396 protein-coding genes, 4 tRNA genes, 3 pseudogenes and 2 riboswitches (1 of these 405 running past the window's edge) are annotated in these 452,932 nt (G+C 66.9%); of the genes and pseudogenes, 183 read left to right on the top strand and 220 right to left on the bottom strand.

The window, feature by feature from the left end; translation table 11 throughout:
• Positions 1-1,118: 1,118 nt before the first annotated feature.
• Together ACUTAF_RS17645 and ACUTAF_RS17650 are read left to right on the top strand one after the other, a co-directional pair.
• Positions 1,119-1,319 (top strand): annotated as a pseudogene (locus ACUTAF_RS17645) (HAMP domain-containing protein); the annotation flags it as partial.
• 15 nt (positions 1,320-1,334) lie between these two features.
• Positions 1,335-2,177, top strand: coding sequence for a methyl-accepting chemotaxis protein (locus ACUTAF_RS17650; RefSeq protein ID WP_445582470.1), 843 nt, complete (start codon positions 1,335-1,337; stop codon positions 2,175-2,177).
• 74 nt (positions 2,178-2,251) lie between these two features.
• Here the strand turns inward: ACUTAF_RS17650 and ACUTAF_RS17655 are convergent, their stop codons facing one another.
• Genes ACUTAF_RS17655 through ACUTAF_RS17665 form a run of 3 tightly spaced genes read right to left on the bottom strand, consistent with a single transcriptional unit; the run spans position 2,252 to position 3,339 of the window.
• Positions 2,252-2,869: an SOS response-associated peptidase gene (locus ACUTAF_RS17655; protein ID WP_445581184.1), complete on the bottom strand. Its 618-nt coding sequence runs from the start codon at positions 2,867-2,869 to the stop codon at positions 2,252-2,254.
• 27 nt (positions 2,870-2,896) lie between these two features.
• Positions 2,897-3,157, bottom strand: coding sequence for a putative signal transducing protein (locus ACUTAF_RS17660; protein WP_445581185.1), 261 nt, complete (start codon positions 3,155-3,157; stop codon positions 2,897-2,899).
• The gene (locus tag ACUTAF_RS17665) at positions 3,157-3,339 is read right to left on the bottom strand and encodes a CPXCG motif-containing cysteine-rich protein (RefSeq protein WP_445581186.1); all 183 of its coding nucleotides are present in this window, start codon (positions 3,337-3,339) and stop codon (positions 3,157-3,159) included. The genes ACUTAF_RS17660 and ACUTAF_RS17665 overlap by 1 nt, the downstream gene beginning before the upstream one ends.
• Before the next feature lie 113 nt (positions 3,340-3,452).
• Here ACUTAF_RS17665 and ACUTAF_RS17670 point away from each other — a divergent pair, with 113 nt between their 5' ends.
• Positions 3,453-4,616 carry a 1-acyl-sn-glycerol-3-phosphate acyltransferase gene (locus ACUTAF_RS17670; RefSeq protein WP_445581187.1) on the top strand — a complete coding sequence of 388 codons (1,164 nt, stop codon included), beginning with the start codon at positions 3,453-3,455 and terminating at the stop codon, positions 4,614-4,616.
• Positions 4,617-4,679: 63 nt separating this feature from the next.
• Here ACUTAF_RS17670 and ACUTAF_RS17675 read toward each other — a convergent pair whose 3' ends face one another.
• Positions 4,680-4,964, bottom strand: a complete 285-nt coding sequence (locus tag ACUTAF_RS17675) for a hypothetical protein (protein ID WP_445581188.1) — start codon at positions 4,962-4,964, stop codon at positions 4,680-4,682.
• 278 nt (positions 4,965-5,242) lie between these two features.
• Between ACUTAF_RS17675 and ACUTAF_RS17680 the strand changes: the two genes are divergently transcribed.
• Positions 5,243-5,449, top strand: a complete 207-nt coding sequence (locus ACUTAF_RS17680) for a hypothetical protein (RefSeq protein WP_445581189.1) — start codon at positions 5,243-5,245, stop codon at positions 5,447-5,449.
• A 60-nt stretch (positions 5,450-5,509) separates the two neighbouring features.
• Here ACUTAF_RS17680 and ACUTAF_RS17685 read toward each other — a convergent pair whose 3' ends face one another.
• Complete coding sequence (locus ACUTAF_RS17685) at positions 5,510-6,094, bottom strand: YajG family lipoprotein (RefSeq protein WP_445581190.1); 585 nt, start codon at positions 6,092-6,094, stop codon at positions 5,510-5,512.
• Between the two features lie 166 nt (positions 6,095-6,260).
• Between ACUTAF_RS17685 and ACUTAF_RS17690 the strand changes: the two genes are divergently transcribed.
• Together ACUTAF_RS17690 and mqo are read left to right on the top strand one after the other, a co-directional pair.
• A complete protein-coding gene (locus tag ACUTAF_RS17690) occupies positions 6,261-6,494 on the top strand; it encodes a hypothetical protein (RefSeq protein WP_445581191.1) in 234 nt (77 codons plus the stop codon).
• A gap of 389 nt (positions 6,495-6,883) precedes the next feature.
• Entirely contained in the window at positions 6,884-8,443 is a 1,560-nt protein-coding gene (mqo, locus tag ACUTAF_RS17695; protein ID WP_445582471.1) for a malate dehydrogenase (quinone), read from the top strand.
• 107 nt (positions 8,444-8,550) lie between these two features.
• Here the strand turns inward: mqo and ACUTAF_RS17700 are convergent, their stop codons facing one another.
• The 5 genes from ACUTAF_RS17700 to rplU all read right to left on the bottom strand — a co-directional run bounded on the left by ACUTAF_RS17700 (position 8,551) and on the right by rplU (position 12,197).
• Positions 8,551-9,009 carry a CreA family protein gene (locus tag ACUTAF_RS17700; protein ID WP_445581192.1) on the bottom strand — a complete coding sequence of 153 codons (459 nt, stop codon included), beginning with the start codon at positions 9,007-9,009 and terminating at the stop codon, positions 8,551-8,553.
• Positions 9,010-9,019: 10 nt separating this feature from the next.
• On the bottom strand, positions 9,020-10,138 hold the full coding sequence (proB, locus tag ACUTAF_RS17705; RefSeq protein WP_445581193.1) for a glutamate 5-kinase: 1,119 nt from the start codon (positions 10,136-10,138) through the stop codon (positions 9,020-9,022).
• Positions 10,139-10,206: 68 nt separating this feature from the next.
• Entirely contained in the window at positions 10,207-11,424 is a 1,218-nt protein-coding gene (gene cgtA, locus ACUTAF_RS17710) for an Obg family GTPase CgtA (RefSeq protein ID WP_445581194.1), read from the bottom strand.
• A gap of 166 nt (positions 11,425-11,590) precedes the next feature.
• Positions 11,591-11,848 (bottom strand): 50S ribosomal protein L27, encoded by a 258-nt coding sequence (gene rpmA / locus ACUTAF_RS17715; RefSeq protein WP_031303584.1) that lies wholly within the window; start codon positions 11,846-11,848, stop codon positions 11,591-11,593.
• Positions 11,849-11,885: 37 nt separating this feature from the next.
• Positions 11,886-12,197 (bottom strand): 50S ribosomal protein L21, encoded by a 312-nt coding sequence (rplU, locus tag ACUTAF_RS17720; RefSeq protein ID WP_037050963.1) that lies wholly within the window; start codon positions 12,195-12,197, stop codon positions 11,886-11,888.
• A 328-nt stretch (positions 12,198-12,525) separates the two neighbouring features.
• Between rplU and ACUTAF_RS17725 the strand changes: the two genes are divergently transcribed.
• Complete coding sequence (locus ACUTAF_RS17725) at positions 12,526-13,494, top strand: polyprenyl synthetase family protein (RefSeq protein WP_445581195.1); 969 nt, start codon at positions 12,526-12,528, stop codon at positions 13,492-13,494.
• Positions 13,495-13,651: 157 nt separating this feature from the next.
• On the opposite strand, the gene ACUTAF_RS17730 is transcribed toward ACUTAF_RS17725, so the two are convergent.
• Positions 13,652-14,410: an SDR family oxidoreductase gene (locus tag ACUTAF_RS17730; RefSeq protein WP_445581196.1), complete on the bottom strand. Its 759-nt coding sequence runs from the start codon at positions 14,408-14,410 to the stop codon at positions 13,652-13,654.
• Positions 14,411-14,518: 108 nt separating this feature from the next.
• On the opposite strand from ACUTAF_RS17730, the gene ACUTAF_RS17735 reads away from it, so the two are divergent.
• From ACUTAF_RS17735 to ACUTAF_RS17770, 8 genes and pseudogenes are all read left to right on the top strand, one after another.
• Positions 14,519-15,253: a HugZ family pyridoxamine 5'-phosphate oxidase gene (locus tag ACUTAF_RS17735; protein ID WP_445581197.1), complete on the top strand. Its 735-nt coding sequence runs from the start codon at positions 14,519-14,521 to the stop codon at positions 15,251-15,253.
• A 67-nt stretch (positions 15,254-15,320) separates the two neighbouring features.
• The gene (locus ACUTAF_RS17740) at positions 15,321-15,785 is read left to right on the top strand and encodes an FxsA family protein (protein ID WP_445581198.1); all 465 of its coding nucleotides are present in this window, start codon (positions 15,321-15,323) and stop codon (positions 15,783-15,785) included.
• Positions 15,786-16,104: 319 nt separating this feature from the next.
• Entirely contained in the window at positions 16,105-16,398 is a 294-nt protein-coding gene (locus ACUTAF_RS17745; protein WP_021445335.1) for a co-chaperone GroES, read from the top strand.
• A 49-nt stretch (positions 16,399-16,447) separates the two neighbouring features.
• A complete protein-coding gene (gene groL / locus ACUTAF_RS17750) occupies positions 16,448-18,094 on the top strand; it encodes a chaperonin GroEL (RefSeq protein ID WP_445581199.1) in 1,647 nt (548 codons plus the stop codon).
• Between the two features lie 239 nt (positions 18,095-18,333).
• A pseudogene (locus tag ACUTAF_RS17755) lies at positions 18,334-19,025 on the top strand (lipopolysaccharide kinase InaA family protein).
• A gap of 372 nt (positions 19,026-19,397) precedes the next feature.
• The gene (locus ACUTAF_RS17760) at positions 19,398-19,634 is read left to right on the top strand and encodes a hypothetical protein (RefSeq protein ID WP_445581200.1); all 237 of its coding nucleotides are present in this window, start codon (positions 19,398-19,400) and stop codon (positions 19,632-19,634) included.
• Between the two features lie 140 nt (positions 19,635-19,774).
• Positions 19,775-20,599, top strand: coding sequence for an NYN domain-containing protein (locus tag ACUTAF_RS17765; protein ID WP_445581201.1), 825 nt, complete (start codon positions 19,775-19,777; stop codon positions 20,597-20,599).
• Between the two features lie 162 nt (positions 20,600-20,761).
• Positions 20,762-21,607 (top strand): nuclease-related domain-containing protein, encoded by an 846-nt coding sequence (locus tag ACUTAF_RS17770; protein ID WP_445581202.1) that lies wholly within the window; start codon positions 20,762-20,764, stop codon positions 21,605-21,607.
• A 170-nt stretch (positions 21,608-21,777) separates the two neighbouring features.
• Here ACUTAF_RS17770 and ACUTAF_RS17775 read toward each other — a convergent pair whose 3' ends face one another.
• Complete coding sequence (locus ACUTAF_RS17775; RefSeq protein ID WP_445581203.1) at positions 21,778-22,605, bottom strand: arylamine N-acetyltransferase family protein; 828 nt, start codon at positions 22,603-22,605, stop codon at positions 21,778-21,780.
• 106 nt (positions 22,606-22,711) lie between these two features.
• On the opposite strand from ACUTAF_RS17775, the pseudogene ACUTAF_RS17780 reads away from it, so the two are divergent.
• Positions 22,712-23,001, top strand: a pseudogene (locus ACUTAF_RS17780) (IS5/IS1182 family transposase); the annotation flags it as partial.
• Between the two features lie 125 nt (positions 23,002-23,126).
• Here the strand turns inward: ACUTAF_RS17780 and ACUTAF_RS17785 are convergent.
• The gene (locus ACUTAF_RS17785) at positions 23,127-23,558 is read right to left on the bottom strand and encodes a Z-ring associated ZapG family protein (protein WP_445581204.1); all 432 of its coding nucleotides are present in this window, start codon (positions 23,556-23,558) and stop codon (positions 23,127-23,129) included.
• 128 nt (positions 23,559-23,686) lie between these two features.
• On the opposite strand from ACUTAF_RS17785, the gene ACUTAF_RS17790 reads away from it, so the two are divergent.
• From ACUTAF_RS17790 to zapE, 3 genes are all read left to right on the top strand, one after another.
• On the top strand, positions 23,687-24,316 hold the full coding sequence (locus ACUTAF_RS17790) for an alpha/beta hydrolase (protein ID WP_445581205.1): 630 nt from the start codon (positions 23,687-23,689) through the stop codon (positions 24,314-24,316).
• Between the two features lie 25 nt (positions 24,317-24,341).
• Entirely contained in the window at positions 24,342-25,688 is a 1,347-nt protein-coding gene (locus tag ACUTAF_RS17795; RefSeq protein WP_445581206.1) for a tryptophan--tRNA ligase, read from the top strand.
• Positions 25,689-25,826: 138 nt separating this feature from the next.
• Positions 25,827-26,921: a cell division protein ZapE gene (zapE, locus tag ACUTAF_RS17800; protein WP_445581207.1), complete on the top strand. Its 1,095-nt coding sequence runs from the start codon at positions 25,827-25,829 to the stop codon at positions 26,919-26,921.
• Between the two features lie 175 nt (positions 26,922-27,096).
• Here zapE and ACUTAF_RS17805 read toward each other — a convergent pair whose 3' ends face one another.
• The gene (locus ACUTAF_RS17805; protein WP_445581208.1) at positions 27,097-28,056 is read right to left on the bottom strand and encodes a hypothetical protein; all 960 of its coding nucleotides are present in this window, start codon (positions 28,054-28,056) and stop codon (positions 27,097-27,099) included.
• A gap of 84 nt (positions 28,057-28,140) precedes the next feature.
• Positions 28,141-29,043, bottom strand: a complete 903-nt coding sequence (locus ACUTAF_RS17810) for a GlxA family transcriptional regulator (RefSeq protein WP_445582472.1) — start codon at positions 29,041-29,043, stop codon at positions 28,141-28,143.
• A 242-nt stretch (positions 29,044-29,285) separates the two neighbouring features.
• Between ACUTAF_RS17810 and ACUTAF_RS17815 the strand changes: the two genes are divergently transcribed.
• Entirely contained in the window at positions 29,286-30,425 is a 1,140-nt protein-coding gene (locus ACUTAF_RS17815) for an acyl-CoA dehydrogenase family protein (RefSeq protein WP_445581209.1), read from the top strand.
• Positions 30,426-30,759: 334 nt separating this feature from the next.
• Here the strand turns inward: ACUTAF_RS17815 and ACUTAF_RS17820 are convergent, their stop codons facing one another.
• The 5 genes from ACUTAF_RS17820 to ACUTAF_RS17840 all read right to left on the bottom strand — a co-directional run bounded on the left by ACUTAF_RS17820 (position 30,760) and on the right by ACUTAF_RS17840 (position 34,711).
• A complete protein-coding gene (locus ACUTAF_RS17820) occupies positions 30,760-31,557 on the bottom strand; it encodes a cyclic nucleotide-binding domain-containing protein (RefSeq protein ID WP_445581210.1) in 798 nt (265 codons plus the stop codon).
• Positions 31,558-31,662: 105 nt separating this feature from the next.
• Positions 31,663-31,935, bottom strand: a complete 273-nt coding sequence (locus tag ACUTAF_RS17825) for a TfoX/Sxy family protein (RefSeq protein WP_445581211.1) — start codon at positions 31,933-31,935, stop codon at positions 31,663-31,665.
• Positions 31,932-32,717 carry a class I SAM-dependent methyltransferase gene (locus tag ACUTAF_RS17830; RefSeq protein ID WP_445581212.1) on the bottom strand — a complete coding sequence of 262 codons (786 nt, stop codon included), beginning with the start codon at positions 32,715-32,717 and terminating at the stop codon, positions 31,932-31,934. Before ACUTAF_RS17830 ends, ACUTAF_RS17825 begins: the two co-directional genes overlap by 4 nt.
• A gap of 1 nt (position 32,718) precedes the next feature.
• Positions 32,719-33,063, bottom strand: coding sequence for a pentapeptide repeat-containing protein (locus ACUTAF_RS17835; protein WP_445581213.1), 345 nt, complete (start codon positions 33,061-33,063; stop codon positions 32,719-32,721).
• A gap of 85 nt (positions 33,064-33,148) precedes the next feature.
• On the bottom strand, positions 33,149-34,711 hold the full coding sequence (locus ACUTAF_RS17840; RefSeq protein ID WP_445581214.1) for a bifunctional aminoglycoside phosphotransferase/ATP-binding protein: 1,563 nt from the start codon (positions 34,709-34,711) through the stop codon (positions 33,149-33,151).
• Between the two features lie 114 nt (positions 34,712-34,825).
• Here ACUTAF_RS17840 and mrcB point away from each other — a divergent pair, with 114 nt between their 5' ends.
• The 3 genes from mrcB (at position 34,826) to ACUTAF_RS17855 (ending at position 38,218) form a co-directional block, all read left to right on the top strand.
• Complete coding sequence (gene mrcB, locus ACUTAF_RS17845) at positions 34,826-37,144, top strand: penicillin-binding protein 1B (protein ID WP_445581215.1); 2,319 nt, start codon at positions 34,826-34,828, stop codon at positions 37,142-37,144.
• A gap of 64 nt (positions 37,145-37,208) precedes the next feature.
• Complete coding sequence (locus tag ACUTAF_RS17850; RefSeq protein WP_445582473.1) at positions 37,209-37,889, top strand: tetratricopeptide repeat protein; 681 nt, start codon at positions 37,209-37,211, stop codon at positions 37,887-37,889.
• On the top strand, positions 37,889-38,218 hold the full coding sequence (locus ACUTAF_RS17855) for a YqcC family protein (RefSeq protein ID WP_445581216.1): 330 nt from the start codon (positions 37,889-37,891) through the stop codon (positions 38,216-38,218). Before ACUTAF_RS17850 ends, ACUTAF_RS17855 begins: the two co-directional genes overlap by 1 nt.
• Before the next feature lie 19 nt (positions 38,219-38,237).
• Here ACUTAF_RS17855 and ACUTAF_RS17860 read toward each other — a convergent pair whose 3' ends face one another.
• On the bottom strand, positions 38,238-38,666 hold the full coding sequence (locus ACUTAF_RS17860; protein ID WP_445581217.1) for a DUF4124 domain-containing protein: 429 nt from the start codon (positions 38,664-38,666) through the stop codon (positions 38,238-38,240).
• Positions 38,667-39,062: 396 nt separating this feature from the next.
• Here ACUTAF_RS17860 and ACUTAF_RS17865 point away from each other — a divergent pair, with 396 nt between their 5' ends.
• Both ACUTAF_RS17865 and ilvN read left to right on the top strand, forming a co-directional pair.
• Positions 39,063-40,787, top strand: coding sequence for an acetolactate synthase 3 large subunit (locus tag ACUTAF_RS17865; protein ID WP_445581218.1), 1,725 nt, complete (start codon positions 39,063-39,065; stop codon positions 40,785-40,787).
• A gap of 1 nt (position 40,788) precedes the next feature.
• Positions 40,789-41,280 (top strand): acetolactate synthase small subunit, encoded by a 492-nt coding sequence (gene ilvN / locus ACUTAF_RS17870; RefSeq protein ID WP_445581219.1) that lies wholly within the window; start codon positions 40,789-40,791, stop codon positions 41,278-41,280.
• Between the two features lie 438 nt (positions 41,281-41,718).
• Here ilvN and ACUTAF_RS17875 read toward each other — a convergent pair whose 3' ends face one another.
• Together ACUTAF_RS17875 and aptA are read right to left on the bottom strand one after the other, a co-directional pair.
• Positions 41,719-43,215: a CoA-acylating methylmalonate-semialdehyde dehydrogenase gene (locus ACUTAF_RS17875; protein ID WP_445581220.1), complete on the bottom strand. Its 1,497-nt coding sequence runs from the start codon at positions 43,213-43,215 to the stop codon at positions 41,719-41,721.
• A gap of 122 nt (positions 43,216-43,337) precedes the next feature.
• Positions 43,338-44,684 (bottom strand): omega-aminotransferase AptA, encoded by a 1,347-nt coding sequence (gene aptA / locus ACUTAF_RS17880; RefSeq protein WP_445581221.1) that lies wholly within the window; start codon positions 44,682-44,684, stop codon positions 43,338-43,340.
• A 163-nt stretch (positions 44,685-44,847) separates the two neighbouring features.
• Between aptA and ACUTAF_RS17885 the strand changes: the two genes are divergently transcribed.
• The 7 genes from ACUTAF_RS17885 to ACUTAF_RS17915 all read left to right on the top strand — a co-directional run bounded on the left by ACUTAF_RS17885 (position 44,848) and on the right by ACUTAF_RS17915 (position 52,344).
• The gene (locus ACUTAF_RS17885; RefSeq protein WP_445581222.1) at positions 44,848-45,765 is read left to right on the top strand and encodes a LysR family transcriptional regulator; all 918 of its coding nucleotides are present in this window, start codon (positions 44,848-44,850) and stop codon (positions 45,763-45,765) included.
• A gap of 352 nt (positions 45,766-46,117) precedes the next feature.
• Positions 46,118-46,918, top strand: a complete 801-nt coding sequence (locus tag ACUTAF_RS17890; RefSeq protein ID WP_445581223.1) for an outer membrane protein OmpK — start codon at positions 46,118-46,120, stop codon at positions 46,916-46,918.
• Between the two features lie 73 nt (positions 46,919-46,991).
• Complete coding sequence (locus ACUTAF_RS17895) at positions 46,992-48,368, top strand: uracil-xanthine permease family protein (RefSeq protein WP_445581224.1); 1,377 nt, start codon at positions 46,992-46,994, stop codon at positions 48,366-48,368.
• A 152-nt stretch (positions 48,369-48,520) separates the two neighbouring features.
• Positions 48,521-49,183 carry a TetR/AcrR family transcriptional regulator gene (locus tag ACUTAF_RS17900; protein ID WP_445581225.1) on the top strand — a complete coding sequence of 221 codons (663 nt, stop codon included), beginning with the start codon at positions 48,521-48,523 and terminating at the stop codon, positions 49,181-49,183.
• Positions 49,183-49,767, top strand: a complete 585-nt coding sequence (locus ACUTAF_RS17905) for an IMPACT family protein (protein WP_445581226.1) — start codon at positions 49,183-49,185, stop codon at positions 49,765-49,767. The genes ACUTAF_RS17900 and ACUTAF_RS17905 overlap by 1 nt, the downstream gene beginning before the upstream one ends.
• 207 nt (positions 49,768-49,974) lie before the next feature.
• Positions 49,975-51,330: an 8-oxoguanine deaminase gene (locus ACUTAF_RS17910; RefSeq protein ID WP_445581227.1), complete on the top strand. Its 1,356-nt coding sequence runs from the start codon at positions 49,975-49,977 to the stop codon at positions 51,328-51,330.
• Positions 51,331-51,396: 66 nt separating this feature from the next.
• A complete protein-coding gene (locus ACUTAF_RS17915; RefSeq protein WP_445581228.1) occupies positions 51,397-52,344 on the top strand; it encodes an adenosine deaminase in 948 nt (315 codons plus the stop codon).
• 166 nt (positions 52,345-52,510) lie between these two features.
• Here ACUTAF_RS17915 and ACUTAF_RS17920 read toward each other — a convergent pair whose 3' ends face one another.
• The 5 genes from ACUTAF_RS17920 to ACUTAF_RS17940 all read right to left on the bottom strand — a co-directional run bounded on the left by ACUTAF_RS17920 (position 52,511) and on the right by ACUTAF_RS17940 (position 56,307).
• The gene (locus ACUTAF_RS17920) at positions 52,511-54,619 is read right to left on the bottom strand and encodes a TonB-dependent copper receptor (protein ID WP_445581229.1); all 2,109 of its coding nucleotides are present in this window, start codon (positions 54,617-54,619) and stop codon (positions 52,511-52,513) included.
• Between the two features lie 64 nt (positions 54,620-54,683).
• Positions 54,684-55,058 (bottom strand): DUF2946 domain-containing protein, encoded by a 375-nt coding sequence (locus ACUTAF_RS17925; RefSeq protein ID WP_445581230.1) that lies wholly within the window; start codon positions 55,056-55,058, stop codon positions 54,684-54,686.
• Positions 55,058-55,552, bottom strand: a complete 495-nt coding sequence (locus ACUTAF_RS17930; protein WP_445581231.1) for a copper chaperone PCu(A)C — start codon at positions 55,550-55,552, stop codon at positions 55,058-55,060. The genes ACUTAF_RS17925 and ACUTAF_RS17930 overlap by 1 nt, the downstream gene beginning before the upstream one ends.
• Positions 55,549-55,842: a hypothetical protein gene (locus ACUTAF_RS17935; protein ID WP_445581232.1), complete on the bottom strand. Its 294-nt coding sequence runs from the start codon at positions 55,840-55,842 to the stop codon at positions 55,549-55,551. The genes ACUTAF_RS17930 and ACUTAF_RS17935 overlap by 4 nt, the downstream gene beginning before the upstream one ends.
• 78 nt (positions 55,843-55,920) lie before the next feature.
• A complete protein-coding gene (locus ACUTAF_RS17940) occupies positions 55,921-56,307 on the bottom strand; it encodes a DUF2946 domain-containing protein (RefSeq protein WP_445581233.1) in 387 nt (128 codons plus the stop codon).
• A 313-nt stretch (positions 56,308-56,620) separates the two neighbouring features.
• Between ACUTAF_RS17940 and ACUTAF_RS17945 the strand changes: the two genes are divergently transcribed.
• Positions 56,621-56,803, top strand: a complete 183-nt coding sequence (locus tag ACUTAF_RS17945) for a hypothetical protein (RefSeq protein ID WP_445581234.1) — start codon at positions 56,621-56,623, stop codon at positions 56,801-56,803.
• A gap of 33 nt (positions 56,804-56,836) precedes the next feature.
• Here the strand turns inward: ACUTAF_RS17945 and ACUTAF_RS17950 are convergent, their stop codons facing one another.
• The gene (locus ACUTAF_RS17950; RefSeq protein ID WP_445581235.1) at positions 56,837-57,469 is read right to left on the bottom strand and encodes a TetR family transcriptional regulator; all 633 of its coding nucleotides are present in this window, start codon (positions 57,467-57,469) and stop codon (positions 56,837-56,839) included.
• 179 nt (positions 57,470-57,648) lie between these two features.
• On the opposite strand from ACUTAF_RS17950, the gene ACUTAF_RS17955 reads away from it, so the two are divergent.
• The 3 genes from ACUTAF_RS17955 to adeC all read left to right on the top strand — a co-directional run bounded on the left by ACUTAF_RS17955 (position 57,649) and on the right by adeC (position 63,528).
• A complete protein-coding gene (locus tag ACUTAF_RS17955; RefSeq protein ID WP_445581236.1) occupies positions 57,649-58,797 on the top strand; it encodes an efflux RND transporter periplasmic adaptor subunit in 1,149 nt (382 codons plus the stop codon).
• A 157-nt stretch (positions 58,798-58,954) separates the two neighbouring features.
• Positions 58,955-62,098: an efflux RND transporter permease subunit gene (locus ACUTAF_RS17960; RefSeq protein ID WP_445581237.1), complete on the top strand. Its 3,144-nt coding sequence runs from the start codon at positions 58,955-58,957 to the stop codon at positions 62,096-62,098.
• The gene (adeC, locus tag ACUTAF_RS17965; RefSeq protein ID WP_445581238.1) at positions 62,095-63,528 is read left to right on the top strand and encodes an AdeC/AdeK/OprM family multidrug efflux complex outer membrane factor; all 1,434 of its coding nucleotides are present in this window, start codon (positions 62,095-62,097) and stop codon (positions 63,526-63,528) included. The genes ACUTAF_RS17960 and adeC overlap by 4 nt, the downstream gene beginning before the upstream one ends.
• Before the next feature lie 134 nt (positions 63,529-63,662).
• On the opposite strand, the gene ACUTAF_RS17970 is transcribed toward adeC, so the two are convergent.
• From ACUTAF_RS17970 to ACUTAF_RS17980, 3 genes are all read right to left on the bottom strand, one after another.
• Positions 63,663-64,829 (bottom strand): multidrug effflux MFS transporter, encoded by a 1,167-nt coding sequence (locus ACUTAF_RS17970; protein WP_445581239.1) that lies wholly within the window; start codon positions 64,827-64,829, stop codon positions 63,663-63,665.
• An 84-nt stretch (positions 64,830-64,913) separates the two neighbouring features.
• The gene (locus ACUTAF_RS17975) at positions 64,914-68,057 is read right to left on the bottom strand and encodes an efflux RND transporter permease subunit (RefSeq protein ID WP_445581240.1); all 3,144 of its coding nucleotides are present in this window, start codon (positions 68,055-68,057) and stop codon (positions 64,914-64,916) included.
• Positions 68,058-68,061: 4 nt separating this feature from the next.
• Positions 68,062-69,213, bottom strand: coding sequence for an efflux RND transporter periplasmic adaptor subunit (locus ACUTAF_RS17980; protein ID WP_445581241.1), 1,152 nt, complete (start codon positions 69,211-69,213; stop codon positions 68,062-68,064).
• Between the two features lie 126 nt (positions 69,214-69,339).
• Between ACUTAF_RS17980 and ACUTAF_RS17985 the strand changes: the two genes are divergently transcribed.
• Entirely contained in the window at positions 69,340-69,960 is a 621-nt protein-coding gene (locus ACUTAF_RS17985; RefSeq protein ID WP_445581242.1) for a TetR family transcriptional regulator, read from the top strand.
• A 2-nt stretch (positions 69,961-69,962) separates the two neighbouring features.
• Here the strand turns inward: ACUTAF_RS17985 and ACUTAF_RS17990 are convergent, their stop codons facing one another.
• Complete coding sequence (locus tag ACUTAF_RS17990; protein WP_445581243.1) at positions 69,963-70,160, bottom strand: heavy-metal-associated domain-containing protein; 198 nt, start codon at positions 70,158-70,160, stop codon at positions 69,963-69,965.
• Between the two features lie 137 nt (positions 70,161-70,297).
• On the opposite strand from ACUTAF_RS17990, the gene ACUTAF_RS17995 reads away from it, so the two are divergent.
• The 8 genes from ACUTAF_RS17995 to cueR all read left to right on the top strand — a co-directional run bounded on the left by ACUTAF_RS17995 (position 70,298) and on the right by cueR (position 81,881).
• Positions 70,298-70,690, top strand: a complete 393-nt coding sequence (locus ACUTAF_RS17995) for a hypothetical protein (protein ID WP_445581244.1) — start codon at positions 70,298-70,300, stop codon at positions 70,688-70,690.
• 64 nt (positions 70,691-70,754) lie between these two features.
• Positions 70,755-73,139, top strand: coding sequence for a heavy metal translocating P-type ATPase (locus tag ACUTAF_RS18000; protein WP_445581245.1), 2,385 nt, complete (start codon positions 70,755-70,757; stop codon positions 73,137-73,139).
• Positions 73,140-73,286: 147 nt separating this feature from the next.
• Positions 73,287-75,398 carry a type VI secretion system Vgr family protein gene (locus ACUTAF_RS18005; RefSeq protein WP_445581246.1) on the top strand — a complete coding sequence of 704 codons (2,112 nt, stop codon included), beginning with the start codon at positions 73,287-73,289 and terminating at the stop codon, positions 75,396-75,398.
• Entirely contained in the window at positions 75,383-76,219 is an 837-nt protein-coding gene (locus ACUTAF_RS18010; RefSeq protein ID WP_445581247.1) for a DUF4123 domain-containing protein, read from the top strand. Before ACUTAF_RS18005 ends, ACUTAF_RS18010 begins: the two co-directional genes overlap by 16 nt.
• Positions 76,220-76,239: 20 nt before the next feature.
• Positions 76,240-79,419, top strand: coding sequence for a hypothetical protein (locus tag ACUTAF_RS18015; protein WP_445581248.1), 3,180 nt, complete (start codon positions 76,240-76,242; stop codon positions 79,417-79,419).
• Positions 79,420-79,442: 23 nt separating this feature from the next.
• Positions 79,443-80,411: a tetratricopeptide repeat protein gene (locus ACUTAF_RS18020; protein ID WP_445581249.1), complete on the top strand. Its 969-nt coding sequence runs from the start codon at positions 79,443-79,445 to the stop codon at positions 80,409-80,411.
• Positions 80,412-80,490: 79 nt separating this feature from the next.
• Positions 80,491-81,387 (top strand): tetratricopeptide repeat protein, encoded by an 897-nt coding sequence (locus ACUTAF_RS18025; protein WP_445581250.1) that lies wholly within the window; start codon positions 80,491-80,493, stop codon positions 81,385-81,387.
• Positions 81,388-81,449: 62 nt separating this feature from the next.
• On the top strand, positions 81,450-81,881 hold the full coding sequence (cueR, locus tag ACUTAF_RS18030; protein ID WP_122108195.1) for a Cu(I)-responsive transcriptional regulator: 432 nt from the start codon (positions 81,450-81,452) through the stop codon (positions 81,879-81,881).
• A gap of 217 nt (positions 81,882-82,098) precedes the next feature.
• Here cueR and ACUTAF_RS18035 read toward each other — a convergent pair whose 3' ends face one another.
• The gene (locus ACUTAF_RS18035) at positions 82,099-82,986 is read right to left on the bottom strand and encodes a PA4780 family RIO1-like protein kinase (RefSeq protein ID WP_445581251.1); all 888 of its coding nucleotides are present in this window, start codon (positions 82,984-82,986) and stop codon (positions 82,099-82,101) included.
• 92 nt (positions 82,987-83,078) lie between these two features.
• Complete coding sequence (locus ACUTAF_RS18040; protein ID WP_445581252.1) at positions 83,079-83,966, bottom strand: LysR family transcriptional regulator; 888 nt, start codon at positions 83,964-83,966, stop codon at positions 83,079-83,081.
• Positions 83,967-84,066: 100 nt separating this feature from the next.
• Between ACUTAF_RS18040 and ACUTAF_RS18045 the strand changes: the two genes are divergently transcribed.
• Positions 84,067-84,708 (top strand): NAD(P)-dependent oxidoreductase, encoded by a 642-nt coding sequence (locus ACUTAF_RS18045; protein ID WP_445581253.1) that lies wholly within the window; start codon positions 84,067-84,069, stop codon positions 84,706-84,708.
• 57 nt (positions 84,709-84,765) lie between these two features.
• Positions 84,766-85,062 carry a DUF2218 domain-containing protein gene (locus ACUTAF_RS18050; protein WP_445581254.1) on the top strand — a complete coding sequence of 99 codons (297 nt, stop codon included), beginning with the start codon at positions 84,766-84,768 and terminating at the stop codon, positions 85,060-85,062.
• Positions 85,063-85,438: 376 nt separating this feature from the next.
• Here ACUTAF_RS18050 and ACUTAF_RS18055 read toward each other — a convergent pair whose 3' ends face one another.
• From ACUTAF_RS18055 to ACUTAF_RS18080, 6 genes are all read right to left on the bottom strand, one after another.
• Complete coding sequence (locus ACUTAF_RS18055) at positions 85,439-86,182, bottom strand: 5-oxoprolinase subunit PxpA (RefSeq protein ID WP_445581255.1); 744 nt, start codon at positions 86,180-86,182, stop codon at positions 85,439-85,441.
• Between the two features lie 49 nt (positions 86,183-86,231).
• Positions 86,232-88,586: a PepSY domain-containing protein gene (locus ACUTAF_RS18060; protein ID WP_445582474.1), complete on the bottom strand. Its 2,355-nt coding sequence runs from the start codon at positions 88,584-88,586 to the stop codon at positions 86,232-86,234.
• Positions 88,587-88,704: 118 nt separating this feature from the next.
• Entirely contained in the window at positions 88,705-89,802 is a 1,098-nt protein-coding gene (locus ACUTAF_RS18065; RefSeq protein WP_445581256.1) for an alpha-hydroxy acid oxidase, read from the bottom strand.
• A 2-nt stretch (positions 89,803-89,804) separates the two neighbouring features.
• Positions 89,805-90,482 carry a Fe2+-dependent dioxygenase gene (locus ACUTAF_RS18070; RefSeq protein ID WP_445581257.1) on the bottom strand — a complete coding sequence of 226 codons (678 nt, stop codon included), beginning with the start codon at positions 90,480-90,482 and terminating at the stop codon, positions 89,805-89,807.
• Between the two features lie 68 nt (positions 90,483-90,550).
• Positions 90,551-92,824: a catecholate siderophore receptor Fiu gene (locus ACUTAF_RS18075; RefSeq protein WP_445581258.1), complete on the bottom strand. Its 2,274-nt coding sequence runs from the start codon at positions 92,822-92,824 to the stop codon at positions 90,551-90,553.
• A 279-nt stretch (positions 92,825-93,103) separates the two neighbouring features.
• Complete coding sequence (locus tag ACUTAF_RS18080) at positions 93,104-94,267, bottom strand: type III PLP-dependent enzyme (protein ID WP_445581259.1); 1,164 nt, start codon at positions 94,265-94,267, stop codon at positions 93,104-93,106.
• A 577-nt stretch (positions 94,268-94,844) separates the two neighbouring features.
• Here ACUTAF_RS18080 and ACUTAF_RS18085 point away from each other — a divergent pair.
• Positions 94,845-96,428, top strand: a complete 1,584-nt coding sequence (locus tag ACUTAF_RS18085; protein WP_445581260.1) for a peptide chain release factor 3 — start codon at positions 94,845-94,847, stop codon at positions 96,426-96,428.
• 95 nt (positions 96,429-96,523) lie between these two features.
• Positions 96,524-96,994, top strand: a complete 471-nt coding sequence (locus ACUTAF_RS18090) for an REP-associated tyrosine transposase (RefSeq protein ID WP_445581261.1) — start codon at positions 96,524-96,526, stop codon at positions 96,992-96,994.
• Between the two features lie 91 nt (positions 96,995-97,085).
• On the opposite strand, the gene ACUTAF_RS18095 is transcribed toward ACUTAF_RS18090, so the two are convergent.
• The 3 genes from ACUTAF_RS18095 to ptsP (ACUTAF_RS18105) are packed head-to-tail and all read right to left on the bottom strand — an operon-like array spanning position 97,086 to position 102,608.
• Positions 97,086-98,816: a fructose-specific PTS transporter subunit EIIC gene (locus ACUTAF_RS18095; RefSeq protein WP_445581262.1), complete on the bottom strand. Its 1,731-nt coding sequence runs from the start codon at positions 98,814-98,816 to the stop codon at positions 97,086-97,088.
• A gap of 13 nt (positions 98,817-98,829) precedes the next feature.
• Positions 98,830-99,750, bottom strand: coding sequence for a 1-phosphofructokinase (pfkB, locus tag ACUTAF_RS18100; RefSeq protein ID WP_445581263.1), 921 nt, complete (start codon positions 99,748-99,750; stop codon positions 98,830-98,832).
• Entirely contained in the window at positions 99,750-102,608 is a 2,859-nt protein-coding gene (ptsP, locus tag ACUTAF_RS18105; RefSeq protein WP_445581264.1) for a phosphoenolpyruvate--protein phosphotransferase, read from the bottom strand. Before ptsP (ACUTAF_RS18105) ends, pfkB begins: the two co-directional genes overlap by 1 nt.
• A gap of 176 nt (positions 102,609-102,784) precedes the next feature.
• Here ptsP (ACUTAF_RS18105) and cra point away from each other — a divergent pair, with 176 nt between their 5' ends.
• From cra to ACUTAF_RS18155, 10 genes are all read left to right on the top strand, one after another.
• Entirely contained in the window at positions 102,785-103,771 is a 987-nt protein-coding gene (cra, locus tag ACUTAF_RS18110) for a catabolite repressor/activator (RefSeq protein WP_445581265.1), read from the top strand.
• Positions 103,772-104,117: 346 nt separating this feature from the next.
• Positions 104,118-104,912, top strand: a complete 795-nt coding sequence (locus tag ACUTAF_RS18115) for a TatD family hydrolase (RefSeq protein ID WP_445581266.1) — start codon at positions 104,118-104,120, stop codon at positions 104,910-104,912.
• 168 nt (positions 104,913-105,080) lie between these two features.
• Positions 105,081-105,716, top strand: a complete 636-nt coding sequence (fabR, locus tag ACUTAF_RS18120; protein WP_445581267.1) for an HTH-type transcriptional repressor FabR — start codon at positions 105,081-105,083, stop codon at positions 105,714-105,716.
• Positions 105,717-105,881: 165 nt separating this feature from the next.
• Positions 105,882-106,382, top strand: coding sequence for an urease accessory protein UreE (gene ureE, locus ACUTAF_RS18125; protein WP_445581268.1), 501 nt, complete (start codon positions 105,882-105,884; stop codon positions 106,380-106,382).
• 52 nt (positions 106,383-106,434) lie between these two features.
• Positions 106,435-107,109: an urease accessory protein UreF gene (locus ACUTAF_RS18130; RefSeq protein ID WP_445581269.1), complete on the top strand. Its 675-nt coding sequence runs from the start codon at positions 106,435-106,437 to the stop codon at positions 107,107-107,109.
• A 13-nt stretch (positions 107,110-107,122) separates the two neighbouring features.
• Positions 107,123-107,737 carry an urease accessory protein UreG gene (gene ureG / locus ACUTAF_RS18135; RefSeq protein WP_445581270.1) on the top strand — a complete coding sequence of 205 codons (615 nt, stop codon included), beginning with the start codon at positions 107,123-107,125 and terminating at the stop codon, positions 107,735-107,737.
• A gap of 80 nt (positions 107,738-107,817) precedes the next feature.
• Entirely contained in the window at positions 107,818-108,390 is a 573-nt protein-coding gene (locus tag ACUTAF_RS18140) for a HupE/UreJ family protein (protein WP_445581271.1), read from the top strand.
• Positions 108,391-108,545: 155 nt separating this feature from the next.
• Positions 108,546-109,469, top strand: coding sequence for a glycerophosphodiester phosphodiesterase (locus ACUTAF_RS18145; RefSeq protein WP_445581272.1), 924 nt, complete (start codon positions 108,546-108,548; stop codon positions 109,467-109,469).
• Between the two features lie 635 nt (positions 109,470-110,104).
• Complete coding sequence (locus tag ACUTAF_RS18150; RefSeq protein WP_445581273.1) at positions 110,105-110,719, top strand: LysE family transporter; 615 nt, start codon at positions 110,105-110,107, stop codon at positions 110,717-110,719.
• Positions 110,720-110,990: 271 nt separating this feature from the next.
• Positions 110,991-111,935: a DUF808 domain-containing protein gene (locus tag ACUTAF_RS18155; protein ID WP_445581274.1), complete on the top strand. Its 945-nt coding sequence runs from the start codon at positions 110,991-110,993 to the stop codon at positions 111,933-111,935.
• 323 nt (positions 111,936-112,258) lie between these two features.
• On the opposite strand, the gene ACUTAF_RS18160 is transcribed toward ACUTAF_RS18155, so the two are convergent.
• The 5 genes from ACUTAF_RS18160 to ACUTAF_RS18180 form a co-directional block, all read right to left on the bottom strand.
• A complete protein-coding gene (locus ACUTAF_RS18160; protein WP_445581275.1) occupies positions 112,259-113,110 on the bottom strand; it encodes a mechanosensitive ion channel family protein in 852 nt (283 codons plus the stop codon).
• A gap of 80 nt (positions 113,111-113,190) precedes the next feature.
• A complete protein-coding gene (locus tag ACUTAF_RS18165; RefSeq protein WP_445581276.1) occupies positions 113,191-114,087 on the bottom strand; it encodes a transglutaminase family protein in 897 nt (298 codons plus the stop codon).
• Entirely contained in the window at positions 114,084-116,570 is a 2,487-nt protein-coding gene (locus ACUTAF_RS18170; protein WP_445581277.1) for a circularly permuted type 2 ATP-grasp protein, read from the bottom strand. The genes ACUTAF_RS18165 and ACUTAF_RS18170 overlap by 4 nt, the downstream gene beginning before the upstream one ends.
• A gap of 118 nt (positions 116,571-116,688) precedes the next feature.
• A complete protein-coding gene (locus ACUTAF_RS18175; RefSeq protein WP_445581278.1) occupies positions 116,689-119,982 on the bottom strand; it encodes a transglutaminase family protein in 3,294 nt (1,097 codons plus the stop codon).
• 265 nt (positions 119,983-120,247) lie between these two features.
• A complete protein-coding gene (locus ACUTAF_RS18180) occupies positions 120,248-122,533 on the bottom strand; it encodes a YgiQ family radical SAM protein (RefSeq protein ID WP_445581279.1) in 2,286 nt (761 codons plus the stop codon).
• Positions 122,534-122,793: 260 nt separating this feature from the next.
• Here ACUTAF_RS18180 and ACUTAF_RS18185 point away from each other — a divergent pair, with 260 nt between their 5' ends.
• Positions 122,794-124,704, top strand: coding sequence for a diguanylate cyclase domain-containing protein (locus ACUTAF_RS18185; protein ID WP_445581280.1), 1,911 nt, complete (start codon positions 122,794-122,796; stop codon positions 124,702-124,704).
• Positions 124,705-124,758: 54 nt separating this feature from the next.
• On the opposite strand, the gene alr is transcribed toward ACUTAF_RS18185, so the two are convergent.
• Positions 124,759-125,835, bottom strand: coding sequence for an alanine racemase (alr, locus tag ACUTAF_RS18190; protein ID WP_445581281.1), 1,077 nt, complete (start codon positions 125,833-125,835; stop codon positions 124,759-124,761).
• A 204-nt stretch (positions 125,836-126,039) separates the two neighbouring features.
• Here alr and ACUTAF_RS18195 point away from each other — a divergent pair, with 204 nt between their 5' ends.
• Positions 126,040-126,405, top strand: a complete 366-nt coding sequence (locus tag ACUTAF_RS18195; protein ID WP_445581282.1) for a VOC family protein — start codon at positions 126,040-126,042, stop codon at positions 126,403-126,405.
• A 36-nt stretch (positions 126,406-126,441) separates the two neighbouring features.
• A complete protein-coding gene (locus ACUTAF_RS18200) occupies positions 126,442-127,143 on the top strand; it encodes a helix-turn-helix transcriptional regulator (RefSeq protein ID WP_445581283.1) in 702 nt (233 codons plus the stop codon).
• Positions 127,144-127,174: 31 nt separating this feature from the next.
• On the opposite strand, the gene dnaB is transcribed toward ACUTAF_RS18200, so the two are convergent.
• From dnaB to rnr, 7 genes are all read right to left on the bottom strand, one after another.
• Complete coding sequence (gene dnaB, locus ACUTAF_RS18205; RefSeq protein ID WP_004423263.1) at positions 127,175-128,569, bottom strand: replicative DNA helicase; 1,395 nt, start codon at positions 128,567-128,569, stop codon at positions 127,175-127,177.
• Between the two features lie 118 nt (positions 128,570-128,687).
• Complete coding sequence (rplI, locus tag ACUTAF_RS18210; RefSeq protein ID WP_445581284.1) at positions 128,688-129,134, bottom strand: 50S ribosomal protein L9; 447 nt, start codon at positions 129,132-129,134, stop codon at positions 128,688-128,690.
• A 21-nt stretch (positions 129,135-129,155) separates the two neighbouring features.
• Positions 129,156-130,049 carry a YybS family protein gene (locus ACUTAF_RS18215; RefSeq protein WP_445581285.1) on the bottom strand — a complete coding sequence of 298 codons (894 nt, stop codon included), beginning with the start codon at positions 130,047-130,049 and terminating at the stop codon, positions 129,156-129,158.
• Between the two features lie 36 nt (positions 130,050-130,085).
• Positions 130,086-130,316 (bottom strand): 30S ribosomal protein S18, encoded by a 231-nt coding sequence (gene rpsR / locus ACUTAF_RS18220; protein ID WP_003246847.1) that lies wholly within the window; start codon positions 130,314-130,316, stop codon positions 130,086-130,088.
• Between the two features lie 28 nt (positions 130,317-130,344).
• Positions 130,345-130,773 carry a 30S ribosomal protein S6 gene (gene rpsF, locus ACUTAF_RS18225; RefSeq protein WP_445581286.1) on the bottom strand — a complete coding sequence of 143 codons (429 nt, stop codon included), beginning with the start codon at positions 130,771-130,773 and terminating at the stop codon, positions 130,345-130,347.
• Between the two features lie 175 nt (positions 130,774-130,948).
• Positions 130,949-131,701 (bottom strand): 23S rRNA (guanosine(2251)-2'-O)-methyltransferase RlmB, encoded by a 753-nt coding sequence (rlmB, locus tag ACUTAF_RS18230; RefSeq protein WP_445581287.1) that lies wholly within the window; start codon positions 131,699-131,701, stop codon positions 130,949-130,951.
• Positions 131,698-134,202: a ribonuclease R gene (gene rnr, locus ACUTAF_RS18235; protein ID WP_445581288.1), complete on the bottom strand. Its 2,505-nt coding sequence runs from the start codon at positions 134,200-134,202 to the stop codon at positions 131,698-131,700. The genes rlmB and rnr overlap by 4 nt, the downstream gene beginning before the upstream one ends.
• Positions 134,203-134,409: 207 nt before the next feature.
• Here rnr and ACUTAF_RS18240 point away from each other — a divergent pair.
• Positions 134,410-134,496 (top strand) — tRNA-Leu (locus ACUTAF_RS18240).
• An 83-nt stretch (positions 134,497-134,579) separates the two neighbouring features.
• A tRNA-Leu gene (locus ACUTAF_RS18245) sits at positions 134,580-134,666 on the top strand.
• Between the two features lie 175 nt (positions 134,667-134,841).
• Here the strand turns inward: ACUTAF_RS18245 and ACUTAF_RS18250 are convergent.
• The 13 genes from ACUTAF_RS18250 to ACUTAF_RS18310 all read right to left on the bottom strand — a co-directional run bounded on the left by ACUTAF_RS18250 (position 134,842) and on the right by ACUTAF_RS18310 (position 149,938).
• Positions 134,842-136,776: a methyl-accepting chemotaxis protein gene (locus ACUTAF_RS18250; protein WP_445581289.1), complete on the bottom strand. Its 1,935-nt coding sequence runs from the start codon at positions 136,774-136,776 to the stop codon at positions 134,842-134,844.
• 219 nt (positions 136,777-136,995) lie between these two features.
• Complete coding sequence (locus ACUTAF_RS18255) at positions 136,996-138,291, bottom strand: adenylosuccinate synthase (RefSeq protein ID WP_445581290.1); 1,296 nt, start codon at positions 138,289-138,291, stop codon at positions 136,996-136,998.
• Positions 138,292-138,348: 57 nt separating this feature from the next.
• On the bottom strand, positions 138,349-139,536 hold the full coding sequence (locus tag ACUTAF_RS18260; protein WP_445581291.1) for an ATP phosphoribosyltransferase regulatory subunit: 1,188 nt from the start codon (positions 139,534-139,536) through the stop codon (positions 138,349-138,351).
• A gap of 37 nt (positions 139,537-139,573) precedes the next feature.
• The gene (locus ACUTAF_RS18265; RefSeq protein ID WP_021442385.1) at positions 139,574-139,759 is read right to left on the bottom strand and encodes a DUF2065 domain-containing protein; all 186 of its coding nucleotides are present in this window, start codon (positions 139,757-139,759) and stop codon (positions 139,574-139,576) included.
• A 127-nt stretch (positions 139,760-139,886) separates the two neighbouring features.
• The gene (gene hflC, locus ACUTAF_RS18270) at positions 139,887-140,756 is read right to left on the bottom strand and encodes a protease modulator HflC (protein ID WP_445581292.1); all 870 of its coding nucleotides are present in this window, start codon (positions 140,754-140,756) and stop codon (positions 139,887-139,889) included.
• Entirely contained in the window at positions 140,756-141,913 is a 1,158-nt protein-coding gene (hflK, locus tag ACUTAF_RS18275; RefSeq protein ID WP_445581293.1) for an FtsH protease activity modulator HflK, read from the bottom strand. Before hflK ends, hflC begins: the two co-directional genes overlap by 1 nt.
• Before the next feature lie 97 nt (positions 141,914-142,010).
• Positions 142,011-143,312 (bottom strand): ribosome rescue GTPase HflX, encoded by a 1,302-nt coding sequence (gene hflX, locus ACUTAF_RS18280; protein ID WP_445581294.1) that lies wholly within the window; start codon positions 143,310-143,312, stop codon positions 142,011-142,013.
• 12 nt (positions 143,313-143,324) lie between these two features.
• On the bottom strand, positions 143,325-143,585 hold the full coding sequence (gene hfq, locus ACUTAF_RS18285) for an RNA chaperone Hfq (RefSeq protein ID WP_445581295.1): 261 nt from the start codon (positions 143,583-143,585) through the stop codon (positions 143,325-143,327).
• 102 nt (positions 143,586-143,687) lie between these two features.
• The gene (miaA, locus tag ACUTAF_RS18290) at positions 143,688-144,629 is read right to left on the bottom strand and encodes a tRNA (adenosine(37)-N6)-dimethylallyltransferase MiaA (protein ID WP_445582475.1); all 942 of its coding nucleotides are present in this window, start codon (positions 144,627-144,629) and stop codon (positions 143,688-143,690) included.
• A gap of 33 nt (positions 144,630-144,662) precedes the next feature.
• Positions 144,663-146,543 carry a DNA mismatch repair endonuclease MutL gene (gene mutL / locus ACUTAF_RS18295; protein ID WP_445581296.1) on the bottom strand — a complete coding sequence of 627 codons (1,881 nt, stop codon included), beginning with the start codon at positions 146,541-146,543 and terminating at the stop codon, positions 144,663-144,665.
• The gene (locus ACUTAF_RS18300) at positions 146,543-147,973 is read right to left on the bottom strand and encodes an N-acetylmuramoyl-L-alanine amidase (RefSeq protein ID WP_445581297.1); all 1,431 of its coding nucleotides are present in this window, start codon (positions 147,971-147,973) and stop codon (positions 146,543-146,545) included. Before ACUTAF_RS18300 ends, mutL begins: the two co-directional genes overlap by 1 nt.
• Before the next feature lie 10 nt (positions 147,974-147,983).
• Positions 147,984-148,451 carry a tRNA (adenosine(37)-N6)-threonylcarbamoyltransferase complex ATPase subunit type 1 TsaE gene (gene tsaE, locus ACUTAF_RS18305; RefSeq protein WP_445581298.1) on the bottom strand — a complete coding sequence of 156 codons (468 nt, stop codon included), beginning with the start codon at positions 148,449-148,451 and terminating at the stop codon, positions 147,984-147,986.
• Complete coding sequence (locus ACUTAF_RS18310; protein ID WP_445581299.1) at positions 148,439-149,938, bottom strand: NAD(P)H-hydrate dehydratase; 1,500 nt, start codon at positions 149,936-149,938, stop codon at positions 148,439-148,441. The genes tsaE and ACUTAF_RS18310 overlap by 13 nt, the downstream gene beginning before the upstream one ends.
• A 61-nt stretch (positions 149,939-149,999) precedes the next feature.
• Between ACUTAF_RS18310 and queG the strand changes: the two genes are divergently transcribed.
• Entirely contained in the window at positions 150,000-151,073 is a 1,074-nt protein-coding gene (queG, locus tag ACUTAF_RS18315; protein ID WP_445581300.1) for a tRNA epoxyqueuosine(34) reductase QueG, read from the top strand.
• Positions 151,074-151,165: 92 nt separating this feature from the next.
• Here queG and orn read toward each other — a convergent pair whose 3' ends face one another.
• Together orn and ACUTAF_RS18325 are read right to left on the bottom strand one after the other, a co-directional pair.
• Positions 151,166-151,708, bottom strand: a complete 543-nt coding sequence (gene orn, locus ACUTAF_RS18320) for an oligoribonuclease (RefSeq protein ID WP_445581301.1) — start codon at positions 151,706-151,708, stop codon at positions 151,166-151,168.
• A gap of 175 nt (positions 151,709-151,883) precedes the next feature.
• Entirely contained in the window at positions 151,884-152,675 is a 792-nt protein-coding gene (locus ACUTAF_RS18325) for a class I SAM-dependent methyltransferase (RefSeq protein WP_445581302.1), read from the bottom strand.
• Between the two features lie 90 nt (positions 152,676-152,765).
• Between ACUTAF_RS18325 and rsgA the strand changes: the two genes are divergently transcribed.
• The gene (gene rsgA / locus ACUTAF_RS18330) at positions 152,766-153,797 is read left to right on the top strand and encodes a small ribosomal subunit biogenesis GTPase RsgA (RefSeq protein WP_445581303.1); all 1,032 of its coding nucleotides are present in this window, start codon (positions 152,766-152,768) and stop codon (positions 153,795-153,797) included.
• Between the two features lie 29 nt (positions 153,798-153,826).
• On the opposite strand, the gene motB is transcribed toward rsgA, so the two are convergent.
• Positions 153,827-154,822 carry a flagellar motor protein MotB gene (gene motB / locus ACUTAF_RS18335; protein ID WP_445581304.1) on the bottom strand — a complete coding sequence of 332 codons (996 nt, stop codon included), beginning with the start codon at positions 154,820-154,822 and terminating at the stop codon, positions 153,827-153,829.
• A gap of 3 nt (positions 154,823-154,825) precedes the next feature.
• Entirely contained in the window at positions 154,826-155,677 is an 852-nt protein-coding gene (gene motA / locus ACUTAF_RS18340; protein ID WP_445581305.1) for a flagellar motor stator protein MotA, read from the bottom strand.
• 118 nt (positions 155,678-155,795) lie between these two features.
• On the opposite strand from motA, the gene ACUTAF_RS18345 reads away from it, so the two are divergent.
• The 5 genes from ACUTAF_RS18345 (at position 155,796) to ACUTAF_RS18365 (ending at position 163,248) form a co-directional block, all read left to right on the top strand.
• Positions 155,796-157,316 carry an HDOD domain-containing protein gene (locus ACUTAF_RS18345; RefSeq protein ID WP_445581306.1) on the top strand — a complete coding sequence of 507 codons (1,521 nt, stop codon included), beginning with the start codon at positions 155,796-155,798 and terminating at the stop codon, positions 157,314-157,316.
• Positions 157,317-157,392: 76 nt separating this feature from the next.
• Positions 157,393-158,208, top strand: a complete 816-nt coding sequence (locus ACUTAF_RS18350; RefSeq protein WP_445581307.1) for a rhodanese-like domain-containing protein — start codon at positions 157,393-157,395, stop codon at positions 158,206-158,208.
• Positions 158,209-158,276: 68 nt separating this feature from the next.
• Positions 158,277-159,137 carry an archaetidylserine decarboxylase gene (gene asd / locus ACUTAF_RS18355; protein ID WP_445581308.1) on the top strand — a complete coding sequence of 287 codons (861 nt, stop codon included), beginning with the start codon at positions 158,277-158,279 and terminating at the stop codon, positions 159,135-159,137.
• Positions 159,138-159,305: 168 nt separating this feature from the next.
• Positions 159,306-161,114: a molecular chaperone gene (locus ACUTAF_RS18360; protein WP_445581309.1), complete on the top strand. Its 1,809-nt coding sequence runs from the start codon at positions 159,306-159,308 to the stop codon at positions 161,112-161,114.
• Between the two features lie 64 nt (positions 161,115-161,178).
• A complete protein-coding gene (locus tag ACUTAF_RS18365) occupies positions 161,179-163,248 on the top strand; it encodes an EAL domain-containing response regulator (RefSeq protein ID WP_445581310.1) in 2,070 nt (689 codons plus the stop codon).
• A gap of 56 nt (positions 163,249-163,304) precedes the next feature.
• Here the strand turns inward: ACUTAF_RS18365 and serB are convergent, their stop codons facing one another.
• A complete protein-coding gene (gene serB / locus ACUTAF_RS18370) occupies positions 163,305-164,519 on the bottom strand; it encodes a phosphoserine phosphatase SerB (RefSeq protein ID WP_445581311.1) in 1,215 nt (404 codons plus the stop codon).
• A 176-nt stretch (positions 164,520-164,695) separates the two neighbouring features.
• Between serB and ACUTAF_RS18375 the strand changes: the two genes are divergently transcribed.
• On the top strand, positions 164,696-166,231 hold the full coding sequence (locus ACUTAF_RS18375; protein ID WP_445581312.1) for an AhpA/YtjB family protein: 1,536 nt from the start codon (positions 164,696-164,698) through the stop codon (positions 166,229-166,231).
• Between the two features lie 142 nt (positions 166,232-166,373).
• Here ACUTAF_RS18375 and ACUTAF_RS18380 read toward each other — a convergent pair whose 3' ends face one another.
• The 4 genes from ACUTAF_RS18380 to ACUTAF_RS18395 form a co-directional block, all read right to left on the bottom strand.
• A complete protein-coding gene (locus ACUTAF_RS18380) occupies positions 166,374-167,285 on the bottom strand; it encodes a metal ABC transporter ATPase (protein WP_445581313.1) in 912 nt (303 codons plus the stop codon).
• Between the two features lie 124 nt (positions 167,286-167,409).
• Complete coding sequence (locus tag ACUTAF_RS18385) at positions 167,410-168,222, bottom strand: aldo/keto reductase (protein ID WP_445581314.1); 813 nt, start codon at positions 168,220-168,222, stop codon at positions 167,410-167,412.
• Entirely contained in the window at positions 168,219-169,394 is a 1,176-nt protein-coding gene (locus ACUTAF_RS18390) for an NAD(P)/FAD-dependent oxidoreductase (RefSeq protein WP_445581315.1), read from the bottom strand. The genes ACUTAF_RS18385 and ACUTAF_RS18390 overlap by 4 nt, the downstream gene beginning before the upstream one ends.
• 116 nt (positions 169,395-169,510) lie before the next feature.
• The gene (locus tag ACUTAF_RS18395) at positions 169,511-169,843 is read right to left on the bottom strand and encodes a DMT family transporter (RefSeq protein WP_445581316.1); all 333 of its coding nucleotides are present in this window, start codon (positions 169,841-169,843) and stop codon (positions 169,511-169,513) included.
• Positions 169,844-169,931: 88 nt separating this feature from the next.
• On the opposite strand from ACUTAF_RS18395, the gene ACUTAF_RS18400 reads away from it, so the two are divergent.
• Together ACUTAF_RS18400 and waaA are read left to right on the top strand one after the other, a co-directional pair.
• Positions 169,932-170,819, top strand: coding sequence for a LysR family transcriptional regulator (locus ACUTAF_RS18400; RefSeq protein ID WP_445581317.1), 888 nt, complete (start codon positions 169,932-169,934; stop codon positions 170,817-170,819).
• Positions 170,820-170,888: 69 nt separating this feature from the next.
• Positions 170,889-172,169, top strand: coding sequence for a lipid IV(A) 3-deoxy-D-manno-octulosonic acid transferase (waaA, locus tag ACUTAF_RS18405; protein WP_445581318.1), 1,281 nt, complete (start codon positions 170,889-170,891; stop codon positions 172,167-172,169).
• 118 nt (positions 172,170-172,287) lie between these two features.
• On the opposite strand, the gene ACUTAF_RS18410 is transcribed toward waaA, so the two are convergent.
• Positions 172,288-173,730, bottom strand: coding sequence for a TolC family outer membrane protein (locus ACUTAF_RS18410; RefSeq protein WP_445581319.1), 1,443 nt, complete (start codon positions 173,728-173,730; stop codon positions 172,288-172,290).
• Positions 173,731-173,952: 222 nt separating this feature from the next.
• A riboswitch (TPP riboswitch) is annotated at positions 173,953-174,059 on the top strand.
• 93 nt (positions 174,060-174,152) lie between these two features.
• On the opposite strand from ACUTAF_RS18410, the gene thiC reads away from it, so the two are divergent.
• The 10 genes from thiC to ACUTAF_RS18460 all read left to right on the top strand — a co-directional run bounded on the left by thiC (position 174,153) and on the right by ACUTAF_RS18460 (position 185,479).
• Entirely contained in the window at positions 174,153-176,036 is a 1,884-nt protein-coding gene (gene thiC, locus ACUTAF_RS18415) for a phosphomethylpyrimidine synthase ThiC (protein ID WP_445581320.1), read from the top strand.
• 103 nt (positions 176,037-176,139) lie between these two features.
• A complete protein-coding gene (locus ACUTAF_RS18420) occupies positions 176,140-176,739 on the top strand; it encodes an NUDIX domain-containing protein (protein WP_445581321.1) in 600 nt (199 codons plus the stop codon).
• Positions 176,730-177,182 (top strand): DUF1249 domain-containing protein, encoded by a 453-nt coding sequence (locus ACUTAF_RS18425; RefSeq protein ID WP_445581322.1) that lies wholly within the window; start codon positions 176,730-176,732, stop codon positions 177,180-177,182. Before ACUTAF_RS18420 ends, ACUTAF_RS18425 begins: the two co-directional genes overlap by 10 nt.
• A gap of 198 nt (positions 177,183-177,380) precedes the next feature.
• Positions 177,381-178,196, top strand: a complete 816-nt coding sequence (gene cpdA, locus ACUTAF_RS18430) for a 3',5'-cyclic-AMP phosphodiesterase (RefSeq protein ID WP_445581323.1) — start codon at positions 177,381-177,383, stop codon at positions 178,194-178,196.
• Between the two features lie 130 nt (positions 178,197-178,326).
• Entirely contained in the window at positions 178,327-178,935 is a 609-nt protein-coding gene (locus ACUTAF_RS18435) for a YqiA/YcfP family alpha/beta fold hydrolase (protein ID WP_445581324.1), read from the top strand.
• A 15-nt stretch (positions 178,936-178,950) separates the two neighbouring features.
• Positions 178,951-180,849: a DNA topoisomerase IV subunit B gene (gene parE, locus ACUTAF_RS18440; RefSeq protein WP_445581325.1), complete on the top strand. Its 1,899-nt coding sequence runs from the start codon at positions 178,951-178,953 to the stop codon at positions 180,847-180,849.
• Positions 180,849-181,832 (top strand): esterase-like activity of phytase family protein, encoded by a 984-nt coding sequence (locus ACUTAF_RS18445; RefSeq protein WP_445581326.1) that lies wholly within the window; start codon positions 180,849-180,851, stop codon positions 181,830-181,832. Before parE ends, ACUTAF_RS18445 begins: the two co-directional genes overlap by 1 nt.
• 35 nt (positions 181,833-181,867) lie before the next feature.
• A complete protein-coding gene (locus ACUTAF_RS18450; protein WP_445582476.1) occupies positions 181,868-182,353 on the top strand; it encodes a retropepsin-like aspartic protease family protein in 486 nt (161 codons plus the stop codon).
• 7 nt (positions 182,354-182,360) lie between these two features.
• Positions 182,361-184,610: a DNA topoisomerase IV subunit A gene (gene parC, locus ACUTAF_RS18455; protein WP_445581327.1), complete on the top strand. Its 2,250-nt coding sequence runs from the start codon at positions 182,361-182,363 to the stop codon at positions 184,608-184,610.
• Between the two features lie 152 nt (positions 184,611-184,762).
• Positions 184,763-185,479, top strand: a complete 717-nt coding sequence (locus ACUTAF_RS18460; protein WP_445581328.1) for a PqiC family protein — start codon at positions 184,763-184,765, stop codon at positions 185,477-185,479.
• 45 nt (positions 185,480-185,524) lie between these two features.
• Here ACUTAF_RS18460 and hldE read toward each other — a convergent pair whose 3' ends face one another.
• Entirely contained in the window at positions 185,525-186,946 is a 1,422-nt protein-coding gene (gene hldE / locus ACUTAF_RS18465; RefSeq protein ID WP_445581329.1) for a bifunctional D-glycero-beta-D-manno-heptose-7-phosphate kinase/D-glycero-beta-D-manno-heptose 1-phosphate adenylyltransferase HldE, read from the bottom strand.
• Positions 186,947-187,058: 112 nt separating this feature from the next.
• Positions 187,059-188,885, bottom strand: coding sequence for a lipid A export permease/ATP-binding protein MsbA (msbA, locus tag ACUTAF_RS18470; RefSeq protein WP_445581330.1), 1,827 nt, complete (start codon positions 188,883-188,885; stop codon positions 187,059-187,061).
• 35 nt (positions 188,886-188,920) lie between these two features.
• On the opposite strand from msbA, the gene ACUTAF_RS18475 reads away from it, so the two are divergent.
• Positions 188,921-189,553: a BUD32 family EKC/KEOPS complex subunit gene (locus tag ACUTAF_RS18475; RefSeq protein ID WP_445581331.1), complete on the top strand. Its 633-nt coding sequence runs from the start codon at positions 188,921-188,923 to the stop codon at positions 189,551-189,553.
• A 296-nt stretch (positions 189,554-189,849) separates the two neighbouring features.
• On the opposite strand, the gene ACUTAF_RS18480 is transcribed toward ACUTAF_RS18475, so the two are convergent.
• The 16 genes from ACUTAF_RS18480 to glnE form a co-directional block, all read right to left on the bottom strand.
• The gene (locus ACUTAF_RS18480; protein WP_445581332.1) at positions 189,850-190,539 is read right to left on the bottom strand and encodes a glycosyltransferase family 32 protein; all 690 of its coding nucleotides are present in this window, start codon (positions 190,537-190,539) and stop codon (positions 189,850-189,852) included.
• Positions 190,540-190,580: 41 nt separating this feature from the next.
• Positions 190,581-191,573, bottom strand: coding sequence for a glycosyltransferase family protein (locus ACUTAF_RS18485; protein ID WP_445581333.1), 993 nt, complete (start codon positions 191,571-191,573; stop codon positions 190,581-190,583).
• Complete coding sequence (locus ACUTAF_RS18490; protein WP_445581334.1) at positions 191,570-192,751, bottom strand: O-antigen ligase family protein; 1,182 nt, start codon at positions 192,749-192,751, stop codon at positions 191,570-191,572. Before ACUTAF_RS18490 ends, ACUTAF_RS18485 begins: the two co-directional genes overlap by 4 nt.
• The gene (locus ACUTAF_RS18495; RefSeq protein WP_445581335.1) at positions 192,751-194,802 is read right to left on the bottom strand and encodes a glycosyltransferase family 25 protein; all 2,052 of its coding nucleotides are present in this window, start codon (positions 194,800-194,802) and stop codon (positions 192,751-192,753) included. Before ACUTAF_RS18495 ends, ACUTAF_RS18490 begins: the two co-directional genes overlap by 1 nt.
• Positions 194,756-195,646, bottom strand: a complete 891-nt coding sequence (locus tag ACUTAF_RS18500; RefSeq protein ID WP_445581336.1) for a DUF6625 family protein — start codon at positions 195,644-195,646, stop codon at positions 194,756-194,758. Before ACUTAF_RS18500 ends, ACUTAF_RS18495 begins: the two co-directional genes overlap by 47 nt.
• Before the next feature lie 2 nt (positions 195,647-195,648).
• Positions 195,649-196,761 carry a glycosyltransferase gene (locus tag ACUTAF_RS18505; RefSeq protein ID WP_445581337.1) on the bottom strand — a complete coding sequence of 371 codons (1,113 nt, stop codon included), beginning with the start codon at positions 196,759-196,761 and terminating at the stop codon, positions 195,649-195,651.
• Positions 196,748-198,502 (bottom strand): carbamoyltransferase family protein, encoded by a 1,755-nt coding sequence (locus ACUTAF_RS18510; RefSeq protein ID WP_445581338.1) that lies wholly within the window; start codon positions 198,500-198,502, stop codon positions 196,748-196,750. Before ACUTAF_RS18510 ends, ACUTAF_RS18505 begins: the two co-directional genes overlap by 14 nt.
• Before the next feature lie 12 nt (positions 198,503-198,514).
• The gene (locus ACUTAF_RS18515; protein WP_445581339.1) at positions 198,515-199,960 is read right to left on the bottom strand and encodes a lipopolysaccharide kinase InaA family protein; all 1,446 of its coding nucleotides are present in this window, start codon (positions 199,958-199,960) and stop codon (positions 198,515-198,517) included.
• Positions 199,960-200,703 carry a lipopolysaccharide kinase InaA family protein gene (locus ACUTAF_RS18520; RefSeq protein ID WP_445581340.1) on the bottom strand — a complete coding sequence of 248 codons (744 nt, stop codon included), beginning with the start codon at positions 200,701-200,703 and terminating at the stop codon, positions 199,960-199,962. The genes ACUTAF_RS18515 and ACUTAF_RS18520 overlap by 1 nt, the downstream gene beginning before the upstream one ends.
• On the bottom strand, positions 200,700-201,437 hold the full coding sequence (locus ACUTAF_RS18525) for a lipopolysaccharide kinase InaA family protein (protein WP_445581341.1): 738 nt from the start codon (positions 201,435-201,437) through the stop codon (positions 200,700-200,702). The genes ACUTAF_RS18520 and ACUTAF_RS18525 overlap by 4 nt, the downstream gene beginning before the upstream one ends.
• A complete protein-coding gene (gene rfaP / locus ACUTAF_RS18530) occupies positions 201,434-202,249 on the bottom strand; it encodes a lipopolysaccharide core heptose(I) kinase RfaP (RefSeq protein WP_445581342.1) in 816 nt (271 codons plus the stop codon). The genes ACUTAF_RS18525 and rfaP overlap by 4 nt, the downstream gene beginning before the upstream one ends.
• Entirely contained in the window at positions 202,246-203,370 is a 1,125-nt protein-coding gene (locus tag ACUTAF_RS18535) for a glycosyltransferase family 4 protein (RefSeq protein WP_445581343.1), read from the bottom strand. Before ACUTAF_RS18535 ends, rfaP begins: the two co-directional genes overlap by 4 nt.
• 34 nt (positions 203,371-203,404) lie before the next feature.
• On the bottom strand, positions 203,405-204,406 hold the full coding sequence (waaC, locus tag ACUTAF_RS18540; protein ID WP_445581344.1) for a lipopolysaccharide heptosyltransferase I: 1,002 nt from the start codon (positions 204,404-204,406) through the stop codon (positions 203,405-203,407).
• Positions 204,406-205,440: a lipopolysaccharide heptosyltransferase II gene (gene waaF, locus ACUTAF_RS18545; protein ID WP_445581345.1), complete on the bottom strand. Its 1,035-nt coding sequence runs from the start codon at positions 205,438-205,440 to the stop codon at positions 204,406-204,408. Before waaF ends, waaC begins: the two co-directional genes overlap by 1 nt.
• 61 nt (positions 205,441-205,501) lie before the next feature.
• On the bottom strand, positions 205,502-206,425 hold the full coding sequence (locus ACUTAF_RS18550) for a branched-chain amino acid transaminase (protein ID WP_445581346.1): 924 nt from the start codon (positions 206,423-206,425) through the stop codon (positions 205,502-205,504).
• A gap of 60 nt (positions 206,426-206,485) precedes the next feature.
• Positions 206,486-209,425: a bifunctional [glutamate--ammonia ligase]-adenylyl-L-tyrosine phosphorylase/[glutamate--ammonia-ligase] adenylyltransferase gene (glnE, locus tag ACUTAF_RS18555; protein WP_445581347.1), complete on the bottom strand. Its 2,940-nt coding sequence runs from the start codon at positions 209,423-209,425 to the stop codon at positions 206,486-206,488.
• Between the two features lie 271 nt (positions 209,426-209,696).
• Here glnE and aceE point away from each other — a divergent pair, with 271 nt between their 5' ends.
• The 6 genes from aceE to ACUTAF_RS18585 all read left to right on the top strand — a co-directional run bounded on the left by aceE (position 209,697) and on the right by ACUTAF_RS18585 (position 219,080).
• The gene (gene aceE, locus ACUTAF_RS18560) at positions 209,697-212,342 is read left to right on the top strand and encodes a pyruvate dehydrogenase (acetyl-transferring), homodimeric type (RefSeq protein ID WP_445581348.1); all 2,646 of its coding nucleotides are present in this window, start codon (positions 209,697-209,699) and stop codon (positions 212,340-212,342) included.
• Between the two features lie 11 nt (positions 212,343-212,353).
• Positions 212,354-214,315, top strand: a complete 1,962-nt coding sequence (gene aceF / locus ACUTAF_RS18565) for a dihydrolipoyllysine-residue acetyltransferase (RefSeq protein ID WP_445581349.1) — start codon at positions 212,354-212,356, stop codon at positions 214,313-214,315.
• A gap of 316 nt (positions 214,316-214,631) precedes the next feature.
• Positions 214,632-216,821: a putative bifunctional diguanylate cyclase/phosphodiesterase gene (locus ACUTAF_RS18570; protein ID WP_445581350.1), complete on the top strand. Its 2,190-nt coding sequence runs from the start codon at positions 214,632-214,634 to the stop codon at positions 216,819-216,821.
• Between the two features lie 51 nt (positions 216,822-216,872).
• Positions 216,873-217,532 (top strand): peptide-methionine (S)-S-oxide reductase MsrA, encoded by a 660-nt coding sequence (gene msrA, locus ACUTAF_RS18575; protein WP_445581351.1) that lies wholly within the window; start codon positions 216,873-216,875, stop codon positions 217,530-217,532.
• A 15-nt stretch (positions 217,533-217,547) separates the two neighbouring features.
• Complete coding sequence (locus tag ACUTAF_RS18580; RefSeq protein WP_445581352.1) at positions 217,548-217,796, top strand: putative motility protein; 249 nt, start codon at positions 217,548-217,550, stop codon at positions 217,794-217,796.
• Positions 217,797-217,832: 36 nt separating this feature from the next.
• Positions 217,833-219,080 (top strand): HD-GYP domain-containing protein, encoded by a 1,248-nt coding sequence (locus tag ACUTAF_RS18585; RefSeq protein ID WP_445581353.1) that lies wholly within the window; start codon positions 217,833-217,835, stop codon positions 219,078-219,080.
• Between the two features lie 69 nt (positions 219,081-219,149).
• Here the strand turns inward: ACUTAF_RS18585 and ACUTAF_RS18590 are convergent, their stop codons facing one another.
• Both ACUTAF_RS18590 and ACUTAF_RS18595 read right to left on the bottom strand, forming a co-directional pair.
• Positions 219,150-219,998 carry a 23S rRNA (adenine(2030)-N(6))-methyltransferase RlmJ gene (locus ACUTAF_RS18590; RefSeq protein ID WP_445581354.1) on the bottom strand — a complete coding sequence of 283 codons (849 nt, stop codon included), beginning with the start codon at positions 219,996-219,998 and terminating at the stop codon, positions 219,150-219,152.
• 26 nt (positions 219,999-220,024) lie between these two features.
• Complete coding sequence (locus tag ACUTAF_RS18595) at positions 220,025-220,912, bottom strand: LysR substrate-binding domain-containing protein (protein ID WP_445581355.1); 888 nt, start codon at positions 220,910-220,912, stop codon at positions 220,025-220,027.
• 93 nt (positions 220,913-221,005) lie between these two features.
• Between ACUTAF_RS18595 and ACUTAF_RS18600 the strand changes: the two genes are divergently transcribed.
• The 12 genes from ACUTAF_RS18600 (at position 221,006) to ACUTAF_RS18655 (ending at position 239,712) form a co-directional block, all read left to right on the top strand.
• Positions 221,006-222,172: a YbfB/YjiJ family MFS transporter gene (locus tag ACUTAF_RS18600; RefSeq protein WP_445581356.1), complete on the top strand. Its 1,167-nt coding sequence runs from the start codon at positions 221,006-221,008 to the stop codon at positions 222,170-222,172.
• 14 nt (positions 222,173-222,186) lie between these two features.
• The gene (locus tag ACUTAF_RS18605; RefSeq protein WP_445581357.1) at positions 222,187-223,227 is read left to right on the top strand and encodes an NAD(P)H-dependent flavin oxidoreductase; all 1,041 of its coding nucleotides are present in this window, start codon (positions 222,187-222,189) and stop codon (positions 223,225-223,227) included.
• A 316-nt stretch (positions 223,228-223,543) separates the two neighbouring features.
• Positions 223,544-225,346, top strand: coding sequence for an acyl-CoA dehydrogenase (locus tag ACUTAF_RS18610; RefSeq protein ID WP_445581358.1), 1,803 nt, complete (start codon positions 223,544-223,546; stop codon positions 225,344-225,346).
• A gap of 181 nt (positions 225,347-225,527) precedes the next feature.
• A complete protein-coding gene (locus tag ACUTAF_RS18615) occupies positions 225,528-227,273 on the top strand; it encodes a potassium/proton antiporter (protein ID WP_445581359.1) in 1,746 nt (581 codons plus the stop codon).
• A 148-nt stretch (positions 227,274-227,421) separates the two neighbouring features.
• Positions 227,422-230,766 (top strand): mechanosensitive channel MscK, encoded by a 3,345-nt coding sequence (gene mscK, locus ACUTAF_RS18620; protein WP_445581360.1) that lies wholly within the window; start codon positions 227,422-227,424, stop codon positions 230,764-230,766.
• 12 nt (positions 230,767-230,778) lie between these two features.
• Positions 230,779-232,242, top strand: a complete 1,464-nt coding sequence (gene selO / locus ACUTAF_RS18625) for a protein adenylyltransferase SelO (RefSeq protein ID WP_445581361.1) — start codon at positions 230,779-230,781, stop codon at positions 232,240-232,242.
• 285 nt (positions 232,243-232,527) lie between these two features.
• Positions 232,528-234,318: an SLC13 family permease gene (locus ACUTAF_RS18630; protein ID WP_445581362.1), complete on the top strand. Its 1,791-nt coding sequence runs from the start codon at positions 232,528-232,530 to the stop codon at positions 234,316-234,318.
• Positions 234,319-234,377: 59 nt separating this feature from the next.
• Entirely contained in the window at positions 234,378-234,830 is a 453-nt protein-coding gene (gene trxC, locus ACUTAF_RS18635) for a thioredoxin TrxC (RefSeq protein WP_445581363.1), read from the top strand.
• Between the two features lie 217 nt (positions 234,831-235,047).
• Entirely contained in the window at positions 235,048-235,491 is a 444-nt protein-coding gene (locus tag ACUTAF_RS18640) for a PaaI family thioesterase (protein WP_445581364.1), read from the top strand.
• A 123-nt stretch (positions 235,492-235,614) separates the two neighbouring features.
• On the top strand, positions 235,615-236,412 hold the full coding sequence (locus tag ACUTAF_RS18645; protein ID WP_445581365.1) for a universal stress protein: 798 nt from the start codon (positions 235,615-235,617) through the stop codon (positions 236,410-236,412).
• A 344-nt stretch (positions 236,413-236,756) separates the two neighbouring features.
• The gene (locus ACUTAF_RS18650; protein WP_445581366.1) at positions 236,757-238,142 is read left to right on the top strand and encodes a GntP family permease; all 1,386 of its coding nucleotides are present in this window, start codon (positions 236,757-236,759) and stop codon (positions 238,140-238,142) included.
• A 10-nt stretch (positions 238,143-238,152) separates the two neighbouring features.
• The gene (locus tag ACUTAF_RS18655) at positions 238,153-239,712 is read left to right on the top strand and encodes an acyl CoA:acetate/3-ketoacid CoA transferase (protein WP_445581367.1); all 1,560 of its coding nucleotides are present in this window, start codon (positions 238,153-238,155) and stop codon (positions 239,710-239,712) included.
• A 125-nt stretch (positions 239,713-239,837) separates the two neighbouring features.
• Here ACUTAF_RS18655 and speB read toward each other — a convergent pair whose 3' ends face one another.
• Positions 239,838-240,809: an agmatinase gene (gene speB / locus ACUTAF_RS18660; RefSeq protein ID WP_445581368.1), complete on the bottom strand. Its 972-nt coding sequence runs from the start codon at positions 240,807-240,809 to the stop codon at positions 239,838-239,840.
• Between the two features lie 10 nt (positions 240,810-240,819).
• On the bottom strand, positions 240,820-241,899 hold the full coding sequence (locus ACUTAF_RS18665; RefSeq protein WP_445581369.1) for a polyamine ABC transporter substrate-binding protein: 1,080 nt from the start codon (positions 241,897-241,899) through the stop codon (positions 240,820-240,822).
• Positions 241,900-242,014: 115 nt separating this feature from the next.
• On the opposite strand from ACUTAF_RS18665, the gene ACUTAF_RS18670 reads away from it, so the two are divergent.
• The 5 genes from ACUTAF_RS18670 (at position 242,015) to ACUTAF_RS18690 (ending at position 246,032) form a co-directional block, all read left to right on the top strand.
• Positions 242,015-242,905: a LysR family transcriptional regulator gene (locus ACUTAF_RS18670; RefSeq protein ID WP_445581370.1), complete on the top strand. Its 891-nt coding sequence runs from the start codon at positions 242,015-242,017 to the stop codon at positions 242,903-242,905.
• 55 nt (positions 242,906-242,960) lie between these two features.
• Positions 242,961-243,515, top strand: coding sequence for an NADPH-dependent FMN reductase (locus tag ACUTAF_RS18675; RefSeq protein WP_445581371.1), 555 nt, complete (start codon positions 242,961-242,963; stop codon positions 243,513-243,515).
• Between the two features lie 54 nt (positions 243,516-243,569).
• Positions 243,570-244,496 carry an ion channel gene (locus ACUTAF_RS18680; RefSeq protein WP_445581372.1) on the top strand — a complete coding sequence of 309 codons (927 nt, stop codon included), beginning with the start codon at positions 243,570-243,572 and terminating at the stop codon, positions 244,494-244,496.
• 76 nt (positions 244,497-244,572) lie between these two features.
• On the top strand, positions 244,573-245,148 hold the full coding sequence (locus ACUTAF_RS18685; protein ID WP_445581373.1) for a TetR/AcrR family transcriptional regulator: 576 nt from the start codon (positions 244,573-244,575) through the stop codon (positions 245,146-245,148).
• Entirely contained in the window at positions 245,145-246,032 is an 888-nt protein-coding gene (locus tag ACUTAF_RS18690) for an alpha/beta hydrolase family protein (RefSeq protein ID WP_445581374.1), read from the top strand. Before ACUTAF_RS18685 ends, ACUTAF_RS18690 begins: the two co-directional genes overlap by 4 nt.
• A gap of 29 nt (positions 246,033-246,061) precedes the next feature.
• Here the strand turns inward: ACUTAF_RS18690 and ACUTAF_RS18695 are convergent, their stop codons facing one another.
• The 6 genes from ACUTAF_RS18695 to ACUTAF_RS18720 all read right to left on the bottom strand — a co-directional run bounded on the left by ACUTAF_RS18695 (position 246,062) and on the right by ACUTAF_RS18720 (position 254,782).
• Positions 246,062-248,017, bottom strand: coding sequence for a PhoX family protein (locus tag ACUTAF_RS18695; RefSeq protein ID WP_445581375.1), 1,956 nt, complete (start codon positions 248,015-248,017; stop codon positions 246,062-246,064).
• A gap of 148 nt (positions 248,018-248,165) precedes the next feature.
• A complete protein-coding gene (locus ACUTAF_RS18700; RefSeq protein ID WP_445581376.1) occupies positions 248,166-248,954 on the bottom strand; it encodes an energy transducer TonB in 789 nt (262 codons plus the stop codon).
• Positions 248,951-249,400, bottom strand: coding sequence for a protein TolR (gene tolR / locus ACUTAF_RS18705; protein ID WP_445581377.1), 450 nt, complete (start codon positions 249,398-249,400; stop codon positions 248,951-248,953). Before tolR ends, ACUTAF_RS18700 begins: the two co-directional genes overlap by 4 nt.
• Positions 249,401-249,410: 10 nt before the next feature.
• Entirely contained in the window at positions 249,411-250,121 is a 711-nt protein-coding gene (gene tolQ / locus ACUTAF_RS18710; RefSeq protein WP_445581378.1) for a protein TolQ, read from the bottom strand.
• Between the two features lie 133 nt (positions 250,122-250,254).
• Positions 250,255-252,210 (bottom strand): phytase, encoded by a 1,956-nt coding sequence (locus ACUTAF_RS18715; protein ID WP_445581379.1) that lies wholly within the window; start codon positions 252,208-252,210, stop codon positions 250,255-250,257.
• Between the two features lie 61 nt (positions 252,211-252,271).
• On the bottom strand, positions 252,272-254,782 hold the full coding sequence (locus ACUTAF_RS18720) for a TonB-dependent receptor (protein ID WP_445581380.1): 2,511 nt from the start codon (positions 254,780-254,782) through the stop codon (positions 252,272-252,274).
• Between the two features lie 373 nt (positions 254,783-255,155).
• Here ACUTAF_RS18720 and ACUTAF_RS18725 point away from each other — a divergent pair, with 373 nt between their 5' ends.
• From ACUTAF_RS18725 to ACUTAF_RS18735, 3 genes are all read left to right on the top strand, one after another.
• Positions 255,156-256,073, top strand: coding sequence for a GGDEF domain-containing protein (locus ACUTAF_RS18725; protein WP_445581381.1), 918 nt, complete (start codon positions 255,156-255,158; stop codon positions 256,071-256,073).
• Between the two features lie 10 nt (positions 256,074-256,083).
• A complete protein-coding gene (locus ACUTAF_RS18730; RefSeq protein WP_445581382.1) occupies positions 256,084-257,115 on the top strand; it encodes an AraC family transcriptional regulator in 1,032 nt (343 codons plus the stop codon).
• A 401-nt stretch (positions 257,116-257,516) separates the two neighbouring features.
• Positions 257,517-258,176, top strand: coding sequence for an endonuclease (locus tag ACUTAF_RS18735; RefSeq protein ID WP_445581383.1), 660 nt, complete (start codon positions 257,517-257,519; stop codon positions 258,174-258,176).
• Positions 258,177-258,259: 83 nt separating this feature from the next.
• Here the strand turns inward: ACUTAF_RS18735 and hutC are convergent, their stop codons facing one another.
• The 6 genes from hutC to hutI form a co-directional block, all read right to left on the bottom strand.
• Complete coding sequence (hutC, locus tag ACUTAF_RS18740; RefSeq protein ID WP_445581384.1) at positions 258,260-258,973, bottom strand: histidine utilization repressor; 714 nt, start codon at positions 258,971-258,973, stop codon at positions 258,260-258,262.
• A gap of 173 nt (positions 258,974-259,146) precedes the next feature.
• Positions 259,147-260,682: a histidine ammonia-lyase gene (gene hutH / locus ACUTAF_RS18745; protein WP_445581385.1), complete on the bottom strand. Its 1,536-nt coding sequence runs from the start codon at positions 260,680-260,682 to the stop codon at positions 259,147-259,149.
• A 13-nt stretch (positions 260,683-260,695) separates the two neighbouring features.
• Positions 260,696-262,357 (bottom strand): urocanate hydratase, encoded by a 1,662-nt coding sequence (gene hutU / locus ACUTAF_RS18750; RefSeq protein ID WP_445581386.1) that lies wholly within the window; start codon positions 262,355-262,357, stop codon positions 260,696-260,698.
• Between the two features lie 38 nt (positions 262,358-262,395).
• Positions 262,396-263,721: a YjiH family protein gene (locus ACUTAF_RS18755; RefSeq protein WP_445581387.1), complete on the bottom strand. Its 1,326-nt coding sequence runs from the start codon at positions 263,719-263,721 to the stop codon at positions 262,396-262,398.
• 91 nt (positions 263,722-263,812) lie between these two features.
• Entirely contained in the window at positions 263,813-264,748 is a 936-nt protein-coding gene (gene hutG, locus ACUTAF_RS18760) for a formimidoylglutamase (RefSeq protein ID WP_445581388.1), read from the bottom strand.
• Positions 264,738-265,955 (bottom strand): imidazolonepropionase, encoded by a 1,218-nt coding sequence (hutI, locus tag ACUTAF_RS18765; RefSeq protein WP_445581389.1) that lies wholly within the window; start codon positions 265,953-265,955, stop codon positions 264,738-264,740. The genes hutG and hutI overlap by 11 nt, the downstream gene beginning before the upstream one ends.
• Before the next feature lie 227 nt (positions 265,956-266,182).
• On the opposite strand from hutI, the gene ACUTAF_RS18770 reads away from it, so the two are divergent.
• On the top strand, positions 266,183-266,776 hold the full coding sequence (locus ACUTAF_RS18770; RefSeq protein WP_445581390.1) for a HutD/Ves family protein: 594 nt from the start codon (positions 266,183-266,185) through the stop codon (positions 266,774-266,776).
• An 87-nt stretch (positions 266,777-266,863) separates the two neighbouring features.
• Here ACUTAF_RS18770 and ACUTAF_RS18775 read toward each other — a convergent pair whose 3' ends face one another.
• The 3 genes from ACUTAF_RS18775 to ACUTAF_RS18785 all read right to left on the bottom strand — a co-directional run bounded on the left by ACUTAF_RS18775 (position 266,864) and on the right by ACUTAF_RS18785 (position 271,272).
• Positions 266,864-268,246 carry an aspartate aminotransferase family protein gene (locus ACUTAF_RS18775; RefSeq protein WP_445581391.1) on the bottom strand — a complete coding sequence of 461 codons (1,383 nt, stop codon included), beginning with the start codon at positions 268,244-268,246 and terminating at the stop codon, positions 266,864-266,866.
• A 63-nt stretch (positions 268,247-268,309) separates the two neighbouring features.
• Positions 268,310-269,731, bottom strand: coding sequence for an APC family permease (locus tag ACUTAF_RS18780; RefSeq protein WP_445581392.1), 1,422 nt, complete (start codon positions 269,729-269,731; stop codon positions 268,310-268,312).
• Positions 269,732-269,778: 47 nt separating this feature from the next.
• On the bottom strand, positions 269,779-271,272 hold the full coding sequence (locus ACUTAF_RS18785; protein WP_445581393.1) for an aldehyde dehydrogenase: 1,494 nt from the start codon (positions 271,270-271,272) through the stop codon (positions 269,779-269,781).
• Between the two features lie 207 nt (positions 271,273-271,479).
• Here ACUTAF_RS18785 and ACUTAF_RS18790 point away from each other — a divergent pair, with 207 nt between their 5' ends.
• On the top strand, positions 271,480-272,403 hold the full coding sequence (locus ACUTAF_RS18790; RefSeq protein WP_445581394.1) for a LysR family transcriptional regulator: 924 nt from the start codon (positions 271,480-271,482) through the stop codon (positions 272,401-272,403).
• Between the two features lie 10 nt (positions 272,404-272,413).
• Here ACUTAF_RS18790 and ACUTAF_RS18795 read toward each other — a convergent pair whose 3' ends face one another.
• Complete coding sequence (locus ACUTAF_RS18795; protein ID WP_445581395.1) at positions 272,414-273,190, bottom strand: MBL fold metallo-hydrolase; 777 nt, start codon at positions 273,188-273,190, stop codon at positions 272,414-272,416.
• Between the two features lie 92 nt (positions 273,191-273,282).
• Between ACUTAF_RS18795 and ACUTAF_RS18800 the strand changes: the two genes are divergently transcribed.
• Positions 273,283-274,251, top strand: coding sequence for a GlxA family transcriptional regulator (locus ACUTAF_RS18800; RefSeq protein WP_445581396.1), 969 nt, complete (start codon positions 273,283-273,285; stop codon positions 274,249-274,251).
• A 105-nt stretch (positions 274,252-274,356) separates the two neighbouring features.
• On the opposite strand, the gene ACUTAF_RS18805 is transcribed toward ACUTAF_RS18800, so the two are convergent.
• Together ACUTAF_RS18805 and ACUTAF_RS18810 are read right to left on the bottom strand one after the other, a co-directional pair.
• Positions 274,357-276,090, bottom strand: coding sequence for a BCCT family transporter (locus ACUTAF_RS18805; protein ID WP_445581397.1), 1,734 nt, complete (start codon positions 276,088-276,090; stop codon positions 274,357-274,359).
• Positions 276,091-276,581: 491 nt separating this feature from the next.
• Complete coding sequence (locus ACUTAF_RS18810; protein ID WP_445581398.1) at positions 276,582-276,974, bottom strand: GFA family protein; 393 nt, start codon at positions 276,972-276,974, stop codon at positions 276,582-276,584.
• A gap of 329 nt (positions 276,975-277,303) precedes the next feature.
• Between ACUTAF_RS18810 and ACUTAF_RS18815 the strand changes: the two genes are divergently transcribed.
• A complete protein-coding gene (locus ACUTAF_RS18815) occupies positions 277,304-278,626 on the top strand; it encodes an OprD family porin (RefSeq protein ID WP_445581399.1) in 1,323 nt (440 codons plus the stop codon).
• Between the two features lie 81 nt (positions 278,627-278,707).
• Here ACUTAF_RS18815 and ACUTAF_RS18820 read toward each other — a convergent pair whose 3' ends face one another.
• A complete protein-coding gene (locus tag ACUTAF_RS18820; RefSeq protein WP_445581400.1) occupies positions 278,708-279,340 on the bottom strand; it encodes a TetR/AcrR family transcriptional regulator in 633 nt (210 codons plus the stop codon).
• Between the two features lie 80 nt (positions 279,341-279,420).
• Here ACUTAF_RS18820 and ACUTAF_RS18825 point away from each other — a divergent pair, with 80 nt between their 5' ends.
• Positions 279,421-280,275 (top strand): oxygenase MpaB family protein, encoded by an 855-nt coding sequence (locus ACUTAF_RS18825; protein WP_445581401.1) that lies wholly within the window; start codon positions 279,421-279,423, stop codon positions 280,273-280,275.
• An 86-nt stretch (positions 280,276-280,361) separates the two neighbouring features.
• Here ACUTAF_RS18825 and argE read toward each other — a convergent pair whose 3' ends face one another.
• The 14 genes from argE to bioB form a co-directional block, all read right to left on the bottom strand.
• The gene (gene argE / locus ACUTAF_RS18830) at positions 280,362-281,513 is read right to left on the bottom strand and encodes an acetylornithine deacetylase (protein ID WP_445581402.1); all 1,152 of its coding nucleotides are present in this window, start codon (positions 281,511-281,513) and stop codon (positions 280,362-280,364) included.
• Between the two features lie 62 nt (positions 281,514-281,575).
• Positions 281,576-282,250: a DUF1028 domain-containing protein gene (locus tag ACUTAF_RS18835; protein ID WP_445581403.1), complete on the bottom strand. Its 675-nt coding sequence runs from the start codon at positions 282,248-282,250 to the stop codon at positions 281,576-281,578.
• A gap of 10 nt (positions 282,251-282,260) precedes the next feature.
• Complete coding sequence (locus ACUTAF_RS18840; RefSeq protein WP_021442260.1) at positions 282,261-282,683, bottom strand: RidA family protein; 423 nt, start codon at positions 282,681-282,683, stop codon at positions 282,261-282,263.
• 4 nt (positions 282,684-282,687) lie between these two features.
• Positions 282,688-284,028, bottom strand: coding sequence for a flavin-containing monooxygenase (locus ACUTAF_RS18845; RefSeq protein ID WP_445581404.1), 1,341 nt, complete (start codon positions 284,026-284,028; stop codon positions 282,688-282,690).
• A gap of 452 nt (positions 284,029-284,480) precedes the next feature.
• Entirely contained in the window at positions 284,481-286,259 is a 1,779-nt protein-coding gene (locus ACUTAF_RS18850; protein ID WP_445581405.1) for an acyl-CoA dehydrogenase C-terminal domain-containing protein, read from the bottom strand.
• A 175-nt stretch (positions 286,260-286,434) separates the two neighbouring features.
• Positions 286,435-287,724, bottom strand: a complete 1,290-nt coding sequence (locus tag ACUTAF_RS18855; protein WP_445581406.1) for a GGDEF domain-containing protein — start codon at positions 287,722-287,724, stop codon at positions 286,435-286,437.
• A 346-nt stretch (positions 287,725-288,070) separates the two neighbouring features.
• Entirely contained in the window at positions 288,071-289,876 is a 1,806-nt protein-coding gene (locus ACUTAF_RS18860; RefSeq protein WP_445581407.1) for a phenylacyl-CoA dehydrogenase, read from the bottom strand.
• Positions 289,877-290,046: 170 nt separating this feature from the next.
• Positions 290,047-290,781, bottom strand: a complete 735-nt coding sequence (locus ACUTAF_RS18865; protein WP_445581408.1) for a putative metalloprotease CJM1_0395 family protein — start codon at positions 290,779-290,781, stop codon at positions 290,047-290,049.
• 52 nt (positions 290,782-290,833) lie between these two features.
• Positions 290,834-291,127, bottom strand: coding sequence for a hypothetical protein (locus tag ACUTAF_RS18870; RefSeq protein ID WP_445581409.1), 294 nt, complete (start codon positions 291,125-291,127; stop codon positions 290,834-290,836).
• Between the two features lie 98 nt (positions 291,128-291,225).
• Positions 291,226-291,912 carry a dethiobiotin synthase gene (bioD, locus tag ACUTAF_RS18875; RefSeq protein WP_445581410.1) on the bottom strand — a complete coding sequence of 229 codons (687 nt, stop codon included), beginning with the start codon at positions 291,910-291,912 and terminating at the stop codon, positions 291,226-291,228.
• A gap of 54 nt (positions 291,913-291,966) precedes the next feature.
• Positions 291,967-292,770 carry a malonyl-ACP O-methyltransferase BioC gene (bioC, locus tag ACUTAF_RS18880; protein WP_445581411.1) on the bottom strand — a complete coding sequence of 268 codons (804 nt, stop codon included), beginning with the start codon at positions 292,768-292,770 and terminating at the stop codon, positions 291,967-291,969.
• Between the two features lie 108 nt (positions 292,771-292,878).
• The gene (locus ACUTAF_RS18885; protein ID WP_445581412.1) at positions 292,879-293,604 is read right to left on the bottom strand and encodes an alpha/beta fold hydrolase; all 726 of its coding nucleotides are present in this window, start codon (positions 293,602-293,604) and stop codon (positions 292,879-292,881) included.
• The gene (bioF, locus tag ACUTAF_RS18890) at positions 293,597-294,766 is read right to left on the bottom strand and encodes an 8-amino-7-oxononanoate synthase (RefSeq protein WP_445581413.1); all 1,170 of its coding nucleotides are present in this window, start codon (positions 294,764-294,766) and stop codon (positions 293,597-293,599) included. The genes ACUTAF_RS18885 and bioF overlap by 8 nt, the downstream gene beginning before the upstream one ends.
• Positions 294,767-294,858: 92 nt before the next feature.
• Positions 294,859-295,917, bottom strand: a complete 1,059-nt coding sequence (gene bioB / locus ACUTAF_RS18895; RefSeq protein WP_445581414.1) for a biotin synthase BioB — start codon at positions 295,915-295,917, stop codon at positions 294,859-294,861.
• Positions 295,918-296,112: 195 nt separating this feature from the next.
• Between bioB and ACUTAF_RS18900 the strand changes: the two genes are divergently transcribed.
• The 5 genes from ACUTAF_RS18900 (at position 296,113) to rarD (ending at position 300,264) form a co-directional block, all read left to right on the top strand.
• Positions 296,113-296,406: a hypothetical protein gene (locus ACUTAF_RS18900; protein ID WP_445581415.1), complete on the top strand. Its 294-nt coding sequence runs from the start codon at positions 296,113-296,115 to the stop codon at positions 296,404-296,406.
• Between the two features lie 42 nt (positions 296,407-296,448).
• Complete coding sequence (locus ACUTAF_RS18905) at positions 296,449-297,171, top strand: ComF family protein (RefSeq protein ID WP_445581416.1); 723 nt, start codon at positions 296,449-296,451, stop codon at positions 297,169-297,171.
• A 60-nt stretch (positions 297,172-297,231) separates the two neighbouring features.
• Entirely contained in the window at positions 297,232-297,996 is a 765-nt protein-coding gene (locus ACUTAF_RS18910) for a TOBE domain-containing protein (protein ID WP_445581417.1), read from the top strand.
• Positions 297,997-298,156: 160 nt separating this feature from the next.
• Complete coding sequence (locus ACUTAF_RS18915) at positions 298,157-299,131, top strand: serine/threonine protein kinase (RefSeq protein ID WP_445581418.1); 975 nt, start codon at positions 298,157-298,159, stop codon at positions 299,129-299,131.
• 239 nt (positions 299,132-299,370) lie between these two features.
• Positions 299,371-300,264, top strand: coding sequence for an EamA family transporter RarD (gene rarD, locus ACUTAF_RS18920; RefSeq protein WP_445581419.1), 894 nt, complete (start codon positions 299,371-299,373; stop codon positions 300,262-300,264).
• A gap of 356 nt (positions 300,265-300,620) precedes the next feature.
• Here the strand turns inward: rarD and fba are convergent, their stop codons facing one another.
• The 7 genes from fba to ACUTAF_RS18955 form a co-directional block, all read right to left on the bottom strand.
• Positions 300,621-301,685 carry a class II fructose-bisphosphate aldolase gene (gene fba / locus ACUTAF_RS18925; RefSeq protein WP_445581420.1) on the bottom strand — a complete coding sequence of 355 codons (1,065 nt, stop codon included), beginning with the start codon at positions 301,683-301,685 and terminating at the stop codon, positions 300,621-300,623.
• Between the two features lie 182 nt (positions 301,686-301,867).
• Complete coding sequence (locus ACUTAF_RS18930) at positions 301,868-302,191, bottom strand: MliC family protein (protein ID WP_445581421.1); 324 nt, start codon at positions 302,189-302,191, stop codon at positions 301,868-301,870.
• Positions 302,192-302,203: 12 nt separating this feature from the next.
• Complete coding sequence (locus tag ACUTAF_RS18935; RefSeq protein WP_445581422.1) at positions 302,204-302,392, bottom strand: hypothetical protein; 189 nt, start codon at positions 302,390-302,392, stop codon at positions 302,204-302,206.
• A gap of 68 nt (positions 302,393-302,460) precedes the next feature.
• The gene (locus ACUTAF_RS18940; protein ID WP_445581423.1) at positions 302,461-303,621 is read right to left on the bottom strand and encodes a phosphoglycerate kinase; all 1,161 of its coding nucleotides are present in this window, start codon (positions 303,619-303,621) and stop codon (positions 302,461-302,463) included.
• A 4-nt stretch (positions 303,622-303,625) separates the two neighbouring features.
• Complete coding sequence (gene epd / locus ACUTAF_RS18945; protein WP_445581424.1) at positions 303,626-304,681, bottom strand: erythrose-4-phosphate dehydrogenase; 1,056 nt, start codon at positions 304,679-304,681, stop codon at positions 303,626-303,628.
• A 107-nt stretch (positions 304,682-304,788) separates the two neighbouring features.
• A complete protein-coding gene (tkt, locus tag ACUTAF_RS18950) occupies positions 304,789-306,789 on the bottom strand; it encodes a transketolase (protein ID WP_445581425.1) in 2,001 nt (666 codons plus the stop codon).
• Positions 306,790-306,927: 138 nt separating this feature from the next.
• Positions 306,928-308,082 (bottom strand): TDT family transporter, encoded by a 1,155-nt coding sequence (locus ACUTAF_RS18955; protein ID WP_445581426.1) that lies wholly within the window; start codon positions 308,080-308,082, stop codon positions 306,928-306,930.
• A gap of 116 nt (positions 308,083-308,198) precedes the next feature.
• On the opposite strand from ACUTAF_RS18955, the gene ACUTAF_RS18960 reads away from it, so the two are divergent.
• From ACUTAF_RS18960 to ACUTAF_RS18980, 5 genes are all read left to right on the top strand, one after another.
• Entirely contained in the window at positions 308,199-309,080 is an 882-nt protein-coding gene (locus tag ACUTAF_RS18960; RefSeq protein ID WP_445581427.1) for a LysR family transcriptional regulator, read from the top strand.
• A gap of 73 nt (positions 309,081-309,153) precedes the next feature.
• On the top strand, positions 309,154-310,158 hold the full coding sequence (locus ACUTAF_RS18965) for an ArsR/SmtB family transcription factor (RefSeq protein WP_445581428.1): 1,005 nt from the start codon (positions 309,154-309,156) through the stop codon (positions 310,156-310,158).
• Positions 310,155-311,345, top strand: coding sequence for a methionine adenosyltransferase (metK, locus tag ACUTAF_RS18970; protein WP_445581429.1), 1,191 nt, complete (start codon positions 310,155-310,157; stop codon positions 311,343-311,345). The genes ACUTAF_RS18965 and metK overlap by 4 nt, the downstream gene beginning before the upstream one ends.
• 261 nt (positions 311,346-311,606) lie before the next feature.
• Complete coding sequence (ligB, locus tag ACUTAF_RS18975) at positions 311,607-313,286, top strand: NAD-dependent DNA ligase LigB (RefSeq protein ID WP_445581430.1); 1,680 nt, start codon at positions 311,607-311,609, stop codon at positions 313,284-313,286.
• Between the two features lie 83 nt (positions 313,287-313,369).
• Complete coding sequence (locus tag ACUTAF_RS18980; RefSeq protein WP_445581431.1) at positions 313,370-313,768, top strand: DUF1090 domain-containing protein; 399 nt, start codon at positions 313,370-313,372, stop codon at positions 313,766-313,768.
• Here ACUTAF_RS18980 and ACUTAF_RS18985 read toward each other — a convergent pair.
• From ACUTAF_RS18985 to ACUTAF_RS18995, 3 genes are all read right to left on the bottom strand, one after another.
• Positions 313,762-314,208, bottom strand: a complete 447-nt coding sequence (locus tag ACUTAF_RS18985; protein ID WP_445581432.1) for a c-type cytochrome — start codon at positions 314,206-314,208, stop codon at positions 313,762-313,764. The two genes, ACUTAF_RS18980 and ACUTAF_RS18985, sit on opposite strands and share 7 nt — an antisense overlap.
• A 125-nt stretch (positions 314,209-314,333) precedes the next feature.
• Positions 314,334-315,923 (bottom strand): methyl-accepting chemotaxis protein, encoded by a 1,590-nt coding sequence (locus ACUTAF_RS18990; RefSeq protein WP_445581433.1) that lies wholly within the window; start codon positions 315,921-315,923, stop codon positions 314,334-314,336.
• Positions 315,924-316,187: 264 nt separating this feature from the next.
• Positions 316,188-316,574, bottom strand: coding sequence for an MAPEG family protein (locus ACUTAF_RS18995; RefSeq protein WP_445581434.1), 387 nt, complete (start codon positions 316,572-316,574; stop codon positions 316,188-316,190).
• A 221-nt stretch (positions 316,575-316,795) separates the two neighbouring features.
• Positions 316,796-316,947, top strand: a riboswitch (S-adenosyl-L-homocysteine riboswitch).
• A gap of 111 nt (positions 316,948-317,058) precedes the next feature.
• On the opposite strand from ACUTAF_RS18995, the gene ahcY reads away from it, so the two are divergent.
• The 5 genes from ahcY (at position 317,059) to ACUTAF_RS19020 (ending at position 323,947) form a co-directional block, all read left to right on the top strand.
• The gene (gene ahcY / locus ACUTAF_RS19000) at positions 317,059-318,468 is read left to right on the top strand and encodes an adenosylhomocysteinase (protein ID WP_445581435.1); all 1,410 of its coding nucleotides are present in this window, start codon (positions 317,059-317,061) and stop codon (positions 318,466-318,468) included.
• 180 nt (positions 318,469-318,648) lie between these two features.
• Positions 318,649-319,494 carry a methylenetetrahydrofolate reductase [NAD(P)H] gene (metF, locus tag ACUTAF_RS19005; RefSeq protein WP_445581436.1) on the top strand — a complete coding sequence of 282 codons (846 nt, stop codon included), beginning with the start codon at positions 318,649-318,651 and terminating at the stop codon, positions 319,492-319,494.
• A 130-nt stretch (positions 319,495-319,624) separates the two neighbouring features.
• The gene (gene ppnN / locus ACUTAF_RS19010; RefSeq protein ID WP_445581437.1) at positions 319,625-320,998 is read left to right on the top strand and encodes a nucleotide 5'-monophosphate nucleosidase PpnN; all 1,374 of its coding nucleotides are present in this window, start codon (positions 319,625-319,627) and stop codon (positions 320,996-320,998) included.
• Positions 320,999-321,042: 44 nt separating this feature from the next.
• Complete coding sequence (locus tag ACUTAF_RS19015; protein WP_445581438.1) at positions 321,043-321,801, top strand: substrate-binding periplasmic protein; 759 nt, start codon at positions 321,043-321,045, stop codon at positions 321,799-321,801.
• Positions 321,802-322,075: 274 nt separating this feature from the next.
• Entirely contained in the window at positions 322,076-323,947 is a 1,872-nt protein-coding gene (locus ACUTAF_RS19020) for a DEAD/DEAH box helicase (protein WP_445581439.1), read from the top strand.
• 114 nt (positions 323,948-324,061) lie between these two features.
• Here ACUTAF_RS19020 and ACUTAF_RS19025 read toward each other — a convergent pair whose 3' ends face one another.
• Both ACUTAF_RS19025 and ACUTAF_RS19030 read right to left on the bottom strand, forming a co-directional pair.
• Positions 324,062-324,637 carry a YceI family protein gene (locus ACUTAF_RS19025; RefSeq protein WP_445581440.1) on the bottom strand — a complete coding sequence of 192 codons (576 nt, stop codon included), beginning with the start codon at positions 324,635-324,637 and terminating at the stop codon, positions 324,062-324,064.
• Between the two features lie 67 nt (positions 324,638-324,704).
• Complete coding sequence (locus ACUTAF_RS19030; RefSeq protein WP_445581441.1) at positions 324,705-325,250, bottom strand: cytochrome b; 546 nt, start codon at positions 325,248-325,250, stop codon at positions 324,705-324,707.
• Between the two features lie 245 nt (positions 325,251-325,495).
• Between ACUTAF_RS19030 and ACUTAF_RS19035 the strand changes: the two genes are divergently transcribed.
• The 3 genes from ACUTAF_RS19035 (at position 325,496) to ACUTAF_RS19045 (ending at position 329,486) form a co-directional block, all read left to right on the top strand.
• A complete protein-coding gene (locus ACUTAF_RS19035) occupies positions 325,496-326,899 on the top strand; it encodes an adenosylmethionine--8-amino-7-oxononanoate transaminase (protein WP_445581442.1) in 1,404 nt (467 codons plus the stop codon).
• 129 nt (positions 326,900-327,028) lie between these two features.
• On the top strand, positions 327,029-327,748 hold the full coding sequence (locus tag ACUTAF_RS19040; protein WP_445581443.1) for a 16S rRNA (uracil(1498)-N(3))-methyltransferase: 720 nt from the start codon (positions 327,029-327,031) through the stop codon (positions 327,746-327,748).
• A 247-nt stretch (positions 327,749-327,995) separates the two neighbouring features.
• On the top strand, positions 327,996-329,486 hold the full coding sequence (locus ACUTAF_RS19045) for an alanine/glycine:cation symporter family protein (protein ID WP_445581444.1): 1,491 nt from the start codon (positions 327,996-327,998) through the stop codon (positions 329,484-329,486).
• Between the two features lie 259 nt (positions 329,487-329,745).
• Here ACUTAF_RS19045 and ACUTAF_RS19050 read toward each other — a convergent pair whose 3' ends face one another.
• The 8 genes from ACUTAF_RS19050 to pilG form a co-directional block, all read right to left on the bottom strand.
• Complete coding sequence (locus ACUTAF_RS19050; RefSeq protein WP_445581445.1) at positions 329,746-330,216, bottom strand: chemotaxis protein CheW; 471 nt, start codon at positions 330,214-330,216, stop codon at positions 329,746-329,748.
• Entirely contained in the window at positions 330,213-331,259 is a 1,047-nt protein-coding gene (locus ACUTAF_RS19055) for a chemotaxis protein CheB (RefSeq protein ID WP_445581446.1), read from the bottom strand. The genes ACUTAF_RS19050 and ACUTAF_RS19055 overlap by 4 nt, the downstream gene beginning before the upstream one ends.
• Positions 331,256-338,488, bottom strand: coding sequence for an Hpt domain-containing protein (locus tag ACUTAF_RS19060; RefSeq protein WP_445581447.1), 7,233 nt, complete (start codon positions 338,486-338,488; stop codon positions 331,256-331,258). Before ACUTAF_RS19060 ends, ACUTAF_RS19055 begins: the two co-directional genes overlap by 4 nt.
• A gap of 25 nt (positions 338,489-338,513) precedes the next feature.
• Positions 338,514-339,374 (bottom strand): protein-glutamate O-methyltransferase, encoded by an 861-nt coding sequence (locus tag ACUTAF_RS19065; protein ID WP_445581448.1) that lies wholly within the window; start codon positions 339,372-339,374, stop codon positions 338,514-338,516.
• A 60-nt stretch (positions 339,375-339,434) separates the two neighbouring features.
• Positions 339,435-341,471 (bottom strand): methyl-accepting chemotaxis protein, encoded by a 2,037-nt coding sequence (locus tag ACUTAF_RS19070; protein ID WP_445581449.1) that lies wholly within the window; start codon positions 341,469-341,471, stop codon positions 339,435-339,437.
• Between the two features lie 84 nt (positions 341,472-341,555).
• Positions 341,556-342,092 carry a chemotaxis protein CheW gene (locus ACUTAF_RS19075; protein ID WP_445581450.1) on the bottom strand — a complete coding sequence of 179 codons (537 nt, stop codon included), beginning with the start codon at positions 342,090-342,092 and terminating at the stop codon, positions 341,556-341,558.
• A 45-nt stretch (positions 342,093-342,137) separates the two neighbouring features.
• On the bottom strand, positions 342,138-342,503 hold the full coding sequence (gene pilH, locus ACUTAF_RS19080; RefSeq protein ID WP_013713612.1) for a twitching motility response regulator PilH: 366 nt from the start codon (positions 342,501-342,503) through the stop codon (positions 342,138-342,140).
• 48 nt (positions 342,504-342,551) lie between these two features.
• Positions 342,552-342,959, bottom strand: coding sequence for a twitching motility response regulator PilG (gene pilG, locus ACUTAF_RS19085; protein ID WP_445581451.1), 408 nt, complete (start codon positions 342,957-342,959; stop codon positions 342,552-342,554).
• 243 nt (positions 342,960-343,202) lie between these two features.
• On the opposite strand from pilG, the gene gshB reads away from it, so the two are divergent.
• The 8 genes from gshB to ACUTAF_RS19125 all read left to right on the top strand — a co-directional run bounded on the left by gshB (position 343,203) and on the right by ACUTAF_RS19125 (position 351,357).
• Positions 343,203-344,159 (top strand): glutathione synthase, encoded by a 957-nt coding sequence (gshB, locus tag ACUTAF_RS19090; protein WP_445581452.1) that lies wholly within the window; start codon positions 343,203-343,205, stop codon positions 344,157-344,159.
• 87 nt (positions 344,160-344,246) lie between these two features.
• On the top strand, positions 344,247-345,143 hold the full coding sequence (locus ACUTAF_RS19095; protein WP_445581453.1) for a TonB family protein: 897 nt from the start codon (positions 344,247-344,249) through the stop codon (positions 345,141-345,143).
• Positions 345,144-345,281: 138 nt separating this feature from the next.
• Positions 345,282-345,851, top strand: a complete 570-nt coding sequence (locus tag ACUTAF_RS19100) for a YqgE/AlgH family protein (RefSeq protein ID WP_445581454.1) — start codon at positions 345,282-345,284, stop codon at positions 345,849-345,851.
• Entirely contained in the window at positions 345,851-346,288 is a 438-nt protein-coding gene (gene ruvX / locus ACUTAF_RS19105; protein WP_021444025.1) for a Holliday junction resolvase RuvX, read from the top strand. Before ACUTAF_RS19100 ends, ruvX begins: the two co-directional genes overlap by 1 nt.
• A gap of 30 nt (positions 346,289-346,318) precedes the next feature.
• Positions 346,319-346,822 carry a bifunctional pyr operon transcriptional regulator/uracil phosphoribosyltransferase PyrR gene (pyrR, locus tag ACUTAF_RS19110; RefSeq protein WP_445581455.1) on the top strand — a complete coding sequence of 168 codons (504 nt, stop codon included), beginning with the start codon at positions 346,319-346,321 and terminating at the stop codon, positions 346,820-346,822.
• An 11-nt stretch (positions 346,823-346,833) separates the two neighbouring features.
• Complete coding sequence (locus ACUTAF_RS19115) at positions 346,834-347,841, top strand: aspartate carbamoyltransferase catalytic subunit (RefSeq protein WP_445581456.1); 1,008 nt, start codon at positions 346,834-346,836, stop codon at positions 347,839-347,841.
• Positions 347,841-349,112: a dihydroorotase gene (locus ACUTAF_RS19120; protein WP_445581457.1), complete on the top strand. Its 1,272-nt coding sequence runs from the start codon at positions 347,841-347,843 to the stop codon at positions 349,110-349,112. The genes ACUTAF_RS19115 and ACUTAF_RS19120 overlap by 1 nt, the downstream gene beginning before the upstream one ends.
• 337 nt (positions 349,113-349,449) lie before the next feature.
• Positions 349,450-351,357, top strand: a complete 1,908-nt coding sequence (locus ACUTAF_RS19125; RefSeq protein WP_445581458.1) for a beta-ketoacyl synthase — start codon at positions 349,450-349,452, stop codon at positions 351,355-351,357.
• 111 nt (positions 351,358-351,468) lie between these two features.
• Here ACUTAF_RS19125 and cysQ read toward each other — a convergent pair whose 3' ends face one another.
• Both cysQ and nudE read right to left on the bottom strand, forming a co-directional pair.
• Complete coding sequence (gene cysQ, locus ACUTAF_RS19130; protein WP_445581459.1) at positions 351,469-352,290, bottom strand: 3'(2'),5'-bisphosphate nucleotidase CysQ; 822 nt, start codon at positions 352,288-352,290, stop codon at positions 351,469-351,471.
• On the bottom strand, positions 352,287-352,853 hold the full coding sequence (gene nudE / locus ACUTAF_RS19135) for an ADP compounds hydrolase NudE (RefSeq protein ID WP_445581460.1): 567 nt from the start codon (positions 352,851-352,853) through the stop codon (positions 352,287-352,289). Before nudE ends, cysQ begins: the two co-directional genes overlap by 4 nt.
• Before the next feature lie 125 nt (positions 352,854-352,978).
• Between nudE and yrfG the strand changes: the two genes are divergently transcribed.
• Positions 352,979-353,659 (top strand): GMP/IMP nucleotidase, encoded by a 681-nt coding sequence (gene yrfG, locus ACUTAF_RS19140; protein WP_445581461.1) that lies wholly within the window; start codon positions 352,979-352,981, stop codon positions 353,657-353,659.
• A 54-nt stretch (positions 353,660-353,713) separates the two neighbouring features.
• On the opposite strand, the gene lysM is transcribed toward yrfG, so the two are convergent.
• The 6 genes from lysM to ACUTAF_RS19170 all read right to left on the bottom strand — a co-directional run bounded on the left by lysM (position 353,714) and on the right by ACUTAF_RS19170 (position 360,685).
• The gene (lysM, locus tag ACUTAF_RS19145; protein ID WP_445581462.1) at positions 353,714-354,151 is read right to left on the bottom strand and encodes a peptidoglycan-binding protein LysM; all 438 of its coding nucleotides are present in this window, start codon (positions 354,149-354,151) and stop codon (positions 353,714-353,716) included.
• Between the two features lie 309 nt (positions 354,152-354,460).
• Positions 354,461-355,288, bottom strand: a complete 828-nt coding sequence (fdhD, locus tag ACUTAF_RS19150; RefSeq protein WP_445581463.1) for a formate dehydrogenase accessory sulfurtransferase FdhD — start codon at positions 355,286-355,288, stop codon at positions 354,461-354,463.
• A gap of 163 nt (positions 355,289-355,451) precedes the next feature.
• Positions 355,452-355,688, bottom strand: coding sequence for a formate dehydrogenase subunit delta (locus ACUTAF_RS19155; RefSeq protein WP_445581464.1), 237 nt, complete (start codon positions 355,686-355,688; stop codon positions 355,452-355,454).
• 75 nt (positions 355,689-355,763) lie between these two features.
• On the bottom strand, positions 355,764-358,607 hold the full coding sequence (fdhF, locus tag ACUTAF_RS19160; RefSeq protein ID WP_445581465.1) for a formate dehydrogenase subunit alpha: 2,844 nt from the start codon (positions 358,605-358,607) through the stop codon (positions 355,764-355,766).
• Positions 358,608-358,622: 15 nt separating this feature from the next.
• Complete coding sequence (locus ACUTAF_RS19165; RefSeq protein ID WP_445581466.1) at positions 358,623-360,194, bottom strand: formate dehydrogenase beta subunit; 1,572 nt, start codon at positions 360,192-360,194, stop codon at positions 358,623-358,625.
• Entirely contained in the window at positions 360,191-360,685 is a 495-nt protein-coding gene (locus ACUTAF_RS19170) for a formate dehydrogenase subunit gamma (protein ID WP_445581467.1), read from the bottom strand. The genes ACUTAF_RS19165 and ACUTAF_RS19170 overlap by 4 nt, the downstream gene beginning before the upstream one ends.
• A 197-nt stretch (positions 360,686-360,882) precedes the next feature.
• Between ACUTAF_RS19170 and ACUTAF_RS19175 the strand changes: the two genes are divergently transcribed.
• Positions 360,883-361,971, top strand: coding sequence for a substrate-binding domain-containing protein (locus ACUTAF_RS19175; protein ID WP_445581468.1), 1,089 nt, complete (start codon positions 360,883-360,885; stop codon positions 361,969-361,971).
• 116 nt (positions 361,972-362,087) lie between these two features.
• Positions 362,088-362,540: a glycine zipper domain-containing protein gene (locus tag ACUTAF_RS19180; RefSeq protein ID WP_445581469.1), complete on the top strand. Its 453-nt coding sequence runs from the start codon at positions 362,088-362,090 to the stop codon at positions 362,538-362,540.
• 22 nt (positions 362,541-362,562) lie between these two features.
• Here the strand turns inward: ACUTAF_RS19180 and ACUTAF_RS19185 are convergent, their stop codons facing one another.
• The 4 genes from ACUTAF_RS19185 to ACUTAF_RS19200 all read right to left on the bottom strand — a co-directional run bounded on the left by ACUTAF_RS19185 (position 362,563) and on the right by ACUTAF_RS19200 (position 367,428).
• A complete protein-coding gene (locus ACUTAF_RS19185) occupies positions 362,563-362,997 on the bottom strand; it encodes an acyl-CoA thioesterase (RefSeq protein WP_445581470.1) in 435 nt (144 codons plus the stop codon).
• Positions 362,998-363,082: 85 nt separating this feature from the next.
• Positions 363,083-364,246: an iron-containing alcohol dehydrogenase gene (locus ACUTAF_RS19190; protein ID WP_445581471.1), complete on the bottom strand. Its 1,164-nt coding sequence runs from the start codon at positions 364,244-364,246 to the stop codon at positions 363,083-363,085.
• A 153-nt stretch (positions 364,247-364,399) separates the two neighbouring features.
• A complete protein-coding gene (locus ACUTAF_RS19195) occupies positions 364,400-366,190 on the bottom strand; it encodes an acyl-CoA dehydrogenase C-terminal domain-containing protein (RefSeq protein WP_445581472.1) in 1,791 nt (596 codons plus the stop codon).
• Positions 366,187-367,428 (bottom strand): 3-hydroxyacyl-CoA dehydrogenase, encoded by a 1,242-nt coding sequence (locus ACUTAF_RS19200; protein ID WP_445581473.1) that lies wholly within the window; start codon positions 367,426-367,428, stop codon positions 366,187-366,189. Before ACUTAF_RS19200 ends, ACUTAF_RS19195 begins: the two co-directional genes overlap by 4 nt.
• A 98-nt stretch (positions 367,429-367,526) precedes the next feature.
• Here ACUTAF_RS19200 and ACUTAF_RS19205 point away from each other — a divergent pair, with 98 nt between their 5' ends.
• Positions 367,527-368,426: a LysR family transcriptional regulator gene (locus tag ACUTAF_RS19205; RefSeq protein WP_445581474.1), complete on the top strand. Its 900-nt coding sequence runs from the start codon at positions 367,527-367,529 to the stop codon at positions 368,424-368,426.
• Between the two features lie 32 nt (positions 368,427-368,458).
• Here ACUTAF_RS19205 and ACUTAF_RS19210 read toward each other — a convergent pair whose 3' ends face one another.
• The 4 genes from ACUTAF_RS19210 to mutM form a co-directional block, all read right to left on the bottom strand.
• The gene (locus tag ACUTAF_RS19210) at positions 368,459-370,300 is read right to left on the bottom strand and encodes a Na/Pi cotransporter family protein (protein ID WP_445581475.1); all 1,842 of its coding nucleotides are present in this window, start codon (positions 370,298-370,300) and stop codon (positions 368,459-368,461) included.
• Positions 370,301-370,383: 83 nt separating this feature from the next.
• Positions 370,384-370,722, bottom strand: coding sequence for a multidrug transporter (locus ACUTAF_RS19215; RefSeq protein WP_445581476.1), 339 nt, complete (start codon positions 370,720-370,722; stop codon positions 370,384-370,386).
• 76 nt (positions 370,723-370,798) lie between these two features.
• Complete coding sequence (locus tag ACUTAF_RS19220) at positions 370,799-371,377, bottom strand: lysophospholipid acyltransferase family protein (protein ID WP_445581477.1); 579 nt, start codon at positions 371,375-371,377, stop codon at positions 370,799-370,801.
• 44 nt (positions 371,378-371,421) lie between these two features.
• On the bottom strand, positions 371,422-372,234 hold the full coding sequence (gene mutM / locus ACUTAF_RS19225) for a bifunctional DNA-formamidopyrimidine glycosylase/DNA-(apurinic or apyrimidinic site) lyase (RefSeq protein WP_445581478.1): 813 nt from the start codon (positions 372,232-372,234) through the stop codon (positions 371,422-371,424).
• 193 nt (positions 372,235-372,427) lie between these two features.
• On the opposite strand from mutM, the gene ACUTAF_RS19230 reads away from it, so the two are divergent.
• The 7 genes from ACUTAF_RS19230 (at position 372,428) to ACUTAF_RS19260 (ending at position 381,364) form a co-directional block, all read left to right on the top strand.
• Entirely contained in the window at positions 372,428-373,627 is a 1,200-nt protein-coding gene (locus tag ACUTAF_RS19230) for a class I SAM-dependent rRNA methyltransferase (protein ID WP_445581479.1), read from the top strand.
• Between the two features lie 543 nt (positions 373,628-374,170).
• Positions 374,171-375,289, top strand: coding sequence for an ABC transporter ATP-binding protein (locus tag ACUTAF_RS19235; RefSeq protein WP_445581480.1), 1,119 nt, complete (start codon positions 374,171-374,173; stop codon positions 375,287-375,289).
• 34 nt (positions 375,290-375,323) lie between these two features.
• A complete protein-coding gene (locus tag ACUTAF_RS19240) occupies positions 375,324-376,397 on the top strand; it encodes an ABC transporter substrate-binding protein (RefSeq protein WP_445581481.1) in 1,074 nt (357 codons plus the stop codon).
• A gap of 227 nt (positions 376,398-376,624) precedes the next feature.
• Positions 376,625-377,860 (top strand): ABC transporter permease, encoded by a 1,236-nt coding sequence (locus ACUTAF_RS19245; protein ID WP_445581482.1) that lies wholly within the window; start codon positions 376,625-376,627, stop codon positions 377,858-377,860.
• A gap of 6 nt (positions 377,861-377,866) precedes the next feature.
• Positions 377,867-378,724, top strand: a complete 858-nt coding sequence (locus tag ACUTAF_RS19250; RefSeq protein ID WP_445581483.1) for an ABC transporter permease — start codon at positions 377,867-377,869, stop codon at positions 378,722-378,724.
• A gap of 227 nt (positions 378,725-378,951) precedes the next feature.
• A complete protein-coding gene (gene ilvD, locus ACUTAF_RS19255) occupies positions 378,952-380,790 on the top strand; it encodes a dihydroxy-acid dehydratase (RefSeq protein ID WP_445581484.1) in 1,839 nt (612 codons plus the stop codon).
• A 106-nt stretch (positions 380,791-380,896) separates the two neighbouring features.
• Positions 380,897-381,364 carry a metallophosphoesterase family protein gene (locus ACUTAF_RS19260; protein ID WP_445581485.1) on the top strand — a complete coding sequence of 156 codons (468 nt, stop codon included), beginning with the start codon at positions 380,897-380,899 and terminating at the stop codon, positions 381,362-381,364.
• Here the strand turns inward: ACUTAF_RS19260 and ACUTAF_RS19265 are convergent.
• Both ACUTAF_RS19265 and ACUTAF_RS19270 read right to left on the bottom strand, forming a co-directional pair.
• The gene (locus ACUTAF_RS19265) at positions 381,346-381,993 is read right to left on the bottom strand and encodes a YitT family protein (RefSeq protein ID WP_445581486.1); all 648 of its coding nucleotides are present in this window, start codon (positions 381,991-381,993) and stop codon (positions 381,346-381,348) included. The genes ACUTAF_RS19260 and ACUTAF_RS19265 overlap by 19 nt on opposite strands.
• Before the next feature lie 89 nt (positions 381,994-382,082).
• Entirely contained in the window at positions 382,083-382,607 is a 525-nt protein-coding gene (locus ACUTAF_RS19270) for a dihydrofolate reductase (RefSeq protein WP_445581487.1), read from the bottom strand.
• 144 nt (positions 382,608-382,751) lie between these two features.
• Here ACUTAF_RS19270 and ACUTAF_RS19275 point away from each other — a divergent pair, with 144 nt between their 5' ends.
• The 3 genes from ACUTAF_RS19275 to ACUTAF_RS19285 all read left to right on the top strand — a co-directional run bounded on the left by ACUTAF_RS19275 (position 382,752) and on the right by ACUTAF_RS19285 (position 386,863).
• Positions 382,752-383,903, top strand: coding sequence for a glycerophosphodiester phosphodiesterase (locus ACUTAF_RS19275; RefSeq protein WP_445581488.1), 1,152 nt, complete (start codon positions 382,752-382,754; stop codon positions 383,901-383,903).
• 77 nt (positions 383,904-383,980) lie between these two features.
• Positions 383,981-385,372 (top strand): DUF2868 domain-containing protein, encoded by a 1,392-nt coding sequence (locus tag ACUTAF_RS19280; RefSeq protein ID WP_445581489.1) that lies wholly within the window; start codon positions 383,981-383,983, stop codon positions 385,370-385,372.
• 108 nt (positions 385,373-385,480) lie between these two features.
• Positions 385,481-386,863: a GTPase/DUF3482 domain-containing protein gene (locus ACUTAF_RS19285; protein WP_445581490.1), complete on the top strand. Its 1,383-nt coding sequence runs from the start codon at positions 385,481-385,483 to the stop codon at positions 386,861-386,863.
• A 60-nt stretch (positions 386,864-386,923) separates the two neighbouring features.
• Here the strand turns inward: ACUTAF_RS19285 and ACUTAF_RS19290 are convergent, their stop codons facing one another.
• Genes ACUTAF_RS19290 through ACUTAF_RS19300 form a run of 3 tightly spaced genes read right to left on the bottom strand, consistent with a single transcriptional unit; the run spans position 386,924 to position 389,311 of the window.
• Positions 386,924-387,718, bottom strand: a complete 795-nt coding sequence (locus tag ACUTAF_RS19290) for a thymidylate synthase (RefSeq protein ID WP_445581491.1) — start codon at positions 387,716-387,718, stop codon at positions 386,924-386,926.
• Entirely contained in the window at positions 387,718-388,518 is an 801-nt protein-coding gene (lgt, locus tag ACUTAF_RS19295; RefSeq protein ID WP_445581492.1) for a prolipoprotein diacylglyceryl transferase, read from the bottom strand. Before lgt ends, ACUTAF_RS19290 begins: the two co-directional genes overlap by 1 nt.
• A gap of 10 nt (positions 388,519-388,528) precedes the next feature.
• Positions 388,529-389,311, bottom strand: a complete 783-nt coding sequence (locus tag ACUTAF_RS19300) for a sulfite exporter TauE/SafE family protein (protein WP_445581493.1) — start codon at positions 389,309-389,311, stop codon at positions 388,529-388,531.
• Between the two features lie 216 nt (positions 389,312-389,527).
• On the opposite strand from ACUTAF_RS19300, the gene ACUTAF_RS19305 reads away from it, so the two are divergent.
• Positions 389,528-390,274 carry an NRDE family protein gene (locus ACUTAF_RS19305; protein WP_445581494.1) on the top strand — a complete coding sequence of 249 codons (747 nt, stop codon included), beginning with the start codon at positions 389,528-389,530 and terminating at the stop codon, positions 390,272-390,274.
• A gap of 140 nt (positions 390,275-390,414) precedes the next feature.
• Here ACUTAF_RS19305 and ptsP (ACUTAF_RS19310) read toward each other — a convergent pair whose 3' ends face one another.
• Positions 390,415-392,694, bottom strand: a complete 2,280-nt coding sequence (gene ptsP, locus ACUTAF_RS19310; RefSeq protein WP_445581495.1) for a phosphoenolpyruvate--protein phosphotransferase — start codon at positions 392,692-392,694, stop codon at positions 390,415-390,417.
• Positions 392,695-392,713: 19 nt separating this feature from the next.
• Positions 392,714-393,193, bottom strand: coding sequence for an RNA pyrophosphohydrolase (locus tag ACUTAF_RS19315; protein WP_445581496.1), 480 nt, complete (start codon positions 393,191-393,193; stop codon positions 392,714-392,716).
• A 143-nt stretch (positions 393,194-393,336) separates the two neighbouring features.
• Here ACUTAF_RS19315 and ACUTAF_RS19320 point away from each other — a divergent pair, with 143 nt between their 5' ends.
• Positions 393,337-393,990 carry a histidinol-phosphatase gene (locus tag ACUTAF_RS19320; RefSeq protein ID WP_445581497.1) on the top strand — a complete coding sequence of 218 codons (654 nt, stop codon included), beginning with the start codon at positions 393,337-393,339 and terminating at the stop codon, positions 393,988-393,990.
• A 95-nt stretch (positions 393,991-394,085) separates the two neighbouring features.
• On the opposite strand, the gene ACUTAF_RS19325 is transcribed toward ACUTAF_RS19320, so the two are convergent.
• A complete protein-coding gene (locus ACUTAF_RS19325; protein ID WP_445581498.1) occupies positions 394,086-394,526 on the bottom strand; it encodes a DUF2269 family protein in 441 nt (146 codons plus the stop codon).
• 13 nt (positions 394,527-394,539) lie between these two features.
• Positions 394,540-396,123 (bottom strand): threonine ammonia-lyase, biosynthetic, encoded by a 1,584-nt coding sequence (gene ilvA, locus ACUTAF_RS19330; protein WP_445582477.1) that lies wholly within the window; start codon positions 396,121-396,123, stop codon positions 394,540-394,542.
• Positions 396,124-396,201: 78 nt separating this feature from the next.
• On the opposite strand from ilvA, the gene rpiA reads away from it, so the two are divergent.
• Positions 396,202-396,873, top strand: a complete 672-nt coding sequence (gene rpiA / locus ACUTAF_RS19335; protein WP_445581499.1) for a ribose-5-phosphate isomerase RpiA — start codon at positions 396,202-396,204, stop codon at positions 396,871-396,873.
• A gap of 215 nt (positions 396,874-397,088) precedes the next feature.
• Here the strand turns inward: rpiA and ACUTAF_RS19340 are convergent, their stop codons facing one another.
• Both ACUTAF_RS19340 and ACUTAF_RS19345 read right to left on the bottom strand, forming a co-directional pair.
• Positions 397,089-397,424 (bottom strand): DUF3703 domain-containing protein, encoded by a 336-nt coding sequence (locus ACUTAF_RS19340; RefSeq protein ID WP_445581500.1) that lies wholly within the window; start codon positions 397,422-397,424, stop codon positions 397,089-397,091.
• An 11-nt stretch (positions 397,425-397,435) separates the two neighbouring features.
• Positions 397,436-399,610: a heavy metal translocating P-type ATPase gene (locus tag ACUTAF_RS19345; RefSeq protein WP_445581501.1), complete on the bottom strand. Its 2,175-nt coding sequence runs from the start codon at positions 399,608-399,610 to the stop codon at positions 397,436-397,438.
• Between the two features lie 81 nt (positions 399,611-399,691).
• On the opposite strand from ACUTAF_RS19345, the gene cadR reads away from it, so the two are divergent.
• Both cadR and ACUTAF_RS19355 read left to right on the top strand, forming a co-directional pair.
• A complete protein-coding gene (gene cadR, locus ACUTAF_RS19350) occupies positions 399,692-400,144 on the top strand; it encodes a Cd(II)/Pb(II)-responsive transcriptional regulator (protein ID WP_445581502.1) in 453 nt (150 codons plus the stop codon).
• 103 nt (positions 400,145-400,247) lie between these two features.
• Positions 400,248-400,583 carry a YegP family protein gene (locus ACUTAF_RS19355; protein WP_445581503.1) on the top strand — a complete coding sequence of 112 codons (336 nt, stop codon included), beginning with the start codon at positions 400,248-400,250 and terminating at the stop codon, positions 400,581-400,583.
• Here ACUTAF_RS19355 and ACUTAF_RS19360 read toward each other — a convergent pair.
• From ACUTAF_RS19360 to ACUTAF_RS19380, 5 genes are all read right to left on the bottom strand, one after another.
• A complete protein-coding gene (locus ACUTAF_RS19360; protein ID WP_445581504.1) occupies positions 400,580-401,494 on the bottom strand; it encodes an SdiA-regulated domain-containing protein in 915 nt (304 codons plus the stop codon). The two genes, ACUTAF_RS19355 and ACUTAF_RS19360, sit on opposite strands and share 4 nt — an antisense overlap.
• 72 nt (positions 401,495-401,566) lie before the next feature.
• Positions 401,567-401,914 (bottom strand): NirD/YgiW/YdeI family stress tolerance protein, encoded by a 348-nt coding sequence (locus ACUTAF_RS19365; protein ID WP_445581505.1) that lies wholly within the window; start codon positions 401,912-401,914, stop codon positions 401,567-401,569.
• A gap of 92 nt (positions 401,915-402,006) precedes the next feature.
• Positions 402,007-402,924, bottom strand: a complete 918-nt coding sequence (locus tag ACUTAF_RS19370) for an SdiA-regulated domain-containing protein (RefSeq protein ID WP_445581506.1) — start codon at positions 402,922-402,924, stop codon at positions 402,007-402,009.
• Between the two features lie 82 nt (positions 402,925-403,006).
• Positions 403,007-403,672: a fumarylacetoacetate hydrolase family protein gene (locus ACUTAF_RS19375; protein WP_445581507.1), complete on the bottom strand. Its 666-nt coding sequence runs from the start codon at positions 403,670-403,672 to the stop codon at positions 403,007-403,009.
• Positions 403,673-403,759: 87 nt separating this feature from the next.
• The gene (locus ACUTAF_RS19380; protein WP_445581508.1) at positions 403,760-405,154 is read right to left on the bottom strand and encodes an FAD-binding oxidoreductase; all 1,395 of its coding nucleotides are present in this window, start codon (positions 405,152-405,154) and stop codon (positions 403,760-403,762) included.
• 181 nt (positions 405,155-405,335) lie between these two features.
• Here ACUTAF_RS19380 and serA point away from each other — a divergent pair, with 181 nt between their 5' ends.
• Positions 405,336-406,565 (top strand): phosphoglycerate dehydrogenase, encoded by a 1,230-nt coding sequence (serA, locus tag ACUTAF_RS19385; protein WP_445581509.1) that lies wholly within the window; start codon positions 405,336-405,338, stop codon positions 406,563-406,565.
• A gap of 63 nt (positions 406,566-406,628) precedes the next feature.
• On the opposite strand, the gene ACUTAF_RS19390 is transcribed toward serA, so the two are convergent.
• The 3 genes from ACUTAF_RS19390 to ACUTAF_RS19400 all read right to left on the bottom strand — a co-directional run bounded on the left by ACUTAF_RS19390 (position 406,629) and on the right by ACUTAF_RS19400 (position 408,222).
• A complete protein-coding gene (locus tag ACUTAF_RS19390) occupies positions 406,629-406,991 on the bottom strand; it encodes a DUF4399 domain-containing protein (RefSeq protein WP_445582478.1) in 363 nt (120 codons plus the stop codon).
• A 107-nt stretch (positions 406,992-407,098) separates the two neighbouring features.
• Positions 407,099-407,611 carry a 2-thiouracil desulfurase family protein gene (locus ACUTAF_RS19395; protein WP_445581510.1) on the bottom strand — a complete coding sequence of 171 codons (513 nt, stop codon included), beginning with the start codon at positions 407,609-407,611 and terminating at the stop codon, positions 407,099-407,101.
• Positions 407,611-408,222 carry a 2OG-Fe(II) oxygenase gene (locus ACUTAF_RS19400; protein ID WP_445581511.1) on the bottom strand — a complete coding sequence of 204 codons (612 nt, stop codon included), beginning with the start codon at positions 408,220-408,222 and terminating at the stop codon, positions 407,611-407,613. The genes ACUTAF_RS19395 and ACUTAF_RS19400 overlap by 1 nt, the downstream gene beginning before the upstream one ends.
• Positions 408,223-408,336: 114 nt before the next feature.
• On the opposite strand from ACUTAF_RS19400, the gene ACUTAF_RS19405 reads away from it, so the two are divergent.
• On the top strand, positions 408,337-409,104 hold the full coding sequence (locus ACUTAF_RS19405) for a hypothetical protein (RefSeq protein ID WP_445581512.1): 768 nt from the start codon (positions 408,337-408,339) through the stop codon (positions 409,102-409,104).
• Between the two features lie 80 nt (positions 409,105-409,184).
• On the opposite strand, the gene bipL is transcribed toward ACUTAF_RS19405, so the two are convergent.
• The gene (bipL, locus tag ACUTAF_RS19410; RefSeq protein ID WP_445581513.1) at positions 409,185-410,126 is read right to left on the bottom strand and encodes a phospholipase BipL; all 942 of its coding nucleotides are present in this window, start codon (positions 410,124-410,126) and stop codon (positions 409,185-409,187) included.
• Positions 410,127-410,239: 113 nt separating this feature from the next.
• Here bipL and ACUTAF_RS19415 point away from each other — a divergent pair, with 113 nt between their 5' ends.
• Positions 410,240-410,821 carry a DUF6436 domain-containing protein gene (locus ACUTAF_RS19415; protein ID WP_445581514.1) on the top strand — a complete coding sequence of 194 codons (582 nt, stop codon included), beginning with the start codon at positions 410,240-410,242 and terminating at the stop codon, positions 410,819-410,821.
• A gap of 177 nt (positions 410,822-410,998) precedes the next feature.
• On the opposite strand, the gene ACUTAF_RS19420 is transcribed toward ACUTAF_RS19415, so the two are convergent.
• A complete protein-coding gene (locus ACUTAF_RS19420; protein WP_445581515.1) occupies positions 410,999-412,012 on the bottom strand; it encodes an AraC family transcriptional regulator in 1,014 nt (337 codons plus the stop codon).
• Positions 412,013-412,129: 117 nt separating this feature from the next.
• Here ACUTAF_RS19420 and ACUTAF_RS19425 point away from each other — a divergent pair, with 117 nt between their 5' ends.
• Positions 412,130-414,508, top strand: coding sequence for a penicillin acylase family protein (locus ACUTAF_RS19425; RefSeq protein ID WP_445581516.1), 2,379 nt, complete (start codon positions 412,130-412,132; stop codon positions 414,506-414,508).
• Positions 414,509-414,730: 222 nt separating this feature from the next.
• Here ACUTAF_RS19425 and ACUTAF_RS19430 read toward each other — a convergent pair whose 3' ends face one another.
• Positions 414,731-415,174: a hypothetical protein gene (locus ACUTAF_RS19430; protein WP_445581517.1), complete on the bottom strand. Its 444-nt coding sequence runs from the start codon at positions 415,172-415,174 to the stop codon at positions 414,731-414,733.
• Here ACUTAF_RS19430 and trmL point away from each other — a divergent pair.
• Positions 415,173-415,640 carry a tRNA (uridine(34)/cytosine(34)/5-carboxymethylaminomethyluridine(34)-2'-O)-methyltransferase TrmL gene (gene trmL, locus ACUTAF_RS19435; RefSeq protein WP_445581518.1) on the top strand — a complete coding sequence of 156 codons (468 nt, stop codon included), beginning with the start codon at positions 415,173-415,175 and terminating at the stop codon, positions 415,638-415,640. The two genes, ACUTAF_RS19430 and trmL, sit on opposite strands and share 2 nt — an antisense overlap.
• 246 nt (positions 415,641-415,886) lie before the next feature.
• Here trmL and secB read toward each other — a convergent pair whose 3' ends face one another.
• Genes secB through ACUTAF_RS19450 form a run of 3 tightly spaced genes read right to left on the bottom strand, consistent with a single transcriptional unit; the run spans position 415,887 to position 417,076 of the window.
• On the bottom strand, positions 415,887-416,375 hold the full coding sequence (gene secB, locus ACUTAF_RS19440; RefSeq protein WP_445581519.1) for a protein-export chaperone SecB: 489 nt from the start codon (positions 416,373-416,375) through the stop codon (positions 415,887-415,889).
• Between the two features lie 25 nt (positions 416,376-416,400).
• Positions 416,401-416,661, bottom strand: a complete 261-nt coding sequence (grxC, locus tag ACUTAF_RS19445) for a glutaredoxin 3 (RefSeq protein ID WP_445581520.1) — start codon at positions 416,659-416,661, stop codon at positions 416,401-416,403.
• 1 nt (position 416,662) lies between these two features.
• On the bottom strand, positions 416,663-417,076 hold the full coding sequence (locus tag ACUTAF_RS19450) for a rhodanese-like domain-containing protein (protein ID WP_445581521.1): 414 nt from the start codon (positions 417,074-417,076) through the stop codon (positions 416,663-416,665).
• 278 nt (positions 417,077-417,354) lie between these two features.
• Between ACUTAF_RS19450 and gpmI the strand changes: the two genes are divergently transcribed.
• The 3 genes from gpmI to ACUTAF_RS19465 all read left to right on the top strand — a co-directional run bounded on the left by gpmI (position 417,355) and on the right by ACUTAF_RS19465 (position 421,676).
• On the top strand, positions 417,355-418,887 hold the full coding sequence (gene gpmI, locus ACUTAF_RS19455; RefSeq protein WP_445581522.1) for a 2,3-bisphosphoglycerate-independent phosphoglycerate mutase: 1,533 nt from the start codon (positions 417,355-417,357) through the stop codon (positions 418,885-418,887).
• Between the two features lie 212 nt (positions 418,888-419,099).
• Positions 419,100-420,338, top strand: coding sequence for a murein hydrolase activator EnvC family protein (locus ACUTAF_RS19460; protein ID WP_445581523.1), 1,239 nt, complete (start codon positions 419,100-419,102; stop codon positions 420,336-420,338).
• 30 nt (positions 420,339-420,368) lie between these two features.
• Positions 420,369-421,676 carry a S41 family peptidase gene (locus tag ACUTAF_RS19465; protein ID WP_445581524.1) on the top strand — a complete coding sequence of 436 codons (1,308 nt, stop codon included), beginning with the start codon at positions 420,369-420,371 and terminating at the stop codon, positions 421,674-421,676.
• Between the two features lie 106 nt (positions 421,677-421,782).
• Here ACUTAF_RS19465 and ACUTAF_RS19470 read toward each other — a convergent pair whose 3' ends face one another.
• The 7 genes from ACUTAF_RS19470 to hisB form a co-directional block, all read right to left on the bottom strand.
• A complete protein-coding gene (locus ACUTAF_RS19470; protein WP_445581525.1) occupies positions 421,783-422,538 on the bottom strand; it encodes a substrate-binding periplasmic protein in 756 nt (251 codons plus the stop codon).
• A gap of 118 nt (positions 422,539-422,656) precedes the next feature.
• Positions 422,657-423,406, bottom strand: a complete 750-nt coding sequence (locus ACUTAF_RS19475; protein WP_445581526.1) for a substrate-binding periplasmic protein — start codon at positions 423,404-423,406, stop codon at positions 422,657-422,659.
• 202 nt (positions 423,407-423,608) lie between these two features.
• Positions 423,609-424,379 (bottom strand): imidazole glycerol phosphate synthase subunit HisF, encoded by a 771-nt coding sequence (gene hisF, locus ACUTAF_RS19480; protein WP_445581527.1) that lies wholly within the window; start codon positions 424,377-424,379, stop codon positions 423,609-423,611.
• 150 nt (positions 424,380-424,529) lie between these two features.
• Entirely contained in the window at positions 424,530-425,267 is a 738-nt protein-coding gene (gene hisA, locus ACUTAF_RS19485; RefSeq protein WP_445581528.1) for a 1-(5-phosphoribosyl)-5-[(5-phosphoribosylamino)methylideneamino]imidazole-4-carboxamide isomerase, read from the bottom strand.
• A gap of 40 nt (positions 425,268-425,307) precedes the next feature.
• Positions 425,308-425,562 (bottom strand): DUF2164 domain-containing protein, encoded by a 255-nt coding sequence (locus ACUTAF_RS19490; protein WP_445581529.1) that lies wholly within the window; start codon positions 425,560-425,562, stop codon positions 425,308-425,310.
• Positions 425,562-426,200, bottom strand: a complete 639-nt coding sequence (gene hisH / locus ACUTAF_RS19495) for an imidazole glycerol phosphate synthase subunit HisH (RefSeq protein WP_445581530.1) — start codon at positions 426,198-426,200, stop codon at positions 425,562-425,564. Before hisH ends, ACUTAF_RS19490 begins: the two co-directional genes overlap by 1 nt.
• Positions 426,201-426,794, bottom strand: coding sequence for an imidazoleglycerol-phosphate dehydratase HisB (gene hisB / locus ACUTAF_RS19500; protein ID WP_021443389.1), 594 nt, complete (start codon positions 426,792-426,794; stop codon positions 426,201-426,203).
• Positions 426,795-426,964: 170 nt separating this feature from the next.
• On the opposite strand from hisB, the gene ACUTAF_RS19505 reads away from it, so the two are divergent.
• The 12 genes from ACUTAF_RS19505 (at position 426,965) to ACUTAF_RS19560 (ending at position 438,814) form a co-directional block, all read left to right on the top strand.
• A complete protein-coding gene (locus ACUTAF_RS19505; RefSeq protein WP_445581531.1) occupies positions 426,965-428,062 on the top strand; it encodes an NAD(P)/FAD-dependent oxidoreductase in 1,098 nt (365 codons plus the stop codon).
• A gap of 88 nt (positions 428,063-428,150) precedes the next feature.
• Positions 428,151-430,376, top strand: a complete 2,226-nt coding sequence (locus tag ACUTAF_RS19510) for an AsmA family protein (RefSeq protein ID WP_445581532.1) — start codon at positions 428,151-428,153, stop codon at positions 430,374-430,376.
• Positions 430,373-431,440: an A/G-specific adenine glycosylase gene (gene mutY, locus ACUTAF_RS19515; RefSeq protein WP_445581533.1), complete on the top strand. Its 1,068-nt coding sequence runs from the start codon at positions 430,373-430,375 to the stop codon at positions 431,438-431,440. Before ACUTAF_RS19510 ends, mutY begins: the two co-directional genes overlap by 4 nt.
• The gene (locus ACUTAF_RS19520) at positions 431,437-431,709 is read left to right on the top strand and encodes an oxidative damage protection protein (protein WP_445581534.1); all 273 of its coding nucleotides are present in this window, start codon (positions 431,437-431,439) and stop codon (positions 431,707-431,709) included. The genes mutY and ACUTAF_RS19520 overlap by 4 nt, the downstream gene beginning before the upstream one ends.
• Positions 431,710-431,861: 152 nt before the next feature.
• Positions 431,862-431,937: transfer RNA gene (locus tag ACUTAF_RS19525), tRNA-Phe, on the top strand.
• Positions 431,938-432,184: 247 nt separating this feature from the next.
• Entirely contained in the window at positions 432,185-432,958 is a 774-nt protein-coding gene (locus tag ACUTAF_RS19530) for an ABC transporter ATP-binding protein (protein WP_445581535.1), read from the top strand.
• A gap of 15 nt (positions 432,959-432,973) precedes the next feature.
• Positions 432,974-433,726: an ABC transporter substrate-binding protein gene (locus ACUTAF_RS19535; protein ID WP_445581536.1), complete on the top strand. Its 753-nt coding sequence runs from the start codon at positions 432,974-432,976 to the stop codon at positions 433,724-433,726.
• Between the two features lie 50 nt (positions 433,727-433,776).
• Positions 433,777-434,469: an ABC transporter permease gene (locus tag ACUTAF_RS19540; protein WP_445581537.1), complete on the top strand. Its 693-nt coding sequence runs from the start codon at positions 433,777-433,779 to the stop codon at positions 434,467-434,469.
• Positions 434,469-435,158, top strand: a complete 690-nt coding sequence (locus tag ACUTAF_RS19545; RefSeq protein WP_445581538.1) for an ABC transporter permease — start codon at positions 434,469-434,471, stop codon at positions 435,156-435,158. Before ACUTAF_RS19540 ends, ACUTAF_RS19545 begins: the two co-directional genes overlap by 1 nt.
• Before the next feature lie 78 nt (positions 435,159-435,236).
• A complete protein-coding gene (locus tag ACUTAF_RS19550) occupies positions 435,237-436,451 on the top strand; it encodes a methyltransferase (protein WP_445581539.1) in 1,215 nt (404 codons plus the stop codon).
• 292 nt (positions 436,452-436,743) lie between these two features.
• A tRNA-Thr gene (locus tag ACUTAF_RS19555) sits at positions 436,744-436,819 on the top strand.
• Positions 436,820-437,119: 300 nt separating this feature from the next.
• Entirely contained in the window at positions 437,120-438,814 is a 1,695-nt protein-coding gene (locus ACUTAF_RS19560; protein ID WP_445581540.1) for an anti-phage dCTP deaminase, read from the top strand.
• Positions 438,815-439,507: 693 nt separating this feature from the next.
• Here ACUTAF_RS19560 and ACUTAF_RS19565 read toward each other — a convergent pair.
• The 16 genes from ACUTAF_RS19565 to ACUTAF_RS19640 form a co-directional block, all read right to left on the bottom strand.
• Complete coding sequence (locus ACUTAF_RS19565; protein ID WP_445581541.1) at positions 439,508-440,104, bottom strand: hypothetical protein; 597 nt, start codon at positions 440,102-440,104, stop codon at positions 439,508-439,510.
• 4 nt (positions 440,105-440,108) lie between these two features.
• A complete protein-coding gene (locus tag ACUTAF_RS19570; RefSeq protein WP_445581542.1) occupies positions 440,109-440,282 on the bottom strand; it encodes a hypothetical protein in 174 nt (57 codons plus the stop codon).
• Positions 440,266-440,640 (bottom strand): hypothetical protein, encoded by a 375-nt coding sequence (locus ACUTAF_RS19575; protein ID WP_445581543.1) that lies wholly within the window; start codon positions 440,638-440,640, stop codon positions 440,266-440,268. Before ACUTAF_RS19575 ends, ACUTAF_RS19570 begins: the two co-directional genes overlap by 17 nt.
• Positions 440,641-440,703: 63 nt before the next feature.
• Positions 440,704-441,090: a hypothetical protein gene (locus ACUTAF_RS19580; RefSeq protein WP_445581544.1), complete on the bottom strand. Its 387-nt coding sequence runs from the start codon at positions 441,088-441,090 to the stop codon at positions 440,704-440,706.
• A 188-nt stretch (positions 441,091-441,278) separates the two neighbouring features.
• Positions 441,279-442,172, bottom strand: coding sequence for a hypothetical protein (locus ACUTAF_RS19585; protein ID WP_445581545.1), 894 nt, complete (start codon positions 442,170-442,172; stop codon positions 441,279-441,281).
• A 2-nt stretch (positions 442,173-442,174) separates the two neighbouring features.
• Positions 442,175-442,438: a hypothetical protein gene (locus ACUTAF_RS19590; protein WP_445581546.1), complete on the bottom strand. Its 264-nt coding sequence runs from the start codon at positions 442,436-442,438 to the stop codon at positions 442,175-442,177.
• Positions 442,439-442,912, bottom strand: a complete 474-nt coding sequence (locus ACUTAF_RS19595; RefSeq protein ID WP_445581547.1) for a hypothetical protein — start codon at positions 442,910-442,912, stop codon at positions 442,439-442,441.
• 6 nt (positions 442,913-442,918) lie between these two features.
• Entirely contained in the window at positions 442,919-443,395 is a 477-nt protein-coding gene (locus ACUTAF_RS19600) for a hypothetical protein (protein WP_445581548.1), read from the bottom strand.
• Positions 443,396-443,465: 70 nt separating this feature from the next.
• Complete coding sequence (locus ACUTAF_RS19605; protein ID WP_445581549.1) at positions 443,466-443,900, bottom strand: hypothetical protein; 435 nt, start codon at positions 443,898-443,900, stop codon at positions 443,466-443,468.
• 257 nt (positions 443,901-444,157) lie between these two features.
• Positions 444,158-444,487 carry a hypothetical protein gene (locus ACUTAF_RS19610; protein WP_445581550.1) on the bottom strand — a complete coding sequence of 110 codons (330 nt, stop codon included), beginning with the start codon at positions 444,485-444,487 and terminating at the stop codon, positions 444,158-444,160.
• A 139-nt stretch (positions 444,488-444,626) separates the two neighbouring features.
• A complete protein-coding gene (locus tag ACUTAF_RS19615) occupies positions 444,627-446,990 on the bottom strand; it encodes a phage/plasmid primase, P4 family (RefSeq protein WP_445581551.1) in 2,364 nt (787 codons plus the stop codon).
• Positions 446,991-446,994: 4 nt separating this feature from the next.
• A complete protein-coding gene (locus ACUTAF_RS19620) occupies positions 446,995-447,252 on the bottom strand; it encodes a hypothetical protein (protein ID WP_445581552.1) in 258 nt (85 codons plus the stop codon).
• A 2-nt stretch (positions 447,253-447,254) separates the two neighbouring features.
• Positions 447,255-447,500, bottom strand: coding sequence for a helix-turn-helix domain-containing protein (locus tag ACUTAF_RS19625; protein ID WP_445581553.1), 246 nt, complete (start codon positions 447,498-447,500; stop codon positions 447,255-447,257).
• A 95-nt stretch (positions 447,501-447,595) separates the two neighbouring features.
• The gene (locus ACUTAF_RS19630) at positions 447,596-447,904 is read right to left on the bottom strand and encodes a hypothetical protein (RefSeq protein ID WP_445581554.1); all 309 of its coding nucleotides are present in this window, start codon (positions 447,902-447,904) and stop codon (positions 447,596-447,598) included.
• Complete coding sequence (locus ACUTAF_RS19635; RefSeq protein ID WP_445581555.1) at positions 447,901-449,349, bottom strand: tyrosine-type recombinase/integrase; 1,449 nt, start codon at positions 449,347-449,349, stop codon at positions 447,901-447,903. The genes ACUTAF_RS19630 and ACUTAF_RS19635 overlap by 4 nt, the downstream gene beginning before the upstream one ends.
• A gap of 286 nt (positions 449,350-449,635) precedes the next feature.
• Positions 449,636-449,926: a helix-turn-helix domain-containing protein gene (locus tag ACUTAF_RS19640; protein WP_445581556.1), complete on the bottom strand. Its 291-nt coding sequence runs from the start codon at positions 449,924-449,926 to the stop codon at positions 449,636-449,638.
• Between the two features lie 101 nt (positions 449,927-450,027).
• Between ACUTAF_RS19640 and ACUTAF_RS19645 the strand changes: the two genes are divergently transcribed.
• Positions 450,028-450,354, top strand: a complete 327-nt coding sequence (locus tag ACUTAF_RS19645; RefSeq protein WP_445581557.1) for a hypothetical protein — start codon at positions 450,028-450,030, stop codon at positions 450,352-450,354.
• 205 nt (positions 450,355-450,559) lie between these two features.
• Positions 450,560-451,054 carry a hypothetical protein gene (locus tag ACUTAF_RS19650; RefSeq protein WP_445581558.1) on the top strand — a complete coding sequence of 165 codons (495 nt, stop codon included), beginning with the start codon at positions 450,560-450,562 and terminating at the stop codon, positions 451,052-451,054.
• An 880-nt stretch (positions 451,055-451,934) separates the two neighbouring features.
• Here the strand turns inward: ACUTAF_RS19650 and dcm are convergent.
• Positions 451,935-452,932, bottom strand: partial view of a DNA (cytosine-5-)-methyltransferase gene (dcm, locus tag ACUTAF_RS19655; protein WP_445581559.1) — the 3' portion only. Its footprint extends 463 nt past the window's final position; 998 of the gene's 1,461 nt are visible here — the last part of the coding sequence; its start codon lies off the right edge, out of view; its stop codon occupies positions 451,935-451,937.

Below are 452,932 nucleotides of genomic sequence, written 5' to 3' on the forward strand. Positions count from 1 at the left end.
AGGCCACCTCGCGCCTCGGAGTCCCCATGAAATTCAAGTCGATCCAGTTTTCCGTCGCCTTCCTCGCCGGCGCCAGCGTCCTGGCCGTGGTCGTGGCGCTGGTGCTGTACGCCCTGTTCGCCAGCGACCGTACCCAGGCCCTGGTCCAGCAACGCACCCAGACCCTGCTCGAGCAGGTCATCGAGCAGCGCCTGACGGCGCTGGCCCGCGCCCAGGTCAGCGAGATCCAGCACGAACTGGAGACTCCGCTGCAGATCACCGCCGACCTGGCCCGGGTCAATGCCCTGCTCGGCATGACCGACGCCAACGGCAGCCCGCTGCTGGGCCTGAGCCGCGAGGAGCTGGCGAATCTGATTCGCGAGACCACCGCGCAGAATCCCAAGCTGCTGGGCAGCTACATCGGCTGGGAGCCGAATGCCTTCGACGCCAGCGACGATCTCTACGCCGGGTCCACCGGCAATGGCTACGACGGCAGCGGCCGTTTCCTCACCTGGTGGTACCGCAACGCCGACGGCAGCCTGGGCATCGACGCCATCGGCTCGATGGAAAGCGAGACCCTGTTGCCCACCGGCGTGCGCGAGGGCGAGTACTACCTGTGCGCCAAGGAGCGCAAACGCCCCTGCGTGATCGACCCGGCGCCCTACGAGGTTGGCGGCAAGATGACCATGCTCGCCTCCTTCACCACGCCGATTCTGGTGGATGGCGAGTTTCGCGGCATCGCCGGCGCCGATCTGGCCGTCAACTTCATCCAGGAGCTGCTGACCAAGGCCGATGCCCAGCTCTACGGCGGCGCCGGCGAGATGGCGCTGATCGCGGGCAACGCTCGCCTGGTGGCCTCCACCCAGGCCCCGGACAAGCTCGGCGAGCCGGCCACCCTGCTGCTCGACGCCAAAGAGCTGGCCAACCTCGGCAAGCTGCAGGCCGGCGAAGTGCTCTATTCCATCGATGCCCAGGACGACCCGGAGCGCAGCCATATCGAGCTGTTCCTCAGCTTCAACATCGGTCAGAGCGACGCGCGCTGGACGCTGATGCTGGCACTGCCGCTGAAAACCGTGATGGCCGACCTCCACCAGTTGCAGGGCGAGCTGAGCGCGCAGCGCGACGCAGACACCCTGGGCATGAGCCTGGTCGGCCTGCTGATCGCGGCCATCGGCCTGCTGGTGATCTGGTTCGTCGGTTACGGCATCGCCCGCCCGCTCAGGCAGATGGTCGGCATGCTCGATGACATCGCCAAGGGCGAAGGCGATCTGACCGTGCGCCTGCAGGTCGCGCGCGGCGACGAACTGGGGCGCATCGCCCAGGGCTTCAACGCCTTCCTGGGCAAGCTGCAGACGATGATCGGCGACGTGGTCACCTCGGTTCAGCAAGTCAGCGATTCGTCCGAGCACACCGCCGACATCGCCATCCGCACCAACCAGGGGGTGCAGAAGCAGCTGGCCGAGATCGAGCTGGTGGCCACCGCCGTGCACGAAATGACCGCCACCGCCCAGGACGTGGCGCGCAACGCCACCCAGGCCGCCGAAGCGGCCAGTCACGCCGACCAGGCTGCCCATCAGGGCAGGCAGGTGGTGCAAGAAACCTCGGCCGCCATCGCCGCGCTGGCCAGCGAGATCGGCCGCGCGGCTGGCGTGGTGCAGAGCCTGGCCAAGGACAGCGAGAACATCGACGCGATCCTGGTGGCGATTCGCGGTATCGCCGAGCAGACCAACCTGCTGGCGCTCAACGCCGCCATCGAGGCCGCGCGCGCCGGCGAACAGGGACGCGGCTTCGCCGTGGTCGCCGACGAGGTGCGCAACCTGGCGCAGAAGACCCAGCAGGCCACCGAGGAAATCCAAAGCATGATCCAGCAGCTGCAGCGTGGCACCCGCGAGGTGGTGAAGGTGATGGAGCAGAGCCAGGCCAAGACCGACGACAGTGTGGCCCGTGCCGACCAGGCGGCCGACTCGCTGGAGGCCATCACCCGGGCGGTCTCGGTGATCAACGACATGAACACGCAGATCGCCAGCGCGGCCGAGGAGCAGAGCGCGGTGGCCGAGGACATCAATCGCAACGTCAGCAATATCGGCCTGGTGGCCAACGAGGTGGCCGGCGGCGCCGACGAGGCCAGCCAGGCCAGCGCCGCCCTGACTCGACTGGCCGAACAGCAGCGGCGGCTGATCAACCAGTTCAAGGTCTAGCCGCGACCGGCAGGAGCGACCCCACGATCAGGGCTGCTTCGATCACGAATAGCTTCGCCCCTGCCGCTCCACCTTCACGCCGGCGTCAGGCACTCCGGCGCATCCAGCTTGGGGTCGTTGACCAGGGTCGCCAGGGCGCGCTCGCGCAGCCCGCCCTGCGGCCTGGCCAGCAGCGCCTGCAGTTGTTCCAGCGGAGCATCGCCATTCAACCACTGGGCCTGCTCCTGCTCGTCGAGAATCAGCGGGCGGCGCTGCGAGGCCGCAGCCTGGGTGATCAGCGCCACGCTCAGGTACTCGTGCCCGCCGACCGGATAGGCCTCCCACAGCGCGGCGAAATACAGCAGCGAATCGGCGTTGGTCATCCAGTACGGGCGCTTGCGTGCTGCGCCGCGCCATTCATAGAAACCGTTGGCCGGCAGCAGGCCGCGGCGCAGACGAAAGGGCTCGCGAAACATCGGCTGCTCGGCCAGCGTCTCGGCGCGGGCATGGGCCGGGGTCTTCGACAGATCCTTGAGCCAGGCCGGCGTCAGCCCCCAGCGCGCACGCGCCGCCTCCCGCCCTTCGCTGCCGGCGCGCAGCAGCAAGACCTGGCCATTAGGCGCGATATTCCAGTGCGGCTGCTGGTCGGCGGGAAAACCGGGCAGGGCCGCCAGGGCCGGCGACCAGCGAAACAGGGCATAGCGTCCACACATCGGGCAACTCGACAGGCAGTGGGCGCGTCAGCACAGCAGCACGCCCTGGAAGGACTCCGGCTCGTCGCCGGGCAGGGGTTGCGCGGCATTGTACGCGCCGATCAGCGCGCGTGCCCGCTCGGCATCCTCATCGGCGACCAGCAGGCCGAGCAGGCCGCTAGCCGGCAGCTCCCCCACCGCGCCGACCAGGTGCTGGCCAAGCAGGTGCGCCTCGATGCCCTCGCTGGCCAGCATGCCCAGCAGCATCTGTGCCTCCAGCAGGTTCTCCGGCTCGTAGATTCGCTGCATCAGTCGTTCTCCCCGCGAACGTCCAGTTGCCAGTCGACGCCGTCGGTGCGCAACTCGAACAGGATCGGCCGGCAGCACACCGGGCAGTCCTCGATATAGGCCTGGTCGCCCGCCGACAGATCGAGCACGGCCTCGGCCGGCTCGCCGCAGTAGGGGCAGAAATAGGCCTCGGTCTCCAGCATCGCGGCCTCCTTGTGACTTGGCGGTATAATCGCCGGTCTATTGCTGGCCTGTACGCCAGGCGCTGCTCGCGCAATACCTACTTCCAACCATAGCCGTTTCACGACAAGAGAGCATGATGGGCGCATTCGATGCCATCCGACCCTATGCCGACGCAGAAGTGCGCCCCGTACTGGCGCGCCTGCTGGCCGACCCGGCCTTTCTCGGCACCCTCACCCGCTTTCGCTTCCCGCGCCTGGCCGGGCCGCTCGGCTGGCTGCTCAAGCCACTGATCGCGGCGCGCCTGCGCGGCGAATTCGCCGGCATCGACTCGGTGGCCAAGCTGCAGGAAAAGATCGAGCCCTATGTCGATCGCAGCATCGAGCGCGCCAGCGACGGCATCTCCTACTCCGGGCTGGAGCGCCTGCAGCCGGGCAAAGCCTATCTGTTCCTGGCCAACCACCGCGACATCGTCATGGACCCGGCCTTCGTCAACTACGCGGTCTACCACGCCGGCCTGCCGACCCCGCGCATCGCCATCGGCGACAACCTGCTGCAGAAGCCCTTCGTCAGCGACCTGATGCGCCTGAACAAGAGCTTCATCGTGCACCGCTCGATCAGCGGCCGGCGCGAGAAGCTGGCCGCCTACCAGTTGCTGTCGGCCTATATCAATCATTCGATCCGCGAAGACGGCGAGTCGATCTGGATCGCCCAGGCCGAGGGCCGCGCCAAGGACGGTGACGACCGCACCGATTCGGCGATCCTCAAGATGTTCCACATGAGCCGCAAGGACGAGCCCTTCGCCGAGGTGATCGACTCGCTCAACCTGGTGCCGGTGTCGATCAGCTACGAGTACGACCCCTGCGACCTGGCCAAGGCCCGCGAACTGAGCATCCGTGCCGCCACCGGCAGCTATACCAAGGCGCCCGGCGAAGACGACGCCAGCATCGCCCTCGGCATCACCGGCCACAAGGGACGGGTACACCTGCACTTCGGCGCACCGGTCGCAGGCCGCGACGACACCAAACAGCTGGCCCAGGAACTGGACCGGCAGATCCTCGGCCACTATCGCCTGTTCCCGGTGCATTACCTGGCCTACGCCATGTGGGTCGATCGCGAGCCGGAGCTGGCCGTGCCCGAGGCCCGCGAACTGTTTCCCGCCGCCGAGCTGGCCAGGGCCGAGGCCGAATGGCGCAAGCGCCTGGCCGCCTGCAGCGCCGAGGAGCGGCCCTACCTGGTGCTGCAGTACGCCAACCCGGTGCGCAACCAGTACCGGATCAAGGCCGGCCTGCCACTCTGAGGGCCACGGGCACAACGGAAAACGGCAGCCATCGGGCTGCCGTTTGCGTTTAGCCAGCGAGGATCACAGGCGCGTGCTGAACCAGGACAGCAGCAGGGCCGCCGCGAGACAGGCGCCGCCGAATCGATAGAAGAAACGATTGATGCGCAGGGTGCGCTCGTCCCAGGCCTCGGCGTCCTCCACGGCGTCCACCTCCCCCTGAGCCAGCATCCGCGCCTGGCCGCGCTGCTCGCGCAGGCGGGTCATCAGCCACAGCCAGGCGCCCGCCAGGCCGAAGAACAACGCCAGTGTATTCACCGCCCCGGCCGGATGGGCGAGGAACAGCGACCACAATACCTGCAGCGACATGCGACACCTCGAGTTCAGCGTGGTGCAGCGGCCACGCCACCGCACCAGAATGGGGATTCGCGGCGGAAACGGGCAGTTTCCAGCCACCGAAAGTCGCCGCGAAGTGTACTGAAAATCCGAGTTTTATAAGGTTCGTTTCCGACGAACGCGGCGCCCTATCCCGAAATCGTCTGAAAACTGTCATATCCCTGGCCTAAGGTTTGTATCTCTCCCAGTGACCAAGCAGTCACCCCTGCAGTGGAGCCTTACCCCCCCTTCAAGTCCTCGGAGGACCTGCCATGCTCAACCCGCAACCGCTGGATCGCGATTACCTGATCGACTCACTGGATGAAGTGGAAGCCGTGGTCGACGAACTCTCCTTCAACGTGCAGGACCACCACTGGCTGGTCTACTGTGCCCTCGGTGGGCATGAGCACTACGACCTGCCGGATATCGACAATCGCACCGGCATGAGCCTGCCGGAGCTCTACGACCAGGCCGCCTGAGCGCGCCGCACAAACGAAAACGCCCCGCGTCGCGGGGCGTTTTCGTAACCGCTGCCAGGCTTACTGAAGCAGCACCTGGCCAATGGTCGGATCCTTGAAGGCCCGGGTCAGGGCGTCGCTGAGCACGTCGCTGACCAGCTTGGTGTTGGTCTGCTGGTTCGGCGCGGTGCCGAAACGCTGGTTCAGCGAGGCGCCGTAGCGGCCAGTGTAGCGGCGGCTGCCGCCCTGCACGTCGGCGCGGATGGAGGCGCTGATATCGGCCTCGGTGACGTACAGCCCCTCCTTGGGCGACTGATACTTCAGCTCCGCCAGGGTGATGGTCAGCTGCGGCGCATTGTAGGCATTGGCCGACGGGGTGAAGCCGAGCAGGCGTACCGCCGCCTCGGCTTCGGCCTGCAGCCGGGGCAATACGGCTTCGCTGCTGACGCTGATGGCGCTGGTCTCCGGATAGAGGCCACCGCGGGTGCCCAGCACCGGCGAGGGGCGGCCATCGACCACACGCACCACCACCGGCTGGCCCTGACCGACCGGGGTCAGCGCGCTGGTGAGCTTGGGTTGCGGGCTGAGTTGCTGAGGGCTATGGGCGCAGCCGGCCAGGACCAGGGTGGCGGCGGCAAGCAAGGCGAACAACGCGCGGTGCAGCATGCTCATCTCTCCGTGAAGGGGGCAAAAGTGGCCGGCAGTATACCTAGCGGCGCCAGGCGCCGACAGTAGCGCCAGGTAAGACCGCAGGCGGCCGGCGCCGGTTCCTGTCATACCGCTGTCACCGCCTTGCGGCATAAAGGTGCGCAGCCCTGCCGGAGTCCTCGCCATGCACCTACTGCGCCGTCTGTTCGGCCCTCGTCGCCCGCTTCGCCATTTCGCCCTGCTCGATGCCAGGGGCCATTGCCGCGCCTTGCGCCAGGCCACCGAGCGCCCGGCCGAGGCGGGCTGGGTCGAGGTCGGCGAGTCACGCCTGGGCTGGATCGGCGCGCCGCTGCCCGCCGGCGCCACGGTCACGCCGGTCGTCACGCATGCACGCGTCCCGCGGGTGTTGGCGGCCTGACCGGCGGAAGAAGAAAAGTCACGCAAGGCGACCAATTTCGCCGCATTCACCGCTATAATCGCGCCCCGATTATAAGGACGTCTCCTGATCGGGCCCCCGCGTCATCGCTCCCGCCCCCAGAGAGTCGCCCACTTCGCGCTGCCCCCTCCGGCCAGCCGCTTTCAGCCCATACGCAGAGCCGATTGCAGCCATGCAAAGGTCGGCGTGCGCGGTCGTAAGCGCGCCGTGGCAGACGAGCTTTTGAGGTTCACCGCTCCAAAAGAGCGTGAAAAAACGGTTTTAACAACTTCACAAGAGTGTGGCGAACAAATGACTACTTTTGCGTCCGCAAGCAACGGCCATAACCCTCCCTTCACTCGCGCCGAGTGCATCGCCTGATTTCAGCGGCGTTGCCCACGGCCGGCCGGCAGGCCAGCAAATCTGCTGCAGTATTTCTTGGAGAGAGGTTAATGGCGCATAACGATTACCAAAGCGTGGATGTGGTGCTGGTCGGAGCCGGCATCATGAGCGCGACCCTGGGCGTGCTGCTCAAGGAACTCGATCCCGGCATCAAGCTGGAAGTGGTGGAGCTGCGCGAATCCGGCGCAGTGGAAAGCTCCAATCCCTGGAACAACGCCGGCACCGGTCACGCCGCCCTGTGCGAGCTGAACTACACCCCGGAAGGCGCCGACGGCAGCATCGACATCAAGAAGTCGGTGACCATCAACGCCCAGTTCGAGGAGTCCAAGCAGTTCTGGGCCTATCTGATCGGCAAGGGCGCGATCGGTTCGCCGAAGTCCTTCATCAACCCGGTGCCGCACATGAGCTTCGTGCGTGGCCATGAGGGCATCGATTTCCTCCGGAAGCGCTTCGACGCGCTGACCCGCCACCATGCCTTCAGCGCCATGGAGTACACCGAGGATCGCGCCACCATCGCCGAGTGGACGCCGCTGCTGATTCCCGGCCGGGATGAGGGCGAGCCGCTGGCCATGACCCGCGTGCAGGCCGGCACCGACGTCAACTTCGGCGCGGTCACCCAGCAGATGCTCGAGCACCTCGAGCGCCAACCGGACGCCAAGGTCACCTGCAATCAGAAGGTCACCGACCTCAAGCGCGAAGGCAACGGCTGGCGCGTCAGCATCAAGGACACCCAGACCGGCGGCACTCGCCAGATCCAGGCCAGGTTCGTCTTCCTCGGTGCCGGCGGTGGCGCCCTGCCGCTGCTGCAGCTTTCCGGCATCCCCGAGAGCAAGGGCTTCGGCGGCTTCCCGGTGAGCGGCCAGTGGCTGCGCTGCGACAACCCCGAGGTGGTCGCCAAGCACCAGGCCAAGGTCTACAGCCAGGCGGAGGTCGGCTCGCCGCCGATGTCGGTGCCGCACCTCGACACCCGCGTGGTGGATGGCAAGAAATCCCTGCTGTTCGGCCCCTACGCCGGCTTCACCACCAAGTTCCTGCGTCACGGCTCGTTCCTCGACCTGCCGCTGTCGGTGCGCGCCAACAACATCGGCCCGATGCTGGCAGTGGCGCGCGACAACATGGACCTGACCCGCTACCTGATCAAGGAAGTGATGCAGTCCGAGGAACAGCGCCTGAAAACCCTGCGCGGCTTCTACCCCGAGGCCAAGGCCGAGGATTGGCGCCTGGAAGTGGCCGGACAGCGCGTGCAGATCATCAAGAAGGACGGCAAGAACGGCGGCATCCTGCAGTTCGGCACCGAGCTGGTGGCCGCGGCCGACGGCTCCATCGCCGCCCTGCTCGGCGCCTCGCCGGGCGCCTCGGTGACCGTGTCGATCATGCTCGACCTGATTCGTCGCTGCTTCCCCGAGCAGGCCGCGAGCGAAGGCTGGCGCAGCAAGCTGGACGAGATCTTCCCGGCCATGGCCGACGTGCTGGCCAAGGATGCCGAGCGCTACCGCGAGGTACAGGCGCAGTCGAACCAGCGCCTGCAGCTGGATATCCCCAGCGCCTGATCGACCGGCCAAAAAGAAACCGCCCTTCGGGGCGGTTTTTTTTGGAGCGCAGGGTGCACCGTGCGCACCGAACATCCCATCGCCTGGGCTGAGCCGCGCCGCGCCCCCTACTCGCCCCAGGGCAGGATCGGAATGGCGGTGACCGCATTCTGCGGGCTGCCCTCGATCACCCGGTCGCTGTAGACCAGGTACACCAGGGTGTTGCGCTTGGCATCGAAGAAGCGCACCACCTGCATGGTCTTGAACACCAGCGAGGTGCGCTCCTTGAACACCTCCTCGCCGTCCTCGAGCTCGCCCTTGAAGCGAATGGCGCCGACCTGGCGACAGGCGATGGACGCTTCGGCGCGGTCCTCGGCCAGGCCAAGGCCGCCCTTGACCCCGCCGGTCTTGGCCCGCGACAGGTAGCAGGTCACCCCCTCCACCTTGGGATCGTCGAAGGCCTCGACCACGATCTTGTCGTTCGGCCCCACCCACTTGAACACGGTGGACACCTCGCCAATGGTCTCGGCCAGCGCCAGGCCGGGCAGCATCAGCAGGCCCAGTACAACTCCCTTGAACGACCGCATGCCACTCTCCTCAGACCAGGATCAGATTGTCGCGATGCACCAGTTCCGGCTCGTCGACATAGCCCAGCAGCTTCTCGATGGCGTCCGACGGCTTGCCGATGATCTTCTGCGCCTCCAGGGCACTGTAGTTGACCAGACCACGGGCCACCTCGCGACCGTCCGGGGCGACGCAGACCACCATCTCGCCGCGGCGGAAACTGCCTTGCACGGCCTTGACCCCGACCGGCAGCAGGCTCTTGCGATCCTGGGTCAGCGCCTTCACCGCGCCGGCATCGAGCACCAGGGTGCCGCGGGTCTGCAGGTGCCCGGCCAGCCACTGCTTGCGCGCCGCCAGCAGGCCGCGCTCGGGCGCCAGCAGGGTACCCAGACGCTCGCCGGCCTTTAGCCGCGCCAGGACCTGCTCGATGGCGCCGCCGACGATCACCGTGTGCGCACCGGAACGCGCCGCCAGGCGCGAGGCACGCAGCTTGGTCTGCATGCCGCCGCGCCCCAGGGCGCCGCCGACACCGCCGGCCACCGCATCCAGCGCCGGGTCGTCGGCACGGGCTTCATGGATCAGCTTGGCGTCCGGGTTGTGCCGTGGGTCGGCATCGAACATGCCGTCACGGTCGGTGAGGATCACCAGCAGGTCGGCCTCCACCAAGTTGGCCACCAGCGCGGCCAGGGTGTCGTTGTCGCCGAAGCGGATCTCGTCGGTGACAACCGTGTCGTTCTCGTTGATCACCGGCACCACGTCGAGCTCGACCAGGGTGCGCAGGGTACTGCGCGCGTTGAGGTAGCGCTTGCGGTCGGACAGGTCGTCGTGGGTCAGCAGTATCTGCGCGGTGCGCCGATTGTGCTCGGCGAAGCTCGACTCCCAGGCCTGGATCAGCACCATCTGGCCGATGGCGGCGGCCGCCTGCAGCTCGTGCATGGCGCTCGGTCGGCTGCTCCAGCCGAGGCGGCTCATGCCCGCCGCCACCGCGCCGGAGGACACCAGCACCAGCTCCACGCCCTGCTCGCGCAGCGCCACCATCTGCTTGACCCACACCGCCATGGCCGCCCGGTCCAGGCCGCGCCCGTCGGCGGTCAGCAGCGCGCTGCCGATCTTCACCACCCAGCGCCGCGCGCCGGTCACCTTGTCACGCATGATCTTCCAACCTTAGCCAGAATGCCCACCTACAAAAACGCCGCGATTAAGCGGCGTTGAAAACTTGCTTAATCCCGGACGTAAATGATTTCCGGGCCGTCGTCGTCATCTTCGTCGTCGAAGTCGTCTTCGTCGATATCGTCGACGCTGCGCACACCGGCGCGCCGCAGTGCACGCTGATCGTCCAGCGCCTGCAGGCGGGCGCGCGCCTCGTCCTCGATGCGCTGATCCAGCTCGGCCAGCTCCTCGGCGAACTGCGGATCTTCGGCGATGCGCTCACCGCGCACTTCCAGGTAATGCATGATGTCGCGGCAGATGCGCTCGGTACCGTCGCGGCTGATGGCCGAGACCACGTAGACCGGGCCCTGCCAGCCCAGGCGGGCGACGATATCGGCCTTGCGCGCCTCGCGCTCGTCCTCCGGCACCTGGTCCATCTTGTTCAGCACCAGCCAGCGGTCGCGCTCGGCCAGCGCCGGGCTGAAGCGGCCGAGTTCGTCGATGATCACCTGCGCCGATTCGGCCGGATCGCTCTCGTCCAGCGGCGCCATGTCCACCAGGTGCAGCAGCAGGCGGGTACGCGCCAGGTGCTTGAGGAAGCGGATGCCTAAGCCGGCACCTTCCGAGGCGCCCTCGATCAGGCCGGGAATGTCGGCAACGACGAAGCTCTTGAAACGGTCGACGCTGACCACACCCAGGTTCGGCACCAGGGTGGTGAAGGGGTAGTCGGCCACTTTCGGCTTGGCCGCCGAGACGGCGCGGATAAAGGTGCTCTTGCCCGCATTGGGCAGGCCGAGCAGACCGACGTCGGCCAGTACCTTCAGTTCCAGCTTAAGGTCACGCGACTCGCCCGGCTTGCCCGGCGTGGTCTGCCGCGGCGCACGGTTGGTGCTGGACTTGAAGCGGGTGTTGCCCAGGCCGTGCCAGCCGCCCTGGGCGACCATCAGGCGCTGACCGGGCTTGATCAGGTCGCCGATCACCTCCTGGGTGCCGGCGTCGATCACCGTGGTGCCCACCGGCACCGGCAGGATCAGGTCCTCGCCCTTGGCCCCGGTGCAGTCGGTGCTGCCGCCCTTCTCGCCGTTCTGCGCGTTGAATTTGCGCGTGTAGCGGTAGTCGATCAGGGTGTTGAGGTTCTCGTCGGCCACGAGGAACACCGAGCCGCCGTCGCCGCCGTCGCCGCCGTTGGGGCCACCCTTCTCGATGAACTTCTCGCGGCGGAAGCTCATCATGCCGTTACCACCGTCACCGGCCTTTACAAAAATCGAAACTTCGTCGACGAATTTCATGGATATGCCTCCCGCAAATGTTGCGGGTCAACAGAACAACACACAGGCCCTTGCCGGATGACCCCGCGCTCAAGGCGCGGCAATGCGGGTGATCGGGCAAGAACCCAAAGATACACAAACAAAAAAGCCCCGTCCTAGGGACAGGGCTTTTCCAGCGCGCCGGCGATTAGGCCTGGACGACGCTCACGTAGCGACGGCCGAAAGCGCCCTTCACTTCGAACTTGACCACGCCTTCGACTTTGGCGAAGAGGGTGTGGTCCTTGCCGATGCCCACGCCGAAGCCGGGGTGGAACTGGGTGCCGCGCTGACGCACGATGATGTTGCCGGCCTTGATGACCTGGCCGCCGTACATCTTCACGCCAAGGCGTTTACTTTCGGAATCGCGGCCGTTACGGGTAGAACCGCCAGCTTTTTTGTGTGCCATGAGTCAATACTCCTATAAAGGGATCGGGGCCGACGAATCAGGCCTGGATACCGGTGATTTTGATCTCAGTGAACCACTGACGGTGGCCCTGACGCTTCATGTGGTGCTTACGACGGCGGAACTTGATGATGCGCACCTTGTCGTGACGGCCTTGCGAAACGACTTCTGCAACCACTTTGGCGCCGTCTACGACCGGAGCGCCGATTTTCACGTCGTCGCCGTTGCCGATCAGCAGAACGCGATCGAAAGTCACGGCGTCGCCGGTAGCGAGCTCGAGCTTCTCGATCTTGAGGAATTCGCCTTCGGTGACCTTGTATTGCTTGCCACCAGTAACAATCACTGCGTACATGGTAAATCTCCGTTGATCCTGCTCACCCAGCGCTTTAGAAAAGTCGTTATTGGCTGGCATGGCTGCTCGGGGCCGGAAGTGACACCCTTGCAATTGCGTAAGGCAGGGAAATGCCCAGGGGGAAGTTCAGGGTGCGCGATTGTACGCAAGCGCAGGACGCCACGCAAGGCCCGCCGGCACTCGCCTTGACAGCCCCTACCCCGCCACCTAGCATGCCGCGCAACCTAAGGTCTGTTGCCATTGCGCCGGCGCCCACGCCAGGCACCGACGCTGCAGCGCCCTGACAATCCAACGGTAGCAGTCCCGAAATCAGGAGCACCTTTCGCCGATGCAACCCCAGGCTTTCTACCGCGTGGTGGCGGACGATTTCACCGCCGTCGACGGCATCATCCGGCAGCAACTGGTTTCGCGCGTGCCGCTGGTGGAGAAGATCGGCGACTATATCATCTCCGCCGGCGGCAAGCGTCTACGCCCGCTGCTGGTGCTGCTCAGCGGCAAGGCATTGGGTTATCGGGCCGATGACCTGCGCCTGCTGGCCGCGACCATCGAATTCTTGCATACCGCCACCCTGCTGCACGACGACGTGGTCGACATGTCCGACATGCGCCGCGGGCGCAGCACCGCGAATGCCCAGTGGGGCAACGCACCGAGCGTACTGGTCGGCGACTTCCTCTATTCGCGCTCGTTCGAAATGATGGTCGAGCTGGGCTCCATGCCGGTGATGAAGATCCTGTCCAAGGCCACGCGGGTAATCGCCGAGGGCGAGGTGCTGCAGCTGTCCAAGGTGCGCGACGCCAGCACCACGGAAGAGACCTATATGGAAGTCATTCGCGGCAAGACCGCGATGCTGTTCGAGGCCTCGACCCACGCCGCCGCGGCGCTGGCCGGCGTTTCCGAGGCGCAGAGCGAAGCCCTGCGCACCTTCGGCGACCACCTGGGCATCGCCTTCCAACTGGTCGACGACTTGCTCGACTACAAGGGCGATGCGAGCGAGCTGGGCAAGAACGTCGGCGACGACCTGGCCGAAGGCAAGCCCACCCTGCCGCTGATCTACACCATGCGCGAAGGCAACGCGGAGCAGGCTGCCCTGGTACGCCGCGCCATCCAGAAGGGCGGCATCGAGGATCTGGAAAGCATCCGCGCCGCCGTGGAGGCCGCCGGCGCATTGGATTACACCGCGCAACTGGCCCGCGACTACGCCGAGCGCGCCATCGCCTGCCTGGAGGTGCTGCCGGTCGGTGAATATCGCGATGCGCTGGTCGAGCTGAGCCGCTTCGCCGTCGCTCGTACCCATTAAGAAAGCAGCAGTGCGCACGGCGCACCCTACCAAGCCAAGCCGTTTCTGGCTTGTACGCATTAAACGGAACGCCACCCGTAGGGTGCGCCGTGCGCACCAGCTTCTGAAATAAAAACGCCCCGAACAGTCGGGGCGTTTTTCGTTCAGGCGACGCGGATTACAGACGCAGGCCGCCGTCGAGTTCGAGGATGCGACCGGTGTAGTAGTCGTTTTCCAGAATATAGGCCACCGAGTGAGCGATCTCGGCCGGCTTGCCCATACGCCGCAGCGGAATGCCGGCAGTCATCTTCTCCAGGGCTTCCGGCTTCATGCTGCCGGTCATCTCGGTCTCGATGAAACCCGGCGCTACGCCCGCCACGCGAATGCCGTAGCGCGCCAGTTCCTTGGCCCAGACCACGGTATCGGCAGCGACCCCGGCCTTGGCCGCGGAGTAGTTGGCCTGGCCCATGTTGCCGGCACGGGAGATCGAGGAAATGTTGACGATCGCGCCCTGATTGTTCAGCTCGATCATCTTCGCCGCCACCTCGCGGGTGCAGAGGAACACGCCGGTCAGGTTGACGTCGATCACCGCCTGCCACTGCGCCAGGCTCATCTTGCTCATCTCGCCGTCCTTGACGCGGATGGTCAGACCATCGCGCAGGATGCCGGCGTTGTTGACCAGGCCGTTGATGGCGCCGAAATCCTCGGCCACCTGAGCGACCATATGGGTCACCTGCTCTTCGTTGGCGACGTTGCACAAGTAGCTGCGGGCGTCACCACCGGCGGCCTTGCAGGCGGCCACGGCCTCGTCGAGCTTCTCCTGGTTCAGGTCGACCAGCGCCAGCCTGGCGCCCTTGGCCGCCAGGTACTCACCCATGGCGCGGCCCAGCCCCTGGCAACCGCCAGTGATGATGATGACTTTGTCTTTCAGTTGCATCGCTTTATCCCCTCAAGGTGCAGCATTTACCGACCCCGCCGATGCCCGCTAACCGCTATGCTAGGGCGTCTGTCCGTTTATGACGGATTCTTTGCGAGGAGTCATAAGGTGAGCGTGAAAGCCGGCAAGCATGCACGAGAATTGCTGCTCAAGGAATACCGTGGCGTGCTCAGCACCCACTCCAAGGCCATGCCGGGTTTCCCTTTCGGATCGGTGGTGCCCTACTGCCTGGACGCCGAGGGCCGGCCGCTGATCCTCATCAGTCGCATCGCCCAGCACACCCATAATCTCGGGCAGGACGCCAAATGCTCGCTACTGGTCGGTGAGCGCGGCGCGGAGGATGTGCAGGCGGTCGGCCGTCTAACTCTGCTCGCCGAAGCACGACAATTGCGTGACGAAGACGAGATCGAGGCGGCCGCCCAGCGTTATTACCGCTTTTTCCCCCAGTCGCGCGACTACCACCGGGCGCATGACTTCGATTTCTGGTGCCTGCAGCCGGTGCGCTGGCGCTTTATCGGCGGTTTCGGCGCCATTCACTGGCTCGATCACGTAGCCCTGGCCAATCCTTTCGCGACGGACGGTAGCGAAGCAGGCATGGTCGAGCACATGAACGCCGACCACGCCGACGCCATCGCCCACTACGTCGAGCTGGCCGGACTGCCCCGGCACGAGGCGGCGCAGATAGCCGGCATTGACAGCGAAGGTTTCCATCTGCGCATCGGCCTGAGCCTGTACTGGCTGCCCTTCCCCACTCCCTGCGACAATCCGGGCGCGGTGCGCCAAGCCCTGGTGCAACTGACGCGCGCCGAGCACTGGCCGACCGACGGCGCGCCTTCAGCTTGAATTAAGCGCCGAACCCCATATTAAGAATCTACGGGAAGCCCGGCTTCCGCCAAGGACACTTCGACCCATGCGTGCGTTTCTGTTTCTCTTCTTGCTGTTCCCGATCATCGAACTGGCCCTGCTGATCAAGGTCGGCAGCGCCATCGGCGTGCTGCCGACGCTGCTGCTGGTGATCGGCACCGCAGTGCTCGGCAGCGTGCTGCTGCGCATCGCCGGCGTCGCCACCGCCTGGCGCGCCCGCGAGAAGCTGGCGCACGGCGAGCTGCCCGAGCAGGAGATGCTCGAAGGCCTGCTGATCGCCGTCGGCGGCGGTCTGCTGCTGCTGCCGGGTTTCATCAGCGACATCTTCGGCGTGCTCTGCCTGATACCCTTCACCCGTCGCCTGCTGGTCGGCAAGATCCGCCGCCGCGCCGAGGAACAGGCCCTGCGCCAGCGCGCCTTCTTCGACGACATGGCAGCCCGCTCCGGACAGACCCGACGGAATGCCGCCCACCCGAATGTCCTCGAAGGCGAATACGAGCGTCGCGACTGATCCATGCAGCACCTGTAGGAGCCGGCTTGCCGGCGATCCCTCTTTGGCTGATCGCCGGCAAGCCGGCTCCTATGCAAGGCCGACAGGCTCTGGTGCTTGCCGCAAGCGCCCCCTCTGCTGTGCAAAAAATTTCACCCCCGCCCCTTGAAATGCCCTCACCCGCCCACATGTAGCAGTCACCGCAAGGTGCCTGCCCTCCGAGGCAGTCAGACTTTCGCGGTGTGCACCGCGCACCGCACCCGGCCCCGCCGGATTTTACAAACCCGCCGGCCACACAAGAGTCGGCAAGTTGGCCATCAATTGTTAGGAGAGATCGACAATGAAGCTTCGTCCTCTGCATGACCGCGTCGTGATCCGTCGCAGCGAAGAAGAGACCAAAACCGCTGGCGGCATCGTGCTGCCGGGTTCCGCTGCCGAGAAGCCGAACCAGGGCGAGATCGTCGCCGTCGGCACCGGTCGCGTGCTGGACAACGGCGAAGTACGTCCGCTGGCCGTCAAGGTCGGTGACAAGGTGGTATTCGGCCCCTACTCCGGCAGCAACACCGTCAAGGTCGACGGCGAAGACCTGCTAGTGATGGGCGAGAACGAAATCCTCGCCGTCATCGAAGCCTGATTCGCACCAGTCTCCGTTTAACCGTCAAGAATTCTGAGGATTGATCAACATGGCTGCTAAAGAAGTCAAATTCGGCGATTCCGCCCGCAAGAAAATGCTCGTCGGCGTCAACGTCCTGGCCGACGCGGTAAAAGCCACCCTCGGCCCGAAAGGCCGTAACGTGGTGCTGGCCAAGTCCTTCGGCGCGCCGACCATCACCAAGGACGGCGTTTCCGTCGCCAAGGAAATCGAACTGAAGGACGCCTTCGAGAACATGGGCGCCCAGTTGGTGAAAGACGTCGCCTCCAAGGCCAACGACGAGGCCGGCGACGGCACCACCACCGCCACCGTCCTGGCCCAGGCCATCGTCAACGAAGGCCTGAAGTCGGTAGCCGCCGGCATGAACCCGATGGATCTGAAGCGCGGCATCGACAAGGCCACCATCGCCATCGTTGCCCAGCTGAAAGAACTGGCCAAGCCGTGCACCGACACCAAGGCCATCGCTCAGGTAGGCACCATCTCCGCCAACTCCGACAACTCCATCGGTGACATCATCGCCGAAGCCATGGAGAAGGTCGGCAAGGAAGGCGTGATCACCGTCGAAGAAGGCTCGGGCCTGGAAAACGAACTGTCCGTCGTCGAAGGCATGCAGTTCGACCGTGGCTACCTGTCGCCCTACTTCATCAACAAGCCGGACACCATGGTTGCCGAGCTGGAAGGCCCGCTGCTGCTGCTGGTGGACAAGAAGATCAGCAACATCCGCGAACTGCTGCCGGTGCTCGAAGCCGTTGCCAAGGCTGGCCGTCCGCTGCTGATCGTCGCTGAAGACGTCGAAGGCGAAGCCCTGGCTACCCTGGTGGTCAACAACATGCGCGGCATCGTCAAGGTCGCCGCCGTCAAGGCGCCGGGCTTCGGCGACCGCCGCAAGGCCATGCTGCAGGACATCGCCATCCTCACCGGCGGTACCGTGATCTCCGAAGAAGTTGGCCTGTCCCTGGAAAGCGCCACTCTGGAGCACCTGGGTAACGCCAAGCGCGTCGTGCTGAACAAGGACAACACCACCATCATCGATGGTGCTGGCGCCCAGGTCGACATCGAAGCCCGCGTTGCACAGATCCGCAAGCAGGTCGAAGAAACCTCTTCCGACTACGACAAGGAGAAGCTGCAAGAGCGTCTGGCCAAACTGGCTGGCGGTGTTGCCGTGATCAAGGTTGGCGCTGCCACCGAAGTCGAGATGAAAGAGAAGAAAGCCCGCGTTGAAGACGCCCTGCACGCTACCCGCGCAGCCGTCGAAGAAGGCGTGGTGCCTGGCGGTGGCGTAGCGCTGGTCCGCGCCCTGCAGGCCATCGACGAGCTGAAAGGCGACAACGAAGACCAGAACGTCGGTATCGCTCTGCTGCGTCGCGCTGTCGAAGCGCCGCTGCGCCAGATCGTCGCCAACGCCGGCGGCGAGCCGAGCGTGGTGGTCGACAAGGTCAAGCAGGGTTCGGGCAACTTCGGCTTCAACGCAGCCACCGACACCTACGGCGACATGATCGAGATGGGTATTCTCGATCCGGCCAAGGTCACTCGTTCGGCGCTGCAGGCTGCGGCCTCGATCGGCGGCCTGATGATCACCACCGAGGCCATGGTTGCCGAAGCGGCTGACGACAAGGCCCCGGCCATGCCTGACATGGGCGGCATGGGCGGTATGGGTGGCATGGGCGGCATGATGTAAGCCGACCGGCTCCCTCGCAGTAAAAAGAACCCCGCGCCTGTCGCGGGGTTTTTTTGCGCTGCCGTTCATGACGGCCATAGTTGGCTACCGTTCGGCGCCGGTCGGATACCCCAAGAACGTTGAGGGTGGACTCAGGCACCCCGTTTGCTTATGTTTTGTTACAACCCTGAACGGCTTAGCGCCATTTCAGCAGGTGAGCGCTAAGCGCATCTCCTAAAAACAAACATAAGAAGAACAACATGCCGTTGAACACCGCGAACGATCTTTCACAGCAGGCATTCCAACATTGGTGGCAACTGCATGGCGAATGGGTGGAAGCACCCAACCAACGTCGCGGCGGCGAAAGCGGCGTGCAACGCCTGCAAAGCCAGGATGCGATCTGGTACGCCAAGCGCCAGATCGGCCACCTCTACCGCAGCCTCCTGCACCCCTGGGGCCGCCCTACCGTTCTGCGCGAACGCCGCGCGCTGTTGGCGCTGGACGCCCTCGGCGTGGCCGTAACTGCGGCGTCGAGCGCGACCCGCAACAGGGTTGGCGCGGCCTACTCGTGACCGCTGCGCTGGACGGCTTCGAAGACATCGAGTCCTGGTACGCCAAGGGCGGCCGCCAGGCCTATGGCGAAGCGCAGCATGCCCGACTACTGCAAGAGGTCGGCGCCACCCTGGCGCGCATGCATCTGGGCCGCTGGCAGCACGGCTGCCTGTATGCCAAGCACGTATTCGTGCGTTTCGACGGCGAACGGCCACGGGTGGCGCTGCTCGACCTGGAGAAGAGTCGCCGACGCCTGAGCCGGGTGGGTGCCGCGCATCACGACCTGCGCCAGTTGCGGCGCCACAGCCCCTGGTCGGCCGAAGACTGGCAGCAGTTGCTGCACGGCTATCGCCAGATATTCGCTGGCGGCATCCGCAGTCTGGGCACGGCTCTTGCCTAAATAATGAACATGCCGACCTCGCGTCGGCTTTCATCTGGCCGCCTCCGGCGCGCTGTTCGCATTTCCCCCACCTGGATGTGGCTCTGGCCCGCGCCTTTGCGCGGGACGGCGGGACGCATACGCCTCTGCGCGCAGGCCTTCCGAACCGCCAAGGTCGGCTGCTACAGGGGTGCTCGCATGGGCACCGAAGGTGACAGCACAGCGTTACCTGCACGTTTTTGGAACCAAGCCGGCGGGCATCTGTCATCCGATTGATACCCCAATGGCGCCGGCTATCTGCCACGACCGCTCGTCGCGCAGGCCCACGACCTGGCAGTGGGTGATCTAGGTTTAGCGAACAGCGTTTGGCAGCGCTATCAAGGGGTTATCGAAATGAAGTTACAAACAGCACGAGGTTTATTCCTCGGCCTGGCGCTCAGTGCCACGGCCATCGCCGCTGCCGCCTGGCAGGAACCGGCCCCGCGCGTGCTGGACGCCCGCGAATGCAGCGCCACCGTCCCCTGCCCCAGCGCGCCGCCGCGCAAGAAAATCCAGACCGAGGTCAGGCCGGACGCCAACCTGCTGGTGCTGATGTTCGGCCTGAGCGGCGCGATGAAGGGCGAGCACTGACGGCCCGCCCGATGAGGGGATTGCGCTCGACCCGGGACAGGTTGGGCGCCGCGCCCCGCAACCGCGCTGCGACCATCGACGGTGTGGCGCCGCGCCAGCATTCGCAGTAAGGTCAGGCATCTCCCTCGCAAGGATGCAGCATGGCCAGCAAGACCCCCACCTCCCGCCAGCAAAAGCACCTCGCCGTCCTGATCGACGCCGACAACGCCCCCGCCGCCATAGTCGAAGGCCTGTTCGAGGAAATCGCCAAATACGGCGTCGCCAGCGTCAAACGCATCTACGGCGACTGGACGCTGCCCAACCTGGGCGGCTGGAAGAAGGTGCTGCTCGACCATTCCATCCAGCCGATCCAGCAGTTCGCCTACACCAAGGGCAAGAACGCCACCGACAGCTCGCTGATCATCGATGCCATGGACCTGCTCTATACCCGGCGCTTCGATGGCTTCTGCCTGGTTTCCAGCGATAGCGATTTCACCAGGTTGGCGGCGCGCCTGCGCGAGGAGGGACTGACCGTGTACGGTTTTGGCGAGGAGAAGACCCCCTCCCCCTTCGTCTCTGCCTGCGACAAGTTCATCTATACCGAAATTCTTCGTGCCGACGCGGCCGAGGCAACGGAAGAACCGCCCAGCAACGGCGACAAGACCAAAGCCGTCGCTGGCGAAGCAACAGCCGCCGAAGCGGCCAAGACGCCCGCCAAGCCGAAGACGCAGAAGGTGCCGGTGGACTTTATCGCCAAGATCATCGATGACAGCAACGACGAGGACGGCTGGATTCAGCTCGGCGCACTCGGCTCGAATATCAGCAAATTGCGTCCGGCATTCGATGCCCGGCTATATGGCTTCAAGAAGCTCAGCGATTTGATCAAGGGGCATCCGAAGCGGTTTGAGTTGCAGGTGCGGGGCAGCAGTGCGACGGGTGGTGAGGCGTTGTATGTGCGGAATCTAAAGGCCACAGCGAAACAGTGAAGTGGTGGACAAGCTTCGCGTTGTCCGCCCTACGGATTTCCGGGCTTCTTGCTTTATGCACGCAATTGCAATCCGGCAACCAAAGCAGGCACAACCGCTGCCCAATGTTGTTCTCCAGGAACACCTACACCCGGTCCCTACTGCAACCCCCAAGGACACCCGATGCCAAGTTGGCTGTTCATCCTGCTACCCTCGCTCTGCATGCTGGCGCCATGCGCCGGTATCTTCTTCTACCTCAAACGACTGGAACGGGAGGATCGCAAGAGTCCCCTGGTCGATGACTTGCAGAGGCTGCCCGGCGAAACGCTCAACGAACACCTGCGCGACAGCATCTTCGAGCTCTGCGCGGCATTCGCCGCCTCGATCCTGTTTCCGGCCGTGGGCCTGCTGACCCTACTCAGTAGCTGGGTGGCTCCCGAACGGGTTCGTTTCAGTTTCACCGCTGTTTTCTCCATCGTGCTGGTGCTAGGCGGCGTTAGCTGGGCTTTCCGGAGAACGCTGCGCATCCTGCACACGATCACCACGACCAAACGTGGACTGGAAGGCGAACTGGCCACCGCGCAATTGCTGGCACCTTTGCTGGCCGAGGGCTGGCAAGTGTTCCACGACCTGCCGATGAAACGAGGAAATATCGACCACGTGCTGGTCGGCCACACCGGCGTGTACGCCATCGAAACCAAATATCGCTCCAAGCGCTTGTCACTCAAAGGCAAGGAAAGCGCACAGGCCGAGTACGATGGACGGTCTATCCGCTTTGCGGGCGGCGCAAGCGAGCACCTACCCGTGCAGCAGGCACAGGCGGTGGCCGGCGAAATGGTTGCACGGCAAGGTGGGCGAAGCGGTAAGCGTAGTTCCAGTCGTGGCATTACCTGGCTGGTACGTGAAAACCACGAAAAAGCCGGTCAATGGCCAGGCCTACGTGATCAATCCCAAGGTCCACTACCTGTTCCACAAGCGCCCCGTCCAAATGCAGGCAGCCCTGCAAGTCCGCATCTCGGCTGCCCTTAAGGAACTTGCTACTCGCCACGCTACCAGGGCCAACCAATAATGCAAGAAAACATAAAGCGCTCTCCCCTACCCTTCTCCCGCAAGCGGGAGAGGGGAACGAATAGCGACAGCTCACAATGTCGCGGCTAAGGCCTCTCCCACAAAAGGTGGCGCAACCAGCAGGCTTACCCTCACGCCCCCGCAATCAACCCCTCGATAATCCCGCGCAACTCGGGATGCTCCGGCAGCCGAATGCCGAACTCATCGCGCAACACTTCCAGCACCGCATCGACACTCTGCAGTTGTACCCGCTCGCTGTCCTGGCCCAGGCGGTGAATGGCGAAGCTGCCATTGTTCAGCGTCTTGCGCAGGCCGGGTCCGGTGCGGGCGGCAATCAGTTGGCCGAGGAACGGCGAATCCGGATGGGTGCATACGTACCAGTTGCCGACGACGTAATCGATATCCGCCACCACTTGCAGGTCGAACACATACATCGCCCGCCAGCTGCCGGCCACCAGCGCGCGCAGGGTGTAGCTGCCGTCAACCAGAGTAAGCCGATACGGCTCATGCGGCGTGGCCTGCTGCGCCTCGCTGTCCAGCAACAGCGGCGCGGTCGGCACCATGCCGCCGAAGCCGACGTCGGCGATATGGCGCACGCCATCGAGGGTCACCAGCACCAGCATATGAGTGCGGGCCGGCAGCGCATCCTCCGGCCCGCCCATCAGCACACGTCCGGTCAGGCCGCGCGCCTCGAAGCCAAGCGCCTGCAACAGCAGCAGAAACAGCCGGTTGAGCTCGAAGCAGTAGCCGCCACGCCCCTGGCGCAGCAGCTTGTCCTGGATCGCGGCGGGCTCGACCTGCACCGGCGTGCGCAGCAGGGTCGCCAGGGTCTCGAAGGGGAATTCGGCGGTGTGCCGCAGTTGCAGTTCGCGCAGGGTTTCCAGGGTCGCCGGGGGTGCCGAGGAGTAGCCCAGGCGCCGGAGATAGCTGTGCAGATCCAGCATAAACGGCTCGGTCATCGAAGCGCTTCCTTCTACTGATGGTCAGTCCGGCTGTTCAGTAGGGCGGACAACGCGAGGCTTGTCCAGCTCCGGCGCGGGCTGGCTGATATTCAAGCCTCGCCCCTGCTCCGCCGGTCAATCGAAGCCGCGCAGCACCAAGGCCAAACGCCGGCAGGTGGCTCGACACCCCCATGAGGCGGCGTTCGAGCGCATGCAGCGGCGGATGCAGGCACATCCGCGGATATGCTCAGGCGTCAGTCCATCGCCGAACAGGGGTTCCCGGGCAATGGCCGCTTCCTGCTCCGCCAGTTGCGGGGCACACGTACGGAAATGGTCTTGGCGGCCAATGCCTACCACCCGAAGCGAGCCATCAATGTGCTCGGCGTCCGTCGCTCGAGCGAACTGACGGGCTAAATCCCGCTCTCGTTTCCATGATCCCAGAACGCCAACGCCCCGAACCAGTCGGGGCGTTGGCCTAGCCTGCCGTCAGTGCGTTTCACCCAGCCTGAATCGCGCGGCTGCATGTTCTGGTGGGCAGGTTATTTCTTCAGCCCGTAGCTCTCGTCGAGCATGCCCGGGCCGTCGCTTTTCGGTGCATAGTCCTTGGGCATCTCGTAGTTTTTCGGCGGGGTCAGGCGCTCGCGCTTCTCGCCGCCCTCGCTGTCGCTCAGCGCGGCCAGCAGGCGCTGACGGGTCAGCTCGTCAAGGGTCAGGCGGTTGGCGCCGTCGGACAGGTGCTCCTGCACGTCCTGGTAGCTCTGGGTGAGTTTCTTCACCAGGCTGGCGGTGGTGTTGAAGTGGGTGACCACTTCGTTCTGGTAGGCCTCGAAACGTGCCTGCATTTCATCCAACTGCCGCTGGGTACGGCTCGGCGCGGCACTAGGTGCCAGGCGGGCGATCAGGAAGCCGACGGCAATGCCGACCACCAGGGTCAGGGCGGGTATCAACCAGGCTGTAAGGGTCTGTTCCACGAGTCCTTCCTCTCAAAACGGCTTTGCTTTACGTTAGCGGCTCGAACCTGCGCTGTATACGGCTTTGCTGTGCCGCGCAGGCAGTTTGCTAGACGAGTCGACCCGGATCGGGGTCACGGAGTTCTCTGTTGCTCAACCGCGAAACACCCGTCCTTATCCCTGGCCCGGCCGGCCAGCTCGAAGCCCTCCTGCTCGAGGTGCCCGAAGCCCGTGGCGTGGCGCTGGTCTGCCACCCCAACCCGGTACAGGGTGGCACCATGCTCAACAAGGTGGTCTCCACCCTGCAGCGCACCGCACGCGACCGCGGCTATCACACCCTGCGCTTCAACTATCGCGGTGTCGGCGCCAGCGCCGGCAGCCATGACATGGGCAGCGGCGAGGTGGACGACGCCGAGGCGGTGGCCACCTGGCTGCGCGAACGCTACCCGGATCTGCCCATCACCCTGCTCGGCTTCTCCTTCGGCGGCTTCGTCGCCGCCGCGCTGGGCGCGCGCCTGGAGCGCCAGGGCGTCGCGTTGGACAAGCTGTTTATGGTGGCGCCGGCGGTACACCGACTGACCGCCGACAATCCGCCGGCGGCCACATGCCCGCTGGTGCTGATCCAGCCGGAGGCCGATGAGGTGATCGAAGCACAGGCGGTCTACGACTGGTCGGCGAACCTCGGACGTGCCCATGAGCTGCTGAAAGTGGCAGAATGCGGCCACTTCTTTCACGGCAAGCTGACGGATCTGAAGGATCTGCTGTTGCCGCGTCTCTGAACCAGCTGCACGACAAGCGAAGCCCATGACCACCCGTATCCTCACCGGCATCACCACCACCGGCACCCCGCACCTGGGCAACTATGCCGGCGCCATCCGCCCGGCCATTGTCGCCAGCCGCGCCGCGGAGGCCGATTCCTTCTATTTCCTCGCCGACTACCATGCGCTGATCAAATGCGACGACCCGGCACGCATCCAGCGCTCGCGCCTGGAGATCGCCGCCACCTGGCTGGCGCTGGGCCTGGACACCGACAAGGCGACCTTCTACCGCCAATCCGACATCCCCGAGATTCCCGAGCTGTGCTGGCTGCTCACCTGCGTCGCCGGCAAGGGCCTGCTCAACCGCGCCCACGCCTACAAGGCCTCGGTGGACAAGAACGTCGAGGCCGGCGAAGACCCGGACGCCGGCATCACCATGGGCCTGTTCAGCTACCCGGTGCTGATGGCGGCGGACATCCTGATGTTCAATGCGCAGAAGGTGCCGGTCGGTCGCGACCAGATCCAGCACGTGGAGATGGCGCGCGACATCGGCCAGCGCTTCAACCACCTGTTCGGCAAGGGCAAGGATCTGTTCACCCTGCCCGAGGCGGTGATCGAGGAAGACGTGGCCACCCTGCCCGGCCTCGACGGGCGCAAGATGAGCAAGAGCTACGACAACACCATCCCGCTGTTCGGCAGCGCCAGGCAGCTCAAGGATGCCGTGGCGCGCATCGTCACCGACTCCAGGCTGCCGGGCGAACCCAAGGATGCCGGCGGCTCGCACCTGTTCACCCTGTACCAGGCCTTCGCCACGCCGCTGCAGCAGGCCGAGTTCCGCGCCGAACTGGAATCCGGCCTGGCCTGGGGCGAGGCGAAGAATCGCCTGTACCAACTGCTGGATAACGAGCTGGGCGAGGCGCGCGAGCGTTACAACACGCTGATCGCCAGGCCGGCCGACCTGGAGGACATCCTCCTGGCCGGCGCCGCCAAGGCGCGCAGGATTGCCACGCCGTTCCTCGGCGAGCTGCGGGAGGCGGTCGGCCTGCGCTCGTTCCGCGAGCAGGTCCAGGTGAGCGGCGGCGAGAAGAAAAAGGCGGCCAAGAGCGCGCGCTTCGTCAGCTTCCGCGACGATGACGGCAGCTTCCGCTTCCGCCTGCTCGATGCCGCCGGCGAGCAGCTCTTGCTGTCGAAATCCTTCGCCGACGGCAAGTCGGCCGGCATGGTCAATAAGCGCCTGCAGTCCGGTGAACCATTGGATGTGCGCGCCGAAGGGCAGGGCTTCGGTGTCTGGCTGGATGACGAATGCGTGGCCAGCAGCCCCGCGTTCGCCGATGCCGCGGCGCTGGACGCCGCCATCGCCCGTCTACGCGAGGCATTGGCACCGCAGGAATGACGGGGCTGTGCTCCCCTCCCCCATAAATGGGAGAGGGCGCAGAGCGTGCCAGCCATTGGTCTGGCTTGCGCCGATTGCCAATCCACGGGGGCGTCGCTAAAGTGACGCCCCCGTTTTTACTTGCCCGGCTAACGAATCATGACTCCTCTCGAGCGCTATCAGGCCGATCTCAAGCGGCCCGACTTCTTCCATGATGCGGCCCAGGAAAACGCCGTGCGCCACCTGCAGCGGCTGTACGACGAGCTGGTCGCCGCCGAGCAGGGCAAGAACGGCCTGCTCGGCAAGCTGTTCGGCAAGAAGCCGCAGGGGCCGGTCAAGGGCATCTATTTCTGGGGCGGCGTAGGGCGCGGCAAGACCTACCTGGTCGATACCTTCTTCGACGCGCTGCCGTTTGAGCAGAAGATGCGCACCCACTTCCACCGCTTCATGAAGCGCGTGCACGAGGAGATGCGCACCCTCAAGGGCGAGAAGAACCCGCTAACCATCATCGGCAAGCGCTTCGCCGACGAGGCGCGGGTGATCTGCTTCGACGAGTTCTTCGTCAGCGACATCACCGATGCGATGATCCTCGCCACCCTGCTGGAGGAGCTGTTCAAGAACGGCGTGTCGCTGGTGGCCACCTCCAACATAGTGCCGGACGGGCTGTACAGGGACGGCCTGCAGCGCGCTCGCTTCCTGCCGGCGATCGCCTTGCTCAAGCAGCACACCGACATCGTCAACGTCGACAGCGGCGTCGACTACCGTCTGCGCGCCCTGGAGCAGGCCGAGCTGTTCCACTGGCCGCTGGATGCCGAGGCCGAGGTCAGCCTGGACAAGAGCTTCAGGAGCCTGTTGCCGGAGCATTGCTCGGTGCAGGAGAACGAGGCGCTAATGATCGAGAACCGCCCGATCGTCGCGCGCAAGGTCGGCGACGACGTGGCCTGGTTCGAGTTCCGCGAGCTGTGCGACGGCCCGCGCAGCCAGAACGACTACATCGAGCTGGGCAAGATCTTCCATGCGGTGATCCTGGCCAACGTCGAGCAGATGAGCGTGGCCAAGGACGACATGGCGCGGCGATTCATCAACCTGGTGGACGAGTTCTACGACCGCAACGTCAAGCTGATCATCTCCGCCGAGGTGGAGTTGAAAGACCTGTACACCGGCGGCCGTCTGAGTTTCGAGTTCCAGCGCACCTTGAGCCGGTTGCTGGAGATGCAGTCGCACGAGTTCCTGTCGCGGCCGCACAAGCCCTGACAGCTACCGAGGCATGCAAAGGCGACCCGAGAGGTCGCCTTTTTCTTGCCTCAGTGCTGTGCGCGGTGGACGCAGGGTGCGCCGCGCACCCCGACAAACAGGAAGGCCTCCGGAGTCGCCAGAGCCTTGCTAACGGAGGCACAGGCTTCTGGTGCGCACGGCGCACCTACGGTATTTAGTTCGCCAGCTTCTGCCGATACTGGGCGAGCATCTTCTGCGCATGCGCCACTTCCAGCGCCTCCACGGCGCTGATCGGCTTGATCGCCACGGCGCGCTCGAGGTGCTCGAGCACCTTGTCCTCCTGATCGTCGCCGTACACGTAGGTCAGCGCGTTGGCGTACTCGTAATGGCCGATCGGCAGATCGTCGCGCGCCTGGAAGCTGCGCTTGAAGTAGCCTTCCATGTTGTCGGCGCTGACCCCGTAGGTCATCTTGCCGACCAGCTTGCCGACCTTGCGGATCACCCCGGCCTCGTAGCCGCCATACAGCGCCAGGGCGTAGGGCTGCTGCGGCTGCCTGGCCAGCAGCGCGTCGAGTTCGTCGGGGATCTGCGTGGTGTAGCCGCGCTTGAGTACCACCGGCACCGACAGCTCCTCGCCGAGACGCGCCTTGGCGTAGGTCCGGCCGAACTGGGCGACGGTATCGGCCTGCACCAGTTCGCCGGCTTCGTCGGTATAGGCGATCACCTCTTCCAGCAGACGATGCTTTTCCGCCTGCTCCGGCACCAGGAACATGGCGTAGATCACCTGGGCGAACAGCGCCGGAACCTGGCCACCGACCCCGAGGGCCAGCCCCTGTCGCTTCGCTTCGGCGAAGTCGCCGCGAAACATCAGACGCCAGACATCCTGCAGTTTCTGCGCATAGACCTCGGCCTCTTGCGGCTTGCCGGTGAAGCCGGTAGCGGCGCCGACGGTCTTCTCCAGCGCCTGCGGATGGCGGCTGGCCATGCTCACCACCCACTCGGCGTCGGGGAAGGGATAGTCGCCGAAGCCGCGGGTCAGCTGCGGCCAGGCCTGGCGCAGCTTGTCGCCGCTGTAGTCGTAGGCGCTCTGGTCGAGGGGGAAGGATTTCCAGTTGTCGTCCGCCACGGCGGTCAGACTGCAGGCGGCGAGCAGGGCGATAAGGGTGCGACGCATGGCGATGGACCTGTTGTTGTTATCAGTGTCCCGATCATAGGCCGCCGCCACCCGCGGCCAACCTAACCAAGGGTGGGTGGCACTTCAGTGGCTGTCCTTGTGCTGGAACTGGCGGCGGTACTGATTCGGCGACAGCTCGGTGTGCTGGCGGAACAGGCGGGCGAAGAAGCTGGCGTCGTCGTAGCCGACCTCGTAGCTGATGGTCTTGATGCTCTTGCGCGTGGAGGACAGCAGGCTCTTGGCGGTCTCGATGCGCAGCCGTTGCAGGTAGTGCAGCGGCTTGTCGCCCGTGGCCGCTTGGAACCGGCGCATGAAGTTGCGGATGCTCATGCCGTGCTCGCGCGCCACGTCCTCGAAGCGGAACTTGTCGGCGTAGTGCTCCTCCAGCCAGTGCTGGATCTGCAGCACGGTGACGTCCTGGTGCAGCTTCTGTCCGCCGAAGCCGATGCGCCCCGGGGTGTAGCTGCGCTGCACCTCGTAGAGGATGTCGCGGGCCACGCCCTGGGCCACGCCGGCGCCGCAGTAGCGCTCGATCAGGTAGATATAGAGGTCGCAGGCCGAGGTCACGCCACCGGCGCAGTACAGGTTGTCGGCATCGGACAGGTGCTTGTCCTGGTTCAGCAGCACCCTGGGGAAGCGTTCGGCGAACTCGCGGAAAAAGCGCCAGTAGGTGGTCGCCTCCTTGCCGTCGAGCAGACCGGCCTCGGCCATCCAGAACACCCCGCTGGCCTCGCCGCAGATCGCCGTGCCGGCCGCGTGCCGGCACCTGAGCCAGTCCAGTACCTGAGGATAACGGCGGCTGAGCGCATCGAAGTCGCCCCAGAAGGCCGGCAGGATGATCACATCGCAAATCTCCAGGCCGCCGTCGACCGGCACCTGGACCTTGCTGAAGCTGTTCACCGGCAGGCCGTCGGGGCTGACCAGATGGATCTCGAACGGCGGTTCATCGCCGAGCCCCTGCTGCCTGGCGTAACGGATGCCGGCCATGTGGAAGAAATCCCTGGCCTGCATCAGGGTGGAGGCGAACACACCGTCGGTGGCGAGGATGCTGACGCGGCGTAAGGGACTAGAGTGCTGATTAACCATGGGCGTTGTTCTTATCAAGGCTAAGTGGCCACTGGGCGGCTGGATCGTCTCCCTATTTGGCGCTTGTGTCCAGTGCGACCAAGCGTTTGCTTGGTTAAAGTCGAGACCGCCCTTTCCTCTCCATTCAGCATTCAGGTGCCGCCATGATCCCCAGAACGATTTTCAGCTCCGACCATGAACTGTTCCGCGACAGCGTGCGCAAGTTCCTCGAGCAGGAAGCCGTGCCCTTCCATGCGCAGTGGGAGAAGGACGGCCATGTCGACCGTGCGCTGTGGAACAAGGCCGGCGAGGCCGGCATGCTCTGCTCGCACATTCCCGAGGAGTACGGCGGCATGGCGGCTGACTTCCTCTACAGCGCCGTGGTGATCGAGGAAATAGGTCGCCTGGGCCTGACCGGCATCGGCTTCTCCCTGCACTCGGACATCGTCGCGCCCTACATCCTGCATTACGGCAGCGAGGCGCAGAAACGGCACTACCTGCCCAAGCTGGTGAGCGGCGAGCTGGTCAGCGCCATCGCCATGACCGAGCCGGGCGCCGGCTCCGACCTGCAGGGGGTGAAGACCACCGCCGTGCTCGACGGCGACGAGTACGTGATCAACGGCTCGAAGACCTTCATCACCAACGGCTGGCTGGCCGACCTGGTGATAGTGGTGGCCAAGACCGATCCCAAGGCCGGCGCCAAGGGCACCAGCCTGTTCCTGGTCGAGGCGAACACGCCGGGCTTCTCCAAGGGCAAGCGCCTGGAGAAGGTCGGCATGAAGGCGCAGGACACCTCCGAGCTGTTCTTCCAGGACGTGCGGGTGCCGAAGGAGAACCTGCTCGGCCAGGCCGGCATGGGCTTCGCGTACCTGATGCAGGAGCTGCCGCAGGAGCGCCTGACCGTGGGCGTCGGCGCCCTGGCCTCGGCCGAGGCGGCTCTGCACTGGACGCTGGACTACACCCGCGAGCGCAAGGCCTTCGGCAAGGCGGTGGCGGACTTCCAGAACACCCGCTTCAAGCTGGCCGAGATGGCCACCGAGATCCAGGTCGGCCGGGTGTTCGTCGACCGCTGCCTGGAGCTGCATCTGGCCGGCAAGCTCGACGTGCCGACGGCGGCGATGCTCAAGTACTGGGGCACCGACCTGCAGTGCAAGGTGCTCGACGAATGCGTGCAGCTGCACGGCGGCTACGGCTTCATGTGGGAGTACCCGGTGGCGCGCGCCTGGGCCGACGCGCGGGTGCAACGCATCTATGCCGGCACCAACGAGATCATGAAGGAGATCATCGCCCGCGCTTTGGTCTGAGCACCGCCGCGCAGTCGAAAAGGTCCGGGCGAAGCGCTCGGTCACTGCATGCGGCGCCCCTCGGGACTGCCAGGGAGGGCAGGCTCGGCCAAAAAAAGACCCGGCAAGTGCCGGGTCAATAACCGTGATTAGCCTGATGAGGAGATAACCTGAAGAGACCGACTGCATGGACTCTTTAGCTTATCGACCGATCTCGCGATCAGCTGGCGTAATAATAACAATTCTCATTTCATCGTCAACACCTTTTGATGAAACTTTTGCTCGGCGGGATCTATCGGAGCCCTGAAACGCAAGACCCCGGCAGTTAGCCGGGGTCGCCGCCACGCCGCCGAACTCAGCGATCGGTCGGCAGGCGCAACTGGGTGACTTCCTTGTTGAGTAGATCGATGCGCCGCGCCATGCTCTCGATCAGGCTGTGGGCGATGCGTGGATTGCTCTGCATCAGGCTGAGGAACTGTTCCTTGGGAATCACCATCACGGTGCAGGGCTCGCTGGCCACCACCGTGGCGCTGCGCTTCTCGCGAGTGAATACGGCCATGGCGCCGAAGATCTCGTCCTTCTGCACGTCGCCGACCTTCTGCCCGTCGACATAGGCCTCGGCGTGGCCTTCGATGATGATGAACACGTGATCGGCTTCATCGCCCTGATGGATCAGTTCTTCGCCCGCGGCGAAATGCTGGAAGCCGGTGGCCGGGCGTATCTCCGGCTGCTTCAGGCGTGCCAGGGCGTCCGAGAGCAGCGCGGTGTGGCCGATCAGGTAATGGATGAACTGCTCCTGGCGCTCCTCGCTGGCATAGATGTGCTTGAACACTTCGCCGCGCGAATAAGGAATCAGGCTGATGGGTTCGTCGCTGCTGTAGCGGCAGCTGGGCAGGTCGATGCCCTGGCGCAGACCGACCAGGTCGCCTTCCTGCAGGTAGAACAGCGGACGCTCGTCGACCACCGCATGCAGCAGGCCATTGCCGATGATGAACAGCTGATTGCCAGGCAGCAGCTGGGCCAGATCCTCGACCCGCTCCAGGAGCAACGGCTCTGCGACGGGTTGTAGCCCTTCCAAAAGCTGGGTGGGGATGCGCTGCAGGCGGTTGATCAACTGATCGGCATAGGCCGGTTGCTCCCCGAGTAAATACATAACCGTAATTCCTTGAACTGGCTGGGCTGGCTGACCACACGAAAGTCCCTGAAACAATAGGCTGTGGCGCCTGTGGCGTAAATCCTCACGCGCGGGCGTTGTGAGCTAGCTCTTGTTGTAGGCCTGGACCTCGTTCAGGCGGCCGTTGAGTTCGGCCTTGTGCGCCGGCGGCAGTTCGCTCCAGTGGATGTCGAGCAGGGCGCCCTCGATGGCGTAGAGCAACACCTTGGAGGCGCGAAAGCCTCTGGCGCGCACCGCGCGATAGGCACCGACGGCACCGTAGCGGCGCAGATCGTTGGCGCTATGGATGCCCACGGCATGCAACCATTGCGCAGAGGTCTTGCCAAGGTTCTTCAGATCCTGCAGTTCGTCGTTCATCGAGCCTCCGTGCGGCGCGTGAGGGTAGCGTCTGGCATAGGCGTTCCAGCCAGAAAGTGTAGCGGCCAATCGATACTGCGCAGCGCGCCGTCGTCGCCCCAGGCGTCGCGTAGCGCTGGCGTCAGCTCGGCTACCGGATCGCGGCCATGGTGCTGCTGCCAGCGCTGCACGGCCGACCAGGTGCGCAGGTAACCGAGCAGCTGGGGCAGCCGCCACTGCACCGACAGGGTGAAGGTCGGTACCGGCACCCGCCTGAAGGGGACCTGGATGTCGGTGTAGCCGGCGTCGACGCTGCTGCGCCCGGCGGGCCAGCAGCCGGCCAGGGTGGTTCGGTAGAAGCGTTCGATCAATGGATCGAGCCGTTCGTCGATGGTCATCAGGCTGTAGCACCAGGCGCAGAACAATCCGCCCGGGCGCATCAGGCGCGCGACCTCGGCGAAGAAGGCGGCGTCGGCGAACCAGTGCAGGGCCTGGGCGACCACGATGAGGTCGACGCGGGCGTCGGCCAACGGCTGCCTGCGCGCCTCGGCCGCCAGCAGATGCAGGCCGGCGGCCGGCTGGCTCCGGGCGAGCTGCTCGACGCTGGCGTCGCTGGCCAGGACCCGGTCGAAATGACGCAGCAGCGGATGGCTGGCCTGGCCGTTGCCGCAGGCGATGTCCAGCGCCACTTGCCGTCCCGGGCTGTGCGCGGCCAGCCAGTCGAACAGCGCGGACGGATAGGCCGGGCGAAAGCTCGCGTAGGCCTCGGCGCGAGCGCCGAACAGGCGGGCGATGTCGCTCATGTCACTTGCTGCGATAGCGCAGGCGAGTGCCGAAATTCACCGACATGAGAATCTCGTCCGCGGTGAGTTCGACGGGAAAGTAGGCGCCGGAGATCTGCGCATGAGCCAGGCTGGCGCCTTCCAGCCGTGCCTGACGCAGGTCGAGCCCGCGCAGATCGGCGCCACGGAAGTAGGCGTCGGTGAAGATCACCCCGGCGGCGTCCAGGTTGCGCAGATCGAGCCCGCGGAAGTCGCCACCGCACAGATCGACTGCGCCTTCCTTGGGTTTCTGCGCGTTGAAGGCGGCGATGTCGTCGTTGCGCAGCAGGCGATAGAGCGGGCGGTCGAGCTGGCGTGGTTGGCTCATGGTGGCTACCGGTGACGGGTTCACCGGCAGTATAGAAGCCACGCCGTGCTTTGCCCGGCGCGGCGGGCCGATCCGTGGTGAGGTGTCAGAGCCCCGGCAGGCGCTGGCGAATGCTTTCCACCAGGTTATCCAGGCTGGCGCCGTCGTGGGTGTCGACGCGCTTGCTGTGGGCCAGCTCGTCGGCATCGAGCGCCTCGCGCGAGGCCTGCTGCGCATGGATCACCTCGAGCGTGGCGTCGGAAGGATCGCGCCCCTCGCTCTGGCGCTGCTCCAACCAGCCGGCGATCACGGCATCCGGCGCCTGGCAGTCGAGAATCAGGAACGGCGCGCCGGTCTGCTCGGCGACGGCACTGGCGGCCTGGCGCTGGGAGGCCTTGAGGTAAGTGGCGTCGATCACCACCGGGAAGCCGGCCTGCAGGGCTTGCTGGGCGAGCTGATGCAGGCGCTGGTAGGTGGCGGCGCTGGCCTCGGCGCTGTAGATGCCTTCCGCCAACTGGCCTCGCTGGACCGCGCCCTGCTCGCCGAACAGGCGCTTACGCTCGACGTCGGAGCGCAGGCGAATGGTGCCCAGCGCCTCGACCAGGCGCAGCGCCACGTGGCTCTTGCCGACGGCCGAGACACCATGGGTGATGGCCAGGAAGGGCGAGGGAATCGCGCTGTAGCTTTCCGCCAGCGCCGCATAGGCGCGGTACTGGCGCAGGATCACCGCGCGCTGCACCGAGTCCTGTTCCTGGCCCAACCGGAACAGCGCGACCTTGCCGCGGACCATGGCGCGATAGGCCTTGTAGAAATTCAGCAGCTGCAGCGCGGCATAGTCGCCGGTGTGTTCCAGCCAGGCGCTGACGAAACGCCGCGACAGGCACTTCAGGCCGCGATCTTCCAGGTCCATCGCCAGGAAGGCGGCGTCCGAGGCGATGTCGATCAGGCGGAAGGGTTCGTTGAATTCGATGCAATCGAACACCACCACCCGGCCGTCGATCTGCGCAATGTTGCCCAAGTGGATGTCGCCGTGACACTCGCGAATGAAACCTTGTGCCTTGCGCTCGGTCAGAAGCGGCTCGAGTCGCTCGAAGCTGGACTGCGCCCAGGCTTCGAGGGCATCGAGCTGCTGCAGATCGGCCTTGTCGCCGAGCAGCGGACGGATCTGCTCGAAGTTCTGCCGCACCGGCGCCATCACCGCCTCGGCACTGCCGAGCGGATGATCCTGGGGAACTCGTGGAGCGTTCAGATGGAACGCGGCGATCTGCTCGGCGAGGGCGTCGATGTGCGCATCGCCCAGCTCGCCGCGGGCCTGCACGGCGCTGAGCAGCTGTTCCTGGGGAAACTGCCGCATCTTCAGGGCGTACTCGATGGCCGGCGTGTCGCCGCCCAGCACCGGCGCCTCGGCGCTGCCGCAGATGGCCACGACCTCGAGGTACAGGTCGTCGGTCAGACGCTGGTTCAGGCGCAACTCTTCCTCGCAGAAGTGTTTGCGAGCCTCGAGCCCGGTGAAGTCGAGGAACCCGAAGTTCACCGGTTTCTTGATCTTGTAGGCGTAGGGACCCGTGAGCAAAACCCAGGAAATATGAGTCTCAACCAGCTGAAATCCTTCCACAGGATGCGGATACAGGGCCGGGTTCTGCAGTGCGGCAATCAGGGCTTGGCTCACGGTCGATCCTTGTTCTAGACGCTGTTCGAGGTCGGCATTATGGCCGCTGTGAGCTGCTCTGCAAACCATCGGGCGGCGCTGCTGGCCCCAATCTAAAGTGCGTATAATCCCGCCATGACTCGTAAACGCTCCCCCCGCTCAAGCAAGAAATCCCGTTCCTCCGGTCTGCGTCCCTGGCTCGCCTGGGGCTTCAAGCTGGGTCTGGTCGGCCTGGTGATCCTCGCCGGTTTCGCCGTCTACCTCGACGCCGTGGTGCAGGAGAAATTCTCCGGCAAGCGCTGGACCGTGCCGGCCAAGGTCTATGCGCGGCCGCTGGAGCTGTTCGTCGGCCAGAAGCTGGCCAAGGACGACTTCCTGCGCGAGCTCGACGCCCTCGGCTACCGCCGCGAAAGCGTGGCCAACGGCCCGGGCGCGGTGTCGGTGGCCGGTAGCAGCATCGAGCTGCATAGCCGTGGCTTCCAGTTCTACGAGGGTGTCGAACCCTCGCAGCGAGTGCGCGTGCGCTTCTCCGGCGACTACGTGGCGGGCCTGACCCAGGCCGATGGCAGCAACCTGGCGGTGGCGCGGCTGGAGCCGCTGCTGATCGGCGGGCTGTACCCGGCGCACCAGGAGGACCGCATCCTGATCAAGCTGGACCAGGTGCCGGCCTATCTGATCGATGCGCTGGTGGCGGTCGAGGATCGCGACTACTTCGACCATTTCGGCGTTTCCCCCAAGGGCATCGTTCGCGCGCTGTGGATCAACGCCACCTCGGGGCGCCTGGTACAGGGCGGCAGCACCCTGACCCAGCAGTTGGTGAAGAACTTCTACCTGACCAACGAGCGCACCCTGGCACGCAAGGCCACCGAAGCGATGATGGCGGTGCTGCTGGAGCTGCACTACGACAAGCGCGAGATCCTCGAGGCCTACATGAACGAGGTGTTCCTCGGCCAGGATGGCCAGCGCGCGGTACACGGTTTCGGCCTGGCCAGCCAGTACTTCTTCAGCCAGCCGCTCGCCGAGCTGAAGCTGGAGCAGGTCGCGCTGCTGGTCGGCATGGTCAAGGGACCGACCTTCTACAACCCGCGGCGTAACCCGGAACGCGCCCTGGAACGGCGCAACCTGGTGCTCGAACTGCTCGCCGAGCAGGGCTCGATCAGCCCCGAGGAGGCCGCCGCCGCCAAGCAGAAACCCCTGGGCGTGACCAGTCGCGGCAGCATGGCCGACAGCACCTTCCCGGCCTTCCTCGACCTGGTCAAGCGCCAGCTGCGTGAAGACTACCGCGAGGAAGATCTCACCGAGGAAGGCCTGCGCATCTTCACCAGCTTCGATCCGATTCTCCAGCTCAAGGCCGAGGAGGCGCTGGCCGAAACCCTCAAGCGCCTGGCCGGGCGCAAGGGCGTCGATCAAGTGCAGGCCAGCATGGTGGTGACCAACCCGGAGACCGGCGAGGTGCAGGCCGTGATCGGCAGCCGCCAGCCGCGCTTCGCCGGTTTCAATCGTGCGCTGGACGCCCTGCGGCCGATCGGCTCGCTGATCAAGCCGGCGATCTATCTTTCGGCGCTGGAGCGCCCCAGCCAGTACACCCTGACCAGCTGGCTGCAGGACGAGCCGTTCTCCATCAAGGGCCAGGACGGCCAGGTGTGGACGCCGCAGAACTACGACCGCAAGGCGCACGGCACCATCTACCTCTATCAGGGCCTGGCGCAGTCCTACAACCTGTCCACCGCCAAGCTCGGCCTGGAAATCGGCGTGCCCAACGTGCTCAAGACCCTCGAGCGGCTGGGGGTGAACCGCCAATGGCCGGCCTACCCTTCGATGCTGCTCGGCGCAGGCGCCCTGACCCCGATGGAAGTGGCGGACATGTACCAGACCCTGGCCAATGGCGGCTTCAACACCCCGTTGCGCGGCATTCGCAGCGTGCTTACCGCCGACGGCGAACCGCTCGGGCGCTACCCGTTCCAGATCCAGCAACGCTTCGATCCGGGCGCCATCTACCTGGTACAGAACGCCATGCAGCGCACCATGCGCGAGGGCACCGGACGCTCGGTGTACGGCCAATTGCCCAGCTCGCTGAACCTGGCCGGCAAGACCGGCACCAGCAACGACTCGCGTGACAGTTGGTTCGCCGGTTTCAGCCAGGACCTGCTCGCGGTGGTCTGGCTCGGCCGCGACGACAACGGTCCGACCCCGCTGACCGGCGCCACCGGTGCCCTGCAGGTGTGGACCAGCTTCATGCGCAAGGCCGACCCGCTGCCGCTGGAGATGCCGATGCCAGACAACGTCACCCAGGCCTGGGTCGACCGCTACAGCGGCCAGGGTTCCGCTTCGGACTGCCCGAATGCAGTGCAGATGCCTTATATTCGCGGCAGCGAGCCGCCCCCTGGACCAACCTGCGGCATCCAGGCGCCGGTCGAATCGGTGATGGACTGGGTGCGCGGCTGGCTGAACTGAAGGGGTGGACTGCCCCAGTGTTTTCTGAAGAGGGTTGCATGTGAACAAGAAGTGGCTTGCCGCGATGCTGGCAACAACGGCGCTGGGCGGTTGCACTACGGTGCCGCAGGGCTCGATCCCGGTCATCGATGCCGGCACCCCGTTGTCGTCCGGCAGTGTCGGCTCGGCGCCGCCGGCCAGTCCGCAGGCCGCGCCGCAGCGCATCGAAGAGGATTCCGGCGTGGTGGTGATGGTGCCGCAGGGGGCCGTGTCGGCGCCGCTCTCGACCGACTCGCAGCCCATTACCCCCAGCGGTGGCCTGACCTTCGATCCGCCGCCAGCCAGCCAGCCCTCGGCGCCGAGCCAGGGCGACTTCAACGCTCCCGCGCCGAGCATGCCCAGCGGCATTCCCAGTGGTGGCGGCCTGGCCGCCGACGAACAGCTGGACGGCCCGGTGCTGGCGCTGCTGACCACGGCCCAGCAGCAGCAGGGTGGTGGCGACCTGAACGGCGCGGCATCCAGCCTGGAGCGCGCCCAGCGCATCGCGCCGCGCGAGCCGCAGGTGCTCTATCGCCTGGCCGAAGTGCGCCTGGCCCAGGGCGATGCGGCCCAGGCCGAGCAGCTCGCCCGGCGCGGCCTGACCTACGCCAGCGGGCGTCCGACGCTGCAGGCCGGCCTGTGGAATCTGATCGCCCAGGCGCGTGAGCGCCAGGGCGATCCGGCCGGCGCCGCGCAGGCGCGCGAGCGCGCGCGGGTCAATCTCTGATGGAGGCCCGTGTCGCCCAACTGGCTGAGCAGTTACTGTTGATCGAGCGCGAGCTGCGCGTGCTCGGCTGGTGGCAGGCGGAGGCGCCGAGTGCCGAGGCCCTGGCCAGCCAGGAGCCGTTCTGCGTCGACAGCCTGACTTTCGAGCAATGGCTGCAGTGGATCTTCCTGCCGCGGATGAAGCAGTTGCTGGAAACGGGCGCCGACCTGCCGTCGGTGTCGGGCATTCAAGCCATGGCTGAGATGGTCTATCGCGAGCAACCGGGCGTTGCGCGCCGACTGCTGGAGTTGCTGGGCGAGTTCGATCGCCTGCTGACCCGCACGCCCTGAGCGGCGCGCGGGCCCGGCGTCATTTGCAGTTTTCCGCGATGGACCGCTTCAGATCGGCAATGCGCTGCTGACGCTCGTCCTCGTCGACTCGGCGCACCTTGCCGTCCTCTTCAACGCGCAGACGCGGGTTGTTCTCCAACTGCGCCAGGTTGGTGCGAGCGCCTTCGCAATACTTCTTGCGCTCGGCCTCCTGCGCCGCCACCTGCTCCTTGACCTTCTTGTCGATCGCCGCCTGTTCCGGGTCGAGCAACTCCTCGACGCTGGGGGCGGGCTCGGCCGGCGCCTGGCGCGGCGCCGGTGTGTTGATGGGCGTGGCCTGCTGGCCCTGCGGCGGCTGCGCGCTGAAGTGGGTCACGCCCTGCGCATCCACCCACTTGTAGACCTGGCCGGCCACGGCGGTTGCGCTCAGGGCGAGCATCAGACTGCCGGTTAGAATCATGTGGCGCATGCTGTTTCCTTTCTCGAGGACTGCTGGCGGCTACTATAACCAAAAGCCGGCGATCTTCATCCTGCGCTACGTCACAGCGGAACATCGAACAATCGGCCAGACATCTCTTGACTTGCTCCGTCCGAAGCCGAACAATCCAGCGTTCCTCCGCAGTGAAGTCCGCCGCAAGCGTCCTTCAGCTCGGGGCAAAGAGGCGCTACCCGCGCCGAACCGTGACACCCGCAACGCGTTACCTCGCGCTGGGAGGGCCAGCCCCGCAAGACCATGGGCTGCCCCGTTACTCGTCAAGCTGATGTTCCGAATCCACGATCACCGTCGTGCATGTCCGCTGACAGTAAGACCTACTTAGGGCTACCCGTTGTCGGGTGGCATACTGGCGTTCAAGAGGTGAACAACGTGGAGCTTTTATCCGGCGCTGAAATGGTCGTCCGCTTCCTGCGTGACGAAGGCGTTAAGCACATCTACGGGTACCCTGGTGGTGCTCTCCTGCATATTTACGATGCCCTGTTCAAAGAACCGGAAGTGACCCATATCCTGGTGCGTCACGAACAGGCAGCGACCCATATGGCCGACGGCTATGCCCGCGCCACCGGCAAGGCCGGCGTGGTGCTGGTGACCTCCGGCCCCGGCGCGACCAATGCCGTCACCGGCATCGCCACCGCCTACATGGACTCCATCCCGATGGTGGTGATCTCCGGCCAGGTGCCGAGCGCCATGGTCGGCACCGATGCCTTCCAGGAAACCGACATGGTCGGTATCTCCCGCCCGATCGTGAAGCACAGCTTCATCATCAAGCACCCCTCGGAAATCCCCGAAGTGCTGAAGAAGGCGTTCTATCTCGCCGAATCCGGTCGCCCCGGCCCGGTCGTGGTGGACATCCCCAAGGACATGGGCGATCCGACCCAGAAGTTCGAATACGTCTACCCGAAGAAGGTCAAGCTGCGCTCCTACAGCCCGGCGGTGCGTGGTCACTCCGGACAGATCCGCAAGGCCGCCGAGATGCTCCTGGCAGCCAAGCGCCCGGTGCTCTACTCCGGTGGCGGCGTGATCATGGGCAATGCCTCCGCACCGCTGACCGAACTGGCGCAGATGCTCAACCTGCCGGTGACCAATACCCTGATGGGTCTGGGCGGCTATCCCGGCACCGACCGTCAGTTCATCGGCATGCTCGGCATGCATGGCAGCTACACCGCCAACCTGGCCATGCACCATGCCGACGTGATCCTCGCCGTCGGCGCGCGTTTCGATGACCGGGTGATCAACGGTGCGGCGAAGTTCTGCCCGAACGCCAAGATCATCCACATCGACATCGACCCGGCGTCGATCTCCAAGACCATCAAGGCCGACATCCCGATCGTAGGCCCGGTGGACAGCGTGCTGACCGAGATGGTCGCGATCCTCAAGGACATTGGTGAAACCCCGAACAAGGACACCGTCGCCAGCTGGTGGAAGCAGATCGATGAATGGCGCGGCAGCGGCCGCCTGTTCCCTTACAACGAGGGCGACGGCTCGATCATCAAGCCGCAGAGCGTGATCGAGACCCTGTGCGAAGTGACCAAGGGCGATGCCTACATCACCTCCGATGTCGGCCAGCACCAGATGTTCGCCGCGCAGTACTACCGGTTCAACAAGCCCAATCGCTGGATCAACTCCGGTGGCCTGGGCACCATGGGCTTCGGCTTCCCGGCCGCCATGGGCATCAAGCTGAACTTCCCGGAGGCCGACGTGGCCTGCGTCACCGGTGAGGGCAGCATCCAGATGAACATCCAGGAGCTGTCGACCTGCCTGCAGTACGACCTGCCGGTGAAGATCGTCAACCTGAACAACGGCGCCCTCGGCATGGTCCGCCAATGGCAGGACATGCAGTACAACAGCCGTTACTCGCACTCCTACATGGAGTCGCTGCCGGACTTCGTCAAGCTGGCCGAAGCCTATGGCCACGTGGGCATGCGCATCACCCAGCTGAAGGATCTCAGGCCGATGATGGAAGAGGCCTTCGCCCTGAAGAACCGCCTGGTGTTCCTCGACATCGCGGTGGACGACAGCGAGCACGTCTATCCGATGCAGATCAGAGACGGTGCGATGCGCGACATGTGGCTGAGCAAGACGGAGCGGACCTAAGATGCGACACATCATTTCCCTGCTGCTGGAAAACGAGCCGGGCGCACTGTCCCGCGTGGTCGGTCTGTTCTCCCAGCGCAACTACAACATCGAAAGCCTCACCGTTGCGCCCACCGAGGATCCGACGCTGTCGCGCCTGACCCTGACCACGGTGGGTCACGACGAGGTGATCGAGCAGATCACCAAGAACCTCAACAAGCTGATCGAAGTGGTCAAGCTGGTCAATCTGTCGGAAAGCGCCCATATCGAGCGCGAACTGATGCTGGTGAAGATCAAGGCCACCGGCGCCCAGCGCGCCGAGGTCAAGCGCACCACCGACATCTTCCGCGGCCAGATCGTCGACGTGACCAGTAGCGTCTACACGGTCCAGCTGACCGGTACCAGCGACAAGCTGGACAGCTTCATCCAGGCCATCGGCACGGCATCGATCCTGGAAACCGTGCGCAGTGGCGTTACCGGCATTGCCCGAGGCGACAAGGTGCTGAGCATCTGAGTCATGCCGAAAAGCCCCGTCCGGTGCGCAATGCTGTTCAACCCAGCATTCGCCCTGACGGGGCTTCCCCGAAGATCCGCTGCCAGGCCTCTGGCAGCGGATTTTTTTTTGCGCCCTTTCGACGGCAGCTGCCCGACCTGAACACCTCTAGCTGACCCGGACATGTCGCCCAGCCGCCCGGATTCCGCGCCGCGGCTATCCCGCCAGGCCGCAATGGCCTGCGGCCGCTCGGCGGGTGGGTCCGCTCAAGCCGGTGCCTCATGGCAGCCACGGCGACGATTGTCGGAGTGAGGGCGATGCTGTCTCTGGATCACCCTCCGAGGCCGGCAAGAGCAGGGACGGTTCTCCCGCAGCCGCTGCCCGCCGCGCCGTCAGGCCGCCCCGCCCGAATGACCCGCGTCAGGCCCTGGCGGCCGGCCTTGCGTTCACCGTTCCGACTCAGCCATTGCTGGGGAAGGCAAACTGTGCCGCCTCGTGGCTCTTGCGCGCCGGCCAGCGCTGGGTGATGGCCTTCTTGCGGGTGTAGAAACGCACTCCGTCCGGGCCGTAGGCGTGCAGGTCGCCGAACAGCGAGCGCTTCCAGCCGCCGAAGCTGTGATAGCTGACCGGCACCGGCAGCGGCACGTTGACGCCGACCATGCCCACTTCGATCTCGTCGCAGAACAGGCGCGCCGCTTCACCGTCACGGGTGAAGATGCAGGTGCCGTTGCCGTATTCGTGATCGTTAATCAGCTGCATGGCCTCTTCCAGGCTGCCGACGCGGACGATGCACAGCACCGGGCCGAAGATTTCGTCGGTGTAGATGCTCATCTCCGGGGTCACCTTATCGAACAGGGTGCCGCCGACGAAGAAGCCGTTCTCGTGACCGGCCACCACCAGGTCGCGGCCGTCGACCACCAGCTTGGCGCCCTGGGCCACGCCGGCGTCGATATAGCCCTTGACCTTGTCACGCGCGGCGGCGGTGACCAACGGGCCCATGTCCAGGCCGCACTGGGTGCCGGCACCGATCTTCAGCGCCTTGATCTGCGGCACGATCTTGTCGACCAGCGCGTCGGCGATCTGGTCGCCCACGCATACCGCCACCGAGATGGCCATGCAGCGCTCGCCGCAGGAGCCATAGGCGGCGCCCATCAGCGCGCTGACGGCGTTGTCGAGGTCGGCGTCGGGCATCAGCACGGCGTGGTTCTTGGCGCCGCCCAGGGCCTGCACACGCTTTCCGCGCCTGGTGCCCTCGCTGTAGATGTATTCGGCGATCGGCGTGGAGCCGACGAAGCTCAGGGCCTTGACCTCGGGTGCCTCGATCAGCGCGTCGACGGCGTCCTTGTCTCCATTGACCACGTTCAGCACGCCCTTGGGCAGGCCGGCCTGCTGCGCCAGTTCGGCGATGAACAGGGTGGAGCTGGGATCGCGCTCGGACGGCTTCAAGATGAAGCAGTTACCGCAGACGATGGCCAGCGGGTACATCCACAGCGGCACCATGGCCGGGAAGTTGAACGGAGTGATGCCCGCGACCACGCCGATCGGCTGCAGGTCGCTCCAGGCGTCGATGTTAGGGCCGACGTTGCGGCTGTATTCGCCCTTGAGGATTTCTGGGGCGGCGCAGGCGAACTCGACGTTCTCGATGCCGCGCTTGAGCTCGCCAATGGCGTCCTCAATGGTCTTGCCGTGCTCGGCGCTGATCAGCTGGGCGATCTCGTTCTCGTTCTGCTCCAGCAGCTGCTTGAAGCGGAACATGATCTGCGCGCGCTTGGCCGGCGGGGTGTTGCGCCAGGCCGGGAAGGCGGCCTTGGCGGCGTCGATGGCCAGCTGCATGGTGGCGCGGTCGGCGAGGCCGACCTGGCTGGTGGAGTCGCCGGTGGATGGATTGAACACCGGGGCGCTGCGCTCGTTGCCGGCGACGCGTTCACCATTGATCAGGTGCGGGATATGGCTCATGGGGGTGTCCTCAAGTTGGAATCTTTCGTAGGGTGGATGACGCTCTTTTCATCCACCATTGCGGATTCGGTAGTTGGTGGATGGGTAAAGCGTCATCCACCCTACGAGTGACCGATGTTCACTTAGTCCAGGCTGTTCAGGGTCTCGCCGACGGCATTGAACAGCCGGTCGAGGTCGTCCATCTTGGCGTTGAAGGTTGGCCCGAACTGCAGGGTGTCGCCGCCGAAGCGCACGTAGAAGCCGGCCTTCCACAGTTTCAGTCCGGCCTCGAACGGGCGGATCACCGGGTCTCCGTCGCGCGCGGCAATCTGGATGGCGCCGGCCAGGCCACAGTTGCGGATGTCGACCACGTGCTTGCTGCCCTTGAGGCCATGCAGCGCCTGGCCGAACTGCGGCGCCAGCTCGGCGGCCTGCTGGATCAGGTTGTCGCGCCCCAGCAGCTCCAGCGAGGCCAGGCCGGCGGCGCAGGCCACCGGGTGGGCCGAGTAGGTGTAGCCGTGGGTGAACTCGACCATATGCTCGGGCGACGGCTGCTGCATGAAGGTGTCGTAGATCTCCTTGGAGGCGATCACCGCACCGAGCGGGATGGCGCCGTTGGTGATCTGCTTGGCGGCGTTGATGATGTCCGGGGTCACGCCGAAGTACTCGGCGCCGCTCCATTTACCCATCCGCCCAAATGCCGTGATCACCTCGTCGAAGATCAGCAGGATGTTGTGCTGGGTGCAGATCTCGCGCAGGCGCTGCAGGTAGCCCTTGGGCGGCACGATGACGCCGGCCGAGCCGGACATCGGCTCGACTATCACCGCGGCGATGTTGGAGGCGTCGTGCAGCTCGATCAGCTTGAGCAGCTCGTTGGCCAGCTCGACGCCGCCGCTCTCGGCCATGCCATTGGTGTAGGCCAGGTGCGGCTGCAGGGTGTGCGGTAGGTGGTCGACATCCATGAACTGGCCGTACATCTTGCGGTTGCCGCCGATGCCGCCGAGCGAGGTGCCGGCGATGTTGACGCCGTGGTAGCCGCGGGCGCGGCCGATGAACTTGGTCTTGGCCGGCTGGCCTTTCAGGCGCCAGTAGGCCTTGGCCATCTTCACCGCGGTGTCGGCGCACTCGGAGCCTGAGCCGGTGAAGAACACGTGGTTGAGCTCGCCCGGCATCAGATCGGCGATCTGCTCGGCCAGCTGGAAGGACAGCGGGTGGCCGTACTGGAAACCCGGCGAGTAGTCGAGGGTGCCGAGCTGCTTGGCCACCGCCTCCTGGATTTCCTTGCGCGAGTGGCCGGCGCCGCAGGTCCACAGGCCGGACAGGCTGTCGTAGATCTTGCGGCCCTGATCGTCGAACAGCCAGCTGCCCTCGGCGCCGACGATGATGCGCGGGTCGCGCTGGAACTGGCGGTTGGCGGAAAACGGCATCCAGTGGGCATCCAGCTTGAGCTGGCTGGCCAGGGAGGGAGTCTCGGTCTGCGGCATGTTCATCGGAATAGCCTCATTCGGGCAGGCAATTTGGCGCAGGAGCCCGCTTGCGGGCGATCATCGCCGGCAAGCCGGCTCCTACAGGGTAGTTGCAGACAAGGTGCCACGGGCATAGATTCAGTAAAACAGCACTCTTATTATCTTCAGTTCAAGGTCTACTAAACAAATGAGCAGCCGCCGCCCCGATCCGCTGGCCCAGGTCAGCGACTTTGAAATCCGCCTGCTCAAGCTGTTTCGCAGCGTGGTGGAATGCGGCGGTTTTTCCGCCGCGGAGAGCGCGCTGGGCATCGGCCGCTCGGCCATCAGCCAGCAGATGAGCGACCTGGAGCAGCGCCTCGGCCTGCGCCTGTGCCAGCGCGGCCGCGCCGGCTTCGCCCTGACCGAGGAAGGCCGCGAGGTGTACCAGAGCACCCTGCAGCTGCTGGCGGCGCTGGAGAGCTTTCGCACCGAGGTCAACGGCCTGCACCGCCATCTGCGCGGCGAGCTGAACATCGGCCTGACCGACAACCTGGTGACCATCCCGCACATGCGCATCACCAACGCCCTGGCACGGCTCAAGGCGCAGGGCCCGGAGGTGCGCATCCATATCCGCATGACGCCGCCGTCGGAGGTGGAACAGGGCGTGCTCGACGGTCGCCTGCACGTCGGTGTGGTGCCGCAGGTCGGCGCGCTGTCCGGCCTGGAGTACCAGACCCTGTACGACGAACGCTCGCTGCTCTACTGCGCGGTCGGCCACCCGCTGTTCTACGTCGATGACCAGCAACTGGAGGACGAGCGGCTCAACGCCCAGGAGGCCATCGCGCCGACCTTCCGCCTACCGCCCGAGGTGCAGAACCACTACCAGGCGCTGAACTGCACGGCCAGCGCCTCGGACCGCGAGGGCATGGCCTTCCTGATCCTCACCGGGCGCTATATCGGCTACCTGCCCGACCACTATGCCCAGGCCTGGGTGCAGCAGGGCCGCCTGCGCGCGCTCAAGGCCGCCAGCCGCTTCTACGACATCAGCCTGGCGGCGGTGACGCGCAAAGGGCGTCGCGCGCACCTGGTGCTGGAGAGCTTTCTCGAGGCGCTGGCGGAGTCCTGAACGGGCGAACCCGCCCCCAGGAGCACGGCGCCAGGGCCATTCGCGCCTGTCTGCGGCTGTTTAGTCGGCGCCAGCTTGCTGGCGATCAGCAAGCGCACCCCATCGCCGGCCAGCCGGCTCCACTCGAGTGCAGGCCGCCCCATCGCGGGGCGCCAGCCAGCACGACGCGCCAGCGGAAGAACTGAACACCAAGTCACGAACAATCGTATGCAACTGATGCGACAAGGCTTTCGCCGCCGCTGAACACAATTTCCCGCGCAAGCTGATTAGTTGGACAGCTTTTTGCACCTGAACCGCAACCTGACCACATGGCCAGGAAAACCAGAAAACACCATGCTTTTCAGGAGCCCAGATGAATCCTACTCGCGCGACCCTGCTCGCCGCCGGCAGCCTGCTGCTGGCGACGCAGGCCCAGGCCGACGGCCCGCTGCTGTGGCAAAACAACAGCCTGTCCTACCTCTATGGCAAGAACTTCAAGGTGGAGCCGGCGATCCAGCAGACCCTCACCTTCGAGCACGCCAGCGGCTGGAGCTGGGGCGATCTGTTCTTGTTCGTCGACCAGAAGTTCTTCAACGGCGCGCAGAACGGCGCCGGCGATTCGCGCAGTTTCTACGGCGAGCTGAGCCCGCGCCTGTCGTTCGGCAAGCTGCTGGGCCAGGACCTGTCGTTCGGCCCGATCAAGGACGTGCTGCTGGCGACCACCTACGAGTTCGGCGAGGACGAGACCGAGGCCTACCTGATCGGCCCGGGTTTCGATCTCGCCGTGCCCGGTTTCAACTTCTTCAAGCTGAACTTCTACTACCGTACTCCTGACGGCGATCGCGTCGACCGCGACGGGGATGGCAAGCCCGACGGCAGCGGCGTCTGGCAGGTGACCCCGAGCTGGTCCTACACCCTGCCGGCGGGCAAGTCGGACATTCTCATCGACGGCTATATCGACTGGGTGGTGGACAACGACGCCGGCTACCACAGCAACTACCACATCAACCCGCAGATCAAGTACGACCTGGGCAAGGCCCTGGACTGGGACGACAAGCAGATCTACCTCGGCGTGGAATACAGCTACTGGAAGGACAAGTACGGCATCCAGGACACGGCGGCCTTCACCACCGACCAGAACACCGCCAGCCTGCTGCTGAAAGTGCATTTCTGAGCCACGGTCAGCGACCGGCGCAGGCTGGTCGAGCTTTTCCAGCCACCTCCAGACCCACCACGGGAACGTATCCATGACCAGCGAATCGCAATACACCTCCGAACTGCTCTACGGCCTGGACGACCGCCCGGCGCCGCTGCCGGCCTTCTTCGCCGCGCTGCAGCATGTGCTGGCCTGCTTCGTCGGCATCGTCACCCCCACCCTGATCATCGGCGGCGTGCTCGGCCTGCATGAGCAACTGCCCTACCTGATCAGCATGGGCCTGATGGTGTCCGGCGTCGGCACCCTGATCCAGGCGCGCCGGCCGCTGGGCATCGGCGCCGGGATGATCTGCGTGCAGGGCACCAGCTTCGCCTTCCTCAGCGCCGTGCTGGCCGCCGGCCTGATGGTCAAGGCGCGCGGCGGCAGCCCGGACGAGATCCTGGCGATGATCTTCGGCGTGTGCTTCTTCGGCGCCTTCATCGAGATGGTATTGAGCCGCTTCATCGGCCGCCTGCAGCGCATCGTCACGCCGCTGGTGACCGGCATCGTGATCACCATCATCGGCGTCAGCCTGATCAAGGTGGGCATCACCGACGTCGGTGGCGGGGCCAAGGCGGAGAACTTCGGTGCGCCGATCAACCTGGCCCTGGGCGCCCTGGTGCTGGCGACCATCATCGTGCTCAACCGCCTGCGCAATCCCTGGCTGCGCCTGTCGGCGATCATCATCGGCCTGCTGCTCGGCTCGCTGGCCGCCTGGTTCGCCGGGGTGCTGGCGCCCAGGGCGTTGCCCGAGCTGCCGCTGGTGAGCCTGCCGATCCCCTTTCGCTACGGCTTCGACTTCGACTGGATGGCCTTCGTCCCGGTGGCGCTGATCTACCTGATCACCGCCATCGAGACCACCGGCGACTTGACCGCCAACTGCATGATCTCGAAACAGCCGATCAAGGGCCCGCAGTACCTCGCCCGGATCAAGGGCGGGGTGTTCGGCGACGGCGTCAGTTCGCTGATCGCCGCGGTGTTCAACACCTTCCCCAACACCACCTTCAGCCAGAACAACGGGGTGATCCAGCTGTCCGGCGTGGCCAGCCGCCACGTCGGTTACTACATCGGCGCGATCCTGGTGATCCTCGGCCTGTTCCCGCTGCTCGGCGCCATTCTCCAGCAGATTCCCAAGCCGGTGCTGGGCGGCGCCACCCTGGTGATGTTCGGCACGGTCGCCGCCGCCGGCATCCGCATCCTCGCCCACGCGCCGCTGGATAGGCGCAGCCTGCTGATCATGGCCACCAGCTTCGGCATCGGCCTGGGCGTGTCCAGCCAGCCGGATCTGCTCGGCCAGATGCCCGGGCTGGTGCAGAACGTGTTCGGCTCGGCGATCACCAGCGGCGGATTGACCGCCATTCTGATGAACCTGTTGCTGCCGCTGGAACAGCCTGGCGTCGCCGCCCCCGAGGAGGAACAGCAAGTCTGAGCCGGCACGTGCACGGACAAGCCTCCGTGCACCTCCCCCGTTGCGGCGCCGACGTCATTTCCCGCGCCTTTTCCGCGACTTGCGCTTGTCACCCGGGCGACGCTGGGGTATCTGTGCAAGCGCTGTGCTCCCAGATCAGTCCGGAATCGCCCATGACCTTCGAAGTCCCCGCCCATAGCGCCAGCGGCAAGCCTGCCGGACGCATCCGCCAGAAGAACGAAGAAGCCATCATCCAAGCCGCCGAAGAAGAATTCGCCCGTCACGGCTTCAAGGGCACCAGCATGAACACCATCGCGCAGAACGTCGGCCTGCCCAAGGCCAACCTGCACTACTACTTCAGCAACAAGCTGGGCCTGTACCTGGCGGTACTGAGCAATATCCTCGAACTCTGGGACAGCACCTTCAACACCCTGACCGTCGACGACGACCCGGCCGAGGCGCTGGCGCGCTACATCCGCGCCAAGATGGAGTTCTCCCGGCGCCAGCCGAAGGCCTCGCGCATCTTCGCCATGGAAGTGATCAGCGGCGGCGAGTGCCTGTCGCAGTACTTCAACCAGAACTACCTGGACTGGTTCCGCGGCCGCGCGGCGGTGTTCGAGGCCTGGATCGCCGCCGGCAAGATGGACCCGGTCGACCCGGTGCACCTGATCTTCCTGCTGTGGGGCAGCACCCAGCACTACGCCGACTTCGCCTCGCAGATATGCCGCGTCACCGGCCGCTCGCGCCTGACCAAGCAGGATTTCGAAGCCGCCGGCGACAACCTGATCCAGATCATCCTCAAGGGCTGCGGCCTGACGCCGCCCGCCAAGTCCTGATGGCGTTCACCCTGAGCGCGCCCTGCGAGTACCGCGAGGACATCCGCAAGAGCCGTTTTCTCGCCCTCGCCGCGCCAATCGCCAGCGCCGCCGAGGCGCTGGCCTTTATCGCCGCCCATAGCGACGCCGGCGCCTCGCACAACTGCTGGGCCTGGAAGCTGGGCAACCAGTACCGCTTCAGCGACGACGGCGAACCCGGCGGCACCGCCGGAAGGCCGATCCTCGCCGCCATCGAGGGCCAGGATTGCGACCAGGTGGCGGTGCTGGTGATCCGCTGGTACGGCGGCATCCAGCTCGGCACCGGCGGCCTGGCCCGCGCCTATGGCGGCAGCGCGGCCAAGTGTCTGCAGGCAGGCGAACGCCGCGAGCTGGTAGCCCGCAGCCGTTGCACCTGTCACTGCGGCTTCGCCGAACTGCCCCTGCTCAAGGCCCGCCTGCCGGAGTTGGACGCGCGACTGGACAGCGAAACCTTCGACGGCCATGGCGCCAACCTGCAGTTGGCTGTGCCCGAGGCGCGCTTCGCCGAACTGCAACGCCTGCTGGCCGACATCAGCCGCGGCCGCATCGTCCTGCGCCGGTTGTAACCCTGTCGTGGCTAAAGCGGATCGCCGCCCGGCCCTCCCACAACCGCGGGTCTGTCTGTAGGAGGGGCTTTTGCCGCGACCCGCACCTTGCCCTTGACCAGAGAGTCAGCTATCTTCGCCGCACGTCGTCTCCGACGAACCTGGATCAGCAGACAGGGTCAACACTGAGCTGGCTTACCTGAAATCAACCTCAGAGGAGCCTGCTCAATGGCAGCTACCCGGATCTGGATCAAGAACCCCCTCGCCGTTTTCACCGCCAACGATCAGGACGCTTCCGGCGGCCTGGTGGTCGAGGACGGCCGCATCGTCGAGTTGCTCGGCGCCGGCCGGCAGCCCGCCGCCCCCTGCCAGCAGAGTTTCGACGCCCGCGAGCACGTGCTGCTGCCGGGGCTGATCAACACCCATCACCACTTCTACCAGACCCTCACCCGCGCCTGGGCGCCGGTGGTCAACCAGCCGCTGTTTCCCTGGCTGAAGACGCTCTACCCGGTGTGGGCGCGGCTGACGCCCGAGAAGCTGGCGCTGGCCAGCAAGGTGGCGCTGGCCGAGCTGCTGCTGTCGGGCTGCAGCACCGCCGCCGATCACCACTATCTGTTCCCCGGCGGGCTGGAACAGGCCATCGACGTGCAGGTCGAGGCCGTGCGCGAGCTGGGCATGCGCGCCATGCTCACTCGTGGTTCGATGAGCCTGGGCGAGGCCGACGGCGGCCTGCCGCCGCAGCACACGGTGCAGAGCGGCGAGGCGATCCTGACCGACAGCCAGCGCCTGGTCGAGCGCTACCACGAGCGCGGCGCCGGCGCGCAGATCCAGATCGCCCTGGCGCCCTGCTCGCCCTTCTCGGTGACCCAGGACATCATGCGTCAGAGCGCCGAACTGGCCGAGCAGCTGGACGTGCGCCTGCATACCCACCTGGCCGAGACCCTCGACGAGGAGGACTTCTGCCTGCGCCAGTTCGGCCTGCGCACCGTCGACTACCTCGACAGCGTCGGCTGGCTCGGCCCACGCACCTGGCTGGCCCACGGCATCCACTTCAACGCCGACGAGATCGCCCGCCTCGGCGCCGCCGGCACCGGCATCTGCCATTGCCCCAGCTCGAACATGCGCCTGGCCTCGGGCATCTGCCCCAGCGTCGAACTGGAGGCGGCCGGCGCGCCCCTGGGCCTCGGCGTGGACGGCTCGGCTTCCAACGATGCCTCGAACATGATCCTCGAGGCGCGCCAGGCCCTGTATATCCAGCGCCTGCGCTACGGCGCCGAACAGATCACCCCGGAGCGCACCCTGGGCTGGGCCACACGCGGTTCGGCGCGGTTGCTCGGACGCGACGATATCGGCGAGCTGGCGGTGGGCAGGCAGGCGGATCTGGCCCTGTTCAAACTGGACGAGCTGCGTTTTTCCGGCAGCCACGATCCGATTTCGGCCTTGCTGCTGTGCGGCGCCGACCGCGCCGACCGGATGATGATCGCAGGCCAGTGGCGGGTGATCGACGGCCAGGTCGAGGGGCTGGATGTCGCCCAGCTGATCGCCGATCACCGCCAGGCGGCGCGGGAGCTGGTAAACGGCTGAAGACACAGGCATGACGTAGGGCGGGTTAAACTCCTCAGCGACCAAGCCCGATAGCGAGACCCGACCATGTACGACTGGCTCAACACCCTGCCCAAGGCGGAACTGCACCTGCACCTGGAAGGCTCGCTGGAGCCCGAACTGCTGTTCGCCCTGGCCGAACGCAACCAGATCGCCCTGCCCTGGACTGACGTGGAAAGCCTGCGTGCAGCCTACGCCTTCAACAACCTGCAGGAGTTTCTCGACCTCTACTACCAGGGCGCCAATGTGCTGCGCAGCGAGCAGGATTTCTATGACCTGACCTGGGCCTACCTGCAGCGCTGCAAGGCGCAGAACGTGATCCACGTCGAACCCTTCTTCGACCCGCAGACCCACACCGACCGCGGCATTCCCTTCGAGGTGGTGCTGCGCGGCATCCGCCAGGCGCTGCTCGACGGCGAACAGCAGCTGGGCATCAGCCACGGCCTGATCCTCAGCTTCCTGCGCCACCTGCCCGAGGAACAGGCGTTCAAGACCCTGGAGCAGGCCATGCCGTTTCGCGACGCCTTCATCGGTGTCGGCCTGGACAGCTCCGAGAAGGGCTTCCCGCCGCGGCTGTTCGAGCGGGTGTTCGCCAAGGCGCGCAGCGAGGGGCTGCACGCGGTGGCGCATGCCGGCGAGGAAGGCCCGCCCGAATACATCTGGGAAGCGCTGGACCTGCTCAAGGTCGAACGCATCGACCACGGCGTGCGCGCCGTCGAGGACGAGCGGCTGATGCAGCGGCTGATCGATGAGCAGATCCCGCTGACCGTCTGCCCGCTGTCGAACATCAAGCTGTGCGTGTTCGAGCACATGAGCCGGCACAACATCCTCGACATGCTCGAACGCGGCGTGAAGGTCACGGTCAACTCGGACGACCCGGCCTATTTCGGCGGCTATGTCGGCGAGAACTTCGCCGCCCTGTACGAGCACCTGGGCATGACCGAGGAGCAGGCCCGGCGCCTGGCGCAGAACAGCCTGGATGCGCGGCTGGCTTGAATCGCCGCCGACGCTGATCGCCCGCAAGCGGGCTCCTACAACACAGCGAACCTGTAGGAGCCCGCTTGCGGGCGATGCTTTTACCTGCCACTACCTTGTGGTGGACCATGCAGATCGGTAACCCGGATGCAATCCGGGCTACGTGCTGCGTGCCCTGCGTTGCCGTTCAGAAGTCGAGGTCCAGCTTGGCCCAGAAGGTGCGCCCGGGCTCATCGATGCGGGTGTCGGCGGGGAAGCCGAAACCGGCGTCGCCGGCCAGGTTGAGGTGCTCGGCGTAGGTCTTGTCGAGCAGGTTATCCACACCGGCGCTGAGCCTGACCTGTTTGCTCAGGCGGTAGGCGCCGTTGAGTGAGAGCACGCCGAAACCATCGCTCTCGCTCAAATCCTGCCCCACCACGTTGCCGCGGCCCTCGGCGATGCGCCCCTGTTCATCGACCACGCGCCACAGGGCGCCGACGCTCCAGTCGTCGCGCTGATAAGTCAGGCCCAGGCGCGCTTCCAGCGGCGGCATCTGCGGCAGCGCCTCGTCGTCGCTGCTGTTCTTGCCCCAGGCGTAGGCCAGGGTGGCGTCGGCCTTCCAGTTAGCGGTAAGGGCATAGGCCACGCCCAGTTCGCCGCCCATGATGCGCGCGTCGATGTTGTCCGCCTGGGTGCTCATGCCGCGGTAATCGAAGAGGATGTAGTCGCGCACCTGTCCGGCATAGGCCGAGGCCCATGCCTGCAGCGCCTCGCCGCGGTACTGGATGCCGATATCGAGCTGGGTGGTCTTCTCCGGCTCGATGCCGGCAAAGGCGTTGCTTGACCCGGCTGGGCCGTTGAGGCCGGCGGAGAACAGCTCCCAGTAATCGGGGAAACGTTGCACGTGGCCGATGCCGGCGTACCAGGTGGCCGACGCAGCGGCCAGGTCATGCTCGTAACGCATGAAGCCGCTGGGCAGGGTCTCGGCACGGGTCTCACCGGCCGTGGGGTTGGGCGCCGGCATGCCCATGGTGCTGCGAAGGCTCTGCCGATAATCCTTGGCCGAGGCCCGGTCCAGCCGCGCCCCGGAGATCAGCCGGTCACGCTCGGCCAGGCTCCAGGTCGCCTCGGCGAATACGCCGTAGTTGTGCATCAGCGCATCCTTGTTCCAGGGGTAGCGATCGGCATCGGTGTAGCCGCCCATCATGCTGTAGCTGGAACGGCGCGCGCGGTGCTCGCTGCGCTGCGCGTCGAGGCCGCCGATCAGCTCGACCTCGTGCCACTTCCAGGTCGCCGCCAGCCGTGCGCCGAGGGTGCGCCGATCGACCTGCGAGGCCACCGGCATGGACATCATGCTGCTCGGGTCCGGCGTGCGCAGGCGGAAGTTGTCCATGATGTGGTCGGCGTAGTTGTAGTAGAGCTTGGCCTCCACCTTATCCAGCACGCCGCCGAGGCTTTCGCGCTCGACGCGCAGGCCGAGGCTTTCGCGCTCGAACTGGCTGCCGTCCATGCCGCGACCGGCGTAGCGGGCCTCGCCATCGCCGCGGCCGGCGCTCAGTTCGATCAGCGTATCGGCATCCGGCGTCCAGCCCAGGGCCATATCGCCGTTCCACTTGTCCCAGCGCGAGGGGATGCTGTCGCCATCGCCATTGGCGTAATCGCCCGAATGCGAGCGGTTGCCGATGACGCGCAGGTAGCCCTGTTCGCCGCCCAGGGCGCCGTCGATCACCCGGTCGAAACGGCCGTTGGAGCCGGCCAGCACGCTGGCGTGCAGACGCGCGCCGAGCTCGCCGAAGCGCTCCGGCTCACGCTCGAAGCGCACCACGCCGGCCGAGGCGCCGGGGCCCCAGATCACCGTCTGCGGGCCCTTGCTCACACTCAGCAAGTCAAAGGTTTCCGGCGAGATGTAGGAACTCGGCGCATCCATCCGCCCCGGACAGGCGCCGAGCATCTGCCCGCCATCGGTGAGCAGCAGCAGGCGCGAGCCGAACATGCCGCGCAACAGCGGATCGCCGTTGCTGCCGCCGCTGCGGATCGCGGAGAAACCGGGGATGGTCTTGAGGTAATCGGCGGCATCGCTGGCCGGCACCGGCTGGCGCGCATCCCTGGGATTGGCCAGCACGGTCAGCGGCGAGCTTTGCTGCACGGCAGTGATGACGAGCGGCGGCAGCTCGTGCACCGGCTCCTCGGCGTGCAGCAGACCGATGGGGGACCAGCCACAGGCCAGGGCAAAAGCCAGGCGCCAGCGCAGGGTGCGGCGAGCGAGGGTAAAACGCGGGCGCGCGCGGGCGGCGCCCGTAACGAAGGAAACGGACATGCGAATACCTGAATAAGTCGGTTGCCACGAAGGCCGGCTAGGGCCTCCCCGAGGGGTGGAGCTTTCAGGCGGGCATAGGCGGCGCGCGCGGCAGCGCCCCGGGAAAGTGCGGGGATAGCGGCGGTTGCGCCGGCAATGCCGCAACGCACCGGGGAGACGGAGGCAGATGTCGCGCCGGCAGCCAGGGACTGCCGGCCAGCGCCGGGCAGTGCGAGAGCAGCGAGCAGTAGCCACAGGCATCGACCTGCAGCACGGGCTTGCGGCTGTCGAGCGGAGCCGGCACGGCGCCCGTCCCTTCATGGCAGGCGAGTTCGTTCAGCCAGTTCCCGGCTGCGGGCTCGGCACGCAGTTGCGACGCCAGCGGCGCCAGAGCGATAAGGACGAACGCCAGCAGCCCAAGCTGAGCGGCAAAGGCGCGTCTGCGTGCCGTGAACATCATCAGTGCTGATGCGCGCCGAGGTCGTTGGCGCCGCCTTGCTCATGTCCCTGCGGCGCGTCCTTCTGCACGGCCACTTCGACCTCGACCTCGCCGGCCTTCTCGAAGTTCAGGGTCAGCGCAAAGCGCTCGCCGTCCCTGGCCTGCTGCTTCAGTTCGAACAGCATCACGTGGTAGCCCATGGGCTCGAACCTGACCTCGCCACCGGCGGGGATGGTCACGTCCTGCACCTGCTGCATCTTCATCACGCCATCTGCATGCAGGTGCTCGTGCAGCTCGGCCTTGCCGGCCACCGGCGTGCTGGCGCCGAGCAGGCGATCGGCTTCGCCGCCCTGGTTGCGGACCACGAAATAGGCGGCGGCAGTCGGCGCCACCGGCGGCATCTCGCGCGACCAGGGGTGGTCGATCTGCAGCTGACCCGCCTGGTAGTCGTGGGCCTGGGCCAGCAGCGCCGGCAGGAGCAGGGAAAGTCCGAGCAGGGTTTGCTTGACGGTCATGGGTAGCTCTCCATCGAGTGAACAGTGAACTGCGCCGGCGGCCGTTGCCGAGCGGGCGTGAAACAGGGGTAAGGGCGCGCAGCGTCGCAGCGGCGCGTCATGCGTGGCCACCGGCAGACCGCCGGAACGATGCGCCAGCCGGAAACCAGTCCGCTCGGACGATCGGCGAAACGGATCGCCAGCAGGACGAGCAACGGGCCGGCATGGAAATGCCGGCGCCAGGCCAGGTGGTCGAACGAGGGCTGGCGGTGTACGCGGACGCCTGCCGGGGCGCCGGACGGTGACGACATGGGTTTTCTCCACTAGCGGGCGCCCGTTGGGCAGCCGACCGATGCGCAGGATGCAAACGCCCGCAACGGGCGCACGGATCAGGCGATCAGGGGAGAAGCGCGGGGATTGGCCGAAGGCCAGAGATAGCGGACGGCTCGCGGGATCGACAACCGCGCGACGGCAGGCGCACGATTGGCCGCCAGCAACCCCAGCAGGCCGAACAAGGCGGCCAGGATGATGGCGCTGAACAGGCTGCCCAGGGCGCAGCCGCTGCCGGTGGCCGGGTTTGCCGCGACCACCCCGGAGCCGTCCAGATCGGCGCCGGCACCGAAGTTACCCTCGAACGAGCAGTACTGGCTGCTCAGCCCGCTGAGCTGCAGGCCGGCCATCTGGCCATGACCGATCGCGCAGGCGAGCGCGCCGAACAGGATGCTGAAGTACAGCAGCCAGGCGATCAGCGAGCGGTGTTTGCGGGCCAGTTTCATGGAGCGCGACTCTAAACAGAGGATGGCGGCGCGACACTGTGGTGCGTTGCCGCAGTCGGTCGGGGCGCAGTCTAGCAGAGACTGCGCGCGCTATCGTCGGCGCCGCCTTGCTCGCCCAGGGCCTGTCGGGAAGCGCCAGGGCGGATCGCAGCGGAAGGGTTCCGAGCCGCCGATCCTGGCGCCGTTCGTCGCCCTGCCGCCACCAGGTGACCCGGCGGCTTGATCCAGATCAGGAAAGGGCCATGAAGGCAAACTACCATGATCATTCTCCCAACAGCCGCTGACCCAGAGTTCAGCGCAGGAGGTGACCAGCATGAAGATTCTCGTTCAGCCTCGGCATCAGGGCGGCGAGTGCCGCTGGCAGGTACAACTGGATCAACACTGCGTGAGCTTTCGCAGCGAGGGGGAAGCCCGTCAGTTCGTCGCTACGCTGGAGGCCCGCCTGCGCGCGCCGCACGATCTGCCCTGGCGGCATTCACAGCGGCAAGTCGGCTAGGGCCGCTGCACGGCCAGTGGCGGCAACGGCCGCTCAGGCCAGACGTAACGCCGGGCTGCTGCGCAGCATATCCAGCACGGCATCCACCAGCGCCGGCGCCTGCGCGGCCAGGTCGAAGTCCGGCACCAACAGCCAGTTGGCTTCCACCCCTTCGATGTATGCGTGCAGACACACCGCCGCACGCCGGCAGTCCAGCTGCGCCGGCAGCTGCCCCCTGCTCACCGCGTTGCCCAGGGCCCTGGCGATGCGCTGATCGCACTCGACGCTGAGGGCGCGCAGCCGCTCGCGCAGGTCGACCAACTCGTCGGTGTACTCGCATTTGTAACGCAGGATGTCGTGGATGCGGCGGGTCTGCGGCTCCTGCGCCAGACGGGTCAATGCCGTGATCAACAGCTCGCGCATGCGGCCGAGCGGGTCCGGCTCGTCCTCGCTCTCGCTGGCCCGCGCCAGATCCTCCAGCGGCAGACGCAGGCGTTCGAGCATGGCCTGGAACAGGTCCAGCTTGTTGTCGAAGTGCCAGTAGATGGCGCCGCGACTGACTCCGGCGGCCTTGGCCACTTCCGCCAGCGAGGCGCGCGAAACGCCCTGGGCGTGGAACACCAGTTCGGCAGCGTCGAGTATCTGCAGCCGCGTCGCCTCGGCTTCTTCTTTGGTTCGTCTGGCCATTTTCCGCGCTTACCTGTATCGCCCGATAGCCGCTCGTTAGAGCGCCGGGCTGGAGTATGAAGGCAGTTTTAGGCATTTACAAACATTCACGCACGTAAGTATATTTGCCGACATTGCTTCTCAGTTACTGCCCTCCCCGCCCCTTCGGGCATCAGATTCGACAAATGAGGTTTCTCCAGATGCACACGAAGCCAGCCTTCGCCGCCTTGGTTTCCGCCATCGCCCTGGCATTGGTCAGTCTCGCCGGCTGCCAGGAAGCCAGCGCGCCGCAGACCCAGCCAGCCCCCGAGGTCGGGGTGGTGACCCTGCAGGCGCAGCCCTACGCCCTGACCAGCGAACTGCCGGGACGCACCAGCGCCTACCGTATCGCCGAGGTGCGCCCGCAAGTGAATGGCATTCTGCAGAAGCGCCTGTTCACCGAGGGCAGCGAGGTCAAGGCCGGTCAGCAGCTGTACCAGATCGATGCGGCCAGCTATCAGGCCAGCTTCAAGAGCGCCCAGGCCACCCTGCTGTCGGCCAGCGCGCTGGCCGAGCGCTACAAGCTGCTGGTGGCCGACCAGGCCGTCAGCCAGCAGGCCTACGACGAGGCGCGCGCCGCCAGCCTGCAGGCCGAGGCGGCGCTGGAGCAGGCGCGCATCGACCTGCGCTACACCAAGGTGCTGGCGCCGATCGGCGGCCGCATCGGCCGATCCGCGGCCAGCGAAGGCGCCCTGGTGAGCAACGGCCAGAGCGCCGCCCTGGCCACCATCCAGCAGCTCGACCCGATCTACGTCGACGTCACCCAGTCGAGCAAGGAGCTGCTGCGCCTGCGCCGCGACCTGGCCAGCGGCCAGCTGCAGAAGGCCGGCGACGGCGGCGCCAGGGTCTCGCTGAAACTGGAAGACGGCAGCCGCTACGCCCACGAGGGCAGCCTGGAGTTCTCCGAAGTGGCGGTGGACGAAGGCACCGGCTCGGTGACCCTGCGCGCGGTGTTCCCCAACCCCGACCACCTGCTGCTGCCGGGCATGTTCGTGCATGCCGAGCTGCTCTCCGGGGTCAAGCGCGACGCCATCCTCGCCCCGCAGCAGGGCGTGACGCGCAACCTCAAGGGCGAGCCGGTGGCGCTGGTGGTGGACGCCGACGGCAAGGTCGAGCAGCGCCTGCTCAAGGCCGAGCGCACCGCCGGCAACGCCTGGCTGGTCGAGGAAGGCCTGGCCGAGGGCGACCGCCTGATCACCGAGGGCCTGCAGTTCATCCAGCCCGGCACCCAGGTCAAGACCGTGCCGGCGCGCAATATCAAGGCCGACGAGGTGGCGCAGGACGCCGCCCCGGGCAACGGCAAGGGCTAAGAGGGTGTTTACAAAAGTAGCGAGCGATGGTCAGGCAAGGCGAAATCAGCCGAAAAAGCGGAGTGTACGAGTAGTACATGAGCATTTTGAGGCTGATTTCAACGCAGCATGGCCGAGCGCAGTAATTTGTAAACGCCCTCTGAAGGAGAGCCACTAAATGTCCAGATTCTTTATCGACCGGCCGATCTTCGCCTGGGTCATCGCCCTGGTGATCATGCTGGCCGGCGGCCTGTCCATCCTCAAGCTGCCGATCAACCAGTACCCGAGCATCGCCGCGCCCGCGGTGGGCATCAGCGTCAGCTACCCCGGCGCCTCGGCGCAGACGGTGCAGGACACCGTGGTGCAGGTGATCGAGCAGCAGCTCAACGGCATCGACGGGCTGCGCTACATCAGCTCGTCGAGCAACTCCGACGGCAGCATGGAAATCACCGTGACCTTCGAGCAGGGGGTCAACCCGGACATCGCCCAGGTGCAGGTGCAGAACAAGCTGCAGCTGGCCACTCCGCTGCTGCCGCAGGAAGTGCAGCAGCAGGGCATCCGCGTGACCAAGGCGGTGAAGAACTTCCTGCTGGTGATCGGCGTGGTGTCGAAAGACGGCAGCATGAGCAAGGACGACCTGGCCAACTACATCGTCTCCAACCTGCAGGACCCGATCTCGCGGACCAAGGGCGTCGGCGACTTCCAGGTGTTCGGCGCGCAGTACGCCATGCGCATCTGGCTCGACCCGGCCAAGCTCAACGCTTTCCAGCTGACCCCGGTGGACGTGCGCAACGCGATCCAGGCGCAGAACGTGCAGATTTCCTCCGGCCAGTTCGGCGGCCTGCCCGCCTCGCCGGGCAACCAGCTCAACGCCACCATCATCGGCAAGACCCGCCTGCAGACCCCCGAGGAGTTCCGCAACATCCTGCTCAAGGTCGAGACCGACGGTTCCCAGGTGCGCCTGGGCGACGTCGCCAAGGTCGAGCTGGGCGGCGAGAACTACGCCATCAGCGCGCAGTTCAACGGCATGCCGGCCTCCGGCCTGGCGGTCAAGCTGGCCACCGGCGCCAACGCCCTGGACACCGCCAAGGCGGTGCGCGAGACCATCGCCACGCTGGAACCGTTCTTCCCGGCGGGCATGGAGGTGGTCTTCCCCTACGACACCACGCCGGTGATCTCGGCCTCCATCGAGGGGGTGGTGCACACCCTGTTCGAGGCCATCGTCCTGGTGTTCCTGGTGATGTTCCTGTTCCTGCAGAACCTGCGCGCCACCATCATCCCCACCCTGGCGGTGCCGGTGGTGCTGCTCGGCACCTTCGGCGTGCTGGCAGCGTTCGGCTTCTCCATCAACACCCTGACCATGTTCGCCATGGTCCTGGCCATCGGCCTGCTGGTGGACGACGCCATCGTGGTGGTGGAGAACGTCGAGCGGGTGATGCGCGAGGAAGGCCTGTCGCCGCTGGAGGCCACGCGCAAGTCGATGGGCCAGATCCAGGGCGCGCTGGTGGGCATCGCCCTGGTGCTGTCGGCGGTGTTCCTGCCGATGGCCTTCTTCGGCGGCTCCACCGGGGTGATCTACCGGCAGTTCTCCATCACCATCGTCTCGGCCATGGCCCTGTCGGTGCTGGTGGCGCTGATCTTCACCCCGGCGCTGTGCGCCACCCTGCTCAAGCCCATCGCCAAGGGCGAGCACCACGAGAAGAAGGGTTTCTTCGGCTGGTTCAACCGCAAGTTCGAGCGCAGCTCGGACGCCTACCAGCGCGGCGTGACCGCCATGCTCAAGCGCAAGGCGCCGTACCTCGTGCTGTACCTCGCCATCGTCGCTGTGATGGCCTTTATGTTCACCCGCATTCCCACCGCCTTCCTCCCCGAGGAAGACCAGGGCGTGCTGTTCGCCCAGGTGCAGACCCCGGCCGGCTCCAGCGCCGAGCGCACCCAGGCGGTGGTCGACGAGATGCGCCAGTATCTGCTGAACGAGGAAAGCAGCACGGTGAAATCGGTGTTCACCGTCACCGGCTTCAACTTCGCCGGTCGCGGGCAGAGCTCGGGCATGGCCTTCATCATGCTCAAGCCCTGGGGTGAACGGCCCGGCGCGGAGAACGGCGTGGCCGCCCTGGCCCAGCGCGCGCAGCAGCACTTCTTCAGCTTCCGCGACGCCATGGTGTTCGCCTTCGCCCCGCCGGCGGTGATGGAGCTGGGCAACGCCACCGGCTTCAACCTGTTCCTCCAGGATCAGGCCGGCGTCGGCCATGAGGTGCTCAACCAGGCGCGCGACCAGTTCCTCCAGTTGGCCAACCAGCACCCGACGCTGACCAGCGTGCGCGCCAACGGCCTGCGCGACGAGCCGCAGTACCAGCTGCTCATCGACGACGAGAAGGCCAGCGCCCTCGGCCTGTCGCTGGCGGACATCAACAACACCCTGTCGATCGCCTGGGGCGCCAGCTACGTCAACGACTTCATCGACCGCGGCCGGGTGAAGAAGGTCTACCTGCAGGGCGTGTCCTCGGCGCGCATGAGCCCGGAAGACCTGAACAAGTGGTACGTGCGCAACGCCGCCGGGCAGATGGTGCCGTTCAGCGCCTTCGCCAGCGGCGAGTGGACCTATGGGCCGCCCAAGCTGAGCCGCTACAACGGCGTGTCGGCGGTGGAAATCCTCGGTGCGCCGGCGCCCGGCTTCAGCTCGGGCGACGCCATGGCCGCGGTGGAGGAAATCGCCAAGCAGCTGCCCGAAGGCGTCGGCTACGCCTGGACCGGGCTGTCCTACGAGGAACGCCTGTCCGGCTCGCAGGCCCCGGCGCTGTACGCCCTGTCGCTGCTGGTGGTGTTCCTGTGCCTGGCGGCGCTGTACGAGAGCTGGTCGATCCCGTTCTCGGTGATGCTGGTGGTGCCGCTGGGGATCATCGGCGCGCTGCTGGCCACCTACGGCCGCGGACTGTCCAACGACGTGTTCTTCCAGGTCGGCCTGCTCACCACCATCGGCCTGTCGGCGCGCAACGCGATCCTCATCGTCGAGTTCGCCAAGGCCCAGTACGAGCAGGGCATGAGCTTCACCGAGGCGGCCATCGAGGCCTGCCGCATGCGTCTGCGCCCGATCGTCATGACCTCGCTGGCGTTCATCCTCGGCGTGCTGCCGCTCGCCATCGCCAGCGGCGCCGGTGCCGGCAGCAAGCACGCCATCGGCACCGGGGTGATCGGCGGCATGCTCAGCGCCCTGGTGCTGGCGATCTTCTGGATTCCGCTGTTCTACGTGCTGGTCTGCTCGCTGTTCGAGAAGAAGAAAACCGAGCCGGCCGGCGAAACTGAAAAGGAGGCGCTGCAGTGAGGCAGTCCCTGTTGACCCTGGCCGTGACCGCCGCCCTGCTCGGCGGCTGCAGCCTGATTCCCGATTACCAGCGCCCGGACGCCCCACTGGCCGCCGACTGGCCGCAGGGCGAGGCCTATGGCAGCGCCGCGGCCGAAGGCGAACGCGCCGCCGCCGACCTGCAGTGGCGCGAGTTTTTCCGCGACCCGGCGCTGCAGCAGCTGGTGCAGCTGGCGCTGGAAAACAACCGCGACCTGCGCGTGGCCGCACTCAACGTCGAGGCCTACCGCGCGCTGTACCGCATCCAGCGCAGCGAGCTGCTGCCTTCTGTCTCTGCCGACGGCAGCGGCACCCGCCAGCGCCTACCGGCCGACCTCAGCCAGAACGGCGCGGCCAGCACCGGCGGCCAGTACAGCGCGACCCTGGGGGTGAATGCCTGGGAGCTGGATTTCTTCGGCCGCATCCGCAGCCTCAACGAGCAGGCGCTGGAACAGTACCTGGCCACCGAACAGGCGGCGCGCAGCACCCAGATCAGCCTGGTGGCCAGCGTCGCCAGCGCCTACCTGCAATGGCAGGCCGATCTGGCCCTGCTGCAGCTGACCCGGGACACGCTGGCGACCTACGAAGACAGCTACCGCCTGACCCAGCGCAGCTTCGACGTCGGCGTCGCCGATGCCCTGGCCCTGAGCCAGGCGCGCAGCGCGGTGGACAGCGCGCGGGTGAGCCTGGCGCAGTACCAGCGCCTGGTGGCGCAAGATCGCAACGCCCTGACCCAGCTGCTCGGCAGCGGCCTGCCGGACGACCTGCCGCAGGGCCTGGCGCTGGACGCCGAGCTGCTCGAGAGCGTGCCGGCCGGGCTGCCGTCGGATCTGCTGCAACGGCGCCCCGACCTGCTGCAGGCCGAGCACCAGCTCAAGGCGGCCAACGCCAATATCGGCGCGGCGCGCGCGGCCTTCTTCCCCAGCGTCAGCCTCACCGCCAATGCCGGCACCGCCAGCAGCCAGCTGTCCGGGCTGTTCGACGGCGGCTCCGGCACCTGGCTGTTCCAGCCCAGCATCAGCCTGCCGATCTTCAACGCCGGGCGTCTGCGCGCCAACCTCGACTACGCCGAGCTGCAGAACGACATCCAGGTGGCGCAGTACGAGAAGGCCATCCAGGTCGCCTTCCAGGAAGTCGCCGACCGCCTCGCCGCACGCACCACCTACCGCGAGCAGCTGGCGGCCCAGCGCGCCCTGCTGGACACCACCGAGACCTACTACGAGTTGGCCGAACGCCGCTACCGCACCGGGGTCGACAGCTACCTGACCCTGCTCGACGCCCAGCGCCAGCTGTTCAGCGTGCGCCAGCAACTGATCGGCGATCGCCTGGCCCAGCTCGTGAGCGAAGTGGAGCTGTACAAGGCCCTTGGCGGCGGCTGGAACGCCGACACGGGCACCGCCCCGCAAGGTTGATCGCGCGTTGCCGGCATCACGGACGATGCCTGATCCCACGCGCCGCCCCCGCAGATATTGCGGGGGCGTTTTTTATGCCGCACGTAGACCGTAATCTACCCTGGTGCGCACGGCCTAGGCGGCCTCGCGACACCCTAGGTATACCTCCGGCTTTTCCAGGCCAGGGCACAGGCGACGGCGCCGCACAGCGCGATCACCAACGCCATGGGCGCCGCCGTGCCGTCGTGCAGGGCGCCGACCAGGGCCGAGGCACCGGCCGCCACGCTGAACTGCAGGCTGCCGAGCAGCGCCGAGGCACTGCCGGCATGCTCGCCCTGGCCGGCCATGGCGCAGGCGGTGGCGTTGGGCAGGATACTGCCCAAGCTGGCGACGCAGACGAACAGCGGCACCAGCAGCGGCCACAGGCTGGCCGGCTGCCAGGCCGCCAGCCCCAGCAGCCCCAGGCCGCTGGCCAGGTACAGCAGCACCATGCGCCGCAGCCAGTGGCCCGGCCCGCCGCGGCGCACCAGGCGCGCATTGACCTGCGCCATCAGCACGAAGCCGGCGGCGTTGCTGCCGAACAGCCAGCCGTAGTGCTCGGCCGGCACGCCGTACAGCTCGATGAAGACGAAGGGCGAACCGGCGATATAGGCGAACATCCCGGCTATCGCCACGCCACCGAGCAGTGAGTAGGTGATGAACGCGCCGTTGCCCAGCAGCGCCCGGTACTGCCCCAGCGCCCCGCGCAGCGGCGCCGGGCTGAAACCCTGCGGCCGCGTCTCCGGCAGCCAGAGCAGCACCGCCAGCAGGCACAGGCCGGCGAACAGCGCCAGGCTGTGGAAAATCCACGGCCAGCCCAGGGTACCCAGCAGCAGCCCGCCGCCCAGCGGCGCGAGGATAGGCGCCAGGCCCATCACCAGCACCAGTTGCGAGAACACCTTGGCCGAGGCCAGCGGGTCGCACAGGTCACGCACCACCGCGCGGGTCACCACCATGCCGGCGCAGCCGCCCAGGGCCTGGACGAAGCGCGCGCCGATCAGCCATTCCAGGCTCGGCGCCAGGGCGCAGGCCAGCGACGCCGCGGTGAACAGCGCCACCCCCAGCAGCAGCGGGCCGCGCCGACCGTAGCGGTCGGCCAAGGGGCCGTAGAACAGCTGACCGAGGGCGATGCCGACGAAGTAGGCGGCCAGCGACAGCTGCACGTGCTCGACGTCGGTGCCGAACTGCCGCGCCAAGGTGGGAAAACTGGGCAAGTAAAAGTCGATGGCCAGCGGACCGAAGGCGCTCAGCGCGCCGAGAATCAGGAGAATACGCAGGGGCATGGCAGTCCGGACCTTTTCATTAGCCGGCTAATCATCTCATCGATACGGCCGGCCACGAAAGGGGCGGACGCCGCCACGGTGGGTTCAGCGCTGGCCGGTCCCCTCGCCTGCACCGGCCTTGCCGCGCCGGCTCAGGCGCTGCGCCAGCGATTCGACCAGCAGATAGAACATGGGGATCAGGAAGGTCGCCAGCAAGGTGGCGGCGAGCATGCCGCCGATCACCCCGGTGCCGATCGAGTGGCGGCTGGCCGAACCGGCGCCACTGCTGATCGCCAGCGGCACGCAGCCGAGGATAAAGGCCAGCGAGGTCATGACGATGGGGCGGAAGCGCAGTTTGGCCGCCTCCAGCGCCGAGTCGAAGATGCCCTTGCCCTCGGCACGCAGCAGCACGGCGAACTCGACGATAAGGATGGCGTTCTTCGCCGCCAGGCCGATCAGGGTGACCAGGCCGACCTGGAAGTACACGTCGTTCTGGATGCCGCGCAGCCACACCGCGAGGATCGCGCCGAACACCGCGAAGGGCACCGCGGTGACCACCGCCAGCGGCAGGGTCCAGCGTTCGTACTGGGCGGCGAGGATAAGGAACACCAGGATCAGGCCGAAGACGAAGGCCTGGGTGCCCGACCCCTGAGTGGCCAGCTCCTGGAAGGCCGAGCCGATCCAGCCCAGGCTGTAGTCCTCGCCGAGCACCTGGTCGGCCACCTCCTGCATCGCCGCCAGCGCCTGCCCCGAGCTGTAGCCGGGCGCCGGGCCGCCGAGCACCTTGGCCGAGGGGTAGACGTTGAAACGGTCGTAGGAGTCCGGGCCGAGGATGCGCCTGACCCGCACCAGGGTCGACAGCGGCACCAGATCGCCGCCGCTGGAGCGCACGTAGACCTGGCCGAGGTCCTCCGGCTTGCGGCGGAACTCCGATTCCGACTGCAGGCTGACCTGCCAGGTGCGCCCGTAGAGGGTGAAATCGTTGACGTAGTAGCTGCCGAAGGTGGCCTGCATGGCGGTGAACACGTCGCTGACGCTCACCCCCAGGGCGCGGGTCTTGGTGCGGTCGAGGTCGATGTAGTACTGCGGCACGTTGGCGCTGAAGGTGCTCTGGATGCCGGCCAGCTCCGGGCGCTGGCTGGCGGCCTGGACGAAGGCCTGGACCTTGGCGCCGAGCGCCTCGACGCTGCCGCCGGAGCGGTCCTGGATATAGGCCTCGAAGCCGCCCGTGGTGCTCATGCCGGTGATCGGCGGCGGGTTGAACGACAGCACGATGCCGTCCTTCTGCGCCGCGCCCATGCCCATGAACTCGCGGGTCAGGTTGCGCGCGTCGAGTTCCGGCGTGGTGCGTTCGCTCCAGTCCTTGAGCGGCACGAAGGACACCCCGGCGTTGCTGCGCACGCCGAAGGTGAGCACGTCGAAGCCGGCGAAGGTGACCACGTCCTGTACCGCCGGGTGCTCCATCAACTGCCGGCTCACCGCGCCGCTGAGCGCGTCGGTGCGGTTGAGCGAGGCGGCCGGCGGCAGGTAGTAGGCGTTGATCACGTAGCCCTGGTCCTCGTCCGGCACCAGCGAGCCGGGCACCCGCGCGAACAGCAGCATGATCAGCGCGATCATCCCGCCAAACAGCAGCAGGCCGATGGCCGCACGCTTGAGGAAGAAGCGCACGCCGGCGCCATAGCCCTCGGTGGCCCTGTCGAAGAGGCGGTTGAAGACGCGAAACGGCGCCGCCGGCTGGTGATGGCCGGGCTTGAGCAGCAGGGCGCAGAGCGCGGGCGAGAGGGTCAGGGCGACGATGCCGGAGATCACCACCGACACCGCGATGGTGATCGCGAACTGCTTGTACATCTGCCCCGCCAGGCCGCCGAGGAAACCCACCGGGACGAACACCGCGCAGAGCACCAGGACGATGGCGATGATCGGTCCGGTGACCTCCTCCATCGCCTTGATCGACGCCTCGCGCGCATTCAGCCCCTGGGTGCGCATCACCCGCTCGACGTTCTCGATCACGACTATGGCGTCGTCGACCACGATGCCGATGGCCAGCACCATGCCGAACAGGGTCAGCAGGTTGATGGAGAAGCCCAGCAGGTACATGCCGGCGAAGGTGCCCACCAGCGACACCGGGATGGCCAGCACCGGGATCAGCGTGGCGCGCCAGTTCTGCAGGAACACGAACACCACCAGCACCACCAGCACCAGGGCTTCGAAGAAGGTGTGGATCACCTCCTCGATGGAGACCTTGACGAACTTGGTGGTGTCGTAGGGAATCTTGTAGGCGATGCCCTCGGGAAAGCGCTGGGCCAGGCGCTGCATGGTGCGCTGCACCGCTTCGGCGGTGTCCAGGGCATTGGCCCCGGGCTGCAGGTAGATGCCGAAGGCGGCGTTCTGCTGGCCGTTGAGGGTGGTCACCAGCGAGTAGTCCTGGGCGCCCAGCTCGACCCGCGCCACGTCCTTGAGGAGCAGGCTGGCGCCGGTCTGGTCGCTGCGCAGGATCACGCTCTCGAACTCCCCGGGATCGGTGAAGCGGCCCTGGGTGGTCACCGTGTAGGTGAAGTCCTGCGGCTCCTTGAGCGGCTGCTGGCCGAAGCTGCCGGCGGCGAACTGCGAGTTCTGCTCGCGGATGGCATTGACCACGTCGGTGGGGGTCAGGCCGTATTGCGCCAGCTTGTCCGGGCGCAGCCAGATGCGCATGGCATAGTCCTTGGAGCCGAACTGGCTGGCGTCGCCCACCCCGGGCAGACGCTTGAGCTCGTCGATCACGTTGATCAACGCATAGTTGCTGATGAAGATCGGGTCGCGCGAGTCGTCCGGCGAATAGAGGGTGACCACCTGGAGGATGTCGGAGGACTTCTTCTCCACCTTCACCCCCTGCCGGCGCACCTCCTCAGGCAGCTTGGCCAGCGCGGCCTGGACCTTGTTGTTGACGTTGATGGTGGCCTGGTCGGGGTCGGTGCCCACCTCGAAGTACACCGTCAGGCTCATCGCCCCGCTGCTGGAGGAGTTGGACAGCTGGTAGATCATGTCCTCGACGCCGTTGATCGCCTGCTCCAGCGGCGCGGCCACGGTTTCGGCGATCACCTGCGAACTGGCGCCCGGGTAGGCGGCCGAAACCGACACCTGCGGCGGCAGGATCTCCGGGTACTGGGCCACCGGCAGGGCGCGCATGGCGGCCAGGCCGGCGAGCACGATGACGATGGAGATGACGGTGGCGAACACCGGCCGGTCGATGAAGAAACGCGAGATCATGGCGTCACTCCTGTGCCCTGTTCGCAGCCGCGGCCGCCTTCGCCTCCTCGACCTGCACCGGGCTGTCCGGGCGCACCTTGGCCAGGCCCTCGACGACCACCCGCTCGCCGTCGCCGACTCCCGAACGGATCAGCCAGCGGCCGTCCGCCGTGTCGCCGGTGGCGACCTGGCGCATGCGCGCGATGCCCTGCTCATCGACCACGTAGACGAAGGTGCCGCGCGGGCCCTGGGCCACCGCGCGCTCCGGCACGGTGATCGCGTTGGGCCGGCTCAGCCCCTTGACCAGCACCCGCACGAATTGCCCCGGCAGCAGCTTGCGCTCGGGGTTGGGCACCACACCGCGGGCGCTGACGGTACCGGTGCCACGGTCGATCAGGCTGTCGGTGAAGTCCTCCTCGCCGGTCTGCGGATAGACCGTGCCATCGCCGAAGTGAACCTCCAGGGTCAGCTTGCCGCTGGCCGGCAGCACCAGGTTGTCCGCGGCCAGGTCGCGTCGCAGAGTCTCGGCCTCGGCCTCCGGATAGGCGAAGTTGACGTAGATCGGATCGAGCTGGGTAATCTGCGTCAGCAGACTGGCGCTGGGATCGCCGGCGACGATCAGGCTGCCCTCGGAGACGCTTTCCCGGCTGGTGATGCCGGTGATCGGCGCCTTCACCGTGGTGTAGTCGAGGTCGATCTGGCGTGCCTGCACTTCGGCCTGGGCCGCCTCGATATTGGCCTTGCTCTGTTCGAAGTTGGAGACCGCGTTGTCCAGCTCGCTCTCGCTGGCGAAGCCCTTCTTCTGCAGTTCGCGGATGCGCCGCAAGTCGCGCTCGGTCTGCCGATAGCGCGCCTGTTCCTGCGCCAGTGCGCCCTTGGCGCGGGCTAGCGCCGCCTGGTAGGGGCGCGGATCGATGCGAAACAGCAGCTGGTCCTTCTCCACCGCGCTGCCTTCCTGGTAGGTACGCTCCTGCAGGATGCCGCTGACCTGGGCGCGTACCTGCACCTCGCGGTAGCCGGCGGTGCGCGCCGGATACTCCAGAACCACCGGCAAGGGCGCGGCCTTGACCCGCTCCACCGTCACCGCGGGAGGCGGCGCGTCGGCGCCCAGGGCAACCAGCGGCAGCAGGGCCAGACTCAGGGGCAACAGCGGGCGGAACAGGCGGGCAAACGACATGAAGCACTCCTCTCCTTGGCGACAGGCATGGCGAACGACTCGCCGGTCACGCTACGCCACCAGCTGGCGGGGCAAAATCGGTACACTCGGCACCACCAGAGCCTAGCCAGAATTGACCGGATCGCCATGCGCCGAACCAAAGAAGACGCGGAGAAAACCCGCTGCGCCATCCTCGCCGCCGCCGAGCTGCTGTTCCTCGAACAGGGCGTGGCCCATACCAGCCTGGAGCAGGTGGCGCGCCGGGCCGGAGTGACACGCGGGGCGATCTACTGGCACTTCCAGAACAAGGCCCATCTGTTCCACGAAATGCTCAACCAGGTGCGCCTGCCGCTGGAGCCGCTGGCCGAGCGACTGGAGGCCGCCGACGGCCTGGCCTCGCTGCAGATGCTGCGCGACCTGTGCATCGAGGCCATGGCCCACCTGGCACAGGACGCGCAACGCCGGCGTATCTTCACCATCCTGCTGCGCCGCTGTGAATTCACCGAGGACCTGCGCGAGGCCGAGGAACGCCACGAGGCCTTCATCAACCAGTTCATCGCCCTGTGCGAACAGCAGTTCGCACAGCCGGCGGTGCTGCCGCTGCTGCAACCGGGGATCAGCCCGCGCCTGGCCGCGCGCACCCTGCACGCGCTGATCGTCGGCCTGTTCAGCGACTGGCTGCGTGACCCGCAGCTGTTCGACCCGCAGCTCGATACCCCGGCCATGGTCGACAGCTGCTTCCGCGGCCTGCTCACGGCCTGGCCTTAGCCTCAGGCCGGCTGCGCCTCGTAGCCCTCCTCGCGGATCGCCGCCAGCAACTGCTCCAGGCTCAGCCGGCTGTCCACCCGCACCTCGCCGGCCGCCAGGTCGACCTGCACCTCGGCGGCGCCGTCCAGCGCCCTGATCGCCTCGCCGATGGCCCGCACGCAATGGCCACAGGACATACCGCTAACATTGAGAATCTGCATCTGCTACTCCTCGGGGTTGGTTTGACCGTGCTCAGTCTCGAGCTTGCCACGGTGGCAAGGTCAAGCCCTTGCCGCAGATCACTTGCCGATCCCGCCGTATCGGCCAAGCTCAACAGGCAATCGCAAGGAAAACCGCCATGCGCTCCTTACCGCTCCTGCTCGCCGCCCTGCTGAGCCATTCGCTCGCCGCCCAGCCGCTGGCACCGCTGCCCGATACCGCCCAGGGCGAGGGCTACGCGGTGCTGATCGTCTCGCGCGAACGCCTGAAGGTGGCCAGCCCCTGCGAAGTGGCGTTGTACCTGCAGGATCAGCTGGCGGCGCGTCTTTACCAGGGCCAATCGGTGGCCTTCAATCTGCCACCGGGCAGCGTCTCGCTGCGCCTCGGCCTGCAGGGGCCCGGCTCCTGTGGCCTGGGCATCGCCCAGCTCAGCGGCCAGGCGCTGCAACTGCAGGCCGGCGAGGTACGCCGCTACCGCATCGCCATGGACGCCGCCGGCCTGCGCCTGCATGCCGCACCGCCCGTGCATTGAAGTGCTTGACCTTGCCATGGCGTCAAGGTTGATCCTGTGCTCACCACGCGACAGGGAGACCAACATGAGCAACCTCACCACCTTCGATCTGCCGATTCAGGGCATGACCTGCGCCAGTTGCGCCGGCCGCGTCGAGCGCGCACTGCGCAAGCTTCCCCAGGTCAGCAGCGCCAGCGTCAACCTGGCCAGCGAACAGGCGCGCATCGAGGCACCGGACGACAGCCTGGACGGCCTGATCGCCGCGGTGGAAGGCGCCGGCTACCGGGTGCCGAGCCAGCCGCTGGAACTGGCCATCGAGGGCATGACCTGCGCCAGCTGCGTCGGCCGCATCGAGCGCGCCCTGCGCCAGCTGCCCGGGGTAACCCACGTCGCGGTCAACCTGGCCGACGAGAAGGCCCATCTGCAGGTGCTCGCCGGCTTCGACGTGCAACTCGCCCTGCGCGCCGTCGCCGATGCCGGCTATCAGGCCCGCCTGCTCGGCGCCCGGGCCGACGCCGCGGATCAGGGCCGGCAGCGCCTGCAGCGCGAACGCCTGATGCTGCTCACCGCCATCGCCCTGACCCTGCCGCTGGTGGTACCCATGCTGGTCGAGCCCTTCGGCCTGCACTGGATGCTGCCAGCCTGGGTGCAGTTCCTGCTGGCCACACCGGTGCAGTTCGTGTTCGGCGCGCGCTTCTACCGTGCGGCGTGGAACGCCCTGCGTGCCGGCGCCGGCAATATGGATCAGCTGGTCGCCATCGGCACCAGCGCCGGCTACGGCCTGAGCCTGTACCAGTGGGCAGTGACGCCGCCCGGCGGCATGCCGCATCTGTATTTCGAGGCCTCGGCGGTGATCATCAGCCTGATCCTGCTCGGCAAGCACCTGGAAAGCCGCGCCAAGCGCCAGACCGCCGGCGCCATCCGCGCCCTGCAGGCGCTGCGTCCCGATCGCGCCGTGCGCCTGGTCGATGGCCGCGAGCAGAGCGTGGCCATCGACGCCCTGACCCTCGGTGATCGGGTGCTGGTCAAGCCGGGCGAGCGCTTCCCGGTGGACGGCCGGGTCGTCGAAGGCCGCAGCCACGCCGACGAGGCGCTGATCAGCGGCGAGAGCCTGCCGGTGGCCAAGCAGCCCGGCGACAAGGTCACCGCCGGCGCGATCAACGGCGAGGGCCGCCTGCTGGTGGAAACCACCGCGCTCGGCGCGGAAACCGTGCTGGCCCGCATCATCCGCCTGGTCGAGGACGCCCAGGCGGCCAAGGCGCCGATCCAGAAGCTGGTGGACAAGGTCAGCCAGGTGTTCGTGCCGGCCGTGCTGCTGCTCGCCCTGGCCACCCTGCTCGGCTGGCTGGCGTTCGGCGCGCCGCTGGAAAACGCCCTGCTCAACGCCGTGGCGGTGCTGGTGATCGCCTGTCCCTGCGCCCTCGGCCTGGCCACGCCGACCGCGATCATGGCCGGCACCGGCGTGGCCGCGCGCCACGGCATCCTGATCAAGGACGCCGAGGCGCTGGAGGTGGCGCATGGCATCAGGCAGATCGCCTTCGACAAGACCGGCACCCTCACCGAGGGGCGTCCGCGCATTGTCCACCTCGGCCTGGCCGCTGCCGGCGAAGACGAACTGCTGCGCCTGGCCGGCGCCCTGCAGCAGGGCAGCGAACACCCGCTGGCCAAGGCCGTGCTGCAGCGCTGCGTCGAACAGGGCCTGGCGCTACCCGCCCTGAGCGACAGCCACGCCCTGGCCGGCCGCGGCATCGCCGGTACGGTGGAGGGCCGCGCGCTGCAGCTGGGCAGCAGCCGCCTGCTCGACGAACAGAATCTAGCGATGGGCGCGCTGGCCGATTCGGTCCGCGCCTGGGAAGCCGAGGGTCGCACCCTGTCCTGGCTGCTCGAGACCGGCGAGACGCCGCGCCTGCTCGGCCTGCTGGCCTTCGGCGACGCGCTCAAGCAGGGCGCGGCGCAGGCCATCGAGCAGCTGCGCGCGCAGGGCATCACCAGCCACCTGATCAGCGGCGACAACCGCGGCAGCGTCGCCGCCGTGGCCGCCGTGCTCGGCATCGACCAGGCCCACGCCGAGGTGCTGCCGGCGGACAAGGCGCGGCTGATCGGCGAACTGCGCCAGCACGGCAGCGTGGCCATGGTCGGCGACGGCATCAACGACGCCCCGGCGCTGGCCGCCGCCGATGTCGGCATCGCCATGGGCGGCGGCACCGATGCGGCCATGCACGCTGCCGGCATCACCCTGATGCGCGGCGATCCGCGCCTGGTGCCGGCGGCGCTGGAGATCAGCCGACGCACCTACGCGAAGATCCGTCAGAACCTGTTCTGGGCCTTCGTCTACAACCTGATCGGCATCCCGCTGGCCGCCGCCGGCCTGCTCAACCCGATGTTCGCCGGCGCCGCCATGGCCCTGTCCAGCGTCAGCGTGGTGAGCAATGCGCTGCTGCTGACGCGCTGGAAGCCACAAGACCTGTAGGAACAAGCCTACCCACGCGGCGCCAGGCCAGGCGCCGCGGCGTTTTTTTCATGACCCGGCGCATAATATGGGAATGCCATCATTGAACCGCGATGCGCCGTCCGGCACCCTTCGGGCCTCGCCCAACTCAAGGATGGAGGCCACGGCATGCTGGATGCCAACCAGGCGCATATCACCCTCGCCATTCCCGCCGTCGACAACGACCTACAGGTACTGAGCTTCGAAGGCCGCGAAACGCTCAACAAGCCCTACCGCTTCACGATCGAGCTGGTCAGCCAGCGCGCCGATCTCGACCTCGACGGCCTGATCAACCAGACCGCCTACCTGGCCTTCGGCTCTTCCGGCAGGGGCGTGCACGGCGTCATCTACGGCATCGAGCAGGGCGACTCGGGCAAGCGCCTGACCCGCTACCGCATCGACCTGCGCCCGACCCTCGCCTACCTCGGCCACAGCTTCGACCAGCGCATCTTCCAGCACATGACGGCACCGGCGATCATCGCCGCCGTGCTGGAAGAACACGGCCTGCTCGACGGCAGCGACTACCGCTTCCAGCTCGGCCCCTACGTCTACCCCGAGCGCATCTATTGCACCCAGTACGAGGAGAGCGACCTGCACTTCATCCAGCGCCTGTGCGAGGAGGAAGGCATCGGCTTTCACTTCCAGCACGGCGAGGACGGCCATGTGCTGGTGTTCGGCGACGACGCCAGCGCCTTCCCGCGCCTCGATCCGCTGAACTATCAGCAAGGCAGTGGCCTGGCCGCCGATCACGAAGTGGTGCGCGCCTTCGGCGTGCGCCTGGAAACCCGCAGCACCCTGGCCAGCTGGCGCGACTACGACTTCGAGCAGCCCAGGCTGCTGATGGAGGCCGGCTACGCCAGCGAGTTCACCCCGACGCTGGAGGTCTACGACTACCCCGGCCGCTTCACCGACCGCACCCGCGGCAAGCACCTGGCCAGGCGCAGCCTGGAGCGCCTGCGCAGCGACTACGAGCTGGCCGAAGGCAAGAGCGACGCGTTTCTTGCCTGCGGCCACTTCCTCGCCCTGGCCGGCCACCCGCGCCAGCAGTGGAACGACCTCTGGCTGCTCAACGAAGTGATCCATGAGGGCAAGCAGCCGCAGGTGCTGGAAGAATCGATCACGAGTGACTTGACCTTACGCAGATCGGCCCCCTCTCCCCTCCGGGGAGAGGGCTGGGGTGAGGGGGAAAAGGGCGACTCGGATTTCCACCAAGGCTACCGCAACCGCTTCACCGCCACGCCCTGGGACATTCCCTACCGCCCAGCGCTGGAACATCACAAACCCAAGGTGCTCGGCAGCCAGACCGCGGTGGTCACCGGCCCCGCCGGCGAGGAAATCCACTGCGACCAGTACGGCCGGGTCAAGGTGCAGTTCCACTGGGACCGCGATGGCCAGGCCGACGACACCACCAGCTGCTGGCTGCGCGTGGCCTCCAACTGGGCCGGCAAGGCCTACGGCGGCATCGCCATCCCCCGCGTCGGCATGGAGGTGCTGGTCACCTTCCTCGAAGGCGACCCCGACCAGCCGCTGGTCACCGGCTGCCTCTACCACGCCGAACACCTGGTGCCCTACGACCTGCCGGCGCACAAGACCCGCAGCCTGTTCAAAACCCTGAGCAGCCCCGGCGGTGGCGGCTACAACGAATTTCGCATCGAAGACCGCAAGGGCGCCGAGCAGATCTACATCCACGCCCAACGCGACTGGGACGAGAACATCGAACACGACCAGAAGATCCGCGTCGGTAACGAGCGCCACGACACCGTCGAGGCCAACAGCTACACCGAACTCAAAGCCGAAGAACACCGCACCACCGACCTCGACCGCAAGGTGGAAGTACGCGCCAACGACCACCTCACGGTCGCCAGCACCCAGCACAACAAGATCGGCACCGGCCTGTTCGTCGAAGCCGGCAACGAAATCCACTACAACGCCGGAAGCAAGGTAGTGATCGATGCAGGCATGGAACTGACTGCAACAGGCGGCGGCAGTTTCCTCAAGCTTGACCCGAGCGGCGTGACCCTGAGCGGGGCGACGATCAAGATGAATTCGGGGGGTGGGCCGGGGAGTGGGTCGGGGTTGAAGATTCTGGCGCCGAGGCTACCCAATGCTGCAGACCGTGACCGTCCCGGTTCCCTCTTGGCACCGCCCAGACCACAGCCAGTCTTATCTTTTGGCCCGCTATGCGGCAAACAGAGCGACGGCGCCTGTAGCCGGGGAGATTGTCCATGCATGAAGGGCTGAGCAACTTCATTGCCAAGCTGGAGCATTCCATACCCACACTACCGGCTGATCAACCGACATGGCACTTCATCATTGACCAACAAACCGTGCCGGATGCCCAAGCCAAGGTGTTCGCCATCAATGAGCCTGCAGAACAGATCCTCTTGTTCCAGAGGACCGATTTTCATCACCTGGCCGATCAGGGCCCACTTTGGTTTAGTGCTGAGGCCGGCGGTGCGCTGCAACAGCTGGGCGAATCGCTTTGCCAGCAGCAGTGTGCTGGTATTGCGCTCTGCGCAGCAGACCGCGACGCGGCCATCGCTCATGCGTGCTGGCTGCTGACGGTCAACGATGGTTCCGGTGGTCAGAGCCTGATCAACTATTACCGCCCCGACATATGGGCGGCGATGGCCTTGACCGCCTCAGAGCAGCTATTCGCCTCCTGGTCCGCGGTGTATAGCCCCGCACCACGCGCGCTTGGCGCCAGGCCACAGCATTGGCTGGGCTGGCAGGCACCGCTCGACGATTCGCCGAATACCATACAGAGGCATTACAGCCTGGCAGCCTCTACCCAACCGACCCAGCGTACCCTGCGCTGGGTGTACTGGATCGACAGGCACTACACGAAATTCAACGCTCCCTCCAGCCAACAACTTCCCTCGATCCTCGACAACCTAGAGTTGCTGGTGGACCACGGCATCAGCGAAGGGCGCTGGCTGGTGAGACTAGCTGATCTCGTCAGCCGAACACGGCTGGAGGCGCAGGAACCGGTCATGACCATCCTGCGCGGCAAGGCCGACCCCTTCATCAAGGTCGATCAAATACTGGCGCAGAATCTCTAGCGCAATTGGAATGGAAGCCCATGTTCCCCATCACGCCTTCCGCCCGACGTGGCGATATCCAACATACATCCCAACCGACATCGGACGAAGCAGCCGCGCTCCCGCGGCAAGTATTGCAACTGCCGGCAGAATCTGCGGCCCAAACGGCCGAGGCGGAGTGCTTCGACAAGACGCAGACGCCGGCCTGCTCCCCGCGCTTTGCCAATGTCATCTACGCCACAGAAGAAAAAGCCTTTTGGCTACTGCCGGAACGTGCAGCCAACGCCATCAAGGAAGCAGCTCAACGTTTGGAGCAAGATATATCTCCGGATAAAAGCGCCGAGGATCGCAAGAAGGGCCTCGACGCCAACGGCTTGCTGGAGCATTTTCTGGAGCCGCGCCTGAGCTTCTTTCTAGAAGGCGAAGAACAGGCCTGGATGCAGCGTTTCGAGTTGGAGAATCGTTTCTCCAATGGTCGCTATATCAATGAGCGCCGGGATTTGCTCACCGACCCACGCAATCTGGCCTTTCAGAGAAACAAAGAGCGCCTGGATACCCTGAATCACTGGCTTGGGCTCCACAACAAAGCCATCGCCGAGGCTCGGCGCCAGGGCTATGACTATCAAGATGGCCGGCTGTTCAGTCCGCAGGCGGTAGAGGCCCGCAAAGCCGTACAGGCCTACCTCGCGGCACGTAATGCGTTGCTCGAACAGGGCAAACTACCAACCTATGCGCTAAGCGAAATCGCCGAACTGATGCAGGAGGCCAAACGCCGTTATGACGATGCCATCGACTGCACAGTCAACTGCCGAGCTCAGTTCAGAAGCTACCAAGTATGGAAGCAGCAGCAACAAAGCGCTTTCGACTATGCACTGTACATCGATGCCATTCTCAAGGCCGCCGACTACGGCCTCGCCCTGCCCGAGTTCGCCCTGATCAGTGAAGAGCACTCCGGTGTGGTCAGCGGCGTCGAGAGCTTCAAGGCTTACCTTGGCCTCATCGACGCGCAGCGTCGCCTGGAACAAAAGATGGAGGAGCGATATCGAGGCTGGATTCAGGCAAGCGGCGAGAACCGCCAGGCACCCGCCGGGTTGCTGAAAGCGGAAAAACAGGCCTGGAATGCGCTGGAAGACGAGAAGCTGCAGATTCGCTGGCGTGCGCAATGGGTCGTATCCAACACCCAGCCACGCCGCCACCTGCTCTGGGAGCCGGAACAGTTCGAGCCCAAGCCGGTCGATCGCTTGGTCAAGGTCGGTTTTCCTTTGCGCGAAGTCAGCCTGCCCGACACGCCCGGCCAACCGCTGCGTCACCTGAGCCTGAAGGTGCTCAAAAGCCTGCTGAAACCGACCACCAAGCGCAGCGCGAGCTTCGCCGGTAACAGCAGCGGCCAGCAAGGCGAAGATCACGCCTCCAGCGATTTCAGTGACTGGCTCAAGGGCATGGGCAGCATCGAAATCAAGGACCAGGAAGGCCCTTGGTTCGACGCTGAAGGCTGGTTCGATGTCGAGCGCTTCTACCAATATGTCAGCCAGCGCAAAGGCTACCGGGTCGACGCCCTGCAGGATGCCGGCACTAGGCAGGAATGGGGCGAACGCCTGCGCCAGGTGCTGTTTCAAGACGATGCTGTCCGTCAGCTGCGCCTGTTCGATCCCACGCCCCAAGCGCAACTGGTGCGCTGCCTTACACCACCGCAACCGAGCATTCATGGCGGCGCCTCGGTCGACGGGCCGTCCTTCGCCCTGCACGAAGGGGTAACCGCCGGCGCTCGGGCGCATTTCAATGTCGACTTGGCCAGGGGCGAAATCGAACTGGGGAAAATCGATCTGCCGGAACGCTCCGCCGCCACGGATGTACAGGCCACCTATATCAACTACCAGCAACAACTGGCGACGATGAATCTGGGCCGCTTTTCGGTGCACCTGGGCGCCCGCGCCTGGGGCTACACCGGGGTAGCCATGATGCTCGCCGCCGAACTGGAGCTGTCGCCTGGCAATACCGGCTACGGCGCCACCCTCGATCCCGTAGAGCCGGCCGAACGTGAGGCCAATAGCGCCAGCGCAGCCGGCAATGCGCGCACTGGCCAGGTGGTAAAGGGACAAGGCGCCAAAGCCCAAATCGAGGACGGAGCATCGGCCAGCTTCAACCTGTTCGCCGGCGTCCAGGTCGGGATCAAGCTCACTGGTGCCCTGAACTGGGCGCCTCCCCAGCACCTGGCGGACCTCCGTGCCCTGCCCGCCTATACCGACGGGCAAGCCCCCAACGACGGCTGGCTCAGCCTCGCCCACCTCGAAGGCGAACTGGCTGCCGCGATCGGAGTCGGCGCCAAGGGAGAGGTGACCCTCTCCCTGGACAAAGGCTGCCTAATCCTGCGCATCAAAGCGGCGCTAATCGCCGGCCCCGGAGTGTCCGGTACTCTGGCTTTTGCCGTGGGCTACGAAGCCATCATCGAACTGATCAACCTGATGCGCCGCGAACTGCGCGAAAACCAGTATCACAATCTGGAGTGGGTAGAAGGTTCCGCCTTCGACTTCATCAGCAAGCTCAACGTGCTGGGCGCCGTGGGTATCGATGTCGGCATGGTCTACATGCTGAGCCTGCGTAACGCCGACATTGTTATGAATCTCTACGAAGCCCTGACCAGTGGCGGCAAGGGCGGGCCAATCGCTCATGCGATCATGACCTACAGGTATCCGGCCGAACTGGAGCGGTGGTTTGTAGATGCCACCCCAGAAGCCTTGGGGCCGATGTTGATGACTCTGTTATTCAGGCCGGAGGCATTCGACGCCGTGGATATAGCGTTTGACGATAACGGTAATCCCCAAGAGCAGATCACACCCTATTCGGAACCAGCGTGCCATCTGCTGCAACAAGGGGCTATCGAGAGAATCCTCGGCTGGCTTGTCCGCAATGCCCAACAGACTGGAACCCTCGACAATGCCCAGCGTCAGTTCGACGAAGCCTGCTCACGGATGAATCGCTTTGGCACCAAAGAGCCACAACCAGGACAGGCCTACTGCACCAACCGGATGCGAATGGATAGGTTTATGGCTGAAGGGGTTATGCGTATCGGTCCTCAAGGTCCGATGGGTGATGATTTACGGGCTCGCTACAAAGAACATGTCAAAACCTTGGGACAACTAAGAGACAGTTACTGCCAGCGCAGCGATTACTACGGCCAAACATTTATCCCTAGTGGGCGAGCTACATATACAGGCCCTTAGAGAGCAAATAGCGGAGTTACAGAATGTTTTTCAGAAGCTTTATTTTCAGTGCATTGGCAACCCTGCTGTGCTTTTCAGCTTGGGCAGCCCCACTCACACCGGAGCAACAGGCAGCCAAGGAAAAGGGGATTGCTCTATACAATCAATACAAAGATGCCGAACCATATTTAAGAATTGCCGCTGAAGCAGGTGATCCCGAAGCTCAATACTACTTAGGCGAAGATATTCGCAGTGCAAACCGCTTTATGACAGAAGAAGCTCATAACTGGTTCGTAGCTGCTGCAGATCAAGGCGATCTATACGCCATGCTCAGACTGTCACGCAGCGGTAACGATCTATGTTCGGCTATGAGTAACTGCCCTCCTGACTCCAAAACGGCCTGGGACTGGCTCAAGCAAGCACGTGAAATTGGTAAAGCCCGTGCCGACGCTGGGGACTCGGAAGCCATGTACATTATGTACTTAGGAACAAATGATCTCGAGTGGTTAGAAAAATCCGCCGATGCGGGCTACGCCCCTGCGCAATACCTATTGGCAAGCCGTTATCAGGAAGGAAAAGGCTTTTTTTTCCCCCCCTGGAAGCGTTCAGAGAAAGTTGAGGAGCTGGCCAAAAAATCCGCAGAAGGCGACTTTGCAGCAGGCATTTTTCTATATCAACAATTCTTGGAAGGTGATGATACCGCTATACGATACTGGACAGAAAAAGCCGTCAACCTAGGGTCAGCAGAGGCAATTTATGGTTATGGTGCCTTTTTAGCCCATGAGCCAGAGCAATATGGATTCCCTTTAGATCTAATCAAAGCATATGGTTTTATCTATATGCTTAAAGACTTGGACGGAGGGGGCGGCATGCAAGAAAATGTAGAGTACAAGCTCCCCAAAATCGCTTCAAAAATGACACCCGAACAAATCGAACAAGCCAAAGCCTTTGCCGAAGAATGGAAGGCTACCCATCCGCCGCTTTCCTTCTTCCCACCCAAGCTCGGCTTCTAGCACTCAAATGTTCCTAAGACACTCCATTGCACTACTGGCCACGCTACTATTTAGCTGCCCGTTACTGGCAGGCCAGTTAATGCCAGAGCAGCAAGCCGCCAAAGAAAAAGGCATTGTCTTATACAATCAACACAAGAACGCCGAGCCATATTTAATAATTGCTGCCGAAGCAGGCGATCGAGAGTCCCAATATTATCTTGGCGAGGAGCTACGCCGTTCCAGTCGATTCATGACCGAAGAAGCCTATAAATGGTACATGGCCGCTGCTGAACAAGGGGATTATTACGCCATGTACCGCCTCTCGGGCACCGGCAGCGACCTATGCTCTGCGATGGGAAACTGCCCACCTGACCATAGAACTCCGGGGGATTGGTTATTACTCGGCAGAAAGACCGCTCAAGCTCTCGCAGAAAAAGGCGATAGCGAAGCAATGTATGTTCTTTACTATCTAACCAACAATTTCGAATGGCTAGAGAAATCCGCCGAAGTAGGATTTCCTATTGCTCAATATGACTTGGCGAGACTCTATGATCAAGGTAAAGGCTTTTTCTTCCCTCCCTGGAAGCGTTCAGAGAGAGTTGAGGAGCTAGCAAAAAAATCCGCAGAAGGTGGCTGCATAAAAGGCATCATGCTATACCAAAACTTCTTAGAAGGTAAAAAAGACATCGAAATTTACTGGACAAAAAAAGCAGTTGCACTCGGATCGGCAGAAGCTGTCTACGCGTATGGTTCCGGCCTTGCCCATGTACCAAAAGACTATGGCTACCCTTTAGACTTAGTAAAAGGTTACGGCTTTGTTTATATGTTATTAGAGCTAGACGGGGGGGGAGGCTTGAAAGAATATGCCGAAGACATACTCCCAGACATCGCCAGCCAAATGACTGCCAAACAAATCGAACAAGCCAAAGCCTTTGCCAAAGAATGGAAGGCTACCCATCCGCCACTTTCCTTCTTCCCGCCCAAACTCGGCTTCTAACACTCGGGCTCAACCCTCTGGCATAGTCACGCGGAGTTTCTGCCGACAAGAAGGCTGCATCCATGAACATCGGCCAAGCCGCCAAGCACACCGGCCTCAGCGCCAAGATGATCCGCTACTACGAGTCCATCGACCTGCTGCCGCGGGCCGGGCGTACGGAGAGCGGCTATCGGCAGTACAGCGCCAACGACCTGCACCGCCTGGCCTTTATCAAGCGGGCGCGGGATCTGGGGTTTTCCCTGGAGGAAGTGGGCCGGCTACTGGCGCTGTGGCAGGACAAGAGTCGCGCCAGCGCCGATGTGAAGGCGCTGGCCGAGGGACATATCGCCACACTTTCGCGCAAGATCGCCGAGATGAGCGCGCTGCGCGATACGCTGGTGGAGCTGGCGAACAGCTGCCAGGGCGATAGCCGGCCGGATTGTCCGATTCTGCAGGGGCTGGAAGAGGGCGTGGGTTGCGCCGCGCCGGGATGTTCGTCGCACCCTCAGCGCTAACGACGCGGCGTGGGGTACACAGCGACTAGGGTGTCGCGGGGCCGCCCAGGTCGTGCGCACCAGAGGCTCGCGCGCGGCGAACCCTACGGACGGCATATCCAGGCGTTGGGGGCATAGCCCTGCAATCCGGGAGATGCGAGCGTCAACCCCGGATTTCATGCAGTCCCACAAGCGTCGGCGCGCATGGCGCACTCTGCGGGTTTAGGCGTCCGCCGAGTCAGCGCATCCAGGGTGGCGTCGGTTCGGCGTCCTTGGGCGCGTCTTCGGCATTGAGCAAGGCCTGGCGCCGTGCTTCTTCGGCCAGGGCGGCCTTGATCTCGCGCATCACCGCGTCGATGTCGGCGGCGTCCTCGGCTTCGGCGAACTCGCCGGTCAGCTGGCTGTGCGGCGTGAGCTTGCCGGCCTCGTAGAGCGCCCACATCTCCTTGGCGTATTTGGTGTATTTCAACTCCGGAGCGAACTGGCCGAAGTACTCGGCCATGTTGCGCACGTCGCGCTCGAGCATGCTGAAGGCGTGGTTGTTGGCCGCCGCGTCCACCGCCTGCGGCAGGTCGATGATCACCGGGCCGTCGGGACCGAGCAGCACGTTGAATTCCGACAGGTCGCCATGCACCAGGCCGGCGCAGAGCATCTTGACGATTTCCTGGATCATGAAGGCGTGGAATTCGCGGGCGTCGTCCGGATGCAGGTCGACGTCGTTGAGCCTTGGTGCCACGTCGCCTGCGCCGTCGCCGACCAGTTCCATCAGCAGCACACCGTCGAGAAAGTCGTAGGGCTTGGGCACCCGCACGCCGGCGCTGGCCAGGTGGAAGAGCGCGGCGACCTCGGCATTCTGCCAGGCCTGCTCCTGCTCCTTGCGCCCGTACTTGCTGCCCTTGGCCATGGCTCGCGCCTGGCGGCTGCCGCGCACCTTGCGGCCTTCCTGATACTCGGCGGCCTGGCGGAAGCTGCGCTTGTTGGCCTCCTTGTAGACCTTGGCGCAGCGCAGCTCGTCGCCGCAGCGCACCACATAGACCGCTGCTTCCTTGCCGCTCATCAGCGGGCGCAGCACCTCGTCCACCAGGCCGTCCTCGACCAGGGGTTCAATACGTTTGGGCGTCTTCATCGGAGTGGATCACGGGTCCTTTCTGGCCGAGGGGGAGGGACATGCTGGGGGCCATCCTCTCACAGCTCGGGGCAGATGCCGAACGCCGTCGCTCAGGCGCTGACCAGATGCCGCCTGAGCGCCTCGATGGCGTAGCGCACCTTGGCCGGTTGCGCGTCGCGGCGCGGGGTGACGATATGCAGGCCGATCGGCTGCGGTTGCCAGTCCGGCAGCAACGGCAGCAGATCGCCACGCCCCAGCAGCTCGCGGATTTCCGGCTCGGGCTGCAGCGACACCCCCATGCCGGCCAGGGTGAACTGGCGCGCCGCGAGGATGTTGTTGCAGGCGATGCGGCTCTCCAGGCGCAGGCGCTGAGTCGCGCCGCCCGGCCCGTGCAGTTGCAGATGCTGGCTGCGGTCGGTGTTGAGGCCGATCCAGTCCAGCTCGAACAGCTGCTGCGGCTGCGCCGGCCAGCCGTGCCGCGCCAGGTAGGCGGGTGCGGCGCACAGCAGCATGCGCCAGTCGGCGACGTGTCGGGCCACCAGGCTGGAATCCTCCTGGCGGCCGACGCGGATGGCCAGGTCGATGCGCTGCTCGATCAGGTCGATCTGCTCGTCCTGGAAGAACAGGCGCAGGCTCAGCGCCGGATGGGCTGCCAGCAGCGGTGCCAGCGCCTCGCACAGCAGCGGGCCGGAGAAACCCACCGGCGCGGCGATACGCAGCTCGCCCACCGGCGCATCGCGCAGCTCGGCCAGGCGCTGCTCGGCCTGCTCCGCCAGTTCGACGATCTGCCGGCAGCTGGCATAGAACTGCGCGCCCGCCTCGCTCAGGGTCAGCTTGCGCGTGGTGCGATGCAGCAGGCTGATGCCGGTGGCCTCCTCCAGCCGACGGATCTGCTGGCTGACCGCCGAGGCGCTCATGCCCAGGGCCTCGGCGGCGGCGACCATCGAGCCCTTCTGCACCACGGTGGCGAACAGCGCCATGCGCTTGAGCTGCTCCACTATGAAACCCTGCTTAATTATCCAAGTGCATCAGGCCAGTTTTTCCGGGATTTATCCAGATGGAATGATGTGTCCACCTTCACTCACCGAGACACTCATCATGAAACTCGCCCTGATCGGCGCCAGCGGTTACGTCGGCGCCCCCTTGCTGGACGAAGCCCTGAATCGCGGCCACCGGGTCACCGCCCTGGTGCGCCACCCGGACAAGCTGCCCGCCCACCCCAACCTGGTCGCAATGCGCGCCGACGTGCACGACAGCGCGGCGCTGGCCGAGCAGTTGCGCGGGCATGACGCCGTGCTCAGCGCCTTCAACCCCGGCTGGGGCGTGGCGGATATTCGCGAGCAGTTCATCGCCGGCAGCCGCGCCATAGTCGCCGCGAGCAAGCAGGCCGGGGTCAGGCGCCTGCTGCTGGTCGGCGGCGCCGGCAGCCTGTACGTGGCGCCCGGTCTGCAGTTGATCGACACGCCGGAGTTCCCCGCCGAGTACAGGGAAGGTGCCGAAGGCGCGCGCCAGGCGCTGGCGATGCTGCGCGGCGAGCAGGAACTGGAGTGGACCTTCCTCTCCCCCGCCGCCCTGCTCGAGCCCGGCCCGCGCACCGGCAAGTTTCGTCTGGGTGGCGATGAGCTGTTGATGGACGGTGATCAGCCGGGCCGCATCTCGGTGGCCGACCTGGCCGTGGCGCTGCTGGACGAGACCGAGCAGCCGCAACACATCCGCCAGCGTTTCACCCTGGCCTATTAACCGTCCGCCTGCCGCCGCTGCGTCGCAGGGCGGCGGCGAAGCCTATTCGGAGTCCTTATGAGCACATTCAGCAGCAGCACTTTCGTCGCCACCGAAACCCCCGCCCGCTATATCGGCCGGCTGTGCAAGCACTTCGCGCACAAGATTCCGGTCAAATTCGACGAGCGCCAAGGGCGCATCGAGTTCGCCTTCGGCCTGGCCTCGCTGCAGGCCGAGGCCCGGGGCCTGCGCCTGCGCGCCGAGGCCGCCACCGGCGAGGACCTGCAGCGCCTGCAGGAGGTGGTGGGCAGCCATTTCGAGCGTTTCGCCTGGCAGGAGGCATTGACCCTGGACTGGCGGCCGGACCGCCACTAGGGAAACTCAGAAACAGTCGGGCGCAGGCGGGACAGCGGCTTTATCGCTGAACAGCGCTTGCGCTGGCCCGCATGGGAATAATCCAGAACCTGCGTAGTACCTGGGCTCCCGCCTTCGCGGGAGTGACGGTAAATGGCGTTCTCAGAACTTCCCGAGGGCTGTTGCCATTTGCGCAAGAGTGCCGCGCCATTCTCAAGGGTGGGTTAGCGGCGCAGCATCCCGATCCCGCAGACACCGATGAATATGGGGCGCCGCGTAACCCAGCAGGCGATGGACGGCGTTGCGCCGATGGTGGGTTACGCCGCACCGGGCAGCGCGAGCCGGTCGACGAACGCAACAGGCGGCCACCCCACCCTACGGAGCTGGCTATCTCAGATCACAGCGCGTCCAGCTGCGCCCGCAAGCGCCGCAGCACGGCCAGCGACTCGGGGTTGTCGCCGTGCACGCAGAGGCTGTCGGCGCGCAGCCGCAGCGGCTTGCCGTCGATGTCGGGGAAGGGCTGGCCACGGGCGATCGCCAGGGCCTGGGCAAGGATGCGCTCGGGGTCCTGGTGCACCGCCGCGCTGAGCCGGCGCGGCGCCAGCTGGCCATCGGCCAGGTAGGCGCGATCGGCGAAGGCCTCGAACATCAGCGGCACGTCGGCCTCGTCGGCCAGGCACAGCTCGCGCTCGTTGTCGGCCAGCGCGAGCACCATCAGCGGCAGGCCCTTGCGGTAGCTGGCGCAGGCGTCGAGCACCGCTTCGAACAGGGCGTCATTGCGCACCAGCTCGTTGTACAACGCACCGTGCGGCTTGACGTAGGCCAGCTGGCCGCCGGCAGCGCGGCAGAAGGCGTCCAGCGCGCCGATCTGGTACAGCACCAGGGCACGGACCTCCTCCGGCGAGCAGTGGATATGCCGCCGGCCGAAGCCCTGCAGGTCGGGATAGGAGGGATGCGCGCCGATGCGCACGCCATGCTCGACGGCCAGCGCCACGCTGCGCGCCATGATCAGCGGGTCGCCGGCGTGGAAGCCGCAGGCCAGGTTGGCCTGGTCGATCAGCGGCATGGCCAGCGCGTCGTCGCCCATCTTCCAGGCGCCGAAGCCCTCGCCCATGTCGCAGTTGAGAAGTATGCGGTTCATGTCGGCAGCTTACGGCGTGGCGGGCGATTGGCAAAGGGCGACGGCTATATCAGTAGACGTCGCGGCGGTAACGCCCCTCCTCGCGCAGACGCTGCAACGCCTCGTCGCCGAGGCGCTCGCGCAGCACCTGATCGACGCCCGCGGCCATCCCCTGCAGGCTGCCGCAGACGTAGATGGCCGCGCCGTCGGCCAGCCAGGCGTCCAGCTCCAGCGCCTCACGCAGGGCGTCCTGCACGTAGCGCCTGGCCGTCTGGTCGCGAGAGAACACCGGTTCCAGCCGCTCCAGCCAGCCCTCGGCGCGCCAGGCCTTCAGCTCGGCGCCGCAATGGAAGTCGCAGGCGGCGTTGCGCTCGCCGAAGATCAGCCAGTTGCGCCGCCGCCCGGCAGCGATGCGCGCCTTGAGCAGGCTGCGCAGGCCGGCCAGGCCGGTGCCGTTGCCGATCAGGAGCAGCGGCCGGTCGTCGTCCGGGGCATGGAAGGCGCTGTTGCGCCGCACCCGCGCCAGCATCCGGCCGCCCGCCGGCAGGCGCTCGGTCAGCCAGCCGGAGCCGAGGCCGAGGCTGCCGTCGACGTGCCGCTCCTGGCGCACGATCAGCTCCAGCACGCCGTCGGCCGGCACGGAGGCGATCGAGTAGTCGCGCGCCGGTCGCGCCGGATCGTTGTCCGGCAGCACCTCTAGGATGTCGCCGGCCTGCCAGTCGCTCGCCTGCTCGGGACGCAGGCGCAGGAGGAAGGTCGGCCCGCCCTGACTGCCGGGGTTGAGCAGCTGGCGGCCGCACAGCGTCCACTCGGCGAAACCGCTGTCGAGCGTGGTCCGCGCGCCGGTCAATTCGGCCAGGCGCTGGCGCCAGGTGGCGATGGCGCCCTCCTCGCCGTCGTCCACCTCCAACGGGGCGAATAGGGTGCGCGCGCCCTGGCGGCCGAGCCAGTCGTGCAGGCGGTGGGCGAAACCGCAGAACTGCTGGTACTGGCGGTCGCCTAAGGCCAGTACGGCATAGCTCAGCTGCGGCAGGTCCAGCGCGCTGCCGAGCAGCTTGCGCTCGAAGCCGCGGGCGCTGTCCGGCGCCTCGCCATTGCCGAAGGTGCTGACCACGAACAGCGCCCGCCGCGCCTGGCGCAGGCCCTGCTCGTCGAGCTTGGCCAGCGGCTGCACCTGCACCGGCAGGCCGGCGGCCTGCAGCTGCCCGGCGGTCTGCCAGGCCAGCTGTTCGGCGAAGCCGCTCTGGCTGGCGAAGCCGATCAGCCAGGGCTCGCCTGCGCTCGCGCGCAGCTCGCCGCGGGCGGCCCGCACCGCGCGATGCTTGCGCCGGCGGTCGAGATACAGCAGCCAGCCGGTGACGAAGAACAGCGGCATGGCGGCGCTGGCCAGCAGCATCAGGATGCGCCCGGTCAGGCCGAAGTATTCGCCGACGTGCAGGGCGTAGACGCTGGCCAGCAACTGCGCCTTGAAGCTCTTGTCGGCGTAGCGCTCGTGACGGACCACCTGGCCGCTGGCCGGGTCGATGCGCAGCTGGTTGAGCGCGCGCGGATGGGCGGCGTCCTCCAGCAGATAGAAGGCCATGACCGGCTGCCCGGCCGCCGCCGGCGGGCGCAGCTGGTACTGGCTCAGGCCGGGACCGGCCGCGCGCTGCAGGCTGGCCCACAGCGCCGGGTAGTCGACCTGCGGCGCCGGCTCGCCGCCCGCCTCGGGACGAGCGCCGCGGCGGCCGTCGGGCTTGCCGCGCTGCTCGACCGGCGTGTCGGCGAGCAGCCGATTGAGGCCGTCGCGGTACCACTCGTAGGACCAGAACAGCCCGCTCAGCGCCGCCAGCAGGTACAGCGCCAGACACCAGGTGCCCGCCACCGCGTGCAGATCCCAGTTGAAGGCGCGGCCCTTCCTGGCCCAGTCCAGGGTCAGCCAGACCCGCCAGTTGCCCAGCTGCCGCGGCCAGCGCAGGTAGAGGCCGGACAGGCAGAGGAAGATCAACATCAGGGTGCAGGCGGCGGTGATCTGCTTGCCGAACTCGCCCATGGCGAGGAAGCGGTGCAATTGCAGCATCAGGTCGAAGAAAGCCTGGCCGCGCACCGCGCCGAGCAGCTCGCCGCTATGGGGGTCGAAGTAGCGCATCAGCCCGCGGCGCTCGCCCGGCGGCGGGGCGAACATCGCCTGCCCGGCGCGCTCGCCGGACAGCGCCACGCCCAGGCGCACGACCTGCTGGCCCTGCGCCGCCTCCAGCCTGGCGACCAGCTCGGCCGGCGGCAACACCGCGCTGGCGCGCGGCTCGATATGCAGCACCTCGGGGTTGAGCGCGCGCAGGATCTCGTCCTGGAACGAATAGGCGGCGCCGCTCACGCCCATCACCGCCAACACCAGACCGGCGCTGATGCCGAACAACCAATGCAACTGAAACAGGATTTTCTTCAACACGGCGGAGCACCTGAGCAGGCCGGGTATCGGCCAAAACGGGAAGCGATTCTATTTGATAATTAGTGTCATCGACGATGAGCCGCGCGGTTTTACGCTTTTTTTACACGCCCGCTCGTCAGGCCCGCTGCAGCGCCTCGGGGCCGATGCTGGCGAGATCGCGGCAGCCGCACAGCGCCATGGTCGCCTCCAGCTCCTCGCGCAGCAGCCTGAGCAGGTGCGCCACGCCCAGTGCGCCGGCGCTGGCCAGGGCATGGATGTAGGGACGGCCGATCAGCACCGCGTCGGCGCCCAGCGCCAGGGCCTTGAACACGTCGCTGCCGCGGCGGATGCCGCCGTCGACCAGCACCGCCAGCTCACGCCCCAGTTCGGCGCGGATCGCCGGCAGCGAGCGCAGCGCCGGCCACTGCGAGTCCAGCACCCGGCCGCCATGGTTGGAGACGATCACCCCCGCCGCGCCGGCTTCCACGGCCAGGCGCGCGTCCTCGGCGTGCAGGATGCCCTTGAGCAGCACCGGCAGGCGGCTGTGCCGGCACAGCCAGGCGACGTCCTGCCAGCGCGGCGCCACCGCCATCAGGCCGTCGAACAGCGCGCTGCCGCCCTCGGGCAACGGCGGCAGCTGCACCGCCTGGTCGAGATTGACCGCGCGGATCTCGGCGGGCAGCCGGAAGCCGGCGCGCTGCTCGCGGTTGCGCACGCCGGACACCGGCGCGTCCACGGTCAGCACCAGCGCCCGGTAGCCGGCGGCCTCGGCGCGCTGCGCCAGCGCCAGGGTGGCGGCACCGTTGCCCTGCCAGTAGAGCTGGAACCACAAGGGCCCCTGCGCTGCCTCGGCCACCTCTTCCAGGCGCGTGGAGGCATAGGAGCTGAGCACCGCCGCCCCGCCCATGACGCCGGCCGCCAGCGCGCTGGCACGCTCGCCGTCGCTGTGGAACAGCTGCTGGTAGGCGATCGGCGCCAGCAGGATGGGATGCTGCAGCGCTTCGCCGAGCAGCTGGCAGCGGGTATGGCCGCCGCGCAGGTCGCGCAGCATGCGTGGCAGCAGCGCCCATTCGCGCCAGGCCTGCAGGTTGGCCTGGCAGGTCAGCTCGTCGCCGGCGCCGCCCTGCAGATAGGCCAGGGCGTTGCCATCCAGCCGCGGCAAGGCGTAGCGCTCGTAGTCGCAGGCGGCGACCAGGTCGGCGGGAATTTCGCCGAGTGGCGGCAGGCGCGTCATCTTCACTCGCTCCATTGGCGCAGCAGGTTGTGATAGGTGCTGGTCAGGCCGAGCACCTCCTCGCTGTCGCCCAGTTGCGCGCGCAGCTTGAGGATGTTCATGTCCAGCTCGAACAACAGCTTGCGCTGCCAGGCGTCGCGCACCCAGCTCTGCGTCCAGAGGAAGGCGGCGATGCGCGCGCCGCGGGTGACCGGCTCGACGCGGTGCAGGCTGGTGGCCGGATAGAGGATGGCATCGCCGGCCGCCAGCTTGACCTCGTGCTCGCCGTAGGTGTCCTCGACGATCAGCTCGCCGCCTTCGTATTCCTCCGGCTCGCTGAGAAATACCGTGGTGGAGACGTCCGTGCGCACCTGCAGGCCGCTGAAGCGATCGCGCTGCAGGGCGTTGTCGACGTGATTGCCGTAGCGCCCGCCGCCGCTGTAGCAGTTGAACATCGGCGGCAGCACCTGGCGCGGCAGCGCCGCCGAGACGAACAGCGGATGCCGCGCCAGGGCCTCGGCGATGCGCTGCGACAGGCCGGCGAAGGCCGGCGACTCGACCGGGAACTGCCGGTTGTCCTTGAGCGCCACGGCCTGGGCGCCGGAGCTGCGCGCGCCGTCGACCCAGTCGTGGGCCGCCAGCTCGGCGCGCAGCGCGGCGACTTCCTGCTTGCTCAGCACCTGCGGGATATGCAGCAACATCGGTGGCGGTCTCCTGTTGAACGCACGAAGCCCGCACATGGCGCGGGCCCCTTGGGCATGGGTCGAGGCTAGAAGCTGAACTCGGTGGTGAACATCGCCGAGCGCGGCATGCCGAGGCGGGCACGGGCGCCGCTGTTGTTCAGCGACTCGATGTACTCCTCGTCGAACAGGTTGTAGACGTTCAGGCGCAGGTTGACGTTCTCGTTCAGCCGGTAGGCGGCCATGGCGTCCGCCACCCAGTAGGAGGGGATCTGCGGCATGTTCTCGGTGCTCAGGTCGGTGCCGGAGGTGATCACCCGGTCCTGCTCGGAGACGTAGCGCGCGCCGCCGCCGAGGGTCAGGTCGCCCAGGCTGTAGGAAGTCCACAGGGTCGCGGTCAGCTCCGGCGACCAGCGCACGCCGCTGTTCTCGGAGGTGACGCCGGTGCTGGCACGGTGGCTGAACTGGTCGAGCTGCTCGGTGTGCATATGGGCGACGCCGGCCGAGACCTGCCAGAAGTTGGTGATCTGGCCGACCACGCCCAGCTCGACGCCGTCGACGCGGGTCTTGCCTTCCTGGAAGTAACGGGCGGTGAAGGAATCGTAGCTGACCTGGTTGTCGTTCTCGGTGCGGTAGGCCGCCAGGGTCAGCGCCAGGCGCTGGTCGAGCAGATCCCACTTGGTGCCGAGTTCGACGTGACGGGTTTCCTGCGCATCCAGGCCTTCCTGCTCATTGGAGGAGGAGCTGGCGGAGTTGGCCACCAGGGCGAAGTTGCCGCTGCCCGGCGGAGTCATCGAGTTAGCGAAGGACAGGTAGATGCTGCCGTTCGCAAGCGGCTTGAACACCACGCCGGCGTTCCAGCTGGTCAGGTCGCCCGATTCGTAGCCGCTGCCCGGTACGCGGGCGCCGGAGGTGATGGCGACGCTATCGGTCTCGGTGCGGAAATGCTCGAAACGCACGCCGCCGTTGAGCGCCCACTGCGCGTTCAGGTGCAGGGTGTCGAAGACGTAGAGCGCCGCGGTCCTGGTCTCGCCATCGGTGTAGGCGCCGGTCTTGTAGGGATCGCCCAGGGCGTCGCCGGCATCCGGATCGTAGAGGTTGGCGGGCGGGATCGACACGGCCGGATAGGCCACGCCGTCGATGGTCTGGGCGGCGGTGGCGTAGCTGCGGTTGAGCTGCTTTTCGCTCATCAGTTCGAGGCCGGCGGCCAGCTCGTTGCGCAGGCCGAAGGTGTCGAAGCTGGCGCTCAGGCTGGTCTGGTTGGCGAGAATCTGGTTTTCCTGGTCGACCACCTGGCGGGTGCGGGCCACGGTCCAATCCGCGGGATCGCTCGAGCCGTTGGCCGACAGTGCATTGATCCCGGTGAGCAGGCGATCGTTGTTGCTGCGCCCCCAGCGCGACAGGTTGCGCAGGGTCAGGGCCTCGTTGACGTCGTGCTCGAGCTTGACGCTGAACATGTCGCCGTCGATGCGCTCGTAGTCGCCCTTGCTGCCGTAGTAGTTGTCGCTGTCGACCTTGGCGCCGGCATTCAGCGCCGCGTTGGCGTTGTAGAAACCGCTCATGCCGATGGTCGGGATGCCGCCGTCGGGCGTGTTGTCCTGGCGCACATGCTGCGAGTAGAGGTACAGGTGGGTGTCGGTCTCCAGGCCGAAGGCGATCGAGGGCGCCACGCCGTAGCTGCTGTTGTCCACCTGATCGCGACCGTCCACGTCGCCGTCGCGGCGCATCAGGTTCAAACGGAACGCCGCGTTGTCGCCGAGCTGCCGGTTGATGTCGGCGGTGAGGTTGCTCTTGTCGGCCGTGCCGTAGCCGACGGTGGCGAAGATCTCGTCGCTCAGGGTCGGCAGCTTGGAGATCAGGTTGATGTAGCCGGACGATGCGCCACGGCCGATGTCGGAGCCGGCGGCGCCCTTGACCACTTCGACCTGCTCGAGGTTGAACAGGTCGCGACTGACCGCGCCGAGGTCGCGCACGCCGTCGACGAAGGTCGATTGCTGGGTGGAGAAGCCGCGCATCATGAAGGTGTCGCCGGCTGCGGTGTTGCCGTTCTCGCCGAGCTGCATGGTGATGCCGGGGGTGTTGCGCAGCGCTTCCATCAGGCTGCCTGCGCCCTGCTCGCGGAGCATTTCCTTCTTGATCACCTGCACCGTCTTGGGTGTGTCCAGCAGCGGCTGGGTCAGCTTGGCATTGGCGCTCCTGTCGGCCTTGTAGGGCACTTCGGCCTTGGAGGTCACCACCATTTCCGGCAGGTCCACGCCGTTTTCGCCTTCGCTCGTCTGCGCGGTGGCCAGTGCGGGCAGGGTCGCCGCGATCAGCGCGGCCAGATGGTTGACGTGGTGGTGTTTGCGACTACGGATTGTCATTGTTATCCCCAGGTTGGAAAGGCCGCCTCCCTGGCGTTGCAAACGGCAACGCAACAGGAAGTGACAGATGCTGAGCGAAGCGGCGCGGATGCTAATCATTCCCAGATGCAATAGCAATACAATGTCATTCACATTTTTAGACCCACCGCCCTTCCGCCTTCCTCCCTGCCCGGCACCGACGGCACGGCCTCGAGCCAGGCGCTGCGCAGCGACAAGCCGTGTCGCCGCCCAGAAACGCAAAAACCCGCCGAAAGGCGGGTTCTTGTGCTGAGGCGAGGCTTACAGGTAGTAGGACTTCAGCGGCGGGAAGCCATTGAATTCCACCGCGCTGTAGCTGGTGGTGTAGGCGCCGGTGGACAGCCAGTACAGGCGGTCGCCGCTGGCCAGGTTGAGCGGCAGGCCGTACTTGTAGTGCTCGTACATGATGTCGGCGCTGTCGCAGGTCGGGCCGGCGATCACCACCTCTTCCATCTCGCCCTTCTTCTCGGTCCAGATGGGGAACTTGATCGACTCGTCCATGGTTTCGATCAGGCCGCTGAACTTGCCGACGTCGGCGTAGACCCAGCGCTCCACCGCGGTGCGCGACTTGCGCGCGACCAGCACCACTTCCGAGACCAGCACGCCGGCGTTGGCGATCAGCGAACGGCCCGGCTCGAGGATGATTTCCGGCAGATCGTCACCGAAGTCTTCCTTGAGGAAGCGGGTGATCTCCTCGGCATAGGTCTCCAGGTCGTTGGTGCGCTGGATGTAGTTGGCCGGGAAGCCGCCGCCCATGTTGATCATCTTCAGGGTGATGCCGTCCTCCTCCTTGAGGCGCTCGAAGATCACCTTGACCTTGGCGATCGCCGCGTCCCACACGTCGATGTCGCGCTGCTGGCTGCCGACGTGGAAGGAGATGCCGTAGGGCACCAGGCCCAGCTGCTTGGCCAGGATCAGCAGGTCCAGGGCCATGTCCGGCTGGCAGCCGAACTTGCGGCTCAGCGGCCAGTCGGCGCTGGTCGAGCCTTCGGTGAGGATGCGCACATAGATCTTCGAGCCCGGCGCGGCCTTGGCGATGTTGCGCAGGTCGGCCTCGGAGTCGGTGGCGAACAGGCGCACGCCCTTGTCGAAGAAGTAGCGGATATCGCGGGATTTCTTGATGGTGTTGCCGTAGCTGATGCGCTCCGGGCCGACGCCGGTGGCCATGACCTTGTCCAGCTCGTAGATCGAGGCGATGTCGAAGCTCGAGCCCTTGTCGCGCAGCAGCTCGATGATCTCGGTGGCGGGATTGGCCTTGACCGCGTAGTAGATCTTGGCGAACGGGAAGCAGTTGCCCAGCTGATCGTAGGCATCGCTGATGATCTGCCGGTCGATGACCACGAAGGGGGTCTCGTGCTGATCGGCGAACGCCTTCATGCGGGCGAAAGTGGCGGGTGCGTAATAGTCTTCGACCTTGATCGACATGCTGGGACTCCAATGGCTAAACCGGGAACACATGGATTCGGGCAGCGAAACGCCTGACAGGTTCCGCCGCGTGCAGGGGGTGGCTGCGCAGCCGCGCGAGCCTGAACGTCTGACAGTTTCCCCACTTTGGTTCGCCTACTTCCCAAGGCATGTCGCCGAGCATCGCTGATCGCGGTGGGCCACCAGCGATCTCTCGTCGTCAGTACTTGAGCCGGATGGATCGTTTCCAGCATGGACGTTCGGGCGCGGACTTTAAGACCATGCGCCGCGCAGATCAACCGGAAATTACCGCCATTTCCACCCGCTCCGGCGAACGTTCCGGATATCGCACGAAACGCCCGGAAATGCTGAACGGGCGCGGCCTGCGGCCACTCGTTCGGCGGGCCTGTCAGCGACCACAAAGAGTCTAGATCATCCTCGCGTCAGCACCGTGACAACCCCTTGCGCGAAGGCGCGCGCCACCGTGCGCCCGGCGGCGCTGATCGCCGGGCACTTTGCCGTTATAATCGCGCGTTTTTCGGGGCGCCCGGCCAGGGCCGTTCGCCGCCCGTCCACGTATCCAGCCAGGCACGCACCCATGACCACCCAGGCCGCCGAAGTCGCCAAGCGCCGCACCTTCGCCATCATCTCCCACCCGGACGCCGGTAAGACCACCATCACCGAGAAGCTGCTGCTGATGGGCAAGGCGATCGAGGTCGCCGGCACGGTGAAATCGCGCAAATCCGACCGCCATGCCACCTCCGACTGGATGGAGATGGAAAAGCAGCGCGGCATCTCCATCACCACCTCGGTGATGCAGTTCCCCTACCGCGAGCACATGATCAACCTGCTCGACACTCCCGGCCACGAAGACTTCTCCGAAGACACCTACCGCACCCTGACCGCGGTGGACAGCGCGCTGATGGTGCTCGACGGCGGCAAGGGCGTGGAGCCGCGCACCATCGCCCTGATGGACGTGTGCCGCCTGCGCGACACGCCGATCGTCAGTTTCATCAACAAGCTCGACCGCGACATCCGCGACCCGATCGAACTGCTCGACGAGATCGAGGCGGTGCTCAACATCAAGGCCGCGCCCATCACCTGGCCGATCGGCTGCTACCGCGACTTCAAGGGCGTGTACCACCTGGCGCAGGACAAGATCATCGTCTACACGCCGGGCCACGGCCACGAGCGCACCGAAGCCAAGATCATCGACAAGCTCGACTCGGATGAAGCCCGCGCGCACCTGGGCGATCTCTACGACAACTTCGCCGACCAGCTGGAGCTGGTGCAGGGCGCCTGCCACGAGTTCGATGCCGAGGCCTTCCTCAAGGGCGAGATGACCCCGGTATTCTTCGGCACCGCGCTGGGCAACTTCGGCGTCGACCAGGTGCTCGACGCCGTGGTCGACTGGGCGCCACGCCCGCTGCCGCGCGCCGCCCACGAGCGCAGCGTCGAGCCGACCGAGGAGAAGTTCAGCGGCTTCGTGTTCAAGATCCAGGCGAACATGGACCCGAAACACAGGGACCGCATCGCCTTTATGCGCATCTGCTCGGGCAAGTACGAGAAGGGCATGAAGATGCGCCACGTGCGCATCAAGAAGGACCTCAAGGTCGCCGACGCCCTGACCTTCTTCTCCAGCGAGCGCGAGCATCTGGACGAAGCCTTTGCCGGCGACATCATCGGCCTGCACAACCACGGCACCATCCAGATCGGCGACACCTTCACCGAAGGTGAAAGTCTCGGTTTTACCGGCATCCCCCACTTCGCCCCGGAACTGTTCCGCCGCGTGCGCCTGAAGGACCCGCTGAAATCCAAGCAGCTGCGCCAGGGCCTGCAGGAGCTGGCCGAGGAAGGCGCCACCCAGGTGTTCTTCCCCGAGCGCAACAACGACATCGTGCTCGGCGCGGTCGGCGTGCTGCAGTTCGACGTGGTCGCCAGCCGCCTCAAGGAGGAATACAAGGTGGAATGCGCCTACGAGGCGATCAACGTCTGGTCGGCGCGCTGGATCGAATGCAGCGACGAGAAGAAGCTCAAGGAGTTCAAGGACAAGGCCTTCGAGAACCTCGCCGTCGACGGCGGCGGCCACCTCACCTACCTGGCGCCGACGCGGGTCAACCTCAGCCTGATGGAAGAGCGCTGGCCGGAGATCAAGTTCCGCGCGACGCGCGAGCATCATTGAGGGCGCGTACTACTCTGTAGGAGCCGGCTTGCCGGCGATGCTTGTCTGCTCAAAACAGATCGCCCGCAAGCGGGCTCCTACACGAGAAATCTGGAATGGACTCCAGCCGCTTCGCCCATCGTGGCCACGCCTTGCGGGCCGGGCGCATCTCCGAACCGGGCCGCGCCTATCTGCTGACGACCGTCACCTATAAGCGACAACCGCTCTTTCTCGACTGGCGATTGGCTCGCTTGTTAGTCGAAGAGATGCGTCGCCTGCATGACCAGCAACTCGCCCACTCACTCGCCTGGGTAGTAATGCCCGATCACCTGCACTGGCTTGTCCAACTGCAGGAGATGCCACTGACAAAGCTGGTATTGCAGCTCAAATCCCGTAGCGCCATCGCCATCAACAGACCCCGCAACAGCAGCGGCCGCGTCTGGCAGAAAGGCTTTTATGATCATGCGCTGCGCCGGGAAGAAGACCTGCCCGCCACGGCTCGCTATATCGTCGCCAACCCGCTTCGTGCGGGGCTGGTTAGCCGTATCGGCGACTATCCCTTGTGGGACGCGATATGGCTTTCGTAGGAGTCGCGGGGGCGCCTGGCCTTGCGGGCGATCAACGGACGTGACGACAAAAGCATCGCCGGCAAGCCGGCTCCTACCAACGACCAAAGTCCTACGCCGCCGCCCCCACCGCCAGCGGCTGCGGTGCCGGGCGCTTGGCCAGTGCATACACCACCCCGGTCAGCAGGCTGCCGGCGACGATGGCCAGCAGGTATAGCAGCGCCTGGTTGATCGCGTTGGGGATCAGCAGCACGAACAGCCCGCCGTGCGGCGCCATCAGCTTGCAGCCGAAGTACATCGACAGCGCACCGGTCAGGGCGCCGCCGGCGATGCTCGCCGGAATCACCCGCAACGGGTCCTTGGCGGCGAAGGGAATCGCCCCCTCGGAGATGAAGCACAGACCCAGCACCCCGGCCGCCTTGCCGGCCTGACGTTCGCTCTCGGCGAACTTGCGCCGCGCCAGCACGGTGGCGATGGCCATGCCGATCGGCGGCACCATGCCGGCGGCCATGGTCGCGGCCATCGGCGCATAGCTCTGCGAAGCCAGCAGACCCACCGAGAACGCGTAGGCGGCCTTGTTGATCGGCCCGCCGAGATCGACGCACATCATGCCGCCGAGCAGCAGGCCGAGGAGGATGGCGTTGGTGCTGCCCATGCCGTCGAGAAAGCCGGTCAGCCCGGCGAGCATACCGGCCACCGGGGCGCCGACCAGGTAGATCATCACCAGACCGGTGAACAGACTGGCGGCCAAAGGAATGATCAGGATGGGTTTCAGTGCCTCGACGCTGTCCGGCAGGCGCACCCAGTGGGCGATGGCCTTGGCCGAATAACCGGCGAGGAAACCGGCGATGATCCCGCCGATAAAGCCGGCGCCGAGCGAGCCGGCCAGCAGGCCGCCGATCATTCCTGGCGCCAGTCCGGGACGGTCGGCGATGGAGTAGGCGATATAGCCGGCCAGCAGCGGCACCATCAGCTGGAACGCGGTCTCGCCGCCGATCTTCATCAGCGCCGCGGCCAGGCTGCCCTCCTCCTTGAACGCCTCGATGCCGAACACGAACGACAGGGCGATCAGCAGTCCGCCGGCCACCACCATCGGCAGCATATAGGACACGCCGGTGAGCAGGTGCTTGTAGGGCCCGGCCTTGGCGCCCGGTTTGGCCGCGGCGGCGCCCTCGACAGGCCCCGCCTCGCTCAGTGGCTGGGCCTCGTTCAGGGCGCGTTCCAGGGTCTGTTGCGGCTGCTTGAGCGCCACCCCGGTGCCGCAGCGATAGACCTTCTTGCCAGCGAAGCGGGCGGTGTCCACCTCGATATCGGCGGCCAGCAGCACCGCGTCGGCGGCTGCGATGGCGGCGTCGCCCAGCAGATTGCGCGCGCCCACCGAGCCGCGGGTTTCCACCTGCAGCTCGATGCCCATGCGCGCTGCCGCCTGCTGCAACGCCTCGGCGGCCATGAAGGTGTGCGCCACCCCGGTCGGGCAGGCAGTAACCGCCACCAAACGACGGCGCCCGCTCGGCGCGGTAGCTACATCCTCGGCATAGGGTTGGGCGCGCTCGGCCGCCTCGCGCAAAAAGCGCTGCGGGTCGGCCAACGCCTCGGCCGGGGTGGATTGCAACAGGCGCTTGCCGACGAAGCGGGTCAGCGGCAGCTCGCCGGTCTTGACCACCAGCACCAGATCGGCGGCGGCGATTTCCGCCTCGCTCAACGGCGCACCGATGGCGCGGGCGTCATGCACCTCGACGCGGGTCTGCCAGCCCAGGCGCTCGGCGGCGGCCTGCAGCAGACGCGAGCAGAGCACGCTGGTGACCTGGCCATTGGGGCAGGCGGTAACTATCAGCAGGTTCATGATGAGAGGCCTCTTATTCTTCTAGGGACTGCAACTGCACCGCCGCTTCCAGGCGCGCCAGCTGTTCGCGATCGTGGATGCCGAAGCCGACCTGGGTCACCGCCTGGGCGGCCACCGCGGTAGCCAGGCGCAGCGTGCGCTCGGCCGGCCAGGCGCACAGCAGGCCGTGCAGGCTGGCGGCCAGCAGCGAGTCGCCGGCGCCAACCGTGCTGGCCACCTCGACCCGCGGCGGCACGGCACGCAGGGCGATGCCCGGTCCGTGCCAATCGACGCCGGCGGCGCCGCGCGACAGCAGCACGTGCTCGATGCCCTGGGCGCGCAGGCGGCGCACCGCGCCGGCGAGATCGCTGCCGCAGGCCTCGGCCAGCTCCTCCTCGTTGGGCTTGATCAGCCAGGGCGCCACGCCCAGGGCGGCACTCAGCGCGGCGCCGCTGCTGTCGACCGCCAGCGGCACGCCGCTGGCCCTGAGCCGGCGCAGCAGGCCGGCGAACCACTCGGGGCTAACGCCGCGCGGCAGGCTGCCGGCCACCACGATGGCGTCGTGCCCGGCCAATAGCGGGTCCAGCTCATCGAGCAGCCGGTCCAGATGCTCGGCCTCGACCTGTGGACCGGGGCCGTTGAGGTCGGTGATGCGCCCGTCGGCCTCGGCCAGCTTGATATTGCTGCGGGTCTCGCCGGGCACGCGGACGAACAGGTCGTGGAAACCGCGCCGGTGCATCAGGGCCTCGAACGGCGCCGCATTGGCGCGGCCGAGAAAACCGGCCACGCTCAGGCCGTGGCCGAGGTCGGCGAGCACCTGGGCGACGTTCAGGCCCTTGCCGGCGGCGTGACTGGCGAAGCCCTGGCAGCGGTTGACCGCGCCGGGCTGCAACTGGTCGAGGCGCAGGGTCAGGTCCAGCGCCGGGTTCAGGGTCAGGGTCAGAATGCGCGCCATCAGTGCACCTCCGCGACCAGCGCGCGCACCGCGGCGGCGCTGTCCAGCGCCAGCGCCTGCTCGGCCAGCGCGCGCGCATGGCGGCTGTCGAGCTCACGCACGCGCGCCTTGACCAGGGCGATGGCGCGCGGCGACACGCTCAGCTCGTCGACGCCCAGGCCGACCAGCAGCGGCACCGCCAGGCGGTCGCTGGCCAGCTCACCGCATACGCCAACCCACTTGCCCTCGGCATGCGCCGCCGCCGCCGTCATGCCGATCAGCCGCAGCACCGCCGGGTGCAGGCCGTCGGCCTGGGCCGACAGAGTCGGGTGGCCGCGGTCGATGGCCAGGCAGTACTGGGTCAGGTCGTTGGTGCCGATGCTGAAGAAGTCCACCTCGCGCGCCAGCACCGGCGCCAGCAGGGCCGCCGACGGCACCTCGACCATGATCCCGAGCTGCAGGTCGGCCAGGGGGATTTCCTCGCGCAGGCGCAGCGCCATGTCGCGCGCCACCCGCCACTCCTCCAGCGCGCCGACCATGGGGAACATGATCCGCAGCGGCCGCCCCTCGGCCGACGCCAGCAGGGCGCGCAGCTGGGTTTCGAGGATATCCGGACGCTGCAGGCTGAGGCGGATGCCGCGCACGCCGAGGAAGGGATTTTCCTCCGCCGGCATCGGCCAGTAGGGCAGCGGCTTGTCGCCGCCGACATCCAGGGTGCGCACCACCAACGGGCGCCCTTCGAGGGCATCGAGCACGCGGCGGTACTCGACTTCCTGGGCCGCCTGGCTCGGCGCCTGGGCGTGCTCCATGAACACCAGTTCGGTGCGCAGCAGGCCCACCGCCTCGGCGCCGAGGGCCACCGCCTCGGCGGTCTCGCCGGCCGCGCCGATATTGGCCGCCACCTCGACGCGCACGCCGTCGCGGGTCACGGCCGCCTGCAGGCGCTCGGCATGCGCCTGCTCGCGGCGGCGCTGCGCGGTTTCGCGCTCGCGCAGGGCCTGCTGGCGAGTCGCTTCATCCGGCGCCACGCGCAGCAGGCCGCTGTCGCCGTCGAGCAGCAGCGGCGTGCCCTGGGCCAGCGCCAGCACCGCCTCGCCGGCGCCGACCAACGCGGGAATGCCCAGGGCGCGGGCGATGATGGCGCTGTGTGCGGTGGCGCCGCCGCGCGCGGTGAGGATGCCGGCGACGCGCTGACGATCCAGCCCGGCGACATCGGACGGCGCCACCTCGGCCATCACCAGCACGTAGGGTTCGTCCGGCTCGGCCGGCAGCTCGACACCGCACAGGCGCGCCAGCACCCGGCGGCCGATGTCACGCAGGTCGGCGGCGCGCTCGGCCAGCAGCGCGTCGTGCAGCGCCTCCTGGCGCTGTGCGGCGGCCTCGATCTCGGCCTGCCAGGCGGCCTCGGCGCTGGCGCCGCGGGCCAGACGTGCGTCGACGTCCTCGCGCAGCGCCGGGTCCTCGAGCATGGCCAGGTGGGCGCTGAAGATCTCGCGGATGCTGGCCACCCCGGCGCCATCGACCATCCGCTGGATCTCGCCGCCGATGGTCGCCAGCGCCTCGTCCAGCCGGCGCCGCTCGGTTTCCGCGCCCTGGCCCTGCTCGGCGTAGTCGAAGCGCGGCAGTACCCGCACCAGCGCCGGGCCCATTGCGATGCCCGGCGAGGCGGCCACCGCCCGCAGGCTGCTCCCTGCCGGAGGCGCCTGCAGCGGTTCGGGCAGCGCTTCGGTGATTGCGTCGCGCTCCAGCGGCAGCACCTCTATCTCCTCGCCCAGCCCGCTTTCCAGCGCCGCGCGCAGGGCCGGCAAGGCGTCGGCGGCGATACCCGGTTCGGCGCTGAATTCGAGGATCTGCCCGCGCCGCGCACCGAGCGCCAGCAGGCGGCTAAGGCTCTTGGCCGAGACGCCGGCGCCGTCGTCGCCGGCCAGGCGCACGCGGATCTCGCCGGCGAAGCCCTGCGCCAGTTCGCTCAGAATCTTGGCCGGGCGCGCATGCAGGCCGTGGGCATTGGCCAGCGGCAGCTGCACGCTGGGCCAGTCCGGCGCCACCTCGCCGCCGAGGGCCTCGATCACGCTGCGACTGCTGTGCGCCTCGCACAGCTCGGCGGCGCGCCCGCCGATCAGCACGTCGCACAGGCGTTCCAGCGCCTGACGATGCGCCTCGCCCTGGCTGGCCAGACAGAACAGGCCCTTGAGCGGCTCGCCGCGAAAACTCAAGGGCGCCGCCGGGGTGACGAAGGCCAGTCCCGGCCGCTCCACACCCCGCTCGCTGTGCAGCCACCACAGGCCCTCGCCCAAGGGCAGCGGCTCGCCGCGGGCCAGGCTGAGGGCGAAGCCGGAGGCCGCGCAGCCGGCCTGCTTGAGCAGTCGCGCGCCCTGCCAGAGCAGCTCGTCGAAATCCTCGACCGGCAGGCCAAGGCCCACCAGTTGGCCGTCCAGCGCCAGCGCCTGCGGCGCGCCCTGCAGCAGCTCGACGATCTGCTCGGGCCTGCGCGCCTCGCGCAGCGCCTGGCTCAGATCGCCCTCACCCAGCGCGCGGGTCAAGAGCTGCAGCAGGTGCAGGTGCTCGTCGGACTGCGCGGCGATGGCGATGGCCAGGTACACCTGCTGGCCGTTGCCCCAGTCCACGCCGTCGGGGAACTGGATCAGACGCACGCCGGTGCGCAGCACCTGGTCGCGGGTCTGCGGCGTGCCGTGGGGGATGGCGATGCCCTGGCCGAGAAAGGTCGAGCCCTGCGCCTCGCGCGCCTGCAGGCCGGCCAGGTAGTCCGCGGTGGCCAGGCCGGCGGCCGCCAGGGCCTCACCGAGCATGGCCAGCGCCGCCTGTTTGTCCGCGGCCTGACGGCCCATCTGGATCTGGCTGGCGTCGAGTTGGAGCATGGGGAATATCCTCCGGCAGGCGAGTTAACCGGATGGGGCAACCCATCCGGATTCGCAATCTTGTTCTTAGCCTAGTCGATGAAAACGCTTGCTGAAACGTTTCATCTAGCACTGGCACCTTATCCCAGAATCGGCGATCCTTGAAGCCCGATCGTCGTCGACAGCCTGGAAGCCCCGTGAAACTCAGCGATATCGCCCGCCTGGCGCAGGTCTCGGTGACCACCGCCAGCTACGTGATCAACGGCCAGGCCGAGCGCCGGCGCATCAGCCCGGCCACGGTGGAGCGGGTGCTGGCGGTGGTCGAGCAGCATGGCTATCGCCCCGACCAGCAGGCCGCCAGCCTGCGCCGCGGGCAGAGCCGCTGCCTGGGTTTCATCCTCCCCGACCTGGAAAACCCCAGCTACGCGCGCCTGGCCAAGCTGCTGGAGCAGAAGGCCCGCGCTGCCGGCTACCAGTTGCTGATCGCCAGCTCCGACGACGACCCGCACAGCGAGCGGCAGTTGCTCGAACTGTTCCGCTCGCGCCGCTGCGACGCGCTGATCGTCGCCAGCTGCCTGCCGCCGGACGATCCGCTGTACCGCCGCCTGGTGGCCGGCGGCCTGCCGGTGATCGCGGTGGATCGCGCGCTGGACCCGGCGCATATCCGCTCGGTGGTCAGCGACGACGAGCAGGCCGGCGCCCAGCTCACCGCCAGCCTGCTCACGCCGCCGCCGCGGCATATCGCCCTGCTCGGCGCACGCCCCGAACTGGTCATCAGCCAGGCCCGCGAACGCGGCTTTCGCCAGGCGCTGGCGGGCTTCGACGGACGCATCAGCGTGCTGCACGGCGAGCAGTTCAGCCGCTCCTGCGGCAAGCGGCAGATGCAGCAGCTGCTGGCCGCCGGCAATGCGCCCGACGCCCTGCTGACCACCGCCTACGTGCTGCTCGAAGGGGTGCTCGACGCCCTGCGCGAACAACCCGGCGAAGCCTGGCCGGCGCTGCGTCTGGCCACCTTCGGCGACACCCAGCTGCTGGATTTTCTGCCGCTGCGGGTCAATGCCATGAGCCAGCAGCACGAACGCATCGCCGAGCGCGTGCTGGCCTGGGCGCTGCAGGCCGTGGAACGGGACGACTACCAGCCCGGCATCGAGGCCATCGGCCGCAGCTTCAAGGCGCGGCTGTAAAGGGGATCGCTCGCAAGCGCCCCCGACAAGGAACACAGCTTGCCCTGGCCACGTAAGAGCTCCACCTCGGGGCGAAGCTTTTGGCTTCTGCATCAATTCGCCGCGGGGCGCGGCTCCTACAGTCTGAGCGCCGGTATGAGCTGAGCCTGCCGTTGACTTCTGGGTGCAATCCACGCCGCTCAATAAACGACCAGCCCGGGCAAAGCCGCGCCGGCCCTGCGCCAGCGCCATCGGCACACAACTTATGCACAGCTTGCTGCACCGTTACTGTGGGTTAAACGATTGAATTGGCTGGTAAATTTCTGCGTGCCTGGCATCTGCCGGACAAATCGCCGATGCTTGCCGCATGCGCCTGATCGACACCCACACTCACCTGGATTTCCCCGACTTCGACGCCGACCGCGCCGAGGTGCTGGCGCGCAGCCGCGCCCTGGGCGTCGAGCGCCTGGTGGTGCTCGGTGTGTACCAGGCCAACTGGCAACGGCTGTGGGATCTGGTGCAGGCACAGGAAGGCCTGTACGCCGCCTTCGGCCTGCATCCGGTGTATCTGGAGCAGCACCTGCCCGAACACCTGGGCGAGCTGCGCGCCTGGCTGACACGCCTGGCCGGCCACCCGCGGCTGTGCGCGGTCGGCGAATTCGGCCTGGACTACTACCTGGACAGCCTCGACCGCCAGCGCCAGCAGACACTGTTCGAGGCGCAGCTGGCGCTGGCCGCCGAGTTCGAACTGCCCGCCCTGCTCCACGTGCGCCGCGCCCATGCGGCGACCATCGCCACCCTCAAGCGCTACCGCCTCAAGCGCGGCGGCATCGTCCACGCCTTCGCCGGCAGCTACGAGGAGGCGCGCGAATACCTCAAGCTGGGCTTTTGCCTCGGCCTCGGCGGCGCCGCCACCTGGCCGCAGGCCAACCGCCTGCGCAAGGTGCTCACGCAACTGCCGCTGGAAGCCCTGGTGCTGGAGACCGATTCGCCGGACATGGCGCCGGTCATGCACCCCAATCAGCGCAACAGCCCCGAGTACCTGGCGGACATCTGCACCGTCCTGGCCGAACTGCGCGGCATAGAGGCAGCGGGACTGGCCAGCGCCAGCAGCCGCAATGCCGCGCGCCTGTTCGGCTGGGAGCAACAGGCTTCGCCGTAGGGCGCCTCGCCCCCGCCGCCCTGCGTCCACTGCACTGTCCCCGGCTTCGGGCCGAACGCCGAGGAGCCCGAACGAGTCGAGGCAATATGCCCTGCACGCGCTCGCGAACCGCGACGCTGCTCCCGCGCATTTGCTAGAGTGCGCCATCGCTCAACGAACCAGCCCCGCATGACGCCGCGCGCCGAACAGAAGCAGCAGACCCGCCAGGCCCTGATGGACGCCGCCCTGAGCCTGATGGAAAGCGGGCGTGGTTTCGGCAGCCTGAGCCTGCGTGAAGTCACCCGGGTCGCCGGCATAGTGCCCACCGGTTTCTACCGCCACTTCGCCGACATGGACGAGCTCGGCCTGGCCCTGGTGGCCGAGGTCGGCGAGACCTTCCGCGCGGCGATCCGCCAGGTCCGTCGCCACGAGTTCGAGGCCCGCGGGATGATCGACGCCTCGGTGCGCATCTTTCTCGCCGAAGTGGCCGCCAACCGCGCCCAGTTCCTGTTTCTCGCCCGCGAGCAGTACGGCGGCTCGCAGCCGGTGCGCCAGGCCATCGCCGCCCTGCGCGAGCGCATCGCCAGCGACCTGGCCGCCGACCTCAAGCTGATGAACCGCATGCCGCACCTCGACGACGCGGCGCGCGAGGTGGTCTCCGACCTGGTGGTGAAAACCGTGTTCGCCACCCTGCCGGAACTGATCGACCCACCGGCGGACAACCTGCCGACGCACCTTTGCGCCGAAGCCAAGATCATCCAGCAACTGCGCTTCGTGATGATCGGCGGCAAGCACTGGCAGGGCCTGGGCAAGCCCGCCGGCTGAATGCACAACCTTGGTGCACATTGAGCCCGGCACGCACCAAATCAAACCTGACCCACTCGCCAAGTTATCCACAACCCGCGCCACCTCGCCGCCCCTGCAGCGCACAAGCGCCTTGGCAAGGCCCTTGCACTATTTCCGGGCATCCCCCTTCCGGAATCGTTGCATATGCTGGTGATCCACCGCCGAATCGCGCCGCAGGCCAGCTGCGACGCCGAGCTGCAGCTGAGCTTCGAGGCGCGCAGCAAGAGCCGTCTGCGCTGCTTCAGCAGCAGCGGCGAAGAGGTCGGCCTGTTTCTCGAACGCGGCCAGCCGGCGCTGGCCGACGGCGACTGCCTGCAGGCCGAGGACGGCCGCGTGGTACGCGTGCTGGCCAAGGCCGAGCCGCTGCTGCACGTGACCTGCGCCAGCCCCTTCGAGCTGATGCGCGCCGCCTATCACCTGGGCAACCGCCACGTCGCCCTGCAACTGGGCGACGGCTGGCTGCGCCTGCCCGACGATTACGTGCTCAAGGCCATGCTCGAGCAGCTCGGCGCCAGGGTCGAGGCCATCGAGGCGCCCTACCAGCCGGAACAGGGCGCCTACGGCGGCGGCCATCATCACTCCCATCATGGCGACGCCGAATTCAACTACGGCCCGCGCCTGCACCAGTTCGGGGTGCGCAAGTGACCCTGGCCGCGCCATTCCGCCTGGGGCGTGCCGTGCGCACCAAGGTTGCGCCATGAACCCGGCCTGGGCCCTGCTGCGCCTGGCCAGCCCGCAACTGCCGATCGGCGGCTACAGCTACTCCCAGGGCCTGGAATGGGCGGTGGACAGTGGCCTGATCACCGATGCCGACAGCGCCGAGCGCTGGCTGGCCGATCAGCTGTCGCTCAACCTCGCCCGCTTCGAGGCGCCGCTGCTGCTGGCCCACTGCCGCGCCGCCGGTGATGGCGACTGGGCGCAGCTGCAGGAGCTGGCCGAGCGGCACCGCGCCAGCCGCGAAACCCGCGAGCTGGCGCTGGAGAGCCGGCAGATGGGCTATTCGCTGCGGCAACTGCTCGATGGCCTGCCGGAGCTGGACGACGCGGCGCGCGCCTTTCTCGCCGGGCAGAGCGAGCCGGGCCTGGCCCTGGCCTGGGCGCTGGCCGCGCGCGCCTGGCGCATCGCCGCCGACGAGGCCCTGGCCGCCTGGCTCTGGGGCTGGCTGGAAAACCAGCTGGCGGTGCTGATGAAGACCCTGCCGCTGGGCCAGCAGGCCGCCCAGCGCCTGACCAGCCGCCTGCTGCCGCAGCTCGAGGCGGCGCAGCGCCAGGCCGAAACCCTTACCCCCGAACACTGGGGCAGCGCCGCCTTCGGCCTGGCCCTGGCGAGCATGGCGCACGAGCGCCAGTACTCGCGTCTCTTCCGCTCCTGACGAGGAACAACAGATGAACAGCCAACCCCTGCGCGTCGGCATCGGCGGCCCGGTCGGTTCCGGCAAGACCGCCCTGACCCTGGCGCTGTGCCGTGCCCTGCGCGAGCGCTACAACATCGCCGTGGTCACCAACGACATCTACACCCAGGAAGACGCTCAGTTCCTGGTGCGCAACGAGGCCCTGGAGCCCGAACGCATCATCGGCGTGGAAACCGGCGGCTGCCCGCACACGGCGATCCGCGAGGACGCCTCGATCAACCTGGAGGCGGTGGAGCAGCTCAACCGGCGTTTCCCCGGCCTCGACCTGATCATCGTCGAATCCGGCGGCGACAACCTCTCGGCCACCTTCAGCCCCGAGCTGTCCGACCTGACCCTGTACGTGATCGACGTCTCCGCCGGCGACAAGCTGCCGCGCAAGGGCGGCCCGGGCATCTGCAAGTCCGACCTCCTGGTGATCAACAAGGTCGACCTGGCGCCCATGGTCGGCGCCTCGCTGGAGGTGATGCAGCGCGACACCCTGAAGATGCGCGGCGACAAGCCCTTCGTCTTCAGCAACCAGAAGGTCGGCCAGGGCCTGGACGAGATCATCGCCTTTATCGAACGCCAGGGCATGCTCGGCGCTGCCTGAACCGCCCCTCTCCCGCTTGCGGGGAGCGGCCGGGGAGACGGCCGCCTCTCCCCTTGCCCACTCAAGTCAAGGAGACACCCATGAAGCTGCGCAAAACCCTCTACGCCCTCGCCCTGTTCTGCACCCCGGGCCTGGCCTTCGCCCATGCCGGCCACGATCACGCCGGTATCATGGCCGGCCTGGCGCACCCGCTGCTGGGCCTCGATCACCTGCTGGCGATGCTTGCCGTCGGCCTGTGGGCCGCGCAGCAGAGCGGCGCGGCGCGCTGGGCGCTGCCGGCCACCTTCGTCGCCGGCATGCTGTTCGGCGGCCTGCTCGGCTTTGCCGGCATGCAGCTGCCGCTGCTGGAAACCGGCATCGCCGGCTCGGTATTGGCCTTCGGCCTGCTGGTGGCGGTGGCCGTGCGCCTGCCGATGGCCCTGTCCATCGCCCTCACCGCCCTGTTCGCCCTGACCCATGGCGTCGCCCATGGCCTGGAGCTGCCGGCGCTGGCCAGCCCGTTCGGCTACGCCGCCGGCTTCGTCGTCGCTACCGCCGCCCTGCACGGCTGCGGCTATGCCCTGGTGCGCCTGCTGCCAGAGGCCGCCGCGCCGCTGGCGCGCCTGGCCGGCGGCGCCTCGGCACTGGCCGGGGTGTGGCTGCTGGCAAGCTGAGCGCATCGCCCGAAACAGCTCCCGGACTGCATCCGGGCCAGCGCCTCCCCTCTCCCGCCGGGAGAGGGACGGCGATCCCAGCTTCGCCCTCGAGCACTTGCCAACTCCCTCGCCGCTGGGGCACAAAGCCCTGAACCGCCTCCGAGACCCGGCCCATGCTGCGCTTCGCCCGCTTCCTGCTCGCTCCCCTGTTGCTGCTCGCCATCGCCCTGCTGGTGCTGGCCCTGACCAGTCGCCCGAGCGCCGTGCCCGCGGTACTCGCCGGCCTCGGCGAGCGCCCGCTGGTGATCGCCCACCGCGGCGGCAAGGGGCTGTGGCCGGAGAACACCCTGTTCGCCTTCGAGCGCGCCGTGGCCCTGGGCGTCGACATGCTGGAGATGGACCTGCACCTGAGCCAGGACGCCGAACTGGTAGTGATCCACGACGACAGCCTGGAGCGCACCACCAATGGCCAGGGCCCGGTCGCCCACTACAGTCTGGCCGAGCTGCAGGTGCTGGACGCCGGCTACCGCTGGAGCGCGGACGGCGGCCAGAGCTTCCCCTATCGTGGTCAGGGCATGCGCATCGCCAGTTTCCGCGAAGTGCTGGAGCAGTTTCCGCTGGTCCCCAAGGTGGTGGAAATCAAGGTGCCGGATGTCGGCATGGAGACGCTGCTGTGCGAGATCCTGACCGACTACGACCAGCTCGACCGGGTCATAGTCGGCAGCTTCCACGAGCGCAGTCTCAAGCGCTTTCGCCAGGTCTGCCCACAGGTGGCCACTTCCGCCGGGCCACTCTCGGTGCGCCTGCTGCTGGCGCTCAGCTGGCTGGGCCTGGACGATCTGCTCTCGCCCGGCTACCAGAGCCTGCAGATTCCGCCGCGGCACGGCGGCCTGACCCTGGCCACCCCGCAGCTGTTGCGCAACGCCCAGGCGCGCGGCCTGCATGTGCAGCTGTGGACCATCAACGAACAACCGGCCATGCGCCGCCTGCTGGAGATGGGCGCCGGCGGCCTGATCACCGACTACCCGGATCGCGCCCTGCAGCTGCTCGGCCGCTCGACCCAGCTCGGCGCGCTGCCCGACTCAGGCTCGCCGTAATCCGGGCCGACGGGCCGTAGGGTGCGCTGTGCGCACCACTGGCAGCCGATACTGATTACGGATGCACGGTGCGCACGGCACGCCCTACCAAGCGGCGCCTCCCAGATGACGCAGCCGGCCTGGCGATTTATTCGCCAGCGCTTGCCACCCCGCGGCCCTCGCGGGCTAGGGCAAGGCGCCCGCAGCTTATCCACAAAGGCCTCCACAGTTTCCCGGGATAACTCCGGCGACACGCTCGATGCCGGTGGAAAAGACTGGACAAAACCCGCCTCACCAGGACGCTTGCGGGCAGCCGGCGGCGTCGCTCAAAAACCGTACAACGCCATGAAAGCCACGCTTTCCGTGGCCTGCAAACAAGCGCACAGAGCTTATCCACAGATCGCCCCACAGAACCCGGGGACAACTGCAGCTCTCCCCGCAATATTCCCCACCCCCTGTCAAGTGGCTGTGCACAAAGGAAAAACCGTCCTGCTCAAAATTCCACCGACAGCCTGCAGAGTCCGTAGAATCGGCGCGCCGGACAGCAGCCCTCAGCTTATCCACAGAAAAACCCACAGCAGCCGTGGAAAACTTTTTCGATGGCCTGGCACGCCATCTGCTAAGCACCAGCAAGCTTCCCTTCGCAAGGATTCGTCATGTTCAGCTTCTTTCTCGCCGCCATGCTGCTCGGCTTCGTGTTCAACGCGGCGCCCGGCGCGGTATTCAGCGAAACCCTGCGCCGTGGCCTGCGCGACGGCTACCGTCCGGCCCTGCTGGTGCAGATCGGCTCGCTGGTGGGCGACGCCACCTGGGCCGCGCTCGGCCTCACCGGCCTGGCCCTGCTGCTCGGCAGCGCCGAAGTGCGCTACCCACTGACCCTGGCCAGCGCCCTGTACCTGGCCTGGCTCGGCTACCAGTCGCTGCGCGACGCGCGCCAGCCGCCGCAGCCCGGCGGCGACGGCCAGGGCCGCGGCGGCAGCGCCTTCGCCGCCGGCGCCGCGCTGTCGCTGACCAATCCGCAGAACCTGGTGTACTGGGCGGCCATGGGAGGCGCCATGGCCGCGATCGGTGTGGCCGAGCCGACGCCCAGCCACCTGGTGCTGTTCTTCGCCGGTTTCATGCTCTCTTCGCTGCTCTGGTGCTTTGTCTGCGCCGGCCTGGTGGACTGGTTCCGCCGCGCCGCCTCGCAGCTCTGGCACCGTCTCACCTACCTGGCCTGCGGCCTGGCCCTGCTCGGCCTGTCCGGGATGACCCTGGCCGAGCTGCTCTAAGGCCTATCGGCGCCATCCGCATAATCAAACGCGCCCCGGCACGGGGCTGGCCTAGACTCCGGACTTATCCCCCACGGACGATCAGGAGAGACGCCATGCCCCTGCACAGCCTGTTGCGCAAACTCCTCGCCGCCTATGCCGGCGGCGCCAGTGGCACCTACGCCGACGACCGCTTCGACTGAAAGCGTGCCGATAGGCGATCGGCACTGGGCAAGAGCCGGCAGCGGCGCGATGATGGGCGCCGCTCATCCACTCCAACAAGGATTGCCCCATGGCCGGAACCAGCCTGCTCGCCCTGATCGACGATATCGCCACGCTGCTCGACGATGTCGCGGTAATGACCAAGGTCGCCGCGAAGAAGACCGCCGGCGTGCTCGGCGACGACCTCGCCCTGAATGCCCAGCAGGTCACCGGCGTACGCGCCGAACGCGAGTTGCCGGTGGTCTGGGCGGTGGCCAAGGGCTCGTTCAAGAACAAGCTGATCCTGGTACCGGCGGCGCTGCTGATCAGCGCGCTGGCGCCCTGGGCGGTGGTGCCGCTGTTGATGCTCGGCGGCCTGTTCCTCTGCTACGAGGGCGCCGAGAAGCTGTCGCACAAACTGCTGCACCAGCGTGAGGCGCAGGCCGAGCACCAGGAGCTGCTGGAGGCAGTGGCCGATCCGCAGGTGGACCTGGTCGCCTTCGAGCGCGACAAGATCCGCGGCGCGGTGCGCACCGACTTCATCCTCTCCGCCGAGATCATCGCCATCACCCTGGGCACCGTCGCCGCCGCCAGCTTCGGCAAGCAGGTGGCGGTGCTCGCCGGCATCGCCGTGCTGATGACCGTCGGCGTCTACGGCCTGGTCGCCGCCATCGTCAAGCTGGACGACGCCGGTCTCTACCTCAGCCGGCGCGCCGGCAGCGCCGCGCGGGCGCTGGGGCACGGCATCCTACGCCTGGCGCCCTGGCTGATGAAGAGCCTGTCGGTGCTGGGCACCGCCGCCATGTTCATGGTCGGTGGCGGCATCCTCAGCCATGGCCTGCCGCCGGTGGACGCCTGGGTGCAGCAGATGGCCCACGGCGCCGAAGCCTGGGGCGCCGGCGGCCCGCTGCTGGCGGCGCTGACGCCGACGCTGCTGAATGCGCTGATCGGCATCCTCGCCGGCCTCGTCAGCCTGTTGCTGGTCGGCCTCGGCGCGCGGCTGTGGCAGTCCATGCGGCCGGCCAAGGCGGACTGAGCGATCATTTGCCGAGCGATCGCCGGCGAGCCCCGGCCGGCGCCGCTCGGGGCGACTTCCCCAGAGCTTATCCACAACTTGCTCCACGCTTTTCGGGGATAACCGCGACGCCCGCCCCGGGTGCCCCGCGCCAGAGCGGATGCGCAGCGCAAACCCTCGGAATCATTGTAGTTTTTTCGCCAGGACGGTCATTTCGAGCGGCTCTGGCGAAAAGCTGAGCAGCACCGCAGAGGACCGATGGGCGCTGGCGCGGCGCACTTGACCCAGAACTTGTCGACAGACTTATCCACAGATTCCGTGCACAACTCGCCGCGCCCCGCGGGCTAGCCGGCCTGCTGCATGATCACCGTCTGCGCCGGCATCGGCGCTGGGAAACCGCCCTCGCCGAGGGCGTCCTTGATGGTCTTGTTGGTGTCGAAATACACCTGCCAGTAATGGTCGTTGTGGCAGTAAGGGCGCACCGCCAGCACCGGCCCGACCAGATTGAACTCGAGGATTTCCACATCCACCGCCGGCTCGGCGAGCACGTTGGCGTTCGCGCCGACCCGCTCCTTGAGCAAGGCGGCGGCGGCCTTCCAGTCGGCGGCACCGGACAGCTGCGCCTTGAGCTCGACGCGGCGGAAGGGGTTGTGGGTGAAGTTCTGGATGTTGTCGGAGAAGATCTTGTTGTTGCCGACCAGGGTCAGCACGTTGTCCGGGGTGTTGATCGCGGTGACGAACAGGCCGATCTCGGTGACCGTACCGACCACCCCGCCGGCGCTGATGAAGTCGCCGACCTTGAACGGCCGCAGGACGATGATGAAGCCGCCGGCGGCGAGGTTGGCCAGCAGCCCCGACCAGGCCATGCCGATAGCCAGACCGACCGCGGCGATCAGCGCCGCCAGGCTGGTGGTCTGCACGCCGAAGTAACCGAGGATGCCAATCACCAGGATGATGTTGAGGGTCACCGAGATGAAGTTGCCGACGTAGCGCAGCACGGTCGGGTCGACCTTCTGCTGGCTCAGGGCCCTCTGCACCAGGCCGACGGAGAGGCCGATCAGCCAGCGGCCGATGACCCAGAAGGCGATGGCGGAGAGGATCTTGATGGCGAAGGCCGCGCCGTATTGCACGACCAGGTCGTAGAGGGCGGTGAGTTTTTCCGTGCCGGCGCTGACCAGTTGCGAGGTTTCGTCCATGGCGATGCTCCAAGGTGAGGGATATCCCTCTCAACGCTAGCAGCGCCGCGGCCGGCCGTCAGGCTGCCGACCAACGGCGCTCAGCCGTCCAGCGGCAGCACCGTCACCTGCACCTCCGGGTCGTGGCTGCCGCCGCCGAGGATCACCCCACGCAGCGGCGAGACATCGGCGAAATCGCGACCCCAGGCCAGGGTGATGTGCTCCAGTGCCGGGCGCAGGTTGTTGGTCGGGTCGAAATCCACCCAGCCCTGGCGCGGGCAGTACAGCGACACCCAGGCGTGCGAGGCGTCGGCGCCGATCAGCCGCGGCTGGCCGGGCGGCGGCTGGGTCAGCAGGTAGCCGCTGACGTAGCGCGCCGCCAGGCCGCGCGAGCGCAAGCAGGCGAGCATCAGGTGGGCAAAGTCCTGGCACACGCCGCGGCGCTCCTCCAGCACTTGCAGCAGCGGGGTGGCCACCTGGGTGGCGCCGGCATCGAAGCGGAACTCGGCGAAGATCTTCTCCATCAGCGCCTGGCCGGCCTGCAGCAGCGGCCGGCCCGGGGGGAAGCAGTCGGCGGCGTAGGCGGCGAACGCCTGCTTGAGGCGCACGTAGGGCGACTCGAAGCGGTAGCGCGCCGCCTCCAGCAGCGCCGGGGTCAGGGCCTGGCCGCTGTAGCTGAGCGCCGCGCGGGCCGCCTCCCAGGCGGGCGAGTCGTGCAGCGCCAGCGGCGCGCGCGGCAGCACCTCGACGCGCAGGCGCGCGCCGATGCTGAGCGCCTGGTGCGGACGCTCGAACACCAGACGGGTCAGCGGGTTGCCGAATACGTCCAGGCCGTCGCGGCGCTGGCAGGGCTGCGGCGCGATGCGCAGCTCGCGCTCGTGGCAGCGCTGCCAGGGGCAGTCGCGCGGCCACAGGTGCGCCAGCTGCTGGGCCAGCGAGACCGGCGCGCTGTAGCGGTAGTGAGTGTCGTGAAGAATCTGGTACAGCGCACTGCTCATGAGGATTGGGTCCGCTGGCTGGCGTCGACGTGGACGAAGAAGCGCAGACCGAGCTGATCGGACACCGTGCCGGCGGCCTGGCTGATGGCGGCGAGCAGATCGGCCAGGCCTTCGAGCACGGCGCGGATGCTGCCGGGACCGAACAAGGGATTCTCCAGGCTGGCCAGGTCGAAGCCGGCCAGCTGCGCCTCCAGCTCCTGCAGCGGCAGCTGCGCCGGCAACTCGAAGCGCTGTTCCAGGCGCTGCAGCGAGCGCAGCAGCCGGCGCAACTGGAAGATCACCGCATGCGGGTTCTGCTCGTCGAGCAGCAGCAGGTCGAGCACCGGGATCAGCTGCGCCGATGCCAGGTAGCGGGTGCGGTAGGTGATGCTGCTGTTGCCCAGCTCCAGCAGCCATTCCAGCGCCGACTGGTCGGTGGCGGCGCCACTGCGCAGGAAGCCGGCGAAGGCGTCGCAGAGAAACTGCAGACGCTCGATGCAGCGGCCGAGCATGAGGAAGCGCCAGCCGTCGTCGCGGGTCATGTCGTCGAGGGCGAAACCGGACAACGCCGCCAGTGACATCAGCAGGCGGTTGAGGAAATCCAGCAACTCGCCGAAGTCGGCCGGCTGGCCCTCCAGCGCCTGCGCCTCGCGCTGCAACTCGACTAGCGCCTGCCAGTTGGCCTGGGACAGTTTGCCGCGCACGCTGCCGGCGGCCCACTGCAGGCGCTGCAGGTTGGCGCGCAGGCTGGCCGGCCAGTCGGCGCCGAGCAGCGCCTGCAGCAGGCGCGCCGCCAGCTCACCCTCCTCCGGGTCGGCCAGCAGGCCCAACTGCTGCGCCAGGGCCAGGGCGCTGTGCAGCGCCTGCGGGTCGTCGTCATCGTCGACGTAGCGCGCCAGCATGATGCGCAGTAGGCGCGCGCTGCCCTCGCAGCGCTCGGCGTAGCGGCCGAACCAGAACAGGTTCTCCACCACCCGCGAGGGCAGGAAGGGGTCGCTGCGCACCAGGTCGGCGCTGCCCAGCGGGCGCAGCCACTGCCAGGGTTCGCCGCCGCTGTGGCGCGCGCCGAGCACCCAGGTGTCCTTGCTCGCGCCGCCGCGCTGCATCGACACCACCTCGGCGTCGGCGTCGGCGGCCACCCGGGTCAGGCCGCCGGGCATCATCCGGTAGCCCTCGGCGCTGGCCACGGCGAACACGCGCATGCCGATGGCGCGCGGCTGCAGGCCGCGGCCGTCCCACACCGGCGCCTGCGACAGCTGGGCGCGCGCCTGAGCGACGTAGGCGTAGGGGCGCGCCTTGAGCCGTTCGGCCAGGGCGGCGCGCTGCGCGGCGTCCAGATCGCGGCCGAACAGCGGGGCGAAGCTCTGCGAGGGGAAGGCCGGGCGCACCAGCAGCTGCTCGAGCTTGTCCAGCGCCTCGTCCAGCACCGGCGGCTCGCCGCACCACCAGCTGGCGATGGACGGCAACAGCAGTTCCTCGCCCAGCAGCTGCTCGGCGATGGCGGGGAGAAAGCCCGGCAGGCCGGGCGACTCCAGCACGCCGCTGCCCAGGGCATTGGCCACCAGCACCCGGCCGCGGCGCACCGCCTCGAGCAGGCCGGGCACGCCGAGGGCCGAGTCGGTGCGCAGCTCCAGCGGGTCGCAGTAGTCGTCGTCGAGGCGGCGCAGCACCGCATGCACCCGGCGCAGGCCGGCCAGGGTCTTGAGGTAGAGGGTGGCGTCGCGCACGGTCAGGTCGCTGCCCTCGACCAGCGGGTAGCCGAGCTGGCGCGCCAGGTACAGGTGCTCGAAATAGCTCTCGTTGAAGCGCCCGGGGGTCAGCAGCACCACCAGCGGCGTCTCGCCGCCACTCGGCGCCTGGCGCGCCAGGCTGTCCTGCAGGGTGCGGAAGAAGCCGGCCAGGTACTGCACGCGCAGGTCGCGGTACAGCTCGGGGAAGGCGCGCGAGACGATCTGCCGGTTCTCCAGCGCGTAGCCGGCGCCGGACGGCGCCTGGGTGCGGTCGGCGGTGACCCACCAGCGTCCATCCGGCGCACGCGCCAGGTCCACCGCATAGAGGTGCAGCCAGGTTCCGCCGGGCACCTGCAGGCCCTGGCAGGGCCAGAGGAAGTTGTTGTGGCCGAACACCAGCTCGGCCGGCAGCAGGCCATCGGCGATCAGCTTCTGCGGGCCGTAGATATCGGCCAGCACGCGGTTGAGCAGCGTCGCGCGCTGGGCCACGCCGGCGGCGATCTGCTGCCACTCCTCGGCCGGGATCAGGTTGGGCAGCAGGTCCAGCTCCCAGGGCCGGTCGGCGCCATCCGGGTCGGCGTAGACGTTGTAGGTCACGCCGTTTTCCTGGATCTGCCGCGCCAGCATGGCCTCGCGTTGCGCCAGCTGCTCCGGGCGGCTGCGTGAGAGCTGCTCGTACAGCCGGCGCCAGTGCGGACGCACCTTGCCCTGGGCGTCGAGCAGTTCGTGGTAGGCACCGGTGGGCGGCGGGTAATCGGCTAGCAGGTCGGGCATGGCAGGCTCGGCAGTGGCAGGGCGGTGCAGCGTGACGCAGGTTGATGATGCCCCTTCCTAGGAGGCGCTTTAGCGGCGACGATCCCGGCTAAAGCCCCGCCCACGAATGGAGTCGACGTCAGACGCGGCGCAGATCCAGGGTCATCGGCAGTTCATTATTGTCGATCGGCTGCAGGGCCGGGCGCTTGCCCGGGCTGTGGCCGAGGCGAAAGAAGCGCGCCAGGCGCCGGCTCTCGGCCTCGTAGGCGTTGACCGGCAGGCTGTCGTAGTTGCGCCCGCCGGGATGCGCCACATGGTACTGGCAACCGCCCAGCGAGCGCTGCATCCAGGTGTCGATCAGGTCGAACACCAGCGGCGCGTGCACGCCGATGGTCGGCTGCAGGCAGCTGGCCGGCTGCCAGGCGCGAAAGCGCACGCCGCCGACGAACTCGCCGACCTTGCCGGTGGGCCGCAGCGGCACCGGCACGCCGTTGCAGGTCAGCACGTAGCGATCCGGCGCCATGCCGCCGAGCTTGACCTGCATGCGCTCCAGCGACGAGTCGACGTAGCGCACGGTGCCGCCGCTGGCGCCCTCCTCGCCCAGCACGTGCCAGGGTTCCAGCGCCTGGCGCAGCTCCAGCTCGATGCCCTTGACGGCGAAGTCGCCGGCCTTGGGAAAACGGAACTCGAAATGTGGGGCGAACCATTCGCCGCGCAGGCGATAGCCGAAGGCCGACAGCTCCTGCAGCACGTCGGCGAAGTCCTGCTCGACGAAGTGCGGCAGGAGGAAACGGTCGTGCAGCTCGGTGCCCCAGCGCACCAGCCTGGCCGGGCGGTAGGGTTCCTGCCAGAAGCGCGCGATCAGCGCGCGCAGCAGCAGTTGCTGGGCCAGGCTCATCTGCGCCTGCGGCGGCATCTCGAAGGCGCGCAGCTCGAGCAGGCCGAGGCGGCCGCTGGCCGAATCCGGCGAGTACAGCTTGTCGATGCAGAACTCGGCGCGGTGGGTGTTGCCGGTCACGTCCACCAGCAGGTTGCGCAGCAGGCGGTCGACCAGCCAAGGCGGGCAGTCGCGGCCCGGCTCGGGCATCTGCGCGAAGGCGATCTCCAGCTCGTACAGCGCGTCGTTGCGCGCCTCGTCCACCCGCGGCGCCTGCGAGGTGGGGCCGATAAACAGGCCGCTGAACAAATAGGACAGCGACGGGTGGTTGTGCCAGTAGCCGATCAGGCTGCGCAGCAGGTCGGGGCGACGCAGGAAGGGCGAGTCCGCCGGCGTCGCGCCGCCGAGGACGAAATGGTTGCCGCCGCCGGTGCCAGTATGGCGCCCGTCGAGCATAAATTTCTCGCTGGACAGGCGCGACTGCCGCGCCGCCTCGTAGAGAAACTCGCAGCGCTCGACCAGCTCGCTCCAGCTAGCCGCCGGGTGGATATTCACCTCGATCACGCCGGGATCGGGGGTGACGCGGAAATACTGCAGGCGCGGGTCCTGCGGCGGCTCGTAGCCCTCCAGCAGCACCGGGCAGTTGAGTTCGGCGGCCACCGCCTCGATCGCCGCGACCAGCTCCAGGTACTCTTCAAGATGGCTGAGCGGCGGCATAAACAGATACAGCCGCCCCTCGCGCGGCTCGGCGCACAGCGCGGTGCGCACGATACCGGGCGCCGACTGGCCGACCGCCGGGCGCGGCGCCTGGCCGTTGCCGCCGGCGCCGCGCCAGACGCCGCGCAGCTGGCGCTGGATCTGCGCCGGGTTCGGCAGCGGGGCGAAGCGCTGGCCCGGATCGGCCGGGTTGATATAGGGGTAGTCGGCCTGGCTGACCCAGGGCAGCGAGTCCAGCGGCAGGCGGTAGCCTAAGGGCGAGTCGCCCGGCAGCAGGCGGCAGTGCTCGTCGCGCAGGAACCAGCGCCCGCTCTGCCAGCCGGCGCCGTCCACCCGCCGCGCCAGCGGCAGCACCTGGCCGACTACGCGGTCCAAGCCCTGGTCGAACACCTTGCGCAGGCGCTCGCGCTCCAGCGCATCGCTCAGCCGCGGATCGCCCGGGGTGACGTTGTCCGGCAGCTTGCGCTCGCGCCACAGGTAATAGAACCAGTCCTCGTAGGCCGGGAAGACGCACTCGCCGTCCACATCCAGGCGCGCCGCCAGGGCCGCGAGAAAGTGCGCGGCGGTGTCGGCGTCGGCGCCGTAACCATGGGTCTCGTCGGCCAGCAGCGCCGGGTCGTGCCAGATCGGCTCGCCGTCCTGGCGCCAGAAGCAGTTCAGCGACCAGCGCGGCAGCTGCTCGCCCGGGTACCACTTGCCCTGGCCGAAGTGCACCAGGGCCTTGGGCGCATAGTGCGCGCGCAGGCGGTGAAACAGCTCGGCGGCCAGGCGCCGCTTGTTCGGCCCCAGCGCGGCAGTGTTCCACTCCTCGTCGTCGGGGTAGTCGAGGGCGACGAAGGTCGGCTCGCCGCCCATGGTCAGGCGCACGTCGTGGCGCCGCAGATCCTCGTCGATCTGCCGGCCGAGGGCATCGATCGCCTGCCACTGCGCCGCGCTGTAGGGCTTGCTGACCCGCGGCGCCTCCCAAATGCGCTCCACCTGCATCTGGTGCTCGAACTCGCACTCGCACTCGTCCAGTGCGCCGGAAATCGGCGCCGCCGAGGACGGCTCGGGGCTGCAGGCCAGCGGGATATGGCCCTCGCCGGCGAACAGGCCGGAGGTCGGATCGAGGCCGATCCAGCCGGCGCCGGGCAGGTACACCTCGCACCAGGCGTGCAGGTCGGTGAAGTCCTGGTCGGTGCCGGAGGGGCCGTCGAGGGCTTTGACGTCGGCGGTCAGCTGGATCAGGTAGCCGGAGACGAAACGCGCCGCCAGGCCCAGATGACGCAGCAGCTGCACCAGCAGCCAGGCCGAGTCGCGGCACGAGCCGCAGGCCTTCTCCAGGCTCTGCTCGGGGGTCTGTACGCCCGGCTTCATGCGGATCAGGTAGCGGATATCGCCGGACAGCCGCTGGTTCAGCGCCACCAGGAAATCCACGCTGGGTGCAGGCGCGCGGTCGATGCCGGCCAGGTAGTCGGCGAACCGCGGCGTGGCCGCCAGCTTGACCAGGTAGGGCGCCAGCTCGCGCTGCTCGCCCTCGGTGTAGGCGAAGGGAATGCGCTCGGCATAAGGCTCGAGAAAGAAGTCGAAGGGGTTGAACACCGCCATCTCGGCGACCAGATCGACCTCGACCTTAAGCTCGCGGGTCTTCTCGGGGAACACCAGGCGCGCCAGGTAGTTGCCCTGCGGATCCTGCTGCCAGTTGACGAAGTGCTCGCCCGGCTCGACCTTCAACCCGTAGGAGAGGATGCGCGTGCGGCTGTGCGGCGCCGGGCGCAGACGCACCAGCTGCGGGCCGAGGTTCACCGCGCGGTCGTAGCGGTAGTGGGTGACGTGGTGCAGCGCGACATGGATCGACACGGCGGCCTCCTGCAAGCCTGGGCGACCTGCCGAGCCGCGCAAGACTTATGCCAGGGGCCGAGGCGGCTGTTTCGTGGGCTCGCCGGCGCGCCCGGCCCTCAATCGGGGCGAGGCCCTGCACCGGGGCCGCATCGACGCACAACAATGGCGCAGCCCCAGCACTCGTGGCCCAGGCTGGACGCCCCGAAGATCGATCAGCGCCACGGATTGCATCCGGGCTAGGGCATGGCAGAAACGACAACGCCAGCACGAGGCTGGCGTTGATCTAGCGCGGCGCTACCGGGCGTGGCTTCTTCTTGCCGGCGCCACCCGCCTTGCCGCCGGCCTTCTTCTGCTCCTGCAGCTTGGCGAAGGCCGCCGCCTTGGCCTGTTCGCGCTTGTCCCAGGGCTTGCTACCGTCGCTGGCGCGCGGCGGCAGGCCGGTGTGCTGGGTGAGAATCTTGCCGCCCGCCTTCTTGCTGCCGGCCGGCGTCGAGTTCTTGCGCCGCGCGCTGTGATACTCGTCGACCTGCGGCTGGTGCGCCGGGATCAGCTGATGCTTGCCCGGGCCGATCAGGTCACTGCGGCCCATGTTGGTCAGTGCCTCGCGCAGCAGCGGCCAGCCCTTGGGGTCGTGATAGCGCAAAAAGGCCTTGTGCAGGCGGCGCTGCTGCTCGCTCTTGACGATGGTCACGCCGTCGCTCTTGTAGGTGACCTTGCGCAGCGGGTTCTTGCCCGAGTGGTACATGGCGGTCGCCGTGGCCATCGGCGAGGGGTAGAAGGCCTGCACCTGGTCGGCGCGGAAACCGTTGCGCTTGAGCCAAAGGGCGAGGTTGAGCATGTCCTCGTCGGTGGTGCCCGGGTGCGCGGCGATGAAGTAGGGGATCAGGTACTGCTCCTTGCCCGCCTCCTTCGAGTACTTCTCGAACATCTGCTTGAAGCGGTCGTAGCTGCCGATGCCCGGCTTCATCATCTTGTCCAGCGGGCCGCGCTCGGTATGCTCCGGGGCGATCTTGAGGTAGCCGCCGACGTGGTGGGTGACCAGCTCCTTGACGTATTCCGGCGACTCCACCGCCAGGTCGTAGCGCAGGCCGGAGGCGATCAGGATCTTCTTCACCCCCGGCAGCGCGCGTGCCTTGCGGTACAGCTCGATCAGGGACGAGTGGTCGGTATTGAGGTTCTCGCAGATGCCGGGGAACACGCAGGATGGCTTGCGGCAGTGGCGCTCGATCTCCGGGTCCTTGCAGGCGATGCGGTACATGTTGGCGGTCGGCCCGCCGAGGTCGGAGACCACGCCGGTGAAGCCCGGCACCTTGTCGCGCATCTCCTCGATCTCGCGGATGATCGAGTCGTGCGAGCGGTTCTGGATGATGCGGCCCTCGTGCTCGGTGATCGAGCAGAAGGTGCAGCCGCCGAAGCAGCCACGCATGATGTTGACCGAGAAGCGGATCATCTCGTAGGCCGGGATCTTCTCCTTGCCATAGGCCGGGTGCGGCACGCGCGCATAGGGCATGCCGAACACGTAGTCCATTTCCTCGGTGGTCATGGGAATCGGTGGCGGGTTGAGCCAGATGTCCATGTCGCCGTGCTTCTGCACCAGCGCGCGGGCGTTGCCCGGGTTGGTCTCCAGGTGCAGCACGCGGTTGGCGTGGGCGTAGAGCACGGCGTCGCCACGCACCTTCTCGAACGACGGCAGGCGGATCACCGTCTTGTCGCGGGTCATGCGCGGGCTTTCGAGGATCTGCACCACCTTGGCTGCGTTGGGGTCTTCAACTTCGCCTTTGGCCTGCTCGATGGCGCAGGCCTCGGTGTCCTGGGTGTTGACGTAGGGGTTGATGATCTTGTCGACGCGGCCCGGGCGGTCGATACGGGTCGAGTCGACCTCGAACCAGCCCTCGGGGGTGTCGCGGCGAATGAACGCGGTGCCGCGCACATCGGTGATGGCTTCGACCCGCTCGCCGCGCGACAGGCGCTGGGCGATCTCCACCACCGCGCGTTCGGCGTTGCCGTAGAGCAGGATGTCGGCGGTGGCGTCCATCAGGATCGAGCGACGCACCTTGTCCTGCCAGTAGTCGTAGTGGGCGATGCGGCGCAAGGATGCCTCGATGCCGCCGAGCACCACCGGCACATGGCTGTAGGCCTCCTTGCAGCGCTGGCTGTAGACCAGGCTGGCACGGTCCGGGCGCTTGCCGGCGACGCCGCCGGGGGTATAGGCATCGTCGCTGCGGATCTTCTTGTCCGCGGTGTAGCGGTTGATCATCGAGTCCATATTGCCCGCCGCCACGCCGAAGAACAGGTTCGGCTCGCCGAGCTTCATGAAGTCGTCTTTGCTGCGCCAGTCCGGCTGGCTGATGATGCCGACGCGAAAACCCTGGGCCTCGAGCAGGCGACCGATGATGGCCATGCCGAACGACGGGTGATCGACGTAGGCGTCACCGGTGACGATGATTATGTCGCAGCTGTCCCAGCCGAGTTGATCCATCTCTTCCCGGCTCATCGGCAGGAAGGGCGCAGGCCCGAAACATTCGGCCCAGTACTTGGGATAGTCGAACAGCGGCTTGGCGGCTTGCATATTTTCTGATCAATCGGACTCTCGGAGGGCCGCGGAGCATAGCACAAAAATTGACCAAACCAGACTATTGCGCTGGGTTTAAGGGCTGCGCCGCGAAGCTCGGCCGGCATGCGCGCAACTTTTCCAGAAGCTGTTCGGGGAGCCGGAACGGCCGGAAACCGGCCCATCCAGGACAATAGCCATACGCCATATTTGTTTTCGATCGATAACCAAGCTGCGCATATACTCAAGCACTCGGTGAACCGACTTCAGAGATGCGTATGCCGCAGCGCCTCGTCTTTTCCATCCTCGTTCTGTTGTGGCTATGCGCCACGAGTGCAGCCGGCGCCACGCCCGTGGGGCTGACGCAGGCCAGCAGCGGCCTGTCGCTGAACGGGGCCATCGAGTTGCTGGAGGACACCGGCGGCGATCTCGTCGTGGCCGACCTGGCCAAGCCCGAAGTACAGGCGCGCTTCCAGCCGGCCAATGGCCGCGCCAGCGTCGGTCAGAGCCGCAACCCCTGGTGGATCAAGCTCAGCCTGCAACGCGGTGACGCCGCCGCCGAGGGCTGGGTGCTGGAGGTCGGCTCGGTCACCCAACTGGACCTGCAGCTGTATCTGCCCGACGGCCAGGGCGGCTGGCAGCTGCGCCAGTCCGGCGAGCGCGTCGCCTTCGCCGAAAGCCGCGATCATCCCTACCGGCGCATGCTGTTCGACCTGCCGGCGCTGGGCGAACAACCGCTGACCCTGTATCTGCGCGCCTACGATCCGGCCGGCAACTCCTTCCCGCTGCGCATCTGGCAGCTCGACGACCTCACGCGCCTGGCCACCCACGAGAACCTCGGGCTCGGCATCATCTACGGCGTGGTCCTCGCCCTGCTGCTGTACAACCTGTTCATCCTCATTTCGCTGCGCGACAAGGCCTACTTCTGGTACGTCCTCACCACCGCCTTCGCCCTGGTCTTCATCGTCAGCATGACCGGGCATGGCGCCCAGTACCTGTGGCCCAATGGCGCCGTGCCGCCCTGGCTCGACCGCATCACCCTGCCGTCGCTATGGGGGCTGTTCGCCAGCCGCTTCACCCAGACCCTGCTGCAGACCCGTCTCTACGTGCGCTGGGCGCACCAGCTGCTGAACATGGCCTGCGCAATCTATGTCGTCGCCATCGTCCTGGACCTGTTCGGCCAGCGCTACCTGGCCGCCTGGGCCATCGCCCTGCTGTCGCTGACCAGCATCCCCGCCGCACTCGGCAGCGCGGTGATCCGCTGGCGCCAGGGGTTCTTCCCCGCACAGCTGTACCTGTACGGCTACGGCCTGGTGCTCGGCAGCGTCGGCATCCTGCTGCTGCGCACCACCGGCGTGCTACAGCCCGCCGAGTGGAACGCCTATGTGTTCCCGCTGGCGGTGGCGGCGGAGTCCATCCTGTTCTCCTTCGCCCTGGCCTATCGCATCCAGATCCTCAAGCAGGAGCGCGCCAGGGCGCAGCAGCAAGCCGACCGGGAGAAGACCGCGCGCCTGGCACAACTGCAGGCCAGTGCCGACGAGCTGCAGGCGGCGGTAGCCGCGCGCACCGCCGAGCTGGCATCGGCCAATGCACGCCTTCGCGAGCGCGAGCGCGAGCTGCAACACGCCGCGTTCCACGATGCCCTGACCGAGCTGCCCAATCGCCGCTATCTGGTCGAACGCTGCGAGTCGGCACTGGCGCATGCCGAGCGGCATGGCGAGAGCGTGGCGCTGCTGCTGATCGACCTGGACCATTTCAAGCCGATCAACGACCGCTTCGGCCATGCCGCCGGCGACCTCATGCTGCAGATGATCGCCAAGCGCCTGCGCGAGCACGTGCGTGGCGGCGATACCGTGGCGCGCCTCGGCGGCGACGAGTTCGCCGTGCTGATCTGCGGCCAGGACGCGGAAAACCAGGCCCGTGACATCGCCAGCCGCCTGCTCGCCGACCTGTCCGAGCCGGTGCTCTACGGCGCCGAACGCCTGCAGGTGACCATCAGCATCGGCGTGGCGCTCTACCCGCTGCACGCCCGCCACTTCGCCGGGCTGTACAAGGCCGCCGACCAGGCGCTGTACCGGGTCAAGGAGCTGGGCCGCTCCGGCTCGCGGGTGCATGGCGAGGACGGCGAGCTGAGCGATCAGGCCTGCCTGCAGCTGGATGTGCTCAAGGTGCCCAGCGGCCTGGTCTAGGCCGCCGCATCGGTTGCGGGGGCGCCGTGCGCCACGCCCACTCCCCGGCGGGGTTCAACCGATATAGCGCCGCGGCACCCGGGCGGTGACCTTGGTCAGCAGCTCGTAGCCGATACTGCCGCAGGCCTGCGCCACCTCGTCCACCGGCAGGTTCGCGCCCCACAGCTCCACCGGCGAATCGATGCCCGCCTCGGGCAGGTCCGTGATATCCACCGCCAGCATGTCCATCGATACCCTGCCGGCCAGTGGCGCGCGTCGCCCCTCGACCAGCACCGGCGTGCCGCTGGGCGCATGGCGCGGATAGCCGTCGGCGTAGCCGCAACTGACCGTGGCGATGCGCGATGGCCGCGCGGCCACCCATGCCGCGCCGTAGCCGACGCTCTCGCCCGCCGCCACCTCGCGCACGGCGATGATCCGCGCGGCCAGGGTCATGGACGGCTTAAGGCCCAGTTCGCCTGCACTGAGGTCGGCGAACGGCGTGGCGCCGTAGAGCATGATGCCGGGGCGCAGCCAGTCCATATGCGCGGCGGGAACGGTCAGCACGGCAGCGGAGTTGGCCAGCGAGCGCTGAGCGAAATCCAGCTCCAGCAGCTCGAGAAAGCGCTCCACCTGCTGCTCGGTGAGCGGATGGCCGCGCTCGTCGGCGCAGGCGAAGTGGCTGAGGAGGTTGAGTTCGGCCACCTGCTCGGCGCCTTGCAGGCGCGCATGCCAGTCGCGCAGCGCGGCGGCATCGAAACCCAGGCGATGCATGCCGGAATCCAGCTTGAGCCAGACATTCAGCGGCCGCGACAACTCGCTGGCGAGCAATGCCTTCGCCTGCGCCGCATTCTGCACCACCAGGTCCAGGCCGAGCTGGGCGGCGATGGGGTATTCGCTCGCCTCGAAGCAACCCTCGAGCAGCAGGATGCGCGCCTCGCCATGCATGGCGCGCACCTCGGCGGCCTCCTCCAGACTGGCCACGGCGAAACCGTCGGCCACCTGGTGCAGCGCGGTGACCACTTCGCGCACGCCATGGCCGTAGGCATTGGCCTTGACCACGGCGAACGCCCGGCGTCCCGGCGCGCAGCGCCCGGCCAGGGCATAGTTGTGGAGGATGGCAGCCAGATCGATGATGGCGACGAGAGGGCGCATGGCTCGGGCTCTGCGTGACGGGAGGGGCCATCATCTTAAACGCCAGCTGCCGGGCCGCAAGTCCCGAGACCCGGCGCGCACGCCGGGCCGGCACGGCTACTGACAGCAGGCTGTCAGCAGCCCTGGCCTAGAGTGGCTTCGGCAGGCAGAAACCCGCCGCTCCCGGCGCCGCCTGCTGACATGCCCCGCACAAGGAGAGAGAAGATGAATGCGATCAACTGGTTCGAACTGTTTGTCGGCGATTTCGAGCGCGCCCGGCGCTTCTACGAGCGGACGCTGGCGACATCATTGGAGGTGATCGACGGCATGGGCGGACGCATGGCGCTGTTTCCCTGCGCCGCGGACAGCGCTGTCGGCGGCTGCCTGAGCGACTCGGCCGAACAGCAGAGCGGCGTGGGCGGCACCCGGGTCTACCTGAATGTCGAAGGGCAACTGGATGCCGTGGTGAACCGGGTTCCGGCGGCGGGTGGGGTGATCATCCAGGGCAAGATGTCCATCGCCCCCCATGGCTTCATCGCTGTGATAAAAGACAGCGAAGGCAATGAGGTCGGCCTGCACAGCATGTCCTGATCCCGTCGCCTGCCACCGCGATCGCCAAGAGGAAGCATGAGACGCGCCGACCGCCTGTTCCAGATCGTGCAGTTCCTGCGCAGCCGCCGGCTGACCACCGCACAGTGGCTGGCCGAACGCCTGCAGGTGTCGGTGCGCACCATCTACCGCGACATCCAGGACCTGTCGCTTTCCGGCGTGCCGCTGGAGGGCGAGGCCGGGATCGGCTACGTGCTGCGCCACCCCATGGACCTGCCGCCGCTGATGTTCGAGCGCGAGGAAATCGAGGCGCTGCTGGCGGGGGTGCGGATGGTCAAGGCCTGGGCCGATCCGCAACTGCGGCAGGCCGCGGAATCGGCGCTGGCAAAGATCCACGGAGTGCTGCCGCCGCCACTGCGCGACGAACTCAACCGCAACCAGCTGCTCGCCCCGGAAACCCGCCCTTTGCCCCTGCACTGGCTAGGTCAGGTGCGCCAGGCGATCCGACAGCGTCACAAGCTGCTGATCGACTACCGCGACGATAGCGGCGAGAGCAGTCGGCGCTGCATCCGCCCGCTGGGACTGTTCTTCTGGGGACAGGTGTGGACCCTGTGCGGCTGGTGCGAACTGCGCAACGATTTTCGCAACTTCCGCGTCGACCGGGTGCAGACCTTGCTCGATAGCGGCGAGACCTTCGCAACCGTGGCCGGCCAACGCCTGGAGGACTATCTCGCCCGCCACGTCTGCGCCGAACCGCTGGTCCCGACCTACAACTCCTGAGCCCTTTGCCGCGCTCGACACCGCCGAGCGTTCATTCGTCCTCGAACTGGTAGCTGCCGGGCGCCAGGTTCTCGAAGCGCGAGTACTTGCCGAGGAAGGCCAGGCGCGCGGTGCCCAACGGACCATTACGCTGCTTGCCGATGATGATCTCGGCCACGCCCTTGTACTCGGTCTCCGGGTGGTACACCTCGTCACGGTAGACGAACAGGATGATATCGGCGTCCTGCTCGATCGCACCGGATTCACGCAAGTCGGAGTTGATCGGGCGCTTGTTGGGGCGCTGTTCCAGGCCGCGGTTGAGCTGCGACAGGGCGATCACCGGGCAGTTGAACTCCTTGGCCAGGCCCTTGAGCGAGCGCGAGATCTCGGAAATCTCGTTGACCCGGCTGTCGCCGCTGGAGCCGGGAATCTGCATCAGCTGCAGGTAGTCGACCATGATCAGGCCGATCTCGCCGTGTTCGCGGGCCAGGCGTCGCGTACGTGCGCGCATTTCCGAAGGCGAGATACCCGCCGTATCGTCGATAAACAGCTTGCGGTCATTGAGCAGGTTCACCGCGCTGGTCAAGCGCGGCCAGTCGTCGTCATCGAGCTGACCGGCACGCACCTTGGTCTGGTCGATGCGCCCCAGCGAGGCGAGCATACGAATCACGATGGACTCCGAGGGCATCTCCAGCGAGTAGACGAGAATCGCCTTGTCGCTGCGCATCAGCGCATTTTCCACCAGGTTCATGGCGAAGGTGGTCTTACCCATCGACGGACGGCCGGCGACGATGATCATGTCGGCCGGCTGCAGGCCGCTGGTCAGGTTATCCAGATCGTCGAAACCGGTGGACAGACCGGTGATCGCGTCGCCGTTGTTGAACAGCGTGTCGATGCGGTCGATGGCCTTGACCAGAATGTCGTTGATACCCACCGGACCGCCGGTCTTGGGCCGGTCTTCGGCGATCTGGAAGATCAACCGCTCCGCTTCGTCGAGAATCTCCTCGCCGGTACGGCCTTCCGGCGCGTAGGCACTGTCGGCGATCTCGTTGCTGATGCTGATCAGTTTGCGCAGCGTGGCGCGCTCACGAATGATCTGCGCGTAGGCCTTGATGTTGGCTACCGACGGCGTGTTCTTGGCCAGCTCGGCGAGGTAGGCCAGGCCACCGACCTGCGACAGCTGCCCCTCCTTGTCCAACTGCTCGGACAGAGTCACCACGTCGAAGGGCTCGTTACGCTCGGCCAGCTTGAAGATGGCGCGGAAGATCAGGCGGTGGTCATGGCGATAGAAATCGACATCGGACACTCCATCGAGCACCCGCTCCCAGGCGTTGTTGTCCAGCATCAGGCCACCCAGCACCGCCTGTTCGGCCTCGATCGAGTGCGGCGGCACTTTCAGGGCGGCGGTCTGCAGGTCGTATTGCTCGGGGATGCTGATGTCGTTCATAGGCTCGGTGAGAAAATGCTGCGATAGAAAAAACAAAGGGCACGGATCGCCGAGGCGATACCGTGCCCGATTGTCAGCAGACCTACGCTACAGCGCAAGCCCGCCTGGCGGCTGCTAGTTAGGCAGCGACCACGATCACCTTGACGGTGGCTTCGACGTCGGTGTGCAGGTGCAGCGCAACGTCGTATTCGCCGACCTGACGGATGGTACCGTTGGGCAGGCGAACTTCGGCCTTGGCCACTTCCACGCCGGAGGCGGTCAGGGCGTCGGCGATGTCGTGGGTACCGATCGAACCGAACAGCTTGCCTTCATCGCCAGCGGTGGCGGTGATGGTGACTTCCAGCTCGGCCAGTTGAGCGGCGCGAGTTTCAGCCGAAGCCTTCTTCTCGGCAGCGGCTTTTTCCAGCTCGGCGCGGCGGGCTTCGAACGCAGCCACGTTTGCAGCGGTAGCGGCGGTGGCCTTGCCCTGCGGCAGCAGGAAGTTACGGCCGTAACCGGCCTTGACGTTCACTTTGTCGCCCAGGTTGCCCAGATTGGCGATTTTTTCCAGCAGGATGACTTCCATTTGGGTCTTACCTCTTAACTTTTAACCTTCACCGTTCGCAGAGCCCGGGCCGTTCTTGCGCGCCAGGCGACCGCGAAAATCAAACAGACTGTCGACGATGGCCAGGACCACCAGTAACGGATAGATCAGCTGCATGAACAGCAACAGCGTGATGTACAGCCCGACCAGCCAGAAGCGGGCGAGCCCACCCTTTTCCACCAGGCCGTGCACCAGGGCGATCCCGGCGAACAGCAGCGGTACACTGCACAGCGGCGTGAGCATGGCCAACTGCGGCCCCAGGTTCGGGCCTAGCAACATGCCCGCCAGCAGCAACAGCGCCTGCGGCAGCGGCAGCCTCAGCGCGCGGAACTCGCGGCCGAAACCACCCGGGTTGTACAACAGCGCCTGCCAGTAACGCCCAAGGATCAGGCTCAGCAAGCTGAGGATCTGCAGCAAGGCCGCCAGCAATCCGGTCAGCACCGGTGCGATCAGGGCCTCGAGACGCGCGCGTTCGTCCACCGACATCTGCTGGTGAACCCCATCGAGCATGGTCGGCAAGAGCTTCTGCAGCTCGCCGGCCATGGCCGCGATGGGTTCGCGAAACACCGCCCCAAGAACAACCCCGTACACCAGGCCCAGCGCCACACTGCCCAGCAGTATGCGGTTCCAGGTCCAACCGGCGCGCAACAGCAACGCCAGGCTCAGCGCGCCGACCAGCACCAGCAAGGTGCGCGGTTCGCCGAAATACCACCAGGCGATCGCCGGCAGCATGGCCCAGGCCAGGATGCCCAGGGCATCGTTGGCTCCGCGCCGCAGCAGCACCAGGCTGCCGGCGGCGGCACTCAACCAGAACAACAGCGGCATCGCTGCCGATCCCACCACCACGAGGGTGGCCTGCATACGGCCGCGCATGATGTATTCAGCCAGGGCGCGCATGCGATCTATTCCTTAACTCTTGTCGACTATCCGATCTCAGCGGCCGTGGCTGTCGGTGTAGGGCAGCAGGGCCAGGAAGCGGGCGCGCTTGATAGCGGTGGCCAGCTGACGCTGATAACGGGCCTTGGTACCGGTGATACGGCTGGGAACGATCTTGCCGGTTTCCGAGATGTAGGCCTTCAGAGTGTTGAGATCTTTGAAATCGATCTCTTTCACGTCTTCAGCGGTGAAGCGGCAGAATTTACGACGACGGAAGAAACGTGCCATGTGATTGGCTCCTCAATAGATCCGTGGATTACTCGTCAGCGTTTTCGCTGTCGTTGCTGTCGCTGTCATCGCTGCTGTCGTTGGACTCAGCGTTTTCTTCAGGACGGTCACGACGCTCACGGCGCTCACTGCGGTTTTCTTCGGCCTTGAGCATCTCGGACTGACCGGTAACGGCCTCGTCGCGGCGGATGACCAGGTTACGGATCACGGCGTCGTTGTAGCGGAAGTTGTCTTCCAGCTCGGCCAGGGCCTTGCCGGTGCACTCTACGTTGAGCATCACGTAGTGGGCCTTGTGGACGTTGTTGATGGCGTAGGCCAGCTGACGACGACCCCAGTCTTCCAGGCGGTGAATCTTGCCGCCGTCTTCTTCGATCAGCTTGGTGTAACGCTCGACCATGCCGCCGACTTGCTCGCTCTGGTCCGGGTGAACCAGAAAGATGATTTCGTAATGACGCATAAATGCTCCTTACGGGTTGTAGCCTGCCAACCAGGGTGGTCAGGCAAGGAGTGGGTTTTTCTCGTGATGAGCTTGCCAGGCGGCAGGCGCGAAAAGGCCTGCCGTCACGGCAAGGGGCGCCATTCTAGAGAAGCCCCCTGCCGCGCGCAAGGCGAACTGGCGATTATTTGAGCAGTCAGCCCTGACGCTTGGCCTGGCGCTGACGCACCGCCTCGAACAGGCACACGCCAGTGGCGACCGAGACGTTGAGGCTGCTGACGCTGCCGGCCATGGGCAACCTGACCAGGAAGTCGCAGTGCTCGCGGGTCAGACGGCGCATGCCCTTGCCTTCGGCGCCCATGACCAGCACGATCGGCCCGCTCAGGTTCTGCTGGTATAGCTCCTGCTCGGCTTCGCCGGCAGTGCCGACCACCCACAGGCCACGCTGCTGGAGTTTCTCCAGACTGCGCGCGAGGTTGGTCACCGCCACCAGCGGGATCACCTCGGCGGCGCCGCAGGCCACCTTGCGCACCGTGGCGTTGAGGGTGGCCGCCTTGTCCTTGGGCACGATCACCGCCAACGCGCCGGCAGCATCGGCGGTGCGCAGGCAGGCACCGAGATTGTGCGGGTCGGTGACGCCGTCGAGCACCAGCAGCAGCGGCGGCCCTTCGGCGCGATCGAGCAACTCGTCGAGCATGGCCTCGCCCCATACCTGACTGGGGCTGACATCGGCCACCACGCCCTGATGCACACCTTCGACCCAGGCATCCATCTCGCGCCGCTCGCACTGACCGATGCGCACCCGTGCCTGTTCGGCCAGGGCCACCAGCGCCTGCACACGCGGCTCGCCGCGACCTTCGGCGAGCCACAGCTGCTTGACCCGCTTGGGGTGATGACGCAGCAGCGCTTCGACGGCGTGCACGCCGTAGATCTTTTCCAACTGACTCATGACTTGGCCTTGCGCTTGCGCGGCTTGTCGGCCGAACTCGGTGCGCTATCGCCGCGCCCCGCGCCTTTGCGCGCCGCGACAGGCGGCTTGCCGCCCGGCTTGGCGGCACCACCCTTGCCGGCCTTGCCGCCCTTGGCCCCGGCCAGCAGCGCCTTCTTCACTTCGCGACTCTTCTGCACGTCGGTGTTGCCCATGCCGGGTGCCTTGCGGTCCCGGCCGGCACGACCGACCGCCTCGCGCTCGGCGGCCTGGGACAGTTCGAAGTCGATCTTGCGCTCGTCCAGATCGACGCGCATCACCTTGACCTCGACGCTGTCGCCAAGGCGGAAGCTGCGTCCGCTGCGCTCGCCGGACAGGCGATGATGAACCGGGTCGAAGTGGTAGTAATCGGCCGGCAGCGCGGTGACGTGCACCAGACCCTCGACGTAGATGTCACGCAGCTCGACGAAGATGCCGAAACCGGTCACCGCGGTGATCACGCCCTCGAAGGTCTCGCCGACACGGTCCTGCATGAACTCGCACTTGAGCCAGTTGACCACGTCGCGGGTCGCCTCGTCGGCGCGGCGCTCGGTCAGCGAGCACTGTTCACCGAGCTTCTCCAGCGCTGCCTCGTCGTAGGGATAGATTCGCGCGCGCGGCATGGGCACCGCGCCGGCCCGCTTGACGTGCGGGGTGTCCATCTTCGAGCGGATCACGCTGCGAATGGCACGATGCACCAGCAGGTCCGGATAACGCCGGATCGGCGAGGTGAAGTGGGTGTAGGCCTCGTAGTTCAGACCGAAGTGGCCCTGATTGTCGGCGCTGTACACCGCCTGGCTCAGCGAGCGCAGCATCACGGTCTGGATCAGGTGATAATCCGGACGCTCGCGAATGCTCTCCAGCAGCTTCTGGTAGTCCTTGGGCGACGGCCCCTCCTTGGACTTGCCACGCTGCAGCGACAATCCCAGCTCGCCGAGGAAGGCCTTGAGCTTCTCCAGGCGCTCCTCCGGCGGACCGTCGTGCACGCGGTACAGCGAGGGAATCTCGTGCTTCTGCATGAACTGCGCGGTGGCGACGTTGGCCGCCAGCATGCATTCCTCGATCAGCTTGTGCGCGTCGTTGCGCTGGGTCGGGCGGATCTCCGCGATCTTGCGCCCTTCGCCGAAGATGATGCGGGTTTCCTGGGTCTCGAAGTCGATGGCGCCGCGCTCGTGGCGGGCGGCCTGCAGCACCTGGTACAGCGCGTAGAGCTGCTTGAGGTGCGGCAGGATCTCCTTGTACTCGCCGCGCAGGGCCTTGCCCTCGCTGCTCTTGGGATCTTCCAGCATCAGGCTGACCTTGTTGTAGGTCAGCCGCGCATGGGAGTGGATCACCGCCTCGTAGAACTGATAGTCCACCAGCTGGCCGCTCTTGGACATGCTCATCTCGCAGACCATGGCCAGACGATCGACGTGCGGGTTGAGCGAGCACAGACCGTTGGACAGCTCTTCCGGCAGCATCGGCACGACGCGTTCGGGGAAGTACACCGAGTTGCCGCGCTCGGTGGCCTCGGTATCCAGCGCCGAGCCGACCTTGACGTAGTGCGACACGTCGGCGATCGCCACGTAGAGCTTCCAGCCGCCGGAGAACAGCTTCCAGCGACTGCTGTTCTTCTCGCAGTAGACCGCGTCGTCGAAGTCGCGCGCGTCCTCGCCGTCGATAGTGACGAAGGGCAGGTGGCGCAGGTCGATGCGTTTCTCCTTGTCCTTCTCCTCCACCTCGGGCTTGAGCTTGCGCGCCTCCTTGATCACCGCCTCGGGCCAGACGTGCGGGATGTCGTAGCTGCGCAGGGCAACGTCGATCTCCATGCCTGGCGCCATGTAGTTGCCGATCACCTCGACGATATCGCCCTGCGGCTGGAAACGCGGCGTCGGCCAGTGGGTGATCTTGATCTCGACGAACTGGCCGATGCGCGCGCCGGCGGTGCGCCCGGGAGTGACCAGCACTTCCTGCTGGATCTTCGGGTTGTCGGCGACCACGAAGCCGATGCCGCTCTCTTCGTAGTAACGGCCGACGATGCTCTCGTGGGCGCGACTGATCACTTCGACTATGCCGCCCTCGCGGCGGCCGCGGCGGTCGAAGCCGGCCACGCGCACCAGCGCGCGGTCGCCGTCGAACACCAGGCGCATCTGCGCGGGGCTGAGAAACAGATCGTCGCTGCCGTCGTCCGGCACCAGGAAGCCGAAGCCGTCGCGGTGACCGCTGATGCGACCACAGATCAGGTCGAGCTTGTCCACCGGCGCATAGGTGCCGCGGCGGGTGTAGATCAGCTGGCCGTCGCGTTCCATGGCGCGCAGGCGGCGGCGCAGGGCCTCGAGCTGGTCTTCGGTGTGCAAACCGAATTCCTCGACCAACTGCTCGCGGCTGGCCGGCGAACCGCGCTCGGCCAGATGCGAAAGAATCAGTTCACGACTGGGGATGGGGTTTTCGTATTTTTCCGCCTCGCGGGCGGCCTCGGGATCGAGGGATTGCCAATCGGCCATTGAGTAGGGGCTACCTGTGCGTATGTATATAGAGGAGGGCCATATGCCTATTGAAGCGCGAAAAAGCCTTCTCGGTCAGCTTTTCCGCTGACAATAATTTTTTCGGGGTCAGGGGTTTACAAGGTAAATGCCCGCCCGTATAGTTCGCGCCCACAGCGTCGAGCAGACGTTGTAACACGAAGCAGATGAGGAATCATCGGTTTCAGTGCCCAGGTGGCGGAATTGGTAGACGCGCTGGTTTCAGGTATCAGTGGTGGCAACACCGTGGAAGTTCGAGTCTTCTCCTGGGCACCAAATTTCGTGAAGTGGAGTGATAGCCCACTTTGCAAATAACGGATGCAACGCTCCGTGTCGGCAACGACGAACATTGCTGCAGTGCCCAGGTGGCGGAATTGGTAGACGCGCTGGTTTCAGGTATCAGTGGTGGCAACACCGTGGAAGTTCGAGTCTTCTCCTGGGCACCAAATTTCAAAGAACCGAGCCAATGGCTCGGTTTTTTATTGCCTGCGAAAACGTGCGCAACTCGTAGATGCCTGCTGCGCAGGGCGGACAGGGACGCGGCCGCTCGTAGCGTAGCGAACAGCCCGCCGCCCTCCGCAACGGCATACCGCTGCGCGAGCACGCCCTACGCAAGCCCCTTCAAACCCTGAACTGCCCCAGGCTGGCCTTGAGCTGCGCCGCGAGCTCATCCAGCGCCCGCGCATTGCCGGCGATCGCCGCGACCGCCTCGGCGGCGTGCTGGGCCTCGGCATGAATGATCTCCACGCGACCACGCACCGCCCCGGCACCCTCGGCCTGCTGCGCCGCTGCCTGGGTCGCCGTGTTGATGGCGCCATGCACCTCGTCCACCGACTGCTGCACCGCCTGCTGCAGACGCGCACTGTCGCGCAGCACCGCCAACCCCTCGCCACCCTGTTCGCCAGCCTGGGCGATGGCCGCCACCGCCTCCTGCGCCCCACGCTGCAGCGCGGCGATATGCGCCTGGATATCGCCGGTGGACTGCTGGGTCTTGCTCGCCAGCGCACGCACCTCATCGGCCACCACGGCAAACCCGCGCCCACTCTCGCCTGCGCGCGCCGCCTCGATGGCGGCATTGAGCGCGAGCAGGTTGGTCTGCTCGGCGATGGACTGGATCACCGTCAGCACCACCTCGATCTGCTCGCTCTGCCTGGCCAGCCGCTCGATCACCGCCGAGCCGTCCGCCACGCGCGCCACCAAGCCCTCGATCAGCGCCGACAGGCGCGCGGCAATCGCGGCGTTCTCGTGGGCGGCCTGGCGAATGGTGTCCACCCGCCGCAACGCCTCCTGCATCGCCCGGCTCTCGGCCTGCGCCTCGTCAGCCATGCGCTCGAGCGCCTGCAGGCTCCCAGCAACCTCGTCACGCTGGCGACCGGCGGCGGCTTCGGCGGCCACGCCGCGCTGGCTCAGGCTGCGAATCTGCTCGCCGGTGCGCAGAGCCACCTCGCCAGATTCACGCACGATCGGTTGCAGCTTGGCGATGAAACGATTGACCGCATCAGCCATCTCGCCCACCTCGTCGCGACTGTCGATACGGACACGCCGGGTCAGATCGCCCTCGCCCGCCGCCAGGTCGTTCAGCGCCGCACTGAGCAGGCGCAGGCGGCTGAGTACACGCCAGCCCAGCACCACCGCCACCACGACCAGTGCCAGCGCGCCGACCGCCAGCAAGCCCAGCGCGATATTCCAACGCAACGAGTCGGCCGCCGCCCGCACCGACTCGCCGCCATTGCGTGCCATCTCCGCGGTATAGCGCTCGGCCGCCTGCAGGCGCTCACGCAATGCCCGAGTCGCCTCCTCCGAAGCCCCGGCCAGGCTGCTGTCAACCAGCTCACCCGCGCCATCGACCAGCGCACCGAAGCGACCATCCAGCGCCGCCACCTCACGCTCGACGACAGCCAGCGACAAGCCCATCTGCACCTTGCCGATCTGCGCCCCCATCGGATTGATATCCGCCTCGACCACGTAGACGCGCGGGTCCCGCGAGGCGGCATCGACCAGCTTGTCCAGCGGCGAGTCGCCCGCGCCGGCCGCGATCAGTTCGCGCACCTGCGCACTGCTGCGATTGAAGTTGCGCGTCAGGCGCTTGCCCTCGGCGTCGTAGATGATGGCGAACAGCACCGCAGGGTCCTGCTGAGCGATACGGGTCAAGGCGGTCAGTGCGGGGATATCCAGATCCCAGATGGATTTCGGCGCCACGCCGGCCAGCAGCTGCGCCAGCGCCTGGCCGGACCGCTTGAGGTTGCCCTCGAGCACGCTGCGCAGCTGGGCCTGCTCGCCCTTCAGCTGCGCCGAAAGCCCCTCGCCGAGCCGCGTGCGGGTAATGCTGGCCAGCGCCGCGAGCCCCTGGCTCATCTCCCGCTCGGCCGCATTCAGCTCCTCGCCCAGCCGACGACTCTCGCCCCCCAGGCGCAGGGCCAGGTCATCGACCATCTCGTCGACCGAGGCGCGCATCAGCCACACCGCCAACCCCACCTGCACCAGCATGGCCAGGCCAAGGGCGACGAATACCGGGCGCAGCAGGCGGCTGCGCAACATCGAGACAATGGCGAACACAGGCAGGACTCCTCAACGACCGTAACAGCTATAACGGCGACTTCCGGGATTTATTGAATGCAGGCAAGGCGCATGCCCACCCAACCGTCCCAACCGAGGCCTTCCCATCCCATGACGCATGTCAAATGCCGGTGATGACGGCTCGCAGGATCGCCACGAGCAGCCGCCGCGTACGAAAAAGCCGCCCAAAGGCGGCTCTTGTGGCTCGACGGCAGCCAATCAGGCGAACGGATGGCGCAGGACGATGGTCTCGTTGCGGTCCGGGCCGGTGGAGATGATGTCGATCGGCGCGCCGACCAGCTCTTCCACGCGCTTGATGTAGGCGCGGGCGGCGGCCGGCAGATCCTCAAGGGTCTTCGCGCCCAGGGTCGACTCGCTCCAACCCGGCATTTCCTCGTACACCGGCTGCAGGCCAATATAGCTGTCGGCATCGGTCGGCGCATCGACCAGCACCTGGCCGCCCGCATCCTTGTAACCGGTGCAGATGCGGATGGTCTGCAGACCGTCGAGCACGTCCAGCTTGGTCAGGCACAAGCCGGAGATGCTGTTGATCTCGATGGCGCGACGCAGGATCACCGCATCGAACCAGCCGCAGCGACGGGCGCGGCCGGTGGTGGCGCCGAACTCATGACCGCGCTTGGCGAGGAACGCACCGACGTCGTCGAACAGCTCGGTGGGGAACGGACCGGAGCCGACACGGGTGGTGTAGGCCTTGGTGATGCCGAGGATGTAGTCCAGGTACAGCGGACCGAAACCGGAACCGGTGGCGATGCCGCCGGCGGTGGTGTTGGAGCTGGTCACGTAGGGATAGGTGCCGTGGTCGATGTCCAGCAGCGAGCCCTGGGCGCCTTCGAACATGATGTCCTTGCCTTCGCGGCGCAGGTCATGCAGCACGGCGGTGACGTCGGCCATCATCGGCTTGAGCAGCTCGGCGTATTCCATGCACTCGTCCAGGGTCTTCTGGAAGTCGATGGCCGGCTCTTTGTAGAAATTGACCAGCTGGAAGTTGTGGTAGTCCAGCAACTCGCCGAGCTTGGCGGCGAAGCGCTCGCGGTGGAACAGATCGCCGACGCGCAGGCCGCGACGGGCCACCTTGTCTTCGTAGGCAGGGCCGATACCGCGACCGGTGGTGCCGATCTTGGCGTCGCCGCGAGCCTTCTCGCGCGCCTGGTCCAGCGCCACGTGGTAGGACAGGATCAGCGGGCAGGCCGGGCTGATGCGCAGGCGCTCGCGAACCGGCACACCCTTCTCTTCCAGCTTGGTGATCTCGCGCAGCAGGGCATCGGGGGCGACGACCACGCCATTGCCGATCAGGCACTCGACGCCTTCACGCAGGATGCCGGACGGAATCAGGTGCAGCACGGTCTTCTCGCCGTCGATCACCAGAGTGTGACCGGCGTTGTGACCGCCCTGATAACGCACCACTGCAGCGGCCTGTTCGGTGAGCAGGTCGACGATCTTGCCCTTGCCCTCATCACCCCACTGGGTGCCCAGGACGACGACATTCTTACCCATAAACTTGTCCTCTTCGCGCAAGCTTCGATGCCGGCCCGCGAGCCGGCGCAAATGAATTCAGGACGCCAGCGGCGCCACCTGCCAATGTCCATCGCGCAGCGCCAGCAGGCGATCACAGCCCGCCTCGCGCGCATCCGCCTCGCCCTGCCCGGGCAGCGCCTGCACCACACGCTCGCCCTCGCCGCGCAGGCGACGCACGGCCTGCCATAGGTAGAGGTCGTGACTGTCCGGCGCCCAGACGCCGGCGGCCGGCTCTGCCAGGCGCATGTCGCCGAGACTGACCAGGGTCTTGAGGTCGGTGGAAAAGCCGGTAGCCGGACGCGCCCGGCCGAAATCGGCGCCGATGTCGTCGTAGCGCCCGCCCTGGGCGATGGACTGGCCGACGCCGGGCACGAACGCGGCGAACACCACACCGGTGTGATAGTTGTAGCCGCGCAACTCGCCCAGGTCGAAATACAGCGGCAACCCGGGATAACGCAGCTCCAGGGCATCGGCGATGGCCATCAGCTCGTCCAGCGCGGCATGCACCGTCTCTGGTGCCTCGACCAGCGCAGCCTGGGCCAGATCCAGCACCTCACGGCCGCCACATAGCTCGGCCAGGGCGCGCAACATGCCCCCCAGCCCCGCCGGCAATCCGGCGGTCAGCTCGGCGATCTCGTCCATGGCCTTGCGCTGCAGCGCGTCGAACAGCTGCTGCTCGACCTCCGCGGACAATTCGGCGGCACGCGCCAGGCCGCGGTAGATGCCGACATGGCCGAGGTCCATGTGCACGTCCGGCACTGCGGCCAGTTCGAGCATATCGACCAGCAGGCTGATCACCTCGACATCGCTGGCCGGACTGGCGTCACCGTAGAGCTCGGCACCGAGCTGGATCGGGCTGCGCGAGGTGGTCAGCGCACGCGGCTGGGCATGCACCACGCTGCCGGCGTAGCACAGCCGGCTCGGCCCCTCGCGGCGCAGGGTGTGTGCATCGATGCGCGCCACCTGCGGCGTTATGTCGGCACGAAAGCCCATCTGCCGACCGGACAGCGGATCGGTGACCTTGAAGGTGCGCAGGTCGAGATCCTGGCCGGCGCCGGTCAGCAGGGATTCCAGGTACTCGATATGCGGGGTGACGACGAACTCGTAACCCCAGCGTTGAAACAGATCCAGCACCTGACGGCGGGCTGCCTCGATGCGCGCCGCTTCCGGCGGCAGTACTTCTTCGATGCCATCTGGCAGCAGCCAGCGGTCTACCGTTGCCATTTCGCCATTCCCCTCTCGATCCGGGCGGCACAAGCCTTCAGTGAAGCAGATATAGAAGGGCCGTACCCAGCAGCATGCTGGCCAGCCCCATAAGACGCAGTCGGCGGTCGGGCAGCCGGGCTGCCTGCAATACCGCTCCGCGCCACTGGCGCGGATAGAGGAAGGGCAGGATGCCTTCCAGCACCAGCATCAGACATAGGGCAATGCCGAGTTCCTGCCACATGATTCCCACAGACGCAAAAAAGCCGGGATTTTCCCGGCTGCCGCATGATACCACGCTAAAAGCTTCAAGCCACAAGCTTCAAGCGACAAGTGAGCACCAGGCTTCGACTTGCCGCTTGCGGCTGCCCTCAGGGCTTGGCCTTTTCCAGATAACGGAAAAAGTCGCTGCCCGGGTCGAGCACCAGTACGTCGCGCTTGTCGGCGAAGCTTTCGCGGTAGGCACGCAGGCTGCGGTAGAAGGAGTAGAACTCCTGATCCTGACCATAGGCCTCGGCGTAGATCGAGGCGGCCTCGGCGTCGCCGTCACCGCGCAGCTCTTCGGCCTCGCGATAGGCTTCGGCCAACAGCACGCGGCGCTGACGGTCGGCATCGGCACGGATGCCCTCGGCCAGCTCGCGGCCCTTGGCGCGGTGCTCGCGCGCCTCGCGCTCACGCTCGGTGCTCATCCGCTCGAACACGCTGCGGTTGACCTCGCGCGGCAGGTCGATGGCCTTGACCCGCACGTCCACGACCTCGATACCCAGCTCGCGTTCGGCGGCGCGATTGAGAGTCGCGGTGACGTCGGCCATCAGCGCATCGCGCTCGCCGGACACCGATTCGTGCAGGGTCCGCTTACCGAACTGGTCGCGCAGCGAAGCTTCCAGACGACGCGCCAGGCGCTCGTCGGCCACCTGCTTCATGCCGGAGGTGGACTGGTAGAAACGCTCGGCGTCCTTCACCCGCCACTTGGCATAGGCATCGACCATCAGCGCCTTCTTCTCCAGAGTCAGGAAGCGCGAGGACGTCGAATCCAGGGTCAGCAGACGACCATCGAAGATGCGCACCTGGTTCACATAGGGGATCTTCACATGCAGGCCAGGCTGCACGTCGGGCTGCACCACGCGACCGAACTGCAACAGCACCGCACGCTCGGTCTGCGCCACGATATAGAAACTGTTCCACGCCACCAGGGCCAAAACCACGGCCGCAATCAGGCCGATCAGGGACTTGTTGCTCATCAACGACTCTCCCTAGAACGATCATTGCGCGGCGAGACCTGTATGTTCGACGCACCACTCGCAGCACCGACGCTGCCAGCGCCACTAATACTGCTTGGTGCAGCGCCGCTGCGACTGTCGATCATCTTGTCCAGCGGCAGATAGAGCAGGTTGTTCTGCCCCTGCTCGCCGGTGACCAGCACCTTGCTGGTGTTGCTCATCAGCTCCTGCATGGTGTCCAGATAGAGGCGCTCGCGAGTGACTTCCGGCGCCTTGCGGTACTCGGCGACCAGCTTGCTGAAGCGATCCGCCTCACCCTGGGCGCGAGCGATCACTTCGTCGCGGTAAGCGTTGGCTTCTTCCAGCATGCGCTGGGCCTGACCGCGCGCTTCGGGGATCACGCCGTTGGCGTAGGACTCGGCCTGGTTCTTCTCACGCTGCTCATCTTCACGGGCACGGATCACGTCGTCGAAGGCTTCCTGCACCTCGCGCGGCGCCGCGGCGCTCTGGATGTTCACCTGGGTGATGGTGATGCCGGTGCGGTAGTTGTCGAGGAAGCGCTGCAGGCGCTCGTGCACCTCGCTGGCCATCAGCTCGCGACCCTCGGTCAGCACCTGATCCATCTCGGTGGAGCCCACCACGTGACGCACGGCACTGTCGGTCGCATGCTGCAGGCTGACTTCCGGCTGGTCGACGTTGAGCACGAAGTCCTGCAGGTTGCTGATGCGGTACTGCACGGTCAGCGGCACTTCGATGATGTTCTCGTCCTCGGTGAGCATCGCCCCCTGCTTGCTGTAGGCGCGCTCGCGAGTGACGTTCTCCTGGAACTTGCGGTCGATCGGCGGGAAATAGATGTTCAGACCCGGACCGACGGTTTCGTGGTACTTGCCGAAGCGCAGCACCACCGCCTGCTCCTGCTCATCGACCACATAGATGGCGCTATACAGCCAGATCACCGCCAGCAGGCCGAGACCGACGAACAGCAGGCCGAAGCCACCACCGCCACCCCGGCCGGAATCGTCGTCACCTCGCTTCTTGCCGCCGAACAGCCCGTTGAGGCTTTCTTGCAGCTTGCGGAACGCTTCGTCTAGATCCGGCGGGCCCTGCCGGCCACCGCCTTTGCGGCCGCCCCAAGGGTCTTGATTGTTCGAGTTGCCACCCGGCTCATTCCAAGCCATAGCGTTCTCCGTACTGATAAAGCGAAGGCGCACCCACGGCGCGCCCGCCAATGCTACCCAATGCCTCATGACGGCGGCAAAGCCGCCGCCGCGGGCTTTATTGCAAAGTGTGTTGCTCGATGAAGGCCTGCGGCTCCAACCCCTCGCGACTGACCAATCGGTTCAATTCGACGCGCGGCAGACGCACCGACAACAAGCTACGCCCCTGCTCGTCATGCCCCTCCTCCTGCACCGCGCCGAGCGCGAAGAACTGTGCGCGCAAGCGCCCCAGACGCTGCGGCAACTGCAGGGTGCCGACGAACAGGTCATCGCCGAGCAACTCGGCCACGGCCTGGCGCAACAACTCCAGGCCACGCCCCTCACGCGCCGACAACCAGACCCGCTGCGGCTTGCCGTCGGCATCGCGCTGGATCTGCGGCTCGACACCTTCCAACAAATCCAGCTTGTTGTACACCTCGAGCATCGGCAACTCGTGCGCGCCGATTTCCTTGAGCACCGCCTGCACCTGCTCGATCTGCGCCATACGCTCGGGCTCGTGGGCGTCGATCACGTGCAGCAGCAGATCGGAGTTGCTCGACTCTTCCAGCGTAGCGCGGAAGGCCTCGACCAACTTGTGCGGCAGGTGGCGAATGAAACCCACGGTGTCGGCCAGCACGATCGGCCCGAGGTCGTCCAGTTCGAGACGGCGCAGGGTCGGGTCGAGGGTGGCGAACAGCTGATCGGCGGCATACACCTCAGAAGCGGTCAGCGCATTGAACAGCGTGGACTTGCCGGCGTTGGTGTAGCCGACCAGCGACACCGAAGGAATGTCGGCGCGCTTGCGCCCACGCCGCGCCTGCTCGCGCTGGCTGCGCACCTTCTCCAGCTTCTGCTTGATCTGGCGGATGCGCACCCGCAGCAGGCGGCGGTCGGTTTCCAGCTGGGTTTCGCCCGGGCCACGCAGACCGATACCGCCCTTCTGCCGCTCGAGGTGAGTCCAGCCACGCACCAGGCGCGTACTCATGTGGTCGAGCTGAGCCAGCTCGACCTGCAGCTTGCCTTCATGGGTGCGCGCGCGCTGGGCGAAGATATCGAGGATCAGCCCGGTACGATCGAGCACGCGACATTCGAAGGCACGCTCGAGGTTGCGCTCCTGGCTGGGCGTCAGGGTGTGATTGAAGATCACCAGATCGGCATCGATGGCCCTGACCTGGTCGCGCAGTTCCTCGACCTTGCCGCTGCCGATCAGGTACTTGGCGGTCAGGCGACTGCTGGGCACGCTGAAGAAGCCGACCATGTCGGCTCCTGCCGACATGGCCAACTCCTGGAACTCCTGGGGATCTTCGCTCGCCTCGGAGTCTTGGCCGTCCAGATGAACCAGGATGGCCCGCTCACCGCCCTCATGACGCTCGAAGAACAATGCAGCCCCCTATCAGGCGTTACCCGGCTCGGCTTCGCCCTGTTCGGAATCGCCGGCGCTGGGCAGACGGACCGGGCGGCTGGGCACGACGGTAGAAATGGCGTGTTTGTAGACCATCTGGCTGACGGTGTTTTTCAGCAGGATGACGAACTGGTCGAACGATTCGATCTGGCCCTGCAGTTTGATGCCGTTGACCAGATAGATGGAAACAGGGACGCGTTCCTTACGCAGGGTATTCAGGTAAGGGTCTTGTAGCGAATGCCCTTTTGACATGTGCCGCACTCCTTTCGAGGATCAAATTTCAATAGTTTTTAGTCGGTAAACAATGGCTTCAGGTCGCCCCACCCCCAAGGATAGACGGCCAGCGGCAAGGTCTCAGCTCAATATGGAGACGCTTGCCAGGTATTTCAAGGTGCGAGGCAGATTGTCGCAGGCCAGACTGTCCAGCCAGTGCAGATCATGCCAGCCACGCAACCAGGTGAATTGACGCTTGGCCAGCTGCCGAGTCGCGATGATGCCGCGCTCGACCATCTCCGCGCGGGAAAGCCCGCCGTCGAGATATTCCCAGACCTGGCGATAGCCCACCGCCCGTATAGACGGCAATCCCGCATGCAAGTCACCTCGCCTGCGCAGGGCTTCGACCTCTTCGACGAAACCCTGTTCCAGCATCGCCTGAAATCGCTCGGCGATGCGTGCATGCAGAACCTGACGCTGCATGGGTGCGATAGCAAGCTGCGCAACAGTATAGGGCAGTTGTCCGCCGCCCGGCGCTCCCGCGCGCGGATTTCCCGCCGCCTGTCGTTGGCGATGCTCGCTCATGCTCAGACCGCTGACGCGATAGACCTCCAGCGCCCGGATCAGGCGCTGCGGGTCGTTGGGATGAATGCGCGCCGCCGACTGCGGATCGACCGCGGCCAGCTCGCGGTGCAGCGCTTCCCAGCCTTCGGCCGCGGCGCGCGCCTCCAACTCGGCGCGCAGTGCCGGGTCGGCACTGGGCATGTCGGCGAGCCCCTCCAGCAACGCCTTGTAATACAACATGGTGCCGCCGACCAACAGGGGGATGCGCCCGCGCGCGGTGCTCTCGGCCATCGCCGCCAGGGCATCGGCGCGAAACTCTGCCGCCGAATAGCTCTCGGACGGATCGCGAATGTCGATCAGGGCATGGGGAAACTCCGCCAGAACGGTCTTGTCTGGCTTGGCGGTACCGATATCCATGCCGCGGTAGACCAGCGCCGAGTCGACGCTGATCAGGTCGCACGGCAGCACGCGGGCCAGTTCCAGGGCCAGGTCGGTCTTGCCGGCGGCAGTCGGCCCCATCAGGAAGATGGCCGGCGGAAGGGCATTGGCCACTCAGCGCCCCCGCAGGAACAGTTTGTCGAGGTCGTCCATGCCGAGCTGGGTCCAGGTCGGCCGGCCGTGGTTGCACTGGCCACTGCGCTCGGTCTGCTCCATGTCACGCAGCAGGGCATTCATCTCGGGAAGGGTCAGACGCCGGTTGGCACGCACCGCGCCATGGCAGGCCATGGTCGCCAGCAGCTCGTTGAGATGGGCCTGGATGCGGTCGCTGGTACCGTACTCCAGCAGGTCGGCGAGCACGTCGCGCACCAGCTGGGTGGCCTCGGCCTGCTTGAGCAGCGCCGGAATCTGGCGGATCGCCAGGCTTTCCTCGCCCAGGCGCTGCAACTCGAAGCCCAGACGCTGGAACCACTCGCCGTGCTCCTCGGCGCAGTCGGCCTCGCGCTGGCTGAGGGCGATGGACTCCGGTACCAGCAGCGGCTGGCCGCGCAGGCCCTCGCTGGCCATGGCCTGCTTGAGCCGTTCGTAGGTGATGCGCTCATGCGCCGCGTGCATGTCCACCACCACCATGCCCTGGGCGTTCTCGGCGAGGATATAGACGCCCTTGAGCTGCGCCACCGCATAGCCCAGCGGCGGCACGTCGCCCTGCTCCTGCGGCAGCGCCGGTGACTGGACGCCGGGCAGCGGCGCGAAATACTCGCGATAGGCGGCCTGCGCCTCGGCGGCCGGCACGCCGGGGCTGCCGGCCGGCAGTTGATAACCGGCACCTGCGCCGCGCCAGGCTGGCTGCGGACTGGCCAGGGGAGCTTCCAGCACGCTGGCGGCCAGGCCCATCTCGCCCTGCGGACCGAACTCGCCGGCGGCCAGCCCCGTGGCGCGCACCATGGACGTCACGGCGGCCGGCGCGGCGACCTGATCTTCGGGACGTACGTCGGCCAGGGCGCGATGCAGGGTGCCGTAGAGGAAGTCGTGGACCATGCGGCTGTCACGAAAGCGCACCTCGTGCTTGGTCGGGTGCACGTTGACGTCCACCGTGCTCGGGTCGATATCCAGGAACAGCACAAAGGTCGGATGACGGCCGTTGAACAGCACGTCGCGATAGGCCTGGCGCACCGCGTGGGCGACCAGCTTGTCGCGCACCATGCGGCCGTTGACGTAGAAGTACTGCAGGTCGGCCTGACTGCGCGAGAAGGTCGGCAGGCCGACCCAGCCCCACAAACGCAGGCCGCCGCGCTCGATCTCGATCGGCAACGCCTGCTCGAGGAAGGCCGGCCCGCACACCGCGGCGACGCGCCGCGCGCGGCTGATCTCGTCCCTCGCCTCGTGCAGCGCCAGCACGCCCTTGCCGTTGTGACGCAGGTGGAAGGCCACGTCGAAACGGGCCAGGGCGAGACGCTTGATCACCTCGTGCAGGTGGTCGAACTCGGTCTTCTCCGCGCGCAGGAACTTGCGCCGCGCCGGGGTGTTGAAGAACAGGTCGCGCACTTCCACCGAGGTGCCGACCGGGTGCGCCGCCGGCTGCACCCGCGGCTGCATGTCGCGGCCTTCGGTCTCCACCTGCCAGGCCTGTTCGGCATCGGCCGTGCGCGAGGTCAGGGTCAGCCGCGACACCGAGCTGATCGAGGCCAGCGCCTCGCCGCGAAAGCCCATGCTGAGCACGGCTTCGAGGTCTTCCAGCTCGCGGATCTTGCTGGTGGCGTGGCGGGCCAGGGCCAGTGGCAGGTCGTCGGGGGCGATGCCGCCGCCGTCATCACGCACCTTGAGCAGCTTGACGCCACCCTGTTCGACCTCCACGTCGATGCGCCGGGCGCCGGAATCCAGGCTGTTTTCCAGCAGTTCCTTGGCCACCGAGGCCGGGCGCTCGACCACTTCGCCGGCGGCGATCTGGTTGGCCAGGCGCGGGCTGAGCAGGTGAATACGGGACATAACGCTCACTACTGGGCCGCCAGTGCCGTGGCGGGAATCTGCAGGGTCTGGCCGACCTTGATCACGTCGCTGCTGAGTTGGTTGGCGCTGCGCAGCAGGGCCAGACTGATCTGGTAGCGCTGGGCGATCAGCGCCAGGCTCTCGCCGCGCGTGACCACGTGCTCGCGTGGAGCCGGGGCGATCTTGCCCTCGTCACGCAGCCAGGCGATGTAGGTGCCCGGCGGCGGGTTCTCGCGGAAGAACTGGCGGATGCCGGCCTGGATCGAACGCGCCAGCGCCTGCTGATGACTGGCGCTGTGCAACTTGCGCGCCTCGTTGGGATTGGAGATGAAGCCGGTCTCGACCAGGATCGACGGAATGTCCGGAGACTTGAGCACCATGAAGCCGGCCTGCTCGACGCGACGCTTGTGCAGCGGGGTAATGCTACCCATGTTCGACAGCACCTTCTGCCCGACGTTGAGGCTGGAGCTCAGCGAGGCGGTCATCGACAGATCGAGCAGCACACCGGCGAGCATCTTGTCCTTGTCGTCGAGGCTGACGTTACCGGCACCGCCGATCAGGTCGGACTGATTCTCGGCGTCGGCCAGCCAGCGCGCGGTTTCGGAGGTGGCGCCGCGCTCGGACAGGGCGTACACCGAGGCGCCGAAGGCGGCGGCGCGTGGCGCGGCGTCGGCATGGATGGAGACGAACAGATCGGCACCCTTCTTGCGGGCGATCTCGGTGCGCTTGCGCAGCGGGATGAAGTAGTCGCCGGTGCGCACCAGTTCGCCGCGAAACCCCTTCTCGGCGTTGATCTGCCGTTGCAGCTCCTTGGCGATGGCCAGGGTCACATGCTTCTCGTACTGGCCCTTGACCGGCGCCAGTGCGCCCGGGTCCTCGCCGCCGTGGCCGGCGTCGATGGCAACGATGATGTCGCGCTTGCCGCCCGGCACTGGCGTCAGCTTGGCCGGCGCCTGGGTCGGGGTGACCGGAACCGCAGGCGCGGTGGCGGCGACGCCGGGCGCCTGGGTGGGCGCCGCGGCGTTGCCGTTCTGATCGAACAGGTCGACCACCAGGCGATGGCCGTACTGCTGGTTGGGCGCCAGGGCGAAGCTCTTCGGCGTCACCGGGGCCGACAGGTCGATGACCACGCGCAACTCTTCGGCGCTGCGCTGGGCCGAGCGCACGCCGGTGATCGGGGTATTGCCCAGAGACAGCTGCTCGAGATTGGTCGCCAGCTTGGCGCCGCTGACATCGATCACGATGCGGTCGGGCGCGGCCAGGGTGAACACGCTGTGCTGCACCGGACCGGACAGGTCGAAGACCAGACGGGTGTTGTCCGGGGCCCGCCACAGCCGCACGCCGCGCACATCCGAGGCGGCCAGCGCCTCGGCAGCCAGAGCCGCCCACAATACCCCCACAGCGGTAACCAGCGCGCCTATGCGCATACCCAACCCCATCGATTCTTATCTATCCATTGCTGCCCAGGACCTTGCACCAGGCATCCCCTCGAGCCCCATGCCCTTGCAGCAACAGCGAACGGCCGCCCGCCTGGGGGGTAATGGTAATGTCCAGGTCAGGCTTTGGCAAAACGCCGGCGCCGCGCTCCGGCCATTCGATCAGACACAAGGCATCGCCCTCGAAGTAGTCGCGGATGCCGAGAAACTCCAGCTCCTCCGGGTCGACCAGGCGATACAGGTCGAAATGGAAGGCGCGCACGGCGCCGATCTCGTAGGGTTCGACCAGGGTGAAGGTCGGGCTCTTGACCGCCCCGGCATGGCCCAGGCCGCGCAGGATGCCGCGCGACAGGGTGGTCTTGCCGGCGCCCAGATCGCCGTGCAGGTAGATGATGCCGGCGCCGCCGCTGGCCTCGGCGAGCCGCGCGCCGAGGGCCAGCATCGCCGCCTCGTCGGCGGCCTCCAGTCTCAATTCAGACAAGGACACAACTCCTCCAGTAACAGACGAATGGCAGGGGGTAGATCGCCGGCGGCCAGTCCGCGCCCCTGCTCGGCGAGCGCCTCCCCCGCCCGTGCATGCAGCCAGACCGCCAGGCAGGCCGCCTCGAACGGCGCCAGGCCCTGCGCCAGCAGCGCGCCGAGCAGGCCGGCCAGGACATCGCCGAGACCGGCGCCGGCCATCGCCGGGTGGCCGCGGTCGCACAGCGCCAGACGCCCGTCCGGCGCCGCGATCAGGCTGCCGGCGCCCTTGAGCACCACCACCAGGCCAAAGCGCTGCGCCAGGGCGTGCGCCGCCGCCGGCCGGTCCGCCTGCACCTCGGCCGTGCTCCTCCCCAGCAGGCGCGCCGCCTCACCCGGATGCGGGGTGAGCACGCCAAGACTCGGCGCGGCGACCCGACCGGCGGCCAGCAGATTGAGCGCATCGGCGTCCCACACCTGAGGCCGCTCGGCGGCGGCAGCGGCCGACAGCAGGCCGCGCCCCCATGCGCCCTGGCCGAGCCCGGGACCGGCCACGCAGACATCGGCGCGCTCGAGCAACGGCAGCAGCTGGTTGGCCGAGGCCAGGCCGGCGCACATCACCTCCGGGCGACGCACCAGCGCGGCGACCACATGCTCCTCGCGCGTGGCCAACGAGACCAGGCCGGCGCCGGCGCGCAGAGCGCTGTCGGCGCTGAGCAGCGCGGCGCCGCCCATGCCCAGGTCGCCGCCGACCACCAGCAGATGGCCGAACTGGCCCTTGTGCGCCGTCGGCGAACGCGGCGCCAGGCGCGGCAGATTGGCCATATCCAGGCGCAGCGCAGCGCTCGGGGCCTGGGCGAGAAGCTGGACATCGGCCTGCAGATCGTCGAACTGCAGCTCGCCGCACAACGCGGGACCGACGCCGGTCAACAGCCCCAGCTTGAGCCCGATAAAGGTCACCGTCAGTTCGGCGCGCACCGCCACGCCGAGCTGCGCGCCAGTGTCGGCGTGAAGACCGGAAGGGATGTCCACCGCCAGCACCGGCAGACCGCTGGCATTGAGCAGGCGGATGGCCTGGGCGTAGGGCTCGCGCACCGCGCCGGTCAGCCCGGTGCCGAGCAGGGCGTCGACCAGCACGCCAGCGAGCGGCGCGCATTCGCTCCAGGGACGGATTTCCACGCCAGCGGCCAGCGCCTCGGCATGGGCCAGCGCGGCATCGCCGCCCAGCGCCGCCGGCTCGCCCAGCGCCAGCACGCGCACGCGCCAGCCGGCGCGCCGGGCCAGCGCGGCGATCAGGTAGCCATCGCCGGCGTTGTTGCCGCGCCCGGTCAGCACGCTGATCTCGCCGGCCTCCGGCCAGCGCCGGCGCAGTGCCCGCCAGGCGGCATGGGCCGCGCGCTGCATCAGCTCGAAGCCGGGGATGCCGGCGGCGATCAGCCGGGCGTCCAGCGCGCGCACCTGTTCGGCACTGTGCAGGGTCAACGGCAAGGGGGAAGGTGTCAGGCGCATGGCTCGCTCGATGCGGATGTCTGGCAGAATTATACCCACCTCCATCGTTCGCGCCCGTCACATGTCCGATCCCATGCCCGATCTCAACGCCCTCGCCCAGTCGATCAAGGACTGGGGCCGCGAGCTGGGCTTCCAGCAGGTGGGCATCGCCGGTGTCGAACTGGGCGAGCATGAGGCGCACCTCGAACGCTGGCTGGCCGCCGGCCACCAGGGCGAGATGGACTATATGGCGGCCCACGGCAGCAAACGCTCGCACCCGGACCAGCTGGTGCCGGGCACCCTGCGCGTGCTCTCGCTGCGGATGGACTACCTGCCCGGCGACACGCAGATGGCCCGGCGCCTGGCCGAGCCGGAGAAAGCCTATGTGTCGCGCTACGCGCTGGGCCGCGACTACCACAAGCTGATCCGCAAGCGCCTGCAGCAACTGGCCGAACGCATCCAGGCGGCGATAGGGCCGTTCGGCTACCGCGCCTTCGTCGACAGCGCGCCGGTGCTGGAGAAGGCCATCGCCGAGCAAGCCGGCCTCGGCTGGATCGGCAAGAACACCCTGGTGCTCAACCGCAAGGCCGGCAGCTATTTCTTCCTCGGCGAGCTGTTCGTCGACCTGCCGCTGCCGGTCGATGCGCCACACGGCAGCGAGCATTGCGGACGCTGCAGCGCCTGCCTGGACATCTGCCCGACCGCCGCCTTCGTCGGCCCCTATATGCTGGATGCACGGCGCTGCATCTCGTATCTCACCATCGAGCTGAAGGGGTCGATTCCGGTCGAACTGCGTGAGCCCATCGGCAATCGGGTGTTCGGCTGCGACGACTGCCAGATCGTCTGTCCGTGGAACCGCTTCGCCCGCCCCACCGAACAGGGCGACTTCCAGCCGCGGCACGGCCTGGACAACGCCGGCCTGGCCGAGCTGTTCCTGTGGACCGAAGAGGAGTTTCTCAGCCGTACCGAAGGTTCCCCGCTGCGCCGCGCCGGCTACGAGCGCTGGCTGCGCAACCTGGCCGTGGGACTGGGCAATGCGCCCTCGACCATCCCGGTGCTCGAGGCGCTGCAGGCGAGGCGCGAGCATCCGTCCGAGCTGGTGCGCGAGCATGTCGAGTGGGCGCTGGCGCGGCACCAGGACCGTGGGTTGGGTTGAGGCGCGCAGCGCCGCAGCCCAACGCGCCATCCCTGCAACTGGGCTGCGCTAGACTCAGCGCCAGCCTGCCGGCGCCCCGCCCTGCGCCCGGCTCAGACCTTGAGGAAATGCTCGCGGTAATGACGCAGCTCGGCGATGGACTCGCGGATATCGTCCAGCGCCTGGTGGGTGGCGGTCTTCTGGAAGCTGTCCCGGACCTGCGGCGCCCACATGCCGGCGAGGATCTTCAGGGTCGAGACGTCCAGGTAGCGATAGTGGAAGTAGGCTTCAAGATTGGGCATGTACTTGTAGAGGAAGCGCCGGTCCTGGCCGATGCTGTTGCCGCAGATCGGCGAGGCACCCTTGGGCACCCATTGTTCGAGGAAGGCGAGGGTCTGCGCCTCGGCCGTCGCGGTGTCGATGCGGCTCTCGCGCACGCGCTGGGTCAGGCCGCTCTGGCCATGGGTGCGGGTGTTCCACTCGTCCATCGCGGCCAGCGCCGCGTCGCTCTGGTGAACGGCGATCACCGGGCCCTCGGCCAGCACGTTCAGTTCGCTGTCGGTGACGATGGTGGCCATCTCGATGATCACATCCCGCTCCGGCTCCAGGCCGGTCATTTCCAGGTCGATCCAGATCAAGTTGTTGGGGTTCTGCATGGTGGAGGGCTCCTTGGCTCAGGCGGCAAGTCTAACAGGCTGTTGAAAAACTACCTGCGTTGCCATCGCCGCGTTAAAAACAGGCTCGGACTGCTCATTTACAGCTCGTAAACTCCGCGTCCTTGCCTGTTTTTGCCTTGCGCTGGCTGCCTCGCCAACATTTTTAAACGGCCTGCTAACGGATATCGGCGCCGCCCATCTGCCAGAACAGCAACTCGGTCTGCCGCCCCTCGCCGAGTTCGCACCGTGCATCGGGCGCCACCCCGGGGATGGCGAAACTGTTGCTGATCAACCAGCTGCCGGGCGCCATCTCGCTGCACGCCTTGGCCCACAGGCGCGGCATCGGAACCGGCGAGAGGAAGCAGTAGACGGCATCGAACGGCGCCAGCTGGGTGTGCCACAGGCTCTGGTAGCGGATGCTACAGTTGCCCTGCGACAGGCAGCGCAGCCAGGCCAGCAGAAACAACAAGGGCGCGCTCTCGACGCCGATGAAGCGCCCGCGCGGGAAGCGCCGCGCCAGGTGCAGCAGGGTGCCGGCGGCGCCGCAGCCGAGGTCGACGAAATGCGCCGGCTGCTCGCGCGCCGCCAGCCACTCGCCCAGCTGCTGGCGCGCGCGCCTGCCGCTGAGGTAGAGCGGCACCCGCTCGCCCAGGCTGTTCCAGTTGACCAGCAACAGCAGGGCGAACCCCAGCAGGTAGAGCCAGCCCGGCAGCGCCGCCTGCTGCAGCAGCCATAGCGCCGGCAGGAACGCCAGGTTGATCCACAGCCACCAGCGCGACAGCCCCAGGCGCCAGCCGATGGCCGCCGCCAGAGCGCCCTGCAACAGCGCCGCCAGCCACAGCGACAGGCGCAGCGGCGACAGCAGCGCCAGCAGATAGACCGCCGCCAGCAGCGCAACGACGGCCAGCCCCTGGGCCAGCAGTACCCGTCGCCACGGTCGCCGCAGCGCCTCCTGATTCTCGTTCATCCCCACTCCTGAAGCCCAAATCGATGCCGCAACGCCCGTGCTAAACTCGCGCGGCTTGTTTCCCGGCAACTCTACCCACTCGGAATCCCCATGGCCAAACGCCAACTCAACCGCCGCCAGAGCTGGCGCATCGAAAAGATCCAGGGCGAACGCGCGGCGCGCGCCGCCAAGCGCGAATCGCGCGCGGTGGAGGCCCTGGAAGGCGGCGACCTGGGTCCGGAGCAGACCGGCCTGGTGATCGCCCACTTCGGCGTGCAGGTGGAGATCGAGGCGCTGCAGGGCGAGCTGGCCGGCCAGACCTACCGTTGCCACCTGCGCGCCAACCTGCCGGCGCTGGTCACCGGCGACCAGGTGGTGTGGCGCGCCGGCAACCAGGGCGACGGCGTGATAGTCGCGCAGCTGCCGAGAAACAGCGAGCTGTGCCGACCGGACATGCGCGGCGCGCTCAAGCCGGTGGCGGCCAACGTCGATCAGATCGTCATCGTCTTCGCCCCACTGCCCGAGCCGCACGCCAACCTGATCGACCGTTATCTGGTGGCCGCCGAGCACGCTGGCATCCGCCCGTTGCTGCTACTGAACAAGGCCGACCTGATCGATGCGCAGAACCAGGTCGCGCTCGACGCCCTGCTCGGCGTCTACCGCCAGCTTGGCTACCCGCTGCTGGAGGTCTCGGCCCATCAGGGCGACGGCATGGAGCAGCTGAAGAAACGCCTGGACGGCCACGTCAGCGTGTTCGTCGGCCAGTCCGGGGTGGGCAAGTCGTCACTGGTCAACAGCCTGCTGCCCGGGGTCGATACCCGCGTCGGCGCGCTGTCGGAGCTGACCGGCAAGGGCACCCACACCACCACCACCGCGCGACTGTTCCACTTTCCCGGCGGCGGCCAGCTGATCGACTCGCCCGGCATCCGCGAGTTCGGCCTCGGCCATGTCAGCCGCGACGACGTCGAGGCCGGCTTTATCGAGTTCCACGAGCTGCTCGGGCGCTGCCGCTTCCGCGACTGCAAGCATGATCGCGAGCCGGGCTGCGCACTGCTGCAGGCGCTGGAGGACGGGCGCATCCAGCCGCAGCGCATGGCCAGCTACCGGCATATCCTGGCCAGCCTGCCCGCAGACGAATATTGAGCGGCGGTGAACGGGTCGGCGCTGACGCCCTATTGGTCGACCGGCTGATCGAACTGCAGCGCACCGTCCTCGAAGATGTTCAGGCGTTCGCGCACCTGCTCGGACGGTAGCGACTGGCTCGCTGCAGGCGCGCCCGGCGCAGCGTCGGCCGGTGCCGCCGGCTGGGCCTCGTCGCCGCCCTGCTCGCCCTCGATGGCGCGCTGCGCCTTCTTGGTCAGCACGATGATGTCGATGCGCCGGTTGACCGGATTGAAGGGGTCCTCGCGGTCGAACAGCGCCGAAGAGGCGTAGCCGACCACCCGCGCCACCTGTTCCTCGGCGTAGCCGCCGGCGATCAGGGTGCGCCGCGCGGCATTGGCACGGTTGGCCGACAGTTCCCAGTTGCCGAAATCGCCACGACCGGCGAAAGGCTTGGCGTCGGTATGGCCGCTGACGCTGATCTTGTTCGGCACCGCGCGGATGGTATCGGCCATGGCCAGCAGGATGTCCTCGAAATAGGGCTGCAGGTTGGCGCTACCGAGGGCGAACATGGGGCGGTTCTCGGCGTCCATGATCTGGATGCGCAGGCCGTCCTGGGTGATCTCGAACAGGATCTGGTCCTTGAAGCGCTGCAACTCGGGGTTCTCCTCCACCTTGTTCTGCAGCTCCTGCAGCAGCAGCTCGAGGCGCTCGCGCTCGAGCTTGTCGGCAAGCGTTTCGACCTGATCGGGGTCGATCTCCACGTCCGGGCTGTCGGTCAGGTCCTGGATTTCCGGATTGAGCGTGCGCTCCGGGGCCGGCGTCGGCGAGCCGCCGAGGTCGACGGCATGCGGGCTGGCGCTCTCGGTGAAACCGATGGGGTCCTGGAAATAGCCGGAAATGGCCTTCTTCTGCTCCGGAGTGGCCGAGGACATCAGCCACATCACCAGGAAGAACGCCATCATCGCCGTGGCGAAGTCGGCGAAGGCGAGCTTCCAGGCGCCACCGTGGTGCCCGCCGGCGACCTTCTTGCCGCGTTTGACGATGATCGGCTGGTTGTTTTCCACGACTCAGTTTCCGCGCACGGCCTGTTCGAGCTCAATGAAGCTTGGCCGGTGTGCCGGAAACAGCACCTTGCGACCGAACTCCACCGCCAGGCTCGGCGGCATACCCGAGGCCGAGGCCACCAGGGTCGCCTTGATCGCCTCGTAGAGGTTGACCTCCTCCTTGGCGTCGTGCTCCAGCGCCGTCGACAGCGGGCCGAAGAAGCCGTAGGAGGCGAGGATGCCGAGGAAGGTACCGACCAGCGCGGTGGCGACCTTCTCGCCGATCTGCGCGTTGTCCGCCTCGGCGAGGATCGACATGGTGATCACGATCCCCAACACGGCGGCGACGATACCCATGGCCGGCAGGCCGTCGGCGACCTTGGCTACCGCGTGGGCGGGGTGCTCCACCTCCTCCTTGAAACTGGCCAGCTCCATGTCGAACAGGCCCTCCAGCTCGTGCGGCGCCATGTTGCCGGAAGACATGATGCGCAGGTAGTCGCAGATGAACGCGGTCATCCGCGCATCCTTGAGCACCCCCGGATATTTGCTGAAGATCGGGCTGGCATTGGGGTCCTCGACATCCGCCTCGATGGCCATCATGCCCTCGCGACGGCTCTTGTTGAGGATCTCGTAGAGCAGCTTGAGCACCTCGAGGTAATAGGTATGGGTGAAGCGCGTGCCGAACATGCTCACCGACTTCTTGAACACCGTCATGAACATGCTGCCCGGGTTGGCCTGGAGGAAGCCGCCGAGCGCCGCACCGCCGATGATCAGAATCTCGAAAGGGTGGACCAGGGCCATCAGTTGCCCGCCGGACAGCACGAAGCCGCCGAACACGCAGCCCAGTACCACAATGATGCCGATGATTTTTGCCATAGAAAGGATGCTTGCAGAGCCAGGAGAGAGGGTTATTAAAAACAACCCTTCTAATTATCGGAACTTATACGCCAGACTATAGCCAGTTAAGGTCAAAAGCCAGTTCGGCTCAACCCACATGTCCACGCCAAAGCCTCTGCCGCGCAGTCTCGACGCCTGGTTGCAACAGCTGGCCAAGCTACCCCTGCCCATCGAGCAGGAGCAGCATGCGCGCCTGCGCCGCATCCTCGGTGACAACCGCAGAACCTGGCGCGAGATCGCCGACGCCATCGAACTCAGCCCCACCTTCGCCCTGCAGGTGCTGCGCGAGGCCAACCAGGCCGGCGGCAGCCTCAGCGATCCGGCCGACAGCCTGGAAACGGCCCTCGCCCGCCTCGGCCTGAAGCGCTGCGAGGCGCTGCTCAACCAGGCGCCGGCGCTGCCCGAGAGCGAGATACCCCTGGCCCTGCGGCAGATACTGCTGGTCAGCCAGCATGCCAGCCAGCAGGCGCGCGGCCTGTTCGGCGCACGTCTGGCGCGCCTGTGGAACGAGCTGCACGGCTGCAGCCTGCTGTTTCTCGCCCCGCTCTGGCCGCTGCTGTGCGCCCATCCGCAGCTGTTCGAGGCCTGGGAACAGCGCGTGCTGCTCAAGGGCGAGCGGCCGGCCAGGGTGGAGCATGAGCTGCTCGGCGTGCCACTCATCGCCCTGTGCCTGCAACTGGCCGAGCGCTGGCGCCTGCCGGAGTGGATAGTGCAGGGCTACCGCCTGCTCGAACGCGATCGCCGCCTGCTGGTCAGGGCGCTGCACATCGCCCGCGACAACGAGCACCCGTTGCACCAGCAGCAATTGCTCGACGCCGATATCCCGTTGCGCCGCTGGGTGACCCAGCCGAGCAACTGCATCCTGCTGGCCAACGGCCTGGCGCTGTCGGCGCATCACGCCTGGAACGCTCCGCACAGCCTGCGCTGGCAGCGCTTCACCGGCCTCTACCTGCAGCTGCCGCTGGGCGAGGTGCAGCAGCAAGTCCATCAGCAGGCGGTGAGCAGCGCGCGCCTGAGCCAGGACGCCGCGCTCTGGCACCCGGCGCAGGCGCTGCTCTGGCCCTGGGACGCGCGCCGCCTGCAACCTCTGCCGCCCCGCCCGCTGGCCAAGCCCGACAATCTCGTCGACTGGCGCCGGCACTGCGCGCGCCTGCTGGCCGAGCCCAGCGCCTTCGCCAATGTCCAGCAGCTGACCGCCTGCGCCCGCGACGCCGTGCAAGCCAGCGGCCTGAACCGGGTACTGCTGCTGCTCGCCGACCGTCAGCACAGCCGCCTGCAGGCCCAGCAGCAGGCGGGCCTGCAGCCGGGCGCCAGCGCCCTGAGCCTTGACCCGGCACAGAGCCAAGTGCTGCGCCGGCTGCTCGCCGAGCCCGGCCAGCTGCGCCTGAGCCCGGCCAATATCGCCCAGTTCTCCGCCCTGCTGCCGGGCAGCCTGAAAGCGCTGTTCCCCGGCGAACACCTGCTGCTGCGCTCGCTGGCCAGCAACGGCCGGGTGGTGATGCTGCTGGTCGCGGACCAGGCCGGCCAGCCGCTCGACGAGCGCAGCCTGCAGGCGTTCGGCAAGACCGTGCAGTGCATCGAGCGCGCCCTGACCAGCTTCGCCAGACGCCCTCGCTGAGCCCTGCGCGCGATGCCACGCGCGCAGCCGATGCTTTCCGCTACAATCAGCCTCCTTTTCATAGATGGAGGCCTCGATGCCCGCCTTCGCCAATCTGCCGCTGGTCATCGAGCCCGCCGAGCTGGCCAGCCGCCTCGACGCTCCCGAGCTGATCCTGGTCGACCTCAGCGGCGCGGCGCGCTATGCCGCCGGGCACATCCCCGGCGCGCGCTGGGTCGACAGCAAACGCACGCAGCTGGGGCAGCCCCCCGCTCCCGGACTGCTCCCGCCGCTGGCGCAAATCGAGGCGCTGTTCGGCGAACTGGGCCACCGCGCCGACGCCATCTACGTCGTCTATGACGACGAGGGCGGGGGCTGGGCCGGTCGCTTCATCTGGTTGCTCGACGTGATCGGCCACCGCCACTACCACTTCCTCAACGGCGGCCTGCGGGCCTGGATCGGCGAAGGACGCGAGCTGAGCCAGGCCGTGCCGGCACCGCTCGCCGGCCACGTGCAACTGACCCTCGACGATGCGCCGACGGCCGATTGCGCCTATCTGCAAGCGCGCCTGGGCGCCGCCGACCTGGCGATCTGGGACGCACGCGCACCAGAGGAGTTTCGCGGCGAGAAGCTCAGCGCGGCGCGCGGCGGCCATATCCCCGGCGCAGTCAACTTCGAATGGACCGCCGGCATGGACCCGCAGCGCGACCTGCGCATCCGCGAAGATATCGCCGAGGTGCTGCACAGCCTCGGCATCACCCCGGACAAGGAAGTGATCACTCACTGCCAGACCCATCGCCGCTCCGGCTTCACCTACCTGGTGGCCAAGGCGCTGGGCTATCCGCGGGTGAAGGCCTATGCCGGCTCCTGGTCGGAGTGGGGCAATCTGCCCGACACCCCGGTCGAACGCTGAACCGCCGAAAACCGTCTGGGAGCCGCTCGCCTCGTCCGCACCGGCCCCCGAGTCCTCAAGGAACCACGATGAAACAACGCCTCTTTATCCTCAGCCAGTACCTGCTGCCCCACCACCTGCTGTCGCGGCTGGTCGGCTGCCTCGCCGAATGCCGCATCAGCTGGCTGAAGAACATCCTCATCAAGCTGTTCGCCAAGCACTACCAGGTCGACATGAGCCAGGCGCTGGTCGAGGACCTGACCGCCTACGAGCACTTCAACGCCTTCTTCACCCGCGCCCTGAAGGAGCAGGCCAGGCCGCTGGACGCCACACCAGGCGCGATCCTCAGCCCTGCCGACGGCACCATCAGCCAGCTCGGCGCCATCGAGCACGGCCGCATCTTCCAGGCCAAGGGCCACAGCTTCAGCGTCCTGGAACTGCTCGGCGGCGATGCCGATACGGCCGCCCCCTTCATGGGCGGCGAATTCGCCACCGTGTACCTGTCGCCGCAGGACTATCACCGCGTGCACATGCCGGTGGCCGGCACCCTGAAGGAAATGATCTACGTCCCGGGCAAGCTGTTCTCGGTCAACCAGACCACCGCGGAAAACGTCCCCGAGCTGTTCGCCCGCAACGAGCGCGTGGTCTGCCTGTTCGATACCGAGCACGGACCGATGGCCGTGGTGCTGGTCGGCGCGATGATAGTCGCCAGCGTCGAGACGGTATGGGCCGGGCTGGTCACGCCACCCAAGCGCGAGCTCAGGAGCACCCGCTACGACGCCGCATCCCGCGCGCCCATCGAGCTGGCCAAGGGCGCGGAGCTGGGGCGCTTCAAGCTGGGCTCCACCGCCATCGTGCTGTTCGGCCCGCAGCGGGTGCAGTGGCTCGACAGCCTGGACACCTGCAGCAAGGTGCGCATGGGCCAGGCGCTGGGCAACGCCCGAACCTGACGAACCCCGGGGCGACTGAACCCGCCCGCTCACGACCTGGTCACAAGTCTGTATCACACAGCGCCGGCCCATCCCCGGATGGGCTGCGACCGCGATGAGATGCTGCTAGAGTTCGACAGACTATCACCAGAGCCGCACGCCCCAGCGTGGCCGAAGCATCCGAGTTCGATGGATAAACAGAGTCTCCACCTGCAACTGTTGCGCGTTCCCACCCCGAGCCAGCCCGGCCTGAGCTTTTGCGACGGCAGCCCCCGCGATCTCAAACGCTGGATCGCCGCCCTGCCCAAGGCCAATCTCGGCGAAACCGCGCGCCAGCTGTACCAGAGCCTGGTCGAACTCAACCAGTTCCTCACCACTTCGGAAAATCGCCTGCACCTGCTCGAGCTGCTGCGTCCGGAAGTGCACTTCGTCTGCCAGCACCTCGAGCGTCATTTCCTCAGCCAGGCCATCGTCCTCGACGAGCGTCCGCGCAAGGTCGCCAACCTGTGCCAGGCGCTGCAGAACCACCTGGCTGTCGGCTACAAGCTGATCATCGCGCGCGTCATGAAGCGCGGTGGCAAGGAGCGCGAACAACTGCTCGCGATCGCCCTGCAGCGCGCCAGCCATAGCCTGTGCAACCCGCTGCTGCGGGCCAGCCAACTGTACTGCCCGGTACCCGAGGGACTATGGCTGGAGTTGCACCAGCTATACCAGATCGCCCGCGAGAAGGGCCTGCAGCGCCAGGCCATCCGCGACCCGCTGGCGCGCTACTCGACGGGACTGAGCAGCGAGCAGTGCTACCTGATCGCCCTGCTACTGGGGTGCGCACGCACCAACCAGATGCGCCAGCACAGCATCGCCCGCCTGGCCGAGGCCCTCGAGCCCTGGAGTGCCCTGGTCAAGCTGCAGGCCGGCGACCTGCCGAGCAGCCTGTTCGTCCTCGCCCCGCAGGTCGACGGGCCGCCACGCTACAAGTCGTTGTACCCCGATGCCGAGCTGCACAACTTGCTGGGGATCGATCCGCAGCCGCTGGTACAGGCGATCAAGCAGTATCTCGAGTTGCCCGAAGACGAGCGCGGCAACTCGCGACTGACGGTGCCAGAAGGGATGAGCCTGGACCTGCTGCAACACGTCGCCGCCGCCTGGGGCGACATCGCCGAGCGCACCTTCCAGCGCACCGCCGGTCAGGGCAGCCTGAGCCTGTGCATCGGCATGAGCGCGCTGCATTTCTTCCTCGCCGGCGAACAGTCGTTCGGCGACCTGCTCAAGCGCCCCAGCGAAATCGGCGCCGCGGTATTCAAACCGGCCGGCGGCGAGCCCGATGTCTGGGCCAGGGCCTTCGACGCCCAGCGCATCCCCAGCGAAGGCTTCCATTTCGAGGAAATCCAGTACAGCAAGGCCGGCGTCGGCGAGCAGCAGCCGGAGCAGGCCGATAGCGATGGCGAGAGCTATCCCACCTACACGCTGGCCATCGTCAACCACAGCCCCGGCGGCTATTGCCTGTCATGGCCCAAGGACGTACCCGGTCAACTGCAGGCCGGCGAGCTGCTCGGCATCCAGGACAGCCCCAACCAGGGCTGGAGCGTGGCCATCGTGCGCTGGATTCGCCAGGTGCGCGGTGGCGGAACGCAGATGGGCATCGAGCTGATCGCCCCGCACGCGCTGCCCTGTGGCCTGCAATTGCTGCGCAAGGCCGAGCAGAACAGCCAGTATCTACGCGCCCTGCTGCTACCGGAAATCGCCGCCATCTCGCGCCCGGCCAGCCTGATCACCCCGCGCCTGCCGTTCCAGGAAGGCAGCCGGGTGCTGATCAACGACCATGGCGAGGAGCACCGTGCAGTGCTGACCCGCAAACAGGCCAGCACCGGCAGTTTCAACCAGTTCGAATACCGCCGCGTCAGCGCCGACGAAGGGGCCGCCAGGAAACCGATCACAGCCTCGCACAGCCCTCGCCCGACCGGGGAGGAAGATTTTGACTCACTCTGGAAGTCGCTGTAGGCTCCGGCCCCATCATTATTTGCCGCCCTTTCGCGCCTGTTCGGCGCGGTATTGACCCCACCCTATGGCCATCGAAAGAAAAACCATCCGCCTGCTGATTCTCGAGGATTCGCAGAACGAGGCCGAGCGCTTGGTCAGTCTGTTCCGCAATGCCGGGCACGCCACTCGCGTCCACCGACTCACCTCCAGCGAAGATCTCGCCGAGATCCTGCAACAGACCTGGGACCTGCTGATTTGCGCGCCGCATAGCGAGCAGCTCGAGCCGAGCGAGGCGATCACCGCAATTCGCCGCCAGGCCAAGGATCTTCCGGTGCTGCAGCTGGTCGAGGGCAACGACTCCGAAAGCATCACCGAAGCGCTGCTGATCGGCGCCCAGGACGCCGTGCCGCAGGGCGAGGACGAGCGCCTGGTGCTGGTGGCCAAGCGCGAGCTGGCCAACCTCGAGGAGCGCCGCGCCCGCCGCGCCGCCGAGGTGGCCCTGCGCGAGGCGGAGAAACGCTGCCAGTTGCTGCTGGAAAGCTCGGTGGACGCCATCACCTATGTGCATGACGGCATGCACATCTATGCCAACCGCGCCTATCTGGAGCTGTTCAAGTACGAGGACGGCGACGAGCTCGAAGGCATGCCGATGATCGACCTGATCGCCAGCGCCGACCAGGGAACGTTCAAGGACTTTCTGAAGAACTACCAGAGCGCCGAAGGCAACGCGGAGCTCGCCTGCCAGGGCATGCGCGCCGACGGCGGCTGCTTCCCGGCGCAGATGAGCTTTTCCCCGGCCACCTACGACGGCGAGCCGTGCATCCAGGTGGTGATCCGGGCGAAGACCTCCAACGCGGAACTGGAAGAGAAGCTGCGCGAGATCAGCAGTCAGGACCTGGTCACCGGTCTGTTCAATCGCACCCACTTCCTCGAACTGATGGACGCCGCCGCCGAGCGTGCGGTCAATGCCGGCCAGCCGGCGACCCTGGCCTACGTACGCGTCGACCGCTATGCCGGGCTGCAGGCGGAAATCGGCCTGGCCGGCGTCGACCTGCTGCTCACCGACCTGGCCGGCCTGCTGCGCGCGCACTTTGCGGCGGAGGTCCAGCTGGCGCGTTTCGGCGACGACGTGTTCACCGCCCTGCTGCCGGGCCAGACGCCGGAAGCCTGCGAGCCCAGCCTGGCCGTGCTGCTGAAGAAGGTCGAGGGCCATCTGTTCGACATCAGCGGACGTACCGCCCAGACCACCCTGTCGATCGGGGTCGCCGGGCTCAGCGAGAAGACCGCCAAGGCCCAGGACGTCATCGACCGCGCCCATCGCTGCGCCGACGAGCTGGCCCAGGGCAATGCCGTCAAGCTGTTCAACCCGGCCGACGAACTGGCCGCCGCGGCCAGCCGCGGCAATCTCCTGGCCATAGTCCAGCAGGCCCTGGAGACCAACAGTTTCCGCTTGCTGTTCCAGCCGATCATCAGCTTGCGCGGCGACTCCCACGAGCACTACGAAGTGCTGTTGCGCCTGCTCAACGCCCAGGGCGAAGAGGTGCCGCCGGCCGACTTCCTCGCCGCGGCCAAGGAAGCCGGCCTGGGCGAGAAGATCGATCGCTGGGTCATCCTCAATTCGATCAAGCTGCTCGCCGATCACCGCGCCAAGGGACACAACACGCGTCTGTTCGTCCACCTGTCCAGCGCCAGCCTGCAGGACCAGACCCTGCTGCCCTGGCTCAGCGTGGCGCTCAAGGCCGCCCGCCTGCCATCCGACTCGCTGGTGTTCCAGTTCAGCGAGCCGGACGCCATCGCCTACCTGAAGCAGGCCAAGGCGCTGACCCAGGGTCTCGCCGAGCTGCACTGCAAGGCCGCTCTGAGCCAGTTCGGCTGCGCGCTCAACCCGTTCAACACGCTCAAGCACCTGCACCTCGATTTCGTCAAGATCGACGGATCCTTCTCCCAGGACCTGGGCAACGCCGAGAACCAGGAAGCGCTGAAGACCCTGCTCGGCAGCCTGCACGCCCAGGCCAAGCTGACCATAGTGCCCTTCGTCGAGAGCGCCAGCGTGCTGGCCACCCTCTGGCAGGCCGGGGTCAACTTCATCCAGGGCTACTACCTGCAGGGGCCCAGCCAGTCGATGGACTACGACTTCTCCGCCGGCGACGAGTAACAGCCACGCCCACGAAAAAGCCGCCTCCAAGGGCGGCTTTTTTCTGCGCGACGCCGTTACTCCTGGCCTTCGCGATCGCGAAAACCGAGCAGATAGAGAATGCCGTCCAGGCCCAGGGTGGAGATCGCCTGCTTGGCCGACTGCTTGACCAGCGGCTTGGCGCGGAAGGCCACGCCGAGGCCGGCCAGGCCGAGCATCGGCAAGTCGTTGGCGCCGTCGCCGACGGCGATGGTCTGCTCCAGTTGCAGGCCTTCGCGCTCGGCCAGCTGGCGCAGCAGATCGGCCTTGCGCTGGGCGTCGACGATCGGCTCGACCGCCTGGCCTGTAACCAGGCCATCCTCGATCTGCAGCTCGTTGGCGAACACGTAATCGATGCCCAGCTTGGCCTGCAGCTGCCTGGCGAAATAGGTGAAACCGCCGGAGAGGATGGCGGTCTTGTAGCCCAGGCGGCGCAGCTCGGCGAACAGGGTCTCGGCGCCCTCGGTCAGCCGCAGCGAGGCGCCGATGCCCTCCAGCACGGTTTCCGGCAGTCCCTTGAGCAGCGCCAGGCGCTCCCTGAAGCTGGCGGCGAAATCCAGCTCGCCACGCATCGCGCGCTCGGTGATCTCGGCCACCTGCTCGCCGACGCCGGCGGCCTTGGCCAGCTCGTCGATCACCTCGGCCTCGATCAGCGTCGAGTCCATGTCGAACACCGCCAGGCGCCGGTTGCGACGGAACACCGAGTCGCGCTGGAAGGCGATATCGACGTTGAGTTCCTGCGCCACGCTGAGGAACTCGGCACGCAGCGCGGCCGGGTCGGCCGGTTCGCCGCGCACGGAGAACTCGATGCAGCCCTTGCCCTGCTCGGCCGGGGTATCCAGCGGCATGCGTCCGGACAGGCGGTCGATATGGTCGATGTTCAGGCCGTACTTGGCAGTGATCGTGCTGACCCGCTGCAGCTGCTCGGCGGTGACCTTGCGCGTCAGCAGGGTGACGATGTGCCGGGCCTTACCCTGGCCGCCGACCCACTGCCGGTAGTCCTCCTCCGAGACCGGGGTGAAGCGCACCTGCTGATCCAGTTCGTAGCCGGTGAACAGCACGTCCTTGAGCACCGACTGGGCGCGGGCGTTGTCGGGAATCTCGATGAGGATGCCGAACGACAGGGTGTCGTGGATCACCGCCTGGCCGATGTCGAGGATGTTCACCCCGCCCTGGGCCAGCACGCCGGTGATGGCGGCGGTAAGACCGGGACGGTCTTCGCCGGTGATGTTGATCAGGACGATTTCGCGCAAGGCGCACCCTCCGAGGTAGGCGTTTTAGGGGCGTGAGGCGGCGAACGGCCGCCAGGCCGAGTAAAAGGCGCACATTCTACCCAGTTTCCGCGCCGGACGGGCACGCTCGCCGCTTTGCCCGCTAGAGGGCGACCGCTATACTGCGCGGCAACTTCAGTCGACAAGAGCCGTGCTCTGTGAACCGGCCCGCGCCCGTCAAACCCGACAATTTCTTCCTGCTGATCTTCCACGCCCTACGCCAGCGGCGCGTGCCCCTGGTGCTGCGCATCGCCAGCCACAGCCTGCTGCTGGTGGCGCTGGCCATGCTGATCTACGCCTGGGTCATGGGCATGCAGTTCAAGCAGGCCATGCAGCAGCAGGCCGACGCCCTCGGCCAGAGTCTGATCACCCAGACCGCCGCCTCGGCCACCGAACTGCTGGTGTCCAACGACATCCTCAGCCTCAACGTGCTGCTGAACAACCTGGCGAAGAACCCGCTGGTGGCCCACGCCGCGATCTACAGCGTGGACAACCGCATCCTCGCCGAAGCCGGCGCGCGCCCGACACGCAGCGTGCTGGGCGAGAGCGAAGGGCTGTATTCCACGCCCATCACCTTCCAGGAAGTGATGGCCGGGCAACTGCGCATCAGCCTGGACATGCGCCAGTTCCAGCAACCGATGACCATCAGCCTGCAGAGCATGGGCATCCTCAGCCTGATCCTGCTGGCCCTGACCCTGTCGCTGAGCATGCGCCTCGGCCGGCATATCTCCACCCCGCTGCTGCAGCTGCGCCTGTGGCTGCGCGACCCGGACGACCCCGCCCCCGGCGCCGGGCGCAACGACGAGATCGGCGACCTGGCGCGCCAGCTGCAGGCGCGCCTGGTGCCGGAGAAACCCGAGCCCGAACCGGAGTTCGACGAGGAAACCGCCTTCGCCGACAGCGACGCCTACCCGGACGAGCAGGACGACGGCGCCTTCGCCGAGCTGGACGACGAGGTGCCGGTGGTCGACGAGCGCGTCTTCGCCGAGCACGAGCCGGGCGATGCGCGCGACGAGCCGCTCGAGCCCTGGCCCGAGTCGATAGAGCCGGACGATCCCTTCGCCGGGCTCAGCGACGAGCCCGAGGCGCCCGCAGCGGCGACACCGGCGCCGCGCCAGGTCCAGGCCAGCGCGGTGCTGGCCATCCAGCTCGGCGCTCAGGAACAGCTGCGCCGCCTGCCGCGCACGCGCCTGCTGGATCTGCTGGAACGCTATCGCGGCTGCCTGGAGCAGGCCGCCGCGCTCTATCAGGGCCAGCTGCACACGCTCAAGGACGGCAGCAGTCTGATGCTGTTTCACGAACAGGAATGCGGCGAGGACTATCTGACCCATGCCATCTGCTGCGGCGAGCTGATGCGCGCCCTGGGCCACGCCCTGCAAATCGAGGTGGCAGACAGCGGCATCACCCTGCACCTGCAGCTCGGTCTGACCCTGGGCAGCGACCTCGACGACCTTGGCCAGGCCGAGCTGCTGCTCAGCGATAGCGTTCTGGACGCCCTGGCGCTGTCGCAGCACAGCCGCAACCTGCTGCTGGTCGAACAGCGCGTGGCGCAGGACAGCCTGGCGCGCCAGCGGGCGCGCATCCGCCCGATCGCCAGCCCGGAAGGGGCCAGCTGCGTGGAGCGCCTGCTCGATCCCTATCCGGCGCTGCTCGAGCGCCAGCTGACGCGCATGCACGAAAGCCGGGCGCACTGACGCACGGTCACGACTCAGGCCTGGTGTGCTCGGCGCCCCCCTGCGGGGCCGCCGCGATCGGCAGCTTGTAGGGTGCGCCGTGCGCACCGCCCCTGCCGGTGGCCTTGCGCTGATCCGGGAAACCTGGGGCGCATAGCGCCGCCTAGGACACGCCGAGCAGCGCACGCCGCCGCGGCGTTTGCGCGCCACAGCGCTGCAGCCAATCCTTCCAGCGAATCCGCTCGTCACGCACCAGCCAGCCGTCCTGCTCGGCGAAGCTCTCCGACAACCACAGGCCGCGGGTACTGGCCGGCAGCAGCACCCCCTTCTTCAGGGTGAACAGCTCGCCGCTGGGCAGTCCCTGGTGCAAGGCCAGCAGGTAGATGTCGGGCCGCCGTCGTTCCAGGCGCGCCACCAGGCAGCCGTCCTCCAGGCGCTCGTCGACATGGAACAGGCTCAGCTGGCGCGCATCGCGCGGCAACTCGAGGCTCATGTCGTAGACCAGCTGCAACGAGGCGGTGGGCAGATGCACGTAGGCGCGCGGGCGCTCCAGCAGGGTCAGGTTGCCGCACTGCACCGGACGCGCCGAGCCCGACAGCGGCCCGAGGCGGAAATGGCTGCTCTCGCGGTAGCGCAGAGCCCCCTGGTAGGGCGTCGGCAACCAGGTATCGGCGAAGCGCCCGGCCAACCAGCCATCGGCCGTTTCCAGCAGGCACTCCTCGGCGACCTCCTGGATGGCGGTGAGCAGCGGCAGGTTCAGCTCGTGGGCCGGCACATAACCGGAAATCAGCTTGAGCACCGTGTCGCCGCGATCCGGGCGTTGCTGACGCACCAGCAGCCAGTAGTCGCGCCCCTGCACACGCAGGGTCAGACGCACCGAGACGCCGAGATTGGCCAGCTCGGCGGCGAAACGCCAGCTGTCGGCCAGCTGCAGCGGCCGGCGCCGTTCGAGCATCTGGCGAAAATTCAGCGGCTGCCCCAGGCTCTGGTAGCTCAGCCCCTCGGGGGCGGCCTCGACGAACAGCGGCAGGGTCTTGAAGTTGCCCGGGTCCTTGCGGATCAGCGTGCGCGACATCTCGACTCCTTCTTCAGGCAGGGCGCGAATCCGCCACCAGGCGGGTCCACGGGTTGCGAAACGGCATATCAGGCTGCGCCAGAGCGCCGTCCGCGCACAACCCGCCTCCTTGTAAGCAGAGGCTTCAGCAGATGTCTTGGATCACCGCCACCACTGTGGCCACGTTGGCGGCCAGGTGCGCCGGATTGATGGTGCCGACGATGGCGCTGCTGACAGCGGGATGATCGAAGATCAGCTCGAAGCTGGCGCGCACCGGATCGACGCCATCGGCCAGGCAGGCGTGCCCGCTGGCCAGGGCCTTCTTGATCAGGATGCCCTTGGCGTGACTGGCAGCGTAGTCCAGCACCGGCTTCTCGCCCTGCTCGCCGAGGTTGTAGGTGACCATCGCGCAGTCGCCCTGCTCGAGCCCCAGCAGCCCGCCCTCGACGGTCTTGCCGGAAATGCCGTAGGCGAGAATCTTGCCCTCGCGCTTGAGCGCGGCGAGGGTCTCGTACACGCCGCTTTCCCGCAAAACCGCCAGGTCGTTGCCGTCGGAATGCACCAGCAGCAGGTCGATGCGATCGGTCTCCAGGCGTTTCAGGCTGCGTTCCACCGACAGGCGGGTGTGCGCCGGGGAGAAGTCGAAGCGCGACTGACCGTCCTCGAATTCCTCGCCGGTCTTGCTGACGATCACCCAGGCGTCGCGCTGACCGCGCAGCAGCGGGCCGAGGCGCTGCTCGCTGAGGCCATAGGCCGGCGCGGTATCGATCAGGTTGATGCCCAGCTCGTGGGCCTGGCGGATCAGCGCGGCGGCCTGGGCATCGTCGGGGATGCTGAAGCCGTTGGGGTACTTCACCCCCTGGTCGCGGCCCAGTTTGACCGTACCCAGGCCCAGCGGCGAGACCAGCAGTCCGGTGGAACCGAGCGGGCGGTGCAGATCGTGCAGGGTCGCTTTCATGGCAGCAACTCCTCCCATGCTGGCGGCGCCACGGGCGGGCGCGGCAACTGCGGCAGCGGCGCATGGCGGCCGGGCTGCACGCCGTCGCGATCCAGCGCGGCCAGCACGCGATCGGCGAAGTCCGGGGCCAGCGCCAGCTTGGTCGGCCAGCCCACCAGCAAGGATGACTGCTCGGCGAGAAAGGCGTTGTCCGGGCGCACCAGGCCGCTTTGCGCCGGCTCGGCGCGGTCGACGCGCAGGGTCGCCCAACGGGTCTGCGCCTGATCGACCCAGGGCAGCAGCTCGGCCATTTCCTGCTGCGCGGCGCGGATCTGCGCGGCCTCGTCGCGGGCTACGCCGTCGGTCTCGGCCAGGTCGCCGCCGAGGTACCAGACCCACTGGCCGTCGGCCGCCGGATGAGTGGTGACGGTCACCCGCGGCTTCGGCCCGCCGCCCAGGCAGTGGGCATACAGCGGCTTCAGCGCCGGCCCCTTGGCCAGCACCATGTGCAGCGGGCGCAGTTGCTGTTTGGGCTGTTCGATGCCCAGCGCGGCGAGCAGCTCGGCATTGCCGGCGCCGGCGCTGAGCACCACGCGCCGGGCGCGAATCTCGCGGCCGTCGACCCGCAGGCCGCGCAGCTCGCCGTGCTCGCGCAGCGGCTCGATCTGCCGGGCCGCCAGCAGGCCGTCGCCGGCCAGCTCGGCCAGGCGCGCGATCAGGCTGGGCACGTCGAGCACCAGCTCGGCCAGGCGGTAGACCTTGCCCTTGAACTTCGGATGCTGCAACGCCGGAGGCAACTGCTCGCCCTTGACCTGGTCGACCCGCCCGCGCACCGCCTTGCTGGCGAAGAAGCTGGTCAGGTTGCCGGCCAGGGTGCCCGGCGACCACAGGTAATGGGCATCGGAGAGCACGCGCACGCCGGACAGGTCCAGCTCGCCGCCGCCGGCCAGCGCCTCGCGCCAGCGCCGCGGCATGTCGGCGATGGCCTCGGAGGCACCGCTCAGGGCACCGTGCAGGGCGTACTTGGCACCGCCGTGGATGATGCCCTGGGACTTCACGCTCTGTCCGCCGCCGAGGCTGCCCTTTTCCACCAGCAGGGTGGCGAAGCCCTGGCGGCGCAGACGCGCATTGAGCCAGAGGCCGGCGATTCCGCCGCCGACGATCAGGACATCGGTGCTGAGGGACTGGGACATGAACGGGCCTCGCCGGAAACAGGGGCGCAAGTATAACCCCTGGGCGAGCGGCAGGCTGCAAGCGGCAGCTCGGCCGCAACCCGTCAGGCGCTTTCAACCTGTGCTTGCGACGGCGCTCAGTGCCCGGTGGACTGCGAGAACAGCTGAATCACCAGCACCCCGCTGACGATCAGGCCCATGCCCAGCACCGCCGGCAGATCGAGCTTCTGCTGGTAGAGCACCAGCGCGGCGATGCTGACCAGGACGATCCCCAGGCCGGCCCAGATGGCGTAGGCGATGCCCACCGGGATGGTGCGCACCACGAGGGTCAGCATCCAGAAGGCGATGGCGTAGCCGGCCACCACCAGCAGCAGCGGCAGCGGCTTGTTGAAGCCGTCGATGGCCTTCATCGAGGTGGTGGCCACCACTTCGGCGGCGATGGCAATGGCGAGGTAGAGGTATCCGGGCATGGCGGCGACTCCTGAAGACAGGGCGATTCTACGGCCAGCAGCGATGGGATAAAGTGATTACCCATCTGATTCGGAGATAGGTTGACACATGAACTGGAACCTCGATCAGTTGCAGCTGTTCGTCCGCACCGCCGAATGCCGCTCCTTCTCCGCCGTGGCGCGGGAAGTGGGGCGCGCACAATCGGCGGTGAGCTCGGCCATCGCCCTGCTGGAGGCCGACCTCGGCGTGACGCTGTTCGATCGCAGCAGCGGCCGCCAGCCACGCCTGACCGAGGCCGGCACGGCGCTGCTGGAAGAGGCGCGCAGCGTGCTGCAGCAATGCGAACGTCTCGACGGCCGGGCCATGGGCCTGGCCCGCGGCGAGGAGGCCCGCCTGCGCCTGGCCCAGGACGAGGCCATGCCCTATCAGCCGGTGCTGGCCAGCCTGGAGGCGCTGGCCGGCGCCTTCCCCCTGCTGGAGGTGCAACTGGCCAGCGCCGCCCAGGGCGACGTGGCGCGCAAGCTGCTGCAGCGCCAGGCCGACCTCGGCCTGCTGTTCCACCATGAGCAGATGCCGCGCGAGCTGGAGCGCCAGCGCCTGGGCACCATCGAGATGCTCACCGTGTGTGGCGCCGCGCATCCGCTGGCCGCAGGCGGCCACGCCGAGCGTCGGACCCTGGCCCGCCACCGCCAGTTGCTGATGGCGCCGCAGGACAGCCAGTATCCCGGCGGCGAGCAGATCAGCCCACTGGTCTGGCGCGCCGACAGCTTCTACGTGATGGCCGAGCTGGTGATCCGCGGCCTGGGCTGGGCCTGGCTGCCGCGCCACGTGGCGCAGTATCCGACCTACCAGGGACAACTGGTGGTGCTGGGCAGCGACTGGACCCCGCCGCCGCTGGTAGTGGAACTGGTCTGCCGACGCGACGAAGCGCTCGGCCCGGCGGCCCACTGGCTCGCCGACTGCCTGGCGCGCGAGCTGCTGCGCCCGCAGGCCTGACCGGGGCCCGCCGCCCTCTCGGCAACGCGGCTTGCGACGACCCGACGACAGCCCCTAAGCTGCGCGCCCATGAACAGAACCCTCTATACCCTGCTGCTGCACCTGGCCCTGCCCCTGATCGCCCTGCGCCTGGCCCTGCGCGCACGCAAGGCGGCGGCCTATTCGCGGCGCATCAGGGAGCGTTTTTCCTTCGCCCTGCCGCCGCTGCAGCCCGGCGGTATCTGGGTGCATGCCGTCTCGGTGGGCGAAAGCATCGCCGCCGCGCCGATGATCCGCGCCCTGCAGGCGCGCCATCCCGAGCTGCCCATCACCGTCACCTGCATGACGCCGACCGGCTCCGAACGCATCCAGGCGCTGTTCGGCGACAGCGTGCAGCACTGCTACCTGCCCTACGACCTGCCCTGGGCCGCCGCGCGCTTCCTCGAGCGGGCACGCCCCAGGCTGGCGGTGGTGATGGAAACCGAGCTGTGGCCCAACCATATCCACCAGTGCGCCAGACGCGGCATTCCGGTGGTGCTGGCCAACGCGCGACTGTCCGAACGCTCGGCGCGCGGCTATGCGCGCTTTGGCAAACTCACCTCGCCGATGCTCGCCGAACTGTCGCTGATCGCGGTGCAGACCCGGACCGAAGCCGAGCGCTTCCTGATCCTGGGGGCACGCCACGAATGCGTCGAGGTCACCGGCTCGATCAAGTTCGACCTACACATCGATCCACACCTTGCGCAACGCGCCGCCGACCTGCGCCGCCAGTGGCAAGCCGAGCTCCGTCCGCTGTGGATCGCCGCCAGCACCCATGCCGGCGAGGACGAGATCGTCCTCGCCGCTCACCGGCAGTTGCTCGAGCAACGGCCCGATGCGCTGCTGCTGCTGGTGCCGCGCCATCCGGAACGCTTCGACGCCGTCTACGAACTGTGCCAGCGCCAGGGTCTGAGCACCCGCCGCCGCTCCAGCGGCGAAACCGTGCAAGCCGCTGACCAGGTGCTGCTCGGCGACACCATGGGCGAGCTGCTGTTTCTCTACGCCCTGGCCGATGTCGCGTTCGTCGGCGGCAGCCTGGTGGCCAACGGCGGGCACAACCTGCTGGAGCCGGCCGCCCTGGGCAAACCGGTGCTGAGTGGCCCGCACCTGTTCAATTTCCTCGAGATCGCCGCGCAGCTGCGCGAGGCCGGTGCGCTGGGCGAGGTACGGAGCGCCAGCGACCTGGCCGGCGAGGTCGAGGCGCTATGGCGCGAGCCCGATCGCAGCGAGCGCATGCGACACGCCGGATTGCAAGTGCTCAAGGCCAACCAGGGCGCGCTGGAGCGCCTGCTGGCGGAGCTGAAAAGGCTGCTGGAGGGGCGTCGCCCGTAGCCCGGATGCAATCCGGGCTACACCCTTCCTTGGCTATGTCCCCGTTAGTTGTCGATGCGCCGATCTGGCTCCCGTAGGACCAAAGGGGGCACCTAGCCTTTTTCTTGACGCGAGCGCCTCAGAACTCGGGATCGCCCTGCAGGCGCGCCTCGGCGGCCGAGGCCAGGTCCGGCGGCAGGAAGTCCTGATCCGGGTTGTAGTCCGGCTTGAGGAAGCTGCCCAGCGCTTCCAGGTCGGCCGGACTGAGGGTGCCGGCGGCCTGTTTCAGGCGCAGGTTGTTGATGATGTAGTCGTAGCGTGCATCGTTGTAGAAGCGCACCGAGCTGTACAGCTGGCGCTGGGCGTCGAGCACGTCGACGATGTTGCGGGTGCCGACCTGGTAGCCGATCTCGGTGGCTTCCAGCGCGCTCTGGTTGGAGATGATCGATTGCCTGCGCGCCTGTACGGTTTCCACGTCGGTATTGACCGCACGGAACAGGTTGCGGGTGCTCTGCACCACCTGGCGACGCAGGCTCTCGCGCAGTTGCTCGGTCTGCCCCAGACGCTGATAGGCCTCGCGTACCTGCGAACTGGTCAGGCCGCCGCTGTACAGCGGGATGTTCAGCTGCAGGCCGATGGAGCGCTGCGATACGTCGTCGCTGTAGCGCTGCGCGCCAAAGGCGCCGGAATTGCTGAAGCCCAGGCTGTCGTTGTCGCCCTGCTGGTAGCTCGCCACCGCATCCAGGGTCGGCGCATGGCCGGCCTTGCGCTGACGCAGGGTCTCCTCGGCAGCGTCCACCGCGTAATAGCTGGCCTGCAGGTTGAGGTTCTGCGCGGCCGCGGTGTCGACCCAGGCCTTGGCGTCATTCGGCGTCGGTGCCAGCACCGGCAGGGTATGGACTATGCCTTCGACCGCCGCGTAACTGCGGTTGGTCAGGGTCACCAGCGCCTCGAAGGCGTCCTCCACCGCGCGCTCGGCGAGGATGCGGTTGGCGCGCGCGGTGTCGAAACCGGCCTGCGCCTCGAGCACGTCGGTCTTGTCCGACAAGCCCACGTCGAAACGCTCGTTGGCCTGGTCCAGCTGGCGCTTGAACGCCGCTTCCTCGGCCTTGGTCGAGGCCAGGGTATCCTGCGCGCGCAGCACGGCGAAGTAGGTCTCGGCGCTCTGCAGGATCAGGTTCTGCTCGGTGGCAGAAAGCTCCAGTGCCGCCTGCTCGCTGCTGGCTTCGGCCGCCTGCAGCTGAAACCAGCGGTCGGCGCGAAACAGTGGCTGGCTGAGGTTGGCCTGATAGACCAGACCGCTGCGCGAGAGCGTCACACTCGGGGAGTCGATTTCGGTGCGCGTGTCGCCGTAGGTGGCGCCGGCCGACAGATTGGGCAGCAGCCCCGCCCGCGCCTGCGGCACCACTTCGCGACGCGCCTGGTAATCGGCGCGCGCGGCGGCAATATCGGCGTTGTTCTTCGCCGCCTCCTGGTAGACGGTCACCAGATCGGTCTTGGGAGACAACGTGGCCTCTTCGGCCTGTACCAGGCCCAGCGAAGCGGCGGAGATGGCGACAGCCAGGGAAAGTCTGCGCAGCATGGAAGTCGATCCTTGAATGGGGCGGTAAGCGGCAAAGGCTACGGGGCGCCGCGGGCGGGGGTCAAGCGCGCCGCAAACGGCATCAGTCTAGCTGGCAACAAGCTATGTTGCCCGCCTGGAACAATCCGCCAAGCCCAACCGCAGCAGTCGATTTCCGACGCACGGGTCGGGCTTTTCTGACTCTCGGGTTGGTTTTATTGCGAAAGCTTGATTAGACTGCCCGGGTTCTTGTCGGGGTGCCCCATGTGCGGGGCTGAGATTGGCAGCAGCCGGATCCCGTTGAACCTGATCAGGTTAAGGCCTGCGTAGGGAACAAGATGTCCTCGCCACCCGGCGAGTCCTCTCGGCACCGCTCCATGGTGCGCCTATCGCCGCTCACTCCTTCCCAGGTTCGCTCCGACATTCAGCCCTGGAGAGCCTTGATGAGCGCAAAACAACAACAGAACCTGAGTGAGTCCGCCCAGGTCGACCAGCAGTCCGTGCAACCCTTCCCCCGTTCGCAGAAGGTCTATGTTCAGGGCTCGCGCCCGGATATCCGCGTGCCGATGCGCGAGATCAGCCTGGACGTGACGCCGACCGACTTCGGTGGCGAGATCAACGCGCCGGTCACCGTCTACGACACCTCCGGCCCCTATACCGATCCGAACGTGACCATCGACGTGCGCAAGGGGCTGGCCGACGTGCGTAGCGCCTGGATCGAGGACCGCGGCGACACCGAGAAGCTGCCGGGGCTGTCCTCCGAGTTCGGTCAGCGCCGCCTGAACGACGCCGAGCTGACCGCCATGCGCTTCGCCCACGTGCGCAATCCGCGCCGGGCCAAGGCGGGCAAGAACGTCAGCCAGATGCACTACGCCAAACAGGGCATCATCACCCCCGAGATGGAATACGTCGCCATCCGCGAGAACATGAAGCTGGCCGAGGCGCGCGAAGCCGGGCTGCTCAACGAACAGCACGCAGGCCATAGCTTCGGCGCCTCGATCCCCAAGGAAATCACCCCCGAGTTCGTGCGCAGCGAAGTGGCCCGCGGCAGGGCAATCATTCCGGCGAACATCAACCACGTGGAACTGGAGCCGATGATCATCGGCCGCAACTTCCTGGTGAAGATCAACGGCAACATCGGCAACTCGGCGCTGGGCTCCTCCATCGAGGAGGAAGTGGCCAAGCTGACCTGGGGCATCCGCTGGGGCTCGGACACGGTGATGGACCTGTCCACCGGCAAGCACATCCACGAGACCCGCGAGTGGATCATTCGCAACTCGCCGGTACCGATCGGCACCGTGCCGATCTACCAGGCCCTGGAGAAGGTCGGCGGCATCGCCGAGGACCTGACCTGGGAGCTGTTCCGCGACACCCTGATCGAACAGGCCGAACAGGGCGTGGACTACTTCACCATCCACGCCGGCGTGCTGCTGCGCTATGTGCCGCTGACCGCCAAGCGCGTCACCGGCATCGTCTCGCGCGGCGGCTCGATCATGGCCAAGTGGTGCCTGGCGCACCACAAGGAGAATTTCCTCTACACGAACTTCGAGGAAATCTGCGAAATCATGAAGGCCTACGACGTCAGCTTCTCGCTGGGCGACGGCCTGCGTCCCGGCTCGATCGCCGACGCCAACGACGCCGCGCAGTTCGGCGAGCTGGAGACCCTCGGCGAGCTGACCAAGATCGCCTGGAAGCACGACGTGCAGTGCATGATCGAAGGCCCCGGCCACGTGCCGATGCAGCTGATCAAGGAGAACATGGACAAGCAGCTGGAATGCTGCGACGAGGCGCCCTTCTACACCCTCGGCCCGCTGACCACCGACATCGCCCCCGGTTACGACCACATCACCAGCGGCATCGGCGCCGCGATGATCGGCTGGTTCGGCTGCGCCATGCTCTGCTACGTCACGCCCAAGGAGCACCTCGGCCTGCCGAACAAGGATGACGTGAAGACCGGCATCATCACCTACAAGATCGCCGCCCATGCCGCCGACCTCGCCAAGGGCCATCCGGGCGCGCAGATCCGCGACAACGCGCTCTCCAAGGCGCGCTTCGAGTTCCGCTGGGAAGACCAGTTCAACCTCGGCCTGGACCCGGACACCGCGCGCGCCTTCCATGACGAGACCCTGCCGAAGGATTCGGCCAAGGTGGCGCACTTCTGCTCCATGTGCGGGCCGAAGTTCTGCTCGATGAAGATCACCCAGGAAGTGCGCGACTATGCTAAGGAACAGCGCATCGACACCCTCGACCTGGACGCCGAGCAGGGCATGCAGGCCAAGGCCGCGGAGTTCAAGGCGCAGGGCAGTCAGTTGTACCAGAAGGTGTAGCCGGCGCTTTCCGTCCGCCGGGCTTGATCGGCAGGCGCAATGCTCGCTAGTGTGCAAGGTAACGGGCCAACTGGCCCGTTACTGCCAGTTGGGGGAATGCCTTATGGGCAAAGACGATGTCGACATCATCGAGCGCGAGACCTGCTTCAGCGGTTTCTATCGGCTCGACCGGCTGCGCCTGCGTCATCGCCAGTTCGCCGGCGGCATGGGGCCGGAACTCGGCCGCGAGCTGTTCGTGCGCCACGATGCGGTGTGCGTGCTGCCCTACGACGCACAGCGCGACGAGGTGGTGCTGATCGAGCAGTTCCGCGTCGGCGCCATGGACAAGAGTGCCAATCCCTGGCTGCTGGAGCTGGTCGCCGGCCTGATCGACAAGGACGAGGAGCCCGAGGAGGTCGCCCGCCGCGAAGCCATCGAGGAAGCCGACCTGAGCCTGACCTCGTTGTGGCCGATCACCCAGTACTTTCCCTCCCCCGGCGGCTCGGACGAGCGCGTGCACCTGTTCCTTGGCCGCTGCAGCAGCGAAGGCGCCGGCGGCGTGCATGGCCTGGCCGACGAGGGCGAGGACATCCGCGTGCACGTCTGGCCGCTGGAAGATGCCCTGACCGCGGTGAAGGACGGCCGCATCGACAATGCCGCCAGCATCATCGCGCTGCAGTGGCTGGCGCTGAACCGCGACGAAGTGCGGGGGCTGTGGTCATGAACCTGGTGCGCGAGCGCTACCGGGTCGATCTGGTCGAGCTGCAGGCCGCCTGCGAGGCCAACTACGTGCGCCTGATGCGCCTGCTGCCGCAGATGCGCAGCGAACGCCAGGCACGCCGCGTAGCCCTGAGCCAGGGCGATCATCTGCTCGGCGTGCTCAACCTGGAAGTGCTCGAAGCCTGCCCCTATACCACTACCCTGCGCGTGCGGCAGGAGCACAGCCTGCCCTGGCTGCCGGTGCCGCAGCTGGACGTACGGGTCTACCACGACGCGCGCATGGCAGAAGTGGTCGGTGCCGAGAATGCCCGCCGCCTGCATATCCGCTACCCTTATCCCAATGCCGCCATGCACCAGCCGGACGAGAAGAGCCAGCTCAACCTGTTTCTCGGCGAATGGCTGAGTCATTGCCTGGCCTGTGGCCACGAAGCCCAGCCGGTGTTCTGAGCCGAGCATCCGTCAAGCTTTTCGCCAGCTGGCCGATAGGACGACGCCGCCTTTGTGGCCTGCCATCCCTGGCGGCCGTCGCAGGCGACGTCAAAAACGCTCCCGGCGTTTTTTTCTGTGATCTGCGTCCGCTTCGCGGGTTTTCCCTTTGCCCCGGCAACCACCATAATTCACCTTACCGCGTCCTAGGAGACGGTCTTGCCGAGCCTGCCCCCCACTGCCGCTGACACCTCGGTCCTGCTGGTACAGCTGTCCGACAGCCACCTGTTCGCCGAAGCGGACGGCAAGCTGCTGGGCATGGATACCTGCGACAGCCTGCGCCGGGTGATCGAGCGGGTGCAGCAGGAGCAGCCGCGGATCGACCTGATCCTGGCCACCGGCGACCTCTCGCAAGATGGCAGCCTGGCCTCCTACGAACGTTTTCGCAGCCTTACCGCCGCCATCGATGCGCCGGCGCGCTGGCTGGCCGGCAATCACGACGAAGTCCCGCCCATGCGTGCCGCCTGCAACGGCAGCGCGCTGCTGGAGCCGGTGATCGATCTCGGCGCCTGGCGCATCGTGCTGCTCGACTCCTCGATCCCCGGCGCGGTACCCGGCTACCTCGAAGGCAGCCAGCTCGAGTTGCTGGAGCGGGCGTTGAGCGAGGCGCCGCAGCGCCATCACCTGATCTGCCTGCATCATCACCCGGTGTCGATCGGCTGCAAGTGGATGGAGCCGATCGGCCTGCGCAACCCCGAGGCCCTGTTCGCCGTGCTCGAGCGCCATCCGCAGGCACGCGCCCTGCTCTGGGGGCATGTCCACCAGGAGTTCGACCAGTCGCGTGACGACCTGCGCCTGCTCGCCTCGCCGTCGACCTGCGTGCAGTTCGCCCCCGGCAGCGAGGAGTTCCAGGTCGGCAGCGAAGCCCCCGGCTATCGCTGGCTGCGCCTGCATGACGACGGCGGATTGGAAACCGGCGTATCGCGGGTCACCGGCATCCATTTCGAGGTGGATTACAGCGTCAAGGGTTATTGAGCTACCCCTCCCCTGCAGGAACGAACGGGCGCCGCTGCGCTTGACTCGTGGCAACCCCATCGCGAATACGTTCGCTACTACCCGCTTGTGGCTTGCAGCTTGCCTCGCTTGGCTAGTAGCCTCCCGCCCCATGACCGCAACCATCCTCTATATCCACGGCCTCAACAGCTCGCCGGCCTCGCACAAGGCCAGTCAGCTGAGCCGCGCCATGGCCCGCCTGGATCTTGCCGGCCGGCTGCGGGTGCCGGCGCTGCATCATCATCCACGCCAGGCCATGGCGCAGCTGGAGACGCTGATCGCCGAGCTCGGCGCGCCGCTGCTGGTGGGCAGTTCGCTGGGCGGCTACTACGCCACCCATCTGGCCGAGCGCCACGGGCTCAGGGCGCTGCTGATCAACCCCGCGGTACGCCCGCACCTGCGTTTCGACGGCTACCTCGGCCCGCAGAAGAATTACTACAGCGACGAGACCTGGGAATTGACCCATGATCACGTCGTCGCCCTGGCCGAGCTCGAAGTGGCGCCCCCCAACGACGCCGCGCGCTACCAGGTCTGGCTGCAGACCGGTGACGAGACCCTCGATTATCGCGACGCCGAGCGCTACTACCGCGCCTGCGCCCTGCGCATCCAGGCCGGCGGCGACCACGGCTTCCAGGGTTTCGCCGAACGCCTGCCGATGCTCTTCGCTTTTGCCGGGATTGCCGCCACACTCTGGCGCGATATCGACTTTTCCGACCTTTAACACGACGCGAGACCCATGGCTCAACAGAACGCCTACAACGCCGATGCCATCGAAGTCCTTTCCGGCCTCGACCCGGTGCGCAAACGCCCGGGCATGTACACCGACACCACGCGGCCCAACCACCTGGCCCAGGAAGTCATCGACAACAGCGTCGACGAGGCGCTGGCCGGGCACGCCAAGGCGATCCAGGTGATCCTCCACGAGGACAATTCGCTGGAAGTGCTCGACGATGGTCGCGGCATGCCGGTGGACATCCACCCGGAAGAAGGCGTGCCGGGCGTCGAGCTGATCCTCACCAAGCTGCATGCCGGCGGCAAGTTCAGCAACAAGAACTACCAGTTCTCCGGCGGCCTGCACGGCGTCGGCATCAGCGTGGTCAACGCCCTGTCGACCCGTGTAGTGGTGACCGTCAAGCGCGACGGCAACGAATACCGCATGAGCTTCGCCGACGGCTTCAAGGCCAGCGAACTGGAAGTGGTCGGCACGGTCGGCAAGCGCAATACCGGCACCAGCGTGCACTTCTGGCCGGACGCCAAGTACTTCGACTCCTTCAAGTTCTCGGTCAGCCGCCTCAAGCACGTGCTCAAGGCCAAGGCCGTGCTGTGCCCGGGGCTCTCGGTCAGCTTCACTGACAAAGCCAGCGGCGAGCAGGTCGAGTGGCTGTATGAAGACGGCCTGCGCTCCTACCTGGTCGATGCCGTCAGCGAGTTCGAGCGTCTGCCCGCCGAACCGTTCGTCGGCAGCCTGGCCGGCAACAAGGAAGCGGTGGACTGGGCCCTGCTGTGGCTGCCGGAGGGCGGCGAGAGCCTGCAGGAAAGCTACGTCAACCTGATCCCCACCGCCCAGGGCGGCACCCACGTCAACGGCCTGCGCCAGGGCCTGCTGGACGCCATGCGCGAGTTCTGCGAGTTCCGCAACCTGCTGCCGCGCGGGGTGAAACTGGCCCCGGAAGACGTCTGGGAACGCATCGCCTTCGTCCTCTCGATGAAGATGCAGGACGCCCAGTTCTCCGGGCAGACCAAGGAGCGCCTGTCCTCGCGCGAGGCCGCCGCCTTCGTCTCGGGCGTCGTGAAAGACGCCTTTAGCCTGTGGCTGAACGCCCACCCGGAAACCGGCCTGGCCCTGGCCGAGCTGGCCATCAGCAACGCCGGCCGGCGCCTCAAGGCGGGCAAGAAGGTCGAGCGCAAGAAGATCACCCAGGGCCCGGCGCTGCCCGGCAAGCTGGCCGACTGCGCCGGGCAGAACCCGCTGCGCTGCGAGCTGTTCCTGGTCGAGGGTGATTCGGCCGGCGGCAGCGCCAAGCAGGCGCGCGACAAGGAGTTCCAGGCGATCATGCCGCTGCGCGGCAAGATCCTGAATACCTGGGAAGTCGACGGCAGCGAGGTGCTGGCCAGCCAGGAAGTGCACGATATCGCCGTGGCCATCGGCATCGATCCCGGCTCCAGCGACCTGAGCCAGCTGCGCTACGGCAAGATCTGCATCCTCGCCGACGCCGACTCCGACGGCCTGCACATCGCCACCCTGCTGTGCGCCCTGTTCGTCCGCCACTTCCGCGCCCTGGTCGACGCCGGCCACGTCTACGTGGCCATGCCGCCGCTGTACCGCATCGACCTGGGCAAGGAGATCTTCTACGCCCTGGACGACGCCGAGCGCGACGGCATCCTCGACCGCCTGGTAGCCGAGAAGCGCCGCGGCAAGCCGCAGGTCACCCGCTTCAAGGGCCTCGGCGAGATGAACCCGCCGCAGCTGCGCGAAACCACCATGGACCCCAACACCCGGCGCCTGGTGCAGCTGACCCTGGATGATTTCGAGGGCACCCGCGAGGTGATGGACATGCTGCTGGCGAAGAAACGCGCCGGCGATCGCAAGAGCTGGCTGGAAACCAAGGGCAACCTGGCCGAGGTACTGGCCTGATGCACATGCTTTTCCTTGCCCTCGGCCTGCTGGCCGGCGTGGCACAGGCCGAGCCGCCCGCGCTGGAGGAACTCGAACTGCAGGCCGAATACCCGGTGGAAGGGATGGCCGGCGGCAACCTGTCCGGCCTGGCCCAGTGCGGCGAGGCGCTGTGGGCGGTATCCGACCGCGACGATGCGGCCCTTTACCGGCTGCAGGAGGAAGACGGTCTGCTGCGTGCCGAGGGCGAACCCTTCGTCGCCCCCGAGCCACCGGAGAGCGCGCTACCCTGGGGCCTGCGCATGCGCAACTGGGTCGCCGGCCAGGTGCGGGGTGGCAAGCTGGACTTCGAGGGCCTGTCCTGCGATACCCAGGGCAATCGTTACCTGATCAGCGAGACGCGCGCCGCTGTGCTGCAGGTCAATAGCGCCGGCGGCGCGCAGTGGCTCAACCTGCCCGACGGTCTGGTCCGTCAGGCCCGCGCCAGCGGCATGCTGCTGCACTTCAACCAGGGGTTCGAGGGCATCGCCGTCGACCCGAACGGCGAACGCCTGTGGCTCGCAGCCGAACGGCGCCGCCGCGGCCTGACCGTGCTGCATGGCAGCGGCGGCAGCTGGCGCTGCACCGGCGGCTGCGTGCTGGTCAGCGAGAGCGGCGAGGAACCCTCGCCCATGGCGCTCGGTGGTCATCCGGCGCCACGCGATTTCGCCGGCCTGGCCTACTTCGAAGAGAAACTCTTCACCCTGGAGCGCCAGGCCCATCGCATCTGTCGGCGTACCTTAAGCAATGGCGAGCCGGAGCTGTGCTGGTCGTTCGCCGGCGAGGCGCTGGCCGAGCAGCGTCGCTACGCGCCGGACTACGGCATGGCCGAAGCCCTGTGGATCGACAAGGACGGCGCCTGGATCGGCGTCGACAACGGCGGCCTGACCCGCGCCGATGGTGAGCAGCGCCCGCTGGTCTGGCACTTCGCCGTACCCACGGGCGGCTGGAGCCGCCGGCCGTGAGCGAGCAGACCCCGGGGCGCCGCGCCGGGCGGGTGATGTGGGTGCTCGCCTGGGGCGCCGGCCTGCTGCTGGCCACGCATTTCTTCGGCAATTGGGAAGACCGGCAACGCAACCCCAACCAGGCGCCGCAGTCCGTGCATGGCGACGGTTTCGTCGAGGTACGCCTGGCCAGCAGCCGCCAGGGCCATTACCTGGTGAACGGGCAGATCGACGGCAAGACCGTCACCTTCCTGCTCGACACCGGCGCCACCCAGGTCGCGGTTCCCAGCGCCCTGGCCGAGCGCCTCGGCCTGGAACAGGGCGCGCCGATCATCATCAGCACCGCCAACGGCCGCGCCACTGGGCATCGCACGCGCCTGGCCAGTCTGCGCCTGGGCGATATCGAACTGCGCGACGTCGCCGCGCTGATCGCCCCCGGCATGGATGGCGACGAGGTGCTGCTGGGCATGAGCGCGCTGAAACAACTCGAATTTTCTCAGAAGGGCGGCACCCTGGTGCTGCGCCAATCAACCTTGCAATGAGGCCCGCATGAGCGAATCCCTCGATTTGAGCCTGGAAGGCGTGGAGCGTCGGTCGCTGGCCGACTTCACCGAGCAGGCTTATCTCAACTACTCCATGTACGTGATCATGGATCGCGCCCTGCCGCATATCGGCGACGGCCTCAAGCCCGTGCAGCGGCGCATCGTCTACGCCATGAGCGAGCTGGGCCTGGACGCCGATGCCAAACACAAGAAGTCGGCGCGCACCGTCGGTGATGTGCTCGGCAAGTTCCACCCGCATGGTGACAGCGCCTGCTACGAGGCCATGGTGCTGATGGCGCAGCCGTTTTCCTACCGCTACACCCTGGTCGATGGCCAGGGCAACTGGGGCGCACCGGACGATCCCAAATCCTTCGCCGCCATGCGCTACACCGAGGCGCGCCTGTCGCGCTACTCGGAAGTGCTGCTGAGTGAACTGGGCCAGGGCACCGTGGATTGGGTGCCGAACTTCGACGGCACCCTCAACGAGCCGGCGACGCTGCCGGCACGCCTGCCCAACCTGCTGCTTAACGGCACCACCGGCATCGCCGTGGGCATGGCTACCGACGTGCCGCCGCACAACCTGCGCGAGGTCGCCGCCGCCTGCGTGCGTCTACTGGACGAGCCGGGCGCAACGGTCGAGCAGCTGTGCGAACACATTCAGGGCCCGGACTTCCCCACCGAAGCCGAGGTCATCACGCCCAAGGCCGACCTGCTGAAGCTCTACGAGAGCGGCCGCGGCTCCGTGCGCATGCGCGCCGTCTATCGCGTCGAGGACGGCGACATCATCGTCACCGCCCTGCCGCATCAGGTGTCGGGTTCCAAGGTGCTGGAGCAGATCGCCGCACAGATGCAGGCCAAGAAGCTGCCGATGGTCGCCGACCTGCGCGACGAGTCGGACCACGAGAACCCGACCCGCATCGTCATCATCCCGCGCTCCAACCGCGTCGACGCCGCGGAGCTGATGAATCACCTGTTCGCCACCACCGACCTGGAGTCCAGCTACCGGGTCAACACCAACGTCATCGGCCTCGATGGCAAGCCGCAGGTCAAGGACCTGCGCACCCTGCTGCGCGAATGGCTGGAGTACCGCGTCGGCACCGTGCGCCGCCGTTTGCAGTTCCGCCTGGACAAGGTGGAGAAGCGCCTGCACCTGTTGGAAGGCTTGCTGATCGCCTTCCTCAACCTCGACGAAGTGATCCGCATCATCCGCACGGAAGATCAACCGAAACCGGTGCTGATGGAGACCTTCGGTCTCACCGAGGTGCAGGCCGACTACATCCTCGACACCCGTCTGCGCCAGCTGGCCCGCCTGGAAGAGATGAAGATCCGTGGCGAGCAGGACGAGCTGGCCAAGGAGCGCGAGAAGCTGCTGGCCCTACTGGGCAGCGAAGCCAAGCTGAAGAAGCTGGTGCGCAAGGAGATTCTCGAGGACGCGGAGAAGTACGGCGACGAGCGTCGCTCGCCGATCATCGCCCGCGCCGAGGCCCGTGCCCTGTCGGAAACCGAGCTGATGCCGACCGAACCGGTCACCGTGGTGCTATCGGAGAAGGGCTGGGTGCGCTGCGCCAAGGGCCACGACATCGACGCCACGGGGCTGTCCTACAAGGCCGGTGACGGCTTCAAGGCCGCCGCGCCGGGCCGATCCAACCAGTACTCGGTGTTTATCGACTCCACCGGGCGCAGCTATTCGCTCGCCGCCCACAGCCTGCCGTCGGCCCGTGGCCAGGGCGAGCCGCTGACCGGCCGCCTCACCCCGCCGCCGGGCGCGACCTTCGAATGCGTGCTGCTGCCGGAGGACAGCGCGCTGTACGTGATCGCCTCCGACGCCGGCTACGGCTTCGTGGTCAAGGGCGAGGATCTGCAGGCCAAGAACAAGGCCGGCAAGGCGCTGCTCAGCCTGCCCAATGGCGCCAGGGTGGTCGCTCCCAAACCGGTCGCCAGCGTCGAGGAGGACTGGTTGGCAGCGGTCACCACCGAGGGCCGCCTGCTGCTGTTCAAGGTCGCCGATCTGCCGCAACTGGGCAAAGGCAAGGGCAACAAGATCATCGGCATCCCCGGCGAGCGGGTGGCCAGCCGCGAGGAATACCTCACCGATCTGGCCGTCCTGCCCAGCGGCAGCTCGCTGGTGCTGCAGGCCGGCAAGCGCACCCTGACGCTCAAGGCCGACGACCTGGAACACTACAAGGGCGAACGCGGCCGCCGCGGCAACAAGCTGCCGCGAGGCTTTCAGCGTGTCGATCACTTGCTGGTGGAATGACCCGGGCGTTGCGGCGACCGACAAGCGGGCAAGGCTGGAGTCGCGGCGCAGTTTGACGGATGATACGCGGTCCGGGTCATGGGATGATGACCCCTTCGGCACGACCATGCATTGATGTGCAGCCGCCCATGGGTGGCTGCCGGGAATGAACGATGACTGTAGTACGCCCTCTGGCCCTGTTTCTGACCACACTGCTGACGCTCAGCGGTTGCAGCCTGCTGCAGCAGAAACCGGTGCCGCTCTACCAGCTCGACAGCGGCAGCGCCGTCACCCCAGCCAAGGACAACGGCATGGCGGTGCTGATCGGCCCGGTGAGCATCGCCGATTATCTGCGCCAGGAGCACCTGCTGCAGCGTCAGGCCGACGGCAGTCTGGTAGCCGCACGCGATGCGCGCTGGGCCAGCGGCCTGGCCAACGATATCGATCAACAGCTGTTGCGCCAGCTGGCCTGGCGCCTGGAAAGTCAGCGCCTGGCGCTGGCCCCGGCAGAACCGGGCTTCAGCGCCGACGCCCAGGTCATGCTGACCATCACCCGCCTGGATTCGGGCCCGAGCGTGCCAGCGGTGCTAGAAGCCCAGTGGCGCCTGCTCGACCGCCGCGGCCAGCTGCGCGACAGCCGCCTGGTACGCCTGGAAGAGATTCACGGTGGCACCATGGCCGAACAGGTCAAGGCACAGAGTGCGCTGCTGCAGCGCCTGGTAGCCGAATTGGCGGTGGCCATCGAACCGCTTGCCGCGATCGAAGAGCCCACGCCCGAGCCGCAGCGCAAGAAGCCGCCGGTCGCCAAGGCCAAACCCCAGGAGCCGGCAGGCCCGAAGATCCCGGTGGCCGAACCGATAACGATCGACACCGAAGTTTTCCGCTTCTAAGCAAAAAAGCCCGCAAATGCGGGCTTTTTCATGCAGGCGTCACGGTTACTTGTTGCGGATCTTCTCGACGATGGCGGTGGTCGAGCTGTTCTCTACCAGGCCGAGCACGCGCACCTCGCCACCGTAGGCCTGAACGATATCGGCGCCGACCACCTGGTCGATGCCGTAGTCGCCACCCTTGACCAGCACGTCGGGCTGCACCTGCTTGAGCAGGCGCTCCGGGGTGTCCTCGGCGAAGCTCACCACCCAGTCCACCGCACCGAGACCGGCGAGCACCGCCATGCGCCGGTCCACCGCATTGATCGGCCGCCCCGGGCCCTTCAGGCGGCTGACCGAGGCGTCGTCGTTGATCGCCACGATCAGGCGGTCGCCCTGGGCGCGCGCCTGTTCCAGGTAAGTCACGTGACCGGCATGCAGAATGTCGAAGCAGCCATTGGTGAAGACGATCTTCTCGCCGTGGGCGCGCGCATCCTCGATGGCGATCAGCAGTTGGTCCAGGCTCAGCACGCCACGCTCGGAGCCCTCCTCACGCTGCACCGCGCGACGCAGTTCGGGGGCACTGATGGCCGCGGTGCCCAGCTTGCCGACCACGATACCGGCGGCCAGGTTGGCCAGTGCCACCGCCTGCGGCAGTTCCTCGCCGGCGGCGATGGAGGCGGCCAGGGTGGAAATCACCGTGTCGCCGGCACCGGTGACGTCGAACACCTCACGGGCGCGCGCCGGCAGATGCAGCGGCGCATGTTCCGGACGCAACAGGGTCATGCCGTGCTCGCCGCGGGTCACGAGCAGTGCCCCCAGGTCCAGTTCGCGCATCAGCCTGGCGCCCTTGCTCACCAGTTCGGCCTCATCCTTGCACCCGCCGACTATGGTCTCGAACTCGTGCAGATTGGGGGTGATCAGGCTGGCGCCGCGGTAGATCGAAAAATCCTTGCCCTTGGGGTCGGCCAGCACCGGAATGCCCTTCTTGCGCGCAGCCTGGATCAGCGCCTGATGGTTCTGCAGCGCCCCCTTGCCGTAGTCGGACAGCACCAGCACCTTGACCCCGGCGAGCAAGACCTCGACCTCACGCGCCATGGCGCCGGCATCGGTGTTGAAGGGCTCTTCGAAGTCCATGCGCAGCAGTTGCTGGTGACGGCTCATGACCCGCAGCTTGACGATGGTCGGTTGGTCGTCGAGGCGCTGGAAATGCGCTTCGACGCCGGCGGCGGCCAGGCTGTCGGTCAGGCTGTCGGCCGCCTCGTCTTCGCCGGTGACGCCCACCAGCAGCGCCGGCGCGCCGAGCGCGGCGATGTTCAGCGCGACGTTGGCCGCGCCGCCCGGACGGTCCTCGATCTGCTCGACCCGCACCACCGGCACCGGCGCTTCCGGCGAGATGCGCGAGGTACCGCCATGCCAGTAGCGGTCGAGCATGACGTCGCCCACCACCAGAACGGGGGCTTGATCGTAACGGGGCAGGGTCAGCTTCATGAGGGCTCCGGGGCGTCGAAAACGCCGCGGATCATAACATAGCCGCCCAATCGGCCCGAGCCTCCCATCCAGGCATCAGCCAACCGCCGACGCCAAATATCGAAGCTGTCGATCACGCATCCTGATCGGCGACGGTCTCAACTTCCTCTTCGAACTGGCGGGCATGCAGGCGCGTGTAATAGCCGTTGTGCGCCAGCAACTCGGCGTGGCTGCCTCGCTCCACGATCCGCCCCTGATCCATCACCAGGATCAGATCGGCCTTCTCGATGGTAGTCAGGCGATGGGCGATCACCAGCGTGGTACGCCCTTGCATCACCTGATCCAGCGCGGCCTGGATATGCCGCTCGGACTCGGTATCCAACGCGGACGTAGCCTCGTCGAGAATCAGCAGCGGGGCGTCCTTGAGCAACGCCCGCGCGATGGCCAGACGCTGACGCTGGCCGCCGGAGAGCAGCACCCCGTTTTCGCCGACCAGGGTGTCGTAACCCTGCGGCATCTTCTCGATGAATTCCGCCGCATAGGCGTCGCCGGCGGCCCGCTGCACCGCCTCCAGCGGGGCTCCTGCCAGATCGCCATAGGCGATGTTGTTGCGCACCGAGTCGTTGAACAGGGTGACATGCTGGGTGACCAGCGCAATATGCCGGCGCAGGTTGCGCAGTCTGTAGTCCTCGACATCCACGCCATCGAGCAGGATGCTGCCCTGCTCATGGTGATAGAAGCGCGGAATCAGGTTGGCCAGGGTCGACTTGCCGCTGCCGGAACGCCCCACCAGCGCCACCATCTGGCCGGGTTCGGCGACGAAGGAAATGTCCTGCAGCACCGGTTTTTCCGCCCCCGGATAGCTGAAGCTGAGATCGCGCACCTCGAGACGCCCACTGATGCGCTCACTCTCCTGGGTGCCGTGATCGACCTCCGGCACCTCGTCGAGTTGCTCGAAGATGCTCTCGGCGCCGGCCACGCCCTTCTGGATGGTCGAGCTGACCTCCGAAAGCTGGCGGATCGGCTTGGGCAGGAGACCGGCCAGGGTGATATATGCAACCAGATCACCGGCCGACGCATCGCCGCGCAGCAGCAGCACCAGAAACATCAGCACGGCCATGGCGCTGTAGATCACCAATTGCAGGCTGGGGGTGTAGACCGCGTTGGTTTTGACCATCTTCAGCTGCTTGAGCTTGTTTGCCTCGCTGGCATCGAGGAAGCGTTGCTTCTCATAGTCCTCGCCGCCGAAGCTGCGCACCACGCGATAGCCCTGGATGCTCTCGGAGGTCACATGGGTCACGTCGCCCATGCTGGTCTGGATCTTCTTGCTCTGCTTGCGAAATTTCTTGCTGGTGCTGGTCACCATCAGACCGATCACCGGCAGGATAGCCACCATCACCAGGGTCAGTTTCCAGTTCATCCACAGCAGGGTGGCGAACAGGAACACCACCGTCATGCCCTCACGCACCACCACCTTGATCGCATCGGTGGCCGCCCCGGTGACCATGGTCACGTTGTAGGTGATCCGCGAGATCAGATGGCCGGAGTTGTGGTTGTCAAAATAGCGGTTGGGCAGGGTCAGCAAATTGTTGAACAGCGCCACGCGCAGATCCTGCACCAGCCCCATGGACACCTTGGCGAGATAGTAATTGCCGAGGAAGGAGCCAACGCCCTGCCACAGCGCGATCAGCACGATCAGCAGCGGGACGGCCTGCAGCAGCTTGAGATGGGCCAGCCAAGGCGCGTGCTCCAACAACCAGGGCACCCCGGCGAACAGGCTGGCATCGGGGTTGGACAGGCCGTCGACGAAGTATTTGAGAATGTAGCCCAGCATGGGCTGGGTCGAGGCGAAGATCAGGAAGCCCACCAGGCTTATCGTGAACAGTCCCCAATAAGGAACCACGTAGCGCAGCAACCGCAGATACACCTTCATGCTGGATTGCTGGGTAGAATTGGCCATTCGGCATGTCCCACGAAACTGGCTAGAGGAAAACGATGCGGATTGTAACAGCGCAGGAACTGGAAAGCTGGCTGGCCAGCGGTAAAGTGCTGGAGCAGGATGCTCGTGGACCCAAGGTAGTAGCGCTGGCCGATGGCCACTTCCTCAAGATCTTCCACACACGCAAGGCTGCTCCACTTGCTCGCCTGATGCCGCCCGCCCAGCGCTTCGCTCGGAATGCCGAGCTATTGCAGCGTCAGGGCATCGTCACCCCAAGAATTACTGAAACCTTCTGGCTCGACCGATCAAAGGGCCTAAGTGCCTGCCTCTATCTACCCCTGGCAGGCCAGTCGCTGGAGCAGCTGCTGCGTAACGACCCCGAAAGGCTGGAGCAATTGCTGCCAGCGCTATCGAGATTTATCCTAGAACTGCATACCAAGCGCTTGTATTTCCGCTCCCTACATCTGGGGAACATATTAACAATAGGCGAAAACAGTTTCGGACTGATCGACTTTCTTGACTTGTGCCAGAAAACCCTGCCGCTTACACGATGGCACGTGCGGCGCAATTTTCGTCATCTCGAGAATTATCTCCGCCGGCGCAGGATCATCCACTTCCCCATCAAAAAACTAGAAGAGCTCTATTGGAATCATGCCAAAGATAGGCTTTTTCAGGTCAGGAATGATTGAATAACGAATTAATACAATCCAAACACTGATGGCCAGTCATCTCACACGGTTGCAGAGCTTCATACCGGCACTGGTTGTGGAAGACACAAACATGCGGGGCGCACCCTATGGGACCAGCTACAAATCGGGCTGACGCTCTTTATTTCATCTAGACCACGCCTCGATAGCACCGCCACGCTGGTGCTTGGGACTGGCCTATTGAGAGGGCCCGCAACTGTCGCCAAGTGCGTCACAGGGCAGGCTCAAAGGGTACTACTCTGCCCAAACTAAGACAGCGCATCAAAAAAATGCCTGCGCTAGCGCTTCTGCGCACGACTCAGCATCAGCATCCGATAACAGCCAAGGCGCCCCCAAACGGAAAGCATTTCTGGCAGCTTGCGCAAACGACGCCACCCCCGGCTCAGCCAACCTTTGTCACGGCTGGTTCTCCAAGTACCAGCGAACAAATGTCTGGCGTAAACCCGTGGTGCACAAGCGAGTTCAGGGCGTGCCGCACCAAATGCGCCAATGCCATAGACGCGTTCTAAGGCAAGCAGCTCCTCGCCTCCCCCGCCATTAAAACCACGCGCTAACAGCAGGCGACTGACCTCATTGACGTTGACCAACTCGGACAGACGACCGATCTCAAAAGCAGTACTGTCATAGTAAGCCAGCATGTCACGCGGCAACCAATGACCCGCGCGTGCACCTATGAGAGATGTCGCGAAGCGCTGATGATCCTCAAGACCAATAAAGAAGTCACTGCCCAAACACTCGTCAAGCGATGCCAAGACCTCAACGTCGACATCCAGATAGATGCCGCCCTCGTAGAACAGGGCATGCATGCGCACGTAGTCTGAGACAAAGGCATAGCGCCCTGCTGCATAAGCCGCCGCAGTGAAGGGGTGTGATTCTGGGTCGAAACGCTGCTCGTCCCAACGCACCACCTCATAGTCCGGCAGCCTGTAGCTCCAGGAAGCCAAACAAAGCTGGGCCTGCAGCGGCATCGGTCGCCTCCCGAACCAGCAGTAGTGCAACTTGCGCGCGATCATTGCAGCTCCCCACGAAAAAAATCCGCAGGAGAACCAGTCAGGCCTTTCGACTGAGCAGCCCCAAGGTCTATACGTAAAGCATTAACTGCACTCAGTAGCTGTGCCACGCGATGCTGAAAGACCTGCTCATTACTCAGCTGCCCTGCATGTCCGGCCAAAACCCGCAAATCCATAGCAAGACGCTCCGCATCGTGCGCAACCTGCCAGCTGGGGGGTGTGATTGAACGCCACTTGGCTTTTCCAAGTCCGTAGGAACAGCATTTTGCTTTTAGGCTGCGCGTCACGTGTTTGATCTGTCCTGTAGACCGGTGCCCAGCGTAACTGGGGTCATAGAACCCCTTGAGCGGCTGCACGTCGAGGTCGATTTCTAACGCCTCGGACCAATCCAGCCACTTGTCTAGATTGAACTGTCGACCAAAGCTGAAAGCTCGCCAGGGCACCCGCGCCACATCGGCCAGAATAGCCCCATGCATGGCCTCCGTCAGGACCAGGCGGGCCGACCTCAGGCGGGTCATGAAGACCTCTGCCGGCAACAAGGGCGAGAGGAAGGTCATACCTGCACGGTCACACAAGGCCTGCCAATCGAGCAGCGGCAGAGATCGGTGATGGGGCACTACCAGTATGTCCCCAGCCTGGCCTTCCTCCCGCCTAACTGCCCAGTCGAGACCAGCCAACAGGTAGGCCGAATCCGCAATCGCCAAATCGGCCGGAAGCCCTAGCGCCGCAGCCGTGCGTGGGCCGCGTAAGGCATAGACGGTCCAACGCGCATCCAACCGCGGCAGCGCACCATAGCCCGCCCCGGTACCCAATACGGCAATGCGTTGTTCAGAGCGCAGCTGTCGACAAAACGATTCGTTCAAAAGGGTGCCAATACCGAGCAGTGCGGTATCAGCGTCATGACGAATGTCTCCCAGCAACGCCGGCCAGAGCCAGGCATTCAGCTCGTCGCCCACATTGTCGCTGCCACGCGGATAACACAGCCTGATCATGTAGGACGGCTCCGCTCATCTACCGCACCAGCACGTAGCGCGAAGCATAAAAAGATCGGTAACCAGACGGTGAACCACTCTTCTCGAGGCTTGACCCAGGGACCGATGCCATCCGTCATTAGCGCAACCACGGAGAAGCCCAACAGACTACAGAGTGCGAGGCCGACGGGGGATGTTCTGTTCGACCATCCACGCCAGAACACTACCAGCAAAGTCGACAGCCACAGCAGCAGGCCCGGCAGCCCTAACTGCAAGGCAATATGCGCGAACAGATTGTGGGCATGCTCGTAGGTTGCGCCAATTGCCGCCACCTCCAACTCATAGCTACTGCCCAACCCCAGGCCCAGCCAAGGGTGTTGGAGAAACAGCTCCCAGGCGCCAAGCAGCAGATCAGGGCGATAGGAAAGCCCTCCACGCAGGAGAAACTGGGGCGCTAGGGATGCCGCTACAATCGCTCCACCCAAAAGCAGCATGGCAAACAGAATTCGCCCCCGGCTTGGGGCGCAAACGGGGAAAAACAGGCAGGCAACGATTAGCGCCAATAGTGGTCCCTTGCTGCGTGTCAGCACCAAGAATGAAAAATATGCCAGACAAGCCAGCAACCAACTCCAGCGCGGCAGCACCTCCGGCGAGAGGGAACGAAGACTGAGAAGAAGGACACCCAGCGCCCCCATAAGATGGGCAGCCAGTATAGGATGGTCGAGCAAACCCGCGCCAACCAGTCGAGCACTGTAGGGATGCCCCTGAAGCAGATAAAAATCAACGATGGACCACAGCGCGCTCAGGCTACCCAGCATTGCCAGGCAGGCCAGAAGCCGCCAGACATCTTCGCGATATAAGCCTCCCAGCACTACGAAAGCCTGAGCGCTCAAGATGACATAGAGCATCTCTTTGTAACGCTTCGAGTCCCCCCCCCAGCTGACGGACAATGCGGCCCAGGCAACGCAGGCCAGCAACCCGGCAAGCAACCAGCGATCCCAGAGCAAACTCGCCCTGAACCGAGGTAGCCAAGCAGCTAGCCCCGGCAGCCAGAACAGAAAAATCAAGCCCTGGTGATACAACTTGCTGCTCGGCAGGAACATCATGCCCAGTACAAACCAAGCGAAGCCCAGGGCCGACCAGATAGCCAGGATAGGACTCTCTCGCCTAGAGAAAGACAGCTGCTTATAGAACGACATCAGCCACGACCGTAGCGAAGTTTGGCATACCAACGTTTGATCGCCCTTCGGGTTTTTAACTTAGGACGGCGCTCCACTTGCTCGATATCGCTCAGATCGAACAGCCGCTGGTAAGCGAGCTCCGGCTTTATCATGCAAGCCTGTACATCCGCCTGCAAACACTCGGAGTAATACCAGTCCAGCGGGAGCCCGGATGCAGGCGCCTCCTCTAAAATTCGGTCATAGAGGGAGCAATGAACCATATACGCATGCGCCAACCGGACTCGACTTACACTCATCAGGTTCTCGCAGAGCTCGACGCGCTGACTGCCTTTTTTGAGCGTCCCCCCCAGATAGAGCATCTGCCAGGAGCATCCACTCAATTGCGCAGCCACACGGGTCAATACGGCGCGTGAATAGGGCTCGAAATCGCAGTCATCCTCGATAATCAATACGGAGCCCAGGCCGCGCATCTTGGCCATGCGGATCACCGCCAGGTGGCTGCGCATGCAGGCCCAGGTGGCCATCAACTTGTGCTCGGCCATGTCACTGGGGCCATCCACCCGCGCCAGAAATTCGCGCAGCACCTGCGACGGCTGATCCCCCTCAGCATTCAATCTGGCAATATCGACAGCCGGGAAACGCTCGGCGACGATCCCCACGTTCTCAAGGTTGCTTGCCGTTTGCAGCCAGCGATCCTGCCGGTGATCGAGATTGATCACATAAGCGCGCTCAAAACAGCTTCCGTTCATACCACCACTTCTCTGCTGTATGCCTGGGAGTCTTACCCGGCAAGCCAGCGACTCCGGAAGTTCACTGCCTACGCACTCTTGTCCTGCCAGCAACTGTTCCAAAAGGTTTAAACAGTTCGCCAACCCTTTACTGCCATGCGCGAGATGGTACCCGGCAAAGCGCTCGGCTCGTCCGACCGAACCGCTATAGTCGGCGACCACCTGCTCCGCCGCCGCTGTTAGTTGCATCAGGCTAGATACTCTATCCCCCAAGAACCGCTGCTGGGAAAAGATATCGACATCCCTCCCCGCGTTGACGTACAGGACTGGACGTCTAGCCAACGCGGCCTCTATCACCGCATTCGACATGATGTTGACCACCAGCGAGGACTGCGCCAGGGCCTCAGCCAGGCCACACTCTTTCGGCAGCACTCGCAAATTCGGCAGCTCAGCGGCGGCTTGCTGCCAGAAAGGAACCTGGCTGCGCGGATGCGCCTTCACTAAGACCCGGTAATGTGGATGCTCCGCGGCCCAATCACGCAGTAGCCTGTAAGTAGCCTGGTAGCCGACCTCTTTTTCCTTGTCCGGGCCGACGCCGAGGATAAGCAAAGTACGCAAGGACGGATCGGCCGGCGGCAGGTCGTACGCACTGTCGATCATGTGGGAGCCGGCCAGCACCGCGATCGAACTGCCGAAGCGCAGCGCACGCGCCTGCAGGGCGTCCAATGAACTCTGGCCAAACAGGAAGTAGTAGTCGTAGTCATTCATGCCCAGCCGGCGCGAACTCTCCCCCGTGGTGGCGTGCGCCAAATGCACCAGCAGGCTGCCGCGAGCGTTCAGCGCCAGACGCAGGAAGGGCGTGTAGAGACTGCCGTTGCGGTCGTTGAGGAGGATACGAGGCTGATAATGCTCCACCAGCCACTGCGCATAGGCCGCTAGGCCGAAGTAGCGGGTCGGCACAGGAAATGGCGGTGCCATGAGCAGACGCTCGCGCAGGATAGTCTTGGGTTCCTGCAGCGCCGTCTCCACCAGATGGTGACCACGCCCACGAAGCCGGTCGATCAGCAGCCTCTTGCGCCGAAAAGCGATAACCTTGGGCGCCGACTGCAGTAGCAGAAAATCGCAAGGCGCGCTCTCGACCAATCCGGCCAAACGGCGCCTGGCGCGCACGCCAAACCACCAGTCCAAGATAGCCTCACGGGCGAAACGCAAGGCACTACCGAGCAGGCCGTAACGCTCACGCAACAACAACCAGCGGTAACGGTCTAGGGCGCAAGCCTTGTCCGACCATGGATTAGTCCGCATTGCACGGCCCCATTCCTTGGAATCCAGCTTCGCCAATCAGCCAGCGTCCCTCAGCTGCCAGGCTCCGCAGCGCGGCTGTACAATGCAGCATATGGCTCGACCAGTTTTTCTTCCAACCCAAAAAGTGCAGGTAGGGAAACTCTCTGGCCACGTCATGATTGTTATAAAGGCGTCCATGTTCCCAGTACCAACGTGCCGGAAATTCCATACTGCCATCAATCCATGGCCTGTTTGAGTTAGGGGTACTGAATCCCTCCTTAAACTCGGCGAGCCGTCGCCAGGGATTGAACAAACCAACCAGCTTGAATAACGGCTTAGGAAAGTTCTTGCGCCATAGAAACAGCCGGGTGAAACCGCCCTCGTCCAGTGCATGGTTCCTCTGGTCCTGAAGCCGCGGCTGAAAATCGCGAATCCTCCAGAACAGCTCGCGCAACGGCTTCTCATTGCGCAGCAGGCACAGATGCCCCGATACGCGACGCTCATGAGTGGAAAAGAACTTGAAGCGTTGCAGTTTCTCCGCAGTGAAATAGGCCCGCAAATCGCCATAGATCAGGTCGAGATCGCTGAACCCCCAGTAGTCATAGCCCTGAATCTCCGCCTCGTGGATAAAGCCAAGCGCCGGCTTGAGATCGCAGAGCTTGTAAGGGTTCACCGGGGCAAACCGAAACCCCAAACGCGCGGAGACAAAACCGCAATAGTCTTCCAAGCTAATGCGCTGCTGCCGAACATTCTTTGGCAGATCATCGAGCTCGGCACAGTCACCGACCAGCAGCCAATCGATGTCCGGGTTGCACCGGCAACTTTCGATGAAGAAAGGCATCCAGAACGGCCATTGGCCGAAGTAAGGAATCAGGAAAATGATGCTCGGCGGGGTACGCACAGCTATGACCCTCGGTAGAGACGCCAGAAACGGGACCTGGCCGCCTCATCGGTAAAGGTTTCGTGCAGGCGCGACAGCGCGGACTGTTCCTGCATTTCGGACTCGGCAAGCGCCTGCAGCTGACAGGCAAGCGCCGCCGCATCGCCCAAGGGAAACAATCGCCCGGCCCCGTTCACCACTTCCCTTCCACCACCGCAATCGCTGCAGACCAGCGCTACCCCCGCCGCCATCGCCTCCAGCAGCACCATGCCGAACGGCTCGTGGTCGGAACTCAGTGCGAACACATCGAAGGCTTTGAAGTAGCGGCGCCCGTGGGCAACCTGGCCGAGAAAGCGTACCGACTCGGCCACGCCGAGTTCGGCCGCGAGGGCCTTGAGCGAATGCTCCAGGCGGCCGCTGCCCATGATCGCCAGCAGGCTGCCGGCGGGCAGCTGCGGCAGGGCCAGGGCGAAGCCGCGGATCAGAGTGGCCTGATCCTTGTCCGGATGCAGGCGGCCGACATTGCCGACCACCCAGGCGTCCTGCGGCAGCCCGAGGTGGGCGCGGGCCTCTTCGCGGGGGACCTGTTCGGCCTGAACGGCCTCGATGTCGATGCGGTTGTACAGCGTTTCGATGCGCTCGGCCGGCCAACCGCGCAGGTCGCGGCGCATCTCGTCGCGCACGGCGTTGGACACCCCGAGCAGCAGCAAACGCTCACGGAAACGGTTGATGAACAGGCGGCGACTCAGACGGCCATAGACGCCGAACGCGTGGTGCACGCCGATCACCGGCAGCGCGGTGCCCAGCAGCGCCACGTAGATCGGCTTGAAGCGATGGGCGATGCACAGGGCAAAATCACGCGTGGCCGCGATACGGCGGATGTCGCGGATCGCCTTGAGCTTCAGACCGCTGACGTCCTTGCTGCGGTAGTCGAGGAAGATCACCTCGTCCGAGGCCGAGCCCTGCTCCACTTCGGCGCTCGGCGCGCCCGTCAGGTAGACGGTGCAGACCTTGAACGGCGTGCCCTTGAACAGCGCGGCGTACTGCCGCGCGCAGTCCAGGAAGGGCCCGTCGTAGCCATGGCAGAACTGCAGAACCCAGCGCTGCCCGGCAGCCGCCGCACTAGACGTGGTCATACCAGTCACGGCCGTCCTTGACCACGAGGATGTCTTCCATGATCAGGTACTGCAGGTCGGAGCCATAGAACATGTTCAGCGCGTCGGTCGGCGAGCAGATCATCGGCTCGCCGCGGCGGTTGAGCGAAGTGTTCAGCGACACGCCGTTGCCGGTGAGCTTTTCCAGCTCGAGCATCAGGTCGTACCAGCGCGGGTTGTACTCACGCTTGAGCACCTGGGCGCGGGAGGTACCGTCCTCGTGCACCACTTCGCCGACGCGGGTCTTCCACTCTTCGTTGACCTCGAAGGTGAAGGTCATGAACGGGCTCGGGTGATCGACCTTGAGCATCTGCGGCGCCACGGTGTCGAGCATCGACGGGCAGAAGGGCCGCCAGCGCTCGCGGAACTTGATCTGCTCGTTGATGCGATCGGCGACGCCCGGCACGCTCGGGCAGCCGATGATCGAGCGGCCGCCGAGCGCGCGCGGGCCGAACTCCATACGCCCCTGGAACCAGGCCACGGGATTGGCGTCGACCATGATCTTGGCGATGCGCTGGGCGGTGTTGTCGATGCGCTTGAACACCGGTTTGTTCGGGTGCTTGGCACAGGCGGCGATGATTTCTTCGTTGGAATAGGAGGGGCCGAGGTAGACGTGCTCCATCTTCTCCACCGGCACGCCGCGCCGATGCGAGACGTAGGCGGCGGCGCCGACCGAGGTACCGGCGTCGCCGGAAGCGGGCTGCACGAACAGCTCCTTCACGTCGTCGCGGGCGATGATCTTCTGGTTCAGCTTGACGTTCAGCGCACAACCGCCGGCGAAGGCGATCTTGCCGGTTTCCTTGAGGATGTCGCCGAGGTAGTACTCCATCATCTCCAGCGCCAGCTTCTCGAACAGTGCCTGCATGCTGGCGGCGTAATGGATGTAGGGGTCGTCGGCGATGTCGCCCTGGCGCTTCGGCCCCAGCCACTCGATCAGCTTGGGTGAGAAGTAGTAGCCCTTGCCGTTTTCCTTGTAGCGACGGAAACCGATGACGTTGGCGTAGTCGGTATTGATGATCAGCTCGCCGTTCTCGAACTTGGCCAGGCGCGAGAAGTCGTACTTGGCCGCATCGCCGTAGGGCGCCATGCCCATGACCTTGAACTCGCCGTCGAGCATCTCGAAGCCGAGGAACTCGGTGATCGCGCCGTACAGGCCGCCGAGCGAATCCGGATCGTAGAACTCCTTGATCTTGTGGATCTTGCCGTTCTCGCCGTAGCCGAAGAAGGTGGTGGCGTACTCGCCCTTGCCATCGATGCCGAGGATCGCGGTCTTTTCGGTGAAGCCCGAGCAGTGATAGGCGCTGGCAGCGTGGGCCAGGTGGTGCTCGACCGGCTCGATCTTGACCTTCTTCAGGTCGAAGCCCAGTTGCTCCAGGCACCACTGGATCTTCTTGTGGTAGCGCTTGTAGCGGCGGTTACCCATCAGGATCGCGTCGAGGGAGCGATCCGGCGCGTACCAGTAGCGCTTGGCGTAGTGCCAGCGGGCCTTGCCGAACAGGCTGATGGGGGCGAAGGGAATCGCCACCACGTCGACGTCGGACGGTTTGATGCCGGCCTGTTCCAGGCAGAACTTGGCGGATTCGTAGGGCATGCGGTTCTTCGCGTGCTTGTCGCGCACGAAGCGCTCCTCTTCCACTGCCGCGATCAGCTTGCCGTCGATGTACAGGGCAGCGGAGGGATCGTGACTGAGGGCGCCGGACAGGCCGAGAATGGTCAATGCCACAGGTTTGAGCCTCTATTTCGGGCAGGTGCCGGGCACCTGCGGTAAACGTTGGTCGAGCAACCGGTGCAGGGCGGAGTCCGCCGGCCAGTTGCGCAGAAATCGGGCGCGGTCGCGGGCATAGGCCCGGGCGAAGCCGCGCGCACTGCGATGCTGCTGCATGGCGTCAAGGTCGATCAGCGACCAGGCGCCACGCGCATCATCCCAGAACAGGTTGTGCCCCTTGAAATCGCCATGGCTGATGCGCTCGCGCAGCAAGGCGGCGAACAGGCGATCGAGCGCCAGCAGCTCGGTTTCCGGGGGCGATCCCTGCAGATACGCCTGAAAACGCGCGATTATATCCTGCCCGTCGCAATATTCGGTAATCAGGTAGGCGCGTCCGCGCAGCCAGCACCAACGCCGCTCCAGCACCGCCAGCGGGCGCGGCGTGGCGATGCCGAGCAACTCCAGGCGATGGCCTTCGCGCCAGCTGTGCCAGGCCCGGCTGGGCCGCCAGAAGCGCTTGAGCCAGTGCCCCAGCCCCTTGAGGTTGTAGCGCTTGACCACCAGCGGACGGCCGCCCAGCTCGATGCGCGCGACCGTGGCGCTGCCGCCGCGCTTGAGCGCCTGACCGTCCGCCAGCAGGGCGTCCGGGGCGTCGAGCAGGGGCTGCAGCTCGTCCGCGCAGTCGCGGCGCACCACGCGCAGACCGAAGGCGCCGACCTTCGCGGCGAACAGGCTGCAGTCGCGACCAATCTTGCGCAGGTAGTCGCGCAGGCGCCAGCGGCGCACCTTGGCCACCTCGGCCAGCAGCGCCTCTAGCGGCAGCGCATGCTCGCCGTTGGCCAGCAAGTAGTGGATCAGCAGCTCCTCGGTGAAGGGCGCAAGCTCGGCCGGCAGCTGGGCGAAGAACACGCCGAGATTCTCCAGCACCCTGGCCCGCGACAACGACTGCCCCGGGGTCTCGACCTGGACGCCGCCGCCGTCGATCAGATACAGGCGACCGTCGTGCCGCAGCAGGTTGTCCAGGTGCAGGTCGGCCTGCCACAGGCCCTTGTCGTGCATCTGGCCGATCGCCCCCAGCGCCTCGGCCAGCACCCTTTGCTGGGCATCGGACGGCATCGGCTCGTGCGCCACGGCACGCCAGGCATCGCCCAGGCTCTCAGCGGCGGCGAGGTAATCGAACAGCAGCCAGCCGCCCTGCCCGGCGGAAAACCCCTGCGCGAGCAATTCGGGCGTGGCCAGCCCCTGTTCGGCCAGCAGGCGGGCGCCGTCCAGCTCACGGCGAAAATGCCGCTCGGCCTTGCCGCCGACCAGCAGCTTGGCCAGCACCGTCCGTCCTCGCCATTGCGCGACGCCGACATAACGCCGCCCCGGCAGTACGCGCAGCAGGCGCTCCAGGCGCAGTTCATCGCCCGCAAGCTGCAGGGTCAGGGGCAGCCCAGGCGCTCGCCCGCTGCCGGCCAGTTGCTCCAGTTGCATCAACGCGACTCCTTGTGTAGGCGACGCGCACCGAGGCGGGCGAACCAGCGTTCGAGGCCGGCCTCGCCGTCCAGGTAGGCGGCCAGCAGCTTGCGCATCTCCACCTCGCCCCAGACGCTGGCGCGGCGCAGCAGCGGCTCGAGGTCCCTGATCCGGTCGCGTCGGCCGAACAGCAGCGGACGGGTCTTCTCCAGATCGATCAGTTGCGCGCGGAACACCGTCGCCTCCTCGCGCAGGAAAATATGCTTGGGATAGAAACAGCCGTGCACCTGGCCGGCCCGGTGCAGGCGACGCGCCAGCTCGCCGCAGGCCTGCAGGATGCCGACGCGGCGCTGCCCATCCAGCTCGTCCCAGCGCCCGAGCCAGTGCTCCAGGTCCTGCCAGCCGTCCAGCGCGCGGGTCAGCAGCACGGCACGCTGCTCGCCGGGCACACGGCGCTGGGCAAAGAAGGCGGCCTGTAGCGCGGGAATGCCCAACTCGCCGTAGCGGCGGATATTGCGAAACTCGCGGGCGAAGGTGGGCTCGCCCAGCGGGCGCAGCAGGCTGCGGGTCAGGTGGTTACTCTGGCGCTTGAGGTAGTAGGCATGATCGTCCAGCTCCAGGCGATAGACGCTGCTCCAGCCGCCGCGCTCGGTATTGGGTTCGTCCACGGCCTCCAGCCTGAGCGCCCATAGCGCCTCGAAACTGGCCAGGCCGTGTTGCTCCAACAAGGTGCGCTCCTGCGCGGCGATAAAGTCCTTCATTCCCTGCCCTCGAAGAATGTCAGCACCTGCCGTACCCGCTGCTTGTCGGCGGCACTCATGCGCGCTCGCCCGCGGTACTGCAGGTAGAAGCGCAGCCGCTGGCTACGCGTCAGCTGCTGCTTGGCCACCTTGTCCAGGCAAGCCAGGTCCTTGACGATGCGATAGCGCAGCAGCGGCCCCCACCAGAAGCTGCCGGTGGGGCAGTCGATGAAGAACAGCTCGGCTTTCTCGTTTACCAGCAGGTTGCGCCATTTCAGATCGTTATGGGTGAAGTGGTGATCGTGCATCAGGCGCGTCGCACGGGCCAGCTGGCGGCTGACGCCATCGACCCAGAGCGGATCGCGCAGCCTCGCATCGCCCTGCCTGGCCAGCGCCGCCAGGTCCAGGGTGCCTTCCAGCTCGCGGGTGATCAGCGCGCCACGGACGAAGGCTCCGCCCCGGCGTTCGAGTCCGTGAGCGACTATGGGCGCGGTGGGGATGCCCCACCTGGCGAAGTGCTTGAGGTTCTGCCACTCGGCCTTGACCCGCGGTCGACCGATATAGCGGCGCAGGCCCTTGCCGGCGCCCCAGTAGCGCTTGACGTAGTAGCGCACGCCGTCGCGCTCGATGCGGATCACCTCCGACAGCGGATCGCGGGTCAGCCGCTCACCCGCCAGAGCGAAGACCCGCTCGAGACTGGCGAACTCTTCCGCCAGCGCAGGCGCCAGGTCCTGCGCCACACGCCACTGACTCATTGTCCGGCCCCCGGTGCGTACTTACGCTCGTAGCGCGCCAGCAAACGCCCCGCCTTGCCCTCCAGCCAGGCGAGCAGAGCCGCCTCGTCGCGCAGCACCTGGCGCAGCGGCTGCTGGAAATAGCCGCGCAAGAAACGCAGCTTGTCGCGCCGGGTCAGGCCGATGTTCAGTGCCGAGAAATACAGCCCGGCCAGGTCCTTGTCGCGCCAGCGCCGCGGCGTATGCTCGCGCACCTGAGCGCGGTGCAGGTCGATCAGCGACAGGCGCAGGCCCTCGGCATCGATCGGCCCGTCGGTATGCAGCAGGAAGTGACAGATATAGCAGTCGCGGTGATTGACCCCGGCGCGGTGCATGCGGCAGGTCATCTGCGCCACCTCGCGGATCAGCGCCCATTTCAGCCGCGGCGCCGGCGGCCGCTCGCGCCAGTGCAGACTGAACTGCTCCAGGTCGACGGTCGGCGCCAACTCCTCGGTGACGATAAAGGAATGCTGGCTGGCCGGGTTGGCTCCGCGCTCGCCGTAGGCCACCGCGGTCATGGTCGCCACACCGGCCTCGGTCAGACGCTGGATCGCCCGCCATTCCTGGCCGGCGCCGAGCACCGGGGCCTTGGCAGTCAGCAGGTTCTTGGCGATCTCGCCCCAGCCGATGCCACGGTGGATCTTGACGAAATAGCCGCGCCCGGCGACCTCGGTGCGCAGTGTGCGGCGCCCTTCCAGCTCGCGGTAGACCTGACCCTGCAGCGCCTCGACGGCGGCGAAGGGGTCCTGCCCGGCCCACAGGCTCCTGAACGGCTCGGCGAGGATCAGCTTCACGCGCGGCGCTCCGCCAGGATCACGTCGGCGGCCTTCTGCGGCATGGAGTAGAGGTCGGCGCTGTCGGCATAGGCCAATCCATTACGGCCCCAGAAGGCGCGGCGCTCGGCGTCGGCGAGCATGTCGGCCAGGGTCTGGTTGAGCCGCTCCTGACGGAACGGGCTGGGCAGCACCCGACCGCAATCGGCGTCGGCGATGTAGTGGGCGTAACCGCAGACATCGCTGACCAGCACCGGCAGGCCGGACACCAGCGCCTCCAGCAGCACGGTGCCGGTATTCTCGTTGTAGGCCGGGTGGATCAGCAGGTCGGCGCCGAGCAGAAAGCGCGGAATGTCGCTGCGTCCCTTGAGAATCTGCACCTGATCGGACAGGCCCAGCGCCTTGACCTGCAGCAGGAAGGGCTTGGGGTCGTCCTGGCCGATGGCGATCAGCCGGGTGCGCTGCTTGAGCTCGCGCGGCAGCGAGGCCAGCGCCTTGAGGCTGCGATCCAGGCCCTTGGTCTTGAAGCCGGAACCGATCTGCACCAGCAGCAGGTCATCGTCGGCCAGTTCGAACTCGCGGCGGAACTCGGCGCGGATCTCGGCGGCATTGGCCGGCGCGCGGCGGTCGGCGGCGATGCCCGGCGGCAGCAGATGAAAGCGCTGCAGCGGGGTCTTGTAGTGCTTGACGAACAGCGGCTGCTGCACCTCGGAGATCATCAGGATCTCGGTCTTGGACTCCGGCGCGAACACCGCGCGCTCGTAGTCGGCGAAGTGCCTGTAGCGACCCCAGCGCCGGTAGAGCGGGTTGCGCAGGGTCTGCGCCTTGTCCTCGAAGCAGCCGTCGGCGGCGTAGTAGACGTCCAGCCCCGGCATCTTGTTGAAGCCGATCACCCGGTCCACCGGATCGCGCGCCAGGTCGGCCTGCAGCCAGGCACTGAACTTCTCGTTGCGGCGGTGGTTGAACAGCGCCTTGACCGGCGCCACGCGCACGTCGAACCCGGCGGGGTTGTCGCCTTCCCAGATCGGCGTGTAGACGCGGATGGCGTGGCCGCGCGACTGGCACTCCAGGGCGATGCGCATGAAGTCGCGTTGCAGCCCGCCGAAGGGGAAGTACTTGTAGAGGACGAAGGCCAGTTGCATCAGTGGTGTTCCCCGAAACTATTGCATGACGGCATCAGAGGGTCTCCGGCGCCAGCAACAGCGCCTCCAGTTCGGTACCCACGCGCTCGGCATCCAGGCCGTCGAAACAGGGGGTATGGCGATCACCGCTGCCGGCGCCGGGGCCGCTGGCGCACAGGTGAATCTGGCTGCGGCCGTAGGCGCCGACCTTGCCCGGCAACGTCGGGCCGTATAGCGAGATGCTCGGCACATCCAGCGCCGCGGCCAAATGGCCGAGGCCGGTGTCCACCGCCACGCAGGCGCTGGCGCCGGCGATCACCTTGGCCACCCCGGCCAGGTTCAGCTTCGGCAGCACGGCGGCATGGCTGAGACCGGCGACGATGCGCTCGGCGCGCGCCTTTTCCGCCTCGTTGCTCCAGGGCAGGCGCACCGCCCAGCCGAGGGCGTCCATGCGTTCGGTCAGGGCGCGCCAGTCGGCCTCCGGCCAGTGCTTGCTGGCCCAGGTGGTGCCGTGCAGGAACAGCAGATAGGGCTGCGCCGCGCCGTCCGCCATCGCCGCGCGATTCAGCCCGTAATCGCCGGAGCCGGCCGGCAGCGGGTAATCCAGCGCCTGGGCGAACAGCTGGCGCACCCGCTCCAGCGCGTGCTGATCCTTGGCCACCGCGTAACGGCGGTCGTAGAAGCGGCTGGCCAGCGGCTCGCGCGCCGAATCGCGATCCAGCCCGGCCACCGGCGCCTTGACGTAGCGGGTCAGCCAGGCGCTTTTCAGCAGGCCCTGGGCGTCGATCACCAGGTCGTAGCGGGTCTCGTCCAGGCGCTGTCTGAAGCGTTTCCACTCGCCGCTGCGCCAGGTGCGCAGCGGGTGCTGGCGCCAGCGGCGAATCGCCACCGGGATCACCTGCGCCACCGCCGGGTGCCAGGCGGGAATCTCGGCGAAGCCCTCCTCCACCACCCAGTCGAACTGGATGCCGGGTATCGCCCGCGCCGCATCGGTGAGCGCCGGCAGGGTATGCACCACGTCGCCGAGCGACGAGGTCTTGACGATCAGCACCCGCACTATTGGACCTCGACCGGATCACCCACCAGGCGATCGAGAGCCTCGATCACCGGACGCGGCTTGAGCTCGCGCAGGCAGTTGTAATGGCCGAAACGGCAGGTACGGTCGAAGCAGGGGCTGCAGTCCAGGCCCAGGCGGACGATCTCGATCCGGTCGGCCAAGGGCGGGGTGAAGCCCGGCGAGGTGGAGCCGTAGACCGCCACCAGTGGCCGGTTCAGCGCCGCCGCCACGTGCATCAGCCCGGAATCGTTGGACACCACGGCAGTGGCCGCCGACATCAGGTCGATGGCCTCGGCCAGGCTGGTCTCGCCGGCCAGGTTGACCGCCTCCTCGCGCAGCCCCGGGATCAGGCGCATGCGTATATCCTCGCCGCCGGGGTGGTCGTTCTTCGAACCGAACAGCCACACCTGCCAGCCGGCGCGGATCTTCATCTCGGCGACCTTGGCGTAGTGCTCGGCCGGCCAGCGCTTGGCCTCGCCGAACTCGGCGCCAGGACACAGCGCCAGCACCGGGCGATCCAGCTGCAGGCCGAACTTGGCCAGCGCGGCGTCGCGGCTGGACTCATCTATCTGCAAACGCGGCTGCGGATAGGGCCGGGGAATCTCGGCACCTTCTTCATAGGCGAGCGCCATAAAGCGCTCGATCATCAGCGGATAGCGGTCCTTGTCCAGCGTGCGGATATCGTTGAGCAGGCCGTAGCGCAGCTCGCCCTTCCAGCCGGTGCGCTGGGGGATACCGGCGAACCAGGGCACCAGGGCGGATTTCAGCGAGTTGGGCAGCAGGATCGCCTGGTCGTACTGGCCGGCCAGCGACTTGCCGATGCGCCGGCGGGTGGCCAGCTCGAGCACGCCATGGCCCAGCGGCAGGCTCAGCGCGGCGCGCACCTCGGGCATGCGCTCGAGGATCGGCCGGCTCCAGTCGGGCGCCAGCACGTCGATCTCGCAGTCGGGATGGCGCCGTTTCAGACACTGGAACAGGGTCTGCGCCATCACCATGTCACCGACCCAACTGGGGCCAACGATAAGTATCTTCATTGTTTATCCAGAAACGACCGGGGAGGCTCTCGCGCCTCCCCGTCATGCCCTTGACGACCGGTTATTTAACCAGAGTACGCCACTCGGCGTGGGCGCTGGTCTTGCCGGTGACCAGGTCGAAGTAGGCCTTCTGCAGCTTCTCGGTGACCGGGCCGCGGCGGCCGATGCCGATCTGCCGGCCGTCGACTTCGCGGATCGGCGTGACTTCGGCGGCGGTGCCGGTGAAGAAGGCCTCGTCGGCGATGTACACCTCGTCGCGAGTGATGCGCTTTTCCACCACCTTGATGCCCAGCTCGCCGGCCAGGGTCAGGATGGTGCTGCGGGTGATGCCGTTGAGGCAGGAAGTGACTTCCGGGGTGTACACCACGCCGTCCTTGACCAGGAAGATGTTCTCGCCGGAACCCTCGGCCACGTAGCCTTCCGGGTCCAGCAGCATGGCCTCGTCGGCGCCGCCGGAGATGGCTTCCTGCAGGGCCAGCATCGAGTTGATGTAGTTGCCGTTGGCCTTGGCGCGGGTCATGGAGATGTTGACGTGGTGGCGGGTGTAGGAGCTGGTGCGCACCTTGATGCCGTTGACCAGCGCTTCTTCGCCCATATAGGCGCCCCAGTGCCAGGCCGCGACGATCACGTGCACCTTCAGACCGGAGGCGCGCAGGCCCATGCCCTCGCTGCCGAAGAACACCATCGGGCGCAGGTAGGCGCTTTCCAGGCCGTTCTCGCGCACCGCGGCGCGCTGCGCCTCGTTGATCTCTTCCTTGCTGAAGGGGATCTGCATGTTGAAGATGTGCGCCGAGTCGAACAGGCGGTCGGTGTGTGCCTGCAGGCGGAAGATCGCGGTGCCGTCCGGGGTGTTGTAGGCACGCACGCCTTCGAACACGCCCATGCCGTAGTGCAGGGTGTGGGTCAGCACATGGGTGGTGGCCTCGCGCCACGGCACCAGTTCGCCGTCGTACCAGATCACGCCATCACGGTCGGACATCGACATCTTGCCTGCTCCTCAATTCGCTTCTCGATTCGATCATGCTCGGGGCCTTGCCCCCCGTATTCAGCTCAGTTCCAGTTGCCGCCAGAGGCGCATCACCGCGCGGCGCTCGTCCTGGAACTGATCGCCCGGCACCACCCCGGGCTGCTTCTGCAGCGCCTGGCGGTGGGCGGCCGAGCGGTAAACCTTGTAGACCTCGCGCAGCAGACCGGCATCCTCGGCGGACATCAGACCGACCCGCTCCAGCCCTTCGAGGATGCGGATGTTGTCGGTGAATTCGAGGAGTTGCGGGTGTTGCCACGACCAGGCCAGGGCCGCGTATTGCACCATAAATTCGATATCGACGATACCACCGGCATCCTGCTTCAGATCGAAGGAAGTCGCGGCCTCGAAGGCGTTTGCCGCGGTACCGGCGGCGGTGGCACGGGTACCAAGGTTGTCGCGCATCTTCGCCCGCATCTCGCTGACCTCGGTGCGCAGCGCGGCGATGTCGCGCCGGCGGCCGAGCACCTCGCCGCGCACCCGGGCGAATTCGCCGGCCAGGCGCGGGCAGCCCACCAGCACCCGCGCGCGCACCAGCGCCTGGTGCTCCCAGGTCCAGGCCTCGCTGTCCTGATAGCGCTGGAAGGCACCGAGCGAGCTGACCAGCAGCCCCGCCGCCCCCGAAGGCCGCAGGCGCATGTCCACCTCGTACAGCGCGCCGGAGGTGGTCTGGGTGGTCAGCAGGTGGATGATACGCTGGCCCAGGCGGGTGAAGAACTGCGCGCCGTCGATGGGCTTGGCGCCGTCGGTCTCGGCCTGCGGGTCGCCGTCGTGGATAAACACCAAATCGAGATCGGAACCGTGGCCGAACTCCAGGCCGCCGACCTTGCCGTAACCGACGATGATGAAGTCCGGGTCGCAGAAGCTGCCGTCGGCGCGCCGCGGCCGCCCGTGGCGCTGCACCGTGTGCTGCCAGGCCAGCGCCAGCACCTGGTCGAGAATGGCCTCGGCCAGCCAGGTCAGATAGTCCGAGACCTTCATCAAAGGCAATGTGCCGGCGATCTCCGAAGCCGCCACGCGCAGGCTGTGGGCCAGCTTGAAGTGACGCAGCGCCTCCATCTGCTGCTCCAGGTCGTCCTCGGGAATGCGGATCAGCCGCTCGCGCAGCTCCGCGGCCAGCTCCGGCGCCAGCGGCGGGTGATACAGCCGCCCCTCGTTGAGCAGCTCGTCGAGTAGTAGCGGGAAGCGCGCGATCTGCTCGGCGATCCACGGGCTGGCCGCGCACAGGGTAATCAGCCGCTGCAGGGCGCCGGGGTTCTCGGTCAGCAACACCAGATAGGCCGAGCGTCGCGCGACCTTTTCCACCAGCGGCAGCACCCGTTCCAGCACCAGGTCCGGCGCCTCGTGCTCCACGGTCTGCGCCAGCAGGCGCGGCACGAAGGCATCCAGGCGCTCGCGACCGAGGCGCTGCATGGCGCGCACCTGCGGACCATTGCGCAGGTCACCGAGGCGCTTGAGCGCAGTGGCCGGCTCGGCAAATCCCGCCTCCTGCAGCTGGCGACAGGCGCCCTCCTCGTCCAGCGCCTCCTCCCACAGCGGCAGCCATTCGGCGCCGACGCAGGTCTCGCCGGCCGTCTCGTCCTCGTCGGGATCGGCGATCACCTGCTGGAAATGCCACTCGATGCGTGCGCGCCAGTGCATTAGGCGCTCATGAAAACTCGCCCAGTCGGCGAAGCCCATGATCGCCGCCACCCGCGCCTGGTCGCGCGCGTCGGCCGGCAGCATCTGCGTCTGCCGATCACCGATGCCCTGCAGGGCGTGCTCGGTGTAGCGCAGAAATGCGTAGCCCTCGCGCATCTCCGCGACCACCGCAGGCGGCAGGTAGCCCTGGCCTTCCAGGGTCGCCAGCACCTTGAGCAGCGGCCGCTGCTGCAGGCTGAGGTCGCGCCCGCCGTGAATCAGCTGGAAGGCCTGGGCGATGAACTCGATCTCGCGGATGCCGCCGGCACCGAGCTTGATGTTCTCGCTCATGCCCTTGCGCCGCACCTCCTGCTGGATCAGCAGCTTCATCGCGCGCAGCGCCTCGATGGCGGAGAAATCCAGGTAACGCCGATAGACGAAGGGCCGCAGCATCTCCAGCAGTTCGGCGCCTGCGGCCTGGTCGCCGCCGACCACGCGCGCCTTGATCATGGCGTAGCGCTCCCAGTCGCGGCCCTGGTCCTGGTAGTACTGCTCCAGCGCGCTGAAGCTGAATACCAGCGCGCCACTCGAACCATAGGGGCGCAGGCGCATGTCGGTGCGGAAGACGAAGCCGTCGACGGTGATGGCATCCAGGGCTTTTATGAGTTTTTGCCCCAGGCGGATAAAGAACTCCTGGTTGTCCAGCGGCCGCTTGACCCCCTCGGTCTCGCCGCCTTCCGGATAGCCGAAGATCAGATCGATGTCCGAGGACAGGTTGAGCTCATGGGCGCCGAGCTTGCCCATACCGAGGATCACCATGTGCTGCGCCTGGCCGCTGCGCCGGCCGATCGGCGTGCCGAACTGCGCGCAGTGGCGCGGGTAGAGCCAGTGGTAGGCCAGGTCGATGCAGGCGTCGGCGAGGTCGGAGAGGTCGCGGCAGATTTCGCTCAGCGGCGCCTGGCGGCCGATGTCACGCCAGATGATGCGCAGCTGCTGGCGGTTGCGGAAACGCCGCAGGCAACGCCCCAGCGCCTCCTCGTCGGCGCAATCGGCCAATTGCACCTCCAACTGCTGACGCAGCTCGCCCGGCGCCAGGCTGCGTTCCAGCTCGCCGGAGTCGCCCAGGGCGAGGAACATCGCCGGATCGCGCACCGCCTGCTCGGCGACGAAATCGCTGAGCGCCGCGACCCGCCGCCAGGTCTCGCGCCGCGCCTGCGGCCAGGCCGCCAGTAGCTCGCCCAGCCCCTCGCGCTCGGCCAGCGCCGTCAGCAACGACTGCTCGGCACGCTCTGCCAGGGGGATCAGGGAGGGGGGTAACTCGACCGGCAACGGCAGGCTCATGGTCTATCCTTTTGGCGGGCTGCCAGGCGCTCGTCGGGATCGCTCGAAATCCCGCCCCTGCAAGGCGCGCGCGACCAGCAGTACCGCGGATTGTAGTTTTACTACGAAAGAATTGTATCCAGAGGGCTGAATCCGCCGTCGAAATGTAGTAAAACTACAAGCGGCCGGTCCTACCCCCGGTAAATCCAAGAACTTCAACTCGCCCGCCCACAAAGCCGGCGAGACTCAACTGGCCTCCGATTCTGGAAGCCTTTCCGCCCTGGAGCAAGCCATGCAAGACCTCGATCCGATCGAAACCCAGGAATGGCTGGACGCCCTTGAATCCGTCCTCGACCGTGAGGGTGAAGACCGTGCCCATTACCTGATGACCCGTATGGGCGAGTTGGCCACCCGCAGCGGTGCGCAACTGCCCTACGCGATCACCACGCCGTACCGCAACACCATCCCGGTGACGCACGAAGCGCGCATGCCGGGCGACCTGTTCATGGAACGCCGTATCCGCTCCCTGGTGCGCTGGAACGCGCTGGCCATGGTGATGCGCACCAACCTGGACGACCCGGATCTGGGCGGTCACATTTCCAGCTTCGCCTCCAGCGCAACGCTGTACGACATCGGCTTCAACTACTTCTTCCAGGCCCCGACCGACGAACACGGCGGCGACCTGGTGTTCTATCAGGGCCACGCCAGCCCCGGCGTCTACGCCCGCGCCTTCATGGAAGGGCGCATCAGCGAAGACCAGATGCAGAACTTCCGCCGCGAGGTGGACGGCAAGGGCCTGCCCTCCTACCCGCACCCCTGGCTGATGCCGGACTTCTGGCAGTTCCCCACCGTATCCATGGGCCTCGGCCCGATCCAGGCGATCTACCAGGCGCGCTTCATGAAGTACCTGGAAAGCCGCGGCTTCATCCCCGCCGGCAAGCAGAAGGTCTGGTGCTTCATGGGCGACGGCGAGTGCGACGAGCCGGAATCCCTCGGCGCCATCTCCCTGGCCGGCCGCGAGAAGCTGGACAACCTGATCTTCGTCATCAACTGCAACCTGCAGCGCCTCGACGGCCCGGTTCGCGGCAACGGCAAGATCATCCAGGAACTCGAAGGCGTGTTCCGCGGCGCCCAGTGGAACGTCAACAAGGTGGTCTGGGGCCGTTTCTGGGACCCGCTGTTCGCCAAGGACAAGAACGGCGCCCTGCAGCGCCGCATGGACGAGGTGGTCGACGGCGAGTACCAGAACTACAAGGCCAAGGACGGTGCCTACGTCCGCCAGCACTTCTTCAACAGCCCGGAGCTGCAGGACATGGTCAAGGACCTGTCCGACGAGGAAATCTGGAAGCTCAACCGCGGCGGCCACGACCCGTACAAGGTCTATGCGGCCTACCACCAGGCGGTCAACCACAGCGGCCAGCCGACCGTGATCCTGGCCAAGACCATCAAGGGCTACGGCACCGGTGCCGGCGAGGCGAAGAACACCGCGCACAACACCAAGAAGGTCGACGTCGACAGCCTGCGCCAGTTCCGCGACCGCTTCGACATCCCGGTCAAGGACGAGGAGCTGGAGAAGCTGCCGTTCGTCAAGCCGGAGCCGGGCAGCCCCGAGTACAAGTACCTGCACGAGCGCCGCGCCGCCCTCGGCGGTTTCGTGCCGCAGCGCCGGGCCAACAGCTTCAGCATCCCGACCCCGCCGCTGGATACCCTCAAGGCCATCCTCGACGGCTCGGGCGACCGCGAAATCTCCACCACCATGGCCTTCGTGCGCATCCTCGCGCAGCTGGTCAAGGACAAGGAGCTGGGTAGCCGCATCGTCCCGATCATCCCGGACGAAGCCCGTACCTTCGGCATGGAAGGCATGTTCCGCCAGCTCGGCATCTACTCCTCGGTCGGCCAGCTGTACGAGCCGGTGGATAAAGACCAGGTGATGTTCTACCGCGAGGACAAGAAGGGTCAGATCCTCGAGGAAGGCATCAACGAAGCCGGCGCCATGAGCTCCTTCATCGCCGCCGGTACCTCGTACTCCTGCCACAACCAGCCGATGCTGCCGTTCTACATCTTCTACTCGATGTTCGGCTTCCAGCGTATCGGCGACCTCGCCTGGGCGGCCGGCGACAGCCGCACCCGCGGCTTCCTGATCGGCGGCACCGCCGGGCGGACCACGCTCAACGGCGAAGGCCTGCAGCACGAGGACGGCCACAGCCACATCATGGCTGCGACCATCCCCAACTGCCGCACCTACGACCCGACCTACGGCTACGAACTGGCGGTGATCATCCGCGAGGGTACCCGGCAGATGATCGAGGAGCAGCAGAACGTCTTCTACTACATCACCGTGATGAACGAGTCCTACCAGCAGCCGGCCATGCCGCAGGGCGCCGAGGAAGGCATCATCAAGGGCATGTACCTGCTCGAGGAAGACAAGAAGGAAGCCGCGCATCACGTGCAGCTGCTGGGCTCCGGCACCATCCTGCGCGAAGTGCGCGAGGCGGCGAAGATCCTGCGCGACGAGTTCAACATCGGCGCCGACGTGTGGAGCGTCACCAGCTTCAACGAGCTGCGCCGCGACGGCCTGGCCGTGGAGCGCAGCAACCGCCTGCACCCGGGGCAGAAGCCCAAGCGCAGCTACATCGAGCAGTGCCTGAGCGGACGCAAGGGCCCGGTGGTGGCCAGCACCGACTACATGAAGCTGTTCGCCGAGCAGGTGCGCCAGTGGGTACCGAGCAAGGAATACAAGGTGCTCGGCACCGACGGCTTCGGTCGCAGCGACAGCCGCAAGAAGCTGCGCCACTTCTTCGAGGTGGATCGTCACTGGGTCGTGCTCGCCGCCCTGGAAGCCCTGGTGGACCGTGGCGAGATCGAAGCCAAGGTGCTGGCCGACGCCATCGCCAAGTTCGGCATCGATCCCGATAAAGCCAACCCCCTGGACTGCTAAGGAGCGTAGCGATGAGTGAGTTGATTCGCGTACCCGACCTCGGCGGTGAAGGCGAGGTGATTGAACTGCTGGTCAAGGTCGGCGACCGTATCGAAGCCGACCAGAGCGTGCTGACCCTGGAGTCCGACAAGGCCTCCATGGAAGTGCCCTCGCCCAAGGCCGGCGTAATCAAGGAACTGAAAGTCAAGATCGGCGACCGCCTCAAGGAAGGCGACGAGCTGCTGGTGCTGGAAGTCGAAGGCGCCGCCGCAGCCGCACCGGCCCCGGCTGCCGCAGCGCCCGTGGCTGCCCCGGCAGCCGCCGCTGCAGCTCCTGCTGCAGCTCCTGCTGCCGCGCCGGCCGCCAGCGTCAGCAGCGTGCAGGACGTGCACGTGCCGGATATCGGCTCCAGCGCCAAGGGCAAGGTCATCGAGATCATGGTCAAGGCCGGCGACCGCATCGAAGCCGACCAGAGCCTGCTGACCCTGGAGTCCGACAAGGCCTCCATGGAGATCCCCGCGCCGGCCGCAGGCGTGGTGGAGCAGGTGCTGGTCAAGCTGGATGACGAGATCGGCACCGGCGACCTGATCCTCAAGCTGCGTACCGAAGGCGCTGCCCCGGCCGCTGCTCCCGCGCCAGCGGCCGCCCCGGCCGCCGCTCCTGCTCCCGCCGCCGCGCCGACTGGCAGCAGCGTGCAGGACGTGCACGTGCCGGATATCGGTTCCAGCGCCAAGGGCAAGGTCATCGAACTGATGGTCAAGGCCGGCGACAACATCGAGGCCGACCAGAGCCTGCTGACCCTTGAGTCCGACAAGGCCTCCATGGAAATCCCCTCGCCGGCCGCCGGCGTGGTGGAAGAAGTGCTGGTCAAGCTGGACGACGAACTCGGCACCGGCGACCTGATCCTCCGCCTCAAGGTAGCGGGGGCCGCACCGGCTGCCGCACCGGCCCAGGCCAGCCAGGAAGTGCACCGCGTACCGGAAGGCGCCGCGCCGCAAGTGGCCGCCGAAGTGCGCGCCATCGCCTCGCTGTCGGCCGCAGCCGCCGCCGCGGCTGCCGCCCCCAAACGCGATGGCACCAGGGTGCATGCCGGCCCCGCCGTGCGCATGACCGCCCGCGATTTCGGCGTCGATCTGGCCGACATCGCCGGCAGCGGCCCGAAGGGGCGCATCCTCAAGGAAGACGTGCAGGCCTACGTCAAGGCCATGATGCAGAAGGCCAAGGCCGCACCCGAAGCGGGCGCAGCCAGCGGTGGTGCCGGCATCCCGCCGATTCCCGTCGTGGACTTCAGCAAGTTCGGTGAAATCGAAGAAGTGCCGATGACCCGCCTGATGCAGGTCGGCGCCGCCAACCTGCACCGCAGCTGGCTCAACGTGCCGCACGTGACCCAGTTCGAGTCGGCCGACATCACCGAGCTGGAAGCCTTCCGCGTGGCGCAGAAGGCCGTGGCCGAGAAGGCCGGGGTCAAGCTGACCGTGCTACCGCTGCTGCTCAAGGCCTGCGCCCATCTGCTCCAGGAGCTGCCGGACTTCAACAGTTCGCTGGCGCCGAGCGGCAAGGCGATCATCCGCAAGAAGTACGTGCACATCGGCTTCGCCGTGGACACTCCGGATGGCCTGCTGGTGCCGGTGATCAAGAACGTCGACCAGAAGAGTCTGCTGCAGCTGGCCGGCGAAGCCGCCGTGCTGGCGGAGAAGGCACGCAGCAAGAAGCTCGCGGCCGACGATATGCAGGGCGCCTGCTTCACCATCTCCAGCCTCGGCCACATTGGCGGCACCGGCTTCACGCCGATCGTCAACGCGCCGGAAGTGGCGATCCTCGGCGTCAGCAAGGCCAGCATGCAACCGGTGTGGGACGGCAAGGCCTTCCAGCCGCGCCTGATGCTGCCGCTGTCGCTGTCCTATGACCACCGGGTGATCAACGGCGCCGCCGCCGCACGCTTCACCCAGCGCCTGTCGCAGCTGTTGGCGGATATCCGCACCCTGCTGCTGTAAGGCGCCGTACCACCTTTCGAGCACGCCACGCTCGTATCCTCGACCCCGCCCAGCCAGGCGGGGTTTTTTTTGACTTGGCCCCGTGCCTGCCCAAGGCAATGCAGCGGCAGGGTGAGCGCGCAAGCCGCATAGGGTGTTCCGCCGGTGCCATCAGTTTCCTTGTCAGCATCGATGGCATGATGCACCCTTGCCCCACGCTAACGAAGTAGGCCCGAGCCCTGACCTCCGTCCCAGCCGCTGCCACTCCCGGGCACAGCGGCCCGGTACCGAGAACGGACACCTCGCCCGGTCAGCAAACTGGAAGCCCGCCGCCCCGATGAAAAGCCATCCCGATGCCGGCCCCCGTCCGGCAGCCGAGGTCGTCACGCAGTTGCCAGTGCCCTCGCGGCTCGGCATGTTGCGTTTCGAACGCTTGAACGAGCCGAGCTGGGCCCTGCTGTTTCTCGATCCGGCCTGCGAGCGCCAGCTCGGCATCAGCGCCAGCGACCTGTGCGCCCTGGTCGACGCCCCCTACGCCAGCCTGATGGAACCCGAGGCGCGCTACCGCCTGCACGATGCCATCCAGCAGCAGTTGCTGCAGGGCGTCCACTACCTGGTGCGCTACCGCCTGCATACGCCGCAGGGCGCGCTCGACATGCTGGAGCTGGGCGAGGCCTTCAAGCAGCACAACCGTCAACTGCTGCGCGGCTACCTGCTGGTGGCGGACGCCAGCCTGAGCCAGCACGCCCCGCGCAGCTGGCGGCCCGACGAGATCGCCTTCGCCGGCGAGCTGGCCGAGCAGGTGCTGGTCGGCCAGCAGCAGCGCAGCGCCACCCAAGCCCTGCATCTGTTCCGTCGCGCAGTGGAACAGAGCGCCAGCGCCTTCCTGCTGGTCGACCGCGACGGCCGCGTGGAATACGTCAACCCCAGCTTCACCGCCATCACCCTCTACAGCAGCGACGAGGTCTGCGGCCGGCGCCTGGCCGAGTTGCCGGCGCTGGTCAACCTCAGCGACCTGCTGTTCGACGCCCGTTCCAGCCTGGCCGAGCACAACAGCTGGCAGGGCGAGTTCCGCAGCCGGCGCAAGAACCAGGAGCCCTACTGGGGCCATCTGTCGATCTCCAAGGTGTATGGCGACGACGGCGCGCTGACCCACTACATCGGCATCTACGAGGACATCACCGAGGCCAAGCAGGCCCAGCAGCGCATCGAGCGCCTGGCCTATACCGACAACCTGACCAACCTGGGCAACCGCCTGGCCTTCATCCGCAGCCTCGAGGAGCGCTTCGCCCGCAGCCCGCAGCAGCCACCGGGCCTGTTGCTGGTGGACATCGACAACTTCAAGCGGATCAACGACAGCCTCGGCCACCAGACCGGCGACAAGCTGCTCGCGGCCCTGGCCAGGCGCCTGCGCAACAGCCTCGGCGCGCAAGGCAGCCTGGCGCGCTTCGCCAGCAACGAGTTCGCCATCCTGCTCGACAACAACGACCAGGAGGCCGGCCAGCGCGTCGCCCAGCTGGTGCTGCAGACCCTGGACAAGCCGCTGTTCGTCGACAACCAGCTGATCAGCATCACCGGCTCCCTCGGCCTGGCCCTCGCCCCGCAGCACGGCGACGACCCGCAGACCCTGATGAAGCACGCCGGCCTCGCCCTGCACAAGGCCAAGGCCAACGGCAAGCACCAGGTGCAGCTGTTCACCGAGGCGCTCAACGCCGAGGCCAACTACAAGCTGTTCGTCGAGAACAACCTGCGTCGCGCCCTGACCCAGAACGAGCTGGAGGTGTTCTACCAGCCCAAGCTGTGCCTCAAGAGCGGACAGTTGCAGGGCATGGAGGCGCTGCTGCGCTGGCAGCATCCGGAGAAGGGCATGATCCGTCCCGACCAGTTCATCGGCGTGGCCGAGGAAACCGGGCTGATCATCCCGATCGGCAAATGGGTGGTGCGCCAGGCCTGCCGCATGAGCAGGCAGATCGCCGCCATCGGCCTGGGCGAGTTGCAGGTGGCGATCAACCTGTCGCCCAAGCAGTTCTCCGACCCGGATCTGGTCGGCTCCATCGCCGCCATCCTGCACGAGGAGCAACTCGACCCCAGGCTGCTGGAACTGGAGCTGACCGAGAGCCTGCTGCTGGAGGCCACCGAGGACACCCGTCACCAGCTCGGCCGCCTGAAAAGCCTGGGCCTGACCCTGGCCATGGACGACTTCGGCACCGGTTACTCCTCGCTCAGCTACCTGAAGAAATTCCCCATCGACGTGATCAAGATCGATCGCAGCTTCATCAAGGACATCCCCGGCGATCAGGACGACATGGAGATCACCTCGGCGGTGATCGCCATGGCGCACAATCTCAAGCTCAAGGTGGTAGCCGAGGGCATCGAGACCGCCGCCCAGCTCGGCTTCCTCCGTCGCCAGCAATGCGACGTCGGCCAGGGCTACCTGTTCGACCGGCCGATTCCCGGCCGCGAGCTGATCGACAGCCTGCGCCGCTACCCCTGCCGGCCGAGCGTCGCGGCCGACCAACGGGCGTAATGCGGGCGCACCCCGCGCAGTCCACTGCTTGCCCACTTCCAGGAGATCATCATGGCTTTGCGTTCCCAGATCCTCGTCCACAGGCTCGAACTGCCCAGCGCCGAGCAGGCCCTGCCCGGTCGCGCCGAGCGCATGGCGGTGCCCGAGCGCCATCAGGTCAACGGCAACCCGCTGCAGCCGCCCTTCCCCGCCGGGCTCGAACAGGCGGTATTCGGCCTCGGCTGCTTCTGGGGCGCCGAGCGGCGTTTCTGGCAGCAGCCAGGCGTATTCAGCACCGCGGTGGGCTATGCCGGCGGCCATACGCCGAACCCGACCTACGAGGAAACCTGCTCCGGCCTGACCGGCCACACCGAGGTGGTGCTGGTAGTGTTCGACCCGCGGCAGACCAGCTTCGAGGCCCTGCTCAAGGTGTTCTGGGAGGCGCACGACCCGACCCAGGGCATGCGCCAGGGCAACGACCGCGGCAGCCAGTATCGCTCGGCGATCTACTGCCAGAACGACGCCCAGCTGAGCGCCGCCCGCGCCAGCCAGGCGCGCTTCCAGGCCGAGCTGGACAAGGCCGGCCTGGGCGCCATCACCACCGAGATCCGCGAGGCGCCACCGTTCTACTACGCCGAGGCCTATCACCAGCAGTACCTGGCGAAGAACCCGAACGGTTATTGCGGCCTGGGCGGAACAGGGGTATGCCTGCCGCCTGAATCCCAGGCCTGAAGGCGGACGATCGGCGTGGAACTCGGCAGCATCGCCAACCGGGTATCCACACAGGCATCTGCGCAGCGCTCCGCGCAGATGTCGCTTGTGCTGCCGCGCAAGACGCTGGAGCTGCAAGCGCTCCATATCACGGGGCCGGCCGGTGCAGTCGGCTGCGCCAATCAGGGCGCCGAGCGATCCGCCGCATCCGGGCAACAGCATCGATGTAACGGCCTGATACGCCCCGCCGAAGTACGGGTACCCGTCGGGCATCTGCCGGACTAAACTGCCGGCAAATAGCCATCAAGCTGCGAACCCGGCATGCCCGCTACCTATATTTCTCCCGAGCAGCTGTGCATCGGGCTCTACGTCCAGCTGGAGCTGAGCTGGTGGGAACACGACTTCGCCTTCAGCGCCTTCAAGATCAAGGACCAGGCGCAGATCCGCGCCCTCCGCGCGCTGGGCCAGCAACGGCTGCGCTACGACCCGGCGCGCAGCGACTGCCCGCCCTTGCCGCTCGTCGAAACCCGCCCGGCCGCAGCCGCCGAAGAGCCTCCCGCCGACCCGCAGAGCCAGGCCCGCCGGCAAAGCGACGATAGGCTGCGCCAGCTGCGTACCCGGCTGGCCGAAGTCGACCGCCGTTTCCTGCAGGCCAGCCAACGGATCAAGACGCTCAACCAGACCCTGCGCAGCCGCCCGGAAGACGCCATGCGGCAGGCCGGTGCGATCGTCGGCGAGATGGTCGAGACGCTGCTCGGCGCGCCCGGCGTGGTGCTCCACGGCATCACCGGCAAGGCGGCGGACGACAGCTACTACCATGCGCTCAACGTCACCGTGCTGGCCCTGCTGCTCGGCCGTCAGCTCGGCCTCGACGGCGAGGCCTGCCACAGCCTCGGCCTCGGCGCGCTGTTGCACGACATCGGCAAGCTGGAAGTGCCGAGCAAGGTGCTGCTCAAGGCCGAACCGCTGAGCCGTCCCGAGCAGCAACTGCTGCAGCTGCATACCGATTTCGGCCTGCGCATGGGTCAGCAGCTGATGCTCGACGACGAGGTGCTGCGCATCATCCACGAGCACCATGAGCACTGCGACGGCAGCGGCTACCCGCGCGGCCTGCGCGAGGCGGCGATCGGTCGCCTGAGTCGGCTGGTGGCGATCGCCAACCGGTTCGACAACCTGTGCAACCCGCTCGACCCGCGCCAGGCGCTGAGCCCGCACGAGGCCCTGGCGCTGATGTTCAAGCAGCAACGCGAACGCTTCGACGAGGTGGCGCTGCGCGCCTTCATCCGCGCCATGGGCGTCTACCCGCCGGGCAGCCTGGTGCAGCTGGAGGACGAGCGCTACGCATTGGTGCTGGGGCTGAATCCGAGCCAGGCGCTGAAGCCGACGCTGATCCTCTACGATGCCGAGGTGGCCAAGGAGGAGGCCTTGATCGTCGACCTCGCCCAGGAACCCACACTGGCCATCGCCCGCAGCCTGCGGCCGGCGCAGCTACCGCGGGAGGTGCTGGAGTACCTCAGCCCGCGGCGCAACCTGAGCTATCACATCGAGCCCAATCAGCAGCCTGGTTGAGCGGCCTGAGTTCCGCAGGGGCCGTGCGCCGCGTAGGGTGCGCCGTGCGCACCGCTCCACTGCACTCGCTCAACCGCCCGGCTTCTCCTCGATCAGCCAGTCCAGGCGCCAGCCGCCCTGGCTCTGCCCGAGCGCGTCGGCCAGCCAGGGCAGCAGCTGCCTGAGCTCGTCCTCCAGGCCCCAGGGCGGATTGCTGATCACCAGGCCCGAGCCGGTCAGCCGGTTGGCATCGTCCGGCGCATGCACGTACAGCTCGGCGCGCAGCAGCTTGGGCGCGGCGCTCTTGTGCAGATCGCGGTAGAAACGCGCCAGCTGGCGTTCGTCCTTGATCGGGTACCAGATCGCGACGATGGCCTGGCGCATGCGCCCGTGCGCCTCGTTCAGCGCTTCGACGCAACGCTGCAGCTCGTCGGCCTGCTCGAACGGCGGGTCGATCAGCAGCAGTACGCGCTTCTCGCGGGTCGGCAGCAGCGCCCGCGGCACGTGCCAGCCCTCGCCCAGGTGCACCGCCACGCGGCGATCGCCGCGCATGTTGTCCTTGAGCAGGCGGCCATCTTCCGGGTGCTTCTCGTTGAGCTGCAGGCGGTCCTGCTCGCGGCTGAGCAGCCGCGCCAGCTCCGGCGAGCCGGGGTAGTAGCGCAGCTCGCCGTCCGGGTTCATCGCCCGCACCACCTCCAGGTAGGCCTCCACCGCATCCGGCAGCTGCGTGGCCTGCCACAGCCGGCCGACGCCCTCCAGCCACTCGCCGGTGCGACTGGCCTGATCGCCGCGCAGGTCGTACAGGCCGATGCCGGCGTGGCTGTCGAGGTAGGCGAACGGCGCCTCCTTGCGCGACAGCAGGGCGATCAGGCGGGTCAGCACCAGGTGCTTGAGCACGTCGGCGTGGTTGCCGGCGTGGAAGGCGTGGCGGTAGTTCATGGCGGTCTCCGAAACAGCCCGCAAGTCTACCCGCTGAACGGGCTTTGCGCGCGCATCAGCTCCAGCAGCAGCGCCAGCGGCGGGTGCTCGCCGGCATCGCGGCGGCGCGCCAGCAGCGTGGTGGTCGCGCCGAGCTCCGCGGCGATGGCCTGGTACTGCACCAGGTGCACGCGCGGGTTGCGCTCGAGCAGGCTGCGCGGCAGCAGGCCGATGCCCATGCCGGCGGCGATACCGGCGAAGATCGCGTCGATCGAGCCGTAGCTCTGCCGCGCCGCCACCTGCAAGCCGCGGCTGGCCGCCCAGCGCTCGAGGCGCTCGCGGTAATGGCAGCCCTCGGGAAAGCCCAGCAGGGTCTGCGGTCGCGCGTCGAGAAGGCCGACATCTTGCGCGGGCGGCAGCACCAGCATCAGCTCCTCCTGCCAGAGCGGCAGGCAGTCGAGCTGCGGGTGCTCGAACGGCCCGCCGATCAACCCGGCGTCCAGCTCCCCGGCCAGCACGCCCTCGACCAGGCGCCGGCTCGGCCCGGTGTTGAGTTGCAGGTTGACCCGCGGCGCTCGCTGGTGGAACGCCGCGAGCAGCTCCGGCAGGCGCACCGCGGCGGTGGTTTCCATCGACCCCAGGCGCAGGTCGCCGCTCCAGATATCCTCCTGCACGCTGCGCCAGGCCGTCTGGCAGAGCTGTTCCAGGTGTTCGGCGTGGGGCAGCAGGCGCTCGCCGGCCGGGGTCAGGCGCAGGCGCTGGCCCTGACGCCGGAACAACCGGGTGTCGAGCTGCTGCTCCAGCTGGCGCAGGCGCGCCGAGACGTTCGACGGCACGCAGCTCAGGCGCACTCCGGCGGCGCTCAGCGAGCCCTCGCGCGCCACGGCGAGGAAATAGCGGAACAACTGCGGATTGAGTCGCTGCCAGGCGCCCATAAACTTCACCAAAAGTGAAAACAGATCGCAGTATTTTTCACTAACGATCAGCCGGCGACAACGACTAAGGTGCGTCGCACGACCGGAGGCCCCATGCCCAGATGCGACCGCGCCCACCTCATCGCCCTGCTCGCCGCCGCCCTGGCGCTGGTGGTGGTGCATGCCCTCGGTCGTTTCGCCTATACCCCGCTGCTGCCGCTGCTGCTCGACGATGGCCTGTTCGATCTGGCCCAAGGCGCCCGGCTGGCGACCTGGAACTACCTGGGCTACCTGCTCGGCGCCCTGCTCGCGCTGTTCATGGCCAATCCGCGCGGGTTGCGCCTGGGCCTGCCGGCGGCGCTGCTGATCAATGCCGGCCTGACCCTGGCGCAGGTATTCACTCGCGACATCGATCTGCTCGCAGCCCTGCGCCTGGCCAATGGCATCAGCAACGGCGTGGTGTTCGTCCTCGCTCCGGCGCTGGTGCTGGAGTGGCTGGCCTTGCGCCGGGCCACGGCGCTCAGCGGACTGGTCTATCTGGGGCTGGGCGGCGGCATGCTGCTGTGCGGCCTGCTGGTGACCATCACGCCCTGGCACGGGCCGCTGCGCTGGCTGCCGATCGCCCTGTGCGCCCTGCCTTTGGCGCTGCTCTGCGCACCGATGCTCCGGCGCCTGGCTCGGGAGCTACCCGACAGGCCGGACGCAGCGATCCAGGGCCGATTGTTCGAAGGCCGCAACCTGCCGTTGCTGATGGCTTACCTGGGCGCCGGCCTGGGCTATATCCTGCCGCTGACCTTCCTGCCCGCCCTGGCCCGCGAACAGCTGCCCGTCGGCCATCCGCTGCTGGTCGGCAACTGGTGGTGGACGGCGCTCGCCTGCCTGGCCTCGGCCAGCCTGTGGAACCAGGCCGGCGCCTGGCTGGGCGACCGCCGCGCCCTGCTGGCCAACTACCTCCTGCAACTGCTCGGCGTGGCCATGCCGGTCCTGCTGCCCGGTCCGCTCGGGGTGATGGCCTGCGCCCTGCTGGTGGGCGGCACCTTCCTAGGCACCGTGCTGCTGACCCAGCGCCTGGCGCGCGCCCTCAACCCCGGCCAGGGCTTGCGTCTGGCGGCGCTGCTGATCAGTCTGTATGGCGGCAGCCAGTTGCTCGGCCCCTGGCTGGTGGGGCACTGGACCGGGTCCGGCCATAGCCTCACGAGCAGCTTTTCCATCGGCGCGGCCGCGCTGCTCTGGGCCCTGTTGTGGGCCTGGCGCGTGGCCGAGCCGCAACCCACCCGCTGAAACGGAGCCATCCCATGTCTCTCACCGCCCTGCTCGGCAGCGAACTGCCCCTGATCCAGGCCCCGATGGCCGGCTCGCAGAACCATCGCCTGGCCGCCGCCGTATGCCAGGCCGGCGGCCTCGGCTCGATTCCCTGCGCCATGCTCGCCCCGGCCGCCCTGCGCCAGGAACTGGAGGCGATGCGCGGCATGACCGAGCGACCGTTCAACCTGAACTTCTTCAGCCATGTGCCGCCCGAGCCGGATGCCGCCCGCGAGGCGGGCTGGCGCGAGGCGCTGGCGCCCTATTACCGTGAACTGGACCTGGACCCGGCTGCTATCGCCGGCGGGCCGGGGCGCCTGCCGTTCAACGAGGAAGCCGCCGAACTGGTGGAGGAGTTCCGTCCGGCGGTGGTGAGCTTTCACTTCGGCCTGCCGCAGGAGGCCTTGCTGCAGCGAGTCAGGTGCAGCGGGGCGAAGATCCTCTCCAGCGCCACCACCCTGGACGAGGCGCTGTGGCTGCAGGAGCGCGGCGTCGATGCGGTGATCGCCCAGGGCCTGGAAGCCGGTGGCCATCGCGGGCACTTTCTCGACTTCGACCTGAGCCGCCAGCTCGGCACCTTCGCCCTGCTGCCGCAGCTGGTCGATGCGCTGTCGGTGCCGGTGATCGCCGCCGGCGGCATCGGCGACGCCCGCGCAGTGAGCGCCGCCATGGCCCTGGGCGCGGCCGGCGTGCAGGTCGGCAGCGCCTTCCTGCTGTGCCCGGAGGCGAGCACCAGCACGGTGCACCGCGCCGCGCTGCAGAATCCGTCGGCGCGCCATACGGCGCTGACCAACCTGTTCAGCGGGCGCCCGGCGCGCGGCATCGTCAACCGCCTGATGCGCGAGCTGGGGCCGCTGAGCGAACGCGCACCGGCCTTTCCGCTGGCCACCGCGGCCATCGCGCCGCTGCGCGCGGCGGCCGAAGCCCGGGGCAGCGGCGACTTCTCGCCGCTGTGGGCCGGGCAGAACGTGGCCAACTGCCGGCCCATGCCGGCGGCCGAGCTGACCCGCGAGCTCGCTCAGGGCTTCGCCTGAAGGCAACCACCGCCCCTGTGGGAGCCACCCCGGCGGCGAATACGGATATACGCCGCCGCAAAATCACAAACCTCGCCCCGGGGCGGGGCTCCTACGAGGTCGTAGGGTGGATCACGCTTCATCGATCCACCATGGACCAGCCCGAGGAACGCAATGGTGGAAATAAACGGCGATTTCCACCCTACGGCGTTGCGACTGCATGGATGCACCCGCCCTCCCCTTGTGCGCCAACGAACGATTATCACGGCCAATGATGATGCTGGGCAGCCGGCCGGCTGGCTGCCTAGACTCGCTCGATCATCTGGAGGCCCGTACCATGTCCGAGACCCTGCTCAGCTCCCGCAACCTGGCGTTCGAACTCTACGAGGTGCTCGACGCCGAGGCCCTGACCCAGCGTCCGCGCTTCGCCGATCACAACCGCGAGACCTTCGACGCGGCCATCGCCACGGCCCGCGGCATCGCCGAAGAGCTGTTCGCCCCGCACAACCGCAAGAACGACGAGCACGAGCCGCAGTACGTCGACGGCGCCGCGGTGCTGATCCCCGAGGTCGAACCGGCCCTGCGTGCCTTCCACGAGGCCGGCTTCCTCAACGCCACCCGCGACTTCGAGGTGGGCGGCATGCAGTTGCCCAACCTGCTGTCGCAGGCCTGCTTCGCCCACTTCCAGGCGGCCAACGCGGCCACCGCCTCCTACTCGATGCTGACCATGGGCGTGGCCAACCTGATCGAGGCCTTCGGCAGCGCGGAACAGCAGGCGCGCTTCCTGCAGCCGATCATCGACGGCCGCTGCTTCGGCACCATGGCGCTGACCGAGCCGCATGCCGGCTCGTCGCTGTCGGATATCCGCAGCAAGGCCGAGCCGCACGCCGACGGCAGCTACCGCATCAAGGGCAACAAGATCTTCATCTCCGGCGGCGACCAGCCGATCTCCGAGAACATAGTGCACATGGTGCTGGCCAAGCTGCCGGACGCACCGCCCGGGGTGAAGGGCATCAGCCTGTTTATCGTGCCCAAGTTCCTGGTCAACGACGACGGCAGCCTGGGCGCGCGCAACGACGTCACCCTGGCCGGCCTGTTCCACAAGATGGGCTGGCGCGGCACCACCTCCACCGCGCTGAACTTCGGCGACAACGGCGAGTGCGTCGGCTACCTAGTCGGCCAGCCGCACCAGGGCCTTTCCTACATGTTCCAGATGATGAACGAGGCGCGCATCGGCGTCGGCATGGGCGCGATCATGCTCGGCTACGCCGGTTACCTCTATTCGCTGGACTACGCCCGCAACCGCCCGCAGGGCCGCCAGCCGGACGGCAAGGACCCGAGCAGCCCGCAGGTGGCCATCGTCGAGCACACCGACGTGCGGCGCATGCTGCTGGCGCAGAAGGCCTACGTCGAAGGCGCCTTCGACCTCGGCCTGTATGCCGCGCGCCTGTTCGACGACACCCACACCCTGGCGACCGCCGAGCAGCGCAAGACCGCCCTGGAGCTGCTCGACCTGCTCACCCCCATCGTCAAGTCCTGGCCCTCGGAGTTCTGCCTCAAGGCCAACGAACTGGCGATCCAGATCCTCGGCGGCCACGGCTACACCCGCGAATACCCGGTGGAACAGTACTACCGCGACAACCGTCTCAACCCCATCCACGAGGGCACCCACGGCATCCAGTCGCTCGACCTGCTCGGGCGCAAGGTGGCGATGAACGGCGGCGCCGCGCTCAAGCAGCTGCTCCAACTGATCCACGGCACCTGCCAGCGCGCCGCCGAGTACGACTCGCTCACCGCCCTGCGCCAGCCGCTGGAGCAACTGCTGGCGCGCCTGCAGACGGTGACCCTGGCCCTGCTCGGCGACCTGATGGCCGGCCAGGTCAACCAGGGCCTGGCCAACTCGGCGCTGTACCTCAAGGTGTTCGGCCACGCGGTGATCGGCTGGCGCTGGCTGGAGCAGGCGATCCGCGCCGAGCAGGGCCTGGCCAAGGGCGCTGCCGGCGACGCCGACTTCTATCGGGGCAAGCTGCAGGCCGCGCGCTACTTCCTGACCTGGGAAGTGCCGGGCTGCCACCACGAGCTGGCCATCCTCGAGGCGCGCGACGATACCTGTCTGGGCATGCGCGACGCCTGGTTCTAAGGCTTAGCGCCTGGTGGGTTACGCGGCGCTCGAACGCCGCGGCAAACCGCTTTGCTCTCCTGCGTCGCTAACCCACCCTAGCCGCGGCGTTTTTTTTGACAGCGGGGCGAAGGCAACGGTTAGAATCCCTGGCACGCGCCATGCATGACGGCGCATTCACCACTAGGCCAGGAGTACGCCGTTGGACGCCAGCGCCATCAACAATCTGTTCTTGATCGGCGCCCTGCTGGTGGCGGCCAGCATCCTGGTCAGTGCCTTCGGCACCCGTTTCGGCATCCCCATCCTGGTGATCTTCCTCGCCGTCGGCATGCTCGCCGGCGTCGACGGCCCCGGCGGCATCGTCTTCGACAACTATCCGCTGGCCTACCTGGTGGGCAACCTGGCGCTGGCCGTGATCCTGCTCGACGGCGGCATGCGCACGCGGGTCTCGAGCTTTCGCGTGGCGCTGTGGCCGTCGTTGTCGCTGGCCACCCTGGGGGTGGTGATCACCGCCGGGCTGACCGGCCTGGCCGCCGCCTGGCTGTTCGACCTGAGCCTGCTGGAGGGCCTGCTGATCGGCGCCATCGTCGGCTCCACCGACGCCGCGGCGGTGTTCTCCCTGCTCGGCGGCCGCGGCCTCAACGAACGGGTCAGCTCGACCCTGGAGATCGAATCCGGCAGCAACGACCCGATGGCGGTGTTTCTCACCGTCACCCTGATCGCCATGCTCGCCAGCGGCCAGACCGGTTTCAGCTGGAACCTGCCGCTGCAGCTGCTGCGGCAGTTCGGCTTGGGCGCCCTGCTCGGCCTCGGCGGCGGCTGGCTGCTGCTCAAGCTGATCAACCGCATGGAGCTGGCCAGCGGCCTCTATCCGCTGCTGGTGGTCAGCGGCGGCCTGATCATCTTCGCCATCACCACCGCGGTGGGCGGCAGCGGCATCCTCGCCATCTACCTGTGCGGCCTGCTGCTGGGCAACCGGCCGATCCGCTCGCGCCACGGCATCCTGCACATGCTCGACGGCCTCACCTGGCTGGCGCAGATCGCCATGTTCCTGGTCCTCGGCATGCTGGTCACCCCCCACGAGCTGCTGCCCATCGCCCTGCCGGCGCTGGGCCTGGCGCTGTGGATGATCCTGTTCGCCCGGCCGCTGTCGGTGCTGCTCGGCCTGTTGCCGTTCGCCGCCTTCCACGACCGCGAGAAGATCTTCATCGCCTGGGTCGGCCTGCGCGGCGCGGTGCCGATCATCCTCGCGGTGTTCCCGCTGATGGCCGGGCTGGCCAACGCCCAGCTGTTCTTCAACGTGGCCTTCTTCATCGTCCTGGTCTCGCTGCTGCTGCAGGGCACCAGCCTGCCGCTGGCCGCCAAGCTGATGCGCGTCACCGTACCGCCGGAGCCGGCACCGGTGTCGCGCGCCGGCCTGGAGGTGCACCCCACCAGCCAATGGGAGCTGTTCGTCTACCGCCTCGGCGCGGAAAAATGGTGCATCGGCGCCACCCTGCGCGAGCTGAACATGCCTGACGGCACGCGCATCGCCGCGCTGTTCCGCGGCCGCGAGCTGCTCCACCCGTCCGGCAGTACGCGCCTGGAGGCCGGCGACCTGCTTTGCGTGATCGGCCACGAGGCCGACCTGCCGGCGCTCGGCAAGCTGTTCAGCCAGGCGCCCAAGCGCGGCCAGGACCTGCGCTTCTTCGGCGACTTCGTGCTCGAAGGCGACGCCGAACTGGGCGCGGTGGCCGCGCTCTACGGCCTCAAGCTGGAAGGCGCCGAAGGCCAATTGCACCTGGGCCGCTTTATCGCGCACAAGGTGGGCGGCGAACCGATCGTCGGCGACCAGGTGGAATGGCAGGGCCTGACCTGGACGGTGGCGGCGATGGAAGGGAACAAGGTGCGCAAGGTCGGCGTCAAATTTCCCGAAGGCAGCCGCCCGGGCCCCGGGCTGTTCCTGTAACACGCTCGTCGCGCCAGCGCCGCAGCCGCGACCGCGCCGGACTCTGCTAGCATCGCAACTGCGCCGGCCCTTGCCGCGAGGGCCGGCGCGGCGGCGCCTGCGGCGGCCGTCCTACACTGTCATCGTCCATTCAGCAGATCCCACGACCATGCCCCTGTTGCGCCTCCCGTTCGTCGCCGCCCTGCTCGCCCTGTGCCTGAGCATTCCCCCGGTTCTCGCCCAGGAGCCGCCCAAGGCCGAGAGTGTGCAGCAGAGCCTCGACAGCCTGGCCGAGCGCAAGCTGCCGGAAGCCGAGCAACTGGCGCTCAAGCAGACCCTGGAGCAGACCCTGCGCCTGCTCAAGGAGCGCGAGGCCAGCGAGCAGCGCCTGGCCGACCTGCGCACCCAGCTGGAAAACGCCCCGCGGCTGATCGCCGAGGCCCAGCGCGAACTCGCCCAGCTCAAGGCCAGCAAGCCGGCGCCGCTGGCCGAGCGCCACGCACGCACCGACCTGGCGCAGCTGGAGCAGCTGCTCGGCGAGCGCTCCAGCCAGCTCAGCGAGTGGAACAAGGCGATCATCGAGGCCAACAGCCTGGTGATCACCGCGCAGACCCGCCCCGAGCGCGCCCAGGCCGAGATCAGCCAGAACCAGGCGCGCAGCCAGCAGATCAACGACAGCCTGAAGAGCGACCGCGACAGCGGCAAACCGCTGAGCGCCGAACGCCGCGACCAGCTCACCGCAGAACTGGCCCTGCTCACCGCGCAGACCCAGCTGCGCCGCCAGGAGCTGGCCGGCAACAGCCTGCTGCAGGATCTGGGCAACGCCCAGCGCGAGCTGCTCGAGGAGCGCATCAAGCGCGCCGAGCAGGAACGTCTGGAGCTGCAGAGCCTGATCAACGAAAGGCGCCGGGCCGAATCCGAGCAGACCGTCGCCGAGCAGTCGCGCGAGGCCGAGCGCGCCGGGTCGGACAAGCTGCTGGCGCGCGAGAGCACGCGCAACCTCAAGCTCTCCGACTACCTGCTGCGCGCCACCGAGCGCCTCAACCAGCTCACCGAGCAGAACCTGCAGACCCGCCAGCAGCTGGATAACCTGGCGCAGGCCGACCAGGCCCTCGACGAACAGATCGGCGTGCTGCAAGGCAGCCTGTTGCTGTCGAAGATCCTCTACCAGCAGAAGGAGGCGCTACCGAGCCTGGCGCAGGAGGACAGCCAGCTGGCCGACGAGATCGCCGACATCCGCCTGTACCAGTTCGAACTGGGCAAGCAGCGCGAGCAGATCAGCAATCCCGAGGCCTATATCGACCAGCTGCTGGCCGACCAGCCCGCCGAAGAGGTCACCCCCGAGCTGCGCGACACCCTGCGCGAGCAGCTGAGCACCCGCCGCGAGCTGCTCGACCGGCTCAACCGCGAGCTCAACGCCCTGCTCAACGAGTCGATCACCCTGCAGCTCAACCAGAAGGAGCTGCGCAGCACCGCCAGCGGCCTGCGCGCCACCATCGACGAGCAGATGTTCTGGATTCCCAGCAACAAGCCGCTCGATTTCGAATGGCTCGAGGATGCGCCGCGACGCCTGCAACAGCAGCTGGAGAGCCTGCCCTGGAGCCTGGCGCTGCGCGAACTGGGCGCCGGCCTGCTCGAGCGGCCGCTGGTGTTCCTGCCGCTGCTGCTGCTCTGCGCCCTGATCCTCTGGCGCCGCCAGTACCTGTTCGGCAAGCTCGGCGCCCTGCACCGCGACATCGACCACTACAAGCACGACAGCCAGCTGCACACGCCCATGGCACTGGGCCTGAACCTGATCCTGGCGCTGCCCGGCGCGTTGTTCCTGGCCCTGTGCGGCTATGCCCTGCTGGCCGATGCGCGCGGGCAGAATCTCTACCTGGGCCCCGCCCTGTACGAGATGGCCCAGGCCTGGCTGGTGTTCTACACGCTGTACCGGATTCTCTCGCCCGACGGCGTCGCCGTGCTGCACTTCCGCTGGCCGCCGGCCAACGTCGCGTTCTTCCGCCGGCGCGTACGCAGCCTGGGCCTGGTGGTGATGGCGCTGGTGGCAATGGTGAGCATCGCCGAGCACCAGCCGGCGGGGCTGGCCGGCGACGTGATCGGCATCGGCGTGGTGCTGAGCTGCTACGCGCTGATGGCCTGGCTGCTGTTCAAGCTGCTGCTCGATGCACCGCTGCGGGAGAACACCTCGGCGCTGCGCTCGTTCGTCGGCCTGCTGTTCAGCCTGCTGCCGCTGGCGCTGATCGTCGCCGTGGGCTTCGGCTACTACTACACCGCGCTCAAGCTCAGCGATCGCCTGATCGACACGCTGTACCTGCTGATCATCTGGCTGTTGCTGGAGGCCACCTTCGTTCGCGGCCTCGGCGTCGCCGCGCGGCGCCTGGCCTACCAGCGGGCGCTGAGCAAGCGCCAGGCGCAGAGCAAGGACGGCGGCGATGGCGAGGCGGTGGTCGAGGAGCCGACCCTGGACATCGAACAGGTCAACCAGCAGTCGCTGCGCCTGATCCGCCTGGCCCTGCTCGGCGGCTTCCTGGTCTGCCTCTACTGGGTCTGGGCCGAGCTGATCGGCGTGTTCGCCTACCTCGACAACGTGTCGCTCTACGAATACAGCAGCGGCAGCGGCGATACCGCGACCCTGGTGCCGATCAGCCTGATGGACGTGCTCGGCGCGCTGATCATAGTTGCCATCACCGTGGCCCTGGCGCGCAACCTGCCCGGCCTGCTCGAGGTGCTGGTGCTGTCGCGCCTGAGGCTGGCGCAGGGCAGCGCCTACGCCACCACCACCCTGCTGTCCTATGCGCTGGTCGGCATCGGTATCGTCAGCACCCTGTCCACCCTCGGCGTCAGCTGGGACAAGCTGCAGTGGCTGGTGGCGGCGCTGTCGGTGGGCCTGGGTTTCGGCCTGCAGGAGATCTTCGCCAACTTCATCTCCGGCCTGATCATCCTGTTCGAGCGCCCGGTGCGCATCGGCGACGTGGTCACCATCGGCAACCTGTCCGGCACGGTGAGCAGGATCCGCATCCGCGCCACCACCATCACCGATTTCGACCACAAGGAAATCATCGTGCCGAACAAGACCTTCATCACCGGCCAGTTGATCAACTGGTCGCTGAGCGACACGGTCACCCGCGTCACCGTCAAGGTGGGCGTGAGCTACGGCTCGGACCTCGACCTGGTGCGCAAGCTGCTGCTGCAGGCCGCCCAGGAGAACCCGCGGGTGCTCAGGGATCCGGCGCCGCTGGTGTATTTCCTCAACTTCGGCGAGAGCACCCTGGATCACGAGCTGCGCATCCACGTGCGCGACCTCGGCGACCGCAACCCGGCCACCGACGAGATCAACCGCTTCGTCGACCGCGAGTTCGCCAAGCACGGCATCAGCATCGCCTTCCGTCAGGTCGACGTGTACGTGAAGAACATCGACGGCGAGAAGCAGCTGGAGCACAGGGACCTGATCAAGGCCGCCGCCGCCGGCGCAGCCGATTCCATCAACCCGCCGCCCGCGGCGGCAAGCTGACAGGCCGAGCCGGTGAAACACCTCGACGAACTGAGCTTCGACAACCGCTTCGCCCGCCTCGGCGACGCCTTCTCCACCGAAGTGCTGCCCGAGCCCATCGAGCAGCCGCGCCTGGTGGTGGCCAGCGCGGCGGCCATGGCCCTGCTCGACCTGGCGCCGGGCGAAGCCGACGACCCGGCCTTCGCCCAGCTGTTCGCCGGGTACCAGCTGTGGCGCCAGGCCGAGCCACGTGCGATGGTCTATTCCGGGCATCAGTTCGGCGGCTACACGCCGCGCCTGGGCGACGGTCGCGGCCTGCTGCTCGGCGAGGTGGTCAACGCCGCCGGCGAGCATTGGGACCTGCACCTCAAGGGCGCCGGCCAGACCCCCTACTCGCGCATGGGCGACGGCCGCGCGGTGCTGCGCAGCTCGATCCGCGAGTTTCTCGCCAGCGAACACCTGCACGCGCTCGGCATCCCGACCTCGCGGGCGCTGTGCGTCACCGCGTCAAGCACCCCGGTGTGGCGCGAACGCCAGGAGCGCGCCGCCATGCTGCTGCGCCTGGCGCCCAGCCACGTGCGCTTCGGCCACTTCGAGTACTTCTACTACACGCGCCAGCACGAGCAGCTGAAGATCCTCGGCGAGCACGTGCTGGCCAGCCACTTTCCCCACTGCCTGACGCAGGATGAGCCCTGGCTGGCGATGTTCCGCGAGGTGCTGGAGCGCACCGCGCAGATGATCGCCCACTGGCAGGCCTACGGCTTCTGCCACGGGGTGATGAACACCGACAACATGTCGATCCTCGGCATCACCTTCGACTTCGGCCCCTACGCCTTTCTCGACGACTTCGACGCCGGGCACATCTGCAACCACTCCGACGACACCGGCCGCTACAGCTTCAGCAACCAGGTGCCGGTCGCCCACTGGAACCTGGCGGCGCTGGCCCAGGCGCTGACGCCGATGATCGAGGTGGACAAGCTGCGCCAGACGCTGGAGCTGTTCCTGCCGCTGTACCAGGCCCATCACCTCGACCTGATGCGCCGTCGCCTGGGCCTGTGCACCGCCGAGGAAGGCGACGAGGAGTTGGTGCAGCGCCTGCTGCAACTGATGCAGCAGGGCAAGGCGACCGACTACACGCTGTTTTTCCGCCGCCTCGGCGAGCGCGCCCCGAACGAGGCGCTGACCATCGTGCGCGACGACTTCGTCGACCTGGCCGGCTTCGATGCCTGGGGCCGCGACTACCTGGCCCGCAGCGCGCGCGAGGGCAGCGAGCAGGCCGAGCGCCTGGCGCGCATGCACGCGGTCAACCCGCGCTACATCCTGCGCAACTACCTGGCGCAGCAGGTGATCGAGGCCGCCGAGGCCGGCGACTACGGCCCGGTGCGCGAGCTGCATGCGGTGCTGGCGCGGCCCTTCGACGAGCAACCGGGGATGGAGCGCTACGCGCAGCGCCCGCCGGACTGGGGCAAGCACCTGGAGATCAGCTGCTCGTCGTAGGCCGGGTGCGCCGCGCGCAGGACAAAACCCACCACCCGCACTACCCAACCGGGCCGATCGAAACCTAGGCTGGATGACGCCTTTTTCATCCAGCAGTCCTCAGTGGTGGATGGATAAAGCGCCATCCACCTTACGCCGGGACGCCTTAACTGTTAAATCCAAAAGGCATATAAACCTTCTCAAACATTCTTAGACTATCTAAGCGAAGCCCTCTATCTTGGCGACCTGGTGCGGTCGCCCAGCGCGCCCCGATACCTCGCACGAGATTCGACCTTAAGGATTCGCATGCCCTGGGACTCCCTGCCCCTGCTGTTCGTCGGCGCCCTGCTGATCTGGGTGCTCTATGCCTTCGTGCGCGAAAAATGGAGTCCGGACATAGTCGCGGCCATGGCCGTGGCCGCGCTGCTGGTCAGCCAGCTGCTGACCCCGGGCGAGGTGCTCGGCGTGCTGTCGAATTCGGCGCCGGTAACCATCGCCTGCATGTTCGTGCTGTCCGCCGCGCTGGAGCGCACCGGCTGCATCGACGCCCTGGGCAACTGGCTGGGCGAGCTGGTCGGCACCAGCCCGATCCGCGTGCTCAGCGGCCTGACCATCACCGCCCTGGTGATTTCCGCCTGCCTCAATAACACCCCGGTGGTGGCCATCCTCACCCCGGTGGCCATCGCCCTGGCGCGGCGCGCCGGCACCCTGCCGTCGAAGCTGCTGATCCCGCTGTCCTACGCCACCATCCTCGGCGGCACCCTGACCATGATCGGCACCTCGACCAACATCCTGGTCGACGGCGTGGCGCGCAAGGCCGGCCTGGCGCCCTTCGGCATCTTCGAAATCACCGGCGCCGGGCTGATCCTGGCCAGCGTCGGCATGCTCTACCTGCTGACCGTCGGTCGCCACCTGCTGCCCGATCGCGAGACCCTGTCCAAGCAGCTGCGCCCGGACCTGGATCGGACCTTCATGACCGAGCTCCTGGTGCCGCACGACTCGCCCGTGATCGGCAAGACCCTGCACGAGGCCAACCTAAACGGCGGCAGCGGCCTGCAGGTGCTCAAGCTGTTCCGCCAGGAGCAGGAGCTGACCGAGCCGGGCGCGGGCACCCTGCTAGCCAGCGGCGACCGCCTGGTGCTGCACGGCCAGGTCAAGGACGTGGTCGAGTTGCGCGAGAGCGGCCACCTCTCGTTCAACCGCGGCGACGCCTTCGAGACCATCAGCAGCCACGACGTGATCCTCGCCGAGGCCATAGTCGGGCGCAATTCGCGCTACAGCCACCGCCCCATGCGCGACCTGGACCTCACCGCGCGCTACGGCATCGCCGTGCTCGCCGTGCACCGCCAGGACGAGAACGTGCAGGGCAACCTCGACGACTTCGAGCTGCAGTTCGGCGACGTGATGCTGGTCGAAGGCACCCCGGCGCAGATCAAGCGCTTCGCCGACAACGGCGAGCTGATCAGCCTCAACGCCGTGCAGGAACGCGCCTTTCGCCGCGACAAGGCGCCCATCGCCATCGCCACCACCCTGGCGGTGATGCTGCTGGCCGCCTTCGGCCTGATGCCCATCGAGGGCCTGGCGATCATCGGCGCGGTGACCGTGCTGGCGACCCGCTGCCTGGACGTCGAGGACGCCTACAAGGCGGTGGACTGGAAGATCCTCAGCCTGATCTTCGGCATGCTGGCGATCAGCATCGCCATGGACAAGGTCGGCCTGGTCAGCCTTTTGGTGCAGAACGTCATGGGCTGGCTGCCCTGGGCCGGGCCGCTGCTGATGCTGAGCTTCATCTACCTGTTCACCTCGATTCTCACCGAGATGCTGTCGAACAACGCCGTCGCCGTGCTGGTCACGCCGATCGCCATCGGCATGGCCCAGCACCTGGGCGTCGACCCACGCGCCTTCGTGGTGGCGGTGATGTTCGCCGCCAGCGCCAGCTTCGCCACGCCCATCGGCTACCAGACCAACACCTTCGTCTACAACGCCGGCGGCTACCGCTTCACCGACTTCATGCGCATCGGCATCCCGCTCAACCTGCTGCTGTGGCTGGTGGCCAGCTTCGTCATCCCGCTGTTCTGGCCGCTGACCCCGCTGTGACTTGATATCCGCCGGCGGCGGCTCCATCTAAGGGCTATGCCCCATGGAGCCCTGCCGTCATGTCCGATCCGCTGCTGATTCCCTGCCCGCACTGCAACGGGCTCAACCGCATTCCCGCCGAACGCCTGGGCGACGGCCCGCGCTGCGGTCGCTGCAAGGCCGAAGTGCTGCCGGCGGCACCGCTCGAACTGACCCAGGGCAACTTCGCCAGCCAGCTCAAGGGCGAGCTGCCGCTGCTGGTGGACGTCTGGGCCAGCTGGTGCGGCCCCTGCCAGGCCTTCGCGCCGACCTTCGCCCAGGCCGCCAGCCAGCTGCAGGGCCGCTGCCGCCTGGGCAAGCTCGATAGCGAGGCCAATCCGCAACTGGCCGGGCAATTGGGCATCCGCTCGATTCCCAGCCTGCTGCTGTTCAAGGGCGGCGTCGAAGTGGCGCGGCAGAGCGGCGCCCTGCCGCTGCCGCAGCTGCTGGCCTGGCTGCGCCAGCACGGCATCCAGGTTGCGGTCTCGCGGTAATCCGTGGTTCAAGCAGCAAGGCCGGGGGCCGGGTGCGCCGTGCGCACCGCCGATAAATGCGACGCCCGCTGCGCACAGCGCACCCTACGGACCGGGGGCGGCTTCCAAAGAACCGACAGGGTCTGAGCGCTTCGGTCATTCGTGGCGGCCGCTGCGGTCAATTGCAGGGCGCCCGCCAACCCTTAGTCTGGCGGGCCGCCCCCCTAGGAGTCCGGCCATGCCCCTGCCCGAAGAAACTGTCCGCCAGCTCACCGAACGGCAGATCGCCTTCGTCCAGCGCAGCGGCCTGCAAGCCGAGGTGCTCGAAGCCGGCTTCGTGCGCCTGTGCATGCCGCTGGACGGCAACCGCAACCATATCGGCAGCATGTACGCCGGTGCGCTGTTCACCCTGGCCGAGATCCCCGGCGGCGCGTTGTTTCTCACCAGCTTCGACGCCGAGCGCTTCTACCCGCTGGTCAAGGAGATGAACCTGAGGTTCCGCCGCCCGGCCGTGGGCGATATCCGCGTCGAGGCGCGCCTGAGCGCCGCCGAGATCGCCCGCCTGGAACAGGAGGCCACGCGCCTGGGCAAGGCCGACTTCCAGCTCGAGCTGCAACTGACCGATGGCAGCGGCGAGGTGGTCGCCGAGAGTCGCGGGCACTACCAATTGCGCGTACGCTGAAGTCGATTTCGTTGTCCTGCCAATGCAGGCGCAACAGACACCGACTTGCCGTATGTCAAAAGAGCGGCTAATTGAACAGGCACAATAAAATCGCCGACCGGTATCGGCAGGAGAGCCGTCGCCATGTTCCATCACATTCTTATCGCCCACGATCTGCGCGACACGGCCGATATGGCCCTGTGCCGCGCCGCCCAGCTCGCCCAGCAACACAATGCCCGCCTGACCCTGCTGCATGTGCTCGACCCGAGCCAGGGCAGCGAGCAGCACGACAAGGCGCAGCGGGCCCTGGACCGCAGCCTGACCCAGTACGCCCCGCCCGGCACCGAACTGCGCATGCTCAGCGGCAAACCCTCGGAAGTAGTGCTGCAGCAGGTGCAGGACAGCGGTTGCGACCTGCTGGTGCTCGGCGGCCACCATCAGCGCCACGATTTCTTCTCCGGCACCAGTCTCGATCGCATCGCCCGCCGCTGCACCGTGCCGCTGCTGCTGGTGGCGCGCAACGACTTCGCCCCCTACCAGCACGCCCTGGCCGCCATCGACTTCTCCCTGTGCGCCTGCAGCGCCCTCGGCCAGGCCTATCGGCTGCTGCCGGCCAACGCCGAGCTGCATGCCCTGCATGTATTCGAGCCGGACAAGGGCACGCCGGAGGACGTCCGCCTGCAGCTGGAAACCCAGCGCGGGCTGATCGACCGTCTGCTCCAGGACGAGGCGCAGAGCCTGCCGCCCGGCGGCCCGGCGCTGAGCCACGAGGTGATCCAGGGCGGCATCCTGCGCACCCTGCAGGAGCAGATCAAGGTCCGCCGCAGCGAGCTGCTGGTGCTCGGCAGTCACGGGCGCAGCGCCCTGTCCCAGGCGCTGCTCGGCAGCCTGGCGCAGCACTTCCTGCACAAGGCGCCGTGCGACGTGTTCGTGGTGCGCTGACGAATCCCGGAGCGGACGCCGACGCACGGCGCCGCTCCGCTCGCCGGTAACGCCAGCCCTCGTCCCACCTCCTCAATCCAGAATTCTGGACACTTCACCGCGGAGCTTTCCAAACTCCTGGACTCGTCCAGAATTCCAGACACATGCCGGCCACCGTCGCCGCCTCGAAAACCCTCCTCGACATCGCTGCAGGCCGCCTCCCATAAGGTCTGCGGCAATTCGCCAGAGCTTCCGGCGCGCCCTGGCACGGCTCTCGCTAGATCGGCTGCGACGGCGTCCAGCCCGATGGACGCCCGGCGCCAGACCGGCCACCGCCAGTAGAACAACAACAAAAGGAACCACCCATGGGTACCCTCGGTATTCTGATTTCCCTCGCGCTGCTGATGTACCTCGCCTATCGCGGCATCAACGTGCTGATCCTCGCCCCACTGCTGGCCCTGCTGGCGTTGCTGTTCGCCGGCGACATCGGCCTGCTGCTGCCCACCTACACCCAGGTGTTCATGAAGGCCATGGGCGGCTACGTGATCCAGTTCTTCCCCCTGTTCCTGCTCGGCGCGCTGTTCGGCAAGCTGATGGACGACTCGGGATCGGCCCGCGCCATCGCCCACCGCATAGTCGCGAAAGTGGGCAGCGAGCGGGCCATCCTGGCCATCGTGCTGGCCTGCGGCATCCTCACCTACGGCGGCGTGTCGCTGTTCGTGGTGGCCTTCGCCGTGTACCCGATCGGCGCCGCGCTGTTTCGCGAGGCGGGCATTCCCAAGCGCCTGATCCCCGGCGCCATCGCCCTCGGCTCGTTCACCTTCACCATGACCGCGCTGCCCGGCACCCCGGCGATCCAGAACGCCATTCCCAACCCCTTCTTCGGCACCGACGCCTTCGCCGCGCCGGGCCTGGGCGTGATCGCCGGGCTGATCATGTTCGGCCTCGGCAGCTGGTGGCTCACCGCCCAGTCGCGCAAGCTGATGGCCGCCGGCGAAGGCTACGGCGAGCACCGCGACGACCCGGTCGTCGAGGACAAGCGCGACATTCCCGGCTTCTGGCTGGCGCTGCTGCCGATCTTCGTGGTGATCGGCCTGAATTTCCTGATGGCCAAGCAGATCCTGCCGAGCCTCGACACCAGCTACCTGGCCAAGCCGGAATTCGGCGGCCTGCAGGATGCCAAGTCGCTGATCGGTATCTGGTCGATCATCGTCGCCCTCGGCGCCGCCATCGTGCTGCTGATCGGCCTGCACTGGCGGCGCTGGATGGACCTGAAGCAGAGCGTCAACGACGGCGCCTTCGGCTCCATGTTGCCGATCCTCAACACCGCCGCCGAAGTGGGTTACGGCACGGTGATCGCCTCCCTGGCCGGCTTCGTCATCATTCGCGACCTGGTGCTGGGCGTATCGAGCAACCCGCTGATCTCCGAAGCGGTGGCAGTGAACATCCTCGCCGGCATCACCGGCTCGGCGTCCGGTGGTATGTCGATCGCGCTGAAAACCCTCGGCGAGCAGTACCTGAGCATGGCCAACGCCGCCGGTATCAGCCCCGAGCTGCTGCACCGCGTCGCCGCCATGGCCTCGGGCTGCATGGACACCCTGCCACACAACGGCGCGGTGATCTCGCTGCTAGCGATCTGCAAGCTCAGCCACCGCGAGTCGTACAAGTTCATCTTCGTCAACACCGTGGCGTTTCCGCTGGTGGCGCTGGCGGTGGTGATCACCCTGGGCACTCTTTTCGGTAGTTTCTAAGGTTCGTTGCATGAGCAAGATCATCAGTGCCGCAGAAGCCGTGGCGCGCATCCCGGACAACGCCAACCTGGCCAGCGGCGGCTTCGTCGGCATCGGTTTCGCCGAAGAGATCGCCATCGCCCTGGAGCGGCGCTTTCTCGCCGAACGGGCGCCGCAGGGCCTGACCCTGGTGTACGCCGCGGGGCAAGGCGACGGCAAGGGCCGCGGCCTCAACCACCTGGCCCACGAGGGCCTGGTGCGGCGGGTGATCGGCGGTCACTGGGGCCTGGTCCCGGGGTTGCAGAAGCTGGCGGTGGACAACCGCATCGAGGCCTACAACCTGCCGCAGGGGGTGATCTCCCAGCTGTTTCGCGATATCGCCGCCGGCAAGCCGGGGCAGCTGTCGCGGGTCGGCCTGGGCACCTACGTCGACCCGCGCCACGGCGGCGGCAAGCTCAATGCGCGCACCACCGCCGAGCTGGTGCGGCTGATGCCCATCGATGGCGAGGATTACCTGTTCTACCCGGCCTTTCCCATCCACGTCGCCATCGTCCGCGCCACCAGCAGCGATCCCGACGGCAACCTCAGTTTCGAGCGCGAGGCGCTGACCATCGAGAGCCTGGCCATCGCCATGGCCGCGCGCAACTCGGGCGGCCTGGTGATCGCCCAGGTCGAGCGCCTGGTCGAGCGCGGCTCGCTGAACGCCCGCGAGGTGAAGATCCCCGGCATTCTGGTGGACTGCGTGGTCCTGGCCGAGCCGGCCAATCACCAGCAGACCTTCGCCACCGCCTACAACCCGGCCTTCGCCGGCGAGACCCGGGTGCCGGCGGACAGCCTGGCGCCGCTGCCGCTGGATGTGCGCAAGCTGATCGCCCGCCGCGCGGCGCTGGAGCTCAAGGGAGGTGCGGTGGTCAACCTCGGCATCGGCATGCCCGAGGGCGTCGCCGCGGTGGCCGCCGAGGAAGGCGTGATCGAGCGCCTGACCCTGACCGCCGAGCCCGGCGTGATCGGCGGTATCCCCGCTTCCGGGCTGGATTTCGGCGCGGCAAGCAACCACAGCGCGCTGCTCGACCAGCCCTACCAGTTCGATTTCTACGACGGCGGCGGCCTGGACATCGCCTTCCTCGGCCTGGCCCAGGCCGATGCGGCGGGCAACCTCAACGTGTCCAGATTCGGCAGTCGGCTGGCGGGGGCTGGCGGCTTTATCAATATCAGCCAGAACGCCAAGCAGGTGGTGTTCGTCGGCACCTTCAGCGCCGGCGCGCAGGACATCCGCATCGAGGACGGCCAGTTGCGCATCGTTCAGGACGGCGCACTGCGCAAGTTCGTCGGCGAGGTGGAGCACCGCACCTTCGCCGGCCGCCTGGCCGCCGAACGTGGCCAGCCGGTGCTCTATGTCACCGAGCGTTGCGTCTTCCGCCTGACCCTCGACGGGCTGGAGCTGGTCGAGGTGGCGCCGGGGGTGGATATCCAGCGCGACATCCTCGCGCGCATGGACTTCGCGCCCATCGTGCGCGAGCCGAAGTTGATGGACGCGCGGCTATTCAGGCCCGAGCCCATCGGCCTGGCCCAGTGCCTGCAGATCCTTTGAGCGTGAACTTACGGGCCTGACAGGCCCGATTTTTTGCCGGAATGCGTAAGCTGCTCACGCCTCCTCAACCCACCCCGGGCAATCGACGCGAACGCCCATGGTGGAAATAAACAGCGATTTCCACCCTACGTCCTTTCCCCCAGCTTATGCCGCGCGGCATACAGGCAGACCATCTCCATGGCCACGGTGGCGCCGGCCAGGGCGGTGATCTCGGCGTGGTCGTAGGGCGGCGAGACCTCCACCACGTCCATGCCTACCAGGTTGATGCCGCGCAGGCCACGCAGGATCTCCAGCGCCTGGTGGGTGCTCAGGCCGCCGCACACCGGGGTGCCGGTGCCGGGGGCGAAGGCCGGGTCGAGGCAGTCGATATCGAAGGTCAGGTACACCGGGTGGTCGCCGACCCGGGCGCGGATCAGTTCGGCGATCTGCTGCGCGCCGCGGCGATGCACCTCGGGCGCGTCCAGCACCTGGAAGCCCAGGGTGTCGTCGTTGGTGGTGCGCAGGCCGATCTGCACCGAGCGCGCCGGGTCCACCAGGCCCTGGCGGGCGGCGTGGTAGAACATGGTGCCGTGGCTGACGCCCTGTTCGCTCGCATCGCTATCCGGCCAGGTGTCGCTGTGGGCGTCGAAGTGCACCAGCGACAGCGCGCCATGCCGCTTGGCATGGGCCTTGAGCAGCGGGTAGCTGATGAAGTGGTCGCCGCCCAGGGTCAGCAGGCCGCAGCCGGCGGCAACGATCCGCTCGGCATGCGCCTCGATGGCCGCCGGAATCCTGTGCGGCAGGGCATGATCGAAGTTGCAGTCGCCGTAGTCGATCACCGCCAGCTGGTCGAAGGGGTCGAACTCCCAGGGGTAGTGGCGTTCCCAGGCGCTGGTCACCGAGGCGGCGCGGATCGCCCGCGGGCCGAAGCGGCTGCCGGGCCTGTTGGTGGTGGCGGTGTCGAAGGGCACGCCGCTGACCACCAGGTCGACGCCCTCCAGGTCGCGCGAGTAGCGCCGGCGCATAAAGCTGGTGACGCCGGCGTAGGTCGGCTCCGAGTAGGTGCCGTAGAGGCTGTCGCGGGTGATCGCCAGGTCGTTGCCTTGGAATGCTTCCATTGCCTTGTCCTCAATACTGACTGCGAAAGGTGGTCCAGATACGGGTGCGCTCGCGCTGCTGGCGCAGCGGCATCAGCTGCTCGCTGAACAGGCGTGCGCGGACTTCGGCCGGCGGGTAGATATCCGGATCGCCGGCGATGGCCTCGTCCACCAGCGCGGTGGCGGCCTGGTTGGCGTTGGCGAAGAACACGCTGTTGGTCAGCTCGGCGATGGCTTCGGGACGCAGCATGAAGTCGATAAAGGCGTGGGCGGCCTGCGGATGCGGCGCGTCGGCGGGGATGGCCATGGTGTCGAACCAGATCAGCGTGCCTTCGACCGGCACGCGGTACTCCACGCTGAACGGCTGGCCGGCCTCACGGGCATTGTCGGCGGCCATAAAGGCGTCGCCGTTGTAGGTCAGCGCCAGGCAGATCTCGCCCTTGGCCAGGTCGTCGATATGCCGGCCGCTGCCGACGTAGCGCAGGCTGGGCTGCAGGCCGGCGAGCAGTTGCTGCACCGCGGCCAGGTCGGCCTTGTCGCTGCTGTAGGGGGCCTTGCCCAGGTAGTGCAGGGCGATGCTGATCACCTCCTGGGGCGAGTCGATCACGGCGATGCCGCAGTCCTTGAGCCGGCTGGCGTATTCGGGCTTGAACAGCAGGTCCAGGCTGTTGCTCGGCACGCCCGGCAGGCGCTGCGCCACGGCCTCCTTGTTGTAACCCAGGCCGACCGTGCCCCAGGTGTAGGGCACGCCGTAGCGGTTGCCGGGGTCGGCCACCGCCAGCTTGGCCAGCAGCTCGCCGTCCAGGTTGCCCAGGTTGCTCAGCCGACTGCGCTCGACCGGCTGCACGGCGCCGGCCTGGATCGCCCGGGCCAGGCCGCTGGAGGCGGGAAAGACGACGTCGTAGCCGCTGCCACCGGTGAGCAGCTTGCTGTCCAAGGCCTCGGCGCTGTCGAAGATGTCGTACTTGACCCGGATGCCGGTCTCGTCCTTGAAGCGCTGCAGCGCCTGCTCGGGGATATAGGCCGACCAGCTGTAGAGATTCAGGGCCTTGTCTTCGGCCTGCACGGCGAAGGCGCTGCACAGCAGCAGGGGGAGGATGACCTGGCGCATCGGGAATGGCCTCGTGGTGGTTATGGGCTGGGGGTCATGCTGCGCGCGGCTTTGCGTTGATTAAATATGAAGTGTTCTACTCTGGCATCTATATCTATCAATGTATGGAGCCGCCATGCTCAGCCAATTGCGCGACCTCGACCTGCAGCTGCTGCGCCTGTTCGTCACCGTGGTGGAATGCGGCGGCTTCAGCGCGGCGCAGGGCGAGCTGGGCATCGGCCAGTCGACCATCAGCACGCAGATGGCCAAGCTGGAGACGCGCCTGGGCTTTCGCCTGTGCGAACGCGGCAAGGCCGGCTTTCGCCTGACGGCCAAGGGCGAGCAGGTGCTGGCCGCCACGCGCAAGCTGTTCGGCGCCATCGAGACCTTCAAGGGCGAGGCCCAGGGCATGGCCGACAAGCTGCTCGGCGAGCTGCGCATCGGCCTCTCCGAGGCGCTCTCGGACCAGGTGCTGGAGCGCCTCGGCGATGCCATCGGACGTTTTCGTCGGCGCAACCAGGCGGTGCAGATCGAGCTGCTCAGCGCCATGCCCGCCGAGCTGGAACGGCGCCTGTTGCAGGACCAACTGCAACTGGCCATCGGCTATTTCTCCGGCAGCCAGACGGCGCTGGACTACCGGCCGCTGTTCGCCGAACGCCAGCGCCTGTACTGCGGGCGCCAGCACCCGCTGTTCGGGCGCGAGACGGTCGCGGCCAGCGACCTGGAAGACGGCGACCGGGTGCTGCACCCCTACCGCTTCGGCGCCGCCGGCGAGCCCTGGCAGTCCAGCGTCAGCAGCGCGCGCTGCGAACAGGTGGAGGGCAGCCTGGCCTTCGTCCTCTCCGGTGCTCACTTGGGTTACCTGCCCGAGCATATCGCCGCGCCCTGGGTGGCACGCGGCAAGCTGCGCTGCCTGCCGGACAGCTGGGATTTCACCGTGCAGTTCCGCCTCGCCAGCCACCGCGGCCATAGCCCCGGCGAAGCGCAGCTGGCCTTCGCCGAGGACCTGCTGACGGCCTTCGCCTGAAGGCGCCGTCTATAGTTGCTCACTGCACCTTTTTCTCTCGCCGCAAGGAGTTTCCATGAGCAAGACCTACCACGTCGCCGTGCTGGTCGGCAGCCTGCGCAAAGCCTCGATCAACCGCAAGCTGGCCCTGGCCCTGACGCAACTCGCGCCACCCTCGCTGAAGCTGGAGATAGTCGAGATCGGCGAGCTGCCGCTGTACAACGAGGACATCGACGTCGATCCGGTACCGCCCGCCTACAGTGCCTTCCGCGCCAAGCTGAAGAACGCCGACGCGCTGCTGTTCGTCACCCCGGAGTACAACCGCTCCATGCCGGCGCCGATGAAGAATGCCATCGACGTCGGCTCGCGGCCCTATGGCCAGAGCGCCTTCGGCGGCAAGCCCGGCGCGGTGCTGAGCGCCTCGCCCGGCGCCATCGGCGGCTTCGGCGCCAACCATCATCTGCGCCAGTCCATGGTGTTCCTCGACGTGCGCATGATGCAGCAGCCGGAGGCCTATCTCGGCGGTGCCGGCGCGTTCTTCGACGACGCCGGCGTGCTCGGCGAGAGCATCAAGCCCTTCCTGCAGAAATTCATCGACGCCTATGCCGCCTGGGTGGCGCAGCACGCCTGACACCGGAGCGGGCGGCACGGGCTAGGCTTGAGGAAAGCGCCACGAGGCTCGGCCATGGCAACCATCCAGCCCGACGAAGGCTTCTGGCAGGACGCCGAAACGGACAAGCAGCACGCCGCACTGCGCGCCGCCCTCGAGCAGCGCGCGCGCAGCGGCCAGCCGATGCTCGGCTTCCAGCTGAAGAAGGCCGGGCTGGCCGGCATCGATCTGGTCAACCACGGCAGCCGCGCCGGCTTCGTCCTGCGCGATGCCGACCTGTACCGCGCCGACCTGCAGCACGCCCATCTGTTCGCCCTCGACCTGCGCGGCAGCTCGCTGATGAAGGCCGACCTGCGCCAGGCCAACCTGCACTGCGTCGACCTGCGCGACTGCAACCTGCTGGGCGTGCGCCTGGAAGGCGCGCGACTGGACAACGTGGTGTGGGATCGCCAACTGCTGCAGGAGCGGGTGGCCCGCGAGCTGCTGCGCCGCGGCGACGCCAGCGCGGCGCAGCAGCAGTTTCAGGAGGCCGAGGAAACCTATCGCAACCTGCGCCTGCACCTGGAACAGGCCGGGCTGTTCGAGCAGGCCGGCTACTTCTTCCACCGCGAGATGCTCATGCGCCGCCTGCAGATGCCACGGCTCTCCGCGCGGCGCCTGCTGTCCTGGCTGGTCGACCTGTTCTGCGGCTATGGCGAGAAACCACTCAACGTGGTGCTGTTCTCCCTCGGCCTGATCGGCATCTGCGGCCTGCTGTACTTCCTCACCGGGGTCAACCAGGGCGGCCAGACACTGGGCCTTGCCCTCGACCGCGGCCTGCAGGGCAACCTGCAGGACCTGTTCGCCTGCCTGTACTACAGCGTGGTCACCTTCACCACCCTGGGCTACGGCGACATCACGCCCGGCGGCCTGGCGCGGCTGATCGCCGCCGTCGAAGCCTTCGTCGGCAGCTTCACCATGGCCCTGTTCGTGGTGGTGTTCGTGAAGAAGATGACTCGCTAGCCTGGCGCATTTGCCGCCAGACGCGACCGGAATGCCGCTTGCCCGCCTAGACCGACCGGTCTACACAATCCCTCCCATGAACAAGACCACCCGCGACAAGCTGATCGACGCCATGATCGACGCCCTGCAGCGCAAGGGCCTGCACGGCGTCGGCCTGAGCGAACTGCTGGCCGACGCCGGCGCGCCCAAGGGCAGCCTCTACCACCACTTTCCCGGCGGCAAGAGCGAGCTGGCGGTGGCCGCCATCGAGCGCATCGGCCAGCGCGCCGAACAGGCCTTCGCCGCGCTGTTCGAGCACCAGCCCGAGCCGCTCGACGCCCTCGCCGCCTGGCTGCATGGCGCCCTCGGCCAGCTGCAGGGCAGCGCCTTCGAGCGCGGCTGTCCGCTGGCCACGGTGGCGCTGGAGAGCGGTCCCGAGGACGAGGACATCCGCGCCGCCCTGGCCACGGCCTTCGCCGCCATTCGCCGGGCGCTGCAACGCCAATTGCAGGCGCACGGCTACCCCGAGGCCGAAGGCCTCGCCGCGCTGTTCGTCGCCCTCTACGAAGGCGGCCTGCTGCAGGCCCGCGTCGCCGGCAGCGCCGAACCGCTGCGCCAGGCCGCCGACGCCCTGTTCCACCTGACCCGCCAGCAACGAGTGCCACTGCCATGAACCACGACCGCCCGACCATCCTCAGCGAAGCCGTAGCACTGGCGGCCCGCGACGGCTACCCGCTGACCGCCACCCTCTACCACGCGCGCGAACCCCGCGCGCAGTTGCTGATCGCCGGCGCCACCGGGGTGCCGCAGGGCTTCTACCGGCGTTTCGCCGAACACGCCGCCGCCCGCGGCTTCAGCACCCTGACCCTGGACTACCGCGGCGTCGGCCAGTCCAAGCCGGCCAGCCTGCGCGGCTTCGACATGGATTACCTGGACTGGGCGCACCTCGACCTGGCCGCCGCGGTGGATCAGCATCGGCATGCCGAACGCCCGCTGTTCATGGTCGGCCACTCCTTCGGCGGCCATGCCTTCGGCCTGCTGCCCAACCATGATCAGGTGACTGGCTTCTACACCTTCGGCACCGGCGCCGGCTGGCACGGCTGGATGCCCAAGGCCGAGCAAGTGCGCGTGCTGGCCATGTGGCAGCTGATCGGCCCGCTGATGACGCGCTACAAGGGCTACCTGGCCTGGAGCAAGCTGGGCATGGGCGAGGACCTGCCGCTAGGCGTGTACCGCCAGTGGAAGCGCTGGTGCCGCTTCCCCCGCTACTTCTTCGACGACCCGCAGATGCCCGGCCTGGCCGAACGCTTCGCCCGAGTTGCCACGCCCATGGTGGCGCTCAATACCCTGGACGACCTGTGGGCGCCGCCCGCCTCGCGCGATGCCTTCATGGCCGCCTACGTCAATGCGCCCTACCAGGCGCGTACGCTCGATTCGCAGGCCGAGGGCCTGGGCAATATCGGCCATATGGGCTACTTCCGCCCCGCCGCCCGGCGCCTGTGGGACGAGACGCTGGACTGGTTCGAGCAGCTGCACGCCGCTAGGCAGGCGGCCTGATCTCGTAGGGCGCGCCACTACAGCGGCGATCAGCCGCCGATCACGCCGCCGTCGATGCGGGTCACCAGCACCGTGGTCGAGCGCGGGCGGCTGCGACCATCGCTGGCCGGGTAGCTGAGGGCCGGATGCTGGATATTGGCCCACATCGCCTTGCCGTCCGGGCTCCAGGCCAGGCCGGTGATCTCGCAGCCACGCGGGCCGACCATGAAGCGGCGCACCTCGCGGGTGGCGGGGTCGGCGCAGAGCATCATGTTGCAGCCCATGCCCTGCATCGGCGCCGCCTCGTCGTCGTAGTCGGTCTGGATCCATAGCCGCCCGGCGGCGTCGAAGGCCAGGCCGTCCGGCGAGGAGAAGATGTCGCCGTCGATGGTGCCGGTGAGATTTGCCGGCAGCGGCTCGCCACTGGCGTCGCGCGCGCCACTGGCCTCGCCGGCAAGGAGGAACAGCTCCCAGGTGAAGGTGGTGGCGGTCGGGTCGGCGTCCTGCTCGTTGCAGCGCAGGATCTGCCCGTGCAGGTTGTGCGGGCGCGGGTTGGCGGCGTCCGTCGGCTGCTTGGCGCCACGGTCGTCGTTGTTGGTCAGGGCGACATAGACCTCGCGTGTTCTGGGATGCACCGCGGCCCACTCGGGGCGATCCATCGGCGTGGCGCCGGCGCGGTCGGCGGCGGCGCGGGCGTTGAGCAGCACCTCGGCCTGGCTGGCGAAACCGTTGGTCGCAGTCAGGCCGTTGTGCCCGTGTACCAGGGCCAGCCACTGGCCGCTGCCGTCGGCATCGAAACGCGCGGCGTACAGCGTGCCTTCATCCAGCAGATCGCGGCTGGCGCGGGGGTTGGCGGCGTCGAAACGCCCGCTCGGGACGAACTTGTAGACGTACTCGCCGCGGGCGTCGTCGCCCGAATAGAAGGCCATGCGCCCGTCCTCGCCGAGGGCCAGCGCCGCGCACTCGCGGCCGAAGCGGCCGAAGGCGGTGCGCTTGATCGGCTGCGCGCTGGGGTCGAAGGGGTCGATCTCCACCACCCAGCCGAAGCGGTGCGGTTCGTTGACGTGGCCGCCGTGGGGCTGGTCGGCATAGGGGGTGGCGTCGAAGCGCGGATCGGCGGTTTCCCAGGCGTAGTTCTTGCTGGTGCCCGCGCTGGCCAGGCCGTAGCGCTTGTGCGACACGCGACGTTCGTAATCCTGTTTGTCGCGGTTGATAAAGTAGTTGTGCCAGTTCTCCTCGCAGGTGAGGAAGGTGCCCCAGGGCGTGACGCCGGTGGCGCAGTTGTTCAGCGTGCCGAGCACCGTCAGGCCCTCGGGGTCGCTGGCGGTCTTCATCATCTCCAGCCCGGCCAGCGGCCCGGCCAGGCGCATCGGCGTGAGCATGCTGATACGGCGGTTGTAGGGCGAATCCATGACCCTGTGCCACTGGCCGTCCGAGTCCTTCCTCACCTCGATCACCGAGACACCATGGGCGGCCTGCTCCTTGCGCACCTCGTCCAGCGGCCGCGGCTTGGACTGGTCGATCACACCGGATGGGTGCAGCGGCGGGTTGACGTACTCGTGGTTCATCACCAGCAGGCCACGCTCCTGCTCGCCGGGAAAGGCGAAGAAGTTCATGCCGTCGTGGTTGTCGCCGGCCTGCTTGAGCTGGGCCTGCCAGCCGTCGCTGGCGTCCGGGCGCCATTCCGGCGCGCCGGGCTCCACCGCATCGCCCCAGGAGAAGAACGGCACGGCGCGGTAGCCCGGCGGCACCAGCACCTGGTCGAACTGCGCATCGAGCTGCAGCGGTACGCTGGGGAAGTTCAGCAACGGGCTGGCCGCGGCCTTGCCGCAGGCGGCCAGGCCGCCGCCGAACAGGCCCAGGGCGGCCAGGCCGAGGCCGCCCTTGAGCAGGTTGCGCCGGGAGGGGTCGAGCAGCGCCGCCAGCGGCGGATTGCTGCTGGGGTTGATCGACTGATCGTCGTGGGCCTCGAGGCGTTGGTGAAAGTCCTGCGGATCGTGCTTCATCGGGTTTCTCTGTGCTGGCTGGTTCGTCCGGATGGCATCCGGGTCGGGGGTACGCGGTTAAACGCCCCCTCTCCCCAGATGGTCGAGGGGACTGATGGTGCGCGCGGCAGCCGGCTGCGTATGGGTCAGGTTGCGTCGCGCTGCGTGGTCATTCGATGCGATAGGTAAAGGTGTTCCTCACGTTGGCCACCGCCACGGCACGGCCGTCGACCACCCGCGGCTGGTAGCGAAAGCGCTTCGCCGCGTTCAGCGAGGGGTGGACGAACAGCGGGTGGCAGTCGGGCTCGGCCTCGGGGTTCTCCACCCGGCCCTGCTCGTTGACCCGATAGCGCACCGTGCACTGGCCCTCGAGGCCCTTGTCCAGGGCGCGCTGCGGGTAGGCCGGGGCCTGCTTGGCAATCGGCAGGAACTCGCGGCTGGCGGCGGCAGCCGCCTCGGCCTGGCGCGCGCGTTCGGCCGCTGCGGCGGCCGCCTGCTGACGCTCGGCCTGTTCGCGCTGCTCGGCCAGGCGCTGCTGCTCCAGCTGCTCGCGGGCCTCGGCCTCGCGGCGCCGGCGCTCCTGCTCCCGCTGCAGATCGCGCTGACGCTGCTGCTCCTGTTCAAGACGCTGCTGCTCGGCGCGTTTGCGCGCCAGGGCGGCCTGCTCCAGGCGCTGGCGCTCGATGGCCGGGTCGGGCTGCGCCGGCTGCGGCAGTTCGGGGATCGCCGCGGGCGGCTCCGGCGGCGCCGGCGGGGTCAGGGTCAGCAGTTGCAACTGCACCGTGCTGACCTGCGGCGCCGGCGGCTCGCTCACCTGCCAGTGGCTCAGCAGCAGCGCGCCCAGCCCCAGGTGCAGGCCGATGGTCGTCCCCAGGGCCGTGCAGCGACGCCGCCAGTGCAGGGACGGCGAGCTGGGCCGTCGCGCGTCGTGCACGGCGGGCAGGGTCAGGCTGCTCATTGCGGCGCCTCGGTGACCAGCCCCAGGCTGCTCACCCCGCCCTGCTGCAGGGCGGCGATGCCGGCCACCACGCTGGCGTAGTCGGCGGCCTGGTCGGCGCGGATATACACCTGGGTGTCGCCCTGTTCGGCCACCAGTTGCGTCACCCGCGCGCTCATCGCCGCCAGCTCCACCGCCTGCTCGCTGGCCGCGCCCAGCTCGGTGTCCAGCTCGCTACCGAGGTTCCAGTAGTAGCTGCCGTCGGCCTGCACCGAGAGGGTCAGGATGCGCTGCTGGTTATCGCTGGGCAGCGCCTCGGCGGCGACCTTCGGCAGCTCGATCTGCACCCCCTGGGTGAGCATTGGCGCGGTGACCATGAAGATCACCAGCAGCACCAGCATCACGTCGATATAGGGCACCACGTTCATCTCGGCCTTGGGGCCGTGCTTGCTCTGTGGCCTGCGCATGGCGTTCCCCTCAGGCCGCCGCGGCGATGCGGCTGGCACCGCTGTGCAACCTGCGCTGCAGGCGCCCCTGCAACTCGTTGCCGAAGCCGTAGTAGCGCGCGCCGAGGCCTGCCACGCGGGCGGAGAAACGGTTGTAGGCGATCACCGCGGGAATCGCGGCGAACAGGCCGATGGCGGTGGCGATCAGTGCCTCGGCGATGCCCGGGGCGACGGTGGAGAGCGTCGCCTGCTGCACCTGGGACAGGCCGATAAAGGAATTCATGATCCCCCAGACGGTGCCGAACAGGCCGACGTAGGGGCTCACCGAGCCGACCGTGGCGAGCAGCGGCAGGCCCTTTTCCAAACGTTCCTCCTGTTCGGCGATGGCCACCAGCAGGCTGCGCTCGACGCCTTCGATCACCGCCTCGGCGGCGATGCCGGGCTCGCGCTGCAGCTGCAGGTATTCGCCGTAGCCCGCCTGGAACAGTAGCTGCAAACCGGCATCCTGGTCCGCCTCGGCGCTGCATTCGCGCTGCAACTGGGCCAGCTCGGCGCTGCCGCGAAAGCGCTGCAGGAAGGCTTTCGCCTCGCGTTCGCTGCGGCGCAGCACGGCGCTGCGCTGGACGATCAAGTACCAACTGGCCAGCGACGCCAGCACCAGGCTGAGCATCACCGCCTGCACCAGCAGGCTGGCCTCGCTGACCAGACTCCAGACGGTCATCTGTTCGATTGAACTGTGCATCTTCGACTCCTTGCTTGCCGCGCCCGCCATGGGTGGCGGGCGCCATCTCTATGGCTACCCCTGGCTCGGATGAAATCCGCGACAGGTTGCAGCCTCTACGTCCGTCCCGGATTGCATCCGCCTGCCAGGCCCGCTATTCCAGGCCCAAGGCCTCGGCCACCGCGCTCCAGGGCAGGTACTTGTAGTTCTGCCGGCCCTCGGGCATGCGCTTGCGGCCGTCCTGCACCACCAGCATCCCCTGGCTCCAGGGGCCGCCGAGGTTGGCCGAGGTCACCTCCAGGCCGTCGGTTTCCGACACCCCGTCGATGCCGCGCGCGGCGTCCAGGCCGATGCGCAAGGCACCGCGCACCGCATAGGGCGCCTGACCGTCGAGCACCACGTAGCTGTCGTTGCCCTGGCTGGAGATCACCAGGTAGTCGCGCTGCTCGCCCTGGTAGAAGGCCAGTCCCTCGATATCGGCCTGCACCGCGTCGCCGGCGGCGATCACCTGCTGCAGCTCGGCCGGTGCCTCGGCGCGGGCATCCAGGGTCCACACTGCGACGTCCTCCTCGCCGACGAACAGGCGCTGGTTACGGTCGTCGGCGACGCAGCCTTCCGGCTGGCTGGCGAGCTTGAACCGGCGCGCCAGGCTGGCCTGCACGCGGCCGCTACTGCCGTCCAGGCGGTACTGCAGGAAGCTGCCGTCCTTGTCGTTGGCGATCGCGTGGATGGCGCCATCGGGCTCCTGGAACAGGCACAGGCCGTAGATGTCGGTCAGGCTGGTCGGCGCCTGGCCGAGGTCGCTGAGCTCGCCACTGGCGCGGTCGATGGCGAAGAAGTGCAGGGCGTTGTGGTCGCGGTGGCTGGCCACAGCCAGGTCCACCGTGGCACTGCCGAGGCGAAAGCCCGGGCGCAGGTCGACGTTGTTGACTCGGCCGACGCGCAGGTCCTGCAGCTGCCTGCCCTGCAGGTCGTAAACCAGCAGGCCGCCCTGCTTGTCGGTGGCGAGCACGCGGCTGCGGCTCGGCTCATGTGGGTGCAGCCAGATCGCCGGGTCGTCGGCGGCGTCGCCCAGGCTCGGCACCTCGTCGGTCTGTACCAGCGGCGTCAGCACCGACAGCGGCTTGGCCAGCGCCGGCGCGGCCGGCGCCCAGTCGAGCCGGGCACGGTGCAGACCGTTGTCGTCACCGATCAGCAGCTCCAGGCCGCCCTCGACCGGCCGCGCGCCGAGGCGCTCCGGCTCGTCCAGCCCGGTCAGCGCCAGCGCCGCCTCGGCGCGCCAACCTTGGCCCTGGCGGCGGTAGCGGTGCAGCACGCCGGCCTCCGGGTCGAGGGCGAGCACCCCGCCCGGCACCACTGCCATGCCGCCCACGGCCTCGGCTATATCGCCGAACGGCTGACGCAGGCCCACCGGCTGGCGAATCAGGTCGGCCTCGGCGCCTGCGGCATAGGCCCACAGGCCGACATTCTCCTCGTTGACATAGAGCAGCTCGGCGCCATCGTCGACGCGGCAGTGCTCGCTGGCCGGCGGCAGGCTCAGGCGCCGTACCAGGCGCGGCTCGGCCAGCGGCTGCAGGGCCTGGGCCACCAGCCAATGCTCGCCGATGCCCTCCTCGCCGACCAGGAACAGGAACTGGTTGTCCGCCGCGTCGCGCGACAGGCACAGGCCGTCCACCTTGAAGCTGGCGCGCGGCAGATACACCGGCTCGCCCCAGCGTCGCTCGGCGCCGCGCAGCGCCACCAGCACCGGCTGCTGGCGGTCGATATCGACGCTGGCCAGCAGTAGGCCCTCGGCATCGCTGCGCTGGTCGAGGGCGCCGAAGCGACCGGGCAGATGAGCCAGACTGGCGCCCTGCTCGTCGAGCAGGTAGAGGCCCTGCTTCTCGCTGCTGAGCAGGTAGCGCGCGCCCGGCCAGAACGTGGCATCGGTCAGCAGCTGCAGGTCTTCGACGGCGATCTCTGCAGCCAGCTGCCAGGCCTGCGCCGTCAGCGCCGCGGGCTCGACGGCAACGGCCTGCACGGCCGGTGCCTGCGCCTCGCAGCCGCCGAGCGCGAGCAGGCCGGCGAGCAGGGCGATGGCCAGGGGCGTGGGAGAAAATATGGCTTTCATCAATGCGGCGATCCTTGTACGGGTCGCCCTGCGCTGCCCGGCAGGCGCGCAGGGCAGTGGTTTAGAAGTGGGTGAAGGTCAGGCCGAGCTTGTAGGTCGGGCCGTATTCCTCGTACTGGGCGTTGTAGCGGTGGCTGCCGGTGTAGACGTAATAGGACTCGTCGGTGAGGTTCTGCGCCTCGAACTTCAGCTGCAGGCTGTCGCTGAGGAAGTAGCCGGCGCTGAAGTCGACGAACAGCTGGTCGTCGGCATGGAGGTCGTGGGCCTCATCGTCCACCGCCGCCACCTCGGCCAGGTACTGGGACTTGTAGTTGGCCGCCAGGCGCAGGCTGAGCTTGTCGTTCTCCCAACCCAGGGTCAGGTTGCCGACGCGGTCGGACTGGTTCGGCAGGTCGATGCTGCGCTTGCTGCCCTGCCCCTCGATCTGCGCATCGGAGCGGCTGAAGGTGGCGTTGGCGCCCAGCAGCAGGCTGTTCCAGGGCGTCGGCAGCCAGTCGAATTTCTGCGAGTAGGCCAGCTCGATGCCGTACAGCTTGGCGCTGCCGCCGTTGACGTAAGTGTTGGCTTCGCTGAAGTCGACCCAGGCGCCGCTGCCGGCCAGGTCGGTGGCATAGACGAAGTTGTCGATGTCCTTGTAGAAGGCGAAGGCCGAGACCACCCCGGCGCGGCCCAGGTAGCGTTCGATGCCGAGGTCGAAGTTGCTCGACTCCAGCGGCTCGAGGTCGGGGTTGCCGAAGCTCGCCTCGTCGCCGTCGATGACGAAGCCCGGCGCCAGCTGGCCGAAGGTCGGACGCACCACCGAGTTGGTCCAGGCGGCGCGGATCTGCGTGTCGGCATCGAGCTGGTAGCGTACATGCAGGCCCGGCAGCCAGTGATCGTAACGCTTGCGGCTGCTGATCGACTCGTAGGCATCGTCGTTCAGGCCGGTGCCCTTGGCCTCGAACTCGGTGCCCTCGTAGCGCACCCCGGCGATAAAGCGCCAGTCGTCGACGTCGACGCTGTTCATCAGGTAGGCGGCATCGATATCCTCGCTCATCTCGAAATCGTTGATGCGCGACTCCTGCTCGTTATAGAAGTCGGCCTTGTCCAGCCCGGCCAGCAGGCGCTCGACGGCCTTGGCGCTAATGCCGGGGCCGAAGCGGCCGAGGCCGTAGTCGACCTCGCCCTTGGCGAACTGGTCGAGGTTGAGCTGCTCGTCGCTCAGGCCGAAGTCGCCCAGGTCCTCGTAGGTCCAAGCCTCCAGGTCGTTGTCCTTGTCACGTCGGCTGAGCTTGCCGCCGAACATGGCCTGCGCCGCATAGCCGCCTAGCTCGTAGTCGCGGGCCAGGTCGAGCTTGATGTTCTTCTCGCTGTCGGTGGTGTCCTGTTTCTCCCACTCCACCTCGTCGAGGCTGAAGTTGGCCGGGTCGTAGAAGGCCGAGCCGACGTTCAGGGTCGGTTTGCGCGTGCCGCCGAAGCCGACATCGGCAAAGTCGTCGTTGCCCTCGAAGGTGGCGCCGGCGATGCCCTCCGGGGTCTTCTCGCTGGCCTTGCTGTAGCCGAGCTGGCCGCTGAGCGTCCACAGGCCCAGGCTGCGCTCGCCGCCGAACACGTAGGACTGGATCTCCTGGGTTTCCTCGCGGCTCTTCAGCTCTCGCCAGCCTTCGGCCTCGCCCGACGCGCCGGGCAACTGCGCATCGGCGAACTCGACGCCGGCGGCGTTGCGCGTTTCCGTGTCCTTGTAGCGGCTGTAGAGGGTGCGCAGGTAGTAGCGGGAGGCGTCGTCCGGCTGGTAGTCGAAGTTCAGGCCGGCGCCGGTGCGCTCGCGGCGGATGTCGTAATCGCGCTGCTCCAGCTCCTCGAGCCGGGCGCCGTCGCCGAAGTCCCAGGCGCCGCCGGTTTCCACGTTGTCCGAGCCGAAGTCGCGCTGTTGCCAGCTCAGCGCCGCGGCCACGCCGAAGTTGTCGATGCCGTCGCCGAGGCTGAAGCGCTCGCTGACCGCACCGGAGAACTTCGGGCTGGTCTGGCTGCTGTTGTCGTCGTAGCTGGCTTCGCCGCTGAGGGTGTAGAACAGGCCGTCGTGGTCGAAGGCCGAGAGGCTCTCCACCTGCACGGTGCCGCCAAGGGAGTTGGCATCCATGTCCGGGGTCAGGGTCTTGACCACCGACAGCGACTGCACCAGCTCGGACGGCAGCACGTCGAGGGCCACCGCGCGGCGGTCGCTCTCCGGTGCCGGCACCAGGGTGCCGTTGATGGTCACCGCGTTGAGGTCCGGGCCGATGCCGCGCACGCTGACGAAGCGCCCCTCGCCCTGGTCGCGTTCCACCGCCAGGCCGGGAATGCGCTGCAGCGCCTCGGCGGCGTTGTCGTCCGGCAACTGGCCGATGCCGTCGGCGTGCACCACGCTGGCGACGCTGTCGGAGCGGCGCTGGTCCTGCAGCGCCTTGTCGAGGCTGGCGGCCTGGCCGACCACCTCGACGTGTTCGAGCACCACCGGCTCCTCGGCCAGGGCGACGGCGCTGGCGGCGATGGCCAGCGCCAGGGTGCTGATACGAAAGCCCGCGTGGCGGGTCCTGCTGTGACCTAGGCGCATGGCCTGCTCTCCCCAAGAGTGAAAACCGCCGGCAGCGGGCCGGCTCGCTGGAGGCGCAAGCTAGGCGGGGCGAATGACGCTTCTGTGACAGCACTGCGGCGAAAGCCGCCAAATACGGGCTTGTCGCCGCGTTTTCCCAGGTCTATGAGCCGAAATGACCCGATGCGGCGCGCCTCAGCAACGGTCGCCCGTTCGTGGCGAACCGCGCTCGCGTACTGAACGGCCGCGGGGTAGGTGCGCACGGCGCACCCTACGGCCGTGCACGGCAAAAAATCGTGCAACTGCCCTGAGCCGAATCGACCTCCCCCGCTGCAACCAAAGTGTCATGGGCGTCTGTTCTGCTGCCGCCATCGAAACCCGCGGAGCCCTGCCGATGCCGCCCCTGTTGAAACTCCACGCCTGGAAGCTCGCCGGCCTGTTGCTGCTGGCCAACCTCGGCCTGCTCACCCACCTGGTCGCCGGCAGCATCAAGCCCGACGGAGAATGGAACTGGACCGACATCCTCGGCGAAGGCGGCTCGGCCTTGCTGGTGCTGCTGTGGATTGGCCTGCTGCTCAAGAGTCGCCCGAACGGCCGGGTGACCAACCTGCTGTTCTGCGGGCTGGCCTGCCTGTTCCTCTCGCTGTGGATGGACTCGGTGGACGAGTTCGTCCAGCTGCCGGCCGGCGTGGACTGGGACAAGTGGCTGGAATCCGGGCCGATGCCGGTGGGCTTCATCCTCATGACGCTGGGCATCTACCACTGGCACCGCGAACAGTTGGCGATCAGTGCGCAGATGGAGAAGCGCGAGCGGCTGTTCCGCGAGCACCGCCTGTTCGACAAGCTCACCCCGCTGGGCGGCGCCGGTTATCTGCGCCTGCAGGTGCAGCAGGCGCTGCAGCAGAGCCGCGAGCACGGCCAACCGCTGGCCCTGGCGATCCTCGATCTGGACGGCTTCGACCGGCTCAACCGCGAACACGGCCACGCCGAGGGCGATCTGGTACTGCAGAGCCTGACCCAGCTACTGCTACTCAACCTGAGGCGCCAGGACCTGCTCTGCCGCCTGGCCGGCGACCGTTTCGTCGCCCTGCTGCCGGGCACCGGCGCGCAGCAGGCGCAGCAGATCGCCGGCGAGCTGCAGGACGCGGTACGCCACCTGGCCTACCGCAGCAGTCGCAACGGCGAGCGCCTGCAACTGTCGGCATGCGTGGCCAGCGTGCTGGCCCAGGAGGAGGACGGCGAGAGCCTGCTCAAGCGTCTCAACCTGGCCCTGGCGCACGCCAAGCAAGCGCCTGCCATCAAGCGCGCCTGAGGAATCCGCCATGGCCATCAAGGGCAGCTGGTACGAACGCGACAGCCGCTTCATCGCCGCCCACTACCAGCCGGCGCTGCTGCTCGACCTGGCCCTGGCCCGCGAGCTGGACAGCCATCGCCTGCTGCGCGGCAGCGGCCTGTTCCACGAGGACATTCTCGGCGGCCAGGCGCATATCAGCCCGCAACAGTTCCTCCAGCTGATCGACAACGCAAGGCGCCTGCTCGACGCCGACGACAGCAGCTTTCTGTTCGGCCAGCGCCTGCTGCCGGGCCATTACGGCGCGGCCAGCCAGGCCCTGCAGCAGGCCGGCAACCTGCAACAGGCGCTGGAACTGCTGGTACGCCTGCGCGCCCTGCTCAGCCCGCTGCTGGCGCCGCGCCTGCTGCTCGACGAACAGCGCGCCTACGTGGTGTGGCTCGACGCTTGCGGCTGCGGCGAGCAGCGGCGCTTCCTGCTCGAGGCGAGCATGACCGCGCTGGCCTCCTGCAGCCGCTGGCTGGCCGACGAGCGCCTGCCCTGGCGCTTCGAGTTCGCCCATGCCCAGCCGCGCTATATCGAGCAGTACTGGGTACACCTGGGCGAGGACGTGGCGTTCGACCGCCAGGTAGACATGATGTGCCTGCCGCGCGAGTACCTGACGCGGCCCTGGCCGGGCGCCTCGCTCACCGCCGGGCGGGTGGCCGAGCAGCAGAGCCTGGCACAGCTGGAGGCGCTGGGCTTTTCCGCCAGCCTGCTGGATCGGCTGTACGCCCATCTGCGCAGCCATATTCGCCAGACGCCGACGCTGGACAACGTGGCGCAGGCCTTCGGCATGAGTCCGGCCACCCTCAAGCGCAAGCTGAGCAAGCACGACAGTCATTTCCAGGAGCAGCTCGACCTGGTGCGCAAGCATATTGCGCTGTACCTGTACCGGGCCAGGGGCTACAGCAACGAGGAGGTGGCGGCCTACCTGCAGTTCCACGACAGCACCAACTTTCGCCGCTCGTTCAAGCGCTGGACCGGCCTGTCGCCCAGTGCGTTGCGCCAGTTGCTGGGGTGAGATAGCACGCCTGGCGGTGCGCACGGCGCGCCCAGCTGCAGGGCGGGGAGAAAATTTCTGGGGGTCAAGCGAGGGGGCGAACGCCCAAAAAAGAAAACCCCGCATTGAGCGGGGCCTTGCAGACTGTTGTCCTGACATCCTTGGTCTGCTCACCATCCTGGCGGCCGTCCCGTGTGTCCCTGTTTGTCTAGGCGCTTCCTGCGCTGAATCCATGAACGGCAGAGTACGCCCGTGCCAGGCTCCTCGACAGTGGCGATAAGCGGCAGCCTTTGTAAGCCCAGGCTTACATGTACCCAACCAAGCATTCGCTCGGCTTTATCCTGTGATGGCCGTCTTGTTAGACTCCGGCTTGTCCTACAAAAACACCAGACGCCGTCAACGGCGCTTATCGGGGCTCGACCATGCGTACCCTCACCCTGCTTCTCGGTTGCCTGGCGACTTGCGTCGGCATTCCGGTACTGGCCGGCGGACAGAGCCAGCTGGGCGACCCCAGGCAAGCCATCGAGCAGGCATTCTGGAAGGACCTCTACGGCGCCGGCGGCACCTCGCTGTATTGCGGCCAGTCCTTCGCCGCCCCCGGCAGCACCTTCACCGCCAGCCCGATCTACAGCAGCAGGCAGCTCAAGAGCGCGCTGCGCTGTGTCACCCATCGTCAATGCAGCATCATGAACCCGCGCTACCCCTACATCGCCGCGGACCTGCACAACCACTACCCGGCGCTGACCCGCGTCGAACTGGCGCGACGCAACGCCCAGTTCGCCGAGTTGGCCGCCGACGTGCCGAGCAAGTTCGCCGACATCGGCTGCGATCTCAAGGCCAGCTTCCAGCTGGTCGAGCCGCGCGACGGGGCCAAGGGCAATATCGCCCGGGCGATCTTCTATATGCACGTGGAATACGACCTGCCCATCGTCGGCCTGGTACCGATGTACAAGGCCTGGCACCGCATGGACCCGCCGGATGCCGAAGAGAAGGCGCGCAACGACCGGATCGCGGCGCTACAGGGCACGCGCAACCGCTTTATCGACGACCCGGCGCTGGTGGATCAGTTGATCGCCGATTGACCCCGCTCAGTGGGACGGGCTTTCGCCGCGACAGGACGAACCCCGATCGCCGGCAAGCCGGCTCCTACGGATGTGCGGAAAGCCTAACCTCTGCGCTTGTGCAGCGAACGCAGCTTGTAGCGCTCGCCGGGATGGATCAGCCGCGCGTAGCTGATCAGATGATCGTCCGACCAGGTGCGGCGGATCACGCTGAGACAGGGCATGGCCGGGTCGATCTGCAGCAGTTCGGCGGTGGGGGCATCCACCAACACCGCCTCGACCACGTGCTCGACATCCGAGATCGGGCAACTGGCCACCAGCACCTCGTTAGGCGTGTGCTGGCTGAAGTCGGTGTCCAGATAATGCGGCACCCAGCGCGGGTTGACGAAGCGGTCCTCGAGCTGGATCGGCAGGCCATCCTGCAGGTGCACCAGGATACTGTGGAACACCTCGGCGCCCAGGCGCAGGCCGAGACGCAGAGCCACCTCGTCGTCGGCGGCGATGGCCTCGCAGCGCACCACCTTGTTGCCGTAGGCATGGCCGCGACCGCGCACCTCGGCGGCGATGTTCATCACCTCGTGCAGCGGCGACTCGGCCTTGCGGTCGGTGACGAAGGTGCCGAGGCCGGCCTGGCGAACCAGATAGCCCTTCTGCACCAGATTCTGGATCGCCTTGTTGGCGGTCATGCGGCTGACGCTGAAATCGCGCGCCAGCTGCTCCTCCGGCGGGATCTGGTGATTGACCGGATAGTCGCCGCCGTGGATGCGCTCGAGGAGAAAGTCCTCGATGGCCTTGTAGCGCGGGGTGGGACTGGTCACGGCGACTCCTTGGAAATGCCCGGTGCGCGGATGATACATCAGCCATACCACTGATCTCGCAGGAGCCCCGCCTCGGGGCGAAGCGGTCGTGGCCGTTCAGGAAAACCTGCGGCGTGACCGCCATTCGCCGCGGGGCGCGGCTCCTACAAAACAGCCAGCACGCCCGCCGGCGCTTAGCCTATCGACGGCAGCATGCCGGCCGGCAGCAGCGGCGTCAGCACGCGCGCGGCCAGCAGCGCGTCGGCAGCGGCGATGTCCGGGGCGAAGAAGCGATCCTCGACGTAGTACGGCACCTTGGCGCGCAACGCCTGACGCGCCTGCTCCAGCGCCGGCGAGCTCTCCAGCCCTTCGCGGAAGTCCAGGCCCTGGCAGGCGCCGAGCCATTCCACGGCGAGAATGCCGCGGGTGTTCTCGGCCATGTCCCACAGGCGCTTGCCGGCGTTCGGCGCCATCGACACGTGGTCTTCCTGGTTGGCGGAAGTGGGCAGGCTGTCGACGCTGTGCGGGTGAGACAGCGCCTTGTTGTCGCTGGCCAGGGCCGCTGCAGTGACCTGGGCGATCATGAAGCCGGAGTTCACGCCGCCATTGGCCACCAGGAAGGGCGGCAGCTGCGACATGTGCTTGTCCATCATCAGCGAGATGCGCCGCTCGGACAGCGAGCCGATCTCGGCGATGGCCAGGGCGATATTGTCGGCGGCCATGGCCACCGGCTCGGCGTGGAAGTTGCCACCGGAGATCACCTCGCCTTCGGCGGCGAACACCAGCGGGTTGTCCGATACGGCGTTGGCCTCGACGCCGAGCACTTCGGCGGCCTGGCGCAGCTGGGTCAGGCAGGCGCCCATGACCTGCGGCTGGCAGCGCAGCGAGTAGGGGTCCTGGACCTTGTCGCAGGCGGCGTGGGAGCGACCGATCTCGCTGCTGTCGCCGAGCAGATGACGGAAGGCGGACGCCGCGTCGATCTGCCCGCGCTGGCCACGAGCATTGTGGATGCGCGCATCGAAGGGCGAGCGCGAGCCCAGCAGCGCCTCGACGCTCAGCGCGCCGCAGACGCTGGCGGCGGCGTACAGGTCTTCGCCCTCGAACAGCCCGCGCAGGGCATAGGCGGTGGACACCTGGGTGCCGTTGAGCAGGGCCAGGCCCTCCTTGGCGGCCAGGGTCATCGGCTCCAGGCCGGCGATGGCCAGCGCCTCGGTGGCCGGCAGCCACTGGCCCTTGTGCCGTGCCTGGCTCTCGCCGAGCAGCACCAGCGACATATGCGCCAGCGGCGCCAGGTCGCCGGAGGCGCCGACCGAGCCCTTCAGCGGGATATGCGGGTAGACCTCGGCGTTGACCAGGGCGATCAGCGCCTCGATCACCTTGCGCCGGATGCCGGAGAAACCGCGCGCCAGGCTGTTGATCTTCAGCAGCATGATCAGCCGCACCATGGCGTCGTCCAGCGGCTCGCCGATGCCGGCGGCGTGGGACAGCACCAGCGAGCGCTGCAGCTTCTCCAGGTCGTCGTTGGCGATGCGGGTCGAGGCCAGCAGGCCGAAGCCGGTGTTGATGCCGTAGGCGGTGCGGCCCTCGGCGATGATCTGGTTGACGCAGGCGACGCTGGCGTCGATCGCTTCATGGGCGCTGGCGTCGAGGGTCAGGTGCACGGGCGCCTGGTAGGCGGCGCGCAGGTCGGCCAGGGTCAGCTGGCCGGGTTTCAGATTCAGGGTAGTCATGAAATCTCTTTCCTCAGCCGATCATCGGCAAGTTCAGGCCCTGCTCGCGGGCGCAATCGATGGCGATCTGGTAACCGGCGTCGGCATGACGCATCACACCGGTGCCCGGGTCGTTGGTCAGCACGCGGGCGATGCGCGCGGCGGCTTCGTCGGTGCCATCGCAGACGATGACCATACCCGAATGCTGAGAGAAGCCCATGCCCACGCCACCGCCATGGTGCAGCGACACCCAGGTCGCGCCGCTGGCGGTATTCAGCAGGGCGTTGAGCAGCGGCCAGTCGGACACGGCATCGGAGCCATCCTGCATGGCTTCGGTCTCGCGGTTGGGGCTGGAGACCGAGCCGCTGTCCAGGTGGTCGCGACCGATCACGATAGGCGCCGACAGCTCACCGCTCCGCACCATTTCGTTGAACGCCAGGCCCAGCTTGGCACGCAGGCCCAGACCAACCCAGCAGATACGCGCCGGCAGGCCCTGGAAGGAAATGCGCTCGCGCGCCATGTCCAGCCAGCGGTGCAGGTGGGCGTCGTCCGGGATCAGTTCCTTGACCTTGGCGTCGGTCCTGTAGATGTCCTCGGCGTTGCCGGACAGCGCCGCCCAGCGGAACGGGCCGATGCCGCGGCAGAACAGCGGTCGGATATAGGCCGGGACGAAGCCGGGGAAGTCGAAGGCGTTGTCCACGCCCTCCTCCTTGGCCATCTGGCGGATGTTGTTGCCGTAGTCGAAGGTCGGCACGCCCTGCTTCTGGAACTCCAGCATGGCTTTGACGTGCACGGCCATGGACTGCTTGGCGGCCTTGACCACCGCGGCGGCGTCGGTCTGCGCGCGGTCGCGGTACTGCTCCCAGGTCCAGCCGATCGGCAGGTAGCCGTTGAGCGGGTCGTGGGCGCTGGTCTGGTCGGTGACCATGTCCGGGCGCACACCCCGCTTGACCAGCTCCGGCAGGATTTCGGCGGCGTTGCCCAGCAGGGCGATGGAGATGGCCTTGCCTTCGCCGGTGTACTTGGCGATGCGCGCCAGGGCGTCGTCCAGGTCAGTGGCCTGCTCGTCGACGTAACGGCTGCGCAGGCGGAAGTCGATGCGCGACTGCTGGCACTCGATGTTCAGCGAGCAGGCGCCGGCCAGGGTGGCGGCCAGCGGCTGGGCGCCGCCCATGCCGCCGAGACCGGCGGTCAGTACCCAGCGGCCCTTGAGGTCGCCGCCGTAGTGCTGGCGACCGGCTTCGACGAAGGTTTCGTAGGTGCCCTGGACGATGCCCTGGCTGCCGATGTAGATCCAGCTGCCGGCGGTCATCTGGCCGTACATGGCCAGGCCCTTGGCGTCCAGCTCGTTGAAGTGCTCCCAGGTGGCCCAGTGCGGCACCAGGTTGGAGTTGGCGATCAGCACGCGCGGGGCGTTGCTATGGGTCTTGAACACACCGACCGGCTTGCCGGACTGCACCAGCAGGGTCTCGTCGTCGTTCAGCTCCTTGAGGGTCTCGACGATCTTGTCGTAGCACTCCCAGTTGCGCGCGGCGCGGCCGATGCCACCGTACACCACCAGCTCCTTGGGGTTCTCGGCCACGTCCGGGTCGAGGTTGTTCATCAGCATGCGCAGCGGCGCTTCGGTCAGCCAGCTCTTGGCGGTGAGCGTGTTGCCGCGCGGGGCGCGGATTTCGATGTCGCGGTACTTGGTCATTTGCGGGCTCCTGTGGAGAACGAGTTAAGGGTGGGCGGTCAGAGCCAGCCCAGAAATTGCGCGAGATAGGCCAGGGGGATGGCCAGCAGCAGGCTGAGCAGGGTGCGCTGCAGCCAGATCAGCAGCAGGTGGCCCAGGCTCAGGGGAATCCGCGTGGCCAGCACGCAGGGAATCGAGGCGGAGAGAAACAGCACGCTGCTCACCGAGACGATGGCGGTGACGAACTTCACCAGCACGTCGGCGTCCTTGAGCAGCATGGCCGGCAGGAACATCTCGGCCAGGCCCGAAGACAGGGCGCGGGCCACCTGCATCGGTTCGTCCAGGCCGAACAGCCAGGTCAGCGGATAGAGCAGCAGACCGAGGGCATCGAACAGCGGGGTGTACTTGGCGGCGAGCAGACCGAGCAGGCCGACGGCGAGGATGCTCGGCAGGATGGCGGCGGTCATGCGCAGGCCGTCGAGGAAGGTTTCACGCAGGGCCGAGCCCAGTGACGGCGCATTGCTGGCCTGCTCCATCCCGGCGCGCCAGGCGCTGGCCAGGCGGCTTTCGCCGGACTGCAGCGGCGCTTCCGGGATGGACTCGGAGGGCAGCCGCGACAGCGGATAGATGCGCGCGCTGATCGCGGTGACGGCGAAGGTCACCGCCATGGCGCTCCAGAAATACAGGTTCCACTGGCCCATCAGGCCGAGGGTCTTGGCGATGATCACCATGAACGGCGCCGACACGGTGGAGAAACCGGTGGCGATGATCGCCGCCTCGCGCAGGCTGTAGTGGCCCTGGCGGTACATGCGGTCGGTGATCAGCAGGCCCACCGAGTAGCTGCCGACGAAGGAGGCCACGGCGTCGATGGCCGACTTGCCCGGCGTACGCCAGATCGGCCGCATCACCGGCTGCATCAGCACGCCGATCAGCTCCAGCAGGCCGAAGCCGATCAGAAACACCAGGGCCAGCGAACCCAGCGGCACGATCAGCGCCAGGCTGAGTACCAGCTTGTCGAACAGAAACGGCAGCATGCCGGGCTGATACAGCGCCTGCGGGCCGAGCTGCAGCAGGTAGGCGACGCCGATCAACAGGCCGAACACCTTGAGCACGCTGAACACGCCGTGGGTGCGGCTGCGCCGCCAGCTGCCGTCGACCCAGGGGACAACGGCGCCGTAGAGCATGAACAGCAGCGCCAGGCCGATCACCAGGGGCCGCGCATGCAGCTGCAGGGCGCTGGCGGCGTGGTCGAGGAGGATGGTCGAACGCCCGCCGATCTCGAACGGCACGAAGAACAGCAGCAGGCCGATCAGGCTGTAACCCAGCAGGCGGGCCAGCGCACGCGGGCGCGACACGCCGGCGCTCAGCGGCAGGGACTCAGACATGGCGCGGCTCCTGGCCGCGGCGGCGGGCGGTGGTGAACATCGTGGTTTCCTCGTAGTTGTTGTTGTGCGGGAAAGGGCCGGGCTTGTGTGCTCAGAGGCTGAGCAGATGGATCAGGCGCGCCGCCACCTTGGCGGTACGGTTGTCGATGTCGTATTCCGGGTTGATCTCGGCCAGGTCGGCCAGGCGCAGCTTGCCGCTGGCCTTGAGCCGCTCGATCAGCGGCTCGAGCAGCTCCAGGCGCACCCCGCGCGCGGCCGGGGCGCTGACGCCGGGCGCCTCGCAGGCCGGCAGCACGTCGATGTCGATGGTCAGGTAGAGCGCGTCGCAGCCAGCGGCGAAGGCGTCCAGCTCGGCGCCGATGGCCTCCAGGGTGGCCTCGCGGATCTCGCGATCCTCGCGCACCAGCACGCCTAGCTCGGCGGCCTTGGCGAACAGCGCGCGGGTGTTGCTGGCGCGGCTTATCCCTAAGCAGGCGTAGCGGAACGGCCAGCCACGCGCGGCGCACTGCTCGGCGATCTGCGCGAAGGGGGTACCGGAGGAATGCACGTGGGCCGGGTCGCGCAGGTCGAAATGGGCGTCGAAGTTGACGATGCCGATTCGCGGGGCGTGGTTGCCGGATAGATGCTCGGCCAGACCCGACCAGCTGCCGAAGGCTACCTCGTGGCCGCCGCCGATCACCAGCGGCAGGTGGCCGGCATCCAGCAGCGCGCAGACGCCCTCGGCCAGGCGCGCCTGGGCCGCTTCCAGGTCGCCGTCTTCGCAGGTGATGTCGCCGGCGTCGAAGGCCGGCGCCTGGCGGTGCCAGGCCAGGTTGGCCAGCGCCTTGCGCACGCTCTGCGGCGCGGCGGCTGCGCCGACGCGGCCATGATTGCGGCGCACGCCCTCGTCGCAGGCGAAGCCGATCAGGGCCAGGCCCGGCTCGCTGGTCTCGGTGAGCGAGCGGATGCGCTGGTGCCAGCGCGCGCTGTCGGCTTCGGGATCGGTGCGGCCGCTCCAGGCGCTCATGCAGTGACGGTCAGCGTGCATACACCACTTCTCCATTGAAGATGCGCTGGCGCAGGCGTCCGGCCTGCACCGCGTAGGCCAGTTCGGCCGGTTGCTGGATATCCCACAGGCACAGGTCGGCGGGCGCGCCGACCTCGATCCGCCCCAGGTCGAGGCGGCCTAGAGCGCGGGCGCCATGGGCGGTCATGCCGCTCAGCGCTTCGCGCGGGGTCAAACGAAACAGGGTGCAGGCCAGGTTGGCCATCAGTGTGGGCAGGCAGATCGGCGAGGTGCCGGGGTTGGCGTCGCTGGCCACGGCCATCGGCACCTGGTACTGGCGCAGCAGCTCGATGGGCGGCAGCCGGGTCTCGCGCAGCACGTGGAAGGCGCCGGGCAGCAGCACGGCGACGGTGCCGGCCTCGGCCATGGCGCGCACACCGGCCTCGTCCAGGTATTCGATATGGTCGGCCGACAGGGCGCCGTAGCGGGCGGCCAGGGCGCTGCCGCCGAGGTTGGACAGTTGCTCGGCATGCGCCTTGATCGCCAGGCCATGGGCCTGGGCCGCCTGGTAGATGCGCTCGCACTGCGCCGGAGAGAAGCCGATGCCCTCGCAGAACACGTCCACCGCATCGGCCAGGCCTTCGGCTGCGGCGGCCGGGATCATCTCGTCGCAGACCAGGCTGACGTAGTCGTCGGCGCGGCCGGCGTATTCCGGCGGCAGCGCGTGGGCGCCGAGCAGGGTGGTGATCACCCGCACCGGACGCAGCTGGCCGAGGCGGCGGGCCACGCGCAGCATCTTCATTTCGTCGGCGACGGTCAGGCCGTAGCCGGACTTGATCTCCACCGTGGTCACGCCATCGGCCAGCAGCGCATCGAGGCGCGGCAGGCTGGCGGCGACCAGCTCGTCCTCGCTGGCGGCGCGGGTGGCGCGCACGCTGCTGAGAATGCCGCCACCGGCGCGGGCGATCTCTTCGTAGCTGACGCCTTCCAGGCGCTGCTCGAACTCGCCGGCGCGGTTGCCGGCATAGACCAGGTGGGTGTGGCAGTCGACCAGGCCGGGGGTCATCACCCCGCCGCGACCGGCGCAGGCGGCGCCCTCGGCATAGGCCTCGTTAAACTCGCGCGCCGGCCATAGACCTGCGATGCGCCCGTCCTCGACCAGCAGGGTCATGGGCTCGTCCAGCTGCGCCAGGCCATCGAAGACCTGCACCTCGCGCCACAGCTGTTTCGAAGTTGATTGTGTCGGCATGGGATTCTCCCTGCTTGTTTTGTATATACAATATGGATGACTCGATGGTCCGTCAAGCCATGCCGGCTCACATGAGCAAATGGTCACCCGACGGCGAATGCGATCCTCTCAACGAGCTAAGCGCCTGATATAGAGCCGTTTCCGTCGTTGGCGAGAGACCGCGTGCAGATGCCGTCGACGACTGCCATTCGTCGCCTTGCGTTTATGTATATACATTTGGAGAAACCATGCCCTGCACCCCGCTCGCCCTTGCCACTGCCCGCGTCATGCCCTGGAAGAACGGCGGCGGCGAAACCCTGGAACTGGCCATCGCTCCGGCGGGCGCCGGGCTGGAGGATTTCCAATGGCGCATCAGCAGCGCGCGGGTCGGCGCGGCGGGGCCGTTCTCGGCCTTTGCCGGCGTCGACCGCAGCCTGGCGCTGCTGAGTGGCGCGGGGCTGCGCCTGCAGCGTGGCGACGGGCGGATCGAGGAACTGCACGCCGGCGGCGCGGTGGCGCAGTTTGCCGGCGAGGAGGCGATTACCGCGTCGCTGGTGGACGGCCCGGTCGGCGACCTCAACCTGATGACCCGCCGCGGCACCTGGCGCCATCGCCTGGCCCCGCTACGGCTGCATGGGCGGCAGGAATTGCACAACGATGCGGCGGTGATGCTGCTCTGGTGCCAGGCTGGCGCGGGCATCGAGTGTCGGCTGCCGGACGGCGAGATGCAGCGGCTGGAAAGCGGCCAGGGATTGCTGCTGGAAGACCAGCCCGGGCTACTGGCGCTGCAGGCAGCGCAGCCCGCCCTGCTCTATCTGGCCTGGCTGTATCGGCAGGGTTGACGCCCGCGGCAGCTGTCCCGCGCCCGCCGAACGAAAAAAAGGCGCAGCCCCTTGCGAAGCTGCGCCTCGGTCCTGCCACGCTGGCCGCTAGAGCACGCCGATCTCCCGCGCGGTCTGGTCCACCGCCAGCTTGGTCTTGGCGACCAGCTCGTCGAGTTCGCTGCGCGTGGCCACCAGCGCCGGGGCCATGATCATCCGGCCGAGGGTGGCGCGGATGATCAGGCCGTTGTCGAAGCCGATGCTGCGGCAGCGCCAGGTCAGCTCGGCTTCGTTGGCGAAGCGCTTGCGCGTCGCCTTGTCCTCGCTGAATTGCAGCGCCGCGACCAGGCCGCTGCCCTGGATCTCGCCGATCAGCGGGTGGCCGGCGAACGTCTCGCGCAGGCACTGCTGCAGGTAGGGGCCGGTATCGACCTTGACCCGCTCGACCACGCCTTCGTCGCGCAGCGCCTTGATATTGGCGATGGCCACGGCAGCGGCCACCGGGTGGCCGGAGTAGGTCAGGCCGTGGGCATAGACCCCGCCCTGCTCCACCAGGGTGTCGGCGATGCGCTTGCTCAATACCAGACCGCCCATGGGGATATAGCCCGAGGTCAGTCCCTTGGCGATGGACAATGTGTCGGGCTGGAAGCCGAAGTGCTGGTGGGCGAACCATTCTCCGGTGCGGCCGAAACCGCCGATCACCTCGTCGGCGCACAGCAGCACGTCGTACTGGCGGCAGATGCGCTGGATCTCCGGCCAGTAGCTTTCCGGCGGGAAGATCATGCCACCGGCGCCCTGGAACGGCTCGGCGATAAAGGCGGCGACGTTCTCGGCGCCCAGCTCGAGAATCTTCTCCTCCAGCTGCAGCGCGCAGCGGCGGCCGAACTCGGCCGGGCTCAGCTCGCCGCCGGCGGCGAACCAGTAGGGCTCGTCGATATGGGCGATGTCCGGCAGCATGCCGCCCATCTCGTGCATGAATTTCATCCCGCCCAGCGCGGTGCTGGCCAGCGTGGAGCCGTGGTAGCCGTTCCAGCGGCCGATCATCACCTTCTTCTGCGGCTTGCCGACAATCTGCCAGTAGCGGCGCACGGTGCGGATCAGCACCTCGTTGGCCTCCGAGCCGGAGTTGGTGTAGACGGCGTGGCTGTAGTGGCTCGGCAGCAGGCTGAACAGCTGCTCGGAGAGCTCCACCACCGCCGGGTGGGTGGTGTGGAAGAACATGTTGTAGTACGGCAGCTGCTCCAGCTGGCGGCTGGCGGCGGCGGCCAGGTCCTTGCGGCCGTAGCCGAGGTTGGTGCACCACAGGCCGGACATGCCGTCGAGGTAGCGATTGCCGTCGTTGTCCCACAAATGCAGGCCCTCGCCGCGCACCATCACGCGCGGCCCTTCGGCGTTGAGCGCCTTCTGGTCGACGAAGGCATGGATGTGGTGGGCCGCGTCCAGCTCCTGATAGTCACGGGTGGAGCGGCTGGGGGTGTGGGGAACAGTCATGGCAGAGACCTCGCCTTGATGAATGATCGGGGGGCCGGGGGCGTACCCCCGGCGGCAAATCGGTTATTTACGGGCCAGCACCTGGTCCAGCGGTTCGGGGACGAACAGCGGCTTGCGCATCACCAGCTTGATCCACAGCACCGCGATCAGCGACACCAGGCCGAGCACCGCGCCGGCGCTGGTGAAGATCGAGGCGGTCATCTCCGGGGCCGGCGACACGTAGTAGATCGACACCAGCATGCCGGCGATGCCGAGCACCTGCGGCAGCGGGTAGAACGGCGTCTTGAACGGCCGCGCCAGGTCCGGGTACCGGCGGCGCAGGGCGATCACGTCGAGGTGGCAGATGATGTAGGCCAGCAGCCAGGCGATGGCCGCGGCCAGCAGCAGCAGGCCGATGGCGCCCGGGTCGTCGCCCATCAGCAGCACCGGCGCACCGGTGATGGCGGCGACGAACAGCACCGCCACCCAGGGCGTGTTGAAGCGCTTGCTGAGCAGCTTGAACTGGGGAAAGGCCTGGCCGTTGACCGCCATGCCCAGCAGCATGCGCGGGATGGCCGCCAGCGAGGTGTTGAGCGTGCTGCAGGTGGCGGTGGCCGCGGCGATCACCAGGAACAGCTTGCCGCCCTCGCCGAGCAGCGCGGTGGCGAACAGATAATGCGGCAGCGCGGCGCCGGCCAGTTCCTCCTGCGGCACGTAGAACAGCGCGCCGATCGAGTACAGCGCGATGGTGACGAAGATCACCCCGACGCCGAGCATCATCGACCAGGGGATGTTGCGCTCCGGCTGTTTGGACTCCTCCACCAGCGGGCAGACGAACTCGGCGCCGACGAAGCCCCAGATGGCCAGCGCCACCAGAGTCAGCACCCCGGCGCCGAGCGGGTTCCAGTCGTGGGTCAGGGCCTGGGTCAGCGCCGGCTGGCTGCCGCTGCCGGTCATCGCGGTCAGGCCCAGGGCCAGCAGCACCACCACCATCACCAGTGCCAGGGCCGACTGCAGGCGGGCGAACAGGTCGATGCCGAGCAGGTTGAGCAGGGTGAACAGGATCAGCACGCCATAGGCCACGCTCATGCTCGGCAACGCGCCGGGATAGACCTCGGCGATGATCAGGTCGAGCAGCAGCAGCTCGGCCGACAGGGCGAACATCGCCACCACCACGTAGCCGGAGAAGGTGGCGAGGATGGCCGGGAAATGCCCCAGCGCCACCTCGGTGTAGCTGCTCAGGCTGCCGGCGCGGGGAATCATCAGCGCCAGCTCGGAGAACGACATCACATAGGTCAGGGCGAGGAAAAAGGCCAGGGTCAGCGGGATCAGAAAGCCCAGCCCGGCGATGCCGGCGCCTTGCAGCATCAGCACCATCACGCCCTGCGACACCACCAGGCCGATGGCCACGGCGAGCAGGGCGCCGAGGCCGAGGCGGGTCCGCGGTTTGGCATCGGGCCGCTCCGCGGCCAGGGTTGGAGCAAGGCTGATATCGGGATCGATCATCTTGGTTCTCCTGCGATCTTGTTGTTGTGACAGGGGGAACGGAAGGCTCAGCCGCGTAGCTGGACCCAGGTGGTCTTGAGATGGCTGTACTTGTCGAAGGCATGCAGCGACAGGTCGCGGCCGAAGCCGGACTGCTTGCAGCCGCCGAACGGCACGCAGACGTCTAGGGCATCGACCGTATTCACCGACACGGTGCCGGCGCGCAGGCGCCGGGCCACGCGGTGGGCGCGGTTGAGGTCGTCGCTCCACAGCGAGGCGGCCAGGCCGTAGACGCTGTCGTTGGCCAGGGCCACGGCCTGCTCCTCGTCGTCGAAGGCGGTCACCGCCAGCACCGGGCCGAACACCTCGTCGCGGGCCAGACGCATATCCGCACGCACGCCGGTGAAGATGGTCGGGGTGATGAAGTTGTCCGAGCCGTTGATACGCAGGCGCTGGCCGCCGCAGGCCAGGCGGGCGCCCTCGCCCTGGGCCTGGTCGATAAAGGCCATGATCCGTTCGGTCTGCCGCGCCTCGACGATGGCGCCCATGCGGCTGGTCGGATCGAGCGGGTCGCCCGGCTGCCAGTCGCGGGCCTTGGCCAGCAGGCGCTCGACGAACTCGTCGTGGATGCTGCGCTCGACGAGCAGCCGCGAATTGGCCGAACACACCTCGCCCTGGTTGAAGAAGATGGCGAAGGCCGCCTTCTCCGCCGCCAGATCGAGGTCCTGGCAGTCGGCGAACACCAGGTTGGGGCTCTTGCCGCCGCACTCCAACCAAACCTGCTTCAAATTCGATTGCGCCGCATAGGCCATAAAGTACTTGCCCACCTCGGTGGAGCCGGTGAACGCCAGGCAGTCGACGTCCATATGCAGGCCGAGGGCCTTGCCGGCGCTCTCGCCGAGGCCCGGCACCACGTTGAGTACCCCCTCCGGCAGCCCGGCCTCCAGCGCCAGCTGGCCCAGGCGCAGGGCGGAGAACGGCGACTGCTCGGCCGGTTTGAGCACCACGCTGTTGCCGGCGGCCAGTGCCGGGGCCAGCTTCCAGGCGGCCAGGTCGAGGGGAAAGTTCCACGGCACCACGGCGCCGATCACCCCCAGCGGCTCGCGGCCGATGGTGGCCAGCGCGTTGCTCGCGGTCGGCGCGACCTGGTCGTAGAGCTTGTCCAGCGCCTCGCCATACCAGGCGAAGACGCCGGCGGCGCCGGGCACGTCGAGGTTGTAGGCATCCATCACCGGCTTGCCCATGTTCAGCGAGTCGAGCAGCGCCAGCTCCTCACGGTTGGCCAGGATCAGCTCGGCCAGGCGCAGCAGCACCGCCTTGCGCTCGCGCGGCGCCATGCGTGGCCAGGGCCCCTGCTCGAAGGCGCGGCGGGCACTGGCCACCGCGGCATCGACATCGGCGCCGGCGCAGGCGGCGACATTGGCCAGCAGGCGGTTGTTCGCCGGGTCGATCGACGCGAAGCTGGCGCCGGATGCGGCCGGACGCATGCGCCCGTCGATCAGTGCACCGGTGGGGAAAGCCTGAGCGGCAGCCCGCTGCTGCCAGTCGGAGAGTTGCAACATCGCCTCGATCCTCGCCACGGCCGTCATGGGCGGCCCTTGTTGTTGTCGAGGTCGATGGTGGCGCAGGGGTGAAAACGACGAAATTAGTAAATATATGCTCGCGGCTTATGAAAAAACTGGGCAGCCGGCGCCAGGGCCTGGGGTAAGGTGAAATCGCGCCACCCACAACCACAGACGCCTCCCGCAGGGGCGCGAAAAGAGAGTGCCATGGCCAGCTACACCTTGCGTCAGCTCAAGTACTTCGTCACCACCGTGGAATGCGGCAGCGTCGCCGAGGCGTCGCGCAAGCTGTATATCGCCCAGCCGTCGATCTCCACCGCGATCAAGGGCCTGGAGGACAGCTTCGGCCTGCAGCTGTTTATCCGTCACCATGCCCAGGGCGTGTCGCTCACCCCCGGCGGCGCGCGCTTCTACAAGAAGGCCCAGGAGCTGCTGCGCATGGCCCGCGAGTTCGAGCAGAACGCCCTGGCCGACAACGACGTGGTCGCCGGGCAGATCGATATCGGCTGCTTCGAGACCGTCGCCCCGCTCTATCTGCCACGCCTGATCGCCGGCTTCAACGCGCTCTACCCTGGGGTGGAGATCCGCATCCGCGACGGCGAGCAGCAGGAACTGGTGCAGGGCCTGACCGCCGGCAGCTTCGATTTGGCCATCCTCTACGCCCACGACCTCGACGCCACCATCGCCCATGAGCCGCTGATGGCGCCGGCCAAGCCCTACGCGCTGCTGCCCGAGGGCCATCGCTTCACCGGCCAGGCCCAGGTGTCGCTGCGCGACCTGGTGCTGGAGCCGATGATCCTGCTCGACGTGCAGCCGAGCCGCACCTACTTCGTCAGCATCTTCGAGGAGCTGGGGCTGAGCCCCAATATCGTGTTCAGCTCGCCGTCGATCGAGATGGTGCGCGGCATGGTCGGCCAGGGCTTCGGCTTCTCCCTGCTGGTCACCCGCCCGCATTCGGAATGCACCTACGACGGCAAGAAGGTGGTGACGGTGGAGATCGCCGAGGAGGTCAGCGGCTCCGGCCTGGTCGCCGCCTGGCTCAAGCGCGCGCAGCTGACCAAGCCGGCGCAGCTGTTCGTCGAGTATTGCCAGGCGCAGCTGGGCGGCGATAGCCAGGGCGCCACGCCGTAACGCCGACTGCTCAACTCAATGTCAGCAGCTGGCCGTCGTCGGGGATCAACAGGCGCCGGGCGAGGCCGGCCGCGCTGGCCGCCTGCGCCAGCTGCTCGCGGCTGACCGGGCAGTGGCTGATGGCTTCTAGGTGGTTGGCGATGACCCGACCCTCGCTCAGACGGGTGAATTCCAGCACCTCGTCCAGCCCCATGATGATCTCGCCACCCAGGTCGAAGCGCGCGCCGCCGGCGGGCACCACGCTGACCTGCGGCTGGTGGCGGCGGACGAAGTCGCGAATGCGTGAGGTGAGGATGGTGTCGCCGGCCAGGTACAGGCTGGGCTCGCCGGGCACCTCGAGCAGGTAGCCGACGCCGTGTTCCATCAGCCTGCCGATCAGGCCTCGGCCGTGGGTGCAGGCCAGGGTACGGATGGTACCGCCGAAGAACGGCGCGCACTGCTGAGCGTCCAGCTCCAGCGGCTGCACATTGAGGCCGCGCGCGGCCAGATAGGGCGCGTCGTGCGGCGTGCAGATGAGCGGGATCTGCCGCGCCCGCAGCCAGCGGATCGCCGCGCGATCGAGGTGATCGAAGTGGCCCTTCTGGCAGTGGGTGATCAGGCAGTGGGTCACCGTCTCCAGCGCCGCGTCGGTACCGTCGGGCAACTCCACCAGCGGATTGCGCCGCCTGGCGGCGAACAGCCGCAACGGCGGGAAGACTCCTTTCGCCGCCAGCATGGGGTCGACCAGGATGCGCTGCGCGCCCAGCTCGATAATGATCGTGGCATTGCGGATCTGCTGAATCTTCATCACGGCGTCCTGTGCGGGAGATGGCGCCATGGTGCCGAGCCGGCGCCGCGGCCATAATGGCGAAATTCGCCATAATCGATTCAAATCAGACCATGCCTACTCCCCTGCGTATCGGCCTGCTGTTGTTTCCCGAATGCATGCCCGCCGGCCTGCTCGCCTTCGCCGACCTGCTGCACGGTGCCAATCGGCGCGCCGGCCAGACGCTGTTCGCCACCGAGTTCGTCGCGCTGCAGCGCGGTCCGGTCCGTTGCGCCCACGGCCTCGCCCTGGAGGCGCGGCAGGCGCTGGCCGACGAGCCGCGCGATGCCATCCTGGTGCCCGGCTTCTGGGCCGAGTCGGCGCAGCAGGTGGAACAGGCGCTGAGCGCCAACGCCACCCTGATCGCCGCGCTGGGCCGGCTGGGCAAGCGCAGCCGGGTATGGAGCTATTGCGTCGGCGTCAGCCTGGTGGCGGCCAGCGGCCTGCTCGACGGGCAGCCGGCGACGGTGACCTGGTGGCTGGCCGACAGCCTGCGCAAGCGCCAGCCGAAGGTGCGCTGGCAGTGCGAGCAGAGTTGTATCGTCAATGCCGGCAATGCCACGGCGTCCGGGGTGAACGGCTATCTGCCGATCGCCCAGCGTCTGATCGAGCAGCAGGTCAGCCCCGCCGTCCTGCGCGATCTGGTCAAGCTGATGGTGCTGCCACGCCCCGCGGTGAGCCACGACGCCTTCCAGGCGATGAGCCTGATCGAGCAGCCGAGCAGGTTGCTGCGCCAGCTGCACGACCTGGTCGAGCGCCTGCCCGCCGAGCAGATCCGCATCGCCGCGCTGGCAAGCGCGCTGGGCCTGTCCGAGCGCTCGCTGGCGCGCAAGGTGCTGGGCGAAACCGGGATGGCCGTGGCCACTTATGCCCGGCGCATCAAACTGAACCAGGTCAGCGAGCGCCTGATTCTGACCTCGGCGCCGCTCGCCAGCATCAGCGCCGAGCTGGGCTTCAGCAGCGACTCCAACCTGCGCCGCATGTTCAAGGAGCTCACGGCGCTGACGCCGGGGCAGTATCGCCAGCGCTTCGCCCGCTACTAGCAGGCTGTTGAAAAACCACCTCGGCTTTGGCTTCCTGCGTCGCTCTACCTCCTGCATCCATGCAGTCGTCGCCTACGTTTTTCAACGGCCTGCCAGGACGCGCCGCTACGACAGATCGGCGATCTCCCGCTCGATCATGCGGCGGATGTGCTCCTCGTTGTCGATGATGCTGGCGCCGTCCTGGCGCAGCGAGCGGATCAGCCCGACCATCATGCCCAGCAGGACGAAGGTGAAGGGCAAGGCGCCTGCAATCGACGCCGCCTGCAGCGACTTCATCGCCTGCTCGCCGCCGAGCAGCAACACCACCAGCGTCACCAGGCCGAGCAGCGAGCCCCAGATGATGCGCTGCTGCACCGGCGGGCGGCGGCCGAAGGCCAGCAGGCGGCCCAGCACCAGGGTGCCGGAGTCGGCCGAGGTGACGAAGAACACCACCACCACGAGCAGCGCCGCCGCCTTGGCCACGGTGGCCATCGCGCCCGGCGTCAGCACATCGAACACCGCGTAGAACGCCCCGGCGTAGTTCCAGTCGTGCACGGCGGCGCTGTAGATGCTCATGTCCGCGCCGTAGATCGCCTCGTGAATGCCCGCCGAACCGAGGACGCCGAACCAGATGATGGCGATCAGCGAGGGAATGAACATCACCCCCAGCATGAACTCGCGGATGGTGCGTCCGCGGGAGATGCGCGCGATGAACATGCCGACGAAGCCGGCCCAGGCGATCCACCAACCCCAGTAGAAGATCGTCCAGCCGCCCTGCCACTCCCGAGCCTCGGGGCTGCGCGCGGTCCACAGGTTCATCGACAGGCCATCGGACAGGTAGTCACCGAAGGCCGTGACGGTGCTGGCGATCAGGTAGTTGGCATCGCTGGCGATCAGGAAGTAGCTGATGATCGCGATGCAGATCCAGGTGTTGGCGGTCGACAGCATCTTGATACCGCGGGCCACGCCGCTGGTGGCCGAGGCCGTCGCCGAGAGGGTGATCAGGGCAATCGACAGCACGGTGACCCACTGCGACTTCTCCTCGATCAGCCCCAGGGAAATCAGCCCGACGCTGATCTGCTCGACGCCCAGGCCCAGGGTGGTGGCGATGCCGAAGATGGTGCCGAACACGGTGAGGATGTCCACGGTATGGCCGATCGGCCCGTAGATGCGGTTGCCGATCAGCGGATACAGCGCCGAGCGGATCGACAGCGGCAACCCCTTGCGGAAGGCGAAATAGGCCAGCGACACGCCGACCAGGCCGTACATCGCCCAGGCCACGGTGCCCCAGTGGAACACCGTCAGCTTGATGCCGCTGGCCGCCGCCTGCGCCACCTGATCGCTGGGCACCGGGAAGCCCGCATCCCCCGGCAGCAGGCCCTGCGCCAGCGCCGCCTGCTTGGCGACGAAGAAGGCCGCCACCGCCGCCTTGATCTCGTCCGTCACGAAGGGATTGCCACCGCTCCAGGCGCTGGCGAAGTGGATCATCGGCTCCGATACGCCGAAGAACAGCAGCGCCGCCCCGGTGCCGCAGCTGAACAGCATGGAGAACCAGGCGAAGTTGCTGAACTCCGGCCGCTCATCATCGCGGCCGAGGCGAATCCGCCCGACCCGGGAGCAAGTGACGTACAGGCACACCGCGAAGGCGAGGAACATCATCAGCACGTAGTACCAGCCGAGGGTGCTTTCGATCCAGGTCTTGAGGCCGAGGAACTGCTCGCTGGCCACCTGGCCGAGCAGAATCGCGTAGAGCATGAAGAACGCGATCAGGCTGATGGCGGTGATGCCGAGCGTGGGGTGCAGACCCTTGAGGATGCCGCGCTGCTCGATCAGCGCATCCAGGTGTTTATCGGAGAGCATGGGCTTTCCTCATCATGGTTCGGTGGATTTTGTTGTTCTTGTCTTTCTGACCCGACAAGCCCGTTGTCCTGCAGGGCTGGAGGAAGCGAGGGCGGAATGCGCCCTTATCCGCCTCGACGGCCGGTATCGCGCGTCGCTCTCGCAGCGAGGCCGGACGCACGCCTCCCGCGAGCCGTCGGGCGGCGTTTGACAGTAGTTTTTCTTATGCCTACCGCGTAGCTAAAGGATGATGCGCAGCGCATGATCGCTACGTAAACCGGGTTCAGGCTAATGCCTGGGATCAGCTTTTCTAATGTCGTTCATGACCACGCTGCGGTCGCCGAGGGCCATGCGAAAAGTCGTTGTGGCCGCTACCGTCCCGACGTTTTGCCGCCCCTCGGCAGCAGCCTGCGGCGCTTGCACCGCCTGCAGCAGGCGCGCCAATAGACCGTGGGGCGGACGAAGCCGCGCAGCTATCGGCTGGCGGGCGCGACTTACGGCCCGCTGTCGCCCTACTCCTCCTCGCGCCCCCGAGCCTCCCGGTCACGCGGGTAGCGCCTGGCCAGCGCAAATGCCGGCAGCCAGGACTCGCGTCGAATGGTCCAGCACTCGTAGGTCGGCGGCAACTGGTCGGGATGGTCGAGGACGCCCAGGTGCACCTCGATCTCGTCGGCGCTGCGGGCGAAAACCGAGGAACCGCAGCGGGGGCAGAAGAAGCGGCCGGCGTAGTCGCGGGTTTCGCCCTCGATCGTCACGGCGTCCTCGGGGAATACCGCGGCCGCGTAGAACAGCGCGCCATGGTGCTTGCGGCAGTCCAGGCAGTGGCACAGGCCGACCCGGTATGGACGGCCGGTGGCCAGGATGCGCACGTCGCCGCACAGGCAACCGCCGCTGAATCTGTCCATGCCCGCCTCCTCTGTAACCGAGCGGCTCTAGTCCGCCAGTCCTAGCTGAACGACGCCCGGCGGTGGGTAAAAAATAGCAGCTCGGCGCCTGCTAGCACGCCCGTCCGCCGCTTCGCTTCGAGTCGGTTTCAGACCGCTGGCTGTCGTTCTCGTCCATCCGCGATCCGCCGACCTCCGTAATCTCGCCCGAGGCCCGGCCCCGCCGGGTCTGGGGGCTCGCTGCTTTCGGCCAGCGTCCATGGCCCACCCACACTCTCGCTCGTTCAAGGGAGGATGCGACGCCCCTTTCTCTGCCGCCAACGACACTAATAAGATTCGGAGAGCAAGCAATGTCATTCAGCAGAAAATCACTCCTGGCCCTGGCCATCGCCGCGACCTCGGGCGCTCCTCTGGCCATCGCCAGCCAGGCCGACAGCCAGGGTTTCGTCGAGGACAGCAGCCTCAAGTTCCTCGCCCGCAACATGTACTGGCATCACGACTACCACACCTACCACGGTGACGACGTCGATCGCCGCGAATGGGGCCAGGGCCTGCGCCTCGACTATCAATCCGGCTATACCCAGGGCACCGTCGGCTTCGGCGTCGATGCCAGCGCCTATACGGCGATCAAGCTGGACGGTGGCCAGGGGTATTCGGGCCGCGCCGGGGTGCTGGTGCCCGAGGGTGACGGCACCGCGAGCTCCGCCAGTTCGGCCGGCGCCAACGTCAAGATGCGCCTCTCCAATACCGAGCTGAAATACGGCAACAACCTGCGCCCCTACAACCCGGTATTCGCCCCGGCCGATGCGCGCCTGGTGCCGGGCACCGCCACCGGTCTGTGGCTGAGCAGCAGCGAGCTGGAGGGCCTGAGCCTGGAAGCCGCCCACCTGACCGCCGCCAAGGACTTCAACAGCACCAACAGCGACGACGACTTCTACGCCGCCTATGCCGGCGTCAGCACCGATACGGTGGACTTCGTCGGCGGCAGCTACTCGCTCACCGACAACCTCAGCGTCACCCTGTACGGTTCCGAGTACGAGGACATCTGGCGCCAGTACTACGCCAACACCAACTACACCTTGCCGATCAGCGACTCCCAAAGCATGAACTTCGACGTCAACGTCTATAAGACGGATGACAAAGGTCAGTCGCTGGCGGGTGAAATCGACACGCTCGCCTACTCGCTGGCAGCGGCTTACACCGTCGGCGCCCACACCTTCAAACTGACTTACCAGGAGATCGACGGCGACCAGCCGTTCGATTACCTGGGCATGGGCCCGGGCACCTTCCACGACTCCATCTACCTGGCCAACTCCTCGCAGCTGGTGGACTTCAACGGCCCGAACGAAAAGTCTTACGGTGCGTTCTACAACCTGGACTTCGCCAGCTACGGCGTGCCCGGCCTGACCTTCGGCGTGCGCTACATCAAGGGTACCGACATCGACGGCAGCGACGTGGGCAACGGCGCCTACAGCTACTACGCCACCGCCGACGGCGAAGAGCATTGGGAGCGCGACGTCGACATCAAGTACGTGGTGCAGGAAGGTCCGGCCAAGAACCTGTCCACCCGCGTGCGCTGGGCGACCCACCGCATCTCCGGTGGCGACGACAGCTGGGACGGCGATGCCGATCAGGTTCGCGTGATCATCGAATACCCCTACGACATCCTCTGATCCAGCCAGCCAGCCGGCCGGGGCGACCCGGCCGGCCTGCATCACTCACGCCTGCCTGCGAGTGGGTCGAGGGCTAAGTGGTCAAACGGCCTGCGCTTGCGGCTCGCACTGGCCGTCTGTCGCCGAAACCAAGGCTGCCGCCAGCATATTGGCCAGGCTATCGATCAGTTCCTCTTCGCTCAGAGGCGGGTTGTCCAGCGCCAGATAGCGAACCAGCGTCATCAGGGTGCCGTTGATGATCACGAACAATATCGGCACTGGGTTTTCGATGGGGTACTCGCGGACATGGCGCAGCAGGTAGCGCCGACAAACCTCGAACAGATGACGCTCCAGACGATCGATCACCTGCAGCGTCTGAAGCTGTTGCCAGTGGCGTACCAACTCCAGGTAACAGCCGTCGCCACCACGAATGAATGCGAGCACTTCGCGCAACAGCATCCTCACCGCAGCCTTGACGTCGGCTTCCAGCAGCTGCGTCATGCGGGCGTCGATCAGGCAGGCCACCTCGAACGTCATGCGTTCCAGCAGCGCCTCCAGCAGCTCCTGCTTGTTCGCGAAGTACTGGTAAAGGGAGCCCACGCTCACTCCCGCCTCGGCGGCCACCCTGTTGGTGGTCAGGTTGGCCAGCCCCTGACCTGCGATCACCCGAGCACAGGCCCCCAAGAGGAGATCCACCATCTGTTGCGAACGCTGCTGGCAAGGGCGCTTGCGCATAACCACTCCTTTGCGAATTTAATGCGAGCTAATACTCGCATTAACATCGGTGGCACACAATCGCACGGGAGCGACCAAGCATGCAGACCCTGTGTTCCAATACCACCGAGCAGCAGATAGATCCCCTGGGGCCGGAGTCGCTGACCTGGCGATATTTCGGAGACCTGCGCGGACTGCTGTTGATCAGCCGCGTCGGCCTGCTGCAGAACCTGCACCCAAGTCTCGCCGCTGGCGTACAGGAGCACTCCGACCTGTTCCTCAATCCGTGGAATCGCCTGTTTCGTTCCATACCGCCGATTCTCGCCGTGGTTTATGGCGGCAAGAACTCGCCGACCATGGGCCAGCAGATCCGCGACTGGCACCGGCAGATCAAGGGAGTGGATGCCCATGGCCGCCGCTATCACGCGCTTAGCCCGGAACTCTTCTACTGGGCCCATGCCACGTTCTTCGAAGGGCAGATCGCCACGCAGACGCTCTTCGGCACGCCCATCGACGAGGCAACGCAGGAACGCCTGTATCAGGAATCGATCCAGTGGTACGCCCTGTATGGCCTGCCGATGACGACGGTGCCGGCCGATTACGCGGCGTTCAAGGATTACTGGCGAGGCATGCTGGACAAGCGACTGGAAATGACCGACGTAGCCCGCTGGTTTCTTGCCGGCAGGCAGAAGCTGCCGCCCCCCTATACCTGGATGCGCGGCCCGCTGTGGTGGGTGTTACGACCGGTATTCGACCGAGGCGCGCGCTGGCTCGCGGTGGGCACCATGCCGGTGGAGTTGCGCCAGCGCCTGGGTCTGGCGTGGAGCGTGAAAGATCAGCGGCGCCTGCGGGACTTTGCCCTGCTGGTGAGGACGCTGTGGAAGCTGCTGCCACAGCGCTGGCGGTACTTTCCCCAGGCGCACGCCGCGATGCGCAGGGCTCGAGGGCTGGAGTGAGGTCCATCCCCGGTGGGCCGGAGGGCTGCGAGACAGCGCCGGCAGCAGGCACGCCCCCCGTCCGCGAGTGGGCTGGCGGCAGATGTTCACGCCGCCAGCCAGCGCGCCAGCCGCGCCAGCAGCGCGTCGCAGGCATCCAGCTGTTGCAGGCTGACGAACTCGTCGGGTTTATGGCCCTGCTCCATGCTGCCGGGGCCGCAGATCACCGTGGCGATGCCGGCTTCGTCGAACAGCCCGCCCTCGGTGCCGAAGGCCACGGTGCTGAAATCCCGCGAACCGCTGAGCAGCGCCAGCAGCTCGGCGGCTTCGCCCTGCGGGTCGCAGGCCAGGCCGGGGTAGGCCGACAGCGCCTGGAACTCGATGGCGCTGGCCGCGCTCACCGCGCGCATCTGCGGCAGCAGCTCGGTTTCGGCGTAGGCGCGCAGCTCACGCGCCACCTGCTGCGGATCGTCGGCCGGCAGCGCGCGCACCTCGAAGTCGAACTGGCAGTCAGCCGGGACTATGTTCAGCGCCCGGCCGCCCTCGATCAGGCCGGTCTGTACCGTCGAATAGGGCGGGTCGAAACGCGCGTCGCGGCGCCCCGGCGCGGCCAGAGCGGCGCCGATTTCGCCAAGCTTGCCGATCAGCTTGGCGGCGTACTCGATGGCGTTGACCCCCTGCGGCGCGTAGGCCGAGTGACAGGCGGCGCCGTGCACCTGGCAGCGCATCGCCAGCTTGCCCTTGTGGCCGAGCACCGGGCGCATCTCGGTGGGTTCGCCGATCAGGCAGATGGCCGGGCGCTCGGGGCTGGCGCGCAGGCGCTCGACCAGGCTGCGCACGCCGAGGCAGCCGACCTCCTCGTCGTAGGAGATGGCGATATGCAGCGGCAGGCGCAGTGGTTGTTCCAGAAAGCGCGGAACGCCGGCCAGCACGGAGGCGATAAAGCCCTTCATGTCCGTCGTGCCGCGGCCGTACAGCAGGCCGTCGCGCTCGGTAAGCTCGAAGGCCGGCACGCTCCAGGCCTGGCCGTCCACCGGCACCACGTCGCTGTGGCCGGAGAGCATCACCCCGCCGGCGCCGGCCGGGCCAATGCGCGCATGCAGGTTGGCCTTGCTGCGCTCGGCGTTATGGTCCAGCTCGCAGACGACGCCGAGGCCGGCCAGGTAGTCGCGGACGTAATCGATCAGCTCCAGGTTGGACTTGCGACTGGTGGTGTCGAAGGCGATCAGGTCGGCGAGCAGGTCGCGGCTGCTGGGCATGGCGCGGTCTCCGTGGTCGGGGTCATGGGTGCGCGCGGCGCACCCTGGGGGCGGCAGCGCCGTCACTCGTCCCCCGGCACGCCATAGCTGGGCGCGGCGGTGGGGTCGAGGGCGCGGGTCAGGTAGTCCTGCATCTGCGGGGCATAGGCCTGCCAGAGCTGGTCCAGCTCGCCGATGGGGTCCTGCTCGGCCCAGTCGACGCGCAGGTCGACCATCGGCCAGGTCAGGTCGCCGACCACCTTGAGCGCCGCCGAGTGCACCGGCCCGGCTTCGCCGCCGGCGGCCATGGCCGCCCGCATCGCCGCCAGCAGGCGCTCGGCCAGTTGCCCCGGGCTCTGTTCGAAGGCGCTGACCAGCGCCTCGATCACCGCTGCGGAGGCCAGCAGGTTGCCGGCGGCCACGCATTGTTCGCCGGCCAGGACGTTATGCACGCCGAGCGCCTGGCTGCCGGAAAACAGCGCGCTGCGGCCCTGGCCGTCGAGCACCGCGACCTGGCGGTACTGGCTGTAGCCGTTGCGGGCCAGGGCCTGGTCCAGCGCCGCGGCGGGCTCTTGGCCGGCCTCGAGCAAATCGAGGATCTGCGGGCCGAGGGCCGGCAGGGTGACGTTCTGCGAGGCCACCGCGCCGACCCCGGCGCGCAGCCAGGGGCAACGCGCGCCGACGGCGATGCTCGAGGAGCTGATGGCGATGCCCAGCTGGCCGGTGTCACTGCAGCGGCCGACGATGGAAAAGGTCATGGGCGGCTCCTTAGCGTTGCCAGTCGTCCGGGATCACCGCGATCACGTCGATCTCCATCAGCCACTGTGGCTGGCCGAGGGCCGAGACCACCAGGCCGGTGGAGATCGGGAACACGCCCTTGAGCCACTTGCCGACCTCCTGGTAGACCGCCTCGCGGTAGCGCGGGTCGATCAGGTAGGTGGTGGTCTTGACGATGTGCGACAGGTCGCTGCCGGCCTCTTCCAGCAGCTGCTTGACGTTCTTCATCGCCTGCTCGGTCTGCGCGCGGGCGTCGCCGAGGCCGACCAGACGGCCCTCGAAGTCGGTGCCGACCTGGCCGCGCACGTACACGGTGTTGCCGGCGCGCACCGCCTGGCACAGGTCGTTGTCCAGGCTCTGGTTCGGGTAGGTGTCTTTGGTGTTGAACATGCGGATGCGGGTATGGGTAGGCATCGACTTACTCCCAGGAGGCGGCTTGTTGGACGGTGCAGGCTTGACGCTGCGCGGGGTCGCGGTACTCGGCGTACTTGCGCTGCGTGGCGATGTGATCGGCGATGTGCTTGGCGTCGTGCCACACGCCCCAGATAAAGGTGGAGCCGCGGCGCGACAGCCAGGGCAGGCCGACGAAGTACACCCCGGGTTCGCTGGACACGCCGCGCTGGTGCCGCGGCTTGCCCGCCGCGTCGAAGGCGTCGACCTGCAGCCAGCTGAAATCCACGGCGTAGCCGGTGGCCCAGATGATCGAAGCGATGCCGGCGGCGGCCAGGTCGAGTTCGCGAATCGGCTGGCGGATGCACTCGGCGTCCGGGTAGATCCGGCGCGCCTCGGGCTCCTCCGGCAGGTCGAGGCCGTTGCGGGCGATATAGGCGTCGGCGGCATCGAGCAGCGCCAGGTAGTTCTCGTCGCCGCGCGCTAGGTTGTCCGCCAGGTCGTCCTGGAAGCGCACCAGGCCGCCGTCGAACGCCTGGGTCAGGCCGACCAGGGTCATGCCCTGCTGAGCCAGGCGGCGAAAATCGATGGTCTCGCCGCCGCGCGCGCCGCTGACGGCGATGGTCACGTGCTCCTTGCCCGGCTGCGCGGCCTCGGCGTCCCACAGGCCGAGCACGCCCAGCCACCAGCAGAAGTCGCGGTTGCGGTAGCTGCGCGGCGGCCGGTCGTGCGGGCCCACCGAGAGGTAGACGCGGCGCCCGGCGCGCATCAGCTCGTCGGCGATCTGCACCCCCGAGGAGCCGGCGCCGACCACCAGCACGCCGCCCTCCGGCAGCTGGCCAGGGTTGCGGTAGGCGGCCGAGTGGATCTGGTAGAGCGATTCGTCCTTGGGCGCGATAGCCGGGATCACCGGGCGCTGGAAGGGGCCGGTGGCGGAGACCACGCGGTTGGCCTGGATCACGCCGGCGGAGGTCTCCACCGTGAAGCCGGCGCGGTCGGGGTTGCGCCGCACGCGCCGCACCTCCACGCCGGTGCGGATCGGCGCGTCGAACTGGCGGGCGTAGGCCTCGAAGTAGTCCGCCACCTGATCCTTGGCGGCGAAGGCGTCGGGGTCGAGGTCGAATTCCCGGCCGGGGAAACGGTCGTGCCAGGCCGGACCGTTGGCCACCAGCGAATCCCAGCGCCCGCTGCGCCAGGCTTCGGCGATGCGGTTCTTCTCCAGCACTAGGTGCGGCACGCCGAGCTTGCTCAGGTGCTCGCTGACGGCCACACCGGCCTGGCCGGCGCCGACCACCAGGGTGTCGATTGCCGTGGGCACGGCTGCCGCATCCCGATAGGGCTGAAAGGCGGTTTGATTCAGGTCGGTCATGGCAGGGTTCCTCGGACGCTGATCGTTGTTGTTGTGCTGTCGCGGCTGGCCGCTGGGTGTTGGCCGCATTCTGTGCAGCGCGAGGGATTCGCGAAATTATGTTTTTTGTCGTCGCTGGCGAGGAAAAAGCTGCAGGCACGCCAAGCCCGCGGCCTGCGGGGCAGCCGCCGGGGGGCATAGGATTTTTAGCGTTAGCAGCGACAAATTGGCGATGGGCCTGGTGTGCGCGGCGCACCAGGGGGCGAAAACGCAAAAGCCCCGGCACTGGGGCCGGGGCTTGCGGGTGTTGCTCGAGCGTAGAACCTGTGCACGATCTCGCGAGCTAGAGCACTACAAGGCAAAAACAGGCGAGGAACGGTCGGAGTCGCGGGCGACTGTACTTTTGTACATGAGCATTCCGAGCCTGTTTTAAACGCAGTAGGGCCGACGCGCAGCAGATCGTGGATAGGTTCTTAGAACTGCGCGGCGTCGAGCAGGTACAGGCTCTCGCTACCGGCCTTGACCGAGGCGGTGAGCGAGTGGATGCGCGGCAGCAGGCGGGCGAAGTAGAAGCGCGCGGTGCCCAGCTTGCTGGCGTAGAACTCGTCCTGGCCTTCCTTGCCCAGCGCGGCCCGCGCCATCAAGGCCCACATATAGGCATAGGCGGTGTAGCCGAACACCTGCAGGTACTCCACCGAGGCGGCGCCGATCTCGTTGGGGTTGCCCTTGCCGCGGTCCAGCACCCAGGCGGTCAGCTCGTCGAGGTTGGCCACCGCCGCGGCCAGCGGCTGGGTGAACTCGGCCAGCGAGGCATCGGCGCCGGCGACGAAGGCCTTGATCTCGTCGGCCAGGTGCTTGTAATAGCTGCCGCCGCTGCCGACGATCTTGCGCCCCATCAGGTCCAGCGACTGGATGCCGTTGGTGCCTTCGTAAATCTGGGTGATGCGGCAGTCGCGCACCAGTTGCTCCTGGCCCCACTCGCGGATGAAGCCGTGGCCGCCGAAGATCTGCTGGCCGTGCACCGTGGTTTCCAGGCCCATGTCGGTAAGGAAGGCCTTGGCCACCGGGGTCAGCAGCGCCACCAGTTCCTCGGCGCGCTTGGCCACGGCGGCGTCCTGGCTGTACTTGGCGGTGTCCAGTTGCATGGCGACGTAGCTGGAGAAGGCGCGGCCGCCCTCGTTCAGCGCCTTCATGGTCAGCAGCATGCGGCGCACGTCCGGATGCACGATGATCGGGTCGGCGGCTTTGTCCTGGGCCACGGGGCCGGTCGGAGCACGGCTCTGGATACGCTCGCGGGCGTACTCCACCGCGTTCTGGTAGCTGCGCTCGCCCAGGGCCAGGCCCTGGATGCCGACGCCCAGGCGCTCGTAGTTCATCATGGTGAACATGGCCGCCAGGCCCTTGTTCACTTCGCCGACCAGATAACCGGTGGCGCCGTCGAAGTTCATCACGCAGGTGGCGGAGGCCTTGATGCCCATCTTGTGCTCGATCGAGCCGCAGCCCAGCGAGTTCTTCGCGCCCAGCGAACCGTCGGCACCCACCATCACCTTGGGCACCAGGAACAGCGAGATGCCTTTCGGGCCAGCCGGCGCGTCCGGCAGCTTGGCCAGCACCAGGTGGATGATGTTCTCGGTCAGGTCGTGCTCGCCACCGGTGATGAAGATCTTGGTGCCGCTGATCTTGTAGCTGCCATCGGCCTGCGGCTCGGCGCGGGTGCGGATGATGCCGAGATCGGTGCCGGCGTGCGGCTCGGTCAGGCACATGGAGCCGGCCCAGACGCCGGCGTACATGTTCGGCAGGTACTGCTGCTTCAGCTCTTCGCTGGCGTGGTTGAGGATCGACAGGCAGGCGCCGGCGGTCAGCATCGGGTACAGGCCGAAGGACAGATTGGCCGAGTTGACCATCTCCTCGACCTGAGCGCCGATCACCTTGGGCATGCCCATGCCGCCGAACTCCGGCGAGCCGCCGACGCCGACCCAGCCGCCTTCGGCGTAGGTGCGGTAGGCCTCGGGGAAGCCGGCCGGGGTCTTCACCGCGCCGGCGGTCCAGCTGCAGCCTTCCTCGTCACCGCTGCGGTTCAGTGGCGCGATGCTGCCGGCGGTGACCTTGCCGGCTTCTTCGAGGATGGCGCTGGCGGTATCGGCATCGACCACCTCGGCCAGGGCCGGCAGCTCGGCCCAGAGCTTGGAGACTTCGAAGACTTCATTGAGCACGAAGCGCATGTCGCGCAGGGGGGCTTGGTAATCGGCCATGGCACATCCTCGGAAAACGGAGTTACGTGAGGATTCCGAGTTTACTTGAACAACTTTATAGACACATAGGGTCGTGTTGTGACCGCTTATTCACTAAAAGTCATTAACCATCTGATTGGCGAAGGCCAGCGAAAACCCGCCAACCACGGGCATTACCGCTCGTCTGCCGGCACGACTATTCGCGCCCGGCAACCAGCCTGACGGCGCCGCGGCGCTGGCCGGCGCTGCGGATGCAGTTGCGCCCAGCGCCCTTGGCACTGTAGAGCGCCTGGTCCGCAGCCTTGATCACGGCCTCGGCGCTACGCTGGACGGCCTGGCGCTCGGCCACCCCCATGCTGACGGTTACCGACGCTTCGCCCGCGCCCTTGTCGGCTCGACGCTGCCTACCCAGGCGATCGTCGCGCGGCCGGCTGTTCTTGTCGCGCAGCTGCAACGGGTAGTGTTCGATGGCCTGGCGCACTGCCTCGAGATAGGGCTGGCACTGTTCGAGGCTCTTGCCGGGAAACAGCAGGGTGAATTCTTCACCGCCGTAGCGATAGGCCTTGCCGCCGCCACCGACCCGGCACAGCTGGCTGGCGACCAGGCGCAGCACCTGGTCGCCGACGTCGTGGCCGTGGGTGTCGTTGAACTTCTTGAAATGGTCGATATCGACCATGGCGATCACGTAGTGGCTGCCGAGTCGGTGCAGCCGCTCATTCAGCGCCCGGCGTCCCGGCAAGCCGGTGAGATCGTCGCGAAAGGCCATCTGATAGGCCTCGTGAGCCACCGCGGCAACCAGCATGAGCATCGCCAGGCTGCTCATCACCTGCAGCACATGGGGCAGGATGAATACCAGCGGCAGCATCCACAGCAGGCCGAGCAAGGCGACGAGCTGCGCCGCATGCAACGGCCGCGGTCGATACAGGTATTGCACCAGGAGGGCGACGATGGCCAGCAGGAACAGTGGATAGGCCAGCTGCGCGAGGTTCATCCAGCTGGCGTGCAGGCCGGGCCAGTGGATCGCCGCCAGCCATTCGGCCATGCCCTGCGGATAACGGCGCGCCAGGCCGAACACCAGCGCGCTCGCCACCAGCAGTACGGCGCCGCGGGCGAGCAAATCCTGAGCCAGGTGCGAACGCTCCTCCCAGCTGCCGTAGACGGCGAACAGCAGCGGCAGGAGCAGGCAGACCAGGTGGAACACCAGCACCGCGTCCTCGCGCACCTGACCGTGGTCGCGGAAGTGATCGATCTGGGTGTCCAGCAGAAAGTAGGCGATGTACACCACCAGCAGCAAAAACAGCTCGCGCTGGCGACCGTAACCCAGGCAAAAGACGCCGCCGAGCAGCAGCAACAGGGTCGGCAGCACGTTGAACAGCGAGACGAAGAACTCGCTGAGCTGCCCCACACCGCCGACCAGCATGCCGCCACCGAGCAGCAGCAACGGCGGCAGGAAGTGACCGATACGCAGCGCGGCCTGACGAATCAAGGCGAGCTCCTGGGGGCAGGTGACGAGGGTCGGACGCAGCGAAACATCCATCCCACATAGACTAGGCCATGATGGCCATTTGCACCCGCCAGGCAAGCCCCGGATGAGCAATAGAAAAGCGCTGCCCGGTTCCGGATGGTGATGCTTTCGTAGCAGCCGCGCCCCGCGGCGAATGCCGTGCACAGCGCCGGCCCTGTGCAATCGCTGCGATCGTTTCGCCGCGAGGCAAGGCTCCTCCGCGGGGTTCGCGGGTGCTGCCTGGTGGCCAGCCAATGGTTGCGACAGCCTGCCAACGAAAAAAGCCGCTGCCCCTCGCAGGGCAGCGGCTTTCAACTGACGGCGCGGCTTAGAAACCGAGGGCGAAGTGCTCTTCGTCCATCTCCATCAGGTTGCCGGCGCCGGACAGCATGGCTTCGACGTGCGCGCGGGTACGCGGCAGGATGCGCGCAAAGTAGAAGCGCGCGGTCTGCAGCTTGGCCTTGTAGAAAGCCTCGTCGTCAGTACCGGCAGCCAGCTTCTCGGCAGCCAGGCGCGCCATGTCGGCCCAGAAGTAGGCCAGGCAGGCGTAGCCGGAGTACATCAGGTAGTCCACCGAAGCGGCACCGACTTCCTCGCGATCCTTCATCGCCGCCATGCCGATCTTCATGGTGAGGTCGCCCCACTCCTTGTTCAGCTTGGCCAGCGGCTCGACGAACTCCTTGACGGCGTCGTTGGCTTCGTTGGCCTGGCAGAACTTGTGCACGATCTTGGTGAAGTTCTTCAGCGCACCGCCCTGGGTCATCAGCACCTTGCGGCCCAGCAGGTCGAGCGCCTGCACGCCGGTGGTGCCTTCGTACATCATCGAGATGCGGCAGTCACGCAGGTTCTGCTCCATGCCCCACTCGCTGATGAAGCCGTGGCCACCGTAGATCTGCATGCCGTGGGAAGCGGCCTCGAAGCCCACTTCGGTCATGAAGGCCTTGGCGATCGGAGTCAGGAAAGCCAGCAGTTCGTCGGCGGCTTTCTTCTCTTCTTCGTTCTGGCTGTGCTGAACGATGTCGACCTGCTTGGCGGTGAAGTAGACCATGGCGCGATTGCCTTCGGCGAAGGCCTTCATAGTCAGCAGCATGCGACGCACGTCCGGATGCACGATGATCGGGTCAGCGGCTTTTTCCGGCGCTTTCGGGCCAGTCAACGAACGCATCTGCAGACGCTCGCGAGCGTACTTGATGCCACCCTGGAAGCCGACTTCGGCGTGGGCAAGGCCTTGCAGCGCGGTACCCAGACGAGCGGTGTTCATGAAGGTGAACATGCAGTTCAGGCCCTTGTTGGCCGGGCCGATCAGGAAGCCGGTGGCGCCATCGAAGTTCATCACGCAGGTGGCGTTGCCGTGGATGCCCATCTTGTGCTCGATCGAGCCACAGGAAACGGCGTTGCGCTCGCCTACGCCGCCTTCGGCATTGGGCAGGAACTTCGGCACGATGAACAGCGAGATACCCTTGGTACCGGCCGGCGCATCGGGCAGGCGGGCCAGGACGATATGGACGATGTTGTCGGCCATGTCGTGCTCACCAGCGGAGATGAAGATCTTGGTGCCGGTGACCTTGTAGCTGCCGTCGGCCTGCGGTTCGGCCTTGGTGCGCAGCATGCCCAGGTCGGTGCCGCAATGCGGCTCGGTCAGGCACATGGTGCCGGTCCACTCGCCGGACACCAGCTTGGTCAGGTAGGTGTGCTTCTGCTCGTCGGTGCCGTGGGCGCTCAGGGTGTTCATCGCACCGTGGGACAGGCCGGGGTACATGCCCCAGGACCAGTTGGCCGAACCGACCATCTCGCTGATGGCCAGGCCAAGGGATTCCGGCAGGCCCTGGCCGCCGTGCTCGACGTCATGCGCCAGGCTCGGCCAGCCGCCTTCGACGAACTGCTGATAGGCCTCTTTGAAGCCGGTCGGGGTCTTCACGCCGGATTCGCTCCAGGTGCAGCCTTCGGTGTCACCCACACGGTTCAGCGGCGACAGCACCTGCTCGCAGAACTTGGCGCCTTCCTCGAGGATGGCGTTGACCATGTCCGGAGTGGCGTCCTGGCAACCTGGCAGGCTCTGGTAGTGAGCTTCGTAGCCCAGCAGCTCGTCACGAACGAAACGAATGTCACGCAAGGGGGCCTTGTAGTCAGGCATAACGGTAAACCTCTGCGGTGGATTCCTAGTAGTTGGGGTGACCGGCTTTGGCGGTCGCTCTCGGGATCACTCCCGGCTGCCTGGCCACCAGGCTGCGGCCGAAGCAATCAAACAGGCGTTTGAAACATACGTTTACGCCAACCCCTTGTCAAGCGCTGGCAATCGGCCCGTTACGCGAGCAGATCGATGCGCGAGTCCGGCGTCGGCGACTCGCCCAGACGCCGATACAGATCAAGACTAGGCGCGGCCGGCCGGGACTGCCGCTCCCGCGCGGGTGCTTGCTCCTCGCCGCGTCGGGCCTCTTCGCGCGTCTGCCGTGCCTCGGCCGCGGCGACGGCCTCCTCGCGGCGCAGCTCGGCCAGTTCCACCCGCGCCTGAACCGCCTGCGCCTGGGCCTGAGCGGCCAGGCGCCGGTCCTGGGCCGACGGTTCAGCCGGCGCCAGCGCGGCGCGCTGGATGACCTCCATCTTGCGCAGGGTGGCTTCGGGATCGTTGGGCACGGGGGCGGTGTCGATGCTGACTTCGCCGGAGACGGCGTAGCGCTGGCCGTCCGGGCCACGCTTGAAGCTGTAGCTGGGCGCCCCGGCGTACTGCCCACCCACCGCGGCATGGGCCTGCTCGTGGGCGCGCACTTCGCGGTCACGTTGGCTCAGCTCGGCGATTTCCAGCTGTTCGAGACGTTGCTGCTGTGCACTGGGCGCGCTTTCGCCGGCACGCCCGTCTGTGGGCGAGCGATCCGCTTCCTCGCGCCCGGAAGCGGAGGAGTCGGCCTGCGCCTCCTGCATCGGGGTTGCGGGCGGCTGATCGGCGCGAGCGATATCGGGGGACACATCGGCCGAGAGTGGCCGGGCCGGCGCGACGGGCGGCGCGGGGGCGAACGATGGCAGGCTGTTGCCGATCTGCATATGCTCCCTCCTGCCCCGCAGCTGGCCGCATCCGCGGCCGGGCTGGAATTACCTAGGCGCGGGTATCGATCAGGGTGCCCAGCACCTCGTCGGCGGTTGCCACCACTCGGGCGCTGGCGCGCACCTCGTTCTCGCCGACGCGCAGGCCGACCAGGCTTTGCGCCAGGTCGGGGCGAGTCCGTTCGGCGGCCTGCGGCGCCGGATCGACCTGATTCTGTTGCGGAGTCTGGCCCTGCGGCGGGGTGACCGCGTTGCTGGCGATCTCGCTGGCTGCCTGTTCGACACGCCGCTGCCCGGCCTGAATGCCGCTCAGACCCGAGTTGAATGCATTGGCGGAGATTTCCATCGGCAGCTCCCGGCGCGATTAGAACCTAGTGGCCGGTATTGAAGCAGAAACAGGCTAAAAACCGTACAGGCAAAAGGCTATGATCGGCCAACCGCTTATTACCGGCGCACCAGCCGATCGAGATCCAGATGCGCCGCCACCGCCGCCGGGGTTGCCTGGGCCAGACGCGGCACGCGCCCCAGGCAGGGCGCCGCCAGGCGGTCGGCGAGGGTGGCGAGGTTTTCCTCCAGACGCGAGGTCTGCGCATCGACGACATTGGCCACCCAGCCGGCCAGGCGCAGGCCGTCGCGCTCGATGGCCTCCATGCTGAGTACGGCGTGGTTGATGCAGCCCAGGCGCACGCCGACCACCAGGATCACCGGCAGGCCCAGGGCCACGGCCAGATCGGAGAGGTTCTCGCCACCGGCCAGCGGCACGCGCCAGCCGCCGGCGCCTTCCACCAGGGAAAAATCCGCGCCCTTGGCCAGGATCGCGCGCACCGGACCGAGCAGACTGGCCACATCCAGCGACACCCCGGCCTCGCGCGCCGCCAGATGCGGGGCGATGGCCGGGGCGAACGCCAGCGGATTGACCTCCTCGTAGCGCAGCGCCAGCGAGCATTCGCCGAGCAGGGCCAGGGCATCGTCGTTGCGCAGGCCGTCTGCGCTCATCACGCAGCCGGAGGCCACCGGCTTGGCCGCCGCGGTGCTCAGGCCACGCAGCCGGGCGGCGTGCAGCAAGCCGGCGGCGATGGTGGTCTTGCCGATTTCCGTGTCCGTTCCGGTGACGAAGTAGGCGTGAGTCATATTGCTTTCCTCTGTGCGGTATCCGAGCGCGCCCTGCCGCGCCGCGAAACGTCCTTAGTGGGGTTTGCTCAATACGCCATAGACCACCTGATAGGTGGCCGGCAAACCCTCGGGCCGGCGGAACGCCTCGTAGGCCTCGATCAGCGCGCGGATCCGTGCCCGACCGGTCAGCCCGCCCGGGCGCCCCGGGTTGAGGTTGTGCGCGCCGAGGTCCTTGAGCGAGGCGGTCAGGCTGCGCAGGTCGGGGAAATGCAGTACCTCGGCCTGGCGCTGCAGGCTCAGCAGCTGCAGCTCGCTGGCGGCGCACAGGCGCTGGTAGTCCTCGAAGCGGCGAAAGCGGTTGACGTGGACGAAGCCGTCCACCGCCTGCCAGCTATCGCGCAGCTCCTGCAGGGTACCGACGCACAGGCTGGAAAAGGCCAGCACGCCGCCTGGGCGCAGCACCCGCGCCGCCTCGCTGAGCACCTGCGGGAAATCGGCGCACCACTGCAGCGCCAGGCTGGAAAACAGCAAATCGACGCTGCCTGCCTGCAGCGGCAGCGCCTCGGCGTCGCCGGCGACGAAGTGCGCCGCGCCGCCCAACGGCCGGGCGTGGCGCAGCATGCCCGCGGCGATATCCACGGCCAGCCCCTCGCTCCGGGCGAAGCGTGCGGCCAGCGCGCGGGTGAAATACCCGGTGCCGCAGCCCAGATCCAGCCAGCGCGCCGGTTGCAGCGACGCCGGCAGGCGTTCGAGCAGCTGCGCGCCGACGCTGCGCTGCAGCTCGGCCACCGCGTCGTAGCTGTCCGCCGCCCGGGAAAAGGAGGCCGCGACCTGGCGCTTGTCCGGCAGGCCGCCGGGCTGGGCGTGCTCGCTCATAAGCGGCCCCCGCCCTGGGTTGAGCCGTGCGCATCCTGGGTTTCCGGGATCTGGTGCGCGCAGCGCACCCTACGCGAGCTCGGCATCCCATGGAGGCAAGCCAGGCCCCTACGCGTCGTCATCGTTGGCCTCGCGGATAAAGTCGAGCAGCAGCGCCGCCAGGGCCTGCGGCTGTTCCAGGACGAAGGCGTGGCCGCAGTCTTCCACCACATCCACCTCGCCGCTTGGCAGCAGGGCCAGCAGATCATCGGCGACTGCCGCAGGCACCAGGGCATCCTGCTCGGCCAGCAGGTGCAGTTGCGGCCCGGCGAAGGCGGCCAGCGCCGCGCGGTTGTCCAGGCTCGCCAGTACCCGCAGCCCGGACAGCAGCGAGGGCTCGCTGGCCAGCAGATTGGCCTGCAACAGGCGCGACAGGCCGCGTGCATCCGTGCCGCCCTGGGCGCAGAGCATGGCGAAACGCTTGAGGGTGGCACCGGCGTTGTGCGCGCAGCCCTCATAGAAGGTCGCATAGGTGTCGGCTGGCATCGCCTGCGGCCAGGCGTCGCTCGCGACGAAGCGTGCGTTGCTGGCCAGGCCGATAAGCCCCCGGCAGCGCGCGCCGCGGCGCGCCGCCAGCGCGGTGGCGAGCATGCCGCCGAGCGACCAGCCAACCAGCCAACAATCATCCGGCAGTCGCGCGTCCAGCTCGTCCAGCCAATCGGAGGGAGCGGCCGACGTCAGCACCGGCAATGCGGCGATCTGCACCTGCAATTCGCCGCCCAGGGCCTCGGCCAGCGGCTGCAGCACGGCGCCATCCAGGCCCCAGCCGGGCAGCAGGATCAGTCGTTCAGTCATCGCCACGCACCTGCGGCCAGCACTCGGCCAGCGCCTCGAGCAGCAGTTCCAGCTGCGCCTCGCTGTGCGCCGCCGACAGGGTCACGCGCAGCCGCGCGCTGCCGACCGGCACGGTGGGCGGGCGGATGGCGCCGACCAGCAGGCCGCGCTCCTTGAGCAGCGCCGACAGCCGCAGGGCGCGCGCGCTGTCGCCGACCAGGATCGGTTGGATCGGCGTCGGGCTATCCATCAGGCTCAGGCCGATCTCGGCGGCGCCGGCACGGAAGCGCGCGATCAGCTTGTTCAGATGCTCGCGGCGCCAGCCTTCGCTACGCAGCAGCTGCAGGCTTTTCAGGGTGGCGCAGGCCACTGCCGGCGGCTGGCTGGTGGTGTAGATATAGGGGCGGGCGAACTGGATCAGGGTCTCGATCAGCTCCTCGCTGCCGGCGACGAAGGCGCCCGCCGTGCCAAACGCCTTGCCCAGGGTGCCGACCAGCACCTGCACCTCGTCCAGGCCCAGGCCGAAGTGTTCGACGATGCCGCCGCCGGTGGCACCCAGCGGGCCAAAGCCATGGGCGTCGTCGACCATCACCCAGGCGTCCTTGAGTCGCGCCTCGGCGCACAGCGCCGGCAGATCGGCCAGGTCGCCGTCCATGCTGAACACGCCATCGGTCACCACCAGGCAGTTGCCGCCGGCCTTGCGCAGGCGATTGGCCAGGCTCACCGCATCGTTGTGCAGATAGCGCGAGAAGCGCGCCCCCGACAGCAGGCCGGCATCCAGCAGCGAGGCGTGGTTGAGGCGGTCCTCCAGCACGCTGTCGCCCTGCCCGACCAGTGCGGTGACGGCGGCGAGATTGGCCATGTAGCCGGTGGAGAACAACAGCGCGCGCGGCCGCCCGGTGAACTCGGCCAGCGTCTCCTCCAGCTCGTGGTGCGGCGTGCTGTGGCCGATCACCAGGTGCGAGGCGCCGCCACCGACGCCCCACTTCTGCGCGCCCTGCTGCAGGGCGCGGATCACTTCGGGATGATTGGCCAGGCCGAGGTAGTCGTTGGAGCAAAAGGCCAGCAGGCGCTGGCCATCGACCAGCACCTCGGGTGCCTGCGGACTCTCCAGCAGGGGCCGCTGGCGAAACAGATCGGCGGCCTGGCGCTCGGCGAGGCGGGAGGCAAGATCGAAAGACATAGGCATACCCTGTAGGAGCCGGCTTGCCGCGCTCCGACCTCTCGGCGATCAACGGCAATCGCCAGCAAGCCGGCTCCTACACAAACAGCGGTTTAGGCCGAGGCGGCGTTATAGAACAGCTTGGAGTCGCGCTGCTCGACCAGGGCCTGCTCGATGGCGGCCTGGTGCACTTCGTCGGCGTGTTCCTCGCGCTCCTCCGGCTTGATACCGAGACGGGCGAACAGCTGCATGTCCTTGTCCGCCTGCGGGTTGCCGGTGGTCAGCAGCTTCTCGCCGTAGAAGATCGAGTTGGCGCCGGCCATAAAGGCCAGGGCCTGCATCTGCTCGTTCATCGCCTCGCGGCCGGCGGACAGGCGCACGTGCGACTTGGGCATCATGATCCGCGCCACGGCCAGCATGCGGATGAAATCGAACGGATCGACGTCCTTCTCCTCGGCCAGGGGGGTGCCCTTGACCTTCACCAGCATGTTGATCGGCACGCTCTCCGGGTGCTCCGGCAGGTTGGCCAGCTGGATCAGGAGTCCTGCGCGGTCGTCGAGCGACTCGCCCATGCCGAGGATGCCGCCGGAGCAGATCTTCATCCCCGCCTCGCGCACGTGGGCCAGGGTTTCCAGGCGCTCGGCGTAGGTGCGGGTGGTGATGATGTTGCCGTAGAACTCCGGCGAGGTGTCCAGGTTGTGGTTGTAGTAGTCCAGGCCCGCGGCGGCCAGGGCCAGGGTCTGTTCCTTGTCCAGCTTGCCCAGGGTCATGCAGGTCTCCAGGCCGAGGGCCTTCACGCCCTCGACCATCTTCAGCACGTAGGGCATGTCCTTGGCGGACGGGTGCTTCCACGCCGCGCCCATGCAGAAGCGGGTGGAGCCGATGGCCTTGGCCTCGGCGGCGGCCTCCAGCACCTTCTGCACCTCCATCAGTTTTTCCTTGTCCAGGCCAGTGTTGTAGTGGCCGGACTGCGGGCAGTACTTGCAGTCTTCCGGGCAGGCGCCGGTCTTGATCGACAGCAGCGTGGAAACCTGCACGCGATTGGCATCGAAGTGCGCGCGGTGCACCGTCTGCGCCTGGAACAGCAGGTCGTTGAACGGCTGTTCGAACAGCGCGCGGACTTCGGCCAGCGACCAGTCGTGGCGGGTGGGGGTTGCTGCGGTTGCACTCATCGAGGAATCCTTCGACGCTTGTCGACGTCTGTTGTCGGGCCCGCTTGGGGCGTTCAGGCTCAGGCCATCATATGTGCCGGTTGGATGCTGTCAACCCGGAAAAAGACACGAGTCAACATCTGATCATTTATCAACCAGCCCGAACTTCCATCATGGCATCTTGCCAACCGCCTATTCCCCCAACAGGACCCTTGCATGCAGGTAGAAGGTTTTTTCGAAGGGCTTGGCCATGCCCTGGGCCGCGCCATCCGCTTCGTCGTCGACATGCTGTCCGGCGCCCTGGGCGCTGTGGCCGATGCCATCGACGCATTCCTCCAGGGCCTGGCCCGTGCCATCGGCATGGACGTATCAATCTTCAGCCTGATCCTGCTGGTCATCGGTCTGCTGTTTCTCTACAAGGGCGTGCGCGCCCTGCTGCGCCGCTCCATCATCGGCGGGCTGATCTGGCTGCTGCTCGGCCTGGTGGTGATGGGCTGGCTGATCCGCTGAGCCCGGGCTAGGCTCAGGGCTTTCGCTCAAGGACGAGCCGCCATGTTCCTCAAACGCCCCGCCTGGCTGCGGCCGCACCGCCAGTGCCAACTCTGCGACGAGCCCGCGGACAATCCCCGGCACGCCATCTGCAGCGCCTGCGAAACCGAACTCCCTTGGCTCGGACCGCACTGCCGGGTCTGCGCAGTACCGCTGCCAGCCCATGGCCTGATCTGTGGCGCCTGCCAGAACAAGCCGCCGAGCTTTGCCCGCGTGGAAGCGCCCTGGCGCTACACCTTCCCGGTCGACAACCTGATCACCCGCTTCAAGCACCAGGGCCAGTGGCCGCATGGCCGCCTGCTCGCCGAGCTGCTGGCCGAGCACCTGCAGCACGCCTATGACGAGGGCCTGCCGCGCCCGCAGGCGCTGCTGCCGGTGCCCTTGGCGCGGCGACGCCAGCGCCGGCGCGGCTTCAACCAGGCGCAGATGCTCGCCGACTGGCTCGGCGCCGGCCTGCAGCTGCCGGTACACGGCGACTGGCTGGAGCGGCGCATGGAGACCCCGGCGCAGCAGGGCCTGGATGCCGCCACGCGCAAGCGCAACCTGCGCCAGGCATTCGCCCTGGCTCCCGCAGCCGAGGTCGGCGGAGGCCACCTGGCACTGGTCGACGACGTGCTGACCACCGGCGCCACCGCCGGCACCCTCGCCCGCCTGCTGCGCCGCGCCGGCGCCGCGCGGGTCGACGTCTACTGCCTGGCGCGCACCCCGCGCCCGGGCGACGCCTGACTTGACGTGCCGGTCGGCCTCGCGCACCGTGCCGCTCATCATCCGCTGCCCGCCCGCACCATGACCCAGCTCGACCCGCTTGCCCAACTCCTCAGCCGCCGTCCGCAGCGCCTGGCCCTGCTCGAGCAGATCGCCGCGCAGGGCTCGATCACCCGTGCGGCCAAGGCCGCCGGGCTCAGCTACAAGGCAGCCTGGGACGCCATCGACGAGCTGAACAACCTGGCCGAGCAGCCGCTGGTCAGCCGCAGCGTCGGTGGCAAGGGCGGCGGCGGGGCACGTCTGACCCCCGCCGGCGAGCGCCTGCTGCTGCTGCATCGGCGCCTGCAGGCCATGCAGGCGCAGCTGCTGCAGGCCGCCGAGGACGACGCCGACCTGCAACTGCTCGGTCGCCTGATGCTGCGCACCAGCGCGCGCAACCAGCTGGGTGGGCGGGTCAGGTCGATCCAGCCACAGGGCCGCAACGACCTGGTCGAAGTGGAGCTGCCGGGCGGCGCGCTGATCCGCGCGCAGATCACCCGCGACAGCACGGAGAAACTCGAGCTGGGTCCGGGCGCGGGCGTGGTGGCGCTGATCAAGGCCGGCTGGCTGGAGCTGCAGCCCTTGTCCGACACGATTGATGCCTCGCGCAATGCCCTGGAAGGCTGGATCGAGCAGATCCTGGCGGCGCCCGACGGCCCCAGCGAGGTGCGTATCGGCCTGGCCAGCGGCCAGACCCTGTGCGCCCTGGTCGAGCCCGAGCGCCTGGCGCAGCTGGGCCTGCGCGCGGGCGATCCGGTACGCGCGCAGTTCGCCGCCAGCCAGGTACTGCTCGGCACCCAGGTTTAGCGGGCGGTTGACGGCAGCAGCGCGGCTCAGATCCGCGGATGTTCCATCGGCCGTGCGACATGCCCCGGATTTCATCCGGGCTACCGGGCAAGGGCGCAACCCGCAGGATCGGCGATGGCGGAACCCGCTACACTGTGCGCCCACGCCAGCGGAGCCGTTCATGAGCCATCCCTTTTCCACCCTCACTCCCGACCTGGTGCTCGATGCCGTGGAGAGCCTCGGCTACCTCAGCGACGCCCGCGTGCTGGCGCTGAACAGCTACGAGAATCGCGTCTATCAGGTGGGCATCGAGGGCGAAACGCCACTGATCGCCAAGTTCTACCGGCCGGGCCGCTGGAGCGATGCGGCGATTCGCGAAGAGCACGGTTTCAGCTTCGAGCTGGCCGAACACGAGGTGCCGGTGGTGGCGCCGCTCGAGCGCGACGGCGAGACGCTGTTCGAGCACGGCGGTTTCCGCTTCGCCCTGTTCCCCCGCCGCGGCGGGCGTGCGCCGGAGCCGGGCAATCTCGATCAGCTGTACCGCCTCGGCCAACTGCTCGGCCGGATGCATGCGATCGGCGCCAGCCGCCCCTTCGTGCATCGCGAGACCCTGGCGGTGGACAACTTCGGCCACGCCTCGCTGGCCAGCCTGCTCGAAGGCGGTTTCGTCCCGCGCAGCCTGCTGCCGGCCTACGAATCGGTGGCGCGCGACCTGCTCGCCCGCCTCGATCGGCTGTTCGCCGAGGTGCGCTACCAACCGATCCGCCTGCACGGCGACTGCCACCCGGGCAATCTGCTATACCGCGACGAAACCTTCCACATGGTCGATCTCGACGACTGCCGCATGGGGCCGGCGGTGCAGGATCTGTGGATGATGCTGGCCGGCGAGCGCCACGAGCGCCTCGGCCAGCTCGCCGAACTGGTCGACGGCTATCGGGAGTTCCATGACTTCGCCGCTCGCGAGCTACCGCTGATCGAAGGCCTGCGCGCGCTGCGCCTGATGCATCACAGTGCCTGGATCGCCCGGCGCTGGGACGACCCGGCCTTTCCCCTGGCCTTCCCCTGGTTCGCCGGCGAACGCTACTGGGGCGACCAGATCCTGTCGCTGCGCGAACAGTTGGCGGCGCTGGACGAGGAACCGCTGCGGCTGTTCTGAGGCATGCCCCGGCGATCGGCTTGGCACTCCATCGCCGGCAAGCCGGCGCCTACAGAGGTGCGCGACAAACCCTTGCCCACTAGCAGGCCGCGACCGGTACAGTTGCCTGCGGCGCGTAAAGTTTGCCTTACGACTTTCCCGGCGCCCTGCCACGGAGCAAACCTGAACGACCAGACAAGCCCGGCGCCCGGGGACTAGAATTTCGCGGTTACCGTTAGCTGCCTAATCAAGGATTTCCGATGGCCACCGCCAACCCGCGACGCGGGTATCTCCTCGGCCTTACCGCCTACATCATCTGGGGTCTGTTCCCGCTCTATTTCAAGGCCGTGCAGAACGTGCCGGCGCTGGAGATCATCGTCCATCGGGTGCTCTGGTCGGCGCTGTGCGGCGGCCTGCTGCTGCTCGTGTGGAAACATCCCGGCTGGTGGCGCGAGCTGCGCGACAACCCCAGGCGCCTGGCGGTGCTGGCCGGCTGCGGCCTGCTGATCGCGACCAACTGGCTGGTCTACGTGTGGGCGGTGAACAACGGGCAAATGATCGAAGCCAGCCTGGGCTACTACATCAACCCGCTGATCAACGTGCTGCTCGGCCTGCTGATTCTCGGCGAGCGCCTGCGCCACCTGCAGTGGCTGGCGGTGGCCCTGGCCACGCTGGGCGTGCTGCAGCAGGTCTGGCAGGTAGGCAGCCTGCCCTGGGTGTCGCTGGTGCTGGCGCTGACCTTCGGCTTCTACGGGCTGATCCGCAAGCAGGCGCCGGTGGCCGCCCTGCCCGGCCTGGTGGTGGAAACCTGGCTGCTGCTGCCGGTGGCGCTGATCTGGCTGGTTCTGCACCCGGCGGCGGCGAGCAGCCAGGCGAGCTTCTGGACGAGTAGCGAGGCGCTGTGGCTGGCGGCGGCCGGGCCCATCACCCTGGTGCCGCTGGTGTGTTTCAACGCCGCGGCGCGCCATCTGCCCTACACCACCCTGGGCTTTCTGCAGTACATCGCGCCGACTTTGGTGCTGCTGCAGGCGATCCTGTTGTTCGACGAGCACTTCGCCCCCAGCACCCTGCTGGCCTTCGCCTGCATCTGGGCGGGCCTGGCGGTCTACAGCCTGGATATCTGGCTGAACCTGCGCAAACGCCCGAGCACCTGAAGCGAGGGCGTGCACTCTCCGGGGCATTGACAACCCCGGGGCGGCGCGCGCACCAAGCGCCCAATCCAGTCGGCTGAACAGAAAACAGCCAACCGCCGCCAAGCCGCGCCAACCCTGGCGCGGCGCCTTTCGCCCCCGGCTTATCCACAGATCCATCCCCGGCATTTGTGCACAAGCCCTTGATCCTGCTGCATTTTATCCAGCCGACGAAAAGCCTCGGCGCACCGCGCGCTGCAGCGAGGCGCCGCGGATGCCGAATTTCGCATGGCCGCCGCGCGCCGGACAAAAAAACGCCGCGCCCCCATAAGGAGCCGCGGCGTTTGTTTGAGCGAGCCGCGCGGGCGGTCGCGTCGGCGTCAGTTGACCTTGGCGGCCAGCTCGCCGCTGGCATAGCGCTTGTACATGCCTTCCAGGGAGATCGGCTTGATCTTGGAGGCATTGCCGGCGGTGCCGAAGGCTTCGTAGCGGGCGATGCAGATGTCGCGCATGGCCTCGATGGTCTTGGCGAAGAACTTGCGCGGGTCGAACTCGCTCGGGTGCTCGGCCATCATGCGGCGGATGGCGCCGGTGGAGGCCAGGCGCAGGTCGGTGTCGATGTTGACCTTGCGCACGCCGTGCTTGATGCCTTCGACGATTTCCTCGACCGGCACGCCGTAGGTTTCCTTGATGTCGCCGCCGAATTCGTTGATCACCTTCAGCCATTCCTGCGGCACGGAGGAGGAGCCGTGCATCACCAGGTGGGTGTTGGGGATGCGCTTATGGATTTCCTTGATGCGCTCGATCGACAGCACGTCGCCGGTCGGCGGCTTGGTGAACTTGTAGGCGCCGTGGCTGGTGCCGATGGCGATGGCCAGGGCATCGACCTGAGTGCGCTTGACGAAGTCGGCGGCCTCTTCCGGGTCGGTCAGCAGCTGGCTGTGGTCCAGCACGCCTTCGGCACCGACGCCGTCTTCCTCGCCGGCCATGCCGGTTTCCAGGCTGCCCAGGCAGCCCAGCTCGCCTTCCACGGACACGCCGCAGGCATGGGCGAAGGCCACGGTCTGCTGGGTGACGCGCACGTTGTAGTCGTAGTCGGCCGGGGTCTTGCCGTCTTCCTTGAGCGAGCCGTCCATCATCACCGAGCTGAAACCCAGCTGGATCGAGCGCTGGCACACGTCCGGGCTGGTGCCGTGGTCCTGGTGCATGCACACCGGGATATGTGGGAATTCTTCGATGGCGGCGAGGATCAGGTGGCGCAGGAAGGGCGCACCGGCGTACTTGCGGGCACCAGCGGAGGCCTGGACGATGACCGGCGAATCGGTCTTGTCGGCGGCTTCCATGATGGCGCGCATCTGCTCGAGGTTGTTGACGTTGAAGGCCGGCACGCCGTAGCCGAATTCGGCGGCGTGGTCGAGCATCTGGCGCATGCTGATAAGTGCCATGGTGTTACTGTCTCCCGGTTTGGAGGTCGTTAATCGTGCAAGCCTGCCGCAGGGGCCGGCGTTGTTCAAGTTTCGCGGGATGAGGGGTCGCCCTCATTCCGATCCTCGCACCTGGCGAGGCCTTGCAATCTCTGGCCCGGAACATGCCGGGCCGGCGCTCCCGAATTGCATCCGGGCCACTTTTACGGTGCCTTGCAGCCGCGGCCGATCAGATCGTCCGTCTCGGTCCAGTAGACCAGGCCTTCCTCGCCCTTGCTGTGGAAGGACAGCCGGCCGTCGCTGTACAGGGCGCCCGAGGCCGCCGGCTCCTGGCTCAGGCGGTAGACGATATCGTCGCCGCCCAGGCGCAGGTCCACCTGATCGTAGTCGCCATTGGCGAAACGCCATTGCAGCTCGGCCTGGCTGTCGCAGACCCAGCGCTGCCAGCGATCCGGCGCCTGCGGCTGGCTGCTGCATCCGCCCAGCAGCACGGCCACCACGGCCGCTGCGATACCCCTGTCGATCATCCCGCTCTCCTGTCAGCATCCCTGCACCGGCGCCGCGCCGGTGGGATCGCCACTGCTCTGCCGTTCGATATGCCGATCGTCCTGAGTGGTCGGCTGCTCGATCGGCGCCGGGCTGAGCAGCTCGCAGGCCTCCTCCCGAGCGCCGCCGGCGCAGCCAACCAGGACGAAAGCGAGCAAACTCAATACGGCGAACCTGGCCATGGCGCGACTCCTCGTGCGGTCATCCCAGCTTCAACAGACCACCGAATCGCGCGAGGGTTTAATGCGGCTTACTTGGCGCGCTGCTCCAGCACCTCGACGGCCGGCAGCACCTTGCCCTCGACGAACTCGAGGAAGGCACCGCCGCCGGTGGAAATGTAGGAGATGCTTTCGGCCACGCCGTACTTGTCGATGGCCGCCAGGGTGTCGCCGCCGCCGGCGATGGAGAACGCCGGGCTCTCGGCGATGGCCAGGGCCAAGGCCTTGGTGCCGTTGCCGAACTGGTCGAACTCGAACACGCCGACCGGGCCGTTCCACAGGATGGTCTGCGAGGCTTTGAGCATCTCGGCGAACTGCGCGGCGGTCTGCGGGCCGATATCCAGGATCATGTCGTCCTCGGCCACGTCCTTGACCGATTTGACGGTCGCTTCGGCGTCTTCGGCGAAGGCCTTGGCCACCACCACGTCGACCGGCAGCGGCACGCTGACCTTGGCCGCGATGGCGCGGGCGGTGTCGACCAGGTCGGCCTCGTACAGCGACTTGCCCACCGGCAGGCCGGCGGCGGCGAGGAAGGTGTTGGCGATGCCGCCACCGACGATCAGCGAGTCGCAGATATCGGCCAGGGAGTTGAGCACGTCGAGCTTGGTCGACACCTTGGAGCCGGCGACGATCGCCAGCATCGGTCGGGCCGGCTTGTCCAGGGCCTTGCCCAGGGCGTCCAGCTCGGCGGCCAGCAAGGGACCTGCGCAGGCCACCTCGGCGAACTTGGCCACGCCGTGGGTAGAACCCTGGGCGCGATGGGCGGTGCCGAAGGCGTCCATCACGAATACGTCGCACAGCGCGGCATACTGCTGGGCCAGCTCGTCGGTGTTCTTCTTCTCGCCCTTGTTGAAGCGCACGTTTTCCAGCAGCACCAGCTGGCCCGGGGCGACGTCGACGCCGTCCAGGTAGTCCTTGACCAGCGGCACCTCGCGGCCGAGGGCCTTGCTCAGGTAGGCCGCCACCGGCGCCAGGCTGTCCTCCTCGCTGTACACGCCTTCTTCGGGGCGGCCCAGGTGCGAGCAGACCAGCACCGCCGCACCCTTTTCCAGCGCCAGCTTGATGGTCGGCAGGGAGGCGAGGATACGGGCGTCGCTCTTGACCACGCCGTCCTTCACCGGGACGTTGAGGTCCTCGCGGATCAGCACGCGCTTACCGGCGAGGTCGAGGTCGGTCATCTTCAGAACGGTCATGGCATCAGTCCTTCACGGAAGCTTTTGTCAGGGAAAGGAAATGTTCGGCGACGTCGAGCATGCGGTTGGCGAAGCCCCACTCGTTGTCGAACCAGGCCAGCAGGTTGACCAGGCGCGGGCCGGACACGCGGGTCTGGCTGCCGTCGACGATGGCCGAGTGCGGGTCGTGGTTGAAATCGCAGCTGGCGTGCGGCAGCTCGGTGTAGGCCAGCAGCCCTTTGAGCGGGCCGCTTTCGGCGGCCTGGCGCAGCACCCGGTTGATCTCCTCTGCCGAGGTGTCGCGCGCGGTCTGCAGGGTGATGTCGAGGCAGGACACGTTGACCGTCGGCACGCGGATGGCCTTGGCCTGGATACGCCCGGCCAGCTCCGGCAGCAGACGCTCGATGCCGCGCGCCAGGCCCGTCGAGACGGGAATCACCGACTGGAAGGCCGAGCGCGTGCGGCGCAGATCTTCGTGGTGGTAGGCATCGATCACCGGTTGGTCGTTCATCGCCGAGTGGATGGTGGTAATGGAGACGTATTCCAGACCCACGGACTCGTCGAGAAGTTTCAACAGCGGCACGCTGCAGTTGGTGGTGCAGGAGGCGTTGGATACCAGCAGCTCGCGCCCGCTCAGGCAATCCTGGTTGACCCCGTAGACCACCGTGGCGTCGATATCGGTCTCGCCGGCCATGGGCTGGGAGAACAGCACCCGCGGCGCGCCGGCGTCGAGGAAACGCTGGCCATCGGCGCGGGTGTGGTAGGCGCCGGAGCACTCCAGCAGCAGGTCGATGCCCAGCGCCGCCCAGTCGATGGCCTCGGGCTCGCGCTGGCGCAGCACCTTCACGCAGTCGCCGTTGATATGCAGGCAGTCGCCATCGACCTTCACCTCGCCGGGAAAACGCCCGTGGGTGGAGTCGAACCGGGTCAGGTACTCGATGCTGGCCTGATCGGCCAGATCGTTGAGCGCGACGATTTCCAGGTTCGCCCCGGCGCCGCGCTCGTGCAACGCGCGCAGAACACAGCGGCCGATGCGGCCGTAGCCGTTGAGGGCGACTCTATAGGGGCGGGCGTTGGGCATAGGTTCTTCGTCGGTCCTGCAGGTGGAAAACCGCTTCGCGGGTTTTCCACCCTACGCGAGAGTGGAACCACGTAGGGTGGATGGTCGTAGCCATCCACCACGCGGCATCAAGCGTCCAGCAGCTCTTCGGCGGTGGCGACGATGTTCTCGACGGTGAAGCCGAAGTGCTCGAACAGCGCCGGCGCCGGGGCCGATTCGCCGAAGCTGGTCATGCCGATGATGCGACCTTCCAGGCCGACGTACTTGTACCAGTAGTCGGCGTGCGAGGCCTCGATGGCGATGCGCGCGCCGACCTGCAGCGGCAGCACGGCCTGCTTGTAGGCGGCGTCCTGCTGGTCGAACACGCTGGTCGAAGGCATCGACACCACGCGCACCTGGCGGCCCTGCTCCTGCAGCTTGGCCGCGGCCTGCATGGCCAGGCCAACCTCGGAGCCGGTGGCGATCAGGATCAGCTCCGGCTCGCCGGCGCAGTCCTTGAGCACATAGGCGCCGCGAGCGATATCGCCCAGCTGCTGCGCGTCGCGGGTCTGGTGCGGCAGGTTCTGCCGGCTGAAGATCAGCGCGGACGGACCGTCGGCGCGCTCGATCGCATATTTCCAGGCCACGGCAGATTCCACCGCGTCGCACGGACGCCAGGTATCGAGGTTCGGCGTGCCGCGCAGGCTGGCCAGCTGCTCGATCGGCTGGTGGGTCGGGCCGTCCTCGCCGAGGCCGATGGAGTCGTGGGTGAACACGTAGAGCACGCGCTGCTTCATCAGCGCCGACATGCGCACGGCGTTGCGCGCGTATTCCATGAAGATCAGGAAGGTCGCGCCGTAGGGTACGAAGCCGCCGTGCAGGGCGATGCCGTTCATGATCGCGCTCATGCCGAACTCGCGCACGCCGTAGAACAGGTAGTTGCCGGCCGCGTCCTCTTCGGTCACGCCCTTGCAGCCTTTCCACAGGGTCAGGTTGGAGCCGGCCAGGTCCGCCGAGCCGCCGAGGAATTCCGGCAGCAGCGGGCCGAAGGCGTTCAGCGCGTTCTGGCTGGCCTTGCGGCTGGCGATGGTCTCGCCCTTCTCGGCCACATCCTTGATATAGGCGGCGGCCTTCTCGGCGAAGTCGGCCGGCAGCTCGCCTTTGATACGGCGCTTGAACTCGGCGGCCAGTTCGGGATAGGCGGCGGCGTAGCTGGCGAAGCGTTGGTTCCACTCGGCCTCGGCGGCGGCGCCGGCTTCCCTGGCGTCCCACTCGGCATAGATCTCGGCCGGGACTTCGAACGGGCCATGGTTCCAGCCCAGGGCGGCGCGGGTCAGGGCGATCTCGTCATTGCCCAGCGGCGCGCCGTGGCACTCTTCCTTGCCCTGCTTGTTCGGCGAGCCGAAGCCGATGGTGGTCTTGCAGCAGATCAAAGTCGGCTGGTCCGCGCTCTTGCGCGCGGTGTCGATGGCCATCTTGATCTCGTCGGCGTCGTGGCCGTCGACGTTGCGGATCACCTGCCAGCCGTAGGCCTCGAAGCGCTTGGGCGTGTCGTCGGTGAACCAGCCCTCGACCTCGCCGTCGATGGAGATGCCGTTGTCGTCGTAGAAGGCGACCAGCTTGCCCAGGCCCAGGGTGCCGGCCAGCGAGCAGACTTCATGGCTGATGCCTTCCATCATGCAGCCGTCGCCGAGGAACACGTAGGTGAAGTGGTCGACGATCTGGTGGCCGTCGCGGTTGAACTGCGCGCCCAGCACCTTCTCGGCGATGGCGAAGCCGACGGCGTTGGCGATGCCCTGGCCGAGCGGGCCGGTGGTGGTCTCGACGCCCGGGGTGTAGCCGTATTCCGGGTGGCCCGGGGTGCGGCTGTGCAGCTGGCGGAACTGCTTGAGGTCGTCGATGCCGAGGTCGTAGCCGGTCAGGTGCAGCAGCGAGTAGATCAGCATCGAGCCGTGGCCGTTGGACAGCACGAAGCGGTCGCGGTCGGCGAAGCTCGGGTTGCTCGGGTTGTGCTTGAGGTAATCGCGCCACAGCACCTCGGCGATGTCCGCCATGCCCATGGGGGCACCGGGATGGCCGCTGTTGGCTTTCTGCACGGCATCCATGCTCAGGGCACGAATGGCATTGGCTCGCTCACGACGGCTGGGCATCGCTCAAATCTCCTACGGGGGCTGCTTCTTGATGAAGGGGGCGAAAAAGGCGGCCATTTTCGCCCAGCCGGCCCCCGCGGGGCAATGACAGATGGTCGCAGGCACGACGATTCCGCCGCGAGTGACCGCCCGGGGCGCTCAACCGGCCTGCTGGCGCAGTACCCCGACCGCCGGGCTATCCGGCCCGCCCAGACAGGGCGCCTGGAACAGCTCGCCATGCCACACGCCGGCCAGGGTGCGGCTCAGCACCAGCGACCAGACCGCGCTCAGTTGCACCGTCAGCACCAGGCCGATCAGGGCGAAGAAGGCCAGGCCGGTCAGCGCGTGCAGCTCGAAGGTGGCCAGGGTGAACACCCCCAGCGGGAAGGTGAAGCCCCACCAGCCGAGATTGAACGGCATGCTGTCGCGGATGTAGTGGCGGGTGAACAGGCTGGCGATCACCAGCCACCAGAGTCCGGCGCCCCATAGCGCCAGGCCGCCGAGCAGGCCGAGGTCGCGCGCCAGTTCCGCGGCACCGGCCAGCGGCGTGCCGGCGAAGGCCGCGGGCGCCGCCTGGCCCATGCTCAACAGGCCGAGACAGCCGGTGGCCAGCGGCCCCAGCGGCAGCCAGCTGGTGGCGGCGAAATCGGTGTCCGGCAGCTTGTGCAGGGCCAGGCGCAGCAGCACCAGGGTGATCAGCGAGAACGCCAGCGACAGCGACACGCCCCAGAGCACGAAGCCGACCACCAGCAGTTGCTGCGCGTCCGCCGCCGCCAGATGCGGCGCCAGCGAGCCGGCGGTGCTGGCCGCCACCTCCGGCGCGATGATCGGCAGCAGCCAGACGGCGGTGAGCTTCTCCAGCGCATGGTTCTGCCGGGTGAACATCAGGTAGGGCACCAGCAGCGCGCCGAGCAGCGCCAGTGCGGCGTCCAGCCACCACAGGGCATGCGCCAGGGCATAGACGGCCTCCCCCCAGCGCGGCACGCCGAACAGCAGCAGGCCCTTGAGCAGCACGGCCAGGCCCATGGGAATGGCGCCGAGGAACATCGACTGCACCGGATGCAGCAGCATCGGCCAGAGCGTTTCGCGAAACAGCACCAGACGCAGCAGGAACAGCAGGCTGAACAGCGCGAACAGCGCCACGCCGAATCCCCACAGTCCCTCGGCCAGGGCAAACAGCCCCGGCAGCTGCCATGGCAGATGGGCCAGCACCAGCGCCAGCACGCCAGTGCCCATGGTCATGGCGAACCAGTTGGGGGTGAAGTGGCGGATAAAGGCGAGCGGTTCGGGCAGACGACTGAAGGGGCGCGGCATGAATCGGGCGGTTCCGTGGCGTGTTTTGAAGGGCTGGCCAGCCTAGGGCCGCAGCTGCCATATTAAAAATACATATTCAGCATCTTTTGCATGCCTTCTATTTATAGGTAGCCAGCGTGAACCTGCATCATCTGAAGGTCTTTCTCGCCGTGGCCGAGGCCGGCAGCATCAGCGCCGGCGCCGCGCGCCTGCATATCAGCCAGCCGGCGGTGACCCGCGAGATCCGCGATCTGGAAGCCAGCCTGGAACTGCGCCTGTTCGACCGCCAGGCCCGCGGCGTGCACCTGACCGAAGGCGGCCAGCGCCTGCACGACTATGCGCGGCGCATCTTCGCCCTGGAACAGGCGGCCGAGCGCGACCTGCGCGACTTCGCCCAGCTGGAACAGGGCGAGCTGCACCTGGGCGCCAGCGCCACCCTCGGCGCCTACCTGCTGCCGCCCCTGATCAACCGCTTTCGCGTGCTGCATCCGCAGCTCTTCGTCAGCCTGGAGGTGAGCAACACCGAGGTGGTGACGCGCCAGCTGGACGACGGCCGGATCAGCCTGGGCTTCGTCGAAGGGCCCTTCGCCCAGGCCGACTACGACCATCGCCTGCTGGCGCGCGACGCGCTGTTGCCGGTGGTGGCGCCGCAACATCCGCTGGCCGCAGTCGAGCACCTGCAGGCAGCCGATCTGCAGGCCTATCCGCTGTATCTGCGCGAGCCCGGCTCCGGCGCCCGCGCCAGCGTCGAGCAGGCCTATCGCGCCCATGGCCTGGAGCCGCGCGCCGGCATGGCCATCGGCAGCACCGAGGCGCTCAAGCGCCTGCTGGGCGACGGCCAGGGCGTCGCCTGGCTGTCGCAACGGGTGGTCGAGCGCGAGCTGGCCAGCGGCGAGCTGCGCCGCCTGGCGGTAGCCGACCTGCATATCGAGCGCGAGCTGCACGTGCTGTGGCGCCCTGGCGCCAGCCTGAGCCCGGCGCCCGCGGCCTTCCTGGCGCTGAGCGAAGCGCCGGGCTGACCGACACAGCAATATCAAAACTTTTTGATATTGCTGTTGCTGGATGAAAAATGACCGACTAGACTGCGCCACCATGACCCTGCGTGCGCCCCAGCTGGACTTCGACCCCTGCGACGAGCTCGCCGCCCTGTGCAAGGCCGGCGGCGATGCGTTGCGCCTGAACATCCTGCGCGCGCTGAGCAACGACTCGTTCGGCGTGCTGGAACTGGCGCAGATCTTCGCCATCGGCCAGTCGGGCATGAGCCATCATCTCAAGGTACTGGCCCATGCCGGCCTGGTGGCCACCCGCCGCGAAGGCAACGCGATCTTCTACCGCCGCGCGCTACCGGGCGGCCGCCTGCATGCGGCGCTGCTGGAGGAGATCGACGAGCTGCCGCTGCCCGGCGAGATGCAGGCGCGCATCGCCGCCGTGCACCAGCAGCGCGCCACCGTCAGCCGCGACTTCTTCGCGCGCATGGCGGCGAGCTTCCAGGCCCAGCAGGACCTGATCGCGAGCCTTGCGCAGTATCGCGACAGCCTGCTGGCGCTGCTCGATGCGCTGCACTTCGCGCCGAGCGCCAGCGCGCTGGAAATCGGCCCCGGCGACGGCGCCTTCCTGCCCGAGCTGGCGCGCCGTTTCGCCCGCGTCACGGCGCTGGACAACAGCCCGGCGATGCTCGAACTGGCGCATCAGCGCTGCGCCGCCGCAGGTCTGGACAACGTCGAGCTGCGCCTGGCCGACGCCCTGGAAGGCGAACTGCCGGCCGCCGATTGCGTGGTGCTGAACATGGTGCTGCACCACTTCGCCACCCCGGCCGAGGCCTTCCGCCAGCTGGCGCGGCTGGTCGCCCCCGGCGGCAGCCTGCTGCTCAGCGAGCTGTGCAGCCACGACCAGAGCTGGGCGCGCGAAGCCTGCGGCGATCTCTGGCTCGGCTTCGAGCAGGATGATCTGGTCCGCTGGGCCAGCGCCGCCGGCCTGGTGGCCGGCGAGAGCCTCTATATCGGCCTGAAGAACGGTTTTCAGATTCAGTTACGGCAGTTCGCCCAACCCGTCATGCGACCTGCCATCAGTTACGGCACACAAGGAACCCACCCATGAGCGAATACTCCCTGTTCACCTCCGAGTCCGTGTCCGAGGGGCATCCAGACAAGATCGCCGACCAGATTTCCGATGCCGTGCTCGATGCCATCATCGTCCAGGACAAGCACGCCCGCGTGGCCGTGGAAACCCTGGTCAAGACCGGCGTGGCCATCGTCGCCGGCGAAGTCACCACCAGCGCCTGGGTCGATCTGGAGCAGATCGTCCGCGACGTGATCTGCAATATCGGCTACACCAGCAGCGATGTCGGCTTCGACGGCGCCACCTGCGGCGTGCTCAACATCATCGGCAAGCAGTCCCCGGACATCAACCAGGGCGTCGACCGCGCCAAGCCGGAAGACCAGGGCGCCGGCGACCAGGGCCTGATGTTCGGCTACGCCAGCAACGAGACCGACGTGCTGATGCCGGCGCCCATCGTGCTGTCGCACCGCCTGGTCGAGCGCCAGGCCGAGGCGCGCAAGTCCGGCCTGCTGCCATGGCTGCGCCCGGACGCGAAATCCCAGGTTACCTGCCGCTACGAGAACGGCAAGGTGGTCGGCATCGATGCCGTGGTGCTGTCGACCCAGCACAACCCGGAGATCAGCCAGGCCGACCTGCAGGAAGCGGTGATGGAGCTGATCGTCAAGCACACCCTGCCGGCCGAGCTGCTGCATAAAGACACCCAGTACCACATCAACCCCACCGGCAAGTTCGTCATCGGCGGCCCGGTCGGCGACTGCGGCCTGACCGGGCGCAAGATCATCGTCGACAGCTACGGCGGCATGGCCCGCCACGGCGGCGGCGCCTTCTCCGGCAAGGACCCGTCCAAGGTCGACCGCTCGGCCGCCTACGCCGGTCGCTACGTGGCCAAGAACATAGTCGCCGCGGGCCTGGCCGAGCGCTGCGAGATCCAGGTGTCCTACGCCATCGGCGTGGCCCAGCCGACCTCGATTTCGCTGAACACCTTCGGCACCCACAAGATCGCCGAAGACAAGATCATCCAGCTTGTGCGCGAGGTGTTCGACCTGCGTCCCTACGCCATCACCCGCATGCTCGACCTGCTCCACCCGATGTATCAGGACACCGCGGCCTACGGCCACTTCGGCCGCACCCCGCAACAGAAGACGGTGGGCGACGACAGCTTCACCACCTTCACCTGGGAGCGCACCGACAAGGCCGCCGACCTGCGCGCCGCCGCCGGTCTGTAAGCCCCCGGAGCAGCACCCCAAGCCCCGCCATCGTGCGGGGCTTTTGCTTTCCGTAGGAGCCGCGCCCCGCGGCGAATGGGTGGGTGCTTGGCGCAAGAGCTTCGCCCCGGGGCGGGGCTCCTACCGGGGCCGCCCGCTCGCTTTACCCATCCGCCCTTGCCGGGCGCGGCGTAAAGTGGCTGCAAAGAGCGTCATCCACCCTGCGCGTTACCACCAGCTCGTCTAGGCTCAGTCCTATTTCCCCAAGCACGGACGCTTGCCATGAAGCACTGGATCGCCCTGCTCCTCCTACCCCTGGCCGCCCAGGCCGAGCCCTGCCCGGACTGGCCCGCCAGCCGCGCCAGCGCCGAACTCGACGCCCTCGCCCGGCGGATCGCCGAGTGGGACGACGCCTACCACAACCAGGGCCGCTCATTGGTCGCCGACGAGCTCTACGACCAGGCGCGCGAACGCCTGCAAGGTTGGCAACGCTGCTTTCCCGACGCGCTGGCGGCGCTTCCCGAGCCACTGGCCGGTGGCGCAGGGGCGATCGCTCACCCCATCGCGCAGACCGGCCTGCGCAAGCTCAGCGAGGCGGCGGTGGCCGAGTGGATCGCCAGCCGCGACGCGCTGTGGATCCAGCCCAAGGTCGACGGCGTGGCGGTCACCTTGGTCTACCGTGGCGGCCTGCTGCGCCAGGCGATCAGCCGCGGCGATGGCCGCAGCGGCCAGGACTGGACCGCGCGGGCCCGCCAGCTGCCTGCCGTTCCCAAGCACCTGCCCGAGCCGCTCGATGCGCTGCTGCAGGGCGAGCTGTACTGGCGCCTGGACGGCCATGTGCAGGTCCGCGATGGCGGCGCCGGCGCGCGCGGCAAGGTGGCCGGGCTGATGGCGCGGCAGACGCTGGACGAACGCGACGCGGCGAGCATCGGCCTGTTCGTCTGGGACTGGCCGGACGGCCCGGCGGAGATGCGCACACGCCTGCACGGCCTGCAGGCGCTGGGTTTCGTCGACAGCGCGCACTACACCCAGCCACTGCGCACGCCGGACGAGGCCAACCAATGGCGCCAGCGCTGGTATCGCCAGCCCCTGCCCTTCGCCAGCGACGGCGTGGTGCTGCGCCAGGGCAGCAGGCCGCCCGGCACGCGCTGGCAGGTGCAGGCGCCGCATTGGGCGGTGGCCTGGAAATATCCGGCCAGCCAGGCGCTGGCGGTGGTGCAGGCAGTGGACTTTCGCATCGGCCGCAGCGGGCGCATCACCCCGATCCTGCGCCTGCAGCCGGTCGACCTCGACGAGCGGCGCATCAGCCGCGTCGCGCTGGGCTCCCTGCAACGCTGGCAGACGCTGGACGTGCGCCCCGGCGATCAGGTGGCGATACGCCTGGCGGGGCTGACCATTCCGCGCCTGGACGCGGTGATCTGGCGCAGCCCGCAACGCGCGCCGGTAACGCCACCGCGCCAGCAGGACTACCATGCGCTGAGCTGCTGGCGCAGTAGCCCGCCCTGCCAGCAGCAGTTCCAGGCCCGCCTGGCCTGGCTGGGCGGCAAGCAGGGGCTGGCGCTGACCGGCATCGGCCCCGGCACCTGGAGCAGCCTGCCGCTGCACGGCCTGCTCGACTGGCTTGAGCTGGACGCCAGTCGGCTGCAGGCCCTGCCGGGCATCGGCGCGCGGCGCGCGGCCCAGCTGCAGCAGGCATTCGAGCAGGCCCGGGACAAGCCGCTGCGGCAATGGCTACGGGCCTTGGGTGCACCAGCGGGTTTCGATAGCGGCGGGCTCGACGACTGGCAGAGCCTGATCGCACGCGAGCGTGGTGACTGGCTGCGACGCCCCGGCATCGGCCAGAAGGGCGCGGATCGCCTGCTGGCGTTCTTCGGCCACCCCGAGGTCCGCCACCTGGGCTCGCAGCTGCAGCGGGCCGGCGTCGCCGCCTTCCAGCCGCCGCCCGATCCGCCGCGCAGCTGATCCAGGTCAGTCGGCCGGTGATAAAGGCCGAACCTCGTGCATCGGTCAGGGTCACTCCAAGTAAGTACTCAGGGGGAGACACCATGATCCGTCATGCCACCCTGCTCGGCCTGCTGCTGGCCGCCGGGCTGAACACCACGCCGATGCTGACCGCCGTGGCCGATAGCGACTGCGACAGCAAACGCCAGCTGCTCGAAGAGAAGATCGAGGCCGCCCGCAAGCGGGGCGACTCGGACGAACTGGACGGGCTGCACCGGGCATTGGGCAATGTCGAAAGCCATTGCACCGACGCCTCGCTGCACAGCGAACGCCTGACCGACGTCGAAGTAGCGCGCCAGCAGGTGCAGCAGCGCGAGATGGCACTGCGCGAGGCCATGGGCGAGGGCGACGCACGGACCATCGCCGAGCGACAGGCCGAACTGGCCGAGGCGCGCTCCGAACTGCAGCAGGCCGAAGCCGAAGCGCGGGCCGAGGATCAGTAAGCGCGGAAGGCCTCGTGGCACGCCTCGCAGCTGTCCTCGACTTTCGCCACCGCCGGCTCGAGCGCCGAACGTCGTAGCGGCGGCGCGGTCGTCGCCTGCACCAGCGCGGCGGTGGCCTGCTCCAGCTCGCGGGCCATCTGCTGGAACTGCGCCTGGCGCTGCCAGACCTCGGCGGTAGCCTTGCTGCGCTCGTCGTCGCGCACCTCGGGGAAATGCTGCCAGGGCTCGCGGGACAAGCGCTCCAGCTCGGCGGCGCCGGCAATGAAGGCGGCCTCGTCGTAGGCGATGCGCCCGCGCAGCATGCCGCCGAGGTCCTCGCTGACCTTGAGCATCTGCTTGAACAGCGCCTGGCGCTTGCCCAGCGGCGAGTCGGGGTCGACGCCGCCACAGGCGGCCAGGATCAGGCAGGCACAGGCCAGCAAGAGGGCTTTGAACTTCATCGCGAGGCGTTCCGGAAAAACGGGCCGCCAGTATCGCCACTCGGCCCGATCAGGCCAAGCGCGGTGTTTTACCGCAGTTGTCCCGCCGCCCGAAGTCGGTAGGGTGCGCCGTGCGCACCAACTATTCAGGTACGGAAACGATCCAGCTGCTGGTTGAGGCGACGCACCTCGTCGTGAATCCGCGCGCTGACCTGCACCACGCTCTCGGCCTCGCCCTGGCTGCGCTCGGCGAGCGTGGAAATATGTGTCACCCGCTGGTCGATCTCGTGCGCCACCTGGCTCTGCTGTTCGGCGGCGGTGGCGATCTGCGCGTTCAGCGCGTTAATGCCGTCCACCGCGCCGACTATGGCGTCGAGCACTTCGCTGGCCTGGCGGATATGGCCGAGGTTGCTCTCGGCCAGCTGCGCGCTCTGCTGCATCGCCGCCACCGCGTCGCGGGCACCGTTCTGCAGACGCTGGATCATCGCCTGGATCTCGCCGGTGGACTGCTGGGTGCGGCTGGCCAGGGTGCGCACCTCGTCGGCGACTACGGCGAAGCCGCGTCCGGCCTCGCCGGCGCGGGCCGCCTCGATCGCCGCGTTGAGCGCCAGCAGGTTGGTCTGTTCGGCGATACCGGTGATCACCTCGAGCACCTTGCCGACCCCGGACGTTTCCGCCTCCAGGCGCTGCACCTGCTCGCCGCTGCGTTGCAGCTGGGCGCTCAGCTCGGCGATCTGCGTAGCGCTGCGCTGCACCACCTGCTGGCCGTCCTGCGCACAGCCATCGGCACTGCGCGCCGACTCGGCAGCATGGGCAGCATGTCGCGCCACCTCGGCCACGGTGGCGCTCATCTCGTTCATCGCCGTGGCCACCTGCTCGAGATCCTCGTACTGGCGGCGCACGCCGTCGCCGGCCGCCTGCGCGGCGCCGACCACGCTGCCGACGTGCTCGCCGGTGCGCTCGCCGCTGCGCTTGACCTCGGCCAGCAGGTCGCGCACATGCGCCTGCATGCGGTTGTAGCCGGCGAAGATGCGGCCGATCTCGTTGTCGGCCTGGTGCCCGTGCAGGCCCTGGGTGAAGTCGCCGGAGCCGACCCGGGTCAGCGCGCCTTCCACCGCCCCGAGGTTGTGCATCAGCGGACGCAGGCCGAACTGGCGCCCCAGCACCACCAGGGCGAGGATACCCAGCACGCAGCCGAAGGCCAGCCACATCTGCCGCCGCTGGCTGGCTCCGGCGTGCGCGACCATCAACCCGACCGCCTGGTTCATCTCGCGCAGCAGCTGCACCGACTGCTGCTCCAGCGCCTGCAGGTCGACCGCCGCGTCGCCGCCGGCGAGCCGCTGCAGCTGGCCGCGAAAGTCCCGCCAGTGCCCGCCTACCTTATCCATCTGCGCCTGCACGCCGGGCTCGGCGATGGCACTGATGGTGCGCGCCGGGTTACCGGCCAACAGGTCGCGGTGGGCGGCGTCGAACTGCCTGATGGTCGCCTCAAGGGAAGCCGCCGGCAGCACGCCCTCGCGCACCAGCAGGGCCTCCTTGCTCATCTTCTGGCTGAGCATGCGCTGCGCACCGGCGACGTCGATGGTCTGCGGCGACACCGACATGCTCAGGTACAGCGCCACCGAGGCGATGATCGCCAGGAGGAACATCAGTGCATAGGAGAACAGGAACTGCTGGTTCAGCGTGCGCAGGCCGAGGGCGCAGAGCAGGCGGTCGAACAAGGCGGTGGCAGACATGTGAGGCTCCCTGGCAGACAGCGGGAAAATCCCGCCAAATAGCCTGGAGCAAGCAAGAAGGTGGCCAGCCGCCAGCCGCACGGCGAGGCCCGCCACCAAAGTCGTAGACGCGAATTCGCTCGCGACTGGACGAAAGCATCCCGGATGGACTTCCCTCCCACGGGCAGCGCGAAGGACTGTCCGCAGCCATCAGACGCCATCGCCGATCGCGGCAAGCGCGCACCAGAATGGCGCAGCGACCAGGCGCCCACGCGCCGTTTCGGCTCAGGCCGACACCACGAACAAAGCGACGATCATGGCCATGCCGGCGAACCAAAGCAGCGAGCGGGTCGGCCCCCAATCGGCCAGGTAGCACAGCAAATACAGCACCCGGCTGACCACGAAGGCTATGGCCAGCTGGTCCAGCAGGGCCTGCCCGGCGCCACCGGCCTGGTGGGCGATGATCACTGCCGCGGCGAATGCCGGGGTCACCTCGAAACCGTTGAGCTGGGCATTGTTGGCCCGCTGGCGCCAGCCCTGCAGACCGGCGAGGAAGGCGCGTGGGTCGCTGTTGGCGCGCGGCCCGTAGCCAGCGCCGCCGAACTTGGCACTGGCGGTGGCCAGGTAGGGCAGGACGATGGCGATCAGCACGCACCAGTAGGCGAGGGTCATGGAAGCTCCGCAGTTCGGCAGGGAGTGCGCAGCTTGGGCCGCCCGCGGGCCGGGCGTCCATGGCCCGGGTGAGACAAGTCGCCGGCGATCCGGCCAATGCTCCGGCGACAACGGCCAGCGGCGCCGCACCAAGACCGACGGAAAACCTTGGGCTGCGCCGCGCTGGCGGCTATAATCCGCCGGTTTCACGCGCCCGGCACAGCTCCGGTCGCTCCCGCCACCCGTCCGAGGGGCGCTGCAGCAGGTCGAAAACCTGTTCTGGATCTCGCAAGCCACGGTGCTTCCCTGCCTCAGCGCAGCAGATCCAGATCGGGTTTCACCTGTCAGGCTCGGATGGGGCGTTAACCATACGCATCAACGGCGCTCAATCAGACTGCGTGAAAACGTAGCGAGCGAAGGTCAGACCAGCCTGTTTCAAAGCAGCCTGGCCGAGCGCAGTAGTTTTCACAGGGTCTGATCGCAGACAACGAATGGAGAACTCATTATGAGCGCTGTACTGACGCCTGCCGGTTTCACCGACTACAAGGTCGCCGACATCTCCCTGGCCGACTGGGGCCGCAAGGAACTGATCATCGCCGAATCGGAAATGCCGGCGCTGATGGGCCTGCGCCGCAAGTACGCCGCCAGCCAGCCGCTGAAGGGCGCGAAGATCCTCGGCTGCATCCACATGACCATCCAGACCGGCGTGCTGATCGAGACGCTGATCGCCCTCGGTGCCGAAGTGCGCTGGTCTTCCTGCAACATCTTCTCCACCCAGGACCAGGCCGCTGCCGCCATCGCCGCCGCCGGCATCCCGGTGTTCGCCTGGAAGGGCGAGACCGAGGCCGAGTACGAGTGGTGCATCGAGCAGACCATCCTCAAGGACGGCCAGCCGTGGGACGCCAACATGGTGCTGGACGACGGCGGCGACCTGACCGAGATCCTGCACAAGAAGTATCCGCAGATGCTGGAAAAGATTCACGGCATCACCGAGGAAACCACCACCGGTGTGCACCGCCTGCTCGACATGCTCAAGGCCGGCACCCTGAAAGTCCCGGCGATCAACGTCAACGACTCGGTGACCAAGAGCAAGAACGACAACAAGTACGGCTGCCGCCACAGCCTCAACGACGCCATCAAGCGCGGCACCGACCACCTGCTGTCGGGCAAGCAGGCGCTGGTCATCGGCTACGGCGACGTGGGCAAGGGCTCGGCGCAATCGCTGCGCCAGGAAGGCATGATCGTCAAGGTCAGCGAAGTCGACCCGATCTGCGCCATGCAGGCCTGCATGGACGGCTTCGAGCTGGTCTCGCCCTACATCAACGGCCTCAACGACGGTAGCGAGGCCAGCATCGACAAGGCCCTGCTGGGCAAGATCGACCTGATCGTCACCACCACCGGCAACGTCAACGTGTGCGACGCCGGCATGCTCAAGGCGCTGAAGAAGCGCGCCGTGGTGTGCAACATCGGTCACTTCGACAACGAGATCGACACCGCTTTCATGCGCAAGAACTGGGCCTGGGAAGAGGTCAAGCCGCAGGTGCACAAGATCCACCGCACCGGCGCCGGCGCCTTCGATCCGCACAACGACGACTACCTGATCCTGCTGGCCGAAGGCCGCCTGGTGAACCTGGGCAACGCCACCGGCCACCCGAGCCGGATCATGGACGGCTCCTTCGCCAACCAGGTGCTGGCGCAGATCTTCCTGTTCGAGCAGAGGTTCGCCGACCTGCCCGCTGCGCAGAAGGCCGAGCGCCTGTGCGTGGAAGTGCTGCCGAAGAAGCTCGACGAGGAGGTGGCGCTGGAGATGGTCAAGGGCTTCGGCGGCGTGGTCACCCAACTGACCAAGCAGCAGGCCGAGTACATCGGCGTGACCGTAGAAGGCCCGTTCAAACCGGATAGCTACCGTTACTGAGCCGCGGCAAGCCCGTAGGGCGGGTTAGCCGCGGAGCGGCGCGACCCGCCATCGATGCCGACAGCCTTCCAACGTCGGCCCGGCTAGCGCTCGGTGGGTTACGCGCCGCGCGAACACCGCCGCACACCTTGCCACAGCGGCCAGCGTCGCTAACCCACCCTACAGATGTGGAAACGCTTTATGAGCCAAGAACGTCGCTACAGCTTCGAATTCTTCCCCGCCAAGACCGAAGCCGGGCATGAAAAACTGATGGACGTGGCGCGCCAGCTGGCGAGCTACAACCCGGATTTCTTCTCCTGCACCTATGGTGCCGGCGGTTCGACCCGCGACCGCACCCTAAATACCGTGCTGCAACTGGACGGCGAGGTGAAGGTACCCACCGCGCCGCACCTGTCCTGCGTCGGCGACTCCAAGGCCGAGCTGCGCGAGTTGCTGCACAAGTACAAGGCCGCCGGGATCAAGCGCATCGTCGCCCTGCGCGGCGACCTGCCGTCGGGCATGGGCCTGGCCAGCGGCGAGCTGCGCTACGCCAACGAACTGGTCGCCTTCATCCGCGAGGAGAGCGGCGATCACTTCCATATCGAGGTGGCGGCCTACCCGGAGATGCATCCGCAGGCACGCAATTTCGAGGACGATATCGCCAACTTCGTGCGCAAGGCCAAGGCCGGCGCCGACAGCGCCATCACCCAGTACTTCTTCAACGCCGACAGCTACTTCTACTTCGTCGAGCGCGTGCGCAAGCTGGGCGTGGATATCCCCGTGGTGCCCGGGATCATGCCGATCACCAACTACAGCAAGCTGGCGCGCTTCTCCGACGCCTGCGGCGCGGAAATCCCGCGCTGGGTGCGCAAGCAGTTGGAAGCCTACGGCGACGACGGCGACAGCATTCGCGCCTTCGGCGAGCAGGTGATCACCGAGATGTGCGAACGCCTGCTCGCCGGCGGCGCTCCTGGCCTGCACTTCTACAGCATGAACCTGGCCGGCCCGAGCCTGGCGATCTGGAATAACCTCAAGCTGCCGCGCTGAAGCCAGACGCCCGATCTGGCGCCTGTCCATGCGCTGGCGGGCCGGTGATCCATCGATCGCCGGCCCGTCGACTGCGCCACGACTATGGCTCCGCGCAACGCCCCCGCTTCCCCCCGAAGGACCGCCTGCCATGCAGAAACGCCCGAGAATCAACGCCTCCGTCAGCCCCAAGGGCAGCCTGGAAACCCTGTCGCAGCGCGAAGTGCAGCAGCTGCGCGAGACCGGCTCCGGCAGCGTCTACCGCCTGTTCCGCCAGTGCGCGCTGGCGATCCTCAACACCGGTTCGCACAGCGACAACGCCAAGACCATCCTCGAGGCCTACCCGGACTTCGAGGTGAAGATCCACCAGCAAGACCGCGGCATCCGCCTGGAGCTGCTCAACGCGCCGGCCGATGCCTTCGTCGACGGCGAGATGATCGCCAGCACCCGCGAGATGCTGTTCAGCGCGCTGCGCGACATCGTCTACACGCAGAGCGAGCTGGAGAACAAGCGCATCGACCTGGACAGCTCCGAAGGTATCACCGACTACGTCTTCCACCTGCTGCGCAATGCGCGCACGCTGCGCAGCGGCGTCGAGCCGAAGATGGTGGTGTGCTGGGGCGGCCACTCGATCAGCACCGACGAGTACAAGTACACCAAGAAGGTCGGCCACGAGCTGGGCCTGCGCGGCCTGGACATCTGCACCGGCTGCGGCCCGGGGGTGATGAAGGGGCCGATGAAGGGCGCCACCATCAGCCATGCCAAGCAGCGCAACCTGAGCGGCCGCTACCTGGGCCTGACCGAGCCGGGGATCATCGCCGCCGAGGCGCCGAACCCGATCGTCAACGAACTGGTGATCCTGCCGGACATCGAGAAGCGCCTGGAGGCCTTCGTCCGCGTCGGCCACGGCATCATCATCTTCCCCGGCGGCGCCGGCACCGCCGAGGAGCTGCTCTACCTGCTCGGCATCCTCACCCACCCGGACAACCGCGACCTGCCGTTCCCGGTCATCATCACCGGGCCGAAGAGCGCCGCCACCTACCTGCAACTGCTGCACGAGTTCATCGGCGAGACCCTCGGCGAGGCGGCGCAGCAGCGCTACCGGATGATCTTCAACGACCCCGCCGAGGTCGCCCGGGAAATGCATCGGGGCGTGCGGCAGGTCGAGCAGTTCCGCCGCGAGCGCAACGACGCCTTCCACTTCAACTGGCTGCTGAAGATCGACGGCAGCTTCCAGCACCCGTTCGAGCCGACCCACGCCAACATGGCCGCGCTCGAGCTGAGCCGCGCCCAGCCGCTGCACGAGCTGGCGGCCAACCTGCGCCGCGCCTTCTCCGGAATAGTCGCCGGCAACGTCAAGGCCAACGGCATTCGCCTGATCGAGGAACACGGCCCCTACGAGATCAGGGGCGACGCGACCATCATGCGACCGCTGGACCGCCTGCTGCAGGCTTTCGTCGAGCAGCACCGGATGAAGCTGCCGGGCGGCAGCGCCTATGTGCCCTGCTACCGGATAGTCGACTGAGCGCCAGGCTTTCAGGACGCGGGCAAAATCGATAATCTGGCGCGATGCCATTATTCCAGCGCCAGTTTATCGCCATCGCCCTACTGTGCGGCCTCGCCTTCGAGGCCCGCGGCGAACCGCTGCGCCTGGTCACCGAGGCCTGGGCGCCCTACGTCTACCAGGACAACGGCCAGCCCGCCGGACTCGACTACGAGATCACCCGCGAGGTGCTGCACCGCCTGGACATCGAACTGGAGCTGCGGTTCATGCCCTGGAAACGCTGCCTGCTGGCGTTCGAACAGGGCCGCGCCGACGGCATCCTCGACATCTTCCGGCTGCCCGAGCGCGAGCCGCACATGCTGTTCGTCGACGAGGCGTTGAGCGAGGTGGAGCTGGTGCTGTTCTTCGCGCGCAAGCACCCCCACCCGTACCGCCGCCTGGCAGACCTGCGCGGCCTGGTGATCGGCATATCGCCCGGCTACTGGTACAACGACGAGGCCTTCCGCACCTCACCGCTGTTCAGCCGCGAGGAGGCGCCGACCCACGAGGCCAACCTCGGCAAACTGCTGCGTCAACGCGTCGACCTGGTGGTCAACGACCGCCGCGCCGGGCTGCTCCTCGCCGCTCAGCTGGGCCTGCAGGGGCAGGTCGACTACAACCGCCAGGCCGTCGGCCGAGACCGCATGTACCTGGCGTTGCGTCACGCACCCGCGCTGCGGCAACTGGCCGCGGACTTCGCCCGCGAGCTGCGCCGCTTCAAGCGCGAGCCGGCCCATGCACGCCTGCAGGCACGCTACGCCGCGCCCGCGCAACCCGCGCCGTGAACCAACCGACAGACTGGTGGCTGCGCAGGCCGCTCGCTCTGTTATACTCGGGCCTTCCCGCCAGGCTTGCGCCCGGATGCCGGCACAGAATCCCGTTTACGATCCCGCGTGCCACGGCCCTGTCAGCTGCTTAACGCGATAGGGCCGATGCACAGCGGATCGCCAACGCCTTCTCACAGGCCAGCAGTACCGGACGGGATTGCACACCCAAGTGCGATTCAGGCCAGGCGATACACCCCATAGGGCCACGCCCTCACTAAGTACAGGATTGCCCATGTCCTTTGCCTCCCTCGGTCTCTCCGAGGCTTTAGTCCGTGCGGTCGAATCCGCCGGCTACACCCAACCCACTCCGGTGCAACAGCGGGCCATTCCCGCCGTGTTGCAAGGTCGCGACCTGATGGTGGCGGCCCAGACGGGTACAGGTAAGACGGGCGGTTTCGCCCTGCCGATCCTCGAACGCCTGTTCCCGGGCGGTCACCCCGACCGCGAACAGCGTCATGGCCCGAAACAACCGCGCGTGCTGGTGCTGACACCGACCCGCGAACTGGCCGCCCAGGTGCACGACAGCTTCAAGGTCTATGCCCGCGATCTGAAGTTCGTCAGCGCCTGCATCTTCGGCGGGGTCGGCATGAACCCGCAGATCCAGGCCCTGGCCAAGGGCGTCGACGTGCTGGTGGCCTGCCCCGGCCGCCTGCTCGACCTGGCCGGCCAGGGCAGCGTCGACCTGTCCCACGTGGAAATCCTGGTGCTCGACGAAGCCGACCGCATGCTCGACATGGGTTTCATCCACGACGTCAAGAAGGTGCTCGCCCGCCTGCCGGCCAAGCGCCAGAATCTGCTGTTCTCGGCGACCTTCTCCAAGGACATCACCGACCTGGCCGGCAAGCTGCTGCATAACCCCGAGCGCATCGAGGTCACCCCGCCGAACACCACGGTCGAGCGCATCGAGCAGCGCGTCTTCCACGTGCAGGCCAGCCACAAGCGCGCCCTGCTCGCCCACCTGATCACCCAGGGCGCCTGGGAACAGGTGCTGGTGTTCACCCGCACCAAGCACGGCGCCAACCGCCTGGCCGAGTACCTCGACAAGCACGGCCTGCCGGCGCAGGCGATCCACGGCAACAAGAGCCAGAACGCGCGCACCAAGGCCCTGGCCGACTTCAAGGCGAACCAGGTACGCATCCTGGTTGCCACCGATATCGCCGCTCGCGGCCTGGATATCGACCAGCTGCCGCACGTGGTCAACTTCGAGCTGCCCAACGTCGAGGAAGACTATGTGCACCGCATCGGCCGCACCGGCCGCGCCGGACGTAGCGGCGAGGCGATCTCGCTGGTCGCCCCGGACGAGGAGAAACTGCTGAAAAGCATCGAGCGCATGACTCGGCAAAAGATCCCGCACGGTGATCCGATGGGCTTCGACGCCAGCACCGTGGAAGCCGAACGCCCCGAGACGCGCGAACCGCGCCAGCCGCGAGGCCCCGGGCAGAAGAGCCAGAAGCAGGGTGCCCCGGGCGGCGACAAGCCCAAGGGCGAACGCCACGGTGGCGGCCGCAAGGACAAGGGCAAGGACAGCGGCAAGGAACACAAGGCCAAGCCGCAGCAGGGCCAGAAGCGTCGTGGCCAGGCGCAGAGCGGCAGCGGCCAGGCCGTTGCCCCGGCCATTCCCCCGCTGCCTCCGGATCGCGATCCCGAAGAGTTCCTCGACGACGAGATCGACAATTTCGGCAACCGCGTCGACTACGTCAGCCCGGTGCAGAACAAGCCGCAGGGCCGCGGTCGTCGTAGCGGCGGCGCTGCCCCCGGCAACGGAGCCCCCCAGGGCCAGCGTCCGGCCAACAAGGGCCCGCGCAGCAATGCCAATGGCGGCGCCGGCAAGGGCCGTCGCCAGGGCGGCCAAGGTGGCCAGGGGCGCAACGCTGGCGGCCGCGGCCGCTCGGCGCCGGACGGCCGGATCACCTCGCTCGACCGCGACGAACTGCCGCGCTCGGAAGCCGCCGTGCGCAACCCGCGCGAAAAGCAGCCGGTGATCGTGCACAAGGGCTCGCGCCTGGACCGCTTCCCGACGCCCGAGCAGCTCGACGAGCTGGCCAACAGCAGCCGCCCGCGCGGCGAAAAGCCGGCCCTGCTCACGCGCAACCGCGAAGAGTAAGCTGCCACGCCAATGAAAAACGCCGCCCACTGGGCGGCGTTTTTCATGGTACGAAGGCTTGGCCGAAGCGTAGGGTGCGCCGTGCGCACCAATGCACCGCCTCGCCCCCCCTTCTTACTGGCGAATACCTTCGATAGACAGGATCAGCTCGACGGTCTCGGACGCCGGGCCGAGGTCCATGGCGATGTCGAAGTCCTTCAGCTTCAGCGTGGTGCTGCCCTCGAAGCCGGCGCGGTAGCCGCCCCAGGGGTCGGAGCCCTCGCCGATGAACTTGGCGGCGATCACCACCGGCTTGGTCACCCCGTTGAGGGTCAGGTTGCCGCTGATGTCGGCAGTGCCCTCGCCGGTGGACTTGACCGCGGTGGACTCGAAGGTCGCGGTCGGGTGCTTGCCGACGCTGAGGAAGTCATCGCTGCGGATATGCTTGTCGCGCTCGGCATGGTTGGTGTCGACGCTGGCGGTGTTGAGGGTGACGCTGACGGAGCTGGCCTCGGGCTTGGCGGCGTCGAAGCTGAACTTGCCGTCGAAGTCCTTGAAGGTGCCGTACAGCCAGCTGTAGCCCAGGTGGCTGATCTTGAAGTTGACGAAGGCGTGCTGGCCTTTCTTGTCGATGACATAGTCGGCGGCCAGGGCCTGGCCGCCGATCAGCGCACTGCCCAGGGCCAGGGCGACGAGCGTTTTCTTCAACATGGGTGAATCTCCTGCTGAGGTTGCACGAAGGGCGCGGCTCACGGCCCGCGCCGGAAGGAATGAGGAATCAACGACCGAGCATGCGCACCAGGGTGCTATCACGGTCGACGAAATGGTGTTTGAGAGCGGCCAGGGCATGCACCGCGGCGAAGATCACCAGGGCCCAGGCCAGGTACTCGTGGACCAGGCCGGCGATATCCTCCTGCTGCGGCAGCCCGCTGAGCGTGGCCGGCACCGCGAACAGGCCGAATACCTCGATGGCGCGGCCGTCGGCGGTGGAAATCAGGTAGCCGGACAGCATCAGCGCGAACAGACCGAGATACAGCAGGCTGTGGCCCAGCCTGGAAGCCAGGCGAGTCGCCCGACCATGACTGTCCAGGGCTGGCGGCGGCGGACTCAGCCAGCGCCACAGCATGCGCAGCAACATCAGCGCGAACAGGATGATGCCGATGCTCTTGTGCAGTTCGGGGGCGCGTTGGCGCCAGGGATCGTAGTAGCCCAACCCCACCATCCACAGGCCCAGGCCGAACAGGCCGAATACGGCCAGCGCCACCAGCCAGTGCAGCATCACGCTGACCAGGCCGTAACGTGCGGGAGTGTTGCGCCACTGCATGGGAAAGCTTCCGTCGATAAGGGGTTGAGCAAGACTAGCGACAAATCTATCGATTTAAAGCGGAATTTTTCGCTATGAAATATCGAGAAATACGATGCTTACACGGATGGTTTCCCACCGGGCAACTTGGTTCGTCGACGCCCCGGCGAAGTTCGCCGGCCGCCGCCAGGCGGCGGAACCAGGCGGACCGGCGGCACGGGACCGCCATCTGGTAGGCTGTGCCGCTGATGATTGGGAGATGCAGCATGAGCATGAACGACCAGTGGATGCAGCGCGACCTCGACGTGCTGTGGCATCCCTGCACCCAGATGAAGGACCACGAGCGCCTGCCGCTGATTCCGATCAGGCGCGGCGACGGCGTGTGGCTGGAGGACTTCGACGGCAAGCGCTACCTGGACGCGGTCAGCTCCTGGTGGGTCAACGTGTTCGGCCACAGCAACCCGCGGATCAACGCGCGCATCCGCGAGCAGCTGGACAGCCTCGAACATGTGATGCTGGCCGGCTTCAGCCATGCGCCGGTGGTCGAGTTGTCCGAGCGCCTGGTGCAGATCACCCCGCCAGGACTTTCCAAGGTGTTCTACGCCGACAACGGCTCCTCGGGCATCGAGGTGGCGCTGAAGATGAGCTTCCACTACTGGCTCAACAGCGGCAGACCGGCGAAGAAACGCTTCGTCACCCTGACCAACAGCTACCACGGCGAGACGGTGGCGGCGATGTCGGTGGGCGACGTGGCGCTGTTCACCGACACCTACAGGGCACTGCTGCTCGACACCCTCAAGGTGCCCAGCCCGGACTGCTACCTGCGCCCGGAGGGCATGAGCTGGGAGGAGCATTCGTGGGCCATGTTCGCCCATATGGAACAGTGCCTGGCCGAGCACGCCCATGAAGTGGCCGCGGTGATAGTCGAGCCGCTGATCCAGGGCGCCGGCGGCATGCGCATGTATCACCCGATCTACCTCGAGCTGCTGCGCGAGGCCTGCGACCGTTACGAGGTGCACCTGATCCACGACGAGATCGCCGTCGGCTTCGGCCGCACCGGCAGCATGTTCGCCTGCGAGCAGGCCGGCATCACCCCGGACTTCCTGGTGCTGTCCAAGGCGCTGACCGGCGGCTACCTGCCGATGGCCGCGGTGCTCACCACCAATCAGGTGTATGGCGCCTTCTACGACGACTACGCCACCCTGCGCGCCTTCCTCCACTCGCACACCTACACCGGCAACCCGCTGGCCTGCGCGGCGGCCCTGGCGACCCTGGACATCTTCCGTGACGACGACATCATCGAGAAGAACAAGGCGCTGAGCGCACGCATGGCCAGCGCCACTGCGCACCTGGTCGAGCATCCGCACGTCGCCGAGGTGCGCCAGACCGGCATGGCCCTGGCCATCGAGATGGTCGCCGACAAGGCGAGCAAGACCGCCTATCCCTGGCAGCAGCGCCGCGGCCTGGCGGTGTACCAGCACGCGCTGTCGCGCGGCGCCCTGCTGCGCCCGCTGGGCAGCGTGGTGTATTTCCTGCCGCCGTACGTGATCACCCCCGAGCAGATCGACTTCCTCGCCGAGGTAGCCACCGAGGGCATCGATATCGCCACCCGCGAGGCCGTCAGCGTGGCGGTGGACAACCGCTATCCCGATCATCGCGATCCGGGTTGAGCGAGTCACCGGCCAGGCCCGGTGCGCACAGCGCACCCCGCGAAGAAGCGGCGCCCTTCCCGTAAGGTGCGCCGCGCGCACCACCGCTTTAAACTTGCCGCTTCGAACTTGCCGCTTGCAGCCGTCCCTATGCGCCTTTCCCGCTTCTTTATCGACGCCCCCCTATCCCTCGGCCAGCACGAACTACCCGAGGCCCAGGCCCATTACATCGCCCGCGTCCTGCGGCATGCCGCGGGGGACGCGGTGCAGCTGTTCGACGGCAGCGGCCGCGAATACCAGGGCGAGCTGATCGAAGTCGGCAAGAAGGCGGTGCGTGTGGAGCTGCGCGAGGCATTCGACGGCCTGGCCGAGTCGCCGCTGCGCATCCATCTGGGTCAGGGGTTGTCGCGCGGCGAACGCATGGACTGGGCGATCCAGAAGGCCACGGAATTGGGCGCGGGCGAGATCACGCCGATCCTCAGCGAGCGCTGCGAGGTGCGCCTGAGGGACGAGCGCGCCGACAAACGCCTGGCGCACTGGCGCCAGGTCGCGATCAGCGCCTGCGAGCAGTGCGGCCGCTCGCTGCTGCCGGTGATTCATCCACCGCTGGAACTGAGCGCCTGGCTGCAGCGCATCGAGGCCGATCTGAAGCTGGTGCTGCATCCGCTGGCCGAGCCCTGGGCCAGCCACGCCCCGCCCCGCTCGCTGGCTTTTTTGATCGGTCCGGAAGGCGGCTTGAGCGATGCGGAAGTGGAGCAGGCCAAGCGCTCGGGCTTCCATGCGGCACGCCTGGGCCCTCGCGTCCTGCGTACGGAAACGGCGCCGGTAGTCGCCCTGGCGGTGGCGCAGCAGCTGTGGGGCGACTTCTAGCCGCGCAAAGCCGCATTTCTATCCCGATCTGTCGCCTGAACGTAACAAGTTGTGACTTAGATGAACGGAAACGCCGTCCGCCTCTGGCATGCTCTGCACGCCCACGAGGCACCTTGCGGCCTACTCCGTAACGGTGCTTGCCGAGGCAGGCCACATAGCGCCGAACCTCTCTCCAATAACAATTCGCCAGGTTGCCGTGCTCTCCCACAAGGAAGCTGCCGCAAACCTCAGGCAACAGGAGCACAACATGAACGAACTGGTCTCGACACTGAACGGACTAGTCTGGAGCCCGGCACTGATTTATCTGTGCCTTGGCGTCGGTCTTTACTTCTCCCTCCGCGGCCGTTTCCTCCAGGTTCGCCATTTCCGCGAAATGATCCGCCTGATGTACACCGGCAAGTCCGATGAACACGGCATCACTTCCTTCCAGGCCCTGACCATGACCCTCGCCGGTCGCGTGGGTACCGGCAACATCGCCGGCGTGGCCACCGCCATCACCTTCGGCGGCCCCGGCGCGGTGTTCTGGATGTGGATGGTGGCCTTCCTCGGCGCCAGCTCGGCCTTCGTCGAATCCACCCTCGGCCAGGTCTACAAGGAAGACCTGGATGGCCAGTATCGTGGCGGCCCAGCCTTCTATATCGAGAAGGGCCTGGGCATCAAGTGGTTCGCCTGGGTCTTCGCCATCGTCACCGTACTCGCCTGCGGCCTGCTGCTGCCGGGCGTACAGGCCAACTCCATCGCCTCCAGCGTGAAGACCGCGTTCGACATCGAGCCCACCGTGACCGCAGCCGTGCTGGCCGTGCTGATCGGCCTGATCATCTTCGGCGGAGTCAAGCGCATCGCCCACTTCACCCAGGTGGTGGTGCCCTTCATGGCGCTGGGCTACATCCTGGTGGCCATGGTCGTGATCCTGCTGAACATCGAGCAGCTGCCCGGCGTGATCGCCCTGATCTTCAAGAGCGCCTTCGGCCTGGAGGCCGGCTTCGGCGCCATCCTCGGCATGGCCATCATGTGGGGCGTCAAGCGCGGCGTTTACTCCAACGAGGCAGGCCAGGGCACCGGTCCGCACGCCTCCTCGGCCGCCGCGGTCAGCCACCCGGTCAAGCAGGGCCTGGTGCAGGGCTTCTCGGTGTACATCGACACCCTGTTCGTCTGCTCCGCCACCGCCTTCATGCTGCTGATCACCGGCCAGTACAACGTGCAGGCGCCGGACGGCAGCGCGCTGTTCACCGGTATCGCCGGCGTCGCCGCGGGCCCCGGCTACGTGCAGACCGCGATGGAGAACATGATGCCGGGCTTCGGCAACATCTTCGTCGCCATCGCCCTGTTCTTCTTCGCCTTCACCACCATCCTGGCGTACTACTACATCGCCGAGACCAACATCGCCTACATCAACCGCAAGGTGCACCGCCCGCTGCTGACCCTGCTGCTGAAGCTCGGCATCATCGCCGCCACCGTCTACGGCACCGTACGCAGCGCGACCCTGGCCTGGGACCTGGGCGACCTCGGCGTGGGCCTGATGGCCTGGCTGAACATCATCGCCATCATCCTCATGCACAAGATCGCCTACGTCTGCCTGAAGGACTACGAGGCGCAGAAGAAAGAGGGCAAGGACCCGGTGTTCCATCCAGAGAAGCTCGGCATCAAGAACGCCGACTACTGGACCACCCCGCGCGCCGAAGAGAACCTGGCCAAGGAGCAGGCCGAGATCAAGGCTGAGATCAGCCGCTCGAGCTGATTCGCGGTAACGCGAAAAACCCCGCTACGGCGGGGCTTTTTTTGTGACTACGGCGTGCGCATTCCGCTCATGGCCGGCAGCTTCAGGCGGCCCCGGCATGGCCAGTGGCTGCCGAAGCCTCGCGACATTGAGCCAAGAAGCAGCGGAGCGGCGGGCAGGCGCAGCGTCGGCGAAACCATGTGCGGACGACTGATAAGGCGCGGCTTGCGCAAGCCGACTCGGTAGTTCGCAGCCCTGCCCGACAGCGCGCCGGCGTTGTTCAGATCAGGCCGGCATCGGCCAGCAGCTGCTCCAGGCCAACCAGGTCGGGAATGCGCACTACCTCTTCACCGACCCGCGCCGCGCCCAGCTCCAGCGGCGCCAACGGGACGTCCGCCGCCGGCAGGTCGCTGGCGACCTTGAGCGAACGCGGAATCCCCTGCACCAGCAGGGCGATGAACTTGACCTTGGACCGCCCACCCAGGGCATTGAGCACGGCCACCCGTGCACCACTGGCGACCTGTGCCTGGCCGCCGCTGGCGGCCTCGAACGACAGCAGCGGCAGATTCAGGTCACGCCAGGCGATCTGCCCGAGCAGCCAGTCCGGCATGCCTTCGCCGGCCTGCGGCGCGCGGTAGGGAATCAGCTCGGCCAGCGCCACGTTGGGCAACAGCAGGGTACGGTCGGCCAGGGGCACCAGCAGGCCGGTCAGGCTGGCCTCGTTGCTCTGGGTGACGATGGCTTGGCTCATGACGAAAAAGTCCTCTGCGGGGATGCGCTGCAATGTTCGGCGAGATGGTTGACCAGCGCCACGGCCAGCTCGCGCGGGTCGGCACTGAAACTGCTGTAGCCACCCTCGCGCAGGCTGTCCGGCATGCTCGGGCTGGCGCAGCTGTCGCCGCGCTGAGTCCAGATCAAGCCGCCCTGGCGTTTGACGTAAGCGGCCGCAGCGCTGCCGTCGCTGCCCATGCCGCTGAAGGCGATCACGCCGCACTGCGCGCCGTACTGCTGGGCGAGGTTGAGCATCATCTGGTCGATCGACGGGCTGTAGGGCTCCGGCCAGCCACGCTCGGCGATCTGCATCGCACCGTCTTCGGCGAAACCCAGCTCGTGGCCGATCGGCGCCACCACCACCTCGCCGCAGCGCACCGGGTCGCCCTGGCGCGCCGGATTGACGTGCCACTGGCTGTGCCGGCCGACCGCCTGCGGCAGCGCCGTCTCGAAGCTGGCGTCGATATGCTGGGCGTAAATGAAGCCGATCGGCAGGCCGCCCGGCAACGCATCGAGGAATGCCTTGACCGCCGCCGGGCCGCCCAGCGAGGCCGCCAGCAACCATACCTGTCGGGCCGGCTCGCCGGCCGTGAACGGGGTGTCGGCCAGCGCCTGCGGCAACTCCAGACGCGCCGGGCGCTGCGTCTCGTCGAGCAGCGCCTGCAGGCTCGGGCCGACCGCCCCGGTCGGGTCGCCGACCAGGCGCTTGAGCTTGCCGAACAGGCTGCGCTCCCAGCGCGGGTAGTTTTCCGAATGACGTTCGGGGGCGTGCCCCTCGCCGAACAGCACCGGCGCACTGGCGGTCTCCAGCAGGCTGTCGACCAGCGGCGAGTCCTCCGACTGGGCCAGATCGACCAGCCACAGGTCGGTGTCGCAGGCGGCCAGCGCCGCCTCGTCGAGCCGCGCCGGGTCGCTGTTGAGCACCACCTGGTAGCCGCCGCCGGCCAGCGCCTGCTGCAACACGTGGCGCTGCAGAGAAGTGTCGGCGATCACTGCGATACGTGCCGAGGATTTGTCTGTCATGTCCCTTTGACCCGGTGGTTATCCACCAACTGAGCGATGGTCTCCAGCAGCAAGGACTCCTGATAGGGCTTGCCGAGGTATTGATTGACGCCGATGGCCATGGCCCGCTCGCGGTGCTTCTCGCCGGTACGCGAGGTGATCATGATGATCGGCAGATCCTTGAGGCGTTCGTCGTGACGCACCAGGGTGGCCACCTCGAAGCCGTCCATGCGCGGCATCTCGATGTCCAGCAGCATGATGTCGGGCTTGTGCTCCTGCAGTTGGGCGATGGCGTCCACCCCGTCCTTGGCGGTCATCACGTTCATGCCGTTGCGTTCGAGCAGACGACTGGTGACCTTGCGCACGGTGACCGAATCGTCCACCACCATGACCAGCGGCGGCCGGTCGATCTCCACCTCTTCGCTGATCGCCACCTGGCGCGACGCCAGGCGCGGGGCCAGCTGGGTCTGCAGGTGCGCATGCAGCACGCGGATGGTCGCCAGCAGGTCGAGAATCACCACCACCCGGCCGTCGCCGAGGATGGTTGCGCCGGAAATCCCGTGCACCCCGGCGAACTGCGGGCCGAGGCTCTTCACCACGATTTCGCGCGAACCGGCCAGGCTGTCCACCTGCACCGCCACCGCGTGCTCGCTGGAGCGCACCAGGATCACCGGCAGCGGCAGGCTCTGGCCCACCAGCTTGGGTTGCTGACCGTTGCTCAGCAGGTCGCCCAGGTACTTCAGCTCGTAGGCCTGGCCGGCGTACTCGAAGCGCGGTGCATCTGGCGCGTAGTAGGCCTCCAGCTCGTAGGGCGAAACCCGCACGATACCTTCGATGGTGTTCAGCGGGATGGCGTACAGGTCCTCGCCGGAGAGCACCATCAGCGCACGGTTGACCGACACGGTGAAAGGCAGGCGAATGGTGAAGCGGGTGCCCTGGCCGAGGACCGAGTCGATGCTCATCGAGCCGCCGAGCTGCTTGACCTCCGAATGCACCACGTCCATGCCGACGCCGCGCCCGGAAATCTGCGTGACCTGCTCGGCCGTTGAGAAACCGGCCTCGAGGATGAACTGCAGGATCTCGTGGTCGCTCAGGTCGCTGTCGGCATCCATCAGGCCACGCTCGATGGCCTTGCGTCGCACCGCGTCGAGGCGGATGCCGCCGCCGTCGTCGTCCAGGGTCAGGACGATATCGCCGCCCTCGCGGCCGAGGTTGAGGCGGATGGTGCCGGTTTCCGGCTTGCCCGCGTCACGGCGCACGGCACCGGGCTCGATGCCGTGGTCGACGGCGTTGCGCAGCATGTGTTCCAGCGGCGCGACGATGCGTTCGAGCACGGTGCGGTCCATCTCGCCCTCGGCGTTGCCGACGACGAACTCGACCTGCTTGCCCAGCTCGCCGGCCACCTGCCGGACGATACGGCGCAGGCGCGGCACCAGGCGGTCGAAGGGCACCATGCGGGTGCGCATCAGGCCTTCCTGCAGCTCGGTGTTGACCCGCGCCTGCTGCAGCAGCAGGGTCACGGCGTCGCGGTTCTTCGCCGCCAGGGTTTCCTTCAGGTCGAGCAGGTCGGAGGCCGATTCGAACAGCGCACGCGACAGCTGCTGCAGCTGCGAATGACGGTCCATCTCCAGCGGGTCGAAGTCCTCGTAACCGGCGCGCTCGGCCTCGGCCTGGTAGCGGCTGAGGATCTGCGCCTGGGTCTCGGTGTCCAGGCGGCGCAACTGGTCGCGCACCCGGTCGATGGTCGCTTCCATCTCGCTGAGGGTGAAGCTGACGTCGCTGACCTGCTGTTCGACGCGGCCACGGAAGATCGAGGTCTCGCCGGCCAGGTTGACCAGGCCTTCGAGCAGTTCGGCCGGCACCTTGACCAGCTCCTGCGGCGCGCGACGCGCGGCGGCCGCAGCGGCGGCCTCCTGGGCCAGGCGCACGAACGGCAGCACCTTCGGCGCCTGCACCTCGCGCGACGACTCGCTGGCGGCGACCAGCGGGCCGGCCAGGCTCGGCGCCAGCGCGGGCGCCGACGTGGCAGCGGCAGCCGGCGCGGCGTCCTCGGCCAGGCTGGCGCTGAGACGCTGACGCAGCAGTTCGAGTTCCTTCTGCAGCCCCTCGAAGCCGGACTGCAGGTCGAGCAGCAGGCTCTCGGGCCAGGGTGCGCCCTGCTGCGCCGCCTCGCTCAGGTGCTGCTCCAGGTCGTGGCTCATGTCGCCCAGGCGCTTCTGTCCGGCCAGCCGCGCGCCGCCCTTGAGGGTGTGCAGGATGCGCAGCATCTCATCGATGGCCGCGCCGTCGTCGCGTCGCTCTTCCCAGCGGCCGACGGCGCTCTCCATGGCCTCGAGCAGGTCGTCGGCCTCCTCGAGGAAGATGTCGAGGATGTCGCTGTCGGCCTCCTCGCCGTCGTCGCTCTCGACGAAGGCCTTGAGCTGCACCGCAGGCGGCATGCTCAGGCGCTCGTCGGGATTGGCGCGGAAACGCTTGATGGTCTCGATCAGGCTCTCGCCCGACGGTACCGTACGCTGGCCGCGCACCGCCTCGAGCATCTCGGCCAGGCGGTCATGGCAGACCTGCAACAAGGCGAACAGCTCGGGACTGGCGCGCAGGCGGCCAGCGCCGAGGTCCTCGTAGAGGAACTCCAGTTCGTGGGCCAGATCGCCGATCTCGCGGATCTCGGCCATGCGCGCGCCGCCCTTGAGGGTGTGCAGGTCGCGCTGCAGGGCTTCCAGCTCCAGGCTGTTGTCGACGTCGGCCATCCAGCGCTGCAGGGCGGCGCCGGCGCTGTCGACGATGTCGAAGCCTTCCTCGAGGAAGATTTCCACCAGCTCGGGATCGCGCTCCTCGTGCCAGCTGGCCGGCACCGCGGACTCGGGTTCGGGCTCGACGATGATCTCGGTCAGAGGCGGCAGGCCTTCCTCCGCTAGTTCCGGCAGCGCTTCGTCGAACTCCTGCGGCTGCTCGTCGCGCGGCGCATCGTCCGCGTCATCGACGAAATCCTCGTCTTCGACCAGGGCCAGCGGCGGCAGCTCGTCGGCCAGTGCATCGATCTCGATCGCCTCGCGTTCTTCGTCCGGCTGCTCGCCGAACTCAGGCTGGGCCCGCGTGGCCGCGGCCGACAGGCTCTGCGCGCCGCCCTGGCGGAAGTGGCGGATCGCCTGGATCAGGTCATCGGCGGACACCAGCGGCTGGCGCGCCTGCAGCTGGTCGAGCATCTGCGCCAGGCGATCGTGGCTGCGCTGCAGCAGCTCGCCGAGACCATTGAAATGGCTGTAGCGGCGGTCGACCAGGCCCTCGTAGAGCGATTCCAGTTCGTGACCGAGATCGCCGATCGGCCGGATCGCGGCCATCCGCGCGCCGCCCTTGAGGGTGTGCAGGTCGCGCTGCAGGGCCGACAGCGGCAGGGTGTTGTCCGGCTCGCTGAGCCAACGCTCCAGCGCCTGAGCGGCGCTTTCGAGGATATCCACCGCCTCCTCGAGGAAGATCTCCACCATTTCCTCGTCGAGCTCGGCCTCGACCGGGCTGAAGTTGGGCTCGGGCTCCTGCTCGACGAGGATGTCGTCCGCCAGCTCGAACGAGGCAAATTCTTCGTTCGCCTCCTCGTCCGCCCGCGTTTCGCTGCGCTCCAGTTCGGCAGTGGCCTGGTCCAGCTCGATGACCTCGAAGCCCTCGGCGCCAGGCGCGAGCAGCGCCAGGCTGGATGGATCGATGGCTTCGTCGAGCAGGGCGCGCAACGCCTGCACGCGCTCGGGCTGGGCGCTGACCTGTAGCGCCGCGGCAACCTGGTCCATCATGCCGATCAGGGCTTCATGGGCCTTTTCCGCCTCGTCGAAGAAACGCTCGCTGACCGCCAGGCTGCCGTCCTCGACGGCGCCATAGAGGTCCAGCAGCGCCTCGCACAGCTCGTCGATCTGCGGCAACTCGGCCATCTCGGCGCCACGGCCGAGGGTGCTCAGCTCCTCCAGCAGGGCCGACAGCTCCTGGCGCTCGGACGGGTGCTGATGCCATTTGCGCAGCAGGTCTTCGGCATCCAGCAGGATATCCATGCCCTCGGCGAGGAAGATACTGATCAGCTGCGGGTCGCGGCCACTACCATTCTGCGCCGCACGCTCGTCCTCGGCGCTGGCGAGGCGCTCCTGGTGCAATGCCTGCACGCGCGCGAGAAATTCCGGCGCACCGGCGATCGGCGCCAGCGGCCGGCTCTCCAGCTGCTCCAGACCGACACGGAACAGCTTCTCCGCGCTGCTGAGCAACTCGGCCGCGGCGAGATCCACCTGGATCAGGTTGGTCTTGAACTCCTTGACCAGCTTCTCCAGCGGCGCGGCGATTTCCGCCACCGGCAGGATACCGGCCATATAGGCGCTGCCCTTGAGCGTATGCAGGGCGCGCTGCAGGTCGTCGGTCACCGGTTGCGGCAGCTCCTGCGCGCAATCGGCGAGAAAGCCCGCCAGGGTATCCAGATGGGTCTCCGCCTCGTTGCGGAAGATCTCCAGCAGTTGCGGGTCGAGGGGCTCGCCGTCGGCGGTTTCACCCTCGGGGGCTTCGATCCGCGCAGCGACGGTAGCCTCGACAGCGCCCGCGGATTCGGCTACCTGCAGGCTGGCCGGGGCGTCAGTTTTTGGGGGCGTCTGGCCCTTGGCCAGCGCATGCGCGGTTGCCGCCAGCAGGTCGACGTCGTCACGCTGGCGCTGCGCCTTGACGGCGAACTCCTCGACCAGCGCCGGCATCAGCGCGACCACGTCGAGCACCACCTGCTGGACCTCGGCACCGGGCTGGATACTGCGGTCGAGCACGCGATTGAGCAGGTTCTCGATAGCCCAGCCCAGCTCGCCGATGACCAGCGCGCGGACCATGCGCCCGCTGCCCTTGAGGGTATGGAAGGCGCGGCGCACCTCGATCAGGGCGTCCTTGTTGTCGGTGTCGGCTTGCCACTGCGGCAGGTACTCGCCGATGGTCTCCAGCACCTCGCCGACTTCTTCGATGAAGACTTCCAGCAGCTCGTCGTCCACCGGCTCCTCGTCCGCCGGTGGCGGCAGCAGGCTCGGCGGTACGTCGGCGGCTGGCGGATTGATCGCCTGCACCGGCGCGGCCATCACGTCGGCCATCGACAGCGCCTTCTGCGCCGGCTCCTCCTGGATCGGCGCCGGCTCGGGCGCGCTGGGCAGCTCGACCTCCGGCAGTTCCAGCCCGGCCAGTTCCAGTTCGTCCCACTGCGACGCGGTGGGCAGCTGCTGCAGATCCAGTTCTTCGAGCTCGAACTCGCTTTCCACCTCGGCGGAGCGCTGCGTCTGCTCCTGGTGCGCGGCCGGCGCTTCGTCGGGCGCGCCCCAGTCCAGGCTGAAATCGGCGAACTCGTCGTCCTGCTGTGGCAGCGACTCGTCCAGCGCGGCAACGGGCTCGAAGTCGAGCGACAGCTCCGACTCCGCCTCCGATGGCGACGCTTGCGCGGCCGAACTCGACCGCTCGTCGAGCGGCTGTTCCAGGCTGATTTCCTCTGCGCCGAGCAGCTCGATGTCTTGCAGCGGATCGGCCAGCGGCGACTCCTGCGGCTCGACGCGGTCGAGGATCGAGGGCTTCTCCTTGAGCGGGTAGCCCAGCGATTCCAGGCTCTCCTCGGCCACGTCGAGAATCAGGTCGCCCTGGCTGCCATGGTCCTCGGCCAGGCGCTCGAGGTAGTACTCGACGCTGGTGATGGCGTCGGCCAGGGTATCCAGGCTCTGCCAGTTGGGCACGGCCTTGCGGGCCAGCAGCTGCTCCTGGATGTAGCGGTTGCAGGCGTTGAGCAGGTCGGCGGCGCGCTGCAGGGGGATCATCGCCAGGCCGCCCCGGACCTGGGTGAGCAGCTCCGGCACGCGCGCCAGGTGTTCGTGGTTCCACTGTGAGGCGATGAACTCGATGATCGCGTCCTTGGCCTGTTCCAGGCCGTTGCGCGCTTCCTTGATCACCAGCTGGTGGATCTGCGCCACGTCGGTGGTGGGCAGGTGGTTCTGCTCGCTCTGGCTGTCCTCGACCGGGCCGACCATGCCGGCCAGGGTCGCCTCGACGTACAGCAGGGCGCCGGCCACATCCATCAGCACCGCGTCGCTGGGCTCGCGCTGGCCGATGGCCAGGCCATGGATGACGTCGATCTGGTCGAGTATCACCTTGCGCGGCTGGCCGAAGCCGAGCACGGCCAGGGTATCGGCGATCTGCTTGAGCGGCGCCAGCAGGGTATCCAGTTCGGCGGCCTGGCTGCGGTCGCTGCGTACGAACAGGTCGAGACTGTCCTTGACCCGCACCAGCTCCTCGCACAGGGCGGCGACCACCGAGCGCATGGCGTCGCGGTCGGGACCGGCCAGACGCGCGCGCTCCTCGTCCACCACCTCGTTGTCGGGCAGCGCCTCGTCAAGACGGTACTGCTCCTTCAGCGAGCGAATGCGCGGCGACTGCGTCGGCGCCTTGGCCACGTAGAACAGCAGGTTCTTGGTCAGCTCGTCCGGGGCGGCCTGGTTGATGCCGTCGGCGCCCTGTTCGACCAGGCGCTTGAGCTCCTTGTCGACCTGGCGCAGCAGGGTGCGCACCGAGGTGCCGTTGATCACGCTGCCGTTGGCCAGGCCTTCGACCATGCCGGAGGCGATCTGCCACAGGCTGCCCAGCGGGGCGTCCTTGCACAGCATCTCCAGCCGGGCGAAGACCCGCGCCATGTAGCCGAGGTTGGTGGCCAGGTCCTGGTTGCGGATCACCCCGACCAGAGCCATCTGCAACATCTGCCGCAGCTTGCGCAGCAGCACCGGCAGCTCGGCGGTGCGCAGCCGCGCCAGGCCGCCTTCCGGCAGCGCCGGCTGGCGCGCGGACATGTCCGGAGCGAACAGGCTGGTTTCCGACAGCAGCTTCTCGCCGCGCGCGGCGCGCAGGTCGTTGAGCAGCGGCAGCACCACCATCGGCAGGTCGCGACGCGCGGTCTGGATCCGGTCGAGGTACACCGGCAGCTGCAGGATGGCCTGCATCAGCACCTCCAGGGCCTCGCCCTGGTTGGTCACGCGACCTTCCATCAGCGCCCTGGCCAGTTGCTCCATCTCTTCGGCGAGCAGCGCGGCACCGTAGAACTCGACCATCTGCAAGGTGCCGTGGACCTGGTGCACATAGGTCAGGCAGAAGCGCATGCGCGTCGGGTCCTGCGGGTTCTCGACGAACGCCTCCAGGGCCTGTCGCGCCTGCTTCAGGGTCTCCGCGATCTCGCCTTTGACCCACTCTAGGGCGACATAGTCATGCCGATCACCCATAGCCACTCCACTCATAAACTTGGCCTTATCCCTTGCGGGTAAACGCCAGGACTCGCTCGTCGGCCACCGGCACCAGCTGCGGGTGCTGCCAACCGGCTATCTCGCCCACGCCCACCACCAGCAGACCTCCCGGCGCCAGGCTCTCGGCCAGGCGGTTGAGGATGTCGCGGCGGCGCCAGCGGCGGAAATAGATCAGCAAGTTCTGACAGAAAATCACGTCCATGCCGGACATCGGCGCCTTGGCCAGCTCCAGCACATTGAGCCGGGCGCAGCACACGCGCGCCGCCAGGCCCGGCACCACCTTGAAACGTCCATCGGCTTGCGCGAGGAAATAGCGCTCGCGCAGCTCGCTGCTCACCTGCTCCAGGCGACGCGCCGAATAGCGGCCCTCGCGGGCCTTGCTCAACGCGCCCTGGCTGATATCGGTGCCGGTCACCGCGAAGTGCTCGGGCGAATCGCTGCCCTGCAACGTCTCCGCGGCGGCGATCGCCAGCGAATAGGGCTCCTCGCCACTGGAACAGCCCACGCTCCACAGCTCCCAGGGCCGCGTCAGCCCGGCGGCCAGACGCTCCTGAAGGTACCGTCCGAGCACCTCGAACGACGGCGGGTGGCGGAAGAAACGGGTTTCCTGCACGGTCAGGCGATCCAGCAGGCTCGACCACTCCACCGCACCACGCGGTCCATCGGTGACCTGACGGTAGTAGCTGGCGTAATCCGCGACGCCCAGTTCGCGCATGCGCGCACTCAGGTTGGTCTGCAGGAAGGCACGCCGCTGCTCGCTGATCACCACGCCGGTACGCGCCTCGAGCAGCGTCTGCCAGTCGTGGAAGTCGGCTTGCGACATATCGGCTACCGGGCGCAAGGCCCACATGCCGGCTGACTGCATACCTTCGCCCTGAGTCATGGCTGTCGCGCGGCGACTGCGAGCAGTCGCCGCCCTCCCTTATCAGGCGTCCGGGAGGGTGAAGCCGGACACCGACTTGCGCATCTCACTGGCCATCTTGGCCAGGTTACCGATGCTCTTGGCGGTGGCGGTGGTACCCGAGGACGTCTGCGAGGTGATTTCCTGGATCACGTTCATGGTGTTGGAGATGTGGCCGGCCGACGAGGCCTGCTGGCGGGCGGCGTTGGAGATGTTCTGGATCAGCGCCGCGAGGGTCTTGGATACCTTCTCGATCTCCTCCAGGGCCACACCGGCGTCCTGCGCCAGGCGAGCACCGCGCACCACCTCGGAAGTCGTCTGCTCCATGGAGATAACGGCTTCGTTGGTGTCGGTCTGAATGGTCTTGACCAGCGCCTCGATCTGCTTGGTCGCCGCCGAGGAACGTTCCGCGAGGCGTTGTACCTCGTCCGCTACCACGGCGAAGCCGCGGCCCGCATCACCGGCCATGGACGCCTGGATCGCGGCGTTCAGGGCGAGGATGTTGGTCTGGTCGGCAATGTCGTTGATCAGGCTGACGATGTCACCGATCTCCTGGGACGATTCACCGAGGCGCTTGATCCGCTTCGAGGTGTCCTGGATCTGCTCACGGATGTTATCCATGCCGGTGATGGTGTTGTGTACGACTTCGTTACCCTTGTTGGCGATGGCTACCGAACGTTCCGCTACCGCGGAGGATTCCGAGGCGTTCGCCGATACCTGGTCAATCGACACGGCCATCTCGTTGATCGCCGCGGACGCGCCGGCAATTTCCTGGGCCTGGTGTTCCGATGCTTCGGCCAGGTGCATCGCAGTGGCCTGGGTTTCCTGGGCCGCACCGGCTACCTGAACGGCGGTCAGGTTGATGGTGGCTACCAGGTCGCGCAGCTGGTCGATGGAGTAGTTGATGGAGTCGGCGATGGCACCGGTGAAGTCCTCGGTTACCGTCGCGGCCACGGTCAGGTCACCGTCGGCGAGGTCGGCGATCTCGTCGAGCAGACGCAGGATCGCCGCCTGGTTACGCTCGTTCTTCTCCGCAGTCTCGGCCAGACGGCGGTTGGTCTCGCGCACCATCACCAGGCCGATGAGGATGATCGAGCCGAGGGCCAGCACACCCAGCAGGTAGCCGAACAGGGTGTTGAGGGCGCGGCCCGCGGCCATGTCCTCGAAGCCCTTGGCCAGCTCGGAGGCCTTGTCCAGCAGGGTCTGCGACACGCTGAAGATCGAGTTCGCCGATTCACGCACCTGGAACAGTTCCGGCGAGGTTTCGAGGATCTCGTCGACCGAGCCGGAGACGAATTCGAACAGCTCGGAAATCTCCGCCAGACGCTCGAGGGCTTCCTCGTCGGTCACCTGGGTGATCTCCATTGCCGCGTTGCCTTCGAGCATCGCCGCCAGTACGCGGCCGAACAGGCTGGCATCGCGGCCGAACATGTCCGCGGCCTGTACCGAGTCTTCGTCACCGGCCAGTACCTTGTTCACCGAACCGAGGATACGTTCAGCCAGCAGCGACTGGCGCTGGGCCACCGAGACCTGGGCCGCCGGCGCACCGCTCTCCAGCAGGATGTCGACCACTTCCTCGTACTCGACCTGCAGCTGCGGAATGGTTTCCGCCAGGGTGGAGGCCACCTGGTGCAACGACAGTACGGTCTGCTCGCTGGCCAGAATGGCGTCGGTGTTCTGCCGGAGCTGATCCCAGTCCTGCTGCACCGCAGCCATCTGCGCCTGTACCGCTTCCGGTGCCGGCGGCAGGCCGGAACTGGCGTCGCCCTCGAGCAGGAAGCCCCAGCGCTGCTGGAAGTCGTTGCGCGCATCGCGCAGCAGGCCGAAGGCCGCGGCGGTACCCGCCGCCGCTTCCGTGGCGTTCTTGGCGATACGCTGGGACAGTACGCGCAGCTCACCGGAGTGGCCGATGTACTCGGTATCGTAGTTGGACTGGGTGTTGATGTAGGCGAAGTTCGCGAACAGCAACACGATGGAGACGATCAGCACCACGAACAGCCCCGCGATCAGCGTGCTGCTGCGTGCCCCGACCAATAAATTGCCTGCATTGAGTTTCTTCATTATCTGGCCCCCGCCTGGACCGACCGCACTACGGTTCCCATGTAACGCCAAAAGGCCGGCAGAGCCGACCCAACCGATTTTTTTCTAATAAGCGACATCGAGAAAGCCCGGGGCTTTGGCCAGCGCATGTGGGCTGAACACCAGCCAGGGCTGTTCCCGTTGGAAGACGCCGTGGATGAACGGCGCAATGCTCGCCTCGAGAGGCGGCAGCTGTTCGGAGAAGGCATCCACGGGAAAATGCTGCATGCCGAACACCTCGTCGACCGTCAGGCCGGCGAAAATCTCCTGGTGGTCGACCACCAGCACCCGCCGCAGCTTGCGCAGAGGCGACAGTTCGCTGCCGAAGAAGCCGCACAGGTCCATCACCGGCAGCAGGCGACCGCGCACGTTGGCGACGCCCTTGACCCAGCTCTTGACTCCCGGCAGCAGGGTATAGCGCGGTTCGTGCAGAACCTCGCCCACTTCCCCCATCGGCGCGACGAACAATCGATCGCCCATGCGAAAGCCAATCCCGCTCCAGGTCTGCACGGCCGCCTGCTGCGACGGCAAGCCGGCGGCCAGCGCGCGGCAGCGCTGATCGATCTCGAGGAGAATCTGGAAAGGGGTCTGCACGTCCGACATGCCAGCCTTGGCCTTCTTCTTATCTAGTACGCGGACTGCGCGGCATCAGCCGGCCAGCACCGCATTGAGGGTTTTCAGCAGCGTGTCTTCGTCGACCGGCTTGGTCAGGTAATCCTTGGCGCCCTGGCGCTTGCCCCAGACCTTGTCGGTCTCCTGATCCTTGGTGGTGACGATGATCACCGGGATGTGACTGGTCTCCGCGTCCTTGGTCAGCTGGCGGGTCGCCTGGAAGCCATTGAGGCCGGGCATGACGATGTCCATCAGCACCGCATCGGGCTTTTCCTGGCGCGCCAGGGCGACACCGTCGGCACCATTTTCCGCCTTGAGTACCTGATGGCCGTGCTTTTCCAGCATGGCGGTCAGCTTGTACATCTCGGTCGGGGAGTCATCAACAATCAGAATTCGAGCCATGGTGTTTCCCAATACAGAAGAGGCGTACGGGCCCTGAGGCCCACGACGTCAGGAGGCTTGCTCCACCGGGGTGAAGTCCGGCACGTGGGCCTTGATCGCACCGAGCAGCTCTTCCTTGCTGAAGGGCTTGGTCAGGTACTGATCGGAGCCGACGATGCGCCCCTTGGCCTTGTCGAACAGGCCGTCCTTGGAGGACAGCATGATCACCGGGGTGGATTTGAAAGCACTGTTGTTCTTGATCAGGGCACAGGTCTGATAGCCGTCGAGACGCGGCATCATGATGTCGACAAAGATGATGCGGGGATGGGTGTCGGCAATCTTGGCCAGGGCATCGAAGCCATCGACCGCGGTGATGACTTCGCAACCCACCTTTTTCAGCAGAGTTTCCGCGGTGCGACGAATCGTCTTCGAGTCGTCGATCACCATCACTTTCAAACCCTCGGAATGCTGTTCCATGTTTGCCCTACCATCGCCTCGGTGAGTCGTTATATTCGCGTTATCAGTGTGCCTGAGGCCCTGTCACCGATGGGGCTTGACCCAATCGTCGGGCCTTTTTAGCACACTCTCCCCATGCAAGCTATAAGCCCGCCGGGGCTGCTCCCGCCCTTGACCGAGGCCCTGGCCGGCGCCACCCTGACAGCCTCTATACGGCACGGCCAACCCGGCCTGCATTTCATTTCTCGCGGAGAATTATCCCCAATGAGCCTTCGTCTCGGGATCGTCATGGATCCGATTGCCAGCATCGCCTTCAAGAAGGACAGTTCGCTGGCCATGCTGCTGGCCGCCCAGGCCCGCGGCTGGTCGCTGTTCTACATGCAGCAGGAGGATCTCTACCTGGCTCGCGGCCAGGCCCGGGCCCGCCTGCGACCGCTGGAGGTGTTCAACGACGCCCAGCGCTGGTTCACCCTGGGCACCGAGCAGGATGCCGCGCTCGCCGAGCTGGACGTGATCCTGATGCGCAAGGACCCGCCCTTCGATAACGAATTCCTCTATTCCACCCACCTGCTTGAGCAGGCGGAACGCGACGGCGTACTGGTGGTCAATCGGCCGCAGAGCCTGCGCGACTGCAATGAAAAGCTGTTCGCCACCCAGTTTTCCCAATACACGCCGCCGACCCTGGTCAGTCGGCGTCCCGACATTCTGCGCCAGTTTGCCGATGAGCACCGTGACATCATTCTCAAACCCCTGGATGGCATGGGCGGTTCGCAGATATTCCGCCACCGCGAAGGCGACCCCAACCTCTCGGTGATCCTCGAGGCGCTGACCCGGCATGGCCAGCAGCAGATCATGGCGCAGGGCTACCTGCCGGCGATCAAGGATGGCGACAAGCGCATCCTGATGATCGACGGCGAACCGGTGCCCTATTGCCTGGCGCGCATCCCCGCCGCCGGCGAGACGCGCGGCAACCTGGCCGCCGGCGGACGCGGCGAGGCCAGGCCATTGAGCGAGCGCGACCGCGAGATCGCCGCCGCCGTCGGCCCGACCCTGCGCGAGAAGGGGCTGATCTTCGTCGGCCTGGACGTGATCGGCGAGCACCTGACCGAGATCAACGTCACCAGCCCGACCTGCATCCGCGAGATCGACGCAGCCTTCGACACCCGCATCGGCGAGCGCCTGATGGACTGCATCGCAGCCAAGCGCGGACTAAAAGCTTGACGCAGGTGGCAGCCTGGCGCTTCAGGCTTGCAGCCTGAGGCGTCGCGCCGCAGACTGCGCGACATTCGTAGACAGACCCGATACGCGATGAACGCAGCAGCCAAGCCACCCGCCACTTCTTCCGCCGCCGTCCGCCCGGCGGATCGCCTGGGGTTCACGCTGTTTCTCGCCGCGGCACTGCACGTCGCGCTGATCCTCGGCATCGGCTTCGGCCTTGAGCCACCGAGCCAGATCAGCAAGACCCTGGAGATCACCCTGTCCACCTTCAAGAGCGAGGAAAAGCCCAAGGAGGCCGACTTCCTCGCCCAGGACAACCAGCAGGGTAGCGGCACCCTGGAGCATGCCGCCGCACCAAAGACCACCGAGCAGGCGCCGTTCCAGGACAGCGAGGTGCGCAAGGTCAGCCCGCCGGCCACCCCGCAGCCCCCCGTCGCCCGCCAGGAAGCGCCCAAGGCCGCGGTGGCCACCCGCGCACCGCAGCAGCAGAAGACGCCGGTCAAACGCGAGGAGGCCAAGCCGGTACCGCAGGCCCGGCCGGCGCCGGTGTTCGATGCCGCCCAGCTGTCGGCGGAGATCGCCAGCCTGGAAGCCGAGCTGGCTCAGGAAATCCAGGCCTACGCCAAACGACCGAAGATCCACCGCCTCAACGCCGCCTCGACCATGCGCGACAAGGGCGCCTGGTACAAGGACGAGTGGCGCAAGAAGGTCGAGCGCATCGGCAACCTCAACTACCCGGACGAGGCCCGCCGCCAGCGCATCTACGGCAGCCTGCGCCTGCTGGTATCGATCAACCGCGACGGCAGCCTGTACGAGGTCCAGGTGCTGGAATCCTCCGGCCAGGCCGTGCTCGACCAGGCCGCCCAGCGTATCGTGCGCCTGGCCGCGCCCTACGCGCCCTTTACCGGCGACCTGGCCGACATCGACCGCCTGGAGATCATCCGCACCTGGCGTTTCGAGCGCGGCGACCGGCTGTCGAGCAACTGATCCGCCGCAGGGTGCGCTATGCGTACCAGCGCTCGCTCCGCTTGCACGGCGCCCCCCCACAGGATGACGTGCCACCAGCAGTCATCCAGCCACGTCTTGCGGCTTGTAGCCTGAGGCTTGTGGCTCCAAACTAGCGCCATGAAGATTTCAGCCCCCACCTCGCTCAAGCACCACTTCCTGATCGCCATGCCGCACATGGCCGATCCCACCTTCGCGCAGACGGTCACCTACCTGGTCGAACACAACGAACAGGGCGCCATGGGCCTGGTGATCAACAAGCCCAACGGCCTCAACCTGGCCGACGTGATGGAACAGTTGCGCCCGGACGAGGAGCCGGCGGCGCTGTGCCACAGCCTGCCGATCTTCGCCGGCGGCCCAGTGCAGACCGACCGCGGCTTCGTCCTGCATCCGGCCGGCCCGCAGTTCCAGGCCACCCTGGAGCTGGGCGAGCTGGGCCTGTCCACCTCGCAGGACGTGCTGTTCGCCATCGCCGATGGCACGGGCCCGGACAAGTACCTGATCACCCTCGGCTACGCCGGCTGGGAGGCCGGGCAACTGGAAGCGGAGCTGGCCGACAACGCCTGGCTGACCTGTCCGGCCGACAGCGCCATTCTCTTCGACCTGCCCTTCGACCAGCGTCTCAATGCCGCCGCCGCACGCCTGGGGGTCAACCTCAGCCTGCTCACCTCGCAAGCCGGGCACGCCTGATGGCCGAGGGCAAGCCGCTGCGCCTGCTGCTGGGCTTCGACTACGGCACCAAGCAGATCGGCGTCGCCGTCGGCCAGGTGATCACCGGCCAGGCCCGCGAGCTGTGCGTGCTCAAGGCGCAGAACGGCGTGCCGGACTGGAGCCGGGTCGAAGCCTTGATCAAGGAATGGCAGCCGGACGCCGTAGTAGTCGGTCTGCCGCTGAACATGGACGGCACGCCGAGCGAGATGAGCGCCCGCGCCGAGAAATTCGCCCGCCGCCTCAATGGCCGCTTCAACTTGCCCGCCTACACCCACGACGAACGCCTGACCACCTTCGAGGCCAAGGGCCAGCGCCTGCGCGAAGGCCAGAGCGGCGGCTACCGCGAACGGCCGGTGGATGCCATTGCCGCCGCCCTGCTGCTGCAGGGCTGGCTCGAGGAAAACTGTCCGGGCTGAGCGACTCGGCCCGCACCAAGGAGTTTCGCCATGCTACCGAACCCCAACGAGCTGCTGCCGGCCATGGCCACCGCCCTGACCCAGCACCTGAACCAGCGCCAGATCGCCGAGCCGCGCTTCATCGGCATCCGCACCGGCGGAGTCTGGGTCGCCCAGGCCCTGCTTGCCGCCTTGGGGCGCGACGACGCGCTGGGCGTGCTCGACGTGTCCTTCTACCGCGACGACTTCACCCAGAACGGCCTGCACCCGCAGGTGCAACCGTCCGAACTGCCGTTCGAGATCGAAGGCCAGCACCTGGTGCTGATCGACGACGTGCTGATGAGCGGGCGCACCATCCGCGCCGCGCTGAACGAGCTGTTCGACTACGGGCGTCCGGCCAGCGTGACCCTGGTCAGCCTGCTCGATCTGGGCGCCCGCGAGCTGCCGATCCGCCCCGACGTGGTCGGCGCCAGCCTGTCGCTGGCGACCAACGAACGGGTAAAATTGTCCGGCCCCACGCCGCTGACCCTCGAACTCCAGACGCTCGCCAACTGAGACTCCCCGCGATGACGCCACTCGCCGCCAAGCGCCCGCTGCAACTGAACGATCAAGGTCAGCTGCGCCACTTCCTCTCACTCGACGGCCTGCCCCGCGAGCTGTTGACCGAAATCCTCGACACCGCCGACTCCTTCCTCGAAGTCGGCGCGCGCGCGGTGAAGAAAGTCCCGCTGCTGCGCGGCAAGACCGTGTGCAACGTGTTCTTCGAGAACTCCACGCGCACCCGCACCACTTTCGAGCTGGCCGCCCAGCGCCTGTCGGCGGACGTCATCAGCCTCAACGTCTCCACCAGCTCCACCAGCAAGGGCGAGACGCTGTTCGACACCCTGCGCAACCTCGAGGCCATGGCCGCCGACATCTTCGTCGTGCGCCATGCCGACTCCGGCGCCGCGCATTTCATCGCCGAGCACGTCTGCCCGAACCTGGCGATCATCAACGGCGGAGACGGCCGCCACGCGCACCCGACCCAAGGCATGCTCGACATGCTCACCATTCGCCGCCACAAGGGTGACTTCGAGAACCTCTCGGTGGCCATCGTCGGCGATATCCTGCACTCGCGCGTCGCGCGCTCGAACATGCTGGCACTGAAGACCCTGGGCTGCCCGGATATCCGCGTGATCGCACCGAAGACCCTGCTGCCCATCGGCCTGGAGGAAAGCTACGGCGTGCGCGTGTTCACCGATGCCAACGAGGGCCTCAAGAACGTCGACGTGGTGATCATGCTGCGCCTGCAGCGCGAGCGCATGCAGGGCGGCCTGCTGCCCAGCGAGGGCGAGTTCTACCGCCTGTTCGGCCTCACCGAACAGCGTCTCAAGCTGGCCAAGCCCGATGCCCTGGTGATGCACCCGGGCCCGATCAACCGTGGCGTGGAGATCGAGTCGGCGGTGGCCGACGGCCCGCAGTCGGTAATCCTCAACCAGGTCACCTACGGCATCGCCATCCGCATGGCGGTGCTGTCGATGGCCATGAGCGGGCAGAACGCCCAACGTCAACTCGATGCCGAGGAGGCCAACTGATGCGTACCGCAATCCTCGGCGCCCGCGTGATCGACCCCAGCAGCGGCCTGGATCAGGTCACCGACCTCTATATCGACGGCGGCAAGCTGGCCGCCATCGGCCAGGCGCCGGCCGGCTTCGTCGCCGAGCAGACGCTCGAAGCCCGGGGCCTGGTCGCCGCGCCCGGCCTGGTCGACCTGTCGGTGGCCCTGCGCGAGCCGGGCTACAGCCGCAAGGGCAGCATCGCCAGCGAGACCCTGGCCGCCGCCGCCGGCGGCGTCACCAGCCTGTGCTGCCCGCCGCTGACCCGCCCGGTGCTGGATACGCCGGCGGTGGCCGAGCTGATCCTCGACCGTGCCCGCGAAGCCGGACACACCAAGGTCTTCCCCATCGGCGCGCTGAGCAAGGGGCTGGCCGGCGAGCAGCTGGCCGAGCTGGTCGCCCTGCGCGACGCCGGCTGCGTCGCCTTCGGCAACGGCCTGGACAACTTCCGCAGCAGCCGCACCCTGCGCCGCGCCCTGGAATACGCGGCCACCTTCGACCTGCAGGTGATCTTCCATTCGCAGGACGCCGACCTGGCCGAAGGCGGCCTGGCCCACGAAGGCCCGACCGCCAGCTTCCTCGGCCTGGCCGGCATCCCGGAAACCGCCGAGACCGTGGCCCTGGCCCGCGACCTGCTGCTGGTGGAACAGAGCGGCGTGCGTGCGCACTTCAGCCAGATCACCAGCGCCCGCGGCGCCGAGCTGATCGCCGCCGCCCAGGCCCGCGGCCTGCCGGTGACGGCGGACGTGGCGCTGTACCAGCTGATCCTCACCGACGAGGCGCTGATCGACTTCTCCAGCCTCTATCACGTGCAGCCGCCGCTGCGCTCGCGCGCCGACCGCGACGGCCTGCGCGAGGCGGTGAAGGCCGGGGTGATCTCGGCCATCGCCAGCCATCACCAGCCGCACGAGCGCGACGCCAAGCTGGCGCCTTTCGCCGCCACCGAGCCGGGCATCAGCAGCGTGCAGCTGCTGCTGCCGCTGGCCATGAGCCTGGTGCAGGACGGTTTGCTGGATCTGCCGACGCTGCTGGCGCGCCTGTCCAGCGGCCCGGCCGAGGCGCTGCGCCTGCCGGCCGGTCGCCTGGCGGTCGGCGCCGCGGCGGATATCCTGCTGTTCGATCCGCAGGCCTCGACCCTGGCCGGCGAGCGCTGGTACTCCAGGGGCAGCAACTGCCCCTTTATCGACCACTGCCTGCCCGGCGCAGTGCGCTACACCCTGGTCGACGGACATATCAGCTACCAGGTCTGATGCGACCAGCAGCGCACGAGCCCGCCACCAGGCGGGCTCGTGCGTAGGGTACGCCGTGCCTTAGGGTGCGCCACGCGCACCAGCCCCTAGAAGGTCCTTGGTGCGCACGGTGCACCCTACGGCCGATACCGCCCTTAGAAGCCTCTCACGACGAGTTGTCCCAGCCGCGGCATGCTTTTCGCTCGCCACGACATTGGACGAATGAGTGACTCGACAGTCATGATCCACGTCAGGTTAGGCAGCCGAAATTTTCCAAACGCCACCGCCCTATGACCCCACCCGCGCCGCCAGGCGCCGGCCCGGCGTCGCGCTGGCCTTGTTCAGGAGCTTTTGAGTTATGTCGCGCTTACCTGTGATCGTGGGTTTTGGGGGTTACAACGCAGCCGGGCGCAGCTCCTTCCACCATGGATTTCGCCGCACCGTGATCGAAACCCTGGACGCCCGCGCGCGCCAGGAGACACTGGCCGGGCTGGCGCAGATGATGAAGCTGGTGCGCGTGGTCGAGGGCCAGTACCAGGACCAGGACGGCCAGGCGCTGAGCCTGGCGGACATCGAGAGCCGCTACGCCGAGCAGATTCTCGCCGGCACCCTGGTGCGCCGCATCGAGAAGCAGCACCTGGACCCGGATGCCGCCCACTGGCAGAAGAGCATCGGCCTGGCTCCCGGCCACAGCGGCAGCCTGAGCTTCCTCACCCTGCGCAAGCAGCTGCCCGAGCCACTGCCGGCCAACTGGTCGGTGCAGGAACTCAACGCCAGCGAAGTGCAGGTCACCCTGCACGACAGCTGCGAATTCAAGGTCGACAGCTACCGCCCGCTGGCGGTGAAGTCCGCCGGCCAGCTGCCCACCGGCTTCGAGCCGAGCGAGCTGTACAACGCGCGCTTCCACCCGCGCGGCCTGGCCATGACCGTGGTCGGCGTCACCGACGCGCTGCGCTCGGTCGGCATCGACTGGCAGCGCATCGTCCAGCATGTCGCACCGGACGAAGTCGCGGTGTTCGCCAGCTGCATCATGAGCCAGCTCGACGAGAACGGCTTCGGCGGCATGATGCAGTCGCGCCTGAAAGGCGGCCGCGTTACCGCCAAGCAGCTGGCCCTGGGCCTGAATACCATGCCGGCCGACTTCATCAACGCCTACGTGCTCGGCAGCGTCGGCACCACCGGCAGCATCACCGGCGCCTGCGCCACCTTCCTCTACAACCTGCAGAAGGGCATCGAGCAGATCGCCGCGGGCAAGGCGCGGGTGGTGATCGTCGGCAGCAGCGAGGCGCCGGTCAACCAGGAGTGCATCGAGGGCTACGGCGCCATGGGCGCGCTGGCCACCGAGGACGGCCTGCGCCAGATCGAAGGCAAGAGCGAGGTGGATTTCCGCCGCGCCAGCCGCCCGTTCGGCGACAACTGCGGCTTCACCCTGGCCGAGGCCTGCCAGTTCGTGGTGCTGATGGACGACGAGCTGGCCCTGGAGCTGGGCGCCGACATCCATGGCGCGGTCCCGGATGTGTTCATCAACGCCGATGGCTTCAAGAAATCCATTTCCGCTCCGGGCCCCGGCAACTACCTGACCGTGGCCAAGGCCGTGGCCAGCGCCGTGCAGCTGCTCGGCCTGGACGCGGTGCGCAGCCGCAGCTTCGTCCACGCCCACGGCTCCAGCACCCCGGCCAACCGCGTCACCGAATCGGAAATCCTCGACCGCGTCGCCAGCGCCTTCGGCATCGAGCAGTGGCCGATCACCGCGGTCAAGGCCTTCGTCGGCCATTCCCTGGCCACCGCCAGCGGCGACCAGGTGATCGCCGCCCTGGGCACCTTCAAATACGGCATCCTGCCGGGGATCAAGACCATAGACGCGGTCGCCGGCGACGTGCATCAGCAGCACCTGAGCCTGGCCACCGCGGACCGCCAGGTCGGCGAGCAGGCGCTGGACGTGGCCTTCATCAACTCCAAGGGCTTCGGCGGCAACAATGCCAGCGCCCTGGTGCTGGCCCCGCACGTGGTCGAGCGCATGCTGCGCAAGCGCCACGGCCAGGCCGCGTTCGACGCCTACCTGGCCCGTCGCGAAGGCACCCGCGCCGCGGCCGCGGCCTACGACCAGCAGGCGCTGCTGGGCCAGCTGGACATCATCTACAACTTCGGCAACGACATGATCGACGACCAGGCGATCTCCATCACCACCGAGGAAGTGAAGGTGCCCGGCTTCGACCAGCCGCTGGTGTTCAAGAAGGACGAGCGTTACCGCGATATGCTCGACTGAGCGGGGCGCGCTGTGGGAGGGGCTTTCGGCTCTGGCATCCTGCTTCGCACTACCTCCTGCATCCATGCAGTCGCAGTCGCGACAGTCGCCGCTAAAGCGCCTCCCACGGGGCTATACCAGATCGCGCGCCAGCTCGATCAGCTCGCCGCGCCAGGGCGCGGTAAGCGGAAGCGCCAGAAACGAGGGATTGAGAAAGGATTCGCGGGCCTCGTAAGTCAGCGGCGCACCGGCCAGATCCAGCACTTCGCCGCCCGCCCCTTCCAGCACGCCCTGCGCCGCCGCGGTGTCCCATTGCGAGGTGGGCGCCAGGCGCGGGTAGCAATCGGCATTGCCTTCGGCCAGCAGACAGAACTTCAGCGAACTGCCGATATTGGCCAGCACCGGCTCGCCGAAGCGCGCGCCCAGCTCCGCCAGCAGGCGTTCCTGCGCCGGACTCGAGTGGCGTTTGCTGGCCACCAGGGTAAAGCCCTGCGCCGGCGCCTGGCGCACGCCGATCGGCTGCGTCTCACCCGGCGTTTCGCTGCGCCAGGCACCGAGACCGGCGCCGCCGTAATAGCAGCGGCCATTGCCCGGAATGCCGACCACGCCGAAGACCACGCGCCCCTGCTCGATCAGCGCAACATTGACGGTAAATTCTTCGGAGCCGGCGATAAATTCCTTGGTGCCGTCCAGCGGATCGACCAGCCACCAGCGCGTCCAGGCGGCGCGCTCGGCCAGCGGAATGTCGGCGGCCTCCTCGGACAGCACCGGCACCTCCGGCGCCAGCGCGCGCAGGCCGTCCTGCAGGATATGGTGGGCGGCCAGGTCGGCGGCCGTCACCGGCGAGGCATCGGCCTTCTCCTGCACCGTCACGCCGCTGCGCCAATACGGCAGCGTCGCCGCGCCAGCCTCGCGCACCAATTCGATCACGCGGGAAACATAGGGATGGCTCACTGCACGAACTCCCCGCGCTGAGCGAGCAGGTCGCGCACCAGGTACAGCGCAGCCAGCGCCCTCCCCTCGCTGAACTGGGCGTGCCGGGCCAGGCTGGAGAGCTCGCGCAGGTTGATCCGGTCGACCCGCATCGGCTCCGGTTCATCGCCCGGCAGGCGCTCCTCATAAAGGTCACGGGCCAGCACCACCTGGATCTTCTGGCTCATATAGCCGGGCGACAGGCTCAGCTCGGTGATGTACTCCAGATCGTGCGCACCAAAACCCGCCTCCTCCTTGAGCTCGCGGTTGGCCGCCACCAGCACGTCCTCGCCCGGCTCGATCAGGCCCTTGGGCAGCGACAGCTGGTAGTCGTCGGTGCCGCCGCAGTATTCCTCGACCAGCACCGCATGCTCGGCATCGAGCATCGCCACCACCATCACCGCGCCGTAGCCCGCGCCCTTGCCCACCAGACGCTCGTAGGTACGCTCGACACCGTTGGAAAAGCGCAGCTGCAGTTCCTCGACGCGGAACAGGCGGCTGCTGGCGACTATTTCACGGGCGAGTACCGTGGGCTTCTGACGCATGGGGCAACTCCTTGGCGTGACCTGGCGGGTTATCATACCGCGGCTTTTCCGATTATCCCCGGCGCAGATTGCGCGTTCGCGACGCGAGCCGGCAGATTCACGACCTTTACAATTCAGGCGCGCCCATGTCTCCACTGCCCTGGCACCAGATCGACACCGTCCTGCTGGACATGGACGGCACCCTGCTCGATCTGCACTTCGACAACCACTTCTGGCTCAAGCACCTGCCGCAGCGTTACGCCGAGCACCACGGCACCAGCCTGGCGCTGGCCGAGGCCGAGCTGCTGCCGCTGTTCCGTCAGCACGCCGGTACGCTGAACTGGTACTGCACGGACTTCTGGAGCCGCGAGCTGAACCTCCCGATCCGCGAGCTCAAGCGCGAGGTCGCGCACCTGATCGCCTTGCGCACGGACGCCGAGGTGTTCCTGCGCGCCCTGCGCGAGGCGGGCAAGCGCGTGGTGCTGATCACCAACGCGCATCGCGATTCGCTGTCGCTGAAGATGGAACGGGTGGAGCTGGCGCCCTGGTTCGAGCGCCTGATCAGTTCGCACGACTACGGCTTTCCCAAGGAGGACCAGCAGTTCTGGTTCGCCCTGCGCCAGGACGTCGACTTCGACCCGGCGCGCAGCCTGTTCATCGACGACAGCCTGCCGATCCTGCGCAGCGCCGGGCGCTTCGGCGTCGCCCAGTTGCTCGCCGTGCGCCAGCCGGACAGCCAGGCCGGCCCGAAGGACACCGAGGAGTTCGCCGCGGTGGAGGATTATCGGGCGTTGTTGCAGGGGCTGGCCGGGGTGCGCTGGTCGTAGGAGCCGGCTTGCCGGCGATCCCGGGGGACGCCGGCTCCTGCCCAGGCTTAGTGCTTATTCGGGAATGCGCAGCACCTGGCCCGGGTAGATCTTGTCCGGGTGGCCGAGCATCGGCTTGTTGGCCTCGAAGATCTTCATATAAGCGTTGGCGTTGCCGTATTCGGCCTTGGCGATGGCGCTCAGGGTGTCGCCCTTCTGCACCGTGACGAAGCGCGCCGCCGGCGCCGGCGTGGCAACGCCGATCTGGTCGTCCACCTCGCCGACGCCGGCGACGTTGCCCAGGGCCAGGAGGATCTTTTCCTTCTCCTCCTGGCTGGCCACCTCGCCGCTGACGATCACCTTGTCGCCCTCGACGCTGACCTCGATATTCGGGTTGCCCAGGCCGACCTTGGCCACATGCTCCTTGAGCGACTCGGCGGCCTGCGCCTCCTGGCCCACCAGCGACTCCCACAGCTTGACCCCGGCTTCTTTGACAAAGGCGAACATACCCATGGCGATTCCTCTCGTTCCTTGTGGATGGCCGGGCAGGCAGCGCCCGGAAGCGCAAGTCTAGATGCTGCAGGGCAAGCAGGCGTGCCGCTGGTCTCGGAGCCTGATCAAAGGCTCGCGAGCTAGAGCCATGCAATACCGATGGCGGCCCCACAAAAACAGGCGAGGAACGGTCGGAGTCGCGGGCGACTTTACGAGTTGTAAATGAGCATTACTCGCTGCGCTCGCCCTGCGGACGTTCAGTGACAAGTCACTGTCCGAGCCTGTTTTTAACGCAGCAGTGCCGACGCGCAGCAGACTTTGAACAGGCTCTCAGGACGGCGCCGGGCTATAGACCCGCGGTGCGCTGTGGTGCGGCAGGTGGATCAGGTTGAGGCGGTGCTGGCGCGCCCAGCGCACGCACAGGTCGGTCGGCGCCGAGAGGCTGACCAGGCTGGCGAAGCCGGCACGCACCGCCTTGTGGATCAGCTCCAGGCTGCAGCGGCTGGTGACCACGGCGAAGCCGCGGCGAGCGTCGCGGCCTTCGCGGCGCAGCGCGCCGATCAGCTTGTCCAGGGCGTTGTGCCGGCCAATGTCTTCGCGGCAGAGGACGATCTCGCCGTGCTCGTCGACGAACAGCGCGGCGTGCAGCGCGCCGCTGTGGCGCGCCAGCTTCTGCACCTCGGCGATGCGCGCGCGCAGCTGATGCAGGTGCGCGGCCGGCGGCAGGGGGCTGGCGGCCAGCTCGGCCAGTTGCGGCAATGCCTGCTCCAGCGCCGCCACGCCGCACAGGCCACAGCCGCTGGTGCCGGCCAGATTGCGCCGCTGCTGCTTGAGCGCCCAGAAGGCACGGCTGGCGATCTGCACCTCGGCGTGGAACGCCTCGCCCGCCCGCTTTAACTGGATGTCGTAGATGTCCTCGGCCGCACCCACTACCGCAGAAGTCAGACTGAAGCCGACCACGAAGTCTTCCAAGGCGCTGGGCGAGACCATCATCACCGCATGGCCGATGCCGTTGTAGGCGATGGCCAGGGCGCACTCCTCGGCCAGCACCGCATGGCCGCTACGCGCCGCCTCGTCCAGCTCGACATAGGCGTAGCCGTCCGCCGCCGGGTGGGCGGCGCGATCGTCGGTGAGCGGGGCGGCGGTACGGCGTGGCATAGGCTGCGGATTCCTCGCGGTGATCGTGGGGTGGCGCGGGGCCGCCTAGGCCGTGCGCACCAGTCCGTAGGGTGGATCGCGCTCTATCGATCCACCATAGGTGCCGCGATGGTGGATGAAAAGAGCGTCATCCACCCTACGCCGAACCGGGACCTTATGCTGCTCACGCCGCCTGCGGCTCGATCTGCTCGCGCAGCTCGCGCAGCACCTGCACGGCGAACTCGCTGAGGCCCTCGCCCGCGCTGGCATCCAGGTGGGCGTAGAGCGCCGTGCGCATCTGCGGATCCCACTGGCGGCGCAGGTGCTGGGCGTACTCCGTGCGCGCCTGGAGCGGATCGGGCCGGGAAGCGAAGAAGGCACCGATCTGGTTGGCCATCTTGATCAGTTGAGTGGCATTCATGCCCATCTGCACACCTCGATGCGCTGAAGAGAAAACAGGAGCCATCGGCGGGCCGTAGTGGCCCGCCGGCGGGTTTTACAGCTGGGTCACCTGAATCCGCGGCAGCAGCTCGATCTGCTCGCGGGTAAAGGCCTCGAACTCCTGCTGCCACTGCGACGGCGCCTCGACCTTGCGCACCTGCACCGCGGTGACCTTGTACTCGGGGCAGTTGGTGGCCCAGTCGGAGTTGTCGGTGGTGATCACGTTGGCGCCGGATTCCGGGTGGTGGAAGGTGGTGTAGACCACGCCCGGCTGCATGCGCTCGGTGACCTTGGCGCGCAGCACGGTCTCGCCGGCGCGGCTCTCGATGCCGACCCAGTCGCCGTCCCTGATGCCGCGGTCCTCGGCATCCACCGGATGCAGTTCCAGCACGTCCTCGGGATGCCAGGCCGTGTTGCCGGTGCGCCGGGTCTGCGCGCCGACGTTGTACTGCGACAGGATGCGCCCGGTGGTCAGCACCAGCGGCCGCTTGCGCGAGGTGCGTTCCTCGGTGGGGATGTACTCGGTGACCATGAAGCGGCCCTTGCCGCGCACGAAGGCGTCCTCGTGCATGATCGGCGTGCCTTCCGGCGCCTCGTCGTTGCAGGGCCACTGGATGCTGCCCAAGCGATCGAGCTTGGCGTAGCTGACGCCGGTGAAGGTCGGCGTCAGCGCGGCGATCTCGTCCATGATCTCGGACGGATGGCGGTAGTGCATCGGGTAGCCGAGGGCATTGGACAGCGCCACGGTCACCTCCCAGTCTTCCTTGCCGGCCAGCGCCGGCATCACCTTGCGCACCGGCGAGATGCGCCGCTCGGCGTTGGTGAAGGTGCCGTTCTTCTCCAGGAAGGAGGCGCCGGGCAGGAACACGTGGGCGTACTTGGCGGTTTCGTTGAGGAACAGGTCCTGCACCACCACGCACTCCATCTCCTTCAGCGCGTCGGTGACGTGCTGGGTATCCGGGTCGGACTGCGCCGGGTCCTCGCCCTGCACGTACAGGCCCTTGAAGGTACCGGCATGCGCCGCGGCGAGCATGTTGGGGATGCGTAGGCCCGGCTCGTCGAGCAGCTTGACGCCCCAGGCAGCCTCGAACTGCGGTCGCGCCACCGGGTCGGAGACGTGGCGGTAGCCCGGCAGCTCGTGAGGGAAGGAGCCCATGTCGCAGGAGCCCTGCACGTTGTTCTGACCGCGCAGCGGGTTCACGCCGACGCCGGGACGGCCGATATTGCCGGTGGCCATGGCCAGGTTGGCGATCGCCATCACGGTGGACGAGCCCTGGCTGTGCTCGGTGACGCCCAGGCCGTAATAGATCGCCGCGTTACCGCCGGTGGCGTACAGCCGCGCAGCGGCGCGCACCGAGGCAGCCGGCACGCCGGTCAGGGCTTCCATGGCCTCGGGGCTGTTGCGCTGTTCGCTGACGAAGGCGCGCCATTGTTCGAAGGCCTCGGCCTCGCAGCGCTCGGCGACGAAGGCCTCGTCCACCAGGTTTTCCGTGACGATCACATGGCCCAGGCTGTTGAGCAGGGCGACGTTGCTGCCCGGACGCAGCTGCAGGTGATGCTCGGCCTGGATATGCGGACTGCGCACCAGGTCGATGCCGCGCGGGTCGGCGACGATCAGCTTGGCCCCTTCGCGCAGGCGGCGCTTGAGCTGCGAGCCGAAAACCGGGTGGCCGTCGGTAGGGTTGGCACCGATCACCAGCACCACGTCGGCGGCCAGCACCGAGTCGAAATCCTGGGTACCCGCGGACTCGCCGAGGGTCACCTTCAGACCGTAGCCGGTCGGCGAGTGGCAGACACGGGCGCAGGTGTCGACGTTGTTGTTGCCGAAGGCGGCACGCACCAGCTTCTGCACCAGGTAGGTTTCCTCGTTGGTGCAGCGCGAGGAGGTCAGACCGCCGACCGCATTGCGACCGTACTGCGCCTGGATCTCCTTGAAGCGCCGGGCGGCGTAGCCGATGGCCTCGTCCCAGCTCACCGAGCGCCACGGCTCATGGATGCTGTCGCGGATCATCGGGGTCTTGATGCGGTCGGGGTGGGTGGCGTAGCCCCAGGCGAAGCGGCCCTTGACGCAGGCGTGACCGTGGTTGGCGTGGCCGTTCTTGTTCGGCACCATGCGCACCACGGTGTTGCCCTTGACCTCGGCGTTGAACGAGCAGCCGACACCGCAGTAGGCGCAGGTGGTGGTCACGCTGCGCTCGGCCTGACCCAGCTCGATCACCGATTTTTCCATCAGCGTGGCGGTCGGGCAGGCGTTGACGCAGGCGCCACAGGACACGCACTCGGAGTCGAGGAAATCCTCGGCCTGGCCGGCGGCCACGCGCGAATCGAAGCCGCGGCCGTCGATGGTCAGGGCGAAGGTGCCCTGCACTTCCTCGCAGGCGCGCACGCAGCGGTTGCAGACGATGCACTTGGACGGGTCGTAGCTGAAATAGGGGTTGGACTCGTCCTTGGCCTCGGCCAGGTGGGTCTTCACCGGGTCGTAGCGCACTTCGCGCAGGCCGACCACGCCAGCCATATCCTGCAGCTCGCAGTTGCCGTTGGCCGAGCAGGTCAGGCAGTCCAGCGGGTGGTCGGAGATATACAGCTCCATGGTGCCGCGGCGCAGTTCGGCCAGTTTCGGGCTCTGCGTGCGCACCACCATGCCCGGCTCCACCGGGGTGGTGCAGGAGGCAGGGAAACCGCGCCGCCCTTCGATTTCCACCATGCACAGGCGGCACGAGCCGAACGGCTCCAGGCTGTCGCTGGCGCATAGCTTGGGCACGGCGATGCCGGCCTCCTGGGCCGCGCGCATCAGCGAGGTGCCGGCCGGCACGGTGATGGCGTTGCCATCGATTTCCAGGGTTACCGGGGCGCCGCTGCGGGCAGGGGTGCCATAGTCGAGTTCACGATACAGGGCCATGGAGACGCCTCCGGATCAGCGGGCTTCGGCGGCGTCTTGCGACACGCCGAAGTCCTCGGGAAAGTGGTTGATGGCGCTCATCACCGGGTAGGGTGTCATGCCGCCGAGAGCGCAGAGCGAGGCGCCGAGCATGGTGTCGCAGAGGCTCTTGAGCAGTTCGATGCGCCCCGGTTGCGGGCCTTCGGAGCGGGCCACGATGATCTGCGACAGCAGCTCCTCGCCGCGGGTCGAGCCAATCCGGCAGGGCGTGCACTTGCCGCACGACTCCACCGCGCAGAACTCCATGGCGTAGCGCGCCATGTCGGCCATGTCGACGCTGTCGTCGAATACGACTATGCCGCCGTGGCCGAGCACCGCGCCGAGGGCGGCGAAGGCCTCGTAGTCCAGCGGGGTGTCGAACTGCGACTCGGGCAGGTAGGCGCCGAGCGGGCCGCCGACCTGCACCGCGCGGATCGGCCGGCCGCTGGCCGAACCGCCGCCGTAGTCGTAGAGCAGCTCGCGCAGGGTGATGCCGAAGGCCTTCTCGATCAGGCCGCCGCGGGCGATGTTGCCGGTCAGCTGGATCGGCAGGGTGCCGAGCGAGCGGCCCATGCCGTAATCCTTGTAGTAGGCGCCGCCCTTGTCGAGGATGATCGGCACCGAGGCCAGCGAGATCACGTTGTTGATCACCGTCGGCTTGCCGAACAGGCCCTCGATGGCCGGCAGCGGCGGCTTCGGCCGCACGGTGCCGCGCTTGCCCTCGATGCTTTCGAGCAGCGCGGTTTCTTCGCCGCAGATATAGGCGCCGGCGCCGCGACGCAGCTCCAGGTGGAAGGCCTTGCCGCTGCCGAGCACATCGTCGCCCAGATAGCCGGCGGCCGTGGCGCGGGCGATTGTCTCGAGCAGCACCGCCTCGGCGTGCGGGTATTCCGAACGCAGGTAGATATAGCCGCGCGTAGCCCCCACCGCGAGACCGGCGATGGTCATGCCTTCGATCAGCACGTAGGGGTCGTCTTCCATCACCATGCGGTCGGAGAAGGTGCCCGAGTCGCCTTCGTCGGCGTTGCAGACGATGTACTTCTGTTCGGCCTGGCAGCCGAGCACGGTGCGCCACTTGATGCCGGTGGGGAAGGCCGCGCCGCCACGGCCGCGCAGGCCGGATTCGGTGACCTCGGCGACGATCGCCTCGGGCGTCATGCCGAGGGCGCGCTTGAGGCCGCGATAGCCGTCGTGGGCGATGTAGTCTTCCAGCGACAGCGGGTCGGTGATACCGACGCGGGCGAAGGTCAGGCGCTCCTGGCGCTTGAGGTAGTCGATCTCCTCGGTCAGGCCCTGGCCCAGCGCATGCTCTTTGCCTTCGAGGAAACCGGCATCGAACAGACCGGCGACGTCGCGCGCCTTGACCGGGCCGTAGGCCACGCGACCGGCTTCGGTGGCGACCTCGACCAGCGGCTCGAGCCAGAACAGCCCGCGCGAGCCGTTACGCACCAGCTTCACCTCGATATTGCGCACCGCAGCCTCGGCGACTATGGCCTGGGCCACCTTGTCGGCGCCCAGGCTGAGCGCGGTGGCGTCGCGCGGGACGAAAACGGTAATGGACTCGCTCATGCGCGTGCCTCCTGTTCGGCCAGCAGTTCCAGCAGTTCCTCGGCATCGACGCGGCCGTGCAGCTCGCCGTTGAGCATCGCATTCGGCGCACAGGCGCAGTTGCCCAGGCAGTACACCGGCTCGAAGCTGAGGCTGCCATCCTCACGGGTCTCGCCCAGCGGCAGACCGAGTTTCTTCTCCAGCTCGGCGGTCAGCGCCTTGACCCCCATCGACTGGCAGGCCTCGGCCTGGCACAGCTTGAGCACCTGGCGACCGGGCGGCGTGGCGCGGAAATCGTGATAGAAGCTGACCACCCCGTGCACTTCGGCGCGCGACAGGCAGAGGTCCTCGGCGATCAGCGGCAGCAACTCGGGCGGCACGGCGCCGAGGCGGTCCTGGATATCGTGGAGGATGGGCAGCAGGGCGCCGGGCTGGCCGCGACGGGCGGCCAGCACCTCGCGGGCGACGGCCTCGCACTGCTCGGGGGCGAAGCGCTGGGGAAGAGTGGCCATGTTCGATGCTCCAGCCGGCGGCTATGCCGGTACTGTCGGGAGACAAGCGCCACACTCACGGCTGATGGGCGCTTATCTCAGGCGCAGCCGCGAGGCTCGCCACATATGAAGTAAAGTTCTTATACTTGGTCGCAAAGCGCCCATGCGACGCAAATTATCATGGGATATCGGCCAATCAAATATGAAGCCATGAGCATATGATCCGTATCGATATTCAACCGCGTTTGCGCTTTCACCAGAGCGACGGCAACAGCCTCGACCCGCAGGGCCTGGAGCTGCTGCAGGCCGTGCACGACACCGGCAAGCTGACCGAGGCCGCCGCCCGCGTCGGCTATTCCTACCGCCATGCCTGGAACCTGCTGGGCAAGTGGCAGGCGTTCTTCGGCAGCCCGCTGATCGAGCTCGAGCGCGGCAGGGGCGCACGCCTGGCGCCGCTGGGGGAGAAACTGCTGTGGGCCGATCAGCGCATCCGCGCGCGGCTGTCGCCGCAGCTGGACAACCTGGCCGGTGAGCTGGAGCTGGAGCTGAACCGGGTGCTGCAGGCCAGCAATCCCGGCCTGCGCATCCACGCCAGCCACGGTTTCGCCGTGGCGGCGCTGCGCGAGTGGCTGGAGCACGACCCCAGCTGGCAGTGGGAGGTGCAGTTTCGCAGCGGCAGCGAGGCGATCATCGCCCTGCACCGCCACGACTGCGAAGTGGCCGGCCTGCATGTGCCGGCCGGGCCGCTCGGCGCCCTGAGCATGGCCCGCATCCAGCCCTGGCTGCGCCCCGACCAGCGGGTGATCACCTTCGTCGTGCGCACCCAGGGACTGATGCTCGCCCCGGGCAATCCGCAGCACATCGCCAGCCTGGCGGACCTGGCGCGCGGCGGGCTGCGCTTCGTCAACCGCGAGCCGGGCTCCGGCACCCGCCTGCTGCTGCAGGACCTGCTGCAGCGCGAGAACCTCGACAGCGCGGCGATCAACGGCTTCCACAACGAGGAGTTCACCCACGCGGCGGTGGCCGCCTACGTCGCCAGCGGCATGGCCGACGTCGGCTTCGGCGTCGAGGCGGCGGCACGCCGTTTCGGCCTGGACTTCATCCCCATGGCGCGCGAGCACTACTGCCTGCTGTGCCGCGAGGACAGCCTCGAGCTGCCGGCCATGGCCGCGCTGCTGCGGGTGCTGCAGACCCCGGAGTTCCAGGCACGCATCGGCCAGCTGCCCGGCTACGCCCTGAGCCGCCCCGGCGAGGTGCTGCCGCTGAGCCAGGCGCTGGAGCAGTGGGGCCGCGAGAGTCTGCTGTGAGTGTGACGCGCATCTAGACCCGGCACGCGGCCGACCACAGGTCGGGAACCCGACGCGGGCTGCGCCTGTCTATGCAACAACTCTCGCCGCAAGGCGGCTCTGTCATCGAGGTGTCCATGAAGTCCCTGCAATTGCTCCTCCTCTCCCTTGGCCTGACCAGCGGCGGTTTCGCCCTGGCAGGCAATACCGAAGCCGGCCTCGGCGGCGCCCTGGGCGGTGTCGTCGGGGCAATGGTCGGCCAGCAGGTCGGCGGCACGACCGGCGCCGCGGTCGGTGCCGGTCTCGGCGGCGCGGCCGGCAGCGCGGTGGGCGCCGATCGTCGCAGCCGTACCGAGGCGGCCATCGGCGGCGCCCTGGGCGCGGCGGGGGGCAACGTGGTCGGCCAGCAGGTCGGCGGCAGCACCGGCGGCCTGGTCGGTGCCGCGGTGGGCGGCGGCGCCGGCGGCGCACTGGGCAACCATATGGGCAATACCAGCTACCACGACGATCGCCGCGGCTATCGCGACGTGCACCACCATCACCACTATCACGGCAAGAAGAAGCACAAGAAGCGCTGGCGCCATCACTGACGAAGACGGCGCCCCGGCCTTCTTACTCCACCAGCAACCGCTCCATCGCCCCGCGCAACCTGGCCGGAATCGGCACCGGCCGGTTGCTCGCGCGCTCGACGAACACGTGGACGAAACGCCCGGCGGCGCAGGCCTGCTGCTCGCCGGCCTTGAACACCGCCAACTCGTACTGCACCGAGCTGTTGCCCAGCTTGCCGACACGCAGGCCGACCTCGATGGCGTCGGGGAAGGCGATGGAGGCGAAGTAGTCGCAAGCCGAGCTGACCACGAAGCCAACCACCTCGCCAGCATGGATATCCAGGCCGCCCTCGGCGATCAGGTAGGCGTTCACCGCGCTGTCGAAGTAACCGTAGTAGGTTACGTTGTTGACATGGCCGTAGAGGTCGTTGTCGTGCCAGCGCGTGGTGATCGGCTGAAAGTGGCGGTAGTCGCCGCGCAGGTGTTGGGGTTGGCTCATCGAGGGTCCTTGAGTTGGCATCGCGGCTAAAGCCCCTCCCACAAGCTGCGGTGCTCTTGTGGGAGGGGCTTTAGCCGCGACCGTATCAGTAAGCGGCCTGGTAGATGGCCAGCGCCTGCTGCTCGTTCATCTCGCGCGGGTTATTCACCAGCAGGCGCTGCTGCAGCATGGCGTCCGCCGCCAGCGTCGGCAACATGGCCTCGCTCACCCCGGCATCGCGCAGCCGCGTCGGCAGGCCGCTGCGCCGGCTGAAAGCGGCCAACGCCTCGATCAGTTGCTCGGTCTGCGCCGCCGCACTGCCCGCCCGCAGACGCTCGCCCAATACCAGTGGCGCCAGCTCGGCGTACAGCGGCGCGGCCACCTGGGCGTTGAACGCCAGCACCTGCGGCAGCACCAGGGCGTTGGACAGCCCGTGGGGAATATGGAAATGCCCGCCCAGCGGGTAGGCCAGCGCATGCACCGCCGCCACCGGCGCGTTGGCGAAGGCCTGCCCGGCCAGGCAGGCGCCGAGCAGCATGGCCTGGCGCGCGTCGCGATTGCCGCCGTTGTGCACCACCTCGTCGAGGTTGGCTGACAGCAGACGCAGCGCCTCGCGCGCCAGCAGGTCGGAAATGGGGTTCTTCTTCAGCGCGCTGGTGTAGGCCTCGATGGCATGCACCATGGCGTCGATGCCGGTGGCGGCGGTCACCGCCGGTGGCAGGCCGAGAGTGAGGTCGGCGTCGAGCAGGGCCAGATCCGGCAGCAGCAGCGGCGAAACCACGCCCATCTTGGTGGTGTCGCCGGTGGTGACGATGGCGATCGGCGTCACCTCCGAGCCGGTGCCGGCGGTGGTCGGCACCTGGATCAGCGGCAGGCGCCGGCCGCTGGCATTGCCCACGCCGTAGATCTCGCTCAGCGCCTGACCGCAGTCGGGATGCGCCAGCAAGGCCACCAGCTTGGCCACGTCCATCGAGCTGCCGCCGCCGAAACCGACCACCAGCTCCGCCTGCAGCTCGCGGGCCTGGGCCACGGCGGCCAGCACCACGGCCTCGGGCGGGTCGGCCAGCACCTGGTCGAATACCTCGACGCTCATGCCGGCGGCGGCGAAGCCCGGCAGCAAGGGTTCGAGCAGACCGAGACGGGTGATGCCGGGATCGGTGACGATCAGCACGCGCCGGGCGCCACGCTCGCGGCAGAGTTCGGCCAGGCGCAGGCTGGCGCCGGACTCGCAGAGGATCTGCGCGGTAGTGGCGAAGCTGAAGGGGTGCATGGGGTGCTCCTCTTGTTGTAGCCCGGATGCAATCCGGGGTTGATCGTGCAATCGGTGGCGGATGGTGCGCACGGCCTAGGCGGCCCCGCGACACCCTACGTCTGCCGGATGCGCCTCGTACGTAGGGTGCGCCGTGCGCACCAACGCCCGTCGCTAGAACGCGAAACTGTCCGCATCCATGGCCATCAGGCAGTCCGCCCCGCCCAGCAGCGCCTCGCGGTGGCCGCTGGCGCGCGGCAGCACGCGGCGCAGGTAGAACTGCGCGCTTTGCAGCTTGGCCCGGTAGAAGGCCGTCTCGCCGCTGCCTGCCTCCAGCGCATCCTGCGCCCTTGCTGCGGCCTGCAGCCAAAAGCCGGCCAGCAGCACGTAGGCCGAGTACTGGAGGAAATCCACCGAAGTGGCGCCGATTTCCTGTGGGTCGCGCTGGCAAGCCGCGAGCACCGAGGCAGTCAGTTCGCGCCATTCGCCCAGGCGCGCCTGCACCACGGCCGCCATCTCCGCCAGCGCCGGGCGGCTCGCCTGGAAGTCGCACAGTTCGCTGAACTCGGCCTGCAGCGCGGACAGCTCGGCGCCGCCGTCGCCCAGCAGCTTGCGGCGGATATAGTCCAGCGCCTGGATGCCGTTGGTGCCCTCGTAGAGCTGGGTGATGCGGCTGTCGCGCATCAGCTGTTCCATGCCCCACTCGCGGATGAAGCCGTGGCCGCCATAGACCTGCACGCCGTGGCTGGCCACCTCCTGGCCCATGTCGGTGAAGAACGCCTTGACGATGGGGATCAGCAGCGCCGCGCGCTTGCCGGCGGCCTTGCGCGCCTCGGCCGACTCGGCGCCGTGCTCCAGATCGAGCTGGCGCGCGGTGTACGCGGCGAGCATGCGGCTGCCCTCGACCAGGGTCTTCTGCGTCAGCAGCATACGCCGCACGTCGGGATGCACGATGATCGGATCGGCCGGTTTGTCGGCGGCCTGCACACCCGCCAGACCACGGGACTGCAGACGCTCCTTCGCGTATCTCAACGCGCCCTGAAAGGCCGCCTCGCCGATGCCGAGGCCCTGCAGGCCGACCTGAAAGCGCGCGTCGTTCATCATGGTGAACATGCAGGCCAGGCCCTGGTTGGCCTCGCCCACCAGCCACCCGGTGGCGCCGTCGAAGTTCATCACGCAGGTGGAGGCCCCCTTGATGCCCATCTTGTGCTCGATGGCCCCGCACGACAGGCTGTTGCGTTCGCCAGGCGTACCATCGGCGGCGGCGATAAATTTCGGCACCAGCAGCAGGCTGATGCCCTTCACGCCAAGCGGCGCATCCGGCAGACGCGCCAGCACCAGGTGGACGATGTTCTCGGAAAAATCCTGCTCGCCGCCGCTGATAAAGATCTTGCTGCCGCTGACCTTGTAGCTGCCATCGGCCTGCGGCTCGGCGCGGGTGCGCAGCAGGGCCAGGTCGGTGCCGGCCTGCGGCTCGGTCAGGCACATGGTGCCGGTCCACTGGCCGCTGACCAGCTTGCTGAGGTACTGCTGTTTCAGCGTTTCGCTGCCGTGCTTGTGCAGCGCCAATACGGCGCCTTCGGTCAGCCCGGAGTAGACGCGGAAGGACAGCGAGGCGCCCATCAGCATCTCGTGAAAGGCGAAGGCCACCAGCTGCGGAAAGCCCTGGCCGCCGTACTCCACCGGCCCGGTCATGCTCGCCCAGCCGTTGTCCACGTATTGCCGGTAGGCCTCGGCAAAGCCCTTGGGCGTGCTGACCTGACCATTCTCCAGGCGGCAGCCCTCCTCGTCGCTGTTGCGATTGAGCGGGGCGATCTCACCCGCGGCGAAGGCTGCCGCCTCCTCCAGCACACCGTCGATGAGCTCACGGTCCAGGCCGTTGCCCAGGCGCTCGCAGTGGCCGGCAGCGTCGAACAGTTCGTGCAGCACGAAGCGCATATCGCGCAATGGCGCCTGATAACTCATACCCGACCCTCCTGTACGTCGCTGAACTGCTTGTTCTCGGCAGCCAGGCGCTCGATCAGCGCCGCCGGCTGCCAGTGCGCGCCGAAACGCTCGGTCAGTTGCAACAGGCCCCGATGGATCGCCGCGACACCCTCGCCATCGGCCCAGGCCATCGGGCCGCCGCGCTCGGCAGGAAAGCCGTAGCCGTTGAGATAGACCAGGTCGATGTCGTGGCTGTTGGCGGCGATGTTCTCCTCGAGAATCTTCGCCCCCTCGTTGACCAGCGCCAGCAGGCAGCGCTCGAGAATCTCCTCGTTGCCGATATCGCGGCGGGTGAAACCCAGGCGCTCCGACTGCATCTGCACCAAGCCGTCGACGACAGGGTCATGCTCGGCCTGGCGACTGCCGGGCGCATAGAGGTAGTAGCCCTTGCCGCTCTTCTGGCCGAAGCGGCCCAGCTCGCACAGGCGGTTGTCCACCTGTACCGCCGGATCATCCTGCCCCTCCCCTGCCAGTTCGCGGGCGCGCCATTCCAGGTCGATGCCGACCACGTCGTACATGCGAAACGGCCCCATGGCGAAGCCGAAGCCCTGCAGCGCCGCGTCCACCTGCTGCGGCCAGGCGCCTTCGAGCAGCAGCATGCGCGCCTCGCGCACGTAGGTGTGCAGCATGCGGTTGCCGATAAAGCCGTGGCAGTTGCCGGCCACCACCGCCACCTTGCCCATGCGCTCGCCCAATGCCAGCGCCGCGTCCAACACCGCCGGGGCGGTTTTGCCGCCGCGCACGATCTCCAGCAGCTTCATGATGTGCGCCGGGCTGAAGAAATGCAGGCCCAGCACGGCTTCCGGCCGCGCGGTGACGGCGGCGATAGCGTCGATATCCAGCGCCGAGGTATTGCTGGCGAGGATGGCGCCGGGCTTCATCACCGCGTCCAGCTCGCGGAAAATGCGTTGCTTGAGCTCGAGATTCTCGTACACCGCCTCGATCACCAAGTCGGCGTCGGCCAGGGCCGCATAGCTTTCCACCGCATGGATTCGGGCGCGTCGCGCCGCGGCTTCGGCCTCATCGATGCGACCCTTGGCGACGTTGTGCGCCCAGGTTTCCTCGGCCATTGCCAGGCCCTGCTCGACCATCTGCGGATTGTTGTCCAGCCACAGCACCTGCAGGCCGGCATTGGCAAGGCTGATGACGATGCCGCGGCCCATGGTGCCGGCGCCGATCACGGCGGCGCAGCGAAGCGGCGAGACGACTTGAGTCATTGTTGTTCCTCTCGGGTACGCAGAAAAAAGCTTGGGTCACCATATGCAAGCCGCTACTATTTTTGAAATTTAGTCTTGTGATACGACGTATTCAGTAGATGAATTTCACCAACTTCGACCTCAACCTGCTGCGCGTGCTTGATGCCCTGCTGCGCGAACAGAACGTCTCGCGCGCCGCCGAACGCCTGGCGCTGAGCCAGCCGGCGGTGAGCAATGCCTTGAACCGCCTGCGCGAGCTGCTCGGCGACCCGCTGCTGGTGCGCGTCGGCCGGCGCATGCAGCCGACGCCGCGGGCGCTGGCTCTGGAGGCGCCGATCCGCAGCGCGTTGCGTCAGCTGGAACAGAGCCTGGCCGCCGGCGAGGCCTTCGATCCGGGCGAGAGTCGTCAGCGCTTTCGCATCGCCGTTACCGACTACGTCGAACTGGTGTGCATGCCGCGCCTGCTCGACCGCCTCAGCCGCAAAGCTCCTGGCATCGGCATCGATATTCGCCATCTCAGCCCGAGCCTGCCGATGGAGGCGCTGGACAAGGGCGAGCTGGACCTGGTGCTGGGTCGCTTCGACGAGATTCCCGCGCGCTTCGCCCGCCTGCACTGGATGAGCGAGACGCTCAAGCTGGCGGTGCGCCGCGAGCATCCGCTGCTGCGCCAGGGCAACCTGGACCTGGACGGCTTCCTGCGCCTGCGTCATCTCTGGGTGCATGGCGGCCAGACCCGCGGCATGGTCGATCAGTGGCTGGGCGAACAGGGCCTGTCGCGACAGATTCTCTACACCACGCCGAACTACCTGCAGGCCGCGCACATAGTCGCCGGCAGCGAGCTGGCGGCGGTGCTGCCCACCGCCCTGGCGCGTCACTTCGCCACCCTGCTGCCGCTACAGCTGTTCGACCTGCCGTTCGCCCTCGGCCCCTTCCATCTGGAGATCGTCAGCCTGGCGCAGCGCGGCCGCGATGCCGCGCTGCAGTGGCTGATCGAGGAGATAGTCGCGGTGGCCGGCTAGTACCGCTTCGGCGGTCTGCTGCCGCGCCGCCTTCAGTCCAGCCGGATCAGCGGCCCGTCCTCGGCCACCATCTGGCGGATCTGCCGCAGCAGCTCGTTGCCCTCGCCCTGCCCCAGCATCAGGACGTTGCGCAGGCTCTGGGTGATGCGGCTGACGTAGCCCAGGTCGTTCATCAGCGAGCTGGCCTGACCGCCATCCAGACGCCGTTCGCGCACCGCGGCGAACAGTTGCTGACGAAACGCCGCGTCGAAACTCGCCGCCTGCTGGTCGAACAGCTCCAGGCGCTCGTCCCAGGCCTGCTCCGGCAGCTCCATGCGGCCCAGCTCGCGCACCTGGTGCAGCACGCCAAGCAGGTGCTGGCGCAGGCCGACGTAGGCCTGGCGCGCCGCGCAATCGGGACCGTCGAGGTAGCGGCCCAGGTTCTTCTGCAGGTGCTTGGCGTCCTTGACCGCGTCCACCAGTTGCAACGCGGCCAGCTGGCAGTTGACCCAGAACTGCTGGTGCGCCTCGTCCAGACTCAGTTGCAGACGGCCGACGAAATCCAGCAGATCGCCATACACGCCCTTGATATGCCGCTGGTAGAGCGTCTCGGCATCCAGCTGGCGCGCCGCCGGGCGCGCCGCCAGCAGCGCCTCGTCCGGCCGCTCGCGCGCCAGCTGATCGACCGGCAGGAAGAGCGCGTGGCAGATCACCTCGAGGCTCAGGCGCGCCAGGTGGCGCAGCTCCAGCACCAGCGCATGGGCGGCGCTGTCGGCACTGACCAGGGCGTTGTCGTCCAGGTAGCGGGCGCGACTGACCGGCGCCCGCGCCTGCACCTGGCCCGCCAGCTCGGCGATCAGCACCCGCGGCTCGGCCCGGTCCGGCAGCCAGCGCTGCAGCAGCTCGGCCAGGCGCGCCTGCCAGGGCCAGAACAGCGCGACGCCCAGGGCATTGAACAGGCTATGGAACAGCGCCAGCTGGATCAGCGGGTTGTCGCCCAGCCCCAGCGGCCCGGTCAGCCAGCGCACCAGCGCCGCCAGCGGCAACAGCAGGAGCAGGGCGATCAGCCCGGTGCTCAGGTTGAACAGCACGTGGACCAACGCCAGGCGTTGACCCGGACGCTCGCCGCCCAGCGCGCCGAGCACCGCCGTCACGGTACTGCCGAGGTTGGAGCCGACGGCGATCGCCAGGCCCTGCTCCAGGCCCAGCTGGCCGCCGCCCAGGGCGGTCAGGGTCAGCATCAGGGTGGCGTGGCTGGACTGCAGCAGCACGGTGACCAGCACGCCGACCAGGGCGAACAGCAGATGCCCCGCCAGCCCCGGCAGCTGGTAGCGCAGCGGATCGAAGTCGCCGGCGAACGCGGCGAAGCCATCCTTCATCTGCTCGATACCGAGAAACAGGAACGCCACCCCCAGCACCACTCGGCCTGCGGCCCGGCCCTGCTCGCCGTTGAAGCCGCCGAGCACGCCGAATACCAGCAGCGGCAGCGCCAGGGGCGACAGACTGAGGTCCTGCCCGGCCAGGGCCAGCAGCCAGATGCCGCTGGTGGTGCCGAGGTTGGCGCCGAACAGGATGGCGATGCCGGACGCCAGCTGGATCAGCCCGGTGCTGAGAAAGGCGATGGTCAGCAGGGACACCAGCGAACTGGACTGCACCAGCATGGTGGCGCTGACACCGAACATCAGGCTCTTGAACGGCGTCGCCGTGCTGAGCGCGAGCAGGCGTTCCAATCTGCCCCCGGCCAGCTCGCGCAACCCCTCCTCCAGACACTGCATGCCGAACAGAAACAGCGCCAGCCCGGCGCAGAGCGCCAGCCAGCCGGCGCTGAACCAGAAGGACAAGGCCAACCCCAGGCCCAACACCGCCAACAGCAGCTGCCGTGAATGCGCCTTCAATCTGCTTTCTCCCCGCCAACAACGCAAAACGGCCCCTCACCCATCGCTGGGCAAGGGGCCGCATCAAATGCGCCGAGGGCCGATCAGTCTTGCTTGTAGCCGCTGGTGGTGCAGCCCAGGCAACGGACGAAAGCCTCCTTGCCCGGCTCGACCACGAGCGATTGCGCCGCTTCGCCGACGTTGCCGCCCAGCGCGGTGAACGGCAGGCTGACGACGAAGGCCACGACACCGATGGCGGTAGCGCCGATCAGCAAGGGACGGGCGACCACCAGGTCGCCGATCATGGCGTAGCCCTTGGGTGCCTCGACGGTGTAATAGGGGTCGCCGCTGGCATTCTCCTGCACCACTTCCGCCTGCGCCGGCAGCGCCAGCAGGCCAGAGGTCAGCGCCAGGACAGCAGCGGTCGTGCGAAACGGTTTCATGGGGCGATCCTTCAGCTTATTCGGGAAAGTGCCAGTAACTATAACAGCGCATCGGTCGTTGTCAGCGTGACGGGCATCAATCGCCATGAAAGGCGTACTGCGGCTTCTTCGGCACGTAGGGGCGGAAAAACGCCAGCATGGCGGCCAGGTCGGCTCGCTCGTCGCCGCTGGGCTGGAAGGTCGGGCCGATGACCACCCGGCGGTTCTGGTAATCCAGCGCACCCAGCACGATCGGCACGCCCGCTCCCAGCGCGATATGGTAGAAGCCCATCTTCCAGCGCTCGACCTTCTTGCGCGTGCCTTCCGGCGACAGCACCAGGATGAACTGATCGTGCTCGCGGAAGGCCTGCACTGCCTGTTCCACGGTATTGCGCTGCCGGTCGCGGCGGATCGGGATGCCGCCCCAGGCGCGCATCAGGCTGCCGAAGGGCCAGCGAAAGATACTGTGCTTGCCGAACCAGCGGGCGTTCAGGCGCAGCACGAACTTCAGCGCGATAAAGATCACGAAGTCCCAGTTGGAGGTGTGGTGGGCGCCGATGGCGACGAACTTGTCGAGCCTGGGCAGCTCACCCTCGATCCGCCAACCCATGAGTTTCAGCACGCTGCGCCCCACCCATTCGGCGGCCGGGTTGCGCGGCAGGTAGTTACCGGACATCGATCGACCTCGGCATTTCTTGTTGTGATCGCGATCCGTCTATTTCAGCGTTGGCAGCGCGGGCAGTAGACGCTGGCGCGCTGGCCCAGCTTGACCTCGCGCAGGGTGCTGCCGCACAGCTTGCAGAACTCGCCGCCGCGGCCGTAGACGAACAGCTCCTGCTGGAAGTAGCCGGGCTGGCCGTCGCCGCCGACGAAATCGCGCAGCGTGGTGCCGCCGCGTTCGATGGCATGAGCCAGGATGCGCTTGATCGCCTCTGCCAGCTTCAGGTAGCGCGCCCGCGAGATCGAGCCGGCCGCGCGGCGCGGGTCGATGCCGGCGGCGAACAGCGCCTCGCTCGCGTAGATGTTGCCCACGCCTACCACCACGGCGTTGTCCATGATGAAGGGTTTGACCGCCATGCTGCGCCCGCGCGACAGCTGGAACAGGCGCTCGCCGTCGAACGCCTCGCCCAGCGGCTCCGGCCCGAGCCGGGCGAGCAGTTCGTGATGCAGCGGGTCTTCGCTCCACAGCAGCGCGCCGAAGCGCCGCGGGTCGGTGTAGCGCAGGGCCAGGCCGGACTCCAGCTCGATATCGACGTGCTCGTGCTTGGCCGCGGCCAGGCCGCACTCGACCAGACGCAGGCTGCCGGACATGCCCAGGTGGCCGATCAGGCTGCCGCTCTCGGCCTTGATCAGCAGGTACTTGGCGCGACGCTCGACGCACTCGATGCGCTGGCCGGACAGGCGCACGTCCAGGTCTTCCGGGATCGGCCAGCGCAGCCGGCGCTCGCGCACGATGACGCGGCTGACGCGCTCACCGATCAGGTAGGGGGCGATACCGCGGCGGGTGGTTTCGACTTCGGGCAGTTCGGGCATGGCAGTACGGCTGGGAGCAACGGCGGAGCGCCACCTTAGCAGGAGCGGCGCTGGAAACGGTAGGGTGTCGGCGGTCGTCCAGGCCGCGCGCGCAGGAACAACGCCCCCCGCAACACCCGGGACTCACGGCGCCTGCTACGGACGCAGGCGCAACCCGCTATAATCCCGCTCTTTTTCCGCGGAGCCCGAACCCATGCCCTCCCTGCCCAGCCTGCGCCTGAAAGCCAACGCCGACCGACGCCTGCGCGCCGGCCACCTGTGGGTCTACAGCAACGAGATCGACGTCGCCGCCACGCCGCTGCACGGCTTTGCCGCCGGCGACCAGGCAATCCTCGAAGCCGCCGGCGGCAAGCCGCTGGGCGTGGTCGCCATGAGCCCGAACAACCTGATCTGCGCCCGCCTGCTGTCGCGCGACGTCAAGCACGTGCTGGACAAGTCCCTGCTGGTACACCGCCTCAACGTCGCCCTGAGCCTGCGCGAGCGCCTGTTCGACAAACCCTGCTACCGCCTGGTGTACGGCGACTCCGACCTGCTGCCGGGGCTGGTGGTCGACCGTTTCTTCGACATCCTCGTGGTGCAGCTGGCCTCGGCCACCATGGAAGCGCACAAGGACGAGGTGCTCGCCGCGCTGGTCCAGGTGTGCAAGCCCAGCGGCATCCTGTTCAAGAACGACTCCAGCGCGCGCGACGCCGAGGGCCTGCAGCGCTACGTGGAGACCGCCTACGGCCAGGTGCCCGAGTGGGTCGCCCTGGAAGAGAACGGGGTCAGGTTCGAGGCGCCGGTGATCGAGGGGCAGAAGACCGGCTGGTTTTACGACCACCGCATGAACCGAGCGCGCCTGGCGCCCTACGTCAAGGGCAGGCGCGTGCTCGACCTGTTCAGCTATATCGGCGGCTGGGGCGTGCAGGCCGCGGCCTTCGGCGCTAGCGAAGTGTTCTGCGTCGACGCCTCGGGCTTCGCCCTCGACGGCGTGGAGCGCAACGCCGCGCTCAACGGCGTGGGCGAGAAGGTGACGTGCGTGGAGGGCGATGCCTTCGCCGCCCTGCGCGAGCTGAAGGCCGCCGAGGAGCGCTTCGACGTGGTGATCGCCGACCCGCCCGCCTTTATCAAGCGCAAGAAAGATCTCAAGAACGGCGAGGCCGCCTACCGCCGCCTCAACGAAGCCGCCATGCGCCTGCTGAGCAAGGACGGCATCCTGGTCAGCGCCAGCTGCTCCATGCATCTGCCCGAGGACGACCTGCAGAACATCCTGTTGACCAGCGCGCGCCACCTGGACCGCAACATCCAGTTGCTCGAACGCGGCGCCCAGGGCCCGGATCACCCGGTCCACCCGGCCATCAATGAGACCCGCTACATCAAGAGCCTGACCGTGCGCCTGCTGCCCAACAGCTGAGAAATGCGTGGTCCGGAGGAAATCCGGAGCTGTCCGGCACCGCGCGTCCCGTATTGCATCCGGGCTACGCGCTGGGCAATGCCGCCGGGTGGGTTAGGCCGCGCCCGCTCCCGGCGGGCTTGCGGCATTCACCCCATCCATGGGGATTGCGCATGGTCCAAAACTGTCGATACGAGCACAGCCTGCTGCGCCGTAACCCACCATTGGGGTCGCCCTGATTCCGCTCGGTGGATCGATATAGCGCGATTCACCCTGCCCCGCCGCCCAACGCTCGGGCGGCGCGCACCTGCCGGGTGCGTGTCGGCAGGTGTCCTTTCCCCCACCTCCTGTTACCTCCCGCCCCACCTTCCTCGCATCCCGTCCAGGCTGGACTAGGCTTTAGCCTGCGGAGCAGAGCGCCGCCGCACAACCGTTCGTCGGCTGGCGTGCTTATTGCTTTTGGTTATTTACATAACGATCGGACCGCACGACAGGGACGAATCGACTCAAGCAGTACGGGCCCGGCCACGAGCTGGCCCGTCTTGATGGGCAATGGGGAGAACTATGGCTGTGCAGGCTGGGAACGACGCGTTCCTGCGATTCACCAGTGTGAAGAAGACCTACGACCACAAGACGCTGGTGGTCAAGGACTTCAACCTCGACGTGGCCAAGGGCGAGTTCATCACCCTGCTCGGCCCATCTGGTTCGGGCAAGACCACCTGCCTGATGATGCTCGCCGGCTTCGAGGACGTGACCAGCGGCGAAATCCTGATCAACGGCCGCAACGTCACCAGCATCGCCCCCTACGACCGCAACATCGGCATGGTCTTCCAGCAGTACGCGCTGTTCCCGCACATGACCATCCGCGAGAACCTCGCCTACCCGCTGAAGATCCGCAAGCTGCCCAGGGACGAGATTCGCGCCAAGGTCGAGGACTACCTCGCCCTGGTCGAGCTGCAGGCCTTCGGCGGCCGCTACCCCGGCCAGCTCTCCGGCGGCCAGCGCCAGCGCGTGGCCCTGGCCCGCGCGCTGATCTTCGCCCCGGACATAGTGCTGATGGACGAACCGCTCGGCGCCCTGGACAAGAAGCTGCGCGAGCAGATGCAGTTCGAGATCAAGCGCCTGCACGAGCAGCTCGGCTTCACCGTGATCTACGTGACCCACGACCAGACCGAAGCGCTGACCATGAGCGACCGCATCGCCGTGTTCAACAACGGCGTGGTGCAGCAGTGCGCGCCGCCCCACGTGCTCTACGAACGCCCGGCCAACCTGTTCGTCGCCGACTTCATCGGCGAGAGCAACAAGCTGCCCGGGGTGATCGAGGCAGTCGGCGAGGACCAGGTTCAGGTACGCCTGGACGATGGCGGCCTGGTCAGCACGCTCAAGGCCAACTGCACCGAGGTCGGCCAGCCGACCACGGTGTCGGTACGCCCGGAGAAGCTCAACTTCACCGACCGCCTGGGCGGCGCCGGCAACGAGATCAAGGCACGCTTCGTCACCCGCCACTATGTCGGCGAATACATCCGCTACCACTTCGAGACCGCCAGCGGCAGCGAGCTGGTGGTGAAGAATCTGAACGACAGTTCAGCCCCCAGGCTCAGCGCCCAGGAAGAGGTCGCCCTGGCCTGGCTGCCGGAAGACAGCCAGGCCCTGGATCGATCGGAAGTGCCGACGACGCTCTGACCCCACAACTAGTAGAAGCAAATGGAGCACAGCAATGGCTAGATCACTGACTACCAGCGTTTCCACCTTCGCCCTGGTGGCGGCTCTGGGGCTTGCGGCGGGTAGCGCCAGCGCCGAGGACAGCCTCACCGTGGTGTCCTGGGGCGGCGCCTATGGCGCGGCGCAGAAGAAGCACGTCATCGACCCCTACATGAAGGACAGCGGGGTCAAGGTGCTGTTCGAGGACTACTCCGGCGGCGTGGCGGAGATCAAGGCCCAGGTCGAGTCCGGCAATATCCAGTGGGACGTGGTCGACTTCGAGGTGATCGACCTCGAGCGCGCCTGCTCCGAGGGCCTGCTGGAGAGCCTCGACCACGGCACCCTGCCGGCCGGTATCGACGGCACCCCGGCCGCCAAGGACTTCATCCCCGAAGCCCTGGCCAGCGAGTGCGCGGTCGGCAACATCGTCTGGTCGGTGGTGTTCGCCTACAACCAGAACACCATAGGCGCGACCAAGGCGGCGAGCATCGAGGACTTCTTCGACACCGCCAAGATTCCCGGCAAGCGCGCCATGCGCAAGCGCCCGCAGGTGAACATGGAGTGGGCACTGCTGGCAGACGGCGTGGCGCCGGAGGAAGTCTACGAAGTGCTCGCCACCCCGGAAGGCCAGCAGCGCGCCTTCGACAAGCTGGCCAGCATCAAGACTGACATCGTCTGGTTCGACTCCTGGTCGCAGGCCCCGCAACTGCTCAACGACGGCGGCGCGGTGCTCGTGCAGTCAGCCAACGGGCGCTTCTACGACGCCATCGTGCAGGAGAAGAAACCCTTCGAGATAGTCTGGGACGGCCACGTCTACGACCTCGACGCCTGGGCCATCGTCAAGGGCACGAAGAAGAAGGACCTGGCGATGGAGTTCATCAAGTACGCCACCGGCTCCAAGCCGCTGGCCGGCATGCCGGACGTGGCCTACGGCCCGACCCGCAAGTCGTCCATGCCGCTGGCCGACCAGAGCGCCACACCGCACCTGCCCACCGCCCACCTGGACAAGGGCATCCAGGCCGGTTCGGAGTTCTGGGCCGACTACGGCGAGTCGCTCGGCGAGAAGTTCAACGAGTGGCTGTTGAAGTAACAGGTGCAAAACGCCCCTCTCCCGATGGGAGAGGGGCTCGGCTATTGCGTAGGGTGGGTTAGGCGCATGGTGCAAGACTTTGGACACACTCAAGGCCCGCTGCGCCGTAACCCACCAGATACCCCTGATTCCGCTTGGTGGGTTACGCCGCGCCCAGCAACCGCATCGCCTATCTGGCTAGGCGTCCTGCGCGGCTAACCCACCCTACACCCGACCGGAGAAGCAGTTTGTCATCCCTGACCACCAGCGAAGCCGGCCAAGCCACCAGCGCCCGTCGCAAGAAACGCCTCACCGCCTTTCTCTTCGTGGTGCCGCTGCTGCTGTTCATTCTCGTCACCTTCGTCGCCCCGATCGGCACCATGCTGTGGCGCAGCGTGCACCACCCGACCGTGGCCGAGCTGATTCCCCTGACCCTGGCCGAGCTCGAACGCTGGGACGAGCAAAAACAACTGCCGGACGAGCGCACGCTGAACGTGTTCGTCGGCGAACTGCATGGGCTCCACGAGCAGCGCCTGTCCGGCAAGCTGGCCGAGGAGTTCAACCGCGCCTTCACCGGCATGTCCAGCGTGGTCAAGTCCAGCGCCCGGCGCATCGGCCGGCTGGACGCCGACGCACTGCAGAGCCAGGGCGTCGAAACCCTGCTCGCGGCCCATCGCAACTGGAGCAAGCCCGAGCTGTGGTTTGCCATCACCCGCGCCGGCCAGCGCTACACCTACGACTACTACCTCACCGCCCTCGACCTAGAGCTGCACCCGGACGAAGGCATCCAGGTGCGCGAGGACACGCAGATCTACCTGCAGCTGTACTCCAAGACCCTGAACATGGCGCTGGTCATCACCCTGCTCTGCGCGCTGCTCGGCTACCCGCTGGCCTATTACCTGTCGGGCCTGCCGGAAAACCGCGCGAATCTGCTGCTGGTGCTGGTGCTGCTGCCGTTCTGGACCTCGCTGCTGGTACGCACCACCTCGTGGATCGCCCTGCTGCAGACCAACGGCGTGATCAATTCCTTCCTCATGGGCATCGGCCTGACCGACCAGCCCTTCGAGATGCTCTACACCTCGTTCGCCACCGTGGTGGCGATGACCCATATCCTCCTGCCGTTCATGATCCTGCCGCTGTACAGCGTGATGCGCGGCATCGACCCCAGCTATCTGCGCGCCGCCCTGAGCCTGGGCGACAAGCCGATCCCGGCCTTCGCCCGCATCTACTTCCCGATGACCCTGCCGGGTCTCAGCGCAGGTGCGCTCTTGGTATTCATCATCTCGGTGGGCTACTACATCACCCCGGCGCTGGTCGGCGGCACCGACGGGCAGATGATCAGCAACATCATCGCCTTCCACATGCAGCGCTCGAACAACTGGGAGCTGGCCGCCGCGCTCGGCTCGCTGCTGCTCGGGCTGATCCTGCTGCTGTACTGGGTCTACGACCGTTTCGTCGGCGCCAGCAATATCAAGTTGGGATAAGTCAAAATGTCCAAGATTCCCGCCTATTACGGCTTCTGGCACCACCTCGGCAGCTGGCTGCTCAAGGCCAGTTCCTGGCTGGTGCTGCTGTTTCTGATCCTGCCGATCCTGGTGATAGTGCCGCTATCGTTCAACGCCGAGCCCTTCTTCAGCTTCACCGAAGGCATGCTCACGCTGGACCCGGAGGCCTACTCGCTGCGCTGGTACCGCGAGATCCTGAGCGACCCGAAATGGATTCTGGCGATCCAGAACAGCTTTCTGATCGGCATCTTCGCCACCGTCCTGGCCACCGTGCTCGGCACCTGCGCCGCCGTCGGCCTGGCCCGCGACGACATGCCCTATCGCCGCTTCATCACCGCCCTGCTGCTGTCGCCGATGATCGTGCCCTTGATCATCACCGCCGCCGGCATGTTCTTCTTCTATTCCGATCTCGGCCTGGCCGGCAGCTACCTGGGGGTGATCCTCGCGCACGCGGCGCTCGGCACGCCCTTCGTCATCATCACCGTCACCGCCACCCTCACCGGCTTCGACTACAGCCTGGCACGCGCGGCGCTGAACCTGGGCGCCACGCCGCTGCGGGTGTTCTTCGACATCATCATGCCGCTGATCCGCCCCGGGGTGATTTCCGGCGCGCTGTTCGCCTTCATCACCTCGTTCGACGAGGTGGTGGTGATCCTGTTCATGGCAGGGCCGCAACAACGCACCATCCCGCGGCAGATGTTCTCGGGCCTGCGCGAGCAGATCAACCCGAGCATCCTGGCCATCGCCACCCTGCTGATCCTGGTGTCCATCGCCCTGCTGGTGACCATCGAACTGCTGCGCCGCCGCGCAGAGCGGCTGCGCGGCATCGAGATCCCGCACTGAGGGCGGCGGGCAACCGACCGCCAGCCTTCCCCCGCCCGCCTCGGCGGGCGTAGAATCGCCCCATTCCTCGCCATCCATCCCCTGGCGGGCCCTGAGCACGGGCCAGACGCGCGGCCACCCCGCGGCGTCCAGCGGCCCCGCCGAACGCACGGCCACCTTCCGTTTGCATCCGGTTCAGTCGACGCTCAGCATACGAACATCACCTGATCAGCCGCAGGAACCCCGTCATGCCCGATTACCGCTCTAAAACCTCCACCCACGGCCGCAACATGGCCGGCGCTCGCGCCCTGTGGCGCGCCACCGGGATGAAGGATGAAGACTTCAAGAAGCCGATCATCGCCATCGCCAACTCCTTCACCCAGTTCGTGCCCGGCCACGTGCACCTGAAGGACCTCGGCCAGCTGGTCGCCCGCGAGATCGAGAAGCACGGCGGCGTGGCCAAGGAATTCAACACCATCGCCGTGGACGACGGCATCGCCATGGGCCACGACGGCATGCTCTATTCGCTGCCGAGCCGCGAGATCATCGCCGACTCCGTGGAGTACATGGTCAACGCCCACTGCGCCGACGCCATCGTCTGCATCTCCAACTGCGACAAGATCACCCCTGGCATGCTGATGGCCGCCCTGCGCCTGAACATCCCGGTGGTGTTCGTCTCCGGCGGGCCGATGGAGGCCGGCAAGACCAAGCTGGCCAACCACGGCCTGGACCTGGTCGACGCCATGGTGGTGGCCGCCGACGACTCCTGCTCCGACGAGAAGGTCGCCGAGTACGAGCGCAGCGCCTGCCCGACCTGCGGCAGCTGCTCCGGCATGTTCACCGCCAACTCGATGAACTGCCTGACCGAGGCCCTCGGCCTGTCGCTGCCGGGTAACGGTTCGACCCTGGCCACCCACAGCGATCGCGAGCAGCTGTTCCTGCGCGCCGGGCGCCTGGCGGTGGAGCTGTGCCAGCGCTACTACTGCGAGGGCGACGAATCCGTGCTGCCGCGCAACGTCGCCAGCTTCAAGGCATTCGAGAACGCCATGACCCTGGACATCGCCATGGGCGGTTCCACCAACACCATCCTGCACCTGCTGGCCGCGGCCCAGGAGGCCGAGCTGGCCTTCGACCTGCGCGACATCGATCGCCTGTCGCGCAAGGTGCCGCAGCTGTGCAAGGTGGCGCCGAACATCCAGAAGTACCACATGGAAGACGTCCACCGCGCCGGCGGCATCTTCTCCATCCTCGGCGAGCTGGCCCGTGGCGGCCTGCTGCACACCGACGTGCCGACCGTGCACAGCCCGAGCATGGCCGACGCCATCGCCCAGTGGGACATCACCCAGACCAGCGACGAGAAGGTCCACACCTTCTTCAAGGCCGGTCCGGCCGGCATCCCGACCCAGGTCGCCTTCAGCCAGAGCACCCGCTGGGACACGCTGGACGACGACCGTGAGAACGGCTGCATCCGCTCGGTAGAGCATGCCTATTCGCAAGAAGGTGGTTTGGCGGTTCTCTACGGCAATATCGCCCTGGACGGCTGCGTGGTGAAGACCGCTGGGGTGGACGAGTCGATCCATGTGTTCGAAGGCACGGCGAAGATCTTCGAGAGCCAGGACAGCGCCGTTAAGGGCATCCTCGCCGACGAAGTGAAGGCCGGCGACATCGTGATCATTCGCTACGAAGGCCCGAAAGGCGGCCCGGGCATGCAGGAAATGCTCTATCCGACCAGCTACCTGAAGTCCAAGGGCCTGGGCAAGCAGTGCGCCCTGCTCACCGACGGCCGCTTCTCCGGCGGCACCTCGGGCCTGTCCATCGGCCACGCCTCGCCGGAGGCTGCCGCTGGCGGCGCCATCGGCCTGGTGCAGGACGGCGACAAGGTGCTGATCGACATTCCCAACCGCAGCATCAACCTGCTGGTCAGCGACGAGGAAATCGCTCATCGCCGCCACGTGCAGGACAAGAAGGGCTGGAAACCGGCGCAGCCGCGTGCGCGCAAGGTCTCGACCGCGCTCAAGGCCTACGCCCTGCTCGCCACCAGCGCCGACAAGGGCGCGGTGCGCGACAAGGCGATGCTGGACCAATAAGGCACGGCGACACTCCATGAGCCCGGCCCCGCGCCGGGCTCATGCTTTTTGCGCCGTGCGCACCAGACGCATTCGGTGCGCACGGCGCCTCTATGGAGCGAGGCGCATGAAGATCGGCCTGATCAGCGACACCCACGGCCTGCTGCGCCCCGAGGCGCTGGATGCGCTGCGCGGCTGCGACCATATCCTGCATGCCGGCGATATCGGCCGGCCGGAGATACTCGGCGCATTGCGCGAGTTGGCGCCGCTAAGCGCGGTGCGCGGCAATAACGACGAAGGGCTGGAGTGGGCCGAGGCGCTGCCCGAAACGCTGCAGCTGGAGCTGGCCGGCGTCGGCATCCATCTCACCCACCAGGCCAATCAGGTGCCCGCCGATCTGCCGCCGTCGATCCGCGTGGTGGTGTTCGGCCACTCGCACAAGCCGCGGATCGAAGAGTGCGACGGCCGCCTGTGGGTCAATCCCGGCAGCGCCGGGCCGCGGCGCTTCAGGCTGCCGATCGGCGTCGGCCTGCTGCGGATCGAAGACGGCGAAGCGCGCGCCGAGCTGATCGAGCTTCAGCTCACCCCGACATAACGGTCGGCGCGGTGGTTGATCGCCAGCACCAGGTTCAGCATCACCGCACCGAGCACCGAGAGCAGCACCTTGTCCGGCGTCACCACGAAGATCGCACCTAGCACGATAACCGCGTCGATGCCCATCTGCACCGCCCCGGCACGCAGGCCGAAGCGCTCTTGGAGGAACAGCGCGAGGATATTCACCCCGCCCAGGCTGGCCTTGTGGCGGAACAGCATCAGCAGCCCCAGGCCCATGGCCGCCCCGCCGAACAGCGCGGCATAGAGGGTGCTCAGATGGGCGAAAGCGACCCACTGCGGAGTCAGTTCGGCCAGCAGCGACACCAGCAGTACCGCGCAGCCGGTGCGCAGGGTGAAGCCCCAGCCCAGGCGCCAGATGCCGAGCAGGTAGAACGGCAGGTTGACCAGGCAGAACACCAGGCCGAACGGCCAGCCGGCCAGGTAGTTGGCGAGAAAGGCGATGCCCACGGTGCCGCCGGTGAGCAACCCGGCATGGGCGTAGAAAGCGATGCCGAGGGCCACCAGCGAGGTGCCGAACAGCAGCGCCAGGGCATCTTCCCATAGCGGGTGGCGAATCAACATCGCAGCGAAAGTGTCCGCCTGCGAACGATTGGACTGGATTCCGGCCATGCGCAAAACCTGTCGTGACGACTAACGAGGGACGCATGGTAGAAAGATCGGCCAGCGCCTGAATTGGCCAGGATCAAGAAAACCGGCCGTCAGCGCCGCACCCAGGTCTCGAAATCGTAGGCCGGCGACTGGGCCGTGGCCGGATGCTCCTCATGGGTCTCGCGCGCCCACTCGGCCTCGTTGAATTCGGGGAACCAGGCATCGCCCGCCGGACGCAGCCCCACCCGGGTCAGGTAGAGACGCTCGGCCAGGGCCAGGCCCTGCTCGTAGAGCTGGGCGCCACCGATCAGCATCAGCTCGTCCACGCCCTGTTCGCGGGCCCACTGGTCGGCGCGGGTGATCGCCGCGTCCAGCGTCGGCAAGACCTCGGCGCCGTCGAGGCGCAGATCGGCCTGGCGGCTGACCACCAGGTTGAGCCGCCCCGGCAGCGGCCGACCGAGGGAATCCCAGGTCTTGCGCCCCATGATGATCGGCTTGCCCAGGGTCAGGGCCTTGAAGTGCTTGAGGTCCGCCGGCAGGTGCCAGGGTAGCTGGTTGTCGCGGCCGATCACGCGGTTCTCGGCGAGGGCGGCGATCAGACAGAGGGGCAGGGTCGTTTTCATGGCCGCGAGCATAGCAGAGCGCCCGGCGCGGACGCAGCCCGACGGCGGCGGTGCCGACCAACGCACAGAAGCGTCTAGGCTTGGTCCCGTGTCGCAGAATCGTCACCCTTGCCGGTGCAGGCTTGGGTTTTCATCCCCGTGCAAGGAGGTACCACCATGACGACCACACCGTTTCGCATCTGGGCGCTCTGCGCCGGCCTGCTGCTGCCGACCCTGGGCCTCGCCGCGCCGGCTCAGCCCGATAGCGTGCAGACCGCCATCGACTGGGCGCAGCAGCAGCCGCTGCCCCGCAAGGCCACCCCCCGGGGCGACGCCAGCCCGTTGATCATCGCCCACCGCGGCGCCAGCGGTTACGTGCCCGAACACACATTGGCGGCCTACGCCCTGGCCATCCTGCAGGGCGCCGATTACGTCGAGCCGGACCTGGTGATGACCCGCGACGGCCAGTTGGTGGCGCGCCACGACAACGAGCTGGGGCTGACCACCGACGTCGCGCAGCGCCCCGAGTTCGCCGAGCGCAAGCGCACCCAGACGGTGGACGGCGTCAGCCTGGAGGGCTGGTTCAGCGAGGACTTCAGCCTGGCCGAACTCAAGACCCTGCGTGCCATCGAGCGCATCCCGCAGCTGCGCCCGGGCAACACGCGCTTCGACGGCCAGTTCGAGATCCCCACCCTGCAGGAAATCATCGACCTGGTGAAGAGCCTGCAGCTCAGCCAGCAACGGGTGATCGGCCTGTATCCCGAGACCAAGCACCCGACCCACTTCCAGCAGCTCGGCCTGGCCATGGAGCGGCCGCTGGTCGCGGCGCTCAAACGCAACGGCTATAACAGCGCCAAGGCGCCGGTGTATATCCAGTCGTTCGAGGTGGAGAACCTCAAGGCCCTGAGCCGTCTGACGCCGGTGCGCCTGGTGCAGCTGCTGTGGACCGAGGGCCAGCCCTATGATCAGCAGGTGCTCGGCACCGGCCTTACCTACGCGCAGATGGCCACCCCGGCCGGGCTCAGGACCATCGCCCGCTACGCCGCCGGCATCGGCCCGGAGAAGAGCCAGATCATCCCGCGCGACGCCGCCGGCAACCTCACCGCGCCGACCAGCCTGGTGCACGACGCCCATGCCGCCGGCCTCAGGGTGCATCCCTATACCTTCCGCGCCGAGAACGCCTTCCTGTCGACCGACCTGCGCAGCAGCGGCGAGCCGGCCGAGCGCGGCGATATCGAGGCCGAGCTGCGCGCCTTCCTCGCCACCGGCATCGACGGTCTGTTTATCGACCAGCCGGATATCGCCGTGCGGCTGCGCGAGCGCGACTAAGGCGCACGCTCCGGCCATTCGCACCCAAGCGGATCAGCGGTTATCCTCAGCCCCTGATCTGGCCGACGAGACGCCGCGTGACCGACGCCGCCCCGCAACCCGACTCCCTGCAACGCCTCTGGCTCAGCGAGGCGATCCGCCTGCGCGAGGAACACGCCGGCGCGCTGGACGACGCCGAGGCCAACCGCCTGGCCCGCGCCAGCGGCGGCGACCTGGCCAGCCGCATCCAGCAGCGCGCCCTGCTGCTGGCGCGGCGCGACGGCCAGTGGCAGGCGCTGCTGCACTGGCTGCAGGGCGCTCGCCTGGCGCTGGTACTGCTGGCCGCGCTGGCTCTGCTCAGCGGTATCGGCCTGGCCCTGGCCGGTCTCGGCGACGGCAGCCGGCCGGTCAACGTGTTCTGGGCCCTGGGCAGCCTGCTGGGCCTCAACCTGCTGATGCTGATCGGCTGGCTGCTCGGCCTGCTGGCGCGCGACAGCGCCGGCGCGCTGGGGCGCCTGTGGCTCTGGCTCAGCGAGAAGCTCGCCCGCGACGCCGCCGCCGCGCAACTGGCACCGGCGCTGCTACTGCTGCTGCAACGCCAGCGCCTGGCCCGCTGGGGCCTGGGCCTGCTGGTACACGGGCTGTGGAGCCTGGCCATGCTCGCCGCGCTGGTCAGCCTGCTGCTGATGCTCGCCACCCGCCGCTACGGTTTCGTCTGGGAAACCACCATCCTCGGCGGCGATACCTTTATCGCCCTGACCCAGGCGCTCGGCGCCCTGCCGTCTCTGCTCGGCTTCAGCCTGCCGGATGCCGAGCTGATTCGAGCCAGCGGCGACGCCGCCTTGCTCGGCGAAGCCGCGCGGCAGCGCTGGGCCGGCTGGCTGGTCGGCGTGGTGCTGGTCTACGGCCTGCTGCCGCGCCTGCTGCTGACCCTGCTCTGCCTGTGGCGCTGGCGCTCGGGCCAGGTGGCGCTGCGCCTGGATCTCGACCTGCCCGGCTACGGCCTGCTGCGCCAGCGTCTGCAGCCGGACAGCGAGCGCCTGGGCGTCTGCGACCTGGCGCCCGCCGCCCTGCATCAGCCGCCAGGCGGCGGTCGGGTCCAGGGCGGCAGCGGCGCCCTGCTGCTCGGCCTGGAGCTGGACGAGCGCCGTCCCTGGCCGCCGGCCAGACTGCCGAAGAGCGTGGCCGACGCCGGGGTGATCGACAGCCGCGAGCAGCGCCGCCTGCTGCTGGAGCAGCTGACCCGCTACCCGCCCGAGCGCCTGGCCATCGCCTGCGACCCGCGCCGCTCGCCGGATCGCGGCACCCTGGCGCTGCTCGGCGAACTGGCGCGCTGCGCCGGCGCCACCCGTATCTGGCTGCTGCCGCCCGCGCCCGGCGAAACTCTGGACAGCGCACGCCTGGCCGACTGGCACCAGGCGCTGGACCAGTTGCAGCTGGTGCGCGGCGATGCGGCGCCGTTGAACTGGCTGGAGAGCGGACATGATTGACCTCGTTCAACGTAGGGTGGATGACGCTTCACCCATCCACCATTGGCGACGGTGGATGAAAAAAGCGTCATCCACCCTACGAAGCTTCACGGCCTCGAGGTTCGCCCCATGACCCAGCCGCTGAAACTGGCCCTGGTCGGCCATACCAACGTCGGCAAGACCTCGCTGCTGCGCACCCTGACCCGCGACGTGGAGTTCGGCGAGGTTTCGCCGCGCGCCAGCACCACCCGCCATGTCGAAGGCGCGCGGCTGTCGGTGAATGGCGAACCGCTGCTGGAGCTGTACGACACCCCCGGACTGGAAGACGCCATCGCCCTGCTCGACCATCTGGAGCGCCTCGACCGCCCCGGCGAACGCCTGGACGGCCCGACCCGCCTGGCGCGTTTCCTCGACGGCAGCGAGGCGCGCCAGCGCTACGAGCAGGAGGCCAAGGTGCTGCGCCAGCTGCTGGCCTCGGATGCCGGTCTGTATGTGATCGACGTGCGCGAGCCGGTGCTGGCCAAGTACCGCGACGAGCTGGCGATACTGAATATGTGCGGCCGACCGTTGCTGCCGGTGCTGAACTTCGTCGCCAGCAACGCCCACCGCGAGGAGGACTGGCGCAGCGCCCTGGCCCGCCTCGGCCTGCACGCCCTGGTCGCCTTCGACAGCGTGGCTCCGCCCGAGGACGGCGAGCGCCGGCTGTACGAGAGCCTGGCCCTGCTGCTGGAAAAGTCGCGCCCACAACTGCAGCGCCTGATCGAGGACCACCAGGCGCAGCGCCAGGCCCGGCGCCAGGCCGGCGCGCGGCTGATCGCCGAGCTGCTGCTCGACTGCGCCGCCTGCCGGCGTAGCGTGGCCGCCCAGCCGGTGCCGGAACAGGGCGCCATCGCCGAGTTACGCGAGGCCATCCGCCAGCGTGAGCAGCGCTGCGTAGAGGCCCTGCTGCGGCTCTACGCCTTCCGCCCCGGCGATGCCCAGGCCGGCGAGCTGCCGCTGCTCGATGGCCGCTGGGGCGACGACCTGTTCAACCCGGAGACCCTCAAACAGCTCGGCATCAAGGTCGGCGGCGGCATGGCGGCGGGAGCGGCCACCGGCGTGGGCGTCGACCTGCTGGTCGGCGGCCTCACCCTAGGGGCGGCCGCCGCGCTAGGCGCGGTGATCGGCGGCAGCGCGCAGACCCTGCGCAATTACGGGGAAAGATTGAAGGGAAAATTGAAGGGCCAGCGCGAGCTGACCGTTGACGACGCCGTGCTGCGCCTGCTCGCCCTGCGTCAGCAGCAACTGCTGGCGGCACTGGATAAACGCGGCCACGCCGCCATGGACGCCATCGCCCTCGGCGCCCCACAGGAAACCCTATGGCGTCAGGGCAAACTGCCCGCGCCACTGAACGTGGCGCGCGCCCATCCCGAATGGTCGTCGCTCAACCCCGGCGCACGCCTGGAAGAGGCCGACCGCGCCGAGCAGGTGGAGCGTCTGCGCGGCGACCTCTCCGTGCAGTCGGTGGGCTAAAGCGGAACGCCGCCCGGCCCACCCTACGCCGACCCGCGCTTACGTCCGCCCTGCGTTACCTCAGACCGCCACCGGCGCCTTGATATGCGGATGCGCTTCGTAACCGACCAGTTCGAAGTCCTCGAACTTGAAGGCCAGCAGGTCCTTCACCTCCGGATTGAGCTGCATGGTCGGCAGCGGCAGCGGCTGGCGGCTCAGCTGCAGGTCGGCCTGTTCGATGTGGTTGGCGTACAGGTGGCAGTCACCGCCGGTCCAGATGAATTCGCCCGGTTGCAGGTCGCAGACCTGCGCCATCATCAGGGTCAGCAGCGCGTAGCTGGCGATATTGAACGGCACGCCCAAAAAGATGTCGGCCGAGCGCTGATACAGCTGGCAGCTGAGCTTGCCTTCGGCGACGTAGAACTGGAACAGCGCGTGGCACGGCGGCAGGGCCATCTGCTCGACCAGCGCCGGGTTCCAGGCCGAGACGATCAGGCGGCGCGAGTCAGGGTTGCTTCTGATCATCGCGATCAGCTTGGCGATCTGGTCGATCGACTCGCCGTTGGGCGCCGGCCAGCTGCGCCACTGGTAGCCGTACACCGGGCCGAGGTCACCGTTCTCGTCGGCCCACTCGTCCCAGATGCTGACGCCGTTTTCCTTCAGGTAACGGATGTTGGTGTCGCCCTGCAGGAACCACAGCAGCTCGTGGATGATCGAGCGCAGGTGGCACTTCTTGGTGGTGACCAGCGGGAAGCCGTCGGCCAGGTCGAAGCGCATCTGGTAGCCGAACACGCTGTAGGTGCCGGTGCCGGTGCGGTCTTCCTTGAAGGTGCCGTGCTCGCGCACGTGGCGCATCAGGTCGAGGTACTGTTTCATCAGGCGGCTCCCGGGGCAGGCTGGCGCTTGTAGGCGTAGAGGATCAGGCCGATACCGCCGAGGATCATCGGCAGGCAGAGAATCTGGCCCATGGTCAGCCAGTTCCAGGCCAGGTAGCCGAGCTGGGCGTCCGGCACGCGGACGAATTCGACGATAAAGCGGAACAGCCCGTAGCAGGTGGCGAACAGACCGGAAACCGCCATGGTCGGGCGCGGTTTGCGCGAGTAGAACCAGAGAATGACGAACAGTGCCACGCCCTCCAGGGCGAACTGGTACAGCTGCGAGGGATGCCGCGCCAGCTGCTGTGGGTCGGTGGGAAAGACCATCGCCCAGGGCAGGTCGGTGGCCTTGCCCCACAGCTCGGCATTGATGAAATTGCCGATGCGCCCGGCGCCCAGGCCAATGGGCACCAGCGGCGCGATAAAGTCCATCAGCTCGAAGAAGCTCTTGCCGTTGCGCTTGCCGAACCACCAGGTGGCCAGCATGACCCCGAGCAGCCCGCCGTGGAACGACATGCCGCCTTCCCAAACCCGCAGGATCTTCGCCGGTTCGGCGACATAGGCCGCGAAGTCATAGAAGAACACGTAACCCAGGCGCCCACCGAGAATCACCCCCATGGCCACCCAGAACACCAGATCGGAGAGCTTCTCCTTGCTCCAACCAGCATCGAAGCGGGCCAGGCGCCGCGAGGCCAGCCACCAGGCGCCGCCGATGCCGACCAGGTACATCAGGCCGTACCAGTGGATTTTCAGCGGGCCGAGGGCAAGGGCCACCGGGTCGATCTGCGGGTAAGGCAGCATCAATCACTCCTTAGACAAGAAAACTCAGGCCCACGCTGAACAGCAGCAGGGCGAACAGGCGCTTGAGCAGGCGCGGCGACAGGCGATGGGCCAGGCGCGCGCCGATGCGGGCGAAGAACATGCTGGTGACGGCGATGCCGACCAGCGCCGGCAGGTAGACGAAACCGACGCTCCACGGCGGCAGCTGCGGGTTGCCCCAGCCGGTGGCGACGAAACTCAGCGCGCCGGCGATGGCGATCGGCAGGCCGCAGGCCGCCGAGGTGGCTACCGCCTGCTGCATCGGCACGCTGCGCCAGACCAGGAAGGGCACGGTCAGCGAACCGCCGCCGATGCCGAAGATCGCCGACGCCCAGCCGATCACCCCACCCGCCGCCGCCAGCAGCGGCCTGCCTGGGACAGTGCCCTCGGCCCTGGGTTTCAGATCGAGCGCCATCTGCACGGCGATCACCAGGGCGAACACGCCGATGATCTTCTGCAGGTACTCGCCGTGGATCGCCGCCGCGCTCAGGGCGCCCAGCGCCGCGCCGAACAGGATGCCCAGGGTCAGCCAGCGAAACAGTGGCCAGCGCACCGCGCCCTTGCGCTGGTGCTCGAGCAGCGAATTGATCGAGGTGAAGACGATGGTCGCCAGCGAGGTACCGACCGCCAGGTGGGTGAGCACCTCCGCCGGCATGCCCTGCGAGGCGAAACTGAACACCAGCACCGGCACGATGATCAGCCCGCCGCCCACGCCGAACAGACCGGCCAGCACGCCGGCGGCAGCCCCTAGCAGCAGGTACAGCAGCAGTTCCATCGATACCCCCGGGAAAACAAAGCGGCATGGTAGCGGAATTGCCCCGGCAGCGGCAGGCACCAGGCGTCGGGCACGGGGCAATTGCATGACGGGGATGGGCGCCAATCCTTGGCGGCCCTGCCACGAAATCGCCGGCAGACTCGCTTCCAGGGTACGGCGTGCACCGCTTCAGCTTCGTGCTAGCCTGCAAGGCGTCGCCCGAACAAGGAGTGCCCCATGTGCCTGATCGTTTTCGCCTGGCGCCCGGATCAGCCGCAACCGCTGCTGCTGGCAGCCAACCGCGACGAGTTCTACGCCCGGCCCAGCTGGCCGCTGCGCGAATGGGACGACGCGCCCGGGCTGTTCGCCGGGCGCGACCTGCAGGCCGGCGGCACCTGGCTGGGGATGAGCGCGGACGGGCGTTTCGCCGCGCTGACCAATATCCGCGATCCGAACCAGCCAGCCGGACGACGCTCGCGTGGCGAGCTGCCGGTCGATTTCCTGCGCAGCGCGCTGACGCCGCCGGCCTATCTGCGGCAGGTAGCGGGCAGAGCCGCAGAGTACGCCGGCTTCAACCTGCTGCTCGGCGATGCGCGTGAGCTCTGGTACTACAACAGCCAGGAGGACCAGCCGCGAACCTTGCCGGAAGGGCTCTACGGCCTGTCCAACGCCGGCCTCGACAGCCCCTGGCCCAAGCTGCGACGCGCCAGGGCGGCGCTGGAAAACTGCCTGGACGCCCCGGCCAGCCAGCGCCTGCTGGCGCTGTTGGCCGACAGCGAACGGCCGCCCGAACACCTGCTGCCCGATACCGGCGTCGGGCCGGCGGTAGAGCGCCTGCTGTCGACGGTCTTCATCGCCAGCGCCAACTACGGCACTCGCGCCAGCACGGCCCTGATCCTCAACGCCGACCATAGCTGGGAGCTGGTCGAACGCAGCTTCGGCCCGCAGGGCGTGCCGCTGGGCGAGGTCGTCATACGCAGGTAAGGGAAAGTAGGGTGTAGGGTGGATGACGCTTTACCCATCCACCATTGACGGACGCAGCGAACGCGCGAGCAAGCGTCAGCAGAGAGGCGCCTGGTGCGCACGGCGCACCCGTCAGGGTCGCCGGGGCTCGCAGACGCGGCTCAGGCCTGGATATTCGACGCTGGGTTGATCACCCGGCCCAGGCCGAGGTTGCGCAGGGCCAGCTGCAGGGTGCTGTGGATCAGGTGCGGATTGTCCATGGTCATCACCTGACCCAGCAGTTCTCGAGCCTTGCTGCGGGTGACCTGGCGCAACAGCCATTTCACCTTGGGCAGGTTGGTGGCGTTCATCGACAGCGAGTCGAAGCCCATGGCCAGCAGCAGCACGGCGGCGGCCGGATCGCCGGCCATCTCGCCGCAGATGCTCACCGGCTTGCCTTCGGCGTGGGCGTCGTCGACCACCTTCTGCAGCGCCTGCAGCACCGCCGGGTGGAGGAAGTCGTAGAGATCGGCGACCCGCGGGTTGTTGCGGTCCACCGCCAGGAGGTACTGGGTCAGGTCGTTGGAGCCGACCGAGAGGAAATCCACCTGGCGCGCCAGTTCGCGGGTCTGGTAGACCGCGGCGGGAATCTCGATCATCACGCCGATTGGCGGCAGCGGCACGTCGGTGCCCTCGTCGCGCACCTCGCCCCAGGCGCGGTGGATCAGGTGCAGCGACTCCTCCAGCTCCTGGGTGCCGGAAATCATCGGCAGGAGGATGCGCAGGTTGTTCAGGCCCTCGCTGGCCTTGAGCATGGCGCGGGTCTGCACCAGGAAGATTTCGGGGTGGTCGAGGGTGACGCGGATGCCGCGCCAGCCGAGGAAGGGGTTCTCTTCCTTGATCGGGAAGTAGGACAGCGCCTTGTCGCCGCCGATATCCAGGGTGCGCATGGTCACCGGCAGCGGGTGGAAGGCCTGCAGCTGCTCGCGGTAGGTGGCCAGCTGCTCCTTCTCGCTGGGGAAGCGCTCGTTGACCATGAACGGCACTTCGGTGCGGTACAGGCCGACGCCCTCGGCGCCGCGCTGCTGGGCGCGGGCCACGTCGGCGAGCAGGCCGGTGTTGACCCACAGCGGCATGCGCTGACCGTCGAGGGTCTCGCAGGGCAGCGCGCGCAGCGCGTCGAGGCCCTCGGTGAGCTGGCGCTCCTCCTCGACCACGTCGGCGTACTGCTTGGCGAGCAGCTCGCTGGGGTTGGTGAACACCTCGCCGTGGTAGCCGTCGACGATCAGCTGGATGCCGTCGATCTTCGAGTACGGCAGGTCGACCACGCCCATCACCGTGGGGATGCCCATGGCGCGGGCGAAGATCGCCACGTGCGAGTTGCCCGAGCCGGTCACCGAGATCAGGCCGGCCAGCTTGCCTTCCGGTACCTCGCCGAGCATCGCCGGCGACAGCTCCTCGCTGACCAGGATGCTGTTGTCCGGGTAGACCAGCGAGGTCTTGCGTTCTTCCTGCAGGTAGGCGAGCAGGCGCCGACCGAGGTCGCGCACGTCGCTGGCGCGCTCGCGCAGGTAGGCGTCGTCCATCAGCTCGAAGCGCCCGACGTGGTCGAGCACCACCTGACGCAGGGCGCCCTGTGCCCATTGGCCGGTCTTGATGACCTTGCGCACCTCGTTACCCAGGGCGGCATCGTCGAGCATCATCAGGTAGACGTCGAACAGCGCGCGCTCTTCCTTGCGCAGCTGGGTGGCAAGCTTGGCGGACAGCTCGTGCATGTCCTCGCGCACCCAGCCGAGGGCCTTGTCGAACAGTTCCAGTTCGGCGGCGATGTCGTCGACGCTGCGATCGGGCACCACGTTCAGATCGGCCGGCGGCAACACCACCACCGCGGTGCCGACGGCGGCACCCGGCGCGCCGGGCACACCGACGAACTTGGCCTCCTGCACGCCCTTGCCCTGACGGCCGAGGCCGCGGATCGAGCCGGTGGCCTCGGCATGGGCGATGACCCCGGCGAGCTGGGCGCTCATGGTGACCAGGAAGGCTTCCTCGCCCTCGTCGAACTGGCGGCGCTCCTTCTGCTGCACCACCAGTACGCCCATCACCCGCCGGTGGTGGATGATCGGCGCACCGAGGAAGGAGGCGTAACGCTCCTCGCCGGTCTCGGCGAAGTAGCGATAGCGCGGGTGAGCCGCGGCGTTCTCCAGGTTGAGCGGTTCCTCGCGGGTACCGACCAGGCCGACCAGGCCTTCGCTGGGCGCCATGCTGACCTTGCCGATGGAGCGCTTGTTGAGGCCCTCGGTGGCCATCAGGACGAAACGGTTGGCTTCCGGATCGAGCAGGTAGACCGAGCACACCTGGCTGCCCATGGCCTCCTTGACCCGCTGCACGATGATCGACAACGCCGCCTTGAGGTCCTTGGCGGCGTTGACTTCCTGGACGATCTTGCGCAGGACGTTGAGCATGTGCAGTTCCGCTTCCTGGTCAGTCGCGCACGATCAGGCGCGGGGCGAGTTCCTTGAGGGCGCGGCGATAGACCTCGCGCTTGAATGTGACCACCTGGCCCAGCGGATACCAGTAGCTGACCCAGCGCCAGCCGTCGAACTCGGGCTTGCCGGTCAGATCCATGCGCACCCGCTCTTCGGCTCCGGTCAGGCGCAGCAGGAACCACTTCTGTTTCTGGCCGATGCACAGCGGCTGGCTGTGGGTACGCACCAGGCGCTGCGGCAGACGATAACGCAACCAGCCACGGGTGCAGGCGAGGATATTCACGTCCTGCTCCTCGAGGCCAACTTCTTCGTTGAGTTCGCGGTACAGCGCCTCTTCCGGCGACTCGCGATCGTTGATCCCACCCTGGGGAAACTGCCAGGCATCCTGGTTGATGCGCCGCGCCCAGAGCACCTGGCCCAGATCATTGGTCAGGATGATGCCGACATTAGGGCGGAAACCATCAGAATCGATCACGGCAGGCAACCTCGTACACGCAAGTTCCGGCATTGTTCCACAAAGCCGACAACAGCAGCAACGCGGGTTTCGACGCAGTTTGAAAGCCTGAGCAAAGCGGCTATTCTGGCGCGCCCAACCGGTTTCACACGAAGGTATTGACGGTGCGCCTGGCCCTTTTCGATCTCGACAACACCCTGCTCGCCGGCGACAGCGATCACAGCTGGGGCGACTTCATCTGCCAGCGCGGCCTGGTCGATGCCGCCGAATACCAGGCGCGCAACGATGCCTTCTATGCCGACTACTGCGCCGGCAAGCTGGACGTGGTGGCCTACCAGAATTTCAGCCAGGCGATACTCGGCCGCACCGCCATGGAGCAGCTGGCGCAATGGCATCGTGAGTTCATGGCCGAGGTGATCGAGCCGATCATCCTGGCCAAGGGCGAGGCGCTGCTGGCCGAGCACCGCGAAGCCGGCGACAAGCTGGTGATCATCACCGCCACCAACCGCTTCGTCACCGCGCCCATCGCCGCGCGCCTCGGTGTGGACACCCTGATCGCCACCGAGTGCGGCATGCAAGGCGGCCGCTATACCGGGCAGATCGCCGGCATCCCCTGCTACCAGCAGGGCAAGGTGGTGCGATTGAACGAATGGCTGGCGCAGAGTGGCCTCAGCCTGGACGGCAGCTATTTCTACAGCGACTCGCGCAACGACCTGCCGCTACTGGAAGTCGCCAGCCGCCCCGTGGCGGTGGACCCGGACGAGGTGCTGCGCGCCACCGCCGTCGAACGCGGCTGGCCGGTGATTTCGCTGCGCTGAACGAAAACACCCCGCATCGTGCGATGACATGGGGTGCGCTGCGCGCACCATCATTAAAACCGGTGCGCACGGCCTGGGCGGCCCCGCGACACCGCCTACGCGGGCTTGGCGCCCATCAGCGCCATGATGGCGATCAACAGTACCAGGATCAGCGCCGCGTAGATCAGGCACAGGCGCCCCAGCGCGGTCGGCGCCGGGGCGTCGCCCAGCGCGCGCCAGGCGGCTAGGCGCCCGGCCAGCAGCAGGCCGAGTAACATCATCACCCCGTAGAGAACGCTGCCCGCCAGCAGCCAGGCCTGCCCAAGCGGCCAGCCGGCACTATCCACCAGCCAGTAACCGCTCAGCGGCAGACTCAGCGCCAGCACGGCGAAGGCCGGCAGGCTGAACAGCAGGGTGACACGCAGCTTGCGCGCCAGCAGCGCCGCATCGTTTGCGCGCTGCGCCTTGAACAGCATGAAGGCGTGGGCAAGCACGCCGAGCAGCAGCAGGACGCCCGGGGCGCCGTGGAGGATGCGAACCAGCAGGTAGTGTTCCATCACCTTTTCCTCATCAGCCCAGAAACAGCGAATAGGCGGGATTGTCGCTCTCGTCCCAGTAGGGATAGCCGATGGCCTCCAGCGCCGCGGCCACCAGATGGCGCTCGCTGTCCGGCACCTGCAGGCCAGCGACCACGCGACCGTCGGCGGCGCCGTGGTTGCGGTAGTGGAACATCGAGATGTTCCAGCGCCCGCCGAGTTTCTGCAGGAAGTTGAACAGCGCGCCGGGGCGCTCGGGGAACTCGAAGCGGAACACCATCTCGTCGCTGACCCGCGCCGCGTGGCCGCCGACCATATGGCGGATATGCAGCTTGGCCAGCTCGTTGTCGGTCAGATCCAGCACCGGGAAACCTTGGGCGCGCAGCCCTTCGACCAGCGCCGCGCGCGGATCGCTGTCGGGGTGGGTCTGCACGCCGACGAAGATGTGCGCCTCGCGGTCGGTGTGGTAGCGGTAGTTGAACTCGGTGATCTGGCGCTTGCCGATCGCCTCGCAAAAGGCCTTGAAGCTGCCCGGCTGCTCGGGGATGGTCACGGCGATGATCGCCTCGCGCTTCTCGCCCAACTCGGCGCGCTCGGCGACGTGGCGCAGGCGGTCGAAATTGACGTTGGCGCCCGAGTCGATGCCCACCAGCACCCGCCCCGAGCAGCGCTCGCGTTCGACGTACTTCTTGATCCCGGCCACGGCCAGGGCGCCGGCCGGCTCGGTGATCGAGCGAGTGTCGTCGTAGATGTCCTTGATCGCCGCGCAGATCTCGTCGCTGCTGACGGTGATCACCTCGTCCACGTACTGCCTGCAGATGTCGAAGGTGTGCGCGCCGATCTGCGCCACCGCCACGCCGTCGGCGAACAGCCCGACGCTCGGCAGCACCACGCGCTCACCGGCCGCCATGGCGGCCTGCAGGCAGTTGGAGTCGTCCGGCTCGACGCCGATCACCTTCACTTCCGGGCGCAGGTACTTGACGTAGGCAGCGATGCCGGCGATCAGGCCGCCGCCGCCGACCGGCACGAAGATGGCATCCAGCTGGCCCGGATGCTGGCGCAGCACCTCCATGGCCACGGTGCCTTGCCCTGCGATCACCAGCGGGTCGTCGTAGGGGTGGATGTAGGTGTAACCCTTCTCCTCCACCAGTTTCAGCGAATGCGCCAGCGCCTCGGGGAAGGCGTCGCCGTGCAGCACCACCTTGCCGCCGCGCGAGCGCACGCCCTGCACCTTCAGTTCAGGCGTGGTGCGCGGCATGACGATGGTCGCCTTCACCCCCAGGGTCTTGGCGGCCAGGGCCAGGCCCTGGGCATGGTTGCCGGCCGAGGCGGTGACCACGCCGCGCTCCAGTTCCTCGGCCGACAGCTGGGCCAGCTTGTTGTAGGCGCCGCGAATCTTGAACGAGTACACCGGCTGCAGATCCTCGCGCTTGAGCAGAATCTGGTTGCCCAGCCGCTCGGAAAGCTGGCGGGCCGGTTGCAGCGGGGTTTCCACCGCGACGTCGTAGACGCGCGAGGTGAGGATCTTCTTCACGTACTGTTCGAGCATGGCGAGTTCGCAGGCGGTCGGGCTTGGGGGGACTGGGGAGTCTACCCCAGCGCTTCGCCGCGCGACCACAGAGAGTGCGGGGTTTTTGCCCGCCATGCGGCTATAATTCGCGCCTCTTTTCCTTCCCTTGCCAGGCGCACCCCCGCGATGAACCAGGATCAGCTGAAACAGGCCGTGGCCCAGGCCGCCGTCGACCACATTCTTCCCCGCCTCGACAGCAAGAGCGTCATCGGCGTCGGCACCGGCTCCACCGCCAACTTCTTCATCGACGCCCTGGCCAAGCACCGGATGGAATTCGACGGCGCGGTGGCCAGCTCCGAAGCCACCGCCGCGCGGCTCAAGGGCCACGGCATCCCGGTCTACGACCTGAACACGGTGAGCGAACTGGAGTTCTACGTCGACGGCGCCGACGAGAGCGACGAGCACCTCCACCTGATCAAGGGCGGCGGCGCCGCGCTGACCCGCGAGAAGATAGTCGCAGCGGTGGCGCGCACCTTCATCTGCATCGCCGACGCCAGCAAGCTGGTACCGGTGCTCGGCGCCTTTCCGCTGCCGGTGGAAGTCATCCCCATGGCGCGCAGCCATGTGGCGCGCCAGCTGGTCAAGCTGGGTGGCGACCCGGTGTACCGCGAGGGCGTGCTGACCGACAACGGCAACATCATCCTCGACGTGCACAACCTGTCGATCGTCGATCCGCTGAAGCTGGAAGCGGATATCAACGCCATAGTCGGGGTGGTCACCAACGGCCTGTTCGCCGCCCGCCCGGCCGACCTGCTGCTGCTCGGCACCGCCGAGGGCGTGCAAACGCTCAAACGCTGAGCCCCGCAGGGTGCGCCGCGCGCACCTGCAGAGCCGGCGAAAATTGCTGGATAGCTTGGCGGGGCGTCGTGGGAGCCCCTCCCTGGGGCGACGCTTTTCGGTCGGCAGCATCGGCCCATTCGCCGCGGGACGCGGCTCCTGCCCGAGCTAGGTGTGATGCCTTGGCGCCCGCCGGCTCAATAGACAGATCCCGGTGCGCACGGCCCCACGACACCCTACTCGAGCAGCCGGCGCAGCTCTTCGCTCAGCGGCATCGGCTGGAAGGCGCTGACCCGCGCCCGCCCGGTATTGCCGAGCGGCACCCAGATCCGCGAGAACAGCAGCGCCGCGAGGATGCGCGGCAACTGCCCGAGCACCTCGCGCCCGTCGCCCGCCTGCATACCTGCGCGCAGCATCAGCCAGTGCGAGCGCGCATGCAGCCATGGCTGGCGCTGGGTGAGGATATGCGCCCGCTCCAGCCAGACGTACGCCGCGGCGCCGCGCCCCTCGTCCAGGGCGGCTTCGGCCAGGGCGAAGGCCTCGTCGATGGCAGTCTTCAGTTCTTGCTGCATATCGCTCTCCTTTACTTGCGCAGCAGGCGCAAGCCGTTGAATACCACCAGCAGGCTGACGCCCATGTCGGCGAACACCGCCATCCACATGCTCGCCTCGCCGGTCAGGGTCAGGGCCAGGAACAGCGCCTTGATCCCCAGCGCCAGACCGATGTTCTGCTTGAGGATGGCCGCCGTGTGCCGCGACAGGCGGACAAAGGCCGGGATCTTGCGCAGATCGTCGTCCATCAGCGCGACATCGGCGGTCTCGATCGCCGTGTCGGTGCCGGCCGCGCCCATGGCGAAGCCGATCTGCGCCCTGGCCAGCGCCGGTGCATCGTTGATGCCGTCGCCGACCATGCCGACCACGTCACCCTGCGCCTGACGCGCCTCGACCCAGGCCAGCTTGTCCGCCGGCAGCAGGTCGCCGTAGGCCTCGTCGATGCCGACCTGCGCGGCGATCGCCACCGCGGTGTGGGCATTGTCGCCGCTGAGCATGCAGGTGCGCACGCCCAGCGCGTGGAGTTCGGCGACCGCCTCGCGGCTGCTCCGGCGCAGGGTGTCGGCGACGGCGAACAGCCGCAGCGCCCGGCGCTCGTCGCACAGCGCCACCACGCTCTTGCCCTGGCGCTCCAGCGCCTGGAGCTGCGCCTCCAGCTCCGGCGAGCACAAGCCCAGCTGCTCGAGCAGACCGTGGTTACCCAGATACAGCCGCACCCCGTCGATCCGCCCACGGATACCGCGCCCCGGCAGCGCCTCGAACTCGTCCACCTCGCGTAGCGCCCGCCCCTCGGCGTGCGCTGCCAGCGCCCTGGATACCGGATGATCGGAGCGCGCGGCCAGGCTCGCGGCCCAGGCCTCGTGCAGCGCCTCGTCGCCTCCGACCAAGCCGAGGCTGTCGGTCCGCACCGGCCGGCCGTGGGTCAGGGTGCCGGTCTTGTCGAGGGCCAGCAGCGCCAGCTGGCGGCCGTTCTCCAGGTGCACGCCGCCCTTGATCAGGATGCCCTTGCGCGCGGCGGCTGCCAGGCCGCTGACGATGGTCACCGGGGTGGAGATCACCAGCGCGCAGGGGCAGGCCACCACCAGCAGCACCAGGGCGCGGTAGATCCACTCGAGCCAGGCGCCGGCGCCGAACAGCGGCGGCAGCACGGCGACCGCCAGGGCCAAGGCGAACACCGCCGGGGTATAGATGCGTGCGAAGCGATCGACGAAACGCTGGGTCGGCGCCCGCGCGCCCTGGGCCTGCTCCACCGCGTGGATGATGCGCGCCAGCGTGGTGTCGCGCGCGGCGGCCGTCACCCGCAGCTCCAGGGCGCCGGCCTGGTTGATGGTGCCGGCGAACAGCGGATCGCCGACGCCCTTGTCCACCGGCAGGCTCTCGCCGGTGATCGGCGCCTGGTCGACCGTGGATGAGCCGCCGATCACCTCGCCATCCAGGGCGATGCGTTCGCCGGGACGCACGCGCAGCAGATCGCCGACCCTCACGGCCTGCACGTCCACCTCGCGCCAGCTGCCGTCGGCCTGGCGCACCGTGGCGCGCGGTGGCGCCAGGTCCATCAGGCCGCGGATGGCGTTGCGCGCACGCTCGAGCGAACCGGCCTCGATCCGCTCGGCGAGGGCGAACAGCACCATCACCATCGCCGCCTCCGGCCACTGGCCGATCAGCACCGCCCCGGTCACCGCGATGCTCATCAGTGCGTTGATATTGAGTTTGCGATTCTTCAGGGCGATCCAGCCCTTCTGGTAAGTGCCCAGGCCGCACAGGCCGATGGCGGCGACCGCCAGCACCGCCACCAGCCAGTGCGGACCGAGCGAGGCGAAGTGCGCGATCTCCGCGGCGCCGGCCAGCGCGCCGGACAGCGCCAGCGGCCACCAGGGCCTGCGCGCGGCAAGCGGCGCGGGCGTGGCGGCGACGGTCTCGTCCTGCACCTGCGGGGTAAAGCCCAACGCGCGGATCGCCGGCAGCACGCGCGCCAGGGCGTCGGCCTCGTGGGCGACGGTGAGCACGCGCTGCAGCAGATTGAACTGCAGCGCGCCGACGCCCGGCAGGCCGGCCAGCGCATCGCGGATCAGGCGCTCCTCGGTCGGGCAGTCCATCTGCTCGATACGGATACGGGTGCTGAGCTGACCGGCGTGTGGCGCGGCGACAGGATCATGGCTGGCGCGCGCCGTCCGGCACGCTGGCGAATGGTCGCAGCAATGGGACATGAGGGGTCTCCCTGGGGGGTCTGTTGCGCAGTACACACCCTGAAGTCACTATAGGGTCAAGCCCTGAATGGAGGACGCACCATGAAGATCGGCGAATTGGCGAAACGGGCCGGCTGTCAGGTCGAGACCATCCGCTACTACGAGCGCGAGAGCCTACTGCCGGCGCCTGCCCGCACCGACGGCAATTACCGGGTGTACACCCAGGAACACCTCGAGCGCCTGGTATTCATCCGCAACTGCCGCACCCTGGACATGACGCTGGAGGAGATCCAGCGCCTGCTGGCCCTGCGCGACCTGCCGCGGGAAAACTGTGCCGGCATCAACAGCCTGGTGGACGAGCATATCGAGCACGTCGAGCAACGCATCGCCAGCCTGCAGGCGCTGCGCCGTCAGTTGAGCGAGCTACGCGAGCGCTGCAGCGGTACGCGGGCGGCCGAAGCCTGCGAGATACTGCGCCAGCTCAACGTCAGCGGCGGCGTGCAGCCCCTGCCGGACGACGGCCACACCCATGTGGGTAAAAGCCACTCCCACTGAAAGGCCGCGTCGCAGTCGCCCCTCCAGGCCACCGGAACTGGACTAGGCTTGCTCTTCAAGCGAAGCGGCCGGGCAAGCCGCCGGTTACCAAGGAGAGAAGAGCATGTCTGCAAAGTTCGAGCTGAAAAAAGCCAAAGACGGTCAGTTCCACTTCAACCTGCTGGCGGGCAACGGCCAGATCATCCTGAGCAGCGAGATGTACAGGGCCAAGGATTCGGCACTGAGCGGCATCGATTCGGTGAGGAAGAACGCTCAGCGCGAAGGCGCCTTCGAAACCGGGACGTCCAGCAGCGACAAGCCCTACTTCGTGCTCAAGGCCACCAATGGCCAGGTGATCGGCCAAAGCCAGATGTATGGCAGCGTCGCCGCCTGCCAGGGCGGCATCGAGTCGGTACGGAAAAATGCACCGGCCGCCGAGCTGGACGACCAGACCGGCTAATCCACCGGTTTCCTGAAGACGTAGAAGAGGTTCGGCTCGCTGATCAGGTACAGGTTGCCGGCATCGTCCGTGGCCACCCCTTCGGCCTGCGGCACGCCGCGCCGCAGGCCGTGCTGGCCGCGCAGCAGCGACAGGGTGCTGACCGGCTTGCCCGCCGCGTCCAGTTCGATCACCAGGCGCGACTCGTCCGACAGTGCCAGCAGATGCCCCGTGCCACTGTCGAAGTCCAGGCTCGACAGATCGCGCACGAACAGCCGCGCGTCGCGCTGCGGATCGGTACTGACCTGCAGCGACAGCGGCCTGCCGGCATCGACATGGGGGAAGCCGCGCACCTCGAAGATGCGCACCGGATCGCGCTCCTTGGCCACCAGCAGGCGCTGGCCCGCCGCATCGAAGGCCAGGCCCTCGAAGCCCTTGTTGCCGTTAAGGCCGATACCCAGCGACAGCTGCTGGAAATCGCCGGCATCGATAATCCGGGTGGCATCGTCGATACGCACCTTGACCAGGCGCTGCTCGCGCTCGTCGGCGATCACGTAGAGGCCAGGCCCCACGTACTCGATGGCCTCGGGATCGCCGAAGCCTTCGAGGTCGATGATCCGCAAGAGCTCGCCGTCCAGGCTCAGCTCGATCACCTTGGCCGGCTTGTTGGTGACGCTGAACAGGCTGCGCCGGTCCGGATCGTAGGTCAGTGCCGAGACGTCGCTGATGCCGGCGATCGGCTTGGCATCGATCACCACCTGGTACTCGCCCAGCCACAGCGAGCGCTCACGCCAGCTGGTGCCGTGCTGCCACTCCTGCACGGCAAACCAGCCGCGCTCGAACAGGCGATACTGCTGGGCGAGAACGCCACCGACGAGCAGAAGGAAAACCAGCAGGTAGAGCCAGGGATTGAAGCTCAGCAGGCGGCGCATGACGACTCACTCTGACGACCACGGAAAAGCCCGCCACGAACGCCATCGGGCGGGCCAGGGAAAGCGTGCGAATCAGTTGATCAGCTCGACGCGGTCGACATCGATCTCGCGGCCGTTGAAGTCCTTGTCCACCTCACCGCTCAGACGCACCTTGGCGGTTTCCGAAACGTTCTGGTTCGGCCAGTCCTCGTCGTCGATCTCCACCTGGATGGTGCCGCTGGCGTCCTTGAACTCGTAGAGCTCGTCCTGCAGGCGCTTGACGATCTGGCCTTCGAGCACCACCTGGGTGTCGTCGCCGGCCTCCAATGCGGCGGATACGCTGGTGACCTGCGGCGTGACGCCCGGGCCGGTGTAGCCGGTGGCGAAGGCGGCGGTGCTGAGCAGGGGCAGAGCCAGCAGAGCGAGAGCGGAGCGTTTCATGGTGTTGACCTCGTAGTGGGTAAGTGACGGGGTCAGATTAGGGCGACAAGCTGAAGCCAGACTGAATCGGCGCTTAAGCCAAGCTGAACCGCTCAACCGGCGTCCGGCGCCGGCTTGCTGAACATATAGAACAGGTTCGGCTCGGCGACGATATAGATGTTGCCCTGCTCGTCCATGGTCACCCCCTCGGCCTGCTCGATGCCGCGCTGCAGACCGTTGCGCCCGCCGCTGAGGCTGAGGAAGCTGACCGGCTGGCCCGCGCGGTCGAGCTCCAGCAGCAGGCGCGACTCGTCGGACAGCACCAGGGTGTGGCCGGTGCGCCCGTCGATGCTCAGCGAGGAGATATCGCGCATGCCCAGGTGCGGGCTGGCCAGCGGCTGCAGCACGCCGGCGGCGCCGTCCCCGACGGGAATCGGCAGGCTGAACAGGCCCAGCGGGCCGCGCTCCTTGCCCAGCAACAGGCTGTGGCTGCGCGCATCCCAGGCGATACCCTCGAAGCCCTTGTTGCCGGCGTCGGCGAAGCCCAGATCGAAACCGGGGAAATCGGCGGCATCCAGGCTCAGATCAGCCTCGCCCAGGGTGAAAGTGGTGAGCCGGCGGCGGCGCTCGTCGATGATCGCCATGCGCCCGTCGCCGAGCATTTCCACCCCTTCCGGGTTGCTAAAGCCGCTCAGTTCGATGCGCCGCAACACCTCGCCGCGACGCGACAGCTCCACCAGCAGCGGATGCTTGCCGGTGACGGTGAACAGCGTGCCGGTGGCCGGGTTGTAGGTCAGCCCCGAGGTTTCGTCATGGTCCAGCCCGCTCAGCGCCTTGGCCTGGATAACCGCTCGGTAGCCGGGCAGCCAGATGCTGGCCAGGCGCTCCACCAATGGCGTGCGCCCCTCCTGCCACCACAGCCGGGCACGGTCATCCCAGTGCTGGTAGTGCGCCAGGGCGGCCAACGCCAATACGGCGAGGCCGGCGAGCCGGCGGCGGGAAAGGAGAAGGCGGAAACGGGAAGGGTTCATCGGCGACGGCTCGGCTGCTTGATGGCAATCCGACATCCGTCGCCGGCGGGAGTTCCGCCGCCCGTCGAATGAGGGTGAACCCTTATAGCACGCGACTGCTGAAGCGACTGTAACCGGGCAACTCCAGCACCAGCTCGTCGCCCTTGTGCAGCGCGCCGACGCCCACCGGGGTGCCGGTGAGAATCACATCGCCCGGCTGCAGGGCGAAGTGCCCGGCCATGTGCTGGATCATCGGCAGGATCGGATTGAGCATGTCGCGGCTGTTGCCGTCCTGGCGGGTCTCGCCGTTGATGGTCAGGCGAATGCCGATGTCGGCCAGGTCCTCGACGGCATCGCCGGGCACGAAGGGCGCCAGCACGCAGGCGCCGTCGAAGCTCTTGGCGATTTCCCAGGGGTAGCCCTTCTCCTTGAGCTTGCTCTGCAGGTCGCGCAGGGTCAGGTCCAGGGCCGGGGCGAAGCCGCTGATGGCGTCGCGCACCTCTTCGGCATCCGGCCTCGATGACAGCGGCTTGCCGATCAGCACGGCGATCTCCGCCTCGTAGTGCACCGCGCCGCGGTCGTCGGGAATGGCGAAGCCGTCATCCAGCGGCACCACGCAGGAACCCGGCTTGATGAACAGCAGCGGCTCGCTGGGCACCGGGTTGTTCAGCTCGGCGGCGTGCTCGGCGTAATTGCGACCGATGCAGACCACCTTGCCCATGGGGAAGTGGATCGGAGTGCCGTCGGTGTACTGGTGCTGATAGCTCATCGGGGGCTCCTGATCAGTAGGGTGCGCCGTGCGCACCAAGACGCGTTTGGTGGCTGATCGCTGGTGCGCGCAGCGCACCCTCCGAGATCAAACGGCAAAGATCTTGCCGGGATTCATGATGCCGTTGGGGTCGAACACCGCCTTGACCGCCTTCATGCAGGCGATTTCCGCCGGCGAACGGCTGTAGTGCAGGTAGTCGCGCTTGGTCATGCCCACGCCGTGCTCGGCGCTGATCGAGCCGTTGTACTTCTGCACGGTCTCGAACACCCATTTGTTGACCACCGCGCACTTGGCGAAGAATTCGTCCTTGCTCAGGCTCTCGGGCTTGAGGATGTTCAGGTGCAGGTTGCCGTCGCCGATATGGCCGAACCACACCACCTCGAAGTCCGGGTAGTTGGCCTCGACGATGGCGTCGATGTCCTTGAGGAAGGCCGGCACCTGGCTGACGGTGACCGAGATGTCGTTCTTGTACGGCGTCCAGTGGCTGATGGTCTCGGAGATGTACTCGCGCAGCTTCCACAGGTTCTGCAGCTGCTGCTCGCTCTGGCTCATCACCCCGTCGACCACCCAGCCCTGCTCGACGCAATGTTCGAAGGTTTCCAGCGCCTGGTTGGCCACCTCCTCGGTGGTCGCCTCGAATTCCAGCAGGGCATAGAACGGGCACTCGCTGTCGAACGGCGCCGGCACGTCGCCGCGCGCCAGCACCTTGGCCAGGGCCTTGTCGGAGAAGAACTCGAAGGCGGTCAGGTCGAGCTTGCCCTGGAAGGCGTGCAGCACCGGCATGATCGAGTCGAAATCGGGGGTGCCGAGGACCATCGCGGTGAGGTTCTTCGGCGCCCGATCCAGGCGCATGGTCGCCTCGACCACGAAGCCCAGGGTGCCTTCGGCGCCGATAAACAGCTGGCGCAGGTCGTAGCCGGTGGCGTTCTTGATCAGGTCGCGGTTGAGCTCCAGCAGCTCGCCGGTGCCGGTGACCACCTTCAGGCCGGCCACCCAGTTGCGGGTCATGCCGTAGCGAATCACCTTGATCCCGCCGGCATTGGTGCCGATATTGCCGCCGATCTGGCTGGAGCCGGAGGAGGCGAAGTCCACCGGGTAGTACAGGCCCTTGTCCTCGGCGAACAGCTGCAGCTGCTTGGTCACCACGCCCGGCTGGCACACCGCGGTGCGGTCGTACTCGTTGAAGGCGAGAATCTGGTTCATGTAGTCGAAGGCGACGACGACTTCGCCATTGGCCGCCACCGCAGCGGCCGATAGGCCGGTACGCCCGCCGGACGGCACCAGGGCGACCTTGTGCGCGTTGGCCCAGCGCACGATGGCCTGCACCTGCTCGATGCTCTTGGGGAACACGATGGCCGAAGGCGCCGGGGCGAAATGCTTGGTCCAGTCCTTGCCGTAGGCCTCGAGGGAATCGGCGTCGGTCAGCACCTTGCCGGGCTCAACCAGGGTCTTCAGCTCTTCGATCTGGGCGGGGGTGGTCATCTACGGAACTCTCAAAGGATTCATGGTCGCCCTGAGAACCATTCAGGTCGCAACCGAGCATTGAAAAAGGCGAACATGCTAGCATACGCACCCCGTGAATCGAGCCGTGTAGCGATCTACGGGCGCTGGCTGAGTTTCTCGGCCCTTCCCTGCCAACATCCCTGGGACAACAGGTACTCCGATGAGCAAGACCTCTCTCGACAAGAGCAAGATCAAGTTCCTTCTTCTCGAAGGCGTCCACCAGAATGCCGTGGACACCCTGAAGGCCGCCGGCTACAGCAATATCGAGTACCTCAAGGGCGCGCTGTCGGGCGAAGAGCTGAAGGAAAAGATCGCCGATGCCCACTTCATCGGCATCCGCTCGCGCACCCAGCTGACCGCCGAGGTCTTCGACTGCGCCAAGAAGCTGGTCGCCGTCGGCTGCTTCTGCATCGGCACCAACCAGGTCGACCTGGACGCCGCCCGCGAGCGCGGCATCGCGGTGTTCAACGCCCCCTACTCGAACACCCGTTCGGTGGCCGAGCTGGTGCTGGCCGAGGCCATCCTGCTGCTGCGCGGCATCCCCGAGAAGAACGCCTCCTGCCACCGCGGCGGCTGGATCAAGTCGGCGGCCAACTCCTTCGAGATCCGTGGCAAGAAGCTGGGCATCGTTGGCTACGGCTCCATCGGCACCCAGCTCTCGGTACTGGCCGAAGCCCTGGGTATGCAGGTGTTCTTCTACGACACCGTGACCAAGCTGCCGCTGGGCAACGCCACGCAGATCGGCGACCTGTACGAGCTGCTCGGCCTGTGCGACATCGTGTCCCTGCACGTGCCGGAGCTGCCGTCCACCCAGTGGATGATCGGCGAGAAGGAAATCCGCGCGATGAAGAAGGGCGGCATCCTGATCAACGCCGCGCGCGGCACCGTGGTCGAGCTGGACCACCTGGCCAACGCGATCAAGGACGAGCACCTGATCGGCGCCGCCATCGACGTGTTCCCGGTCGAGCCGAAGTCCAACGACGAGGAATTCGAGAGCCCGCTGCGCGGCCTGGACCGGGTGATCCTGACCCCGCATATCGGCGGTTCCACCGCCGAGGCGCAGGCCAACATCGGCCTGGAAGTGGCCGAGAAGCTGGTCAAGTACAGCGACAACGGTACCTCGGTGTCCTCGGTCAACTTCCCCGAAGTGGCCCTGCCGTCGCACCCGGGCAAGCACCGCCTGTTGCACATCCACGCCAACATCCCGGGCGTGATGAGCGAGATCAACAAGGTGTTCGCCGACAACGGCATCAACATCTCCGGTCAGTTCCTGCAGACCAACGACAAGGTCGGCTACGTGGTGATCGACGTCGACGCCGAGTACTCCGACCTGGCGCTGGAGAAGCTGCAGCACGTCAACGGCACCATCCGCAGCCGCGTACTGTTCTGACCTTGGCGGCAAACGAAAAGGGCGACCCTCGGGTCGCCCTTTTGCGTGCCGGCATGAGCGGGCTCACTTCACCGTGACGCTGATCTTCTCGGAGATCACCGGCGGGTCCAGCGGCACGTGGTTCTTGTCGCCGAGCAGCAATTGCAGGGTGTGCTTGCCCGGCGCCAGGGTCACTTCGGTTTCGGTCTGCCCCTTGCCGAAGTGACGCACGGCATCGCTCGCCGGCAACGGCATGTCCATCGCCGGCAGCGGCTCGACATCGACCAACAGGTGGTGGTGCCCGGTCGCCGGCACATCGACCCCGGCAGGCGCCACGCCCATGCCCTTGAGGCCGAAGCGGACGGTGAAAGTCCCGTCGACCGTGGCGCCGTCCTGCGGCTCGATGAAGTAGACCTGCGCCCCTTCCGGGGCCGGTGTACGCGGCATTTCGGCCCAGGCCGTGGCGCAGGTCGCCAGCGACAGGGCAGCGCAAAGGGAACTCAGCGTTCTTGTCATGGGAAACATCCTTGGTCATGGCGGACAGGCATACGAGTCTAGTCCGCGGAAGAGGTTCCCGTTGCGCTTTCCAGCTCCGCCAGCACCCGCTGTGCCTCGTCCAATTGCTCCTCGCTGAATACCTGTACGCCCTCGCGGCGCAGCAGCGCGGCGGTGACGCCCTCGCCGGGCACGCGCACGCCGCCGAAGCTGCCGTCGTAGTTCTCCAGGTTGCCGCAGGACGGGCTACGCGCCTTGAGCAGCGCCAGGCGGATGCCGTGCTCGCGCACCAGCGCCAACGCCTGCTGCGCGCCTGCGAGGAATGCCGCGGTGACGTCCTCGCCGTCGACCGTCAGCACCGCCAGGCGGCCCTCGAGCACGGCGCCGCCCTGCCCGCCGCGGATCTCCGCCGGGGGGCGGGGCGTCGGCAGACCGCCGGCCACTTCAGGACAGAGCGCCACCACCCGCCCCTCGTCCAGCCAGCGCTGCAGCAGGTCGAACGGACCGTGGGCACCGCCGTCGTAGCGCACCCGATGGCCCAGCAGGCAGCGGCTGACCAGAATCTTGTGCATCACCACACCTCGTTGCCGCGGCGCCTGAACCAGCCGGTCAGCGACAGGCGTTCGCGCGTGGCCGGCAGCACCTCATGGGGCATGTCGGCGGAGAGAAACAGCGCCAGGGTGCCGGCCTGCGGCAGCACCTCGTGCTCGCTGCCGTCCGCCGGATACAGGCGCAGGGCGCCTCCTTGCTCGGCCTGCCAGTCCTCGTTGAGGTAGAACACCGCCGACACAGTGCGCCGGTCGTCGTCGCGGAAGCGATCCAGGTGACGCAGGTAGAAGGTGCCCGGCGCATAGAGCGCGAAGTGGCACTCGAAGTCTTCCAGGCCGAGGAACAAGGCGCGGTTCAGGGCCAGACGCAACTCGTCCATCAGTTCCAGATAGCGGTCGCTGGCCTCGCTCTGGCCGGGCTCCAGCCACTGGATATGGTCGCCGCGAATGCCTTCCTGCAGCTGCTGGGCACTGCCGCGGCCAACCCCGGCAGCGCTGAGCTCGCCGCGGTGCGCACGTTTGCGGCACTCGGCCGCCAGTTCACGGGTCAGAGCCTGAGGGAGGATCAGGTGCCGCTGCGCCCAGCCCTTGGCGGCCAGGTCGTCGATGAGGTGGTGCAGGCTGAGTTCGTTCATGGCGGCGATTCTAGCAGCGCCCCGACATGGCTCGACAAGCCCCGGCCCACCCCCGAAAATAGCCGGCCGCTGCCACCCGGTCGACGGTACGGCCCGTTTGCCAAGGAGTTCTCGATGCGTCTTCTGTGTGCCTTGCTGCTGCTCGGCCTGGTTCTGCCGGCGCTGGCCGACGATTACCTGCGCCTGTATCAGACGGCCGGCTGGCCGCAGCAGCGCGAGCATTTCAATCAGGCCCTCGACGCGGCCCAGCAGCGCTATCGCAGCACCTTGCCGCCGGCCATCTACGAGGCCCTGGTGGACAACAGCAACCGCCGCTTCGCCGCCGCCGCCATCGACCAGCGCGCCCAGCACAGCCTGCGCCTGCTGTTGGACGACCCACGGCCGGCGCTGGCGTTCTTCCAGTCCGAGCTGGGACGCAAGATAGTCGCCGCCGAACAGCTGGCGACGCGCAGCGATCAACTGGCCAGGTACGCGGGCGGCCTGCCGCGCAGCGAGGCCGACGCCACCCGGCGCCTGCTGATTCGCCACCTCGCCCAGGCCCTGCCGGCCAAGGAGGCCGGCGCCGAGGTCAGCCTGGCGCTGGCCGGCGTCGCCGCCGACAGCCTTAGCCAGATGATCCCCGGCCTGCTCGGCGGCGCCCAGGCGCAGAGCCTGCTCGACGGCCAGCGCGAGCGCCTGATGACGCAGATCGAGCAGGATCTGGACAACACCCTGCTGCATGTCTACCGGGAGCTGAGCGACCCCGAGCTGGAGCAGTTCGTCGAGTTCGCCCAGTCCGAAGGCGGCCAGGCCTACTACCAAGCGGCGCTGCAGGCGCTGCGCGCAGGTCTCGCGGTGGGCATGAGCACGGCCGAGCTGGGGGAGCCGGCGCAGGGGATCTGACTGGGTAGGGTGTCGCGGGCCGCCCAGGCCATGCGCACCTGATCGAGACTCGGCGTGCATCGCGGTGCGCGCGGCGCACCCTACGCCAGGCGTTCGCTGAGGAAAGCGAAGTAGCGCCGGCGCAGCGCCTCGTTCTCGTTGGCCAGGTGATGGCGCGCCTCAGGCAGGCGCAGGATGCCCGGCCGGCTGAACTTGTCCTGCAGCACCTCGAGGTTGTGCCGCCAGTCCACCGTCAGGTCCGCCTCGCCCTGCACGATCAGCGGACTGTGCGCGCTGCGCGGCGCCGCCTCGATGCGCGGCACCCACTGCGCCAGGGCGCCGACCCAGGCGGTGGGCAGGCTGCGCGGCTGCAGCGGATCGAGGTTGTGGACGAAGTCGATGAACGCGGCGTCGCTCGAGTTCTCGCTGAAACGCCGCGGAATCTCGCGCACGAAGGGGCGCAGCAAGCGGTAGCTGAGCTTCGACCAGGCCCAGGCGCGCGGTCGCACCAACGGCGCCAGCAGGATGCTCTGGCCCAGTTCGGGACGCGGATCGCCGGTCAGCAGATAGTCCAGCAGGATCGCCCCACCGGTGCTCTGCCCGCATAGATGCCAGGGCTGCGGCAGGTCCAGTTCGGCAGCCTGCTCGAACAGCTCGAGCAGCACCTGCTGGTATTCGGCGAAGTCATCGATGCTGGCGCGTGCGCCGCTGGACAGGCCGTGGCCGGGCAGATCGCAGGCCAGCACGGCGAGGTTCAACGCCAGCGCCCAATCGACGACATGGCGGTACAGCCCCATATGGTCGTAATAACCGTGCACCAGCAGCAGGGTGCCGCGCGGCTCGGCCGGCGCCCACAGCTGCACGGCAATCTGGTAGCCGGCGGCGCTGAAACTGCCCAGGCGATGATCCAGCCCGGCGTGGCGGTCGCCCAGGTCCAGGCCATAGAAGCTGCGATAGGCCTGCACGGCCGGCAGCTCCAGGTGCGCTGCGGCCAAGGGTCGCAGCAGGGGGCGCAGTTGTTCGGGCTGAAACGGCTCTGGCATGGGGCTTTCCATAAATGGGGCGGCGATCCGCACGGCACCGCGCGATGCAGCGATATTCAGCTGCCGCGCGCATCGTGGCAAGCTAGGCGCCCCTGATCCCACGCCCTGCCCGCATGCCCCGCCCCTCGCCCAAGACCTTGCTCGTCGCCCTGCTCGCCCTCGCCTGGCTGGGCGGCATGCTGCTGGCCTACCGCTGGTTCGAGACGCGCTACCTGCGCCCCTTCGACGAACGCGCCGCCGTGTTCTCCGGCGCCGAGTTGCGCCTGGCGGACGAACTCGCCGGGCCAGGGGCAATCCGCCTGGTGCACTTCTGGGACCCGGCCTGCCCGTGCAACGTCGGCAACCAGCAGCACCTGGCCGAGCTGATCGCGCGCTATGGGCCGCAAGGCGTCGAATTCCACGTGCTGCAGAAACCCGGCAGCCAGGGCCGCCTGCCAGCCGAACTGGCCGCCCTCAAGCCAATCGACGCTCTGCCCGGCAGCGCCGGTCTGCCCGCCAGCCCGGCGGTGGCGATCTGGGACAGGCAAGGCCAGCTGGCCTATTTCGGCCCCTACAGCGAAGGCCTGACCTGCAACTCGAGCAACAGCTTCATCGAGCCGATACTCGAGGCCCTGGCCGCGGGACGCCGGGTCGATGCCAGCAATACCCTGGCGCTGGGCTGCTTCTGCGACTGGGCCGAACCGAGCGACGGCTGAACCTGTAGGGTGGGTTAGCGACGCCATAGGCGAGTCGACAGACGCCGCGGAGGCGGTGCGTCGCGTAACCCACCAGGCGATAGACCGCATTGCGCCGATGGTGGGTTACGCCGCAGCGAACATGGCGAATCGACCGATAAGTGCGACAAGCGGCTAACCCACCCTACGAGAGCCCCCTCAACCGCCCGTCGCCAGCCCCCGCGGCGTACCGCCCTGCCAGCGGCGAAAGGCGCGGTAGAAGGGCGACAGCTCGGCGAAACCGCAGGCCCGCGCCACCTCGCGCACGCCTAGGCCCTGCTCCAGCAGACGCAGGGCGCGCAGCCGGCGCACCTCGTCGTGCAGTGCGCGAAAGCTGCCGCCCTGCTCGCTCAGCGCCCGCTGCAGGGCGCCGCGGCCGAGCCCCAGCGCCGAGGCGCAGCCCGCCAGGCTGCACGGCGCGCGCCCCAGGTTGAGCTCCAGCCAGTAGCGCACCCGCGCCAGCAGCTGGTTCTCCACCAGCTCGGCCAGCTGCTTCTCGGCTTCTGCGCCGAGCACCTCGAACAGTCGCGGACTGGCGCTACGTGTCGGCCGCGCGAGCAAAGCACGCGGCAGGATCAGCGCGTCGTGGGCCTGGGCGAAGCGCGGCGCCACGCCGAGCAGGCGGCGATGCTCCTGCGTGCGCCTGGGCGCGGCGTGGCGGAAGTCGACGCCGCGCAGCGGCAGCTCGCCGCCGGCCGCCGCCAGCATCTTCGGCAGCAGCACGGCCAGGCACTCCATCTGCTGGCGCAGCGAACCGACACCGCGGTAGTTGAGGTCGATCACCAGGCGCGCCTCGTCGCCCTCTTCCTCCAGACCCGCGGCGAAGCCGCCGGAGAGGATGTGCTGGAAGCGCACGAAGGCCTGCAGGCCCTGGCGCAGGTCGCGCGCCGCCAGCAGCAGGTAGCCGACCACGTCCATCGGCCGCGGGCGCATCACCTCGCCCAGGTGCAGGCCGATGTCGGCGTCGCCGCTGATCCCTTCCAGGGCCTGCCAGAAGCGCGGGGCATTGTCGTGCTCCTCGCGCGCCTCGAGCAGCGGCTGGGTCAGCGGCATGCCGGCGTAGGCGCGGCGATAGGTGTCGGTGGGGTCCAGGCCCAGCTCGGCCAGCGCCTCGTAGAGCAGGCGGCGCAGGGTCGAGGAATGGGTCAGGGCGGCCTGAGGCGCGGCGCTCATGAGGTCTCCGCGGTGAAAATTGACCATAGACTTCCAGTGCCGCGGCATTTGGTCAATGCACCGGCGGCCGCGGCTGCGCAGAATGCAGCCCGACGCCATCAACAAGGATCGCCCGCGATGAAACGCCCCCTCACCGCCCTCGCCCTGCTGCTCGCCGCCGCGGCCGGCGGCCTGACCTGGTACCTGCACGGCAAGCAGCCGCAGCGCGACGGCGAGCTGAGCCTGAGCGCGCTGCAGGCGCCGGTCACGGTGCGCTTCGATGAGCGCGGCGTGCCGCATATCCGCGCCGAGCACGAGGCCGACCTGTACCGCGCGCTGGGCTACGTGCATGCCCAGGACCGCCTGTTCCAGATGGAGATGCTGCGCCGCCTGGCCCGCGGCGAGCTGGCCGAGGTGCTCGGCGAGAAACTGCTGGACACCGACCGCCTGTTCCGCACCCTGGGCATCCGCGCCCATGCCGACGAGCATGCCAGTCGCCTCGACCGCGACAGTCCGGCCGGCCGCGCCCTGCTGGCCTACCTCGACGGCATCAACCAATACCAGGCCAGCGGTCCGCGCCCGCTGGAGTTCGACCTGCTGGGCATCGAGCCGCGCCCCTTCACGGTCGCCGACACCCTCAGCGTGGCCGGCTACATGGCCTACAGCTTCGCCGCCGCCTTCCGCACCGAGCCGGTGCTGAGCCATGTGCGCGACCGCCTAGGCGCCGACTACCTGCAGGTCTTCGACCTCGACTGGCACCCGCAGGGCGTGGTTGGCGCGCCGCTGGCCGCCGGCGACTGGCAGGATCTGGCAGCCATCGCCAGCCTCAGCCATGCGGCGCTGGAGGGCAGCGGCCTGCCGCAGTTCGAGGGCAGCAACGCCTGGGCCGTGGCCGGCAGCCGCACCGCCAGCGGCAAGCCGCTGCTGGCCGGCGACCCGCATATCCGCTTCGCCGTGCCGGCGGTGTGGTACGAGGCGCATCTGCAGGCGCCCGGCTTCGAGCTGTACGGCTACCACCAGGCGCTCAATCCGGTCGCCTCGCTGGGCCACAACCGCGACTTCGCCTGGAGCCTGACCATGTTCCAGAACGACGACGTCGACCTGATCGCCGAGCGGGTCAACCCGGACAACCCCGAGCAGGTCTGGTACCAGGGGCGCTGGGTGGAGCTCGAACGGCGCAGCGAAACCATCGCGGTCAAGGGCGCCGAGCCGGTGCAGCTGAGCCTGCGTCGCTCGCCGCACGGGCCAATCATCAACGATGCCCTCGGCCAGGCCGCCGGCAGCACGCCGATCGCGCTGTGGTGGGCCTTTCTCGAGACCGACAACCCGATCCTCGAGGCCTTCTACCGGCTGAACCGTGCCGACACGCTGGACAAGGCCCGCGCCGCCGTCGAGAAGATCGAGGCGCCGGGGCTCAACGTGGTGTGGGCCAATGCCGCTGGCGACATCGGCTGGTGGGCGGCGGCCAAGCTGCCGCTGCGCCCGGCCGGGGTCGATCCGAACTTCATTCTCGACGGCGCCAGCGGCGAGGCGGACAAGCCCGGTTGGCACCCCTTCGCCGCCAACCCGCAGGAAGAGAATCCGGCGCGCGGCTATATCCTCTCGGCCAACTACCAGCCGCTGGCAGCCAGCGGCATCGAGGTGCCTGGCTACTACAACCTGGCCGATCGCGGCCAGCGCCTGAACCAGCGTCTGAGCGACGCCGCGGTGAAATGGGACCAGCACAACAGCCAGGCGCTGCAGCTCGATACCGGCACCGGCTACGGCCCGCGCCTGCTGGCGCCGATCCTGGACGAGCTGCGCGCCGCCGCGGCAGACGAGCGCGAACGCGCGCTGGTCGAGCAGCTGGCGGCCTGGGACGGCGACCACCGACTCGACTCGCTGGCCGCCACCCTGTTCAACCAGCTGGCCTATCAGTTGGCTCGCGAAGCCATGGCCGACGAGCTGGGCGAGGTGTTCTTCGCCAGCCTGCTCTACACCCGCGTGCTGGACAGCGCCCTGCCGCGGCTGAGCGGCGACGCCGACTCGCCCTGGTGGGATCGCCAGGGCAGCGCACAGCGCGAGAGCCGCGCGCAGATAGTCGCCGGCGCCTGGCGCGCCAGCCTGGCGCATCTGCGCGACCAGCTCGGCGATGACCCCGGCGACTGGCGCTGGGGCCGCGCCCATACCCTGACCCACGGCCACCCGCTGGGCCAGCAGCCGCTGCTGGCCAGGCTGCTCAACGTCGGTCCGTTCGCCGCACCCGGCGGCCACGAGACGCCGAACAACCTGTCGCACAAGGTCGGGCCGGCGCCCTGGCAGGTGGTCTACGGACCTTCGACCCGGCGCCTGGTCGACCTGGCCGACGCCGACCGCGCCCTGGGTGGCGTCCCGGTGGGGCAGAGCGGCGTGCCGTTCGACACCCACTACCAGGACCAGGCCGCCGCCCACGTGGCCGGCCAGTACCAGCCGCAGCACCTGAGCGAGGCGGACGTGGCTGCGCACAACCGCGGCACGCTGCGCCTGCTGCCGCGCTAGGCGGCACCGTCGGTCTCTGAGCGCACCGCGTGCACCATTCGGTGCGCGCGGCGCACCCTACTGAGGCGCGCCGGCGGCGCTGCGGTGCGCCGCGAAATGCCGGCGAGCCCAATAAAATCGCGGCTTTCGGCCTTCGTAATAAAATTGGCACAGCGTCTGCATAGGCTAAGGCAATCCCAGTTTCGGGGACCTTGGTACAGGCAGGCCGGGGAATCCCCTCTTTTATTCGCGGCGCAGGGTCAGTCGCACCCGCCAGCGCCCATCGACCTCCACACCGCGCCACTGCCCGCCCAGCGGGCGGGCCGCCACCAGCATCAGGCGCAGATCGCGTCCCTCCCGCTGAATCCGCCAGTTGACCGGGGTGCCATGCAGATCGAGGCGGCCCTGGCGTTCGCGACCGTAGGCATCGACGAAACGGTAGCTCAGCGCACCCTGGACGTGCTCGGCGAGCGCCTCCGGCTCACGGTTGAACCAGATCTGCAGCCCCCCGGCCCAGGGCCCGGCATCCTCGATGCGCAGCGGCGCCGGCTCGAACAGACGACCGAGCAGCGTGCCGACGAGAAACGCCAGCAGCGCCAGCGAGGCCATGAAGCGCCGGCGAAGACGCGGCCTGGGGTCCTCGACCGGCGTAGAATGGCCGTCGTCCCTGTGCTCGGAGCCCTGCATGTTCCACGTCATCCTCTTTCAACCGGAAATCCCGCCCAATACCGGCAACATTATCAGGCTGTGCGCCAACAGCGGCTGCCAGCTGCACCTGATCGAGCCGCTGGGCTTCGAGCTGGACGACAAGCGCCTGCGCCGCGCCGGCCTGGACTACCACGAGTACGCCACGCTCGAGCGCCATCCCGACCTCGCCAGCTGCCTGGCCAGCCTCGGCCAGCCGCGCCTGTTCGCCTTCACCACCAAGGGCTCGCACGCCTTTCACGAGGTCGCCTACCGGCCCGGCGACGCCTTCCTGTTCGGCCCGGAGAGCCGCGGCCTGCCGGAGGAGGTGCGCAACGCCCTGCCGCCCGAGCAACGCCTGCGCCTGCCAATGCGCGCTGGCTGCCGCAGCCTGAATCTGTCCAACACCGTGGCGGTGACCGTCTACGAGGCCTGGCGGCAAAACGGCTTCGCCGAGGCCGAGATGTAGGGTGTCACGGTGACGCCTGGCGGTGGTGCGCGCGGCGCACCCTACAAAATTCGTAGGAGCCGCGCCCCGCGGCGAATGCTGTGCACAACGCCGATCGTGCGCAATGGCTGCAAACGCTTCGCCCCGAGGCGGGGCTCCTACACTGTGTTCGCGGGTTCCTTCAGGTGCTGTGTCGTGACCTGCCAACGGCTGCAAGGCAAAGAAAAAGCGCCCCACAGGGCGCTTTCTCGTTCGACCAACCCGCCCTTAGTGCGCGGTGACTTCGCCCTGCGCCTGCTGCTGACGCTGCAGTTCCTGGGCGTACAGCGCGTCGAAGTTGACCGGGGCGAGCATCAGCGCGGGGAAGGAGCCGCGGGTGACCAGGCTGTCGAGCGCCTCGCGAGCGTAGGGAAAGAGGATGTTCGGGCAGAAGGCGCCGAGGGTGTGGCTCATCGAGGCGGCGTCCAGGCCCTTGATCAGGAAGATGCCGGCCTGCTGCACTTCGGCGATGAAGGCCACTTCCTCGCCATTCTTCACCGTCACCGAGAGGGTCAGCACCACTTCGTGGAAGTCGCCGTCCAGGGTCTTCTGCCGGGTGTTGAGGTCCAGGCCGACGCTCGGCGTCCACTCCTGACGGAAGATTTCCGGGCTCTTCGGCGCCTCGAAGGACAGGTCCTTGACGTAGATGCGCTGCAGGGAGAATTGCGGATTCTGCTGTTCGCCGGCGGCGGCGCCGCTGTTTGCTTGTTCGGTCATGGCCTTTGCCTTCTTGTCTTGAGGTTTATGCGGGGCTCTGCAGCAGCGCATCGAGCTTGCCGGCGCGCTCCAGGGCGTAGAGGTCGTCGCAGCCACCGACATGGGTGCTGCCGATCCAGATTTGCGGCACCGAGCTGCGCCCGGCCTTGCGGGTCATCTCGGCGCGCAGCGCGGGCTGGCCGTCGACGCGGATCTCGTCGAAGTCCACACCCTTGCTCGCCAGCAACTGCTTGGCGCGGACGCAGAAGGGGCACCAGTCGCTGGAGTAGATGAGCACCTCGGCCATGTCACTTCACCAGCGGCAGGTTATCGCCACGCCAGCTGGCGATGCCGCCGGACAGCTTGGCCGCGGTGTAGCCGGCCTTCTTCAGCTCGCGGGCGATGCTGCCGGCGTGCTGGCCCATGGCGTCGACCACGACGATGGTCTTGGCCTTGTGCTTCTCCAGTTCGGCGATACGCGCGGCAACCTTGTCGTAGGGAATGTGCAGGGAATCGACGATATGCCCGGCGGAGAAGTCCTTCTGCGCGCGCACGTCGAGCACCACGCCCTTGTCGCCGTTGACCAGCGCGGTCAGCTCGCGGCTGGACAGGCTCTGTCCGCCCTTGAGCATCTCGCTGACGATCAGCGCGATCAGCAGGACGACGAACAGGCCGCTCAGTACATAGTGGTTGATGACGAACTCAATCAGGTTGGCGAACATCTATAAGACCCAGGACGGTAAAATGCCGGCCAGTATACACAGCCCCACAGGTCGGCCAAACCCCGCCCGGCAGTGACGCGCCAGGCGCTTGACCGTAAAATGCGCGGCCTTGTTTAACCTGACTGTCGCGCAGCGACGCCGTCCTTTATGCCCTTCTCCCGCCGGGAGAAGGTGGCGCGAAGCGCCGGATGAGGGCGGGCAGGCCGCGACGGCTTTCATGATTCGGGTTGCCTCGCGGCATGCCCGTTCCGCCCATCGACCCAGAGCGAGCCAGCTTAATGAGCGCAACGCCCAAACCCTTGGTTCTGATCATCCTCGACGGCTTCGGTCACAGCGACAACCCCGAGCACAACGCCATCCACGCCGCCAACACGCCGGTCTACGACCGCCTGCGCGCCAGCTACCCGCACGGCCTGATCTCCGGCAGCGGCATGGACGTCGGCCTGCCGGACGGGCAGATGGGCAACTCCGAGGTCGGCCATATGAACCTCGGCGCCGGCCGCGTGGTGTACCAGGATTTCACCCGGGTGACCAAGGCGATCCGCGACGGCGAATTCTTCGACAACACGGCGATCAACCAGGCGCTGGACAAGGCCGTGGCCGCCGGCAAGGCCGTGCATATCCTCGGACTGCTCTCCGACGGCGGCGTGCACAGCCACCAGGATCACCTGGTGGCCATGGCCGAGCTGGCGGCGCGCCGCGGCGCCGAGAAGATCTACCTGCACGCCTTTCTCGACGGCCGCGACACCCCGCCGAAGAGCGCGCAGGGCTCCATCGAACTGCTCGATGCCACCTTCGCCCGCCTCGGCAAGGGCCGCATCGCCAGCCTGATCGGCCGCTACTTCGCGATGGACCGCGACAACCGCTGGGACCGCGTCGAGCAGGCCTACCAGCTGATCGTTGAGGGCAATGCCCAGTTCCACGCCGCCAGCGCCGTGGAGGGCCTGCAGGCCGCCTATGCGCGTGGCGAGAGCGACGAGTTCGTCAAGGCCACCGGCATCGGCGCGCCGGTGCGCGTGGAAGACGGCGACGCCGTGGTCTTTATGAACTTCCGCGCGGACAGGGCGAGAGAATTGACCCGCGCCTTCGTCGAGCCCGGCTTCAAGGAGTTCGAACGCAAGCGCGTGCCGCAGGTCGGCTTCGTCATGCTCACCCAGTACGCGGCGAGCATCCCGGCGCCGGCCGCCTTCGCCCCCGAGGCGCTGACCAACGTGCTCGGCGAATACCTGGCGAACCAGGGCAAGACCCAGCTGCGCATCGCCGAGACCGAGAAGTACGCCCATGTCACCTTCTTCTTCTCCGGTGGCCGCGAAGAGCCGTTCGAAGGCGAAGAGCGCATCCTCATCCCCTCGCCGAACGTCGCCACCTACGACCTGCAGCCGGAAATGAGCGCGCCGGAAGTCACCGACAAGATCGTCGACGCCATCGACAACCAGCGCTATGACGTGATCGTCGTCAACTACGCCAACGGCGACATGGTCGGCCATACCGGCGTGTTCGAAGCCGCGGTCAAGGCGGTGGAATGCCTCGACGCCTGCGTCGGTCGTATCGTCGAGGCGCTGGACAAGGTTGGCGGCGAGGCGCTGATCACCGCCGACCACGGCAACGTCGAGCAGATGGAAGACGAGTGCACCGGCCAGGCGCACACCGCGCACACCTGCGAGCCGGTGCCGTTCATCTACGTCGGCAAGCGCCCGGCGCGCATCCGCGCAGGCGGCGTGCTGGCCGACGTGGCGCCGACCCTGCTGAGCCTGATGGGCCTGGAAATACCGGCGGAAATGACCGGCAGGACCCTGGTCGAGCTGGAATAGGCTGCAAACCACCCTGGCGTAAGGGCGTGCCGGGACGCAGCGAACGGTACGCCATTGGCCGGTGCCTCCAGGATCTAGCGGCGCACTGCCTTAGGCGAGTACGCCCTGCGCCCGCCTACGCCTTGCGCTTCTACTTGCGGCTTGCAGCTTGCCGCCGGTTTTTTAGGCATACTAGGCGCCATTCGCTACTCCGCTCAGGTGTCGCCCAGCCCATGCTCCGCATCCTCGCCCTGATCCTGCTCAGCAGCCTGATCGCCCCCGCCCTTGCCGACCAGCGCGCCGACACCCAGCGCCAGCTGGAAGCCGCGCGCCAGGACGTGGCCGAGCTGAAGAAGCTGCTGGAAAAACTGCAGCAGGAGAAATCCGGCGTGCAGCGGCAGCTGAAGAAGACCGAGACCGAGATGGGCGCGCTGGAGAGCCAGGTCAAGGAACTGCAACGCGAGCTCAAGGGCAGCGAGGAGGAAATCCAGCGCCTGGATCAGGAGAAAAAAAAACTCCAGAGCGCGCGCACTGAGCAACAACGACTGATCGCCATCCAGGCCCGCGCCGCCTACCAGAGCGGCCGCCAGGAGTACGTCAAGCTGCTGCTCAACCAGCAGAACCCGGAAAAGTTCTCGCGCACCCTGACCTACTACGACTACCTCAGCCAGGCGCGCCTGGAACAGCTCGCGGCGTTCAACGAGACGCTGCGCCAGCTGGCCAACGTCGAGCAGGAAATCGCCAGCCACCAGGCCCATCTGCAGGCGCAGAAGGCCGGCCTCGACGAGCGCCATGCCAAGCTCGCCGAGGCGCGCAAGGAGCGCCGGCAGGCGCTGGCCAAGCTCGACAGCGAGTTCGCCAGCCGCGACCAGCGGCTCAAGGCGCGCCAGCAGGAACAGGCCGAGCTAGGCCGCGTGCTCAAGACCATCGAGGAGACCCTGGCACGTCAGGCGCGTGAAGCACGCGAGGCCGAAGCCGCGCGCCAGCGCGCACTGGCCGCCCGGCAGGCACGACCAGACGCCCCCGCCGGCGCCCCGCTGGTCAGCTCCGGAGCCGTCTACGGCGGACCTTTCGCCAGCGCGCGCGGCAAGCTGCCGTGGCCGGTCGATGGCCGTCTGGTAGCAGGCTATGGAACCCCGCGCGGCGGCGACGCTCGTACTAAATGGGACGGCGTGCTGATCGGCGCACCGGCCGGCAGCCAGGTCCGCGCCGTGCATGGCGGCCGCGTGGTCTTCGCCGACTGGTTGCGCGGCGCCGGACTGTTGGTCATTCTCGATCACGGCAACGGCTACCTGAGCCTCTACGGCCACAACCAGAGCCTGCTCAAGAGCGCGGGCGAGTTGGTCAAGGCCGGCGAGCCCATCGCCACCGTCGGTACCAGCGGCGGCCAGGACAAGCCGGCACTGTATTTCGCCATTCGCCAGGAGGGTCGCCCCAGCGATCCGGCGCAATGGTGCCGCGCGCAGGGATAGGCGCCGTTCTTCGCTAACTAGGAGTCAGACATGTCGCACCCGTTCCGTCCTACCTGCCTGGCCCTGGCCCTCGGCCTGCTGCTCGGCGCCCCCGCCCTGCAGGCCGCCGAGCCCGCACCCGTGGCGGCGAGCAGCAAGGCACCACTGCCGCTGGACGACCTGCGCACCTTCGCCGAGGTGATGGACCGGATCAAGGCCGCCTATGTCGAGCCGGTCAGCGACAAGACGCTGCTGGAGAACGCCATCAAGGGCATGCTCAGCAACCTCGACCCGCATTCGGCCTACCTCGAGCCCGAAGCCTTCCTCGAGCTGCAGGAAAGCACCAGCGGCGAGTTCGGCGGGCTGGGCATCGAGGTCGGCATGGAGGATGGCTTCGTCAAGGTGGTCTCGCCGATCGACGACACCCCGGCGTCCCAGGCCGGCATCCAGCCCGGCGACCTGATCGTCAAGATCGACGGCCAGCCGACCAAGGGCCTGTCGATGATGGAAGCGGTGGACAAGATGCGCGGCAAGGCCGGCAGCAAGATCGAACTGACCCTGGTACGTGACGGTGGCCAACCCTTCGACCTGACCCTGACCCGCGCGGTGATCAAGGTGCGCAGCGTCAAGAGCCAGATGCTCGAGGATGGCTATGGCTACCTGCGCATCTCGCAGTTCCAGGTCAATACCGGCGAGGAGGTCGGCAAGGCGCTGAGCAAGCTGCGCAAGGACAATGGCGACAAGAAGTTGCGCGGCCTGGTCATGGATCTGCGCAACAACCCCGGCGGCGTGCTGCAGGCGGCGGTGGAGGTCACCGACCATTTCCTCAAGAGCGGCCTGATCGTCTACACCGAGGGCCGCCTGGCCAACTCCGAGCTACGCTTCAACGCCGACCCGGTCGACGCCAGCGAGGGCGTGCCGCTGGTGGTGCTGATCAACGGTGGCAGCGCCTCGGCCTCGGAGATCGTCGCCGGCGCCCTTCAGGATCACAAGCGCGCGGTACTGATGGGCACCGACAGCTTCGGCAAGGGCTCGGTGCAGACCGTGCTGCCGCTGAACAATGACCGCGCCCTGAAGCTGACCACGGCGCTGTACTTCACCCCCAACGGCCGCTCGATCCAGGCCCAGGGCATAGTTCCGGACATCGAGGTGGCGCGCGCCAAGCTGACCCGCGAGCAGGACGGCGAGGGCATCAGGGAAGCCGATCTGCAGCGCCACCTGGGCAACGGCAACGGCGGCGCCGACCGCCCGAGCAAGGCCGCGCCGAGCGACCGCGCCGAGCGACCGCAGGACGAGGACTATCAGCTGAGCCAGGCGCTCAACCTGCTCAAGGGCCTGAGCGTGACCCGCGGCGGCTGAGCCGATCCAGCGAGACGAAAAAGCCCGGACATGCCTGCATGTCCGGGCTTTTTCTTGGCCGTGCCCCTGTTGGCTGTCGCCAGGCGCGCCAAGTAAGACTCGAGGCCTACAGGTAGTTCTCGGTGATCTCGTCGATGTAGCCCTCGGCGCGCAGCTCGTCCAGGGCCTTCTGCAGGCGCTCGATCACTTCGTCCGGGGTGTCCTTGTTCAGTGCCAGGTACAGTTCGGCATCGTTGAAGCGCAGCACGGTGTTGAGGCCGCTGACGTCTTCCTGCTTGGCCAGGTAGCGGCCGACCGGGTCGGTGGTGGCCCACAGGTCGATCTGTCCGCGCACCAGTTTCTTCACGTTCTCCTGGTCGCGCAGCGCGTTGATCGGCTGCAGGCCCTGGCTTTCCAGGTGCTGGCTGACCGCGTCGTTCTTGTAGGCGCCGATGCGGTACTGCGCGGCGTCCTTGAGACTGCTCACGCTGAGGTTGCTGCCGGGCGCGGCGAGCAGCACCCAGCCGGTCTTGGCAATCGGCCCGACCCACTTGAACAGCGGCTGGCGCTCGGCGGTGAAGGTGGTGGAGAACAGGCCGTAGCTGGGCTTGTCCAGGGTCAGCCGATAGAGGCGATCCCAGGGGAAGCGCAGGGTCAGGGTGTAGTCGATGCCGGCACGCTTGAACATCTCGCGCACGATATCGGCGCTGATGCCGTCGATGCCGTCGTCGCGGGCGAAGTTCTTGTCGTCCACCGCCATGTTGAACGGCGGGAAGTTCTCGGTCAGCAGCACCACCTTGTAATCCTGCGGCAGCTCCGCACGGGCGAAGCCCGCGGTCAGGAGCAAGGTGACAAACAGGCTTTTCTTCAGGTTTTTCAGCATAAGACGTTCCGCTCGCATGTGTTGTGGTTATGGCTAGCGACATCCTTGCAGGGTTCGGGCCGACCACGGCCCGGCCATCCATGGCAAACGAACGGCTGGTGGCCGGTCGTCAGGGGTCTCACAGGTAATTGCGCAGGATAGCGTCGACGACGCCCTCGGCGCGCATCTGCTCCAGCGCCGCCTGCAGCTTGCCGACGGTCTCGTCGGGCGTCGCCTTGTTCAGCGCCAGGTACAGCTCGGCGCTGTCGAAGCGCAGCACGGTCTTCAGTCCGGAGATGCCTTCCTGCTTGGCCAGGTAGCGCCCGGCCGGATCGCCGGTGGCCCACAGATCGATCTGCCCGGCCATCAGCTTCCTGGCGTTCTCCTGGTCGCGCAACGCCGTGCTGTGCTCCACGCCCCTGTCGCTCAGGTATTCGGAGATGGCGTCGCCCTTGTAGGCGCCGATGCGGTATCGGCGCGCCTCGTCCAGGCTGTTCAGGCTGAGCGGGCTGTCGCCCTTGGCCAGCAGTACCCAGTCGTCCGGCCCGATCGGCCCGACCCACTTGAACAGCTGCTCGCGCTCGGGCAGGCGAGCGGCGACGAATACGCCGTAACCCGGCTTCTCCAGCGCCAGCTTGTAGATGCGATCCCAGGGAAAGCGCAGGGTCAGGCTGTACTCGACTCCGGCGCGCTTGAACATCTCGCGGACGATATCCACGGCGATGCCGTCGATGTTGTCCTCACGGGCGAAGTTCTTGCCGTTGGTCGCCATGTTGTAGGGCGGGAAGTTCTCCGTCAGTAACACCAGGCCCGGGGCCACTTCGGCGCGCGCGGCGCTGCTCAGCACCAATAGCGTGCCGGTCAAGGCGATCAGTAGACGCTTGATCATTGAAATTATCATCCTGATTGGAATGGGGCAGACCGCGGCAGCATACCCAGCACGGAGCGCCTGGCCCAGCCTCGCGGCGCAGTTGCGTGATGCCACCGCAGGGCGGGCAAGCTGTTCGCCGGTCGCTGCCGACGATCGCGCGAGGCTATAGAAATCGGACGCGGCATGCCGTCGACTCGCCCGCAGCCTTGCCCGGTGGCGATCAGCGCACCACGATGCCGCGGCTGGCCAGATAGGCCTTGGCCTCGGGCACGGTGTATTCGCCGAAGTGGAAGATGCTCGCCGCCAGCACCGCGTCGGCCTTGCCTTCGAGGATGCCGTCGGCCAGATGCTGCAGATTGCCGACGCCGCCAGAGGCGATCACCGGCACGCGCACGGCCTCGCTGATGGCGCGGGTCACGCCGAGGTCGTAACCGCTCTTGACGCCATCCTGATCCATGCTGGTCAGCAGGATTTCGCCCGCACCCAGGCCTTCCATCTTCTTCGCCCACTCCACGGCATCCAGGCCGGTCGGCTTGCGCCCGCCGTGGGTGAAGATTTCCCAGCGGCCCGGCTCGCCCGGCGCGGACACGCGCTTGGCATCGATGGCGACGACGATGCACTGCGAGCCGAAGCGCGCCGCGGCTTCGCCGACGAACTCGGGGTTGAACACCGCGGCGGTGTTGATCGACACCTTGTCGGCGCCGGCATTGAGCAGGTTGCGGATGTCCTGCACGGTGCGCACGCCGCCACCGACGGTGAGCGGGATAAATACCTGGCTGGCCATGCGCTCGACGGTGTGCAGGGTGGTGTCGCGACCGTCGACGCTGGCGGTGATGTCGAGGAAGGTGATCTCGTCGGCGCCCTGCTCGTCGTAGCGACGGGCGATTTCGACGGGGTCCCCCGCGTCGCGGATATTCTCGAACTTGACGCCCTTGACCACGCGGCCGTTGTCCACGTCGAGGCAAGGAATGATGCGTTTGGCCAATGCCATGCTGAAACCCTCTCTAACCGGCTGCGCCGCACATCCGCGGCGTTGCGTGGTGCTCGCTCCTCGCCGTACTACAGTACTGTCTCGTCGCTGCGCGCCACGCGCCTTGCGTCTGAAGCGGCTCGCTCGCTTAGCGAGGGCTTCAGAGCGTGCTTAATTCTTGAAGCTGTCGCAGAAGGCCTGGGCCTCGGCGACGTCCAGGGTGCCTTCGTAGATGGCGCGGCCGGTGATCGCGCCAATGATGCCGGGCGAACGCGCCAGCAGCAGCTTCTCGATGTCGCCGAGGTTGTGGATGCCGCCGGAGGCTATCACCGGGATGCGGCTGGCGGCGGCCAGCGCGGCGGTGGCCTCGACGTTGCAGCCCTGCATCATGCCGTCCTTGGCGATATCGGTATAGACGATGGCGGACACGCCGTCGGCCTCGAAACGCTTGGCCAGGTCGGTGGCCTGCACGCTGGAGACTTCGGCCCAGCCATCGGTGGCGACGAAGCCGTCCTTGGCGTCCAGACCGACGATGACCTTGCCGGGGAAGGCCTTGCACGCCTCGCTGACGAATTCGGGCTGCTTGACCGCCTTGGTGCCGATGATCACGTAGCTGACGCCGGCGCGCACGTAGTGCTCGATGGTCTCCAGGGTACGGATGCCGCCGCCGATCTGGATCGGCAGGTTCGGATAGCGCCTGGCGATGGCGGTGACCACTTCGCCGTTGACCGGTTGGCCCTCGAAGGCGCCATTGAGGTCGACCAGGTGCAGGCGACGGCAGCCGCCCTCGACCCACTTGGCGGCCATGCTCACCGGGTCGTCGGAGAACACCGTGGAGTCTTCCATGCGGCCCTGGCGCAGACGCACGCAGGCGCCGTCCTTCAGATCGATAGCGGGGATAATCAGCATCGGTTGAACCTGCTCAAGTCTTGAAATTCGAAAAAGGCGCTCAGTTCTTCTCGAGCGCCCAGAGATCGCTCTCGATGCTGTCGAACCTATCCTTCAGGTGCGCCTGCACGTCGAGAATCGCCTTGTTGTAGTAGTGCGGTGCCAGCTCGCGGGTGATCAGGTCCAGCACCTCCTGCACCTCGAAGGTGCCCAGTTCGAGCTCGAAACGCTCGTCGAGGAAGCGCTGCAGCAGCACCAGCGCGGCCTGCTCCTGGGCGGGCTCCAGCGCCAGGCTCGGCACCTTGGCGCGCGCCATTACCAGCGGCCGTCCCAGGCAGCGAAGTTCTGCAGCAGCTGCAGGCCGTGGGTGTGGCTCTTCTCCGGGTGGAACTGCACGGCGAAGCGCGAGCCCTCGGCCAGTGCCGCGGCGAAGTCCTTGCCGTAGTGACCGCGACCGACCACCTGCTGCGGCTTGCCTGCCTCGATGTAATAGCTGTGCACGAAGTAAAAGCGCGCGTTGTCCGGGATGTCGTGCCACAGCGGATGCTTGACCGCCTGGCTAACCTCGTTCCAGCCCATGTGCGGCACCTTCAGGCGCTCGCCGTCCTCACTCAGGTCCTTGCCGAAGAAGCGCACCTGGCCGGGGAACAGGCCGATGCAGTCGACGCCGTCGTTCTCCTCGCTGCGCTCGAGCAGCGCCTGCATGCCGACGCAGATGCCGAGGAACGGGCGGTCGGCGCTGACTTCGCGCACCAGCTCGTCGAAGCCCAGGCGCTTGATCTCGGCCATGCAGTCGCGGATCGCACCGACACCGGGGAACACCACACGGTCGGCCTCGCGAATCACCTTGGCATCCGAGGTCACCAGCACGCGGCCGGCGCCGACGTGCTCCAGCGCCTTGGCCACCGAGTGCAGATTGCCCATGCCATAGTCGATTACGGCTACCGTCTGCATTTACAGGCAACCCTTGGTCGAGGGCATCTGCCCGGCCATGCGCGGATCCAGCTCCACGGCCATGCGCAGCGCGCGGCCGAAGGCCTTGAACACGGTCTCGATCTGGTGGTGGGTGTTGTGTCCACGCAGGTTGTCGATGTGCAGCGACACCAGGGCGTGGTTGACGAAGCCCTGGAAGAATTCCTGGAACAGGTCGACGTCGAAGTTGCCGACCACGGCGCGGGTGAACGGCACGTGCATCTGCAGCCCCGGACGACCGGAGAAGTCGATCACCACGCGCGACAGCGCCTCGTCCAGCGGCACGTAGGAATGGCCGTAGCGGGTCATGCCCTTCTTGTCGCCGACGGCCTTGGCGAAAGCCTGGCCGAGAGTGATGCCGACGTCCTCGACGGTGTGGTGGTCGTCGATATGCAGATCGCCCTTGCACTCGATATCGAGGTCGATCAGGCCATGGCGGGCGATCTGGTCGAGCATGTGCTCGAGGAAGGGCACACCGATATCGAAGCGCGCCTTGCCGCTACCGTCCAGGTTGATCGAGACCTTGACCTGGGTCTCCAGGGTGTTGCGCTCGACGAATGCCGTACGTTCGGCCATCACCAGCTCCACAAATTGCCAACGGAAAAAGGCCAGCATTATAGGCGCGCCGGGCCGGCAACGGCTACCGGCGGCGGTCGGATGGAGCGCCTGCGCCGGAGCGGATGCAGCCGGGCCCGCCATGCATCTTGCTATGCTGCGCTGCGCCCAGCCGCGAGATGGAACCTGCCATGCACAGCATCGACACCCTGATCATCGGCGCCGGCGCGCTCGGCCTGGCCTGCGCCGCGCGCCTGGCCGAGCCCCGCCGCGACACGCTGATCCTCGAAGCCGAGGGTTTGATCGGCAGCCACGCCTCCAGCCGCAACTCCGAGGTGATCCACGCCGGCCTCTACTACCCGCCCGGCTCGCTCAAGGCCGAGCTGTGCCTGGAGGGTCGCGAGCGCCTGTACGCCTGGTGCGCGCAGCACGGCGTGGCGCACCGGCGCATCGGCAAGCTGCTGGTGGCGGTGCAGCAGGACGAAATCACCAGGCTCGACGCCCTGGCGGCCAACGCCGAGGCCTGCGGCGTGCACGATCTACAGGACATCGACCAGGCGCGCCTGGGCGAGCTGGAACCGGCGCTGCACGGCGTGCGCGCCCTGCTCTCGCCGAGCACCGGCATCATCGACAGCCACGCCTATCTGCAGTCGCTGCTGGCGCTGGCCGAGCGCCGCGGCGCGCAACTCGTCCTGCACAGCCGCGTCGAGCGCCTGCAACGCGACCGCGAGGCCTGGATCGCCAGCGGTCACAGCGCAGGCGAGGCCTTCAGCCTGCGCGCGCAACGGGTGATCAACGCTGGAGGCCTGTTCGCCCAGCGCCTCGCCGCACGCACCGAGGGCCTGCAGGCGCCGCTGCTGCACCTGTGCCAGGGCCGCTACTTCGGCTACGCCGGCCGCTCGCCGTTCAGCCATCTGATCTATCCCATGCCGGAGGCAAACACCGCCGGTCTGGGCATTCACGCCACCCTCGACCTGGCCGGCCAACTGCGTTTCGGCCCCGACGTGCACTGGCTGGACACGCTCGACTACCGGGTCGACGAAAGCCTGCGCGCGCCCTTCGCCGCCGCCATCGCCCGCTACTTCCCGGCCCTCGACGCCGCGCGCCTGCAACCCGGCTACGCCGGCGTGCGCGCCAAGCTCAGCGGCCCCGGGGAACCGGCCGCCGACTTCCTGATCCAAACCCCTGCCGACCACCGCCTGCCCGGCCTGGTCAACCTGTTCGGCATCGAATCGCCGGGGCTGACCGCCAGCCTGGCCATCGCCGAGCGGGTCGCCAGGGCGCTGTGACGCTATACTCGGCGCCCATTATCGACGGCTGAGCAAGCCCCACGCTCAGCTCGCCTGCATTTCCCGTTATCGAAACAAGGACTCGTCCATGAAAGCGCTCGGCAAGATCCTGGGTCTTTTCCTCCTCGGGCTGCTGCTGATCATAGTGGCGCTGTTGTTCGCCCTGACCCATCTGTTCGACCCCAACGACTACAAGGACGAGATCCGCCAGATCGCCCGCGACAAGGCCAACCTCGAGCTGCAGCTCAAGGGCGATATCGGCTGGAGCCTGTTCCCCTGGCTGGGCCTGGAGCTGACCGACGCCACCCTGGCCAGCGCCGACACTCCGGACCAGCCCTTCGCCGACCTGCGCCTGCTCGGCCTGTCGGTGCGAGTGATGCCGCTGCTGCGCCGGGAAGTGCAGATGAGCGATATCCGCATCGACGGCCTCAACCTCGATCTGCAGCGCGACGCCAAGGGCCGCGGCAACTGGGAAGGCATCGGCAAGCCGGCGCAGGCCGACGCTGCGTCGCCGACCCCGCCCGCGCAGACGCCCGCCGAAACGGATACCGCCGACGCTCCGGCCAGCACGCCAGCCGGCCAACCGCTCAAGCTGGATATCGACAGCCTGACCCTGAGCAACTCGCGCATCGACTACCACGACGCGCAGAAGGATCAGCAGCTGACCGTGGAAAACATCGAGCTGAAGACCGGCGCCATCCGCGAGGGCGCCGCCGTGCCGCTCAAGCTAAGCGCCTTCTTCGGCACCAACCAGCCGCTGCTGCGCGCGCGCAGCGAGATGGAGGGCGAGCTGCGCTTCGACCGCGCACTTGGCCGCTACCAGCTGGAGGACCTCAAGCTGAGCGGCGAGGCCTCCGGCGAGCCGCTGGGCGGCAAGACGCTGAACTTCTCCGCGCAGGGCCAGCTGCTGCTCGACCAGGCGGCCAACGTCGCCGAATGGAACGGCCTGAAGCTGTCCGCCAACCAGCTGCGCGCCCTCGGCGAGCTGAAGGTACGTGAACTGGACAAGGCACCCAAGCTGGCCGGCGGCCTGTCCATCGCCCAGCTCAACCTGCGCGAGTTCCTCACCGGCATCGGCGTAGAGCTGCCGGCCATGCAGGGCGCCGACAGCCTCGACCAGTTCGAGCTGACCAGCCGCCTCAGCGGCAGCGACAACAGCCTGCATCTGGAAGGGCTCAGCCTCAAGCTCGACGGCAGCAGCTTCAGCGGCAGCCTCGGCGTGGCCGACCTGGCCAGGCAGGCGCTGCGCGTCGACCTCAAGGGCGACAAGCTCGACCTCGACCGCTACCTGCCGCCCAAGAGCAAGGACAGCGCCGGTACCGCCCGCCAGACCGAGGTCAAGGAAAGCGTCGCCGACGCCGGCAAGAACGGCACCACGCCGCTACCCAAGGCGCCGACCCAGCAGGCCTGGAGCGACGAGAAGGTACTGCCGATCGATCAGCTGCGCAAACTCGACCTGCAACTGGCGCTGAGCCTGGGTCAGCTGACCTTCGATCAGCAGTCGTTCACCGACGTCAGCCTCAAGGCCAACGGCCGCGGCGGCCTGATCACCCTGCAGGAGGCGCGCGGCAAGTTGCAGGGCGGCAGCTTCGTCGGCAGCGGCCGCATCGACGTGCGCCAGGCCGAGCCCATGCTCAGCCTGGAGCAGCGCCTCAGCCGCCTGCCGCTGGAGCCGCTGTTGAAGAAGGACGACCAGCCCGCGCCGATCAAGGGCCTGCTCGACCTGGAGGCCAGCCTCAACACCCGCGGCAACAGCCAGAAGGCCTGGGTCGAGGCGCTCAACGGCAACGCCAGCTTCGTTCTCAACGACGGCGTGCTGGTCGACGCCAACCTCGAACAGCAGCTGTGCCGCGGCATCGCCACGCTCAATCGCAAGACCCTGAGCAACCCGCCGAAAGGCAAGGACACCCCCTTCCGCGAGCTCAAGGGCAGCCTCAGCGTGCGCGACGGCGTGGCCCACAACCCCGATCTGAGAGCGCTGGTCCCGGGCCTGGCGGTCAGCGGCAAGGGCGACCTGGATCTGCGCGTGCTCGGCCTCGACTACCAGGTCGGCGTCACCCTCGAGGGCGACCAGCGCGAAATGCCCGACCCTGCCTGCCAGGTCAACGAACGCTACGTCGGCATCGAATGGCCGCTGCGCTGCCGCGGCCCGCTGGAGCTGGGCGCCAAGGCCTGCCGCCTGGATCAGGACGGCCTCGGCAAGATCGCCGCGCGCCTGGCCGGCAACAAGCTGACCGAGAAGCTCGAGGAGAAGCTCGGTGACAAGGTCAGCCCGGAACTCAAGGACGCGCTGAAAGGCCTGTTCAATCGATGACCCCCGAGCAATTCAACGGCGCCGTGCTGGCCTGGTACGACCAGCACGGACGCAAGGACCTGCCCTGGCAGCAGGGCATCACCCCGTATCGCGTGTGGGTGTCGGAAATCATGCTGCAGCAGACCCAGGTCAGCACCGTGCTTGGCTATTTCGACCGCTTTATGGACGCATTGCCCACCGTGCGCGACCTGGCCGAAGCGCCCGAGGACGAAGTGCTGCACCTGTGGACGGGCCTGGGCTACTACACCCGCGCGCGCAACCTGCAGAAGACCGCGCAGATCGTCATGCGCGAGCACGGTGGCGAGTTTCCCCGCAGCGTCGACGCGCTCAGCGAACTGCCCGGCATCGGCCGCTCCACCGCCGGCGCCATCGCCAGCCTGAGCATGGGCCTGCGCGCGCCGATCCTCGACGGCAACGTCAAGCGCGTGCTGGCGCGCTACGTGGCGCAGGAGGGTTATCCGGGCGAGCCCAAGGTGGCCAAGCAGCTGTGGGACGTGGCCGAGCGCCTCACCCCGCACGAGCGGGTCGGCCACTACACCCAGGCGATGATGGATCTCGGCGCCACCCTTTGCACCCGCAGCAAGCCCAGCTGCCTGCTGTGCCCGGTGCGCAGCGGCTGCCAGGCGCACCTGCTCGGCCTGGAAATCCGCTACCCGATAGCCAAGCCGCGCAAGACGCTACCGCAGAAGCGCACGCTGATGCCGATCCTGGCCAATGCCGACGGCGAGATCCTGCTCTATCGACGCCCCTCCACGGGCCTGTGGGGCGGATTGTGGAGCCTGCCCGAGTTGGACGACCTGCAAGCCCTCGACGAGCTGGGCCGGCAACACGGCCTGCAGCTCGGCGAGCGCGACGAACTACCCGGCCTGACCCATACCTTCAGCCACTTCCAGCTGGCCATCGAACCCTGGCTGGTGCGCGTCGCCACTCAGGCGCCGCGCGTGGCCGAAGTAGACTGGCTCTGGTATAACCTCGCCACCCCGCCGCGTCTGGGCTTAGCCGCCCCGGTGAAGAAGCTGCTCAAGCGCGCGGCGCAAGCCATCATCGCTGGAGAACCCGCATGACCCGCACTGTGCTGTGCCGCAAGTACAAAGAGCAACTTCCCGGCCTGGACCGCGCGCCCTACCCCGGCCCCAAGGGCGAGGACATCTTCAACAACGTGTCCAAGCAGGCCTGGGACGAATGGCAAAAGCACCAGACCATGCTGATCAACGAACGCCGGCTGAACATGATGAACGCCGAGGACCGCAAGTTCCTGCAGAGCGAGATGGACAAGTTCCTCTCCGGCGAGGAATACGCCCAGGCCGAAGGCTACGTACCGCCGAGCGAGTAAGAGGTAGGGTGCGCCGCGCGCACCAAGGCATCTGAAGGGCGGTGCGCATGGCGCACCCTACCCTCACGAACCTAAGCGCCCGAAATAATTAAATATTTTTCAAACCCGCGCTTGACACTGATCCTGCAAATCCGTCTAATAGCGCCCCGTTGGCCCAGGTAGCTCAGTTGGTAGAGCAGGGGATTGAAAATCCCCGTGTCGGCGGTTCGATTCCGTCCCTGGGCACCATGAATAGCAAACGAAGAGCCTCAGCCATGCGCTGGGGCTTTTTGCTTTCTGTCTCCAGCAATTTACCCATGCCATTATTTCGCCTGCGCGACAAGCAGCTGCAGCCAGGCGACACCTGCGCCCCAGTCCCCCTCCAACGCCCGGCAAACGGCTTGGCGGTCACGGAAACGCTATGCTAGCTTGGCCGCCAGCCAGGAAGGCCCGCTGCATGCCGGAGCGCTTTCGAAGAAGAAGAGGATCACACCCCATGGCCGAGGCGACGCCCGCGCTGGAAATCCGCAACCTGCACAAACGCTACGGCGACCTCGAAGTGCTCAAGGGCATTTCCCTGACGGCCAGAGACGGCGACGTCATCTCCATTCTCGGTTCTTCCGGCTCCGGCAAGTCCACGTTCCTGCGCTGCATCAATCTGCTGGAAAACCCGCATCAGGGGCAGATCTTCGTCGCCGGCGAGGAGCTCAAGCTCAAGGCCGCGAAGAACGGCGACCTGGTCGCCGCCGACAACCGGCAGATCAATCGCCTGCGCAGCGAGATCGGTTTCGTCTTCCAGAATTTCAACCTGTGGCCGCACATGAGCGTGCTCGACAACATCATCGAGGCGCCGCGCCGCGTGCTCGGCCAGAGCAAGGCCGAGGCCATCGAGGTGGCCGAGGCGCTGCTGGCCAAGGTCGGCATCGCCGACAAGCGCCACGTCTATCCCAACCAGCTCTCCGGAGGCCAGCAGCAGCGCGCAGCCATCGCCCGCACCCTGGCCATGCAACCGAAGGTGATCCTGTTCGACGAGCCCACCTCGGCGCTGGACCCGGAGATGGTACAAGAAGTGCTTAATGTGATCCGCGCGCTCGCCGAAGAGGGGCGCACCATGCTGCTGGTCACCCACGAGATGAGCTTCGCCCGCCAGGTGTCCAGCGAGGTGGTGTTCCTCCATCAGGGCCTGGTCGAGGAAAAGGGGCCACCGGCCCAGGTATTTGACAACCCGCAATCGGCACGCTGTAAACAATTCATGTCCAGCAATCGTTAACACGGAGCAACATGCATGCAGAACTATAAGAAGATCCTGCTGGCCGCGGCCGCCACCCTGGCCTTCGGCACCAGCGCTGTCGCCGCCGACAAGCTCAAGCTCGGCACCGAAGGCGCCTACCCGCCCTTCAACCTGATCGACGCCAGCGGCAAGGTCACCGGCTTCGACGTGGAAATCGGCCAGGCACTGTGCGCCAAGATGCAGGTCGAGTGCGGGGTGGTCACCTCCGACTGGGACGGTATCATCCCGGCGCTGAACGCCAAGAAGTTCGACTTCCTGATCGCCTCGATGTCGATCACCGAGGAGCGCCAGGCCGCGGTCGATTTCACCGAGCCCTACTACACCAACAAGCTGCAGTTCATCGCGCCGAAGTCGGCCGACTTCAAGACCGACGAGGCCAGCCTCAAGGACAAGGTGATCGGCGCCCAGCGCGCCACCATCGCCGGCACCTGGCTGGAGGACAACCTGGACGACGTGGTCGACATCAAGCTCTACGATACCCAGGAGAATGCCTACCTCGACCTGGCGTCGGGCCGCCTCGACGGCGTGCTGGCCGATACCTTCGTCAACTGGGAATGGCTCAAGAGCGACGCCGGCAAGGACTTCGAGTTCAAGGGCGACCCGGTGTTCGACAACGACAAGATCGGCATCGCCGTGCGCAAGGGCGACCCGCTGCGCGAGAAGCTGAACACCGCGCTGCAGGCCATCATCGAAGACGGCACCTACAAGCAGATCAACGACAAGTACTTCCCGTTCAGCATCTACTGACCTGACGGCACTACGCCGCCAGCAGGCGGCGCAGCGGCCCGAGCCCTCCGATGATTCTCGATCTCCACGGATTCGGCCCCGCCCTGGCCGCCGGCACCCTGATGACCATCAAACTGGCGCTCTCCGCGCTGGCGGTGGGCCTGGTGCTCGGTCTGCTCGGTGCGCTGGCCAAGACTTCGCCGTACAAGCCGCTGCAGTGGCTCGGCGGCAGCTATTCGACCATCGTACGCGGCGTGCCCGAACTGCTCTGGGTGCTGCTGATCTATTTCGGCACGGTCGGCCTGATGCGCAGCCTGGCCGACCTGCTCGGCGTCGAGAGCCTCGAGCTCTCCGCCTTCGCCGCCGGCACCATCGCCCTCGGCCTGTGCTTCGGCGCCTATGCCACCGAGGTGTTCCGCGGCGCCATCCTGGCCATTCCCAAGGGTCACCGCGAAGCCGGCATGGCTCTCGGTCTGTCCAAGGGACGCATCCTCGCCAAGCTGATCCTGCCGCAGATGTGGCGCATCGCCCTGCCCGGCCTGGGTAACCTGTTCATGATCCTGATGAAGGACACCGCGCTGGTCTCGGTGATCGGGCTGGAAGAGATCATGCGCCGCTCGCAGATCGCCGTGACCGCGAGCAAGGAGCCTTTCACCTTCTACCTGGTCGCCGCCCTCATTTACCTGAGCCTGACCATCGTCGCCATGATCGGCCTGCATTTCCTCGAGAAGCGCGCCAGCCGCGGCTTCGTCCGGAGCGCCTGATGAACTGGGAAGTCATAATCAAATGGCTGCCGCGCCTGTCCGAAGGCGCGCTGCTGACCCTCGAGCTGGTGGCCATCGCCGTCGTCGCCGGGCTGATCCTCGCCCTGCCGATGGGCATCGCCCGCGCCTCCAGGCACTGGTACGTGCGCGCCCTGCCCTATGGCTACATCTTCTTCTTCCGCGGCACGCCGCTCTTGGTGCAGCTGTTTCTGGTCTATTACGGCCTGGCCCAGTTCGACGCCGTGCGCCAGGGTCCGCTCTGGCCCTACCTGCGCGATCCGTACTGGTGCGCCATCCTCACCATGACTCTGCACACCGCCGCCTACATAGCCGAGATCCTGCGCGGCGCCATCCAGGCCGTGCCGCCGGGCGAAGTGGAGGCGGCGCGCGCGCTGGGCATGTCGCGGGCCAAGACCATGCTCTACATCGTCCTGCCGCGCGCCGCGCGCATCGGCCTGCCGGCCTACAGCAATGAGGTGATCCTGATGCTCAAGGCCAGCGCCCTGGCCAGCACCGTGACCCTGCTGGAGCTGACCGGCATGGCGCGCACCATCATCGCCCGCACCTACCTGCCGGTGGAGATCTTCTTCGCCGCCGGCCTGTTCTACCTGGCCATCGCCTTCGTCCTGGTCCGCGCCTTCCGCGTGCTCGAACGCTGGCTGCGCGTCGACGCCTGCCAGGGCCGCTGATCGGCGCCGGGCCGCCGTCTCTCGACGGCCCGGCGCGGCCTACCTAGAATCCGCGGCCCGATCCTGCCGCCCCTGATCATGTCCGAGCCCATCCTCCACGGCCCCGAGCTGCTCGCCCGCTTCCAGGAACTGGACGCTTTCCTCGTCCGCCATCAGGCGCTGTGGCGACCCAAGCCGTTCACCCAACTGCAACTGCCGTGGGAGGCCGAGCTGCCGCAGCTCGCCGCCTGGCTGCGCGGGCGCACGCTGGAGCAGGCCGAGGCCAACCACGGCGAACCCTGGGCGCTGGATGCGCCCGCGCCGTTTGCGCAACTTGCCGGCCGCGCGCGAGCCCTGGCCGCGCTCGGTGAACTGCCGAGCGCCGAACTGCCGAGCCGCCCCAGCCGCTTCGGCGTCGACGTCCCCGGGCGCAAGCTCGAGCAGATCCAGGCCTTCGCCAGTCGCCTGCGCTTCGATCGGCGCCCGCGCCACTGGCTCGACTGGTGCGCGGGCAAGGGTCATCTGGGACGCTGGCTGACTCACGAGGACCAGCGCCTGACCTGCCTGGAGTACGATCCGGCGTTGGTGGCCGCCGGCGTCGAACTGAGCCGGCGCCTGACCCTGGATGCGACGCACCGGCAACAGGACGTGCTCGCCGAGAGCGCCACCGCCTGCCTGGAAGCCGAGCATACGCCGGTGGCCCTGCATGCCTGCGGCGACCTGCACGTGCGCCTGCTGCACCTGGCCAGCGCGCGTGGCTGCCGGCAGCTGGCGGTGGCGCCCTGCTGCTACAACCGCACCACCGCCATGCAGTACCAGCCTCTTTCAAACGCCGCCCGCGTCTCGACCCTGTCGCTGTCGCGCGACGACCTCGGCCTGCCGCTGAGCGAAACCGTCACCGCCGGTGCCCGCGAACGCCGTCAACGCGACCGCTCGATGGCTTGGCGCCTGGCCTTCGACCTGCTGCAGCGCCAGCTGCGCGACAGCGATAGGTACTTGCCCACGCCCTCGCTGAACAGCGCCTGGTTCGCCAAGCCGTTCGCCACGTTCTGCCAGGATCTCGCCCTGCTGCGCGGCGCCCCGCCGCCCGGCGAGCAGGACTGGAGCGCACTGGAAGCCCGCGGCTGGCAGCGTCTGGCCGAGGTGCGCAACCTGGAACTGCTGCGCAACCTGTTCCGCCGTCCGCTGGAGCTCTGGCTGCTGCTCGACCGCGCCCTGTACCTGCAGGAGCAGGGCTTCACCGTCCAGCTGGGCAGCTTCTGTGACTACCGACTCAGTCCACGCAACCTGCTGCTGCTGGCCGAGCGCGCCTGAATTGCTCACAAAAGCTGTGGATAACTCTGTTGATGCTTTCTGGGCAAATGCCGCAAGCGCCCTGGCCAATGCCCCTGGAAACGACTGATCGTTTTTTGACCATAGCTTTTAGCCTAGAAAAAACAATGACTTGCATAAATCTGTGACATACCGCACAGAGACTATGCACGATCGTGTCAAGTACATTGCCATTGTGCATAAGCACAGCCCTGCTGATAGCCGAGCCAGCAACCAGGAGCCCCGCACAAGCTTTACTCGCCATACCGAATGGATATAATGGCGGCCCTTCCGTGCCGGTATAGCTCAGCTGGTAGAGCAACTGACTTGTAATCAGTAGGTCCCGGGTTCGACTCCTGGTGCCGGCACCATCTAAATCAATGACTTAGGCTCACCCTGTGGTGGGCCTTTTTCGTTTCTGGGGGCTTCCGTACCTGTTTGGTGTCTATAAGGCACGAACGAGTGGCCACCCCGGAGTACCGGCCCCATCCCAAGACTCACGATGGCCTATGGCATTGGCAGCGCATGAGCTACAAAAAAATGCTATTCCTGCAGCGTTCAGCTAAGGTCTGATTAACGAAACCGATGCTTTGCCCTTCGGAATCTAGTAAGGAGCTAAGCATTGGGGGCGTGTGCATACGCGCATATCCGTTTGGCCAGAAGGATTCGGTATGGCAAAGGCTAGGAACGTCAGAACGCCCACGGGAAAGCCCAAATCTGGGCCAGCGAAAGAAGAGTCCCTTCAAAAATCAACCCGCACATCCGCGTTGATACCGCTGTGTGATCCAGAACTTGTATTTGGGTTAGTTGGACCGGTTGGTGTAAACCTAGAACCGGTTATTACTGTACTTAAAAGCCAGCTGAAGGGATTCAACTACAAAACACATGTAGTCCGACTGAGCGAACAAATCGAAGCATTCTTCAACTCTGACCACAGCGATTTGCCCGAAGACAAACGCATCGAAGCATTGATGGATGAAGGAACAAAGCTAAGAGTTGAGAGTAACCAAGGGGCCGCAGTTGCTATGTTAGGGCTAGCATCCATACGGCAAATCAGGGATGAGCAGAGTAACGGAGACCCCGCGAGGCAGGCATTTATCCTACGATCCCTAAAGCACCCGAAAGAGATAGAGATGTTGAGAGCTATTTATGGGAAGGGCTTTTTTCTAATCTCTGTCTACGCACCTAGAGACGTACGAGTAACTGCACTTTCAGAAAAAATAAGCAGATCTCAATTTGGGAAGGAAAACCAAAGCAATAATGCTCGCGCGAAAGCAGAAATTCTTATAAATAAAGATGAGCAGGAAGAAAATACTCCACTTGGCCAAGATGTCAAAGACGCCTTCCCATTAGCCGATTTATTTGTAGATGGAAGAAATAGATCAACAGTAGATCATCAGATTGGTCGTTTTCTACAATTATTATTTGGTAACATCTTCCTAACCCCTAGTCGTGATGAGCATGGCATATATCATGCGCGTTCGGCGGCCCTGCGATCAGCTGATTTAAACCGACAGGTCGGCGCAGCAATATTTAAGCCGGAGGGGGACATCATCTCAGTAGGCTGTAATGATGTACCAAAATCTGGAGGTGATCTGTACTGGCCTGGCGACGCGGGAGATGCGCGAGACTTTCACAAGGGTGTGGACTCGATGGCGGATGAGCGAGTACAAGTTCTGGGGGAAATACTGGAAAGACTAAACTCTGGCGGACTACTCTCAAACACGATTAAAGATAGCGACCTGAACAACTTAGTAAAAAACTTAATTTCAGGCGAAAAGAAAAGCATTCTTAAAAACAGCCGGATAATGAATTTATTAGAATTTGGGCGCAGTGTTCATGCCGAAATGGCGGCGCTTATGTCCGCTGCACGGCTAGGCGTCTCGGTTGCCGGTGCAACTCTCTATTGCACAACCTTTCCATGTCACATGTGCGCGCGCCACATTGTGGCCAGTGGAATTAAGCGAGTTGTTTATATAGAGCCTTATCCCAAAAGCAAAGCCAAGCAGTTACACCAAGACTCCATTAGTGTAGACGCCTCAACGCCTTCCTCAACCCAAGTAAATTTTGAACCCTTCCAAGGAATTGCTCCGCGTCAGTATCAAGACATTTTTGACCCCAAGGAACCGCGAAAGGACAGCGAAGGCCGCGCCATCGATTGGCGAGAAGCAAGCGGCGATCAACCAAGGATAGTCCGCTACATCAATAGTTACCTTCAACTGGAGGAAGCGATAGTCGGTGGTGAAATTCCACGCCTACTGATGAAGCTTCGTGTTAAACTACCTATAGACGAAGGCGGAATGCAAGAAAATGAAAAAGTCAAACACACTAGCCCAACAAATCCTCAAAGCACAGGAAGCTATTGAAAAATGGCCCGACTCACTTAAGTCCGGGTTGAGGCTTGAAAAACCTGAAAACTTCTTGGCACAAACTCCCGAAGCCTCGCGCCTCCAAGGCTCCGCCAATAAGAGACAGACAAGCAACCAATAACTTATTTTTGATTTTTTATAAGCTCACGCGTCACAGTAGTTAGTCGCGCCTGGAGCGGTGCGGGAGTCCATCACCGGCTAGAAAATGAACCTGTACCTGTTACCTTGGTTGTCTCGACAATACCCAGAGCCAGTATTTCCCGCATTCACAATGTACTCGCACTGGAGAACGTTCTTGTCTTCGCAAAGCAAGATGGCCGTCCCTTGCTCTGAGCCTCGCTGAATGTGATAGCTACCCGTGGTGGTGGCGAAATCATTATACCCCCACCCGTAAATACTCCCCCAAGAATGCGACACGCCAGATACTGCGCCGCTTTGGGTGACATAATCTCCAGAGCAGGAAGCACCGTTTGGGGTTGTAGTGTTCACGACGCCTTTTCGGCCTGTCCACTTAAACACAGCATTAAAAACATCCCCAGTATCGACGTTATAAATCTTAACCGGCACATCAACTGGAAAGAGCGCGCACCCAGAGAAGACAGCCACCATCACTAGGAGAAAATTGATATTTCGCATTTCTCTCTCCGGATCAATGTCTAAGGTTGCGGCAGCAACGAAGAACAACAGCAACTATAGCAACTGCCGGCGGCGAGCAAGACCTTGTTCGCTAGAGCCGCCGCGGTAGTGCTCGATGCTGGTCTGCGTCTCGCGCACTGCAGCCGCGTCGGCGCGCTGTTCGGGGCTCAGCTGGAGTTCGGATGCCCAGCGCTGGCGCTCGGCGTCCAGGGCGTCACCCGCTGACGCGGGCGGCAAGAGGCTCACCCTAGGATCGGCCGGCACCGGTTCGATGGGCTGCGGCACGCGGCAGCTCTCCTGCGGCGACGGACCGGTCTGGTACGCGCCCTGGGATAGGACGAAAGCGATGCGGGTGGCCGCTTCCAGATCGCTGAGCTGGTTGACGTGCAGGTGCTGATGAAGGCTGCCAGGGGCATCGGCATCGGGGTCGCGCTGGGGCGCCGGGAACAAGCGGCTCAGGCCCTGCCGGATGAACTCGGCCGGCTGTGCCTTCGCGAACTCCAAGAGCCACTTGCGCCCCCCGAGCTTGGCATAAACGGCCATCAGGTCGCCGGCCATCTTGTCGGTGAGCAGCTGGCGCTGAGCTTTGTCGAGGCTGCCGCGCTTGCGCCCCGAACCGGGCGGCTTGGGGGTTCCAGGCCGAGCGCCCATGGTCTCAGTCGTCCACCAGCTCGACGACGACGCTGGCCAGGTCGCCGCTGTCGTTGTAGGTGATCCTCACATTGGCCTTCGCCTGGGGTGCCTTGGGCAGCTCGGCCAGGACACGCGCCAGGGCTTCCATGAGCGGGCGCAGGGTGCGCGGGTCGTGAACCTCAAGGCGTGCGGTCATACGGCACCTCCACAGGTGAGTGAGCGTCTTCCACAGGGCGCACGCCGATGGCTCTGCCGTAGTAGTCGCGCTGGACGAGAAAGCGCTGCTGATGGCCGCCACCGCTGGCGGTCAAGGCGACCGTACGGTGGTCCTCGCCGCGCTCCAACACCACATGGAAGTCGCTCGGAAGGGCCTTCAGCGGGGCCTGGGCGGGCGTCCTGGGGATGGTCTCGGGGCTGGCGAAGTCCTTGGCATAGTCCGGCACCCGCTGGCGGATCACCGGCGGGGCCTTCTCGCGCTGCTGCTCCAGCTCCTGGGCAACCTTTTCCCTGATCAGGGTTTCGATGGCCGTAGCGATATCGGAATGCACAGGCACAGATGCAGTTTCAGCCTGTTGCCGTTTGATGAATCGCCGTTCAAGCATTCGCAGTGTGCTCATTTAATCAGCCCCCACATATTCACTCAGACCTAACAGCAAAGTCCGCGCAGCAGCTTGCGCTACAGCAACTCCCGCGGAAGTTTCACTGACCACCTGCAGGCGCTGCACACCGGAAAAAACCGCAGGGTCGAAAGTCACCACGCGATTTGCCGAGGTGGGAAAGGTCAACGGATTGCCGGCCGTGTCGTGCACCGGGTAATAGTTCGTGGAACCATCCACAGAAACATTAAAGCCGATTCGCGCAGAGGTCCATGCCGTTGACATTTGAATCGCAGAAAGTGTCAATCCGGTCAGATCAACCACTTCACTTGCGCCATTTGCCGCGGTTGAAATAACAATGCTCGCGAATGTGCGGCTACTTGGCTTGGGTACGTTCGGGTGTGCCATCTTGGTAATCTCCGCGTGCCAGGGCGATTAGCGCACTAAGGCGGCTGCGATCAGCGTAGGTTAATTTGGCTCGGTCTAATAGCCGCGTGATGTTTGCCTTGATCCTTGTCAGCTCTTGAATCTGCCGCTGTAGGTTGGCCTCGACAATTTGCGCTTCGATCACAAGTAGGTCGAGCTGCGCTAATTTTTTAGTTTCCAACGCGCAGGTCCAGCAGCGTTCTGTAACGGGCCTGGAGTCTTTCATCGTTATTGTAGGCGCGCCTGTTAGTGCGCATTAAATTCTCAATGGCCTGAATTTCCGTCTGTAGGCTTCCACCACGCGGCAAGTTATTGCCACCGATGGCTTGATTGAAAAGAAGCTCGATCCCTTCAACGGAATTCATAAAATGGACACCGCCAGTTGTATAACGATCCAACGCCTCGCGCTCGCGCTCGGGAAGTCCAGCCAGGAATTCATTAGTCGCGGCAATATTGCGGTCGTAGGATTGGCCCCAGCGTTGGCGCAGGGTGGATTCCGTTCTTGCGGCGGCGTGCACGTTGATATCATGCAGCTGGTTAAATTCGGCATCGGAAAGCGAAGCCTCATATGCCTTCGCAGAAGAAAGAGACGGCGACCTTCCGTGGCCTGGCGATGTGGGCGCCGCGCTGCCGTCAATCCGTCGCATGAATTCGGACACCCACCAACAGGCATTCTGAATAAATCGCGCAGGAAAGCCGTGGTCATGGGCGAAGTTCGCGAAGGCGTGAAATACAGGATCGCCTTCATGTTCGAACAGGTTGTAATTGTGCCTTTTACGTTCTTGGCGCGGCGGGTTATTGACCGCCTGCATAAACCAATCAATGGCCAGGCGAATATGCCGTTGATCGTGGCCGAGTTGGGAAAAGTCACCCATGAACACCGCGCCCAGCTGGCCAAGGTGCTGGGCCTGGGCGGCATCAGGCTGCAGTGCTGGCATCGGGGCGTGGTCGGTCAGAAGGTCGTGCTCTGCGCCCCAGTCGCCGGCAGTCGGTACCAGCGGCTGATCGTGGTGGCTGTAGGGCTCCAGGCCGCCTGAGGAATACAAGTCGAGGTCATTGGCCATGGTCAATCATCCAGAATCAGGGTGGCTTTATCGACGACATTCAGTTCGCCGCTCATCGACCTGAAGAACTCAAGCTCGGTGCCGGACACCAGCCATTCCAACCCGCGCATCAGCAGGTAATCTTTAAATCGGTCTGGCGTTACGGCATCATATTCATGCGCCACCACATCAGCGAAGAAATCAATGTCGCCGTGAAGTTCACCGGACTCGGATTGATGCACAGCGGTAAGCAGGGCATCGTAAATAGCGCTATCGAGACTGGACATTTAATTGTTCCTCGCTGTTAAATCATCGCGCTCTACCATGCGCCGCATTAATTCCCAGGAATGAGCACACTGCGGGTGCAGAAAGCGACAAGGCACGGGATTTCTGAAAATATTGAGTTCCGGCCTTAGCGCCACAGGGGCGAACGACTTTTCATCTTGATGACACCAACTGCATTGAGTTGCCGACGTTGGTTTGTGCGCCAAGCGGCGGCGCGCTACTTCCGGATCGCCTGTTACTGCTAGGCTTATCAGGCGGTAACTTTTATCAGGGCCGCGCCACAATGCTACTTCGAATTTTACCAACTCGCGCTGCGTCGACTCTTTTCGCAGGAAGTGGTCAAGCGCAGCTGTCTCGGGTGCATCTGCCCCCATCGAAAATCGCAGAAACTCAATAAGCGCAGGCAGCCTTCCGCGCCATGCGTTGAATTGCACGGCGATCTTCTGCAGATGGGCATAAACCTTCGCTTCGTCCATTTCGTATTACCGCAGAGTGGCATGGTCCATGAGGAATGCGAGCGCGTCATCGCGAGACCGAAAACCCTTACCTAGTAGTATTCCGTCGCTGCAACGACGGACTGCGTAAAGATCATCCGGCCCCAGATGGATAATTTCGTGATTCGGCGGCAAGTCGTTGTTGCAGATGAGCAGCGGCGGCAGCGGGTGCCAGGCAAGTTCGATCACGTTCGCGTAGCCCCTACCGCAATCCATGACAAGCAACTCGCAGTAGGCCGAGCGATCTTCGAAGACAACATGGACCTTGTCGAAGTTGATGAAAAGATCACCAACAACCGACCAGAAGTCCGGATGTTGCAGGCGCTCCCGCGAAGTACCACGAGGGGCGACGACTCGCCAGCTGTTGTTGGTGGACTCGCGCAACTTTGCCGCACTGCGGGGCAGCGCCTTGGCGGGCTTCTGCGGCGGGGTTTCTTCTTTGAGCTCGACGGCTGGCGATGACATGCGATGGATACTCCTGAACAGTTATGCTCGAAGTATCGACCAGCGCTGTAAGTTGTAAACGAACGGCCCTTTAATTAACAGGAACGCCAGTACTGGTATTCTTTTTAATTCTTCGCCTGATAGCTGTCTGGCACGGCACTTTGCGAAGACCGGTCTTCTTTTTCAGCTCGCGCTTATACTTTTTGAGCGCGCGGTGAACGATGCCGGTCAAGTCGCGGGAGGCTTTGTCGTGCAGCGCCAAAGGCCCCAGAACGTTGTCGATCTTGGCCTGGTGATCGGCACCACGGCGCCTGTTGGACTCTGCGGTAGCGCGCTGCCGCTTCGCCCTAGCGCGCCGCGCCTTCCACAACGCTTTCAGGCCGGCCAGGGCCTCGGCGCGAAGGCCAGCAGGTGCGCCGGCCAGGGCCTGTTCCAAGGCCAGGGCCTCGGCCAGCTCAACAGCCTGGCTGAGCGCTTCCTTGTCGCCGACCAGGGCGCGGTCGACCAGGGCGTGTAGTTCGTTCATTTTGACCTCCTGCGCGCCCTGTGGCGGCGCTTCCAGTGCCATGGCTGGGCTCTCGTATAGGGTGCCTGGAAGAGCGATCCGGGGGCTCAACAGGTGCGAAACAGACACGATATCGCCGTATTGCCATAAACAATCAGCTGCAAGCTGCATTTCTGTGCGCTAAATCAACTGATTCAAAATCCTCTGATGTGCCTTTTCGGCGCTCTGACGACTGGTGAAGCGCGCCGGCACAGAGGATCAGGCATCACGCTGGTTTTCTATTTGTGTCCGCCCACCTGGCTTTTGTCGGCACTGTCATCAGGTGTTTCCGCCAACAGGCGCTCAAGCAATTCCGCCAGGGATTCACCTTCCAGGCGCCTCGCATACAGCGCGCCGTGAACATGTTCCGGCAACAGCACTTCGAGTTTCCTGTAACCATCTTCGAGGCGGCGACGCATGTAATTGCGTTGGTTGACGGCACCAGCGGTAGGCTTCTTGGGCACGGTGGCGATTACCCAGCTGCCGCTGTCCAACATCCGCTGTGCGTCACTGTCGGAAAGTATCTCGCGGGCCGAATTGCGCGGCGCGAGCAACGTTGCCTTTTTCATGACTGCTACCTCTCACAAATCGGCGGCCCGGCCCGTGTCCTAGCGTGTCCTAGGCGAATACCATTGTTATCTCTATATTTTCATTTTCTGAAAAATACACACTGCAATGGGTAAACCCTAGGACACGCTAGGACACCGATCACAGTAAACGCGCCTTGGCAGCCGCCAGGTCCGCCACTGTGGCCATGCCGGTGGCCAGCGCTACGCCCTTGTACACCCATACGCGGCTATCCCTTGTGCCGCTGCGGCAGCGCTCCAGCTGTGGCAGCGCAGCACGCAACGAAGCGCCGAAAGACGCGCTGGTCCCCATGTGGTGCCGACCCTGGCCGGCACAGTAGAATTTCCAGGCGCCAAATAGGCGCTCGCACTCGACTTGCGCTCCGGGGCTCACCACACATCTGTCACGCAGGAACGCAGCGACGGGCGAAGCCAGGTTTTCCAGTTCCTGCACCAGCTCCAGCGCCGAGGCTGGCTGCCGGAATGCGCCGCGCGCCTTCAGCCGTGCCAGGCCCTCAAGCGACGTGTTGAGGATCGCCGGCAACTCTTTCAGCAGCCGATCCGCCAGGCCCAGGTCTTCCTCGCCGAGAAACGACCGCACCATGCGCAGCACGACGAAGCGGCTGCTCAGCGCGTTGCTGTCATCGACGATCTTCGGCAATTCGTTGGTGCAGATGACCAGGCGCACCCCCAGCGTCCCCGTCCAGGGCTCGACGTATTTCCGGTCGATGGTCAGGGCATCCTCGCCGCTGACCGAGCACAAACGCTCTGTCAGCGCGTGCTTGTCGGTACACCCACCCAGGCGCGCGTCGGAGACGATGGCGACCCGTTTGCCGATCAGCGGCTGCAGGCCGAAGTTGGTGGCCAGGCTGGCCAGGGTAGGCCCTGCGCAGTTCGCCTCGCCTATCACACCGCGCAACACACGGGCGATGGTGCCCTTGCCGCTGCGCTTGGGTCCGACGATGAGGAGTATTTTTTGCTGGCTGCAATCAGCGGTCAGGCAGTACCCGAAGAATTCCTGCAAAGTCTCGATGCTCTCGCGGTCGTCACCCCACACCGATTCCAAAAACCGCAGCCAAGCCACAGGCGGGGCTGCATCCGGCGCGTAGGGAAAGGGCAGGCCCGTGGACGTGAACAGCCGTGGATCGTGCGGGCGCAGGGTGCGGCTCGGCATGTGCAACGTGCCGTTAGCCATGACCAGCAGGTCGTTAGGATCGTCGCCAGTGGCGCCATCTAGCCAACAGGGCATCGCGTATTGGCTATCGAGGTGCGCGGCAGCTTCCAGGCCGCCCAGCACATCGCCAGCGCGGGCGCGGTTCGGTTTGTATGGCTCGGTTTTTTTCTTCTTGCCGGTGGCGCAGCGCGCGCCGCCCAGGTAGTGCCAGACCCTGGCCTTCATATCGTCGTCGTCGAGCTGCCGGTAAACCCCGTCGTGGTAGCCGTAGAAGTCGCCGTTCCAGTGCCGCAGTAGACTGGTTCCCGAGTCACTGGTGAAGCGTTCGGCGAGCATGCGGTGCGCGGTCGTCCAGGGCTCGGTACGTGACAGGCAACGATCCGCCCTGCATTTTTCGAGCATCGGCCGGATGTAGTCATCGCCCCGGCCGTCCTGCACGACCTTGCCGTGCGGGAAAGCGCGGTGTATCCGCGTGATTTCCACATCATTGAAACCGCGCCGCACCAGCAACGAAGTGAGCGACATGTCCAGGCCGTTCCGGCTTGGGTCGCCCAGCCCATCCGTGTTGCCTTCCCAGCGCCGGCGTAGATCGTCGTCTCCTTTCAGCAGCTCGACGAAGCGCGGCGGCAGGCCGCTGTCGTCACTACCGACTGTGGTCTTGGCTGGCTGGGCGTCTATCAGTTCGCGCCAGATGCGCAACAGTTCGGGCGGGATGGGTGGAATCTTGGAAATGTCGCCAGACAGCCGATAGGGCAGGCCAGTATCCGGGTGAACGGAAGGCGGTAAAACATCTTGCACCGTCAGGCCACCCTGGCTGGCACAGCGGAAGTCGATTATGTCCTTGCCGCCGGCCTTGACCTTTTTTCCCGGCATCACCGCCGGCAGGCGAAAGAGCAATTTGGCGCGCTCCTCGCGGCCGATGATACGCACGGCATCAGAAGCCGCCAACAGGGTGCCCAGATCGATGCCGCGGTCTGCGAGCCAGGCGCGCGCCTTCTCCACGTCATCGATATCGAGGGCGCCTGTAGGTGGATCGCCGTAGGCATGGGCCAGGCCGATGTTGCAGTTACCGTTCAACCTGGCCGCCTGAGCGGGCGTGTTGATGCAGTTCTCTGGCAGGTTCCAGCCTGTTGCAGTCGGCCCTTTCTGCCCGGCCGGGATCGGCACCAGCGGCAGGCCTGCGGCGAGGTAGGCGCTGATCAGGTCGTCGCGCGAAGCATCGGCTGGCGCTTGCCCAGCACCGCTGGTAGGACTACGCTGAGCTTGTGCATTGCTCCCGCAAGCCCCCTGAGCCGCGCCATCGGCCAGGGGGCTTTTCTTTGCCCGCGCCATGGCATCACACCCCCTCAGCCGCGCCTTCTCCTGCCTGGCGGATGGACTCCCAATCGGCCAGTACACCCAACTCCCTCGCGAGCGATTCAAGATCACAGTGGGTTTCCACAACGAAGTTTGTGCGCCAATCCACCAAGTAATGACGCCCCAGTTCCAAGTAGGCGCGGGCGCTCCGAGTTGTACGCAGCATCATTTCTTGGTGATGCAATTTGCGGTTGACGCGCGCGATGGCCGCATGCTCTGTAATAAATATCGCGTTCATGGTCACGCCTCCTTGCCCGGCACGCCTTCGGCAACCAAGCGGCGCACTTCGCTCGCGGGAATGCGCCGGTCGCTGTCGATGACCACAAAAGCGAGCTGGCCGCGTTTCATCAGCTCGTAGACTTTTGCGCGGCTGAGCCCCAGCGCGGCAGCGGCTTCGTTCGGCCGGTAAAGCTGCGGCGCCAACAAGCCTTGAACAGCCGCCGTGACGGCCTGCTGCAGGTCTGCAAGGTTGATTGTGCTGCTCATGGATATTTCTCCTCATGTTTACCCAACCATGGGGATACTTATGCGCCGAAGCGAATCCCGAAAAAATTCCTTAGATTTTTCGGGATGACAGACGGCTAGTGGCGCAGCTTGCGCGCCTGGGCGAGCTTGTTTTGAAGGGTCTTGAGGTTGCCCCGCCCCGTGCGCCCAAGTAACCGTTGCAGCACCACCTTGTCGGTCTTCATCCCTAGCTTCTTAGACAAATCGACAAACCAGGGCAGTATCGACAGCTCTGGCTGCTTGGGCCGACCACGGCGGGCGGGCGGTAGCACAATGTCGATTTCGTCAAGGCATGCCTCCAGCCGCTCCAGCACCTCGGGGGGCAGTTCCTTGCCTCGCTCCAGTGCCTTGCTCAGGGCCTTCAGTCGGGTGGCGAGGGGGCTCATTGCTCAGCCCCCGCGTGCAGTCGGACAACGTTGTCGGCTTCGATACCCGCAAGCTGGTCCAGATACCGTGCCCACTTGTCCAGGTCCTGGCGTTTCTCCGGCAAGTAGCTGTAGCGGTCATAATGCTTGGCCTGCACGCCAGACCGACCGTGCGACAACAGCCAGGCCCGCCGCTCCTGATTCACCCCGAGGCTCGCCAGATGAGTTTCGACGGTGGCGCGCAGGTGGCGCCATGTGAAGCGGCGCGTCTTGCCTTCTGCCGAGAGCTGATCACCCAGCTCGGCGAACACCTTCTGTAACGTACCGCTAGTGGCCGGGCTTTTGCCGCTCAAGGTGAAGGGACCTGGCGCGTCGCTTCCTCGCAGGGCCAACAGCGGCGCCATGATTTCGGCCAGGCGCTCGGTCATCGGCAACAGGTGTTCCCGCGGCGGGGTGCCTTTGCCCCCCTTCATGTCCACTAGCCTCATCACAGCGCCATGCTCGCCATCATCGAACAGGTCCGGCCAGGTCACGCGGCAGAGCATTTCCACCCGCTGGCCGGCGAGATACAGCATTGCCCTGGCGATGGCGCGCCGCCGCTCGGGCAGCGTCTCAACGGCCGACAGCACCTCTTTCAGCTCAGCCTTGGTTAGCGCCCAGGTTTCCGCCCGGTCGGCCCCTTCGATGGTTTTGGTATTGGCTACCGGGTTGAAGCTCAGACCAAACAACACTTCGCCGTCGGCGCGCAGCGCATCGTTGTCGGCGGTCAGACCGAAGCCGAATGCGGCGTGCAGGTAGGCGCGCAACTTGCTCGCCTGGCGCAACTTGTTATTGCTGGCGCTAGCCGGTGTAAGTCTCTTGCCTCGGCCTTTGCTCGCCACCGGGCGGGTAAGGCAGTGCCGCAGCATGCGGGTAATGTCACTGCTGGTTATCTCCTTGGCCGGCTTGGCTACCGTGGAAGGGAAAGCTGTCAGCACATCCAGCCGGAAGGCGCCGCGCACGTCCTTCACGCTACTCTTGCCACGCCGATCAAGGTCGGCGATGTAGTCGGCGAGCAGCTGTGCCAGGGTGCCCTGCCGCGCTTTGGCTTCCAGCTCGCGGGCGGCGGCCTCGCGGGCAGCATCCTCGATGACGCGGGTCTGCGCCAGGTAGCCGTGCAGATCGCGGTGGCCAGCTCGATACAGGTCTGTCAGGTCCCTGGCTTCGTCTCTGGCTTCGTCCAGGCCCTTCTTATTGATGCGCAGCTGCTTTTGCACCCCGTCCAGGGAATACCTGTAATAGAAGGCGTGCTCGCCGTTCGGGAACGCGCGCAGACGCAGGCGGCCTTCGCCCCGGCCGCCTGCTTCAGTCAGCCACACATCCTTTTTGGACTTCTTGGCCTTAGCGCACGCGGCTTTGATTAGCAGGTTGTTGAGGATGATCTCGGTTTTCTTTTTCTCGCCCCCTACGATGGTGGTGCTGGCCATGATGCCGTATCTCCCGTGTCTATACCGTGTCTGTATAGAGCCTGGTCACTGACACACATAAGCGAACAGGTACGGACTAATGATGTGCCTGAGCCACTGATTAACAAAGGAATTTTCCGTCCTTAAAAGTACACCTGTGTCCAACTGGAAAGTATAATGTGGGCCTTGTAATCAGTAGGTCCCGGGTTCGATTCCTGGTGCCGGCACCATATAAAACAACGACTTAGGCTCACCTTGCGGTGGGCCTTTTTCGTTTCTGGGCTGTGCTAAACACGAAATCGACACGCTAAGGCTTTTGATGCTTAGCGACCTTCCTCGACTTGGGTGAGGGACCGGCCCTTCGTCTCTCTAGAAACTCCCCCATTAGCTCAAGCGGAGGGATGCCTAGGGCCTCTGCGAATTCCACCAGCTCGACAGCATCGACACGGCGCTCTCCTCGCTCGCACTTCGATACGAAGGTCTGCGTGTTACCAAGCCGCTCGGCCAACTCAACCTGGGAGACGCCCAGCCGCTTCCGGACGGCCCGCAGGACCGCAAGCAGCAGTTGGTAGTCGGCATTGTGGGTCGAATTTGCCATCGTGGTGCGGTGACCGGAAGTTCACCGCACGGTAAAGTCCGCTTCGGAATAGTCCAAAATGGACTATTTGGCATTCTTCAACCCTCATGGAAGGTACCCCGATGCGACTCATCACGATCATTCTCGCAGCCGCTCTCACTGCGCCTGCCCTGGCCACGGCAAAACCGAATCAGGCGCAAAACGACTTCATCACCTACCTGGTTAAGAGCGGCGAGGAGCCCAAGGTGAAGGACGCGGTCTGGATGACGGACAGGAACCTGTACGTCGGCGTCATCGACGACGGCAGCAGCCGCGACGGCTTCGCCGAGTACATCTGCTCCGTCGCGGACGATCACGGACTGAAGCCGAGCCTCGTCAAGATCATCGATATCGTGAAGGTTTCCCGCACCGGGAAATTCGTCGAGCTGGGCAAGACGTACTGTCGGTAATGCGTCGGCACTTTCGACGTGTTCGAGGGGCGGCCAGGGGCTGCCCCATTCGTTTATGGACTCGCACGAACATCTCTGGCAGACGAATGAACGCCAGCAAATGATGATATTTTTCCTATTGACGTGTCCCCATACTCCTTTCCATCGCGGCGATACGCGGGGTGACGACCCTGCATTCACCCACCATTTTGGAAAGGAAAAAGAGATGCTTCCCTCGTACGAAACGATTACCAGCAGCTTTGCCGACACATACCATCCCGGATTCAAGGGGGGCGGGATTGCCTCACTACTGGATACGACGCTGGGGTATGTGTGGAACGGCCTCATGTCAAAGGATTATGACGGCCATGGGCCACTGCGCGTGGTATCCGCCTGGATGGCTATTGCTCACGACGACCGCACCGAGGATGGCGGCTATGACGAGTGGGGCGACATTTTGAAACGGGCCGTCGAGAAGGACCTCGGTATGACTATCGCCGCGACTGACTGCTACGACATTGACCCTGTCTACCAGAGCTACGCTTGGCTCTATCAGGCCTTTGGAGAGAGCTGGCCGATCAAGGCGCTGGCCGCACGGCTGCGCAAGGTTGAGGGCAAGTCCCGCGCTGACGCACGTGCACTGGCCGAGACTGTCTGGGAGCATGCGCTAAAGGTCTACAGCGCGCACAAGGCGGCCACGGCGACAATGGACGCCGCCTGATCCCCCAATAGCTGCTTTTGGCAACTAAGCTACTGAATCCAAAGGGCCACCTCAACGGGTGGCTTTTTTTTTCACAGCCTGACAACAAGCTGGGCTCCACCACTTCAGCGCTCTGCATCGTGCGGCGCCGAGGGGCTTCGCTCAGGAGTTTGGGATCTTGCGCAGAAAGGGCGGGCTGCCTGGACGACCGTGATGCTGGGCGAATAACATTAGGACTCAAGCCAAGTAGGGTGGTAGTCACCCACTGGAACGTAACGGTTCGCTCAGGGAAAAGAATGAGAACTCTGCCTACATCCGCGCTAAATCAAGACCCATCCCTTTACGCATACGGACTTAGCCCTCAGATTATTGGAGGGGCGGTTGAGTACACACATGAGATACTGGACTCGATTGACTCTCAGTTAATATCGGGCGCCGACGCAAGATTGTCCGGCCTCGTTGAACTGGCAAACCTCTCAGCCATTATCGGTAACTTGTTCAGGACAGGGGTGTGCAGATCATCTAATGGGCTTTATGTTCCAAATGCACCTCACACTTACCCCGATCTTCTTGCCAATCACCCAAGTGCGACAGACGTCGAGATTAAAGTTGCACTAGAATCAAACAAACCAAAAGGGCATTTGGTGAAACCCGGCCCACACATAACTGTCCGCTATGTGTTGGTCAATGAACACGGAGCTTATACAAGAGGCAAAGAGAATCGTGGGATTGTACCTTGGATATGGGAAGTTCGAGTCGGGCACCTCGAAGATGCTCATTTCAACTTCAGCAACACCGAGGGCGACTCTGGAAAGACTGCCGTCATTAATGCAGCGGGCATGAGCAATTTGAAAGCCGTCTACTTCGACAGAACTCGGTGCCCGCTTGCCAGAGGGATATCTTAAGCCTCATCCTGTTCAGCAATGGACCTGGCGATAACCGCCCCCAAGAGAGGGGGAACCGCGTTTCCAATCTGCTTGACGATCTGGGCAGCGCTTCCTTTGAATTCAAAGCTATCTGGGAAGCTTTGAATTCTCGCCCCCTCTCTTGGAGTTAACGCCCTATTCTGAAATGGGTGTATACACCTATTGGAAGAAGGGTGAACAAAGTTAACAGTTATTGTGTTGCTTGGGCGATCAGCATCAAGCCGACTGTAACAAGAGCTAAATCCACTAGTAACCATCCCCGGCGGAAGATCGTGTATTGAGCTTCCTGCATGCTTTATTATTTCAAGCATTTTTGGTGAATGTTTTGTAGCACGGTGCCAGGTGAGCTTCAGGGCTCCACCTCTAATGAATGATTGATACTCTGTTTTAGGCTCACTTGAACTGTAGCTAGTCGCTTCCTGCCCCGATTCAACAGGCGGAAGATCGCCAATTGCATCCATCAGAGTTACCGCAGGCCGCAGTTCCTCTTGGCTGAATAGATCCATTTTTGTGTGAATTGTTTCATGCCGCCTCCCAGCCATGCTTCTGTACTCATAATGATGACTAGGTTTTGGCCACAAAAAGTCCTTGCCTATTCTGTTCCCAACAATAACAATCCGCTCTCTGCTTTGAGGGACTCCATAAGACGCCGCGTTCATCACGCGCCAACTTGTCTTATACCCGATTTCAGAGAAGGCTTCCAAAATTGCCTCTAGCTTCCCTCCTTTTTCGTGGGTGAGCAGGCCCACAACATTCTCAAAAACAAACCACCTCGGCTTTAAATGGGAAAGTATCAGAACGTAATGCTCAACCAGATTGTTTCTCGGGTCGCTCTCAGTTAGATTTCGAAATGGGCGAATAGAGGAAAAACCTTGGCAAGGAGGGCCACCCGCAAGCACATCAACCCCACCAATTAACTCCTCGATAGTTTCTGGATCAATCTTCCGTATATCTCCAGCAATACCAACAGCAT

It is taken from the genome of Pseudomonas sp. SP16.1 (assembly GCF_052682975.1).

Bases quoted from the DNA above. Each gene is read 5' to 3' on its own strand.
- ACUTAF_RS18195 (WP_445581282.1), top strand. From the start codon at position 126,040: ATGAATGCGATCAACTGGTTCGAACTGTTTGTCGGCGATTTCGAGCGC.
- ACUTAF_RS19025 (WP_445581440.1), bottom strand. From the start codon at position 324,637: ATGTTGAAGAAAACGCTCGTCGCCCTGGCCCTGGGCAGTGCGCTGATC.
- ACUTAF_RS19550 (WP_445581539.1), top strand. From the start codon at position 435,237: ATGTCCGAGCCCATCCTCCACGGCCCCGAGCTGCTCGCCCGCTTCCAG.
- ACUTAF_RS17915 (WP_445581228.1), top strand. From the start codon at position 51,397: ATGTACGACTGGCTCAACACCCTGCCCAAGGCGGAACTGCACCTGCAC.
- ACUTAF_RS18715 (WP_445581379.1), bottom strand. From the start codon at position 252,210: ATGAAAGCCATATTTTCTCCCACGCCCCTGGCCATCGCCCTGCTCGCC.
- msbA (WP_445581330.1), bottom strand. From the start codon at position 188,885: ATGGCCAATTCTACCCAGCAATCCAGCATGAAGGTGTATCTGCGGTTG.
- ACUTAF_RS18770 (WP_445581390.1), top strand. From the start codon at position 266,183: ATGCCCTGCACCCCGCTCGCCCTTGCCACTGCCCGCGTCATGCCCTGG.
- metF (WP_445581436.1), top strand. From the start codon at position 318,649: ATGAGCCAAGAACGTCGCTACAGCTTCGAATTCTTCCCCGCCAAGACC.
- ACUTAF_RS19060 (WP_445581447.1), bottom strand. From the start codon at position 338,488: ATGGGTGATCGGCATGACTATGTCGCCCTAGAGTGGGTCAAAGGCGAG.
- ACUTAF_RS18450 (WP_445582476.1), top strand. From the start codon at position 181,868: ATGTGGGTGCTCGCCTGGGGCGCCGGCCTGCTGCTGGCCACGCATTTC.
- ACUTAF_RS18075 (WP_445581258.1), bottom strand. From the start codon at position 92,824: ATGACAATCCGTAGTCGCAAACACCACCACGTCAACCATCTGGCCGCG.
- mrcB (WP_445581215.1), top strand. From the start codon at position 34,826: ATGACTCGTAAACGCTCCCCCCGCTCAAGCAAGAAATCCCGTTCCTCC.
- ACUTAF_RS19565 (WP_445581541.1), bottom strand. From the start codon at position 440,104: ATGGGCGCTCGGCCTGGAACCCCCAAGCCGCCCGGTTCGGGGCGCAAG.
- ACUTAF_RS17760 (WP_445581200.1), top strand. From the start codon at position 19,398: ATGAAGTTACAAACAGCACGAGGTTTATTCCTCGGCCTGGCGCTCAGT.
- ACUTAF_RS19610 (WP_445581550.1), bottom strand. From the start codon at position 444,487: ATGAAAAAGGCAACGTTGCTCGCGCCGCGCAATTCGGCCCGCGAGATA.
- ACUTAF_RS19305 (WP_445581494.1), top strand. From the start codon at position 389,528: ATGTGCCTGATCGTTTTCGCCTGGCGCCCGGATCAGCCGCAACCGCTG.
- ACUTAF_RS19645 (WP_445581557.1), top strand. From the start codon at position 450,028: ATGCGACTCATCACGATCATTCTCGCAGCCGCTCTCACTGCGCCTGCC.
- cgtA (WP_445581194.1), bottom strand. From the start codon at position 11,424: ATGAAATTCGTCGACGAAGTTTCGATTTTTGTAAAGGCCGGTGACGGT.
- ACUTAF_RS18570 (WP_445581350.1), top strand. From the start codon at position 214,632: ATGAAAAGCCATCCCGATGCCGGCCCCCGTCCGGCAGCCGAGGTCGTC.
- ureG (WP_445581270.1), top strand. From the start codon at position 107,123: ATGAACAGCCAACCCCTGCGCGTCGGCATCGGCGGCCCGGTCGGTTCC.
- cueR (WP_122108195.1), top strand. From the start codon at position 81,450: ATGAACATCGGCCAAGCCGCCAAGCACACCGGCCTCAGCGCCAAGATG.
- ACUTAF_RS19115 (WP_445581456.1), top strand. From the start codon at position 346,834: ATGACGCCACTCGCCGCCAAGCGCCCGCTGCAACTGAACGATCAAGGT.
- ACUTAF_RS19425 (WP_445581516.1), top strand. From the start codon at position 412,130: ATGAAACGCCCCCTCACCGCCCTCGCCCTGCTGCTCGCCGCCGCGGCC.
- ACUTAF_RS18020 (WP_445581249.1), top strand. From the start codon at position 79,443: ATGTTTTTCAGAAGCTTTATTTTCAGTGCATTGGCAACCCTGCTGTGC.
- ACUTAF_RS19020 (WP_445581439.1), top strand. From the start codon at position 322,076: ATGTCCTTTGCCTCCCTCGGTCTCTCCGAGGCTTTAGTCCGTGCGGTC.
- ACUTAF_RS19175 (WP_445581468.1), top strand. From the start codon at position 360,883: ATGATCCGTATCGATATTCAACCGCGTTTGCGCTTTCACCAGAGCGAC.
- ACUTAF_RS19070 (WP_445581449.1), bottom strand. From the start codon at position 341,471: ATGAAGAAACTCAATGCAGGCAATTTATTGGTCGGGGCACGCAGCAGC.
- ACUTAF_RS19360 (WP_445581504.1), bottom strand. From the start codon at position 401,494: ATGCGCCGCCTGCTGAGCTTCAATCCCTGGCTCTACCTGCTGGTTTTC.
- ACUTAF_RS19490 (WP_445581529.1), bottom strand. From the start codon at position 425,562: ATGGCGCGCGCCAAGGTGCCGAGCCTGGCGCTGGAGCCCGCCCAGGAG.
- ACUTAF_RS17770 (WP_445581202.1), top strand. From the start codon at position 20,762: ATGCCAAGTTGGCTGTTCATCCTGCTACCCTCGCTCTGCATGCTGGCG.
- rplI (WP_445581284.1), bottom strand. From the start codon at position 129,134: ATGGAAGTCATCCTGCTGGAAAAAATCGCCAATCTGGGCAACCTGGGC.
- ACUTAF_RS17740 (WP_445581198.1), top strand. From the start codon at position 15,321: ATGCGTGCGTTTCTGTTTCTCTTCTTGCTGTTCCCGATCATCGAACTG.
- ACUTAF_RS18810 (WP_445581398.1), bottom strand. From the start codon at position 276,974: ATGGACAGATTCAGCGGCGGTTGCCTGTGCGGCGACGTGCGCATCCTG.
- ACUTAF_RS19195 (WP_445581472.1), bottom strand. From the start codon at position 366,190: ATGAGTTATCAGGCGCCATTGCGCGATATGCGCTTCGTGCTGCACGAA.
- dnaB (WP_004423263.1), bottom strand. From the start codon at position 128,569: ATGAACGACATCAGCATCCCCGAGCAATACGACCTGCAGACCGCCGCC.
- pyrR (WP_445581455.1), top strand. From the start codon at position 346,319: ATGCTACCGAACCCCAACGAGCTGCTGCCGGCCATGGCCACCGCCCTG.
- ACUTAF_RS18145 (WP_445581272.1), top strand. From the start codon at position 108,546: ATGCTGCGCTTCGCCCGCTTCCTGCTCGCTCCCCTGTTGCTGCTCGCC.
- asd (WP_445581308.1), top strand. From the start codon at position 158,277: ATGAAACAACGCCTCTTTATCCTCAGCCAGTACCTGCTGCCCCACCAC.
- ACUTAF_RS18850 (WP_445581405.1), bottom strand. From the start codon at position 286,259: ATGGCCGATTACCAAGCCCCCCTGCGCGACATGCGCTTCGTGCTCAAT.
- ACUTAF_RS17945 (WP_445581234.1), top strand. From the start codon at position 56,621: ATGAAGATTCTCGTTCAGCCTCGGCATCAGGGCGGCGAGTGCCGCTGG.
- ACUTAF_RS18480 (WP_445581332.1), bottom strand. From the start codon at position 190,539: ATGCCGCTGCAGGCCCAGCTTTGTTTGGCTTCCTGGAGCTACAGGCTG.
- ACUTAF_RS18025 (WP_445581250.1), top strand. From the start codon at position 80,491: ATGCCAGAGCAGCAAGCCGCCAAAGAAAAAGGCATTGTCTTATACAAT.
- ACUTAF_RS18785 (WP_445581393.1), bottom strand. From the start codon at position 271,272: ATGTTGCAACTCTCCGACTGGCAGCAGCGGGCTGCCGCTCAGGCTTTC.
- ACUTAF_RS19325 (WP_445581498.1), bottom strand. From the start codon at position 394,526: ATGGAACACTACCTGCTGGTTCGCATCCTCCACGGCGCCCCGGGCGTC.
- ligB (WP_445581430.1), top strand. From the start codon at position 311,607: ATGAAGCACTGGATCGCCCTGCTCCTCCTACCCCTGGCCGCCCAGGCC.
- ACUTAF_RS17950 (WP_445581235.1), bottom strand. From the start codon at position 57,469: ATGGCCAGACGAACCAAAGAAGAAGCCGAGGCGACGCGGCTGCAGATA.
- ACUTAF_RS18935 (WP_445581422.1), bottom strand. From the start codon at position 302,392: ATGGCCAGGTTCGCCGTATTGAGTTTGCTCGCTTTCGTCCTGGTTGGC.
- ACUTAF_RS18780 (WP_445581392.1), bottom strand. From the start codon at position 269,731: ATGATCGATCCCGATATCAGCCTTGCTCCAACCCTGGCCGCGGAGCGG.
- ACUTAF_RS19395 (WP_445581510.1), bottom strand. From the start codon at position 407,611: ATGCACAAGATTCTGGTCAGCCGCTGCCTGCTGGGCCATCGGGTGCGC.
- rpiA (WP_445581499.1), top strand. From the start codon at position 396,202: ATGAACCAGGATCAGCTGAAACAGGCCGTGGCCCAGGCCGCCGTCGAC.
- grxC (WP_445581520.1), bottom strand. From the start codon at position 416,661: ATGGCCGAGGTGCTCATCTACTCCAGCGACTGGTGCCCCTTCTGCGTC.
- ACUTAF_RS19625 (WP_445581553.1), bottom strand. From the start codon at position 447,500: ATGAGCAGCACAATCAACCTTGCAGACCTGCAGCAGGCCGTCACGGCG.
- ACUTAF_RS17655 (WP_445581184.1), bottom strand. From the start codon at position 2,869: ATGTGTGGACGCTATGCCCTGTTTCGCTGGTCGCCGGCCCTGGCGGCC.
- ACUTAF_RS17960 (WP_445581237.1), top strand. From the start codon at position 58,955: ATGTCCAGATTCTTTATCGACCGGCCGATCTTCGCCTGGGTCATCGCC.
- ACUTAF_RS17995 (WP_445581244.1), top strand. From the start codon at position 70,298: ATGCGCTCCTTACCGCTCCTGCTCGCCGCCCTGCTGAGCCATTCGCTC.
- ACUTAF_RS18255 (WP_445581290.1), bottom strand. From the start codon at position 138,291: ATGGGTAAGAATGTCGTCGTCCTGGGCACCCAGTGGGGTGATGAGGGC.
- ACUTAF_RS19545 (WP_445581538.1), top strand. From the start codon at position 434,469: ATGAACTGGGAAGTCATAATCAAATGGCTGCCGCGCCTGTCCGAAGGC.
- ACUTAF_RS17860 (WP_445581217.1), bottom strand. From the start codon at position 38,666: ATGCGCCACATGATTCTAACCGGCAGTCTGATGCTCGCCCTGAGCGCA.
- ACUTAF_RS18395 (WP_445581316.1), bottom strand. From the start codon at position 169,843: ATGCCCGGATACCTCTACCTCGCCATTGCCATCGCCGCCGAAGTGGTG.
- epd (WP_445581424.1), bottom strand. From the start codon at position 304,681: ATGCCCAACGCCCGCCCCTATAGAGTCGCCCTCAACGGCTACGGCCGC.
- ACUTAF_RS18435 (WP_445581324.1), top strand. From the start codon at position 178,327: ATGACCGCAACCATCCTCTATATCCACGGCCTCAACAGCTCGCCGGCC.
- ureE (WP_445581268.1), top strand. From the start codon at position 105,882: ATGCTGGTGATCCACCGCCGAATCGCGCCGCAGGCCAGCTGCGACGCC.
- fabR (WP_445581267.1), top strand. From the start codon at position 105,081: ATGACGCCGCGCGCCGAACAGAAGCAGCAGACCCGCCAGGCCCTGATG.
- ACUTAF_RS17660 (WP_445581185.1), bottom strand. From the start codon at position 3,157: ATGCAGCGAATCTACGAGCCGGAGAACCTGCTGGAGGCACAGATGCTG.
- ACUTAF_RS19630 (WP_445581554.1), bottom strand. From the start codon at position 447,904: ATGAGCCCCCTCGCCACCCGACTGAAGGCCCTGAGCAAGGCACTGGAG.
- nudE (WP_445581460.1), bottom strand. From the start codon at position 352,853: ATGCGTCAGAAGCCCACGGTACTCGCCCGTGAAATAGTCGCCAGCAGC.
- ACUTAF_RS17765 (WP_445581201.1), top strand. From the start codon at position 19,775: ATGGCCAGCAAGACCCCCACCTCCCGCCAGCAAAAGCACCTCGCCGTC.
- ACUTAF_RS18720 (WP_445581380.1), bottom strand. From the start codon at position 254,782: ATGCGCCTAGGTCACAGCAGGACCCGCCACGCGGGCTTTCGTATCAGC.
- ACUTAF_RS17745 (WP_021445335.1), top strand. From the start codon at position 16,105: ATGAAGCTTCGTCCTCTGCATGACCGCGTCGTGATCCGTCGCAGCGAA.
- ACUTAF_RS17930 (WP_445581231.1), bottom strand. From the start codon at position 55,552: ATGACCGTCAAGCAAACCCTGCTCGGACTTTCCCTGCTCCTGCCGGCG.
- yrfG (WP_445581461.1), top strand. From the start codon at position 352,979: ATGTCTCCACTGCCCTGGCACCAGATCGACACCGTCCTGCTGGACATG.
- ACUTAF_RS18045 (WP_445581253.1), top strand. From the start codon at position 84,067: ATGAAACTCGCCCTGATCGGCGCCAGCGGTTACGTCGGCGCCCCCTTG.
- rpsR (WP_003246847.1), bottom strand. From the start codon at position 130,316: ATGGCACGTTTCTTCCGTCGTCGTAAATTCTGCCGCTTCACCGCTGAA.
- ACUTAF_RS18165 (WP_445581276.1), bottom strand. From the start codon at position 114,087: ATGAGCAGTGCGCTGTACCAGATTCTTCACGACACTCACTACCGCTAC.
- ACUTAF_RS17990 (WP_445581243.1), bottom strand. From the start codon at position 70,160: ATGCAGATTCTCAATGTTAGCGGTATGTCCTGTGGCCATTGCGTGCGG.
- lgt (WP_445581492.1), bottom strand. From the start codon at position 388,518: ATGCTGCCTTACCCGCAGATCGACCCGGTGGCCCTTGCCCTCGGCCCG.
- ACUTAF_RS18170 (WP_445581277.1), bottom strand. From the start codon at position 116,570: ATGCCCGACCTGCTAGCCGATTACCCGCCGCCCACCGGTGCCTACCAC.
- ACUTAF_RS18325 (WP_445581302.1), bottom strand. From the start codon at position 152,675: ATGAACGAGAATCAGGAGGCGCTGCGGCGACCGTGGCGACGGGTACTG.
- bioF (WP_445581413.1), bottom strand. From the start codon at position 294,766: ATGTCTTTCGATCTTGCCTCCCGCCTCGCCGAGCGCCAGGCCGCCGAT.
- ACUTAF_RS18360 (WP_445581309.1), top strand. From the start codon at position 159,306: ATGGATAAACAGAGTCTCCACCTGCAACTGTTGCGCGTTCCCACCCCG.
- ACUTAF_RS18930 (WP_445581421.1), bottom strand. From the start codon at position 302,191: ATGATCGACAGGGGTATCGCAGCGGCCGTGGTGGCCGTGCTGCTGGGC.
- ACUTAF_RS18140 (WP_445581271.1), top strand. From the start codon at position 107,818: ATGAAGCTGCGCAAAACCCTCTACGCCCTCGCCCTGTTCTGCACCCCG.
- ACUTAF_RS18585 (WP_445581353.1), top strand. From the start codon at position 217,833: ATGCCCGCTACCTATATTTCTCCCGAGCAGCTGTGCATCGGGCTCTAC.
- mutM (WP_445581478.1), bottom strand. From the start codon at position 372,234: ATGCCCGAACTGCCCGAAGTCGAAACCACCCGCCGCGGTATCGCCCCC.
- ACUTAF_RS17895 (WP_445581224.1), top strand. From the start codon at position 46,992: ATGACCAGCGAATCGCAATACACCTCCGAACTGCTCTACGGCCTGGAC.
- orn (WP_445581301.1), bottom strand. From the start codon at position 151,708: ATGCAGAACCCCAACAACTTGATCTGGATCGACCTGGAAATGACCGGC.
- ACUTAF_RS19520 (WP_445581534.1), top strand. From the start codon at position 431,437: ATGACCCGCACTGTGCTGTGCCGCAAGTACAAAGAGCAACTTCCCGGC.
- ACUTAF_RS17850 (WP_445582473.1), top strand. From the start codon at position 37,209: ATGCTGGCAACAACGGCGCTGGGCGGTTGCACTACGGTGCCGCAGGGC.
- hutH (WP_445581385.1), bottom strand. From the start codon at position 260,682: ATGACTACCCTGAATCTGAAACCCGGCCAGCTGACCCTGGCCGACCTG.
- ACUTAF_RS18940 (WP_445581423.1), bottom strand. From the start codon at position 303,621: ATGACCGTTCTGAAGATGACCGACCTCGACCTCGCCGGTAAGCGCGTG.
- ACUTAF_RS18775 (WP_445581391.1), bottom strand. From the start codon at position 268,246: ATGACTGTTCCCCACACCCCCAGCCGCTCCACCCGTGACTATCAGGAG.
- zapE (WP_445581207.1), top strand. From the start codon at position 25,827: ATGACTCCTCTCGAGCGCTATCAGGCCGATCTCAAGCGGCCCGACTTC.
- serA (WP_445581509.1), top strand. From the start codon at position 405,336: ATGAGCAAGACCTCTCTCGACAAGAGCAAGATCAAGTTCCTTCTTCTC.
- ACUTAF_RS19215 (WP_445581476.1), bottom strand. From the start codon at position 370,722: ATGAAACCGTTTCGCACGACCGCTGCTGTCCTGGCGCTGACCTCTGGC.
- ACUTAF_RS19390 (WP_445582478.1), bottom strand. From the start codon at position 406,991: ATGCCGCGTACACCGGCCCCGGAAGGGGCGCAGGTCTACTTCATCGAG.
- queG (WP_445581300.1), top strand. From the start codon at position 150,000: ATGTCCGATCCCATGCCCGATCTCAACGCCCTCGCCCAGTCGATCAAG.
- ACUTAF_RS19220 (WP_445581477.1), bottom strand. From the start codon at position 371,377: ATGTCCGGTAACTACCTGCCGCGCAACCCGGCCGCCGAATGGGTGGGG.
- ACUTAF_RS18000 (WP_445581245.1), top strand. From the start codon at position 70,755: ATGAGCAACCTCACCACCTTCGATCTGCCGATTCAGGGCATGACCTGC.
- ACUTAF_RS19400 (WP_445581511.1), bottom strand. From the start codon at position 408,222: ATGAACGAACTCAGCCTGCACCACCTCATCGACGACCTGGCCGCCAAG.
- ACUTAF_RS18180 (WP_445581279.1), bottom strand. From the start codon at position 122,533: ATGCAAGCCGCCAAGCCGCTGTTCGACTATCCCAAGTACTGGGCCGAA.
- ACUTAF_RS17985 (WP_445581242.1), top strand. From the start codon at position 69,340: ATGCGCCGAACCAAAGAAGACGCGGAGAAAACCCGCTGCGCCATCCTC.
- ACUTAF_RS19180 (WP_445581469.1), top strand. From the start codon at position 362,088: ATGAAGTCCCTGCAATTGCTCCTCCTCTCCCTTGGCCTGACCAGCGGC.
- pilH (WP_013713612.1), bottom strand. From the start codon at position 342,503: ATGGCTCGAATTCTGATTGTTGATGACTCCCCGACCGAGATGTACAAG.
- ACUTAF_RS18445 (WP_445581326.1), top strand. From the start codon at position 180,849: ATGCACATGCTTTTCCTTGCCCTCGGCCTGCTGGCCGGCGTGGCACAG.
- ACUTAF_RS18865 (WP_445581408.1), bottom strand. From the start codon at position 290,781: ATGCAGATCGGCAACAGCCTGCCATCGTTCGCCCCCGCGCCGCCCGTC.
- fdhF (WP_445581465.1), bottom strand. From the start codon at position 358,607: ATGGCCCTGTATCGTGAACTCGACTATGGCACCCCTGCCCGCAGCGGC.
- ACUTAF_RS19470 (WP_445581525.1), bottom strand. From the start codon at position 422,538: ATGCTGAAAAACCTGAAGAAAAGCCTGTTTGTCACCTTGCTCCTGACC.
- ACUTAF_RS19075 (WP_445581450.1), bottom strand. From the start codon at position 342,092: ATGTCGGACGTGCAGACCCCTTTCCAGATTCTCCTCGAGATCGATCAG.
- ACUTAF_RS18725 (WP_445581381.1), top strand. From the start codon at position 255,156: ATGCCGCCCCTGTTGAAACTCCACGCCTGGAAGCTCGCCGGCCTGTTG.
- ACUTAF_RS18665 (WP_445581369.1), bottom strand. From the start codon at position 241,899: ATGCGCCAGGTCATCCTCCCCCTGCTGCTGTGCAGCGCCTTCGCCGTG.
- ACUTAF_RS18905 (WP_445581416.1), top strand. From the start codon at position 296,449: ATGTTCCTCAAACGCCCCGCCTGGCTGCGGCCGCACCGCCAGTGCCAA.
- ACUTAF_RS18505 (WP_445581337.1), bottom strand. From the start codon at position 196,761: ATGACCACGTCTAGTGCGGCGGCTGCCGGGCAGCGCTGGGTTCTGCAG.
- ACUTAF_RS18990 (WP_445581433.1), bottom strand. From the start codon at position 315,923: ATGTCTGCCACCGCCTTGTTCGACCGCCTGCTCTGCGCCCTCGGCCTG.
- trxC (WP_445581363.1), top strand. From the start codon at position 234,378: ATGTCCGATCCGCTGCTGATTCCCTGCCCGCACTGCAACGGGCTCAAC.
- rsgA (WP_445581303.1), top strand. From the start codon at position 152,766: ATGGCCAAACGCCAACTCAACCGCCGCCAGAGCTGGCGCATCGAAAAG.
- ACUTAF_RS18650 (WP_445581366.1), top strand. From the start codon at position 236,757: ATGGGTACCCTCGGTATTCTGATTTCCCTCGCGCTGCTGATGTACCTC.
- ACUTAF_RS19260 (WP_445581485.1), top strand. From the start codon at position 380,897: ATGAAGATCGGCCTGATCAGCGACACCCACGGCCTGCTGCGCCCCGAG.
- ACUTAF_RS17900 (WP_445581225.1), top strand. From the start codon at position 48,521: ATGACCTTCGAAGTCCCCGCCCATAGCGCCAGCGGCAAGCCTGCCGGA.
- ACUTAF_RS18685 (WP_445581373.1), top strand. From the start codon at position 244,573: ATGAACAAGACCACCCGCGACAAGCTGATCGACGCCATGATCGACGCC.
- hflK (WP_445581293.1), bottom strand. From the start codon at position 141,913: ATGGCTTGGAATGAGCCGGGTGGCAACTCGAACAATCAAGACCCTTGG.
- ACUTAF_RS19270 (WP_445581487.1), bottom strand. From the start codon at position 382,607: ATGCTCGCGGCCATGAAAACGACCCTGCCCCTCTGTCTGATCGCCGCC.
- ACUTAF_RS18655 (WP_445581367.1), top strand. From the start codon at position 238,153: ATGAGCAAGATCATCAGTGCCGCAGAAGCCGTGGCGCGCATCCCGGAC.
- ACUTAF_RS18055 (WP_445581255.1), bottom strand. From the start codon at position 86,182: ATGAACCGCATACTTCTCAACTGCGACATGGGCGAGGGCTTCGGCGCC.
- parE (WP_445581325.1), top strand. From the start codon at position 178,951: ATGGCTCAACAGAACGCCTACAACGCCGATGCCATCGAAGTCCTTTCC.
- ACUTAF_RS19465 (WP_445581524.1), top strand. From the start codon at position 420,369: ATGTCGCACCCGTTCCGTCCTACCTGCCTGGCCCTGGCCCTCGGCCTG.
- ACUTAF_RS18350 (WP_445581307.1), top strand. From the start codon at position 157,393: ATGCCCGCCTTCGCCAATCTGCCGCTGGTCATCGAGCCCGCCGAGCTG.
- ACUTAF_RS17700 (WP_445581192.1), bottom strand. From the start codon at position 9,009: ATGCGGTCGTTCAAGGGAGTTGTACTGGGCCTGCTGATGCTGCCCGGC.
- ACUTAF_RS18420 (WP_445581321.1), top strand. From the start codon at position 176,140: ATGGGCAAAGACGATGTCGACATCATCGAGCGCGAGACCTGCTTCAGC.
- cadR (WP_445581502.1), top strand. From the start codon at position 399,692: ATGAAGATCGGCGAATTGGCGAAACGGGCCGGCTGTCAGGTCGAGACC.
- ACUTAF_RS19620 (WP_445581552.1), bottom strand. From the start codon at position 447,252: ATGAACGCGATATTTATTACAGAGCATGCGGCCATCGCGCGCGTCAAC.
- ACUTAF_RS18265 (WP_021442385.1), bottom strand. From the start codon at position 139,759: ATGTGGCAGGAACTCGGCATTGCCCTATGTCTGATGCTGGTGCTGGAA.
- ACUTAF_RS18385 (WP_445581314.1), bottom strand. From the start codon at position 168,222: ATGAAAGCGACCCTGCACGATCTGCACCGCCCGCTCGGTTCCACCGGA.
- ACUTAF_RS19460 (WP_445581523.1), top strand. From the start codon at position 419,100: ATGCTCCGCATCCTCGCCCTGATCCTGCTCAGCAGCCTGATCGCCCCC.
- ACUTAF_RS17855 (WP_445581216.1), top strand. From the start codon at position 37,889: ATGGAGGCCCGTGTCGCCCAACTGGCTGAGCAGTTACTGTTGATCGAG.
- rpsF (WP_445581286.1), bottom strand. From the start codon at position 130,773: ATGCGTCATTACGAAATCATCTTTCTGGTTCACCCGGACCAGAGCGAG.
- ACUTAF_RS19185 (WP_445581470.1), bottom strand. From the start codon at position 362,997: ATGAGCCAACCCCAACACCTGCGCGGCGACTACCGCCACTTTCAGCCG.
- fba (WP_445581420.1), bottom strand. From the start codon at position 301,685: ATGGCACTTATCAGCATGCGCCAGATGCTCGACCACGCCGCCGAATTC.
- ACUTAF_RS19340 (WP_445581500.1), bottom strand. From the start codon at position 397,424: ATGCAGCAAGAACTGAAGACTGCCATCGACGAGGCCTTCGCCCTGGCC.
- ACUTAF_RS19590 (WP_445581546.1), bottom strand. From the start codon at position 442,438: ATGTCCAGTCTCGATAGCGCTATTTACGATGCCCTGCTTACCGCTGTG.
- ACUTAF_RS18825 (WP_445581401.1), top strand. From the start codon at position 279,421: ATGCAGACCCTGTGTTCCAATACCACCGAGCAGCAGATAGATCCCCTG.
- ACUTAF_RS18955 (WP_445581426.1), bottom strand. From the start codon at position 308,082: ATGCCGCGCCCCTTCAGTCGTCTGCCCGAACCGCTCGCCTTTATCCGC.
- ACUTAF_RS18690 (WP_445581374.1), top strand. From the start codon at position 245,145: ATGAACCACGACCGCCCGACCATCCTCAGCGAAGCCGTAGCACTGGCG.
- alr (WP_445581281.1), bottom strand. From the start codon at position 125,835: ATGCGCCCTCTCGTCGCCATCATCGATCTGGCTGCCATCCTCCACAAC.
- trmL (WP_445581518.1), top strand. From the start codon at position 415,173: ATGTTCCACGTCATCCTCTTTCAACCGGAAATCCCGCCCAATACCGGC.
- ACUTAF_RS18815 (WP_445581399.1), top strand. From the start codon at position 277,304: ATGTCATTCAGCAGAAAATCACTCCTGGCCCTGGCCATCGCCGCGACC.
- ACUTAF_RS17975 (WP_445581240.1), bottom strand. From the start codon at position 68,057: ATGATCTCGCGTTTCTTCATCGACCGGCCGGTGTTCGCCACCGTCATC.
- ACUTAF_RS18490 (WP_445581334.1), bottom strand. From the start codon at position 192,751: ATGTCGTTCTATAAGCAGCTGTCTTTCTCTAGGCGAGAGAGTCCTATC.
- ACUTAF_RS18380 (WP_445581313.1), bottom strand. From the start codon at position 167,285: ATGTCGCGCACGCTGATCCGCAAGGACCCGGGCAACTTCAAGACCCTG.
- ACUTAF_RS18410 (WP_445581319.1), bottom strand. From the start codon at position 173,730: ATGCTGCGCAGACTTTCCCTGGCTGTCGCCATCTCCGCCGCTTCGCTG.
- ACUTAF_RS19585 (WP_445581545.1), bottom strand. From the start codon at position 442,172: ATGGCCAATGACCTCGACTTGTATTCCTCAGGCGGCCTGGAGCCCTAC.
- ACUTAF_RS19355 (WP_445581503.1), top strand. From the start codon at position 400,248: ATGTCTGCAAAGTTCGAGCTGAAAAAAGCCAAAGACGGTCAGTTCCAC.
- ACUTAF_RS18965 (WP_445581428.1), top strand. From the start codon at position 309,154: ATGACCCTGCGTGCGCCCCAGCTGGACTTCGACCCCTGCGACGAGCTC.
- ACUTAF_RS18515 (WP_445581339.1), bottom strand. From the start codon at position 199,960: ATGCAACTGGAGCAACTGGCCGGCAGCGGGCGAGCGCCTGGGCTGCCC.
- ACUTAF_RS17820 (WP_445581210.1), bottom strand. From the start codon at position 31,557: ATGTATTTACTCGGGGAGCAACCGGCCTATGCCGATCAGTTGATCAAC.
- ACUTAF_RS17890 (WP_445581223.1), top strand. From the start codon at position 46,118: ATGAATCCTACTCGCGCGACCCTGCTCGCCGCCGGCAGCCTGCTGCTG.
- ACUTAF_RS17685 (WP_445581190.1), bottom strand. From the start codon at position 6,094: ATGCTGCACCGCGCGTTGTTCGCCTTGCTTGCCGCCGCCACCCTGGTC.
- ACUTAF_RS19120 (WP_445581457.1), top strand. From the start codon at position 347,841: ATGCGTACCGCAATCCTCGGCGCCCGCGTGATCGACCCCAGCAGCGGC.
- ACUTAF_RS18985 (WP_445581432.1), bottom strand. From the start codon at position 314,208: ATGAAGTTCAAAGCCCTCTTGCTGGCCTGTGCCTGCCTGATCCTGGCC.
- ACUTAF_RS18185 (WP_445581280.1), top strand. From the start codon at position 122,794: ATGCCGCAGCGCCTCGTCTTTTCCATCCTCGTTCTGTTGTGGCTATGC.
- ACUTAF_RS19535 (WP_445581536.1), top strand. From the start codon at position 432,974: ATGCAGAACTATAAGAAGATCCTGCTGGCCGCGGCCGCCACCCTGGCC.
- rlmB (WP_445581287.1), bottom strand. From the start codon at position 131,701: ATGAGTCAGTTGGAAAAGATCTACGGCGTGCACGCCGTCGAAGCGCTG.
- ACUTAF_RS18645 (WP_445581365.1), top strand. From the start codon at position 235,615: ATGTTCCATCACATTCTTATCGCCCACGATCTGCGCGACACGGCCGAT.
- ACUTAF_RS19265 (WP_445581486.1), bottom strand. From the start codon at position 381,993: ATGGCCGGAATCCAGTCCAATCGTTCGCAGGCGGACACTTTCGCTGCG.
- miaA (WP_445582475.1), bottom strand. From the start codon at position 144,629: ATGGGGCCGACTGCCGCCGGCAAGACCGACCTGGCCCTGGAACTGGCC.
- ACUTAF_RS19595 (WP_445581547.1), bottom strand. From the start codon at position 442,912: ATGGACGAAGCGAAGGTTTATGCCCATCTGCAGAAGATCGCCGTGCAA.
- ACUTAF_RS18400 (WP_445581317.1), top strand. From the start codon at position 169,932: ATGAACTGGAACCTCGATCAGTTGCAGCTGTTCGTCCGCACCGCCGAA.
- ACUTAF_RS19650 (WP_445581558.1), top strand. From the start codon at position 450,560: ATGCTTCCCTCGTACGAAACGATTACCAGCAGCTTTGCCGACACATAC.
- ACUTAF_RS18600 (WP_445581356.1), top strand. From the start codon at position 221,006: ATGCCCAGATGCGACCGCGCCCACCTCATCGCCCTGCTCGCCGCCGCC.
- thiC (WP_445581320.1), top strand. From the start codon at position 174,153: ATGAGCGCAAAACAACAACAGAACCTGAGTGAGTCCGCCCAGGTCGAC.
- hflC (WP_445581292.1), bottom strand. From the start codon at position 140,756: ATGAGCAACAAGTCCCTGATCGGCCTGATTGCGGCCGTGGTTTTGGCC.
- rarD (WP_445581419.1), top strand. From the start codon at position 299,371: ATGGCCACCGCCAACCCGCGACGCGGGTATCTCCTCGGCCTTACCGCC.
- ACUTAF_RS18885 (WP_445581412.1), bottom strand. From the start codon at position 293,604: ATGACTGAACGACTGATCCTGCTGCCCGGCTGGGGCCTGGATGGCGCC.
- ACUTAF_RS18010 (WP_445581247.1), top strand. From the start codon at position 75,383: ATGCATGAAGGGCTGAGCAACTTCATTGCCAAGCTGGAGCATTCCATA.
- ACUTAF_RS18535 (WP_445581343.1), bottom strand. From the start codon at position 203,370: ATGCAACTGGCCTTCGTCCTCTACAAGTACTTCCCCTTCGGCGGGCTG.
- ACUTAF_RS17795 (WP_445581206.1), top strand. From the start codon at position 24,342: ATGACCACCCGTATCCTCACCGGCATCACCACCACCGGCACCCCGCAC.
- rplU (WP_037050963.1), bottom strand. From the start codon at position 12,197: ATGTACGCAGTGATTGTTACTGGTGGCAAGCAATACAAGGTCACCGAA.
- ACUTAF_RS19430 (WP_445581517.1), bottom strand. From the start codon at position 415,174: ATGCAGGGCTCCGAGCACAGGGACGACGGCCATTCTACGCCGGTCGAG.
- ACUTAF_RS19615 (WP_445581551.1), bottom strand. From the start codon at position 446,990: ATGGCGCGGGCAAAGAAAAGCCCCCTGGCCGATGGCGCGGCTCAGGGG.
- ACUTAF_RS18130 (WP_445581269.1), top strand. From the start codon at position 106,435: ATGAACCCGGCCTGGGCCCTGCTGCGCCTGGCCAGCCCGCAACTGCCG.
- ACUTAF_RS18090 (WP_445581261.1), top strand. From the start codon at position 96,524: ATGGACTCCAGCCGCTTCGCCCATCGTGGCCACGCCTTGCGGGCCGGG.
- ACUTAF_RS17725 (WP_445581195.1), top strand. From the start codon at position 12,526: ATGCAACCCCAGGCTTTCTACCGCGTGGTGGCGGACGATTTCACCGCC.
- glnE (WP_445581347.1), bottom strand. From the start codon at position 209,425: ATGAGCCTGCCGTTGCCGGTCGAGTTACCCCCCTCCCTGATCCCCCTG.
- aceE (WP_445581348.1), top strand. From the start codon at position 209,697: ATGCAAGACCTCGATCCGATCGAAACCCAGGAATGGCTGGACGCCCTT.
- ACUTAF_RS18910 (WP_445581417.1), top strand. From the start codon at position 297,232: ATGACCCAGCTCGACCCGCTTGCCCAACTCCTCAGCCGCCGTCCGCAG.
- ilvD (WP_445581484.1), top strand. From the start codon at position 378,952: ATGCCCGATTACCGCTCTAAAACCTCCACCCACGGCCGCAACATGGCC.
- ACUTAF_RS18260 (WP_445581291.1), bottom strand. From the start codon at position 139,536: ATGGCAACGGTAGACCGCTGGCTGCTGCCAGATGGCATCGAAGAAGTA.
- ACUTAF_RS17775 (WP_445581203.1), bottom strand. From the start codon at position 22,605: ATGACCGAGCCGTTTATGCTGGATCTGCACAGCTATCTCCGGCGCCTG.
- ACUTAF_RS19205 (WP_445581474.1), top strand. From the start codon at position 367,527: ATGAATTTCACCAACTTCGACCTCAACCTGCTGCGCGTGCTTGATGCC.
- ilvN (WP_445581219.1), top strand. From the start codon at position 40,789: ATGCGACACATCATTTCCCTGCTGCTGGAAAACGAGCCGGGCGCACTG.
- ACUTAF_RS19190 (WP_445581471.1), bottom strand. From the start codon at position 364,246: ATGCACCCCTTCAGCTTCGCCACTACCGCGCAGATCCTCTGCGAGTCC.
- ACUTAF_RS17815 (WP_445581209.1), top strand. From the start codon at position 29,286: ATGATCCCCAGAACGATTTTCAGCTCCGACCATGAACTGTTCCGCGAC.
- ACUTAF_RS19640 (WP_445581556.1), bottom strand. From the start codon at position 449,926: ATGGCAAATTCGACCCACAATGCCGACTACCAACTGCTGCTTGCGGTC.
- ACUTAF_RS19275 (WP_445581488.1), top strand. From the start codon at position 382,752: ATGACGACCACACCGTTTCGCATCTGGGCGCTCTGCGCCGGCCTGCTG.
- bipL (WP_445581513.1), bottom strand. From the start codon at position 410,126: ATGCCAGAGCCGTTTCAGCCCGAACAACTGCGCCCCCTGCTGCGACCC.
- ACUTAF_RS19415 (WP_445581514.1), top strand. From the start codon at position 410,240: ATGCCCCGCCCCTCGCCCAAGACCTTGCTCGTCGCCCTGCTCGCCCTC.
- ACUTAF_RS18730 (WP_445581382.1), top strand. From the start codon at position 256,084: ATGGCCATCAAGGGCAGCTGGTACGAACGCGACAGCCGCTTCATCGCC.
- ACUTAF_RS17675 (WP_445581188.1), bottom strand. From the start codon at position 4,964: ATGTCGCTGCAGGTATTGTGGTCGCTGTTCCTCGCCCATCCGGCCGGG.
- ACUTAF_RS17680 (WP_445581189.1), top strand. From the start codon at position 5,243: ATGCTCAACCCGCAACCGCTGGATCGCGATTACCTGATCGACTCACTG.
- ACUTAF_RS19035 (WP_445581442.1), top strand. From the start codon at position 325,496: ATGAGCATGAACGACCAGTGGATGCAGCGCGACCTCGACGTGCTGTGG.
- ACUTAF_RS18820 (WP_445581400.1), bottom strand. From the start codon at position 279,340: ATGCGCAAGCGCCCTTGCCAGCAGCGTTCGCAACAGATGGTGGATCTC.
- ACUTAF_RS18675 (WP_445581371.1), top strand. From the start codon at position 242,961: ATGAGCAAGACCTACCACGTCGCCGTGCTGGTCGGCAGCCTGCGCAAA.
- tkt (WP_445581425.1), bottom strand. From the start codon at position 306,789: ATGCCCAGCCGTCGTGAGCGAGCCAATGCCATTCGTGCCCTGAGCATG.
- ACUTAF_RS17910 (WP_445581227.1), top strand. From the start codon at position 49,975: ATGGCAGCTACCCGGATCTGGATCAAGAACCCCCTCGCCGTTTTCACC.
- bioB (WP_445581414.1), bottom strand. From the start codon at position 295,917: ATGAGTGCAACCGCAGCAACCCCCACCCGCCACGACTGGTCGCTGGCC.
- ACUTAF_RS18520 (WP_445581340.1), bottom strand. From the start codon at position 200,703: ATGAAGGACTTTATCGCCGCGCAGGAGCGCACCTTGTTGGAGCAACAC.
- hisB (WP_021443389.1), bottom strand. From the start codon at position 426,794: ATGGCCGAACGTACGGCATTCGTCGAGCGCAACACCCTGGAGACCCAG.
- gshB (WP_445581452.1), top strand. From the start codon at position 343,203: ATGAGCCTTCGTCTCGGGATCGTCATGGATCCGATTGCCAGCATCGCC.
- ACUTAF_RS18795 (WP_445581395.1), bottom strand. From the start codon at position 273,190: ATGAAGATTCAGCAGATCCGCAATGCCACGATCATTATCGAGCTGGGC.
- ACUTAF_RS19065 (WP_445581448.1), bottom strand. From the start codon at position 339,374: ATGCAGTCAGCCGGCATGTGGGCCTTGCGCCCGGTAGCCGATATGTCG.
- ACUTAF_RS19600 (WP_445581548.1), bottom strand. From the start codon at position 443,395: ATGTCATCGCCAGCCGTCGAGCTCAAAGAAGAAACCCCGCCGCAGAAG.
- ACUTAF_RS18700 (WP_445581376.1), bottom strand. From the start codon at position 248,954: ATGAGCAGCCTGACCCTGCCCGCCGTGCACGACGCGCGACGGCCCAGC.
- ACUTAF_RS18755 (WP_445581387.1), bottom strand. From the start codon at position 263,721: ATGTCTGAGTCCCTGCCGCTGAGCGCCGGCGTGTCGCGCCCGCGTGCG.
- ACUTAF_RS18215 (WP_445581285.1), bottom strand. From the start codon at position 130,049: ATGCGCGCCCTGGCTGAATACATCATGCGCGGCCGTATGCAGGCCACC.
- ACUTAF_RS18065 (WP_445581256.1), bottom strand. From the start codon at position 89,802: ATGACGCGCCTGCCGCCACTCGGCGAAATTCCCGCCGACCTGGTCGCC.
- ACUTAF_RS17905 (WP_445581226.1), top strand. From the start codon at position 49,183: ATGGCGTTCACCCTGAGCGCGCCCTGCGAGTACCGCGAGGACATCCGC.
- ACUTAF_RS19290 (WP_445581491.1), bottom strand. From the start codon at position 387,718: ATGAAACAGTACCTCGACCTGATGCGCCACGTGCGCGAGCACGGCACC.
- ACUTAF_RS19155 (WP_445581464.1), bottom strand. From the start codon at position 355,688: ATGAATGCCACTCAACTGATCAAGATGGCCAACCAGATCGGTGCCTTC.
- ACUTAF_RS18475 (WP_445581331.1), top strand. From the start codon at position 188,921: ATGCGGATTGTAACAGCGCAGGAACTGGAAAGCTGGCTGGCCAGCGGT.
- ACUTAF_RS18640 (WP_445581364.1), top strand. From the start codon at position 235,048: ATGCCCCTGCCCGAAGAAACTGTCCGCCAGCTCACCGAACGGCAGATC.
- ACUTAF_RS18900 (WP_445581415.1), top strand. From the start codon at position 296,113: ATGCAGGTAGAAGGTTTTTTCGAAGGGCTTGGCCATGCCCTGGGCCGC.
- ACUTAF_RS17925 (WP_445581230.1), bottom strand. From the start codon at position 55,058: ATGATGTTCACGGCACGCAGACGCGCCTTTGCCGCTCAGCTTGGGCTG.
- ACUTAF_RS18630 (WP_445581362.1), top strand. From the start codon at position 232,528: ATGCCCTGGGACTCCCTGCCCCTGCTGTTCGTCGGCGCCCTGCTGATC.
- ACUTAF_RS18590 (WP_445581354.1), bottom strand. From the start codon at position 219,998: ATGAACTACCGCCACGCCTTCCACGCCGGCAACCACGCCGACGTGCTC.
- proB (WP_445581193.1), bottom strand. From the start codon at position 10,138: ATGCGTGACAAGGTGACCGGCGCGCGGCGCTGGGTGGTGAAGATCGGC.
- ACUTAF_RS18035 (WP_445581251.1), bottom strand. From the start codon at position 82,986: ATGAAGACGCCCAAACGTATTGAACCCCTGGTCGAGGACGGCCTGGTG.
- ACUTAF_RS19540 (WP_445581537.1), top strand. From the start codon at position 433,777: ATGATTCTCGATCTCCACGGATTCGGCCCCGCCCTGGCCGCCGGCACC.
- rpmA (WP_031303584.1), bottom strand. From the start codon at position 11,848: ATGGCACACAAAAAAGCTGGCGGTTCTACCCGTAACGGCCGCGATTCC.
- ACUTAF_RS18070 (WP_445581257.1), bottom strand. From the start codon at position 90,482: ATGTTGCTGCATATCCCGCAGGTGCTGAGCAAGCAGGAAGTCGCCGCG.
- parC (WP_445581327.1), top strand. From the start codon at position 182,361: ATGAGCGAATCCCTCGATTTGAGCCTGGAAGGCGTGGAGCGTCGGTCG.
- ACUTAF_RS19345 (WP_445581501.1), bottom strand. From the start codon at position 399,610: ATGTCCCATTGCTGCGACCATTCGCCAGCGTGCCGGACGGCGCGCGCC.
- ACUTAF_RS18805 (WP_445581397.1), bottom strand. From the start codon at position 276,090: ATGCTCTCCGATAAACACCTGGATGCGCTGATCGAGCAGCGCGGCATC.
- hutI (WP_445581389.1), bottom strand. From the start codon at position 265,955: ATGCCGACACAATCAACTTCGAAACAGCTGTGGCGCGAGGTGCAGGTC.
- ACUTAF_RS17875 (WP_445581220.1), bottom strand. From the start codon at position 43,215: ATGAGCCATATCCCGCACCTGATCAATGGTGAACGCGTCGCCGGCAAC.
- ACUTAF_RS19200 (WP_445581473.1), bottom strand. From the start codon at position 367,428: ATGACTCAAGTCGTCTCGCCGCTTCGCTGCGCCGCCGTGATCGGCGCC.
- ACUTAF_RS17940 (WP_445581233.1), bottom strand. From the start codon at position 56,307: ATGAAACTGGCCCGCAAACACCGCTCGCTGATCGCCTGGCTGCTGTAC.
- ACUTAF_RS17810 (WP_445582472.1), bottom strand. From the start codon at position 29,043: ATGGCCGGCATCCGTTACGCCAGGCAGCAGGGGCTCGGCGATGAACCG.
- ACUTAF_RS17730 (WP_445581196.1), bottom strand. From the start codon at position 14,410: ATGCAACTGAAAGACAAAGTCATCATCATCACTGGCGGTTGCCAGGGG.
- ACUTAF_RS19420 (WP_445581515.1), bottom strand. From the start codon at position 412,012: ATGAGCGCCGCGCCTCAGGCCGCCCTGACCCATTCCTCGACCCTGCGC.
- ACUTAF_RS18085 (WP_445581260.1), top strand. From the start codon at position 94,845: ATGACCACCCAGGCCGCCGAAGTCGCCAAGCGCCGCACCTTCGCCATC.
- ACUTAF_RS18015 (WP_445581248.1), top strand. From the start codon at position 76,240: ATGTTCCCCATCACGCCTTCCGCCCGACGTGGCGATATCCAACATACA.
- ACUTAF_RS18050 (WP_445581254.1), top strand. From the start codon at position 84,766: ATGAGCACATTCAGCAGCAGCACTTTCGTCGCCACCGAAACCCCCGCC.
- ACUTAF_RS18790 (WP_445581394.1), top strand. From the start codon at position 271,480: ATGGCCAGCTACACCTTGCGTCAGCTCAAGTACTTCGTCACCACCGTG.
- ACUTAF_RS18200 (WP_445581283.1), top strand. From the start codon at position 126,442: ATGAGACGCGCCGACCGCCTGTTCCAGATCGTGCAGTTCCTGCGCAGC.
- ACUTAF_RS18550 (WP_445581346.1), bottom strand. From the start codon at position 206,425: ATGTCGATGTCCGACCGTGATGGCGTGATCTGGTACGACGGCGAACTG.
- ACUTAF_RS19030 (WP_445581441.1), bottom strand. From the start codon at position 325,250: ATGCAGTGGCGCAACACTCCCGCACGTTACGGCCTGGTCAGCGTGATG.
- ACUTAF_RS19100 (WP_445581454.1), top strand. From the start codon at position 345,282: ATGAAGATTTCAGCCCCCACCTCGCTCAAGCACCACTTCCTGATCGCC.
- ACUTAF_RS17980 (WP_445581241.1), bottom strand. From the start codon at position 69,213: ATGTCGTTTGCCCGCCTGTTCCGCCCGCTGTTGCCCCTGAGTCTGGCC.
- ACUTAF_RS19505 (WP_445581531.1), top strand. From the start codon at position 426,965: ATGCACAGCATCGACACCCTGATCATCGGCGCCGGCGCGCTCGGCCTG.
- ACUTAF_RS18485 (WP_445581333.1), bottom strand. From the start codon at position 191,573: ATGATCAGGCTGTGTTATCCGCGTGGCAGCGACAATGTGGGCGACGAG.
- ACUTAF_RS19095 (WP_445581453.1), top strand. From the start codon at position 344,247: ATGAACGCAGCAGCCAAGCCACCCGCCACTTCTTCCGCCGCCGTCCGC.
- bioC (WP_445581411.1), bottom strand. From the start codon at position 292,770: ATGAGCGAGCACGCCCAGCCCGGCGGCCTGCCGGACAAGCGCCAGGTC.
- ACUTAF_RS18310 (WP_445581299.1), bottom strand. From the start codon at position 149,938: ATGCGCCTGACACCTTCCCCCTTGCCGTTGACCCTGCACAGTGCCGAA.
- ACUTAF_RS19040 (WP_445581443.1), top strand. From the start codon at position 327,029: ATGCGCCTTTCCCGCTTCTTTATCGACGCCCCCCTATCCCTCGGCCAG.
- hisA (WP_445581528.1), bottom strand. From the start codon at position 425,267: ATGCTGATTATCCCCGCTATCGATCTGAAGGACGGCGCCTGCGTGCGT.
- ACUTAF_RS19050 (WP_445581445.1), bottom strand. From the start codon at position 330,216: ATGAGCCAAGCCATCGTCACCCAGAGCAACGAGGCCAGCCTGACCGGC.
- ACUTAF_RS18610 (WP_445581358.1), top strand. From the start codon at position 223,544: ATGTCCGAGACCCTGCTCAGCTCCCGCAACCTGGCGTTCGAACTCTAC.
- ACUTAF_RS18915 (WP_445581418.1), top strand. From the start codon at position 298,157: ATGAGCCATCCCTTTTCCACCCTCACTCCCGACCTGGTGCTCGATGCC.
- argE (WP_445581402.1), bottom strand. From the start codon at position 281,513: ATGCCCAGCAGCCGCGACCTGCTCGCCGACCTGATCGCCTTCGACACC.
- ACUTAF_RS18365 (WP_445581310.1), top strand. From the start codon at position 161,179: ATGGCCATCGAAAGAAAAACCATCCGCCTGCTGATTCTCGAGGATTCG.
- motA (WP_445581305.1), bottom strand. From the start codon at position 155,677: ATGGCAAAAATCATCGGCATCATTGTGGTACTGGGCTGCGTGTTCGGC.
- ACUTAF_RS18980 (WP_445581431.1), top strand. From the start codon at position 313,370: ATGATCCGTCATGCCACCCTGCTCGGCCTGCTGCTGGCCGCCGGGCTG.
- ACUTAF_RS18155 (WP_445581274.1), top strand. From the start codon at position 110,991: ATGGCCGGAACCAGCCTGCTCGCCCTGATCGACGATATCGCCACGCTG.
- ppnN (WP_445581437.1), top strand. From the start codon at position 319,625: ATGCAGAAACGCCCGAGAATCAACGCCTCCGTCAGCCCCAAGGGCAGC.
- ACUTAF_RS19530 (WP_445581535.1), top strand. From the start codon at position 432,185: ATGGCCGAGGCGACGCCCGCGCTGGAAATCCGCAACCTGCACAAACGC.
- hutU (WP_445581386.1), bottom strand. From the start codon at position 262,357: ATGACCAAGTACCGCGACATCGAAATCCGCGCCCCGCGCGGCAACACG.
- ACUTAF_RS19300 (WP_445581493.1), bottom strand. From the start codon at position 389,311: ATGGAACTGCTGCTGTACCTGCTGCTAGGGGCTGCCGCCGGCGTGCTG.
- ACUTAF_RS18460 (WP_445581328.1), top strand. From the start codon at position 184,763: ATGACTGTAGTACGCCCTCTGGCCCTGTTTCTGACCACACTGCTGACG.
- ACUTAF_RS17835 (WP_445581213.1), bottom strand. From the start codon at position 33,063: ATGAGCCAACCACGCCAGCTCGACCGCCCGCTCTATCGCCTGCTGCGC.
- ACUTAF_RS18860 (WP_445581407.1), bottom strand. From the start codon at position 289,876: ATGCCTGACTACAAGGCCCCCTTGCGTGACATTCGTTTCGTTCGTGAC.
- ACUTAF_RS18115 (WP_445581266.1), top strand. From the start codon at position 104,118: ATGCGCCTGATCGACACCCACACTCACCTGGATTTCCCCGACTTCGAC.
- ACUTAF_RS18345 (WP_445581306.1), top strand. From the start codon at position 155,796: ATGTCCACGCCAAAGCCTCTGCCGCGCAGTCTCGACGCCTGGTTGCAA.
- bioD (WP_445581410.1), bottom strand. From the start codon at position 291,912: ATGACTCACGCCTACTTCGTCACCGGAACGGACACGGAAATCGGCAAG.
- ACUTAF_RS18680 (WP_445581372.1), top strand. From the start codon at position 243,570: ATGGCAACCATCCAGCCCGACGAAGGCTTCTGGCAGGACGCCGAAACG.
- hldE (WP_445581329.1), bottom strand. From the start codon at position 186,946: ATGAAGCTGACCCTGCCCCGTTACGATCAAGCCCCCGTTCTGGTGGTG.
- msrA (WP_445581351.1), top strand. From the start codon at position 216,873: ATGGCTTTGCGTTCCCAGATCCTCGTCCACAGGCTCGAACTGCCCAGC.
- pilG (WP_445581451.1), bottom strand. From the start codon at position 342,959: ATGGAACAGCATTCCGAGGGTTTGAAAGTGATGGTGATCGACGACTCG.
- ACUTAF_RS18390 (WP_445581315.1), bottom strand. From the start codon at position 169,394: ATGTCCCAGTCCCTCAGCACCGATGTCCTGATCGTCGGCGGCGGAATC.
- waaF (WP_445581345.1), bottom strand. From the start codon at position 205,440: ATGAAGATACTTATCGTTGGCCCCAGTTGGGTCGGTGACATGGTGATG.
- ACUTAF_RS18150 (WP_445581273.1), top strand. From the start codon at position 110,105: ATGTTCAGCTTCTTTCTCGCCGCCATGCTGCTCGGCTTCGTGTTCAAC.
- ACUTAF_RS18995 (WP_445581434.1), bottom strand. From the start codon at position 316,574: ATGACCCTCGCCTACTGGTGCGTGCTGATCGCCATCGTCCTGCCCTAC.
- ACUTAF_RS17885 (WP_445581222.1), top strand. From the start codon at position 44,848: ATGAGCAGCCGCCGCCCCGATCCGCTGGCCCAGGTCAGCGACTTTGAA.
- ACUTAF_RS19045 (WP_445581444.1), top strand. From the start codon at position 327,996: ATGAACGAACTGGTCTCGACACTGAACGGACTAGTCTGGAGCCCGGCA.
- ACUTAF_RS17955 (WP_445581236.1), top strand. From the start codon at position 57,649: ATGCACACGAAGCCAGCCTTCGCCGCCTTGGTTTCCGCCATCGCCCTG.
- groL (WP_445581199.1), top strand. From the start codon at position 16,448: ATGGCTGCTAAAGAAGTCAAATTCGGCGATTCCGCCCGCAAGAAAATG.
- waaA (WP_445581318.1), top strand. From the start codon at position 170,889: ATGAACAGAACCCTCTATACCCTGCTGCTGCACCTGGCCCTGCCCCTG.
- ACUTAF_RS19165 (WP_445581466.1), bottom strand. From the start codon at position 360,194: ATGAGCGAGTCCATTACCGTTTTCGTCCCGCGCGACGCCACCGCGCTC.
- ACUTAF_RS19235 (WP_445581480.1), top strand. From the start codon at position 374,171: ATGGCTGTGCAGGCTGGGAACGACGCGTTCCTGCGATTCACCAGTGTG.
- ACUTAF_RS19250 (WP_445581483.1), top strand. From the start codon at position 377,867: ATGTCCAAGATTCCCGCCTATTACGGCTTCTGGCACCACCTCGGCAGC.
- ACUTAF_RS18005 (WP_445581246.1), top strand. From the start codon at position 73,287: ATGCTGGATGCCAACCAGGCGCATATCACCCTCGCCATTCCCGCCGTC.
- ACUTAF_RS18525 (WP_445581341.1), bottom strand. From the start codon at position 201,437: ATGAGTCAGTGGCGTGTGGCGCAGGACCTGGCGCCTGCGCTGGCGGAA.
- hisH (WP_445581530.1), bottom strand. From the start codon at position 426,200: ATGCAGACGGTAGCCGTAATCGACTATGGCATGGGCAATCTGCACTCG.
- mutY (WP_445581533.1), top strand. From the start codon at position 430,373: ATGACCCCCGAGCAATTCAACGGCGCCGTGCTGGCCTGGTACGACCAG.
- rnr (WP_445581288.1), bottom strand. From the start codon at position 134,202: ATGGCCGATTGGCAATCCCTCGATCCCGAGGCCGCCCGCGAGGCGGAA.
- ACUTAF_RS17670 (WP_445581187.1), top strand. From the start codon at position 3,453: ATGATGGGCGCATTCGATGCCATCCGACCCTATGCCGACGCAGAAGTG.
- hutG (WP_445581388.1), bottom strand. From the start codon at position 264,748: ATGCACGCTGACCGTCACTGCATGAGCGCCTGGAGCGGCCGCACCGAT.
- ptsP (WP_445581495.1), bottom strand. From the start codon at position 392,694: ATGCTCAACGTCCTGCGCAAGATCGTCCAGGAAGTCAACGCCGCCAAG.
- hfq (WP_445581295.1), bottom strand. From the start codon at position 143,585: ATGTCAAAAGGGCATTCGCTACAAGACCCTTACCTGAATACCCTGCGT.
- ptsP (WP_445581264.1), bottom strand. From the start codon at position 102,608: ATGCTCCAACTCGACGCCAGCCAGATCCAGATGGGCCGTCAGGCCGCG.
- ACUTAF_RS18670 (WP_445581370.1), top strand. From the start codon at position 242,015: ATGCTCAGCCAATTGCGCGACCTCGACCTGCAGCTGCTGCGCCTGTTC.
- ACUTAF_RS17805 (WP_445581208.1), bottom strand. From the start codon at position 28,056: ATGCGTCGCACCCTTATCGCCCTGCTCGCCGCCTGCAGTCTGACCGCC.
- speB (WP_445581368.1), bottom strand. From the start codon at position 240,809: ATGGAAGCATTCCAAGGCAACGACCTGGCGATCACCCGCGACAGCCTC.
- aceF (WP_445581349.1), top strand. From the start codon at position 212,354: ATGAGTGAGTTGATTCGCGTACCCGACCTCGGCGGTGAAGGCGAGGTG.
- ACUTAF_RS17650 (WP_445582470.1), top strand. From the start codon at position 1,335: ATGATCGGCGACGTGGTCACCTCGGTTCAGCAAGTCAGCGATTCGTCC.
- ACUTAF_RS19475 (WP_445581526.1), bottom strand. From the start codon at position 423,406: ATGATCAAGCGTCTACTGATCGCCTTGACCGGCACGCTATTGGTGCTG.
- ACUTAF_RS18595 (WP_445581355.1), bottom strand. From the start codon at position 220,912: ATGGGCGCCTGGCAGCGACTCAATCCGCAGTTGTTCCGCTATTTCCTC.
- fdhD (WP_445581463.1), bottom strand. From the start codon at position 355,288: ATGCCACGCCGTACCGCCGCCCCGCTCACCGACGATCGCGCCGCCCAC.
- ACUTAF_RS17920 (WP_445581229.1), bottom strand. From the start codon at position 54,619: ATGTCCGTTTCCTTCGTTACGGGCGCCGCCCGCGCGCGCCCGCGTTTT.
- ACUTAF_RS19285 (WP_445581490.1), top strand. From the start codon at position 385,481: ATGACCCAGCCGCTGAAACTGGCCCTGGTCGGCCATACCAACGTCGGC.
- ACUTAF_RS19510 (WP_445581532.1), top strand. From the start codon at position 428,151: ATGAAAGCGCTCGGCAAGATCCTGGGTCTTTTCCTCCTCGGGCTGCTG.
- ACUTAF_RS19635 (WP_445581555.1), bottom strand. From the start codon at position 449,349: ATGGCCAGCACCACCATCGTAGGGGGCGAGAAAAAGAAAACCGAGATC.
- ACUTAF_RS17935 (WP_445581232.1), bottom strand. From the start codon at position 55,842: ATGTCGTCACCGTCCGGCGCCCCGGCAGGCGTCCGCGTACACCGCCAG.
- ACUTAF_RS19125 (WP_445581458.1), top strand. From the start codon at position 349,450: ATGTCGCGCTTACCTGTGATCGTGGGTTTTGGGGGTTACAACGCAGCC.
- mscK (WP_445581360.1), top strand. From the start codon at position 227,422: ATGCCCCTGTTGCGCCTCCCGTTCGTCGCCGCCCTGCTCGCCCTGTGC.
- ACUTAF_RS19380 (WP_445581508.1), bottom strand. From the start codon at position 405,154: ATGACCACCCCCGCCCAGATCGAAGAGCTGAAGACCCTGGTTGAGCCC.
- pfkB (WP_445581263.1), bottom strand. From the start codon at position 99,750: ATGGCGCGCATTCTGACCCTGACCCTGAACCCGGCGCTGGACCTGACC.
- ACUTAF_RS18840 (WP_021442260.1), bottom strand. From the start codon at position 282,683: ATGCCTACCCATACCCGCATCCGCATGTTCAACACCAAAGACACCTAC.
- tolR (WP_445581377.1), bottom strand. From the start codon at position 249,400: ATGCGCAGGCCACAGAGCAAGCACGGCCCCAAGGCCGAGATGAACGTG.
- hisF (WP_445581527.1), bottom strand. From the start codon at position 424,379: ATGGCATTGGCCAAACGCATCATTCCTTGCCTCGACGTGGACAACGGC.
- ACUTAF_RS19570 (WP_445581542.1), bottom strand. From the start codon at position 440,282: ATGACCGCACGCCTTGAGGTTCACGACCCGCGCACCCTGCGCCCGCTC.
- ACUTAF_RS19370 (WP_445581506.1), bottom strand. From the start codon at position 402,924: ATGAACCCTTCCCGTTTCCGCCTTCTCCTTTCCCGCCGCCGGCTCGCC.
- ACUTAF_RS18605 (WP_445581357.1), top strand. From the start codon at position 222,187: ATGTCTCTCACCGCCCTGCTCGGCAGCGAACTGCCCCTGATCCAGGCC.
- ACUTAF_RS18300 (WP_445581297.1), bottom strand. From the start codon at position 147,973: ATGGGGTTGGGTATGCGCATAGGCGCGCTGGTTACCGCTGTGGGGGTA.
- ACUTAF_RS19365 (WP_445581505.1), bottom strand. From the start codon at position 401,914: ATGAAACGCTCCGCTCTCGCTCTGCTGGCTCTGCCCCTGCTCAGCACC.
- ACUTAF_RS19405 (WP_445581512.1), top strand. From the start codon at position 408,337: ATGCGTCTTCTGTGTGCCTTGCTGCTGCTCGGCCTGGTTCTGCCGGCG.
- ACUTAF_RS18845 (WP_445581404.1), bottom strand. From the start codon at position 284,028: ATGACCGACCTGAATCAAACCGCCTTTCAGCCCTATCGGGATGCGGCA.
- ACUTAF_RS19605 (WP_445581549.1), bottom strand. From the start codon at position 443,900: ATGAACGAACTACACGCCCTGGTCGACCGCGCCCTGGTCGGCGACAAG.
- ruvX (WP_021444025.1), top strand. From the start codon at position 345,851: ATGGCCGAGGGCAAGCCGCTGCGCCTGCTGCTGGGCTTCGACTACGGC.
- metK (WP_445581429.1), top strand. From the start codon at position 310,155: ATGAGCGAATACTCCCTGTTCACCTCCGAGTCCGTGTCCGAGGGGCAT.
- ACUTAF_RS17830 (WP_445581212.1), bottom strand. From the start codon at position 32,717: ATGAGCGACATCGCCCGCCTGTTCGGCGCTCGCGCCGAGGCCTACGCG.
- aptA (WP_445581221.1), bottom strand. From the start codon at position 44,684: ATGAACATGCCGCAGACCGAGACTCCCTCCCTGGCCAGCCAGCTCAAG.
- ACUTAF_RS18800 (WP_445581396.1), top strand. From the start codon at position 273,283: ATGCCTACTCCCCTGCGTATCGGCCTGCTGTTGTTTCCCGAATGCATG.
- gpmI (WP_445581522.1), top strand. From the start codon at position 417,355: ATGAGCGCAACGCCCAAACCCTTGGTTCTGATCATCCTCGACGGCTTC.
- ACUTAF_RS17825 (WP_445581211.1), bottom strand. From the start codon at position 31,935: ATGAACGACGAACTGCAGGATCTGAAGAACCTTGGCAAGACCTCTGCG.
- ACUTAF_RS18160 (WP_445581275.1), bottom strand. From the start codon at position 113,110: ATGGACGAAACCTCGCAACTGGTCAGCGCCGGCACGGAAAAACTCACC.
- ACUTAF_RS18870 (WP_445581409.1), bottom strand. From the start codon at position 291,127: ATGGAAATCTCCGCCAATGCATTCAACTCGGGTCTGAGCGGCATTCAG.
- ACUTAF_RS19580 (WP_445581544.1), bottom strand. From the start codon at position 441,090: ATGGCACACCCGAACGTACCCAAGCCAAGTAGCCGCACATTCGCGAGC.
- tolQ (WP_445581378.1), bottom strand. From the start codon at position 250,121: ATGCACAGTTCAATCGAACAGATGACCGTCTGGAGTCTGGTCAGCGAG.
- ACUTAF_RS19560 (WP_445581540.1), top strand. From the start codon at position 437,120: ATGGCAAAGGCTAGGAACGTCAGAACGCCCACGGGAAAGCCCAAATCT.
- ACUTAF_RS18835 (WP_445581403.1), bottom strand. From the start codon at position 282,250: ATGACCTTTTCCATCGTCGGCCGCTGCAGTGACACCGGCCAGCTGGGC.
- ACUTAF_RS17665 (WP_445581186.1), bottom strand. From the start codon at position 3,339: ATGCTGGAGACCGAGGCCTATTTCTGCCCCTACTGCGGCGAGCCGGCC.
- ACUTAF_RS19230 (WP_445581479.1), top strand. From the start codon at position 372,428: ATGCCCTCCCTGCCCAGCCTGCGCCTGAAAGCCAACGCCGACCGACGC.
- ACUTAF_RS19450 (WP_445581521.1), bottom strand. From the start codon at position 417,076: ATGTTCGCCAACCTGATTGAGTTCGTCATCAACCACTATGTACTGAGC.
- ACUTAF_RS18695 (WP_445581375.1), bottom strand. From the start codon at position 248,017: ATGAAGCACGATCCGCAGGACTTTCACCAACGCCTCGAGGCCCACGAC.
- ACUTAF_RS18095 (WP_445581262.1), bottom strand. From the start codon at position 98,816: ATGAACCTGCTGATAGTTACCGCCTGCCCCAATGGCCAGGTCACCAGC.
- ACUTAF_RS18735 (WP_445581383.1), top strand. From the start codon at position 257,517: ATGCGTACCCTCACCCTGCTTCTCGGTTGCCTGGCGACTTGCGTCGGC.
- ACUTAF_RS19015 (WP_445581438.1), top strand. From the start codon at position 321,043: ATGCCATTATTCCAGCGCCAGTTTATCGCCATCGCCCTACTGTGCGGC.
- ACUTAF_RS19055 (WP_445581446.1), bottom strand. From the start codon at position 331,259: ATGACAGACAAATCCTCGGCACGTATCGCAGTGATCGCCGACACTTCT.
- ACUTAF_RS17970 (WP_445581239.1), bottom strand. From the start codon at position 64,829: ATGCCCCTGCGTATTCTCCTGATTCTCGGCGCGCTGAGCGCCTTCGGT.
- ahcY (WP_445581435.1), top strand. From the start codon at position 317,059: ATGAGCGCTGTACTGACGCCTGCCGGTTTCACCGACTACAAGGTCGCC.
- ACUTAF_RS19240 (WP_445581481.1), top strand. From the start codon at position 375,324: ATGGCTAGATCACTGACTACCAGCGTTTCCACCTTCGCCCTGGTGGCG.
- lysM (WP_445581462.1), bottom strand. From the start codon at position 354,151: ATGGGTATGTTCGCCTTTGTCAAAGAAGCCGGGGTCAAGCTGTGGGAG.
- ACUTAF_RS18080 (WP_445581259.1), bottom strand. From the start codon at position 94,267: ATGTCGATCAAGGTCGAAGACTATTACGCACCCGCCACTTTCGCCCGC.
- secB (WP_445581519.1), bottom strand. From the start codon at position 416,375: ATGACCGAACAAGCAAACAGCGGCGCCGCCGCCGGCGAACAGCAGAAT.
- ACUTAF_RS19170 (WP_445581467.1), bottom strand. From the start codon at position 360,685: ATGGCCACTCTTCCCCAGCGCTTCGCCCCCGAGCAGTGCGAGGCCGTC.
- ACUTAF_RS17690 (WP_445581191.1), top strand. From the start codon at position 6,261: ATGCACCTACTGCGCCGTCTGTTCGGCCCTCGTCGCCCGCTTCGCCAT.
- ACUTAF_RS19375 (WP_445581507.1), bottom strand. From the start codon at position 403,672: ATGAGCTATCAGCACCAGTACACCGACGGCACTCCGATCCACTTCCCC.